The sequence below is a fragment of the Paraburkholderia sp. PAMB 6770 genome (genome assembly GCF_057748135.1).
Window position 1 is genome coordinate 1,655,467 of sequence record NZ_CM173238.1, and the last position, 461,373, is coordinate 2,116,839.

The 461,373-nt window shown below is 68.6% G+C and carries 395 protein-coding genes, 7 tRNA genes, 1 other RNA gene and 5 pseudogenes (1 of these 408 only partly in view); 191 read left to right on the top strand and 217 right to left on the bottom strand.

Translation table 11 applies throughout. From position 1 onward, the window contains the following. The 4 genes from AC3AP7_RS07585 to AC3AP7_RS07600 all read left to right on the top strand — a co-directional run. Positions 1-355: the end of a polyamine ABC transporter substrate-binding protein gene (locus AC3AP7_RS07585; protein WP_475764289.1), read on the top strand. It extends 746 nt beyond the left edge of the window; the window shows 355 of its 1,101 coding nt (coding positions 747-1,101); the start codon falls outside the window, past its left edge; its stop codon occupies positions 353-355. 80 nt (positions 356-435) lie between these two features. Next, positions 436-1,602: an ABC transporter ATP-binding protein gene (locus tag AC3AP7_RS07590; protein ID WP_475768041.1), complete on the top strand. Its 1,167-nt coding sequence runs from the start codon at positions 436-438 to the stop codon at positions 1,600-1,602. Beyond that, positions 1,599-2,534 carry an ABC transporter permease subunit gene (locus tag AC3AP7_RS07595; RefSeq protein ID WP_475764288.1) on the top strand — a complete coding sequence of 312 codons (936 nt, stop codon included), beginning with the start codon at positions 1,599-1,601 and terminating at the stop codon, positions 2,532-2,534. Before AC3AP7_RS07590 ends, AC3AP7_RS07595 begins: the two co-directional genes overlap by 4 nt. Beyond that, the gene (locus tag AC3AP7_RS07600; RefSeq protein ID WP_475764287.1) at positions 2,531-3,349 is read left to right on the top strand and encodes an ABC transporter permease subunit; all 819 of its coding nucleotides are present in this window, start codon (positions 2,531-2,533) and stop codon (positions 3,347-3,349) included. Before AC3AP7_RS07595 ends, AC3AP7_RS07600 begins: the two co-directional genes overlap by 4 nt. Before the next feature lie 289 nt (positions 3,350-3,638). Here AC3AP7_RS07600 and AC3AP7_RS07605 read toward each other — a convergent pair whose 3' ends face one another. Together AC3AP7_RS07605 and AC3AP7_RS07610 are read right to left on the bottom strand one after the other, a co-directional pair. Next, positions 3,639-4,610: an alpha/beta fold hydrolase gene (locus tag AC3AP7_RS07605; protein WP_475764286.1), complete on the bottom strand. Its 972-nt coding sequence runs from the start codon at positions 4,608-4,610 to the stop codon at positions 3,639-3,641. Between the two features lie 70 nt (positions 4,611-4,680). After that, positions 4,681-6,177: a flavin-containing monooxygenase gene (locus tag AC3AP7_RS07610; protein ID WP_475764285.1), complete on the bottom strand. Its 1,497-nt coding sequence runs from the start codon at positions 6,175-6,177 to the stop codon at positions 4,681-4,683. Between the two features lie 135 nt (positions 6,178-6,312). Between AC3AP7_RS07610 and AC3AP7_RS07615 the strand changes: the two genes are divergently transcribed. Further along, entirely contained in the window at positions 6,313-6,960 is a 648-nt protein-coding gene (locus AC3AP7_RS07615; RefSeq protein WP_475764284.1) for a TetR family transcriptional regulator, read from the top strand. A gap of 57 nt (positions 6,961-7,017) precedes the next feature. Here AC3AP7_RS07615 and AC3AP7_RS07620 read toward each other — a convergent pair whose 3' ends face one another. The 3 genes from AC3AP7_RS07620 to AC3AP7_RS07630 form a co-directional block, all read right to left on the bottom strand. Next, the gene (locus AC3AP7_RS07620) at positions 7,018-8,154 is read right to left on the bottom strand and encodes a tetratricopeptide repeat protein (protein WP_475764283.1); all 1,137 of its coding nucleotides are present in this window, start codon (positions 8,152-8,154) and stop codon (positions 7,018-7,020) included. Positions 8,155-8,236: 82 nt separating this feature from the next. Next, a complete protein-coding gene (locus tag AC3AP7_RS07625; RefSeq protein ID WP_475764282.1) occupies positions 8,237-8,917 on the bottom strand; it encodes a PspA/IM30 family protein in 681 nt (226 codons plus the stop codon). A 329-nt stretch (positions 8,918-9,246) separates the two neighbouring features. Then, a complete protein-coding gene (locus tag AC3AP7_RS07630) occupies positions 9,247-9,879 on the bottom strand; it encodes a plasmid mobilization protein (RefSeq protein ID WP_475764281.1) in 633 nt (210 codons plus the stop codon). 523 nt (positions 9,880-10,402) lie between these two features. Here AC3AP7_RS07630 and AC3AP7_RS07635 point away from each other — a divergent pair. Then, the gene (locus AC3AP7_RS07635) at positions 10,403-12,871 is read left to right on the top strand and encodes a penicillin-binding protein 1A (protein ID WP_475764280.1); all 2,469 of its coding nucleotides are present in this window, start codon (positions 10,403-10,405) and stop codon (positions 12,869-12,871) included. A 188-nt stretch (positions 12,872-13,059) separates the two neighbouring features. Here AC3AP7_RS07635 and AC3AP7_RS07640 read toward each other — a convergent pair whose 3' ends face one another. The 3 genes from AC3AP7_RS07640 to AC3AP7_RS07650 are packed head-to-tail and all read right to left on the bottom strand — an operon-like array spanning position 13,060 to position 18,847. Next, positions 13,060-14,604, bottom strand: a complete 1,545-nt coding sequence (locus tag AC3AP7_RS07640) for an efflux transporter outer membrane subunit (protein WP_475764279.1) — start codon at positions 14,602-14,604, stop codon at positions 13,060-13,062. 2 nt (positions 14,605-14,606) lie between these two features. Further along, positions 14,607-17,729 carry an efflux RND transporter permease subunit gene (locus AC3AP7_RS07645; RefSeq protein WP_475764278.1) on the bottom strand — a complete coding sequence of 1,041 codons (3,123 nt, stop codon included), beginning with the start codon at positions 17,727-17,729 and terminating at the stop codon, positions 14,607-14,609. Next, entirely contained in the window at positions 17,726-18,847 is a 1,122-nt protein-coding gene (locus AC3AP7_RS07650; RefSeq protein WP_475768039.1) for an efflux RND transporter periplasmic adaptor subunit, read from the bottom strand. Before AC3AP7_RS07650 ends, AC3AP7_RS07645 begins: the two co-directional genes overlap by 4 nt. A 228-nt stretch (positions 18,848-19,075) precedes the next feature. Between AC3AP7_RS07650 and AC3AP7_RS07655 the strand changes: the two genes are divergently transcribed. Continuing rightward, the gene (locus AC3AP7_RS07655) at positions 19,076-19,699 is read left to right on the top strand and encodes a TetR/AcrR family transcriptional regulator (RefSeq protein ID WP_475764277.1); all 624 of its coding nucleotides are present in this window, start codon (positions 19,076-19,078) and stop codon (positions 19,697-19,699) included. A gap of 49 nt (positions 19,700-19,748) precedes the next feature. Here the strand turns inward: AC3AP7_RS07655 and AC3AP7_RS07660 are convergent, their stop codons facing one another. Continuing rightward, positions 19,749-19,925, bottom strand: coding sequence for a hypothetical protein (locus AC3AP7_RS07660; protein WP_475764276.1), 177 nt, complete (start codon positions 19,923-19,925; stop codon positions 19,749-19,751). Positions 19,926-20,226: 301 nt separating this feature from the next. On the opposite strand from AC3AP7_RS07660, the gene AC3AP7_RS07665 reads away from it, so the two are divergent. After that, positions 20,227-21,246 carry a LysR family transcriptional regulator gene (locus tag AC3AP7_RS07665; RefSeq protein ID WP_475764275.1) on the top strand — a complete coding sequence of 340 codons (1,020 nt, stop codon included), beginning with the start codon at positions 20,227-20,229 and terminating at the stop codon, positions 21,244-21,246. Between the two features lie 143 nt (positions 21,247-21,389). On the opposite strand, the gene AC3AP7_RS07670 is transcribed toward AC3AP7_RS07665, so the two are convergent. The 5 genes from AC3AP7_RS07670 to AC3AP7_RS07690 form a co-directional block, all read right to left on the bottom strand. Continuing rightward, complete coding sequence (locus tag AC3AP7_RS07670; RefSeq protein WP_475764274.1) at positions 21,390-21,620, bottom strand: DUF2795 domain-containing protein; 231 nt, start codon at positions 21,618-21,620, stop codon at positions 21,390-21,392. An 82-nt stretch (positions 21,621-21,702) separates the two neighbouring features. Further along, positions 21,703-21,951, bottom strand: coding sequence for a hypothetical protein (locus AC3AP7_RS07675; protein WP_475764273.1), 249 nt, complete (start codon positions 21,949-21,951; stop codon positions 21,703-21,705). A gap of 308 nt (positions 21,952-22,259) precedes the next feature. After that, complete coding sequence (locus AC3AP7_RS07680; RefSeq protein ID WP_475768037.1) at positions 22,260-23,993, bottom strand: ClcB-like voltage-gated chloride channel protein; 1,734 nt, start codon at positions 23,991-23,993, stop codon at positions 22,260-22,262. A 105-nt stretch (positions 23,994-24,098) separates the two neighbouring features. After that, on the bottom strand, positions 24,099-24,836 hold the full coding sequence (locus tag AC3AP7_RS07685; RefSeq protein ID WP_475764272.1) for a glutathione S-transferase: 738 nt from the start codon (positions 24,834-24,836) through the stop codon (positions 24,099-24,101). 407 nt (positions 24,837-25,243) lie between these two features. Then, positions 25,244-26,317 (bottom strand): YeiH family protein, encoded by a 1,074-nt coding sequence (locus AC3AP7_RS07690; RefSeq protein WP_475764271.1) that lies wholly within the window; start codon positions 26,315-26,317, stop codon positions 25,244-25,246. Between the two features lie 129 nt (positions 26,318-26,446). Between AC3AP7_RS07690 and AC3AP7_RS07695 the strand changes: the two genes are divergently transcribed. The 3 genes from AC3AP7_RS07695 (at position 26,447) to AC3AP7_RS07705 (ending at position 28,969) form a co-directional block, all read left to right on the top strand. Continuing rightward, positions 26,447-27,331, top strand: coding sequence for a LysR family transcriptional regulator (locus AC3AP7_RS07695; protein WP_475764270.1), 885 nt, complete (start codon positions 26,447-26,449; stop codon positions 27,329-27,331). 230 nt (positions 27,332-27,561) lie between these two features. Further along, positions 27,562-28,446, top strand: coding sequence for a YhfC family intramembrane metalloprotease (locus AC3AP7_RS07700; RefSeq protein WP_475764269.1), 885 nt, complete (start codon positions 27,562-27,564; stop codon positions 28,444-28,446). Between the two features lie 157 nt (positions 28,447-28,603). Then, positions 28,604-28,969 carry a DUF3022 domain-containing protein gene (locus tag AC3AP7_RS07705; RefSeq protein ID WP_475764268.1) on the top strand — a complete coding sequence of 122 codons (366 nt, stop codon included), beginning with the start codon at positions 28,604-28,606 and terminating at the stop codon, positions 28,967-28,969. Between the two features lie 14 nt (positions 28,970-28,983). Here the strand turns inward: AC3AP7_RS07705 and AC3AP7_RS07710 are convergent, their stop codons facing one another. Both AC3AP7_RS07710 and AC3AP7_RS07715 read right to left on the bottom strand, forming a co-directional pair. Continuing rightward, a complete protein-coding gene (locus AC3AP7_RS07710) occupies positions 28,984-29,418 on the bottom strand; it encodes a PGDYG domain-containing protein (RefSeq protein ID WP_475764267.1) in 435 nt (144 codons plus the stop codon). Positions 29,419-29,746: 328 nt separating this feature from the next. Next, entirely contained in the window at positions 29,747-30,205 is a 459-nt protein-coding gene (locus tag AC3AP7_RS07715) for a Spy/CpxP family protein refolding chaperone (protein WP_475764266.1), read from the bottom strand. 265 nt (positions 30,206-30,470) lie between these two features. On the opposite strand from AC3AP7_RS07715, the gene AC3AP7_RS07720 reads away from it, so the two are divergent. Both AC3AP7_RS07720 and AC3AP7_RS07725 read left to right on the top strand, forming a co-directional pair. Beyond that, positions 30,471-30,935 carry an Lrp/AsnC family transcriptional regulator gene (locus AC3AP7_RS07720; protein WP_475764265.1) on the top strand — a complete coding sequence of 155 codons (465 nt, stop codon included), beginning with the start codon at positions 30,471-30,473 and terminating at the stop codon, positions 30,933-30,935. Between the two features lie 258 nt (positions 30,936-31,193). Further along, positions 31,194-32,291 carry a saccharopine dehydrogenase family protein gene (locus AC3AP7_RS07725; RefSeq protein ID WP_475764264.1) on the top strand — a complete coding sequence of 366 codons (1,098 nt, stop codon included), beginning with the start codon at positions 31,194-31,196 and terminating at the stop codon, positions 32,289-32,291. A gap of 7 nt (positions 32,292-32,298) precedes the next feature. Here AC3AP7_RS07725 and AC3AP7_RS07730 read toward each other — a convergent pair whose 3' ends face one another. Together AC3AP7_RS07730 and cydX are read right to left on the bottom strand one after the other, a co-directional pair. Beyond that, positions 32,299-32,901: a P-loop nucleotide/nucleoside kinase family protein gene (locus tag AC3AP7_RS07730; protein WP_475764263.1), complete on the bottom strand. Its 603-nt coding sequence runs from the start codon at positions 32,899-32,901 to the stop codon at positions 32,299-32,301. Next, the gene (gene cydX / locus AC3AP7_RS07735; RefSeq protein WP_475764262.1) at positions 32,898-33,056 is read right to left on the bottom strand and encodes a cytochrome bd-I oxidase subunit CydX; all 159 of its coding nucleotides are present in this window, start codon (positions 33,054-33,056) and stop codon (positions 32,898-32,900) included. Before cydX ends, AC3AP7_RS07730 begins: the two co-directional genes overlap by 4 nt. Before the next feature lie 312 nt (positions 33,057-33,368). Here cydX and AC3AP7_RS07740 point away from each other — a divergent pair, with 312 nt between their 5' ends. The 7 genes from AC3AP7_RS07740 (at position 33,369) to AC3AP7_RS07770 (ending at position 44,400) form a co-directional block, all read left to right on the top strand. Beyond that, the gene (locus tag AC3AP7_RS07740; protein ID WP_475764261.1) at positions 33,369-33,809 is read left to right on the top strand and encodes a hypothetical protein; all 441 of its coding nucleotides are present in this window, start codon (positions 33,369-33,371) and stop codon (positions 33,807-33,809) included. A gap of 735 nt (positions 33,810-34,544) precedes the next feature. Next, positions 34,545-35,621 (top strand): LacI family DNA-binding transcriptional regulator, encoded by a 1,077-nt coding sequence (locus tag AC3AP7_RS07745; RefSeq protein ID WP_475764259.1) that lies wholly within the window; start codon positions 34,545-34,547, stop codon positions 35,619-35,621. 318 nt (positions 35,622-35,939) lie between these two features. Continuing rightward, positions 35,940-37,757, top strand: a complete 1,818-nt coding sequence (locus AC3AP7_RS07750) for a methyl-accepting chemotaxis protein (RefSeq protein WP_475764257.1) — start codon at positions 35,940-35,942, stop codon at positions 37,755-37,757. Positions 37,758-38,043: 286 nt separating this feature from the next. Beyond that, a complete protein-coding gene (locus tag AC3AP7_RS07755) occupies positions 38,044-38,805 on the top strand; it encodes a 2-keto-4-pentenoate hydratase (protein ID WP_475764255.1) in 762 nt (253 codons plus the stop codon). A 598-nt stretch (positions 38,806-39,403) separates the two neighbouring features. Then, positions 39,404-41,326, top strand: coding sequence for a PrkA family serine protein kinase (locus tag AC3AP7_RS07760; RefSeq protein WP_475764253.1), 1,923 nt, complete (start codon positions 39,404-39,406; stop codon positions 41,324-41,326). 126 nt (positions 41,327-41,452) lie between these two features. After that, positions 41,453-42,724 (top strand): YeaH/YhbH family protein, encoded by a 1,272-nt coding sequence (locus AC3AP7_RS07765; RefSeq protein ID WP_475764251.1) that lies wholly within the window; start codon positions 41,453-41,455, stop codon positions 42,722-42,724. Continuing rightward, positions 42,721-44,400, top strand: a complete 1,680-nt coding sequence (locus AC3AP7_RS07770; protein WP_475764249.1) for a SpoVR family protein — start codon at positions 42,721-42,723, stop codon at positions 44,398-44,400. The genes AC3AP7_RS07765 and AC3AP7_RS07770 overlap by 4 nt, the downstream gene beginning before the upstream one ends. Positions 44,401-44,706: 306 nt before the next feature. On the opposite strand, the gene AC3AP7_RS07775 is transcribed toward AC3AP7_RS07770, so the two are convergent. After that, positions 44,707-45,024 carry a DUF4148 domain-containing protein gene (locus AC3AP7_RS07775; RefSeq protein WP_475764247.1) on the bottom strand — a complete coding sequence of 106 codons (318 nt, stop codon included), beginning with the start codon at positions 45,022-45,024 and terminating at the stop codon, positions 44,707-44,709. A gap of 94 nt (positions 45,025-45,118) precedes the next feature. Continuing rightward, on the bottom strand, positions 45,119-45,391 hold the full coding sequence (locus AC3AP7_RS07780; protein ID WP_475764245.1) for a hypothetical protein: 273 nt from the start codon (positions 45,389-45,391) through the stop codon (positions 45,119-45,121). 745 nt (positions 45,392-46,136) lie between these two features. On the opposite strand from AC3AP7_RS07780, the gene AC3AP7_RS07785 reads away from it, so the two are divergent. From AC3AP7_RS07785 to AC3AP7_RS07795, 3 genes are all read left to right on the top strand, one after another. Next, entirely contained in the window at positions 46,137-46,604 is a 468-nt protein-coding gene (locus tag AC3AP7_RS07785) for a universal stress protein (protein WP_475764243.1), read from the top strand. A gap of 135 nt (positions 46,605-46,739) precedes the next feature. Next, a complete protein-coding gene (locus AC3AP7_RS07790; RefSeq protein WP_475764241.1) occupies positions 46,740-47,015 on the top strand; it encodes a DUF1488 family protein in 276 nt (91 codons plus the stop codon). A 38-nt stretch (positions 47,016-47,053) separates the two neighbouring features. After that, positions 47,054-48,037 (top strand): zinc-dependent alcohol dehydrogenase family protein, encoded by a 984-nt coding sequence (locus AC3AP7_RS07795; RefSeq protein ID WP_475764239.1) that lies wholly within the window; start codon positions 47,054-47,056, stop codon positions 48,035-48,037. Positions 48,038-48,056: 19 nt separating this feature from the next. On the opposite strand, the gene AC3AP7_RS07800 is transcribed toward AC3AP7_RS07795, so the two are convergent. Next, positions 48,057-48,704 (bottom strand): response regulator, encoded by a 648-nt coding sequence (locus AC3AP7_RS07800; protein WP_475764237.1) that lies wholly within the window; start codon positions 48,702-48,704, stop codon positions 48,057-48,059. Next, on the bottom strand, positions 48,701-50,971 hold the full coding sequence (locus AC3AP7_RS07805) for a PAS domain S-box protein (RefSeq protein WP_487362687.1): 2,271 nt from the start codon (positions 50,969-50,971) through the stop codon (positions 48,701-48,703). Before AC3AP7_RS07805 ends, AC3AP7_RS07800 begins: the two co-directional genes overlap by 4 nt. Before the next feature lie 674 nt (positions 50,972-51,645). On the opposite strand from AC3AP7_RS07805, the gene AC3AP7_RS07810 reads away from it, so the two are divergent. Together AC3AP7_RS07810 and AC3AP7_RS07815 are read left to right on the top strand one after the other, a co-directional pair. Continuing rightward, complete coding sequence (locus tag AC3AP7_RS07810) at positions 51,646-52,581, top strand: DnaJ C-terminal domain-containing protein (RefSeq protein WP_475764233.1); 936 nt, start codon at positions 51,646-51,648, stop codon at positions 52,579-52,581. Beyond that, entirely contained in the window at positions 52,578-52,925 is a 348-nt protein-coding gene (locus AC3AP7_RS07815; protein ID WP_475764232.1) for a chaperone modulator CbpM, read from the top strand. The genes AC3AP7_RS07810 and AC3AP7_RS07815 overlap by 4 nt, the downstream gene beginning before the upstream one ends. Positions 52,926-52,952: 27 nt before the next feature. Here AC3AP7_RS07815 and AC3AP7_RS07820 read toward each other — a convergent pair whose 3' ends face one another. Then, a complete protein-coding gene (locus AC3AP7_RS07820; RefSeq protein ID WP_475764230.1) occupies positions 52,953-53,276 on the bottom strand; it encodes a thioredoxin family protein in 324 nt (107 codons plus the stop codon). 162 nt (positions 53,277-53,438) lie between these two features. On the opposite strand from AC3AP7_RS07820, the gene AC3AP7_RS07825 reads away from it, so the two are divergent. Then, positions 53,439-54,347, top strand: coding sequence for a LysR family transcriptional regulator (locus AC3AP7_RS07825; protein WP_475764228.1), 909 nt, complete (start codon positions 53,439-53,441; stop codon positions 54,345-54,347). A 123-nt stretch (positions 54,348-54,470) separates the two neighbouring features. Here AC3AP7_RS07825 and AC3AP7_RS07830 read toward each other — a convergent pair whose 3' ends face one another. From AC3AP7_RS07830 to AC3AP7_RS07890, 13 genes are all read right to left on the bottom strand, one after another. Beyond that, a complete protein-coding gene (locus tag AC3AP7_RS07830; protein ID WP_475764226.1) occupies positions 54,471-55,037 on the bottom strand; it encodes a cysteine hydrolase family protein in 567 nt (188 codons plus the stop codon). 532 nt (positions 55,038-55,569) lie between these two features. Next, positions 55,570-57,015 carry an NAD-dependent succinate-semialdehyde dehydrogenase gene (locus AC3AP7_RS07835; RefSeq protein WP_475764224.1) on the bottom strand — a complete coding sequence of 482 codons (1,446 nt, stop codon included), beginning with the start codon at positions 57,013-57,015 and terminating at the stop codon, positions 55,570-55,572. 415 nt (positions 57,016-57,430) lie between these two features. Beyond that, a complete protein-coding gene (locus AC3AP7_RS07840; RefSeq protein WP_475764223.1) occupies positions 57,431-58,903 on the bottom strand; it encodes an efflux transporter outer membrane subunit in 1,473 nt (490 codons plus the stop codon). Positions 58,904-58,925: 22 nt separating this feature from the next. Next, positions 58,926-62,243: an efflux RND transporter permease subunit gene (locus AC3AP7_RS07845; RefSeq protein WP_475764221.1), complete on the bottom strand. Its 3,318-nt coding sequence runs from the start codon at positions 62,241-62,243 to the stop codon at positions 58,926-58,928. After that, on the bottom strand, positions 62,240-65,356 hold the full coding sequence (locus AC3AP7_RS07850) for an efflux RND transporter permease subunit (RefSeq protein ID WP_475764219.1): 3,117 nt from the start codon (positions 65,354-65,356) through the stop codon (positions 62,240-62,242). The genes AC3AP7_RS07845 and AC3AP7_RS07850 overlap by 4 nt, the downstream gene beginning before the upstream one ends. An 18-nt stretch (positions 65,357-65,374) precedes the next feature. Then, positions 65,375-66,664, bottom strand: a complete 1,290-nt coding sequence (locus tag AC3AP7_RS07855; protein ID WP_475764217.1) for an efflux RND transporter periplasmic adaptor subunit — start codon at positions 66,662-66,664, stop codon at positions 65,375-65,377. Positions 66,665-67,109: 445 nt separating this feature from the next. Beyond that, positions 67,110-68,471, bottom strand: coding sequence for a TAXI family TRAP transporter solute-binding subunit (locus AC3AP7_RS07860; RefSeq protein WP_475764215.1), 1,362 nt, complete (start codon positions 68,469-68,471; stop codon positions 67,110-67,112). A 187-nt stretch (positions 68,472-68,658) separates the two neighbouring features. Next, positions 68,659-69,378 carry an OmpA/MotB family protein gene (locus tag AC3AP7_RS07865; RefSeq protein ID WP_475764213.1) on the bottom strand — a complete coding sequence of 240 codons (720 nt, stop codon included), beginning with the start codon at positions 69,376-69,378 and terminating at the stop codon, positions 68,659-68,661. Positions 69,379-69,415: 37 nt separating this feature from the next. After that, complete coding sequence (locus AC3AP7_RS07870; RefSeq protein WP_475764211.1) at positions 69,416-70,180, bottom strand: flagellar motor protein; 765 nt, start codon at positions 70,178-70,180, stop codon at positions 69,416-69,418. Positions 70,181-70,300: 120 nt separating this feature from the next. After that, positions 70,301-71,539 carry a cyclic nucleotide-binding domain-containing protein gene (locus AC3AP7_RS07875; protein ID WP_475764209.1) on the bottom strand — a complete coding sequence of 413 codons (1,239 nt, stop codon included), beginning with the start codon at positions 71,537-71,539 and terminating at the stop codon, positions 70,301-70,303. Between the two features lie 371 nt (positions 71,540-71,910). Then, positions 71,911-72,276 carry a hypothetical protein gene (locus AC3AP7_RS07880; protein WP_475764207.1) on the bottom strand — a complete coding sequence of 122 codons (366 nt, stop codon included), beginning with the start codon at positions 72,274-72,276 and terminating at the stop codon, positions 71,911-71,913. 201 nt (positions 72,277-72,477) lie between these two features. Continuing rightward, entirely contained in the window at positions 72,478-73,044 is a 567-nt protein-coding gene (locus AC3AP7_RS07885) for an acyloxyacyl hydrolase (RefSeq protein WP_475764205.1), read from the bottom strand. Positions 73,045-73,263: 219 nt separating this feature from the next. After that, positions 73,264-74,769: an MDR family MFS transporter gene (locus tag AC3AP7_RS07890; protein ID WP_475764204.1), complete on the bottom strand. Its 1,506-nt coding sequence runs from the start codon at positions 74,767-74,769 to the stop codon at positions 73,264-73,266. A gap of 832 nt (positions 74,770-75,601) precedes the next feature. Here AC3AP7_RS07890 and AC3AP7_RS07895 point away from each other — a divergent pair. Both AC3AP7_RS07895 and AC3AP7_RS07900 read left to right on the top strand, forming a co-directional pair. Further along, the gene (locus AC3AP7_RS07895) at positions 75,602-76,423 is read left to right on the top strand and encodes a type IV pili methyl-accepting chemotaxis transducer N-terminal domain-containing protein (protein WP_475768035.1); all 822 of its coding nucleotides are present in this window, start codon (positions 75,602-75,604) and stop codon (positions 76,421-76,423) included. Positions 76,424-76,445: 22 nt separating this feature from the next. Then, the gene (locus tag AC3AP7_RS07900; protein ID WP_475764202.1) at positions 76,446-77,846 is read left to right on the top strand and encodes an MFS transporter; all 1,401 of its coding nucleotides are present in this window, start codon (positions 76,446-76,448) and stop codon (positions 77,844-77,846) included. A gap of 146 nt (positions 77,847-77,992) precedes the next feature. Here AC3AP7_RS07900 and AC3AP7_RS07905 read toward each other — a convergent pair. The 5 genes and pseudogenes from AC3AP7_RS07905 to cobA form a co-directional block, all read right to left on the bottom strand. Continuing rightward, a pseudogene (locus AC3AP7_RS07905) lies at positions 77,993-78,148 on the bottom strand (IS630-like element ISCARN39 family transposase); the annotation flags it as partial. 75 nt (positions 78,149-78,223) lie between these two features. Then, the gene (locus AC3AP7_RS07910; protein WP_488324821.1) at positions 78,224-78,802 is read right to left on the bottom strand and encodes a hypothetical protein; all 579 of its coding nucleotides are present in this window, start codon (positions 78,800-78,802) and stop codon (positions 78,224-78,226) included. Then, positions 78,799-79,191: a DUF3592 domain-containing protein gene (locus tag AC3AP7_RS07915; protein WP_475764198.1), complete on the bottom strand. Its 393-nt coding sequence runs from the start codon at positions 79,189-79,191 to the stop codon at positions 78,799-78,801. The genes AC3AP7_RS07910 and AC3AP7_RS07915 overlap by 4 nt, the downstream gene beginning before the upstream one ends. 1 nt (position 79,192) lies before the next feature. Then, a complete protein-coding gene (locus AC3AP7_RS07920; protein ID WP_475768033.1) occupies positions 79,193-79,669 on the bottom strand; it encodes an Hcp family type VI secretion system effector in 477 nt (158 codons plus the stop codon). A gap of 168 nt (positions 79,670-79,837) precedes the next feature. Further along, a complete protein-coding gene (gene cobA / locus AC3AP7_RS07925) occupies positions 79,838-80,647 on the bottom strand; it encodes a uroporphyrinogen-III C-methyltransferase (RefSeq protein ID WP_475764196.1) in 810 nt (269 codons plus the stop codon). Between the two features lie 662 nt (positions 80,648-81,309). Here cobA and nirB point away from each other — a divergent pair. The 3 genes from nirB (at position 81,310) to AC3AP7_RS07940 (ending at position 88,605) form a co-directional block, all read left to right on the top strand. After that, positions 81,310-83,892, top strand: coding sequence for a nitrite reductase large subunit NirB (gene nirB / locus AC3AP7_RS07930; protein WP_475764195.1), 2,583 nt, complete (start codon positions 81,310-81,312; stop codon positions 83,890-83,892). Between the two features lie 41 nt (positions 83,893-83,933). Next, on the top strand, positions 83,934-84,281 hold the full coding sequence (gene nirD, locus AC3AP7_RS07935; protein ID WP_475764193.1) for a nitrite reductase small subunit NirD: 348 nt from the start codon (positions 83,934-83,936) through the stop codon (positions 84,279-84,281). 79 nt (positions 84,282-84,360) lie between these two features. Continuing rightward, positions 84,361-88,605 carry a bifunctional nitrate reductase/sulfite reductase flavoprotein subunit alpha gene (locus tag AC3AP7_RS07940; RefSeq protein WP_475764191.1) on the top strand — a complete coding sequence of 1,415 codons (4,245 nt, stop codon included), beginning with the start codon at positions 84,361-84,363 and terminating at the stop codon, positions 88,603-88,605. Here AC3AP7_RS07940 and AC3AP7_RS07945 read toward each other — a convergent pair. Next, entirely contained in the window at positions 88,599-90,536 is a 1,938-nt protein-coding gene (locus AC3AP7_RS07945) for a tetratricopeptide repeat protein (protein ID WP_475764189.1), read from the bottom strand. The two genes, AC3AP7_RS07940 and AC3AP7_RS07945, sit on opposite strands and share 7 nt — an antisense overlap. Positions 90,537-90,885: 349 nt before the next feature. Between AC3AP7_RS07945 and AC3AP7_RS07950 the strand changes: the two genes are divergently transcribed. Further along, complete coding sequence (locus AC3AP7_RS07950) at positions 90,886-93,480, top strand: penicillin-binding protein 1A (protein ID WP_475768031.1); 2,595 nt, start codon at positions 90,886-90,888, stop codon at positions 93,478-93,480. A gap of 82 nt (positions 93,481-93,562) precedes the next feature. Here the strand turns inward: AC3AP7_RS07950 and AC3AP7_RS07955 are convergent, their stop codons facing one another. The 3 genes from AC3AP7_RS07955 to AC3AP7_RS07965 form a co-directional block, all read right to left on the bottom strand. Then, a complete protein-coding gene (locus AC3AP7_RS07955) occupies positions 93,563-94,039 on the bottom strand; it encodes an OsmC family protein (protein WP_475764187.1) in 477 nt (158 codons plus the stop codon). A gap of 88 nt (positions 94,040-94,127) precedes the next feature. Then, positions 94,128-94,733 carry a hypothetical protein gene (locus AC3AP7_RS07960; RefSeq protein ID WP_487362688.1) on the bottom strand — a complete coding sequence of 202 codons (606 nt, stop codon included), beginning with the start codon at positions 94,731-94,733 and terminating at the stop codon, positions 94,128-94,130. A gap of 198 nt (positions 94,734-94,931) precedes the next feature. Next, positions 94,932-96,098 (bottom strand): porin, encoded by a 1,167-nt coding sequence (locus AC3AP7_RS07965; RefSeq protein WP_475764184.1) that lies wholly within the window; start codon positions 96,096-96,098, stop codon positions 94,932-94,934. An 809-nt stretch (positions 96,099-96,907) separates the two neighbouring features. Here AC3AP7_RS07965 and AC3AP7_RS07970 point away from each other — a divergent pair. Both AC3AP7_RS07970 and AC3AP7_RS07975 read left to right on the top strand, forming a co-directional pair. Next, entirely contained in the window at positions 96,908-97,675 is a 768-nt protein-coding gene (locus tag AC3AP7_RS07970) for a hypothetical protein (protein WP_475764182.1), read from the top strand. A gap of 84 nt (positions 97,676-97,759) precedes the next feature. Beyond that, complete coding sequence (locus AC3AP7_RS07975; protein ID WP_475764180.1) at positions 97,760-98,053, top strand: antibiotic biosynthesis monooxygenase family protein; 294 nt, start codon at positions 97,760-97,762, stop codon at positions 98,051-98,053. A gap of 24 nt (positions 98,054-98,077) precedes the next feature. On the opposite strand, the gene AC3AP7_RS07980 is transcribed toward AC3AP7_RS07975, so the two are convergent. Both AC3AP7_RS07980 and AC3AP7_RS07985 read right to left on the bottom strand, forming a co-directional pair. Further along, positions 98,078-101,806 (bottom strand): EAL domain-containing protein, encoded by a 3,729-nt coding sequence (locus AC3AP7_RS07980; protein WP_475764178.1) that lies wholly within the window; start codon positions 101,804-101,806, stop codon positions 98,078-98,080. A gap of 34 nt (positions 101,807-101,840) precedes the next feature. Beyond that, positions 101,841-104,141 carry a PAS domain S-box protein gene (locus AC3AP7_RS07985; protein ID WP_475764177.1) on the bottom strand — a complete coding sequence of 767 codons (2,301 nt, stop codon included), beginning with the start codon at positions 104,139-104,141 and terminating at the stop codon, positions 101,841-101,843. Positions 104,142-104,956: 815 nt separating this feature from the next. Between AC3AP7_RS07985 and AC3AP7_RS07990 the strand changes: the two genes are divergently transcribed. After that, positions 104,957-105,493, top strand: a complete 537-nt coding sequence (locus AC3AP7_RS07990; protein ID WP_475764175.1) for a DUF3005 domain-containing protein — start codon at positions 104,957-104,959, stop codon at positions 105,491-105,493. A 13-nt stretch (positions 105,494-105,506) separates the two neighbouring features. Here the strand turns inward: AC3AP7_RS07990 and AC3AP7_RS07995 are convergent, their stop codons facing one another. Then, complete coding sequence (locus AC3AP7_RS07995; protein ID WP_475764173.1) at positions 105,507-106,292, bottom strand: GntR family transcriptional regulator; 786 nt, start codon at positions 106,290-106,292, stop codon at positions 105,507-105,509. Positions 106,293-106,542: 250 nt separating this feature from the next. On the opposite strand from AC3AP7_RS07995, the gene AC3AP7_RS08000 reads away from it, so the two are divergent. The 5 genes from AC3AP7_RS08000 (at position 106,543) to AC3AP7_RS08020 (ending at position 111,240) form a co-directional block, all read left to right on the top strand. Then, entirely contained in the window at positions 106,543-106,809 is a 267-nt protein-coding gene (locus AC3AP7_RS08000; protein ID WP_475768029.1) for a UxaA family hydrolase, read from the top strand. A 114-nt stretch (positions 106,810-106,923) separates the two neighbouring features. Further along, on the top strand, positions 106,924-108,099 hold the full coding sequence (locus AC3AP7_RS08005) for a UxaA family hydrolase (protein ID WP_475764172.1): 1,176 nt from the start codon (positions 106,924-106,926) through the stop codon (positions 108,097-108,099). Between the two features lie 155 nt (positions 108,100-108,254). Then, complete coding sequence (dctA, locus tag AC3AP7_RS08010) at positions 108,255-109,580, top strand: C4-dicarboxylate transporter DctA (RefSeq protein WP_475764170.1); 1,326 nt, start codon at positions 108,255-108,257, stop codon at positions 109,578-109,580. A gap of 37 nt (positions 109,581-109,617) precedes the next feature. Then, positions 109,618-110,619, top strand: a complete 1,002-nt coding sequence (locus AC3AP7_RS08015) for an Ldh family oxidoreductase (protein ID WP_475764168.1) — start codon at positions 109,618-109,620, stop codon at positions 110,617-110,619. Between the two features lie 138 nt (positions 110,620-110,757). Further along, on the top strand, positions 110,758-111,240 hold the full coding sequence (locus tag AC3AP7_RS08020) for a DUF2726 domain-containing protein (RefSeq protein WP_475764166.1): 483 nt from the start codon (positions 110,758-110,760) through the stop codon (positions 111,238-111,240). Positions 111,241-111,399: 159 nt separating this feature from the next. On the opposite strand, the gene AC3AP7_RS08025 is transcribed toward AC3AP7_RS08020, so the two are convergent. The 3 genes from AC3AP7_RS08025 to AC3AP7_RS08035 form a co-directional block, all read right to left on the bottom strand. Further along, the gene (locus AC3AP7_RS08025; RefSeq protein WP_475764164.1) at positions 111,400-111,654 is read right to left on the bottom strand and encodes a cation efflux transmembrane domain-containing protein; all 255 of its coding nucleotides are present in this window, start codon (positions 111,652-111,654) and stop codon (positions 111,400-111,402) included. A gap of 451 nt (positions 111,655-112,105) precedes the next feature. Then, complete coding sequence (locus AC3AP7_RS08030; RefSeq protein WP_475763347.1) at positions 112,106-113,356, bottom strand: IS256 family transposase; 1,251 nt, start codon at positions 113,354-113,356, stop codon at positions 112,106-112,108. Between the two features lie 215 nt (positions 113,357-113,571). Further along, positions 113,572-115,050 (bottom strand): ISNCY family transposase, encoded by a 1,479-nt coding sequence (locus tag AC3AP7_RS08035; RefSeq protein ID WP_475764163.1) that lies wholly within the window; start codon positions 115,048-115,050, stop codon positions 113,572-113,574. Between AC3AP7_RS08035 and AC3AP7_RS08040 the strand changes: the two genes are divergently transcribed. After that, complete coding sequence (locus tag AC3AP7_RS08040) at positions 114,998-115,237, top strand: hypothetical protein (protein ID WP_475768071.1); 240 nt, start codon at positions 114,998-115,000, stop codon at positions 115,235-115,237. The two genes, AC3AP7_RS08035 and AC3AP7_RS08040, sit on opposite strands and share 53 nt — an antisense overlap. Before the next feature lie 159 nt (positions 115,238-115,396). Here AC3AP7_RS08040 and AC3AP7_RS08045 read toward each other — a convergent pair whose 3' ends face one another. The 3 genes from AC3AP7_RS08045 to AC3AP7_RS08055 are packed head-to-tail and all read right to left on the bottom strand — an operon-like array spanning position 115,397 to position 117,051. Beyond that, positions 115,397-115,684 carry a helix-turn-helix domain-containing protein gene (locus AC3AP7_RS08045; protein WP_475764161.1) on the bottom strand — a complete coding sequence of 96 codons (288 nt, stop codon included), beginning with the start codon at positions 115,682-115,684 and terminating at the stop codon, positions 115,397-115,399. Next, positions 115,677-115,949, bottom strand: coding sequence for a transcriptional regulator (locus AC3AP7_RS08050; protein ID WP_475764159.1), 273 nt, complete (start codon positions 115,947-115,949; stop codon positions 115,677-115,679). Before AC3AP7_RS08050 ends, AC3AP7_RS08045 begins: the two co-directional genes overlap by 8 nt. 49 nt (positions 115,950-115,998) lie before the next feature. Continuing rightward, a complete protein-coding gene (locus AC3AP7_RS08055; RefSeq protein ID WP_475768027.1) occupies positions 115,999-117,051 on the bottom strand; it encodes an alpha/beta fold hydrolase in 1,053 nt (350 codons plus the stop codon). A gap of 714 nt (positions 117,052-117,765) precedes the next feature. Between AC3AP7_RS08055 and AC3AP7_RS08060 the strand changes: the two genes are divergently transcribed. After that, positions 117,766-119,730: an SMP-30/gluconolactonase/LRE family protein gene (locus AC3AP7_RS08060; protein ID WP_475764157.1), complete on the top strand. Its 1,965-nt coding sequence runs from the start codon at positions 117,766-117,768 to the stop codon at positions 119,728-119,730. A gap of 242 nt (positions 119,731-119,972) precedes the next feature. On the opposite strand, the pseudogene AC3AP7_RS08065 reads toward AC3AP7_RS08060, so the two are convergent. After that, positions 119,973-120,137: pseudogene (locus AC3AP7_RS08065) on the bottom strand (transcriptional regulator NanR); the annotation flags it as partial. Between the two features lie 166 nt (positions 120,138-120,303). Between AC3AP7_RS08065 and AC3AP7_RS08070 the strand changes: the two are divergent. The 3 genes from AC3AP7_RS08070 (at position 120,304) to AC3AP7_RS08080 (ending at position 123,615) form a co-directional block, all read left to right on the top strand. Next, on the top strand, positions 120,304-121,479 hold the full coding sequence (locus tag AC3AP7_RS08070; RefSeq protein WP_475764156.1) for an HlyD family secretion protein: 1,176 nt from the start codon (positions 120,304-120,306) through the stop codon (positions 121,477-121,479). 125 nt (positions 121,480-121,604) lie between these two features. Continuing rightward, positions 121,605-123,233 carry an MFS transporter gene (locus tag AC3AP7_RS08075; RefSeq protein ID WP_475764154.1) on the top strand — a complete coding sequence of 543 codons (1,629 nt, stop codon included), beginning with the start codon at positions 121,605-121,607 and terminating at the stop codon, positions 123,231-123,233. Then, on the top strand, positions 123,217-123,615 hold the full coding sequence (locus AC3AP7_RS08080; RefSeq protein WP_475764152.1) for a GlcG/HbpS family heme-binding protein: 399 nt from the start codon (positions 123,217-123,219) through the stop codon (positions 123,613-123,615). The genes AC3AP7_RS08075 and AC3AP7_RS08080 overlap by 17 nt, the downstream gene beginning before the upstream one ends. Here AC3AP7_RS08080 and AC3AP7_RS08085 read toward each other — a convergent pair. Beyond that, positions 123,581-124,321, bottom strand: coding sequence for a TetR/AcrR family transcriptional regulator (locus AC3AP7_RS08085; protein ID WP_475764150.1), 741 nt, complete (start codon positions 124,319-124,321; stop codon positions 123,581-123,583). The genes AC3AP7_RS08080 and AC3AP7_RS08085 overlap by 35 nt on opposite strands. 224 nt (positions 124,322-124,545) lie before the next feature. On the opposite strand from AC3AP7_RS08085, the gene AC3AP7_RS08090 reads away from it, so the two are divergent. Both AC3AP7_RS08090 and AC3AP7_RS08095 read left to right on the top strand, forming a co-directional pair. Further along, on the top strand, positions 124,546-124,953 hold the full coding sequence (locus tag AC3AP7_RS08090) for a carboxymuconolactone decarboxylase family protein (RefSeq protein ID WP_475764149.1): 408 nt from the start codon (positions 124,546-124,548) through the stop codon (positions 124,951-124,953). 85 nt (positions 124,954-125,038) lie between these two features. Next, positions 125,039-126,451, top strand: coding sequence for an efflux transporter outer membrane subunit (locus tag AC3AP7_RS08095; RefSeq protein WP_475764147.1), 1,413 nt, complete (start codon positions 125,039-125,041; stop codon positions 126,449-126,451). Positions 126,452-126,746: 295 nt separating this feature from the next. On the opposite strand, the gene AC3AP7_RS08100 is transcribed toward AC3AP7_RS08095, so the two are convergent. The 12 genes from AC3AP7_RS08100 to phnF form a co-directional block, all read right to left on the bottom strand. Then, entirely contained in the window at positions 126,747-127,259 is a 513-nt protein-coding gene (locus AC3AP7_RS08100) for an HPP family protein (protein WP_475764145.1), read from the bottom strand. Positions 127,260-127,264: 5 nt separating this feature from the next. Further along, positions 127,265-128,467, bottom strand: a complete 1,203-nt coding sequence (locus AC3AP7_RS08105; RefSeq protein ID WP_475764143.1) for an NAD-dependent formate dehydrogenase — start codon at positions 128,465-128,467, stop codon at positions 127,265-127,267. A gap of 361 nt (positions 128,468-128,828) precedes the next feature. Next, complete coding sequence (locus AC3AP7_RS08110) at positions 128,829-131,900, bottom strand: efflux RND transporter permease subunit (RefSeq protein ID WP_475764141.1); 3,072 nt, start codon at positions 131,898-131,900, stop codon at positions 128,829-128,831. After that, entirely contained in the window at positions 131,897-132,958 is a 1,062-nt protein-coding gene (locus tag AC3AP7_RS08115) for an efflux RND transporter periplasmic adaptor subunit (protein ID WP_475764139.1), read from the bottom strand. Before AC3AP7_RS08115 ends, AC3AP7_RS08110 begins: the two co-directional genes overlap by 4 nt. A gap of 4 nt (positions 132,959-132,962) precedes the next feature. Next, positions 132,963-134,330 (bottom strand): TolC family protein, encoded by a 1,368-nt coding sequence (locus AC3AP7_RS08120; protein WP_475764137.1) that lies wholly within the window; start codon positions 134,328-134,330, stop codon positions 132,963-132,965. A gap of 493 nt (positions 134,331-134,823) precedes the next feature. Beyond that, complete coding sequence (locus AC3AP7_RS08125; protein WP_475764136.1) at positions 134,824-135,438, bottom strand: thioredoxin fold domain-containing protein; 615 nt, start codon at positions 135,436-135,438, stop codon at positions 134,824-134,826. A gap of 123 nt (positions 135,439-135,561) precedes the next feature. After that, entirely contained in the window at positions 135,562-136,365 is an 804-nt protein-coding gene (gene phnE, locus AC3AP7_RS08130; protein ID WP_475764134.1) for a phosphonate ABC transporter, permease protein PhnE, read from the bottom strand. Beyond that, positions 136,362-137,228 carry a phosphonate ABC transporter ATP-binding protein gene (gene phnC / locus AC3AP7_RS08135; protein ID WP_475764132.1) on the bottom strand — a complete coding sequence of 289 codons (867 nt, stop codon included), beginning with the start codon at positions 137,226-137,228 and terminating at the stop codon, positions 136,362-136,364. The genes phnE and phnC overlap by 4 nt, the downstream gene beginning before the upstream one ends. Continuing rightward, a complete protein-coding gene (locus AC3AP7_RS08140; RefSeq protein ID WP_475764130.1) occupies positions 137,225-138,124 on the bottom strand; it encodes a phosphate/phosphite/phosphonate ABC transporter substrate-binding protein in 900 nt (299 codons plus the stop codon). Before AC3AP7_RS08140 ends, phnC begins: the two co-directional genes overlap by 4 nt. A 342-nt stretch (positions 138,125-138,466) precedes the next feature. Beyond that, on the bottom strand, positions 138,467-139,012 hold the full coding sequence (gene phnN, locus AC3AP7_RS08145) for a phosphonate metabolism protein/1,5-bisphosphokinase (PRPP-forming) PhnN (protein ID WP_475764128.1): 546 nt from the start codon (positions 139,010-139,012) through the stop codon (positions 138,467-138,469). Next, a complete protein-coding gene (locus AC3AP7_RS08150; protein WP_475764126.1) occupies positions 139,009-139,770 on the bottom strand; it encodes a DUF1045 domain-containing protein in 762 nt (253 codons plus the stop codon). The genes phnN and AC3AP7_RS08150 overlap by 4 nt, the downstream gene beginning before the upstream one ends. Beyond that, complete coding sequence (gene phnF, locus AC3AP7_RS08155) at positions 139,767-140,561, bottom strand: phosphonate metabolism transcriptional regulator PhnF (protein ID WP_475764125.1); 795 nt, start codon at positions 140,559-140,561, stop codon at positions 139,767-139,769. Before phnF ends, AC3AP7_RS08150 begins: the two co-directional genes overlap by 4 nt. A 251-nt stretch (positions 140,562-140,812) precedes the next feature. On the opposite strand from phnF, the gene phnG reads away from it, so the two are divergent. The 8 genes from phnG (at position 140,813) to AC3AP7_RS08195 (ending at position 147,926) form a co-directional block, all read left to right on the top strand. Further along, complete coding sequence (gene phnG, locus AC3AP7_RS08160; protein WP_475764123.1) at positions 140,813-141,289, top strand: phosphonate C-P lyase system protein PhnG; 477 nt, start codon at positions 140,813-140,815, stop codon at positions 141,287-141,289. Then, complete coding sequence (phnH, locus tag AC3AP7_RS08165; RefSeq protein ID WP_475768025.1) at positions 141,289-141,897, top strand: phosphonate C-P lyase system protein PhnH; 609 nt, start codon at positions 141,289-141,291, stop codon at positions 141,895-141,897. The genes phnG and phnH overlap by 1 nt, the downstream gene beginning before the upstream one ends. Next, positions 141,897-143,213: a carbon-phosphorus lyase complex subunit gene (locus AC3AP7_RS08170; protein WP_475764121.1), complete on the top strand. Its 1,317-nt coding sequence runs from the start codon at positions 141,897-141,899 to the stop codon at positions 143,211-143,213. Before phnH ends, AC3AP7_RS08170 begins: the two co-directional genes overlap by 1 nt. After that, the gene (locus AC3AP7_RS08175; protein ID WP_475764119.1) at positions 143,210-144,160 is read left to right on the top strand and encodes an alpha-D-ribose 1-methylphosphonate 5-phosphate C-P-lyase PhnJ; all 951 of its coding nucleotides are present in this window, start codon (positions 143,210-143,212) and stop codon (positions 144,158-144,160) included. The genes AC3AP7_RS08170 and AC3AP7_RS08175 overlap by 4 nt, the downstream gene beginning before the upstream one ends. Further along, positions 144,157-144,927: a phosphonate C-P lyase system protein PhnK gene (gene phnK / locus AC3AP7_RS08180; RefSeq protein WP_475764118.1), complete on the top strand. Its 771-nt coding sequence runs from the start codon at positions 144,157-144,159 to the stop codon at positions 144,925-144,927. The genes AC3AP7_RS08175 and phnK overlap by 4 nt, the downstream gene beginning before the upstream one ends. A gap of 237 nt (positions 144,928-145,164) precedes the next feature. After that, a complete protein-coding gene (gene phnL / locus AC3AP7_RS08185) occupies positions 145,165-145,962 on the top strand; it encodes a phosphonate C-P lyase system protein PhnL (RefSeq protein WP_475768023.1) in 798 nt (265 codons plus the stop codon). A gap of 118 nt (positions 145,963-146,080) precedes the next feature. After that, a complete protein-coding gene (locus AC3AP7_RS08190) occupies positions 146,081-147,214 on the top strand; it encodes an alpha-D-ribose 1-methylphosphonate 5-triphosphate diphosphatase (protein WP_475768022.1) in 1,134 nt (377 codons plus the stop codon). 250 nt (positions 147,215-147,464) lie between these two features. Further along, positions 147,465-147,926: a CHRD domain-containing protein gene (locus tag AC3AP7_RS08195; protein ID WP_475764117.1), complete on the top strand. Its 462-nt coding sequence runs from the start codon at positions 147,465-147,467 to the stop codon at positions 147,924-147,926. A gap of 29 nt (positions 147,927-147,955) precedes the next feature. Here the strand turns inward: AC3AP7_RS08195 and AC3AP7_RS08200 are convergent, their stop codons facing one another. The 3 genes from AC3AP7_RS08200 to AC3AP7_RS08210 are packed head-to-tail and all read right to left on the bottom strand — an operon-like array spanning position 147,956 to position 149,849. Further along, a complete protein-coding gene (locus AC3AP7_RS08200) occupies positions 147,956-148,690 on the bottom strand; it encodes a cytochrome b/b6 domain-containing protein (protein WP_487362690.1) in 735 nt (244 codons plus the stop codon). Continuing rightward, entirely contained in the window at positions 148,687-149,682 is a 996-nt protein-coding gene (locus tag AC3AP7_RS08205; protein WP_475764115.1) for a LysR family transcriptional regulator, read from the bottom strand. The genes AC3AP7_RS08200 and AC3AP7_RS08205 overlap by 4 nt, the downstream gene beginning before the upstream one ends. Next, a complete protein-coding gene (locus AC3AP7_RS08210) occupies positions 149,673-149,849 on the bottom strand; it encodes a hypothetical protein (RefSeq protein WP_475764114.1) in 177 nt (58 codons plus the stop codon). The genes AC3AP7_RS08205 and AC3AP7_RS08210 overlap by 10 nt, the downstream gene beginning before the upstream one ends. On the opposite strand from AC3AP7_RS08210, the gene AC3AP7_RS08215 reads away from it, so the two are divergent. Continuing rightward, the gene (locus AC3AP7_RS08215; protein WP_475764112.1) at positions 149,848-150,906 is read left to right on the top strand and encodes an aldo/keto reductase; all 1,059 of its coding nucleotides are present in this window, start codon (positions 149,848-149,850) and stop codon (positions 150,904-150,906) included. The genes AC3AP7_RS08210 and AC3AP7_RS08215 overlap by 2 nt on opposite strands. Positions 150,907-151,069: 163 nt before the next feature. On the opposite strand, the gene AC3AP7_RS08220 is transcribed toward AC3AP7_RS08215, so the two are convergent. From AC3AP7_RS08220 to AC3AP7_RS08245, 6 genes are all read right to left on the bottom strand, one after another. Then, a complete protein-coding gene (locus AC3AP7_RS08220) occupies positions 151,070-152,107 on the bottom strand; it encodes a substrate-binding domain-containing protein (protein ID WP_475764110.1) in 1,038 nt (345 codons plus the stop codon). Positions 152,108-152,340: 233 nt separating this feature from the next. Further along, positions 152,341-152,739 carry a D-ribose pyranase gene (rbsD, locus tag AC3AP7_RS08225; protein WP_475764108.1) on the bottom strand — a complete coding sequence of 133 codons (399 nt, stop codon included), beginning with the start codon at positions 152,737-152,739 and terminating at the stop codon, positions 152,341-152,343. Next, positions 152,736-153,626: a ribokinase gene (gene rbsK, locus AC3AP7_RS08230; RefSeq protein WP_475764106.1), complete on the bottom strand. Its 891-nt coding sequence runs from the start codon at positions 153,624-153,626 to the stop codon at positions 152,736-152,738. Before rbsK ends, rbsD begins: the two co-directional genes overlap by 4 nt. A gap of 211 nt (positions 153,627-153,837) precedes the next feature. Then, on the bottom strand, positions 153,838-154,620 hold the full coding sequence (locus AC3AP7_RS08235; RefSeq protein WP_475764104.1) for a glycosyltransferase family 2 protein: 783 nt from the start codon (positions 154,618-154,620) through the stop codon (positions 153,838-153,840). Positions 154,621-154,714: 94 nt separating this feature from the next. Further along, a complete protein-coding gene (gene fabG / locus AC3AP7_RS08240; RefSeq protein WP_475764102.1) occupies positions 154,715-155,431 on the bottom strand; it encodes a 3-oxoacyl-ACP reductase FabG in 717 nt (238 codons plus the stop codon). Between the two features lie 131 nt (positions 155,432-155,562). Then, positions 155,563-155,823 carry a phosphopantetheine-binding protein gene (locus AC3AP7_RS08245; RefSeq protein WP_475764100.1) on the bottom strand — a complete coding sequence of 87 codons (261 nt, stop codon included), beginning with the start codon at positions 155,821-155,823 and terminating at the stop codon, positions 155,563-155,565. A 499-nt stretch (positions 155,824-156,322) separates the two neighbouring features. On the opposite strand from AC3AP7_RS08245, the gene AC3AP7_RS08250 reads away from it, so the two are divergent. From AC3AP7_RS08250 to AC3AP7_RS08300, 11 genes are all read left to right on the top strand, one after another. After that, positions 156,323-157,003, top strand: coding sequence for a COG4648 family protein (locus tag AC3AP7_RS08250; protein ID WP_475764099.1), 681 nt, complete (start codon positions 156,323-156,325; stop codon positions 157,001-157,003). A gap of 72 nt (positions 157,004-157,075) precedes the next feature. Next, positions 157,076-158,902, top strand: a complete 1,827-nt coding sequence (locus tag AC3AP7_RS08255) for an AMP-binding protein (protein WP_475764097.1) — start codon at positions 157,076-157,078, stop codon at positions 158,900-158,902. Continuing rightward, positions 158,899-159,873, top strand: a complete 975-nt coding sequence (locus AC3AP7_RS08260; protein WP_475764095.1) for a lysophospholipid acyltransferase family protein — start codon at positions 158,899-158,901, stop codon at positions 159,871-159,873. Before AC3AP7_RS08255 ends, AC3AP7_RS08260 begins: the two co-directional genes overlap by 4 nt. Before the next feature lie 153 nt (positions 159,874-160,026). Next, positions 160,027-160,707: a LolA-related protein gene (locus AC3AP7_RS08265; RefSeq protein WP_475768020.1), complete on the top strand. Its 681-nt coding sequence runs from the start codon at positions 160,027-160,029 to the stop codon at positions 160,705-160,707. Continuing rightward, complete coding sequence (locus AC3AP7_RS08270) at positions 160,707-163,250, top strand: MMPL family transporter (protein WP_475764093.1); 2,544 nt, start codon at positions 160,707-160,709, stop codon at positions 163,248-163,250. The genes AC3AP7_RS08265 and AC3AP7_RS08270 overlap by 1 nt, the downstream gene beginning before the upstream one ends. Next, complete coding sequence (locus AC3AP7_RS08275) at positions 163,247-164,170, top strand: polysaccharide deacetylase family protein (protein WP_475764091.1); 924 nt, start codon at positions 163,247-163,249, stop codon at positions 164,168-164,170. Before AC3AP7_RS08270 ends, AC3AP7_RS08275 begins: the two co-directional genes overlap by 4 nt. 8 nt (positions 164,171-164,178) lie before the next feature. Beyond that, positions 164,179-164,328 carry a hypothetical protein gene (locus tag AC3AP7_RS08280; protein WP_475764089.1) on the top strand — a complete coding sequence of 50 codons (150 nt, stop codon included), beginning with the start codon at positions 164,179-164,181 and terminating at the stop codon, positions 164,326-164,328. Positions 164,329-164,384: 56 nt separating this feature from the next. After that, positions 164,385-165,614, top strand: a complete 1,230-nt coding sequence (locus AC3AP7_RS08285) for a beta-ketoacyl-[acyl-carrier-protein] synthase family protein (protein ID WP_475764087.1) — start codon at positions 164,385-164,387, stop codon at positions 165,612-165,614. After that, complete coding sequence (locus AC3AP7_RS08290; RefSeq protein ID WP_475764086.1) at positions 165,611-166,480, top strand: beta-ketoacyl synthase chain length factor; 870 nt, start codon at positions 165,611-165,613, stop codon at positions 166,478-166,480. The genes AC3AP7_RS08285 and AC3AP7_RS08290 overlap by 4 nt, the downstream gene beginning before the upstream one ends. Continuing rightward, complete coding sequence (locus tag AC3AP7_RS08295; RefSeq protein WP_475764084.1) at positions 166,477-166,992, top strand: ApeP family dehydratase; 516 nt, start codon at positions 166,477-166,479, stop codon at positions 166,990-166,992. Before AC3AP7_RS08290 ends, AC3AP7_RS08295 begins: the two co-directional genes overlap by 4 nt. Further along, a complete protein-coding gene (locus tag AC3AP7_RS08300; protein WP_475764082.1) occupies positions 166,989-167,306 on the top strand; it encodes a hypothetical protein in 318 nt (105 codons plus the stop codon). Before AC3AP7_RS08295 ends, AC3AP7_RS08300 begins: the two co-directional genes overlap by 4 nt. A gap of 60 nt (positions 167,307-167,366) precedes the next feature. Here the strand turns inward: AC3AP7_RS08300 and AC3AP7_RS08305 are convergent, their stop codons facing one another. The 3 genes from AC3AP7_RS08305 to AC3AP7_RS08315 form a co-directional block, all read right to left on the bottom strand. Further along, positions 167,367-168,392 carry an aldo/keto reductase gene (locus tag AC3AP7_RS08305; RefSeq protein WP_475764080.1) on the bottom strand — a complete coding sequence of 342 codons (1,026 nt, stop codon included), beginning with the start codon at positions 168,390-168,392 and terminating at the stop codon, positions 167,367-167,369. Between the two features lie 202 nt (positions 168,393-168,594). Further along, positions 168,595-170,760, bottom strand: a complete 2,166-nt coding sequence (locus AC3AP7_RS08310) for a hybrid sensor histidine kinase/response regulator (protein ID WP_475764079.1) — start codon at positions 170,758-170,760, stop codon at positions 168,595-168,597. 299 nt (positions 170,761-171,059) lie between these two features. Beyond that, positions 171,060-171,485, bottom strand: coding sequence for a response regulator (locus AC3AP7_RS08315; RefSeq protein WP_475764077.1), 426 nt, complete (start codon positions 171,483-171,485; stop codon positions 171,060-171,062). A gap of 514 nt (positions 171,486-171,999) precedes the next feature. On the opposite strand from AC3AP7_RS08315, the gene AC3AP7_RS08320 reads away from it, so the two are divergent. Continuing rightward, positions 172,000-172,878, top strand: coding sequence for a LysR substrate-binding domain-containing protein (locus tag AC3AP7_RS08320; protein ID WP_475764075.1), 879 nt, complete (start codon positions 172,000-172,002; stop codon positions 172,876-172,878). A 26-nt stretch (positions 172,879-172,904) separates the two neighbouring features. Here AC3AP7_RS08320 and AC3AP7_RS08325 read toward each other — a convergent pair whose 3' ends face one another. Then, positions 172,905-174,452: a methyl-accepting chemotaxis protein gene (locus AC3AP7_RS08325; RefSeq protein ID WP_475764073.1), complete on the bottom strand. Its 1,548-nt coding sequence runs from the start codon at positions 174,450-174,452 to the stop codon at positions 172,905-172,907. Between the two features lie 357 nt (positions 174,453-174,809). On the opposite strand from AC3AP7_RS08325, the gene AC3AP7_RS08330 reads away from it, so the two are divergent. Next, positions 174,810-175,451 (top strand): hypothetical protein, encoded by a 642-nt coding sequence (locus tag AC3AP7_RS08330; protein WP_475764072.1) that lies wholly within the window; start codon positions 174,810-174,812, stop codon positions 175,449-175,451. Between the two features lie 4 nt (positions 175,452-175,455). Here the strand turns inward: AC3AP7_RS08330 and AC3AP7_RS08335 are convergent, their stop codons facing one another. After that, complete coding sequence (locus AC3AP7_RS08335) at positions 175,456-176,316, bottom strand: LysR family transcriptional regulator (protein WP_475764070.1); 861 nt, start codon at positions 176,314-176,316, stop codon at positions 175,456-175,458. Between the two features lie 133 nt (positions 176,317-176,449). Between AC3AP7_RS08335 and AC3AP7_RS08340 the strand changes: the two genes are divergently transcribed. From AC3AP7_RS08340 to AC3AP7_RS08355, 4 genes are all read left to right on the top strand, one after another. Continuing rightward, the gene (locus AC3AP7_RS08340) at positions 176,450-177,850 is read left to right on the top strand and encodes a DHA2 family efflux MFS transporter permease subunit (RefSeq protein ID WP_475764068.1); all 1,401 of its coding nucleotides are present in this window, start codon (positions 176,450-176,452) and stop codon (positions 177,848-177,850) included. A 116-nt stretch (positions 177,851-177,966) separates the two neighbouring features. After that, the gene (locus AC3AP7_RS08345; RefSeq protein ID WP_475764066.1) at positions 177,967-178,857 is read left to right on the top strand and encodes a LysR family transcriptional regulator; all 891 of its coding nucleotides are present in this window, start codon (positions 177,967-177,969) and stop codon (positions 178,855-178,857) included. Between the two features lie 357 nt (positions 178,858-179,214). Beyond that, the gene (locus AC3AP7_RS08350) at positions 179,215-180,381 is read left to right on the top strand and encodes a CaiB/BaiF CoA transferase family protein (protein ID WP_475764064.1); all 1,167 of its coding nucleotides are present in this window, start codon (positions 179,215-179,217) and stop codon (positions 180,379-180,381) included. Continuing rightward, positions 180,378-181,136: an enoyl-CoA hydratase gene (locus AC3AP7_RS08355; protein WP_475764062.1), complete on the top strand. Its 759-nt coding sequence runs from the start codon at positions 180,378-180,380 to the stop codon at positions 181,134-181,136. Before AC3AP7_RS08350 ends, AC3AP7_RS08355 begins: the two co-directional genes overlap by 4 nt. 2 nt (positions 181,137-181,138) lie before the next feature. On the opposite strand, the gene AC3AP7_RS08360 is transcribed toward AC3AP7_RS08355, so the two are convergent. The 3 genes from AC3AP7_RS08360 to AC3AP7_RS08370 form a co-directional block, all read right to left on the bottom strand. Continuing rightward, positions 181,139-184,207 (bottom strand): bifunctional diguanylate cyclase/phosphodiesterase, encoded by a 3,069-nt coding sequence (locus AC3AP7_RS08360; protein WP_475764061.1) that lies wholly within the window; start codon positions 184,205-184,207, stop codon positions 181,139-181,141. Beyond that, positions 184,204-184,983 carry a substrate-binding periplasmic protein gene (locus AC3AP7_RS08365; RefSeq protein ID WP_475768018.1) on the bottom strand — a complete coding sequence of 260 codons (780 nt, stop codon included), beginning with the start codon at positions 184,981-184,983 and terminating at the stop codon, positions 184,204-184,206. Before AC3AP7_RS08365 ends, AC3AP7_RS08360 begins: the two co-directional genes overlap by 4 nt. A 142-nt stretch (positions 184,984-185,125) precedes the next feature. Then, positions 185,126-185,272, bottom strand: coding sequence for a DUF3096 domain-containing protein (locus tag AC3AP7_RS08370; protein ID WP_475764059.1), 147 nt, complete (start codon positions 185,270-185,272; stop codon positions 185,126-185,128). Positions 185,273-185,554: 282 nt separating this feature from the next. Between AC3AP7_RS08370 and AC3AP7_RS08375 the strand changes: the two genes are divergently transcribed. Then, the gene (locus tag AC3AP7_RS08375) at positions 185,555-186,352 is read left to right on the top strand and encodes an SH3 domain-containing protein (RefSeq protein WP_475764057.1); all 798 of its coding nucleotides are present in this window, start codon (positions 185,555-185,557) and stop codon (positions 186,350-186,352) included. Between the two features lie 681 nt (positions 186,353-187,033). Here the strand turns inward: AC3AP7_RS08375 and AC3AP7_RS08380 are convergent. Further along, entirely contained in the window at positions 187,034-188,005 is a 972-nt protein-coding gene (locus tag AC3AP7_RS08380) for a MerR family transcriptional regulator (RefSeq protein ID WP_475764055.1), read from the bottom strand. Positions 188,006-188,307: 302 nt separating this feature from the next. Here AC3AP7_RS08380 and AC3AP7_RS08385 point away from each other — a divergent pair, with 302 nt between their 5' ends. Continuing rightward, positions 188,308-189,705 carry an MFS transporter gene (locus AC3AP7_RS08385; RefSeq protein WP_475764053.1) on the top strand — a complete coding sequence of 466 codons (1,398 nt, stop codon included), beginning with the start codon at positions 188,308-188,310 and terminating at the stop codon, positions 189,703-189,705. A gap of 417 nt (positions 189,706-190,122) precedes the next feature. Next, complete coding sequence (locus tag AC3AP7_RS08390) at positions 190,123-190,320, top strand: hypothetical protein (protein ID WP_475764051.1); 198 nt, start codon at positions 190,123-190,125, stop codon at positions 190,318-190,320. Positions 190,321-190,423: 103 nt separating this feature from the next. Here the strand turns inward: AC3AP7_RS08390 and AC3AP7_RS08395 are convergent, their stop codons facing one another. From AC3AP7_RS08395 to glcC, 3 genes are all read right to left on the bottom strand, one after another. Further along, positions 190,424-191,293 carry an MOSC domain-containing protein gene (locus AC3AP7_RS08395; RefSeq protein WP_475764050.1) on the bottom strand — a complete coding sequence of 290 codons (870 nt, stop codon included), beginning with the start codon at positions 191,291-191,293 and terminating at the stop codon, positions 190,424-190,426. Between the two features lie 6 nt (positions 191,294-191,299). Beyond that, positions 191,300-191,869 (bottom strand): cytochrome b, encoded by a 570-nt coding sequence (locus AC3AP7_RS08400; protein ID WP_475764048.1) that lies wholly within the window; start codon positions 191,867-191,869, stop codon positions 191,300-191,302. A 215-nt stretch (positions 191,870-192,084) separates the two neighbouring features. Continuing rightward, positions 192,085-192,852: a transcriptional regulator GlcC gene (gene glcC / locus AC3AP7_RS08405; RefSeq protein ID WP_475764046.1), complete on the bottom strand. Its 768-nt coding sequence runs from the start codon at positions 192,850-192,852 to the stop codon at positions 192,085-192,087. A gap of 236 nt (positions 192,853-193,088) precedes the next feature. Here glcC and glcD point away from each other — a divergent pair, with 236 nt between their 5' ends. The 5 genes from glcD to AC3AP7_RS08430 all read left to right on the top strand — a co-directional run bounded on the left by glcD (position 193,089) and on the right by AC3AP7_RS08430 (position 199,739). Then, entirely contained in the window at positions 193,089-194,588 is a 1,500-nt protein-coding gene (glcD, locus tag AC3AP7_RS08410) for a glycolate oxidase subunit GlcD (protein ID WP_475764044.1), read from the top strand. A gap of 83 nt (positions 194,589-194,671) precedes the next feature. After that, entirely contained in the window at positions 194,672-195,727 is a 1,056-nt protein-coding gene (gene glcE / locus AC3AP7_RS08415) for a glycolate oxidase subunit GlcE (RefSeq protein WP_475764042.1), read from the top strand. A gap of 77 nt (positions 195,728-195,804) precedes the next feature. Beyond that, positions 195,805-197,025, top strand: a complete 1,221-nt coding sequence (gene glcF / locus AC3AP7_RS08420) for a glycolate oxidase subunit GlcF (RefSeq protein ID WP_475764040.1) — start codon at positions 195,805-195,807, stop codon at positions 197,023-197,025. 28 nt (positions 197,026-197,053) lie between these two features. Continuing rightward, on the top strand, positions 197,054-197,458 hold the full coding sequence (locus AC3AP7_RS08425) for a heme-binding protein (protein ID WP_475764038.1): 405 nt from the start codon (positions 197,054-197,056) through the stop codon (positions 197,456-197,458). Between the two features lie 109 nt (positions 197,459-197,567). Further along, positions 197,568-199,739, top strand: coding sequence for a malate synthase G (locus AC3AP7_RS08430; protein ID WP_475764037.1), 2,172 nt, complete (start codon positions 197,568-197,570; stop codon positions 199,737-199,739). A 186-nt stretch (positions 199,740-199,925) separates the two neighbouring features. Here the strand turns inward: AC3AP7_RS08430 and AC3AP7_RS08435 are convergent, their stop codons facing one another. Beyond that, positions 199,926-200,222, bottom strand: a complete 297-nt coding sequence (locus AC3AP7_RS08435; protein ID WP_475764035.1) for a YciI-like protein — start codon at positions 200,220-200,222, stop codon at positions 199,926-199,928. Positions 200,223-200,584: 362 nt separating this feature from the next. Here AC3AP7_RS08435 and AC3AP7_RS08440 point away from each other — a divergent pair, with 362 nt between their 5' ends. From AC3AP7_RS08440 to AC3AP7_RS08450, 3 genes are all read left to right on the top strand, one after another. Continuing rightward, on the top strand, positions 200,585-200,863 hold the full coding sequence (locus AC3AP7_RS08440) for a PsiF family protein (protein ID WP_475764033.1): 279 nt from the start codon (positions 200,585-200,587) through the stop codon (positions 200,861-200,863). A 317-nt stretch (positions 200,864-201,180) separates the two neighbouring features. Further along, entirely contained in the window at positions 201,181-201,624 is a 444-nt protein-coding gene (locus AC3AP7_RS08445) for a hypothetical protein (RefSeq protein ID WP_475764031.1), read from the top strand. A gap of 103 nt (positions 201,625-201,727) precedes the next feature. Beyond that, on the top strand, positions 201,728-202,315 hold the full coding sequence (locus AC3AP7_RS08450) for a BPSL1445 family SYLF domain-containing lipoprotein (RefSeq protein ID WP_475764029.1): 588 nt from the start codon (positions 201,728-201,730) through the stop codon (positions 202,313-202,315). An 82-nt stretch (positions 202,316-202,397) separates the two neighbouring features. On the opposite strand, the gene AC3AP7_RS08455 is transcribed toward AC3AP7_RS08450, so the two are convergent. The 9 genes from AC3AP7_RS08455 to mltG all read right to left on the bottom strand — a co-directional run bounded on the left by AC3AP7_RS08455 (position 202,398) and on the right by mltG (position 211,031). Beyond that, positions 202,398-203,468 (bottom strand): glycosyltransferase family 4 protein, encoded by a 1,071-nt coding sequence (locus tag AC3AP7_RS08455; RefSeq protein WP_475764027.1) that lies wholly within the window; start codon positions 203,466-203,468, stop codon positions 202,398-202,400. 328 nt (positions 203,469-203,796) lie between these two features. After that, a complete protein-coding gene (gene otsA / locus AC3AP7_RS08460; protein ID WP_475764025.1) occupies positions 203,797-205,191 on the bottom strand; it encodes an alpha,alpha-trehalose-phosphate synthase (UDP-forming) in 1,395 nt (464 codons plus the stop codon). Positions 205,192-205,401: 210 nt separating this feature from the next. Further along, on the bottom strand, positions 205,402-205,758 hold the full coding sequence (locus AC3AP7_RS08465) for a Rap1a/Tai family immunity protein (protein ID WP_475764023.1): 357 nt from the start codon (positions 205,756-205,758) through the stop codon (positions 205,402-205,404). Between the two features lie 116 nt (positions 205,759-205,874). Then, positions 205,875-206,585, bottom strand: coding sequence for an ankyrin repeat domain-containing protein (locus AC3AP7_RS08470; protein ID WP_475768016.1), 711 nt, complete (start codon positions 206,583-206,585; stop codon positions 205,875-205,877). Between the two features lie 58 nt (positions 206,586-206,643). Continuing rightward, a complete protein-coding gene (locus AC3AP7_RS08475) occupies positions 206,644-207,435 on the bottom strand; it encodes a TatD family hydrolase (RefSeq protein ID WP_475764022.1) in 792 nt (263 codons plus the stop codon). 47 nt (positions 207,436-207,482) lie between these two features. Beyond that, the gene (locus tag AC3AP7_RS08480) at positions 207,483-207,989 is read right to left on the bottom strand and encodes a GNAT family N-acetyltransferase (RefSeq protein ID WP_475764020.1); all 507 of its coding nucleotides are present in this window, start codon (positions 207,987-207,989) and stop codon (positions 207,483-207,485) included. Between the two features lie 277 nt (positions 207,990-208,266). Next, entirely contained in the window at positions 208,267-209,307 is a 1,041-nt protein-coding gene (locus AC3AP7_RS08485; RefSeq protein ID WP_475764018.1) for a DNA polymerase III subunit delta', read from the bottom strand. Between the two features lie 93 nt (positions 209,308-209,400). Further along, entirely contained in the window at positions 209,401-210,021 is a 621-nt protein-coding gene (tmk, locus tag AC3AP7_RS08490; protein WP_475768013.1) for a dTMP kinase, read from the bottom strand. After that, a complete protein-coding gene (mltG, locus tag AC3AP7_RS08495) occupies positions 210,021-211,031 on the bottom strand; it encodes an endolytic transglycosylase MltG (protein ID WP_475764016.1) in 1,011 nt (336 codons plus the stop codon). Before mltG ends, tmk begins: the two co-directional genes overlap by 1 nt. An 88-nt stretch (positions 211,032-211,119) precedes the next feature. Between mltG and ygfZ the strand changes: the two genes are divergently transcribed. Continuing rightward, entirely contained in the window at positions 211,120-212,181 is a 1,062-nt protein-coding gene (ygfZ, locus tag AC3AP7_RS08500; protein ID WP_475764014.1) for a CAF17-like 4Fe-4S cluster assembly/insertion protein YgfZ, read from the top strand. 308 nt (positions 212,182-212,489) lie between these two features. After that, positions 212,490-213,401: an NRDE family protein gene (locus tag AC3AP7_RS08505; RefSeq protein WP_475764012.1), complete on the top strand. Its 912-nt coding sequence runs from the start codon at positions 212,490-212,492 to the stop codon at positions 213,399-213,401. 91 nt (positions 213,402-213,492) lie between these two features. On the opposite strand, the gene AC3AP7_RS08510 is transcribed toward AC3AP7_RS08505, so the two are convergent. The 9 genes from AC3AP7_RS08510 to AC3AP7_RS08550 form a co-directional block, all read right to left on the bottom strand. Beyond that, positions 213,493-214,455 carry an alpha/beta hydrolase gene (locus AC3AP7_RS08510; protein WP_475764010.1) on the bottom strand — a complete coding sequence of 321 codons (963 nt, stop codon included), beginning with the start codon at positions 214,453-214,455 and terminating at the stop codon, positions 213,493-213,495. A 23-nt stretch (positions 214,456-214,478) separates the two neighbouring features. Then, entirely contained in the window at positions 214,479-215,351 is an 873-nt protein-coding gene (locus AC3AP7_RS08515) for an SDR family oxidoreductase (protein WP_475764008.1), read from the bottom strand. A gap of 150 nt (positions 215,352-215,501) precedes the next feature. After that, positions 215,502-215,981 (bottom strand): PaaI family thioesterase, encoded by a 480-nt coding sequence (locus AC3AP7_RS08520; RefSeq protein WP_475764006.1) that lies wholly within the window; start codon positions 215,979-215,981, stop codon positions 215,502-215,504. 7 nt (positions 215,982-215,988) lie between these two features. Further along, the gene (locus tag AC3AP7_RS08525) at positions 215,989-216,291 is read right to left on the bottom strand and encodes a Dabb family protein (RefSeq protein ID WP_475764004.1); all 303 of its coding nucleotides are present in this window, start codon (positions 216,289-216,291) and stop codon (positions 215,989-215,991) included. Between the two features lie 242 nt (positions 216,292-216,533). Continuing rightward, a complete protein-coding gene (locus AC3AP7_RS08530) occupies positions 216,534-217,118 on the bottom strand; it encodes a BPSL1445 family SYLF domain-containing lipoprotein (protein ID WP_475764002.1) in 585 nt (194 codons plus the stop codon). Positions 217,119-217,262: 144 nt separating this feature from the next. Next, positions 217,263-218,441, bottom strand: coding sequence for an acetyl-CoA C-acyltransferase (locus AC3AP7_RS08535; RefSeq protein WP_475764000.1), 1,179 nt, complete (start codon positions 218,439-218,441; stop codon positions 217,263-217,265). Between the two features lie 76 nt (positions 218,442-218,517). Further along, a complete protein-coding gene (gene pncA / locus AC3AP7_RS08540; RefSeq protein ID WP_475763998.1) occupies positions 218,518-219,147 on the bottom strand; it encodes a bifunctional nicotinamidase/pyrazinamidase in 630 nt (209 codons plus the stop codon). A 49-nt stretch (positions 219,148-219,196) separates the two neighbouring features. After that, positions 219,197-221,281 (bottom strand): 3-hydroxyacyl-CoA dehydrogenase NAD-binding domain-containing protein, encoded by a 2,085-nt coding sequence (locus tag AC3AP7_RS08545; protein ID WP_475763997.1) that lies wholly within the window; start codon positions 221,279-221,281, stop codon positions 219,197-219,199. 123 nt (positions 221,282-221,404) lie between these two features. Beyond that, complete coding sequence (locus AC3AP7_RS08550) at positions 221,405-223,081, bottom strand: 3-(methylthio)propionyl-CoA ligase (protein WP_475763995.1); 1,677 nt, start codon at positions 223,079-223,081, stop codon at positions 221,405-221,407. A gap of 118 nt (positions 223,082-223,199) precedes the next feature. Here AC3AP7_RS08550 and AC3AP7_RS08555 point away from each other — a divergent pair, with 118 nt between their 5' ends. The 5 genes from AC3AP7_RS08555 (at position 223,200) to AC3AP7_RS08575 (ending at position 227,005) form a co-directional block, all read left to right on the top strand. Then, on the top strand, positions 223,200-224,765 hold the full coding sequence (locus AC3AP7_RS08555) for a protein adenylyltransferase SelO (protein WP_475763993.1): 1,566 nt from the start codon (positions 223,200-223,202) through the stop codon (positions 224,763-224,765). An 86-nt stretch (positions 224,766-224,851) separates the two neighbouring features. Continuing rightward, positions 224,852-225,271 carry a peptide-methionine (R)-S-oxide reductase MsrB gene (gene msrB, locus AC3AP7_RS08560; protein WP_475763991.1) on the top strand — a complete coding sequence of 140 codons (420 nt, stop codon included), beginning with the start codon at positions 224,852-224,854 and terminating at the stop codon, positions 225,269-225,271. Between the two features lie 94 nt (positions 225,272-225,365). Continuing rightward, a complete protein-coding gene (locus AC3AP7_RS08565; protein ID WP_475763989.1) occupies positions 225,366-225,899 on the top strand; it encodes a septation protein A in 534 nt (177 codons plus the stop codon). A 1-nt stretch (position 225,900) separates the two neighbouring features. Continuing rightward, positions 225,901-226,215: a BolA family protein gene (locus AC3AP7_RS08570; protein ID WP_475763987.1), complete on the top strand. Its 315-nt coding sequence runs from the start codon at positions 225,901-225,903 to the stop codon at positions 226,213-226,215. Positions 226,216-226,225: 10 nt separating this feature from the next. Next, on the top strand, positions 226,226-227,005 hold the full coding sequence (locus tag AC3AP7_RS08575) for a peptidylprolyl isomerase (RefSeq protein WP_475763984.1): 780 nt from the start codon (positions 226,226-226,228) through the stop codon (positions 227,003-227,005). Between the two features lie 182 nt (positions 227,006-227,187). Here AC3AP7_RS08575 and purL read toward each other — a convergent pair whose 3' ends face one another. Continuing rightward, positions 227,188-231,270: a phosphoribosylformylglycinamidine synthase gene (purL, locus tag AC3AP7_RS08580; RefSeq protein WP_475763982.1), complete on the bottom strand. Its 4,083-nt coding sequence runs from the start codon at positions 231,268-231,270 to the stop codon at positions 227,188-227,190. Between the two features lie 311 nt (positions 231,271-231,581). Here purL and AC3AP7_RS08585 point away from each other — a divergent pair, with 311 nt between their 5' ends. The 4 genes from AC3AP7_RS08585 (at position 231,582) to pgi (ending at position 236,763) form a co-directional block, all read left to right on the top strand. Next, positions 231,582-232,883: an FAD-dependent oxidoreductase gene (locus AC3AP7_RS08585; protein WP_475763980.1), complete on the top strand. Its 1,302-nt coding sequence runs from the start codon at positions 231,582-231,584 to the stop codon at positions 232,881-232,883. A 255-nt stretch (positions 232,884-233,138) separates the two neighbouring features. Then, positions 233,139-234,713, top strand: a complete 1,575-nt coding sequence (locus tag AC3AP7_RS08590) for an NAD(P)H-hydrate dehydratase (RefSeq protein ID WP_475763978.1) — start codon at positions 233,139-233,141, stop codon at positions 234,711-234,713. A 12-nt stretch (positions 234,714-234,725) separates the two neighbouring features. Further along, complete coding sequence (locus AC3AP7_RS08595) at positions 234,726-235,130, top strand: hypothetical protein (RefSeq protein WP_488324822.1); 405 nt, start codon at positions 234,726-234,728, stop codon at positions 235,128-235,130. A gap of 10 nt (positions 235,131-235,140) precedes the next feature. Next, positions 235,141-236,763 carry a glucose-6-phosphate isomerase gene (pgi, locus tag AC3AP7_RS08600; protein WP_475763974.1) on the top strand — a complete coding sequence of 541 codons (1,623 nt, stop codon included), beginning with the start codon at positions 235,141-235,143 and terminating at the stop codon, positions 236,761-236,763. 89 nt (positions 236,764-236,852) lie between these two features. On the opposite strand, the gene AC3AP7_RS08605 is transcribed toward pgi, so the two are convergent. After that, positions 236,853-237,647, bottom strand: coding sequence for an ABC transporter ATP-binding protein (locus AC3AP7_RS08605; RefSeq protein WP_475768012.1), 795 nt, complete (start codon positions 237,645-237,647; stop codon positions 236,853-236,855). Here AC3AP7_RS08605 and AC3AP7_RS08610 point away from each other — a divergent pair. After that, the gene (locus AC3AP7_RS08610; protein ID WP_475763972.1) at positions 237,577-238,257 is read left to right on the top strand and encodes an arylesterase; all 681 of its coding nucleotides are present in this window, start codon (positions 237,577-237,579) and stop codon (positions 238,255-238,257) included. The genes AC3AP7_RS08605 and AC3AP7_RS08610 overlap by 71 nt on opposite strands. A 116-nt stretch (positions 238,258-238,373) precedes the next feature. Beyond that, positions 238,374-238,712 (top strand): hypothetical protein, encoded by a 339-nt coding sequence (locus tag AC3AP7_RS08615; RefSeq protein ID WP_475763970.1) that lies wholly within the window; start codon positions 238,374-238,376, stop codon positions 238,710-238,712. Positions 238,713-238,926: 214 nt separating this feature from the next. Here AC3AP7_RS08615 and AC3AP7_RS08620 read toward each other — a convergent pair whose 3' ends face one another. The 8 genes from AC3AP7_RS08620 to tig form a co-directional block, all read right to left on the bottom strand. After that, positions 238,927-240,858, bottom strand: a complete 1,932-nt coding sequence (locus tag AC3AP7_RS08620; protein ID WP_475763968.1) for a SurA N-terminal domain-containing protein — start codon at positions 240,856-240,858, stop codon at positions 238,927-238,929. Positions 240,859-240,944: 86 nt separating this feature from the next. After that, positions 240,945-241,021, bottom strand: a tRNA-Asp gene (locus AC3AP7_RS08625). Positions 241,022-241,045: 24 nt separating this feature from the next. Next, a tRNA-Val gene (locus AC3AP7_RS08630) sits at positions 241,046-241,121 on the bottom strand. 120 nt (positions 241,122-241,241) lie between these two features. After that, on the bottom strand, positions 241,242-241,514 hold the full coding sequence (locus AC3AP7_RS08635; RefSeq protein WP_475768010.1) for an HU family DNA-binding protein: 273 nt from the start codon (positions 241,512-241,514) through the stop codon (positions 241,242-241,244). A 371-nt stretch (positions 241,515-241,885) separates the two neighbouring features. Continuing rightward, positions 241,886-244,306, bottom strand: coding sequence for an endopeptidase La (gene lon, locus AC3AP7_RS08640; RefSeq protein WP_475763967.1), 2,421 nt, complete (start codon positions 244,304-244,306; stop codon positions 241,886-241,888). A gap of 184 nt (positions 244,307-244,490) precedes the next feature. Beyond that, entirely contained in the window at positions 244,491-245,762 is a 1,272-nt protein-coding gene (clpX, locus tag AC3AP7_RS08645) for an ATP-dependent Clp protease ATP-binding subunit ClpX (protein WP_475763965.1), read from the bottom strand. Between the two features lie 208 nt (positions 245,763-245,970). Next, the gene (clpP, locus tag AC3AP7_RS08650; protein WP_475763963.1) at positions 245,971-246,624 is read right to left on the bottom strand and encodes an ATP-dependent Clp endopeptidase proteolytic subunit ClpP; all 654 of its coding nucleotides are present in this window, start codon (positions 246,622-246,624) and stop codon (positions 245,971-245,973) included. A gap of 157 nt (positions 246,625-246,781) precedes the next feature. Further along, entirely contained in the window at positions 246,782-248,134 is a 1,353-nt protein-coding gene (gene tig, locus AC3AP7_RS08655) for a trigger factor (RefSeq protein ID WP_475763961.1), read from the bottom strand. Positions 248,135-248,570: 436 nt separating this feature from the next. On the opposite strand from tig, the gene AC3AP7_RS08660 reads away from it, so the two are divergent. Further along, on the top strand, positions 248,571-249,716 hold the full coding sequence (locus AC3AP7_RS08660; protein ID WP_475763960.1) for a glycerate kinase family protein: 1,146 nt from the start codon (positions 248,571-248,573) through the stop codon (positions 249,714-249,716). 65 nt (positions 249,717-249,781) lie between these two features. After that, positions 249,782-250,234, top strand: a complete 453-nt coding sequence (locus tag AC3AP7_RS08665) for a MarR family winged helix-turn-helix transcriptional regulator (RefSeq protein ID WP_475763958.1) — start codon at positions 249,782-249,784, stop codon at positions 250,232-250,234. Positions 250,235-250,406: 172 nt separating this feature from the next. Here AC3AP7_RS08665 and AC3AP7_RS08670 read toward each other — a convergent pair whose 3' ends face one another. From AC3AP7_RS08670 to AC3AP7_RS08680, 3 genes are all read right to left on the bottom strand, one after another. Beyond that, positions 250,407-251,453: a 2-dehydropantoate 2-reductase gene (locus AC3AP7_RS08670; RefSeq protein ID WP_475763956.1), complete on the bottom strand. Its 1,047-nt coding sequence runs from the start codon at positions 251,451-251,453 to the stop codon at positions 250,407-250,409. Between the two features lie 7 nt (positions 251,454-251,460). Next, positions 251,461-252,297 (bottom strand): class II aldolase/adducin family protein, encoded by an 837-nt coding sequence (locus AC3AP7_RS08675; RefSeq protein WP_475763954.1) that lies wholly within the window; start codon positions 252,295-252,297, stop codon positions 251,461-251,463. Between the two features lie 282 nt (positions 252,298-252,579). Next, positions 252,580-252,666: transfer RNA gene (locus AC3AP7_RS08680), tRNA-Leu, on the bottom strand. Positions 252,667-252,910: 244 nt separating this feature from the next. On the opposite strand from AC3AP7_RS08680, the gene AC3AP7_RS08685 reads away from it, so the two are divergent. Next, positions 252,911-253,747, top strand: a complete 837-nt coding sequence (locus tag AC3AP7_RS08685) for a squalene/phytoene synthase family protein (protein WP_475763952.1) — start codon at positions 252,911-252,913, stop codon at positions 253,745-253,747. Between the two features lie 61 nt (positions 253,748-253,808). Here AC3AP7_RS08685 and AC3AP7_RS08690 read toward each other — a convergent pair whose 3' ends face one another. Next, complete coding sequence (locus AC3AP7_RS08690) at positions 253,809-255,035, bottom strand: DUF1501 domain-containing protein (protein ID WP_475763950.1); 1,227 nt, start codon at positions 255,033-255,035, stop codon at positions 253,809-253,811. A 286-nt stretch (positions 255,036-255,321) separates the two neighbouring features. Continuing rightward, the gene (locus tag AC3AP7_RS08695) at positions 255,322-255,657 is read right to left on the bottom strand and encodes a hypothetical protein (RefSeq protein WP_475763949.1); all 336 of its coding nucleotides are present in this window, start codon (positions 255,655-255,657) and stop codon (positions 255,322-255,324) included. Between the two features lie 239 nt (positions 255,658-255,896). Between AC3AP7_RS08695 and ompR the strand changes: the two genes are divergently transcribed. From ompR to AC3AP7_RS08715, 4 genes are all read left to right on the top strand, one after another. Then, positions 255,897-256,631 (top strand): osmolarity response regulator transcription factor OmpR, encoded by a 735-nt coding sequence (gene ompR / locus AC3AP7_RS08700; protein ID WP_475763947.1) that lies wholly within the window; start codon positions 255,897-255,899, stop codon positions 256,629-256,631. A gap of 44 nt (positions 256,632-256,675) precedes the next feature. Continuing rightward, entirely contained in the window at positions 256,676-258,025 is a 1,350-nt protein-coding gene (locus AC3AP7_RS08705; RefSeq protein WP_475763945.1) for an ATP-binding protein, read from the top strand. Positions 258,026-258,398: 373 nt separating this feature from the next. Further along, a complete protein-coding gene (locus AC3AP7_RS08710; protein WP_475763943.1) occupies positions 258,399-258,947 on the top strand; it encodes a peroxiredoxin in 549 nt (182 codons plus the stop codon). 74 nt (positions 258,948-259,021) lie between these two features. Further along, a complete protein-coding gene (locus AC3AP7_RS08715; protein ID WP_475763941.1) occupies positions 259,022-259,546 on the top strand; it encodes a carboxymuconolactone decarboxylase family protein in 525 nt (174 codons plus the stop codon). Between the two features lie 277 nt (positions 259,547-259,823). On the opposite strand, the gene ispF is transcribed toward AC3AP7_RS08715, so the two are convergent. Both ispF and ispD read right to left on the bottom strand, forming a co-directional pair. Further along, entirely contained in the window at positions 259,824-260,303 is a 480-nt protein-coding gene (gene ispF / locus AC3AP7_RS08720; RefSeq protein WP_475763939.1) for a 2-C-methyl-D-erythritol 2,4-cyclodiphosphate synthase, read from the bottom strand. 35 nt (positions 260,304-260,338) lie between these two features. Continuing rightward, a complete protein-coding gene (ispD, locus tag AC3AP7_RS08725; protein WP_475763937.1) occupies positions 260,339-261,049 on the bottom strand; it encodes a 2-C-methyl-D-erythritol 4-phosphate cytidylyltransferase in 711 nt (236 codons plus the stop codon). A 119-nt stretch (positions 261,050-261,168) separates the two neighbouring features. Between ispD and mfd the strand changes: the two genes are divergently transcribed. The 4 genes from mfd to mscL all read left to right on the top strand — a co-directional run bounded on the left by mfd (position 261,169) and on the right by mscL (position 267,975). Beyond that, entirely contained in the window at positions 261,169-264,654 is a 3,486-nt protein-coding gene (mfd, locus tag AC3AP7_RS08730; protein ID WP_475763935.1) for a transcription-repair coupling factor, read from the top strand. Between the two features lie 424 nt (positions 264,655-265,078). Continuing rightward, positions 265,079-266,314, top strand: coding sequence for an acetylornithine deacetylase (argE, locus tag AC3AP7_RS08735; protein WP_475763933.1), 1,236 nt, complete (start codon positions 265,079-265,081; stop codon positions 266,312-266,314). Positions 266,315-266,439: 125 nt separating this feature from the next. Next, positions 266,440-267,462, top strand: a complete 1,023-nt coding sequence (locus tag AC3AP7_RS08740; protein WP_475763931.1) for a threonine/serine dehydratase family protein — start codon at positions 266,440-266,442, stop codon at positions 267,460-267,462. 66 nt (positions 267,463-267,528) lie between these two features. Next, positions 267,529-267,975 carry a large conductance mechanosensitive channel protein MscL gene (gene mscL, locus AC3AP7_RS08745; protein ID WP_475763929.1) on the top strand — a complete coding sequence of 149 codons (447 nt, stop codon included), beginning with the start codon at positions 267,529-267,531 and terminating at the stop codon, positions 267,973-267,975. A 75-nt stretch (positions 267,976-268,050) separates the two neighbouring features. On the opposite strand, the gene AC3AP7_RS08750 is transcribed toward mscL, so the two are convergent. The 3 genes from AC3AP7_RS08750 to AC3AP7_RS08760 all read right to left on the bottom strand — a co-directional run bounded on the left by AC3AP7_RS08750 (position 268,051) and on the right by AC3AP7_RS08760 (position 272,240). Then, a complete protein-coding gene (locus AC3AP7_RS08750) occupies positions 268,051-270,021 on the bottom strand; it encodes a hybrid sensor histidine kinase/response regulator (protein WP_475763927.1) in 1,971 nt (656 codons plus the stop codon). A gap of 48 nt (positions 270,022-270,069) precedes the next feature. Next, a complete protein-coding gene (locus tag AC3AP7_RS08755; protein WP_475763925.1) occupies positions 270,070-270,549 on the bottom strand; it encodes a response regulator in 480 nt (159 codons plus the stop codon). Positions 270,550-270,629: 80 nt separating this feature from the next. Next, positions 270,630-272,240, bottom strand: a complete 1,611-nt coding sequence (locus tag AC3AP7_RS08760; protein ID WP_475763923.1) for a sensor histidine kinase — start codon at positions 272,238-272,240, stop codon at positions 270,630-270,632. A gap of 389 nt (positions 272,241-272,629) precedes the next feature. Here AC3AP7_RS08760 and AC3AP7_RS08765 point away from each other — a divergent pair, with 389 nt between their 5' ends. After that, entirely contained in the window at positions 272,630-273,127 is a 498-nt protein-coding gene (locus AC3AP7_RS08765) for a hypothetical protein (protein WP_475763921.1), read from the top strand. 49 nt (positions 273,128-273,176) lie between these two features. On the opposite strand, the gene AC3AP7_RS08770 is transcribed toward AC3AP7_RS08765, so the two are convergent. Beyond that, the gene (locus AC3AP7_RS08770; protein WP_475763919.1) at positions 273,177-275,642 is read right to left on the bottom strand and encodes an AsmA family protein; all 2,466 of its coding nucleotides are present in this window, start codon (positions 275,640-275,642) and stop codon (positions 273,177-273,179) included. A 152-nt stretch (positions 275,643-275,794) separates the two neighbouring features. Between AC3AP7_RS08770 and AC3AP7_RS08775 the strand changes: the two genes are divergently transcribed. Together AC3AP7_RS08775 and AC3AP7_RS08780 are read left to right on the top strand one after the other, a co-directional pair. Then, positions 275,795-276,607, top strand: a complete 813-nt coding sequence (locus AC3AP7_RS08775) for an ABC transporter ATP-binding protein (protein WP_475763917.1) — start codon at positions 275,795-275,797, stop codon at positions 276,605-276,607. Continuing rightward, on the top strand, positions 276,604-277,413 hold the full coding sequence (locus AC3AP7_RS08780) for an ABC transporter permease (protein WP_475763915.1): 810 nt from the start codon (positions 276,604-276,606) through the stop codon (positions 277,411-277,413). The genes AC3AP7_RS08775 and AC3AP7_RS08780 overlap by 4 nt, the downstream gene beginning before the upstream one ends. Positions 277,414-277,556: 143 nt before the next feature. Here the strand turns inward: AC3AP7_RS08780 and AC3AP7_RS08785 are convergent, their stop codons facing one another. Both AC3AP7_RS08785 and AC3AP7_RS08790 read right to left on the bottom strand, forming a co-directional pair. Next, the gene (locus AC3AP7_RS08785) at positions 277,557-278,105 is read right to left on the bottom strand and encodes a DUF6013 family protein (RefSeq protein WP_475763913.1); all 549 of its coding nucleotides are present in this window, start codon (positions 278,103-278,105) and stop codon (positions 277,557-277,559) included. 225 nt (positions 278,106-278,330) lie between these two features. Further along, entirely contained in the window at positions 278,331-279,347 is a 1,017-nt protein-coding gene (locus tag AC3AP7_RS08790; RefSeq protein WP_475763911.1) for a zinc-binding alcohol dehydrogenase family protein, read from the bottom strand. 153 nt (positions 279,348-279,500) lie between these two features. Here AC3AP7_RS08790 and AC3AP7_RS08795 point away from each other — a divergent pair, with 153 nt between their 5' ends. Both AC3AP7_RS08795 and serB read left to right on the top strand, forming a co-directional pair. Next, positions 279,501-280,457, top strand: a complete 957-nt coding sequence (locus AC3AP7_RS08795; RefSeq protein ID WP_475763909.1) for a LysR family transcriptional regulator — start codon at positions 279,501-279,503, stop codon at positions 280,455-280,457. Positions 280,458-280,536: 79 nt separating this feature from the next. After that, positions 280,537-281,373 carry a phosphoserine phosphatase SerB gene (serB, locus tag AC3AP7_RS08800; protein ID WP_475763907.1) on the top strand — a complete coding sequence of 279 codons (837 nt, stop codon included), beginning with the start codon at positions 280,537-280,539 and terminating at the stop codon, positions 281,371-281,373. 64 nt (positions 281,374-281,437) lie between these two features. Here serB and AC3AP7_RS08805 read toward each other — a convergent pair whose 3' ends face one another. The 11 genes from AC3AP7_RS08805 to AC3AP7_RS08855 all read right to left on the bottom strand — a co-directional run bounded on the left by AC3AP7_RS08805 (position 281,438) and on the right by AC3AP7_RS08855 (position 294,622). Next, positions 281,438-282,622: a cystathionine beta-lyase gene (locus tag AC3AP7_RS08805; RefSeq protein ID WP_475763906.1), complete on the bottom strand. Its 1,185-nt coding sequence runs from the start codon at positions 282,620-282,622 to the stop codon at positions 281,438-281,440. Positions 282,623-282,679: 57 nt separating this feature from the next. Then, positions 282,680-283,411 (bottom strand): hypothetical protein, encoded by a 732-nt coding sequence (locus AC3AP7_RS08810; protein WP_475763904.1) that lies wholly within the window; start codon positions 283,409-283,411, stop codon positions 282,680-282,682. A 60-nt stretch (positions 283,412-283,471) separates the two neighbouring features. Then, positions 283,472-284,656, bottom strand: coding sequence for a beta-ketothiolase BktB (bktB, locus tag AC3AP7_RS08815; RefSeq protein WP_475763902.1), 1,185 nt, complete (start codon positions 284,654-284,656; stop codon positions 283,472-283,474). 148 nt (positions 284,657-284,804) lie between these two features. Further along, on the bottom strand, positions 284,805-285,737 hold the full coding sequence (locus AC3AP7_RS08820) for a sugar kinase (RefSeq protein WP_475763900.1): 933 nt from the start codon (positions 285,735-285,737) through the stop codon (positions 284,805-284,807). A gap of 3 nt (positions 285,738-285,740) precedes the next feature. Next, a complete protein-coding gene (gene rimO / locus AC3AP7_RS08825; protein WP_475763898.1) occupies positions 285,741-287,147 on the bottom strand; it encodes a 30S ribosomal protein S12 methylthiotransferase RimO in 1,407 nt (468 codons plus the stop codon). Between the two features lie 321 nt (positions 287,148-287,468). After that, positions 287,469-288,047 (bottom strand): polyhydroxyalkanoate synthesis repressor PhaR, encoded by a 579-nt coding sequence (phaR, locus tag AC3AP7_RS08830; protein WP_475763896.1) that lies wholly within the window; start codon positions 288,045-288,047, stop codon positions 287,469-287,471. Positions 288,048-288,187: 140 nt separating this feature from the next. Next, entirely contained in the window at positions 288,188-288,928 is a 741-nt protein-coding gene (locus tag AC3AP7_RS08835) for a 3-ketoacyl-ACP reductase (RefSeq protein ID WP_475763894.1), read from the bottom strand. A gap of 108 nt (positions 288,929-289,036) precedes the next feature. After that, a complete protein-coding gene (locus tag AC3AP7_RS08840; protein WP_475763892.1) occupies positions 289,037-290,218 on the bottom strand; it encodes an acetyl-CoA C-acetyltransferase in 1,182 nt (393 codons plus the stop codon). Between the two features lie 145 nt (positions 290,219-290,363). After that, entirely contained in the window at positions 290,364-292,199 is a 1,836-nt protein-coding gene (gene phaC / locus AC3AP7_RS08845) for a class I poly(R)-hydroxyalkanoic acid synthase (protein ID WP_475763890.1), read from the bottom strand. Between the two features lie 360 nt (positions 292,200-292,559). Beyond that, complete coding sequence (gene pgeF / locus AC3AP7_RS08850; RefSeq protein ID WP_475763888.1) at positions 292,560-293,399, bottom strand: peptidoglycan editing factor PgeF; 840 nt, start codon at positions 293,397-293,399, stop codon at positions 292,560-292,562. Next, positions 293,396-294,622, bottom strand: a complete 1,227-nt coding sequence (locus AC3AP7_RS08855) for an RluA family pseudouridine synthase (RefSeq protein WP_475763886.1) — start codon at positions 294,620-294,622, stop codon at positions 293,396-293,398. The genes pgeF and AC3AP7_RS08855 overlap by 4 nt, the downstream gene beginning before the upstream one ends. A gap of 134 nt (positions 294,623-294,756) precedes the next feature. On the opposite strand from AC3AP7_RS08855, the gene AC3AP7_RS08860 reads away from it, so the two are divergent. Next, on the top strand, positions 294,757-295,548 hold the full coding sequence (locus tag AC3AP7_RS08860; protein WP_475768008.1) for an outer membrane protein assembly factor BamD: 792 nt from the start codon (positions 294,757-294,759) through the stop codon (positions 295,546-295,548). A gap of 115 nt (positions 295,549-295,663) precedes the next feature. On the opposite strand, the gene rlmD is transcribed toward AC3AP7_RS08860, so the two are convergent. Beyond that, a complete protein-coding gene (rlmD, locus tag AC3AP7_RS08865; RefSeq protein WP_475768006.1) occupies positions 295,664-296,989 on the bottom strand; it encodes a 23S rRNA (uracil(1939)-C(5))-methyltransferase RlmD in 1,326 nt (441 codons plus the stop codon). Between the two features lie 253 nt (positions 296,990-297,242). Here rlmD and AC3AP7_RS08870 point away from each other — a divergent pair, with 253 nt between their 5' ends. Then, on the top strand, positions 297,243-298,097 hold the full coding sequence (locus tag AC3AP7_RS08870; RefSeq protein ID WP_475763884.1) for an endonuclease/exonuclease/phosphatase family protein: 855 nt from the start codon (positions 297,243-297,245) through the stop codon (positions 298,095-298,097). A gap of 46 nt (positions 298,098-298,143) precedes the next feature. On the opposite strand, the gene AC3AP7_RS08875 is transcribed toward AC3AP7_RS08870, so the two are convergent. From AC3AP7_RS08875 to surE, 5 genes are all read right to left on the bottom strand, one after another. Continuing rightward, the gene (locus tag AC3AP7_RS08875) at positions 298,144-298,929 is read right to left on the bottom strand and encodes a 3'-5' exonuclease (RefSeq protein ID WP_475763882.1); all 786 of its coding nucleotides are present in this window, start codon (positions 298,927-298,929) and stop codon (positions 298,144-298,146) included. A gap of 4 nt (positions 298,930-298,933) precedes the next feature. Beyond that, positions 298,934-300,028 (bottom strand): RNA polymerase sigma factor RpoS, encoded by a 1,095-nt coding sequence (rpoS, locus tag AC3AP7_RS08880; protein WP_475763880.1) that lies wholly within the window; start codon positions 300,026-300,028, stop codon positions 298,934-298,936. 11 nt (positions 300,029-300,039) lie between these two features. After that, the gene (locus AC3AP7_RS08885; RefSeq protein WP_475763878.1) at positions 300,040-300,936 is read right to left on the bottom strand and encodes a peptidoglycan DD-metalloendopeptidase family protein; all 897 of its coding nucleotides are present in this window, start codon (positions 300,934-300,936) and stop codon (positions 300,040-300,042) included. A gap of 5 nt (positions 300,937-300,941) precedes the next feature. Further along, positions 300,942-302,021: a protein-L-isoaspartate(D-aspartate) O-methyltransferase gene (locus AC3AP7_RS08890; protein ID WP_487362698.1), complete on the bottom strand. Its 1,080-nt coding sequence runs from the start codon at positions 302,019-302,021 to the stop codon at positions 300,942-300,944. Positions 302,022-302,218: 197 nt separating this feature from the next. Then, positions 302,219-302,977, bottom strand: a complete 759-nt coding sequence (gene surE, locus AC3AP7_RS08895; RefSeq protein ID WP_475763875.1) for a 5'/3'-nucleotidase SurE — start codon at positions 302,975-302,977, stop codon at positions 302,219-302,221. 218 nt (positions 302,978-303,195) lie between these two features. On the opposite strand from surE, the gene AC3AP7_RS08900 reads away from it, so the two are divergent. Beyond that, positions 303,196-304,170 carry an NADPH:quinone oxidoreductase family protein gene (locus AC3AP7_RS08900; RefSeq protein ID WP_475763873.1) on the top strand — a complete coding sequence of 325 codons (975 nt, stop codon included), beginning with the start codon at positions 303,196-303,198 and terminating at the stop codon, positions 304,168-304,170. A gap of 133 nt (positions 304,171-304,303) precedes the next feature. Here the strand turns inward: AC3AP7_RS08900 and AC3AP7_RS08905 are convergent, their stop codons facing one another. From AC3AP7_RS08905 to ffs, 5 genes are all read right to left on the bottom strand, one after another. Beyond that, entirely contained in the window at positions 304,304-305,527 is a 1,224-nt protein-coding gene (locus AC3AP7_RS08905; protein ID WP_475763871.1) for a CaiB/BaiF CoA transferase family protein, read from the bottom strand. A gap of 48 nt (positions 305,528-305,575) precedes the next feature. Beyond that, complete coding sequence (recR, locus tag AC3AP7_RS08910) at positions 305,576-306,172, bottom strand: recombination mediator RecR (protein ID WP_475763869.1); 597 nt, start codon at positions 306,170-306,172, stop codon at positions 305,576-305,578. A 128-nt stretch (positions 306,173-306,300) separates the two neighbouring features. After that, positions 306,301-306,627, bottom strand: a complete 327-nt coding sequence (locus tag AC3AP7_RS08915; RefSeq protein WP_475763867.1) for a YbaB/EbfC family nucleoid-associated protein — start codon at positions 306,625-306,627, stop codon at positions 306,301-306,303. A 63-nt stretch (positions 306,628-306,690) separates the two neighbouring features. Continuing rightward, the gene (gene dnaX / locus AC3AP7_RS08920) at positions 306,691-309,429 is read right to left on the bottom strand and encodes a DNA polymerase III subunit gamma/tau (RefSeq protein ID WP_475763866.1); all 2,739 of its coding nucleotides are present in this window, start codon (positions 309,427-309,429) and stop codon (positions 306,691-306,693) included. A gap of 439 nt (positions 309,430-309,868) precedes the next feature. After that, positions 309,869-309,967, bottom strand: an RNA gene (ffs, locus tag AC3AP7_RS08925) — signal recognition particle sRNA small type. A gap of 349 nt (positions 309,968-310,316) precedes the next feature. On the opposite strand from ffs, the gene trxA reads away from it, so the two are divergent. The 10 genes from trxA (at position 310,317) to AC3AP7_RS08975 (ending at position 320,521) form a co-directional block, all read left to right on the top strand. After that, complete coding sequence (gene trxA, locus AC3AP7_RS08930) at positions 310,317-310,643, top strand: thioredoxin TrxA (RefSeq protein ID WP_475763864.1); 327 nt, start codon at positions 310,317-310,319, stop codon at positions 310,641-310,643. A 203-nt stretch (positions 310,644-310,846) separates the two neighbouring features. Next, a complete protein-coding gene (gene rho, locus AC3AP7_RS08935) occupies positions 310,847-312,115 on the top strand; it encodes a transcription termination factor Rho (RefSeq protein WP_475763863.1) in 1,269 nt (422 codons plus the stop codon). A gap of 274 nt (positions 312,116-312,389) precedes the next feature. Next, positions 312,390-312,911 carry a MerR family transcriptional regulator gene (locus AC3AP7_RS08940; RefSeq protein WP_475763861.1) on the top strand — a complete coding sequence of 174 codons (522 nt, stop codon included), beginning with the start codon at positions 312,390-312,392 and terminating at the stop codon, positions 312,909-312,911. After that, positions 312,908-314,464 (top strand): MFS transporter, encoded by a 1,557-nt coding sequence (locus tag AC3AP7_RS08945; RefSeq protein ID WP_475763859.1) that lies wholly within the window; start codon positions 312,908-312,910, stop codon positions 314,462-314,464. The genes AC3AP7_RS08940 and AC3AP7_RS08945 overlap by 4 nt, the downstream gene beginning before the upstream one ends. 5 nt (positions 314,465-314,469) lie before the next feature. Beyond that, positions 314,470-315,294 carry a M90 family metallopeptidase gene (locus AC3AP7_RS08950; RefSeq protein ID WP_475763858.1) on the top strand — a complete coding sequence of 275 codons (825 nt, stop codon included), beginning with the start codon at positions 314,470-314,472 and terminating at the stop codon, positions 315,292-315,294. A 190-nt stretch (positions 315,295-315,484) separates the two neighbouring features. Continuing rightward, positions 315,485-315,748, top strand: coding sequence for a type B 50S ribosomal protein L31 (locus AC3AP7_RS08955; protein ID WP_475763856.1), 264 nt, complete (start codon positions 315,485-315,487; stop codon positions 315,746-315,748). 260 nt (positions 315,749-316,008) lie between these two features. Beyond that, on the top strand, positions 316,009-317,787 hold the full coding sequence (locus tag AC3AP7_RS08960) for an ArnT family glycosyltransferase (RefSeq protein ID WP_475763854.1): 1,779 nt from the start codon (positions 316,009-316,011) through the stop codon (positions 317,785-317,787). A gap of 2 nt (positions 317,788-317,789) precedes the next feature. After that, a complete protein-coding gene (locus AC3AP7_RS08965) occupies positions 317,790-319,172 on the top strand; it encodes an MATE family efflux transporter (protein ID WP_475763852.1) in 1,383 nt (460 codons plus the stop codon). 185 nt (positions 319,173-319,357) lie between these two features. Further along, the gene (locus AC3AP7_RS08970; protein ID WP_475763850.1) at positions 319,358-319,957 is read left to right on the top strand and encodes a ComEA family DNA-binding protein; all 600 of its coding nucleotides are present in this window, start codon (positions 319,358-319,360) and stop codon (positions 319,955-319,957) included. Positions 319,958-320,092: 135 nt separating this feature from the next. Next, on the top strand, positions 320,093-320,521 hold the full coding sequence (locus AC3AP7_RS08975) for a YidB family protein (RefSeq protein ID WP_475763848.1): 429 nt from the start codon (positions 320,093-320,095) through the stop codon (positions 320,519-320,521). Positions 320,522-320,666: 145 nt separating this feature from the next. Here the strand turns inward: AC3AP7_RS08975 and clpB are convergent, their stop codons facing one another. After that, positions 320,667-323,264 carry an ATP-dependent chaperone ClpB gene (gene clpB / locus AC3AP7_RS08980; RefSeq protein WP_475763846.1) on the bottom strand — a complete coding sequence of 866 codons (2,598 nt, stop codon included), beginning with the start codon at positions 323,262-323,264 and terminating at the stop codon, positions 320,667-320,669. Positions 323,265-323,415: 151 nt separating this feature from the next. Continuing rightward, the gene (locus tag AC3AP7_RS08985) at positions 323,416-323,895 is read right to left on the bottom strand and encodes an Rrf2 family transcriptional regulator (RefSeq protein ID WP_475763844.1); all 480 of its coding nucleotides are present in this window, start codon (positions 323,893-323,895) and stop codon (positions 323,416-323,418) included. A gap of 293 nt (positions 323,896-324,188) precedes the next feature. Here AC3AP7_RS08985 and AC3AP7_RS08990 point away from each other — a divergent pair, with 293 nt between their 5' ends. Beyond that, positions 324,189-324,731 (top strand): group III truncated hemoglobin, encoded by a 543-nt coding sequence (locus AC3AP7_RS08990; RefSeq protein WP_475763842.1) that lies wholly within the window; start codon positions 324,189-324,191, stop codon positions 324,729-324,731. Between the two features lie 72 nt (positions 324,732-324,803). On the opposite strand, the gene moaE is transcribed toward AC3AP7_RS08990, so the two are convergent. The 3 genes from moaE to AC3AP7_RS09005 are packed head-to-tail and all read right to left on the bottom strand — an operon-like array spanning position 324,804 to position 326,792. Beyond that, a complete protein-coding gene (gene moaE, locus AC3AP7_RS08995; protein WP_475763840.1) occupies positions 324,804-325,280 on the bottom strand; it encodes a molybdopterin synthase catalytic subunit MoaE in 477 nt (158 codons plus the stop codon). A gap of 10 nt (positions 325,281-325,290) precedes the next feature. Beyond that, entirely contained in the window at positions 325,291-325,548 is a 258-nt protein-coding gene (moaD, locus tag AC3AP7_RS09000; protein WP_475763838.1) for a molybdopterin converting factor subunit 1, read from the bottom strand. A 26-nt stretch (positions 325,549-325,574) separates the two neighbouring features. Next, positions 325,575-326,792, bottom strand: a complete 1,218-nt coding sequence (locus AC3AP7_RS09005; protein WP_475763837.1) for a molybdopterin molybdotransferase MoeA — start codon at positions 326,790-326,792, stop codon at positions 325,575-325,577. A gap of 131 nt (positions 326,793-326,923) precedes the next feature. Between AC3AP7_RS09005 and AC3AP7_RS09010 the strand changes: the two genes are divergently transcribed. Then, positions 326,924-327,097, top strand: a complete 174-nt coding sequence (locus AC3AP7_RS09010) for a hypothetical protein (protein WP_487362691.1) — start codon at positions 326,924-326,926, stop codon at positions 327,095-327,097. 68 nt (positions 327,098-327,165) lie between these two features. Here AC3AP7_RS09010 and thrC read toward each other — a convergent pair whose 3' ends face one another. The 3 genes from thrC to AC3AP7_RS09025 form a co-directional block, all read right to left on the bottom strand. Next, positions 327,166-328,617, bottom strand: a complete 1,452-nt coding sequence (thrC, locus tag AC3AP7_RS09015; RefSeq protein WP_475763835.1) for a threonine synthase — start codon at positions 328,615-328,617, stop codon at positions 327,166-327,168. Between the two features lie 39 nt (positions 328,618-328,656). Continuing rightward, positions 328,657-329,988, bottom strand: a complete 1,332-nt coding sequence (locus tag AC3AP7_RS09020) for a homoserine dehydrogenase (protein ID WP_475763833.1) — start codon at positions 329,986-329,988, stop codon at positions 328,657-328,659. Positions 329,989-330,054: 66 nt separating this feature from the next. Further along, positions 330,055-331,302 carry a pyridoxal phosphate-dependent aminotransferase gene (locus AC3AP7_RS09025; protein ID WP_475763831.1) on the bottom strand — a complete coding sequence of 416 codons (1,248 nt, stop codon included), beginning with the start codon at positions 331,300-331,302 and terminating at the stop codon, positions 330,055-330,057. 480 nt (positions 331,303-331,782) lie between these two features. On the opposite strand from AC3AP7_RS09025, the gene AC3AP7_RS09030 reads away from it, so the two are divergent. The 13 genes from AC3AP7_RS09030 (at position 331,783) to AC3AP7_RS09090 (ending at position 345,177) form a co-directional block, all read left to right on the top strand. Further along, positions 331,783-332,157, top strand: coding sequence for an Mth938-like domain-containing protein (locus AC3AP7_RS09030; protein WP_475763829.1), 375 nt, complete (start codon positions 331,783-331,785; stop codon positions 332,155-332,157). Between the two features lie 245 nt (positions 332,158-332,402). Further along, positions 332,403-334,217 carry a glycosyltransferase family 39 protein gene (locus AC3AP7_RS09035; protein WP_475763827.1) on the top strand — a complete coding sequence of 605 codons (1,815 nt, stop codon included), beginning with the start codon at positions 332,403-332,405 and terminating at the stop codon, positions 334,215-334,217. A 25-nt stretch (positions 334,218-334,242) separates the two neighbouring features. Then, a complete protein-coding gene (locus tag AC3AP7_RS09040; protein ID WP_475763825.1) occupies positions 334,243-334,614 on the top strand; it encodes a DMT family transporter in 372 nt (123 codons plus the stop codon). A 271-nt stretch (positions 334,615-334,885) separates the two neighbouring features. Then, positions 334,886-336,037, top strand: a complete 1,152-nt coding sequence (locus AC3AP7_RS09045; protein ID WP_475763823.1) for a DegT/DnrJ/EryC1/StrS family aminotransferase — start codon at positions 334,886-334,888, stop codon at positions 336,035-336,037. A 6-nt stretch (positions 336,038-336,043) separates the two neighbouring features. Then, complete coding sequence (locus AC3AP7_RS09050; protein ID WP_475763821.1) at positions 336,044-337,075, top strand: glycosyltransferase; 1,032 nt, start codon at positions 336,044-336,046, stop codon at positions 337,073-337,075. Then, positions 337,072-338,007, top strand: a complete 936-nt coding sequence (locus tag AC3AP7_RS09055) for a formyltransferase (protein ID WP_475763819.1) — start codon at positions 337,072-337,074, stop codon at positions 338,005-338,007. The genes AC3AP7_RS09050 and AC3AP7_RS09055 overlap by 4 nt, the downstream gene beginning before the upstream one ends. Further along, complete coding sequence (locus tag AC3AP7_RS09060) at positions 338,004-339,050, top strand: bifunctional UDP-4-keto-pentose/UDP-xylose synthase (RefSeq protein WP_475763818.1); 1,047 nt, start codon at positions 338,004-338,006, stop codon at positions 339,048-339,050. Before AC3AP7_RS09055 ends, AC3AP7_RS09060 begins: the two co-directional genes overlap by 4 nt. A 10-nt stretch (positions 339,051-339,060) precedes the next feature. Continuing rightward, positions 339,061-339,957: a polysaccharide deacetylase family protein gene (locus AC3AP7_RS09065; RefSeq protein ID WP_475763817.1), complete on the top strand. Its 897-nt coding sequence runs from the start codon at positions 339,061-339,063 to the stop codon at positions 339,955-339,957. Positions 339,958-340,148: 191 nt separating this feature from the next. Further along, on the top strand, positions 340,149-340,610 hold the full coding sequence (locus tag AC3AP7_RS09070) for a peroxiredoxin (protein WP_475763816.1): 462 nt from the start codon (positions 340,149-340,151) through the stop codon (positions 340,608-340,610). Positions 340,611-340,712: 102 nt separating this feature from the next. Continuing rightward, complete coding sequence (locus tag AC3AP7_RS09075) at positions 340,713-340,844, top strand: hypothetical protein (protein ID WP_475763814.1); 132 nt, start codon at positions 340,713-340,715, stop codon at positions 340,842-340,844. Positions 340,845-340,949: 105 nt separating this feature from the next. Further along, on the top strand, positions 340,950-342,779 hold the full coding sequence (locus AC3AP7_RS09080) for a PhoH family protein (protein ID WP_475763812.1): 1,830 nt from the start codon (positions 340,950-340,952) through the stop codon (positions 342,777-342,779). A gap of 223 nt (positions 342,780-343,002) precedes the next feature. Beyond that, entirely contained in the window at positions 343,003-344,154 is a 1,152-nt protein-coding gene (locus AC3AP7_RS09085; RefSeq protein ID WP_475763811.1) for a C40 family peptidase, read from the top strand. 216 nt (positions 344,155-344,370) lie between these two features. Continuing rightward, on the top strand, positions 344,371-345,177 hold the full coding sequence (locus tag AC3AP7_RS09090) for an SDR family NAD(P)-dependent oxidoreductase (RefSeq protein ID WP_475763809.1): 807 nt from the start codon (positions 344,371-344,373) through the stop codon (positions 345,175-345,177). A 15-nt stretch (positions 345,178-345,192) separates the two neighbouring features. Here AC3AP7_RS09090 and AC3AP7_RS09095 read toward each other — a convergent pair whose 3' ends face one another. The 5 genes from AC3AP7_RS09095 to AC3AP7_RS09115 all read right to left on the bottom strand — a co-directional run bounded on the left by AC3AP7_RS09095 (position 345,193) and on the right by AC3AP7_RS09115 (position 351,032). Beyond that, positions 345,193-346,203 (bottom strand): inorganic phosphate transporter, encoded by a 1,011-nt coding sequence (locus tag AC3AP7_RS09095; RefSeq protein WP_475763807.1) that lies wholly within the window; start codon positions 346,201-346,203, stop codon positions 345,193-345,195. After that, entirely contained in the window at positions 346,203-346,829 is a 627-nt protein-coding gene (locus AC3AP7_RS09100; protein ID WP_475763805.1) for a DUF47 domain-containing protein, read from the bottom strand. Before AC3AP7_RS09100 ends, AC3AP7_RS09095 begins: the two co-directional genes overlap by 1 nt. Before the next feature lie 347 nt (positions 346,830-347,176). After that, a complete protein-coding gene (locus AC3AP7_RS09105) occupies positions 347,177-348,310 on the bottom strand; it encodes a lactonase family protein (protein WP_475763804.1) in 1,134 nt (377 codons plus the stop codon). 470 nt (positions 348,311-348,780) lie between these two features. Then, positions 348,781-349,668 carry a helix-turn-helix domain-containing protein gene (locus tag AC3AP7_RS09110; protein ID WP_488324811.1) on the bottom strand — a complete coding sequence of 296 codons (888 nt, stop codon included), beginning with the start codon at positions 349,666-349,668 and terminating at the stop codon, positions 348,781-348,783. Positions 349,669-350,009: 341 nt separating this feature from the next. Further along, entirely contained in the window at positions 350,010-351,032 is a 1,023-nt protein-coding gene (locus AC3AP7_RS09115; RefSeq protein ID WP_475763800.1) for a porin, read from the bottom strand. Positions 351,033-351,390: 358 nt separating this feature from the next. Between AC3AP7_RS09115 and AC3AP7_RS09120 the strand changes: the two genes are divergently transcribed. Further along, the gene (locus tag AC3AP7_RS09120) at positions 351,391-352,353 is read left to right on the top strand and encodes a hypothetical protein (protein WP_475763798.1); all 963 of its coding nucleotides are present in this window, start codon (positions 351,391-351,393) and stop codon (positions 352,351-352,353) included. A gap of 204 nt (positions 352,354-352,557) precedes the next feature. Here the strand turns inward: AC3AP7_RS09120 and AC3AP7_RS09125 are convergent, their stop codons facing one another. The 9 genes from AC3AP7_RS09125 to AC3AP7_RS09165 all read right to left on the bottom strand — a co-directional run bounded on the left by AC3AP7_RS09125 (position 352,558) and on the right by AC3AP7_RS09165 (position 361,646). Beyond that, positions 352,558-354,456, bottom strand: a complete 1,899-nt coding sequence (locus AC3AP7_RS09125; protein ID WP_475763796.1) for a hypothetical protein — start codon at positions 354,454-354,456, stop codon at positions 352,558-352,560. 143 nt (positions 354,457-354,599) lie between these two features. Beyond that, complete coding sequence (locus AC3AP7_RS09130) at positions 354,600-355,586, bottom strand: DODA-type extradiol aromatic ring-opening family dioxygenase (RefSeq protein WP_475763794.1); 987 nt, start codon at positions 355,584-355,586, stop codon at positions 354,600-354,602. A gap of 95 nt (positions 355,587-355,681) precedes the next feature. Further along, complete coding sequence (locus AC3AP7_RS09135; RefSeq protein WP_475763792.1) at positions 355,682-356,962, bottom strand: MFS transporter; 1,281 nt, start codon at positions 356,960-356,962, stop codon at positions 355,682-355,684. 564 nt (positions 356,963-357,526) lie between these two features. Further along, positions 357,527-358,915, bottom strand: coding sequence for a replicative DNA helicase (locus AC3AP7_RS09140; RefSeq protein WP_475763790.1), 1,389 nt, complete (start codon positions 358,913-358,915; stop codon positions 357,527-357,529). Positions 358,916-359,061: 146 nt separating this feature from the next. After that, positions 359,062-359,514 carry a 50S ribosomal protein L9 gene (gene rplI / locus AC3AP7_RS09145; RefSeq protein WP_475763788.1) on the bottom strand — a complete coding sequence of 151 codons (453 nt, stop codon included), beginning with the start codon at positions 359,512-359,514 and terminating at the stop codon, positions 359,062-359,064. Positions 359,515-359,540: 26 nt separating this feature from the next. Continuing rightward, on the bottom strand, positions 359,541-359,816 hold the full coding sequence (gene rpsR, locus AC3AP7_RS09150) for a 30S ribosomal protein S18 (protein WP_012400321.1): 276 nt from the start codon (positions 359,814-359,816) through the stop codon (positions 359,541-359,543). A 2-nt stretch (positions 359,817-359,818) separates the two neighbouring features. Next, positions 359,819-360,118, bottom strand: a complete 300-nt coding sequence (priB, locus tag AC3AP7_RS09155; RefSeq protein WP_475763786.1) for a primosomal replication protein N — start codon at positions 360,116-360,118, stop codon at positions 359,819-359,821. Between the two features lie 39 nt (positions 360,119-360,157). Next, the gene (rpsF, locus tag AC3AP7_RS09160) at positions 360,158-360,532 is read right to left on the bottom strand and encodes a 30S ribosomal protein S6 (RefSeq protein WP_475763785.1); all 375 of its coding nucleotides are present in this window, start codon (positions 360,530-360,532) and stop codon (positions 360,158-360,160) included. Between the two features lie 202 nt (positions 360,533-360,734). Continuing rightward, entirely contained in the window at positions 360,735-361,646 is a 912-nt protein-coding gene (locus AC3AP7_RS09165; RefSeq protein ID WP_475763784.1) for a substrate binding domain-containing protein, read from the bottom strand. 207 nt (positions 361,647-361,853) lie between these two features. Between AC3AP7_RS09165 and gcl the strand changes: the two genes are divergently transcribed. From gcl to AC3AP7_RS09180, 3 genes are all read left to right on the top strand, one after another. Continuing rightward, positions 361,854-363,629 (top strand): glyoxylate carboligase, encoded by a 1,776-nt coding sequence (gene gcl / locus AC3AP7_RS09170; protein WP_475763782.1) that lies wholly within the window; start codon positions 361,854-361,856, stop codon positions 363,627-363,629. 95 nt (positions 363,630-363,724) lie between these two features. Next, positions 363,725-364,534, top strand: a complete 810-nt coding sequence (hyi, locus tag AC3AP7_RS09175; RefSeq protein WP_475763781.1) for a hydroxypyruvate isomerase — start codon at positions 363,725-363,727, stop codon at positions 364,532-364,534. Positions 364,535-364,595: 61 nt separating this feature from the next. After that, a complete protein-coding gene (locus tag AC3AP7_RS09180; protein WP_475763779.1) occupies positions 364,596-365,510 on the top strand; it encodes a 2-hydroxy-3-oxopropionate reductase in 915 nt (304 codons plus the stop codon). 262 nt (positions 365,511-365,772) lie between these two features. Here AC3AP7_RS09180 and AC3AP7_RS09185 read toward each other — a convergent pair whose 3' ends face one another. The 5 genes from AC3AP7_RS09185 to AC3AP7_RS09205 form a co-directional block, all read right to left on the bottom strand. Next, complete coding sequence (locus AC3AP7_RS09185) at positions 365,773-367,194, bottom strand: UbiA family prenyltransferase (protein WP_475763777.1); 1,422 nt, start codon at positions 367,192-367,194, stop codon at positions 365,773-365,775. A gap of 127 nt (positions 367,195-367,321) precedes the next feature. After that, positions 367,322-367,750 (bottom strand): GtrA family protein, encoded by a 429-nt coding sequence (locus AC3AP7_RS09190; RefSeq protein WP_475763775.1) that lies wholly within the window; start codon positions 367,748-367,750, stop codon positions 367,322-367,324. A gap of 67 nt (positions 367,751-367,817) precedes the next feature. After that, entirely contained in the window at positions 367,818-368,558 is a 741-nt protein-coding gene (locus tag AC3AP7_RS09195) for an SDR family oxidoreductase (RefSeq protein ID WP_475763773.1), read from the bottom strand. Continuing rightward, positions 368,555-369,871, bottom strand: coding sequence for an FAD-binding oxidoreductase (locus AC3AP7_RS09200; protein WP_475768004.1), 1,317 nt, complete (start codon positions 369,869-369,871; stop codon positions 368,555-368,557). Before AC3AP7_RS09200 ends, AC3AP7_RS09195 begins: the two co-directional genes overlap by 4 nt. Before the next feature lie 329 nt (positions 369,872-370,200). Further along, positions 370,201-371,241 carry an asparaginase gene (locus AC3AP7_RS09205; RefSeq protein ID WP_475763771.1) on the bottom strand — a complete coding sequence of 347 codons (1,041 nt, stop codon included), beginning with the start codon at positions 371,239-371,241 and terminating at the stop codon, positions 370,201-370,203. A gap of 127 nt (positions 371,242-371,368) precedes the next feature. On the opposite strand from AC3AP7_RS09205, the gene lexA reads away from it, so the two are divergent. From lexA to AC3AP7_RS09220, 3 genes and pseudogenes are all read left to right on the top strand, one after another. Beyond that, complete coding sequence (lexA, locus tag AC3AP7_RS09210) at positions 371,369-372,019, top strand: transcriptional repressor LexA (RefSeq protein ID WP_475763769.1); 651 nt, start codon at positions 371,369-371,371, stop codon at positions 372,017-372,019. 216 nt (positions 372,020-372,235) lie between these two features. Next, positions 372,236-372,433, top strand: a pseudogene (locus AC3AP7_RS09215) (hypothetical protein); the annotation flags it as partial. 129 nt (positions 372,434-372,562) lie between these two features. Beyond that, a complete protein-coding gene (locus tag AC3AP7_RS09220) occupies positions 372,563-373,228 on the top strand; it encodes a DUF2939 domain-containing protein (protein WP_475763767.1) in 666 nt (221 codons plus the stop codon). Between the two features lie 115 nt (positions 373,229-373,343). Here the strand turns inward: AC3AP7_RS09220 and AC3AP7_RS09225 are convergent, their stop codons facing one another. Further along, positions 373,344-373,820, bottom strand: a complete 477-nt coding sequence (locus tag AC3AP7_RS09225; RefSeq protein WP_475763765.1) for a universal stress protein — start codon at positions 373,818-373,820, stop codon at positions 373,344-373,346. 255 nt (positions 373,821-374,075) lie between these two features. Between AC3AP7_RS09225 and nodI the strand changes: the two genes are divergently transcribed. Both nodI and AC3AP7_RS09235 read left to right on the top strand, forming a co-directional pair. Continuing rightward, complete coding sequence (gene nodI, locus AC3AP7_RS09230; protein ID WP_475763763.1) at positions 374,076-374,990, top strand: nodulation factor ABC transporter ATP-binding protein NodI; 915 nt, start codon at positions 374,076-374,078, stop codon at positions 374,988-374,990. A 38-nt stretch (positions 374,991-375,028) separates the two neighbouring features. Further along, positions 375,029-375,856 carry an ABC transporter permease gene (locus tag AC3AP7_RS09235; RefSeq protein ID WP_475763761.1) on the top strand — a complete coding sequence of 276 codons (828 nt, stop codon included), beginning with the start codon at positions 375,029-375,031 and terminating at the stop codon, positions 375,854-375,856. Between the two features lie 277 nt (positions 375,857-376,133). On the opposite strand, the gene AC3AP7_RS09240 is transcribed toward AC3AP7_RS09235, so the two are convergent. From AC3AP7_RS09240 to mnmH, 3 genes and pseudogenes are all read right to left on the bottom strand, one after another. Then, entirely contained in the window at positions 376,134-376,556 is a 423-nt protein-coding gene (locus tag AC3AP7_RS09240; protein WP_475763759.1) for a hypothetical protein, read from the bottom strand. Positions 376,557-376,718: 162 nt separating this feature from the next. Next, positions 376,719-377,792, bottom strand: a complete 1,074-nt coding sequence (locus AC3AP7_RS09245; protein WP_475768002.1) for a permease — start codon at positions 377,790-377,792, stop codon at positions 376,719-376,721. 198 nt (positions 377,793-377,990) lie between these two features. Continuing rightward, a pseudogene (gene mnmH, locus AC3AP7_RS09250) lies at positions 377,991-379,109 on the bottom strand (tRNA 2-selenouridine(34) synthase MnmH); the annotation flags it as partial. Between the two features lie 240 nt (positions 379,110-379,349). Here mnmH and AC3AP7_RS09255 point away from each other — a divergent pair. From AC3AP7_RS09255 to AC3AP7_RS09280, 6 genes are all read left to right on the top strand, one after another. After that, positions 379,350-380,846, top strand: a complete 1,497-nt coding sequence (locus tag AC3AP7_RS09255) for a M20 family metallopeptidase (RefSeq protein ID WP_475763757.1) — start codon at positions 379,350-379,352, stop codon at positions 380,844-380,846. Between the two features lie 289 nt (positions 380,847-381,135). After that, positions 381,136-381,510, top strand: coding sequence for a hypothetical protein (locus AC3AP7_RS09260; protein ID WP_475763755.1), 375 nt, complete (start codon positions 381,136-381,138; stop codon positions 381,508-381,510). A 94-nt stretch (positions 381,511-381,604) separates the two neighbouring features. Further along, entirely contained in the window at positions 381,605-382,999 is a 1,395-nt protein-coding gene (locus AC3AP7_RS09265; protein WP_475763753.1) for an MFS transporter, read from the top strand. After that, a complete protein-coding gene (locus AC3AP7_RS09270) occupies positions 383,000-383,284 on the top strand; it encodes a DUF3820 family protein (protein WP_475763751.1) in 285 nt (94 codons plus the stop codon). Positions 383,285-383,492: 208 nt separating this feature from the next. Further along, complete coding sequence (locus AC3AP7_RS09275) at positions 383,493-383,762, top strand: hypothetical protein (protein WP_475763750.1); 270 nt, start codon at positions 383,493-383,495, stop codon at positions 383,760-383,762. 189 nt (positions 383,763-383,951) lie between these two features. Beyond that, complete coding sequence (locus AC3AP7_RS09280) at positions 383,952-384,617, top strand: carbonic anhydrase (RefSeq protein WP_475763748.1); 666 nt, start codon at positions 383,952-383,954, stop codon at positions 384,615-384,617. 22 nt (positions 384,618-384,639) lie between these two features. On the opposite strand, the gene AC3AP7_RS09285 is transcribed toward AC3AP7_RS09280, so the two are convergent. After that, positions 384,640-386,196 (bottom strand): sulfotransferase family protein, encoded by a 1,557-nt coding sequence (locus AC3AP7_RS09285; protein WP_475763746.1) that lies wholly within the window; start codon positions 386,194-386,196, stop codon positions 384,640-384,642. Between the two features lie 308 nt (positions 386,197-386,504). Here AC3AP7_RS09285 and AC3AP7_RS09290 point away from each other — a divergent pair, with 308 nt between their 5' ends. After that, positions 386,505-386,705: a hypothetical protein gene (locus tag AC3AP7_RS09290; protein WP_475763744.1), complete on the top strand. Its 201-nt coding sequence runs from the start codon at positions 386,505-386,507 to the stop codon at positions 386,703-386,705. 224 nt (positions 386,706-386,929) lie between these two features. Here the strand turns inward: AC3AP7_RS09290 and AC3AP7_RS09295 are convergent, their stop codons facing one another. Next, complete coding sequence (locus AC3AP7_RS09295) at positions 386,930-387,196, bottom strand: hypothetical protein (protein ID WP_475763742.1); 267 nt, start codon at positions 387,194-387,196, stop codon at positions 386,930-386,932. 341 nt (positions 387,197-387,537) lie between these two features. Here AC3AP7_RS09295 and dusA point away from each other — a divergent pair, with 341 nt between their 5' ends. The 3 genes from dusA (at position 387,538) to AC3AP7_RS09310 (ending at position 389,525) form a co-directional block, all read left to right on the top strand. Continuing rightward, complete coding sequence (gene dusA / locus AC3AP7_RS09300; protein WP_475763740.1) at positions 387,538-388,542, top strand: tRNA dihydrouridine(20/20a) synthase DusA; 1,005 nt, start codon at positions 387,538-387,540, stop codon at positions 388,540-388,542. 88 nt (positions 388,543-388,630) lie between these two features. After that, positions 388,631-388,706, top strand: a tRNA-His gene (locus tag AC3AP7_RS09305). Positions 388,707-389,099: 393 nt separating this feature from the next. Further along, positions 389,100-389,525, top strand: a complete 426-nt coding sequence (locus AC3AP7_RS09310) for a hypothetical protein (RefSeq protein ID WP_475763738.1) — start codon at positions 389,100-389,102, stop codon at positions 389,523-389,525. 56 nt (positions 389,526-389,581) lie between these two features. On the opposite strand, the gene AC3AP7_RS09315 is transcribed toward AC3AP7_RS09310, so the two are convergent. Then, entirely contained in the window at positions 389,582-390,715 is a 1,134-nt protein-coding gene (locus tag AC3AP7_RS09315; RefSeq protein ID WP_475768000.1) for an enoyl-CoA hydratase/isomerase family protein, read from the bottom strand. 46 nt (positions 390,716-390,761) lie between these two features. Beyond that, positions 390,762-391,463: a TetR/AcrR family transcriptional regulator gene (locus AC3AP7_RS09320; RefSeq protein ID WP_475763736.1), complete on the bottom strand. Its 702-nt coding sequence runs from the start codon at positions 391,461-391,463 to the stop codon at positions 390,762-390,764. A gap of 139 nt (positions 391,464-391,602) precedes the next feature. On the opposite strand from AC3AP7_RS09320, the gene AC3AP7_RS09325 reads away from it, so the two are divergent. Further along, positions 391,603-392,616 carry an NAD-dependent epimerase/dehydratase family protein gene (locus tag AC3AP7_RS09325; protein WP_475763734.1) on the top strand — a complete coding sequence of 338 codons (1,014 nt, stop codon included), beginning with the start codon at positions 391,603-391,605 and terminating at the stop codon, positions 392,614-392,616. A 119-nt stretch (positions 392,617-392,735) separates the two neighbouring features. On the opposite strand, the gene AC3AP7_RS09330 is transcribed toward AC3AP7_RS09325, so the two are convergent. The 3 genes from AC3AP7_RS09330 to AC3AP7_RS09340 form a co-directional block, all read right to left on the bottom strand. Beyond that, entirely contained in the window at positions 392,736-393,020 is a 285-nt protein-coding gene (locus tag AC3AP7_RS09330; RefSeq protein WP_475763732.1) for a DUF1488 family protein, read from the bottom strand. 123 nt (positions 393,021-393,143) lie between these two features. After that, positions 393,144-393,476 (bottom strand): DMT family transporter, encoded by a 333-nt coding sequence (locus AC3AP7_RS09335; protein ID WP_475763730.1) that lies wholly within the window; start codon positions 393,474-393,476, stop codon positions 393,144-393,146. Between the two features lie 10 nt (positions 393,477-393,486). Then, positions 393,487-393,657 (bottom strand): hypothetical protein, encoded by a 171-nt coding sequence (locus AC3AP7_RS09340; RefSeq protein ID WP_475763728.1) that lies wholly within the window; start codon positions 393,655-393,657, stop codon positions 393,487-393,489. Between the two features lie 224 nt (positions 393,658-393,881). Here AC3AP7_RS09340 and AC3AP7_RS09345 point away from each other — a divergent pair. From AC3AP7_RS09345 to AC3AP7_RS09375, 7 genes are all read left to right on the top strand, one after another. Continuing rightward, positions 393,882-393,958 (top strand) — tRNA-Met (locus AC3AP7_RS09345). A 379-nt stretch (positions 393,959-394,337) separates the two neighbouring features. Then, on the top strand, positions 394,338-394,883 hold the full coding sequence (locus tag AC3AP7_RS09350; protein WP_475763726.1) for an NUDIX hydrolase: 546 nt from the start codon (positions 394,338-394,340) through the stop codon (positions 394,881-394,883). Between the two features lie 12 nt (positions 394,884-394,895). Continuing rightward, complete coding sequence (gene aat, locus AC3AP7_RS09355; RefSeq protein WP_475763724.1) at positions 394,896-395,633, top strand: leucyl/phenylalanyl-tRNA--protein transferase; 738 nt, start codon at positions 394,896-394,898, stop codon at positions 395,631-395,633. Between the two features lie 58 nt (positions 395,634-395,691). Beyond that, positions 395,692-396,513, top strand: a complete 822-nt coding sequence (locus tag AC3AP7_RS09360) for an arginyltransferase (RefSeq protein WP_475763722.1) — start codon at positions 395,692-395,694, stop codon at positions 396,511-396,513. A 226-nt stretch (positions 396,514-396,739) separates the two neighbouring features. Further along, on the top strand, positions 396,740-397,777 hold the full coding sequence (locus AC3AP7_RS09365) for a quinone-dependent dihydroorotate dehydrogenase (RefSeq protein ID WP_475763720.1): 1,038 nt from the start codon (positions 396,740-396,742) through the stop codon (positions 397,775-397,777). Positions 397,778-397,923: 146 nt separating this feature from the next. After that, on the top strand, positions 397,924-398,721 hold the full coding sequence (locus AC3AP7_RS09370) for a cystine ABC transporter substrate-binding protein (protein ID WP_475763718.1): 798 nt from the start codon (positions 397,924-397,926) through the stop codon (positions 398,719-398,721). Between the two features lie 159 nt (positions 398,722-398,880). Next, a complete protein-coding gene (locus AC3AP7_RS09375; RefSeq protein ID WP_475763716.1) occupies positions 398,881-399,540 on the top strand; it encodes an amino acid ABC transporter permease in 660 nt (219 codons plus the stop codon). 241 nt (positions 399,541-399,781) lie between these two features. On the opposite strand, the gene lepB is transcribed toward AC3AP7_RS09375, so the two are convergent. The 7 genes from lepB to AC3AP7_RS09410 form a co-directional block, all read right to left on the bottom strand. Continuing rightward, positions 399,782-400,474: a signal peptidase I gene (lepB, locus tag AC3AP7_RS09380; protein WP_475763714.1), complete on the bottom strand. Its 693-nt coding sequence runs from the start codon at positions 400,472-400,474 to the stop codon at positions 399,782-399,784. A 157-nt stretch (positions 400,475-400,631) separates the two neighbouring features. Beyond that, positions 400,632-401,672, bottom strand: a complete 1,041-nt coding sequence (locus AC3AP7_RS09385) for a Gfo/Idh/MocA family protein (RefSeq protein ID WP_475763712.1) — start codon at positions 401,670-401,672, stop codon at positions 400,632-400,634. Positions 401,673-401,844: 172 nt separating this feature from the next. Continuing rightward, a complete protein-coding gene (locus AC3AP7_RS09390) occupies positions 401,845-402,564 on the bottom strand; it encodes a FadR/GntR family transcriptional regulator (RefSeq protein ID WP_475763710.1) in 720 nt (239 codons plus the stop codon). Positions 402,565-402,765: 201 nt separating this feature from the next. Further along, complete coding sequence (locus AC3AP7_RS09395; RefSeq protein WP_475763708.1) at positions 402,766-403,311, bottom strand: flavin reductase family protein; 546 nt, start codon at positions 403,309-403,311, stop codon at positions 402,766-402,768. Next, a complete protein-coding gene (locus tag AC3AP7_RS09400; RefSeq protein ID WP_475767998.1) occupies positions 403,283-404,860 on the bottom strand; it encodes a mannose-1-phosphate guanylyltransferase/mannose-6-phosphate isomerase in 1,578 nt (525 codons plus the stop codon). Before AC3AP7_RS09400 ends, AC3AP7_RS09395 begins: the two co-directional genes overlap by 29 nt. Positions 404,861-405,125: 265 nt before the next feature. Then, positions 405,126-405,962, bottom strand: a complete 837-nt coding sequence (locus AC3AP7_RS09405; protein ID WP_475763706.1) for a class I SAM-dependent methyltransferase — start codon at positions 405,960-405,962, stop codon at positions 405,126-405,128. Positions 405,963-406,546: 584 nt separating this feature from the next. Continuing rightward, complete coding sequence (locus AC3AP7_RS09410) at positions 406,547-408,454, bottom strand: alpha/beta hydrolase family protein (protein ID WP_475763704.1); 1,908 nt, start codon at positions 408,452-408,454, stop codon at positions 406,547-406,549. 266 nt (positions 408,455-408,720) lie between these two features. Here AC3AP7_RS09410 and AC3AP7_RS09415 point away from each other — a divergent pair, with 266 nt between their 5' ends. Then, complete coding sequence (locus AC3AP7_RS09415; RefSeq protein ID WP_475763702.1) at positions 408,721-410,181, top strand: oligosaccharide flippase family protein; 1,461 nt, start codon at positions 408,721-408,723, stop codon at positions 410,179-410,181. A gap of 94 nt (positions 410,182-410,275) precedes the next feature. On the opposite strand, the gene AC3AP7_RS09420 is transcribed toward AC3AP7_RS09415, so the two are convergent. From AC3AP7_RS09420 to AC3AP7_RS09445, 6 genes are all read right to left on the bottom strand, one after another. After that, positions 410,276-411,202 (bottom strand): glycosyltransferase family 2 protein, encoded by a 927-nt coding sequence (locus AC3AP7_RS09420; RefSeq protein WP_475763700.1) that lies wholly within the window; start codon positions 411,200-411,202, stop codon positions 410,276-410,278. A 130-nt stretch (positions 411,203-411,332) separates the two neighbouring features. Next, on the bottom strand, positions 411,333-412,463 hold the full coding sequence (locus AC3AP7_RS09425; protein ID WP_475763698.1) for a glycosyltransferase: 1,131 nt from the start codon (positions 412,461-412,463) through the stop codon (positions 411,333-411,335). 242 nt (positions 412,464-412,705) lie between these two features. Next, entirely contained in the window at positions 412,706-413,857 is a 1,152-nt protein-coding gene (locus AC3AP7_RS09430; protein WP_475763696.1) for a glycosyltransferase family 4 protein, read from the bottom strand. Then, complete coding sequence (locus AC3AP7_RS09435; protein WP_475763694.1) at positions 413,854-415,032, bottom strand: glycosyltransferase family 4 protein; 1,179 nt, start codon at positions 415,030-415,032, stop codon at positions 413,854-413,856. The genes AC3AP7_RS09430 and AC3AP7_RS09435 overlap by 4 nt, the downstream gene beginning before the upstream one ends. Beyond that, positions 415,029-416,516, bottom strand: a complete 1,488-nt coding sequence (locus AC3AP7_RS09440) for a hypothetical protein (RefSeq protein WP_475763692.1) — start codon at positions 416,514-416,516, stop codon at positions 415,029-415,031. The genes AC3AP7_RS09435 and AC3AP7_RS09440 overlap by 4 nt, the downstream gene beginning before the upstream one ends. Before the next feature lie 9 nt (positions 416,517-416,525). Then, positions 416,526-417,059 carry a GNAT family N-acetyltransferase gene (locus AC3AP7_RS09445; protein WP_475767996.1) on the bottom strand — a complete coding sequence of 178 codons (534 nt, stop codon included), beginning with the start codon at positions 417,057-417,059 and terminating at the stop codon, positions 416,526-416,528. Positions 417,060-417,286: 227 nt separating this feature from the next. Here AC3AP7_RS09445 and AC3AP7_RS09450 point away from each other — a divergent pair, with 227 nt between their 5' ends. The 11 genes from AC3AP7_RS09450 (at position 417,287) to AC3AP7_RS09500 (ending at position 432,779) form a co-directional block, all read left to right on the top strand. Further along, the gene (locus AC3AP7_RS09450) at positions 417,287-417,538 is read left to right on the top strand and encodes an acyl carrier protein (protein WP_475763690.1); all 252 of its coding nucleotides are present in this window, start codon (positions 417,287-417,289) and stop codon (positions 417,536-417,538) included. Beyond that, positions 417,535-418,800, top strand: a complete 1,266-nt coding sequence (locus AC3AP7_RS09455; RefSeq protein WP_475763688.1) for an acyl-CoA dehydrogenase family protein — start codon at positions 417,535-417,537, stop codon at positions 418,798-418,800. Before AC3AP7_RS09450 ends, AC3AP7_RS09455 begins: the two co-directional genes overlap by 4 nt. 1 nt (position 418,801) lies before the next feature. Further along, entirely contained in the window at positions 418,802-419,821 is a 1,020-nt protein-coding gene (locus AC3AP7_RS09460; protein ID WP_475763687.1) for an amino acid--[acyl-carrier-protein] ligase, read from the top strand. Then, on the top strand, positions 419,818-420,819 hold the full coding sequence (locus AC3AP7_RS09465) for a DUF1839 family protein (protein ID WP_475763685.1): 1,002 nt from the start codon (positions 419,818-419,820) through the stop codon (positions 420,817-420,819). The genes AC3AP7_RS09460 and AC3AP7_RS09465 overlap by 4 nt, the downstream gene beginning before the upstream one ends. A gap of 18 nt (positions 420,820-420,837) precedes the next feature. Further along, the gene (locus AC3AP7_RS09470) at positions 420,838-423,477 is read left to right on the top strand and encodes a glycoside hydrolase family 2 protein (protein ID WP_475763683.1); all 2,640 of its coding nucleotides are present in this window, start codon (positions 420,838-420,840) and stop codon (positions 423,475-423,477) included. Positions 423,478-424,151: 674 nt separating this feature from the next. Continuing rightward, positions 424,152-424,886: a Crp/Fnr family transcriptional regulator gene (locus AC3AP7_RS09475; RefSeq protein ID WP_475763681.1), complete on the top strand. Its 735-nt coding sequence runs from the start codon at positions 424,152-424,154 to the stop codon at positions 424,884-424,886. A 27-nt stretch (positions 424,887-424,913) separates the two neighbouring features. Beyond that, a complete protein-coding gene (locus AC3AP7_RS09480; protein ID WP_475763679.1) occupies positions 424,914-426,299 on the top strand; it encodes an undecaprenyl-phosphate glucose phosphotransferase in 1,386 nt (461 codons plus the stop codon). A gap of 26 nt (positions 426,300-426,325) precedes the next feature. Further along, positions 426,326-427,300: a glycosyltransferase family 2 protein gene (locus tag AC3AP7_RS09485; protein ID WP_475763677.1), complete on the top strand. Its 975-nt coding sequence runs from the start codon at positions 426,326-426,328 to the stop codon at positions 427,298-427,300. 40 nt (positions 427,301-427,340) lie between these two features. Next, positions 427,341-428,597: a polysaccharide biosynthesis/export family protein gene (locus AC3AP7_RS09490; RefSeq protein ID WP_475763675.1), complete on the top strand. Its 1,257-nt coding sequence runs from the start codon at positions 427,341-427,343 to the stop codon at positions 428,595-428,597. A gap of 53 nt (positions 428,598-428,650) precedes the next feature. Next, a complete protein-coding gene (locus AC3AP7_RS09495) occupies positions 428,651-431,032 on the top strand; it encodes a polysaccharide biosynthesis tyrosine autokinase (protein WP_475763674.1) in 2,382 nt (793 codons plus the stop codon). Positions 431,033-431,102: 70 nt separating this feature from the next. Next, positions 431,103-432,779, top strand: coding sequence for a hypothetical protein (locus tag AC3AP7_RS09500; RefSeq protein WP_475763672.1), 1,677 nt, complete (start codon positions 431,103-431,105; stop codon positions 432,777-432,779). 199 nt (positions 432,780-432,978) lie between these two features. Here the strand turns inward: AC3AP7_RS09500 and AC3AP7_RS09505 are convergent, their stop codons facing one another. Further along, entirely contained in the window at positions 432,979-434,082 is a 1,104-nt protein-coding gene (locus AC3AP7_RS09505; protein WP_475763670.1) for a hypothetical protein, read from the bottom strand. A 66-nt stretch (positions 434,083-434,148) separates the two neighbouring features. Next, positions 434,149-435,321, bottom strand: coding sequence for a hypothetical protein (locus tag AC3AP7_RS09510; RefSeq protein ID WP_475763668.1), 1,173 nt, complete (start codon positions 435,319-435,321; stop codon positions 434,149-434,151). Between the two features lie 372 nt (positions 435,322-435,693). On the opposite strand from AC3AP7_RS09510, the gene AC3AP7_RS09515 reads away from it, so the two are divergent. Further along, positions 435,694-436,944 carry a glycosyltransferase family 4 protein gene (locus AC3AP7_RS09515; protein WP_475763666.1) on the top strand — a complete coding sequence of 417 codons (1,251 nt, stop codon included), beginning with the start codon at positions 435,694-435,696 and terminating at the stop codon, positions 436,942-436,944. Positions 436,945-437,067: 123 nt separating this feature from the next. Here AC3AP7_RS09515 and AC3AP7_RS09520 read toward each other — a convergent pair whose 3' ends face one another. The 5 genes from AC3AP7_RS09520 to rnr form a co-directional block, all read right to left on the bottom strand. After that, complete coding sequence (locus AC3AP7_RS09520) at positions 437,068-437,499, bottom strand: helix-turn-helix domain-containing protein (RefSeq protein ID WP_475763664.1); 432 nt, start codon at positions 437,497-437,499, stop codon at positions 437,068-437,070. A 122-nt stretch (positions 437,500-437,621) separates the two neighbouring features. Then, positions 437,622-438,785 (bottom strand): glycosyltransferase family 4 protein, encoded by a 1,164-nt coding sequence (locus AC3AP7_RS09525; protein WP_475763662.1) that lies wholly within the window; start codon positions 438,783-438,785, stop codon positions 437,622-437,624. A gap of 206 nt (positions 438,786-438,991) precedes the next feature. Continuing rightward, positions 438,992-439,690 (bottom strand): ribose-5-phosphate isomerase RpiA, encoded by a 699-nt coding sequence (rpiA, locus tag AC3AP7_RS09530; RefSeq protein ID WP_475763660.1) that lies wholly within the window; start codon positions 439,688-439,690, stop codon positions 438,992-438,994. Positions 439,691-439,995: 305 nt separating this feature from the next. After that, complete coding sequence (rlmB, locus tag AC3AP7_RS09535; RefSeq protein ID WP_475763658.1) at positions 439,996-440,739, bottom strand: 23S rRNA (guanosine(2251)-2'-O)-methyltransferase RlmB; 744 nt, start codon at positions 440,737-440,739, stop codon at positions 439,996-439,998. Between the two features lie 115 nt (positions 440,740-440,854). After that, entirely contained in the window at positions 440,855-443,311 is a 2,457-nt protein-coding gene (gene rnr / locus AC3AP7_RS09540; protein WP_475763656.1) for a ribonuclease R, read from the bottom strand. A 236-nt stretch (positions 443,312-443,547) separates the two neighbouring features. On the opposite strand from rnr, the gene AC3AP7_RS09545 reads away from it, so the two are divergent. After that, positions 443,548-443,634: transfer RNA gene (locus tag AC3AP7_RS09545), tRNA-Leu, on the top strand. A gap of 119 nt (positions 443,635-443,753) precedes the next feature. Here AC3AP7_RS09545 and AC3AP7_RS09550 read toward each other — a convergent pair. Both AC3AP7_RS09550 and AC3AP7_RS09555 read right to left on the bottom strand, forming a co-directional pair. Beyond that, positions 443,754-443,969: a hypothetical protein gene (locus AC3AP7_RS09550; RefSeq protein ID WP_475763654.1), complete on the bottom strand. Its 216-nt coding sequence runs from the start codon at positions 443,967-443,969 to the stop codon at positions 443,754-443,756. Beyond that, on the bottom strand, positions 443,966-444,403 hold the full coding sequence (locus AC3AP7_RS09555) for a hypothetical protein (protein ID WP_488324812.1): 438 nt from the start codon (positions 444,401-444,403) through the stop codon (positions 443,966-443,968). Before AC3AP7_RS09555 ends, AC3AP7_RS09550 begins: the two co-directional genes overlap by 4 nt. A gap of 526 nt (positions 444,404-444,929) precedes the next feature. On the opposite strand from AC3AP7_RS09555, the gene AC3AP7_RS09560 reads away from it, so the two are divergent. Beyond that, a tRNA-Leu gene (locus AC3AP7_RS09560) sits at positions 444,930-445,016 on the top strand. 178 nt (positions 445,017-445,194) lie between these two features. Here the strand turns inward: AC3AP7_RS09560 and AC3AP7_RS09565 are convergent. Next, complete coding sequence (locus AC3AP7_RS09565; RefSeq protein ID WP_475763650.1) at positions 445,195-446,556, bottom strand: chloride channel protein; 1,362 nt, start codon at positions 446,554-446,556, stop codon at positions 445,195-445,197. Between the two features lie 281 nt (positions 446,557-446,837). Between AC3AP7_RS09565 and AC3AP7_RS09570 the strand changes: the two genes are divergently transcribed. The 8 genes from AC3AP7_RS09570 (at position 446,838) to AC3AP7_RS09605 (ending at position 458,715) form a co-directional block, all read left to right on the top strand. Continuing rightward, positions 446,838-448,055: an MFS transporter gene (locus AC3AP7_RS09570; protein ID WP_475763648.1), complete on the top strand. Its 1,218-nt coding sequence runs from the start codon at positions 446,838-446,840 to the stop codon at positions 448,053-448,055. Between the two features lie 272 nt (positions 448,056-448,327). Next, positions 448,328-449,263 (top strand): TetR/AcrR family transcriptional regulator, encoded by a 936-nt coding sequence (locus AC3AP7_RS09575; RefSeq protein ID WP_475763646.1) that lies wholly within the window; start codon positions 448,328-448,330, stop codon positions 449,261-449,263. Between the two features lie 218 nt (positions 449,264-449,481). Further along, a complete protein-coding gene (locus AC3AP7_RS09580) occupies positions 449,482-451,980 on the top strand; it encodes an acyl-CoA dehydrogenase (RefSeq protein ID WP_475763643.1) in 2,499 nt (832 codons plus the stop codon). Positions 451,981-452,031: 51 nt separating this feature from the next. Next, a complete protein-coding gene (locus tag AC3AP7_RS09585) occupies positions 452,032-453,441 on the top strand; it encodes a 3-oxoacyl-ACP reductase (RefSeq protein WP_475763641.1) in 1,410 nt (469 codons plus the stop codon). A gap of 10 nt (positions 453,442-453,451) precedes the next feature. Then, positions 453,452-454,369, top strand: coding sequence for a MaoC/PaaZ C-terminal domain-containing protein (locus tag AC3AP7_RS09590; protein WP_475763639.1), 918 nt, complete (start codon positions 453,452-453,454; stop codon positions 454,367-454,369). Between the two features lie 48 nt (positions 454,370-454,417). Continuing rightward, positions 454,418-455,719: an acetyl-CoA C-acetyltransferase gene (locus AC3AP7_RS09595; RefSeq protein WP_475763637.1), complete on the top strand. Its 1,302-nt coding sequence runs from the start codon at positions 454,418-454,420 to the stop codon at positions 455,717-455,719. Between the two features lie 54 nt (positions 455,720-455,773). Then, on the top strand, positions 455,774-457,516 hold the full coding sequence (locus AC3AP7_RS09600; protein ID WP_475763635.1) for an AMP-binding protein: 1,743 nt from the start codon (positions 455,774-455,776) through the stop codon (positions 457,514-457,516). Positions 457,517-457,551: 35 nt separating this feature from the next. After that, positions 457,552-458,715: a DUF1571 domain-containing protein gene (locus tag AC3AP7_RS09605; RefSeq protein ID WP_475763634.1), complete on the top strand. Its 1,164-nt coding sequence runs from the start codon at positions 457,552-457,554 to the stop codon at positions 458,713-458,715. A gap of 119 nt (positions 458,716-458,834) precedes the next feature. Here the strand turns inward: AC3AP7_RS09605 and AC3AP7_RS09610 are convergent, their stop codons facing one another. The 3 genes and pseudogenes from AC3AP7_RS09610 to AC3AP7_RS09620 form a co-directional block, all read right to left on the bottom strand. Further along, on the bottom strand, positions 458,835-459,827 hold the full coding sequence (locus AC3AP7_RS09610; protein ID WP_475763633.1) for an IS5 family transposase: 993 nt from the start codon (positions 459,825-459,827) through the stop codon (positions 458,835-458,837). Between the two features lie 152 nt (positions 459,828-459,979). Then, positions 459,980-460,814: pseudogene (locus tag AC3AP7_RS09615) on the bottom strand (FAD-binding oxidoreductase); the annotation flags it as partial. 161 nt (positions 460,815-460,975) lie between these two features. Next, positions 460,976-461,125 carry a hypothetical protein gene (locus AC3AP7_RS09620; RefSeq protein ID WP_475763631.1) on the bottom strand — a complete coding sequence of 50 codons (150 nt, stop codon included), beginning with the start codon at positions 461,123-461,125 and terminating at the stop codon, positions 460,976-460,978. Positions 461,126-461,373: the final 248 nt, after the last annotated feature.

Below are 461,373 nucleotides of genomic sequence, written 5' to 3' on the forward strand. Positions count from 1 at the left end.
CCGCGCGCTCGAGGCGAAGAAGCCGTATGACATCGAGTACTACATTCCGAAGGGCGGCGCGCCGGTGTGGTTCGACGTGATGGCGATCCCGAAGGACGCAAAGCACAAGGAAGCCGCGCTCGAATGGATCAACTACATCGAGACCCCGCAGGTTCACGCGGCGATCACGAATGCCGTCTACTATCCGAGCGCGAACCTCGAAGCGCGCAAGTACGTCGACAAGGACGTCGCGAACGATCCGGCAGTCTACCCGCCGCCGGACGTGATCAAGACGCTGTTCCTGCTCAAGCCGCTGCCGCCTGAAATCCAGCGTCTGCAGACGCGGCTGTGGACCGAGTTCAAGTCGGGCCGCTAGGCGTCAACGTCTTTATCGTCAAGCCCCCGGCGTCCTCCGGGGGCTTTGTTCATTCACACGCTGCAGAGATGTCCCAGATCATGAGCAGTGACCAGTCGGGCGCGCCGGCCGCAGCCGGTGCGCCGCCTTCGGGCAGCCAGGCCGCCGCGGTCCACGCGGAAGAAAATTTCGTGCAGGTCGTCGACGTCGTCAAGAAGTTCGGCGAAACGGCGGCGGTCAGGCAGGTCAACCTGTCGGTGAGGAAGGGGGAGCTGTTTGCACTGCTCGGCAGCTCCGGCTGCGGCAAGTCGACGCTGCTGCGCATGCTGGCCGGGCTCGAAACCGTCACGGCGGGCAAGATCCTGATCGACGGCGAGGACCTCGCGCAGATGCCGCCGTACCGGCGGCCGGTCAACATGATGTTCCAGTCGTATGCGCTGTTTCCGCACATGACGGTGGAGTCGAACGTCGCGTTCGGGCTGAAGCAGGAGGGCGTGCGCAAGGCCGAACTGACCGACCGCGTGCAGGCCGCGCTCGATCTCGTGCAGATGGGGCGGTTCGCGAAGCGCAAGCCGCATCAGCTCTCCGGCGGCCAGCAGCAGCGCGTCGCGCTCGCGCGCTCGCTCGTGAAGCGCCCCAAACTGCTGCTGCTCGACGAGCCCATGTCGGCGCTCGACAAGCAGATCCGCCAGCGCACGCAGATCGAACTGGTCAACATTCTCGAACGCGTCGGCGTGACCTGCATCATGGTCACGCACGACCAGGAAGAGGCGATGACGATGGCGAGCCGCCTCGCGGTGATGAGCGAGGGCGAGATCGTGCAGACCGGCACGCCGCACGAGGTCTACGAGTTCCCGAACTGCCGCTTCTCGGCCGGGTTCATCGGCTCGACGAATCTGTTCGACGGCAATGTCGTCGAGGACGAGCCGGATCACGTGTTCGTCGAGACCGCCGATCTGCCGGTGCGGATGTACGTGAACCACGGGATCACCGGGCCGCTCGGCATGCCGGTCACGATCTCGGTGCGGCCCGAGCGCATCGCGCTCACGCGCAAGCCGCCCGAGGGCGCGTACAACTGGGGCACGGGCGTCGTCACGAATATTGCGTACATGGGCGGCTATTCGCTTTATCACGTGAGGCTCGAAGGCGGCAAGACGGTGATCGCGAACGTGACGAGCCTCGCACTGTCGGAGATCGATCCGCCCGCGTTCGGCGACGAGGTCTACGTGCGCTGGAGCGCGTCCGCCGGGGTGGTGCTCACGTCATGAACCGCGCGCTCACCTCGTTCTTCACATGGCCCGCGCGCCGCTTCGGCCTGAGCGGGCGCAGCGCGGTGGTGGCCGGCCCGTTCGTGTGGCTGGTGCTGTTCTTCCTCGTGCCGTTCCTGCTCGTCGTAAAGATCAGCTTCGCCGACATGCAGCTCGGCATCCCGCCGTACACCGAGCTGACGGCGTTCAAGGACGGCGTGCTGCATATCGCGCTCGATCTGTCGCACTACGCGTTCCTCGCGCAGGACAGCCTCTACTTCGCGACGTATGTGAACTCGGTCGTCGTGGCCGCCGTGTCGACGCTGCTGTGCCTGCTGCTCGGCTACCCGATGGCGTACTACATCGCGCGTTCGAACCCGGCGACCCGCAACATCCTGATGATGGCGGTGATGCTGCCGTTCTGGACGTCGTTCCTGATCCGCGTCTACGCATGGATCGGCATTCTGAAAAACAACGGACTGCTGAACAATTTCCTGATATCGGCCGGCCTGATCCACACGCCGATCGAGCTGTACCACACGAACACGGCGGTCTACATCGGCATGGTCTACTCGTACCTGCCGTTTCTCGTGATGCCGCTGTACGCGCATCTCGTGAAGATGGACCTGACGCTGCTCGAAGCCGCGTACGACCTCGGCGCGAAGCCGTGGAAGGCGTTCTGGCAGATCACGCTGCCGCTGTCGAAGAACGGCATCATCGCCGGCTGCCTGCTCGTGTTCATTCCGGCGGTGGGCGAGTACGTGATTCCGGAACTGCTGGGCGGCGCCAATACGCTGATGATCGGCCGCGTCATGTGGAACGAGTTCTTCGACAACGCGGACTGGCCGATGGCGTCGGCGGTGACCTGCGCGATGGTGCTGCTGCTGCTCGTGCCGATGGCGCTGTTCCAGTACGCGCAGGCGAAGGCGCTGGAGGAGGGGCGACGCCGATGAAGCCGAACCGTTTCCTGCAGATCCTCGCGCTCGGCATCGGTTTCCTGTTTCTCTACATTCCGATCCTGAGCCTGATCGTCTACTCGTTCAACGATTCCGAACTCGTCACGATCTGGACGCACTTCTCGACGCGCTGGTATGCGGCGCTGCTGACCGACGACGAGCTGATCTCCGCCGCCTGGCTGTCGCTGCGCATCGGGCTGATGACGGCGTTCGCGTCCGTCTTCATCGGCACCTGGGCGGGCTTCGTGCTCGCCCGGATGGGGCGCTTTCGCGGCTTCACGCTGTACACCGGGATGATCAACGCGCCGCTCGTGATTCCCGAAGTGATCCAGGGGATTTCGCTGCTGCTGCTCTTCATCGAAATGGGCAAGTGGTTCGGCTGGCCGGCGGAGCGGGGCTTCTTCACGATCTGGATCGGTCACGTGATGCTGTGCATGTCGTACGTCGCGATCATCGTGCAGTCGCGCGTGCGCGAATTGCATCCGTCGATCGAGGAGGCTGCGCTCGACCTCGGCGCGACGCCGCTGCGCGTGTTCTTCTGGATCACGCTGCCGCTGATTTCGCAGGCGCTGGTCGCGGGATGGCTGCTGTCGTTCACGCTGTCGATCGACGACGTGGTGCTGTCGGCGTTCCTGTCCGGACCGGGTTCGACCACGCTGCCGCTCGTCGTGTTCTCGCGCGTGCGGCTCGGGCTGAATCCGGAGATGAATGCGCTCGCGACGCTGTTTATCGGCGTCGTCACGGTCGGCGTGATCGTCGGCAATCACGTGGTGCAGCGTACCGAGCGCAGGCGCACGGCGCTCGCGGCCTGATGCGCGGGCACGCGCGAATCCGGGGAGCGGGGCGATGTTCTCGTCAGGGTTGTGGCAGCAGCTTGATCAGCTTTGGGAACTGATCGTGGTCGCGGTACGCTTCCTGTGGGCGCTGCTGAAGCTGCTCGGCGGCGCGGGCTGAACGGTCCGCGCGCGGTGTGCGTCGCAGGGGCGAGGCGTCGCGTGCGCGGGCGTCCCTGCCTGTTGCGCACGGGATGGGGCACGCAGCGCGATGCGCACACCATTTGATTCGTAGTCCGGATCAAATGGCTGCACCATCACACTCCTGTCACTCGTGCGCCGGGTCCGCCGCCGTCGTTCCGCGCGTCAGAAACGCGCGCAGATCGGCCAAAACGCGCTGCGGCGCTTCTTCCATCGGGATGTGGCCGAGCCCGGCATACATTACGGATTGCGCGCCCGGAATGCGGCGCGCGAACTCGCCCGCATGGGCGGGCGGAATCCACCGGTCGCGTTCGCCCCACAACACGAGGGTGGGCACGTCGAGGGTCTGCAGCGCCGCCGTGTCGAGCTGGGCGAAATCGAGCGTGGGCACCATCTTGCCGATCGCGGCACGCGCGCCTTCGCCGTGAAAGAACTCGACATAGCGCCGCAGCACCGGGGGCGCGAGCCTGCGCGGATCGCCGTACACGTTGCGCACGGCGCTGCGGATGATCGGCTCCGGCAGCCACCACGGCGCGCTCGCGCGCACCAGCGCGCTGTTGAAGAGGCCGATGTAGACCGGCAGCTTCATCGGAAAGCCGGCCGAGTCGATCAGCACGAGCCGCTCGACCGCGTCGCGGTGCCGCAGCGCATAGTCCCACGACAGCAGGCCGCCGAGCGAGTTGCCGATGAAGGTCGCGCGCGCAATGCCGAGCGCGTCGATGAGCGTGTCGACGAAGCGCCGGCAGGTCGGCAGGTCCATCGTCGCGATTGCGCCGTCGGGCGTGCGCAGCGGGCCGGTCACGCCGAACGGCGGCAGGTCGAAGCGGATCACGCGGTAGTCGCGCGCGAGGTCGGCGGCCACCGCGTCCCACGTGTGCAGCGACGACGCGAAGCCGTGGATCATCACGAGCGTGTCGCCCTGGCCTTCGTCGACGTAATGGACCTGGGCGCCCATCAGGTCGATGAACTTCGAGCCGTGCTGCGTGTAGCGCTCGCGCAGCCGCGCGCGCGGCACGCTGGTGAGGCCGAGCCGGGCGGCAAGGGAGCGTGGCGGCGGCGCGGCCGGCGTCGCGGGGTCGGCGGATTCGAGGCTGGCCATCGGAGTCTCCCGGGTTGTGGGTCGTGTGGGTCGCGCTCGCCGGACGGGGCGGCGGGCGTCGCGAAACGGCTCAGCGCGCGAAGCGATAGTCGTCCGCGCGCACGCGCCGCGTGCGGCGGCGAAAGCTGAACGTGAAGCCCGGCCAGATCGCGGTGACCTTGCCGCTTTTCGTCTGATACCAGCTATGGCAGCCGCTCGCCCACACCGAGCGGCGCATGTGCCGCTGCAGGCGCGCGTTGAAGGCCTGCTGCACGTCGGCGCGCAGGTTCATCGAGCGCGCGCCGCGCTGCTGGAGGGCGCGCAGGCAGTCGGCGATGTAGCGGATCTGCGACTCGATCATGTAGATCATCGAGTTGTGGCCAAGCCCGGTATTCGGGCCGGCCATCATGAAGAAGTTCGGGAAGCCCGCGATGCTGGTGCCGAGATAGGCTTCGGGACCGTCGCGCAGCCACAGCGCGCCGAGTTCGGCGCCGTCGATGCCGGTGACGTCGAACGGTGCGCCGACGTCGTTGACCTGGAAGCCGGTGCCGCAGATGATCGCGTCGAACCTGCGATGCACGCCGTCTTCGGTCACGATGCCGTCGGCCACGATCTCGCGGATCGCGCGGGTCACGAGTTCGACGTTCGGCTGCGACACGGCCGGGTAGTAGTCGCTCGACAGCAGCACGCGCTTGCAGCCGAGCCGGTAATCGGGCGTGAGCCGCGCACGCAGCAACGGATCCTTGACGCGGCGTTCGAGATAGCTGAGCGCGAAGCGCATCGGATACTTCATCAGGTTCGGATTGACGACGAACCCGAGCGCGCGCGATTCGAGCTGCCAGTAGATCGCGCTGCGCACGAGCCGCTGCGTGAGCGGCAGGTGCCGGAACCACCATTGCGCGCGCGAGCTGACCGGCTTGTCGGGCTTCGGCATGATCCACGGCGCGGTGCGCTGGAACAGCGCGAGTTGTCCGACACGCGGCTGGATGCGTGGCACGAACTGGATCGCGCTCGCCCCGGTGCCGATGACCGCGACCCGCTTGCCGTCGAGCGGGTAGTCGTGATCCCAGCGCGCCGAATGAAACAGCGCGCCGCCAAAGCGTTCGAGCCCGGCGATCGACGGCAGCGCGGGGCGCGACAGCGGCCCGCTCGCGGCGATCACGATATCGGCGTCGAGCGACGTGCGCGCGGTTTCGCCGGTCTCGCCGCGCGCCTCGATGTCGAGGCGCCAGCACTGCCGTTGCGCATCGAAGCGCGCGGCGGCGACGCGCGTGCCGCAGCGCACGAAGGGCGCGAGCCCGTACTTGCGCACGCAGTGCTGCAGGTACGCGAAGATTTCCGCCTGGCTCGCGTAGGCGCGCGACCACGCCGGGTTCGGTTCGAACGAGAACGAGTACAGATGCGACGGCACATCGCAGGCGGCGCCCGGATACGCGTTGTCGCGCCAGGTGCCGCCGATGTCGTCGGCCGCCTCGTAGAGCGTGAACGTACCGATGCCCATCTGCCGCAGACGGATTGCCATGCCGATGCCGGCGAAGCCGCTTCCGACGATGGCGATGCGTGGCGTGGCGCGGGACGGGGACGGCATGCGCGGGACTCTCCTGGCGGCGGAAACGGGGTCGATGTCTACAACTGTCTACGGCGTAACGCGCAGAGTAGACAAGTGTGCACCTTGCGTCAAGATCGGTTACAGTGCAGCCGTTGCGCCCCCTCGACGACGATCATGGAATCTGCTGCCGCTCCCGAGTCCGACCTTGCGCCCGGCAAACGCCGGCTGATCGATGCCGCGCTGCGGCTGACGGCCGGCGGCCGCAGCTTCGCGTCGCTCGGGCTGCGCGAGGTGGCGCGCGAGGCCGGGCTGAATCCGAACACGTTCTATCGTCATTTCGACACGCTCGACGACCTCGCGCGCGAAGCGGTCGAGGCGGTGAGCCGGCGGTTGCGGCCGGTGCTGCGCCGCGAGCGCTGGCTCGCCGCGCACGACGAGCCGCTCAGCGTGCCGCGCCGCGCGTGCGCGGCGTTTTTCGGCTTCGCGCTCGACAATCGCGACGTTTTTCTGAGCGCGCTCGCCGAGTATCACGGCACCTCGCCGGTGCTGCGCGACGCGGTCCGCGCGAATCTGACCGAGGTGGCCGCCGAGATGGCCGACGACGTCGTGCAGCTGGATCTGATGCCGGCGCTGACGCGCGCGACTGTCGAGGAGATCTGCACGCAGATCGTGCTGCAGCTGTTCCATCTGTCGCGCGAGTATATCGTCGCCGCGGCGCATCGCGATGCGCTGCTCGGCTATGCCGAGCGTTTCATCGTGCGGCTGTTCGTCGGTGCGCAGGTGCTGGCGCAGCACCGTGCGCCGTCGACGGGGGACCGCTGAACAGGACCGGCGGCGCGCCCGTTCAGCCGGTTCGCGCGCGGCCTTGCGCCGCACGGGTCAATTGTCGTTCCAGCCGCCCGAATCGTCGTTGCCGAGGTCGACGCCGCCGCCGCCGCTGCCGTCGTCCCAGTCGTTCGGACCCTGCCCGAAATCGAGGCTGTCGTCGTTGCCGCCGTTGCCCGGATCGCGCGGCCGCCGCGTTTCGTCATCGACGATCACCTCGCGCTCGCGTCCCGCATTCATCGCCTCGCCGAGCAGCACGCCGGTCAGCAGACCGCCCATGCCGCTGCCGAAGCCGCCGCCTTGCTGCACGATCACCTGCTGGGGCGGCTGCGGCGGGTACGGGTAGGATCCGGGCGGCGCGCCGAAGCGTTCCGCTTCGCGCGCATACGCGGATTCGGTGTCGGCGGCGGGCGCGGCCGCGGCGGGATCGGGGCGGCCGTCGGCGCGCGCCTTCAGGCTCGCGATGCGCTGATCGAGTTCGTCGAGCTGGTACGGCGGAACCGGATTCGGTCCGCCCGACAGGGTCTCGACGAGGCCGCGCAATTCGGCTTCGATCGCTTCCACTTCCTTTTCGAGCGCCTCGTGTCCGGCGAGCGTGGAGAGCTTCACGTCGAGCTTGAGCGTGCGCACCGCGTTCAGCTGCTCGGTCGCGCGCTTCAGTTGCGCGCGGCGCTCGTCGTCGGCCCGCGAGTCTTCGACGGTGCGCGCGCGGCGCAACGTCCAGCGCAGCACGAGCGCAATCCCCGCGATCACGACCGCGACGCCGATCCACATGCCGAGCGGCGGACCATGCCGTTGCGGCGCGGCGATGCCCGCGTCCTGTTGCGCGTAGGCGGACGGCGACGGGCGCGCGCTGCCGCCGGCGCGTTCCGCGTCGCGGCGAATGCGCGCCTCGGTCTGCGCGAAGCGGCTCGCGTCCGTGAAGCGGATCTGCGGATCGAGCGTCTTCGCCTGCTGGATCTGTGCGAGCGCGTCGGCCGAACGGCCTTCGCGGTCGAGCACCTCGCTGTACAGGTAGTGCGCGCGCGCGTTGTCCGGGTAGGCTTTCAGCACTTCGTTGAGCTGGCTTTCCGCTTGCGGCCAGTTGCGGCTCGCCATGGACGATTCGATCTGCTGCACGCTCGGCACCGCGAACGCGGCCCCGCTTGCGAACATCAGCGCCGCGCAGGCTACTGCAAAGAGTTTTTTCATGTTTCGGACCGGGCGACGGGCCGCCCGCCTCCATGACAATCGTTGCGGCCGGCGCGAGACGCGCCGGCCGTTGCACGACGGCTTACTGGGCCGGCGTGTTCAGCTGCTTCTTCAACGCTTCCAGACGGTCGTCGACAGACGGTCCGCGGTTGAGCGCCGCGAGCTTGTCGTCGAGCGCCTTGCCGCTTTTCGTGTCGGCCGAGTTCAGCCGCGCGTCGGAACGGGCATTGGACATCGTGACCTTGTCTTCGAGCTTCTGGAAGTCGTCGGCGAGATTGCGCCCGCCGATGCCGCCGAGCGCGCTCGCCGCGACGTCTTTCGCCTGCGCGATTTCCTGCTTCGCCTGCAGGATGTTCGAGCGTGCGTTCAGGTCGTTGCGGCGCGCGCGCATGTCGTCGATCTGGCTCTTCAGATGATCGACCGACGGTTCGAGCGTGGCGAGTTCCTTCGCGAGCGCGTCGCGCTCCGCTTCGGCGTTCGCCTGCGCGGCGAGCGCTTCGCGCGCGAGGGTTTCGTCGCCGGTCTGCAGCGCGCGGCGCGCGCCGTCTTCGTACTTGCGGGCCTTGTCGGCTGCCACGTCGCGCTTGCTTTGCTGCGTGGCCACCTGGGCCTGAATCTCGATCAGCGAGTTTTCCGCCTTCGCGATGCTGTCGTCGAGTTCGCGCACGATTTGCCGTGCATCGCGCGACGGATCCTGCATGGAGTCGGCGGCGTCGTTCAGGAGCCCCTTGACCGTACGCGTGATGCTGTCGAATAGCGACATGAATACCTCCGTGAATTGAAAGCGGCGCTGACGATCCGCGCACCTGCGCACCAGTCTACGCCGCCGCGCGCGGGACCGCGCACGCAGCAGCGCAGATCGGGGCGCACGCGCGAATTGCAAGGGGCGCCGCCGCGGCTTCCCTGCGCGCGGCGGAGGCGTCCGTGCGTCAGCGGCCGGCGGATATTACACCACGCGATCGCTTAAACACGCCTTAAAGCGGCGCGCCGGCCGCCGTTCCGGCGTGTTTTGCACGCGCGCGCGGCGCGAGGACCGGCGAAATCGTGCGCGGGGCGCATTGCGGCTATGGCATGCATGCGCGCGGCGGCGTGCTACGCGAGACGGCCTTCGCCGGGCAGCGGATCGTCGCCGGAGGCGGCACGGTCGGCGTCGTTGGCATCGTCGTTGGCATCGTCGCGGGTGCGGCGCCGGGCGCGGCGCGGCGGCGTTGCGCCGTCCGGCGAGGGCGCCGGGGCCGGCGAAGCGGGCGGCGTGAACGGCTGCGCCCGCGCCGACGTCACGCGCGCGACCGCCGCGGCGCGGGCCGCGGCGGCCTCCTGCTCGGGCGTGCGCGCGAGTGCGTCGAGTACGTCGGCCGGCAGCGGCGACGTGTGCGCGTCCGCCACCAGCGGCGCGGCCGCGCCGCCCCGGCGCGCCGGCCCGCGCGCCGCTGTCTGCGCACGCTGCGGCGCCGCGCCGGGCGGGGGCTCCGGCGCGTCATCCGGCGGCGCATTGCCGCGCGCGAGCCGCCCGAGCGTGGCATTGAGCGCATCCGGTTCGCGCGGCGCGCGCAGCCGGTCGACGAGGCTCGCCGCCTTCACCTGCTCGCGGGTCGCGCCGAAGCTCAGTACGGCCTGGCGCATCAGTTCGCTCACGCTGAGGCCGAGCCGCTGCGCGGCGGCGGAAATCGCGCGTTTTTGCGCCGGTGTCACGAAAACGACAATGCGTTCGCTGGGCTTGTTCATGTTCGGCTCGCAGACTGGCTAGCGTCGGACGGCGGATCGCGCGCGGTCGCCGCGCCGGTCCATCATAAGGCGAGTCGCGCGGATGCGAAACGGGCGGCGCGGGAAAACGGCTGTTGCGTCAATGACCTGGGCGGCTTGCACGAGGCTTGTCCACAGGCCTTTCAACACTTTCTGTTGATAACCGGCGCGACGCGCGGATCCAGGCCGTCGAGCGCCGCCACGGCGCGGTTTTGACGGGATTCGGGGCCCTCTTGAGGGATTTCTTACAAAAAAAATCGCGTAGCGTAGCGTCTGATTTCTTTAAAATGCGCTGTTACGTTGCGCCGGAGCCGGTCCGGGCGCATCGCGCGGCAAGCCGGGGGTGTAGCGCCGCGCGGTGGCGCCGGTGTCCGCCGGGCGTCGCCTGTGCCGCGCCTCGGGGTGCGGCGGCGGTATTCCTGCGTCACGCCACGTCGCGATTAGGAGCCAGGCGCGCACGTCGTGCGCGCAGCCGGCGTGCAGTCACGCGCCCATCATTCGAGTCATGCCAATCATCAAACGACCGCAATCCTCTCAAGCACCGGGCGGTAACGACCGGGATCCCCATCAACGCCAGCCACGAAGCGGCACACCGCGCGGGCGCTCGCTGCTCGCGCGCGTCGCGCTCACGTGCGCGGGGCTGCTGGCTACGCTCGCTGTCGTGGGCGGGCTGATCGCGGGCTACGCGATGGTCGTGATGGAGCCGCAGCTGCCCTCGCTCGACGCGCTGACCGACTACCGGCCGAAGGTGCCGCTGCGCGTCTACACGGCCGATCACGTGCTGATCGGCGAGTTCGGCGAGGAGCGGCGCAATCTCGTGCGCTTCCAGGACATCCCGGACCAGATGAAGAAGGCGGTGCTCGCGATCGAGGACTACCGCTTCTACGAACACGGCGGCGTCGACTTCATCGGCATCCTGCGCGCCGGCACGACGGACCTGCTGCACGGCGCGAACGCGCAGGGGGCGAGCACGATCACGATGCAGGTCGCGCGCAACTTCTTCCTGTCGAGCGAGAAGACCTACACGCGCAAGATCTACGAAATGCTGCTCGCGTACAAGATCGAGCGCGCGCTGACGAAGGACCAGATCCTCGAGCTGTACATGAACCAGATCTACCTGGGCGAGCGCGCCTACGGGTTCTCGGCGGCCGCGCGGGTCTATTTCGGCAAGAACCTGAAGGACCTGTCGCTCGCCGAATGCGCGATGCTCGCGGGCCTGCCGAAGGCGCCGTCGGCGTTCAATCCGATCGTCAATCCGAAGCGCGCGAAGATTCGCCAGGCGTACATCCTGAAGCGCATGCTCGAGCTGAACTACATCACCCAGGCGCAATACGAGGAAGCGGTCAACGAGCCGATCCACACGAAGAACCCGGGCAACGAGTACAGCGTGCACGCGGAGTATGTGGCCGAGATGGTGCGGCAGATGATGTACGCGCAGTACAAGGAAGAGACCTATACGCGCGGCCTGAACGTGATCACGACAATCGACTCGGCCGATCAGAACGCCGCGTACGACGCGGTGCGCAAGGGCGTGATGGATTACGAGCGGCGCCACGGCTACCGCGGCCCGGAAGGCTTCGTGCAGCTGCCGCCCGCGGGCGACGACCGCGATCAGGCGATCGACGATGCGCTCACCGACCATCCGGACAACGGCAACCTCGTCGCCGCGGTCGTCACGGCGGCGAGCCCGAAGGACGTGCAGGTGCAGTTCCTCGACGGCACCGAGGCGGACGTGACCGGCGAGGGGCTGCGCTTCGCGGCTGCGGGGCTCAGTCCGCGCGCCTCGACTGCGCTGCGCATCCGGCCGGGTTCGATCGTGCGCCTGATGGCCGACGACAAGGGCAACTGGCAGATCACGCAGCTGCCGCAGGTCGAAGGCGCGCTGGTGTCGCTCGCGCCGCAGGACGGCGCGATCCGCGCGCTCGTCGGCGGCTTCGACTTCAACAAGAACAAGTTCAACCACGTGACCCAGGCGTGGCGCCAGCCGGGTTCGAGCTTCAAGCCGTTCATCTACTCGGCGTCGCTCGAAAAGGGGCTGGGACCGGCGACGATCATCGACGACGCGCCGCTCTACTTCCCGCCGAGCACGCCGGGCGGCCAGGCGTGGGAGCCGAAGGACGACGATCAGCCCGAAGGGCCGATGACGATGCGCGTCGCGCTCGAAAAATCGAAGAACCTCGTGTCGATCCGCATCCTGTCGTACATCGGCACGAAATACGCGCAGGACTACGTGACGCAGCGCTTCGGCTTCGATCCGGACAAGACGCCGCCGTACCTGCCGATGGCGCTCGGCGCGGGCCTCGTCACGCCGCTGCAGTCCGCGACCGGCTACGCGGTGTTCGCGAACGGCGGCTACCGCGTCAATCCGTACCTGATCAGCGAGGTGACCGACGCGCAAGGCAACGTGATCGCGCAGGCGCAGCCGCTCGTCGCCGGCCGCAATGCGCCGCGCACGATCAGCGCGCGCAACGCGTACATCATGAACAGCCTGCTGCATTCGGTGGCGACCTCCGGCACCGGCGCGGGCACCAACGTGCTGCACCGTTCCGACCTGCAGGGCAAGACCGGTACGACCAACGACGCGAAGGACGGCTGGTTCGCCGGCTACCAGCAGTCGCTCGTCGCGGTGGCGTGGATGGGCTACGACCAGCCGAAGAGCCTCGGCAGCCGCGAATTCGGCGCGCAGCTCGCACTGCCGATCTGGGTCGACTACATGGGACGTGCGCTGCGCGGCGTGCCGCAGGCGGAGCCGGCGATGCCCGATTCGGTCGCATCGATCGGCGGCGAGCTCTACTACTCGGACATGACGCCGGGCAACGGCTTCGTCGCGAGCATCGGGCTCGACTCCGCGAATCCGCCGGGCAGCGCGAGCGACGCCACCGGCAACGTCGGCCCGGCAGGGATGACGCCGCCCGCGGTCACCTCCGCGGAGAAACAGCAGATCATGAACCTGTTCGAATCGAACAAGCCCTGAGCGGGTGCGGACCGTGCGGGACGTGCGAACCGTGTGGAAAACGTGCGGTTCGGGCCGCAGGGCCGGACGGTCGGAGGGCTGGAGGGTCGAAGAGGCGGGCGGCGCACCGGGTGCGCCGCCCGTTTTATCTGGGCGAGCGGTTTGCATCACGCCTGCAGCGCGCCCGATGCGCGCCCGATGCGCGCGCTTCAGCCGGCGCTGTCGGCGCCCGCTTCGTCATGCAGCCGCTGCGGTTCATGCGGACCGCCCGGGGCAGCGGGCGAGGCCGGCGGCGTCCCCATGGCCTGGAATAGCGCGGCCGTGTCCGTGAGGCGCGCGCCCTCGTAGCGGATCTGTTCGAGCTGCGCGTTGCGCCACTGCTGTTCGGCGGTGCGCGCCGCCGTCTGCGGCACCGCGCCGAGCCGGTAGCGGGCTGCGGTATCCGTCGCGATGCCCTGTGCGGCCCCGGCGGCGGTGCTGGCCGCGGCGAGCGCCTGCGCATCGTGATCGAGCGCGGCGAGCGTATCGGCGACGTTCTGGAACGCGGCGAGCACCGTCTGGCGGTATTGCGACACCGCTGCGTCGTAGCTCGCGAGCGCGGCGCGCCGTTGCGCGACGAGCGCGCCGCCGTGGAAGAGCGGCTGCGACAACGAGCCCATCACCGACCACAACGCGCCCGCGCCGGACAGGGCTGCCGGCCAGTCGAAGCCGCCCTGGCCCATTGTCGCGGACAGCGACAGGCTCGGATACATCTGCGCGGTGGCGGCGCCGGCTTCGGCCGCCGCGGCCTTCAGCGCGGCTTCGGCGGCGCGGATATCGGGCCGCGCATGCAGCAGTTCCGAGGGCACCACGACCGGCACCTGGTCGGGCAGATGCAGTTGCGCGAGCACGAGATCGGGCGGCGCGGCGTCGGGCGTGCGGCCGAGCAGCACCGCAAGCGCGTGGCGCGACACGAGCCATTGCTGGCGCAGACCGGGCAGGCCCGCGGCGAGCGTCGCCGCGTCCTGCTGCGTGCCCAGCAGATCGGCACGCGATATCGCGCCGAGCGCATAGCGCTGCTGCGCATCGCGCGCCTGCGCGTCGGCGAGCGCGACGAGGCGCTCGGTGGTGTCGATCTGCGCGTGCAGCGCCGCGGCCGTCAGCGCGGCGCTGACGATGTTCGCAGCCAGCGCGCGTCGTGCCGCTTCGAGCTGGAATACCTGCACGTTCACGCGCGCGGCGAGCGCGGTGTTCGCAAGGCGCGCCGCGCCGAACAGATCGATCGTGTAATGCGCCTGCAACTGGCCGACGAACGTGTTGTACAGGAACGTGTTCGGCCCTTCCTCCGGGATCGCCAGCGCGCGCTGGCGCGCGGCCTGGCCGCCGGCGTCGAGCGTCGGCAGCAGCGAGCTGCCGACCTGTGCGCGCAACTGCTCGCGCGCCGCAGTCAGGCTGTGGTCGGTCGCGGCGAGCGTCGGGCTGTTGCGCAGCCCCTCGTCGACGAGCGCGTCGAGCGCGTCCGAGCGGTACAGGCGCCACCACGCGGGCACCGGATGCGCGCCGACGGCGAACTGCTGGGCGACGCCCTGCGCGCGCACCGTATGGGCCGGTTGCGGCTGCACGCCGTAGTGCGCGGGCGACGGCATGACCGGCGGCTTGCCGTCCGGTCCGAAGGCGCACGCGACGACCAGCAGCGCCGAGCTGCCGAGCGCCGCATGCCGGAGCGCGCGCGGCCACGCGGCGCGGCGGCGGTGAGTGAAGAGGGAGCGCGTCATGATCAGTTTCCCGAATGCGGTGCGGCGGGCGAGGCGGGCGCATCGTGTTCGTCGCGTTTCACCCGGAACGACGCCGCGTAGAGCGCGGGCAGATAGAACAGCGTGAGCACGGTTGCGCTCGTGATGCCGCCCATCAGCGCGGTGGCCATCGGCCCGAAGAAGTTCGAGCGCAGCAGCGGAATCAGCGCGAGCACCGCGGCGGCGGCGGTCAGCGTGATCGGGCGGAAGCGTCGCACGGTTGCGCCAATGATTGCGTCGATGCGCCGGTGGCCCGCTGCGATATCCTGCTCGATCTGGTCGACGAGGATCACCGAGTTGCGCATGATGATGCCGAACATCGCGATCACGCCGAGCATCGCGACAAAGCCGAACGGCTTGCCGAACAGCAGCAGCGTCGCGACCACCCCGATCAGTCCGAGCGGCGCGGTCAGCACGACCATCAGCACGCGCGCGAAGCTTTGCAGCTGGATCATCAGCAGCACGAGCACCGCGACGATCATGACGGGCATTTGCGCATTGATCGACTTCTGGCCTTTCGCGCTTTCCTCGACGGAGCCGCCGACCTCGATGCGATAGCCGACCGGCAGCGTCGCGCGGATCGGCGCGAGCGCCGCGTCGACGCTATGCGTGACGTCGATGCCCTGGGCGCCCGCGACGACGTCCGATTGCACGGTGATCGTCGGCTGCCGGTCGCGTTCCCAGATCACGCCGTATTCGAGGCCGTAGTGCAGGCGGCCGAGCGCGCCGAGCGGCACCGGGCCGTGCGGCGTCGGCATCGCGAGCGACGTGAGCCCGGCCGGATCGACGCGTTCGCTGGGCGGCGCGCGCAGGTCGACGCTGATCAGCTTGTCGCGCTCGCGGTATTGCGTGACCGTGTAGCCGGAGAGCGTCATCGCGAGGAAGCTCGACACGTCCTCCGAGGTGACGCCGAGTTCGCGCGCCTTCTGCTGGTCGATCTCGAAGCGCACCGAGCGTTCGGCCGGCTCGTCCCAGTCGAACTGGACGTCCGTCGTGCGGCGGTCCGCGCGCATCGTGGCGGCAACCCGCGTGGCGATCGCGCGCACGGTCGCGATGTCGTCGCCGCTCACGCGGAACTGCACCGGATAGCCGACCGGCGGCCCGTTTTCGAGCCGCGACAGGCGGGTGCGGATCGCAGGGAAGTGATCGCGCAGCTCCGGTTCGAGCCAGCTCGCCAGCTGCTCGCGCATCTCGACCGACTTCGCGGTGATCACGAACTGCGCGAAGTTCGGCTGCTGCAACTGCTGGTCGAGCGGCAGGTAGAAGCGCGGCGCGCCGGTGCCGACGAAATCGACGAAGTGATCGATCTCGGGGCGGCCGCCGAGCGCTTTTTCGAGGCGCCTCGCCTGCCGCAGCGTCGCGTCGAACGACGCGCCCTCGGGCAGTCTCACGTCGACCAGCAGCTCGGGGCGGTCCGAGCTCGGAAAGAACTGCTGCGGCACCAGCGCGAAGCCGGCTAGCGACACGACGAAAAGAACGCCGGTAATCGTCAGTACCACGAAGCGACGTTCGATGCACCAGCCGACCCAGCCGCGCAGGCGCCGGTAGAACCGCGTGTCGTAGATATCGTGCTCGTGGTCGTCGGGTTCGTGCTGCGCGCGCTTGCGCTCGGGCAGCATGTGATAGCCGAGCAGCGGAATCAGCACGACTGCCGCGAGCCACGACGCGATCAGCGCGATCGCCGACACCTCGAAGATCGAGCGCGTGTATTCGCCGGTGCTCGACTTCGCGAGCGCGATCGGCAGGAAGCCGGAGACGGTCACGAGCGTGCCGGTGAGCATCGGGAACGCGGTGCTGGTGTACGCGAACGCGGCGGCGCGCGTGCGGTTCCAGCCCTGTTCGAGCTTCACCGCCATCATCTCGACCGCGATGATCGCGTCGTCGACGAGCAGCCCGAGCGCGAGCACCAGCGTGCCGAGCGAAACCTTGTGCAGGCCGATGTCGAACAGGTACATGCACAGCGCGGTGACCGCGAGCACGACCGGAATCGCAATCACGACGACCATGCCGGTGCGCACGCCGAGCGACACGAGGCTCACGACCAGCACGATCCCGACCGCCTCGGCGACCGCTTCGAGGAAGTCGTCCACCGACTTCGACACCGCGTGCGGCATGCTCGATACCTCCGTCAGCACGAGGCCGGCCGGCAGCGACGCGCGCAGTTGCGCGCTCGTCTGCGCGAGCGCCTTGCCGAGTTCGATCACGTCGCCGCCGGGCTGCATCGTGACGCCGATGCCGAGCACCGGCTTGCCGTCGAAGCGCATCTGCGTGGCGGGCGGGTCGTCGTAGCCCGCGTGGATCGTCGCAATGTCGCCGAGCCGCAGCGTGCGGCCGTTGATGCTGATCAGCAGGTTCGCGAGCGCGCTCACGCTGTGGAATTGCCCGGTGGGCCGCACGAAGACGCGGTCGTCGGCGGTCGTGAGCGTGCCGGCCGGGCTCACGCTGTTCTGCGCGTTGATGGCCTGCGCAAGCTGCTGCGGCGAGATGTTCAGGCGCGTGAGCTGCGCGTTCGTCATCTCGATGGTGATGTGCTGGTTCGGGTCGCCGAAGTAGTCGACCTTCGCGACGCCGGGCACGCGCAGCAGCACGGTGCGCAGCCGGTCCGCGTAGTCGTGCAGTTGCGCGGGCGAGTAGCCGTCGCCCGACAGCGTGTAGATGTTCGTGTAGACGTCGCCGAACTCGTCGTTGAAGTACGGGCCCTGCACGCCCTGCGGCAGCGTGCCCGCGATGTCGCCGACCTTCTTGCGCACCTGGTACCAGGTCGGCTGCACGTCGCGCACCGGCGCCGAGTCCTTCATCGTGAAGAAGATCAGCGATTCGCCGGGCCGCGAGTAGCTGCGCACGAAATCGACATACGGGGCCTCCTGCAGCTTGCGGCTGATGCGGTCGGTGACCTCTTCCTGCACCTGGCGCGCGGTGGCGCCGGGCCAGAAGGTCTGGATCACCATCACGCGAAACGTGAACGGCGGATCCTCCGACTGCGCGAGCCGCGTGTACGCGAGGATGCCGAACGCGGTCGCGAGCGTGATCAGAAACACCACCAGCGCCTGGTGGCGCAGCGCCCACGCGGACAGGTTGAAACGTCCTTCTTCGTCGCGCGCGCTCATGACGTGATGTCCTCGGGGTCGAGCGGCGCGACCGGATGCACCTTCTCGCCGGCGCTGACCGTGTGCACGCCCTGCAGCACGACGCGCTCGCCGTCCTTCAGGCCGGCGACCGTGACGGTGCCGGCATCGTAGCGCGCGACCTGCACGCGCCGCAGTTGCAGCACGTTGTCGGGGCCGCTCACGACCCACACGGCCGGGTTCGGGCCGTCGTGGAACAGCGCGGTGGCGGGCAGCGTGAACGTCGTGCCGCGCGCGGCTTCGGCGGGCGCGAACGCGACGCTCGCGGTCATGCCCAGATGCACCGCCGGCGTCGGCTCGACGAGCGTCAGCTTCACGCGCCAGGTGCGGCTTTGCGGATCCGCGACGGGGGCGAGTTCGCGCACCTGCGCGGCGAACGGATGTGCCGGCAGCGCGGTGAGCGTGACCTGCGCGCGCTGGCCGACCGCGAGGCCCGCAAGCACCGTTTCCGGCACGTCGACGACGACATCCGTCGCGCCGCTCCACGCGAGGTTGTACACGGCCTCGCCGGCGCTCACGTTCTGGCCGGTCTGCGCGAGTTCGTCGCTGATGACGCCGGCGTGGTCGGCGACGAGGTCGGTGTAGCGGAGCTGGTCGCGCGCGAGTGCCGCCTGTTGCGCGGCCTGATCGCGCTGGCCGAGTGCGGCCGCGTACGCGTTGGTGGTCTGTTCGAGCTGCGCGGCGGCGATCAGATGCGCGCTCGCCTGGGCCTGGTCGCGCGCGAGCTGCTGCTTCGCATATGCGAGATTGTGCTCGGCCGCGACGAGCTGCGCCTGCGTGCTCGCGGCGTTCTTTTGCGCGTCGGCCGGATCGAGCCGTGCGACGACTTCGCCGCGCGTCACGCGGTCGCCGAGGCGCACGCGCCGGTCGAGGATCTTGCCCGCTACGCGAAACGACAGCGGCGTCGTGTCGCGCGCGGCGACTTCGCCCGGCAGCACGGCTGCCGGCGCGTGCCCGTCCGGATGCACCGCGACGGCGACCACCGGACGGGGGCCGGGCGCGGCGCTTTCATTGCGATGACAGGCAGCGAGCGCGAGCAGGGCGGCGAACGCCAGCGCGCGGACCGCGTGCCGGCCGGGCCGGCGGAACTGCGGACGCATCGGGTGCGATATCGGGTGCGATGCGCGATAACCGGGACGATTCACGATTACTCCAGACAGGAGACGGCGAGCGAACCCGGCGCGCCACGGCGGCGCGCCGGCGAGACACGACCCGGAAGCGGCGCAGCGCGCGGACCGTCATTCCAGATGGCGATCCGAATTCTAATACAAGGTTGTATTTGAGTGTATCCCCGTATCTGAAATCGTTGCGGTGCTAAACTGTCCGGCATGAAACGCCAACGACTGACACGCGAACAGAGCCGCGACCAGACCCGCCAGCGTCTGCTCGACGCGGCGCAAGCGATATTCATGAAGAAGGGCTTCGTCGCCACGAGCGTCGAGGACATCGCGCAGGCCGCGGGCTACACGCGCGGGGCGTTCTACTCGAATTTCCGCAGCAAGCCGGAGCTGTTCCTGGAGTTGCTGCGGCGCGACCACGAGACGATGCAGGCCGGCCTGCAGGACATCGTCGACGACAAGGCGACGCGTGAGGAGATGGAAGCGCGCGTGCTCGCGTATTACAGCAATCTGCATCGCAACAACCAGTGCTTCCTGCTGTGGATGGAGGCGAAGCTGCTGGCCGCGCGCGACGGCCGCTTCCGGGTGCGCTTCAATGCGTTTCTGCTCGAGAAGCTGGAGCAGCTGAGCGCGTATATCCGCGCGTTCTCGGCGCAGGCCGGCACGCCGCTGCCGCTGCCGGCGGAAACGCTCGCAATGGGGCTGATGGGATTGTGCGACGGCGTGCAGTTTTTCTACACGGTCGATCCGCAGAGGGTGTCGGCGCAGACGGCCGAGGCGGTGCTGGGGGGCTTTTTCGCCCGCGTGGTATTCGGGCGCGACGTCGAACCGTGACGCGGCGCGCCGGCGAGGCCGGCTTGCCGCTCAGGCGCGCAAAGGGGAATCAGTTGACCGGGTAGTCCGCGCAGCCCTGGGTGACCGGCGACGCGCAGACGAACGAATACTCGCCGAACGAATATTCGCCGCTCCAGCGCAGCGCGGTCTTGCCGGCCTGCAGGACCTGCTGGACGTCCGGGTCGGTTTCGTACGCGATATAGACGCTGCAGAGCATGGCGGACATGACGACGAACGAAAAGGCGATTCTTTCAAACACGTAAAAGCGCTGTGACATGGCGGTACCCTTGCTGATATCGAGATGATACCGCATCCTAGGGTTTGTACCTAGATATTTATACCGAGTATAAGCGAGACACCGGTCGTCCATCCCCGGTGGCCGCTTTCCGCCAACCTGACTGCGCTGCCATCTACGGGTCAGGAGCGGGCCATCGCGGGTCGATAGAATCGCCTGCATCAGCCGGGAGCGGGCAGGCGGCGCGCGGGCGGCGTGCCGCGTCCGGATTCCCCGGCTGCAGGAGTATCCGATGAACCATCTCCAGTCGATGCGCATGTTCGTCAAGGTCGCGGAGCTCGGCAGCTTCGCCCGGACGGCCGGCGCGATGGGCGTGTCGACGGCGGTCGTGACCCGTCACGTCGCCGACCTCGAACAGCGCCTCGGCACGCGGCTGCTGAACCGGACCACCCGCAGCCAGTCGCTGACCGAGTCGGGGCGGGTCTATCTCGAACGGGTGCGGCCGATTCTCGACGACCTCGAAGGCGTCGAGCAGATGGTGGTCGCGCGCAATCACGAACCGGTCGGCACGCTGCGCATCGCGGCGCCGGTGGTGTTCGGGCTGCACAGCCTCGCGCCCGTGCTGAAGTCGTACACCGAGCGCTACCCGCAGGTGGTTCCGCACCTGACGCTGGTCGACCGGCATGTCGATCTGGTCGACGAGGGGTTCGACGTGGGGGTGCTGATCACGCGGCAGATGCGCGGCGCGAGCATCGTCACGCGGCGGCTGACAAGCGGCCACCTGACGGTCTGCGCGACGCCCGACTATCTGGCGCGGCGCGGCGCGCCGCAGCGGCCCGAGGACCTGCTGGGGCACCCCGCGCTATCGCTGCCGGCGGGCAGCGGCGGCGACGAGTACGTATTCACGCGCATTCACGACGGCGAGGCGGTGCGCGTGCGCCCCGTGCACGCGGTGCTCGCGAACAATACCGAAATGCTGCGGCAGTTCGCGCTGCTCGGCATGGGTATTGCCGTGCTGCCGGGCTATCTGGTCGGCCGGGATCTCGACCGTGGCCGGCTCGTGCAGGTGCTCGGCGATTACCGCCTGCCGGAGGTCGAGGTGACGGTCGCGTATCCGAGCCGCCACCATCTGCCGGCGAAGGTGCGCACCTTCATCGATCACCTCGTCGAGTACTTCAACCCGCCGTCGGCGCGCGACCTGCGCGCGGAGGGCGGCGGCTCCGCCGGCACGGCCCGGCATGGCGACGCGCACGCGGCTGCGCGCGAGCCGCGCGATTCACGCGATTCGCATGCTTTGCGGCTGGCGGGATAGCGGGATAGCGGGAGAGCGGGAGAGCGGGCTGATGCGGGTTACGGCTGGCGCAGACCCATCCCGGCGCAGCCCGTGCGGCGGCTGTGGCGGTCCGCGCCACTCGACGCGTATCCGCAATCCCGTGACCGCGCGCGCGGCGCATGTCAGAGGCCGAGTCCCGGGCCGAAGTTGCTGCCGATCAACTGCGTGATCGCGTCGATGTCCGCGTAATCCTGTTCGGGCAGGCCGTCGAGCATGCCCAATACCTCGTTGCTCGCGCCGGCCGCGCGGGCGGCGTCCACGAGCGCGTCCTTGTTGACCGGGTAGTCCAGCGCATGCAGGACATCCGCGATCTGCTGGTCGATCGGTTCGCCAGGAAGGGCTGGACTGGCCATCTGAGGCTCCTCTCGCGAAAACCATCGTAAGGCGGGTAAGGCGGGCCGGCCCGTGCGGAGCCGCTGCGCGAGCCGGGCGGCGTCAGGTCTGCAGATGCTCGTCGGGTACCAGAAAGCCCTGGTCGAGACGATGCGACCGGGGCAGTGCAATGTGTTCCCATTGCTGCGGCGAGTCGCCGCTTGCGCCGACGTCCGGTGCCGGGGGCGCAACCGGTGCGGCGCCGACGCGCGGCGCGACCACGCGGGCGCCCGGTTCGAGCGCGGTGCGAACCGGTGTCGCGAAGCATGACGCCGACAGGGTCACCATGACCATCAGTGTCGAGATTTTCATTGCCCGACCCTCCTTGACCGATGCAGCCAATTCGCCGCAGCAGGCTTCATGCCCGGTTCCTGACCGCGGGACCGGCATGGTGCCGGTGGCGGCCGCGCATGGCGGACCGCATGTCTTCATCTTAGACGTTTGGCCGCGCAAGTTCTGCCTGTTCGTGCACGCGTCGCTGCGCTGCGGCACAAGGCCGCGACCGGCGGCTATCGACCGTGCTGCCATGCGGGCAACGGCGGAGGGTGAGGCAGGAGGGAAGCAGGAGGGAAGCGGGGGGACGCGGGGAGACGCGCGTGCGCCCGCAGCCGCGCGCCGGCCTAGCGGCTCGGGTTCATCCGGAAATAGGCGTCGAGCAGCGAGCTCTTGTAGACGACGCCGGCAAGCCGAGGCTGCTCGGCGCTTTCGACGACCGGCAGCCGCTCGCCCTGGAAAGCCATGAAATGCTGCAGCGCGACGCCGAGCGGCATGTCCGGCGTCAGCACGTCGAATTGCGTCTGCAGGTAGTCGGCGGCGGTGCGCGTCGACACGTCGCGCTTGTCGAGCAGGTCCGACGTGATGTCCTTCAGCGCGACGCCGCCCATGAAGCGTCCGTCGTCGTCGGCGACGTACAGGTATTTCACCGGATATTCGAGGAACACGCGCGTCATGTCCTGCACGCTCGCATTGGGGTGCACGACCGTTTCGGCGGGGCGGACCAGTTCGCGCATCTGCGTGGCGCGCAGACGGCTGCGTTCCTGCTCTTCGCGGTTGCGGTGCAGCGTGATCTCGTACATCGACGTCGTGCCGATCGCGCGCGCCGCGAAATAGGCGACCACGCACGAGAGCATCAGCGGCAGCACGACCTGGTACGACAGCGTCATCTCGAAGATCATCAGGATCGCCATCAGCGGCGCCTGGGTCGCGCCGGCGAGGAAGGCGCCCATGCCGACCATCGTGTAGGCATACGCCGCCGAGGTCGCGTGCGGCCACAGCGCATGCATGCCGAGCCCGAACAGCGAGCCCACCGTCGCGCCGACGAACAGGGTCGGCGTGAAAATCCCGCCGACCGCGCCGGAGCCGGATGTCGCGGCGGTCGCGATCACCTTGAAGACGAGCACCAGCACGAGCGCCTGCCAGGTCCACGGCGAATGCAGGATCGAGTTGACGACGCTATAGCCGTTGCCCCAGACCTCGGGCGTCCACACCGACAGGATGCCGGTGATCAGCCCGCCCGCCGCGAGCCGCAGCGGCAGCGGCCACGGCAGGCGGCGAAACGTCTTCTTCGACCAGCCGAGCAGGCGCAGGAACTGCGGCGCGAGCGTGCCGCACAGCAGTCCGAGCGCGACGAACAGCAGCACTTCGGGGCCTGCCACCGGCGGAAACGCCGGCATTTCGTACGGCGGCTTGTAGTTCGTGAATTCGCGCATCGTGATGTTGGCGACCACCGCGGAGACGACGACCGGTCCGAAGTTCTCCATCGCGATCGAGCCGAGCACGATCTCGGTGACGAAGAAGGCGCCGGCGATCGGCGCGCTGTACGCCGACGTGATGCCGGCCGCGGCGCCGCACGCGACCAGCAGGCGCAGCCGCGGCGGATCGAAGTGCACGATGCGTCCGATCAGCGAGGCGGCGAGCGCGGCGAGCTGCACCATCGGACCTTCGCGGCCGATCGAGCCGCCGGTCGTGATCGTGAAAAGCGACGACACGCTGCGCCAGAAGCTCAGGCGCACCGGCACGACGCCGTCGCCGATCGCAACGGCCTCCATGTAGTCCGTATGGCCGTTGCGGTCCGCATGACGCCGCGCGACCAGCAGCAGCCCGCCGGCGACGAGTCCGCCGGCCGCGGGCAGCCAGAAGCGCACGGTCCACGGCAACTGTCGCGCCATGCTGACGAAGCTGCCCGAGTGGCCGACCATCGCCAGTTGCAGCAGCGAGATCGCCTCGCGAAAGGCGATCGTCGCGAACGCGCCGGCGAGCCCGACCACCACCGACCAGATCAGCATCGTGTGGGCGTCGGAGAGGCGGAACAGCGCGCTCGCGCGGGTTCGCAGTTTCAGCAGGAAAGAAAGCAGGTCGGCCATGCTCGGGTATTCATAGAGGGACAAACCGCGCGCCAGCATAGCATCGCGGCCGGGCTGCCGGACAGCGGCGGCGGGTACGCATTGACAGCACGACGCTCACCGTGCGGCCTTGTCGAGTTCCGGATAGTGCCGGAAGATGCCGCTCTCGTTGTACGGCAGGCGCCGCGGCGACGCGAGATATGCGGCGATGTTCGGACGCGCGGCGACCGCGTCGTGCAGTGCCGCGAGACGCGGGTAGTGCTCGCCGAAGCGCTTCATCGCGCGCGGAAACGCGTAGTGCAGGCCGTCGATCAGCTGGAACATCGACAGGTCCACGTAAGTGAGCCGCGCGCCGGCCATCTGGCCGTCGCCGGCCGGATTGCGTTCGAGCACGCGCTCGAAGTAGCGCATGAACTTCGGGATGCGGTGATCGATGAACGCATGCGCGCGCAGCTTCGCCGCATCCTTCTGCTGCTCGTAGTAGAGGTCGCTTGCGATCGGATGATGGGTGTCGTGCACCTCGGCGACGATATCGGCGATCGTCAGCTGCAAGCCGTTCGCGAAGTAGCGCAGGGCTTCGCCGTCCGGCGCGAGGCCGAGCTTCGGGCCGAGGTAGAGCAGGATGTTCGCGGTCTGCGAGACGAGCTGCCCGCCGTCGCGCAGGAAAGGCGGCGCGAACGGCGCGAAGGGGCCGCCGTCGGGGCCGAGCAGCGCCATCATCGCGTCGGTGCCGGGATCGTCTCCGGGCGCGCCGCGTGCGACGTCGACGTAATCGGCGCGCGCCTCCTCCAGCGCGAGCCGCACGAATTCGCCGCGACCCTGCAGGCCGTCCCAGTAATAGAGTTGATAGCTCATCGGTCGATCCTCCCGGTTGCCGCGATGCCGGCGGGGCTCGCCTGCCGGCACGCATGCGGATGAAAGCGCGGCCCGCGCAGGGACGCACGGAATGAAAGCAGGATGAAGGCGGGACGCACGTCGCGCGTGCCTTCGGGGGCGGGGCCGGCCTCGTGCGTGACGCAGGCCCACGCCGCGAGTATGCACGCGCGGGCCGCGCGCTGTCCTCGCTCGCGGGCGGCAACGCGGTGCGTGGGCGGGCGGCGTCGTGGGTGTGCGGTGGGTGTGTGGTGGGTGCGCGGTGCGTGTGCGGCCGTTGCGGTCGCCATGGTCCTTCTGCGTCCGGCGCTCCGTGCCCGGGCGCGAAAACAAGCGCAAAACCCCGCACGCGGCGGGGTTCGCAACGAGGGCGCGCGCGCGCCCGTGCATCAGGCAAACAGGCGCTGGACCAGCCATGTGATGCCCAGTCCGCCGACGATCAGCCATACGTAGACGATCAGCCCCGTCGTCAGGGCCCGGGGACCGGCCTCGCGGATCTGCGACAGGCGCGTCTCGATGCCGAGCGCGGTCATGGCCATCGTCAGCGCGAAGGTGTCGATCAGGTTGACGGTCTGCGTAGCCGGTTGCGGCAGCACGTGCAGCGAGTTCACGACGACGCAGCCGAGAAAGCCGAGCGCGAACCAGGGAATCGCGAGGCGGCGCGGCGCATGCTGCGCGCGGGACGCGCCGCCTCGCGGCGTGCGGTTCAGCCACAGGCCGAGCGCGAGCAGCACCGGCACGAGCAGCATCACGCGGGTCATCTTGACGATCGTCGCGATATGGGTGGCTTCCGCGCTCACGTTGCTCGCCGCGCCGACGACCTGGGCGACCTCGTGGATCGTGCCGCCGAAAAAGAGGCCCGCGCCGATCGTGTCGAGGTGCAGCCAGCCGGCGCGGTACAACACCGGATACAGGAACATCGACAGCGTGCCGAACAGCACGACGCTGCCGACCGCCATCGCGCTCTTGTGCGGCTTCGACTGCAGCGTCGATTCGAACGCGAGCACCGCGGCCGCGCCGCAAATCGCGCTGCCGGCGGCGGTGAGCAGCGCGGTGTCGCGATCGAGCTTCATCAGCTTCATGCCGGCCCAGGTGCCGATTGCGAGCGTGCTGAGTACCACCAGCACCGATTCCGCGAGGCCGGGCAGGCCGACCTGGGCGATTTCCTGCAGGCTCACGCGCAGCCCGAAGAACGCGACCGCGATGCGCAGCAGCTTGCGCGCCGAGAAGTTCACGCCGGCCGCCCAGCTGGCCGGCATGCCGGCGCGCAGCGCGTTGCCGTACAGCGCGCCGCCGACGATGCCGACGATCAGCGGGCTCAGGCCGAGGCCGGCGACGGCCGGCAGCGCGGCGATCCGCGTGACGGCGGCGGCGAACAGCGCGACGAACAGGATGCCGTTCAGCTGTCCGCGCGTGGCGGAGTCGGCATGGCCGGCGGCAGTGGGGAGAGGGGCGGTGGTCATGGCGTGTGTGTCGGAATAGCAGGAAGGATCGGGAGCGGATTCGATGACGTCATCGTAGTGGGGTTATATCGATATGAAAAATCGTCATTTGTGACGTAAAATATCGGCTATATCGATACTTGACGTGCCATGACCCCCGATCAGCTGATAACTTTCGCCGCCGTCGCCGAGCACCGCAATATCAGCCGTGCGGCGCTTGCGTTGCATCTGTCGCAGCCGGCGGTGTCCGGACAGCTACGCCAGTTGCAGGACGAGTTCGGCGAACCGCTCTACCAGCGCGACGGCCGCGGCGTGCGCCTCACGCCGGCCGGCGAGCAGCTTGCGAGCTATGCGGCGCGGCTGCGCGACACGTGGCGCCAGGCCCACGGGTTTCGCGACGCGCTGCGCGGGCTCGAACGCGGCACGCTGCGCGCGGGCGCGAGCACGACGCCGGCGAGCTACCTGCTGCCGTACCTGATCGCGGAGTTTCACCGGCGCTATCCGGAAGTGAGCATCCATACCGCGGACGGCAATACGTCGGACATCGTCGGCGCGCTCGGCTCGCTCGACATCGCGATGGTCGAAGGGCCGGTGGGCGCCGATCTGCCGCACGACACCGCGGTGCTGCCGTGGCACGACGACGAGATCGTCGCGATCATGCCGCGCACCCACCCGCTCGCGCAGGCGGGCAGTCCGGTCGCGCTCGAGGCGCTCGGCGCGCACGCGCTGGTGCTGCGCGAAGCGGGCTCCGGCGTGCGGCAGATCGTCGAGCGCGCGTTCGCGCACGCGGGCGTGCCGATGCGCGTCGCGATCGAGATCGCCGGCGTCGAGGCGGTCAAGGAAGCGGTGCGCGCGGGCATGGGGATCGGCTTCGTGTCCGCGATGTCGATGCGTCACGAAGGCGGTGTGCTGCGAACCTTCTCGCTGAGCCCGGCGCCGCTTACGCGGCGCTTTTCGATCCTGGTGCCGCATGCGAGCGCGCAGTCGCGCGTCGTGCAGCGCTTTCTCGCGCTCACGCAGGAGTCGGGCGTGTGACGGGCGGGCGCCGCGCGTGGGCGCGCGTCACGCAGCGTTGCCGAGGCACACAAGCGGCGCACAAGCGGCGCACAAGCGGCACATAAGCGGCACACAAGCAGCACACAAGCAGCACATAAGCAGCACACAAGCAGCACACAAGCGGCGCGGCAGTGCGCCGATCTGCGATCATTCAGGGTTGCGGCGTGCAACGGATGTGCGCCGGCTACTCCAGGGACCCAAGGACCTTCATGGCTGTTTCCGCGCTGACGCTGACTTGCCTGTCCGTCGCGACGCTGTTCGTCGCGCTGCTGCCCATCGCGCTGTACCGGCGCCTGCGCGTGCCGTTCGCGCTGAATCCGCGCGACGCGATCGCCGGGATCGCGGTGTTCGCGTTGTGCGCGATGGTGATCGAGCGCGCGCTGAACGGCTACGTGCTGCATCAGAATCCGATCACCGCGTCCTGGCTGTCGAATCCGCTCGTCTTCGTCGTCTATGGCACACTCGCGGCCGGCGTCTGCGAGGAGACCGGGCGCTACGTCGCGATGCGCCTGATCTGGCGCCGCCTGCAAACCAGCGCGGCCGTACCCGCACCAGTACCCGCACTCGCACCGGCGCCGACGCCGACGTCGGCGCGCGCACCCGCACCGGCCGATGCGCCGGCGCTCGCGTACGGGATCGGCCACGGCGGCACGGAGGCGTGGCTCGTCGGCGTGCTGGTGCAGCTTCAGTGGATCGTGTTTGGCGTGATCGAGAACCGCGGCACGCTCGGCACCGACATGGCGAGCGCGTCGCCCGCGTCCGTGATGCGTCTGCACGTGATACTCGCGAGCCTCTCGCCGCAGACCGCCGGCATCTTCGTGCTCGAACGCGTAGTGGCGCTGGTGTTCCAGATCGGCTTCTCGGTGCTCGTATGGCGCGGCGTGCGTGCGGGCTGGCGCGGCATTCTGCCGCTTGCGATCGCCGCGCACGCGCTCGTCGACGTGCCCGCTGCGCTTTTTCAGGCGCACGTGCTGCCGCTCGCGGTGGCCGACGGCCTGTACGCGCTCATCGCCGTCGCGGTGGCCAGCGTGCTCGTGCGTCTGTTTGCGCGCGCCGCGCGCGAGCCCGGCGCGCCGCACCGGACGCCACAATGAGTGCCGTGCAGCGTGCAGCGTGCAGCACTCAGTGCAACACTGCTCACGGTTCACGGTTCACGGCACACGGCACACGGCACACGGCACACGGCACACGGCTCACGGCTCACGGCACAGCATGCCGCAGTCCGCTTTCCGCAACTTTCGATTCGCTCTCATGGACGCCTACCAATACGATTGCGCCAGTCCCGACGTCGAGGAACTGGCGCGGGTCATCAGTGACCTGTTCCCCGAACAGACGCAATTTGCCGAGCGCGCCGGCGACGACGGCGCGACGCTGCTCACCGTGCACTGGGTGGCGATGCGCTTCGGTCCGACCGCGCGGCGCATCGCGCTGAACGTGACGATGCCGCCCGCAGTCCGTGCGCGCTACCGCGCGCTGCCGGCCCGCCAGCGCGCACGCAGCTTCGCGGTGCTGCGCGCGTATGTCGAAGCGACGCTCGGTTCGCTCGAGGAGCAGTATGCGAACGGCGAAGCTATTGCGCGCGAGGTGAGCGTCGAACTGGACGATACGTTTGCGTGAGCGGCGCGCGGCGTCTATTCGACGAGCCGGTAGACGCGTGCGAAGCGGGCCGCCTGCACGACGCCGTAATCGCCCGGCGCGTACTGCATGACCCAGTCGCCCGCCGCGCCGTGCAGCACGTCGCCGCCGGCGGAGCGTGCCAGCGCGAACGGTGCGGGCATCTGCCGCGCGAGCACGACGGCCGGGCGGTTGCGATAGGGCCCGGGCGCGCCGTGTGGGTGCGCCGCATCGGCGGGGAGGTATTTCACGTCGAAGCGCGCGCGCGACACGACCCAGCGGTCTCCGGTCGAACCGGTGATCAGCGCGTCGCCGCTTGCATAGCGGTTCGGGCCTTCGAGGCTCATCAGTTCGCCGGCTTGCGCGGCAAATTCGACATGGACGGTTTCGTCCTTGATGACGCGCTGCGCGGCCGGGTCGGTGCGCAGGTCCAGGTTTTCCAGTGTGATCATGGTGCAGCGTGCAGGTGAGGGCGGACGGACAACAGCAATGCGGGCAGTGCGCGGGGCGCCGCCCAGCCCGCATGATGCCAAAAGCATAAGCGACGACGCCTGCCGTCAAGGGCAGGCGTCGTGCCCGGCAGGCACGCAGAGCCAGGCGAAGTCAGCAGAAATCGGGCGAACCCGGGCAAGCGTCCGGATGTCTGCGGCAAGCGTCTGCAAGCGACGGCAAGCGACGGCAAGCGACGGCAAGCGACGGCAAGCGACGGCAAGCGACGGCAAGCGACGGCAAGCGACGGCAAGCGTCCGCATGCAGCGCCGCAGGCGCTGCCGCGCGCGCTTACTGCGCCGGCTTCGAATGCTTCTTGCCGCGTGCGTGCGGCGCATGGCGGAAGGTCGTGTCGGCCAGCTTCTTCTGCTCGGGCGACATGCTGGTGTAGAGCGGCTCGAACGCCGCGACCAGTTTCTGCATCCCGTCCGCGTGCGCCTGGGCGATCTGCTCGTACTGCTTCATGTTGTCGAGCGCCGACTCGTTGGTCATTTCGCTGCGCTGCCGGTACAGTTGGCCCATCGTTTCGGCGTTGCTGCGCATGACGTCGGCGAACGCGGTCCACTGCGTCTCTTCAGCCGGCGTGATCTTCAGTTGCGCGTGCAGGTACGCGATGCGGTCTTCGATATTGCGATTCATCTTGCCGGCCGGCGCAGCCATGGCGGCGGGGGCCGATGCCGGCGCGGCGCTCTGGGCGAACGCGCCGGACATTGCGAGTGCGGAGGCGAGGATTACGCATGCTTTTTTCATCGAAACTCCTGATGTTGTTCGTATTCGGACACCGCGCGGACACGACGCGGACACAACGCGGACGAAGCGCGGGCCATGTCGCTGGACGGCCCGTCGACCGGCCCGCTCTGCCACGACCGATATTAGTATCACGATATCCCTACAATGCGGCTACGATGCGACAAACGCTTACAACCGAAACTTTAACGAAAGAGCCGATGACCCGCTGCTGCAAGACGCCGGGCGCGCTGGGCGCGCAATCCGCAGGCGCGGTGCGGAGGGGCCGATGAGACCGCCGCGCCTCGACCAGCTCGACGAACTCGACCGCGGCCTCGTCGCGCTCCTGCAGGAGGACGCCCGCGCGAGCGTGGCCGAACTCGCGCGCCAGCTCGGCGTCGCGCGCACCACGGTGATCGCGCGGATTGCGCGGCTCGAACGCAGCCATGTGATCGCAGGCTATGGCGTCCGGCTTGGCCAGGACGTGCTCGATGCGAGCATCGAAGCCTACGTCGGCATCATCATCGCGCCGAAATACGGGCCTGCCGTGCAGAAGCGGCTGGGCCGGATGCCCGAAGTGCAGCAGCTATGCGCGGTGAGCGGCGAGTTCGATTACGTCGCGTGGCTGCGCGCCGACTCGCCGGAGCGGCTCAACGACCTGCTCGACCAGATCGGCGCGCTCGAAGGGGTCGAGCGCACCACGACGTCGATCATTCTCGCGCGCAAGATCGATCGCGGCACCGGGCGCGGATAAACGCATCACGCTCACCCAGGACCCGGGCACGGCGCATCGCGCCGCCGCGCCTGTCTGTTCGCGTCCGCGTTTCAGACGATTTGTCGTATCGGGCCGTCATAACGTCGAAAATACTGGTCGAAGCGCAGCACTTTGTGTGTATCAACTGTTTTTGCTTCTCCCTACACTGTGACTCAGGGGCCGTGCCCCGCCGTGCGCGGCCTTGCTGCCGCGCTTCGTCCAGGCTGCTCGCAGCACGCACAGAACAAGGAGAAACCCATGAAAGTTGCCATTGCCGGCGCAGGCCTGATCGGCCATACGATTGCCCGGATGCTGCGCGAGACCGGCGACTACGAGGTCACTGCGCTCGATCGCGACGAAACCGCGCTTGCACGGCTCGCGGCCGAAGGCATCGCGACGCGGCGTGTCGATTCGGCCGATGCCGCCGCGCTGCGTGCGGCGCTCTCCGGCTTCGACGCGCTCGTCAACGCGCTGCCGTACTACCTCGCGGTCAACGTTGCGACGGCGGCGCGCGGCGCGGGCGTCCACTATTTCGATCTGACCGAGGACGTGCGCGCGACCCAGGCGATCCGCGCGATCGCCGACGACGCCGATCACGCGTTCATGCCGCAGTGCGGTCTGGCGCCCGGCTTCATCGGCATTGCGGCGCACGCGCTCGCGCAGCGCTTCAGTGAAATCCGCGAGGTCAAGATGCGCGTCGGCGCGCTGCCGCAGTTTCCGACCAATGCGCTGAAATACAACCTGACGTGGAGCGTCGACGGCCTGATCAACGAGTATTGCCAGCCGTGCGAAGCGATCCGCGATGGCCGCACGCAATGGGTGCAGCCGCTCGAAGGGCTCGAGCATTTCTCGCTGGATGGTGTGGAGTACGAAGCATTCAACACGTCCGGCGGCCTCGGTACGCTGTGCGAGACGCTCGCGGGACGCGTCGAATCGCTCGACTACAAGTCGGTGCGCTATCCGGGACACCGCGACCACATGCAGTTCCTGCTCGAAGACCTGCGCCTCGCGAGCGACCGCGACACGCTGAAGTCGATCATGCGCCGCTCGGTGCCGTCCACCGAGCAGGACGTCGTGCTCGTGTTCATCACGGTGACCGGGCTGCGCGGCGGCCAGCTGGTGCAGGAGGTGTTCACCCGCAAGATCTTCGCGCGCACGGTATGTGGCGTACCGATGAGCGCGATCGAGATCACCACGGCCGGCGCGATGTGTGCGGTGCTCGACCTGTTCCGCGCGCGCCGGCTGCCGCAGCGCGGTTTCATCCGTCAGGAGGCGGTGAACCTGCAGGCATTCCTCGCGAACCGCTTCGGCCGCCTGTACGAAGGACACGCGCTCGACGCGCTGGCGACCGTGTAAGGCCGCGCTACGCGGGCAGCGACGGCGGCGGCGCGCCGACGATGCGCGCCGCGAGCGCGTCGGGCGTGGGTGCGCCGGGCGCACCCGGGTCGACGATCAGCAGATCGCGGCATGCGTCGGCATCGGGGACGAAGCGGCGCTGCCGGTAGGCGTCCCAGTGCGCGAGCTTGTATGCGTCGTTCGGATCGCCGCGCGCGATGATCCGCTCGCGCGCGGTATCCTCCGGCGTCGTGACCCACAGCACGCGAATCTGCACGTCCTCGCCGACGCCCAGCCACGCGCGGTCGACGAGGCGCCGCTCGCGCACCTCGCGCGAGAACGGGCCGACCAGCAGCGCACTGACGCCGAGCGCGAGATTTTCGCGTGCGGTATCGATGAGGCCGCGATATTCGGGGTCGCGCAGGTGGCCGAGGAAGAGCGGACTGTCGCGATCGTTCGGATCGCCGGTCAGCATGCCGATGGCGGCGGCGCTGTAGCCGCCGTACACCGTGTCCTTGTCGAGCAGGCAGAACGGCGCGCCGCTCGCGCGCATCAGCGGGCCGAGCAGGCGCCGCGCGAGCGTCGTCTTGCCGGTGCCGGCGTGGCCGCAGACGAATACGAGCCAGCTCACGGACGGGTGTCTGCCGGGGGCGGCGTGTCGCCGGTGTCCGGCGCGCCGGGGGCCGGGTCGCGCACGAAGGTGTCGTTCGCTTCGAGCCACATCACGTTGATGATGCCGAAGCCGAGCGCCACTCCGATACCGAGAATCCAGCTGAAATACCACATGGCCGTCTCCTTGCGCGAATGGCCTGCGCGGGTCCGCGCACTGGTCTGACCCGATCATGACGCAGACCGCGTGCGCCGCGCAAGAGGCGGGCATCCGGGCGACACCGCACGCGCGTCTGCACGAGAGCGGACAGACGATGCTTCAACGCGCGGGGTGTCGCGTTGTATGCTGGGTTGGCGCGGCGCATCGCGTGACCGCGGGCGAAGGGGCCGCGCGGCCGCGCGACGAAGCGCGCGCCAGGACATACAGCCAGACGCACACCGGGACGCACACTCGGGCATACCGCGGCAACGACAGACGGAGACCTCATCATGCCGATTCTTCCGCTTCAGCGCGCGCGCCGCGCCATGACGCTTGCCGTGGCGCTGTGTCTGGGCGCCTGCGCGGCGACGCCGCCCGAACCGGTGCCGTTCAAGCCGGTGCCGGCCGACCGGATCGTCCGGCGCGGCTATACGGAGCCGGGGCCCGGCCGCGTCGCGGTGGATGTGCGGCGCGCGCGCACGCGCGACCTCGTCGTGCGGTTCCGCGATGCGCTGGTGTATATCGACGGCGTGCAGGTCACCGACCTGCAGAACGGCGAGCATGTCGTGTTCTACCTGAGCCCGGGCCTGCACCGGATCGCCGTATCGACGCAGTTCGACCCGATCGTCGAACTGGGCTTTCTCGTGACCGCCGATCCCCGCTATACGAACCGCGCGCAGATTACTTTCAACGCCGCCCATCGCATCATGCTGGAGCGCGTCGCCCGCTAAACGACGGTCAAACGCGCGTTTGATCTGCGTTGTTCTATCGGTTGCTATGCGCGTGGCATGCTGCGCGACGCGCCGTCGCCGGGCAACGGATCCCGCCTGCGAGGCGCGAGGCGCGCGTTGCGTTTGGGGAGGCCGTCGCGGCGCCGTCATCATTCCACGTCATGCTTGCGTCACGCGCAATATCGGGCGACGATAGATGGCTCGGCGTGCGTAAATCTTGCAATGTGCGCCAACATGGCGGCAGCAGCCGGCGCGCCGCCGCCACGCACGCCGAAGCATTGGCGGCGCCCCGCACTCAAGAAAGTATCGTTCGCGCCGTTATTGCACGTACAAGCGGTATGCTCGCGAACGCCGGGCAGCGTCGGGTACGGCGCGTGCGTCGGGCTGGGGAGCGCGGGCGCCGGCCGGCTGTCTTGCGCGGGGCTGCGCCGCGTCGTGCGCTTCTGGTGCACTCCTCGTGCGCTTCATGTCGCGACGGGCGGCCGCCTGCCGGGCGGCGGCGGGTGCGGTCTGGTGTGACGTGACGTGGCGTGACGTGGTGCGGCGTGGTGCGGCGTGGTGTGGCATACGGACCGCCCGTTGCGGGCCCTGGGCCATCCGGGCCGGCTGGCGCGCAGACGCGCCAGCGCAAAGACGCGGCAACGCAAATCCGGCGCGGCCGGCACCGGTGCGGACGTTCGCTCCAGTACGGGCTGTGCCGGCGGGTGCGGAAAACAGGCAGGAGAGCAACAGGTTATGGCGACCATCAAGGATGTGGCGGCAGTGGCAGGCGTGTCGTTCACGACGGTGTCTCACGTCGTGAACAACTCGCGTCCGGTGTCGGCCGATGTGCGCGCGAAAGTCGAGCATGCGATCCGTCAGCTGCACTACGTGCCGTCCGCGGTCGCGCGCTCGCTGAAAGCGCGGGCGACGGCGACGATCGGTCTGGTGGTGCCGAACAGCACCAATCCGTATTTCGCGGAGCTGGCGCGGGGCATCGAGGACGGTTGCGCGCGCAACGGCTACTGCGTGTTCTTCTGCAATTCCGACGACGATCCCGCGAAGCAGCGCAATTACCTGCGGGTGCTTCAGGAAAAGCGCATCGACGGCCTCATCGTCGCATCGGCCGGCGACGACGCGGTGCTCGCGCAGGCGCTCGCGGACGCGCGCGAACCGCTCGTGGTCGTGGACCGCAACATCGAGGGGCTTGCCGCGGATCTGGTGCAGATCGACCACGAGAAGGGCGCGTATCTTGCCACCTGTCATCTGCTCGAACTCGGCCACGTGAGGATCGGCTGCATTACCGGGCCGGTGTCGACGGCGGTCAGCGCGATGCGCGTGCACGGCTTCATTCGCGCGATGGCCGAGCGCGGCATCGACATCGCACCGGGCGCGATCGTCGAAAGCGATTTCTCCGGAACCGGCGGCTATCGGGCCGCGAGCCAGCTGTTCGACACGCTTGCGCCGTCGGCGCTGTTTGCCGGCAACGACATGATGGGCATCGGGGCGCTGCGCGCGGCGGCCGAACGCGGCATCCGGGTTCCGCGCGACTGCTCGATCATCGGTTTCGACGACATCGAGCTTGGCCGCTTCACCTATCCGGCGCTGTCGACGGTCGGCCAGTCGGTGCGCGCGCTCGGCGAGATGGCCGCGCAGACGCTGATCGAGCGCATCACGGGCAACCCGGCCAGCACCGGCGGTATCGGCGGCGCAGGCGGCACAGGCGGCGCCGGCAGCGCGCAGATGCGCCGGCGCGTGATGGCCCCGCGCCTGATCCTGCGCGAATCCACCGCGCCGTGGTCCGGCGCGGCGCGCGTCGCCGCCGCGGCCTAGACGGGCGACGCTGCCCAGGCATGTCGGACGGGCGGGCCCGACATCCATGCGAGCGTCTTGCGGCGTGCTCGCGGACCGCTCGCGCCGCGCCGCCTCGCACCCTCTGCCTGTTCCTCGCTGTGAGCCTCTCTGTGTTCCTCTCTGTGAGCCTCGTGTAATCGTCGTGTGACGTGCACTGCGCACCTCTGCGACGTGACAAAAAACGTAAAGGCATGCTCGCCGCATGCCGTTAACGCCGGTCAGAGCGCCCATCAGAAGGCGCCTTTCCCACGGCGCGCACCCTGCGCGGCGTTTAACCGAAATGTCAGAGGAAACAGCATGTTGAACAAGGGCATCACCATCAGGGCGCGCATCGGCGTCGTCATGGCCTTTCTTGCGGCGCTGTTGCTGATCATCGGCGTCCTCGGACTGACCGGGATGAGTCACACGAACGCCGCCTACGACGAGACCTACACGAACGACATGCCGAGCGCGGTCGCGATCGCGAACGCCGAGATCTATGCCGCGCGCGAGCGCCTCGCGCTCGACCGGGCTGGCTTCATGTACGGCACGCCACAGGTGGCGGACATCGTTGCGCGCGCACACATGCTGCGCGATCGCTCGGACATGTGGTGGAAGAAATACCTGGCGTTGCCGCGCGGCCCCGAGGAAGACCGCCTCGCGCAGGCGGTCGCCGCGCAGCGCACCGCGCTGCAGCAGGCGCTCGACGCGTTCGGGCAGGCGATTAACGGCCCCGACCAGTCGAAGATCGCGCCTGCGGCGCAACAGTTGCAGGTGCACTACAGCGCGTTGTCCGCGGCGGACGACACATTGTCGAAATATCAGTTCAAGCAGGCGCAGGACGGCTACAACGACGCGCAGACCGGATTCATGACGTTTCGTCTCGTCAGCATCGGCGCGGTGGCGCTGGGGCTGGCGGCTGCGCTCTTTTCTTACCTGACGCTCAGCCGCGCGATCGGCCGGCCGCTTGCCGACGCGCTCGAACATTTCGACGCGATCGCCGCGGGCGATCTGCGCCGTCCGGTCGAGGTCCGCTCGCGCGACGAAATGGGGCAGCTGCTCGACGGCGTCGCGAAGATGCAGCGCAGCCTCGCGGACACGGTGCGCGCGGTGCGCGGCAGCAGCGAGTCGATCGCCACGGCCACGCGCCAGATTGCCGCCGGCAACCTCGACCTGTCGTCGCGGACCGAGGAGCAGGCCTCGGCGCTGCAGGAAACCGCGTCGAGCATGGACCAGCTCACCGGCACCGTGAGGCAGAACGCCGACAACGCGCGCCAGGCGAGCGCGCTTGCCGCCAACGCGTCGGAGATCGCCAATCGCGGCAATCGCGTGGTGGGCGAAGTCGTCGGCACGATGGGGGAGATCAACCAGAGCTCGGCGAAGATCGCGGACATCATTACGATCATCGAGGGCATCGCGTTCCAGACCAATATCCTTGCGCTGAACGCGGCTGTCGAGGCGGCCCGCGCGGGCGAGGAAGGCCGTGGCTTCGCGGTGGTCGCCGGCGAGGTGCGCAGCCTCGCGCAGCGGTCGTCGGCGGCGGCCAAGGAAATCAAGGAGCTGATCGACACGTCGGTCGCGCGGGTGCAGTCGGGCTCGTCGCTGGTCGACGAAGCGGGCCGCACGATGACCGAGATCATCGGCGCGGTCCAGCGCGTGACGGACATCATGGGCGAGATTGCGGCGGCCTCCGAGGAGCAGAGCGGCGGCATCGACCAGGTCGCGCGCGCGGTCACGCAAATGGACGAGGTGACCCAGCAGAACGCGGCGCTCGTCGAGGAAGCGGCCGCCGCGGCGCAGTCGCTCGAGGACCAGGCCGGCCGGCTGCGCTCGGCGGTCGCGGTGTTCCAGGTCGGCGACGCGGGCGGTCTCGCCGCACAGCCGGCGTTTGTGTCGGCGACGGCCTCCGCGCCGGCGCCGCGGGTCGCGGCGAAGCCCGCCGCCCGCCGACCCGCCGCGCCGGCGCGCGCGGCACGCCCGGCGCCCGCCGCAGGTGCAGGTGCAAGCACGGGCACGGGCACGGCCGCGCCGGCAGCCGGGGCGGCGGCCCTTGCCCCGGCGTCCGCCGCGCCCAGGGCGCCCGCCGTGGCTGCCGTCGTTGCAGCCGGCAGCGACAAGGACTGGGAAACCTTCTGAACGCGGTCCGCGCGCGGCCGGCGCGGCGTCCTGGCCGCGTTCGCGCCCGCATGGCCAGGTCGGGCGGCTCTGCCGCCGCGCCTCCCTCTTTCGGTGAAATGTGCTGTTACAGGGAGAAACGCAGACTTTTGCGCGTTTCGTGCGTTTGACCTCCTGGTCTGGCTCGCGATCCGGTACATTGACGGGCGCGAGCGCCGGTCAAGCTACCGGCTGCCCGGCGAACCGGCGCAGCGTGCCGGCTGCCCGCCGTTGGGAACCGTTGCCGTGCCAGCCACAAAGGATCGACATGACGCCTCACGACCTCGCACAGCGCCTCGTTCAGGCGCGCCGGCATCATCGCCTGATCGACGCCGCGCCGCCGGACGACGTGCCACCCGACGCGGCCTCGGCGTATGCGATCCAGCAAGCCGTGCTCGCCGGCCTCGGCGAGACCGCCGGCGCGTGGAAGATCGGTGCGGCGGCGCCCGGCGGCGCGGTGGCGGGCGCGCCGGTGCCGCGCGCGCTGGTGTTCGCTTCGCCCGCACGGGTCGACTATGCGGGCTTTTTTCGCGTCGTGCTCGAACTGGAACTGGGGTTCCGTTTTGCGGAGCCCATCGCGCCGCGCCGCGAGGTCTATGCACGTGACGAAGTGCTCGCGCAACTCGGCTGGGTGTTGCCGACACTTGAAATCGTCGACAGCCGCTATGCCGAATGGCCCAACGTCGCGCCGCTTGCGCAGCTCGCCGACGCGCAGAACAACGGCGCGCTGGTGACCGGCCACCCGGTGCCCTATGCCGGGTTCGCGCGCAGTTTCGATTTCGTCGCGCCGCAGCTCGAACTGTCTTTTGACGGCGTGTCGCTCGTGCCCGAGTCGCCCGGCAACCCGGCGGGCGATCCGCGTGAACTGCTGGTGTGGTTCGTCAACCATTGCGCCGCGATGGGTATCACGATCGAGCCCGAGTGGACCATCACCACCGGCTCGTACGTCGGCGGCCATCGCCTCGAGCGTCCGGGCCTCGTGCACGGCCACTTCGACGGCCTCGGCGAAGTCGAGCTCGAACTGCGCTGATCCGCCCGCATCCGGGCACATCCGGGCACGCCTGGCTGAGTCGGTGCGCCGATGCGTCGTCAATGCCGCATCCACGGATTTTCCTTACCCGTATACACCGATACGCGTGCTGCCGCGCCTGCCGTTAAGCCGGTCAGGGCAGCGCGCGCCGCGCGCGCGCCAGCGAACCATTGACGCGGGCATCCGTCACAGAGAGGATCGACATGTAACACTCGATAACCCTTGTGCACGGCAAGGCCCTCGCGTGCGTTGAGGAGAGAAAACGCGGTGATCGCGTCGTGCGCGCAGCACGATGCACGCGTGCGGCAACGGGTGCGTCCCGGCGGTGCGCGCGGCCCGGCAGGCGCGGGTCGCGACCGGCGAGGGCGACAGTAACGGGAGGATGGGGAATGCGTGAGAGCAGCGGCAATCGGCGCAAGATTGTAGGTGAGCGAACCGGTGTTTCCAAGGCCGATGCGCACGACGCACACGACGACTGCAAATTCACGAAGTAGGCCGTGAAAAAAAATTTAAAAGGGTTTAGGATGATTTCGAGCGATGTCGTTTCCGATTAGCGCGCCGCGCACGACATCGGTCTAGACTTTGGCGAGGAGGTAGCATGGATATCTACAGCAGCTTCGCGACCCGCTTCGAGAAAACCCGGGAGGAAGAGCTCTCGCTCGAGGAGTATCTCGCGCTCTGCAAGGACAATCCCGCTGCATATGCAACAGCTGGCGAACGCATGCTGGCAGCCATCGGCGAACCTGAGCAGATCGACACTCGCAACGATCCGCGCCTGTCGCGTATCTTCGCGAACAAGGTCATCAAGGTATACCCCGCCTTCCGCGAGTTCTACGGCATGGAAGACGTGATCGAGCAGGTGGTGGCGTATTTCCGGCATTCGGCCCAGGGGCTCGAAGAAAAGAAACAGATCCTGTATCTGCTCGGCCCGGTGGGCGGCGGCAAGTCGTCGATCGCGGAGCGTCTGAAGCAGTTGATGGAGCGCGTGCCGTTCTACGCGATCAAGGGTTCGCCGGTCAACGAGTCGCCGCTCGGGCTGTTCGACTACGACGAAGACGGCCCGATTCTCGAAGAGCAATACGGCATTCCGCGCCGCTATCTGAAGAGCATCCTGAGCCCGTGGGCGGTCAAGCGCCTGCACGAGTACAACGGCGATATCCGCAAGTTCCGCGTGGTGCGCCGCTACCCGTCGATCCTGCGGCAGATCGGCATCGCGAAGACCGAGCCGGGGGACGAGAACAACCAGGACATCTCGTCGCTGGTCGGCAAGGTCGATATCCGCAAGCTCGAACAGTACGCGCAGGACGACGCCGACGCCTACAGCTACTCGGGCGGCCTGTGCCTCGCGAACCAGGGGCTGCTCGAATTCGTCGAAATGTTCAAGGCGCCGATCAAGGTGCTGCACCCGCTGCTCACCGCGACGCAGGAAGGCAACTTCAAGGGCACCGAGGGGTTCGGCGCGATTCCGTTCGACGGTGTGATCCTCGCGCACTCGAACGAGTCGGAATGGAAGGCGTTCCGCAACAACCGCAACAACGAGGCGCTGCTCGACCGGATCTTCGTCGTGAAGGTGCCGTACTGCCTGCGCTACTCGGAAGAGGTCAGGATCTACGAGAAGCTGATCCGCAACTCGTCGCTGGCGAATGCGGTCTGCGCGCCCGGCACGCTGAAGATGATGGCGCAGTTCTCGGTGCTCACGCGGCTGCAGGAGCCGGAGAATTCGAGCCTGTTCTCGAAGATGCAGGTGTACGACGGCGAGAACCTGAAGGACACCGACCCGAAAGCGAAGTCCTACCAGGAGTATCGCGACTTTGCCGGGGTCGACGAAGGGATGACCGGCGTGTCGACCCGCTTCGCGTTCAAGATCCTGTCGCGCGTGTTCAACTTCGATACGTCGGAGGTCGCGGCCAATCCGGTGCATCTGATGTACGTGCTCGAACAGCAGATCGAGCGCGAGCAGTTCCCGCCGGAAACGGAGCAGAAGTACCTGTCCTTCATCAAGGACGTGCTCGCGTCGCGCTATGCCGAATTCATCGGCAAGGAGATTCAGACCGCGTATCTGGAGTCGTACTCCGAGTACGGGCAGAACATCTTCGACCGCTACGTCACGTATGCGGACTTCTGGATCCAGGATCAGGAGTTCCGCGACCACGACACCGGCGAGAGCTTCGACCGCGCGGCGCTGAATGCGGAACTGGAGAAGATCGAGAAGCCGGCGGGCATCAGCAACCCGAAGGACTTCCGCAACGAGATCGTCAATTTCGTGTTGCGCGCGCGCGCGGCCAACGGCGGCAAGAATCCCGCGTGGATCAGCTACGAGAAGCTGCGCGTCGTGATCGAAAAGAAGATGTTCTCGAACACGGAGGAACTGTTGCCGGTCATCTCGTTCAATGCAAAGGGGTCGGCGGAGGAACAGCGCAAGCACGAAGACTTCGTCAACCGGATGGTCGCCAAGGGCTACACGCCGAAGCAGGTGCGGCTGCTGTGCGACTGGTACCTGCGCGTGCGCAAGTCGTCATGACCTGCGCAGCGCGCTGCCCGCGCGGGGGAGCCGCGCGGGCCCCCTGCGGGGCGCGGGCCGGATGAGGCGAACGCCGCATCCGCCGCCTGCGCGCCGCACACCCGAAATCAGAGCGGGAGACCGGATGTGCTTCATCAAATCATCGACCGCAGGCTAGCAGGCAAGAACAAGAGTATTGCGAACCGCGAACGCTTCCTGCGTCGCGTCAAGAACTATATTCGCCGCGCCGTCTCGGACGCGGTGCGCGACCGCAGCATCAAGGACATCCAGAACACCCAGAGCATCACGATTCCGCGCAAGGACATCGCGGAACCGTCGTTCCGGCACGGGCCGGGCGGGCGGCGCGAGATGGTGCATCCGGGCAACGAGGATTACGTGCGCGGCGACCGCATTCCGCGCCCGCAGGGCGGGGGCGGCGCCGGCGGCGGCAGCCAGGCGAGCAACGAGGGCGAAGGCCAGGACGACTTCGTGTTCGAGCTGAGCCGCGAGGAATTCATGCAGTATTTCTTCGACGACCTCGAACTGCCGCGCCTCGTCAAAACCCATCTGCTCGCGGTGCCGACGTGGAAGAACATCCGCGCGGGCTGGGCCGCGGAAGGCACGCCGAACAACATCGACGTGGTGCGTTCGCTGCGCAGCGCGCTCGGTCGGCGCATCGCGCTCGGCGCGCCGCTCGTCAACGAACTGCATGAACTGGAGCGCGAACTCGAAGAACTGAAGGCCGACCCGGCCGACCGCCGCGAAGAGATCCGCGTGCTCGAAGAGCAGATTCACCACCTGCGCGGACGCATCTGGCGCATTCCGTTCATCGATCCGTTCGACCTGCGCTACGTGAACCGCGTGAAGCAGCCGCAGCCGTCGAGCCAGGCGGTGATGTTCTGCCTGATGGACGTGTCCGGTTCGATGGACGAGCAGCGCAAGGATCTCGCCAAACGCTTCTTCATCCTGCTGTACCTGTTCCTGAAGCGCAATTACGAGCGCATCGAAGTGGTGTTCATCCGCCACCATACGCGCGCCGAAGAGGTCGACGAGGACACGTTCTTCCATTCGACCGAAAGCGGCGGCACGGTCGTCTCGAGCGCGCTTGAACTGATGAAAAAGGTGATGGAGGAGCGCTACTCGCCGAGCGAATGGAACATTTACGGCGCACAGGCGTCCGACGGCGACAACTGGACCGACGATTCGCCGAAATGCCGCAAGATCCTCGCAGATGACATTCTCGACAAGGTGCGTTATTTTGCGTATATCCAGGTCACGCCGGAAGAGCAGAACCTGTGGCTCGAATATGCGCAACTGGCCGTCACGCAGCCGCACATGGCCATGAAAAAGGTCGAGACCGCCTCGGACATCTACCCGGTGTTCCGCGAGCTGTTCGAGAAGCAGGTGGCGTCATCATGAGCGCCAAACATCTACATAATGAAGCGCGGGGCTATCAGCCGGAGCGCAAGGCGGAGGCCGGCGCGGCCGGCCCCGCCGGCACCGCGTCCGAAGAGAGCACTGCGGAACGGGGACACACCGGAACGCCCGCCGACGGGCAAAGGGAAGTCCGTATGAACATCGCTGACAGGCATCCGTTGCCGTGTCCGTCCGACTGGACCTTCGAGCTGATCGAGGAATACGACACGCATATCGCGCATGTTGCGGAGCAATACGAGCTGGACGTCTATCCGATCCAGCTGGAGCTGATCAGCGCGGAGCAGATGATGGATGCGTATGCATCCGTCGGGATGCCGGTGAACTACCGGCACTGGTCCTTCGGCAAGCACTTTCTCGCCACCGAGAAGAGCTACCGCCGCGGCCAGATGGGGCTTGCGTACGAGATCGTGATCAACTCGAACCCCTGTATCGCGTACCTGATGGAAGAGAACACGATGACGATGCAGGCGCTCGTCATCGCGCACGCGGCGTACGGGCACAATTCGTTTTTCAAGGGTAATTATCTGTTCCGGCTGTGGACGGACGCGCACGCGATCGTCGACTACCTGGTCTATGCAAAAAACTATATCGCGGAGTGCGAGGAGCGCTACGGGCTCGATCGCGTCGAGGAACTGCTCGATTCGTGCCACGCGCTGATGAACTACGGCGTCGACCGCTACAAGCGTCCGCAGAAGCTGTCGCTCGAAAAGGAGGCGATCGCGCGCCGCGAGCGCGAGGCGTACCTGCAGTCGCAGGTCAACGAACTGTGGCGCACGCTGCCGAACCGCCATACCCCGTTGCCGGAAGAAACCGACACGCGCTATCCGCCCGAGCCGCAGGAAAATCTGCTGTACTTCGCGGAAAAGAACGCGCCGCTGCTGGAGCCGTGGGAGCGCGAGGTGATCCGCATCGTGCGCAAGATCGGCCAATACTTCTACCCGCAGCGCCAGACCCAGGTGATGAACGAGGGCTGGGCTACGTTCTGGCACTACACGCTGCTCAATACGCTATATAACCAGGGCAAGCTGGAAGACGGCTTCATGATGGAGTTTCTCCATTCGCACAGCAATGTCGTCTACCAGCCGCCGGTCACGAAGCCGTATTACAGCGGGATCAATCCGTACGCGCTCGGCTTTTCGATGATGAGCGACATCCGCCGCATCTGCGAAACGCCCACCGACGAAGACCGCAAGTGGTTTCCGGAGCTGGCGGGCAGCCCGTGGCTGCCGGCGCTGCACTACGCGATGCGCAATTTCAAGGACGAGAGTTTTGTCGCGCAATACCTGTCGCCGCACCTGATCCGCGAAATGCGGCTCTTCTCGGTGCTCGACGACGACATGCGCGATGCGCTCGAAGTGTCGGCGATCCACGACGAGAGCGGCTATCAGTACGTGCGGCAGGCGCTGTCACGGCAATACGACATGCATCACCGCGAGCCGAATATCCAGGTCTGGTCGGTCAACACGCGCGGCGACCGCAGTCTGACGCTGCGGCATTTCATGAGCGACAACCGCCATCTGTCCAACGATTCCGACGAGGTGCTCAAGCACATGGCGCGGCTGTGGCAGTTCGACGTGTTCCTGGAGAGTGTCGACGAGAACGGGACGGTCAGAAAGCGCTACGAATGCCGTTATCGGGCGCCCACGGTGCGCGTCTAGCCGCGACGTGGGTGAGGGGCGCGGCGTCCGTCATGGGCGCTCGCCTGTCTGGCGAGGCCAGCCTTTGCGCTGGCTTTTTCTTTTTTTGACGCGTGTCCCGGTGTCCCCGTGTCCCGGAGATCGGGACACGGATCGATCCGATACCCCGTCCGGGTTCTGCCAATCCACCATCAAAAAACGCCCGGTCATGGACCGGGCGAAGTCACCAGCAAGGTGGCGACGGAGGAGTGCTTTCTTCGCGCGCGAACCCGCTTTTGACAGCGGGTCCACGCCTGTTGTCCGGCACGCGCGGTGCCCGGCGGCCGATCAGTGGCCCACATACACCGGCGGCGAGTACGAGCTCACGGCCGTGTCGGTGCGCTGGCCTGCCTGCGAGCTCCCTGCGCTAGCCGGGCCGAAACCGCTCGTGTCACCTTGCTGCGCGTGAACGCGTGCTTCGGCGGCCTGGATGTCGGCCGGATAGTACGGGTCGCGGCCGCGCGACGGGGTGTAGCCGGCCTGTTCGAGTTGCACCAGTTGCGCGCGCACTTCGGCGCGGGTCAGCGGCTGGTTCGACTGAGCGAACGACACCGCGGGGACAGCGAGAACAGCAGCAATGGCAACAGCCTGGATAAGCGACTTCATGATCTTGACCTCCGAAAATTGTTTTATCGGCTCCCCTCGGCGAACCCGCCTCGCGGGTCGCTGGGCGCTCGATACCTATTGCGCCGCGGCCGGATTAATGGCCGAAATAAACCGGGTTTGCACCGTTCACGTCGATTCGCGCACCCGACTGCGACGTCTGGTCCGCCACGCCGCCGAACGCGCGATCCGCTGCGGCCGCGTTGCCGCGCTCGGCCGCGACGGTCTGCGCGTTTTGCCCTTGCTGCGAAGCCGGCGCGCCCACAGCCGGGCGGTAGAACGGCGCGGGACCGAAACCGCTTGCAAACGCCGGCGCGGCGAGGGTGGCGGAAGCGGCAACGAGGACAGCGGCGAGGATCTTGTTCGTCATGATCGTGACTCCTTTCAGATTCAACTTCATTTAAGGGTGGCGCTGCGAAGGTCCGGTTGGGCTCTGTCTGCAACGTCGATGGAATGCAGTGTATACCCTTACTATCGAATATTTGTGTCGATAGCTCGAAATGACTATTTCGATTTCACCGACAATCGTGAAAAGCCCGCCACGCCTGGCCGACAGCGGAGGGCACACACGCTGTCAAGCCCATGAACGGATCCAGTGGGGTTTCTTGCAGCGATGACGGCATGCCATCCGACCGGGCGTCGGTTTGCGCAATCGCCGACACGAGCGGGGCGGCAGCGTCAGTGCGCCACCGCACGGTTCGCATTCGTTTTGTGACTTGAAACGCGGGTTTTGGCGCCGTACCCTGCAGAGGCTCCTGTGAGCAGTGTGTGTGTTGTGTCTGTTGGCGCTCCACCGCGAAACCGGTCGGTGGAGTGCTTTTTGTGCATGACCGTTCCCGCAGGTTCCGACCCCCCGCTTGCAACGATGTGGATGCGCACAGTACGCCCGCTGCGCGACATGCAGATTGATTCGTTATCCTATGAAACTGGGCCGTGCCTTCCCAGCGTACGAGCTCTGCGACTATCGTGCCGGCTTGTGCGCCGCACGCCGGAGCACTTGATTCACGTCAAGCACCCGTCCGCAAAGAAGCCGATGATGAGCTATCGATCGCGCCATGCGCGCCGGGCGGCGCGCGGGCGACCACGCGTCACGCTTCGGCGCAGGGGGGCGAAACATGTATCAGCGGATTCTGGTCGCGGTGGACGGCAGCGCCTCGTCGCAGCGGGCGCTGGACGAGGCAATCGGCATGGCCCGGACGGGGCGCGGCAAGGTGAGCGCGGTGTACGTGCTCGACCAGTCCGTCTCGTTCACGTACGCGGGCGAGTACGATCCGCGCGCCTACCTGGCGGCGCTGCGCGGCGAGGGCGAGCGTGTGCTCGACGACACGCGCCGGCGCTTCGCCGCAGCCGGCATCGACGGCGAGGCGCGCCTGCTCGACACGGCGAGCCCGGGCGAAGACGTCGCAAGCTGTCTGCAGCATGAGGCGCAGCGCTGGCCGGCCGACCTGGTCGTGATGGGCACGCACGGCCGCCGCGGTATCCGGCGCCTCGTGCTCGGCAGTGTCGCCGAGCGCTTCCTGCGTTTTTCGACCTGTCCGGTGCTGCTGGTCCGCGAGGAAGCGCCGGCCGTCGAGCCGGTCTGACAGGCGAGGGCGGGCACGGGAGGGCGATCGCGCGCCGGTTTGCGCCTTGCCGCACGGCGTGCGTCGACTATGCTGGAAGCAGCGCGCGCTCGTGGCCGTCCGACCGCGGGCTGCGCCGATTCTCGGGCAGATGCCATGCATATCCATTTTCCGCAGGAAATCCCGGAGTATTGCGGCCGGGATCTGGTGCTCGCATTCACGGCGATCGTCGACGGCGAGCCGGTGCAGTGCGTGATTACCGGCGAGGCGCTGGAGGACCATTTCGGCGCGGCCTCGCTGCGCGAAAGCGATCTGCTCGCAGCGTTCGACGCGCATCGTTCGGCGATCGAGCACGCGGCGCAGCAGATGCTGAACGAAGTCGGCGGACGGCCGGTGCTGCTGCATAGCGCGGTGTTCCGCTTCTGCAGTTGATACGCGCGCGGCGCGCGCCGCGCGAGGGAGCGGACACGATGCGTGCGATGGTCTACGACGGCAGCGCGGCGCGGCTGCACGAGCAGCACTGGCCGGATCCGGTGCCGTCGCGAGGCCAGTTGCTGATCGACGTGCGCGCGTGCGGCGTGTGCCGCACCGACCTGCACCTGATCGATCACGAACTGCCGGACCCGAAGCGCCCGGTCATCCCCGGTCACGAGATCGTCGGCACCGTCGCCGCGCTTGGCGAGGGCGTCAGCGGATTCCGGCTGGGCGAGCGCGTCGGCGTGCCCTGGCTCGGCCATACCTGCGGCGGCTGCCGCTATTGCGCAACGGGGCGCGAAAATCTGTGCGACGCGCCGGGCTTCACCGGCTACACGCTCGACGGCGGCTATGCGGAGCGCACGGTTGCCGACAGCCGCTACTGTTTCCGGCTGCCGCCGCAGTATTCGGACGTCGAGGCGGCGCCGCTGCTGTGCGCGGGCCTGATCGGCTACCGCGCGCTCGCGATGGCCGGCGACGCGCAGCGCATCGGCCTGTACGGTTTCGGCGCGGCCGCGCATCTGGTCGCGCAGGTTGCGCGTCACCAGCGGCGCGACGTGTATGCGTTTTCACGCCCCGGCGACGCCGCCGCCCAGCAGTTCGCCCGCACGCTCGGCGCGTGCTGGGCGGGCGGCAGCGACACGCTGCCGCCGGTCGAGCTCGACGCGGCGCTGCTGTTCGCGCCGGTCGGCGCACTCGTGCCGCAGGCGCTGCGGGCGGTCGCGAAGGGCGGCATCGTCGTGTGCGGGGGAATCCACATGAGCGACATCCCTGCCTTTCCGTATGCGTTCCTGTGGGGCGAGCGGCGCGTCGTGTCGGTGGCGAACCTGACCCGCGCGGACGGTAGCGCTTTTCTGCGGATCGCGGGCGAGACGCATCTCGACATTCATACGCGCACGTATGCGCTGCGCCACGCGAACGCGGCGCTCGCGGATCTGCGCGCCGGCCGCGTGAGCGGCGCCGCGGTGCTCACCTGCTGACGCCGCGCGCACCGCCGCTTCATACGCCCTCGTCCTCGCCGAACAGCTTGTGGCGCACCGCATAGCGCACCAGCGCGGCTTCGTGCGGCATCTGCATCTTTTCGAGGATGCGGGTCTTGTACGTACTGACGGTTTTGGTGCTGACGCACAGTTCGTTGGCGATCTCGGTGATCGTCTGGCCGGACGCGATGCGGCGGAACACGTCGAACTCGCGGTCCGACAGGCGCTGGTGCGGCAACGACTCGGCCGGCTCGTTCAGGCTCTGCGCGAAGCGCTCGGCCATCGCGAGGCTCACATAGACGCCGCCGGCCGCAATCTTCGTGACGGCGGACACCAGTTCCGCGCTCGCGCTTTCCTTGGTCAGATAACCGGAGGCGCCGGCCTTGAACGCGCGCACCGCGTACTGCTGCTCGGCGTGCATCGTCAGCACGAGAATGCGCAGCGCGGGCTTCTCGTCCTTGATCTGGCGGATCAGCTCGATGCCGTTGCGGCCCGGCATCGACAGGTCGAGCACCAGCACCTGCGCGTCGGTCGAGCGGATCAGCGCGATCGTGCTCGCGCTGTCGTTCGCCTCGCCGGCGACGTCGAAGCCGCTCACGCTTTGCAGGATGTGCCGCAGGCCATCGCGCACCAGCGCGTGGTCGTCCGCGATCAGCACTCGGGTCATGTCGGGCTCTCCTGTTCTTCTATCGCATGTAATGGGAAGGTGACGACGACGGCAAACCCGACGCCGTTGCCGGTCCGGATGTCGACCGAGCCGCCGAGCATGTGCGCGCGTTCGCGCATGCCGAGCAGTCCAAAGGATTTTTCGCCGGGCCGCGCATGCGGATCGACCCCTTTGCCGTTGTCGGCGATGCGCAGCACGCAGGTGTCGCCGCTCACGCGGATTTCCAGCGTGACGCGGGTCGCATCCGCGTGACGCGCGACGTTGGTGAGCGCCTCCTGGACGATGCGGAACACGGTGGTCGCGCTGCGCCGGCTAAAGCGGATGCCGGCCACCTCGATCTGCCGCGCGACGTCGATGCCGTAGCGGTTCGTGAAGTCGTTCGCGAGCCATTCGATCGCCGGCACGAGGCCGAGGTCGTCGAGCATCACGGGCCGCAGATCGGCCGCGATGCGCCGGACCGACGCGACGGTGGCATCGATCAGGCGGCGCATCTCGCGCAGATGCGCGAACAGGCCGTCGCGCGCGGTGTCCGGTTCGGCGAGCCGCTCTTCGAGCGCGGAAAGATCCATTTTCAGCGCGGTCAGCTGCTGGCCGAGATCGTCGTGCAGTTCGCGCGCGATGCGCGTCTTTTCCTCCTCGCGCACCGACTGCAGGTTCGCGGACAGCTCGCGAAGTTCTTCGCGCGCCTTGCGCTGGGCTTCGTCGGCGCGGACGCGCTCGGTGACGTCGCGCAGCATGACGGTATAGAGTTTGCCGCTCGCGTCGCGGATCTGCGAGATCGACGCCTCGATCGGGAACTCCTCGCCGTTCGCGCGCAGCCCGAACAGCACGCGCTGCTTGCCCATCTGGCGGTCCGACACGCCGGTCACGCCGAACTGGTCGACGTGCCGCGCATGGGCGTCGCGAAACCGCTCGGGGATGAAGCGCGCGAGCGGCGCGCCGATCGCCTCCATCGCGGGCACGCCGAACAGCTGCTCGGCCATCGGGTTGAAGATGACGACGCGCTGCTGTTCGTCGATCGTGATGATCGCCTCCATCGACGAGCGGATGATGCCCATCATGCGTGCCTCGTCGAGGCTCGACTGGGTGCGGGCGCGGCGCGTTTCGCTGACGATGCCGCTGCGCTGGCGCGCGGCGAGCCACGCGAGCGCGGCGAACGCCAGCGTGCAGAGCAGACCGCCGAGCAGGACGGCGGGGCCGGTGTAGTCGGTGCCGGCGGCCAGATAGCGCTCGTCGGCCGTGTAGACGAGCGTGAGCGGCAGGCCGGCGATGCGCAGGAAGGCGGTGTGGCGGATGGCCGACGCGCTGTCCACGCCCAGGTCGCCCGGCGGCTCCGAGTAGTAGAGCGGCGTCGCGGCGGGCCCGGCGAGCGCCTGCAGCGCGATGCCCCACGGATGCGCGAGCCCGTGCGCGAACAGCGCGCGCGCATCGATTATCGCGATCAGGACCCCGATCACGCGACGTCCGGCGGCGGGGGTGGACCCGTCGCCGTCGTAGACCGGCAGATACAGTTCGAGATGCGGCGCGAGCGTGACGCCGCCGACGCCCCGCGGCGCGGCAATGATCGCGAGCGCGGACTTTCCGGACGCGAGCACGCGCTGCAACGCGGCGCGCCGGTCGGGCTCGCGGGCCAGATCGACGTCATCGGGCGGCGCGCCGTCGTAGTGCGGCGCCATCAGCGTGACGGCGGCGGCCGGCACGGCGCCGGCGTCGGCGGGCGCGCCCGCGAGGGACGATGCGGGGGCGCCAGCCGGGGGAGATGCGGCGGGCGCGGCGGGTTCCGGGCGTGCAGCGGTTGCGGTGGTTGCTGCGGTTGCTGCGGTTGCGGTGGTTGCGGTGGTTGCAGCGGTTGCGGTGGGTGCTGCGGGTGCTGCGGGTGCAGCGGGTGCAGTCGACGCAGCGGGCGCAGCGGACGTGGCAGACGCAGCGGCTGCAGCAAGCGGCGCATAGCCCAGCGCGCGGACGTACGGCAGCGTGTCGTCGAGATCGAGGCGCGCCACGTACTGGCGCCATGCGTCGGATGTGAGCGCCGGCGTGGTCGCGACGAGGGCGCCCGCGCCGCGCAGCACGTCTTCGCAGGCGGCGAAATCGTGGCGCAGATCGCTGGTGATCTGTGCGGTGTGCAGCACGAAGCGGTTGCGCGCCGCCTGCCGGGTCTGCGCCTCGACGCGCCACCACGTGCCGAGCGCGATGGCCAGCACGAGTGCGAACGTGAGGACGCCAGCGAAGGCCGGGTGCCGGACCAGCGCGGTCAACCGGTTACGCACGGAAGCGGGAGCGCGACTGCGTGGGGGCGCGCGTTGCCATGTCGGATCATGGAGTGACTCGTTCTGTCGGGATGGGGTCTTGTCCGGTCGGCCGGATGCCGCGCGCGCGGGCGAGGCGCGCCGCCGCGTCCGGCGCACGGAGACGAGCGGGAACGAATTGTGATTAACATTTTGCACCGGACGCGCGGTCGCTGCCAATGCTGTTCGACATGGCGTCCGTAGCGGCAGGTCGCGGCGAGACGGCGTCCGCTGCGCGCAGCGTCGATGCGGTGCGCCGGGGCGGACCGTGGGGGGCGGCGCGGCCAGGTCGTTGGCCCGCATGCCGACAAAAAAAGGCGCCCATAAGACAGGGCGCCGAATATTGCGCGGGGGCTCTTGACCGCGCAATCCTGGACGGGAACGCAGCGGCAGCGCGCGGTGCGCGTGCCTCGATGCGGCCTATCTTCGGCGATCCGGCGCCGACGCTGCCTGATCTGGATCAAGCGGCGAATCAAAGGCTGGATCGAGCGCCCGGCCAGGCGTGGGATCAGCCGCTCGATGCGGCGCGCCGTGCGAGGATGACCGGCAACGGGGCGCCGATTTGCCGCGCCCGCCGGCCGCGCGTTCGTATAGAGTAGGAGGGCAAGCATGCCGTCGTCATCCCGATCCACCCTGCGCGGAGGGCTGCCGGTCAGATGAAATACAAGGACTATTACGCAACCCTCGGAGTCGAGCGCGCCGCGACCCAGGACGACATCAAGCGCGCCTATCGCAAGCTCGCGCGCAAGTTCCATCCCGACATCAGCCGCGAGACCGATGCGGAGGCGCGCTTCAAGGAGGTCGGCGAAGCCTACGAGGTGCTGAAAGATCCGGAAAAGCGCGCCGCCTACGACCGCATGGGCAGCAACTGGCGCGCCGGCGAGGAATTCCAGCCGCCGCCGGACTGGGACGAGGGCTTCGAATTCAGCGGCCGCGAGCGGGGTGATGCGGCAGGGCCGGATCTCGACGATTTCTTCGCCGAACTGTTCGGCGGGCGTCACCGGGCGGGGCCGCACGGCGCTACGGCGATGGCCGGTCAGGATCACCATGCGAAGGTGCTGATCGATCTGGAAGACGCCTATCGCGGCGCGCAGCGCACGGTGACGCTGCAGATGCCGGCGCTCGACGCGCAGGGCCATGTCGCGCTGACGACGCGCACGCTGGACGTGGCGATTCCGAAAGGCATCCGCGCGGGGCAGCATCTGCGGCTGGCCGGTCAGGGCGGTCCGGCGGTCGGCGGCGCGCCGCCCGGCGACCTGTATCTCGAGATCGGCTTTCACGCACACCCGCGCTTTCGCGTGGACGGCCGCGACGTGTCGATCGACCTGCCGGTCGCGCCGTGGGAAGCGGCGCTCGGCGCGCGCGTCGAGGTGCCCACGCCCGACGGCACGTTCGAAGTCGCCGTGCCCGCCGGCTCGGCCGCCGGACGGCGCCTGCGGCTGAAGGGCAAGGGCATCCCCGCACAGCCGCCGGGCGATTTCTACGCGGTGCTCGCGATCGTGCTGCCGCCGGCCGACAGCGAGCCCGCGCGGGCCGCTTATGAGGCGATGCGGCGGGCGTTCCGCTTCGATCCGCGCGCCCCGCTGTCATGAATGCGTCGCAGGCGCCAGCGCCGAATGGAGGAGGATCCGTGACGACCTATCTGGAAGGCCAGCTTGTCGACGATGGCGTCGAATTCACGCTGGTGGAGTTGTGCCGGGTGAGCGGCGCGTCAGCCGAGGAGGTTACGCTGTGGGTGGCCGAAGGTGCGTTCGAGCCGCGCGGCACGGGGCCGCAGGAGTGGCGCTTCAGCGGCGCGGCGCTGCGCCGCGTGCGGACCGCGCAGCGCCTCGCGCACGACTTGCAGATCAATCCGCCGGGGATCGCGCTCGCGCTCGACCTGCTCGACGAGATTGCCACGCTGCGCGCGCGGCCGCGCCGTCCCGGGCGCAGCTAGCCAGCGTTCGTTTTCGTGCGGTGCTGCTCAGGCCAGCGCGGCGAAGCCTTCGGCGAGCGCTTCGGGCTGTGTCGGCCGCACGACCCGGGCGACTTCGGCGCCGTCGCGCAGGAAGATCAGCGTGGGCCACAGCTTGACGCGAAACGAGCGGCCGAGCGCGCGCCCCGGTCCGTCTTCGATCTTCAGCCGGCGCACATCGTCGCGCCCGGCGAACGCGGCATCGATCAGCGGCTGCGCGCGCTGGCAGTAGCCGCACCAGTCGGTGCCGAATTCGAGGACGGCGGCGCCCGCGAGCGCGTCGATTTCGGCGCGCGTCGGCGCGGCGGGGGAGTAGGGAACGGCAGCGGTCATCGAGACTCCGGCAGACGATGGATGGACACCCGACTGTAGCCGAAACCGGCCCGCCGGGTCGGCCGCCCGCGCGGGCCGCGCACGGCGGGGGCCCGCCTCGGACATAATGAAGCCGGCGCATGTTGCGATCGCGCCCGACCGTCATTACAGAGGATTATCCCGATGGATCGCCTGCAGGCCATGGAAGTCTTTACGCGCGTGGTGGAAACCAACAGCTTCTCGAAGGCTGCGGAGCTGCTCGATCTGCCGCGCGGTTCGGTGAGCAACCTGATCCAGGGGCTCGAGGAGCACGTCGGCGTGCGGCTGCTGAACCGTACGACGCGCCAGGTCAGCGTGACCGAGGACGGCGCGCTGTTCTACGAGCGCTGCATCAACATTCTCGCGGACCTCGCGGATGCCGAGTCGTCGCTGTCGAACAAGCGGCAGACGCCAGCCGGCACGATCCGCGTCGACACCTCGGGCACGATTGCCCGCGCGCTGCTGCTGCCTGCGCTCGGCGATTTCTACCAGCGCTATCCGCAGATCGACGTGCGGCTCGGTCTCGCGGACCGCAACATCGACCTGATCCAGGACGGCGTCGACTGCGTGATCCGGATGGGCCGGCTGGAAGAGTCGAGCCTCGTCGCGCGGCGGATCGGCAGCTCGCGCATCACGACCTGCGCTTCGCCGGACTATCTCGACGAGTATGGTACGCCGACCACCCTCGACGAACTGCAAACGCATCGCGCGGTCAACTATGTGTCCGCGCGCTCGGGGAAGATGTTCCCGTTCGAGTACGCGGTGAACGGCGAGACCGTCAAGGTGACGCTGGAGAGCGTGCTCGCGGTCAACGACGGCTCGGTTTACATCAGCGCCGGCGTGCTCGGCTACGGGATCATCCAGCCGTCGCGCTTCATGGTCGCGGAGCGGATTGCGCGCGGCGAGTTGCGCGAGATCCTGACGGCTTACCAGGTGCCGCCGACGCCGCTGTCGATCGTCTACCCGCACCGGCGCAGCCTGACGTCCCGGGTGCGCGCGTTCACCGACTGGGTGACCGAACTGGCGCGGCAGAACCCCGATCTCGCCGAGTGAGCGGTCCGCGCGCGTCGCCCCGGCGCGCACTTGCGGTCGGGCGTGCGCGCGCCCGGGCTGGGGGGCATTAGCCGTCGACCGTTAGCCGATAGCCGATAGCCGATAGCCGATAGCCCCTCGCCCTCAGCCCTGGGCTTGCGCCAGCAGCGCGACGATCTGCGCGACCGTGCCGGTTTCGCCGAGTCGCGGGAAAATGCGCGCGATCGAATTGTCGTGCGCGTCCGCGTTCAGATCGGTCATCGCGTCCACTGCGAGCGTCACGTTCAGGCCGAGTTCGTGCGCAAAGCGTGCGGTCGATTCGACGCCGATGCTGGTCGCGATCCCGGCGATCACCACCTGGGTTACACCGAGCGCGGCAAGATGCGCGCCGAGCCCGGTATTCGTGAACGCGCCCCACGTGTGTTTGGTCACGACGTGATCGTCCGGCTGACGCGCCAGTTCAGGGACGAGCTCGGCCCAGTCGTCGGGGAACGCAGTGGCCCGCGGTCCCTGTTCGTTGCGGCCCGGCGCGCCGCCCGCCACGTTGACGAGCACGACGGGCAGCCGGTGCTGGCGGAACGCGTCGAGCAGCACGCGCGTGGTGCGCACGATGTCGGCCGCGGGGTGGGGGGCCGTCGGCAAGGCGACGATGCCGCGCTGCAGATCGACGACGATCAGCGCGGTCCTGGGGTCGAGCGTGGTAATGGCCATGGGTTTTCCTTCCGGGTTCAGGTGAATGGCGCGGGGAGCGCCGGGGCCCAAGCGCAACAGTGGTGACGCCGGGCGGCGGGAGAGCGACGGGTACCGCGCGTGCCTTTTCGCGCATCCGCGGCGAAGGTTGCGCGGGGATCGGGATGCCGGACAGCCTGCGGTCGCGCTGGACAGCCTGCGGGCGCGCCGGCGCCCGGATGGCGGCTGGCGTTCGGATAGGTTCCCTGTTGCGTTCGGCTGGGCGCTGCGACGCCCGGCCCGGCGATGCGTGACAGGGTGCCGCCGCGCTGCGCGCGACGCGGCCGGTGCCGTTGCTGGCGCGCGTGCGACACCGTGACACCGTGACACTGTGACACCGTGACACCGTGACACCGTGACACCGTGACACCGGGACACCGGGACACCGGGACACCGGGACACCGGGACACCGGGACACCGCGACGAACAGGGCGCGCGCCGCGCGCGTCGCGGCCGGAACGCGCGCGGCCCCCTGCGGGGCCGCCGCGGCGCGCACAGGCGCCGCGCCCGCGTGTCAGGACATCACAGTGACGGACTTCGTGACGAGGTAGGCGTCCATCGCTTCCGGACCGCCTTCCGAGCCGTAGCCCGAATCCTTCACGCCGCCGAACGGCATTTCCGGCGTGGGCGTGGCCGGCTGGTTGATCCACAGCATGCCGACTTCGAGCTGCTGGGACAGCAGATGCACGTTGTGGAACGATTTCGTGAACGCGTAGCCCGCGAGGCCGAACGGCAGACGATTGGCTTCGCGGATCGCGTCTTCGAGCGAGTCGAACCCGCGGATCGCCGCGACCGGGCCGAACGGCTCGTTGTTGAATACGTCGGCTTCGAGCGGCACGTCGGTCAGCACGGTGGGCGCGAAGAAGTTGCCTTCGCTGCCGACGCGCTCGCCGCCGATGGCGACCTTCGCACCGCTCGAACGGGCGTTGTCCATCAGCGAGGCCATCGCAGTGAGGCGGCGCGCGTTCGCGAGCGGCCCGAGCGTCGTGCCCTCGGCGAGGCCGTCGCCGAGCTTCAGCCCTTGCGCATGCTTGACGAGCGCCGCGGTGAATTCCTCGCGGATGCTGTTGTGCACGAGAAAGCGCGTCGGCGAGATGCACACCTGGCCCGCGTTGCGGAACTTCGCGGCGCCGGCCGCCCTGACCGCGAGCGCGACGTCGGCGTCCTCGGCGACGATCACCGGCGCGTGGCCGCCCAGCTCCATCGTCGCGCGCTTCATGTGCTGGCCGGCGAGTGCGGCCAGTTGCTTGCCGACGGGCGTCGAGCCGGTGAAGGTGACTTTGCGGATCACCGGGTGCGCGATCAGGTAGCTGGAGATTTCCGCGGGGTTGCCGAACACGAGGCCGACCGTGCCGGCCGGCACGCCCGCTTCGACAAACGCCTGCAGCAGCGCGGCGGGCGACGCCGGGGTTTCTTCCGGCGCCTTCACGAGGAACGAGCAGCCGCTCGCGAGCGCGGCACACAGCTTGCGCACGACCTGGTTGACCGGGAAGTTCCACGGCGTGAACGCGGCTACCGGACCGACCGGCTCCTTGAGCACCAGCGCCTGCGCCGCGAGATTGCGCGACGGCACGACGCGGCCGTAGACGCGCCGGCCTTCGTCGGCGAACCATTCGATGATGTCGGCTGCGGAGAGCACCTCGATGCGGGCTTCGGCGAACGGCTTGCCCTGTTCGAGCGTCATCACGCGGCCGATTTCGGGGGCGCGCTCGCGCACCAGCGCGGCGGCCTTGCGCATGATCGCCGCACGCTCGTTGGCCGGCACCTTGCGCCAGGCGGCGAAGCCCTTCTGCGCGGCGGCGAGCGCCCGGTCGAGATCGGCGATGCCGGCGTGCGCGACCTTGCCGACCGGCTTGCCGGTCGCCGGGTTGATCACGTCGAGCGTCTTGCCGCTTGCGGCATCGCACCATTCGTTGTCGATCAGGAGGCGGGTATCGGGATAGCTGCTGGATGTGGTCATGCTGGGTTCCTCGGACTGGAAGGCGGAGGGCCGCCGTGCGCAACGCAGGCGGCCCGGACAAAACGGGGCTAGCGGCCATCTTAGCCGATTGTGCGCGAAGCTACCCGCAAGCCGGACGGCAACGCGGCGGCGGGCGGGTGCGTGCGCGGCCGCTCCGGGATCGCTTCGGGACTGTGCGGCGGGGTTGCGGCGCGCGCACGGGTGGCGGCCAGCGCCGGCGCGAAGCCGGGCCGGTGCCGACGATTCGCCCGGCAGATCCGGCAGGCAAACGCGGCAGGCAAACCCGAACGGCAAACCCGAACGGCAAACCCGAACGGCAAACCCGAACGGCAAACCCGAACGGCAAACCCGGCAGGCGGCACGTCGGGTACAGCAGAAAACCTCGCAAATCCTTGCGGCCTGAACGACGCGACGCTTACTTCGACGCTTCCTCGCTCGCCTTGCGCGGCGGATGCTGCGGGTCGTGCAGCTGGTCCGCGGACCAGCCGCCGCCCAGATCGCCGATCAGGTTGACCGAATCGACGAGCCGCTGCTCCTCCACCGACAGCGCCGACTGCTGGTTCGTCAGCTGGGTGGCCTGCGCGGTGGCCACCGTCGTGTAGTCGACCGTCCCGGCCTGGTACTCGTTCAGCGCGATCGCGGCGCCGCGGGTCGCGTCGCGCACCGCCGCCTGCAGCGCGCCGGCCTGCTGTTCGAGGATGCGCAGGCCCGACAGGTCGTTTTCCACGTCCTCGAACGCGGTCAGCACCGTGCCGCGATAGTTGGCGACCGCGGCGTCGTACGCGGCGCGCGCGGCCGCGACTTCGCCGCTGCGCTCGCCGCCGTCGAACAGCGTCTGCGTCGCGCTGCCGCCGAGCGACCACACGTAATTGGCCACGTGCAGCAGCCCGCCGAGCGGCGACTGCGTGAAGCCGTCGAGCGCCGACAGCGACACGCTCGGGTAATAGGCGGAAATCGCCACGCCGATCGCCGCGTTCTGCGCGGCCATCTGCCGCTCGGCCGTCGCGATGTCCGGACGCCGTTCGAGCAGCGTCGACGGCACGCCGGCCGGGATCGACGGCAGCGCCGGCAGCGCCGGGTCATACGGGATGTCGAGGTCCTCGGGATTCTTGCCGACCAGCACCGCGATCGCATGCGCGTACTGCGCGCGCGCGACGCCGAGCGCGATCAGGTTCGCCTGGGCGGTTTCGAGCTGCGTGCGCGCGGTGATCAGATCGGACGGCGCGACCGTGCCCGCGCGGTCCTGGTTTTCCACCACGTCGAGATAATGCCGGTATTGCGCGACGGTCTGGCGCAGCAGGTCGATATTGGCGTCGCTCGCGCGCAGGTCGATCACCGCGGTCGCGAGCGCAATCTGCTCGGACAGCGTGGCGTTGGCAAGCGTGGCCTCGCTTGCCTGCGCGGTGGCCGCGTTTTCCTCGATCGTGCGGCGCACCTGGCCCCAGACGTCGAGCTGCCAGCTCGCACTGCCTTCGAGCGTCCCCGAGTTCGTCGTCGACACGTAGGTGCCCCCCCCTCGGCTCGCGCTGCTGCTCACCGCGGCGCGCGAGCGCGTGGCCGAGCCGGTGATGCCGAGGGTCGGGAACAGGCTCGCGCGCGCGATGCGCACTTCGGCGAGCGCTTCCTGGTAGTTCGCGTAATCCTGGCGCACGGTCTGGTTCGACACCACGACCTGCGGTTCGAGCGTGTCGAGCAGCGGATCGTGAAACGCGGTCCACCAGTCGCCTTTCGGCCCGGCCGCATCCGGTTGCGCGGCGCTCCAGCCGGGCAGCTCGTGCCAGCTCGCCGGCACCGCGACGCCCGGACGGTGATAGTCGGGACCGACCATGCAGCCGGCGAGCAGCAGAGGCAGCAGCGGCAGCAATGCCGCGAGAGGTTTGCAGGACATCGGTGTGCGGGAAATCGTCATCTTAGGCCTTCGTATCCGGTTGACCCGGTTCGCCCGCCTGCGGCGGCTGCCGGTTCCACGGCAGCGTGGCCGACCAGCGCGCGAGCCGGCCGCGCAGGCGATCGAGATACAGGTAGATCACCGGCGTCGTGTACAGCGTGAACAGCTGGCTCAGGATCAGGCCGCCCATCACGGTGATCCCGAGCGGCTGGCGCAGCGACGCGCCCTGGCCGATGCCGACCGCGAGCGGCACGGCGCCGAGCACCGCGGCGGCGGTGGTCATCATGATCGGGCGCAGCCGCACGACGGCCGCTTCGTGGATCGCGTCGCGCGCGTTCATCCCTTCGGTGCGCTGCAGGACGATTGCGACGTCGACCATCATGATGCCGTTCTTCTTCACGATGCCGATCAGCAGGATGATGCCGATCATCGCGATCACCGAGAACGGCGTGCCGAAAATCAGCATCGCGAGGGTCGCGCCGATGCCGGCCGACGGCAGCGTCGACAGGATCGTGAGCGGATGCACCGCGCTCTCGTACAGCACGCCGAGCACCGTGTAGACCACGAACAGCGCCGCGAGGATCAGCAGCGGGATCGTGCCCATCGACTGCGCGAACGCCTGCGCGGCGCCGGCGAACGCGCCGTGCACGCTGGCCGGCATGCCGATCTCGCGCTCCGCCTGCTGGATCGCGACGGCCGCCTTGCTGAGCGAGCCGCCGGTGGGCAGGTTGAACGAGATCGTGCCGGCGACGAGCCCGCTCTGGTGGTTCACCTGGGTCGCGGTATGGCTGTTCGACGCGTGCAGCATCGCGAGCAGCGGCACCATCGTTTCGGCCGACGTGCTGTCCGCGCTGCCGGTCGAGCTGCCGCCGCGGCTGTTCGAGATGCTGTTGGTGGTCGCGTTGGCCTGCGCGTTCGCGTTCAGCGCATTGGTCGACGTGCTGGCTTCGCTCGTCGTCGTGCCCTTCACGGTACTGCCCGGCATCTGCGTCTGCGCGGTGCCGGCCGGGTTGCCGGCCGCCGTGCTCGCGTAGATCCGGTCGAGCGACTGCGGGTACTGCCAGTACTCGGGCGCGACCTCCATGACGACGAAGTACTGGTTCAGCGCGTTATAGATCGTCGACACGGTGCGCTGGCCGAATGCGTCGTACAGCACGCTGTCGAGCTGGTTCGGCGCGAAGCCGTAGCGCGCGGCCGTCGTGCGGCTGTAGGTGAGGTAGGTCTGCAGCCCGTGCTGCTGCAGGTCCGAGTTCACGTCGAGCACGGCGTCGCGGTGCTTGCCGAGCGCGGTGACGAGCTTCGGCGTCCACTTGTAGAGCGCGGCCGCGTCGTCGCTCGTGAGCGTGTACTGGTACTCGGCCGCCGACTGCCGGCCGCCGATGCGCAGGTCCTGCTGCGCCTGCAGGAACAGGCGTGCGCCGGACACCGCATCGAGCTTCGGCCGCAGCCGGTTCACGACCTCGGTGGCGGACACGTGCCGCTCGGCGAGCGGCTTGAGCTCGATGAACACGTTCGCGGTATTGAGCGCGCGCCCGCCGGTGAAGCCCGCGACCGACTGCACCGCGGGGTCCTTCTGCACGATCGCCTGCAGTTGAGCGAGCTTCTTTTCCATCGCGGAGAACGAGATGCTCTGGTCGGCGATGATCTGGCCGATCAGGATGCCCGTGTCCTGTTCGGGGAAGAAGGTGGCGGGCAGCAGCCGGAACAGGAACACGTTCAGCACCAGCAGCGCGCCGAGCACGAGGATCACCAGCAGCGAGTGGTCGAGCACGAGCGTGAGCGAGCGTGCATACGCATTCCTGAAGCGCTCGAACTGGCGCTCGGTCCAGCGCGCCCAGCGGCGCTGCGAGTGTCCGGCGTGCTGGCGGCTGAGCGCGTACGCGCACATCGCCGGGGTGACCGTGAGCGAGATCACGAGCGAGATCAGGATCGCGATCGACAGCGTGACCGCGAACTCGTGGAACAGCAGCCCGACGATGCCCGGCATCAGCAGGATCGGCAGGAACACCGCGATCAGCGACAGGCTCATCGAGACCACGGTGAACGCCACCTCGCCGCTGCCCTTGATGGCGGCCTCCCGCGGGCTCATGCCGGCTTCGAGGTGGCGCACGACGTTTTCGAGCACGACCACCGCGTCGTCGACGACGAAGCCGGTGCCGACCGTCAGCGCCATCAGCGACAGGTTGTCGATGCTGTAGCCGAGCAGGTACATCGGCCCGAACGTGCCGATCACCGACAGCGGCAGCGCGACCGCCGGCACCAGGGTCGCGCGCGGCGACTGCAGGAAGATGAACACGACGCCGACCACCAGCAGCATCGCGATGAACAGCGTGCGCTCGGTATCGGTGACCGACGCGCGCACCGACTCCGAGCGGTCGATCGCGACGTTCACGTGCACGCTGCTCGGCAGCGTCGCCTCGATCGCGGGCAGCACCGAGCGGATCTGCTGGACCGTCTTCACGACGTTGCTGCCCGGCATCGGATAGACGATCACGAGCACGGCCGACTTGCCGTTGAACAGGCCCGCGTTGCGGATGTTCTCGTTCGAGTCGCGCACGTCGGCCACGTCGCGCAGCAGCACCGGCGCGCCGTGGCGGTACGCGATCACGAGGTTGCGATAGGGCGCCGCATGCGTGATCTGGTCGTTGGACAGCACGACATAGCGCTGGCTGCCGATGTCGAGGTGGCCCTTCGCGCTGTCCGCGTTGGCCGCGCTGATCGCCGCGCGCACGTCTTCGAGGCCGATGCCGTAGCTGTTGAGCTTGCCCGGCTGCAGCTCGACGCGCACCGAGGGCAGCGCGCCGCCGCCGAGCGTGATCTGGCCGACGCCTTGCACCTGCGACAGCTGCTGCTGGATCACGGAGTCGGCCGAGTCGTAGAGCTGCGCTTTCGTGAGCGTGTCCGAGGTGAGCGCGAGCACCATCACCGGCGCATCGGCCGGGTTGTACTCGCGGTAGTTCGGGTTGCTGCGCAGCGTGGTCGGCAGGTCCGCGCGCGCGGCCTGGATCGCCGCTTCGACGTCGCGCGCCGCGCCGTTGATGTCGCGGTTCAGCCCGAACACCACGACGATCATCGACGAGCCGACCGAGCTGATCGAGGTCAGCTCGCTCACGTCGGCGATCGTGCCGAGACGCCGTTCGAGCGGCTCGGCCACCGTCGAGGCCATGATGTCCGGGCTCGCGCCGGCCATGCTCGCCTGCACGACGATGACCGGGTAGGCGACGTTCGGCAGCGGCGCGACCGGCAGCCGGAAGTACGCGAGGACTCCCGAGAGCAGGATGGCGATCGCGAGCAGCGTGGTCGCAACCGGCCGCCGGATGAAGAGCGCCGGGATGTTCAAGACGCCCCCTGCGCCGCATCCGTTTCGCCGCCGCGGCCTTTACGCCCGAAGCGCCGCGCGAGGCGATCGAAGAACAGGTAGATCACCGGCGTCGTGAACAGCGTGAGCAGCTGGCTGAGCGTGAGCCCGCCGATGATCGCGAGGCCGAGCGGCTGGCGCAGCTCCGAGCCCGTGCCGGTGCCGAGCAGCATCGGCAGCGCGCCCAGCATGGCCGCGAGCGTCGTCATCAGGATCGGCCGGAAGCGCAGCATCGACGCCTCGAAGATCGCGTCGCGCGGCGACTTGCCGTGCTCGCGCTCCGCTTCGAGCGCGAAGTCGACCATCATGATCGCGTTCTTCTTGACGATGCCGATCAGCAGCACGATGCCGATGATGCCGATCACGTCGAGATCGTTGCCGGCGAGCATCAGCGAGAGCAGTGCGCCGATGCCGGCCGACGGCAGCGTCGAGAGGATCGTCACCGGATGGATGAAGCTTTCGTACAGCACGCCGAGCACGATATAGACGGCCACCAGCGCGGCGAGCAGCAGGTACACCTCGCTCGACAGCGAATCTTCGAATGCCTGCGCGGCGCCCTGGAACGACGAGGTGATCGACGGCGGCAGATGGGTGGCCTGCTCGGCGGCGCGGATCTGCGACACCGCCGCACTGAGCGACGCGTCCTTCGCGAGGTTGAACGAGATCGTGACGGCCGGGAACTGCGCGAGATGGCTGATGACGAGCGGCGACTTCTCCGTGCGGATCTGCGCAATCGCGGAGAGCGGCACCTGGCCGCTGCTGCTCGTCTGGCTCGGCAGGTACAGGTTGCCGATCGACTGGACGGTCGGCAGCGACTCCGGCTTCGCGACGAGGATCACCCGGTACTGGTCGGACTGCTCGAAGATGGTCGACACGATGCGCTGGCCGAGCGTGTCGTACAGCGCGTTGTCGATGGTCGCGGGCGTGATGCCGAAGCGCGCGGCGAGCTGCCGGTTGACGTCGACGTACACCGCGTTGCCGTCGACGTTCAGGTCGCTCGTCACGTCCGTGATCGACGTGATCTGCTTCATCCGCGCGATCAGCGCCGGCACGTACTGGTTGAAGGCCTGCTGGTTCGGCCCGCGCAGCACGAAGCTGTACTGGTTCGGCGACACCGTCGTGTCGAGCGTCAGGTCCTGCTCCGGCTGCACGTACAGCTTGATGCCGGGCACGTCGGCGGTTTCCTGCTGCAGGCGCCGGGCGATTTCCGCGGCGCTCGACGAGCGCTTGTCCTTGCTCGCCAGGTCGATCAGGAAGCGGCCGTGGTTCAGCGTCGTGTTGATCCCGTCGATGCCGACATACGAGGTAAGCGACGTGACGTCCGGGTCCTTCAGGATCGCGCTGGCGAGGGCGCTCTGGCGCGCGACCATCGCCTTGTACGACACCGAGTTGTCGGCCACCGAGATGCCCTGGATCACTCCGACGTCCTGCACCGGGAACAGGCCCTTCGGAATCACCACGTACAGGATGCCCGTGAGCGCGACGGTGCCCACCGCCACCAGCAGCGTGAGGCGCTGGTGATCGAGCACCCACCGCAGGCCGCGCTCGTAAGCGGCGAGCGTGCGCTCGAACAGCCCCTCGCTGATGCGCTCGAAGCGGCTCGGATGGCGCTCGGCGCGCGCGCGCAGGATGCGCGCGCACATCATCGGCACGACCGTCAGCGAGACGACCGCCGACAGCACGATGGTCACCGCGAGCGTCACCGCGAACTCGCTGAAGAGCCGCCCGATCACGCCGCCCATGAACAGCAGCGGAATCAGCACCGCGATCAGCGAGACCGTCAGCGACAGGATCGTGAAGCCGATCTGGCCGGCGCCCTTGAGCGCGGCCTGCATCGGCGTCATGCCTTCCTCGAGGTAGCGCACGATGTTCTCGATCATCACGATCGAGTCGTCGACGACGAAGCCGGTCGCGATGATGAGCGCCATCAGCGACAGGTTGTCGATCGAGTAGTTGAGCTGGTACATCACCGCGAGCGTGCCGATCAGCGAGACCGGCACCGAGACGCTCGGAATGATCGTGGCCGGCACGTTGCGCAGGAACACGAAGATCACCGCGACCACCAGCACGATCGCGAGCACGAGTTCGAGCGCGGCGTCGCGCACCGACGCGCGGATGATACCGGTGCTGTCGGAGACGATCGTCACCTTCATGCCCGCGGGCAGCGTGGATTCGAGCTGCGGCAGTTCGAGCTTGATCTGGTCGACGGTCTTGATCACGTTCGCGCCCGGCTGGCGCTGCACGTTCAGCACGATGGCCGGCGTGCCGTTGTACCACGCGCCCTGCTCGACGTTCTGCGCGGCCGAGGTGACCCGCGCGATGTCGCGCATGAATACCGGCGCGCCGTTCTGGTACGCGACGACGGTGTTCAGGTAGTCCTTCGGGTCGCTGATCTGGTCGTTGCCGTTGATCGTGTAGTCGAGCTTCGGGCCGTCGAAGTTGCCTTTCGGCTGGCTCACGTTCACGTAGCTGAGCAGCGTGCGCAGGTCGTCGATGTTCAGCCCATAGGCAGCGAGCTTCTGCGGGTCGGCCTCGACCCGGATGGCCGGCACGTTGCCGCCGGCGGTCGTCACGACGCCGACGCCCGCGACCTCGGAAATCTTGGTCGCGAGGCGGTTGTTCGCCGCGTCCTGCAACTGCGTGAGCGACATCGAGTCCGACGTGACCGCGAGCGTGAGGATCGGCTGGTCGGCCGGATTGACCTTCGCGTAGGTCGGCGGCGCCGGCAGCCCGGACGGCAGGAAGCTGTTGGCGGCGTTGATGGCCTGCTGGACGTCCTGCTCGGCGACGTCGAGGTTGAGCGACAGGTTGAACTGCAGCGTGATCACCGATGCGCCGTCGGAGCTCGACGAGGTCATCTGCTGCAGACCCGGAATTTCGCCGAGCTGCACCTCGAGCGGGGCGGTCACGGTGGTGGCCATCACGTCCGGGCTCGCGCCCGGGTAGAAGGTCTGCACCTGGATGGTCGGATAGTCGACGTTCGGCAGCGACGAGACCGGCAGCACGCGGATCGCGATGAGGCCCACCAGCACGAGGGCGATCATCAGCAGCACCGTCGCGACGGGCCGGAGAATGAACAGACGGGAGATATTCATCGGCGCGGCGGCGGGCGGCTACGAGGCGGCGTGGGCGGAAGCGGCGTGGGCGCCGGACGCGCCGTGCGCCCCGTGGCGATGGCCGTGCGCGCCGCTCGCGCCCGCGGCGGCCGGCGTGGCAGACGCACCGGACGCATCGGACGCCGCCGCGGCGCCCGATGCGGCGGCCGGCGCGGCGGGGCGGATGTGCGCGCCGTCGCTCAGGCGGTCGGTGCCGTCGGTGACGACCCGGTCGCCGGCCGCGAGGCCCGACAGGATCACCGTGTCCTTGCCGTCGCTCGGGCCGAGCGTGACCTTGCGCACCGAGACGGTGTCGTTCGCGTTCACGAGAAACACGTAGTCGCCGGGCGCGCCGGTCTGGACCGCCGGCGTCGGCACGAGCAGCGCGTTTTGCATCGTGTCGACCAGCAGCTTCACATTGACGAATTCGTTCGGAAAGAGCGCTTCGTCGTCGTTCGGGAAGGTGGCGCGCAGCGTGACGGTGCCGGTCGACGTGGCCATCTGGTTGTTGACCGCGTACAGCGTGCCGGTGGCGATTTCCTTCGAGTTGTCGCTGCTGAGCGCGGTGACCGGCAGCTTCGCGCCGCTGTTCATGCGCTGCACGATCGCGGCGAGCTGGTCCTGCGGCACCGTGAACTGGACGGTGGTGGGCTTGACGGTGGTAATCACGACGATGCCGGTGGACGACGAGGCCGTCACGTAGTTGCCCGGGTCGACGAGGCGCAGGCCGACGCGTCCGGCCACCGGCGCGGTGATCCGGCAGTATTCGAGGTCGAGCGTGTACTGCGCGATGTTCGCGAGGTCCGACTTCACCGCGGCGGCATCCTGCTGGACGAGGAACTGCTGGTCGGTGTAGGTCTGCTCGGCGATCGACTTGTTCTTGTACAGCAGCGTGTAGCGCGCGAGGTCGGAGCGCGCCTGTGCGAGCGACGCCTGGTCTTTCGCGAGCTGGGCCTCGGCCTGCTGCTTCGAGATCTCGTACTGGCGCGGATCGATCTGCGCGAGGAACTGGCCTTTCCTGACCTCCTCGCCTTCCTGATAGCCGACTTCGGTCAGGTAGCCGCTCAGTTGCGGCAGCACCGTGACGGTGGCGACCGGCGTGACCGTGCCGAGCTCGTTGAGCTCGACGGGCATCGCCCCCCGCTGCGCGGCGGCGACCGTGACGACCTGCGCGGCCGCGCCGCGCGCCGGCTTCTTGCGGTGCAGCAGGTGGAACACGACCAGCGCGGCCAGTGCCAGCACGATCACGCCGAACACGACGGGCCAGCGGTTCCGGCGCTTCGGCTGAGTGGACCCGGCTTCGCTCATAAGACTCTCCGAAAACTGAACAGGGATTGCGGTGGATGCTGCGGCTCACGCGGTGCAGCAGGCATGCGCGGCGCCGGCCATGCACCTCGCATTGCCACGTCTGTACCGCGCCCGCGCGGCATGAGCGCGATTGCCCGCGCAACATGCCATGTTTCCCGCACCTTGTCACGCCCGCACGACCGCACGCCCGCACGCCCGCATGCGGGCCTGACGGACGGCAGCACGGCGCGGCATGCTGCCCGACCGGGGCCATGACACGGCGGTCGACCCCGGCGCGGCCGCGAGGGCGCACATCCGCGCGCACATGAACAATCAGCAGATCATTCGCTAGCGGCGAAGTTTACAGTGCCCTCCAGGATTGCGGGTCACAGCGGATGTGAAAACCATTTCACCGTGTTACGCAGCCGCCGCCAGCGAAAGGGAAACGAAAGAAAAAAGAGGCGCTTCACGCGCGCACCTCGCCATCCCCGGACGGTGCGGCCCGCGCGAGCCGCGCGCGCACGAAACCGACGTGTTCGCGCAGCACATAGAACGCGTCCGCATACGCGAGCGGCATGCGCAGCTCGTTCAGCGCGGCCTCGATCTGGTCGAGTTCGCCGAACAGCGCGCGGCGCTCCGCCTGCGACGGCTCCTTCAGCGCCTCGCGCTCGATTGCGATCAGCGAGCCGTAGTAGCGGTAGATCCGCGAGCGCACGCGCCAGCGGTACAGCGCCGGAATCACCCGCAACGCGGGCACGAGCAGCACCGCCAGCGGCACGAGCAGCACCAGCGTGCGGTCGACCACGCTCGCGAGCCAGAACGGCAGGCTGCGGTACAGGAAGCTCTTGCCGGTCCGGTAGTAGCGCTGCGCGTCCTCGCTGACCGGGAACTCGCGCTCCTGCGGGTTCGGAAACTGGCCCGCGCGCTGCAGCAGCCCGGGGCGGCCGTGCACTTCCTGGGCGGCTTCGATCAGCAGGTCGGAGATCGCCGGATGCAGCGTGCGGCGCGCGACCAGCTCGACCGTCGGACTGACGAGATGGACGGTGTCGGGCGGGATCCGGTGGCGCAGGTCGAGCACGCCGGGCGGCAGGTCTACTTCGTCGAGGTACGGGAAGATGCGCGTGTACGCGCGCGCCTCGTCGAAATTCAGCACCGAGATGCCCGGGACGCGCAGCAGCCGCAGCATCAGCGCGCGGGTGGCCGAATCGCCGTTCAGGATCGCCGCGTCGAGCGTGCCGGAGACGAGTTTCGTCGCGGCCTGCAGACCGTCGTCGGGCAGCAGCGGGGTATCGCCGCCGGGATCGATGCCGTTCGCGTCGAGCAGCTTCAGCGCGAGCACGCGGGTGCCGCTGCCGGGGCGGCCGATCGCGATGCGCCGGCCTTCGAGCTGCGCGAGGCTCGTGAGTCCGCTGCCGCGATAGAACACCACGACCGGGTCGTAGAACAGGTTGCCGAGCGACATCAGCGACGCCGTGTCGAGCCCGTCGGACACGCCGCCCTGCACGAGCGCGATGTCGACGTGCTGCTTCGGGTCGAGCAGGCGTTCGAGGTTCTGCCGCGAGCCGTCCGAATGGAGCACCTTCAGCGTGATGCCGTTGCGCGCGAGGATCGCGCGGTAGGCGTCGGCGGCGACGGTGAACGCGCTGTCGCGCGGACCGGCGCTGATCGTGATGGTGTGCGGCGGCGCGGGATCGACGAGCCAGACCACCAGCGTCACGAGCACCGCGACCAGCACGGCGAGCGGCGCGAAGGTCAGCGTCAGGTCGCGCAGGTCCGCGTGCGAATGCTCGGCGGGAAAGGGCGGGGGGCGATGGCGTCGCTCGCGCATGGGCGCTCCGTGGACAGGGCGGGGCGCGGGGGCGCCCGCTTCGGCGGTGCTGCTAGCGTAGCAGGTGCGGGGGGCGCGCGGCCGCGTGCGCCTGGATGCGCCGCGTGCGCCTCAATGCGCGGTATGCGCCCCATGCGCGGCATGCGCCTCATGCGCCTCGATGCGGCCCAACCCCGCCCAACCCCGCTCAGTACCGCACGAGGATCGTCACGCGGCGGTTCGCCGCGCGCGCGGCGGCGTCGTCGCCGAGCACGAGCGGCACGTTGTCCGCGCGGCCGATTGCCGCGAGCCGGTGCGGTTCGATGCCGCGTTCGACGAGGTAGCGCACCACCGCGCCCGCGCGCGCCGACGACAGCTCCCAGTTCGACGCGTACATCGCATTCGAGATCGGCGTGCTGTCGGTGTGGCCTTCGACGTAGATATCGCGCGTCGTGTGGTCTTTCAGCGCGCCCGCGATCCGGTCGAGTACCGGGTCGGCGTCCGGCAGCAGGTGTGCGTCGCCGGCGCGGAACAGGATCTTCGCGTTGATCGCGATCTCGACGCTGTCGGGCCGCTCGTCGAGGCGGATCTGCCCCGCGTCGCGCAGCACGTGCAGCTCGCCGAGCAGCGCGGCGCGCGCGCGCCACTGCGCGGGCGACGGCTGCGGGGTCAGGCCGGCGCTTGCCCGGGCCGGCGCGGCCGCGCCGGCCGCCGCAGCCGGGCGAGCGGTCCGCAGATCGCGTGCGTCGCGCTGACGGTCCTGCGCGAGCTGGATCGCGTACAGCGCGAGAAACAGCACCATCAGCGTCGTGACCAGATCGGAGTACGACAGCAGCCAGCGTTCGGGATGCGCATCGGCTTCGTCGTCGAGCTTCGGGTTCGGCTTGCCACCCGGTTTGCCGCCCGGTTTGCCCGTCAGTGTCGTCATGACGCAGGCCTCGAAAACATAAGGGGGGACGGGGGCGTCACGCGAGCTGCGCGCTTGCGCGTTCGCGCGTCTCGGCGGTCAGGCGGGTCTCGATCGTCTGCGGCGATTCGCGCCGCGAAATCGCCAGCAGCCCGTCGAAGTAGAGCTTGCGGTAGCGCAGCTCGTTGTCGACCTGCGCCTTGATCTTGCCGTAGATCGGCAGGAACAGCACGTTCGCGAGCGCGAGCCCGTAGAGCGTCGTCACGAACGCCACCGCGACGCCCGCGCCGAGGCGCGCCGGCTCCAGGATGTGGCCCGTCACCTGGATCAGCCCGAGCACCGCGCCGAGGATCCCGAAGGTCGGCGCGTAGCCGCCCGCCTGCAGCCAGATGCGCGCGGCCGCCATGTGATTGCGCTCGTACGCGTCGAGCTCGCGCTGCAGCGCGTCCTCGATCACCGCGGTCGGCACGCCGTTGGCGATCAGTTCGAGGCCGCGCCGCGCGAACGGATGAATGCCGTTCACGTCCATCGACTCGAACGCGAGCATGCCGTTCAGTTTCGCGCTGTGCCCCCATTCGAGCAGCACCGACAGGCTCTGCCGGTCGACCGGCCGGGCGGGCCGGAACGCGAAGCGCAGCTGCCGCACGCCGTCCGCGAAGCGGCGCCACGTGTTCTGCACCATCACCGCGCCGATCGTGCCGCCCAGCACGATGACGAGCGCTTCGAGCTGGAACAGCGACGCGAAGCGTCCGCCCTCCAGCGCGAAGCCGCCGACAATCGCAGCCACGCCGACAAGCGCGCCGCACAGGGTCAGGATATCCATGCTCAAGCTCGAAAGTGCATCGTGAGAGAGGGGGCGGGTGCGTGCCGCCGCGCGCCGCACCGCGCGCCCGGTCGCCGGAATGCGGCGGCGCCGCGCTGCACGCGGGCCGCCGCATTCCGGCTAGCCGGCGTTGTGGCCGAGCGGCGCGGCCGCGGCCGGCGGCGGCGCCTTCAGACTGCGTACGAGGTCGATGAAGCGCTGCTCGATCTCCGGAATCTCCAGCGGATCGACCTTGACGTCGCGCCGCATGATCCACGAAATCTCGTTCTGCCGCGCCTGGCTCATCGCGGCGAGCAGCCGTTCGGCGATCGCGCCGTCGGCAAGCGACGACATCAGCTTCGCGAGATCGTAGGTATCGAATGCGCTGACCGCGTCGAACAGCGTGCGCTGGTCGACGAACTCGAGATCGCCGAGCGATTCGAGCTCGCTCGCCGCGCGCGCCTTGCGCCGCGAGAAGTAGGCGGTGCCGTGCTCTTCGACGTAGTTCAGCACGCGGGTCTTGCGGAACGCGAAAATGTCCTCGGCGATTTCCGAATGCGACAGCTTCTTCAGGATCAGTTGCCGCTCGACGCCGATCAGCGCCTCCAGGTCCGCCAGCTCGATCAGTTCGAGCTCGCCGGTGATCGCGATGTCGAGATCGTGGTCGGCGACCTGCTGCGCGCGCTCGGTGATCCGCACCGGGTCGAACGCGACCATGTGGCGCCCGCCGGCGTTTTCCTCGCCCGCGTAGCCCGACGTGCCCTTGCTCGCGAAGTCCGGGCGGCCCGCTTCGAACGAGATCAGGTTGAGCTTTTCCATCCGCTTGAGCATCGCCATCACGTGCAGGCGCGAGTGGCCGGCGATCGCGCGGCACTTCTTCACGACGTCGGCGAGCGGCACCGCGACTTCCTCGCTCTGCGCGCGCCGCGTGCGCGGCTCGCGCTCGACGGCGGCGCCCATCAGCGCGAGCACGTTCGCGTACGACAGCACGCCCGGCAGGAAGTCCGCGTGCGTGTAGGTGGCGAGCTGGTCGTCCTTGCGCTTGCCGCGGCGGATCAGCGTGCGCACGAGGTGCCGCAGCAGCGGCGACAGGCGTTCGAGTTCCTGCTCGACGATGCTGGTTTCGATTTCGGTGAGCCGGCAGAAGGTGAGCGCCTTGGCGGTGGAGCCGCGCGGTTCCGAGGGCAGCAGCGCGGATTCGCCGAAAATCTCGCCCTTGCCGAGCGTCGCGAGCACGACGCGTTTCTCGTCGGCCTGGGTGGAGAGTTCGACTTTGCCGTCGGCGATCACGAAGAGCGATGCCGTGCCGACATAGCCTTCCGAGTAGATGATTTCACCCGGTGCCGCGGTGCGCGATCTGGACGAGTTTTGCTGATTCAAGGTGATTCCCCGCGGTATGGCGACACGCTGTGCGTGCTGATGTTCGTTCTGGTGTCCGGCTCTGCCCGGCGCGTGCCGGTGTGTCCTCATATCCGGGCTAACGGCGCGCGGCGCGAATTCTTTAGCGGCGCGCGGCCGCGCGCGCCGCACGCGGGCGAGGGGGCGCGCCGGCCGCTGGGGCGTGGCGTACCGGCAGGGAAATCCCCTGGTGCCGGCGCGGCCTGGCGGCGCGTGCGCCGGCAGAAAACGGCAGGACACGCGCGCGTCCGGCATCGGCGCAGCCAGATAATCAGTAAAACTAAGCAATGATACCGCGCGCCACTCGTCTGACAATTGCGTCCGGACAACGTTTGCGTGCGCCGGCGCGGCGCTCAGTCGGCGATGCGCTTGTCGGCCAGCGCGCGTTCGCAGTCGCTCAGCACCTGGACGACGAGCCGGGCGTCGAGGTTCAGGTCGTCGGTATCGAGAATTTCTTCGACGGCTTCGCGCGCCCAGTCGGCGTCGACGAAGCGCGCGTGCTGGCGCGCGATGTCGACCGCGAGCGCGGAGAGCCGCGCGATCGCGAGCCAGTCGGCTTCCCGCTGGTGACGGTCGAGCCACTTGTGGGCCGCCTGCACGTGAAACGACGGCTCGGGCCAGGCTTCGTTCAGGTAGTAGGCGCCAAGGCTCCCGCAGGTGAGCCAGCACAGCAGTTCCACGCGATCGCGTGGGCTCAGATGAAGGCGTACATCGCTCATGGCAACGCTCGCTACGATGAGTGGCATGCGGTTGCGCTTCCGCTGGCCGACCGCTGCCTGCCGGCGGCCGCGCGAACCGGTCCGCGCGCCCCCGTCTGGACCTCGCGCGGGGGCAACGGCGGGCAACTCAACGATAGCACGCGCCGCATGCAAACTGGAATACCTGTTGCCGGCGGTGTACGGCGTCGTACGCGCGGCGCGTCAGAAGTTGTATTGCAGGTAGATTTCGCTGAAATTGGCGCCGGGGTTCGGGTGTTCGAGACCGGCATTGGAGACGTGCTGGAAGCGAAAGCCGGCGAGGTACTGCTGGTGCGCGCCGAACGCCGCGCCGACGCCCACCGTGTCGGCGAACTGGAACGACGACGAGAACGTGCGCTCGCTCGTCTCGCGCACGTGCGACAGCATCCGCAGACCGATGCCCGCCTCGATGTACGGCCTCAGCCAGCCGCTGCTGCGGATGAAGCGCACCATCGGCGTGAGGCCGAACTCCCAGATGTTCGGGTGGGACGCGCCGCTTTCGAAAATGTCCCAGTAGCCCACGTGCGCCTCGCCCACCAGCGTGAAGTGATAGCCGCCGATGGCCCACCAGGTCAACCCCGGATTCCACGCGAGACCGAGGTCGCCCTTCTTGATGCCGTGATCGGCGACGCCGCCCGCCAGCTGGATGCCGAACGAGCCGGCGCGCGCGGGCAGGCTGCCGAGTGCGAGGACGCAAAAGATGGCCGCGCGCAACCATTTCCCTGACGACGTCCGTTGATCCGTTCGCATGCGAAATCCGGCTGTGTTCCGATTCGGGGCGCAGGGGCCGCGAGGGGCGCGGGTTCGGCCCGGGCCGCCGGCCGATGCGACAGGCCGGCGCCTGGCCCTTGCGCGCGGTCGCTGCCACGATTGCCGTGCATCATGGCATGGTCGGGTTCTGCTTGCAGCGTGCGTGCGCGCGCGCATGCACGCGCCGATGGGCCGAGCCCTGCGCGGCTGGCGGCGTCCTCAGCCTGCGCCGACCGCGCGTACCGGCGCGAGCTTCACGGCCGGCACGAACAGCAGCGCCGCGACCGCCAGCAGCGCGATCAGCAGGATCGACGAGAAGGTCAGGTGCAGCGAGTGATGCAGCACCAGCCGCACCGCGGCATCGGCCGGGGTGGCGGTGCCCGGCGCGGGCGCGCCGCCCGCGCCCGATGCCGCGTCGAGCAGCTGCCGCAGCGCGCCGGGGTCGATCGCGTGCGCGCCCGGCGCATGCGCGAGCCCGTAGTTCAGCACGGCGCCGAACATCGCCGCGCCGAGCGTGCTGCCGAGATTGCGCGAGAACAGGTTCGACGCGGTCGCGCTGCCGCGCTCGGACGGCCGCACGATCTCCTGGATCAGGATCAGCGCCGCGAGGCTCGTGATCCCCATGCCGAGCCCCATCACCAGCGAGCCGATGCCGGCCATCACCGGCGAGCTGTGCGGCCCGAGGGTGGCGAAGAACACCGCGCCGAGCGGCAGGAACACGCTGCCGCCGAGCATCGTGCGGCGCAGCCCGAGCCGGTGGAACGTGCGCGCGGTGAAGGTCGCGCCGGCGGGCCAGCCGAGCATGATCATCGTCAGCGCGAGGCCGGCGACGACCGGCGAGCGCGCGAGCACCCCCTGCACGTACATCGGCAGGAAGCTCGTGAGGCCCATCAGCGCCATGCCCGAGAGCACCGTCGCGACGTTGCTCGCGGCGATCGGACGATGCGCCCACAGCGCGAACGAGATCATCGGGTCGGGCGCGCGCCGCTCCTGCAGCACGAACAGCACGCCGCCGATCGCGCTCAGCGCGAACTCCGCGAGCACCCGCGTGCTGCTCGCGCCGGCGTCGCTTGCGTCGGTGAGGCCGAGCATCAGCGCGCCGATCGCGAGCGTGAAGAGCGCGGCGCCGGCGAAATCGATCGACGGCCGCGTGTGCGCCTCGTGCTCGTGCAGGAACGCGACGAAGCCGAACGCCGACGCGATGCCGATCGGCACGTTGATCCAGAAGATCCACGACCACGAGAGATCGCGGATCAGCAGCCCGCCGGCCATCGGCCCGATGACGGCCGCGATCGCCCACACGCTCGCGAGATAGCCCTGGATCTTGCCGCGCTCGTGCGCCGGATACAGATCGCCGACGATCGTCAGCGTGACCGGCTGGATCGCGCCCGCGCCGACGCCCTGGATCAGGCGGAACACGATCATCGCCGGCATCGACCAGGCGAAGCCGGCGCCGAGCGAGCCCGCGAGGAAGATCGCGATGCCGGCGAGCACGGTGGGCTTGCGTCCGTAGAGATCGGCGAGCTTGCCGAACACGACGGTCATCGCCGTCTGCGCAAGCAGGAACGACGAGAAGACCCAGCTGTAGAGATGCAGCCCGCCGAGCTGCGTGACGATCTGCGGCATCGCGGTCGAGACGATCGTCGCCTCGATCGCGACCATGGCCATCGACGCCATGATCGATGCGATCACGAGCGAGCGCCGGGTCTTCGGATGGTGTGACATGGGGATGAACAAGAGGGTGGCGCGCGGCGCGTTGCGTCGCCGCACGTGAATCAAGGCGCCGATGTTACCGCTTCCGCGCGAAAGCCGCTTTCGGGCTGACAACGGGGAGATGTGGGGCGTGGGCCGCGCAGGCGGCGCAGGCGATGTGGGCCACGCGAGAAACGCGAGCCAGGCGAGCCGGGCAGGGCAACAGGTCGCGCGGGCCGCGAAGCTACACAAGCCACACAAGCCACACAAGCGCCCCAGTCCGCGTGCCAGATGATGGTGCAACGCGGCATCGCGGTGCACCAGGTCGGGCCATCGCCGCGCCGCGGCGGCGCGTGCGCCACGGGCGCCGGGGGCTGCGGGCGAGGTCGTCGGGGCCGGTGTGCGCCGGGACGCGGCCCCTGAATCGGAACGGACCGCAGCGGGCCGGAGCAGACCGCAGCGATCCGGCATCCCCCGTTGCGCCGGGCGCGCGAACCCCGCCGCGCGACGTGCGGTTTATCGCGGGTCATCGCGCGCAGGCGAGGACGCGCCGTGCCGACGGCGGTGCCGCGTGCGGCAGCGCACAACGGTGGCACGGCTATTGCATGATCCGCGGCGAGGCCAACGACGGCTTCGACGTATCGCATCGCCATCTGGGCCGCCCCGACCGGGTTGCCCGCCGGGACAACGGCGTCCCGGGCACCTGTTGCGTCTTCGCATGCGCGAAGGCCGGCAACGGGCGCCCGGGACGCTTTTTTTTGTCCTGCCCGCGCCGCGTTCCTCGCGCGCGGGCAGGGCATGGAGCGCAAAGAACCTTATGTCGACCACCCTGGAACTCGCCGCCGGACGGCCCGCGGTGCGCGCGATGCCGACGCCGCCCGCCGGCGCACAGAGCGTCTGCGCCGAGCTGATTGGCGAACTGATCAATCTGGCGGGCCGTCAGCGGATGCTGTCGCAGCGCATCGTGCTGCACGTGCTGCTTGCGTCGCACGGCGAGCCGGGCGCGCTCGACGTGGCGCGCGACAGTCTTGCGACGTTCGCGCAGACGCACACGCAACTGGTCGATGGCGATACGCGCCTGCCCGGCGTCTTTTCCGCCGCGCTGCGCGAGCTGTATTTCGGCGGCCGCCGCGCGCACGAGCAGGTGCGGCGCTTCATCGACAGCGTCGAGGCCGCGCTCGCGGCGCTCGCCATCGAAGCGGCCGCCAGCAAGGCCAACGCGGCAAATGAAGTCAACAAGGTCGGCAAGGCCGACCGCGCGAACAGCGCGAAAAACGCCAACAGCGCGAACGCCGCCGACCCGGCCGGCGAGGCCGGCGGGCGGGCCGCGGTGGCCGGTCTCGTCGCGCAGGCGAGCCCGCTGCTCGCGCTGCTGCAGGACATCACGCTCGCTTACCAGCACGAGATGCGCGGCGTCGAGGCGGCCGCGCGCAGGCGCCAGAACGAGATCGCCGAGCGGCTGGCAGGCATTTCGATGCAGGCGAACCTCGTCGCGCTGAACGCGCGCATCTCGGCCGCGCGCGCCGGCCATTACGGCCGCGAATTCGCGGTGATCACGACGGTGCTCGCCGACATCATCAAGGAAATGGACGCGCTGATCCAGCGCGTCGTCGACCCGCGCGGCGCCGAGGCGCCGGCGCAGCCCCTTGCACAGCGGCGCGCGGGCGCCGTTCGCATCCACCCTTAACTTCCCCTTGCGAGACCAGGCCATGAGACATCTGCTGAATTCGTTGACGAGCGGTAACTGGCGCGCGCTGCTCGCGTGCTTCCTGTATTTCGATACCGGCTTCACCGTGTGGGTGATGCTCGGCCCGCTGGCCCCGTTCATCCACAAGGACATCGCGATGTCGCCCGCGCAGCTGGGCTTTCTCGTGGCGGTGCCGGTGCTGGCCGCGGCGATCCTGCGGGTCACGCTCGGCAACCTCTACCAGGCCTGCGACGGCCGGCGCGTCGCGCTGCTCGGCGTGGCGCTGTCGGCGCTGCCGCCGGTGGTGCTGCTGCTCGCGCCGGGCACGCCGTCGTATCTGATGTTGCTCGTACTCGGCGTTTTCCTCGGCGTCGGCGGCGCGAGCTTCGCAGTTGCGTTGCCGATGGCCGGCAGCAACTATCCGCCGAAGGTGCAGGGTCTGGTCCTGGGGCTTGCCGCGGCGGGCAACATCGGCGCGGTGCTCGACGGCTTCCTGTTTCCGGGCCTCGCCGCCCATTACGGCTGGACCCGCGCCGCGGGCGCCGCGTTGCCGCTGCTCGCGCTTGCGGCCGTCGCGCTGCTGTTCTGGGCAAAGGATCTCGGCGTCAAGTCGGGCAGCGCGCGGCGGGCGTTCGCGAGCTTCGCGGCGACACTCGCCGGGCTCCTCGCGCTCGTGCTCGCGGTGCATGCCGGCGTGTTCGGCGCCGGCAGGACCGGCGTGCTGCTGCTGCCGGTGCTCGGCGCGCTGCTCGCGATCGCGGTGCTGCCGAAGCACTACCGCAGCGTGCTGTCCGAAGGCGATACGTGGGTCGTGATGCTCGTCTACAGCATCACGTTCGGCGGCTTCGTCGGGATGTCGTCGTATGTGACGACGCTGCTCGTGTCGCTCTACCAGTTGCCGAAGCTCGATGCGGGCCTGTGCATGTCGCTGCTCGCGTTCACCGGCGCGATGGTGCGGCCGGTGGGCGGCTGGGTGGCCGACCGCATCTCCGGGGTGCGCGCGCTGGTGCTGCTGCTGGCCGGCATCTCGCTGTGCGACTTCGCGTTCGCTGCGTGGATGCCGCCGCTGCCGGCGGGCATTGCGCTGCTGGTGGCGACCTATCTGTGCTTCGGTCTCGGCAACGGCGCGACGTTCCAGCTGGTGCCGCAGCGGTGGAAGGGGCGCACCGGGCTGATGTCGGGCATCGTCGGCGCGGCGGGCGGCATCGGCGGCTTCTATCTGCCGGTCATCATGGGCATCGCGAAGGAAAGCACCGGCAGCTACCAGATGGGCTTCGCGACGTTCGGCGCAATCGCGGCCGTCGCGTTCGCGCTGGTCGTGCTGCATCGCGCGCGCTGGCTCGCGTGGGCGTTGCCGGCCGACAGCGCAGCGGCGGCGCCGGTGCCGCTGCAGGCCGCGGTCCGTATCGACAGCGGCGCGTGATCCGCGCGTTCGTTGCGCGGCAGGGGGGTATCCGAAGCGAGGGAGGTCTCGCGACGGGCGGCGTTTCCCTGTTTTCTTGCTGGTTTGCCTGGGTTGCCTGGTTTGCCTGGGTTGCCCCCGTGCGGGGCGGCACCTGCTTTTCTTTGCAGGTTGTTGGAACAAAAGTTGACCAGGGCGTGCCGCTTGAGCCCGGCCCGGAGGTATTCGGCCGGCTTCAGATCGGGCGCGTAACCGGGCAGCAGGGCCATCTGTACGGCGCCGTTCGTGCTGTCGAGGTATTCGCGTACGATGCGGCTCCTATTTTTAATAAGTCTCAATGATTCCCCTGGAAAGCCCGCTGAAAAGAAAGGGGCTTTTGCATTCTGGAGGTCGGCGCGTCACCGGTCGCTATACGGGCCTGCGTAGTGGACCTCTCCCAACATCCCGTCAAAGCCACCGCCTTGCTGCAAGCCCTCGTTTTGTCCCTGCATGAAAATCACGGCCGGCGCCAAGGCCATTGCCATTTCCCACGCGGGCCACAACATGACGCCCACCTCCATCAGTTCCTGGTTCACGCCCAGGATCATCATCGTCCAACTGTAGCCCCGGAGCCAGCCTACTGCGAGATCGTAGTAGACCGTAGGGCCTTGCAGTTGCTCGATCGTGAGGTCGGGGCCGCGACAGCCTTCTGTGACATAGACTGTGCCACTGCTCGGGAAGGCGACCGTAGCGCCCGTGAGGCTGAGTTCATGCCCGTGAAGCGTGATCTTTGGAAGCGCCAACTCCGGCTTGCGCAGCAGCCCCGAAAGTGACGTGGAGAAGCCCAATCCCGCTCCACCGTAGTTGAATCGCTGCGAAATCCCCTTTGGGTCTTTCAGCGCGAACATGCCCTTCGAGGCAGCAAAGTCTCCAAGACCGCCGCCGCCACCCGCACGGGTGTCGAAAGTCCATGCGCTTTCTTTCCGGATAGGGATCACTGTCTGTTCTCCCATCCCCGAAACGGAACGTTGCGCACACCAGCAATGATGAAAAGCGCGGACACTACCGTCAGCATCAGCGTATTCATCCAAAGGCTTCCGAACGTATCAAGCCTCGCGCTGCGCTCCGGGTTCTCCTGGCGGTATCGAACGGCCACCCGATCCCCTACGTCCTGGGAAATGTCGCCATTCGCGGAAAACGTGACCTTGTTCCCGTTGACATCCGTGAAGACGACATGCGGGTGATGCGGGCCGATTGGCGTGGCGACCACCACCCCGTCTGCCGTCCGGGTCGAGCCGATATAGTCGAGCGTGCTGCAGGCGGAATACGCAGCCCCGATCGCCACCGCGCCGCCAACCGTCAATGCCAGGTAGTTGAACTTGGGCATGCTACTTTTTTTCGATGTTTTCTTTGATGTCGAACTGGGCCGTCACGGTTCCTTTGGACGTTCCCAATTGATCCTGGACGGTGTATTCCTGCTTCACGCGAGCGAACGAAAGCGTCACGCGCTCCCAATACTTGCCCGCAGCCGCAGTGGGTTCGACGCCGGTAATCACCACGTCGCCCAACGTGATCTTGAGGAATTCGAAAGGCAGGCCACCTGCTTTTCGCACGCTAAGCACCGCCTTCGGGATATGGCGACCCGTCAGGCAGTAGCGCATCAGATTGGGGCTGGCGCGATCAATCGCGTGGACGAACTCCAGATCGTTGACTGTGGCCTTGCCCGCGCCGCCACCGGACCCCGACATCATGGAGGACTGCTGACTCATTTTCCACTGCCAGCCCGTAGCATCAATCTCGCCTTGATGAATGGCGTCCTGCGCCTCACCTGCAATGCCGTCAATCCTGATGAACATATCCGACATACGCACCCACCCGTTCGTGCGATAAACAGGCGAGTGGACACCAAACGCAGAGGAATGTCCATCGACCACAATCAAAACCACAATCAAAACCACAATCAAAATCGGACAAGTCAGGGAAATGCCATCCATCGCGAGCCGCGATCGTGCAACAGCCAGACGCGCAACACGTCATGCGCGCCGCCGCGCCTGATCGTCACGATCGTCGTCCACGCCGGCGAGCGCCGCGTCCGGCAGGCCGGCCATCGCTTCGCCGATCGCGTGTCCGACGAGGATTACGGCCGGGCTGCCGAATCCGGCTTCGCCCGCGCGCGCGGCGAGCGCGGCAAGCGGCGCGAGCAGATGACGCGCGCCCGCGCTGCCCGCCGACTGCACGACGGCGGCGGGCGTGCTGCCCGGCAGCGTGTTCATCAGCGCGGTGCAGATCCGGCCGATCCGGCTCATTCCCATGTAGATCGCGAGCGTCGTGCCGGCGGCGGCGAGCGCGGCCCAGTCGGGCTCGCTGTCGTCGCGCAGATGGGCGGTCACGAACGTGACGCCCTGGCAATGGTCGCGATGCGTGAGCGAGATGCCGAGCGCGGCCGCGGCCGCAAAGCCGGCCGACACGCCGTTGACGATCTCGAACGCAATGCCCGCGCGCCGCAGCGGCGCGAGTTCTTCGCCGGCGCGGCCGAACAGCAGCGCGTCGCCGCCCTTGACGCGCATCACGTGCTTGCCCGCGCGTGCATGGCGCAGGATCAGACGCTCGATGAACGCCTGCGGCGTCGAGCGGCACCCGCCGCGTTTGCCGACGCGCACGATACGCGCCTGCGGCGCGAGCGCGACGATGTCCGGATTGACGAGATCGTCCAGCAGCACGACGTCGGCGCTCGCGAGCAGCCGCGCGGCGCGCAGCGTGAGCAGATCGAGGTCGCCGGGGCCCGCGCTCAGCAGCGTGACCTTGCCGCGCGCGGCGGGGGGTGTCGAGATGTCCTGTTCCATGCGATGACCTGCGAGTCGTCGGGACGCGGACCTCCCCTGCGTGTCGCGGCGGTGCGGGGCCGGAATCGAATGGCGCGCGCCCGTCATGCTCGACGAGGGGACGCCATTGTCCTCGGGTGGGTTCCGAATCGGGCCGGCGCGCGACGTGCGCCGCGCGTGAGCGGGCGGGACGGGCATGCGCCGGTGCGCAGGCACCGTTGCCGCGCACGGCGAACGCTGCAACATCCGCGCCAGCTTCGTGGCGAGCGGGGCGCGCGTCGCTCGCGATTACCGCTCCGCCCGCGCCGTCCCTCGCGCGCACTACGCACACCCCCTCCGCACACCCCGCCGGGTCGCCCATGACGCAGACCGCCTGCACGCAACGGGTGCTGCGTCGCACCATTGTTGTGCCGGGCTGCCTCGAAATGCATCGCGCCGGCGACGGCGCCGCGCCTGCGTGCCGCACGCGGTTCCCGTCGCGGCCGGCGGGGCGGGCCCTGCGCGGCGGTGCGCGTCGATGGCACGGCCCTTGCATTAAACGATGCGCCGGATCAACGAAGGTCCGGCGAGCGAGCAGCAAAAGTCATCTCCTTGGTATACGGGCTTTTGGACAACGGCGTCCCCCGAATCTGGTCATTGCAGACTGGATCCGCGGGACGCCTTTTTTTTGCCGGACGCACATCATGTCCCACATCGCGTTGAACAACGAAGCATCGCCGGTCACGAACGTCGTCGTGATCGGTCACGGAATGGTCGGCCACAAGCTGCTGGAGTGCCTTGCCGCCGATACCCGCGCGGCCCTGCACGTCACGGTGCTGTGCGAGGAGCCGCGCCCGGCCTACGACCGCGTGCATCTGTCCGAATACTTTTCGGGCCGCAGCGCGGACGACCTGTCGCTCGTCGCGCCGGGCTTCTTCGAGCGCGAGAACGTGCTGCTGCGCCTGAATGCGTGCGCGGTGTCGATCGACCGCGCGGCGCGCACGGTGCAGATTTCGACCGGCGAGTCCCTCTCGTACGACAAGCTCGTGCTCGCAACCGGCTCGACGCCGTTCGTGCCGCCGATCGACGGCAACGACCGCGCCGGCTGCTTCGTGTACCGCACGATCGAGGATCTCGAAGCGATGCAGGCCTGCGGCGCGCGCGCGCAATCCGGCGTCGTGGTCGGCGGCGGGCTGCTCGGCCTCGAATGCGCGAAGGCGCTGCGCGACATGGGCCTCGACACGCACGTGGTCGAGTTCGCGCCGCGTCTGATGGCCGTGCAGATCGACGAGGCCGGCGCGCAGGTGCTGCGCGGCCGGATCGAGGCGCTCGGCGTGCACGTGCATACCGGGCGGCAGACGGTCGCGATCGTCGACGGCGAAGCAGGCGCGCACCGGATGCAGTTCGCCGACGGCGCGCATCTGGACACCGACATGATCGTGTTCTCCACCGGCATCCGCCCGCGCGACGCGCTCGCCCGCGCGTGCGGGCTCGAAACCGGTCCGCGCGGCGGCGTGGCGATCGACAACGTGTGCCGCACGAGCGATCCGGACATCTACGCCATCGGCGAGTGCGCCGCATGGAACGGCCTCGTCTACGGGCTCGTCGCGCCGGGCTACGAGATGGCGCGCGTCGCCGCGCAGCATCTGCTCGGCGGGGACGCGGCCTTCGCGGGCGCCGACATGAGCACGAAACTCAAGCTGATGGGCGTGGATGTCGCGAGCATCGGCGATGCGCACGGCAAGACGCCGGGCAGCCGCAGCTACCAGTTCTGCGACGAGCGCAAGCAGATCTACAAGAAGCTCGTCGTCTCCGACACGGGCAAGCAGCTGCTCGGTGCGGTGATGGTCGGCGACGCGGCCGAGTACGGCACGCTGCTGCAGATGATGCTCAACCGCATCGCGCTGCCCGAGTCTCCGGAGTTCCTGATCCTGCCGGCCGCCGACGGTACGGCGAAGCCCGCGCCCGGCGTCGACGCGCTGCCCGGGACCGCGCAGATCTGCTCGTGCAACAGCGTCTCGAAGGACGAGATCTGCGCGGCCGTGCGCGCCGGCGCGACGCAGATCGGCGCGCTCAGGCAGGCGACCTGCGCGGGCACGTCGTGCGGCGGCTGCGTGCCGCTCGTCACCCAGGTGATGAAAGCCGAGATGAAGAAGCAGGGGCTCGCGGTCGACAATCATCTGTGCGAGCACTTTCCCTATTCGCGCGAGGCGCTTTATCACATCGTGCGGGTCGAGCGCATCGAGAGCTTCGACGCGCTGCTCGCGAAGTACGGCCACGGGCTCGGCTGCGACATCTGCAAGCCGACCGTCGCGAGCATTCTCGCGTCGTGCTGGAACGCGTTCGTGCTGAAGAAGGAGCATGCGGGGCTGCAGGACTCGAACGACGCCTTCCTCGCGAACATCCAGCGCGACGGCACGTATTCGGTCGTGCCGCGCATGCCGGGCGGCGAAGTGACGCCGGAGGGGCTGATCGCGGTCGGCCAGGTCGCGAAGAAATACGGTCTCTACACGAAGATCACCGGCGGCCAGCGCGTCGACCTGTTCGGCGCGCGCGTCGAGCAGTTGCCGCTCATCTGGGAAGCGCTGATCGCGGCCGGCTTCGAGTCGGGCCATGCGTACGGCAAGGCGCTGCGCACCGTGAAGTCGTGCGTCGGCTCGACGTGGTGCCGCTACGGCGTCGGCGATTCAGTGGGCCTCGCGGTCGCGCTGGAAAACCGCTACAAGGGCCTGCGCTCGCCGCACAAGCTGAAGTTCGGCGTGTCCGGCTGCACGCGCGAATGCGCGGAAGCGCAGGGCAAGGACGTCGGCGTGATCGCCACCGAGAAAGGCTGGAACCTGTACGTGTGCGGCAACGGCGGGATGAAGCCGCGTCACGCCGAACTGCTCGCGGTCGATCTCGATCGCGACACGCTCGTGCGCTACATCGACCGCTTCCTGATGTTCTACGTGCGCACGGCCGACCGGCTGCAGCGCACGAGCGTCTGGCGCGAGAACCTCGAAGGCGGACTCGCGTATCTGACCGACGTGATCGTGCACGACAGCCTCGGTCTCGCGGCGGAACTCGAAGCGCAGATGCAGCACGTCGTGGACACCTACGAATGCGAGTGGAAAAAGGCGGTGACCGATCCGGCCGCGCGCCAGCGCTTCCGCCACTTCGTGAACAGCGAGCAGCCGGACAGCAACGTGCGCTTCGTCGAGGCGCGCGGCCAGATCCGCCCGGCGACGCCGGCCGAAAAGACCGCGACGCCGCCTTTCCCGGTGCCGGTCGTCGCCGAAACGGTATGAGCCGCGCCTGTTTCGACCTTCACTGCAGCGAGGAAAACATCATGAATCAGGAGCATGACGGGCACGCCTGGGTCCGGGTCTGCGCACTCGACGACATTCTGCCGAACACCGGCGTGTGCGCGCTCGTCAACGGCCAGCAGGTGGCGGTCTTCAACGTCGGCGGCGCGACGGGCGACGTGTACGCGATCGACAACCTCGATCCGTGCTCGCACGCGGCCGTGCTCTCGCGCGGGCTCGTCGGCAGTCTCGGCGAGCGCGTCGTGGTCGCCTCGCCGATCTACAAGCAGCACTTCGATCTGCGCACGGGCGAATGCCTCGAAGCACCGCAGCACTCGGTCGCCGCGTTCGCCGCGCGCGTCGAGGACGGGCACGTGTGGGTCGCGGCCTGAGCGGCGCGCACCCGCGCGAACCCGCCGCGGCACGCGTGCCGCGGCGCAACCCAGGACGGTCAGAAAGGCACGGCAAGCGATGAGCAGCACGAGCGTCAAGACAGTGTGTCCCTACTGCGGAGTCGGCTGCGGGATGATCCTGCAGGTCGAGGACGGCGAGGTCGTGAAGATCGTCGGCGACACGGAGCATCCGGCCAACTACGGACGGCTGTGCACGAAGGGTTCGTCGGCGCACGTCGCGCTGCGCCGCTCCGGCCGTCTCGAAAGCGCGTTCCGGCGCCGCGCGCGCGCGAGCGATCCGATTCCGGTGCCGCTCGACGACGCGCTCGCCGACACCGGCCGCCGCCTGCGCGCGCTCGTCGACGCGCACGGCCCGGATGCGCTCGCGTTCTACGTGTCGGGGCAGATGTCGATCGAGGCGCAGTATCTCGTCAACAAGCTCGCGAAGGGCTTCGTGCGCACCCGCCATATCGAGTCGAACTCGCGCCTGTGCATGGCGAGCGCCAGCAGCGGCTACAAGCTGTCGCTCGGCGCGGACGGGCCGCCGGGTTCGTATCAGGACTTCGAGCGCGCGGACCTGTTCTTCGTGAGCGGCGCGAACATGGCCGACTGCCATCCGATCCTGTATCTGCGGATGATGGAGCGCGTGAAGGCCGGCGCGCGGCTGATCGTCGTCGATCCGCGCCGCACCGCGACGGCCGACAAGGCGCATCTGCACCTGCCGATCCGCGCGGGCACCGACCTCGCGCTGATGAACGGGCTGCTGCATCTGCTCGTCGAGAACGGGAAGATCGACCATGCGTTCATCGACGCGCATACCGAAGGCTGGGACGCGATGCCCGCGTTCCTCGCGGACTATCCGCCCGCGCGGGTGGCCGCGCTCACGGGGCTCGCCGAGGCCGACATCCGCCAGGCCGCGCAATGGCTCGGCGACGCGCGCGAATGGCTGAGCCTGTGGACGATGGGGCTGAACCAGAGCACGCACGGCACCTGGAACACCAACGCGGTGTGCAACCTGCATCTCGCGACCGGCCGCATCGGCCGGCCGGGCAGCGGTCCGTTTTCGCTCACCGGCCAGCCGAACGCGATGGGCGGGCGCGAGATGGGCTACATGGGCCCGGGGCTGCCGGGGCAGCGCTCGCTGCTCGTCGCCGAGGACCGCGCGTTCGTCGAGGATCTGTGGCGCGTGCCGCGCGGCACGCTGCGCACGGACGCCAACGACGGCACGATCGACCTGTTCGCGCGGATGGCCGCGGGCGAGATCAAGGCCTGCTGGATCATCTGCAGCAATCCGGTCGCGAGTGTCGCGAACCGGCAGAACGTGATCGCGGGGCTGCAGGCGGCCGAGCTGGTGATCGCGCAGGATGCGTTCCTCGACACCGAAACGAACCGCTACGCGGACGTGCTGCTGCCGGGCGCGCTGTGGGCCGAGGCCGACGGCGTGATGACCAACTCCGAGCGCAACCTGACGCTGATGCAGCAGGCCGTCGCCGCGCCGGGGGCCGCGCTGCCGGACTGGCAGATCGTCGCGCGCATCGCGTGCGAAATGGGGTTTGCCGACGCGTTCGGCTACGCGTCGGCCGAGGAGGTCTTCGCGGAGCTCGCGCAGGCGTCGAACCCGCAGACCGGCTACGACCTGCGCGGCGCGAGCCATGCGCGGCTGCGCGAGACGCCGCTGCAATGGCCGTGCGCGCCGGACGGCCCCGAGCGCAATCCGCTGCGCTACCAGAACGACGGCGCGCATCAGCCGCTCACGGTGCTCGCCGACGGCACGCGGCCGCGGCTCGTGTTTCCGACCGCGAGCGGCCGCGCGCGCTTTTTCGCGCGCCCGCACGTCGCGCCGGCGGAGCAGCCGGACGACAGCTACCCGCTCGTCCTCAATACCGGGCGGCTGCAGCATCAGTGGCACACGATGACGAAGACCGGCAAGGTCGCGATGCTCAACAGGCTCAACCCGCGGCCGTTCATCGAGATTCATCCCGACGACGCGGCCGCGCTCGGCATTGCCGCGAACGAGCGCGTCGAGGTGCGCTCGCGGCGCGGCCGCGCGGTGCTGCCGGCGACGCTGAGTCCGCGCGTGCAGCCAGGCAACTGCTTTGCGCCGATGCACTGGAACGATGTGTTCGGCGAGGACCTGTGCATCAATGCGGTGACGAGCGATGCGACCGATGCGCTGTCGCACCAGCCCGAACTGAAATACTGCGCGGTCGCGCTGAGCCGCGTCGCGCCCGATCCGGCCGCGCCGGACGACGGCGACACCGGCGCCGCCGGTGAATCCCGCGACGCGGCCGCGCTCGCTGCCGTGAACGTCGTCGCCGGGCCGCGCGCGCTTGCCGGGGCGGCTGCCGGCCACGCCACGTCCGTCCCGCCCGCCCCCCCGCTGTCCGAGGAACCGCCGATGTCCCGTATCGATGCCATGGCCGCGCTGCTCGGCTTGCCGGCCGCGCCCACGCTCGGCGACGCCGAGCGCCACTATGTCGCGGGTTTTCTGGGCAGCCTGCACGCTGCGGACGCGGTGCGCGACGGCAGCGTGCCGGTGTTGCCGGCCAGCGCGCCGCTCGCCGGCGCGGCGCGGCTCTGGGTCGACGGCATGCTGGCGGGCCTCTACAGCCGCGCGCCGTCTGCCGGGGCGCGGCCCGCGCCCACGCTGCCCGCGCCGGCAGCGGCGGCCGCGCAAACGAGCGTGCGCATCGCGCATGCGCGGCCGAAGGTGCTGCTGCTGTGGGCGTCGCAGACCGGCAACATCGAATCGCTGACCGAACGGTATGCGACGCAGCTGATGGAGTCGGGCTTCGAGATCCGCACCGCGTGCATGGCCGACGCCGACGTCGCGACGCTCGCGAAAGCGCAGTACGCGCTGCTGATGACGAGCACGTTCGGCGACGGCGACCCGCCGGACAACGGCGCGCACTTCTGGGACGCGCTCGCGGCGGCCGCCGCGCCGCGCCTCGACGCGGTGCGTTTCGCGGTGCTCGGCTTCGGCGACCGCAACTACGAGCAGTTCTGCGGGCACGGGCGCCGGCTCGACGCGCGGCTCGCCGCGCTCGGCGCGACGCGTCTGCTCGCGCGCGCCGACTGCGACGCCGGGTTTCAGCCCGCCGCCGACCAGTGGCTCGAACGGGTGGTCGCGCGCATCAAGGAAGAGGACGCCGCGCTGCATGCGGTGCCCGCGCAGGGGATGATTCCGTCGGTGTTGCCCGGCGAGACGCCGACGCGCGCGCGTCCCGCGCCGTCGCGCCTCGTCACGAACCTGCGGCTGAATCCGCACGGCGCGCAGAAGGAAACGCGCTATGTGTCGCTCGCCAGCGCGGACGCGGCGCTCGATTACGAAGTGGGCGACGCGCTCGGCGTCTGGCCGCGCAATTGCCCGGCGCTCGTCGACGAACTGATCGGCCTCGTCGGCGCCGATGCGAACGCCGAGGTGAACGTGGCCGGCATCGGCGCGATGCGTCTGGCCGACGCGCTCGCGCAGCACTACGAGATCGCGCGGCCGAGCCCCGAGGCGCTCGCGCATATCGCCGCGCGCGGGCGCGCCGCGCCGCTGCAGGCGCTGCTCGCCGACGCGCGCCGCGCCGAGCTGAAGCAGTGGCTGTGGGGGCAACAGCTTGCGGACGTGCTGCACGAGTATCCGCTGAAGATGCCCGCCGCCGAACTCGTCGGCGTGCTGAAGCGGCTGCAGCCGCGGCTCTATTCGATCGCGTCGAGCCCGAGCGCGCATCCGGGCGAGGTCCATCTGACCGTCGCCGCGGTCCGCTACAGCAATGGGCGGCGCGAGCGCAAGGGCGTGTCGTCAACGTTTCTCGCGGACCGCGCGGGTGACGTCAGCGTGCCGGTGTTCGTGCACCGCTCCGCGCACTTCCGCCCGCCGCGCAACGGCGATGCGCCGATGATCATGGTCGGGCCGGGCACCGGCATCGCACCGTTTCGCGGCTTCCTGCACGAGCGGCTCGCGCGCGGCGAGCGCGGCCGCAACTGGCTGTTCTTCGGCGAGCAGCACGCGGCGAGCGATTTCTACTACCGCGACGAGCTCGACACGATGCGCGCGAAGGGCCTGCTCACGCGCCTCGATCTGGCGTTCTCGCGCGATCAGGCCGACAAGATCTACGTGCAGGACCGCATGCGCGAACAGGGCGCCGAGCTGTGGGCCTGGCTCGAAGCGGGCGCGTATTTCTACGTGTGCGGCGACGCGAGCCGGATGGCGAAAGACGTCGATACGGCGCTGAAGCAGGTGGTCGCCGCGCACGGCGGGATGAGCGAGGACGACGCGCAGGCGTACGTCGGCCGTCTCGCGCGCGAAAAGCGCTACGTGCGCGACGTCTACTGAGCGGGCCGCAGCGCCGGCAACACCTGCGCGAGCTCCGCGCAGACGCGGGCGATCACGCTGTCCCAGTCGCCCGCGGCCGGCTGGCGCAGCACCCGCAGGGTCGGATACCACGGGCTGTCCTCGCGCGCGTCCAGCCAGCGCCAGCAACTGTCGAAGCGGTTGAGCAGCCACACCGGCCGGCCGAGCGCGCCGGCCAGATGCGCGACCGACGTGTCGACCGCGAGCACCAGGTCGAGCTGGTCGACGAGCGCGGCGGTGTCGTCGAAGTCGTGCAGCGCGTCGCCGTGATCGACGAGCGCCGGGCCCGGCCAGCCCGCTTGCCGCAGCGCATGCCATTGCGCGCGAGCGGCCTCGCCCACCTGCAGGCTGTGGAACTCGGCCTGCACGGCGCCGAGCGGCGCGAATCGTTCGAGCGGGATCGAGCGGCGCGCATCGAGCGGGCGCAGCACGGCCTGGGCCGCGTGCGGCGCGCCGGCCCACACGAGGCCGATGCGCGCGCGCCGGCGCGGGCCGAGGCGCGCCGCCCACGCGCGCGCTGTCTCCTCCGGCGGCGCCAGATACCGGTGCGGCGCGGGCACCGTGTCGAGCGTCGTGCGGAACGCGTACGGCAGACTGGGCAGCGGGCAGTGCAGATCGCAGTCGGGCAGCGGCGCATCCGGCCCGATCGCCCGGGCGACACCCGGCATCCGCCCGACCAGCCCGACCAGCGGTGCCTGGACCTGCACGGTCACCTCGGCGCCGAGCGCCGCGACGAGCGGCACGTAGCGGCAGAACTGCAGCGTGTCGCCGAGTCCCTGTTCCGCATGCAGCAGGATGCGCGCGCGCGGCGGCAGCGGCTGCCCGGTCCACTGCGGCACCGCGAAGCGCCGGCGCGCGGCGCCGAACTGCGCGCTGTCGTGGCGCCATTCGAACCCGGCCCAGCCCTCCGGGTAGTGCCCGAGCGCGAGCAGGCACAGCCCGCGGTTCAGATGCGCGCTCGCGTGGTTTGGCGCAAGCGCGAGCGCTGCGTCGTACGCGTCGAGGGCGTCCGCATGACGGCCCAGGGCATCGAGCACGAGCGCGCGGTTGCAGTGCGCGTCGGCGTGCTCCGGGTCGAGGCGCAGCGCGGCCGCGAATGCGTCGAGCGCGGCCTCGTGACGGCCCGCGTAATGCAGCGCCAGACCGCGATGGCTGACGATTGCCGGGTGATACGGATCGAGCGCGTGCGCGGCGTCGTAGGCGGCGAGCGCCGCGTCGTAGTCGCCGAGCGCGCATAGCGCGTCCGCGAGCCCCCAGTGCGCCGCGGCATGGCGCGGCAGCCGCGCGAGCGCGGCGCGCTGCGCGTCGGCGGCTGCGCGGTAGCGGCGCGCCGCGAAGAGCGCGAGGCCGAGATTGAAGTGCGCAAGCCCGTAGTCGGGATCGAGCGCGAGCGCGGCGCGGAAATGATCGATCGCGGCCGCCGTGTGCCCGAGCGCCTGGCTCGCCAGTCCGACGTTGTTGCGAAACACCGCGTTGGCGGGCGCGCAGCGCACCGCGCGCTCGTAGTTCGCAAGCGCCGGTTCGTGGAGACCGAGTGCGTAGAGCGCGTTGCCGCGCTGGTTCAGCGCGTCCGCGTGATCCGGTTCGAGACCGAGCGCCGCTTCGTAGCTGCTCGCCGCCGCCGCGTGCTGGCCCGCGCGCTGTTGGGCCTCGCCGCGCACGAAGTACGCGTCGGGGCGCGCGCCGTTCAGCGCGAGCGCGCGATTGGCCCAGTCGATCGAGGCGGCCGGGTCTTGCTCGTGCAGCGCGATCAGTGCGAGGAACAGCAGCGTCTCGACCGAATCGGGCTCGGCTTCGAGCGCTTGCAGACAGACGTCGCGTGCCTGCGCGGCTTCGCCGCTGCGGTACAGGGCGGCGCCTTGCAGCAGGAGCGCGTGTGCGCGCGACGCGGCGCCGGAATCGGTAGGGCTCATGCGGACCGGAGAGGACGGACGGACTGCCAGTATACGGTGCGCTCGCGCGTGCGGCGTACCGAAATTGGCGCGGGCGCGGGCGGCCTCAGGGCTCGGGGCCGAGGGTGCGCTCTGTCTGTCATGCTTTGCGTGTCGTACTTTGCCCGCCGTGCTTTGCGTGTCGTGCATTGCGTGTCGTGCTGTGCCCGCCGCGCTTCGCCTGGCGCGCTTTTGGTACCATTCACGCTTTTGAAAAAACGTCGGGATCCGCGTGAGCCGCCTGTCCGTCTCGTCCATCTATCGATTCTGCCGTGCGCTCGTGTCCGGCTGTGCGGGCGTTCTCGCGTTTGTCGCGCACGTCGCGCTCGCGCTGCTGCGTCTCGCGTGGGCACTCGCGCTGCCGCTGCTCGCGCGCGCCGGCTACCATCTGCGGCATCCGACCCGGCGCGGCGTGCTGCTTGCATGCGCGACGCCGCCCGCGCTCGTGCTGCTGTACGTGATCGCGCTGATTCCGTTCACGCCGAGCATCAGCGACATCCGCAAGGCGCGCGTCGACGAGCCCGCCCAGATCCTGTCGGCCGACGGCAAGCTGCTCGCGGTCTTCAAGCCGTCCAACCGCAAGTGGGTGTCGCTCGACCAGATCTCGCCGCACATGGTCGATGCGCTGATCGCGACCGAGGACCATCGCTTCTACGAGCATCACGGGATCGACTGGCGGCGCACCGCGTCGGCCGCGCTGCACACGTTCGGCGGCGACCGCCAGGGCGGCTCGACGATCACGCAGCAGCTCGCGCGCAACCTCTATCCGGACGAGATCGGCCGTGCGCCGACGCTCACCCGCAAGATCAAGGAAGCGATCACCGCGCTGAAGATCGAGTCGGTCTACAGCAAGCAGCAGATTCTCGAAACCTATCTGAATACGGTGCCGTTCCTGTACAACGCGTACGGCGTCGAGATGGCCGCGCGCACCTACTTCGGCAAGCCGGCCGCGCAGCTCGACATTCTGGAGAGCGCGACGCTCACCGGCATGCTGAAGGGCAATAGCTACTACAACCCGGTGCTGAACCCGGAGCGCGCGCTCGCGCGGCGCAACACGGTGCTCGGGCAGATGGTCAAGTACGGCAAGCTGTCGCCGGCCGAGTTCGCGGTGCTGCGGCGCAAGCCGCTGCGCGTCGACTTCCAGCGCCAGATCGAGCCGCCCGGACCCGCGCCGCACTTCGCGCAGCAACTGCGCAAGTGGCTGATCGCATGGGCCGATGCCCACGACTACAACATCTACTCGGACGGGCTCGTCGTCCATACGACGATCGACTCGCGGCTGCAGGCGATGGCCACCGCCGCGGTCGCCGCGCAGGGCCGCTCGCTGCAGGCGATCGCCAACGGCGAGTGGAACCCGCGCACCGGCTGCTCGCCGGCGAGCGAGCCGTTCCGCACGTTCCTGCGCGAGACGCCCGAGTATCATGCGGCGCGCGCGGGCGGCGCGAGCGACGCGGAGGCGCTGCGCCAGCTCGGCAAGGATCGCGACTTCGTGCTCGAACTGTGCCGCGCGAAGGCCGACGTGCAGGCGGGTTTTCTCGCGATCGATCCGCGCAACGGACAGATCCGTGCGTGGGTGGGCAGCCGCGATTTCGCGGACGAGCCTTACGATCACGTGCAGCAGGCACGTCGCCAGCCGGGTTCCACGTTCAAGCCGTTCGTGTACGGCGCCGCATTCGCGGCGGGCTTCACGCCGTCGGATACGTTCATCGACGAGCCGGTGGAGATTCCGGTAAAGGGCGGCGAGATCTGGCGCCCGAACGACGACGAGCCGCCGACCGGCAAGCCGATGACGCTGCGCGACGCGCTCGCTTACTCGCGCAACCGGATCACCGCGCAACTGATGGAGCAGATCGGTCCGGAGCGGGTCGTGCGGGTGGCGCGCGCGATGGGCGTGCGCGACAGCGCGCTCGATCCGGTGCCCTCGCTCGCGCTCGGCACGAGCCCGGTGACGATCAAGGAGATGGTGTCGGCCTATGCGACGATCGCGAACGATGGCGCGTACCTCGAACCGCGCATGGTGACGAGCATCGACGACCGCCACGGCAACGTGCTCGCGCAATTCGCGCCGGCCGCGCCGGAGCAGGCGTTGCCGGTCGCCGCGGACCGGACGCTGATCGACGTGATGCGCGATGTCGTGAACCGCGGCACCGGCACGGCCATCCGCACGCGCTTCGGGATTCGCGCCGACGTTGCCGGCAAGACCGGCACCACCCAGGGCGACACCGACGGCTGGTTCATCATGATCCAGCCGCAACTGGTGGCAGGCGCATGGGTCGGCTTCGACGACGGGCGCGTGACGCTCGGCAACGTATGGGGGCAAGGCGCGCGCAGCGCGCTGCCGATCGTCGGCGATTTCTTCTCGCGCGCGCTGCGCGCGCGGCTCATCGACGCGCATGCGCGCTTCGACACCACCGTCGAGCCGAGCGCCTATGCGCGTCTGCGCGACAAGCTGCGGGCGTGGATCGCCTATCTGTCGGGCGGGCATCCGGCTCCGGCGCCCGCGGCGCATCGTCCGGCGGCGCGGGCGGTGCATCCGGCGCATCCGGCATCGAATGTTCCGCCGGCGTCAGTGGCTTCGGCCGCTTCGGGCGCGGCGGCCAGTGCCGCTGCTGCGGGGCGGGGTGTGCCGCCGGGTGCGCCGGGTGCGGCCGGCGTGTCCGTTGCGCCGGTCGTGCCGGCCGCATCGCAGCCCGGCGCCGCGCACACGCTGCCGCCGCTGCTGCCTGAACCCGGCACGCCGGGGACGTCGGGCGTGCCGGGCAGCGGTACCGGCGCGGGGGGCCACGCGGGCACGCAGCCGCCCGTGATGCTCGCGCCGACCGTGGCGCCGCCGGACAACGGCCTGCCTGTCGAAACGCAGAGCACGACGCCGACGCCCACGCCGGATATGCCGGAGGCCGCGTCCGGGGCCTCTTCGCAGCCCTGACAGGCGGTCCTCGCAGGCAGTGCGGTTATGCGGTGCTGTTATGCAGTACCGGTAGACAGCACTGACGGCCGCGCGAGTTCGCTCAGCCTGCCGCGCGCGCGATGACCGGCTCGCAGTCGATCGGGAAGTTGACGGAGTTCGCGATATAGCAGTGCGCGTGTGCCCGGTGATGCAGCGTTTCGGCGAGCGCCGCGTCGTCGCCCGCGCGGATCAGTACGCGCGGGCGCAGCACGATGCGCGTGAAGCGGCCCCCGGCGGGGCTGTCGAGCATCGTGCCTTCGGCGTCGTCGGTGTAGTCGAGCACCGCGATGCCCGCATCCGCGCACAAATGCAGATACCAGAGCTTGTGGCACGCGGAAGCGGACGCGACGAGCAGTTCCTCCGGGTTCCAGCGCGCGGGGTCGCCGCGAAACGCGGGATCCGACGAGCCCGCGATGTCGGCCTTGCCGCTGCTGCGGATCGTGTGCTCGCGGCCGTAGTCGCGGTAGCCCGACGTGCCGGTGCCGCGATTGCCGGTCCATTGCACCGTGACGTGATAGCGATGCGCGTGTTCGACCATGCGTGTCTCCGGGAAAATGAACGCGCCCGGGCGCGCAGCGGATCGCCGGCTGGCGGGCGCCGTCGACTATACCGTACGCGTGGCGGTCTTATTCGATGCGCGCAGCGGAGAGGGCCGCGCGCGGGTTCGATGCGCACCGCCGGTAAAACCATGCGACGGTGCAGCCCGATTGCACGAGCAGGAGGGGGCGGGTGCCTTCATCGGGCAGGACGAAGCGGCGCATCTTGAAATAAAGCCGCGGATAAGCAAAAAGAACGACGGGCAGAGACCGCAGGGTCGTCGTGACGATTGCGCATAACGAGGTTCCGCTTCTCCACCAGACCCAACTGGTGAACCATCCGTTGCCGCCACGCCGCTGGCAAAGCCTGCCACGATCCTCCGCGCCCGCGCGATGAACCGGAACGTGCTGGTCCAACTGTTGCGTATGCATGCGCCGCACGTGAGGGTTTCCATGATGAATGCGCTTTTTGAACGGACGGCTCGAAACCCGTGGGAATCCAAAGCCCGACAGTGAAAGTTCAAAGCGTGCTTTCACGCGGCCGAACGAATGTCTGGAAGGAGGTGAAAGGGGAGAAAAGGGGAAAAATTGCCGGCGGGAACGCAGTGCCAAAGCGTTGAATATTTCCTTAAGCGTTCGAAAAAATACGACCTGACGAGTGCTGAAAATAGTTAAAGACCATGCGTGACGGATCAATGCCGCGCGATCCGGCAAGCGGAAACCAGGCTGAAAAAATGGGCCAGGTGCGTCCCGCAAAACGATGCGGCTTCGGCCAGCCAGATATCCTGGTTGGTACCGAAGCCGCGCATGGAATGTGCCGTAGTGTTACAGGTGATCGCGACGCCGGCATCGCAGCAAACCTCGCGGACCGCACCCGATCGGCAACGCTTGCGCCTAGAACGTGTGGCGCATGCCCACCGTCACGACGAGTTGCGAGTCGGTCGACGACGGCGCGGCCGTGTTGATCATTGCCTCGTCGAGCACCGTGCCGGCGGGGCCGCCATGCACGTGCTGATACACGCCTTCGAGGTAGAAGTCGGTGCGCTTGCTGACCGAATAATCGGTTTGCAGCATCACCGTGTTCCAGCCCGGCGACGCGCTCGTGCCGGCATCGCTGTAGCGGCCCGACGTGAACGTGTACGCTGCCGACAGCGTGAGCGCCGACGTGAGCGCATATTTCGCGTTCAGCTCGTAGTTGTCGAGACGCAGGCTTCCGGGCAGCGCCATGTAGCTGCCGAGGCCGAGCGACAGCACGCTCGACAGATTGTCGAGCTGCGTGTGACTCCACACGAGGCCGAGCGTCGCCGGCCCGATCGCGTAGCTGCCGCCGACGCCCCAGATGCGCTGCCGGGCGGCGATGAAGTTCGCGCTGCCGTCGCCTTGTGCGACCGCACCGTTGTCGTTCGTGCCGAGCACGCCGCCGCCGGCGTTGTTGAACTGCAGGTAGCCCCCCGCGAGATTGAGCGGGCCTTGCGAATAGCCGGCGCTGAAACCGTATGCGCGGTTGTTCGCAAAGCCGTTCGCGGCGTTGCTGAACGAGTACATGCCCTCGGCCGACAGTCCGTGAACGGTCGGGCTCACATACTTCACCGTGTTGTTGGGCACCACCGAGTCGGCCGCCAGATTGTCGTTCTCGAACGGATGCGCGGCAAGGTTGCCGCCCCACGTATTGCTGCCGGCCGTGAGCGGACCGAGCAGATCGTTCAGGACATCGAACTGACGGCCGAACGTCAGCGTGCCATACGCATCGCTTTGCAGGCCGACCCACGCCTGCGAACCGAACCCGTCGCCGGGGAACGCCATGCCGCCGTTGTTCAGGTTGAAACCCTGTTCGAGCTTGAAGATCGCATGCAGTCCGCCACCCAGATCCTCGCTGCCTTTCAGGCCGAACACCGTGTTCTGCGTGGCGCTGCTGACCTCCTGCCAGTTGTGGCTGCCGCCTTCGTTGCTGGTGTATTGCAGGCCCGTGTCGATCAGGCCATACAGCGTCACGCTGCTTTGCGCGTGCGCGGTGACGGCAAACGCGCCGGTGACGGCGAGGCTGAGCAGGCTTTTTTTCATATCTGTAAGCTCCATGAGTGAATCAGTAACGGCTGCGAGAGTGAATCCGGCCGGACAATGAGAGTGAATTGACGGGTCTTGCCGGATGGGTCTTGCCGGATGCGGGATAAAACGATTCCCCCCGTAATTGCGACGAATCGCATTACGCCAGATGAGATGAACGGGTCCGGGACTGCGACAGAATGGCGCATGGGCCCGCACTGGGCGGTCCATGCGCGATGTCTGGAATCAGCCGGATAAAAAGGGTATCAAGATCAATAACCGGAAAATAAAAATAGTGAAAAAATGTGCTCTGTTATCCGGATAGATTTATTCATTCGCGAAGCTGCGTACCAATATAACCATGAAATAAATCCGCTGCGCGCGGGGTGACGCGAATGTCGCGGACCGTGGTGAATCCGCAACACGTGGCCGGGACGTGCGAACCGGCATCGTGCATCGGCGTGCCGGTTTCGTGCGCCATGCACCGGCCCGACGCAGATCGACCGGCGGGCGATCTTTGGTGCGAAATCTGGAACGTTGAATTTCCAGATCCTGTCTGTCGGTGCACGACCCGCGACGCTATTCTTGCATCGCGCTTTCTCGCACCCTCGAGTGAGCGTTCATACCTCTGTCAACCCCAACGTGGCCCGTTGGGGTCTTTTTTTGTCCCGCGTCTGAGCGTCGTTTCACCCGTCCTCCTGCGCCGTACGGCCGTATCGGCACGCGCGAGCCGCGCCCCATTTTCCCCGTCCCCGCCGCGATTCGTTTACGATCACGCTGTCAGAGCGCGCTTCGGCACGCGTCGCAACGTTTCAGGTTTTATGTCCATGTCTATTTTCGGAATCGGTCTTTACGTCATCATCGCGATATTTTTCGCGATCCATGCGGTCCGCACCGGCCAGAACATGTACTGGCTCCTGCTGCTGTTCCTGTTTCCGCTGCTCGGCAGCGCGGTGTATCTGTTCGCGGTCTATCTTCCCGATCTGCGCGGGTCGCGCGGCGGGCGGGCGGCGTCGCGCGCGCTCACGCGCCTCGTCGATCCGGACCGCGCGGTGCGCGCCGCGCGCGCGAACTTCGATCGCGCGCCGACGGTCGAGCACCGGCTGCGTCTCGGCGCCGCGCTGTTCGACGCCGGTGACGCGCGCGGCGCGCTCGACCACTATCAGGCGGCAGCGAACGGGCCGTTCGCGCATGATCCGGCCGTGCTGCTGGGAATGGCGCGCGCGCAGGTCGCGCTCGGGGACGCCGCAGCGGGCGACGCCACGCTGACGACGCTGTTCGGCGCCGCGCCGCAGATGCGTCAGCAGCCCGAGCCTGCGCTGCTGTATGCGCGGGCGCAGGCGGCGCTCGGCGCACCGGGCGCGCGCGCTGCGTTCGAGCAGGCGCTCAGTTGCGCAAGCGACGCGGCGCCGCGCTGCCTGTTCGCCGACTGGCTGGCGGCGCAGCCCGAGCGCGCGGATCGCGCGCGGGCGCGCAGCCTCTATCAGGACATCGTCAATGACGCGCGCCACTGGCCGCGGCACGCACGCGAGCATAACCGCGAGTGGCTGATGCGCGCGCAGACAGCGCTTGCGGCGGGCGGCGAGCAGCCGTGACGAACGCGCGCTAGAATCGGGCGCGGTTCACGGACGACCGGTTGCCGCGCGGCGCGCGGCCCATCAACTTCAGAGGAGCAGGGTGTGATCTACGAAATGGCGAATATCGCCGTGATAGCAGGCAAGGAAGAAGCGTTCGAGGCGGGCGTCGCGCAGGCGCTGCCGCTGTTTCACCGTGCGCGAGGCTGCCACGGCGTGGAGCTGCATCGCAGCATCGAACAGCCGGATCACTATGTGCTGATGGTCCAGTGGGAAACGCTCGATGATCACATGGTGCATTTCCGCGGCTCGGAGGACTTCCAGACCTGGCGCAGCCTCGTCGGTCCGTATTTCGCGCAGCCGCCGGTTGTCGGGCATACCGAGGTCGCGGTTCGCTGAGGAGCGCGCAGCGCGCGCGGCCCGTCAGGTCACGGGCGCCGCGCGCCAGCGCAGCGGCCGGCCGGTGAACCACGGGCTGCGCGTGAGCCAGTCGCGCAGCGCGTCGAACGGCATCGGATGCGCAATGTAGAAACCCTGCGCATAATCGCAGCCGGCGGCGCGCAACCGGTTCAGCGTATCTTCGGTTTCGATGCCCTCGGCGGTCACCGAGATGCCGAGGCTGTGCGCGAGCGAGATGATCGACTGCACGATGGTAGTCGACGCGTCGCTGAATGCCATGCCGATGACAAACGAGCGGTCGATCTTCAGATCGTCGACCGGCAGCTTCTGAAGATAGGACAACGAAGAATAGCCGGTGCCGAAGTCGTCGATTGCAATGCGCACGCCGAGCCGGTGCAGCTCGGTGAGCGCCTTGAGCGCGCGCTCGGGGTCCGACATCACCGCGCTCTCGGTGACTTCGAGCTTCAGCTGGTGCGGCGCGAAGCGGTGGCGCGACAGCACGCGCCGCACCCGCTCGGCGAACTGCAGGTCGAGCAGGTTGCGCGTCGAGATGTTCACGGACACGAACAGTTCGTCGTGCTCGCCAAGTACCGCCGCGAAGTGCGCGACGGCGGACTCGATCACCCAGTCGGTGAGCGGATGGATCAGGTCGCTCAGTTCCAGCAGCGGCATGAATTCCCCCGGGCTCACGAGGCCGACGCCCGGATGGTCCCAGCGCAGCAGCGCTTCGAAGCCGATCCGCGTCTTGCCCTGCAGCGGTACCTTCGGCTGGAAGTGCAGCACGAACTCGCGTCCGTCGAGCGCGTGGCGCAGCTCGCTCATCAGGAACGGGCGCGGATTGCCGTAGTCGACCCGGTCGGTCACGTCGAAGCGGCGGCCCTCGCGGCGCGCCGCATACATCGCGGCGTCGGCGCTGCGCAGCAGCGTCTTCACGTCGTGGCCGGCGCCCGGAAAGCACGCGACGCCGATCGTCGCGCCGATCTGCAGGTCGAGCCCCGCGATCGCGAACGGACAGCGCAACGCATCGAGCGTCTCCTCGACGAGCGCGACGAGCGCTTCCTGCTGCGGCGCCTGCAGCACGAACGCGAACTCGTCGCCGCCGATGCGGCCGATCTCCGCGGCGCTGCCGAGCGCGCTGCGCAGCCGCTCGCCGACATCGCGCAGCAACTGGTCGCCCGCCTCGTGGCCGAGCGAGTCGTTGATCTCCTTGAAGCCGTCGAGATCGAGCAGGCCGACCGCCACGCGTTCGGGCGCGTTCGGGCGCGCGAGACATGCGTCGAGCGCGGCGACGAAGCTCGCGCGGTTCAGCAGGCCCGTCAGCGCGTCGTAGGTCGCGCGGCGGCGCAGTTCCTCCTGCTGGCGGCGGCGCTCGGTGGTGTCGAGGAAGGTGACGATCGAGCCGGCTGTCGCGCCGTCGCGCACGATCGGGTAGACCCAGTATTCGACCGGCAGCAGGGTGCCGTCCTTGCGCCGGAACACGCCGTCCTCCACGTGCGCGTGCGCGCCTGGCGCCAGCGCCCCGGGCAGGCCGGCCGCGTGCGGCGCGAGGCGGCCCGCGTGTCCCGGGTGTCCCGCGTGTCCCGCCTCACCTGCATGGTCGGCCTGACCGCCGTCCGCGACGAGCGCGCGCAGTTCGCGGCCGACCAGCTCGCTCGTGCGATAGCCGAGCAGCCGCTCGCAGGCGGCGTTCGCGAAGGTGCAGCGGCCATGCCCGTCGAAGCCGCCGATCGCCTCGACGGTCGACTCCATCAGCAGTTCGAACAGCGCGTGCTGCTCGCGGATCGTGTTGGTGAGCGAGCGGCGATACGTGACGTCGGAGATCAGTGCGAGCGACGCGTCGCCCCCCTGGAAGCGCAGCGGAAAATACGCGACCTCGACCTGCAGCACGCCGCCTTTCGCGTCGCGATGCAGCCGCGCATGCGTGCCCGACGCAAGCCCGGCCTCGCGCGCATGGCTGCCGGGCGCGGCGGGGCCCATGTCGAGGTCGGCCTCGTGCCGGCGCAGGAACGCATCGCGCGAGTAGCCGTAATGCGCGATCGCCGCGTCGTTGACCGCGAGAAACGCGCCGCTCGCCGAATCGCAGACCCACATCGGGTACGGGTTGCTTTCGAACATCGCGCGATATTCCGCTTCCGACTGCCGCAGTGCCTCGCCGGTCTGGTGCCGGTCGATTGCGACCGCCGCCAGCTCGGCGCCCATCTGGCCGATCTGCAGCTCGCCCGCGGCGGGCTTGCGCGGAGCCGGGAAATACAGCGCGAACGAACCGAGCACGCGGCTTCCGGCGGACACGATCGGGTGCGACCAGCACGCGTGCAGTCCATGCGGCAGCGCATGCGCGCGATAGTCGCGCCACAGCGGATCGTGCGCGATGTCCTCGGTGACGACGATGCGCCGTTCCGCGATCGCGGTCCCGCACGACCCCGCACCCGGCTCCGCGCGCGCGCCGATCAGCGCATCGCGGTAAGTCGCCGGCAGTTGCGGCGCGATGCACTCGACGACGGACTCGCCGCGCCCGTCGACGATCATCACCGACGCCACCGCATCGGGAATCTGCTGTTGCGCGAATTCGCACAGACGGGTGAGCACGTGTGCGAGCGGCTCGTTCTGCGCGATGCGTCTTAACACGTCGACCTGGCGCGACTGGCGTTGCAGCGACAGCCGCCAGTCCTGCTCGCGCTGTGCCAGCTCGCCGGCCATTTCGTCGAGCTGGACCGCGATCAGCCGGAACTCGCGGGCGGACACGTCGCTCGCGACCCGCGTGTCGAAGCGGCGCTGGCGCAGCCGTGCCGCCGCGTCGGCGAGGCGCCGGATGTCGCGTCCGAGCACCGCGTGGGTAGCGGTCCAGCCGGCGCCGAGCGCGAGCGCGGTGAGCAGCAGCGTGATCAGCGCGCCGGCCCACAGGTCGCGGTAGAGGCCGGCGAACATCCGCTTGCCGCGCGACGTGAACAGCACGATCGCCGCACCCGGGTCGCCCGGCAGGCCGGCGGACGCGGAGCCGAGCAGGTGCAGCGGCGAATCCGGCGGCGCGACGAACTGCACGGTACGCATCGGCTGCGCGATCGCGCGGCGCACCAGCGGCGCGGTGATCGTGTCGCCCACGCGGCCGAGCGCCGCGTTCGACGAGAACAGGATCGTGCCGTGGCGGTCCACCACGGTGATGCCGCTGTCGCCGTCCGTTGCGCGTTCGACATGCGCGAGCGCCGGCAGGCGCAGCGCCGCGAACAGCACGGTGGCGGGGCGTCCGTCGGCGCCGGGCAGCGCCATCGCGACCACCAGCGCCGGCTCGCCGGTCAGCCGTCCGAGCTGGTAGCGCCCGAGCACCGCGCCGTCGTGCTGCAGCGCGCGGCGGAAGTAGCCGCGGTCGCCGAGATAGAGGGGGCCGTGGCCGGATTTGTTGACGGCGCTGCACCGCACGTTGCCGTCCGGTCCGATGACGCCGAAGTTCACGTAGCGCTGCGCGCGCAGTGCCAGCACGGCGGCCAGGTAGCGCGGGCACTGCGCCCAGTCGCCGGCGCGCATCGACGGCGCCACCGACATCGCGTCGAGCGTCTCGCTCGCACCGGCGATCTCGGCGCGCGTGTACTCGGCCGCCACTTCGAGGTAGCGGCTTGCTTCGTCGCGCGTGCTCTGCTGCACCGCGCGCGTATGGCGGTACAGCGCATAGCCGCTGCCCGCGAGTACCGGGACGGTGGCCGCGCAGATGATCAGGAACATCCTCGCGTAGACGCTTTTGAGCAACGCATGGGTGTTCATCGTGAGGGGCTCCAGGCGAGGGCGGTTCGCGGTGCTAGAGGGGCGCGCCGGACGAGCGGCACGTCGTGATCACGAAGCGGTTCTTGCCGGCGCGCTTGGCGCGGTACATCGCCTCGTCGGCGCGGGCGAGCAGCGTCGCGCTGTCGATCTCGCCGCTCGCGAGCGCCGCGCCGACGCTCGCCGACAACTGCAGCGCGCGGCCGTCGACCTCCCGCACCGCGCTCACCTGCGCGACGAGCCGCGTGCAGATCGATTCGAGTTCGCCGCCGGCCGCCGGCAGGTGTTCGAGCAACGCGACGAACTCGTCGCCGGCGAGCCGCGCGACGAAGTCGCCGGTCCGGAACACGCCGCGCGCGATCGCCGCGATCCGGCGCAGCACCGCGTCGCCCGCGTCGTGCCCGTATTGGTCGTTGATCTGCTTGAAGTCGTCGAGGTCGAAGAAGATCAGCGCGAGCGGGGTGCTCTGCTCGCGCGCGTACGCCATCGCCGCGTCGAGCCGCGCGACGAACGAGCGCCGGTTCGGCAGCCCGGTGAGCGAGTCGTGCGTCGCCGCGTGCCGCAGCGTGTGCTCGTGCCGCTTGCGCGCGGTGATGTCGGTGGCGAGCACATACGCGCCGGCGATCTCGGGCCCGCTCGCGGGCTCGTCCGCGCGGTCCGGCACGAGGTGGATGTGGAGCCACCGTTCGCCCGCGCGCTCGCTGGTCTGGAATTCGAACGACACTTCCTCGCCCGCGAGCGCGCGGCGCAGATACGGCTGCGCGACTTCGTACGGGTGCGCGCCGAAGATTTCCCGCACGTGCCGGTTGTCGATCTCGACCAGCGTGCCGCCGAAGAACACCTCGTGCTGGCGGTTGTGAAAGCGGTAGATTTCGTCTGCGTCGAGATAGCCGATCAGCGCCGGCAGGTTGTCGGTGATCGTCTTCAGGCGCAGGTTGGCCTGGCGGATCGTTTTCTCGTCGAGCTTGCGCTGCGAAATGTCCTGCAGGAACGCGCTCACGAGCGTGCGCTCCGCGAGCGTGGTCACGCCGAGCGTCATCTCGACGGGAAAGGGCTGGCCGTTCTTGCGCTGCGCGGTCATCTCGATCCGCCTGCCGATCAGCTTCCAGCGGCGCGTCGCGAGCGCCGCCGCAAAACCCGCCGCGTGCGCGGCGCGCTGCGCGCGCGGGACGATCAGTTCGCCGAGCACGCGGCCGATCGCATCGGCCTTGCTCCAGCCGAAGATCTGCTCGGCCGCGCGATTCCACATCTCGATGCGGCCGGACGCGTCGACCTCGACGAACGCGTCGGTGGCGTTTTCGAGCGTCGCGTGGAAGCGCTCGCGCTCCGCGTACACGCGCTGCTCGGCGCTGCGCCGCTGTTCGGCCTCGCGGGTGAGCGTGGCGACCGCGTCGTTCAGCTGCGCGGTGCGCTCGGCGACGCGCAGTTCGAGCCCGGCGCGCAAGGCGGCGAGATCGAGCTCCATCTGCTTGCGCGCGTCGATGTCGGTGGCGACCATGATCACGCGCGGACCGTCGGCGAGCGGATCGACGAGGCGCGAGACCGAGACCTGCGTCCAGACCGCGTGTCCGTCCGCGCGCACGAAGCGCTTTTCGATCGTGTACTGCGCGACTTCGTTCGCGAGCAGCCGGCGAAAGCGCGCGACGTTGTCCTCGACATCGTCCGCGTGCGTGATCTGCTGGAACGTCATGCCGAGCAGTTGCGCGGGCGGGTAGCCGAGCATCCGCGCGAGCTGCGCGTTCACTTCGAGCCAGCGGCCCTCGGCCGACACCAGCGCGATGCCCGCCGACGCCTGCTCGACGATGCGCGCGTACAGCGCCTCGGTGCGCGCCTGCGAGCGGCGCGCGCGTTCGAGCCGGCGCTGCGATTCGCGCACATGAAAGTACTGCTCGGCGAGTGTCGCGAGATCGTCGAGCAGCACGCGGTCTTCGTCGCCCAGATGACGCGCGACGCGGTCGATCACGCACAGCGTGCCGAGCGGCAGGCCGTCGAGCGAACGCAACGGGCGGCCCGCGTAGAAACGGATGCCGGGGGCGCCGGTGACGAGCGGGTTGTGGGCAAAGCGCGGGTCCGCGTGCGCATCGTCGACCACGAAGGTCTCGTTGCGCTCGACCGCATGCGTGCAGAACGAAATGTCGCGCGGCGTCTCCTGGACCGCGAGGCCGGTGCGCGACTTGAACCACTGGCGATCGCAGTCGACCAGCGACACGAGGGCGATCGGCACGGCGAACACGCGGCTGGCGATCCGGGTAATGCGGTCGAGTTCGGGCGAGGGGGGCGAGTCGAGCACGCCGAGATCGTGCAGGGTCGCCAGTCGCGTCAATTCCATGTTCGACATGAGTGTCTGTTCGAAGCGAGGTAAGGCGCACGCGGCCGCACGATGGCGAAACGACGCAGGCAGACTGCCGCGATACGGACGGGCCGGTGCGCGTAACGGCCGGCCAGCCGCATGTTGCAAACCGGATTCCCGCCACTATCGGCTATAACGACCCGCGGGCGCGCGCATGGATCGGGATAAACCCGCAACCGTCGCGGCACGCGACCCATGATACGGCATCCGGCGGATGCCGAAGCCGCCGGCCCCGGCGGGGCAGCGGAGCAGGGCCGCGGGTCGGGGCCGCGGGTTTGATCCTGGAGGCGCGTGGTGCGCGCATCGCGGCGGGCGCGCGCATTCGCCCGTCACGATGGGCAGGATCTGCACACCGGGATGTAACGATTGCACGCGCGCGGCGCCGGGGCGATGCGGCGCGACCGCAAACGCCTGTCCATGGGCGTAGCGGGGCGGGCACGCGGCTTGCCGGTTCGAAGACAACCGAGCACAACCGAAGACAACCGAACACAACCGACCCGCGACTGGAGGCCCGATGAACGCGCCCCGTGACCGATTGCTGCACAGCCCGTCTCCCGAACCGGCGAAACCCGGCCCCGAGTACACGCCGCCCGATCGCGGCGACGACGACGTGCCCGCGGAACCGCCGCAACCGTACCGCGAGCCCGGGCGCGAACCGCCCGGACAGCCGCCGTCCGAGCCGCCGGTGCCGCCGCCGCATGCCGGCGCGCGTCCGCCACGGGCGCACCGGTCAGGTTTCCGGCTCGGTCTCCCGCGATATCCTCAATGACGTCCCACGTTACGTCCTCACTCAGGAGGAACCCATGGCAAACGCTGAATCGAATCCCCCCCCGAAGCAGCAGGATGGCGCGCAGCCGACGCAGCACGACGCAACCGCCGCGCGCGACGAGGCGGCGAGTTCCGGCCGCCCGCGCCGCAAGCTGTCGCCGACGGCAATTGCGGGCAAGGCGCCGACCGGCCTGCCGCCGATCGATCTCGACAGATACGAGGCCGACAGCGGCGATCCGGTGAAGCGCGCGGCGAGCCGGATCGTGTCGATCGACAACGCGAACATGGCCGCGACGGACGACGCGGTCGACGTCGACGGCAAGGGCATGGAGGCGCGCGCGGACAGGCGCGAGCGCCACGACAACGTGGTCTACTCGAACGCGTCGCCGGATGAGAACGTCGACACGCCGGACGAAGGGCTCGGCGGATTCGATAGCCGGCCCGGCGGCGTCGTGCCGCGCGTCGTCGCCCGGCCGGGCTGGACGGTCCGCTATGCCGGCACGGTCACGGTCGCGCACGGGGAGGGCACGCGCGAGGAGCATCTGATCCGCCTGGAGCCGCCGGCGGCGTGAGTTGTCGGGCCGCTTACAGCGGCTGGTCGTGCGAGGCGGAGGTTCCGACGTATTCGTACCGCGCAGTGCTGACATGGGAGATGCGCACTTCGACGGGTTTCTGATGATACGAGTACGCCACCCGTCGCACTTCCAGCAAAGGCGCGTGAAGCGGCACGCCGAGCAGTTCGCTTTCCGTCGCGCTTGCCACGGCCACGCGCAAGCGCTCTTCGATATCGACGACGTTGATCTGGAAGGCGTCCTGATAGAAGTTGTAGAGCGTGCCCGGCCGCTCGCGCAGGGCGGCCTCCGTCAAGCCCGGAAAGCGCGCTTCGGCGACGGTGATGCTATCGGTCATCACCGGTTCGCCGTGCAGCGCGAGCTGGTTGACAAACGCAAATACGCGCGCGTTCGGCTCGATGCCGAGCATCGCCGCGAACTCCGGTGAGGCCTTGCTCTTCCTGAAGGACACGAGGCTCACGGTGGGGTAGGTCTTGTCGCCGTCCTGGCGCACGATCCGGAAAAAGCGGAAAAAGTGGCGGTCGCGCTGATGTTGCGCGACGAACGTCCCGAGCCCCTGGTGGCGGATGAGGATGTTCTCGGCGACCAGTTCGTCGATGGCCTTGCGCAGCGTCCCGATCGACACGCCGAACCGCCCGGCGAGACGCTTTTCGGACGGGATGGCTTCGCCCCCCTTCCATTCCCTCGCCGAAAGGGCCGCGAGCATCGCATTCTTCACTTCCTTGTAGCGCGTCCCGCCGATCGTGGGCGTGGCCGTCGCGGCACTGGCGTTATCCGGGCCGATGGTCAGCGTCTTCATCGCATGCGCTCTCGTTTTCTGTGGCGATCTATCTCTTCTCATTATACCCGGGCCCCCTCGTTTCACTCATTCAACACATATAGATGATATGGTTGACATGAATGTGTTCGCCGCCTAAGATCGGACACAGGGTGATGAACCACCGATCACCGATCCCCTAACCGGAATGGAGACAGCGATGAGCGACGAAGCGCAAGCGGCCAGCAGTTCGACCCATGCAGCAAGGCAGAAGAGAACGATCCACCTCGTGATGCACGAAGCGAGGGACACCGTCGGCGTGGCGGTCGTGGAGGGCATCACGGCGGGGACAAGACTGAACGCGTGGATCATGGACGACGACGAGGTCATCGGCGTCAGCGCGAAGCAGGACATTCCCATCGGCCACAAGGTGGCGCTCAAGGACATGGCGGTCGGCGACACGGTCTACAAGTACGGCGTCGATATCGGCAAGGTGGTGGCGCCGATCGCGGCGGGTGAGCACGCGCACGTCCACAACATCAAGACGAAGCGCTGGTAAGCCGCGCAAGATCCGCAAAACCCGCAACACCAGCAAGATCCGCCGGGAGGCCGCCGCGCGCGCAAGGCCGGCGGCTCCCTGACCCTGACTACAGCCGGACTGAAGAGACCCACCATGAGCGTCATAGACCAGAACACCACTTTCCGTGGCTATCGCCGCCAGAACGGACGCGTCGGCGTGCGCAACCATGTGATCATCCTGCCCGTCGACGACCTGTCGAACGCGGCCGCCGAGGCTGTTGCGCACAATATCAAGGACACGATGGCGCTGCCCCATCCGTACGGCCGCCTGCAGTTCGGCGCCGACCTCGATCTGCACTTTCGCACGCTGATCGGCACGGGCTGCAACCCGAACGTCGCCGCGGTCGTGGTGATCGGCATCGAGGAGGGCTGGACCCAGCGCGTGGTCGAGGGCATCGCGAAGTCGGGCAAGCCCGTGGTGGGCTTCGGCATCGAACTGCACGGCGATCACGATACGATCCTGCGCGCATCGAAGGCCGCGAAGGAGATGGTGCAGTGGGCGAGCACGCTGGAGCGCGAAGCATGTCCGATATCGGACCTGTGGGTGTCCACCAAGTGCGGCGAGTCGGATACCACGTCGGGGTGCGGCGCGAATCCGACGGTCGGCAATGCGTTCGACAAGCTCTACGGTCTCGGGACGACGCTCGTGTTCGGCGAAACCTCGGAGCTGACAGGGGGAGAACAGCTTGTCGCGGCGCGCTGCGCGAACGACCAGGTGCGCGAGCGCTTCCAGTTCATGTTCGACCGCTACCAGGACATGATCAACCGCTGGAAGACAGACGATCTGTCGGAGTCGCAGCCGACCAAGGGCAACATCGCGGGCGGGCTGACGACGATCGAGGAAAAGGCGCTGGGCAACATCCAGAAGATCGGCAAGAAGTGCCGCGTCGACGGCGTGCTCGACAAGGCCGAGGCGCCGGCTCATCCGGGCCTGTGGTTCATGGATTCGTCGTCGGCGGCCGCCGAGATGGTGACGCTGTGCGCGGCCTCGGGCTACGCGGTGCATTTCTTCCCGACCGGCCAGGGCAACGTGATCGGCAATCCGATCTTGCCGGTGATCAAGATCTGCGCGAATCCGCGCACGGTGCGCACGATGAACGAGCATATCGACGTGGATGTGTCGGGTCTGCTGCAGCGTGAGCAGAATCTGGATCAGGCCGGCGACACGCTGCTGAAGATGATGCTCGCGACAGCCAACGGCCGACTGACCGCCGCCGAAGCGCTGGGTCACCGTGAATTCGTGCTCACGCGTCTGTTCGAAAGCGCCTGATAGCGCAACGCCGTCCTCGTGAGGGCCGCCTCCGGCGGGCCTCGCGAGCAGCGTTTCGCCACAGCGCGCGCACGGTGCGGCAGGGCTGAGCCAGCCACGGCACCCCGTGCGCGACGCTGCCTATTCAAGCAGCAGCGAGTGGAGGAGACACCATCTTGCGCGTGCTCAAACATCTTTACGTGCAGGTCCTGATCGGACTTGCGCTCGGCATTCTCGTCGGCTATTTTTCGCCCGGTTTCGGCGTACAGATGAAGCCGTTCGGCGACGTCTTCATCCGTCTCATCAAGATGCTCATTACCCTGGTGATTTTTTGCACCGTGTCGGTGGGTATCGCGCGGATGGAAAGCCTCAAGCATGTCGGGCGTGTCGGACTCAAGACCGTCTGCTACTTTGAAGCGGTCACGACGCTCGCACTCGTGCTGGGTCTCGTCGTCGCGAACGTCCTGCATCCGGGGGCGGGGCTGAACATCGACCCGAAGACCCTCGGCACGCAAGCCGTCAGCCATTACATGGCCGAAGCGCACACCGTGGCCGCGCAGGGCTTTCTCGACGAAATCGTGCCGAACTCCGTGGTGGAGGCCTTTGCCCGCGGCAACCTGTTACAGGTGCTGCTGTTCTCGGTGCTCTTCGGTGTGGCGTTGTCGATCATGTCGGGCCGCGGCCGCTTCCTGTCCAGCGTGATCGAGCAGGCCGGCGAAGCGCTGATGAAGATCGTCGAGCTGATCATGCGGCTCGCGCCGCTCGGCGCGTTCGGTGCCATGGCGTTCACGGTCGGCAGGTACGGTATCGGCACGCTGCAGCAGCTGGGGCTGCTGATCGTCTGCTTCTATTTGACGAGCATCCTGTTCGTCGTGCTGGTGCTGGGAACCATCTGCCGCTGGGCAGGCGTGCCGCTGCTGCCGCTGCTCGGCTACCTGCGTGAAGAACTGCTGATCGTGCTCGGCACGTCGACAACGGAGTCCGTCCTCCCGCGGCTGATGGAGAAGCTCGAGCGTCTGGGCTGTCCCAAACCCGTCGTGGGTCTGGTGTTGCCGACCGGTTATTCGTTCAACCTGGACGGCGCCGCCATCTATCTGACGATGACCTCGCTCTTTATTGCGCAGGCGACTAACACGCATCTGTCGCCGCTCCAGCAGCTTGGCCTGCTCGCCATCCTGATGCTGACCTCGAAGGGGGGCGCGGGCGTGGCGGGCGCCGCGCTCGTGGCGTTGACCGCCACCCTGGCGACGCACAATATCATTCCGGTCGCGGGCATTACGCTTATCATCGGCATCGACCGCGTGCTCAACGAGGTCCGCGCCCTTGTCAACATGATCGGCAATACGGTCGCGACGATTGTCATTGCGCGATGGGAGGGGGCATTCGACGCGGCCGCTGCGCGCAGGATGCTCGCCGAGCCGCGCGCCGCACACGGCGGCGGCGAAAAGGACAACGTGGCGGGCATCGGCGACGCGGCGCGACCGGATTACGCACCGGATTGAGCGCCGCAGTGAACATGTTTCCTGAAGGAGTTCCGACATGAGCCGCATTTCGTCGGGGGATCTGTTGGCCCTCGCTACACGCGCGATGCAGTGCGCGGGCGCGACGGCCGAAACGGCAACGGCTACCGCGCGGGCGCTTGTTTATGCGGACGAGCGGGGCCTGTCGTCGCACGGCGTTTCCCGACTTCCGATGTATGTCGCGCAGTTGCGCAACGGGCGAGTCGATCCGCACGCGAGGCCGGCGATCGTCACCGTGCGCCCAGCGGCCGTGCTGATCGATGCGGCGGATGGCATGGCGTTTCCTGCCTGCGAGCTTGCCATCGAAACGCTGATCGGGCGTGCGCGCGAGCAGGGCAGCGCAGTGGCGAGCGTTCGGCGCAGTCATCATCTGGGCGCGAGCGCGTATCACCTGGAGGCGGTCGGGGCGGCAGGGCTGGTGGGGCTTGCATTCAGCAATGCGCCTGCGGCAATGCCGGCGTGGGGCGGCCGTCGTTGCCTCTTCGGCACCAATCCGCTGGCGGCCGTATTTCCGCGCCGGGACGGCGAGCCGCTGATGATCGACTTGTCGCTATCGACCGTGGCACGCGGCAAGATCATGGTGGCGGCCCGCGAAGGCAAGCCGATTCCGCTGGGCTGGGCTACGACGCGCGACGGCGCGCCGACCACCGACGCCAGGGCCGCGCTCGACGGCATGATGTTGCCGTTCGGCGGGGCGAAAGGCGCGATGCTCGCGCTCATGGTCGAACTTCTGGCTGCCGCGCTGGCGGGCGCGAATTTTGGCTACGAAGCCGGCTCGTTTCTGACCGACGAGGGCGAGAAGTCGAGGATCGGTCACCTGTTCTGGGCAATCGATCCGGATGCGCTGGCGGGAGGAGCGGCTTACCTGTCGCGGGTGGAAGCGCTGGTCGCCATCATGCTGGAGGACGCCGATGTGCGACTTCCGGGACAGCGCCGTGCAGCGCTCGCGGAGATGGCAGCGCGCGACGGCATCGAGATTCCGGACGCGTTGCTCGGGCAACTGCGCGCGCTGGCGGAATGACATCCTGGCGGTAACAGGACGGTGCGGAGACACCCGGATGCGACGGATCGGAATGGATCAGACCAGTAGAAAGTGTAGGTAGAGGCATTGCCTGAATGTGAATATTATTGACGTTTTTTAGCGAGTGAGGAAAACGTTATGCGATTCGGGCTGGTGCTGATTTTCGTTGCGGCGGCATTGCTGCTTCTTGTCGCTGGCCTTTCGAAGAGTAAAAGGCGTATTCGATTTGAATATGTCAGGCGTGATCTTTTGACGGGCCGCGAGTTTGAGTTCTTTCGACGGTTGCGGGCGGCTTTACCCGAGGCTGTTATTCACGTTCAGGTGGCGATGTCGGCATTGGTTGATGTAAAGGGAGCGGGCAGGGCGGGGCGTAACAGGTTCGATCGGAAAGTGTTTGATTTTGTCGTTTGTACAGAGGCGGGGCAGGTGCTTTATGTGGTGGAACTGGATGATCGAAGTCATGCATCCGCGTCGGCGCGCAGGCGGGATCGTGTGAAAGACGAGATTGCGGGAGCGGCCGGATTGCACGTGATTCGCTATGGCAGCGTGAATACCGATGTCGAGGTGCTGCAGCGCGATTTCAAGGCAGTGTTGGACCTTGCGGCGTATCGGGGTGTCTAGAGGGTGCCTGGCGTCGGGAGTGTCCGACGTGCGCGGCGCGGCGGGTCGCATCGGCGGGTCTGCGGAGTCGCAACGGTTCCGGCGCGGCTCAGCGCGGCCTGTCGGACCGAGTAGCGGGAGCGGGTAGCGGGTAGCGGCACGGTGGTCGAACGCAGGCGCCTAGTTATTTACAGAGCTTCCTTCCCGCCAGTGAGCCACGCCTTCGACGACTGCGTAGTAGACGATCACAAGACCGGCGAGCGGATCCGCCCACCACCATCCGGCAACCGCGTTGAGTACGACGCCGATGAGCACAGCTATCGCGAGATAAGCGTCGATGACGGTTACGCGCGATTCCGCGATGAGCACCGCGTTGTCCAGACTTGCCGCGAGCCAGGGCAGACATGGCGATGACCGTTGCCGTGAGCCATGCAATGCCAGCGGGCGAAGGTGCTGGGCGCCCGCCGGCGGTGATCACATACGTCGTCTGAACCACGATGTAGACGGCCAGCACGATGAAGGCCGCTCCGATCATCCGCAGCGCGAGTTTCTCCTTGTTGACCCTGGTACCTGCCAGATGCCAGACGACCACGACTGAAGCAAATATCTCAATCAGGGAATCCAGTCCAAAGCCTGCAAGGGCTACCGAACGCGCGGCTATGGCGGCAAGCCCGACGATCACAACCCCAACGACGTTCCATGCCAGTGTGATGTACTCGAGAGTAAGTCCACGGCGCTGCAGTTGATTCCGTTGGAATTCGCCGGTAGCGCTCGGCCTCTCAGTCTGTCGATCCATGGATGCAAGCTCGAAGGTGTACCGAGGTCGACAATATAGCGTAGCGAACTGGGGGTGTCAGGAATTCCGTGTTCAAGGCGGGGTTGAGAATCACACGGATGGCCGAACAAATCGATCCGCGTAGAGGATAGCGAATTGGTTCATGGCCGCTTTCCAGTCTTTTGCTGCGCGTCCCCAGTCGGCGGTGATATTCCGCAATGCCAGCCAGATGAGCTTGGTCGCGGCATCGTCGCTTGGGAAATGGCCGCGCGTCTTGATGATCTTGCGTAGTTGCGAGTTGACATTCTCGATGGCGTTCGTAGTGTATATAACCTTGCGAATGTCCGGGGGGAACGCGAAGAACGGAATCACGCGGTCCCAGGCGCTGCGCCAGGCAACACTGACTGTCGGGAATTTCTGACCCCACGGGCTTTCGGCAAAGGCATCGAGTTCGGCCTGCGCGGCTTCGGCGCTCGGCGCAGTGTAGATCGGCCGGATCGCGGCCGCCAGCGCCTTGCGGTCCTTCCAGCTCGCGTAGGCCAGGCTATTGCGAATCAGATGGACAATACAGGTTTGCAGCGTCGTTGCAGGAAACACAGCTGCCAGCGCCTCGGGCATGCCTTTGAGGCCGTCGGTCACGGCAATCAGAATGTCGCCAATGCCGCGCGTCTTCAAATCATTGAATACCTTCATCCAGAATTTGGCGCCTTCGGTGTTCTCGATCCACAAACCGAGAATGTCACGCGAACCATCGGGCAGCACGCCCAAGGCCAGATAGACAGCCTTGTTGCGGACCACGGCGTCTTCGCGGATCTTGACGCGCAAGGCGTCGAAGAACACGACCGGATACATCGGCTCAAGCGGTCGGCTTTGCCAGGCGGTGACTTCGGCCATGACTTCGTCGGTGACGGAGCTGATGAAGTCGGGCGAGACTTCGGTGCCGTATTGCTCAAGCAGGAAGCCCTGGATTTCCCGGACCGTCATGCCGCGGGCGTACATGGCGACGATCTTGTCGTCGAAGCCGGTGAAGCGTCGCTCGTGTTTGGGTATCAGGATCGGCTGGAAGCTACCGTCACGATCGCGCGGTACCTCGATACGGACAGGACCATGCTCGGTCAGAACCGTCTTGCCACCCCGGCCGTTACGCTGGTTGGTAACGTCGGCCGGCCTGGCCGCGCCAGTGGGATAACCGAGATGATGGTTCATCTCTCCGTTCAGCGCACGCTCGATCAGGGCCTTCTTGAAGGCCATCGTCGCAGCGCTAATGGTTTCGGCTGTCATCGGGCCGTTGCCGAACTGCTCAAGCAACTCGGCGGGAATCGCCGGCAGATCCGCCGGCTGGGCTTTAGGTTTGCGAGGCATAAACTCTCCTTGGGAGCATGTTATGCCTTAAACACGAAATTCCCGACAGGCCCAGCGAACTTGCGTGTTCGCCCGGTGCTCAGGTTCAAACGTGGCGTATCCCATATGCTTTGCTACCGGAATTTTGTCTAGGCCATTCTGAAATGTCCGCTTTCCAGCCAAGTTCAAATGTCCGCTTTTGCAAGGGTTAAAACTCTGTTTCCTGACGCTTCAACTCACGCAGTGTCGAAGGATTGCGCCTGAACGGGCAGGGTGCTTACGTCAGGTCCACGGCTCCTCGCAGCCCGCCGGCCAGGTTTGGAAGAACGTGCTGTTCTGCTTTGCGCGAGTGCCGTGACGACCTGTTCGACATCGGCCTGCGTGAACTCGCGCTGCTTCTTTGTCCCCGGCGGCCGTCCCGGTTTGCGCACCTCAAGGCCCTGATTCGTGCGTGACGGAGCGTCCGATGCCCGCCGGTTGTCGCGCTGCGCCTGTACCGCCTGCGCGACCTGCAGCACATGCGCCAGCCGCTTGTGCTCGATCACGGCGCCCTGATCGATTTCCGCCAGCCGGTCATATTGCCGGCACACCAGCACGCAGCCATCTGCGCGAATCTCGATACGTCCGTCCGGATACTCCCACACGTCGATATACCGATGGATCAACCGGCGATTGGCGACCGTGTCATCCAGCAGGTACAGCACGCGGTCGTACTGCACCGTCAATGACTTCGTCACACGGCGTGTCTCGCGCCACGTCATCAGCAGATCGAGATCCTCATCCTCACGCAGCGGACGGTGTGCATCGAAGGTGCTCCGCGGTGGCTTTGCAAAGCGCGCGTTGTACGCGGCCATGAAGGAGGGCGCAAAGGCATTGGCGTCGCTCAACGTGCTGATGCCGCGCAGCCTTAACTCCTTCACCAGACGGTCCTGCAGCGTCAGATGCGCGCGCTCCACGCGCCCCTTGGCCGAACTCGAGTTCGCGCAGAACGTGTCGATGTTCAGCTCGTACATCGCCCGGCCGAAGTGCGTCACGCTGCGCCCCGTACTGGCCGCGGACGCGCTGCGAAACACACTGGCCTTGTCGCTGTAGAACGCCCCCGGCTTGCCGTAACGTTCGATGTACGCACGCGTCGCCTCGAAATAGCTGAACGTCGACTCGCTCGCCGTGAAGTGCAGATGCATCAGCCGGCTCGTGGCGTCATCCACGTACACCAGCAACGTGCATTGTGGTGCGCGCTGCTCGAACCACGCGTGCTCACTGCCATCGATCTGGATCAGCTCGCCCAGACACGCCCGGCGTGCCCGCGGCTGGTACACCTTCGGTGGACGCTGTCGCCGCGGCACCCACAGACCGGCATCCGTCATCAGCCTCCGCACCGTTTCCTTCGCGAGCCGGATGCCATGGCACTCGACCAGCTTCTCGCAAGCCAGCGTTGGCCCGAAATCCGCATAGCGCTCACGGATGATCGCCAGTGCCCGGTCAGCCGTCGCCGCATCCAGCCGGTTATTGCTCGGCTTCGAGCACTTGCCAGAGATCAGGCCGCGTGGCCCGTCCTCGCGCCACCGGCCAACCAGTCGCCGGATCTGCCGCGTCGTCAGCCCAAGCCGCTCAGCCGCACGCCACGGCTTCAGCATCCCGTCGGCCACGCCCTGAATCACCTTGACCCGGTCCAGTTCGCGCATCGTCATCGTTATCCGCTCTGTTGCAGCCATCGAAGCCTCCAGCGCCGGAAACGGCAGCCGGACAGCTTACGCGTCGAAAAAGCGGACATCTGAACTTAGCCAGAAGCGGACATTACAACTTAGCCGCTACATCAATATGGTTGATAATTTATATTATGTAAACTATGATGCGCAGGCTTTGCCGAGCGATGCGCGCAATCAAGGCATCGATTGGTGAGCCGCTTTCGATGTGAAACATCGCCGCAAGCAGATGATCGCGTCGTTGTAGGGATGCAGGTACGCCCCCTACCGCCCCCGCGCTGTAAAGCAAAAGCGCCCGCTCGCGCTGATGCGCGGCGGGCGCTTCTGCTTCTGTTTCCCGGCGTCGCTGGCTCGGCTATGCGGCAGACTGGACGTCTTTCAGGGCTTCCGGGTGCAGTGTGGCTACGCGCAGCAGCGTTTGAGCCGCGCCGGTCGGATTGCGTCGGCCTTGCTCCCAGTCCTGAAACGTCCGCACGGACACGCCGAGCAGGCCCGCGAACTCGGACTGCGACATGCCTACCTTGGCGCGGGCCACCGACGCCTCGGTCGGTTTAACGCGCGTCACGCGCGCCGCGCGACCGGCCTTCATGTCGCGCACGGACTGCATCAAGTCCGCATGAAACTTTTCGAGATCCTTAGTCACGTTCGATTTCCTCACGAAGTTGATTGAGAAAGGCTGTCGGCAGGTTGTCGAACTTGGCCTTTGTGTACGCGATCAGCAGCCAGATTTTGCCGTCATCGAGCAGGTTGTAGTAGATGACGCGCGCGCCGCCGCGTTTCCCCATGCCGGCGCGGGACCAGCGGACCTTCCGAAGTCCCCCGGCGCCGGGTATCACATCGCCTGTCAGCGGGTTGTTAGCGATCCAGTTGACGAAAGCTTCGCGCTCGTCGTCGCGCCCAGTGACCATATCACTCGCTCCCGGGCGGCTATAGCGCCCGCCAATATTGCTGCCGCGCTTATTGCCTCGCGATCCATCGAGCGATTTCGGGCCAGTGCTCCTCGAGCGTCCGCGCCCCCATGAACAGGCCAATATGCCCACCTGGCACTGTCTTCGAGACGATGCGCTCAGGTGGCGTACCGATGTACCGGTTCGTATCGAGCACCTGCTCGGGGGTCGTGATGTCGTCGGCGGCGCCGGCGAGCAGAAACACCGGGCAAGTGACCCTGCGCAGGTTGAGTGGCCGGCCAAGCCCGATGAAACTTCCCCTCGCCAGCCGGTTCTCCTGAAAGAGCTGCTGGATCACCTGCAGATACCAGCGTCCAGGCAAATCGATCGGGTTCTCGTACCAGCTCTCGAACGCCTCCTCTTTCGCGAGGTACGCTGGATCGTCGATATGCTCATAAAGGTCGATCTGATCCTGAACATAATGCTCGGCAGGGTGCATATTCTTCCATCCCTGCAGCATGAATTTGCCCTGCATCAGTCCGCCCCCCAGAGCAACGAGCTCCTCGTAAAACGAAAGCGGTGATTCATGCACCATGCGCTTGATCGACCCGTTGCCGGCATCGGTATCGATAGGCGAGCCTGCAAGAACGAGCGTATTGACCTTGTCGGGAAAGCGCGCGGCAATCATTGCCGAGGTCCATCCACCCTGACACAGTCCCACGAGGTTGACGCGTCCACCCAGGTCGTCGATCGCGACAACGATCTGGGCGAGGTAATCGTCGATTTCCAGGTCCTTCATGTCAATGGTCGCGGACTTCCAGTCGGTCAGCGCGACATGACCAATGCCGTTTGCAAGCAGCGTTTCGACGAGGCTCTGCCCTGCCCGATAGTCGGCGATCATGGCCGTATGGCCCGCATACGGCGCATTCACCAAGGTCGGCATGCCCGTCCCCGGTGTGCCGTAGTCGCGCAAGACCATGGTGCGAAGATCGAGACGGGCCTGGTTCGGCGTCGCGAGCCTGGGCCTGAGTTCCTCGTGGATCCTGATCTCTTCGTCGACAAATTTGAGGTTCTTTGCGTAAAGCTCGCGTTCCTCGTCGAGCAGGGCCTTCGCCATGGCCATCGGCCAGAACGCCGGCACGCTCAACAGCGAGAGTCCGGAGGATCCGACGGAGGATTTTTTCGACATGGGGTGTCCTTTTGAGCAACGCGCCGACACGGCGCGGCGAGGAATCTCGATGCGAAGCGCGCTATCGCCGTAGCTTCGTCGAATGCGCCATCAAACGTTGTTCCACGCGCTTCAAATGGCGAGCCTGCTTGGTGGCGCGATGGTCCAGCAATCTGTATGCGCCCATTTTGAGGACGCTTGCGACGCCGAACGACGCCACGCGCGACATGTACGATTGCCTCGATGTGGCCAGGATCCGGTTCCGGCTTTGCGCATCGCCTTGGCGCAACCGGACGCAATGCGGGCGTCATTCGCGATTCCCGCGCTCAGTCCGTGTTTGCCTTGAAATAGCAAACCGACCTCCTCACTCATGACCGCCGTGGGCGATGAAGGACACTATCGATCTTCGACGCCGGTAGGGCATTGATCGACGTCAACGACGCTCCAGACGCCCCGCAGGCGGCGGCTCGCTGCTGCCGGGTCCCCCTAAACTCCCACCCGCCCCCGCCGTTAACCCTTCACGTATATCCCACACCAATTCGACGCGTCGCGCGTGCCTCGCGCGACGCACCGATTCGAATCGTCAGGGGGTCCCTTGCATTCCCGGGTCTTGCAACCCCGCCCTCTACGCGCGCAGCGCGCGAGTACGTTTGAAGACGATCTGATTTCATGTTTTCCGCAAAAATCTGCGCCGCGGTTCTCGCGGCTGCCTTGAGCGGCGCATTCGCACCGGCTTGCGAAGCGCAATACACCACCGACTGGCTGGCCAACACCTACGGCACCAATGCAACACGCGTCGGCAACGTCGCCCGCTCGATGTGGGTCGCCCCCGACGGCACGATCTACACGTCCTCGATGTGGGACGAAAACGAAGGCGGCGTCGCCCTCTATCAGAACGGCCAGAACGCCGGCTCGATCGGCGGTCACAGCGATTTTCAGGGGGGCGCGATCACCGGCAACGCAACGTCGCTGTTCGTCGCGATGCAGTTCAATGCGAGCTACGGCAGCGGCGATGTCGGCCGCTACAACCGCGCGAGTCACGCGCGCGATCGGCTCATCGCCGTCAGTGCCGATACGACCGAGCACCTCGCCGACGTCGTGACCGGCCTCGCGACCGCAGGCGCCCTGCTCTATGCCAGCGACTTCCCCGGCAATCGCGTGCGCGTGTTCACCACGGACGGCGCCTGGCAGCGCGATATCGGCGTGGCCGGGCCCGGCGCGCTCGCCGTCGATGCCAACGGCAACCTCTGGGTCGCGCGCAAGAGCGCCGGCACGGTCGTCGAGTTCGACGCGAACGGCGTCCAGCGCAATACGCTTGCGTTACCCGCGAACGCGCAGCCGTCGTCGCTCTACTTCGATCCGTCGAGCGGGCAACTGCTGGTCGGCGACGAGGGACCGGACATGGACGTGAAGATCTACAACGTCACAGGCACGCCGTATCTCGCCGGCACGTTCGGCGATCAGGGCGGGTATCTGAACACGGTCACCGGCCTTGCGGGCCAGGTCGGCAACCTGCGCTTCACGCGCGTGACCGGCCTCGGCAAGGACGCGGCCGGCAACCTGTACGTGCTGGACAATCCGTGGGGCGGCTCCTGGGACCTGGGCCGCAACGGCGGCACCGACATCCACGCGTTCGCTCCCACCGGGACCCCGCTCTGGACGATCCAGTCGGTCAACTTCGAAGGGAACGCGGCACCCGACCCCGTCACCGACGGCACGCTGTTCTACAGCGGCACCCAGATCTATTCGGGCACCGCGGGCGGCACGTTCGTTGCAAACACCGTCGATCCGGTAGCCTACCCGGCCGATCCGCGCATCAACCTCGCCGACACGCAGCGCGGCGAACAGTTCGCGCAGCTCGCGAGCGTCAACGGGCAGCGGATTCTCGTCGCGGCGAGCCAGAATCCCGACACGTTCTATTTCTTCCACTTCAACGCCGCGAGCGGCTACATCGCGATTCCGGACAGCACGCTGCCCGGCCCCGCGTTCGGCGCGACGGCGCCCGTGCGCGACGGCTTTTGCCTCGACAGCAACGGCGGCGTCTGGGCGGGCCTCGACAAGACGAACGCCATCACCCACTATCCGCTGACCGGCTTCGACGCGACCGGCAAGCCGGTCTGGGGCGCGCCGGTCGCGGTGCCGGTTCCGGCCACGATTTTGCCGCTCACGCGCATCCTCTACCTGCCCGCCAGCGACACGATGATCCTCGCGCAAGGCATCCCGGGCAGCACGGACTGGACCGCGATCGGCTCGCGCATCGAGGTCTATCACGGCTGGCTCGCCGGCAACCACAGCACGCCGGACCCGGTGATCACGCTAGCGGGCGCGAACCCGAAGTCGATCGCGGCCGCGGGCAACGAACTGTTCGTCGGCTACGTGCATACGGTGCCGAACATCGACGCGTTCAACCTGACGACGGGCCAGATCGACACGACGTTCATCGACAGCAGTCCGGACAGCGTCTACGTCGGCAACGACGTCGATTCCATGTACGGCCTGCGCGCCTACCAACGTTCGAGCGGCGAATACGTCGTCACGAAGGACAACTACAACGGATCGAGCATCGTCGTGTATCGCTGGATGCCGCCGACCGCGAGCGGCACCACGACGATGTCGCCGTTCAGCGCAAGCTGAGTCGTCACAGCCGGATCGTCCGTTCGCTGCACCCGAACGGCTGCAATGCCCATGCGCCGGCGCCTGGCGGGTGAGATTGGCCACGACGATCGGCGCGTCGCCGGCCGCGTCCGCTATGACGTCTGCTATGACGTCCGCTATGACGTCTGCCGTGCCGAATGCCGCGACGCGGCCCGTTGTTCTGCCGCGAGCATCGCCGCGGCATCCGTCCAGGTGCGCGCGATGCCGAATTCGGTCGTCGCGCCATCGTGCGACGCGATGGCGCCGGCGATCCGCTCGTGCCCGGCGAGCGTCAACGCCTCGGCGCCGGGCGCGCGGACCCTGGGCCGGTAGTATTCGCTGGCCCGGCGGAACGGCGACTCCCCGATCGCCGGGAAGATCGGATTGCCGGTCATCCGGGCAATCTTACCGCGCGAAGTCGTCGCGCACGTCAATCCCTGTGAGAAAGGCGTGGCGGCCTGGTGGGCGCCGCCCGGAAGAAACATCGGCCGGCGGTCGGTTGACTTGGCCCGCCACTGTCATATAATTACCATTTGGTAATTATTGCGATGACGGCTGATGATTCGACGATCGATGACGGACGTGGACGGTGAGCCGGTGCGTACCGCCCGTCACGGCCGCAAGGGAAGCTGGGCGTTGCTGTTCGGGCGGCCTCACGGGACAACTCGGGCACGCACGGCGAAACGCGTCATTCTGGTGTCCGCCGTACTTCTGGCTGCCGTGATCGCCGCGTGGTATCCCGCTTTGTCCGGGCGCGGCGTGCAGAGTACGGACGACGCCTACGTGCGGGCCGATGTGACACCGGTCGCCGCGCGCGTCGACGGGTATCTCGCCGACGTACCGGTCCGCGATAACCAGCGCGTGCATGCCGGCGACGTACTGGCGCTCGTGCAGGATGTGGACTACCGCGAACGGGTGGCCGAGGCACAGGCGAACGCCGAGCGTGCCGACGCCGCGCTCGCCCATGCCATCAGCCAGAACCGCTATGAGCAGGACCAGGTGGCGGCGGCCGCGGCAGCCATGCAGGCCATACAGGCGGATCTGGACCGCGCGGCGGCTGACCGCACCCGCTATCACGCCATGCTTCCGAGCGGTTCGGCGTCACGCCAGCAGGTCGACGTCATCGACGCGGAAGTCAGACGCCTGAGCGCCAACCTGGCACAGCGCCGCGCCGAATGGATGGCGGCCCGGCAGCAGGTGCAGACGGGCAACGCAACCATCGACGAGGCAAAAGCCTCGGTCGAGGCCATGCGCTCGATACTGAATTCGCGAAAGATCGATCTTGGCTGGACACGCATCACGGCCCCGGTCGATGGCGTCATCGGTGAACGTCACGTCCGCCCCGGTGTGTACGTCCGCGCCGGCACGCTGATCGTCGACGTGGTTCCTTTGCCGCACGTGTGGGTGGTCGCCAATTTCAGGGAGAACCAGCTGGCACGCATCCATCCGGGACAGCATGTCGCCATCCGGGTCGACAGCCTGCCGGATCTCGTATTCAGAGGGACGGTGGACAGCGTCCAGCCGGCCAGTGGCGCCCAGTTCGCCCTGCTGCCACCCGACAACGCAACGGGCAACTTCACCAAGGTCGTGCAGCGCTTTCCGGTGAAGATCACGCTCGACCCTGACCAGAACTCGCAGGCCGCCCTGTTGCCGGGCATGTCGGTCGTCGCGTCAGTGGAAACGCCGCCTGGGCCGCGCTCGGGCGGCCTCGCGAGCGGGCTGTCCGGCTGGCTACGGGGAAGGCTGTGAGCGATCGCCTGCCTGCTGCCTCAGGCCCGGGCGAGCGGGGCTTCCCCCCGGCGAGACCTGTCGCCGGCGGGTCGCGACCGCCCCGCCGCGTGCCGCCGTGGGACCCCCATCGGCTTGCCGCCTGCGTGGCCGCCATCGCTGCGGCCTGGATGACCATGCTCGGCGCCCGCTACGCGGTGCTGGGATTCGCTGACGTGCGCGGCGGCCTGGGACTTGGCGTCGACGACGGCTCGTGGCTATCGACGGCCTATGCGGCGGGCGATGTCGGGGGCGTGGTCACCGGATGCTGGCTGGCCACCGCGTTGTCCCTGCGGCGGGTAATGCTGGGCGCGACATGCCTCTTCATGGCCGCTTCGGCGCTACTCGCGCTCAGTCCTCCCTATGCCGTCGTGCTCGTCGCGCGCACTGCCCAGGGATTGGCCGGGGGTGCGCTGTTGCCGATGGCCATCATCGCGTTGCTGCGCACCCTGCCGCCTCGACATCGCGCGCTGGCGCTGGCCCTCTACACCTCGGCCTCGACACTCGCCCCGCAGGTGGCGGCCGGAATCACGGGCTGGCTGCTGGACAACGGCGGATGGCAGTCCCTGTTTCTCGCCAACCTGCTTCCTGGCCTGCTCGTGTGGGTTGCGGGAGCGTACGGCCTGCCTCGCGAAACCCCGCGCCTGCGGCCCCTGCTTCATACCGATCGCTTCGGACTGCTACTTTTCGTGGGGGGGCTGGGTATGCTTGCCTGCGGCTTCGATCAGGGCAACCGGCTTGACTGGCTGCATTCGACACCCATTCGTGTGCTGCTCGTTGCCGGCACCGTCGCCGTATGCGGATTTGCCTGTCACGCGGCTGGCGAGCGGCGGGACCGCCTGCTCAACGTCAAGCTTCTGTCAAGGCGAAACATCGTGCTGGGCGCCTGGGGAGTCGTGCCCTTCGGGCTCGCCGCAACCGGCTGCGGTTATGTGATCCCCCAATATCTCATACAGGTCCATGACTACCGTCCGGTCGAACTGGCGCCGGTGCTGTGGGACGCCGCGTGGCCGCAGATCATCAGTTATGCCGGCGCAGTGCTGTGTCTGGACAGAAAGTGGCTGGGCGGTCCTCGCCGACTGCTCGTGCTGGGGTTCGTGCTGGTCGCGGCGGGAGTCCTCCACGACAGCCTGAGTATCGATGGCGTGTGGATCGCCGGTGATCTGCGCATCGGGCAGATCCTTCAGGGACTGGGTCTTCCCCTGATCCTGCTGCCGCTGCTGTACCTGTTTGTCGGTGATCTGATGCCACGCGAAGGGTTACATGCGGCCCTGGTGTTCAACGTGATGCGCAGTCTCGGCGGCACGATCGGACTCGCGTGGATCAGTACCCTCGACCGGGTGCGCGAGCAGGCCAGGTCCAACGTCCTCATGGACCACGTGAGCATGTCCGCCTCGGCCGTGTCCGCTCGCCTCGACGCCCTCGCGGCTGCGGTCAGCGCACGATCAACCGGCAGCGATCAGGCAATGGCGCAGGCGTTACAGCGACTGGCGGGCGACGTGCGGCGCCAGGCACAGATCCTCGCACATGCCGACACACTGGCCGCGCTTGCCGTGGCCATGCTGTCCGGCGCAGTGCTGGCCGTGTGCATGAGGTTCTATGGCTCCGGGCATCCGGGCACAGACGCCCATCGCGGAGGCGATCCGGCGCCCGGGGTTGCGCGCGCCGCAAAGCTTCCGATGACGACCGTTTCCAACACGCAGCAAAGGAGTTCCAGCCATGATCAATCTGAATGACGCCCGTCAGGTTCTCGCAGCGGCGCAGGCCGAAGCCGAGCGGATCGGCCACGCGGTGAATATCGCGGTGGTCGACGCGGGAGGCCATCTTGTCGCGCACATCCGCATGGATGGCGCGCGCATTGGCGCAATCCAGATCGCAATCGACAAGGCATTTACGGCCCGAGCCTTCGACATGAGCACCGCCGAGCTGGCCGGGTACAGCCAGCCCGGCGGACCGTTCTTCGGCATCCACAGTTCCCATGGCGGCCGCGTCGCGGTCTACGCCGGGGGCATGCCACTGCTACGCAACGGCGTGATCGTTGGAGCTATCGGCGTGAGCGGTGGCACCGGGGAACAGGATGACACTATCGCCCGCGCGGGCGTCGCGGCTTTGCACTAGCGCGTGCGCGCGCCACGGCTCGCATGGCGGCCGGTGCGCCGTGCAGGAAACGGGCAATCGCGGTTTCGATCACCGCGTCCAGATCGTCCGGAACCGGCATGTCGTATACCCACCGGCGCACGGCGAGATAGAACAGCTCGCCGTGCAGACCCCACGCCACCTCGAGCTCGTCCGCCGACAAAGCCTTGCGGGCCGGCGTGTCGCCGGACAGGCCGCGCAATTCGACGGCAAGCGGCTCGATCAGTCGCGTCTGGATCAGGGCGAGATAGCGCTGGCTGATGCCGACGCCCTTGAGCCCCGCAAACACGAAGATTCTCACCCAGTCATAGCGAAAAATCGCGTGCAGGTAGGCCTTGTAGAAGTCGATCAGCCGCGCCTCCAGGGACTTGCCGGGCTGCCTGAGCATCGCTTCCCACTCAGGCTGCCAGCGGCTCAGATAAACCTCCTCGTACACCCGGTCGATCAGGGCTTCCTTGGTCGGGAAATAGCGGAACAGATTCTGGTGGGTGATGCCGAGGCGTAGGGCCAGTTCGCGCAGTGTCCCTTCGAAACCGACCTCGGCGAAAAAACGGACCGACTCTTCGACGATCTCTTTTTCGCGATCCTCGGGCAACATGCGCCGGCGTTTAGGAAGCGCCGGCGTCCCGGATACGTCGCGCGTCGCGGCGGGCCCGCGATCGCGGGTGGATGGAATCGATTTGGTCATCTGGCCAGCATAGCGACAGATCATCGCGGGGTAAACAGGAGAAACGCACCGTGGCGGGACGTCGCCGCCACCGGTTGCCATCTGGCAAATAAGCCTTGACGGCAATCCGTAGCGCACAACATAATTACCAGTCGGTAATTAAAGAGGCGGGCCGGCGACTATTCGCCATCAGCCGTCCGTCCTCACCCCTCACCCGAACCTTTATCGATCTGGAGGAATTCATCATGAGCAACGTCACCGGAACGCCGTCGAACGATAACCAGCGCTTCCTGGCCGGCCAGGCCGCCTTCGAGCAGATCACGGGGCTGCCCTCGGGCGCCTTCCTGGACGGTCTGAAAGACCTGGCTCCGGCGATTGGCCGGTTTGTCATGGAGTGGGAGTTTGCGGATGTCTATGGCCAGAGTTCGCTCGACCTCCGTACGCGGGAAATCATCATGGTGGCCGTGTGTGCCGCACTGGGCGCGACCGCCGCTCCCATCCTGAAGCTGCGGATCGCCTCGGCTTTGCGCGCGGGCGTCTCGCGCCAGGAAGTGATCGACACGATCATCCAGATCGGCATCCCTGCCGGCGTGCCTGCAGCCCTGGCCGCGATCCAGCTTGCGGGCGAAGTATTTGCGGCGACCGACGCGTAAGACGCCGGTTTCCCGAATTCATCGGATAAGGCAGGCTTACGTGAATCGTTGTGCAAGATGCGGTGCTCGGGCGGCGATGTTGCTGATGGCGCCACTCATCACCATGCTGGCTTCCTGTACCGTGGGCCCCGATTTTCATCGGCTAGGCCGTGCCATGCCAGCGCAGTGGCAGCCGGCGGCTGGTGGCACCGCAAGCACGCCTAGCCAGCCCGTTCCCGCCACGATTGATCCGGACTGGTGGAAAATGTTTGGCGACGCGGAGCTCACGTCGCTGGTTGACCGGGCGATGACGGCCAATCTGGATGTCCGGGTGGCGAGCAGCCGGCTCCGGCAAAGTCGCGCCGGGCGCGAGGCTATCGCAGCGGACGCAGAACCCCATGTGGAAGCGGGCGCGTCCTACCAGCACGCGCGCGCCAGTTCCGTGGGACTGGTCGATCCTTCGGGCGAGCAAGGTGAACACGATTACAACGTATGGCAGGCAGGCTTCGATGCCTCGTGGGAGCTGGACCTGTGGGGACGCGTCCGGCGTGAAGTCGAGTCGGCGGATGCCACCATCGAGGGATCAGCCTACGCACGCCGTGGCGTCCTGCTTTCCGTGTGCGCAGAGACGGCTCGCAACTATATTCAATTGCGGGCGGTACAGGCCAGACTGGCCCTGCTCGACCAGGCCCGTGAAGTAGCGCATCATCGTCTCGAACTGGTGCGTATCCGCTTTGCTCACGGTGCCGCGACTCAGGTCGAGGTGGCCGGTGCGGCGTTGAGTACCGCCCACGTCGAAGCACGGCTGCCGCTCCTGCAGCAGCAGCGGGCCCATCTCGTCAACGCGCTGAGCTTGCTGCTAGGGGCACCGCCCCGCGCGCTCGAAAAGGAACTGGATGCGCCTGCCCCGGTTCCGCCCGTTCCTTCGCAGGTGCCCGTCGGCCTGCCTTCCCAGCTGGTCGAGCGACGCCCTGACATCCGGCAGGCAGAGGCAACCCTTCACGCAGCGACCGCTAATGTCGGCGTGGCCGTCGGCGATTTCTATCCCCGTATCACCTTGTCGGGCGACATGGGCGCGCAGGCGCTTCAGCTTTCCGATCTGGGAAGCTGGGGCAGCAGGACCTTCGCGATTGGCCCCGCGATCAGCCTGCCGATTTTCGAAGGCGGACGGCTGCGCGGCACACTCCGCTTGCGGCGGGCCCAGCAGCAGCAAGCGGCTATTCAGTACCAGCAGACAGTACTGCGGGCATGGCATGAGGTCGACGACGGACTGGCGGATTACGCCGCCACGCAATATCGGCTCAACCAGCTGGATCAGGCCGTGATCCAGAGTCAGCAGTCCTTTGACGACGCGCAACGCAGGTACGCTGTGGGCCTGGTTGACCTGCAGCAGGTGCTGGCCGCAAGACAAGTCTTGCTGACCAGCCGTGACGCGGCCGTAACAGGCACGGAAGACGTATCCCTCGCGCTTGTCGCCCTTTACAAGTCACTGGGCGGGGGCTGGCAGGCCGGCACCTGAACGGCGAGGCGGGGGGCGGGAGGGCCTCTGCCCTCTCAACGCGCGAGGATCGGCTTCCGGTGGAATATACTATGTTATCCGAATCATTCTTGAAAGACGGACGGAGGCGCCCACGTCCTTCCGATCCGCTGCATGAGCGTGCGCCCGCGGGGGCGACGGAGGGGCTAGCCATCGACGTCAGGCCGTCGGGAACCGCCCCGCTTCTTCGGAGCCCTTCGTCACGTAGCCCGCGCTGTAACCCGGCTGCGCATCCGGTTACGCAGCCGGATGCGCAGCCGGATGTCAGGTCACGCCATCAGTGCCATCGTAGCGGCCATGAGCCGCGTTTGACCGCCGCCCAGTAAAGCCAGCCGATCGCCACCAGCGCGATGGCCCCGCCCGCGGTCGGCAAGACCAGAAAAGACCAGCCCGGTTGCGCCGCGAAGATGATGACCGGATTGCTGCCGGCCGGCGGGTGAACGGTCCGCGTGAGCATCATCAGCATCAGCGCACAGGCTGTCGCGGCGGCCATGGGCAGATACCCGGGGCCGAACAGATGCAGACAGACGAGACCGGTCAGCGTTGTCAGAACGTGTCCTCCAAGGATGTTGCGCGGTTGCGAGAACGGGTTGCCGGGAAAGCCGAAGAGCAGGACGCAGGTCGCGCCAAACGATCCGAGAATCCACGGTTGTGCGGTGTGCTGCGCCAGCAGGCCGGCGAAGGCCAGTGCGATGAAGCCGCCCAGGCCGGCAAGCAGGATGCTGCCGGCCCGGGCGCGCCACGTCGCGGCCTCGTGTGCGCCCGCAGGCGCGACGGACGGGTTGGCCATCGATGTCAGGCCGTCTGGAACCGCGCCGCTTCTTCGGAGCCCTTCGTCGCATTGCCCGCGCTGTACGAGTGCGCGCCGACGCCCGCGAGCTTGCCGCCCTGCACGATCAGGTATTCATTGCGGATCGGACGTCCCTCGAAATAGCATTCGAGAATCTCGCGCGTGCCCGCCGCGTATCGCGCCTGTGCCGAGAGGCTGGTGCCCGAGATGTGCGGCGTCATCCCCTGGTGCGGCATGCTGCGCCACGGGTGATCCGCCGGCGCGGGCTGCGGGAACCACACGTCGCCGCCGTACCCCGCCAGTTGACCGCTTTTCAGCGCGGCGACGATCGCATCTCGGTCGCACAGCTTGCCGCGCGCCGTGTTGATCAGGTACGCGCCGCGCTTGAAGTACTTCAGCGTGTTCGCGTTGATCATGTGTTCGGTTTCAGGGTGCAGCGGGCAGTTCAGCGTCACGACGTCGCACACTTTCGCGAGGCTCTCGAGGCTCGTGTGATGCGTGAGGTTGAGTTCCTTCTCGACCGCTTCCGGCAGGCGGTGGCGATCGAGGTAATGCAGCTTCATGTCGAACGGCTTGAGCAGGCGCAGCACCCGCAGACCGATGCGACCGGCCGCGACGGTCCCCACGTGCATGCCTTCGACGTCGTACGAACGCTCCACGCAGTCTGCGATGTTCCAGCCGCCTTCGTTGGCCCAGTTGTGCGACGGAAGATAGTTGCGCACCAGCGCGAGCGTCGTCATCACGACGTGCTCGGCGACGCTATTGCTGTTGCAGTACGTGACTTCGGCGACGGTGATGCCGCGATCCATCGCCGCCTGCAAATCGGTGTGGTCCGAGCCGATGCCGGCCGTGACGATCATCTTGAGCCTGGGCGCCTTCGCGATGCGCTCGGCCGTCATATAGGCCGGCCAGAACGGCTGCGAGATGACGATCTCGGCGTCGTGCAGTTCGCGGTCGAGCACGCTGTCGGCGCCGTCCTTGCTCGACGTCACGACCAGTTGATGGCCGTTCGACTCCAGATAGCGGCGCAGGCCCAGTTCGCCCGACACGCAACCCAGCAGATGCCCCGGCGTGAAATCGATCGCCTTCGGCGTCGGCGTGGTCTGTCCGTCGGGATAGCGGGTGATCGCCGGAAGCGCGTCGCGCGCATACTGCTTCGGCATGCCCTTGACCGGATCGTCGTACAACACACACACAATCTTTGCCACGATAGTTGTCTCCACTCTGGAAAAAAGGAACCGGACGCCCAGAGGCGGCCCGTGTACGATCGCGCGGTTTGCGACCGATCGACACGCAGAAGTGTTGACTGGAGGCGTGGTGAAGGTCTAATCGTTTCGCCGTATCGCCTGATAACGGCCGCTTATGAAGCGGCGCTCGACGCGGCGGCCAGCGCGCGGGCGCGATCCGCCGGCCCACTGGAACGCCCCTGCCCTTCGGGCCATGTCGCATCAGTACGCATCAAAGGTATGAATTTTTCTCACGCGACAGGTGAGTTTCCGCGCGGTGACGCGCGCGGCGCACGCCGCCTGCGCGGCGGCGTGCGTCCCATTTCGTGCAGGGAGTCCGGTGCTATCGGTCGCCGCCGCCGGGCCAGCGAAGCGTCAATCCGATCAGCACCGGCATCACGAGCAGGACCAGCGGCAACTGCACGAGCGCGCCGGCGATGATCGCGATCGCGAGCGGTTGCAGCATCTGGTCGCCGGAGCCGCTGATCGCCGCGCCGAGCGGCACGAGCGCGAGAATCATCGCGAGCGTGCTCATCGTGATCGGGCGCAGGCGGTTGAGCGCCGCTTCGCGCAGCGCGCGCCGGGCCGGCATCGTGTCCCGCAGCATCTGGTATTCGGACACGAGGAAGATCGCCATTTCGGTCGCGATGCCGACGATCATCACCATGCCCATCATGGCCGTGATGTTGAGTTCGACGCCGGTCAGCCAGAGGCCGATGAACACTGCACCGGTCGATACGAGCGACGTGGCCATGATAACGACCGGAACGAACGGCTCCCGGTAGAGAAACAGCAGCAGGACGATCTCCGCCGCCACCGCGGCGGCGAACACCTTGAGCATGCCGCGCACGGCCATCTGCTGCTGCTTGTAGGCGCCGCCGAACGTATAGGTGACGCCGGACGGGATCAGGCCGGGCTTGTCGAGCGCGCCGCGAACGGCCGCGATGGTCGAGCCGAGATCGTGCGAGCCGCTGATCTGCGCGGTCACCGCGACGATCTGGCGGAGGTTGTCGCGCGTGAGCTCCGGCTGTCCGGAGACGAAGCGCGTGGTCGCCACGCTCGCCAGCGGAAAGATCTGGCCGTCCGGCGCGCGCAGCGGCAGCGTGCCGAGCGTGTCGCGATAGAGCGGCGCGTGCGGCGCGCCGAGCCAGAGCCGCACGCCCACGTCCTGCACGGTGCCGGGATAGCGCGTCACGACTGCGCCGTGCAGATAGTGGTACACCTGATGCTCGACGTCGGCCGGCGTCATGCGCTTGAGCGCCGCGGCCGCCGTGTCGACGTGAATGTCGAGCGCGTCGCCGGCCGGCACCACGCCATCGTCGACGGAGGCCGGCTCGATGCCGGGCACCTTGCCGAGCGCGTCGGCCACCTGCTGCGCGACTCCGTTGAGCACGCCGGGGTTCTTCGCGCTCAACTGGATCACGACCGGCTGCCGGCGGCCGACCATGTCCCCGATCATGTCGCTCATCAGCTGATGCGTGTCGAAGCTGATGCCGGGGACGCGCTGCGTGACCGTGGCGGAGATGCCGTCCATCACCTTCCAGATGTTCGGGCGCTTTGCGGGATCCACGAGGCGAACGAAGAAGTCCCCCTGATAGGTCTCGGTCAGGTCGCCACCGAGCCCCGCGCCGGTGCGGCGCGAAAAGGTGTCCACGTAGGGATCGTGCTTGAGGATCGCCTCGACCTGCTGCAGTTCGCGGTTGGTTTCGCGAAGCGACGTGCCGGGCGCCGACTGGTAGTCGAGCACGAAGCCGCCTTCGTCCATGCGCGGCAGGAAACCCGTGCCCACGTGGTGATAGGCGAGGTAGCCCGCGCCCGCAAGGATGATGAGGCCTGGCAGGATCCGCCACGGCGCCTTGAAGAGCGCGTCGAGCACGCGCGCGTGCGTGCGGCGCATCCACGTTTGCGGGCCATGTCCCGGATCCGACCACGCGCGGAAGTCGATCATCGCGCGCGCGAGCAGCGGCGCCGTGAACGCGGTGAGCAGGAACGAGATGATCAGCGACGAGGCCATCGTCAGCGACAGGAACTTGAAGAACGCGCCCGTGATGCCGGACAGGAACGCGAGCGGAATGAAGATGATCGTGGTCGCGAGCGTCGAGCCGAGCAGCGGCGACAGGAACTCGCGCGCCGCGTGCAACACGCCGGCCTGCGGATCCGCCTGATCCGGGTGACCGGCGCGGCGCGCGATGTGCTCGATCATCACGATCACGTCGTCGATCAGGAGCCCGATGGCCGCGGCGATGCCGCCGAGCGTCATGATGTTCAGCGTCATGCCGAGCAGCCACAGGATCAGCACGCTGCACAGCACCGACATCGGCACGACGATCATCGCCACTGCCGTGACGCGCCAGTTTCGCAGGAACGCGAACAGCACCCCTGCGGCAAACACGAGCCCGATCGCGATGGCTTCCTCCAGCGCGGCGATCGACGAACGCACCAGCTCGGTCTGGTCGTACCACTTGTACAGACGGATCGTGTCCGGCTGGGTTTTCATGAACGCATCGAGGCGCTGGGCCACGCGCTTCGCGAGGCTCAGCGAGTCCGCGCGATCCTGCTGGTACACGTCGAAGGTCACGGCCGGATGACCGTTGTCGTTCACGAGCAGCCACTGCGGCACGGCGCCCATGCTGACCTGCGCGAGCTGCGACAGCGGCATCACGCCGCCCTTGCCGGTACGCACCGGGGTGGCGCGCACCGAGTCGAGCGACGTGAACGCGTTGTCGCTCAGCGCGAGATACAGCAGGTCGTTGTCTTCGAGCCGGCCGACGGCCGCCACGGTATTCGTCGCCGACAGCGCGTGCGCGACGTCGGCGAGCGTCAGCCCGTAGGTCTGCAGCATCTGCGGCGTGACCGACACTTCGACTTCGGGCGTCTCGCCGCCCAGCACGCCCACGCGCCGCACGCCGGGAATGCCGGTCAGCATCGGCAGGATCTGGTAGCGCGCGGTCTCGCGCAGCGCGGCAAGCGGCACCTGGTCGGAGAGCAGCGCATACGACACGAACGGCATGATCACGTTCGGGCTCATCTGGATCGCGCTATAGGTGGTGCCCTGCGGCAGGTCCGGCAGTTTCTGCGCGAACGCCGCATCGACGCTCAGGAGTGCCTGGTTCATGTCCGAGCCCCACGGGAAATCGACGAAGATTTCCGCCGTGCCGCGCGAGGTCGTCGACGACACGTCCACCGCGCCGGGTACCGCGCGCGCGGCGGCTTCGAGCGGCTCGGTCACGTCGATCAGCATCTGCTTCGCGGGCATGCTGCCCGCATCCACCTCGATGCGGATACGCGGGAAGCTGGTCAGCGGAAACAGCCCCACCGGCAGGCTGAGCGCGGCGTAGACGCCGGCCAGCGTCAGCACGAACGCGACGGCGAGAACCGGAAGACGATGGCGGTGAAGCCAGCCGGCAAACGTCATTTCGCCTCCTGCCCACGCGGCGCCGCGACGCGCATGCGCATGCCGTCATCGAGCTGGTAGTTGCCCGACAGCACGAGCGGCTGCGCCGCGTTCAGCCCGGCGCCGCGGATCACGTCCTCGTTCCCCTGCGTGCCGGCGATCTGCACCGCGACCTTGCGCGCTTTCATGCCGTTTGCCTGCACCACGTAGGGCTCGCCGCGCTCATCGACGAGAATCGCCGCGTGCGGCACCACATAGCCGTGCGTCTCGCCGACCGTGATCGTCGCTTCGGCGGCTTCGCCGGGCAGCAGGCGGGCGTCGGGCGACGCGATCGTCACAGGCACGAGTCCCATCGCCGGATCGATCATCGCGCCGCGCTGCAGGACCGTGGCGGGCCAGCTTCGGGTGTCGCCGACCGCCGTCACGCGCGCGGTGTTGCCGCGGGCGACGAGCGCCGCACGCGCCGGCGTGACGCCGACCGTGAGCACCACGCCGTCGGGCTTCGCGAGATCCAGCAGCGGCGTACCTGCCGAGGCCCGCATGCCCGGCGACGCGGACACGCGCAGCACGATCGCGCGAAACGGCGCGCGCAGCACCGCGCGGCCAGCCGCGCCCTGAGCCTTGAGCGCCGCGAGATTCGCCCGTGCGTCGGAGGCGGATTGACGCGCATCCGCGTTTTGCTGCGCGGTCGCGAGATGCCCCGCGAACAGCTGTGCGGTGCGCGCCGCGAGGTCGTCGGCGACGCGCAGCGCCGTCTCGGCCTGCGCGTAGGCCGCCGCCGTCTGCGGATCCGGCGTGAGTTGCAGCAGCGGCGTGCCGGCGGCGACGGCTTCGCCCTGCTGCACGTAGAGGGCCGTCACCGTCGCGGAGGTCGAGGCCGTGACCGAGCGGCTCGCCGCCGGTGCGGCCTGTGCGTCGCCGTAAGCGTCGACCGTGCGCGGCAGGCTGCCTTGCCGCAACGCGGTCAGCGTGACGAGCACGCTGGGCTCGCCGGCGTCCGGCGCGGCGGCGGCATGGCCCGTCGCGGCGGCACAGCCGGCAACCAGCGCGGCCATGCGAAGGATTTTTCGATACGTCATGGGCTTACCTCGTGGAATCGGGGGGAGCGATGCGGGTGGACGGCAGTCCGAGCCCCAGCTCCAGGGCGAGTGCGATGCGCGCTTCGTCGAGTCCGCGGGCGAGATCGAATACCTGAAGGCGCTGCTGCAACGCGGTGGTTTCATCGTCCGTCAGCGCGCGCTGATCGAGATTGTCCTGTTCGTAAGCCCGCTTTGCGACCGCCGCCTGCGCGGCGGCAAGCGCGGCGTCGTGTCGCGCTTGCGTCAGAGACGCAGCGATGCGGTCGCTGCGCGCCTGCAATGCGAGGATGCCGGACACGGTGCCGTCGAGCCGGCTCTGATACTGTGCGTGGAGCAGGCGCCGTGTCGCGCGCGTGCGCGCCACCGCGCCCTGGTTGCGGTCGAAGATCGGCAAATCGAAGGTGACGGTGGGGCCGCCCGAGCGAATGTCCGATGTATCCGAGCCCCATGTGCCGCCCAGCACGAACGCCGGAAACTGCCCGAGGATCGCGGCGCGCACGTTTTCGTCGGCGCTGCGGTAGCCGAGCCGCAGCGCGATCAGGTCCGGGCGCCGCGACGCCACGCCGGCGATCAGCGCGTCGAGATCGGCGGGCAGCGCCGCAACCTCGGGCTTCGCGATCGCGAAACGCACGTCGGGTTTCAGGCCGAGCAGCGCATCGAGATCCTGCCAGTTGCGAAGCTGCGCAAGACGCAGCGTGGCGAGCGACTGGCCGGCCGCGGCCGTCGAAGCCTGCAGCGGCGCGAGCGCGGCGAGGCTCAGGCTGCCGGCATCCACCGCGCGGCTCACCGCGGACGCCGTCTTCGACAGCGACGCGAGACCGGCCTCGCTGTCCGCGATCGACCGCTCGCCCCAGTAAAGATCGACGGCGAGCAGGCGCGCTTTCTGCGCGACCTGCCACTCCTGCCAGAGCAGATCTGCATCGACCTGGGCGACGTGCGTGCGCGCGGCCGAGACGCGCGCGCGATACGTGACGAGCGACGCGATGTCCTCGCTCAGCGACGCGGAGAAGGCACCGGTCGTGCCGGGCCCGCCGAGGAACGCAGCATAGCCGAGACCGACTGAAGGATTGGGCAGCAGCGAACGCTGGATCAGGCTGGCTTGCGCAAGACCGTGCTCGCCGCGCTCCGTGCGCAGCGCGGGCGCGTTGAGGATCGCGAGCAGGCCGATCTGCCCGATGCTCAGCGGCTCATGCAGGTCGATGACGGTCGGCTCCGCGCCGGGTGACGGCGCGGGCAGCGTGTGCCGGATCTCGACGATGCGCGCGGCGAGTTGGGCGTGCCCGGGCAGCGGCAACGGATGATACGACGCGCATCCGCCGACCACGAGCGCGCTCGCGAAGGTGCCCAGAATGGGCCAGATTTTATTTGCCATAGTTGGGTGCGGCGCTGGATAACGGGGGGCTCGCGCGGGAACGCTCAGGCGCGGCGATCGGTGTCGCGGGTGGAGCGATGGGCGGCCACGCTTGCCGCCCGGGCGTGTTGCCCTGCGCCGCTCGTCCGCCGCCGGCCGCGCCCCGGAACGATTGAAGTATCCGGGGTAAACGCTTAAGAGAGCCTTAGGCGAAACGGCCGGCCGTTCGAGAAACGGTTGCGCGCGCATGGAGTGGCCGCGATGGGCGATGCGTCGTGCCCGGGCATGGCGGAACCGCCCTTCGCGCAGCGCCACAGTCACGTCATTTAATAGGAATCCGAATGAAAATGACGGTGTAAAAAGGCGATGGCAAACGAAAGCGCCTGTTTCAAGATGTTTTTTCGCTCATGGCGAGCGCGTCGTCAAGCGGCGGCGTGGGCTGCGTGAGCCGCATGGCAGCGTGCGGGGGCGCGCCGAACCGGTTGCCGCGCGCCCCGCTCCGCCGCTTGCCGGCTTACTGATATTGCTTCAGTTCGGGATCGGTGACCGGCTGGGCGGGCAGGTTGAGCAGGCCCGGCAGCATGCCGAGCTTCGGCAGGCCGTCGATGTCCGCCCAGCGGCCGCCGGACGCCTGATAGATGATCGCGGGCGTACCCTGGAAGCCCAGATTCTGGAACACCTGCAGATTGCCGTCGAGCTGCGTGCGCAGGGCCGACGGAATCACTGGCAGCGGGGCGATCCCGCCCGATTCGTCCTTGACCGAATAATGCGTTTCGAGGACTTTCAGCAGCGCCGCGCCGTCGTGCGACTGCAGCAGCGCCGCAGCCTTGCCGGCGGAATCGGGCTTCAGAAAGCCCATTGGAATCCAGTGGACCTGCAATCCTTCCGTTTCGTAAGGTTGCAGCGCCTTCCACGCAAAATGGCAAAAGACGCAGTTCGGGTCCATGAACACATAGACGGTGGCCTTGACCGCCTGGCCGCGCGCGCCTTCGACGATCGCCGGCGCGTGTTCGAAGCTCGGCGCCGATGCCGCCGGCAGGTAGCTGACCGGCGCCTCGCCGTCGGCCCGGCTGTTGGTGGACAGCAGCACGCCGGCTGCGAGCATGGCCGCAATTGAAAGTTTCTTCACGATTTCCTGACGGGGGGGTGAGAGACGGGGCTGAGAGATAACTGCGTACTTTAGCGCTAATTCGCGCCGCGTGTCGTGCCACGCGGCGCGCATCCCGTCAGGCCCTGCCCGCGTGCGCCGGACTCAGTGCACGAGGCTGCGCAGAAACGCCGAGACGCGTTCCGCGCAGGCGACCAGCACGAACGTCACGATCAGCAGGAACGCGACGGTCTGGTACTGGAACAGGTTCATCGCGGTCAGCAGCTGGAAGCCGATGCCCCCGGCGCCGACGAAACCGAGCACGAGCGACGAACGCAGGTTTTCGTCGAAGCGGAACAGGCTGATGCCGACCAGCGACGGCAACACGCCCGGCACGACCGCATGCGTGAACACCTGCATGCGGCTCGCGCCGGTGAGCGTCAGCGCCTCGACGGGGCCCATGTCCATGTCCTCGATCACCTCGGCAAACAGGCGCCCGAGCATGCCGACCGAGTGCACCGCGAGCGCGAGCGCGCCGGGAAACGGACCGAGCCCGACCGCGGTGACGAACAGCAGCGCCCACACCAGATCCGGCACGGCGCGCGTGATGCCGATCAGCGCGCGCGCGCCGAAATAGACCGGCTTGCCGGGCGTCAGATTGCGTGCTGCCAGCACCGCGAGCGGGAACGCGAACAGCACGCCGAACACGGTGCCGAAGATCGCGAGGTCCACGGTCTCGACCACCGGCTCGAGGCTCGGCACGAACTGGTCGAAGGCCGGCGGCATGGCGCGCGACAGGATGTCGGCCATCCCGTGCGCACCCGTCAGCAGATCCTGCGGACGCGCCTGAACGCCGATCCACGACTGCACGAAGAGCGCCGCGCAGGCGATCAGCACGCCCACGCCAAACAGCTTGCGCCCGAGCGGGCCGACGCCGGCCGAGGTGATTCGATAAGAAGTACTCATCATGTGTGCGCGGCGTAGAGCGCCGCGATCTCCTCGTCGGAAACGGCCGAGGCCGGCCGGTCGAACACCATGCGGCCCTGACGCAGCCCGATCAGACGGTCCGCATAGCGCGTCGCGAGTTCGGTCTGATGCAGCACGCACACGACCGCCAGTCCGTCGACGCTCGCGAGCCGCCGCAGCAGGCGCATCACTTCGTCGGCGGCTTCGGGGTCGAGGCTCGCGACCGGCTCGTCGGCGAGCAGCACCGTCGGACGCTGCGCGAGCGCCCGTGCGACCGCGACCCGCTGCGCCTGACCGCCGGAGAGCGTGCCGGCGCGCTGTCCGGCGAGATGCAGCAGCCCGACTTCGTCGAGGTAGCGCCGCGCGGGTTCCATTTCGTCGCGCGGCGCGCGCCCGAACGCGGTCGCGAACGTCCGGTGCCGGCCGAGCGCGCCGCAGCAGACGTTCGACAGCACGCTGCGCCGCTTCACGAGGTTCGCATGCTGCGAGATCAGCGCCAGCGGCAGTCGCGCGTCGCGCAGCGCGCGGCCCGACAGCGTGGCGAGTTCCTTGCCGGCGATCTTTACCGACCCGCCGCTTGGGCGGTTCAGCCCGACCACGCATTTCAGGAACGTCGACTTGCCGCAGCCGTTGCTGCCCAGCACGACCACCATCTCCCCCGCCCGCACCGACACGCTGAGGTCGGTGAGCGCGGTATGGCCGTTCGCATAGCGCATCGTCAGGTTGCGGACCGCGAGCGGCGCGTGCGCACCGAGTGCCTCGGGGCGCGCCGCGTGCGGCGCACCCGCGTCATCCGGTGCGATCAGGCCGGCTGGCGGAAGCGCGAGGCGCCCGCCCGTCGCGGAGACAGCGGAGATCGTGTTCACAGTTTGGCCAGATCGATGTTGAGGGTCGACACCAGATCGCGAATCTGGTTGTAGGCCGCGTCGGTCTGCGGCACCGTGCGCAGCGCAGGATTCTCGTTCGACGCGAGGAATTTCTGGTCCGCCTCGGGCAGTTCGTGCAGATCGAGCGTGCTCAGCACGTGCGCGAGGCGCGCCTTGAAGTCCGCCGGCAGATCGCCGCGCACCGCGAGCGGATCGAGCGGAATCGGCTGCGACTGCCACAGCGTGATGAACGCCTTCGGATCGTACTGGTTGTGCAGCTTCGCGCTGGCGATTTCCTCGCTATTCAGCTCGCCCGCCTCGACCTTGTGATTGAGCAGTGCTTCGTATGACGCGGTATGGCTGCCCGCGTAGATCGCGTTCACGCCCTTGTCCGGATCGACGCCCGCCTTGCGCAGACCGTAGGCCGGAAACAGATGGCCGGAGGTCGACGCCGGGTCCGCGTACGCGAACGAGCGGCCGCGCGTGTCGGCGACCGTATGGATGCCGGAGCCCGGCCACGTGACGATCGACGCGTAGTACGTCGCGGGCTTGCCGTCATCGCCGGCGAACGATGCCACTGCTTCGGCGTGCGCGACCTGGTGGGCGAGCACGTAGCCGAGCGGGCCGAATTCGCCGAATTCCAGCTTGTCGTTGCGCATGGCTTCGATTTCGGCGTTGTAGCTGGTCGCCACATAGAGCTTCACGTCGCAGCCGAGCTTCTTGCCGATCAGCTTCGCCAGATCCGAGTACACCGGCAGCAGGCGCTGGGCCGACTCGTACGGTTCGACCCCGAAACGCACGACACCGTCGTTCGGGCACGTGCCGGCTGCGTGGGCCAGCGGGGTGGCGAGGCCCGCGGCAAGCGCGACCGCGGCGAGATATCCGGAAACCTTCATCGTTTTTCCCTTGAGAAGTAGAACGACACGACCGATGTCCGTGGACGCGGTCTGCCCCTGTCGAAATACGCACAGGCCGGTATTGCCGTGCGATGAGGCCATTGTGGGATGCCCAGATGATGAAAATGTGAACGCGGCGCATACCGGAAAAATTTTTGTTCGATATGACCGGATGTCGAGATGTATAGATGTTTAAAGGCGGCCTTGGGGCACCATCAAGGCACCATCAAGGCATCTTCAAGGCTTCTGGCAGGGAGTGAAGAAAGGAGTGGCCACCCGCGCTTGGCGGGCGGCGCGTGCGTCGATCGGGACGGCGCGCGCCGCCCTTCCCCGCTGCGCGCGTCAGCGCCCGCGCAGCAGCGCGACCAGCGCGTGGCCGGCGTCTTCCAGCGCGCCGGAATTGTCGATCGTCGTGACCGGCATGCCCGGCGGCGCGGCGAGCGCGACGCGGCGGGCCAGCCGCGCGGCGACCTGCTCGCGGGTTTCGCGCCCGCGCGACGCAAGGCGCGTCGCCAGCACGCCCGGATGGGCGTCGACGTGCACCGCTTCGAGCGACGCGTAGCGCGCGAACGCCTCGGCCAGATGCGCGCGCGATCCGTTGACGACGACCGTGCAGCCGCGCGCGAGCCAGCTGTCGATCTCGATGCCGATGCCGTAGCGGAACTGGTGGCTCGCCCACTGCAGCGCGAACAGCCCGCGTTCGGCGCGCATCGCGAATTCGGCGTCGCTCAGGCAGATGTGATTTTCGCCGCCCGCGTCGGCGGGCCGCGTGATATAGCGGTGCGCGAACATCACGCAAGCGCCGGCAAGATGGGCGCGGGCGAAGCCGAGCAGCGTGTCCTTGCCTGCACCGGACGGGCCCATCACGTAGACGATGCGGCCGTTCACGCGCACCCCGCCTGTGCGGGTCCGAGCGGCAACCGCGCCGCGAGCGTGAACGGCGCGTCGCGCTGCGGCTCGACGAACAGGCCGACCTGCGCGATGCGCAGCGCGCCGAGCGCCGCTTCGCGGCTGCGCCACCAGTCGATCAGGATCTCGCGCTCGGGCGTATCGATCGAATCGGACAACGTCATATGAAAGCGGAATTCGTCGAGCACGTATGGATAGCCCCAGCGTTCGAGCAACGCCTGCTGCCGTTCGCTGAGGCCCGCGTCGAGCCGCCGGGCGCGCTCGGCGGCCGACGGCAGCGCCCGCCACGGCGCGAACGCGTGCAGGGCATCCGCGGCGAGCGCGCGCATGGCGTGCGCGGCTGCGTCGGTGGCGGGGCGCAGCGCGACGAAACGCCCGAGCGCGTCGACCGTCACCGGCAGATCGAACGGCGTCTGGCGGCGCGCCCAGTCGCGCGCGTGCGCGAGCAGTGCATCGAACGCAAGGTCCTCCGGCAGATGCGCCGGCGCGAGCAGCGTGCCGTGCCAGCCGTAGCGGCGCGGCGCGCGCGTGAGCTGCGCGACGTCGAGTCCGCGCGCATCGAGCGCGGGGACGAGCGGCGGCATCAGCGCGGCGCCGGACTCGGGGTCGCGCCCGAGCCACTCGCAGCCGGCCGCCCACCAGGCGCTGTCGCGCGCGGGTACGTAGTAGAGCGCCACCCGGCCGCCGGCCGGGCCACGCGGCGCGTCGCGGTGCGCAGGCGAGGCCGCGCCGCTCATCGCTCCTGCTCCACGTACAGTTGAACGCGGTCCGCGGCGAAATGCGTGACGCCGTATTTGATCGGCACCCCCGCGCTGTCGACGTCCACGTTCTCGACCCACAGCACCGGCTGCTGCCGGTTGATGCTCAGGCGCAGCGCGGTCTGCGCATCGGGCAGCGTGCTGCCGATGCGGCTCCAGCGGCGCGTGTAGTCGTTCACGCCGAACTCGGCGAGCGCTGCCGACGCGCTGCCGTGCGAGCGCTCCAGCACGTCCGGAAAGCGCGCGAAGCGCGCCGCCGGATACCACGCGTACGCATGCGTGAGCGGCACGCCGTCGGCCTCGTGCAGCGACTCGATCCGGTAGACGAGCGTGCCGGTGCGCAGCCCGAGCGCCTTCGCGACGTTCGGCTCGGCCTTGACGATCTCCGAGCCGAGCAGCGTGCCGCTCGTCAGGTGCCCCTGCTCGCGCAGATTCTCGGTGAAGCGCGTGCGCCGGCCAATCGTGTAGTCGATCGCGCCGGGCTGCACGAACGTGCCGCGCCCCTGCTCGACGCTCACGAGCCCCTGGGCGGCGAGGCCGAGCATCGCGCGGCGGATCGTGTGGCGATTCACGCCGAAGCGGCGGGCCAGCTCGGTTTCGCTCGGCAGCCGGCCGCTGTCGCCGAAGCCGCTGGCGGCGATCTCGGCGGCCAGCACCTGCCCGATCTGCCGCCAGACGGCGACGCCCGAGCCGCGTTCGAGCGTGCCGGGGCGAAAAGCGGCCGCGTCGGCCGCGCTTGCGCGATCGTTCTTCTCTCGTGTCGTCTTCATGTCATCCAGGTTCGCTTCAATCTCGGCTTGGTCGTCCATTGTAGGGCCGTGGCGCGCGCACATGATGAAAGTCACGGCCACGAAAGTGTCACATGGATGACCCGATCGACATGCTAACATGCGCTTCATGTCATCTAGACGACTAGATGTCGGTACAGCCTGAACAGGCATGAGTCCGGCGCGGCGCGCCGTGCCGTCGAGGCCGATCGGCCTGTGCCGTGGCTGGTCGTCCCGTTTGAAGGAGCTTGCCCATGAACGATGCCCTCTCCCCCCCGACCGACGAACGGCGCGCGTGGCTCGCGCTGCTCGCCCGCGCGCCGCGCGCGCTGATCGAAGCCGCGTTGGCCCACGTGGGCGACGGCGCGCCGCTGCCCGCTTTCGACTGGCTGCGCGCGCCGCAAACCGGGCTCGCGATGGTGCGCGGCCGGATCGGCGGCACGGGCGACGCGTTCAATCTCGGCGAGGCGACCGTCACGCGCGCGGTGCTGCGGCTCAGGACGAGCGAAGGCACGCATGTCGGCATCGCCTGCCAGCTCGGACGCGACAAGCGCCGCGCGGAGCTTGCCGCGCTCGCCGACGCGCTGCTGCAGACGTCGGCCGCGCGCGACGCGCTGCGCACGCATCTGCTCGATCCGCTCAGCGCGCAGCTTGCCGCCGCACGCGATGCGCGCGAAGCGCACACCGCATCGACGCGGGTCGATTTCTTCACGATGGTCCGGGGCGAATGATGCGCAATACGTCTGTTCCTTTCGACACGCTGCTCGCCGGCTTCGGCGATCCGGTACACGACGCGCAACGCGTGTTTCGCGTGCTGCTCGATGCGCTCGCGCGTCCGGGCACGTGCTGCACGCTCGATATCGCACTCGACCCGGCGCTCGCGCCGCGTCCCGCGGCCGCGTATGCCGCGCTGCTCGCGCTCGCGGACTACGGCACGCCCGTCTGGCTGGCTGCCGCCGACGAGGTGCTCGCGCAATCGGTGCGCTTTCACACCGGCGCGCCGCTTGCGCAAGATCCCGGCGACGCGGCGTTCGCGTACATCGCCGACGCGGCGTTGCTGCCGCCGCCCGCGGCGTTCGCGGGCGGCACGCCCGAAGCGCCGCAGGACTCGGCCACCGTGTTCGTGCGCGTCGACGCGCTGTCGGGGGGGCGGCCGCTCGCGCTGAGCGGGCCCGGCATCGCGTCGCACGCGCTGATTGCGCCTGCCGGCCTGCCCGACACGTTCTGGGATGCGCGCGCCGCGCTGGCAAAACGCGCGCCGTGCGGCATCGACTGTTATCTGATCTGCGGGGATGCCGTCGTCGGCATTCCGCGCACGACCCGAGTGGAGTGGCACTGATGTACGTTTCAGTCAAAGGAGGCGAGCGCGCGATCGAGGCGTCATGGCGCCTGCTCGACGACGCGCGGCGCGGCGACCCGGCCGTCGCCGAGCTGGGCGTCGCGCAGATCCGCGAGCAGATGCGCCTCGCGGTGGCGCGCGTGATGACCGAAGGCTCCGTCTACGACGAGGAACTCGCCGCGCTCGCGATCAAGCAGGCCGCGGGCGATCTCGTCGAGGCGATCTTCCTGCTGCGCGCGTATCGCACGACGCTGCCGCGTTTCGGCTATACGTGCCCGCTCGACACCGAGCGCATGACCATCGCGCGGCGCATCTCGGCTACGTTCAAGGACGTGCCCGGCGGCCAGTTGCTCGGCCCGACCTACGATTACACGCAGCGGCTGCTCGACTTCGCGCTGCTCGCGGACGGCGCGCCGTCCGCTGCCGCCGGCGCGCGCGCAGACGCGGACGATGCGGACGATGCGCGAAGCCCGCACGGCGCGCATCGTGCGGACCATGCGGACCGTGCGGACCACGCACAGGAAGCGCGCGCGCACGACGCCGGGCAACGCGCGGCCTGCGCCAACGCTGACGCCAACACGAACACCGACACCGACGCCCACGCGCGGCATGCGGCGGCTCGCGCCCGCGTGCCGCGCGTGTCGTCGCTGCTCGGCGCCGAAGGGCTCGTCGAACAGGAGCGGCGCGGCGTCTATCCGGGCGAGCCGGGCGACCTCGCGCTCGAACCGCTGCTGATGCCGGCCGACCGGCCGCTGCGCCTGCAGAATCTCGCGCGCGCCGACGAAGGCTTCCTGCTGTCGATGGGCTATTCGACGCAGCGCGGCTATGCGCGCAATCATCCGTTCGTCGGCGAGATCCGCTTCGGCACGGTGGCCGTCGAAATGGACATCGACGAACTGGATTTCGCGGTCGAACTCGGCGACATCGCCGTTACCGAGTGCCAGATGGTCAACCAGTTCGCGGGCAGCCGCGCGGTCGCGCCGACCTTCACGCAAGGCTACGGCCTCGCGTTCGGCCATGCCGAGCGCAAGGCGATGGCCATGGCGCTAGTCGATCGCGCGTTGCGCGCCGACGAGCTCGGCGAGCGCGTGACGGCGCCCGCGCAGGATCCGGAGTTCGTGCTGTATCACAGCGACAGCGTCGAGGCGTCGGGCTTCGTGCAGCATCTGAAGCTGCCGCATTACGTGGATTTCCAGTCCGAACTCGAACTGGTGCGGCGCCTGCGCGCGGAACATGCGCGACAGGCCGACCAGGCGCAGCACGCGCAACCACCCGCCGCGCACGATGCGGCGCAACCCGGGGAGGACGCGGCATGAACGCGCACGACACTGCGGCGCACACCGCCGCGCACGATACGCTCGACGGCTACAACTTCGCGTATCTCGACGAGCAGACCAAGCGCATGATCCGCCGCGCACTGCTGAAAGCCGTCGCGATTCCGGGCCACCAGATACCGTTCGGTTCGCGCGAAATGCCGCTGCCGTATGGCTGGGGCACCGGCGGGATCCAGGTGACGGCCGCGATCATCGGCCTCGACGATACGCTGAAGGTGATCGACCAGGGCTGCGACGATACGACGAACGCGGTCAACATCCGGCGCTTCTTCGCGCGCACGGCCGGGGTCGCGACCACCACGCGCACCGCGGACGCGACGATCGTGCAGACCCGTCACCGGATTCCCGAAACGCCGCTCACGGCGCAGCAGATCATCGTCTACCAGGTGCCGATGCCCGAGCCGCTGTACCGGCTCGAACCGCGTCTCACCGAGTGCCGCAAGCTCCACGCGCTCGGCGAATACGGGCTCATCAACGTGAAGTTGTACGAAGACATCGTGCGCTTCGGCAGCATTGCGACGACCTACGATTACCCGGTGATCGTCAACGGCCGCTATCTGAGCGCGCCCTCGCCGATCCCGAAGTTCGACAATCCGAAAATGCACATGAATCCGGCTCTCCAGCTGTTCGGCGCGGGACGCGAACGGCGCATCTACGCGATTCCGCCGTACACGAGCGTGCGCAGCCTCGATTTCGAGGACCATCCTTTCGAGGTGCAGCGCTGGGATCACGCGTGCGCGCTTTGCGGGTCGCGCGAGAGCTTTCTCGACGAGATGATCGTCGACGATCGCGGTGCGCGGCTGTTCGTCTGCTCGGACAGCGACTACTGCAGCGAGCGCGCCGCCGGCGCGTCGCCGCAGGACGCTGCACCGGCGCAGGACGCCGCACCGGCGCAGGACGCCGCGGCCATCCCCGGAGACGACGCATGACGCCCCTGCTGAGCGCACGCGGCCTGACGAAGCATTACGGCGCGCAGCGCGGCTGCGCGGACGTGAGCTTCGACCTGTACCCCGGCGAGGTGCTGTGCGTGGTCGGCGAATCGGGGTCGGGCAAATCGACGCTGCTGAACACGATCGCGCTGCGCGCGCGCGCCGACGGCGGCCGCCTCGCCTATACGGCCGGCGACGGCGACACGCTCGATCTGCTGACGCTCGCGGAGCCGCGCCGGCGTGCGCTGATGCGCGCCGAGTGGGGCTTCGTCGAGCAGAATCCGCGCGACGGGCTGCGCATGGACGTGTCGGCCGGCGCGAACATCGGCGAGCCGCTGATGGCAGTCGGCGCGCGCCACTACGGACGGATCCGCGAGACCGCGCAAAGCTGGATGGAGCGGGTCGAACTCGACGCCGCGCGCATCGACGAGCGGCCGAAGGCATTTTCGGGCGGCATGCAGCAGCGCTTGCAGATCGCGCGCAATCTGGTCACCGGACCGCGCCTCGTACTGATGGACGAACCGACCGCCGGCCTCGACGTATCGGTGCAGGCGCGTCTGCTCGACCTGCTGCGCACGCTGAGCGCGCAACTGCATCTGGCGTGCATGATCGTCACCCACGACATCGGCGTCGCGCGGCTGCTCGCGCACCGGCTGATGGTGATGCAGGGCGGACGCGTCGTCGAGACGGGCCTCACCGACCAGGTGCTCGACGATCCGCAGCATCCTTATACGCAACTGCTCGTCGCATCGGTGCTGCCGGTCTGATGACGCGGCTTGCGGCGATGCTTCGGACGCGGCGCACAGCATGAAACCGCGCGCGGTGCGCAACGCCGGGCAGCACAGCAGTCAGCACGCCGGGCAGCGCAGCGGGCGGAACACCGAACAGAACGCTGAGCAGCACGCTGAGCGGAACACCAGGCAGCACACGGAGCAGCACACTGAGCGGAACACCGCACGGACCACCCGGCCGTGGCGCGAACCGCGTGGATCGGGATGAAACACATGACTTCGAACCTGTACGACCCGCACGCGCCCCATTCCGCGCGCGAAGCGGACCCCGGCACCGCGGCCCGCTTCGCGCGGCACGCCGGCCTGATGCTGAGCGCCCGGGGCGTGGCGAAAACGTTTGTCCTGCACACCCAGGGCGGCGAGCGGATCGCCGCGCTCAACGGCATCGACCTCGACGTCGCGCGCGGCGAATGCGTCGCGCTCGTCGGGCCGTCGGGCGCCGGCAAGAGCACGCTGCTGCGCTGCCTGTACGGCAATTATGTCGCGAGCGCGGGCGCGATCAGCGTGCGCGACGGCGCACCGGGCGCGCACGCGCTGCGCGTCGACAGCGCGCAGCCGCACGACGTGATGCGCATCCGCCGCGACGTGATCGGCTACGTGAGCCAGTTCCTGCGCGTGATCCCGCGCGTACCGACGCTCGATCTCGTCGCCGAGCCGCTCGTGGCGCGCGCACTCGCGCCGGCGCAGGCGCGCGAGCGCGCCGCCGCCCTCCTCGCGCGCCTGAATATCGCGCCGCGCCTGTGGCAGCTCGCGCCGGCGACGTTCTCAGGCGGCGAGCAGCAGCGCGTGAACATCGCGCGCGGTCTGATCGCGGGCCATCCGGTGCTGCTGCTCGACGAACCGACGGCCTCGCTCGACGCGGCCAACCGCGACGTCGTCGCGCAACTGATCGTCGAGGCGCGCGAGCGCGGCGCCGCGATCGTCGGCATCTTCCACGACGAAGCGACGCGCGAGCGCGTCGCGACGCGCCGGCTCGAACTCGCGCCGGCGCTGCTGGGCGCGGCGGCATGAGCCAGCGGCATCCCCTCCGTCACAGGCATCGCGTGCATCTCGTGCGTCACATGCGTCACATGGGCCGCGTGCATACTGTGTCGTATCGCCTCTCACCCTCTACTGACGGAGCAGCATGATGTTGGTCAAGAATGCGCGGATCGTGACGCGTGACGAAACGTTCGTCGGCGTCGTTCGTATCGAAGACGGCACGATCCGCGACCTCGCGCGCGGCACGACCGCCGTGTCCGGCGCCGACGACTGGGGCGGCGACTATCTGGTGCCCGGACTCGTCGAGCTGCACACCGACAACCTCGAAAAGCACCTCGCGCCGCGCCCCGGCGTGCTGTGGAACATCGACGCGGCGTTCGTGATCCACGACGCGCAGGTCGCGGCCGCCGGCATCACGACCGTGTTCGATTCGCTCGCGATCGGCACGCGCGCGGACGCGGGGCTGCGCAACAGCGAAATCCAGCGCGACTCGGCGGCCGCGCTCGGGCATCTGTCGCGCGACGGGCTGCTGCGCGCCGATCATTACCTGCATTTGCGCTGCGAGGTGGGCACACCGGACGTGCTCGACCTGTTCGACGAACTGAGCGCGCATCCGCTGATGCGTCTCGCGTCGGTGATGGATCACACGCCGGGGCAGCGCCAGTGGCGCGATCCGGTGAAGTGGCGCCAGTACCAGGAGCGCAACGGCAAGTGGAGCGACGAGAAAATGGCCGCCGCACTCGTCGAGCTGAACGACCTGCAGGAACGTTTCGCGCACGCGCACCGGCACGCGATCGTCGAGCGCTGCCGCGCGCGCGGCTTCGCGGTCGCGAGCCACGACGACACGCTCGTCGGGCATGTGGAGGAAGCCGCCGCCGACGGCATCGCGATCTCCGAGTTCCCGACCACGATGGCCGCGGCCTGCGCCGCGCGCGCGCACGGTCTCGCGACGGTGATGGGCGCCCCGAACGTCGTGCGCGGCGGCTCGCATTCGGGCAACGTCTCCGCGACGGTGCTCGCGAAAGAGGATCTGCTCGACATCCTGTCGTCGGACTACGTGCCGTCGAGCCTGCTGATGGCCGCGTTCGAGCTGTCGCGCCTGCCGGGCTGGACGCTGCCGCGCGCGATCCGCACCGTATCGGACGCGCCGGCCGAGGCCGCGGGATTCGCGGATCGCGGCCGCATCGACGCCGGCTTGCGCGCCGACCTCGTGCGCGTCGGGATGAGCGGCACGCTGCCCGTGCCGCGCGCCACCTACGTGCGGGGCGTGCGCGTCGCGTGAGCCCGCCCGCTGCGGCATCGCGCCGCCGCACGGCGCGGGCCGTGCGCGCACGGCAAAGGGTGGCAAGAGGCGGAACGAGGCGGCGAGAGGCGATCCAGACCGCGCGCTGCCGCCCGGATCGCGGCGTCATTCGCCGCTGGAGTTCGCGCTGCGCAGCGACTATCCTTGTTGTCGCCCTCGCACCCGCCGGCCTCGTCGAACGCGCGCGAGTCCGGCGTGCGCGGGCTGACCCAGACAAGGAGAACACGCAATGAACGCATCCCTCTCGCGGCGCGCCTTCCTGCTCTTCGCCGGGCTCGCGATGGCCGGCACGATGTCGCTGGCCGAGGCCGCCCCGGTCTCTTTCAGCGTGCCGCTTGCCGGCGCGCAGCAGGTGCCGCCGGTGCAGTCGCCCGGCAGCGGCACCGCGCAGCTGACCTTCGATCCCGCCACCCGGGTCGTCACGTGGAACATCACGTTCAGCGGGCTGTCGAGCCCGGCCACGATGGCGCACTTCCACGGCCCCGCGCCGGCCGGCAAGAACGCCGGCGTCAAGGTGTGGCTGTCGCAGAAGGGCTCGATGGACGTGACGAGCCCGATCACCGGCCAGGCGACGCTGTCAGCGGACGACGCAAAGATGTTCGAGGACGGGCAGATGTACATCAACGTGCATACGAAGGACCATCCGGGCGGAGAAATCCGCGGTCAGGTGGTGCCGCCGAAGGCGGACTGACGCACGCGGTCCGGGTCGCGGCCCCGCGCTCACAGCGAGGCCGCGAGCAGCGCCACCAGCGCGGCGGCGAGCGCGAGCAGCCCCGCCGCAAGCCACAGCGAGCGGCGGCGCGGCGCGCGCAGCGCGGGCGGCAGGCGCTTGTAGCCGGTCAGCATCGGCCGCAGCAGATGCTGGCCTTTCAGCCGCGCATACAGCGCGATCACGCTCACGTGCAGCGCAATGGCCGCGACGAGCGCATCCCATGCATCGCCGTGCAACGCGGCAATGCCGTTCGCGAGCCATGCCGGAACCGACGCGCTGAGCGGTCCCTCGTCGGCGATCTCGTTGTTCACGTAAAGCCCGGTGAGCGTTTCGACCAGCAACAGCGCGAGCAGCAGCAAGACCATCCAGCCGCCGGCCGGGTTATGGCCGACCTGCTTGTCCGGTTCGCGCACGAAGAGCGTACGCAGATGACGCAGCGCCGCCGCCGGCGACGCGACGAAGCTGCGAAACCGCGCCGTTTCGCTCCCGGCACACCCCCACAGCACGCGAAACACGAGCAGCGCGAGCAGCGCCTCGCCGGCCCGCACGTGCCAGTCGATCCAGTTCAGCTTCAGCGTGAGCCAGGCCGCACCGACCAGCGCTACCGCCAGCCAGTGAAAAAGCCTGACGGGCAGATCCCAGACCAGCACCGGGCGTAGCGCGCGGGGTGAGAGGTGTTCTGACGCCCGTTCCGGAGCGCGTTCCGGCGCGCGTTCCGGCGCCTGTGGCGAATCGTCGTTCATCGCGATGGGCTCGCCTCGCCGGCGCCCGGCTCCGGCTCCGCGTCCGAACCCGGCCTCATACCCGGCGCCGCGTCCGGCGTCGGCGGCACTTCCGGCAAGCCGAGCATGCCGACGAACGCGCGCGCGACCGGCGTGAGCGGCTCGCCGCCGCGTCCCTTGAAGACGGCCGCGAGCTCCCAGCACGGCTCGTCCGCCTCGCACAGCGTCGCGATCGCGACCGGCGCGTCGCGCGTGTCGCCGAGGCGCGCGGCGGCGACCGATTCCGGCACCAGCGCGATCGCGAGCCCCTGGGCCGCGAGATCGAGCAGCATCGGGACGTCGTTGACCTCGAAGCCGGTGCGCCGCGTCACGCCGGCGGCGGCAAAGCTGCGATCGACGAGCCGCCGCACGCCCCAGTCGGGCCGCAGATCGGCAAAGGTCTCGTCCTGCAACGCCGCCAGCGCGAGCCCCTGCTGCCCGGCGAGCGGGTGCTCGCGCGCGCACACCACCACCATCGCCTCGCACGCGAACATCCGCATCCCGAGATCGTCGGGCAGCGGCGTGACCGGCTGCGTGAACGCGACGTCGATGCGCCCGTCCCTCACCTCGTCGACCAGCGCGCGCGAGCCGTCCAGCGTGAGCGCGATGTCGATGCCGCCGAATGCGGCGCGGAACTGGCCGAGCGCGGCCGGCAGGTCGATGAACGGCGCAAGGTTGTGGATCGCCGCGATGCTCAGACGCCCGCGCGCGAGCCCGTGGACCTGCGTGACCGCATTGCGCGCCTCGCGCGCCGCCGCGAGCACGCGCCGCGCCTCGGCGAACAGCACCTCGCCGGCCGGCGTCAGCGCGACGCGCCGCGTGCTGCGCACGAACAGCGGTCCGCCGAGATCCTCTTCGAGCGCGCGGATCGACGCGGACAGCCCGGACTGCACGAGATTCAGGCGCCGCGACGCGCGCGTGAAGTGGCGCTCCTCGGCCACCGCGACGAAATGTTCGAGCTGCTTCAGGTCCATGCCGGGTCTCCGCCGTCGTCCAGCAATTGATCATCAACGACGCTTAATTTAAGCACATATTTCCGTTGGATCGATAAACCAATCTCGGCTATCGTTTTTCGACCGGGTGGGCGCGGCAGCGCGTGGCCCGTTTCGTCGGGAAACTTTTGTGGAGAAGGCTTGATCATGGAATACCGTCAACTCGGCCGCTCCGGCCTGAAGGTGTCGACCCTCACGCTCGGAACGATGACCATGGGCGGCAAGGGCAAGTTTGCGCGCGTCGGCGAAGTCGGGCTCGACGACGCACGCCGGCAGATCGACATGTGCATCGACGCCGGCGTCAATCTGATCGACACCGCGGACGTCTACTCGAACGGCGCGGCCGAGGAAATCGTCGGCGCCGCGCTCGGCGGCAAGCGCAAGGGCGGCGTGCTGATCGCGTCGAAGGCGCGCTTTCCGATGGGCGACGGCCCCAACGACCGCGGCCTGTCGCGCCATCACCTCGTGCGCGCGTGCGAGGCGAGCCTGCGCCGGCTGAACACCGACGTGATCGACCTGTACCAGGTGCACGAATGGGACGGCCTCACGCCGCTCGAAGAAACGCTCGAAGCGCTCGACCTGCTCGTGCGCCAGGGCAAGATCCGCTACGTCGGCTGCTCGAACTACTCGGGCTGGCATCTGATGAAGGCGCTGCACGTAAGCGAACGCGACCGGCTGCCGCGCTTCGTGAGCCAGCAGATCCACTACACGCTGGAAGCACGCGAGGCGGAATATGAACTGGTGCCGGTCTCGCTCGACCAGGGCCTCGGCGTGCTCGTGTGGAGTCCGCTTGCCGGCGGCCTGCTGTCGGGCAAGCATCGCCGCGACACGACGCCGGAGGGCACGCGCCAGCTTGCCGGCTGGACCGAGCCGCCGATCCGCGACGCCGAACGGCTGTGGTCGATCGTCGACGCGCTGGTCGAGATCGGCGCGGAACTCGGCGTGTCGGCCGCGCAGGTCGCGCTCGCGTGGACGCTCGGGCGGCCGGCGGTGACGTCGGTGATCATCGGCGGGCGCACCGACGCGCAACTGCGCGACAACCTCGGCGCGGCGAACCTGCGGCTAGGCGACGCGCAGCGCGCGCGGCTCGACGCGCTCAGCGCGCCGCCGCTGCTGTATCCGTACTGGCATCAGGTGCAGACCGCGAGCGACCGCCTGAGCCCGGCCGACCTGTCGCTGCTTGCGCCGCATCGGCAGCCGGGCTGACCCGGGGCGCCGGGTCCGGGTCCCCGGGGGGGCCGCACCGCTCGCAGCCCGCTCGTCGCCTGCGAGCAGCCTGCTCGCAGCCCTGTAGTTGCCCCGTAGTTGCCCCGTAGTTGCCACGGTAGTTGCCCCGCTCGTCGCCTGCTAGCAGCCTGCTCGCAGCCCGCTACTCGTCGCCGGCCGCGATGCCGGCCGGCGCGCGCCGGTAGTGAATCCGCGCGGGCACCCGCAGCGATTCGGGCGGGGCCTCGCCTTCGAGCAGCGCAAACACGCAGCGCAGACTGTGCGCGGCAAGCTGCCCGCTGTCCTGAACGATCGCATCGATGCGCAGCGGCAGGCAGTCGAGCAACTGGTGATCGTCGAAGGTCATCAGCCGGCCTGGCGCCTCGGCGAGCTGGTGCGCTTCGTTGACGTACGCGAGGACGCCTTCGAGCAGCGTGATCGAGCCGGCGAACAAGGCCTCCGGGTAGCGCCCGTGCGCGTCATGCCAGGCCTTCATCAGCGCGTAGCCGGAGGCGCGCTGGTAGTCGCGCTGGAACACCCAGTCCTCGCGCGCGGCGAGCCCGTGCGCCGCGAGCGCGAGCCGGTAGCCCGCGAGGCGGTCGCGGCTCGCCGACAGCGCCGGCTGCCCGCCGAAGTAGACGACTTCGCGCGCCCCCTGCGCCAGCGCCTCGCCGACCAGCGACGCGACCGTTTCGGTCGCGTCGGTCACCACGGACGGGACGCGGCTGTCGTCGATACGCCGATCGGCGAACACGAGCGGCAGCCGCTCGACCCACTTCTCGTAGCGTGCCGCGTCGGCCGTGCAGGGCACGACCACGAGACCGTCGACCTGGTGCGACACCAGACGCGCGATGCCTTCGGTCTCGCGCGCCGGATCCTCGTCGCTCGTGACGACCACGAGCTGGTAGCCGTACTGCTCGCGGCACTGCCACTCCATCGCCTGGGCGAGCGCGGCGTGTGCGGAGTTGGTCAGATCGGGGATGACGAGGCCGATCGTGTGGCTGCGCCGCGAGCGCAGCGCGCGCGCCGACTGCGACGGCGTGAAATGGTGATCCTTCGCGACCTGCAGCACGCGTTCGACGGTCGCGGCCGAAATCCGGTAGCGCTCGGCATAGCCGTTGAGCACCATGCTCGCGGTGGTGCGCGACACGTCCGCCAGGCGGGCGATGTCATCGATGGTGAGGCGCTCGAAACGGGGCACGCTGGCTTCCTGCTCGCGGGAGGTCGATGGCGGTGAGACGGACAACGGCGCAACGATTGCGCGGCGCCGCATCGGCGCCCTGTCGCTGGCCCGATGGTACTACGGGTCAAAATCGCTGCAAACGGAACGCACGCCGCGCGGCACGGCACGACATCGCGGCGCGGTGTCGGCGCCCCGCTCGCACCGCGGCGTGGCGCGGCGTGGCATCGCGCGCGACGCGCGCGACGCGCGCCTCAGAAGATCACGCCGGAATACAGGATCACGTTCGCGTACGGCGTGCATTCGCCGGTGCGGATCACCGCTTTCGCATCGCGGCACTGGCGCTTGAACGTCTCGTGCGGCACCTGATCGAGCGCGACGCCCGCGGCGGCCAGCGCGGTCAGGCGTGCGCTGACCGCGGCGTTGTGCGCGAGCGCTTCCGTTGCGAACACCGCGCGTTCGGCCTGAAAATCCGCCAGCACACTGTCAAGGACTGCGAAGAAATCCGGCACGCCGCGCGCGAGCGATACGTCGATGCATTCGACGCCGGCCGGCACCGGCAAACCGCAGTCGGCGATCACGATGCTGTCCGTGTGGCCCATGGTCGCCAGCACGCGCGCGATGTCGCGATTCAGATGGCCGAGTTTTTTCACGGGTGCGCCTCGAGGAACGTATCGAGTTCGGCGAGCGTCGGCATGCCGCCCTGGGCGCCCGCGCGCGTGACCGACAGCGCGCCGGCCGCGTTCGCGCGCCGCACCGCCTGCCCGATGCCCAGATGCCAGAACGCCGCGAGCGCGCCGTTGAACGTGTCGCCGGCGCCGGTGGTGTCCACCACGTCGACCGGAAAGCCCGGCTGATGCACGAGTGCGCCCGCCGCGGTGCTGTAGTACGCGCCCTCGCCGCCATGCGTCATCGCGATGCGCGCCGGCATCCGCGCAAGCGTGCCCGCCCAGTCGTCCGGCGGCGTCTGCAGCGCGACGGCGAGTTCGTGCTGGTTCGGCGTGAGCAGCGTGCACAGCGCGACGAGGTCGGCGGGCAGCGCCACCGCGGGCGCCGGGTTGAGGAAGAACGGCTTGCCGTGGCGTTGCGCGAGGTGCGCGGCATGGCGCACCGTGTCGACCGGCACTTCGAGTTGCGCGAGCACGACGTCGGCCTGCGCGAACGCGTCGTCCGCGCGTTCGAGATCGGCCGGCGTCAGCGCGTGATTGGCGCCCGGCACGACGACGATCGCGTTGTCGCCGCCCGTCACCGTGATCGCGGCGATGCCGGTCGCGTCGCGGCGGGTGGTCACGTAGCGGGTATCGATGCCTTCGCGTGCCAGCGTGGCCTTCAGTTCGGCGCCGAAGGCATCCGCGCCGACGCAGCCGATCATCGTCACGTGCGCGCCCAGGCGCGCGGCGGCGACCGCCTGGTTGGCGCCCTTGCCGCCCGGCCAGGTTGAAAAGCGCGTGCCGAACAGCGTTTCGCCCAGACGCGGAAACGTGTCGGTGGCGACCACCATATCCATGTTGATGCTGCCCACTACGACGACCCGCGCCATCTCGCTCCCCTTGCGCAGGCTCGCGGACGATCGGTAGTACGCCCGTTTTTGCCGCGCTAAAACGTAATCAGCTTGCCATTGCATTTATACCAGAGCGGGCGGCGGGCGGGAAGCGGCCCAGGGTTTGACCGGGTGCGGCGGGCCGCGTGTTCGCGGCGTGTTCGCGGCGGCCCGCCGGGCACGCGGGGCGAGCGAGCCGGCCGGGCCTTCCCTACTCCGGCTCGCCGCGCCGCCACGCGCGCCGCTGCGCGAGCAGCGCGGGCAGACGGCGCAGGCAGCCGCCGACCAGCCGCAGGTGCATCGACGCGAGCAGCAGGTTGTCGCGCAGATAGTTGAAGTGGGACACGCCGCCCTCGTCGCGGCGGAAGTAGCGCACCGGCGCATCGACGTTCAGCGGCGGCACGCCGGCCCAGCACAGCCGCACCGCGGCCTCCGGGTCGAAGTCGAAGCGGCGCATCCGCGGATGCGCGTGCATCAGCGCGCGCAGCGGCGCGAGCGGGTACACGCGAAAGCCGTACAGCGAATCGCCGATGCCCGCGCACAGCGTCTCGACGTGCGTCATCGCATTCGACAGGCGCCGGCCATACACCCGCGCGCGCGGCGCGTCGGCCTTGAATTGCGGGCGGCCGAGCACCATCGCGTCCGGACGGGCCTGCGACAGCGCCATGAAATGCGGGATCAGGTGGGCCGGATGCTGGCCGTCCGAGTCCATCGTCAGCACGTGGGTGTAGCCCTGCTGCGCGGCGGCATCGAGCCCCGCGAGCACCGCGGCGCCCTTGCCCCGATTGACCGGCAGCTCCAGCACGCGCAGCCCCGGGTCGCCGCGCGCCATCTCGCGCAGACGCGCGGCGCTGCCGTCGGTGCTGCCGTCCACGACCACCCAGACCGGGTTCCAGTGCGCGCGCGCGCCGCGCACGGTCTCGTCGACTTTGCCGCCCGGGTTGTAGCTCGGGATCAGCACGAGGTGGGTGGACGAGGGATCGTTGGTCGGCATGACGGACAGCGGAATCGGATCGCGGAATCGAAGGATGGCGGGACGGCGCGCAACACCGGCGCCGCATCGCAGGCGGCGCGGGCGGCCGGCTGCGCTAGCCCATGCCGCCGTTGATCGACAGCACCTGGCCGCTCACGTAGGCGGCCGCGTCGGACACGAGATAGCCCACCATCGCGGCCACCTCCTCGGGCCGGCCGGCGCGTTGCGCGGGCACGAGCTGCTTCACGCGCTCGGCCGGGAATGCGTGGTCGGCCATCGGCGACGCAACGATGCCCGGCGCGATCGCATTCACCGTGATGCCGCGCGAGGCGAGTTCGAGCGACAGCGCCCGCGTCGCGCCGATCAGGCCCGCCTTGGCCGCCGCGTAGTTGACCTGGCCGCGGTTGCCGTGCACTCCCGCCACGGACGCCATGTTGACGATGCGCCCCCAGCGCGTGCGGATCATCGGCAGCAGCAGCGGCTGTGTGACGTTGAAGAAGCCGTTCAGCGACACGTCGATCACGCTGCGCCACTGCTGCTGCGTCATGCCGGCCATCGGCGCATCCGCGTGGATGCCCGCGTTGTTCACGAGAATCTGCACTGGCGCGCTGTCGAGCAGCGCTTCGAGCGCCGTGCGGGCCGCCTCGGCGTCGGTGACGTCGAAGGCGAGCGCATGCGCGCGCCCGCCCGCCGCGACGATCCGCTGCACGGTGGCGTCGGCCTGCGCGCGGCCGCGATGCGCATGCACCCAGACCTCGTGGCCGGCGCGCGCCAGCGTCTCGCAGATCGCCTCGCCGAGCGCGCCGCTGCCGCCTGTCACGAGTGCCCGCATGCGCGCTCCCTGTTCACGCGAACGGTGGTGTCGACGCCCCGGATACCGCACCCGACGCCGCGCCCGCCCGCCGCCCGGCGCGCCCGCGCCGCCCTGCCGCGCCTGCCGGCGCACGCCTGCATCGCGCGGCCTCAGCGCACCCGGTGCGCGGCGACGTAGGCCGCGAGCGAACCGAGGCTGGCAAAGATTTTCTGGTTGTCCGGGTTGTCGGAACGCAGCTCGAAGCCGTACTTCTTCGAGATCAGCAGTGCGATTTCGAGGATGTCGATCGAGTCGAGCCCGAGGCCGTCCCCGTACAGCGGCGTATCGGCGCCGATCGCGTCCGGCTGGACGTCTTCGAGGTTCAGTTCGCCGATGATCAGCGTGGCGAGCTCTTGTTCCAGTTCAGTCATCGTGGTGTCGGCGGCAGACGGGGCGGGCAGCCGGTGCGCCCGCGATCTGTCCGCGCGGTAGGGTAATCAGTCTGGCACCGATTCTAGACGATGCGATCCGCGCACGTATACCGCGAAAGGGTTACATGTCGTTCCGCGCGCGGCGCGTCCGCCGGCCCGCGCGGGCCGTGCGCACCGGCTCGCCGGCGCGGGGCCCGCGACGGTACGCTAGAATGGCGCGCAGCGCGCCCGCAGGCGCAGCCCCACACAAAGAGTTACAAAAGCGCGGCCGAACCCGGCGTGCGCCGCCCGGTCTCTTATCGGGTTTGCCACCGGGAACGCAATATGCTGGACGGCCTGAGTCGCCGTTCGCGCGGTACCTGTTTCGTGTGAGGAAAAAACCGGCGGATGCACCGTCCGCCGGCCATCGACGATCCCCAGCCATGCAGCAGATCTCTGTCATTCGAGTCGCGCCCGGCCAGACGCCCGGGCACCCGCCCGGCCGGGCCCGGAGCCGCGCATGAGCGCGCCGCACCCGGGCGGGCGCGCGGCGCGGCGCAACCCGCTGGGCGGCGCGCTCGCGCTCGCGGCGCTCGCCGCGTGCGAGCTCGGCACGCACTACGCGGCGAGCCGTCCCGGCGCGCACGCGCTCGGCATGGCCGCGGTGCTCGCGCCGCTGCTCGCCGTGAGTCTCGCCGCCGCGCTGCGTCCGCCGCACCGTGCGTGGCTGCTGGGCGCCTGGGTGCTTGGCTGCGCGGTGCTCTGGCATCTGCGCGGACCGCTCGCCGCACAGTTCGCGCATGCGGCCTTTGCCGAGCACGCGGGCGTGATGCTCGTGCTCGCCTGCGGCTTCGGCCGCACGCTGGCGCACGGGCGCATGCCGTTGTGCAGCGAGTTCGCCGCCGCGATTCATGGCGAGCTGCCGCCCGCGGTCGCACGCTACACGCGCAGGCTGACGCTCGTCTGGAGCGTCTTTTTCGCGCTGCTCGCGGCGCTTTCGACGCTGCTCTACTTCGCCGCGCCGCTGAAGGTCTGGTCGACCTTCGCGAACTATCTGACGCTGCCGCTCGTCGCGGCGCTGTTCGTCGGCGAGCATGCATGGCGGCGGGTCGTGCTGCCGGACGTCGAGCGTCCCGGCATGCTCGCGGTGGCGCGCGCCTGCCGCCACACGATGGACGCGCGCGCGCAGCGCGCGTCATGACGCCCGATGACATTCATGACACTGTCCCACCGCCCGGATGGCGGGCCGCGGCCTCCTGTTTCGACTGACGCGATGACGAGTTTCCCGCTGCTTTCTCATGCGTCTGGCGACCAGACGATCGCGTGGCGCGACGGCGTGCCCGTGCCGGCCGCCGCGTTCCTTGCCGACGTGATGCGCGTCGCGCGGGCGCTGCCGGCCGGCGGCCACGTGCTGAACCTGTGCGCCGACCGCTACCGCTTCGCGGTCGGTCTGTGCGCGACGCTGGTGACGGGCCGCACGAGCCTGCTGCCGTCCGCGCACACGCCCGAGGCCGTGCGCCAGCTTGCCGCGTTCGCGTCCGATGTCTATTGCCTGCACGATCGCGCGGACGATCCGGTCGCGCTGCCGTGCGTGCGCTATCCGGATCAAGCGGGCCACAAGGGTCACACCGATCACACCGACGAAGCCGGCCAGCCGGACCGGGCCCACGAAGCGGACCAGGCCGCGCCTCCGACGCGCGCCGCGCGCGCGTTCGCGGTGCCGCAGATCGATGCCGCGCAGACCGTCGCGTGGCTCTTCACGTCCGGCTCGACCGGCGCGCCCGTCCCGCATCGCAAGACCTGGGGCGAGCTGGTCCGCTGCCTGCGCGGGTCGGCCGTGCGCCTCGGGCTGCACGGCCTCGGCGCGTGCACGCTGATCGGCACCGTGCCGCCGCAGCACATGTACGGCTTCGAGAACACGGTGCTGCTTGCGCTCGTCGGCGGCTTCGCGTTCAGCAACCGGCAACCGTTCTACCCCGGCGACCTCGCCGCCGAACTCGCCGCGCTGCCGCAGCCGCGCGTGCTCGTCACGTCGCCCGTGCATCTGCGTGCGCTGATGCTGTCCGCGCAGCCGCTGCCGCCTGTCGCGCTGACGGTGTCCGCCACCGCGCCGCTCGCGCCGGCGCTCGCGCGCGACGCCGAAGCGCGGCTCGGCGCGCCGCTCGTCGAAATCTACGGCAGCACCGAAAGCGGCCAGATCGCCACGCGCCGCACCGCGCGCGAAGCGGCGTGGACGCTCTACCCCGGCATCCGTATCGACTTGCGCGACCCGCGCGCGGGCACGCCGGAGCGCGGGCCGCAGGCGTGGGTGAGCGGTGCGCACGTCGACACGCCGGTGCCGATGGGCGACGCCATCGAGCCGCTCGACGACGCCCGCTTCCTGCTGCACGGCCGCACCGGCGACCTGATCAACATCGCCGGCAAGCGCACCTCGCTCGGCTATCTGAATCATCAGCTGAACGCGATTCCGGGTGTCGTCGACGGCGTCTTCTTCATGCCCGACGACCCCGCGTGCGCGTCCGGCGAGGCCGGCGGCGATCCGGTCACGCGGCTGGCCGCGTTCGTGGTCGCGCCGCACCTCGACGCCGTGCGTCTGCAGCGCGCGCTGCGCGAGCGCATCGACGCGGCGTTTCTGCCGCGCCCGCTGCGCTTCGTCGACGCACTGCCGCGCAACGAAACCGGCAAGCTGCCGCGCGACGCGCTGCGGGCGCTGTTCGCCCAACGCAGCGCGCCGGCCGCCGCGCCGTCCGTGCCTGCGTCCCCGGCGCCGCTCGGGTTCACGATCGATGCCGCGCATCCGGCGCTCGCCGGCCATTTCCCCGGCTATCCGGTCGTGCCGGGCGTCGTGCTGCTCGATCATGCGATCGCCGCGCTCGGCCGGGCGCTCGATCGCCCGCTCGACGCATTCAGCGTGAGCGCGGCGAAATTCCTGCGGCCCGCGCGGCCCGGCGAGCGGCTCGACGTCGCGTACGACACGAGCGCGAGCGGTGCGCTGCGCTTCACGATCACGCGCGGCGCGCAGACCGTCACGAGCGGCACGCTGCGCGCGGCCGCGCCGGCCGGCGCGGCGCCGCGCGGGCCGGCCGGGGAGGCGTCGTGACGCGGCCCGCGTGGACCCAGCGCGACGAGCGCGGCAACCTCGCCGCGCTGCGCCTGATGACGCGGCTTTCGCTGCGCGTCGGCCGGCGCGCGAGCCGGCTGCTGCTCGCTCCCGTCTGCGCGTATTTCGTGCTGTTCGCACCGGATGCGCGCCGCGCGTCGCGCGCTTACCTGTCGCGCGTGCTGTGCCGGCGCGCGGGCTGGCGCGACGTGTGGCGGCACTTCATGACGTTCGCCGCGACGATCCACGACCGCATCTATCTGCTCAACGAACGATTCGACCTGTTCGACCTGACGCTGCACGGCAAGGAGCAGGTCCGCGATGCGCTCGCGGACGGCCACGGCGCGTTCCTGATCGGCGCGCATCTGGGCAGCTTCGAAGTGATTCGCGCGATCGGCCGCCTGCGGCCCGACATGCGCGTCGCGATCACGATGTACGAGGACAACGTGCAGCGGATCCGCTCGATCCTCGCGACGATCAACCCGGCGGTCCAGCAGGACGTGATCGCGCTCGGACAGATCGATTCGATGCTGAAGGTGCGCGCGTATCTCGACACGGGCAGCCTGATCGGCATGCTCGCGGACCGCACCGTGCGCGGCGATACGCGCGACGCGCAGCGCGAGTGCGGGTTTCTCGGCGCGCCGGCCGCGTTCGCGCTCGGTCCGCTGCATATGGCGGCGATGCTGCGCCGGCCGGTGATTTTCATGACCGGGCTGCATCGCGGCGGCAACCGCTACGACATCCACTTCGAGCTGCTCGCCGATTTCTCGCAGCTCGCCCGCGGCGCGCGCGCGGCCGAAGTCGAGGCCGCGCTGGCACGCTATGTCGCGCGGCTCGAACACTACTGCCGCGCGGCGCCGTACAACTGGTTCAACTTCTACGATTTCTGGCAGGCCCGCCCTGCGGCCGGCGAGCCCGGGCCCGCCCCGCGCGCCGCCGCCGGACTCACGACGCCGAGCCGTCCGAGCTGACCCATGACCGCCCGCCCACCGAATTCCGAGGACCGCCCTCGCCTCCGTCGCCTCCCCCGCCGTCCTGGCCGCCTGCGGCGCCCGTGCGACGGGCATCCTGTGCGCGACGCACGTCACGTGTGCCGCTCATACGGCCGGCGCGGCCCACTCGGGCTGCGCGCGCTGCACCGGGCCGTTGTGCTGCTCGTCGCGCTAGGCGGGGTCGCTCCCGCGCTGTGCGCGGCGCACACCGCAGCGGACGCCGCGCCGGCGACGGCGGTGAAACCGGCGCAGGACAATGCCGCGGCGAGCGCGACCGCGGCGCGCGCCGCACCGGGCTGGACGCTCGACCAGCTGATGTCTGCGCTGGGCCATCGCCAGTCGGGCCGCGCGCGCTTTGTCGAAACGAAATACCTGTCGATCGCGACCGCGCCGATCGTGTCGAGCGGCGAGCTGGCATTCGACGCGCCCGACCACCTGGAAAAACGCACCGACAGCCCGAAGCCGGAAGACCTCGTGGTCGACGGCGACATGCTGACCATCGCGCGCAACGGCCATCGCTACACGCTCGCGCTCGCGCACTATCCGGTGCTCGCGGCGTTCATCGACAGCCTGCGCGGCACCCTCACCGGCAACCGCTACGCGCTCGAAGCGGTCTACCAGGTGGCGCTCGCCGGCAGCCGCAACGACTGGACGCTGACGTTGACGCCGCGCGACGCGCAGATGCGCGCCTCGATCAGCACGATCACGCTTTCCGGCGCGCAGGACCGGTTGCGCACGGTGGCCATCCGCCAGGCGGACGGCGACCATTCGCTGATGCGCCTGCAAGACGACGCGCACGACGCGGCGCGCTGATGCCCGGCCGACCGAGCGCCTTCGCGCCGCGCGTGGCGCGCCTGCTGCGGCATCGCGCGGTGCTGCTGTGGATCGCGTTCCTGCTCGCCTGCGCAGCGGCGATCAGCCGCGCGAGCTTCACGGCGGACCTCTCCGCGTTCCTGCCGCGCACGCCGAGCGCGGGGCAACGGGTTCTCGTCGAGCAGTTGCGCGACGGACTCGTGTCGCGGCTGATTCTCGTGGGAATCGAAGGCGGCGACGCGGCGGGCCGCGCGACGCTGTCGCGCCGCGTCGCCGCCGCGCTGCGCGCGCAGCCCGCGTTCGCGGCGGTCAACAACGGCGAGCCGGTCGGCGCCGTGCGCGATTCGCGCTTCATCTATGCGCATCGCTATCTGCTGAGCCCCGACGTCACGCCGCAGCGGTTCAGCGAGGCCGGACTGCACCAGGCAATCGGCGACAGTCTCGATCTGCTCGCATCGTCGGCGGGGATGTTCACCAAGGACCTGTTGCCGCACGATCCGACCGGCGAGGTGATGGCGTTCGTGAGCCGCCTCGACAGCGGCGCGCAGCCGCTCACGCAGGACGGCGTGTGGGTGTCGCGCGACGGCCGCCGCGCGGTGCTGGTCGCGCAGACCGCCGCCGCGGGCTCGGACACCGACGCGCAGGCGCACGCGATCGCGGCCGTGCAGCGCGCGTTCGACGCCGCGCGCCGCACGCTGCCGGACGCCTCCGCGTACCGCCTGCAGATGACGGGACCGGGCGTGTTCTCGGTGCAGGCGCGCGACGACATCAAGCACGACGTGGCGCGGCTGTCCGCGGTGAGCCTTGTGCTGATCGTCGCGCTGCTGCTGCTCGTCTACCGCTCGCCGCTCACGCTGCTGCTCGGGCTGCTGCCGGTGCTGACCGGCGTCGCGGCGGGGCTCGCGGCGGTGAGCGTCGCGTTCGGCACCGTGCACGGCATCACGCTCGGCTTCGGGACGACGCTGATCGGCGAAGCGGTCGATTATTCGATCTACCTGTTCGTGCAGTCGGCGCGCGCCGCACCCGGCGCGCCCGCCGACGACGCACTCGCGGCCTGGGTCGCGCGCTACTGGCCGACGATCCGCCTCGGCGTGCTGACGTCGGTATGCGGTTTTGCGTCGATGCTCTTTTCCGGCTTTCCGGGCCTCGTGCAACTGGGCCTCTACTCGATCGCGGGCCTGTGCGCGGCCGCGCTCGTCACGCGCTACGTGCTGCCCGCGTTGCGCGGCGCGCGCTTTGCGATCCGCGATACGTCGCGGCTCGGCGCGGCGCTCGCGCGCGCCACCGCGTTCGCGCCGCGCCTGCGCGCGCTCGTGGCCGTGCTGCTGATCGGCGCGGCGGCGGTGCTCGTGTCGCACCGCGCGCACCTGTGGAGCCACGAGCTGGCCGCGCTGAGCCCCGTGCCGCCGCGCAGCCAGGCGCTCGACGCGCGCTTGCGGGCCGACGTCGGCGCGCCCGACGTGCGGTATCTCGTCGTGATTTCGGGCGCCAGCGAACAGGCGGTGCTCGAAGGCGCGGAGCGGGTCGGCGCGCAGTTGCAGCCGCTCGTCGCGCGCGGGGTGCTCGCCGGTTACGACAGTCCGGCGCTGTTCCTGCCGAGCGACGCCGCACAGCGCGCGCGCCGCGCGAGCCTGCCGCCGCCCGCGCTGCTCGCCGCGCGGCTGCAGGCCGCGCTGGCCGGCCAGGCGATCGCGCTGAGACGAGGCGCGTTCGCGCCGTTTCTCGCGGACGTCGAAGCGGCGCGCCACGCGCCGCTCATCACGCGCGCGAATCTGCGCGGCACCTCGATGGCGCTCGGCGTCGATGCACTGCTGACCCGGCGCGACGGCCACTGGAACGCGATGCTGGCGCTGCGCGCCCCCGCTGCCTCGGCCGCGGGTCGAGGCGAGGCGGCGGAGGCCGCGGAGACGGCGGCCGCCGCGAAACCGAGCCTCGACGCCGCCGCCGTGCGCGCGGCGGTCGCGCGCGCGGGCGTGCCGCAGGCGCTGTTCGTCGACATGAAGGCCGAGGCGAACCGGCTCTATGTCGACTACGTGCGCGAGGACATTCATCTGTCGCTGGCGGGCTTCGGCGCGATCGTCGTGCTGCTGCTGATCGCGTTGCGCTCGCCGCGCGCGGTGCTGCGCACGCTCGCGCCGCTCGTCGCGGCGGTGCTGGTGGTGAGCGCCGGGCTCGCGCTCGCCGGCGAGCCACTGACGATCCTGCATCTGATCGGGATGCTGCTGATCGTCGCGGTCGGCTCGAACTATGCGCTGTTCTTCAACCGGCGCCGCGAGCCGATTGCGCCGCAGACGCTGGTGTCGCTGCTCGTCGCGAATCTGGCGACCGTCGCGGGCTTCGGACTGCTCGCGTTCGCGCGCGTGCCGCTGCTGCAGGCGTTCGGCCTGACGGTCGGGCCCGGCGCGATCCTCGCGCTGCTGTTCTCCGCGATGCTCGCGCCACGGGTGGACGCGGCAGGCGCGCCAGGCGCTGTAAATGCCGCCGATGTCCCCGAACTCGCGCGCGAGCCCGCCCACGAACCCGAACCGGGCACGCACCGATGAGCCCCCTGCCCCCCGCCGGCGCACCGCGCCCGCCTGTATGCCGTGCCGCCGCCGGCGGCCCGGACGACCTCTGCGCCACGTCCCCGCCGCGCGCGTGGCGGCCCGCGCCGCTGATCGCCGGCACTGCGGCGCTGCATGCGGCCGCGGCGGCGGGCATCGTGCTGATGCCCGACGCGTGGCCGTGGGCTGCCGGCGGCGTGGCGGCCTCGCATCTGGTGCTGACCGCAGCCGGGCTCTGGCCGCGCAGTACGGTGCTCGGCCCGAACTGGACCCGCCTGCCGGCAGGCGCCGGCGCGCAGATCGCGCTGACGATCGACGACGGCCCGCACCCGGAAGTCACGCCGCGCGTGCTCGATCTGCTCGACGCATTCGATGCGCGCGCAACCTTTTTCTGCATCGGCGCGCAGGCCGAGCGCCACCCCGACTGCGTCGCGCAGATCGTGGCGCGCGGCCATGCGGTCGAAAACCATAGCCAGCGGCACCGGCATCATTTTTCGCTGCTCGGCCCGCGTGCGCTCGCGCGCGAGATTGCCGCCGCGCAACACACGCTCGCCTCGCTGAGCGGCACGGCGCCGCGGTTTTTCCGCGCGCCGGCCGGCCTGCGCAACCCGTTCCTCGAACCGGTGCTGTGCCGGCTCGGGCTGCAACTCGCGAGCTGGACGCGGCGCGGTTTCGACACGCGCAGCCGCGATGCCGGCGCGGTCGCGCAGCGTCTGCTGCGCGGACTCGCGGCACGCGACATCCTGCTGCTGCACGATGGACATGCGGCGCGCGGCGCACACGGCCGGCCGGTGGTGCTCGACGTGCTGCCCGCAGTGCTCGGCGCGGCGGCCGCCGCGCAACTGCGCTGCGTGACGCTACGCGACGCGCTCGATGCCTTCGACGCCGCCGGCGCGCCGCAGCGCGCACGCAGCCCATGAAGCAGCCCATGAAGCAGCAAGTGACGCCGCACGCGATGCAGGCGGCGCGCCCCGCCCGACGGCGCTCGCGCGCACGCGCTTTGCTAACATGGGTGAATGGCGCCGCGTCGCACGACGCCTTCGGCACGGCTTTCTCGAACAGGACGGAATCGCAGTGACACCCGCAGTGATACCCGCAGTGATACCCGCAGTGACACCGGCATCGACACCCGCAGTGACCCCTCTGGAGCTCACGCATTTCACCGCGACCAGTTGCGTCGGCCGCGGCCTCGGCGCGCTGCGCGCCGCGCTGCGCGAGCGGCGCGGCGGCCTAGCGCGCTGCGGCTTCGAGCACGCGGCGCTCGATACGTGGATCGGCGAGGTGGCGCACGTCGATGCGCATCCGCTGCGCGCCGACCTGCACGATTTCGCGTGCCGCAATAACCGGCTCGCGCAGCTTGCGCTCAACGAAGACGGCTTTGCGCAGGCGGTCGAGGCGGCGCGCGCGCGCCATGGCGCCGCGCGCGTCGGCGTGTTCATCGGCACCAGCACCGGCGGCATGCTCGAAACGGAACAGGCCTATCGCCGGCGCGATCCGCAAAGCGGTGCGCTACCCGGCGATTTCCGCTACGCGCAGGCGCACAACCCGTATTCGGCGGCGGCCTTCGTGCGTCGCTACTTCGATCTGCAGGGGCCGGCGCTGGTCGTGTCGTCCGCGTGCTCGTCCGGCGCGAAGGTGTTCGGCAGCGCGCAGCGCATGCTGGAGACCGGGCTCATCGACGCGGCCGTGGTCGGCGGCGTCGATTCGCTGTGCCTGACGACGCTGTATGGCTTCAATTCGCTCGAATTGCTGTCGTCCGAACCCTGCAAGCCGTTCGACCTGCATCGCAGCGGCATCTCGATCGGCGAAGCCGCCGGCTTCGCGCTGCTGCAGCGCGCGGGCGCGCCGGCCGAACGCGCGCCCGACGCGATCCTGCTGGTCGGCATCGGCGAGTCGAGCGACGCGCATCATATGTCGTCGCCGCATCCGCAAGGGCTCGGCGCGCAGCAGGCGATCCGCGCGGCGCTCGCAAGCGCGGGGCTCGCCCCGCACCAGATCGACTACATCAATCTGCACGGCACCGCGACGCCCAGCAACGACAGCGCGGAGAGCCTCGCGGTCAACGCGCTGTTCGACGGCACGCCGTGCAGCTCGACCAAAGGCGCAACCGGGCACACGCTCGGCGCGGCCGGCGCACTCGAAGCCGTCATCACCGCGCTGTGCCTGCGCGATCAGTGGCTGCCGGGCGGCGTGAACACGACGCAGCCGGACCCGTCGCTCGGCGTCAACTATCTGCTCGACAGCCGCCGCGCGCCGCTGCGCGCGGCGCTCAGCAACGCATTCGGATTCGGCGGCACCAACTGCAGCCTGCTGTTCGCCCGCGCAGATGCGCTTGCCGCGTTTCGGACAGGAGCGCCGTCATGACCCGGCTCAGTGCGCGGATCGAAAGCGTCGGCCTGCTCGGGCCGGGACTGGACAGCTGGCCCGAAGCCGCCGACGTGCTCGCCGGGCGGCGTCCGTATGTTCCCGCGCGGACCGCGATCCCCGCGCCGGCGCGCTTGCCGCCCGCCGAGCGGCGCCGCACCGGCGCGAGCGTGAAGCTCGCGCTCGCGGCGGGACTCGAAGCGCTCGACGCGAGCGGCCGCGACGCCGCGCAACTGGCCACCGTGTTCTCCGCATCGGGCGGCGACGGCGCCAACTGTCACGCGATCTGCGAGACGCTCGCGGGCGACGATCGCGCGCTGTCGCCGACGCGCTTTCACAACTCGGTGCACAACGCGCCGGCCGGCTACTGGAGCATTGCGACGCGCGCGATGGCGCCGTCGAACGTGCTGTGCGCGTACGACGGCAGCTTCGTGGCCGGGCTGCTCGAAAGCCTGTGCCAGCTTGCGACGCAGCGTGCGCCGACGCTGCTCGTCGCGTTCGACACCGACTATCCGCCGCCGATGCGCACCGTGCGGCCGGTGCCCGATGCGTTCGGCGTGGCGCTCGTGCTCGCGCCGCTGGACGACGCGGTGTGCCCGCGCGCGCTCGCGCGCATCGACGTGCAGCTGACGCAGGCGCCCGCCACCACGCTCGGCGACCCCGCGCTCGATGCGCTGCGCGGCAGCATTCCTGCCTCCCGCGCGCTGCCGCTGCTCGCCGCGCTCGCGACGCAATCCGATGCAAGCGTCGTGCTCGACTATCTGCCGGATCTGCGGCTGCAGGTCGATATCGCGCCGTACGCCGATACGGGCGATTCAGCCCGTTCAGCCGACATCCAGCCCGACGCGCGCGAGGCGCCGCGATGAACACGCTCGCCGCACAGCCGCACTTGCCCGACCACGCGTGGATCGCCGCGCACATTCCGCACAGCGGCGCGATGTGTCTGCTCGATGCCGTGCTCGCGTGGGACGACGCGCGGATTCGCTGCACGGCGTCGAGCCATCGCGACGCCGCCAATCCGTTGCGCGCGCAAGGACGGCTCGCCGCGATCTGCGGCATCGAGTACGCGGCGCAGGCGATGGCCGTGCATGGCGCGCTGCTCGGCGACACGGATGCGCGGCCGCGCGCCGGCCTGCTCGCGAGCGTGCGCGACGTCGAAGCCCACGTTGCGCGGCTCGACACCGTCGACGCGCCGCTGTGCATCGAAGCCGAGCGCCTCGGCGCCGCACACAGTACGATTCTGTACCGCTTCGCGCTGCATGGCGGCGAGCGCCTGTTGCTGACGGGCCGCGCCGCCGTGATGCTCGACGCGAACGGTTTGATCCCCGGAGCCGCACAACCTGCGAGCGGCCCCTCACTGTCAGGAACGAGACGATGAAAAAATTCGAACTTCTGCTGGCCGCCCTGCTGGTTGCCGCGCTGAGCCCGCTTGCGCACGCGGATCTGTCCGATGGCGTGCACGCGTTCAAGACCGACGTGAAGAGCGCCGGCAAGGCCACGGGCCACGCGATCGGCCACGCGGCGCACGCGGTCGGGCGCGACGCGAAGGCCGCCGGACACGCAATCGGGCATGACGCGAAAGCGGTCGGCCACTCGGTCGGACATGGCGCGAAACGGGCCGGCCACGCGATTTCCAACACCACGCGCCACGACTATCACGCGACGAAGAACTGGGTGAAGAGCAAGACCTGAGCGCCGTTTCGGCAGGCGCCGGCCAGGCCGCGCGCAGCGCCGCCCGCCGGCGCCGCCCGCTTACACCGGCGACGGATTGCGCTCGGCGAAGCCTTGCTGATGCCAGTACGGATAAGCGGGACGCCGGTAGCTCGCCGCATCGAGCTTCGCGACCTGCCCGGGCGTCAGGTTCCAGCCGACCGCGCCGAGGTTCTGGCGCAACTGCGCCTCGTTGCGCGCGCCGATCAGCACGCTCGACACGCCCGGGCGCTGCAGCAGCCAGTTCAGCGCGATCTGCGGCACGCTCTTGCCGGTTTCGGCGGCCACCTCGTCGATTGCGTCGAGCACGTCGAACAGATAGTCGTCCGGTACCGGCGGCCCGATGTCGGCCGTCTTGTGCAGCCGGCTCGTCGCCGGCAGCGGCGCACCGCGCCTGAGCTTGCCGGTCAGGCGTCCCCAGCCGAGCGGACTCCACACCACCGCGCCGACACCCTGGTCGAGCCCGAGCGGCATCAGCTCCCACTCGTAGTCGCGCCCGATCAGCGAGTAGTAGGTCTGGTTCGCGACATAGCGCGGATAGCCATAACGGTCCGCGACATCGAGCGATTTCATCAGGTGCCAGCCGGAGAAGTTCGAGACCCCGGTGTAGCGGATCTTGCCCGCGCGCACCAGATCGTCGAGCGTGGACAGCACTTCGGCGACCGGCGTTTTCGCATCGAAGCCGTGTAGCTGGAACAGGTCGATGTAGTCAGTCTGCAGGCGGCGCAGCGCTGCGTCGACCGCGGCGATCAGATGAAAGCGCGACGAGCCGACGCTGTTCGGGCCGTCGTCGAAGCGAAACGTTGCCTTCGTCGACAGGATCACCTTGTCGCGCCGGCCCTTGATCGCCGCGCCGAGCACGCTCTCGGACGCGCCGTTCGAATAGATGTCGGCGCTGTCGAACAGCGTCACGCCCGCGTCGAGGCAGATGTCGACGAGCCGCGTCGCCTCGGCGACGCCGGAGTTGCCCCATGCCTCGAAAATCTCGCCCTTGCCGCCGAACGTGCCAGTGCCGAAGCTCAGCACCGGCACCTTGAAACCTGATGCGCCCAGATGTCGGTATTCCATTGAAGACTCCCCATTCGGTTTCGACAGACCCACGGGCGACCAGTCTACGCGCGCGTCCGCGATCCTGCCGGCAGGCCGGCAACCGCGTGGCGGGGTATGCAGCGGGGCATAGGGTTGCGCGTGAGGTTACGCGTGAGGTTGCGCATCTGGCGGGACCGCGGAGGCGTCTGACGCACCGGCCGCACCGGTCGCATCCGATACGCTATGCGCATTGCAGCAGCGCGTGCAGCGCGTCGATGTCGAACGGCTTCGCGAGCACTGCGACGCCGATGTGCCGCGCGCGCTCCAGTTCGTCCGCGTAGCCGGTCATCAGCGCAATCCGTTGCGCGGGCCACACGCTGCGCACACGCTCGGCGAGATCGACGCCGTTCAGGCGGCCCGGCATCTGGATATCCGAGAGCACCAGCGAGAAGCGCTCGCCGGTGCTCAGCACGTCGAGCGCGCGGTCGGCGGTGATCTCGTGGCGCACCGCGCAGCCGAACGTCTGCAGCACCGCCGCGATCCCCGCGGCGACGTCCTCATTGTCCTCCACCAGCAGCACCGCACCCTGGGCGTCGACGGACGCCGGGGTCTGCGGCGCCGTCCCGGGCGCCGGCACGGCGCGGCGGTGCGGCAGATACAGGCGCACTGTCGTGCCGCTGCCGGGCACGCTGTCGAGCTTCGCGGTGCCGCCCGCCTGCTCGCACATCGCCAGTACCTGGGTGAGGCCGAGACCGGTCCCCGCGCCGTGCGCACGGGTGGTGAAGAGCGGCTCGAACGCGCGCTGCATGACCGTGTCGGTCATCCCTTCGCCGTCGTCGGTGCAGGCGATCAGCACATATTCGCCGTCGGGCAGCAGCGTGTCGCTCGACACGAGGCGCACGTTCTGGCAGCGGATCATGAAGCGGCCGCCGCGCGGCGTCGCAGCCCGCGCGTTGGCCGCGAGATTCACGAGCGCGAACGCGAATTCGGTCGGGTCGGCAACGACCGGCCACAGCCCCGTTGCGACATGCAGCGCGAACTGCACGTTCTCGCCGAGCGCCGCGCGAATCAGCGTGACGGCCTCTGGCAGCCATTGCGCGAGATCGAGCGGCGCCTGCCTGAGCGGCTGCTTGCGCGCCACGCTCAGGAGCCGCCGCGTGAGCGCTTCGGCACCGGCAATCGCATGCTCGACCGCGCCCACCTCGGCGTCGACGCCGTTGCAGTGCTTCTTGCGCGCGAGCGCCATGTTCGACGACACGACCATCAGCAGATTGTTGAAATCGTGCGCGACGTTGGCCACGAGATTGCTGAGGGCGCCCATGCGCTGCAACTGCCGGCTCGATGCTTCGGCGGACAGGCGCATTGCGACCTCGCCCTGCCAGCGCTCCCACGCGAGCTGCTCGGCGGCCAGCCGGCGCAGCGAGAAAAACACCAGCAGCCAGACCGATGCGCACGGCACGAGCGCGATGGCCGCCAGCAGCGCGAAATGGCGGCGCCATTGCGCGGCGATCGCGCCGGTCGCACAGCCGCTCACGACGTACACCGGATAGTCGCCGACGCGCCGGAAGGCAAGCAGCCGCTCGACGCCGTCGATGCCCGACTTCATCCGCACTTCGCCGAACAGTTCGCGCTCGCGCAGCGCGTCGACGAGCGGCGTGTGCGCGGCGGATGCCGCGGATGCCGCGTGCGGCGGCCATGCGGGATAGCGCACCAGCGGATGCCCGTCTTCGCGCAGCAGACCGAGCGAAAGCGAAGTGTCGTGATTCGTCAGCTCGCTGTAAAAGCGCGAGAAGTAGCCGCTGCGCAGCACGATCTGCACGACGCCGAGAAAGCGCCCGTCCTCGGCCGAGCGGCCGATGCTGGTGTCGAACACGCTGGCGTCCGGCGCGGACGGCGCGGCGAGCGGGCCCGCGGCCGGCTGCGAGAAATACGGCTGCGGCCGCCTCTCGCGCGCCGCGGCGAAGTCGCCGCGCTGCGCGATCGAGCGCGCGGGTGCGGGGTAGACGCGGCTTGTCGCGAGCAGCGTGCCGTCGGTGCCGTAGATCGCGATGGCCGCGATCTGCGAGAAGCGGCCGACGAGCGCGCGCAGGCGCGCGTGCAGCGGGGCCTGCTGCGCGCGGATCGCCGCGTCGTCGGCGTCGTCGAGCAGGTCCAGCAGACGCGCGCTTACCTGATAGTTCAGGTCGAAGACCTTGACGGCCTGCTCCTCGCCGACGCGCGCGAGCCGGTCGATCTGGTTGCCCGCGTCGGCGATGCGGCGTTGATAGTCAAAGTATCCGTAGCCCGCGAGGCACACGAGCGGGAACACGATCGATACTGCCAGCACGACGAGCAGCACGCGCCGCGTTGCAGCAAAATTGCGCAGCGGCAGGGGCAGGTCATCGGCGGCGCGCTCGGCGGGTTGCACGTGACGATCTCCAGCGACCAGCAGCAGGTTCGTAGCCGTCTCGCCGCGCGCGGCCTGAGCGGCGCGCGGCGCGCAGCCGGATCGCGATCCGGCCCGCTCCGGCCTCTACTGCGACTTTACGACAGCCGCGCGCTCAGCACAAACTCAGCACAAACCGGTCATGCGGCCTGTCGCGGGGCCAGCATCGCGCGTGCCTGCCCCGGCCGGTGGCGTGGCGCGCATCGATTGGGCCGGTTTTCGATTTGCAGTCCTGATTAAATGAGCCGGATTCAATCGACGCGCGACCGCGCGTCCGGCGTTCACTCGCAGGTCGTGGCGGCTTCGAGCACGCGCAGCAGCCGTTGCGGCGTGAGCGGCTTGGCGCAATGCGCGTCGAAGCCGACCGCCTTTGCTCGCGCCCGGTCGCCCGACGACGAGAACGCCGTACATGCGACCAGCAACATATGCGCGGTCGCTGGATGCGCGCGCAACCGTCGTGCCAGCTCGAAGCCGTCGAGCCCCGGCATCTTGATGTCGAGCAGCACGGCAAACGGCTGCCATGCCTGGGCCACCTCGCACACGGCAAGCGGATCGTCGAGCGCGCGGCATTCGAAGCCGTCCGCATCGAGCAGCCATTGCAGCGCATCGGCGGCCTCGCGATAGTCGTCGACGACCAGTACGCGCCGATGCGTAACGCTCGCCTGGGCGATCGGGCGCCATACGATCACATCGTCGCCGTCGTCCATCCCGTGTTCCGCTGTCACTGTTTGCGCTCCCTTGCCCGGTGCGGGCACATCGGCTCGCGGGCGCAAGTTTCGCGCCCGCTCGCGCGGCGCGCCGGTTCGCGCTGCCCGCCCTCAGACACAAGTAGCAAAAAGCACGAGGGTCGCCCACTGTCGGAAACCCGCTGTGTGAGGACAACCGTGCACACGAGGTCCAGCCTGCGTCGCTTTCGCGCGGGCACGCCAGGGAAATTCCGGGGCTCGCCGGCCCACACTCTGGACGATGCGCCCGCCCTTGCCTTGCTCGACGACAGGCTTCGCTTCACGCACCATGCTTCACGCATAGGACAGCGGCATACGACAACGGCGCGCGGTCGACGGCAAGCGAAGCACAGCCGCGCTTGTCGCGCGTCCGGTGCGGCTTGCCCACCCGGCCCGCAGCGTCCCCCCGCCGAACCCGTTGCGCGGGCCACGCGTGCGCGCGGCGATGCGCGTGCATAATCTGCGCCTGGTTCCTTCCCTTCCTTGCGCGATACCGATGAGCAGCCATCTTCCGCTCAATGCACTGCGTGCGTTCGAAGTGTCCGCGCGGCATCTGAGCTTCACGCGCGCGGCCCGCGAACTCAACGTGACGCAGGCCGCCGTCAGCCAGCAGGTGCGGCTGCTCGAAGAGCGCCTCGGCGTGGCGCTGTTCCGGCGTCTGCCGCGCGGACTCGGCCTGACCGACGAGGGCCGCGCGCTGTTGCCGGTGCTCGGCGATGCATTTGGCCGCATCGGCAGCGTGCTGAAGCAGTTCGACGGCGGCCACTTCCACGAGGTGCTGACGGTGGGCGTCGTCGGCACGTTTGCGGTCGGCTGGCTGATACCGCGTCTGAAGGCGTTTCGTCAGATGCATCCGTTCGTCGAGCTGCGGCTTTTCACGCACAACAATCTGGTCGATCTCGCCGCCGAGGGGCTCGACTTCGCGATCCGCTTCGGCGACGGCAACTGGCCCGCGACGCGCAACGTGCGCCTCATCGACGCGCCGCTCGCGGTGCTGTGCGCGCCGGAGATCGCGCAGCGCGTCGCGACGCCCGCCGACCTCGCGCACGAGACGCTGCTGCGCTCGTACCGCGAGGACGAGTGGACCTTGTGGTTCGCCGCGGCCGGCATCGCGCCGTGCGCGGTGAACGGACCGGTATTCGATTCGTCGCGGCTGATGGTCGAAGCGGCCGTGCAGGGCGCCGGCGCCGCGCTCGCGCCGCCGTGCATGTTCGTGCGCGAGCGGCGCTCGGGCGTGCTCGTCTGCCCGTTCGGGATCGAGGTGAGCACCGGTGGCTACTGGCTGTGCAGCCTGAAGTCGCGCCGCACGACCGCCGCGATGGCGCTGTTCGGCGACTGGATCGTCACCGAGGCCGCCCGCGCGGACGACGCCTGACCTGGGGCGCGGCGGCGGTGCGCGCGCTAGCCGGCCACCTTGAATGCGGCGGTCAGTTCGCTCAGTTGCCGCGCCTGCTCCGCGAGCGAGCTCGCGGCGGCCGCGCTCTGCTCGACGAGCGCCGCGTTGTGCTGCGTGACTTCGTCCATCTGCGTGACGGCGAGCCCCACCTGGCGGATCCCTTCGCTTTGCTCTTTCGACGCCGCCGCGATTTCGCCGACGATGCGCACGACCCGCCCGATCGCCGCCTCGATCTCCTGAATCGTCGTTCCCGCCTCGCTGACGATGCCCGCGCCGCGCTCGACGCGCCCGGTCGACTCGGCGATCAGCGCGGCGATCTCCCGGGCCGCCGCCGCGGAGCGCTGCGCGAGGCTGCGCACCTCGCCCGCCACCACCGCGAAGCCGCGGCCCTCCTCGCCCGCGCGCGCCGCCTCGACTGCGGCGTTGAGGGCGAGGATGTTGGTCTGGAACGCGATCCCCTCGATCGCGGTGATGATCCCGGTCATCTTCGACGAGCCGGCATGGATCGCGCGCATCGTCTCGACCATGCCGCCGACCGTGCTGCGGCCGCGCGCCGCCATCTCCGCGGCGCCGAGCGCGAGCGAGCTGGCGTGCTGCGCGTTTTCGGCGTTCAGCTGGACCGTTGCGGTGAGCTGTTCCATCGCCGAGGCTGTCTGTTCGAGCGACGCGGCCTGCTCCTCGGTGCGCTGCGACAGATCGAGGTTGCCTGCGGCGATCTGCTGCGTCGACGACGCTATCGACTGCGAGCCCGCGCGTACCCGCGTGACGGTTACGCCGAGCCGCTCCTGCATGCCCGCGAGACCGCGCAGCAGCAGTCCCATCTCGTCGTTCGAGCGGATCGGCACGTGCATCGTCAGCTCGCCGGCTGCGATCGCGTCGAACTGCTGCAGCGCGTCGCGCAGCGGCGTCATGATCGCGCGCCGCAGCGACAGCCAGCTCGCGCCCGCGAGCGTGAGCCCCAGCACGACGCTGACGATGCACGCGGCAAGCAGCGCATGAAACAGCGCCGTCGAGCGCGCGCTCGCCGCCTGCGCATCGCGGGCGAGGTAGCGTTCGAGCGCGGCCTCGCTCTGGTTCATCGCGCCGTACAGCGCGATCAGATGCTGCGCTTCGCTGTCGTTCATCCATGCGGTGTCGCCGCTGCGGATCGCGTCGATCAGCCGGTCGATCGCGTCGTGCCGCACCGCGCTGCGCTTCGCGTCGAGATCGTCCGTGAGCTGCTGCAGCGCCGGCGTTTTCGGCAACTGGCGAAACGTCTGCCACGCCTCGTCCGATTCGGCGAGCAGCGCGTCCGCGCGGGCGAGCTGGCTCGCGAGCTGCGGCGACTGCGGATGGCCGATCGCCCAGTCGAGCCCGAAGCGCGCGCGCGACATCGCGGTGCCCGACTTGCCGAGCGCGACCACCGACGCGAAATGCACCGCATACGCGTCGCGCTGGGCCGCATTGCTCCCCGCCATGCCGACGACGCCGAGCACGCCGGTGGCGACCAGCAGCAGGCCGAGAAAGGCGATCGTCGCGGCGATCCGCAGGTTGAGGGTGAGGTGTCTGGTCATGTCGAGCGATGCCCTCTCAGGGTTGGCCGCCGCCGCGCGCACGGATTGCGCAACGTCGTTTGCCTCGTGGATTGTTTCATATATAGAACGTCGTTCTACCCGTGGTATTTTCTATCCGGGATATCGGCCGCCGCCGCGCAGACTTGAGGCGCTTCGCGGCCCTTCAAGGCGCTGCACGGCGGTCGTGCGCCGCCCCCCGCCGCGCCCCCGCTACAACCGTCGATTTCGACGCCCCCGCTACCGGACAACGTTTTTTTCCGGCACGATGAACCCCTGCGCCGCCCGCGCGGTCGAACGGGCCGCGGGCCGAAAGCCGCAGACCACACGCACGACAACGTCAGGGGAGCCACGAACAACATGAGTCAGCCGCGGGAAAAGCGCTTCTTTCTGGGCGCGGTGAGAATCGTCTGCATGACGCTGCTGGTCGCGTCGCTGGCGGTGGTGGTCATCGACATCGCGGAGATCGCGGGCGGCACGCGTGTGCCGACCGCGCACGTCAACCCGACCGTCGAGGCCACCGAGGTGCTCGCGAAGATTCCCGGCACGGAAACGGCTAACGATCTGCTGTCGAATGCGCCCGATTCCGGCCTGAAAGTGCCCAACGCCGAGGGTCTCGTGATCCCGCAGGCGCTCAAGGGCGCGCTGCTCGCCGACGACGACAGCCAGCCGGTGCTCAACGCGTGGCTCGGCAACGTGCCGACGACGGAGCGCCAGGGCTTCCTGAACGAGCTGTCGGTGGTCGTCGCTCTCGCGATGCAGCATGCGCAGTCGTGGGAATGGGACAACCGGCAGCGCTACGTGGCCGCGGCAATGACCGAATACGCGCGCATGAAGATCGACCGCCTGAACGAAGCGCAGGACGAACAGGCGCGCGCGGCCGCGCGCGACGAGCGCTATCTGGTGTCGGCGGGCGTGCTGGTGCTGCTGATCGGGATGCTGACGCTGCTGCTGATCCTGCTCGCGATCGAGCGCAACACGCGTCCGGACGCCGCGCGCTGACGCGCTACTCGCCGAGCCACGAGCCGCGCAGGTCGCTGTCGTTCAGCAGTTGCAGCAGCGTGCCGGCCGGACGGCTCAGGCGCCGCGCGCCGAGCGTGATGAACTCCACCTGCGGCAGCGCCGGCAGGCTCGTATGATTGACCGGCGGCGCCAGCCCGCGCGCCGCCAGATACTGCGGGCGCACCGTGATGCCGAGCCCGCCGCGCGCCGCCGCGATGCAGCCCGAGTGGCTGCTGCTCGTGCACACCAGTTGCCAGCGAAACCCGGCCTCCGCGAGCGCGTCGAGCACGACCGCGCGCGTGACGCTCGGCTCCGCGACGAGAATGAGCGGCAGCGGCTGGCTCAGGTCCACGCGCGTGCCCGCGCGCGCGAGCCATTCGAGGCGGCTGGTGAAGAGCGGTACGCCGCGCCGGTCGCCGAGCCGTCGCTTGCCGACCAGCAGGTCGATTGCGCCGGCTTCGAGCAGCTCGTAGAGCTTGCCGGTCATGCCGATCGTGATTTCCAGCTCGACATCCGGATGCGCGTCGCGAAACGCCGCGAGCACGGCGGGCAGCGGGCCGAGCGCGACGTCGTCCGACGAGCCGAGGCGCACGCGCCCTTTCAGGCGCGGCGCGCGAAACTGCGACTCGGCGTGCGTGAGCGCCTGCAGGATCACGCTCGCATGCGCGAGCATCGCCTCGCCGTCGGGCGTCATGGCCAGCGAATGCGTGTCGCGCACGAACAGGCGCCGCCCGACTTCCTGTTCGAGGCGGCGCACGTGCTCGCTCACGCTCGACTGCGTGAGCGCGAGCTGCCGCCCCGCCTCGGTGAAGCTGCGGCAGTGCGCGACAGTGGCGAAGGTCTTGAGCCAGACGGGATTGAGCATCCGCTATTGTTATCGGCAGAGCCGATAGCAGTCAACGTTCCTGGTGGGGTTCCCGATTGACCTGCATGTCAATATCATGACGATGCCTTTCATACCCTATGCGAACGCGCGCGTTTCGCGAAAGAACTGCCAGATGAATCAGGACTCCAGCCACACCGCGCTACTCTGGATCGTCGCGGCCGGCTTTTTCATGCAGGCGCTCGACACGACGATCGTCAACACCGCGCTGCCGTCGATCGCGCACGGCCTGCACGTCCCGGCGCTCGCGATGCAGCCGGTGATCGTCGCCTACACGCTGACCATGGCGATGCTCACGCCCGCCTCCGGCTGGCTCGCCGACCGCTTCGGCACCCGCCGCGTCTACTTCACCGCCATCCTGATCTTCGTGCTCGGCTCGCTGTGCTGCGCGTGCGCGCACTCGCTCGAACAACTGGTGATCGCCCGCGTGCTGCAAGGCATCGGCGGCTCGATGCTGTTGCCGATCGGCCGCCTCGCGGTGCTGCGCAGCGTCTCCGGCGAGCAGTACGTCTCCGCGCTCGCGATGATCTCGGTCGCCGGCCAGATCGGCCCGATCGTCGGTCCGACGCTCGGCGGCTGGTTCGTCGAAGCGCTCACGTGGCACTGGATCTTCCTGATCAACGTGCCGATCGGCGCAGTCGGGCTCGTGATGGTGTACCGCTTCCTGCCGCGCGGCGCGACGAGCGGCACGCCGCCGTTCGACCTCGCCGGCTGCGCACTGCTGTCGCTGTGCATGATCGCATTCTCGCTCGCGGTCGACACGCCGTTCGCCACGCATCGCGTGATCTGGTCGGCCGCGCTCTTCGCGCTCGCCTTCGCCAGTGCCGGGGCCTACGTGCCGTATGCGGCCGCGCGCGAAAACCCGCTGTTCCGGCTCGCGCTGTTTCGCGACCGCACCTTCAGCCTCGGCCTGGTCGGCAATCTCGTGTGCCGCGTCGGGTCGAGCGCGGTGCCGTTTCTGGTGCCGCTGCTGCTGCAGCTCGTGCTCGGCTATTCGCCGCTGCGCTCGGGCCTGATGATGCTGCCCGCCGCGCTCGCCGGCACGCTCGCCAAGCGCTGGATCGCGCCGCTCGTGCGCCGGTTCGGCTACAGTGCGTTCCTGCTCGTCAATACGCTGATCGTCGGCGGCGCGATCGTTGCGTTTGCATCGATCTCGCGCGGCACCCCGGTGTACGTCGCGATCGTGGTGCTCGCGGTATTCGGCGCAGCCAATTCGATGCAGTTCGCGGCGATGAACAGCGTCACGCTGAAAGACCTGACGCACGCGGACGCCGGCAGCGGCAACAGCCTGTTCTCGATGGTGCAGATGCTCGCGATGGGCCTCGGCGTATCGATCGGCGGCGGCCTCGTGAACGTGTTCGCCGCGCAGCTCGGCTCGCCGGCCATGGGCTTCCGGTTAAGCTTCATCGGGGTGGGCGCGATCACGCTGGCGTCGTCGCTGGTGTTCCGCCGCATCGACACCCCCCCTGCCGCGCCGGCCGCCATCGGACGCGCGGCGCGCGGGGCGGGCCGCTGACGGGGCTGCCGCGCGCGGCGCAACCCCGGGCACAGTCGCTGCATTGGCTGCTTAGCTGCATCGCTGCTTAGCTGCATTAGCCGCCCTGGCGGCATCGGCGAGGAGACCGCCATCCCGTGAAGCTCGATACCACCACCGTGCACCTCGTCCTCGCGATCGTCGAGGAAGGCAGCATCTCGCGCGCGGCCGACCGCCTGAATCTCGCGGTCGCCGCGGCCTCGCGGCGCGTGACGGACCTCGAACAGCAGCTCGGCGCGAAGCTCTTCAAGCGCGTGCCGCACGGCGTCGAGGTCACCAGCGCGGGCGCGAAGCTGCTGCAGTACGTGCGCCAGATCGACAACCTGATCGACCGTCTCGAAGGCGATGCGCGCGCGCTCACGCACGGGCTGGACGGACGCATCATCATCGGCGCGCCAAAGTCGGTCGTGATCCAGTTCCTCGCGCGGGAAATCTCCGCGATCCAGCGCAAGTACCCGGGCATCACGCTGAAGATCGTCGAGGAGAACAGCCGCATCGTCCAGCAACTGCTGCGCGAACGCGTGATCGACGTCGGCATCTACGAGAAAAAGAGCGGCTTTCTCGATCTCGAACAGTGGGCGTACCGCGAGGACCAGCTCGTGCTCGTCTACAGCCGCGCGCATTTTCAGTTCGAGGACCGCCCGCTTGCGCTCGACGACGTGCTCGCGCTGCCGATCGTCAGTCTCGGCAAGGGCTCGGCGGTGCTGGCCGCGCTGCAGCGCGCATACCGCAGCCGCGGCCGGCTGTTTCCGGACAACCTCACCGTAAGCGGCTTCGACACGATGCTCGCGATGGTGCGCCACGGGCTGGGTGTCGGCCTGATGCCGCCGGACGTGCTGCGCAGCGTCCGCCCCGAGGCCGCGCTCGCGTCGGCGCCGCTGCTCGGCGACTGGCATCAGCGCAGCTACGTGCTGTCGCGCAACGAGGGCCACGCGCAGCAGCAGACGCTGCACAACGTCGTCACCGAACTGCTGAACCACGCCGGCTGACGGCGTTCGCGGCGCGGCTCGCGCGCTCTGCTTTCTTGCTGCTTTCTTGCCACTTTCTTGCTGCTTTCTTTCTGCTTCGCCGCTGCTTCCCCACCGCTTTGCTGCCATTTTCCCGCTGCACTCGCACTGTTTCCTCGCCGTTTCCTGACCGTCCCCCCTTTCCCCCCTTTCCCCCCGTTTCCCGCCGCCGGTTTCGCGAGCCGCGAAACCAGCCATGCCGGCCGCATCCTTGCGGGGGCATCGCCGCCAGGCGACAGTACGGCCAGCCGTTTTCCCGCCGCATCGCGTGTGCAGCGACGCATCGCAGCGCGTCGACGCGCATACCGCCTTGCCTGTTTTTGACCGAGGAATTCCGACATGACGCAACCGAAGCAACTCCCGCTGCAAGGCATACGCGTGCTGGACGTGAGCCAGGTGATGGCCGGTCCGTTCGCCTGCATGCTGCTCGCCGATCTGGGCGCCGACGTGATCAAGGTCGAGCCGCCCGAGGGCGACCAGACCCGCGGGGCGATGGGCTTCAAGATGAAAGGCCCGGACAGCATGGGCTTTCTGAACATGAACCGCAACAAGCGCTCCGTCACGCTCGACCTGAAAACCGACGAGGGACGCGAGCGTTTCTACGCGCTCGCCAGGACGGCGGACGTGATCGTCGAGAACTACCGGCCGGGCGTCGTGCAGCGCTTGCGCATCGACTATCCGGCGATTCATGCGATCAACCCGAAGATCGTCTATGTGAGCATCTCCGGTTTCGGCCAGAGCGGTCCGTGGGCGTCGCGGCCCGGCTTCGACCTGATGGCCCAGGCCATGTCGGGCGTGATGAGCGTGACCGGCTACAAGGGCGGCAAGCCCGTGAAAGCGGGCGTGCCGGTCGCCGACATCGGTTGCGCACTGTTCGCCGTCTACGGGCTGCTGTCCGCGTACATCGGCGCGCAAAAAACCGGCGAGGGCCAGCACATCGACGCGTCGCTGTTCGATTCCGCGATGGCCTTCTCGATCTGGGACATGTCGGAGTACTGGGGCACCGGCGTGCCGCCCGCGCCGCTCGGCACCAGCAACCGGATGAGCGCGCCGTACCAGGCGGTCAAGGCGCGCGACGGCTACTTCGTGATGGGCGCGACGAACCAGAAGCTGTGGTCGAAACTGTGCACGCTGCTCGAACGTACCGATCTCATCAGTCATCCTGATTATGCAAGCGTGTCGCTGCGGCTCAAGCACCGCGAAGCACTGATCGAAACGCTCGAACAGGCATTCGCGCAGCGCGACAGCGCCGAGTGGGTCGACGCACTGCTTGCGGCCGGCATCCCGGCGGGGCCGATCCTGTCGTACCCCGAAGCGTTCGGCAGCGAGCACGCCGCGCACCGCGGCATGTGCATGGAGATCGATCACCCGATCGAAGGCAAGGTGAAGAACATCGGCTTCCCGGTCAAGCTGCTCGGCACGCCGCAGGTCGTGCGTCGTCATCCGCCGCTGCTCGGCGAGCACAACGACGAAATTTTCGCCGAACTCGACGGAGCCGCCGAATGAACGATCCTGTCACGCTGACCGTGCATCCCGACGGCGCTGCCGAGATCGTGATCGATCGCCCCGAGCGCCACAACGCGATGACGATCCCGATGTACGAGACGCTCGTCGCACTGCTCGCGCAGTGCGCGCGCGATCCGGCGGCGCGCTGCATCCTGCTGCGCGGCGCCGGCGGCAAGTCGTTCATCGCGGGCACCGACATCGGCTATTTCGACGGCTTTCGCAGCGGTCGCGACGGCGTCGCGTACGAGGCGCAGGTGGAGCGCGTGATCGACGCGGTCGAGCGCGTCGCGCTGCCGACTATCGCGGTGATCGACGGCTGGGCCGTCGGCGGCGGACTCGCGCTCGCAACCGCATGCGATTTTCGCGTCTGCAGCGACCGCTCGCGCTTCGGTGCGCCGATTGCGAAGACGCTGTCGAACACGCTGTCCTCGCGCAATCTCGCGCGGCTCCAGGCTGCCTTCGGCGTGCCGCGCGTCAAGAAGATGCTGATGCTTGCCGAGTACCTCGACGCCGGCGAAGCGCTGTCGTGCGGATACGTGTACAGCGTGAACGCGTCCGACGCGCTGCAGGATGCCGCGCGCGCCCTCGCGGGCCGGCTCGCCGCGCTCTCGCCTGTGACGCAGCAGGCGGTCAAGGAAAGCTTGCGGCGCATCGTCGTGGAGCAGCGCCTCGACGACGAAGACCTGATCGACTCGGTGTACGGCAGCGCGCGCTTTCGCGCCGCGGTCGCGGCGTTCGGCGCCGGCAAACCCTGACGCTAGAGGCCCGGGCACAGACGGGCTTCGAGCGCGTCGAAGCCGTCTTCGAAGGCCGCGGCCGGCAGCGGCCGGCAAAAGTAAAAGCCCTGGTACGCGTGACAGCCGGCTGCCGCGAGAAAGTCGCGCTGCGCGGCGTTCTCCACGCCTTCGGCGATCACGCCGAGGCCCAGACTCTGTGCGAGCGCAACGATCGTGCGCGCGATCGCCGCGTCGTTCGGATCGTCCAGCACGTCGCGCACAAACGAGCGGTCGATCTTCAGCTGGTCGAGCGGCAGCCGCTTCAGATAGGACAGCGACGAGTAGCCGACGCCGAAATCGTCGAGCGCGAATTCCACGCCGCGCGCCTTGAGCGCGCCCATCTTGCCGACGATGTCCTGCATGTTGTCGACCAGCACGCTCTCGGTCAGCTCCAGCTTGAGCCGCTCGGGCCGCGCGCGCGTCGCGGCGAGCGTGGCGAGCACGCGCCCGACGAAGCCCGGATCGCGCAGTTGCTGCGCACTCACGTTGACCGCCATCGTCAGGTGCGCGAGCGCGGGATGCTCGGCCCAGCGCGCGAGCTGCGCGCATGCGGCTTCGAGCACGCGGTTGCCGAGCGCGACGATCAGGCCGGTCTCCTCCGCGAGCGCAATGAACTCGGCGGGCGCGACGAGACCGCGCTGCGGATGCTGCCAGCGCACCAGCGCCTCGACGCCGGTCGTGCGGCCCCGCTCGACCTGCGCCTGGTAGTGCAGCACGAACTGGTCTTCGTCGATTGCCGCGCGCAGCGCCGCTTCGAGCGCGGCGCGCGCGAGCACCACGGTCTGCATGTCCGGGTCGAAGAAACAGATCGCGTTGCGGCCGCGCTCTTTCGATTTGTACATCGCGAGATCGGCCTGCTTCAGCAGTTCGTCGGTGCTGACCTGCTGCCCGCAAAACACGGTGGCGCCGATGCTCGCAGTGCTGCGGTACGCAATGTCGCCGAGCGTATACGGCGCGCCGAGCACCGCCAGAATCCGCTCGCCGAGCACCTCGGCCTGCCGCGCGGCCTCGTGACGATGCACGCTCAGGTTGCCGAGCACGACGACGAATTCGTCGCCGCCGACCCGCGCGACGGTATCGCTGTCGAGCACGCAGGCCGCAAGACGCTGCGCGACCTGCTGCAGCAGCAGGTCGCCGTGGTCGTGGCCGAGCGTGTCGTTGAGCGTCTTGAAGTGGTCGAGATCGATGAAGAGCGCGGCACCGCATGCATGGCTGCGGGCGCTCGCGATCGTCGCCTGGGTCAGGCGGTCGAGCAGCAGCCGGCGGTTCGGCAAATGCGTGAGCGCATCGAAGAATGCGAGCTCGCGGATCTTGTCCTCCGCGATCTTGCGCTCGGTGATGTCCTGGTGCGTGCTCACGTAATGGCTGACCGCGCCGTCCTCGCCGGTCACCGCCGAGATCGTCAGCCACTTCGGATAGATTTCGCCGTTCTTGCGGCGGTCCCAGATCTCGCCCTGCCAGCCGCCGGTTTCGCGAATCGACGTCCACATCTGGCGGAAGAATCCGACGTCATGCCGCCCGGCATTCAGCACCCGCGGCGTAAGCCCGACGATCTCGGCGGCTGCGAAGCCGGTACAGCGCGTGAACGCCGTGTTCACGCGCAGGATGCGCGCGTGCGCGTCGGTGACCATCATCGGCGCGAGCGAATCGAACGCGATCGCGGCAATGCGCAACTCGGCCTCGACCTGCTTGCGCTCGGTGATGTCGCGCCCGCTCGTGCGAAAGCCGATGAAGCCGCCCTTCGCGTCGTTGATCGGCACCCACGACACGGACAGCCAGATCACCGAGCCATCCTTGCGCACACAACGAAATTCGAGGTCGTCGCCGCGCTCGCCCTGCTGCCCTTTGTGCAGCGCGGGCAGCACGCGCGCCTGGTCCTCCGGGTGAATCAGCGCGCGGGCGAGATCGGGCATCGCCATGCACTCGTCGACGCTGTAGCCGAGGTAGCCGTACACCGACGGATTGATCCAGCGCGGCTTGCCGTCCGGTCCCCACCAGACTTCCCAGTTCACCGTGCAGTCCGCGATCGCACGGAATTTCTCCTCGCTCGCACGCAGCTCCTTCGTCATTTTTCCGGCGAGACGCTGCGCGCGCATCCGGCCGGTCATCATCAGCCACGTGAGCAGCGCGAGCAGCACCGCGAGACCGCTGCCCGCGCTCGCGATCAGCCACTCGGCGTTGCGGCCGAAGCGGGCCTTGAACACGTCGTCGGCCGACAACGAGAGCGTCCAGTCGTGACCGCCGACGACGAGGTACTCGTTCGCGTGCAGGATCGCGTCGCCCGGGGCGCCGGGCGACGGCGCGCTGCTGTACAGCAGCGCCGGCGGCGCGGCGCCGATGCCGTCGTAGATCGCGAGCGTGAGGCCCGGCGGCTGCTCGCCGTACAGGCTCGCGATCACGTCGCGCATCCGGAACGAGGCGTAGACCCAGCCGGCGAGGTGCGCGCGCCGGTCGGCCGGGCGCGCGTGCGGCAGGCCGGCCGCATAGACCGGCAGATACATCACGAAGCCCGGCGGCGCATCGCGCCCGCCGTCGACCGCCAGCCGCACCTTGCCGGACACCGTCGCGAGCCCCGTGTCGCGCGCGCTTTCGAGCGCGCGCCGCCGCACCGGGCTCGCCCATGTGTCGAAGCCGACCGCGCGCAGATTGATGCCGATCGACGGCTCGCGCTGCACGATCGGCGCGCGGTCGGCCGGTGCCTGCGCCGCCGCTGCGCCGCGCGGGCGCGCCGCCGGCTGCCACGCGACAATGCCGATCGCCTGAATGCCGGAGAAATTCGCATCGAGGTCGAGCGTCTGCACGTAATCGCGAAAGCGCGTGCGGTCGATGCCGCCGGTTGCGTCGAACAGGCTTTGCACGCCGCGCAGCATCAGCTCGTAGGTCGCCATGCGCTGCTCGACGCGGCTCACCGCGTCGCCAAGCGCGAAGTCGAACTGCGTGACGAGTTCGCGCCGCGCGGCCGCCCGTTCGTGATCCCAGACGACCCACGTGAGCACGAGCGCCCCGCACAGTACGATGAACGGCAGCAGAACCGCGCGCGGCCGGCTCACTGCGCGGCCTGGAAGTCGACCATCGACGCGGCGAGCGCCGGGTCGAAATACTTCTCGAAGAGACGCAGCACGGTGCCGTCGGCGCGCATCTGGTCGACCAGCGCGCGCCATTGCGCGCGCTGCGCCGGCGACAGCGCCTTCTTCGACATGATGAGTCCGTGCGGCACCGCGGGATCGTCGAACGGGACGACCGTCGTCACGTCGCGGATGCGCTTCGCCCCGATGGCCGGGTAGTCGAACGGCTCGATGATCATCCCCTGGATCTGTCGCGCGACCAGCGCGTCGTAGAGCGGTTCGAGACCGCTCGCCTGGGTGACGCGGTTGTCCTCGGCGAGCGTATCCACCAGATGATTGGCCGACGCGCTATAGCGGAAGCTGCGGATCACGCCGAGCTGCAGGCGCGCGGCGCGCTCGAAGCCGGCCGCCGTGCGGACCCCCGAATCGGTGCGCACGAGCAGGAAGTAGCGGTCGCTGAAGTACCACGCGAAATCGGCGTAGCGGTTGCGCTCGTCGCTCGCGATGCCCGACAGGCTGAAATCGAGTGCCCCCGAGCGGATCAGCGCCCAGATGCGCGCGCGCGACATCAGGCTCACGCGGATCTGGCAGCCGCTGCGGCGCGCGAGTTCGTCGGCGAAGTCCTTGTCGATGCCGCTGTCGGTCGCGGCCGAATACAGCAGCCCATGATCGTGCAGCGCGAGCGTGTAGGGACGCGTGCAGTCCGGCCCCGCCGCGTGCGCGGCGCCGAGGCTGCCCAGAGCCAGCAGCAGGCCGGCCATGCCAGATCGAATCACGGTGTCTCCGTCGCGACAGGGTGAAGCCCACACGGGTGACGCTCGCGCGCGCGAGCGTGCGGCCGGCGCGGTGCGCCGGCACGGACGGATTATCGGCCGCGCGCGGTACTTCTTGAGACGCGCGCCGCTAGTGGAGATGATCGCCGAACAGCCCGACCAGACCGATGATGATCAGGTAGAGCGCGACGACCAGATTCAGCAGCCGGGGAACGGCAAGAATCAGGATGCCCGCGATCAGCGCGGCCAGCGGGCCAAGTTGGGTCACGATGTGCATGGCGGTGTCCTCTGATGAAAGCGCCGCCGGCCGTGTGCAGGCGCGCGTGCGATGCGTCCGCAAACGGCATGCCCGGCGCCGGGCTATCCTCGCGGGATTGCGCGGGTTGCCGGCCCGGCAGACCCGCATGGCCGCGCGCCCCGGCATCGCACAGCATCGCACTGCAATACGGGATGGGGTGCGGTCGGGGCCCTGTTCTGCTAACCTGCTCGTCTGTTCCTCATCGCGTCGCGAGGCGCCGCTCCCACTCCCATGGCTATTGCGCGCAACCTGCACCCCCGCATGCAAGACGATCGACGTATTCCGCTTTTCGGCGCCGCCCCCCGCTTTCTCGCGGTCGCGGCAGCGCTCGCGGCGCTGCCTGGCGTCGCCTGCGCGCAGGCCGAAGCCTATACGAACCAGCCGGTCAACCTGATGGCCGGTCCCGGCACCGGCTATCCGATCATCGTCGGACTCGCGCCGAACGAGCCCGTCGAGGTGATGGATTGCGTGAGCACCTACGACTGGTGCGACGTCGTGCTCGACGACTTCCGCGGCTGGCTGCCGGGCATCACGCTCAATTATCCGTACCAGGGCAGCTACGTGCCGCTCGAAAGCTACGGTGCGGTGATCGGACTACCGGTGATCGCGTTCTCGCTCGACACGTACTGGGATCGCTTCTACCGCAACCAGCCGTGGTACGGCGAGCGCGAGCGCTGGCGTCATGAAGGGCCGCCGCGGCCCTATGTACCGGGCCATGCGCCGGTGCCCGGCCACGGACAACCGATGCCGCCGCCCCGCGGCGCCATGCCGCCGCACGCGCCGCAACCGCAGATGGCACCGCAGATGCAGCAGGGTCACTCGTTCCAGGCGGCGCCGATGCCGCCTCAAGGCCGGCCCATGCCGCAACAGCCGCAGCCCCAGCCGATGGCACAGCCGGGGCGCCCGCCCCAACCGATGCAGCAGCCGGGTCGCGCACCTCAACCGATGTCACAGCCCGGGCGCGAATATGCGCCGGCGCAGCACGGCGAGCCGCATCCGCAGGCGCCGTCGCAAGAGCGTCAGCCGCCGGCACACCGGGAACCGCAACAGGGTCAGTGAGTAGGCTCGCCGCCGCGGCGGCGAGCCGCTCGTCAGCGAACCGGAGCGTACGGCGAAATCATTGCTACGGAATCCTGATCAATTGTGTGACGATGCGGCGCTCACTGACGCCGGGGGCGGACAAGAGAAAGAAAAAAGCGAGGAAAAAGCTGCGCGCACCCATGACCACGGTCGGATGCGCGCATTGCACGCACTAAAGCGAAGACGCCATCAGGACCGGGGAATCCACATGCCGGCCTCTCCGCTGTTTCAGATTAATTCACCGGCACGGCGATTCATAGAAAAAACCTCAACTCAATTCCGATTCGCTTTGCTCGCTATTTAATCGGAAATTTAAAGCGGAATTAAATGTGTACGGTCATGCGCTGTTTTTAAAGCGTAATCCGCAGACAATTCAAGTCCGAATTTTATTCGTATTCCTGTGTATTGACAGATCCGCCGGCTCGATCCGCGCATCGCGGGATGGTGCTGCAATCAGGCTGCATCGGGGTTTTGCGCGCGGCGCACGCGCAAAAAAAAGCCCGCTAGGTTACGCGGGCTAACGTTCGGTGGAGAACGTTCCAGAGAGCCATTTCAATCTAGTCGTTAAAAACGTTTTGTCAAATAAAGTGTGTGCCCGACTGTGCTCGCCTCTGTGCGACAAAGCGAAAGACAGGCGTTGCCCTGTCGCGCGAGTCCGGCTCAACGCTCGTCCGTAGACCACTGTTCTTCACGCGCGACCCGTTCGAGCGCGAGTTCGACCATCGCGCGCGCGCGATTCGCAACGTCGCCGAGGTAGCGGTGCAGCGCGGCATCCGCGGGCGTGCGCGACTCGCAGTCGTCGCTGTACTGCTCGAACGCGGACAACTGCCGGATGAGATCGCTCAGATGCCGCGGACATTCGCAGACGATCGTCGTGGAACGGGTCGCGATGGTGGCAAGCGCATCATCCGAATAACGGCGCGGCACGCGCGACGGTTCGTCGACGCGCTCGCGCAGCCCGTGCGAAGACAGATCGCGCAGCAACTGCAGCATGTCGTTCTTGTCGAACGGCTCGCGATGCACCCGCACGCCCGCATGCCGCAGGCCGTCCACGCAATGCTCGGTGCCGAACGCGTAGACGACGGCCACCAGCCGCGCGCGGCAGCGCTCCGCGAGCCCCAGGATGGACTCCATCGTGTCGTCCTGCAGCGACGCCACGTAGATCAGCAACGCGTCCGCGTTGAACGGATGCTGCTGCGCGTCGTGCAGATCGTCGAACACGGTCAGGCGAGGCGGGCTCGCGGACTGCAGTTGCGGCAGTTCGCCACGCAGGCGCCGCGCGAGCGACATGCCGACGATCGCGATACGGGCCTCGTGCTGCCCGTCGGCGGGCTGCCGGGCGAACGCGGATTCGCTATAGGTGAGGCTCAGCCGGTCGAGCTGATCGAGGTCGAGCCGCGCGATCGAACCGATTGCATGGCCGCGCTCGACGAGTTTTTTCAGCAGGATCAGCCGGCGCACGTCCTCGGCGGAGTACAGCCGCTGACCCGAGGGCGTCTTCGGTGGTGAAACGACACCGTAGCGCCGTTCCCAGATGCGCAGCGTGGTGACGGGCATTCTCGCAAGGCGCGCCGCAGCGCCGCTGCGATAGCAAGGCGGATCGACTTTGTGTTCCAGGACTGGCGTGGACATGATTGGCCTCCCCAAAATAAGCGCCGCAATGCCGCGCGTCCGACGCGGTCATGAGTCGCTATGGCCGCATTGTATAAATGAAATCCGATTCATATCTGAGACATTCGTTCGATTTTACGAATCTTTTACTATTTTTATCATTTTGCTTGCGAGCACCGTCGGCTTGCGCCGACGCCCGCGCCCAGCCTCCTCCGTTCTCGGTATTCGCACGCATTGCCGGGCGTCGCGCCGTCGTGCGACAGTCCCAGCACCCGATGCAGTATCCGGTCACTCTTACAACACGCTCACAACAAGAGGCATCCATGTCCACGCAACAGGCGGCCGAAATTGCTGCCCGATTTGACAGGCTCCCCCCCTCCCGCACCGTCTGGACGATGGTGATCCTGATCTCGCTCGGCGGGGTCTTCGAGTTCTACGATCTGTTCTTCACCGGCTACGTCGCGCCGGGCATGGTCGAGTCCGGGCTCTTCAAGCCGGAGTCGCTCGGCTGGTTCGCCGGGCTGCAGTCGCTCGCGGTGGCCGGCTTCGGCACCTTCGTGTTCGCGACCTTCGCCGGACTGTGGCTCGGCACCATCGCGTTCGGCTTCGTGGCGGACCGCTTCGGGCGCCGGGTGGTGTTCACCTGGTCGCTGATCTGGTACGTGATCTGCACCGTGATCATGGCCTTCCAGACTTCCGGGTTCATGCTCGACATCTGGCGGCTGATTGCCGGCATCGGCATCGGCGTCGAGCTGGTGACGATCGACACCTACATCTCCGAGCTGATTCCGGGCGGCGAGCGCGGACGCGCGTACGCGGTCAACCAGTTCATCACGTTCTGCGTGGTGCCGGTGGTCGCGTTCCTCGCTTACGTGCTGAAAGGCTCGCATCCGTTCGGCCTCGAGTACTGGCGCGTCGTGATCCTGATCGGCTCGATCGGCGCGGTGGTGGTCTGGATTCTGCGCCGCCGGATTCCAGAAAGCCCGCGCTGGCTTGCGCGCCACGGCCGCATCGAGGAAGCGGAGCGCATCGTCGCCGATATCGAGCGCCGCGTCGCGGCGGAGACCGGCAAGGCGCTGCCGCCGCCGCAGCCGGTCAAGGCCGAGCAGGCCGGCGCCGGCTCGTACGGCGAAATCTTCGGGCCGCGCTATCGCCGGCGCACGATCATCATGTCGATTTTCAACATGGCGCAGGTCATCGGCTTCTACGGTTTTGCCGCGTGGGTGCCGACGCTGCTGATCCATCGCGGCATCCACGTGACGGCGAGCCTCGAATACGCGTTCGTGATCGCGATTGCGAACCCGTTCGGGCCGCTGCTCGGCGTCTGGTTTGCCGACAAATTCGAGCGCAAGACGCAGATCTGCTGCGGGCTGCTTGTGATGGCCGTCGTGATTGCCCTGTTCTCGCAGGCCTCGCAGCCGGCGCTGCTAATCGCGCTCGGCGTGCTGTTCACGCTTGCGTCGAACGTGATGTCGTACGCGTACCACGGCTACCAGGCGGAGCTGTTCCCGACCCGCATCCGTGCGCGCGCCATCGGCTTCGTCTACTCGTGGAGCCGGATCTCGGCCGCGTTCGCGGGCCTTGCCATCGGCATTCTGCTGCACGGCTACGGGGTGCCCGGCGTGGCGGTGTTCATCGGCATCTCGATGCTGATCGGCATCTCGATGATCCTGCTCGGACCGTCGACGCGCGGTCTGCCGCTCGAAGCGATCAGCCACTGACCGGGGCCGTCGGCGCGCCTCGAGGCGCGCCCGGAAAAGAAAGGCCCGGCGTGGCGCCGGGCCCCGAAAGGCCGCCCCTGGCGCGGGCCGCGGGGCGACGGGACGTGTCGGTTCGGATCGAACAGATCGCCACGAACGATACCGGTGCAGCCTTAAGGTCGTCTTAAGCATCGCCCTCTCAGGCCGCGGCGATGATTACCGCATGTGACACGCCGCCGCACGCCCTTCGCGTTTAAGGAACGTTTAAGGCAACTGCCTTATCTATGAGGGGTTGGGCGCGTGCCGGCGCACGCCGGCGGTCCGCATCCGCACGCGGGCCCGCAGAACCGGGCGCGCGGTCAGGCTGCGGCGCTCGCGCGGACGCCCGCCTCCCGGCAATCACAGACAGTGACACGCAGAGATACACGGATTACCACAATGAAAACAGCCGAATCGCACGCGCCACACGGCGGCGCCCATCATGCAGCGCACGGCGCCGTGCCTGCGGGCGAGCCCCGCGCGTCCAGCGGCAGACTGACCCTGCTTGTCATCGTGCTGACGCTGCCCGTGCTGGTGATCGGGCTCGGGATCAGCGAGGCGCTGTTTGCGCTGATCGTGCGCGTGCTGCTGCACTGATGCATGCCGGCGGCGCACGCCGCACGGCATGGCCCGCTTGTACCGGAAGACGCCGAACGGCGGGCCGGCGGGCCGACGTGCCGGCCCGCCCGCGAGGCCCGCCTCAGTCGCCGAACGCGAGTTCCGCGTCCACCGGTAGCCCGCAGGCGAGCCGCACGCCGATGCCCGTCTCGATCACCGCGTTCTGGCCGAACGTGATGCCGCCGCCGACACGCGCGTCGGCGCGATACGTCGCCAGCGTGTCGAGCGGTTCGTGCGGCCAGTCCGGGTGCGGCAGGCCGCTGTCCTGGTCGAGCGTCGGAATCGGGCAGCGTGCGCACGGCTTCACGAGCCGCAGCGCGACCGGCGCGCCGTCGACGCGCATCGTCAGGCGCTCCACGTAATCCTCCTCGTAGGGATCGAGCCCGTCGATCACGAGGTTCGGGCGAAAGCGGTTCATCGGAATCGGCGGCGCGCCCTTGGCCGCCAGCCGCGCGTTCAGCTCCGCAAGCGACGCGCTGCTCGTCGCGAGCAGCGGAAAACCATCGGAGAACTGCGCGAGCGCGCGAATCTCGCCGGTCCAGAACGGATCCGCGATCCGTTGCGCGGCCGGATCGAAACGCACGAGGCGCACCGGCAGGCCGAGAAAGCGCGAGAACCACGCCGCGCTCGCCGCGCCGGTATCGAATGCGCGCACGGTGTCGTCCCAGACGGTTGCCTCGACGATGGCCGGTTCGCCCAGGTCCGCCACCGCAAGCGGCGTGTGCAGCGGCGGCATGCCCGGGGCCGAGACGACCAGATCCGTGTCGCCGGGTGCGGCGCGGATCTGCGCGAGGCGCCCGTGGCTGCGCTGCGTGAGCATCCGGCCGCGCGCGTCGACCAGCATCCAGTGGCGGTCGTATTCGAGGCCGTGCGGCGTCAGCACCGCCTCGCGCAGCGCGACGCCGGCGCACGACTTGACCGGATAGGTGAACAGCGCACTGAGCGTCGGCATCGCGCGTCAGCCCCTTGCGCGGCCGGTCATGCGCCCGACGATGTCGACCCGCTGGACCAGCTGGTGATAGATCACCGCGAGCACGTGCCCGGCGATCAGCACATAAGCGGCGTAGGCAAGCAGCCCGTGCACCTGTCCGGCCAGATGGCCGAGCGCCTTGTCCTGCGGCACCAGCGCCGGCACCTGGAACAGCCAGAACCACTGCACCGGATGGCCGCCGCCGTACGAATTCAGGTAGCCGCTGAGCGGCATGCCGAGCAGGATCACATACAGCAGCCCGTGGCCGAGATGCGCGAGCCCGCGCTCGAACGCCGGAATCGCGTCCGGCAGCGGCGGCACGCGGCCCGCCAGGCGGGTGACGATACGCAGCAGCGTGAGCACCAGAATGGTGAGGCCGATCGACTTGTGCAGCGTGAACCAGGTCATGCGCGCCGCATCGTGGCGATCGAGCGACGTCATGTACCAGGCGAGCGGAATCACGATGAACATGCACAGCGCGCTCAGCCAGTGCAGCGTACGCAGCGCGACGCTGTAGACCGGGCGCGGCGTGGCGAGAGAAAGCGAGCGACGGGACATGGGGAACCCTCCCTGAGAAATGCAAACTGGATGGATAGCGGACGCTCTGGCGAGCGTTCGGGCAAACGCCGCAGCAACCGTTGAAGCGAGCGCCAAAGCAAACGCCAAGGCGAGCGTCAAGGCAAACGTCAGACGCTAGCGTCGCACAGAAACGCGCCGACGTTCCTTACACGCGGCAAAACAGGGATGACGCGCGATGACAGCGCGCGCCGCGCTCATTCCCAGCCTTCGAGCCGCAGCGTCGCGCGCACGAGCCGCTGCTCCTCCTGCTCGATCTCTTTCAGGCTCACGCAGACGCTGCTGATGTGCTCGCTCGCGGCCTTGCGCGCCTGTTCCGGCAAGCGGCCTGTGACGGCGTTGTAGAGCCGCGCATGCTGCCGGTCGATCACGCGTTTGTGCGGTTCGCGATGATACAGGTTGTTGACCGAGGCGAACACCGAACTCAGCAGCAGATCCGTCAGAGAACGCAGCGTGTGCACCAGCACCGGGTTGTGCGACGCCTCGCAGATCGCCAGATGGAACGCGTGGTCGAGGCGCGCATGCGTCGACGGGCTGGTCGGCTGCGCGTGCGCGGCGAGCATCTCCTCGTAGCGCCGCGTGATCAGCACATAGTCGGCCGGCGTGCCGCGCAGCGCGGCGAGCCGCGCGGATTCGGCCTCCAGCATGCCGCGCACCTCGAACAGGTCGTACAGCGTGCGCGGCTGCGAACCGAGCAGATGCATCATCGGCGACAGTTCCGGCTGCGGCGTCAACTGCGCCACGAACGAGCCGCGCCCCTGCGCGGTGTCGATGATCCCGCGCGCGCGCAGCAGCTTCAACCCTTCGCGCAGCGCGGTGCGCGAGACCCCGAGCCTCGTGGTGAGGCGCCGTTCGGACGGCAGCGCGTCGCCCGACTTCAGCACGCCGTCGACGATCAGTTGCTCGATCCGTTGCGCGACGACGTCCGCCACCTGCCGAACCGGCTGTTCCCGTGCCTCCTGCATCGCCCGCCCCACTGGTATGACCAGTTGAAAATACTAACACAGCCCGGAGTGTCACCGCTTTCTGATGCCCGCCAGTCATGGAATAGCGCGATGGTCGATGCAATTCGCTCATGAAAAAACTGGTACGACCAGCTGGCGGGAGCGTCGACACGCCGGGCACGAACCCCGACAATCCCCGCTTGCGCAAGGCTCGCCCCGTCATCCGACGCCCGGCAGGAGCCTCGGGAGACACGCCAATGAGCTACCAGTACGACGAGCGTCTCGATGGAACGCTCCCCCTTCACGACCGGGCCGACACGGTGGCGGCGCTACGCGCGCAGCTGCCGGACCTGCAGATCCTGCACGAACCCGAGGCGCTGCGTCCGTATGAATGCGACGGCCTCGCCGCGTATCGGGCAACGCCGCTGCTGGTCGCGCTGCCCGAGCGGATCGACCAGGTTCAGGCGCTGATGAGGTTCGCCAGCGCGCGCGGCATTCCGGTCGTCGCGCGCGGCGCGGGCACGGGCCTGTCGGGCGGCGCGCTGCCGCTCGAACAGGGCATCCTGCTCGTGATGGCGCGCTTTAACCGGATCCTCGACATCGATCCCGCCGGCTGCACCGCGCGCGTGCAGCCTGGCGTGCGCAATCTCGCGATCTCGCAGGCCGCCGCGCCGCACGGCCTTTACTACGCCCCCGACCCGTCCTCGCAGATCGCGTGCTCGATCGGCGGCAACGTCGCGGAGAACGCCGGCGGCGTGCACTGCCTGAAGTACGGGCTCACCGTGCACAACATCCTGAAGCTGGAGATCGTCACGATCGACGGCGAGCGCCTGACGCTCGGCGCGGATGCGCCCGATGCGCCCGGCTTCGACCTGCTCGCGCTCTTCACAGGCTCGGAGGGCATGCTTGGCGTGGTCGTCGAGGTGACCGTCCGGCTGCTGGTGCGCCCGCAAAGCGCGAGGGTGCTGATGGCGAGCTTCGACGACGTCGCGCGGGCCGGCGCCGCGGTCGGCGACATCATCGGCGCGGGCGTGATTCCGGGCGGCCTCGAAATGATGGACAAGCTCGCGATCCGCGCGGCCGAGGACTTCATCCACGCGGGCTACCCGGTCGACGCCGAGGCGATCCTGCTGTGCGAGGTCGACGGCGCCGAGAGTGACGTGCGCGAGGACTGCGAGCGCGTCGAGGCGCTGCTGCGCGCGGCCGGCGCGACCGACGTGCGGCTCGCGCGCGACGAGGCCGAGCGGCAGCGCTTCTGGGCCGGGCGCAAGAACGCGTTTCCGGCGGTCGGACGCGTATCGCCGGACTACTACTGCATGGACGGCACCATTCCGCGGCGCGCGCTGCCGCGCGTGCTGAAGGCGATCGAAGACCTGTCGCGCGAGTACGGGCTGCAGGTCGCGAACGTGTTCCACGCGGGCGACGGCAACCTGCACCCGCTGATCCTGTTCGACGCGAACGCGCCCGGCGAGATGGAGCGGGCCGAGGCGCTCGGCGCGCGGATTCTCGAACTGTGCGTCGAGGTCGGCGGCAGCATTACCGGCGAGCACGGGGTCGGGCGCGAAAAGATCAACCAGATGTGCGCGCAGTTCAATCCCGACGAACTGAAGGTGTTTCACGCGGTGAAAGCCGCGTTCGATCCGGCCGGGCTGCTGAACCCCGGCAAGAACATCCCCACCTTGCAGCGCTGCGCCGAGTTCGGCGCGATGCACGTGCACCGCGGCGCGCTGCCTTTTGCCGACCTGGAGCGCTTCTGATGCCCACCATGACGCCCACCGCAATGCCCGCCACGACGCCCTCCGCGATGCCTGCCACAACGCCCACTACGATACCCGCCGCAATGCCCGCCGATCTGGCCGACCGCGACGACAGCGCGGCGCTCGTCGCCGAGGTGGAACGCGCCTTCGTCACCCGCACGCCGCTGCGCATCCGGGGCGGCGACAGCAAGGCCCACCTCGGCCGCCCGGTCGACGCGCGGGCGCTCGACACGCGCACCCATCGCGGCGTGGTCGGCTACGACCCGACCGAACTCGTGATCACCGCGCGCGCGGGCACGCCGCTCGCCGAGCTGAACGCGGTGCTCGACGCCGCCGGGCAAATGCTGCCGTGCGAGCCGCCAGTGTTCGGCGCCGCGACCGTCGGCGGCGCGGTCGCGGCCGGCCTGTCCGGGCCGCGCCGGCCGTGGTCCGGGGCGCTGCGCGACCATGTGCTCGGCTGCCGCGTGATCACGGGCGAAGCGAAGCACCTGCGCTTCGGCGGAGAAGTGATGAAGAACGTCGCCGGCTACGATCTGTCGCGCCTGCTCGCCGGCAGCTACGGCTGTCTCGGCGTGCTCACCGAGGTGTCGCTGAAGGTGCTGCCGAAGCCGCGCGCGACGCGCAGCCTCGTGCTGGCGCTCGACGAGGCGTCGGCGCTGCGCGCGCTCGCCACGTGGCGCGACGCGGCGCTGCCGCTCACCGGCGCGTGCCATGTCGACGGCCGTCTGCATGTGCGGCTCGAAGGCGGCGTCGGATCGGTCGCCGCGGCGGCCGCGCAGATCGGCGGGGAGCCGCTCGACGCCCTCTTCTGGGACGCGCTGCGCGAGCACCGGCTCGCGTTTTTCGCGGACCCGCGACCGCTGTGGCGCGCGTCGCTGCCGCCCGTGCGCACGCTCGCGCTGCCCGGCGACACGCTGCTCGACTGGGGCGGCGCGCAGCGCTGGATCAAGAGCGAGGCCCCCGTCGCGACGCTGCGCGCGGCCGTGGCGGCCGCCGGCGGGCATCTGGACGCATTCGCGCCGCACGCCGAGCCGTTCGAGCCGCTCGCCCCCGCGCTACTGCGGCTGCACCAGCAGCTCAAGCAGCGCCTCGACCCGCGCGGGCTCTTCAATCCCGGGCGCCTGTATGCCGGGCTGTAGGCACGCCGCGCGGTGCGCCGCACCGCCTCTCCGATCAACGCCCTCCGGCCTCTGACCGACACCCTGCGACCGACACGATGCAAACGAACCTGAGCGATTCCGCGAAAACCCTCGCCCGCGCCGACGAGGCCGAAGCCATCCTGCGCGCGTGCGTGCATTGCGGCTTCTGCAATGCGACCTGCCCGACCTACCAGGTGCTCGGCAACGAGCTCGACGGCCCGCGCGGGCGTATCTACCTGATCAAGCAGATGCTCGAAGGCGAGCCGGTCACGCGCACGACCCAGACGCACCTCGACCGCTGCCTGAGCTGCCGTAACTGCGAAACCACCTGCCCGTCCGGCGTGCGCTATCACGCGCTGCTCGACATCGGCCGCGCGGAGCTGGAGCGGCGCGTCGGGCGGCCAGCCGGCGAACGCGCGCTGCGCGCCGGACTGCGCGGCGTGGTGCCGCGTCCGGCGGCGTTCGGCGCGCTGCTGAAAGCCGGCCGTTTCATCCGGCCATTACTTCCCCGCGCGCTTGGACGTAAAATTCCGCCACGGACCGCGCCCGCCCGCGCCCGCCCCGTCGCTCGCCATGCGCGCACGGTGCTGATGCTGGAGGGCTGCGTGCAGCCGTCGCTGTCGCCGAACACCAACGCGGCGGCCGCGCGCGTGCTCGACCGGCTCGGCGTGAGCGTCGTGCCGGCGCCGCGCGCGGGCTGCTGCGGCGCGACCGACTACCACCTCGGCGAGCACGAGGCCGGACTCGCGCGGGCGCGCCGCAACATCGACGCCTGGTGGCCGGCGCTCGAAGCCGGCGCGGAGGCGATCGTGCAGACGGCGAGCGGCTGCGGCGCGTTCGTGAAGGAATATGGCCATCTGCTGCGCGACGACCCGGTCTATGCCCACAAGGCGCAACGGGTGAGCGAGATGGCGCGGGATCTGGTGGAAGTGCTCGACGCGCAGCCGCTCGACACGCTTGCCGTGGATGCGCGGCAGCAACGGCTCGCGTTTCACTGTCCGTGCACGCTGCAGCATGCGCAGAAGCTCGGCGGCGCGGTGGAGCGCGTGCTGCAGCGGCTCGGCTTCGCGCTCACCGCGGTGCCGGACGCGCATCTGTGCTGCGGCTCGGCGGGCACCTACTCGATCACGCAGCCCGCGCTCGCATCGACCTTGCGCGAACGCAAGCTCGATGCGCTCGAAAGCGGCAAGCCCGATCTGATCGTGACGGCCAATATTGGTTGCCAGACCCATCTGGACGGTGCCGGACGCACGCGCGTGCGGCACTGGATCGAACTTGTAGAAGAAGCTCTCACCTAACCTAGCCGGATCCAACAGGAAATTCATTATGCTGACCAAACCCGTTCTGAGCGTTGCCGAGACCACCCGGATCCTCGACGCCGCCCGCGCCGAAGCCGAGCGCAACCAGTGGGCCGTCGCGATCGCGGTGGTCGACGACGGCGGGCATCCGCTCGCGCTGCTGCGCCTCGACGGCTGCGCGCCGGCCGGCGCCTACATCGCGACCGAAAAGGCCCGCACGTCGGCGCTCGGCCGCCGCGAGACGAAGGTGTACGAGGACATGATCAACGGCGGGCGCACCGCGTTCCTGAGCGCCCCGCTCGCGGGCACGCTCGAAGGCGGCGTGCCGGTGATGGCCGGCGGCCAGGTGGTCGGCGCGGTGGGCGTGTCGGGCGTCAAGTCCGACCAGGACGCCCAGATCGCCAGGGCCGGCGTCGCCGCGCTCAACGGATAACCGCGGCGGACCAGGGCGGCGCTGCCACGCCGCGGCGCCGCCACGCAGTCGAGCCTCATGCCGTTGCCCCCACAACGGTTCAGCCAATCAGAATCAGATGGAGCAGTCCATGACTCAGATGACCCAGCAAGGCGGGTTGAAGGTCGCCACGAATCTCGTCCAGTTTGTCGAACAGGAAGCGCTGCCCGGTACCGGCATCGATCGCGCCGCATTCTGGAGCGGGTTCGATGCGATCGTGCACGCGCTCGCCCCGAAAAACCGCGCGCTGCTCGCCGAACGCGACCGGCTGCAGAGCGAACTGGACCAGTGGCACCGCGCGCATCCGGGCCCGGTGCGCGACCTGCCCGCTTACCGGCGCTTTCTCGCCGACATCGGCTACCTCGTGCCGGTGCCCGGACGCGTCACCGCGACGACCGACCACGTCGACACCGAAATCGCCGCGCAGGCCGGCCCGCAACTGGTGGTGCCGCTGTCCAATCCGCGCTATGCGCTGAACGCCGCCAACGCGCGCTGGGGCAGCCTCTATGACGCGCTGTACGGCACCGACGCGATTCCCGAAACGGACGGCGCCGAAAAAGGCGCCGCGTTCAACCCGGTGCGCGGCGCGCGCGTGATCGAGCGCGGCCGTGCGTTCCTCGACGAGGCCGCGCCGCTGGCAGGCGCCTCGCACGCGGACGCAACCGGCTATCGCGTCGCGGACGGCCAGCTCGTCGTCGCGCTCGCCGGCGGCACCGCCTCGCTGCAAACGCCCGCGCAGTTCATCGGCTATCAGGGCGACGCCGCGGCGCCGTCCGCGGTGCTGCTGAAGCACCACGGGCTGCACTTCGAAATCCAGATCGACGCGCATCACCCGATCGGCCAGACCGATCGCGCGCACGTCAAGGACATCCTGCTCGAGGCGGCGGTCAGCACGATCATCGACTGCGAGGACTCGGTGGCCGCAGTCGACGCCGACGACAAGGTGCAGCTCTATCGCAACTGGCTCGGCCTGATGAACGGCACGCTTGCCGAGGAGATGACGAAGGGCGGCAAAACCTTCACGCGCCGGATGAACCCGGACCGCGCGTACACCGGCGCGAACGGCGCGCCGCTCACGCTGCACGGCCGCTCGCTGCTGTTCGTGCGCAACGTCGGGCACCTGATGACCAATCCGGCCGTGCTCGACCGCGACGGCCGCGAGATCCCCGAAGGCATTCTCGACGCGGTGATCACGTCGCTGTGCGCGCTGCACGACCGCCAGCACAAGCTGAATTCGCGCACCGGCTCGATCTACATCGTGAAGCCGAAGATGCACGGCCCGGACGAGGTCGCGTTCGCGAGCGAGCTGTTCGCGCGCGTCGAGGACCTGCTCGGCCTCGCGCGCAACGCGATCAAGATGGGCATCATGGACGAGGAGCGCCGCACCAGCGTGAACCTCGCGGCGTGCATCGCGCAGGCGAGCGAGCGTGTGGCGTTCATCAACACCGGCTTTCTCGACCGCACTGGCGACGAGATGCACACGTCGATGGAAGCGGGCCCGATGCTGCGCAAGGGCGCGATGAAGAACACCGCGTGGATCACCGCGTACGAGCGCAGCAACGTGCTGGTCGGTCTCGCCGCCGGCCTGCGCGGGCGCGCGCAGATCGGCAAGGGCATGTGGGCGATGCCGGACCTGATGCACGCGATGCTCGAACAGAAGATCGCGCATCCGAAAGCCGGGGCGAACACCGCGTGGGTGCCCTCGCCGACCGCCGCGACGCTGCACGCACTGCATTATCACCAGGTCGACGTGCAGGCCGTCCAGCAGGAACTCGAACGCATCGATCTCGCGAGCGTGCGCGACGAACTGCTCGACGGACTGCTGACCATTCCGGTCGTCGGGTCGGCACAGTGGAGCGACGAGGAAATCCGCCAGGAAATCGAGAACAACGCGCAGGGCATTCTCGGCTACGTGGTGCGCTGGGTCGACCAGGGCGTCGGCTGCTCGAAGGTGCCGGACATCAACAACGTCGGCCTGATGGAAGACCGCGCGACGCTGCGCATCTCGAGCCAGCACATCGCGAACTGGCTGCGCCATGGCGTCGTCACGCGCGAACTGGTGCAACAGACGTTCGAGCGCATGGCGAAGGTGGTCGACGCGCAGAACGCCGGGGATCCCCACTACCGGCCGATGGCGCCGGACTACGACCGCTCGCTCGCGTTCAAGGCGGCCTGCGCGCTGGTGTTCGAAGGGCTCGCGCAGCCGAGCGGCTATACCGAGCCGCTGCTGCACAAGTTCCGGCTCGAAGTGAAGCAGCAGTAACCGCATCCCCGGAGCCGGGTACGCCCCGGCCTGCGGGCGACGGGCGCTGCCGCGATGCAGCGCCCGTGTTCATTGCGGCGGGCCGGGGTATCGGGTTCCGGGTTCTGGGTTCCGGGTTCTGCAGACCGCGTATCGCGTATCGCGCCTGCTGCGCCGTGCCGCGCGCGGCCCGCGGCCGCCGCGGCCTCAGCGCACCGGCTGCGCGGCAGCGTCGCCGACCACCGTCATCCACGGACGCACGCGCCAGCGCGTGACCAGCCCTTCGCGCACATACGGATCGGCTCGCGCGAACGCCTCGGCGGCCGCCGGGGAATCGCCGGTGAACAGCAGCAGCGCGCGATCGGTCGGCTCGTTGATCGCGCCGCCGAGCAGCAGTTCGCCGCGTCCGGCCGCGGCCCACGCGAGCTTCAGATGCGCATCGCGCCAGGCGGCGCGGCGTTCGAGATAATCGGCGCACAGGTCGTACATCAGCAGGTAATGCATCGTCACGCTCCTCCTGTTTCACACAGACGCCGCGCCGGATCGGAGCACGGCTCCCAGGCCGGCATTCTGCCACGACGGCGCCGGCGCAACCGGTGTGAGTCGGCCTTGCCGGCGCGTCGCGCCCGCGCGCGTCGGCCGGGATGACCCAGCGCCAACCCAGCGCTAACCCAGCGCCAACCCGGCCTTATGGCGGCGCAGCGCAGGCCTCAGGGGAAACCTGGCCGGCGTGCTGTCAACCGGCTGACATCCCGATCCGTTTTTCCCTACGGCTTTGCCATAATACCGGCGGCGGCTGAACCCGGATCAACCGGATGCCTGCCGGCAAGACTTCCCATCACACCACCCTCCCGATGGAGCGTCCCATGAAAATCCAGGTCCTTCTCGCAGCATGTGTCGTTGGCGCCGCACTGAGCACGCCGTCGTTCGCGCAAAACAGCCAGCAATCGAAGATGGCGATGTGCAACAAGCAGGCGGGCGAGCGCAAGGGCGACGACCGCAAGGCCTTCATGAAGTCGTGCCTGTCCGCGAAGCCGATGATGTCGCCGCAGGAGCGCATGAAGGACTGCAACAAGCAGGCAGGCGAGCGCAAAGGCGACGACCGCAAGGCGTTCATGAAGAGCTGCCTGAGCAACAAGGGCTAAGCGCCGCGGCCGGGGCCGGCCCACGCTGGTCCTGGTCTTCGGCGTGCGCGTGCCCCTTGCACGCGGCGCCACCCGCGCGGCGGCATCCGCGCATACACGTTCCGCGCAGCGCCCCTTCGCTGCCCCGCTCTTGCTCTCGCTCCCGCCGCGCTCCCATGGTGCGCCGCACCGTCCGAAGCCCCTTCGCTACCGCACGTTTTCTTCTATGATGACGGCGGAGACGGCCCCCCCTATTCCGGTATTCCTGTCCTGCGCCAGTCCGAGGGCCGCCATCTTGTCGTTGATGCCGATCTGATCCGCATCGCACGGAGGCAAGAATGGTCTGGAGACGCAAGAACCGCTGGCTCAGACGCTGGCTGCTCGTGATCATCTTCTGGCTGGTGCCGGTCGCGATCGTCGCGGTGCGCGAAGTCCAGGTCGAGATGGCATATAACCGCGTCGAACTCGACAACGCGCTCACGCACTGGGACTTCACCGATGCGCAGCGCGCCGCGGGCGCCCCCGCGCACTGCCGCGGCCAGCCGGACGAGGCGCGCGCGGCCGGCTGTCCTGCCGACGTGCTGGCGGCCAACGCGCCGCGCCAGCAGGCCGCGCGCGACGAATACGCCGTGCGCCGCACCACGCTGATGGCCTACCTGTGGCACGCGTTCGTCGGCTACTGGGTCGTGCCGGCCGCCACGCTGTTCGCGATCGGCGTCGTGCTGGGCGGAGTCAAGCGCGCGCTGCGGCGCCCGCCCGTCAAAAGCACGCCGCATCAGTGATCGCGCCCGCCTCGCCGATCCTTTCAAAACGCTTGTGATATAACAGGGGACGCAACCCGCCGCGCACACCCGTCGTGTCGCGGAATCCTGATGGAGAAAAACGATGCAAAGAAGAACCTTCATGCGCCGGGCCGGCGTCGCCTTCGCACTCGCCGGTCTGGTCCTCGCCGGCTGCACGACGACACCAGGCACGCCCGATAACGCCTCGACCAGCCAGTCGAAGCGGCAGTCGATCGACGCAAGCGTCGACGCGACGATCTCGCGTCTCTATCAAACCGTGCCGGGCTCGCGCGAACTGATGGCGAAGGCGCGCGGCGTGCTCGTGTTCCCGTCGGTGCTGCAGGCGGGCTTCATCGTCGGCGGGCAGTATGGCGAGGGGTCGCTGCGCGTCGGCGGCCACACGGCCGGCTATTACAGCACCGTGTCCGGATCGTTCGGACTGCAGGCCGGCGCGCAGTCGAAGGCGATCATTTTCCTGTTCATGACGCAGGACGCGCTCGACAAATTCCGCAGCACCAACGGCTGGTCCGCCGGCGGCGACGCATCGGTCGCACTCGTGAAGATGGGCGCAAACGGCGCGATCGACACCACCACCGCGACCGCCCCGGTCGAGGTGTTCGTGCTGACCAATGCCGGCCTGATGGGCGACATCTCGATCAACGGCACGAAGGTTTCGCGGCTGAACATCTGAACGCCGGGCATCGGCCGCCGGCAGGCGACGCGGGCGATGCCTCAGGCATCGCCCGCCTGACGGTCCGGCGGGCGCCGGCGCATCAGCCCGGCGCGCCCGTGTCGATCACCTTGAAGCGTGCGCGCTTCTGCGCGCGGATCACCGACTGATAAACCTCGACGTACTGCTGGGCCATCCGGCGCGACGTGAAGCGGGCCTCGAAGCGCTGCCGCACGCGCGCGCGCGACAGCAGCGGCAAGCGGTTGACCGCCGCCACCGCGCCGATCTCGTCCTCGACGATAAAGCCGGTGATGCCGTCTTCGACGACTTCGGGCACCGCGCCGCGATTGAACGCGATCACCGGCGTGCCGCACGCCATGGCCTCGATCATCACGAGGCCGAACGGCTCCGGCCAGTCGATCGGAAACAGCAGCGCATGCGCGCCGGACAGGAAGGCGGCCTTCTGGTCGTCGGCGATCTCGCCGATGTACTCGACATGCGGCAACGCGAGCAGCGGCCTGATGTCGCGCTCGAAGTACTCGCGGTCCGCGGCGTCGACTTTCGCGGCGATGCGGATCGGCAAGCCGCAGTGCGCCGCGATGCGGATCGCCGTATCGACGCGCTTTTCCGGCGAGATCCGGCCGAGAAACGCGAGGTAGCTCTGCGCGACCGGCTGCGGCCGGTACAGCGTCTCCGGCAGGCCGTGGTAGACCGTGGCCAGCCAGCGGGCCTGCGGCAGCGGCTGGCGCTGCGCGTTCGAGATCGAGATGACCGGCGCCGTATCGAACGTGTCGAAGACCGGCTGCTGCTCCGGCAGGTCGAGACGCCCGTGCAGCGTGGTCACGAACGGCGTGTCCTGGCGCTTGAACACCGAGAACGAGTAGTAGTCCATGTGAAAATGCAGCACGTCGAAGGTATCGGCCTGGCGGCGCACCATTTCCATCAGCAGCATGTGCGGCGCGATCCGGTCGCGGATCGCCGGGTCGAGGCGCAGCGCGCGCGGCCAGACCGCTTCGAGCTTCGCGCGCGTGACCGAATCGCCGCTCGCGAACAGCGTGACATCGTGGCCCAGGTCGACCAGTGCCTCGGTGATGTACGACACGACCCGCTCGGTGCCGCCATAGAGCTTCGGCGGCACCGATTCGGTCAGGGGCGCGATCTGCGCAATTCTCATCGTTTGTCTCCGTCAGGCTGGGCATCAGACTGCATCCCGAACGGCGGCGCGCGGACCCGGCATGCGGGCAGACATCCACCTTTCGTTCTGCATTATTGCCGAATGCAGCACGTTGCGTGCCGGGCCTTTCAAATGCCAGGCGCTGTTACAGTCCAGCAACAGGCTGTGCTCCGGGCGCTCCCCGGAGGGCCCTCAGGTATCTCGCTTTGGGTCCCGCTCAGGTACCGCTCAGGTGCCACTCAGGTACAGATCAGGTCCCGCTCGGGCGCCGCCTGGCTACCCTCAGGCGCCCTCGGCAACCCTCGGCAACCCGCGGCCAACCCCGCGCTCAGGCCGGATCGTCCGCCCGCATGCCGCTCAGATCGCGCAGGAACGAATCGCGCCAGACGCCCAGATCGTTGCGGCGCAGCGTGTCCATGTTGACGTGATGGCGGCGCTGCCGCTCGTCGAGCGGCATCGACAGCGCCTCCTGCAGCGCGTCGCTCATCGCGGCGGCGTCGTGCGGATTCACGAGCAGCGCGCCTTCGAGTTCCGCGGCCGCGCCCGCGAAGATCGACAGCACAAGCACGCCGGGATCGTCCGGATTCTGCGCGGCGACATACTCTTTTGCGACCAGGTTCATCCCGTCGTGCAACGGCGTGACGAATCCCACCTGCGATTCGCGGAACAGCGACATCAGCTGGCTGCGCTCGTAGCGCTGGTTCAGGTAGTGGATCGGCGTGTAGTCGAGGCCCGAGAAGCGGCCGTTGATGCGCCCTGCTTCGTACTCCAGATCGTGGCGGGTCTGCTGGTACGTGACGACGTCCGCGCGCGTGGGCGGTGCGATCTGCACGAGCGTCACGTTGCCGCGCCACTGCGGCGCGCGTTCGAGCAGCAGTTCGAACGCGCGAAACCGCTCGACGAGCCCCTTCGAATAATCGAGCCGGTCGACGCTCATGATCAGCTTGCGTCCTTCCAGGCTCTGCTTCAGGTCGAGCACGTGCTGGCGGCCTTCGTTGCGCCGCGCCTGCTGCGCGATCTCGTCGGGAAACACGCCGATCCGGTAGACGCCCGTGCGCAGCGTGCGGCCGAACGCGTCGATACGATGCGCGGCGTCGACGCTGCCGCGGGCCATCCGCACGATGTAGTCGTGGAACGCCTGCTCGTCGGTGGCGGTCTGGAAGCCGAGCAGGTCGTAGCAGCACAGCGACTTCACGAGTTCCTCGTGCGGCGGGATGTTCAGCAGCACTTGCGGCGCGGGAAACGGAATGTGCAGGAAAAAGCCGATCCGGTTCGTCACGCCCTCGGCGCGCAGCGCCTCGGCGAACGGGATCAGGTGATAGTCGTGGACCCAGATCAGGTCGTCCGGCTGCAGCAGCGGGATCAGCCGGTGCGCGAGCCACGCGTTCACGCGCCGGTAGCCCGCGTACTCGTCGCGCTCGTAGCGGGCAAGGTCGTTGCGGTAATGGAATACCGGCCACAGCGTCGCGTTCGAGAAACCGCGGTAGTACTGGTCGTAATCCTTACGCGTGAGGCCGACGGTCGCGAACGTCACGCTGCCCGACTGGACGAGCGCCGGCCCGGCATTCGCCACCGGTTCGCTGACGACGTCGCCGCTCCAGCCGAACCAGACCCCGCCGGTATCCTTCAGCGCGCCGAACACGCCGACGGCCAGGCCGCCGGCCGACCCGCCGGTTTCCTCCGGCGTCGCGACGCGGTTCGACACGACGATCAATCGGCCCATCTGTAGTCCTCCCGGATCAGGCGCGCAACGCCGCCGTACCGGCGCACGTCACGCTGACAGGATGCCGGATTCGACCGTCGCGCGCGCGACCGGTTGCAGACGAACGGACAGGATCGCGGCGGCGTGCCGTCGATCCGGCATCCCGGGTTCGGCTGATGCCGCAGCAAGAACAGTGCCGCGTGCGGGCGGCGAACGCCGCGCGGCCCGGGCTCAGCTACCGTTACGGCAGGGAAAGGCCTTGCCGAGGCCGAGCGAGATCGCCGTGCTGGCGTTGTAGCCCGCGACATTCGGATTTTCCGCGATGTACTTGCGCACGGCGTCCGTGAGCTGCTGCGAGCGGGTGTCCGCCGGCAGGCAGAAATACTGGCCGACGCGCGGCCCGGTCGTGCCGCCGATCGCGTCGATCGTGTTGAACACGCCGTCGGCGGCGCCCGTGATGTAGCCGGCGCACGCGGCGCGCGACGCCACGTCGGTCTTTTCGCACAGCCTGTTGAGGTCGGCCGCCGTGAATGCCGAGGCCGTCAGCGGTACGGCCAGTGCCCCGGCACAAATCAGAACCCGCAGCATGGTTTTCTTTCCTGGTCTTGGTCGAGCGGTCCGGATCCGACCGGCTGCGGCGCGCCGGCGCGGCGCGCCGCAGCCGCTATTCTGCACTTTTTTTGCGGACGCTGACGCGCGCCGGCCTACTTCGGCTGCGCCGCCGGGGTGCGCGCGGCGAGCGCCGTCACCGCGTCGGGTTCGTGGTAATGCTTCGCGAAATCGAGCGCGGTCATGCCGATCTGGTTCTTCACGGACGGATCCGCGCCGCTGTCGAGCAGCAACTGGATCGTCGACACGTGACCGCCGCGCGCGGCCATCATCAGCGGCGTCGTGCCGTTCGGCGAACCGGCGTCGATGTACGCGGCGTGGTCGAGCAGCAGCTTCACGACGTCGTCATGGCCGTTCGCCGCCGCGTAGTGCAGCGGCGCCCAGCCCTTCTTGTTGACTTCGGCGCCCTTCGCGATCAGCGCCTGCACGATCGGCAGATCGTCGTTCAGCGCGGCGAGCATCATCGCGTTCTCGCCCGCCTTGTCCTCGATCTCCAGGTTCGCCTTCGGATCGGCGATCAGCGCGGCGGCCACCTTGTCGGACTTCTCGCGCGCGGCGAGCACCAGCAGCGGCATGCCCTGGTCGTCGGTCAGGTTCGGATCCATCCCCTGGGCGAGTTGCCGGTCGACTTCCTTCACGTCGTCGAACTTCACCGCCTTGATCATCGTGTCGGCCGGGCTCGCGTGCGCCGGCAGCGCCGCGAGCGCGGCCCAGACGAGACCGCCCGCGAGCGCGGCGCGGCGCAGCGCGCGGGTGCGCGACGCGCGCGGGAGACGGACAGCGGCGGAGGAAAAGGTCGGGGTCATGTTCATAATGGGCTTCAAGAGTCGTTCCTAACGTATTGATTTGATTAAGCTTCAGCCTTCAGGCGGCGGCCGCCGCGGGAATCCTGAACAGCCGGAAGAAATTCTGCGTGGTGGCTGCGGCCAGCGCCGCTTCCGGCATCTCGCGTTGCTGCGCGATGAAGCGTCCGACATGGCTGACGTACGCAGGTTCATTCGGCTTGCCGCGATACGGCACCGGCGCGAGATACGGCGAGTCGGTTTCGATCAGCAGGCGCTCGAGCGGCACGCGGCGCGCGACGTCCTGCACGTCGGTCGCGCTCTTGAACGTGACGATGCCCGACAGCGAAATGTAAAAATTCTGCGCAAGCGCCTGCTCGGCAATCGACCACGGCTCGGTGAAGCAGTGCATCACGCCGCCCGGCACGCCCGCGCGCTCCTCGGCCATGATGCGCAGCGTATCGGCCGACGCCGCGCGCGTATGCACGATGAGCGGCTTGCCGGTCGCGTGCGCGGCGCGGATATGGGTGCGAAAGCGCGCGCGCTGCCATTCCATGTCGTCGAGCGAGCGGCCTTCGAGACGGTAGTAGTCGAGCCCGGTCTCGCCGATTGCGACGACCTTCGGGTGGGCGGCCAGCTCGACGAGTTCGGCCACGTCCGGCTCCCGCGCATCCTCGTGGTCGGGATGCACGCCGACCGACGCATAGACGTTCTCGTACGCGTCGGCGATCGCGAGCACCGAGGGCAGCGTCTCCAGGTCGACCGACACGCACAGCGCGTGCGACACCGCGTGCGCGCGCATGTTGTCGAGCACCTGCGGCAGCCGCTCGGCGAGTCCTTCGAAATTGATATGGCAGTGCGAATCGACAAACATGATGATTGATGTCCTGCGGAAATTCCGCTGAAGGCGGCTGATATGACTTACGCGGCGTGCGCGACCCGGCGCCCGAGGATCAGCAGATCGCGCTCGACGCCGTCGAGCACCGCGACGCGCGGCAGATTGCCCCAGTCCGCAAAGCCGAAGCCGCGAAACAGCCGCAGGCTCGGCTCATTGTGGCCGAAAATGAAGCCGAGCACGGTATCGATGCCGAGCCCCGGCGCCGCATCCAGCGCCGCCGCGAGCAGCGCCTTGCCGAGGCCCTGGCCGCGCGCGGCTTCGTCCAGATAGATGCTCAGTTCCGCGGTGTGCCGGTACGCCGGCCGGCCGTAGAAATCCGAAAAGCTGAGCCATGCAATGACGCGGCCCTGCGCCTCGACGACCCACAGCGGCCGCGTCTGCGGCCCATGCGCGTGAAACCAGCCCAGCCGGCTCTCGACGCTGACCGGCGCCAGGTCGGCGGTCACCTGGCGTGACGGCACCGTGGCGTTGTAGATGGCGACGATGGCGGGCAGATCGTCGAGGGTGGCGTCGCGGTAGGCTGGCTTCATGACGGTACGGTTCAGACGTTGAAAGGGGGGCGAAGAAAGAGGCGGGCCGGCGCGAGATCATTCACGCGGCCGGCCGGGCGCGACCCACGGCGTCGCGGCAAGCCGGACAGGCCGGCCGCCGCGCGCACGGGGCGCTCCGGGGGCGCCGTGACAGGTCGCCTTGAAGGTCGCCTCGAAGGTGGCCCTGAAGGTCGCCTTGAAGGTCGCCTTGAAGGTGGCCCTGACAGGTCGCCCGGCTGGCCGCCCCGGCGGCGGCTCATGCTGGCGCACGCACGGCTCATCCAAACAGGTCGCGATAGCCGATGAACAGCGCCTCGAACACGAGGCGCGCATTCAGCGGATGATTTTCGACCGCGCGTTGCCGGGTCACCGTGCGCATGAAGCGCGCGAACGCGTGCGCATCGGCCGCGCCCGCGCAGCGCGCGAGCGCCGCTCCGGCTTGCGGGAAATAGCGCGGCACGCTGGCGGTGCGTTGCGCGAGCAGATCGTACAGCCAGCGCTGCAGCCACCCGAGCACGACCGGCACCGGCAGCTTCTGCAGCGCTTCGGCGCAGGCGAACGCATCGCACGCGGCGCCGGCGCCCAGCTGTTGCAGCGTCCAGTCGCGCAGCACGCGGTTCTCGTCGTGCGCGAGCGCGAGCGCGGCGAGCGGCGCGCCGCCGGCCTCCGCCAGCAGCACCGGCGCATCGTCGACGCCCTGGGCCGCGAGCCAGCCAATCGCGGCGTCCGCCGCGGGCGTGGTCATCGGCCATTGGCGGCAGCGGCTGACGATAGTCGGCAGCAGCCGGTCGATGCGCGCCGACACCAGCAGGAAAACCACGCCCGCGGGCGGCTCTTCGAGCGTCTTCAGCAGCGCGTTGGCCGCCGCGACGTTCAGCGACTCGGCCGGCGCCAGCACGACGACGCGCGCGCCGCCGCGATGCGAGCCCACGCCGCAGAAATCCAGCAACGCGCGCACCTGCTCGATGCGGATTTCGCGGCTCGGCGCGCGCGTTTTCTTCGTGTCGTCGGCATCGGCGCGCTCGGCCTTGTCGGCTTTGTCGTCGCTCGCGGCCACGCCGGCCTCGGCGGCCAGCGCCTCCGGCACCACGATCCGGTAGTCCGGATGATTGCCCTGCACGAACCAGTTGCAGGCCGCGCAGGCGCCGCACGGTTCGCCGTTGGGCTGCACGGACTCGCACAGGAGCCCCTGCGCGAGATGCTGCGCAAAGCGCAGCTTGCCGATGCCGGCCTGGCCATGCAGCAGCAGCGCATGCGGCCAGTGTCCGCGCAGCTGCTGCACGCGGTTCCAGTCATCGGCCTGCCACGGATAAATCATCGTTTCCCTTGTCATTCAGTCAGTTGAAGGTGCTTCTTCAGACTTTACCTGCGCTTCCCCTCCGCCCGGAGGCAGGTTACATTTCATTTAAAATCATAGCGTTGAAATCAACTCTTCAAGTTGTTTCCTGATTTCGGGGATGGGCTGCGTCGAATCGACGATCGCGAAGCGGTACGGTGCTTCCTCCGCGCGCCGCAGGTATTCGGCGCGCGTGCGGGTGAAAAACGCGTCTGACTCGCTCTCGAAACGGTCCGGTTCGCGCGCCGCCGAGCGCCGCTCGCTCGCGGTCTGCGGCGGCACGTCGAACAGGACGGTCAGATCCGGCTGAAAACCGCCCTGCACCCAGCGTTCGAGCGCTTCCAGCTTGTCGCGCGGCAAGCCGCGGCCGCCGCCCTGATACGCGAAGGTTGCGTCGGTGAAGCGGTCCGACAGCACCCACTCGCCGTGCGCGAGCGCGGGCTCGATCACCTGCGCGAGATGCTCGCGGCGCGCCGCGAACATCAGCAGCGCCTCGGTTTCGAGGTCCATCTTCTGGTGCAGCAGGATCTCGCGCAACGCCTCGCCAAGCGGCGTGCCGCCCGGTTCGCGGGTCATCACGACGCGCTTGCCGGCCGCCGCGAGGTGCGCTTCGAGGCGCTCGCGAAACCAGCCTAGATGGGTGGTCTTGCCGGCACCGTCGATGCCTTCGAACGTGATGAATTTGCCGCGCGCCATCATTGACCTCGAATGTATTTGTCGACGGCCTTGTTGTGATCGCCGAGTGTGTCAGAAAAAACGCTGCTGCCATCGCCGCGCGACACGAAGTACAGCGCGGGGCTGCGCGCCGGATGCAGCGCCGCTTCCAGCGACGCCGCGCCGGGCAGCGAGATCGGCGTGGGCGGCAGGCCCGTGCGCGTATAGGTATTGTAGGGAGTGTCGGCCAGCAGGTCCTGTTTGTGCAGGTGCCCGGTATAGCTGCCGCCCATTCCGTAGATCACGGTCGGGTCGGTCTGCAGCGGCATCCCGACGCGCAGCCGGTTCAGGAACACGGCGGCCACGAGCGGACGGTCCGAGGCCTTGCCGGTCTCCTTTTCGATCATCGACGCCATCGTCAGCGCATCGTACGGGCTGCGGTAAGGCAGGCCGGGCGCGCGGCCCGCCCAGGCGGCGGCGAGACGCTGCTGCATCAGGCGATACGCGCGCCGGTAGACGTCGAGGTCGCTGGTGTCCTTGTCGAACAGGTAGGTATCGGGAAAGAACAGCCCCTCGCCGCTGCCCATCGGCGCGGGCGGCGCGCCGATCGCGGCGAGCAGCTGTGCGTCGCTCATGCCGGCGGTGTCGTGGTGCAGAGCGCCCTGCGCGTCGAGCTCGGCGCGCATGTGCTGGAATGTCCAGCCTTCGATGATCGTCACCGCGAACTCGTTGACGTCGCCGCGCGCGATCTTCTGCAGCACCTCGTACGGGGTCACGCCGGCCTTGAACTCGTAATTGCCGGACTTCAGCTGCGTCTGCAGGCCGAGCAGCCGGGTCATCAGCATGAACAGGTGCGGCTGCAGGGGCACGCCGCCCTCGTTCAGCTGCGCGGTCACGGTGCGCAGCGTGCCATGGGGACGGATCGTGACATCGAGCGGCGTGCTCTGCAGGGGGACCGCCGAAGTGGCCCAGTGATACACGCCGGCCACGCCGGCGGCGGCCAGCGTCGCGACGAGCGCACCGGCCGTGAGACATTTCTTCAAAAGGGACATGCGAAACAAGGCTGGGGAGGACCCCATATAATAATCGTTTGACCTGGCTCAAGTCGCGTCTGACCGCGTCTGACTATTGAACGATTCCATGACCGCCCCGCTCGCCCCCGCTCCAGGCGCCGCCGCGCCGACCTCCCGCTCTGAGCCCGCGCCGCCCGCCGCGCTGCCGCGCCCGTCGCGCGCAGCCTTCGACGCCGTCACATCGGGCGGCGCGTATATGCCGCTCACGCAGTTCGGCGTGATCGAGGCGAGCGGCGACGACGCGGCGAGCTTCCTGCACAGCCAGCTCACCCAGGACACGCAGCATCTGGATGCCGCGGCCGCGCGCCTTGCCGGCTACTGCTCGCCGAAGGGGCGGCTGCTTGCGTCGTTCCTGTGCTGGCGCAGCGGCGACGCGATCCGGCTGCTCGTGTCGCGCGACCTGCAGGCGCAGGTCCAGAAACGTCTTGCGATGTTCGTGCTGCGCGCGAAAGCGAAGCTCGTCGACGCAAGCGACGCGCTCGCAGTCGTCGGCCTCGCCGGCGACGTGCGCAAGGCGCTTTCCGGCGTATTCGACGCGTTGCCCGACGGCGTGCACGTGAAGGTCGACGGCCCTGCCGGCTCGCTCGTGCGCGTGCCGGACGCGCTCGGCCAGCTGCGCTATCTGTGGATCGGTCCGCGCGCCGAAGTCGAGGCGCGCGTCGCGCAGCTCGACGGCCTGCTCGCGCGCGCGCCGGCGGCCGTGTGGGACTGGCTCGACATCCGCGCGGGCGAGCCGCGCATCACGCAGCCGGTCGTCGAGCAGTTCGTGCCGCAGATGGTCAACTTCGACGTGCTCGGCGGCGTGAATTTCCGCAAGGGCTGCTACCCGGGGCAGGAAGTCGTCGCGCGCAGCCAGTACCGCGGCACGATCAAGCGGCGCACCGCGCTCGCGAACGTCGCCGGCGACACCGGCACGGTTCGCGCGGGGGGCGAGCTGTTTCACAGCGACGATCCGGGCCAGCCGTGCGGGCTGATCGTCAACGCGGCCGCCGCACCCGAGGGCGGGGTCGACGTGCTGGCGGAGGTGCGCCTCGCCGCGCTCGAAGCGGGGTCGGTCCATCTCGGCGCGCCCGACGGTCCCGCACTCGCCTTCCTGCCGCTGCCGTACGCGTGGCCGTCCGAAGCGTGACGGTAAGACGTCGGATATACCTGTCATGACCGCGTCAGAGGCGCATCTGACGCGACGGAAGCGCAATGGAACTGCGACGGAAGCGCAGCAGAAACGTAGTCGAAACGTAACAGAAACGAAGCCGAAACGTAATGAAAACGTGAGCGCGTGTCTCCGCGTGCCCACGTTCCTGCGTGCCCACGTCCTCGCGCAGCGGCGAACCGGCGCGCCGGCCGGCGTCGCTGCTCGTCGCGCGGTACAGCCGATGACGCCTGCCCGCGCGCCGTCCACGCGACGCGGCTCCCCTCTGCCTGACGAGACATACGCCGATGTGCCTGATCGTGTTCGACTGGCGGCCCGACGCTACCGGGGGCCCGCTCTTCACGCTCGCCGCGAACCGCGACGAGTTCCTGCGCCGCCACGCCGAGCCGATGCACTGGTGGAGCGACGCCCCCGCGGTGCTCGCGGGCCGCGACCTGCAAGGCGGCGGCACCTGGCTCGGACTGACGCGCGGCGGCCGTTTCGCCGCGTTGACGAATTACCGCGCGCCGCACGAGATGCGTGCCGACGCGCCGACGCGCGGCACGCTCGTGAGCCGCTGGTTAAGGGGTGAAACGCGCGGCGAAACGCATGGGGAGAGGCGGGACGCAATGCGCGGCGAAACGCGGGACGAAACGCGGGACGAAACGCGCGATGACGCGGGCAGCACGCCACTCGATTACCTGCATGAGGTCGCGCGCGACGGCGCGCTCTACAACGGCTTCAACCTGCTGGTCGGCGACTGGACCCGGCGCGAACTCGCCTGGTACTGCAACCGCTCGGCCGCCCCGCCCGCGCTGCTCGGCGCGGGCACGCACGGCATTTCGAACGCCGTGCTCGATACGCCGTGGCCCAAGCTCGTGCGCAAGCGCACCGAGCTCGGCGCGCAACTGGCGGCCGATCCGCTCGCGCCGCTCGACGCGCTGGTCGCGATGATGCGCGATCCGCGCGTCGCGCGCGACGACGAACTGCCGGCCACCGGCGTGCCGCTCGAACGCGAGCGGATGCTGTCCGCGGCGTTCATCGAGTCAGCCGAATACGGCACGCGCGGCACCACGGCGCTGCGCGTCGTTGCGCATGCGCAGCGCCACACCGCGACCGTGGTCGAACGCAGCGACGACGACGGCTCTCACCGGATCGCGCGGCCCGGTGCGTTCGAGCGCCGGTTTGCGTTCGCTATCGAAAGCGCAGAGAGAAACTAGCCCACGTCCGAACGAAGGCAAGGCGAAGGCACATCGAAGGCAAGGCGAAGGCAACGCGAACGCCTGAACAGGGCCGCCGTGCCGCAAGCGCTCAGGTGTCGCCGAAGGCCGCGCGCAGCGCGGCGGCGGCCTCCGCGTGCGCGTGCGCCACTTCGGGCACGAAGCCGCCCATCTTGAAGAATTCGTGGATCATCCCCGCATAGCAGCGGTACGTGACGGCGTTGCCCGCGGCACGCAGCTTCTGCGCGTACGCATCGCCCTCGTCGCAGAGCGGATCGTATTGCGCGGTCGCGATCCATGCGGGCGCGAGCCCCGCGAACGAAGGCGCGCCGCGCGAGCCGTCGAGCGGCGCGAAACGCCAGTCGTCGCGGTCGTGCGGATCGCGCACGTACTGCTCGAAAAACCACTGGATCGTTTCGCCCGACAGCAGATAACCGTTTGCGAGGCGCGCATGCGAGTCGCTGCGTTGATGGGCGCTCACGCCAGGATAGATCAGCAGTTGCAGGACGGGCGGCGCGAGGCCTGCGTCGCGCGCGAGCACCGCGCACACCGTCGCGAGCGTGCCGCCGGCGCTGTCGCCGCCGACCGCGATGCGCGCGGGATCGATGCCGAACAGCGGCGCTTCACGATGCAGCCACGCGAGCGCGTCGAATGCGTCGTCGACGGCGGTCGGGAAACGGTGCTCGGGCGCGAGCCGATAATCGACCGACAGCACCGCGCACTGTGCGTCGCGCGCGAACATCCGGCATAGCGCGTCGTGCGTGTCGACGCTGCCCACCGTGAAGCCGCCGCCGTGGTAATAGACGAGCGCCGCGCCCGGCTGCGCCCAGCCCGGTTCGACCGGCTGGTAGAGCCGCGCGCGAATGCGCGCGCCGTCGCGCGTCGGCACGTCGAGATCCTCGACGCCGAACATCGGCGCCGGGGCGATGTCGAGGATCGGTGCGCTTTTCCCATACGCGGCGCGCGCCTGCTGCGCGCCGAGCACCGGGTACGACGGGCGGCGCGCCCGCGCGATCATGTCGAGCACCTGCTCGATCTTCGGATTCAATGCCATCGTGTGGACCGTCGGGCGCGCCGTCAGTCCGCGCGCCCGACGACATCGGGCTTCAGCGCCATCGGATCCGACGGATCGCGCTGTGTTTCGATGTCTTCGTGACGCAACCGGACGCTGGGCAGGATCGCCTCGTGCGTGAGGAGATAGAAGCGCCCGACCGCGACGCCGTCGAACGCCGCGCGCGCGACGTCCGCCGCGCTCAGCCGCCCCGCCCGCACCGCGCGCTGCAGCTGCTTGCCGGCGGCGAGCTGCGAGCGGGTCGGCGCCACCTCGTTGCGCAACGGTTCGGGGCGGGTGCGTTCGGCGTCGGCGATGCCGGTCGGCACGAACGCCGGACACAGCAGCGAGCAGCCGACCGGGGCGTCCACGCTGCGCAGATCGTGATAAAGCGTCTCGGTCAGCGCGACGACCGCGTGCTTCGACGCGTTGTACACGCCCATCCCGGGCGGCGACAGCAGACCTGCCACCGACGCGGTATTGACGATGTGCGCGGGCTCGTTCTGCCGCAGCATGATCGGCGTGAACACGCGCACCCCGTGCGCGACGCCCATCACGTTCACCCCGAACACCCACGACCAGTCGTTCGCGCTGCTTTCCCACACGAAGCCGCCGGTGCCGACCCCGGCGTTGTTGAACAGCAGATGCACCTTGCCGAACGCGTCGAGCGCCGCCAGGGCGAGCGCCTCGATCTGGGTCGCGTCGGCGACGTCGGTGGGTACGCCGATCGCGTCGGCGCCGGCTGCGCGCAGCGCCGCGACGGTGTGCGCGAGCGCGGCGCCGTCGACGTCGGCGAGCACGAGCTTCATGCCGCGCGCGGCGGCCTCGTGCGCAAATGCGCAACCGAGACCGCCCGCCGCGCCGGTGATCACGGCGACCTTGCCTTCGAACTGGAACATCGGATGTCTCCGTCAATCGTGATGACGACGCGCCTGCCCGACACCGCCGGCGCGCCACGGCTGCGTCCGCGCTGGCAGGGCGGCGCCGCGTCGTTGCGTCGTCGTTGCGTCGTCGCTCAGCTGTCGCCCAGCTGTCCGCTCAGCCGTCGCTCAGCCGTCGCTCGGACCGGGCTTCGCGGCGGGGTCGCTGCGCAGCCGCTGGTGCGCGACTTCGCGGCCCACCGCCAGCCGCCGCATGTACTTGAAGGTGCCGAGCGCCTTTGCGACGAAGTGCCCGTGGCTGTCGCGGATTTCGCCTTCGCAGTACGCCATCGTCGTCGAGCGGTGCAGCACGCGCGCGCTGGCGCGCAACTCGCCGCGCCCCGGCTGCATGAAGTTGACCTTCATCTCCACCGTGACGACGCCGACGCCATCGCCCGCAAGACTGCGCGCGGCCATCGCGAGCGCGACGTCGGCGAGCGTCATCGTCACGCCGCCGTGCGCGACGGCCCACGTGTTCATGTGATCGGCCTCGAGCGCGAGCACGACCTCGCTCGCGCCGTCGGCCGCGCTGACGAGCCGCACACCCAGACGGTCGACGAACGGACTTTCGAGTACCGGCGACGCGCCGGCCTGGGGCGAGCGGGCCATCGCCGCGTCAGACGACGTAATCGACGCACTCGCGTGCTTCGCGCACCGCGGTGACGAAGGTCTTCAGCGCGAGGTGGGTCGGATGGACCTGGTAGGCGTCGAGCGCGGCCTTGTCGGCGAACTCGGACACCAGCACGACGTCGCAGGTCGAGTCGAGCCCCGGGCCCGCCAGCCCGACTTCCATATGCAGAATGCCGGGCACGATATCCCGGCAGCCTTCGAGCTTTTCCTTCAGTTTCGCCGCGTTCTCGGCGCGTGTCGCGCCTTCGGCCGTTTCCTTCAGCTTCCACATCACGATATGTCGGATCATCTTGGGCTTCCCTGTTCGTCCACGTTTGCCTGATTGCCTGGCGGGCCCGCGCATTCCGCGCATCCCGCGCATCCCGATAGCCGGCCGGATGCGTGGCAAGGCCGGGCGGGTTCCGTGCGGGCTCCACGCCGGTTCCACGCGGGCAGACCCGAAGCCTACCAAACTTGCCGGCACCCGGGAACGCCATCCGCCGCCCACACCCGCGGGCGCGATACGCGATGCGCGATGCGCGATGCGCGATCTTAAATCACCAGCCGCGTGACCTTGATGCCTTCGAGCGACACCCCCGCCATCAGCCCCGCGTTGGTCAGCACGAATCCGACGACCGGGTGGTGCAGGCTCGCGGTGTCGAGGTTGCCGTTCGCACCGATCTTCGCGAGCGCCACGGTGGCGTCCGCGCCGGCCGCCCAGCCGGTGCTCTGCATGAAGTTGTCGAGCGCCGGCCCGGTCATGAACGCGAAAATCAGGGCGCGCGACTGCGCGCCGATCTGCGGGCCGAACGAACCGGCGACGGTGCTGTAGTACGCGGTGGTCTGCCCGTTGATCCGCAAGCCGCCTCGCCCGTATTGCGCGCCGAACCAGAAACCGGCCGCGAACACCGACGGAAACACCAGCACGCCGCGCGCTTTCTCGAGCACTTCGCGGGAGCCGGGGACGGTGTTCTGCAGGCGCACGAGGGTGGCGTCGATGTCGGCGTTGATCTCGTTGCGCGTCTGCGCGCGCCCGGCTTCGTTGCTGCCGGTGCCGGGCGGCGTGGTCGTGCATCCGCCGAGCGCGAGACCGCCCGCCGCAAACAGGGTGCCCGTGATGAATTGACGTCGCTGCATGTCCGCTGCCCTCGCTGTCGAAGTGGGCGCGCGGCCCGTCGCCGATATCGCCGCGCGTTCCCGCATTCGATCGGCGCGCGGGCCGCAAGTTGCATCGGCGACGATGCCGTATGTCCGCTCAGACTGTCCGCTCAGACGGTCCGCTCAGACGATTTCGAACAGCCCCGCCGCGCCCTGGCCGCCGCCGATGCACATCGTGACCACCACGAACTTCGCGCCGCGCCGGCGGCCCTCGATCAGCGCGTGGCCCACGAGCCGCGCGCCCGACACGCCATACGGATGCCCGACCGCGATCGCCCCGCCGTTCACGTTGAGTCGCTCGTGCGGGATGCCGAGCCGGTCCGCGCAGTACAGCACCTGCACCGCAAACGCCTCGTTCAGCTCCCACAGATCGATGTCGTTTACCGTGAGGCCGGCGCGCGCGAGCAGCTTCGGCACCGCGAAGACCGGACCGATGCCCATCTCGTCCGGTTCGCAGCCCGCCACCGCGAAGCCGCGGAAAATCCCGAGCGGCGCGAGCCCTTCGCGCTGCGCGAGCGTGGCGCTCATCACCACGCAGGCCGACGCGCCATCGGAGAACTGGCTCGCGTTGCCAGCCGTGATCACTCCGCCGGGCAGCGCCGTGCGGATCTTCTCGACACCTTCGAGCGTGGTGTCGGCGCGGATGCCTTCGTCGGCGTCGATCGTCACCTCGCGCGTGAAGAGCCGCCCGCTCGCCTTGTCGGCGACGCCGGCGAGCACCGTCATCGGCACGATCTCGTCGCGAAAGCGCCCGGCCTGCTGCGCGGCCGCTGCGCGCTGCTGCGAGCGCACGCCGTATTCGTCCTGGCGCTCCTTCGAAATCGCGTAGCGCTTCGCGACGTTTTCCGCGGTCTGCAGCATCGGCCAGTAGATCTCCGGCTTGTGCGCGTTCAGCCAGCCCTCGGTCGTCATGTGGCGGTTCATTTCGTTCTGCACGCACGAGATCGATTCGACGCCGCCCGCCACGTAGATCTCGCCCTCTCCGGCGATCACGCGCTGCGCCGCCAGGGCAATCGTCTGCAGTCCGGATGAACAGAAACGGTTGACGGTCATCCCCGCCACGCTGACCGGCAGCCCCGCGCGCAGCGCGATCTGCCGCGCGATGTTCATGCCCGTCGCGCCCTCCGGGTTCGCGCAGCCCATGATCACGTCCTCGACGCGCGCCGGATCGAGCTTCGCGCGCTCCACCGCGGCGCGCGTCACGTGGCCGCCGAGCGTCGCGCCGTGGGTCATGTTGAACGCGCCGCGCCATGATTTGGCCAGCCCCGTGCGGGCGGTCGATACGATTACGGCATCCGTCATGCCTGTCTCCTGCTGTCGATCGGTGAAAGGGAAATATCGGGTTGCGCCGCTGCGCCACGGCGCCGCCGCGCGCGAATCACGCGCGCGCGAGGTCGTTCGCCTGCACGCGCGCGACGCCCGCGGCTGCCAGCTCGCGCCACGCACGGGCGAGCGAACCGTCGAGATCGATCGCGCGCGACGCGTCCTCGATCAGCGCGACGTCGAAGCCCGCCGCGCGCGCATCGAGCGCGGACCATGCGACGCAAAAATCGGTGGCGAGTCCGCAGCAGAACACGCGCGTCGCGCCGAGCTCGCGCAGATAGCCGGCGAGCCCGGTCGGCGTGCGGCGGTCCGCTTCGAGAAACGCCGAGTAGCTGTCGACCTCTGCGTGGTGTCCCTTGCGGATCACCGCACGCGCGTGCGGCACCCGCAGCTCGCGATGCAGCGCCGCGCCCGGCGTGCCCTGCACGCAGTGGGTCGGCCACAGGACCTGCTCGCCATACGGCAGCGCGAGCGTGTCGAACGGCGCGCGCCCCGGGTGATTCGCGGCAAACGACACGTGCGACGCCGGGTGCCAGTCCTGCGTCAGCACCACGGCGCCGAACTGCCGCGCGAGTCCGTTGATGACCGGCACGACTTCGTCGCCGCGCGCAACCGGCAGCGCGCCGTCCGGCATGAAATCGTTCTGCACGTCGATCACGAGCAAAACGTCGTGGGGACTTCTCATCGCAGCACCTCGTGTCGGTTCGTCGCGCGCGTCATGGGCCTGCGCCTCATCAGCTGTTGAACCCGCGCCCGGCGGCCGCCAGTTCGGCGATGCGCGGCGCGAGCTGCCACGCGTCGCCGTTGCGCTGCGCCGCGTAGCGGCGGATCGCGCGCTCGACGTTGAACAGCCCCACCGTGTCCGCGTACAGCATCGGGCCGCCGCGCCACAGCGGAAAGCCATAGCCGGTCAGGTAGACCATGTCGATGTCCGAGGCCTTCGACGCGATGCCCTCGGCGAGAATCTTCGCGCCTTCGTTGACGAGCGCGAACACGAGCCGCTCGACGATCTCGTCGTCGCCGATCGCGCGGCGCGCAACGCCCGCTTCCTGCGACCCGGCGACGATCATCTCGTTCACCTGCGCGGACGGGTACGCGGTGCGCTCGCCCGGCCGGTAGTCGTACCAGCCGGCGCCGGTTTTCTGCCCGAAGCGGCCCGCCTCGCACAGGCGATCCGCGACGTTCGCGTAGCGCATGCCCGGATGCTCGCGATAGCGGCGCTTGCGGATCGCCCAGCCGATGTCGTTGCCGGCCAGATCGCTCATCCGGAACGGCCCCATCGCAAAGCCGAACTGCTCGATCGCGCGGTCCACCTGCGCGGGCAACGCGCCTTCTTCGAGCAGGAAAAGCGCCTGGCGCACGTACTGCTCGATCATCCGGTTGCCAATGAAACCGTCGCACACCCCCGCGACGACCGCAGTCTTGCGGATTTTCTTCGCGACCTGCATCGCGGTTGCGAGCACATCCTTCGCGGTCTCCCTGCCGCGCACCACTTCGAGCAGCTTCATCACGTTCGCGGGGCTGAAGAAGTGCATGCCGACCACGTCCTGCGGACGTTGCGTGAACGCGGCGATGCGGTCGACGTCGAGCGTCGACGTGTTCGACGCGAGGATCGCCCCCGGCTTCGCGACCGCATCGAGCTGGCGGAACACCTGCTCCTTCACGCCGAGTTCCTCGAACACCGCCTCGACGATCAGATCCGCATCCGCGAGATCGCCGAACGCGAGCGTCGGACGGATCAGCGCCATGCGCTCGTCGAGCGCCGCCTGCGTGAGCTTGCCCTTGGCGAGCGAGGCCGCATAGTTCTTGCGGATCGTCGCGAGACCGCGATCGAGCGCGTCCTGCTGCGTTTCGAGCAGCGTGACCGGCAGCCCCGCGTTGACGAAGTTCATCGCGATGCCGCCGCCCATCGTCCCGGCGCCGATCACCGCGACCTGGCGGATCGCGCGCACCGGCGTGTCGGACGGCACATCCGGAATCTTGCTCGCCGCGCGCTCGCCGAAGAACGCGTGGCGCAGCGCGCGGCTCTCGGGCGTCTGCACGAGCGCAACGAAGCATGCGCGCTCGAATGCGAGGCCCTTGTCGAAGCCGTTTTTCACGCCGGCTTCGATCGCGTCGATGCATTTGTGCGGCGCCGGGAAATGCTTTGCCGCCGCCGCGACGCTGGTGCGTGCGAACTGGATGAAGCCTTCGGGATTCGGATGCTCGACCGGCCGCTCGCGCAGCGTCGGATGCGGGCCGCTCGCAGCCCCGACCCGGCTTGCCAGCGCAAGCGCCGCTTCGAGCAGGTCGCCCTCGGCGAGCGTCTCGAACAGGCCCGCGCCCACGAGCTGATCGGACATGACCGGCGTGCCCGACACGATCATGTTCAGCGCGGCTTCCAGGCCGATCGCCCGCGGCAGACGCTGGGTGCCGCCCGCGCCGGGCAACAGCCCGAGCTTGACCTCGGGCAGCGCGATCTGCGTGCCGGGCGCCGCAATCCGGTAGTGCGCGCCGAGCGCGAGTTCGAGGCCGCCGCCCATCGCGACGCTGTGGAGCGCCGCGACCACCGGCTTCGCGCTGCGCTCGACGGCCTTGATCACCGTGCCGAGCGTCGGTTCCTGCAGCGCCTTCGGCGTGTTGAATTCGGTGATGTCGGCGCCGCCGGAGAACGCCTTGCCCGCGCCGGTCAGCACGATCGCGCGGATCGCCGGGTCGCTGTTGGCGCGGTCCACGCCGGCGACGATGCCGGCGCGCGTCGCGAGACCGAGCCCGTTGACGGGCGGGTTGTTCAGCGTGATGACGGCAACGCCGTCGCGGGTCGTGTAGTCCACTGCCATCTGCCTGCCTCCTTGCGATGAGGCGGCGCCGCGCGCCGCCCGTGCCGGTTCCTTGTGAGCCGGATCATTGTCCGACTTTCCGGGTCAGCAGGCAGCATACACAAAAAAGCACGATCGTTCAATTCATGATCGGGGTACGGGAGACGCCGCGGCATCGCCCTCGTCGGCGCGCGCGGACGGCAGCACGTGATGCCTGAACATCTCGCGCAGACGCAGCTTCTGCAGCTTGCCGGTGGCCGTGTGCGGCAGTTCGCCGACGAACACGACGTCGTCCGGAATCCACCACTTCGCGACCTTGCCCTCGTAGAACGCGAGCAGCGCCTCGCGCGTGAGGTCGGCGCCGTCGCGCCGGACCACGACGAGCAGCGGCCGCTCGGTCCACTTCGGATGGGGACAGGCGATGCACGCCGCCTCCGCGACCGCCGGATGCGCGACCGCGATGTTCTCCAGGTCGATCGAGCTGATCCACTCGCCGCCCGACTTGATCACGTCCTTGCTGCGGTCGGTGATGTGCAGGAAGCCGTCGGGGTCGATGGTCGCGACGTCGCCGGTCGGAAACCAGCCGTCGACGAGCGGCGAATCGTCGCGCGCGAAGTAGCGGCCGATCACCCACGGGCCGCGCACGTGCAGATCGCCGAACGCGACGCCGTCCCACGGCAGGTCGCGCCCGTCCGCTCCGACGATCTTCATGTCGACGCCGTAGATCACATGCCCCTGCTTCTCGCGCAGCGCGCGCCGCGCGTCGGGCGTGCGCCGCGCCTGCTCCCAGCCGAGCTTCGACAGCGTGCCGAGCGGCGACATCTCCGTCATGCCCCACGCATGGATCACCTCGACGCCGTAATCGTCCTCGAACGCGCGCAGCATCGCGGGCGGGCAGGCGGAGCCGCCGATCACCGTGCGCTGGAGCGTCGAGAAGCGCACCCCCGCCTGCTTCATGTACGCGAGCAGGCCGAGCCACACCGTCGGCACGCCGGCCGAGTACGTGACGCCTTCCGCCTCCATCAGTTCATACAGCGACTGGCCGTCGAGATCCTTGCCGGGAAACACGAGCTTCGCGCCCGCGAGCGGCGCCGCATGCGGAATGCCCCAGGCGTTCACATGGAACATCGGCACCACCGGCAGCACCGCGTCGCGCGAGGACATCGCCATCGCGTTCGGCAGCGACGCGCCGTATGCGTGCAGCACCGTCGAGCGGTGCGAGTACAGCGCGCCCTTCGGATGCCCGGTCGTGCCGGACGTATAGCAGAGATAGGACGCGCTGCGCTCGTCGAGTTCGGGCCACGCGTAGACGCCGTCGTGCGGGGCGAGCAGCGTCTCGTATGCCGTCACCGGCGTGCGCATCGCGGGCAGATGCGCGTCGTCGGCAAGCGCGATCCAGCCGCGCACGTTCGGGCATTGCGGCGCGAGCGCGTCGACCAGCGCCGCGAACGTGATGTCGAACAGCACGTAGCGGTCGTCCGCGTGATTGACGATGTAGGCGATCTGCTCGGGAAAGAGGCGCGGATTGATCGTGTGGCAGACCGCGCCGAAACCGGTCGTGCCGTAGTACGCCTCAAGGTGCCGGTAGCCGCACCACGCGAGCGTGCCGATGCGCTCGCCCGGCTGCACGCCGAGCGCGAGCAGCGCCTGGGCCAGCTGCTTCGCGCGCGTTTCGCAGTCGCGGTACGTATAGCGGTGAACGTCGCCCTCGATGCGCCGCGAGACGATCTGCGTCGCGCCGTAATGCCGGGCCGCGTGCGCGATCAGCGACGACACGGTGAGCGGCACGTCCATCATCTGGCCCAGCAACGGCGTGGTCATGAGCGTGGGTCTCCTCGCTTTCACGAAAGTGTCGGGTGTCGCGGTGCGGCATCACGCGCCCGGCCAGCGCTGCCGCAGGCGCGGACTTACAATATCGGCTAATCCAGAGGCGCTCAACATGTCGTTTTCCCCAAGCCTGTCCCCGCCCGGCGGCCCTGCCGCCGCACTCGATGCACTCGCCGCGCAACTGGCGAGCCCGCGCGCGGATGCGTTCGCGCAACTGGGCAGCGCGTTCGTCACCCGCCTGCCCGCCGCGCCGCTCGAAGCGCCTTACGTGGTCGGGTTTTCGGCGCAGACCGCCGCGCTGCTCGGCTGCGACGCGGAGCTCGTCCGCGCGCCGGCCTTCGCATCGTTCTTTTGCGGCAATCCGACGCGCGACTGGCCGCCCGCCGCGCTGCCTTATGCGTCGGTCTACTCCGGCCACCAGTTCGGCGTGTGGGCCGGCCAGCTCGGCGACGGCCGCGCGCTCGGCCTCGGCGAAGTCGCGCACGACGGCGCGCGCCACGAACTGCAGCTCAAAGGCGCGGGACGCACGCCATACTCGCGCATGGGCGACGGGCGCGCGGTGCTGCGCTCGTCGATCCGCGAGTTCCTGTGCTCGGAGGCGATGCATCACCTCGGCATCCCGACCACGCGCGCGCTCTGCGTGACCGGCGCCGACCAGCCGGTGCGGCGCGAGGCGATCGAGACGGCCGCGGTCGTCACGCGGGTGGCGCCGAGCTTCGTGCGCTTCGGCCACTTCGAGCATTTCTACGCGAACGGACAGACCGATGCGCTGCGCGCACTCGCCGATCACGTGATCGCGCGTTTCTATCCGCACTGCCGCGACGCGGACGACCCCTGTCTCGCGCTGCTCGACGAAGCGCTGCGCGCCACCGCCGCGCTGATCGCGCAGTGGCAGGCGGTCGGCTTCTGCCACGGCGTGATGAACACCGACAACATGTCGATCCTCGGGCTGACGATCGATTACGGTCCGTTCGGTTTTCTCGACGGATTCGACGCGGGCCATCTCTGCAACCATTCCGACACGCAAGGCCGCTATGCGTACCGGATGCAGCCGCAGATCGCGCACTGGAACCTGTACTGCCTCGCGCAGGCGCTGCTGCCGCTGCTCGGCCCCCAGTACGACGACGCAGCGCGCGGCGAGCGCGCGGTCGAGGACGCGCAGCGCGTGCTGGCGGGCTTTGGCGAGCGCTACGCGCGCGCACTCACGCAGCGCATGCGCGCGAAGCTCGGGCTCGAACAGGAACGCGCCGGCGATGACGCGCTGTTGAACCGCCTGTTCGACCTGATGCACGCAAACCGCGCCGATTTCACGCTGACGTTCCGTCATCTCGCCCAGGTGTCGAAGCACGACGCGCAGGGCGACGCGCCCGCGCGCGACCTGTTTCCCGACCGCCCCGCATTCGATGCGTGGGTGAACGACTACCGGGCGCGCCTTGGCGACGAGCCGCGCGACGACGCCGCGCGCGCTGCAGCGATGAACCGGGTGAATCCGCGCTTCGTGCTGCGCAATCACCTGGCCGAAACGGCGATCCGCCGCGCGAAGGAGAAAGACTTCAGCGAGGTCGAGCGGCTCGCGGCGGTGCTGCGCCGGCCGTTCGACGAGCAGCCCGACCACGCGGCGTACGCGGCGCTGCCGCCGGCATGGGCGGGCGCGCTGGAAGTGAGCTGCTCGTCCTGAACCGGTCCCGCACGCTGAACGCCCTGCCCTGAACGCGGCGCCGCGCAGGCCGCCCCCTTGAACCCCTATCCGCACAGGATCCGACAATGAATTCCGACGCGACGAAGAAAACCGACTACCCGGTGCAGAAAGACGATGCCGAATGGCGCCGCCAGCTTTCCGAGACCGATTATCAGGTCACGCGCCACGCGGCAACCGAGCGCCCGTTTACCGGCCGTTACTGGGACCACTGGGAACGCGGCGTCTACGACTGCGTGTGCTGCGGCACGCCGCTGTTCGAATCGGACACGAAATTCGACGCCGGCTGCGGCTGGCCCAGCTACTTCAAGCCGCTCGACGGCGAGGTGATCGAGGAGCTCACCGACCGCAGCCACGGGATGCTGCGCATCGAGGTGCGCTGCAAGCAGTGCGGCGCGCACCTCGGCCACGTGTTCGAGGACGGCCCCGCGCCGACGGGGCTGCGCTACTGCATCAACTCGGCTGCGCTACAATTCGAGCCCAGATAGCCCCGCAGCCTCGCGGGCAGCCCGCTGCGCCCGGCGCACCCGCCGGGCGCGACGCGCGCCTGTCCCGCTTACTTTCCGGATCCCCCGCCCCGACATGAAATTCCTGTTCGATCTGTTCCCGATCATCCTGTTCTTCGTCGCGTTCAAGCTGTGGGGCATTTTCACCGCCACGGCGGTGGCGATCGTCGCCACGCTCGTGCAGATCGCCTGGGTTGCGTTCCGCCACCGCAAGGTCGATCCGATGCTGTGGGTGAGTCTCGGCGTCGTCACCGTGTTCGGCGGCGCGACGCTCGTGCTGCACAACGCCACCTTCATCAAGTGGAAGCCGACGGTGCTCTACTGGGCTTTTTCGGTGATCCTGATCGTTTCGCAGATGGCGTTCGGCAAGAACCTGATCGAAGCGATGATGGGCAAGCAGATCACGCTGCCGCAACGCATCTGGGGACAGCTGAGCGTCGTGTGGGCGGTGTTCTTCGCGCTGCTCGGCATCCTCAACCTGTTTGTCGCGTATCACTTCTCGACCGATGCATGGGTCAATTTCAAGCTGTTCGGCTCGACCGGCTGCCTTGTCGTGTTCATCGTCGCGCAAAGCCTGTGGCTGTCGAAGTACATGAAGGAAGAGGAGTGACATGAGCCGCGATGTGTTTCTCACCGCCGACCCTGCGGCGCGCCTTGCGCTGATCGACGCACGCCTGCGCACCGCGCTCGCGCCGGTGCAGTCGCTGAGCGTGCGCGACGACAGCGCGCAGCATGCCGGCCACGCCGGCGCGGCCGCGGGCGGCCATTACAGCGTCCTGATCGTCGCCGCCGCGTTCGCCGGCAAGCCGCGTGTCGCGCGCCACCGGCTAGTGTATGATGCGCTGGCCGATGCCATGCAGCGCGGCATTCACGCCCTAGCCATCACGGCGTACACGCCCGAAGAATTCGCTTCGCTTCCCCGTTAGGAAACTTCCGATGACCTTGAACAAAACCCGCCTTTGGGTATTGATGGCCGCGTTTGCGGCCGCGCCGGCTTTCGCCCAGAACATCGCTGTCGTCAACGGCACGCCGATTCCGAAGGCGCGTGCGGATGCACTGATCGAGCAGCTCGTCCAGCAGGGCCAGCAGGACTCGCCGCAACTCGAAACGGCGGTGCGCGAGGAACTGATCAACCGCGCGATCCTGATGCAGGAAGCGGCCCGCCTCGGCATTCCGAACCAGCCGGACGTGAAGGCGCAGGTCGCCGTCGCCGAGCAGACCGTGGTGCTGCGCGCGCTGATCCAGGATTACCTGAAGAAGAACCAGCCGACCGACGCGGAAATCAAGGCGCGCTACGACGACCTCGTGAAGCAGGCGGGCACCAAGGAATATCACCTGCATCACATCCTCGTGGACAACGAGCAGGAAGCGAAAGACCTGATCGCGAAGCTGAATGCCGGTGCGAACTTCGAAGACCTCGCGAAGCAGTATTCGAAGGATCCGGGCTCGGCTAAGAACGGCGGCGACCTCGACTGGTCGGACCCGAACGCCTACGTGCCGGCGTTCGCCGAAGCCGCCGAGAAGCTGAAGAAGGGCGAAATCACCGAGACGCCGGTGCACACGCAGTTCGGCTGGCACATCATCCGCCTCGACGGTACGCGCGACGTCGCGCCGCCGCCGCTCGACCAGGTGCGCGCGCAGATCGTCCAGCAGCTGCAGCAGGAAAAACTGCAGGCGTACGAAGAAAACCTGCGCAAGAAGGCGAAGATTCAGTAACGCCGCCCCCGTGGCGACGCACTTTCAGCGTTGCCCGGCACGTTAAAAAGCCGCCCATCGGGCGGCTTTTTGCGTTGTTGCGCATCACGGGCGGGCACAGGCGCAGGTCGATGCGCCGGCACAGGACGCGGCAGCGGATGCGTGGCCAGAAAGGCCGGCACCCGCGCCGCGGCAAGACCGCGTCAGCCGAGCCAGCGACGCGCGTTCTGGAACACGCGCAGCCACGGGCTGCCGTCGTGCGCGCGCCAGCTTTCCGGATGCCAGCTCATCTGCACGGTGCGATGCACGCGCTCCGTATGCGGCATCAGCACCGTGAAGCGGCCGTCCGGCGTCGTCACCGAGGTGATGCCGGCCGGCGAACCGTTCGGGTTGAACGGATACTGCTCGGTCGGCTGGCCGCGGTGATCGACATAGCGCATCGCAACGTGCGCACGCGCCGCATCGCCCTGCTGCGAGAAATCGGCATAGCCTTCGCCGTGCGCAACCGCGACCGGGATGCGCGAACCTTCCATGCCGCTGAAGAAGATCGACGGCGACGCCTGCACTTCGACCAGCGAAAACCGCGCTTCGAACTTCTCCGACTTGTTGCGCGTGAACTTCGGCCACGCGTCGGCGCCGGGGATCATCGACGCGAGGCTGCTCATCATCTGGCAGCCATTGCAGATGCCGAGCGCGAACGTATCCGCGCGGCCGAAGAACGCAGCGAACATGTCGGCCAGCTGCGCGTTGAAGCGAATCGTTTTCGCCCACCCTTCGCCGGCCCCGAGCACGTCGCCATACGAGAAGCCGCCGCACGCGACCGCTCCGGCGAAGTCGGCGAGCGTCGCGCGCCCGGCGAGCAGGTCGCTCATGTGCACGTCGTACGCGTCGAAGCCGGCGCGATCGAATGCGTAGGCGGTTTCGAGGTGCGAATTCACGCCCTGCTCGCGCAGGATCGCGACCCGCGGCCGCGCGCCCTTGCCGATGTACGGCGCCGCGACGTCGTGCGCCGGATCGAAGCTCAGATGCGGCGCGATACCCGGATCGGCCGTGTCGAGCAGCGCGTCGTATTCGGCGTCCGCGCAGGCCGGGTTGTCGCGCAGGCGCGAAATGCGCCAGCTCACCTCGCTCCACGCGCGCTGCAGATCGACGCGCGGCGCTTCGTAGATCTTCCTCGCATCGCGATAGATCTCGATCGTGTCGTGCCCGTTGAGCTTGCCGATCACGTGCGAACAGGCCGACAGCCCGTGCTCGCGCAGCGCCGCGAGCACCGCGTCGCGCTCGTGCGCGCGCACCTGGATCACCGCGCCCAGCTCCTCGTTGAACAGCGCGCGGATCGTGCGGTCTTCGCGGCGGCCGCTCGTCTGCTTCGCCCAGTCCTTCGCGTCGCCGTAATCGAACTCGTGCTGCGCGTCGAGCGTCAGCATGTCGACGTTCAGCGACACGCCGACGTGACCCGCGAACGCCATTTCGCAGACCGTCGCCCACAGGCCGCCGTCCGAGCGGTCGTGGTACGCGAGCAGCCGGCCGGCGCGATTCAGCGCCTGGATTGCGGCGAAAAAGCGCTTCAGGTCTTCCGGATCGTCGACGTCCGGCACGGCGTTGCCGACCTGCTGGGTGACCTGCGCGAGAATGCTGCCGCCGAGGCGGTGGCGGCCGCGGCCGAGGTCGATCGCGATCAGCACCGAGTCGCCGGCCTCGTCCGGGCGGCGCAGTTGCGGGCTCAGGTGGCCGCGCACGTCGTCGACCGGCGCGAACGCGGAGATGATCAGCGACACCGGCGCCACCACTTCCTTCGCGACACCCTGCTCGTCCCAGCGCGTGCGCATCGACAGCGAATCCTTGCCGACCGGAATGCCGATGCCGAGCGCCGGACACAGTTCCATGCCGATCGCCTTCACCGTGTCGAACAGCGCCGCGTCCTCGCCGGGGCTGCCGCAGGCGGCCATCCAGTTGGCCGACAGCTTGAGCTGGTCGAGCGACGCGATCGGCGCCGCGGCGATGTTCGTGATCGCCTCGCCGACCGCCATGCGGCCCGAGGCCGGCGCGTCGATCACCGCGAGCGGCGTACGCTCGGCCATCGTCATCGCTTCGCCGCGGTAGCCTGCATAGTCCACCGTCGTGATCGCGACGTCGGCCACCGGCACCTGCCACGGCCCGACCATCTGGTCGCGCGCGGTCGTGCCGCCGACCGAGCGGTCGCCGATCGTGATCAGAAACGACTTGTTCGCGACCGTCGGATGCCGCAGCACGCTCGTCGCCGCCTCCGACAGCACGATGCCCGTCACGTCGACCGCCGGCAGCGCGGTGGACACGCGCGCGACGTCGCGATGCATGCGCGGCGGCTTGCCGAGCAGCACGTCCATCGGCATGTCGACCGGCTGATGCGCGTTCGGGTCGCGCAGATCCGCGTCGAGCAGTTTCAGCTGACGCCCGGTGGTCGCGGTGCCGATCACGGCAAACGGGCAGCGCTCGCGCGCGCAGATCGCGTCGAACGCATCGAGGTCGGCCGGCGCGATCGCGAGCACGTAGCGCTCCTGCGCCTCGTTCGACCAGATTTCGCGCGGCGACAGGCCGCTTTCTTCGAGCGCGATCTTGCGCAACTCGAACACCGCGCCCTTGCCGGCGCCGTCCACCACTTCGGGGAACGCGTTCGACAGGCCGCCCGCGCCGACGTCGTGAATGCTCAGGATCGGGTTGCGCTCGCCGAGCTGCCAGCACGCGTTGATCACTTCCTGCGCGCGCCGCTCGATTTCCGGGTTGCCGCGCTGCACCGAATCGAAGTCGAGTTCCGCGGTGTTGGTGCCGGTCGCCATCGAGCTTGCCGCGCCGCCGCCCATGCCGATGCGCATGCCGGGGCCGCCGATCTGGATCAGCAGCGAGCCTTCGGGCAGGTCGTGCTTGTGGGTGTGCTGGTCGGAGATGTTGCCGATGCCGCCCGCGATCATGATCGGCTTGTGATAGCCGCGCACGCGGCCGTTCACGTTCTGCTCGTACGCGCGGAAATAGCCGCCGAGGTTCGGCCGGCCGAATTCGTTGTTGAACGCGGCACCACCGAGCGGGCCGTCGATCATGATCTGCAGCGGCGACGCGATGCGGTCCGGGCGGCCATAGGTGCCGTGCGCGTCCTGCGGGTTGCGGTGCCCGAGCGGCTGCGTGACGTCGCGCGCGTTTTCCCACGGCTCGCGCGCGTCGGGCAGATCGAGGTTCGACACCGTGAAGCCGGCGAGGCCCGCCTTCGGCCGCGCGCCGCGGCCCGTCGCGCCCTCGTCGCGGATTTCGCCGCCGGCGCCGGTGGCCGCGCCCGGAAACGGCGAGATCGCGGTGGGGTGGTTGTGCGTCTCGACCTTCATCAGCGTGTGCGTGAGCTCGACATGACGCCCGTAGCGCTCGGCCAGCGCGCCGTCGTGGCCGGGCTGGCCCGGCTTGCGCGGGAACCAGCGCTCGGCGGCGCCGCCCGCCATGATCGCGGAGTTGTCCGAATACGCGACGATCGTGCCCTGCGGATTGAGCTTTTCGGTGTTGCGGATCATGGCGAACAGCGACAGGTCCTGCGGCTCGCCGTCGATGGTCCACTGCGCGTTGAAGATCTTGTGCCGGCAGTGCTCGCTGTTCGCCTGCGCGAACATCATCAACTCGACGTCGGTCGGATTGCGCCCGAGCTTCGTGAACGCGTCGACGAGGTAGTCGATCTCGTCGTCCGCGAGCGCGAGGCCGAGCGCCGCGTTCGCGCGGGCGAGCGCGGCGCGGCCGTGCCCGAGCACGTCGACGGTTTCGAGCGGCTTCGCGGGCAGTTCGTCGAACAGGTGCATCGCGTGCTCGCGCGACGGCGCGACGCTCTCGGTCATGCGGTCGTGCAGCGCGGCGGCCACGGCCGCGCGCGCTTCGTCGGACAGCGCCTTGCGGCCGCCGAGCAGGCCGCTGCGCAGCGTCACCGTGTATTCGACGCCGCGCTCGATGCGCCGCACCTGCGCGAGCCCGCAGTGGCGCGCGATGTCGGTGGCCTTGCTCGCCCACGGCGACACGGTGCCGAAGCGCGGCACGACCAGGAACGTCTCGCTGTTTTCGCGCTCCTTGCCCGCCGCGAACGGATCGCCGTAATGCATCAGCGCCTCGATTTTCGCGCTGTCCCCGGCGCTGAGCGGCGCGCCCGCGTTCACGAAGTGCAGGTACTGGCCGCGCACGCCGGTGATGCCGGCGTCAATGCGCGTGAGCGTGTCGAGCAGGCGGGTTTGACGGAAATCGGAAAGGGCCGAGGCGCCCGGGAAACACGAGAAGTGAGCCATGGACTTGACGTTGCGTCGACAGTAGCGTCGTTGAGTCGCCGGGCCGCGCGTGCAGGCGACGTGGGGCGACAGGAAGTCCGCCATTATACCCCGGGAAAACCCGGCGGCGGCCGCTTCGCGCGGGCCCGGACGACGCCGCGCGCGGGCACGCCGCGGCCCGTCGCGCGTCCCCGCGCCTCGGCAGCGGGCCGGTTTGGCTGCTATCATTCGCCGTTCACCAGATCGGCGCCGCGGCTCGTCAGCGCGCGCCGCATGTCACGCAGGCGGGGACTGCCGGGCTGGGCGCGCGCCCCCGCACAATCGAAGCAATCATGGATGTCATCGTCATCGGCGGCGGAATCGCGGGCGTCGCCACCGCTTATCAGCTGCGTTGCGCCGGGCACCGGGTGTGCGTGGTCGAGCGTCACGCCACCGTCGCCCAGGGCGCCACCTACGGCCACGGCGGCAGCGTGCTGCCGACGCCGCTCGACGTCTGGTTCGGCCCGACCTTCATGCGCAGCCGCGCCGCCGCGCGCAGCGGCGTGCTGCGCAAGACCGGCTTTAACCGCGCGGCGCGCGCATTCGAGCGCGGGCTCGCGCAGTTGCGCGAGCCCGACGCGTTCGGCCGGCAGTATGCGCTGCTGCGCCCGCTCGTCGAGCGTTCGCGCGATGCGATGGACGACATCGAGCGCCGCTTCGGGCTCGAATTCGAGCAGTCGCAGGGGCTGCTGTACCTCGTGCGCACGGCCGACGAATGGACGCACACGCAGCCCGCGCTCGACCTGCTGCGCCGCTTCGAGGTGCCGCATCACGTGCTGACGCCCGCCGAGTGCGCGGCGCGCGAGCATGCGGTGCCGATCGAGCCGCCGTTTGCCGGCGGCGTGCTGTTCGAGCACGAGCGCACCGCGAACTGCCCGCTGTTCGCGAAGCTCGTGAAACAGGTGCTCGACTCGCTCGGCGACGTCACGTTCGTCGTGAACCGCGAGGTCGAGGCGATCCGGCTCGACAGCGCGCGCGCGTCGGTGGAGCTTGCGCCGCGCGAAGGCGAGCGCGCGTCGTCGCGCGAAGTCGACGTGATCCACGCCGATGCGGTCGTGGTCGCGGCCGGCAGCGGGTCGCTGCCGCTCGTCGAGCGGCTCGGGCTGAAACTGCCGCTGCATCCGCTGCGGCTGCACGCGCTCGCCACGCCGATTGCCCACGAGGAATGCGCGCCGCACATGAGCGTCGTGGACGCGGTCAAGCGCATCACGATCACGCGGATGAATCACCGGCTGCGCATTGCCGGCGGCGCCGTGCTGCAACCGGTCGCGCAGGTCGGCAAGCCGCTCGCCGCGCCGCTTGCGCAGGACGCGCTCGCGTTGCTCGGCCAGGCAACGCACGACTGGATTCCCGGCGCGGCGAAGATGTCCGCCGCGCTGTCCTGGGAGGGCGTGAAGCTGCTCTCGCCCGACGGCCTGCCGTGCGTCGGCAACGCGCTGCACCCGCGCCTGTTCGTCAACCTCGGCCACGGGCCGGCCGGCTGGGGGCTCGCGTGCGGCGCGGGCCAGCTGATCGCGGAACTGATCGGCGGCGCCGCGCCCGATCTGCCCGCCGACACGCTCGCCGCGCTGCGCCCGGAGCGCTTCGGGCACTGACGCAGCGATCGCCGCCGACGCCGACGGGCACGCGCCGGCCGGCTTCGGCGCGAGCGCGCCGCGAAGTGACGACGGTGTTGCTGAGTTGCTGAGTTGCTGAGTTGCTGCGTTGCTGCGTTGCTGCGCTCCGGCGCTCCGGCGCTCCGGCGCTCCGGCGCTCCGGCGCTCCGGCACAACAGCCTATGCGCCGGTTCGCACTACCATGTGCGGTATGACGCCCGTCCGTTCTGTCCACCCTCGCTTGCGCCCGCCGCCATGACCTCAGCCCTTGCCCACGACACCCTGATCGATCCCCTTGACCGGGCGCTCGCCTTGCTGAGCGTCGCCGAGCTGCGCGCGGCCGAGACCGGCGCCGCGCGCGCGCTGCCCGCGCATACGCTGATGGCCCGCGCAGGCGCCGCGGCGACCGGCTGGCTGTGTGCGCGGCTCGCGCACGAGCGCGCCGCCGGCGACACGCGGCCGGTATGGATCGCGGTCGGCCCCGGCAACAATGGCGGCGACGCGCTCGCGGTCGCCGCCGGGCTGCGGCGCGCCGGCTTTGCGGTGGACGCGTGCATGCCGGTCGAGGTCAAGCCGGACGACGCGCGCTGGGCGCTCGGCGAGGCCCGCGCGGCCGGCGTCGCAATTCATGCGGCGCCGCCCGCATCGTTTGCGGCGCTGGCGGACTACGGCTGGCTCGTCGACGGGCTGTTCGGCATCGGCCTCGCCCGGCCGCTCGACGGCGTGTTCGCCGAACTGGCCGCGCACCTGTCGCGGCGCGCCGGGGCGGCCGGCCGCGTGCTCGCGCTCGACGTGCCGAGCGGGCTCGACAGCGATACCGGACAGGCGGTCGGCGCCGGCGTCGCGGTGCGCGCCTCGCACACGGTGACGTTCATTGCGGCGAAGCCGGGGCTCTTCATGGGCGCGGGCCGCGATTGTGCGGGCGCGGTCACGCTTGCGCCGCTCGGTGTCGATACCGGCGCACACCGCGGCGCGCGGCTGAACGCGCCGGCGCTGTTCGTCCCGCACCTGCCGCCGCGCGATTTCTCGACGCACAAGGGCACGTTCGGCAGCCTCGCCGTCGTCGGCGGCGCAACCGGCATGTGCGGCGCGCCGATCCTCGCGGCGCGCGCGGCGCTCCATGCGGGCGCCGGCAAGGTCCACGTCGCGCTGCTCGGCGCGGGCGCACCGCCCTACGATCCGCCTTACCCCGAACTGATGCTGCACGCGCTCGACACGTTGCCGCTCGACCAGATGGATGCGCTCGCACTCGGCTGCGGGATGGGGAGCGCGGCACGCGCGAGCAAGGCGCTCGAAGACGCGCTGGCAACCGGCCTGCCGACCCTGCTCGACGCGGATGCGCTGAACCTGCTCGCAGCCCAGCCGGCGCTCGGCGCGCAGGTTGCCGCGCGCGGCGCTGCCGGCACGCCGTGTGTGCTCACGCCGCATCCGCTCGAAGCCGCGCGGCTGGCCGGCTGCGATACGGCGGCCATCCAGCGCGACCGGCTCGGCGCCGCGCGCGCGCTCGCTGCCCGGTTCGCCGCGGTGATCGTGCTGAAAGGCGCCGGCACCGTCGTTGCCGCGCCGGACGGCCGTCGCGCAGTCAATCCGACCGGCAATGCCGCGCTCGCGACGGGCGGCACCGGCGACGTGCTCGGCGGCCTGATCGGCGCGCTGCTCGCACAACGGCTGCCGCCCTATGAGGCCGCGCTGGCGGGCGTCTACCTGCACGGCCTCGCCGCCGATACGCTCACCGCGCGCGGCGACGGGCCGGCCGGCCTCACCGCGGGCGAGCTCGCCCCGACGGTGCGCACGCTGCTGAACCGGATCGGCTACGCGCCGCGTGGCTGATGCGTGGCGCTTGTGCTGAGCGAACTCGGCGGACTCGGCGGACTCGGCGGACTCGGCGGACTCGGCGGACTCGGCGGACTCGGCGGACTGAGCGGACTGAGCGGACTGAGCGGACTGAGCGGACTGAGCGGACTGAGCGAACTGAGCGAACTGAGCGAACTGAGCGAACTGAGCGAACTGAGCGAACTCGGCGCACCGATCGCACCGATCGCACCGATCGCACCGTGCGCGCGCCGCACCGCCCGCGCCCTGCCCGCTTTCGCCCGGGGCGGCTATACTGGACCACGGCGCGGGTTCGCCGCGCCGATCGACTGCGCCGCCTCGCCGGGTTCCCCGCGAACCCGCCCCGGGCGGCGCGCCCGAACCGCTCCCCGGCTGCGCCCTGCGCACGGCCTTTCATTCGTGCCCCTTCGTTAGACGGACGATCATGACGTTGAACTCGTTGACTGCCTGGTCCTCGCTGCAAGCCCATTACGAACAGATTCGCGATGCGCACATGCGCGACTGGTTCGCCCCGGCGAACGATCCCGCCCCGACCCGCGCCGAACGCTTCACGTTTTCCGGCGGCGGCCTCGCCGCCGACTTCTCGAAAAACCGCATCACCGATGCCACGCTCGCGCTGCTTGTGCAACTCGCGCGGGAGGCGGGCGTCGAGCGGCGCCGCGATGCGATGTTCGCCGGCGACGTCGTCAATCCCACCGAAGGCCGCGCGGCGCTGCACACCGCGTTGCGCGCGAGCGAGCAGGACGCGCCGTTTCACGCGCAGGTCGTCGCGGAGCGCGCGAAGATGGCCGCGTTCGCCGACAAGGTGCGCAGCGGCGCATGGACCGGCTATACCGGCAAGCGGATCCGCCATGTGGTGAACATCGGCATCGGCGGCTCGGACCTCGGGCCGAAGATGGTCGTGCATGCGCTGCACCACCTCGCCACCCCCGAGCTCGCGTGCCACTTCGTGTCGAACGTCGACGGCGCGGACCTGTACCGCGTGCTGCAGCAGATCGATCCGCAGGAAACGCTGGCGATCGTCGTCTCGAAGACGTTCACGACACTCGAAACGATGACCAATGCGCACTCGATGCGCGACTGGTTCCTCCAGCAGGGCTGCCCCGAAGACGCGCTCGCGAAGCACTTCGTCGGCGTGTCGGCCAATCCCGAAGAAGTGGTGCGCTTCGGCATCGCGCGAGACAACGTGTTCGAGATGTGGGACTGGGTCGGCGGACGCTACTCGCTGTGGTCGGCGGTCGGCCTGTCGATCATGCTCTCGATCGGGCCGCAGCAGTTCGACGAACTGCTGGCCGGCGCGCACGAGATGGACCAGCATTTCCGCACCGCGCCGCTCGAGCGCAACCTGCCGGTGCTGCTCGGCATGATCGGCATCTGGTACCGCAACTTCTTCGGCTCGCAGAGCTATCTCGTCGCGCCGTATTCGGAGGCGCTGCACTATCTGCCGTCGTATCTGCAACAGCTCGAAATGGAGAGCAACGGCAAGTCCGCCCGGCTCGACGGCGCGATGGTCGACTATCCGACCTCCGCGGTCACGTGGGGCGAACCCGGCACGAACGGTCAGCACGCGTTCTTCCAGATGCTGCACCAGGGGCCGACGATCGTGCCGATCGACTTCGTCGCGGTGCTCACGCCCGAGCATCCGCTCGTGAGCCATCACCCGAAGCTGCTGGCGAACTGCTTTGCGCAAAGCGAGGCGCTGATGCTCGGCCGCACGCTCGACGAGGCGAAGAAGGTCGCCGGCCCGGACAAGCCCGAGCTCGCGCCGCACCTCGTGTTTCCCGGCAACCGGCCGACCACCACGCTGCTCGTCGATGCGCTGGGCGCGCGCTCGCTCGGTGCGCTGATCGCGCTGTACGAGCACAAGGTGCTGGTGCAGGCGTCGGTGTGGAACATCAATCCGTTCGATCAGTGGGGTGTCGAGCTCGGCAAGATTCTCGGCAAGGTCGTCGAGGCCGATCTGAACGCGGCGAACGTCGATGCCGCGCGGCACGATTCGTCGACTTCCGCGCTGATCGCGCGCGCGCGCGCGGCGCTGCGCCGCTGACTTCGCCCGGCGGGCACTGCGATGGCAGGCACTGCGATGGCTCGCTTTGCGATGGCAGGCACCGCGGGCCGCCCCGGTTCGCGGCGCATCTAGCCCTGCGCCGCATCGCGCGGCGCGGCGCCGGACGCCTCGACCAGCCGGCCGGCATCGATCGTCACGGTGCGGTCGCAGCGGCGCGCCAGTTCCGCGTCGTGCGTGACGAGGATCAACGTCGCGCCGTTCGCCCGGTTCATCTCGAACATCAGGTCGATCACCGCGTGGCCGGTGGCCGCATCGAGGCTGCCGGTCGGTTCGTCCGCAAAGAGAATCTGCGGATGCGTGACGAACGCGCGCGCGAGCGCGACGCGCTGCTGCTCGCCCCCCGACAGCAGCTTCGGATAATGCCGCATGCGTTTGCCGAGCCCGACCTTCTCCAGCAGGTCGCGCCCGCGCGCCGCCGCTTCGCGCGGCGTCATGCCGGCCTGCAGTTCGAGCGGCAGCATCACGTTCTCGAGCGCGTTCAGGTGCGGCATCAACTGGAACGACTGGAACACGAAGCCGACCGAGCCGTTGCGCAACGCGGCGCGCTCATCCTCGTTTAGCGCGCCCAGCTCGCGCCCGAGCAGGCGAACCGAGCCCGAGGTCGCGCTGTCCAACCCGGCGAGCAGACCGAGCAGCGTCGATTTTCCCGAGCCCGATGCGCCCACTATCGCTACACGGCTGCCGCGACTGATCGAAAGATCGATATGATCGAGGATCGTCAGTTCGCCCGTGGCATCCTTAACCGTCTTACACAACCCCTGCACTTCGATGACTGGATCAGTGTTCTTTTGCATGGTCACGCGCAAGTTGAAAGAGTGCGCAACGGCACTCGGTGCGTCGGCCGGACTGGCCGTGCTCGTGATGGCCGCACCGCTTGCCGCGCATGCCGCCACACCGCCCGAGGCAGAGCGGCCCGTGATCGTCGTGCTGGGCGACAGCCTCTCCGCCGAGTACGGCCTGCCGCACAATACCGGCTGGGTCGAACTGATGCGTCAGCGTCTCGCGAAAGATGGGCTTGATTATAGCGTTGCGAATGCCAGCATCAGCGGCGACACGACCAGCGGCGGACGCGCGCGGATGCCCGAGCTGATGGACCGGCTCAAGCCGAGCATCGTGATCGTCGAGCTTGGCGGCAACGATGCGCTGCGCGGCGTGCCGCTTGCCACCACCCGCGACAATCTGCGCACGATGATCGAGCTCGCGCAGCAGGGCCATGCGCGCGTCGTGCTGATCGGCATGAAGGTGCCGCCGAACTACGGCCCCGACTACACGCAGAAGTTCTACAGCATGTACGGCGAACTGGCGAACGAGTTCCGCGTGCGGCTCGTGCCGTTCCTGCTCGCCGGCATGGCCGACAAGCCCGCGATGTTCCAGGCCGACCAGATCCATCCCACGCAGCAGGCACAGCCCCTGCTACTTGGCAACGTGTGGCCCACGCTGAGGCCACTGCTGCACACGCATTCCTCCCACTGACACACCGTTTGCATCGAGCTGCGGGCGCGGAGGAATGCGCCCGGCGCGCGTCGTTCCGGCACATTTGCCCGCTGCGCCCTTTCGCTCGATCGCGAGCCCATTTGTGAGGAGGTAACGTGAAATACTTACCGCTTGCCGCATTGATCGTGTCCTTGTCCGCCTGCGCCGCCCAGTCGCCGGTGCAATCCGTCGGGCAAAGCCAGCAGCCGCCCGATACGGTTGCGCAGTGCATCGCGCAGAAGTGGGCGGACAGTTCGCAACAACAGGTTATCTCGCAGAACGAACTCGCCCACGGGATGGCCATGGACGTCTACGTGCCCGGCCAGCAGCCGCCGAACGGCGCGGCGGCCGTGGTGCGGCCGAACTACCGCGGAACCGGCACATGGGTCGGTTTCCGCTCGAATGGCGCCACCACCGGCAGCGATGCGACCGGCGCAATCACTGCATGCCTGTGAACATGCGGGGTAGCGACTGGCTGATCGCGGCTGGTTGCGGCGAATTGCCGGTCGGCCTGTTGAAGTCCGTCGCTCTTGCCCGCTCAGTTTGAAAACTCAGTTTGCAAACTCATTTTGTAACCTGAGGGTCAGCGGGCCGCTCGCCCGCGCACCCTGACAAAAAACCCCGCCTGAGCGGGGTTTTTTTGTCGAAGCGCGATCCACCCGCGCAGAACTACTGCCCGTTCCCCTGCCCGCTGCCGAGCGAGCCGTAGAACTTGACGTCCGAGCGCGCGCGCAGCGCGTCGATGTACGCGGCCAGATCCGATTGCGCCTCGACGCTCGCGAGTTGCTGCTGCGCAGCAGCCAGCCGCTGCGCATCGACCGGCGCCGGCGGCAGCACGGCATTCACACGATAGATCGCATAGCCGTCGTTGCCGAGATCGACGCCGACATAGGCCGGCAGCTTTTTCCCATCGACCTTGTAAATTGCGCTCAGCGCGACCGGCGGCACCCCTTGCGGATCGTCGCGCGACACCTTCACCGCGGCCGCAAAGCCCGTCGTCGCATCCGACTTCTGCAAGCTGGCCAGCTTCGCTTCGCCGTCCTTGTGCGCGAGTTCGTCTGCCTGTTGCGCAACGACCTTCTGCCGCACCGCGTCCTTGATCGTATCGAGCGCCGGTACGGCGGCCGGCTTGTACTCGGTCACATGCGCAGAAATCAGCGTATTGTTGCCGACGTCGATGGCCTGCGTGTTGTTGTGCGCGGCGATCGAATCGTTGGCGAACACGGCGGCAAGGAACTTCGGATTGTTCAACGGACTGGCCGCCCCGAGCGCGGGGTTCGGCTCCGGCGTCACCGTGGCGGTCTGGATCTGCAGCTTGTACTTGTCGGCGGCCGGCTGCAGGCTCTTCGACTTCTCGTAGACGACCGACGAGAATCCATCCGAATCGTCGTTGAATGCCTTCGCGGCCTGCTGGGATTTCAGATCCTTCGCGATCGTGTCCTTCACCGAATCGAACGGCTGCGTCACCGGCGGCTTCACGTCGGTCGCCTTCAGGATCAGGTCGCCCACGTCGGTGGGGATGACGTCGCTGATTTCGCCCTTCTTCAGCTTGAACGCCGCCTCGTCGAACGCCTGGCCGCCCGCCATCATGCCCGGGCTGAAGTAGCCGAGATCGCCGCCCTTCGACGCCGAAGCGGGATCCTCCGAGCTTTGCTGCGCGATTTTCGCGAAGTCGTCCGGACGCGCCTTCACCTGGGCGAGCAGCGCATCGGCCTTCTGTTTCGCCTTTTCCTTGTCCGCGGCGCTCGCGCCCGGCGCGACCGACACGAGGATCAGGCTCGCGCGCATCTGCGGCTTGCTCTGGAAGCTCGCGAGGTTGTCGCTGTAGTACTGCTTGAGTTGCGCGTCGGTCGGCTGGAGGTTGGCCGCGAGCGTCTCCGGCGCCAGCACGAGATACTGGATCGTCGCGGTTGCGGGCGTGCGGAATTCATCGGGGTGCGCCGCGTAGTACGCCTGGATCTGCGCGTCGGTGGGCTGCACCTTCGCCGCGTAATCGTGCGGGTTGAACGTCAGTGCCTGCACCTCGCGCTGCTGCTCGACGAGCTCGCTCAGATGCAGCGCAAGCGACTTCGGCGTAAACGCGCTGTCTTCGATGCTGGCCGGCAACTGCTGCATGGCGAGCGTGTAGCGCATGCGCTGGTCGTACTGGTCGGGCGTCATGCCCTGCATCGCAAGCAACTGCTTGTAGCGGTCGAGGTCGATCGAGCCGTCAGGCCTCCTCAGCGATGCGATCACCGGGTCGCTCAGCAGCGCGCGGCGCACCGCCGCGTCGGAGGCGGTCAGATGGAGACGCTCGGTTTCGCCGGCCAGCACACGCTGCTGGATCAGGCTGTCGAGCAGTTCCTTGCGACGCTCCGGCGTGTCGAACAGCTTCACGTCGAACTGGCCGCCCAGCAACTGACGCGCGCGGTCGAGCTGCTGGCGCATCGCGTCGTCGTATTCGACGCGGGTGATCTTCTGCCCGTTGACGCTCGCGACGTTGGCGCTTTCGTCGAAGAAACCGCGAAAGCCCTGAATACCGATGAAGCCCAGCCCCGGCACGATGACGAGCACCAGCATGAACATCATCAGGCGTTTGTGATTGCGGAAGAAGTCGAGCATGCGTGAAGGATGCCAAAAACGGAACGCCCGATATTACATCAGCGGGCAATAAAAAAGGCGAACCGGAGTTCGCCTTTCGAAGAGACTGGCGGAGTGGACGGGACTCGAACCCGCGACCCCCGGCGTGACAGGCCGGTATTCTAACCGACTGAACTACCACTCCTTGACCGATGCGCGCATGCAGAACTGGTGGGTGCTGAGAGGCTCGAACTCCCGACCTACGCCTTGTAAGGGCGCCGCTCTACCAACTGAGCTAAGCACCCGTTCCGCGATGCCGCGATCTGTTCCGCTGCTTCAGGCCGCTTGCGTGACTTTGCTTGCGTGACTTGATCACCTTCGATAAAGCCTTCGACAAAGCGCGCCAGCCCTAAACAGCGAGCCCGCTAGTTTAGCGCATCTTTCAGCGCCTTGCCAGGCCTAAATTTCGGAACCTTCGCTGCCTTGATCTTGATCGCTGCGCCGGTGCGCGGATTGCGTCCGGTACGCGCGGCGCGCTTGCCGACCGCGAACGTGCCGAAACCCACCAGCGTGACCGAACTCCCCTTCTTCAATGCGCCTTTGACTCCGCCGATCACCGCCTCGAGCGCGCGGCCTGCTGCTGCCTTCGAAATATCGGCCTGTTCTGCGATGTGATCGATCAACTCCGTCTTGTTCATTCCAACCCCCGAGAATGTTGTTGGGCAATCGTGTTGGCGCAGCGTCGCGTGGGCCAACGGGAGCGGCCAGGACGCCGAGCCAAGCCAAGCCAAGCCAAGCCAAGCCAAGCCAAGCCAAGCCATTAGAATGGGCCGAATCCCTTGTGTCAAGCGGGGTTGCGCCCGATCGGGCGGGCTTGCCGGACCCCTGCGCGGCGCACTGCATCGCGCGAGGCCGGAGGCGCGCGGGACGCCGTGCGCCACACTGGTCGCGCAACCCAATCGTTGGGACGGATGCATCGCGGCGACGCCCGCCGGCCCTGCGCGCCCATGAAAAAACCCGCGGACGATGCCGCGGGTTTCGGGTCGCGCGTCAGGCCGACGTGTCGCGTTCAGTGCTTGACCACCTCGGTCGCCGCATCCTTGCCGGGCTCGGCTGCCACAGGCGCATCGGCCTTCGGCTCTTCGTCCGGCAACGGCGACGGCACGCGTTCGAGCGCCAGTTCGAGCACCTTGTCGATCCAGCGGACCGGCACGATCTCGATCGCGTTCTTCACGTTATCCGGAATCTCCGTCAGATCCTTGACGTTCTCTTCCGGAATCAGCACCAGCTTGATGCCGCCACGGTGCGCCGCCAGCAGCTTCTCCTTCAGACCGCCGATCGGCAGTACTTCACCGCGCAGCGTGATTTCGCCCGTCATCGCGACGTCGGCGCGCACCGGAATGCCTGTCAGCACCGACACCAGCGCGGTCGTCATCGCAATGCCGGCCGACGGACCATCCTTCGGCGTGGCGCCCTCCGGCACGTGGATGTGGATATCCTGCTTGTCGAACGCCTCATCCTTGATGCCAAGGCGCCGCGAGCGCGAGCGCACCACCGAACGCGCGGCCTCGACGGATTCCTTCATCACGTCGCCGAGCGACCCCGTGCGGATCACGTTGCCCTTGCCCGGCATCACCGCCGACTCGATCGTGAGCAGATCGCCGCCCACCTCGGTCCACGCGAGCCCGGTCACCTGACCGACCTGATTCTCCTTCGCGGCCAGACCGAAGTCGTACTTGCGCACGCCGAGGAACGTGTCGAGGTTCTCGCCGGTGACCTTCACCGCGCCCTCGGCCTTCTTCAGCAGCAACATCTTGACGACCTTGCGGCAGATCTTCGAAATTTCACGCTCGAGCGAACGCACCCCTGCTTCACGCGTGTAGTAACGAATGATGTCGCGGACCGCGCTTTCGGCCACTTCGATCTCGCCATCCTTCAGGCCGTTGTTCTTTTTCTGCTTCGGCAGCAGGTAACGCTGCGCGATGCTGACCTTCTCGTCCTCCGTGTAGCCGGACAGGCGGATCACTTCCATCCGGTCGAGCAGCGGCGGCGGAATGTTCAGGGAGTTCGACGTCGCGACGAACATCACGTCCGACAGGTCGAAGTCGACCTCGACGTAGTGATCGGCAAACGTGTGGTTCTGCTCCGGATCGAGCACTTCGAGCAGTGCCGACGACGGATCGCCGCGGAAGTCCTGCCCCATCTTGTCGACTTCGTCGAGCAGGAAGAGCGGATTGCGCACGCCGACCTTGGTCAGGCTCTGCAGGATCTTGCCGGGCATCGACCCGATGTACGTGCGCCGGTGGCCGCGGATTTCGGCTTCGTCGCGCACGCCGCCGAGCGCCATGCGCACGAACTTGCGGTTCGTTGCGCGCGCAATCGACTGCCCGAGCGACGTCTTGCCCACCCCCGGCGGCCCGACGAGGCACAGGATCGGCGCCTTCACCTTGTCGACGCGCTGTTGCACCGCGAGATACTCGAGAATGCGCTCCTTCACCTTTTCCAGGCCGAAGTGATCCTCGTCGAGCACGCGCTCGGCGTTCGACAGGTCGTTGTTGACCTTGCTCTTCTTGCGCCACGGCAGGCCGATCAGCGTGTCGATGTAGTTGCGCACGACGGTCGCTTCCGCCGACATCGGCGACATCAGCTTGAGCTTCTTCAGCTCGGCATCGGCCTTCTTCTTCGCTTCCTTCGGCATGCGCGCGGCGGTGATGCGCTTCTCGAGCTCCTCGAGATCGGCACCCTCTTCGCCTTCGCCCAGTTCCTTCTGGATCGCCTTGACCTGCTCGTTCAGGTAGTACTCGCGCTGGCTCTTTTCCATCTGGCGCTTCACGCGCCCGCGAATGCGCTTTTCGACCTGCAGGATGTCGATCTCGGCCTCGAGCTGCGCAAGCAGATGCTCCAGTCGCTCGACGACCGGGAACATTTCGAGGATGTGCTGCTTCTGGTCGAGCTTGAGCGGCAGATGAGCGGCGATGGTATCCGCCAACCGGCCGGCCTCGTCGATGCCCGACAGCGACGTCAGGATCTCGGGCGGGATCTTCTTGTTCAGCTTCACATACTGGTCGAACTGCGACACGATCGCGCGGCGCAGCGCCTCCGTTTCGGCGCCATCCGCATGATCCGGTTCGAGCGGCATGACTTCGCATGAAAAGAGCGTTTCCTGCTCTTCGATCGACAGCGTTTTCGCGCGCTGCAAGCCTTCGACGAGCACCTTCACGGTGCCGTCCGGCAGCTTCAGCATTTGCAGGATGTTGGCGACACATCCTACTTCGTACATGTCCTTTTCGGTCGGCTCGTCTTTGGCCGCCGTTTTCTGGGCAACCAGCATGATGTGCTTGCCGCCTTCCATCGCTGCTTCGAGAGCCTTGATCGATTTCGGGCGCCCGACGAACAGCGGAATCACCATGTGCGGGAAAACCACCACGTCACGCAGCGGGAGCAGCGGGAGCGTAGTACGTTCCTGCGGGAGGAGTTGGGTTCCTGACATTTCATTTCCCCATGAGTGGTATCAGTTCGTTCGAAGGTGAGGCCGGCAAAAACGATTACAAGGCCTCTGCGTGTGGGAAAAGTTCAGTGACTCCAAAGGAAACACACCCATCCTAACCCAAGATAAACAAAAAAGCCGTTCACGCTGCCATGAACGGCTCCTGCTGCACAGACCGGCGCGCCGGTCAGTTCGAGCCCGCGACCTTCGGTGCGTCTTCGTAGATCAGAAGCGGCTTGCCGTCGCCGTCGATGACGTTGTCGTCGATGATGACCTTGCTAACACCTTTCATCGCCGGCAATTCGTACATCACGTCGAGCAGCGCCTGCTCGAGAATCGAGCGCAGGCCGCGTGCGCCGGTCTTGCGGCGGATTGCCTTGCGCGCGACGGCCTGCAGCGCGGCCGGACGAATCTCCAGTTCCACCCGCTCCATGCTGAAGAGCTTGTGATACTGCTTCACGAGCGCATTCTTCGGCTCGACGAGGATTTTCATCAGCGCTGCCTCGTCCAGCTTGCCGAGCGTCGCGACGACCGGCAGGCGGCCGATCAGCTCGGGAATCAGGCCGAACTTGATCAGGTCTTCAGGCTCGACTTCGCGCAGCACCTCGCCGGCGTCCCGATCCTGCTTGCTCTTCACGCTCGCGCCGAAACCGATCCCCGTTTTTTCCGTGCGGTCGACGATGACCTTTTCAAGGCCGTCAAACGCCCCGCCGCAGATGAACAGGATGTTCGTGGTGTCGACCTGGATGAAGTCCTGGTTCGGGTGCTTGCGGCCGCCTTGCGGCGGCACCGACGCCATCGTGCCCTCGACGAGCTTCAGCAGCGCCTGCTGCACGCCTTCGCCGGACACGTCGCGCGTGATCGACGGGTTATCGGACTTGCGGCTGATCTTGTCGATTTCGTCGATGTAGACGATGCCGCGCTGCGCCTTGTCGACCTCGTAATTGCAGTTCTGCAGCAGCTTCTGGATGATGTTCTCGACGTCCTCGCCGACGTAGCCGGCTTCGGTCAGCGTCGTCGCGTCCGCGATCACGAACGGCACGTTCAGCAGCCGCGCGAGGGTTTGCGCGAGCAGCGTCTTGCCGGAGCCGGTCGGGCCGATCAGCAGGATGTTGCTCTTCGACAGTTCGATGTCGTCTTTTTTGTCGAGATGCTTCAGGCGCTTGTAGTGGTTGTACACCGCCACCGCGAGAATTTTCTTCGCGCGCTCCTGCCCGATCACGTACTGGTCGAGGATCTCGCGGATTTCCTGCGGACTCGGCAGGTCGGAGCGGGACAGACCCGCCTCGGCGCCCGTGCCCGCGGCTTCGTCGCGGATGATTTCGTTGCACAGGTCGATGCATTCATCGCAGATGAACACCGACGGGCCCGCAATCAGCTTTTTCACCTCATGCTGGCTTTTGCCGCAGAACGAGCAATACAACAGCTTTTCGCTGTTAGAACCTTTTTTGTCCGCCATAGATGTGTGAGCCTCCGGACACTCGATTACATGATACGCCGTTTGCCCCTGCGTCGCAGTCGGGGCGAATCCGCACAGGCTGTGACGGCGCTTGCCGCAGGCGTTCTGATGCGTTTTTGACGCGTTCTGAATGACGCGACCCTACTTGCGGTGCGCGTTTCGACCCCGGGCGGATCCCGCGTTTCCGCCCGGCGCGACACTGTCCGGATTACGGACGCTTGTGCAGCACCTGATCGACGAGGCCGTAGGCCTGCGCGTCGTCGCCGGACATGAAGTTGTCGCGATCGGTGTCGCGCGCGATGCGCTCGACCGGTTGCCCCGTGTGATGCGACAACAGATGATTCAGGCGGTCCTTCAGGTACAGAATCTCGCGCGCCTGGATCTCGATGTCCGACGCCTGGCCGCGCGCGCCGCCGAGCGGCTGGTGAATCATCACGCGCGCGTTCGGCAGCGCGAAGCGCTTGCCCTTCGCGCCGGAGGCGAGCAGAAACGCACCCATGCTCGCCGCGAGCCCCATGCACAGCGTCGACACGTCCGGCTTGATGAACTGCATCGTGTCGTAGATCGCCATGCCCGCAGACACCGAGCCGCCCGGGCTGTTGATGTAGAAACTGATGTCCTTGTCCGGATTCTCGCTTTCGAGGAACAGCAACTGCGCGATCACGAGGTTCGCGGTCTGATCGTTCACCTCGCCGACGAGGAACACCACCCGCTCCTTCAGCAGCCGCGAATAGATGTCGTACGAGCGCTCGCCGCGACCGCTCGTTTCCACGACGATCGGCACCAGTCCGAGCGCCTGCGCCTCGAGATCCCGCGACGACTGGGAAGTCAACGTGTCCAGCATTTGAGCGCGAAAGGTCATGCAATGGATCCTTGTCTGGAAATAGGTGTCGATACCGGACAGGTGGGTGTGCGCACGCCGTATTCAAGCGCCCCGCCGCGCATGAAAGCGCGCGCGGCACGAAAAAACGGCGTGCGAGCCGTCACTGCGACAGCCGGCACGCCGTTACTGCGGCGTCTTAAGCCTGCGGCTGCGCGGTTGCGCTTGCCAGCTCTTCGAAGCTCACTTCCTTGTCCGTCACTTTGGCCTTGCCCAGCACGAACTCCACGACGTTGGATTCGACGACGTAGGACTCCATTTCGGCAAGACGTTGCTGGTTCGAATAATACCAGCGGACGACTTCCTTCGGGTCTTCGTAGCTTTTCGCGAACTCGTCGACTTCGGCGCGGATCTGCTCGGGCTTCGCCTCGAGCTGGTTCGCCTTGACGAGCTCGGCGAGCACGAGGCCGAGCTTCACGCGACGCTCGGCCTGCTCCTTGAACATCTCGGCCGGAATCGGCGCGCTGTCGGCATTCGGCACGCCGCGCTGCGCGAGATCCTGACGCGCCATCTCGACGAGGCGCTCCTGGTCCTGTTCGATCAGCGCATTCGGCACGTCGAGCTCGGCGACCTTCAGCAGCGCGTCCATCACCTGGTTCTTGACGATGGACTGCGTGCGGCGCTTTGCTTCGCGCTCGAGGTTGTCCCTGATTTCGGCGCGCATCTTGACGAGGTCGCCGTCGGCGATGCCGAGCGACTTCGCGAATTCCGCGTCGATCCCGGGCAGGTGCGGCCACTCGATACGCTTCATCGTGATCGTGAACTGCGCGGTCTTGCCGGCCACTTCCTTGCCGTGATAGTCCGCCGGGAACGCGAGGTCGAATTCGCGCGCTTCGCCGGCCTTCAGGCCGAGCGCCGCCTTCTCGAACTCCGGCAGCATGCGCCCTTCGCCGAGCACGAACGCGAAGTCTTCCGCGGTGCCGCCCTGGAACGCTTCGCCGTCGAGCTTGCCGACGAAGTCGACCGTCACGCGGTCGCCGTCTTTCGCCGCAACCTCGCCGCCGCCGTCGCCGTGCTCGCCGGCCTCGCCGCGCACGTGATAGTGCACGCGCTGCTTGCGCAGGATGTCGAGCGTGCGGTCGACTTCCGCCTCGCCGATGGTGGTCGTGGTGCGTTCGAGTTCGACGGTCGCGATGTCGCCGAGCGTCACTTCCGGGTACACCTCGAAGGTCGCGTCGAACGCGAAGTCACCCTCGGCGGCGTCCGACTTCGGCGCGAAGCTCGGCTGGCCCGCCACGCGCAGGTTTTCCGCGCGGCTGATGTCGAAGAACTGCTTGCCCACCTTGTCGCTCAGCACCTCGGCCTGCACCTGGCCGGAATACTGCTGCGTCACCATCTTCAGCGGCACCTTGCCCGGGCGGAAGCCCGGCATGCGCACGTTCTTCGCGAGTTGGCGGATCCGCGAATCCACTTCCTTCTGCACGGCATCCTTCGGCAGGGAAATCGTCACGCGGCGTTCGAGCTTGCCGAGGTTTTCAACAACGTTAGCCATGGCTTCAATCGTCCTAAAATTATTCGAGCGAATCAGTGATCCAGTGATCTTCTGCGTGCCGCTGCCGATGTCACTGCGCATCGGGCGGGCGCCTGCGCCGCGGGCCTGCAGGCCGCCGGCAGCACGGTTCCAGTCCAAAGAGCCCAATAGTTTAGCAAACTATTCGCACGCCTAGCCCGGATTCGATCGCCGGAGCCCGCTTTCATCCCTTTTCCGGCGCTTTTCAGGTGTTTTCGGGGCGGTTTTCGCGCGCGCGTCATCGCGCCCGCCGGCACCGCGCCTTCCCGCCGTTCCGGCGCCGCTTCCCATTCCCGCCGTCAATGGACGCTATGCCTTTCGGTGTATTCAGCCGCGCGCATCATGCTGCTAAGCTAGCGAACGCGCGCTGGCCGGATCCGCCCGCGCCTCACCACGATTCCAACCCTTCAGAGACACCATGCCTATCCCGTCGTCCGCGCCCGTCGTCGTCATCGCTCCCGATTCCTTTAAAGGCTCGCTGAGCGCCGAGCAGGTCGCGCAGGCGATCGCCGCCGGCGTGACGCGCGCGCGCCCCGACGCGAGCGTGCGCATCTGCCCGATGGCCGACGGCGGCGAAGGCACGCTCGACGCCATGCTCACGCGCGGCGGCGAGCGGCGCCTGCTGCGCGTGCGCGGCGCGGCCGGCCATCCGCGCGAGGCGGCCACGGGGCTGCTCGCGGACCATGGCGCGATCGTCGAGACCGCGGAAATCGTCGGCATTACCGACCCGGACGGGATGGGCGTGCCGGTCGGCGAGCGCTACTCGGTCGGCATGGGCGAAGCCATTCGCGCGCTGCTCGACGCGGGCGTGCGGCGCTTTTTCGTCGCGCTCGGCGGCAGCAGCACCAATGACGGCGGCGCCGGCCTGCTGGTCGGCCTCGGGCTGCAGCTGTTCGACGCCGCGGGCCACCCGGTCGCGCCGACGCCCGCGCAGCTCGCCCGGCTCGCGCGCATCGACGCGTCGCAGCTCGACCCGCGGCTCGCCGAAGCGCACTTCGTCGGCATGTCCGACGTCGACAACCCGCTCACCGGCGAGCACGGCGCCACCGCGATATTCGGTCCGCAAAAGGGCGTGAAGCCCGAGCAGGTGGCAAGCTACGACGCGGCGCTCGGACACTTCGCCGACCTCCTCGAAGCCGCGCTCGGGCGCAGCGCGCGCGCGTTGCCGGGCGCCGGCGCAGCGGGCGGGCTCGGTTTCGCGCTGCACATGCTCGGCGCGCAGTTCGAGCCGGGCGCCGAGACCGTCGCGCGCGAGATCGGGCTCGACGCGGCACTTGCCGGCGCGCACTGGCTGATCACCGGCGAAGGCCGCTCGGACGTGCAGACGCTGCACGGCAAGGCGCCCTTCATCGCCTGCGCGCATGCGCGCGCGGCCGGCGTGCCGGCCACGCTGCTCTCGGGCGCCGTCGACCCGGCGGCTCTGCCGCGCCTTGCCGAGCATTTCGCCGGCTGCTTCTCGCCGGCGCCCGGCCCGATCACGCTCGACGCCGCGATCCGCGACGCCGCGCACCTGCTCGCCAACGAAGCGGAGCAGCTCACCCGGCTGCACTTCGGCGCGCGTTGACCGGTACGGCCGTTGCGGCAACAATCACACCGCCACGACCGCCTCCACTCACGACCGGGACAACCATGAAGGCTTCCGCCAAAGCAGGACTCGAACAGTTTCTGACCTATCGCCTGCATGTGCTGAACAAGCTTTCCGAGCGGGGCATCGGCGAGCGCTACGCGGACAAGCTCGGGGTCACGCTGCCGGAAGCGCGCGTGATCGCGTCCGTCGGGTCGTTCGGCCCGTTCTCGGTCATGGAGCTCGCGCGGCACGCCAACCTCGACAAGAGCCAGGCCAGCCGCGCCGCCGAGGCGCTGATCCGCCAGGGGCTGCTGGAGCGCGAAACAAGTACGCAGGACGGCCGCGTCGTCCTGATCTCGCTCACGGCACAGGGGCGTGCGCTCTACCGCAAGATCATGCCGATCGCGCGCAAATGGAACGCCGATCTGTTCGCCTGCCTCGACGACAAGGAAAAAGCGCTGCTGGGCGCCGCGCTCGACAGGATCATCGAGCACGCGCAATCGCAGATCGACTGACCGGCGCATCCGCGCCGCCGGGCGGGCGGGCGCACTGAGCATACGCGCGCCGCTACACCGCCGCGCCGCTACACCGCCGCGAAGTCACGAAGCCGCAAAGCCGCAAAGCCGCCCCGGGGGGCGGCGCCCCCATTGCCCTGCAATGCGCCGGAGGCCGGCCCCGCCACCCGCGTCACGCGGATCCGGCCGCCCCCGCTGAATTCTCCGGATTCGCTGCATTTCTCGAAGCCGCCGAATTCGCGACGCGCTGGCGCAGCAGGCCGAGCACGGCGTCGCAGTACGGGGTGGGCACGTCGAGCTTGCGCCCGAGCTCCGGGAACACGCCGAGAATCGGACCGAGTTCGAGCGGGCGTCCGGCTTCGGCGTCCTGCAGCATCGACGTGCGGAATGCCCCCAGCTTGCGGGTGACGGCCACCCGCTCCGGCGCGCTCATGCCGCTCGCGAGCCCAAGACGCGCGCCGATCGCCTCAGCCTCTTCCATCATGCGCAGGATCAGCGCATGCGTGAGCGGGTCGTCGAGCAGCACGTCCGCGGTGGAGCCGGTCAGCGCGCTCAGCGGATTCATGTTCATGTTGCCCCACAGCTTGCTCCAGATTTCGTCGCGGATGCGCGGCGTGACGCTCACGTCGAAGCCGCCCGCCTGCAACGCCGCGGCGAACCCGGCAGCCTGCGCCGACAGCCCGGGCGCCGGCGCGCCAACGATCAGCGTGTTGCCGCGGCCGCGGCGGATCACACCGGGCGCATCGGTCGACGACGCGAGATGCACCACGCAGCCGATCGCCTGCGCGGGCGGCAGCGCCGCGGACACCACCCCGCCGGGATCGACCGCGTCGATCGTCTGCCCGTCGAGCGGGCCCGGCAACCCGTTCAGGAACCACCACGGCAGACCGTTCATCGCGGCCACGATGACCGTCGCCGGACCCACGAGCGGCCGCAGCCGCGCAGCGAGTCCGGGCAGCGCCTGCGCCTTCAGCGCGATCACGAGATAGTCCTGCACGCCCGCTGCGGCGACCTCGGCAGCCTCGGCACAGGCCGCCACTGCCGTGACCGTTGCGCGCCCATCGGCGACGACGCGAATGCCGTTGCTGCGGATCGCCGCGAGCGTCGCACCGCGCGCGAGCACGGCAACCTCGTGCCCGGCGCGCGCGAGCGCGGCAGCCATCAGGCCGCCGATCGCCCCGGCGCCGACGATCGTCGTACGAATCGGTTGTGGGTTCATGCGTGCGTTACTCCCGGTATGACGGATCCGCCCGATCGACGAGCCGCAGCAACGCGTCGAACACGTCCTGCCCCGCGCCGTGCCGCGGATCGAACTGCAGCGCGTCGCGCGTGCACTGTGCGGCGATCTCCGCCGGGATCATGCGCGCCGCGCCCAGCGCCGCCGTCGCCAGTTGCACCTCGCACGCGCGATTGAGCGTCCATAGCCGCGCGAACGCCTGCGCGAGCGTCGTGCCGACCGACAGCAGGCCGTGATTGCGCAAGACCATCAGGCGCTTGTCGCCGAGATTCGCGATGAGGCGCGGACCTTCGTCCGCGCGCAGCGTGATCCCTTCGAAATCGTGATACGCGACCATCCCGTCGAGCTGGGCGGAATAGAAGTTCGAATTCTCCAGACCCGCTTTCGAGCACGCGACCGCGAGTCCGGCCGTCGTGTGCGTGTGCATCACGCAGTGCGCATCGGGCAACGCGCGATGCAGCGCCGCGTGAACCACGAAGCCGGCCGGATTCACCGGATGGCGCGATGCGTCGACCGCGTGGCCGTCAAGGTCGACCTTCACGAGATTCGACGCACACACCTCCGTGTAATGCAAGCCGAACGGGTTGATCAGGAAATGCCGCTGCGGCCCCGGCACACGCACCGTGATGTGGTTGTAGATCAGCTCGGTCCAGCCGAGCATCGCGAAGATCCGGTAGCAGCCGGCAAGCTGGATGCGCAACGCGGCCTCGGCGGCGCGCGTGTCTGCCGTGGCGCTTGCGTGCGCGCTAGACTTCGCGCTCAAGTCCGGATGTGCGTCTTGCAGCGGCTGCGCGTGCAGCGTCGCCTGCGGATCGACTGCGCTCATGTGCGGCTCCTCGTCTGACGGGTCACCCGCGCGATCAGCCGGCCGCACGAGCTGTCGCCAGCATAGGCGTAAATAGTTGTGCGCGCAACCATCTGGCGAGCGCATGCTCGCCTGCTTCCGTGCATCCGGTCCGTGCCCGCGAGATGCCGCAAGAATGGGGCAAGGACGGTGCACGGCATGCAAAGCCGGGTTGGGCTGCCGCTGTGCACGCGGCGCACCGAAACAAAAAGCCCCGTCGTTCACCGGGGAACGACGGGGCCGATATGAAACATACGACAAGGGTGGTGCGAGGAAGGGGACTCGAACCCCTACACCATTGCTGGCGTCAGGACCTAAACCTGGTGCGTCTACCAATTTCGCCATCCTCGCAGCCGGTCGACGCGCAGCACGCGCAACCGATGTCTGGCCTGCTCGCGAACGCTGGCCGGCGCGACTGCGGCGACACGGCTTCCGAAAGCGTAGGGGCCGAATTCTAACCGATTGCTCCGCGCTTGTCTGCATCCGCGCGGCGCGCGCCGATGCTACAATTTTGCGCTGTCGCCCGCCGGCGACCCGGTCCGGCGCGTGCCACGCAACGCCCGCGGCGGACGCGCCGAAGCCATCTCCTGCCCCCGTGAATTTCGACGAATACTGCCAGCAAAAAGCGGCGCCGCCCGGCTCAAGCAGCTACTACGCGCTGCGCCAGGCGCCCATGCGAAGCCAGCCGCTGCTGACCGCGCTTTTCGCGCTGCGCCGCGAGTTCGAAGAAACCGTGAAAGAGACGAGCGACCCGACCGTCGGCCGCACCCGGCTCGCGTGGTGGCAGAAGGAAACGGCCGCACTTGCCTCCGGTAATCCGTCGCACCCGGTGTCCCATGCGCTCGCCGCGCACCTGGGTGCCGCGGTGGAAGAGACTTGCCCCGCACTGCAGGCGCTGCTCGCCGGATTCGAAATGGATCTCGACCAGGCCCGCTATCTCGACTACGCGAACCTGCGCCGCTATCTGCAGCGCGTGGGCGGCACGTTCGCCGGCCTGGTCGCGCGCAGCACCGCGCATGATCCCGTGCGCGCCGCGACGTGGGCCGAACCGCTTGGGGAGGCGTTGCTGCTCGCGCAGTGCGTGACCGATCTCGGCGACGACGCGCGGCACGGGCGCATCTATATCCCGATCGACGAACTGCAGCGCTTCGACGTCACCGCCGCCGACCTGCTGAACCGCCGCTATAGCGACGCGTTCACGAGCCTGATGCGCTACCAGACCACCCGGGCGCGCGATGCGCTGCGCGGCGCGCTGGCCGCGCTGCCGCCGGCCGAGCGGCGCGCGCAGCGCACGCTGCGCGCTCAGGCCGCGCTCGCGCAGGCCCTGCTCGACGAGATCGAGCGTGACGGATACCACGTGCTCCATCAGCGCATCGCATTGACGCCGATCCGCAAGCTGTGGATCGCGTGGCGCGCCGCCCGCGCGCGCTAGGTCGCACACGCTAGGTCGCACGGATCTGGTCACGCGCATCGGCCGCGCCGCGCTCCCGGCGTCAGCCGCGCAGCAGCGGCAGCAGTGCGAAACGTCGCCCCAGCACGGCGGTCGCGTCGAGCCCCCACCAGGCGTCGAGCACGGTCGCGTGAAGCTGGCGGAAATCGACGCGGACCGGCAACTGGCCGTTGCCGTCGAGTTGCGTCAGCACGGCCGGCGCGCCATACAGGCCGCCACGCACGCGGCCACCCAGCACGAAATGCGGCGCGACCGTGCCGTGCTCGGTGCCGCGCTCGCCGTTCTCGCGCGGTTGCCGGCCGAACTCGGAGCAGGTCATCACCAGCGTGCGCTGCCAGCGGCCTAGCTCGACGAGCGCCGCGCGCAGCGACGCAAGACCCGTGGCCAGTTGCCCGAGCAGCGCGGCGTGCGTGTCCGGCTGACAGCGGTGGGTATCGAAGCCGTTCAGTGTCAGGCGCAGCACCGCCACGCCCCGCGCGGACGCGCGCGGCGCGGCATCGGCCGCTGCCAGCCAGCACATCGCGGTCCGCAGCGACGCGCCAAACGCGCCGGAGGGAAATACCGTACGCAACGGCGGCGCGCCCACGAACCCCGGACGCTCACCGGCCACCGCGACCTCGCCCACCGCAAGACCGGCTGCGCCGCCCGGCCCGCGCACGCGACGCCGCTCGTGCAGCCGCCGGCCCGACGTCTCGCGGCCGCAGGCGACCCCGGCAACCCCGGCGAGCGCGATCACGCGTGCGCCGTGCGCAAGCGGCCCCTCTTCCGCCGTTCCGATGACGGCGCCATCCGCGGCGAACCCGCGCGGCACCGCGCGCTGCGCAAATGCGCGCGTCAACCAGCCTTCGCGCAGATAGCGATCCGCAGGCGACGCGGTGTCCCAGATTTCGATCGAGCGGTAATGTGACAGATTCGGCTGCGCGTAGCCGATCCCTTGCACGATGGCCAGTTCGCCGCTGCGCCACAGCGGCATCAGCGGCGCGAGCGCGGGATGCAGTGCGCTGCGTTCGTCGAGGGGCACAACCTGTTCGCGGCGGATCGCAATGCGCGGACGCAAGATCGGGTAAGCGGGATCGGCGTACGGAATCACCGTATTGAGGCCGTCATTGCCGCCCGCGAGTTCGACGAGAATCAGCAGATTGCGATATCCGCCGGCGACGTGCCGCTCGCGCGCCGCCGCGGCGGCGACGGCGGCGACGGCCGGCACGCGCGCCAACCCGAGCGCCGCGCTCGCGCTGGCGGTCATCGTCAGAAAATCGCGCCGTCTCATGCCGCCCCTCGCCGGTTCGCGTCACGTCTGCCGCATCGCGCGCACCGGGATCCGCCCCGGCGCCGCGCGCGACATCATGCGGCTGCGCCGCACGCCGGCTCGCGCTCCAGCTTAGTGCAACCGCACGCGCGGGTCCATCGGACTGCCTCGCGGCCCAGGCGCGCAGGCAAGCTGCGCCTCGCATGACGCGAGGCAACGCGAGGCGGGGTAGAGAAACGGGACAGGCGGGGTCGACGGTACGCTCGGGGCCCTTCCGCGCCACCTGTCAGGATGCGGCCGGCGTTGCCTAGCGACGATACAGCTCGCGTACCGCGTCTTCGATATGCTGGCGCAGCAGGCGCCGCTCTTCCGGCGTCATGTGGCCGTCGCGGCGGCCCTGGTCGAGGTCGGGCGGTACCCCGGAGCCCATCAGGAAGTCCGGTGCATGCTGCTGGCCGCTGAAGGACGAGTGCGCGTGATGAGCGGTCCTGGGAAAGCGTCCGCGGAGATGGGAGTCGTGCTGCGGCCGGTCGACGTGGGGCTGGGCGTGGGCGAGCGTCGGGCTCAGCGTGCCACCGAGCGTGCTGGCCACAGCCATGGCGATCACGCTCCGGCGCACTGTGGGCCAAACCCCTCCCTTCATCTTGTTCCCTTCGTGGTGCGGCAACCGGCTACCTTTAGTGCGTGAAACGGGCCCCGGAAAAGGTACAGGGCGCGAGTATCAGAATTTTTTGAACGATTGAAGTATCCACCGAACAGGCGCAAGCAGTACAGGAGTCTACGCGTGCCCGCTTTACGTCGTGCCACAGTGCGGGTAAATTTTGTAACTGACTGTAACCCGAGATTTGCTGCAAACTCGCATCACTTTCTAATCGCGCTAAGATGCCGTCCATGGAAACCAAGAACCCATCGAAAATTCTCGTCGTCGACGACGATCCGCGCCTGCGCGACCTCCTGCGCCGCTATCTCGGCGAGCAGGGCTTCAACGTCTACGTCGCCGAGAACGCACCGTCCATGAACAAGCTGTGGGTGCGCGAGCGCTTCGACCTGCTCGTGCTCGACCTGATGCTGCCCGGCGAGGACGGCCTGTCGATCTGCCGGCGCCTGCGCGGCAGCAACGACCGCACGCCGATCATCATGCTCACGGCCAAGGGCGAAGATGTCGATCGCATCGTCGGGCTCGAAATGGGCGCCGACGACTATCTGCCGAAGCCGTTCAATCCGCGCGAGCTGGTCGCCCGCATCCACGCGGTGCTGCGCCGCCAGGCGCCGTCCGAGCTGCCGGGCGCGCCGTCGGAGACCACCGAGGTATTCGAGTTCGGCGAGTTCGCGCTGAATCTCGCCACGCGCACGCTCACGAAGGCCGGCCAGGAAATTCCGCTCACGACCGGCGAATTCTCGGTGCTGAAGGTGTTCGCCCGTCATCCGCGCCAGCCGCTGTCGCGCGAGAAGCTGATGGAACTCGCCCGGGGCCGCGAATACGAAGTGTTCGACCGCAGCCTCGACGTGCAGATCTCGCGGCTGCGCAAGCTGATCGAGCCCGATCCCGGCAGCCCCCGCTTCATCCAGACCGTCTGGGGGCTGGGCTACGTGTTCATTCCCGACGGCGCAGCCTGAGCTTGTCTGCACGTTCCGTTTTTGCCTTGCGACAAGAAGGGCCCATGCGGATCAACCGCCGCCTCCTGACACTGCTGTTCGGCGGCCTCTTCTGGCGAACCTTTCTGCTGATCGCGCTGCTGATCGCAGTCAGTCTCGCCGCCTGGTTCCAGAGCTTTCGCGTGATCGAGCGGGAGCCGCGCGCGCAGCGCGTGGCGCTGCAGCTCGTCGCGATCGTGAAGCTCACGCGCACTGCACTGCTCTACTCCGATCCCGATCTGCGGCGCGCGCTGCTGCAGGATCTCGAGAGCAACGAAGGGGTGCGCGTCTACCCGCGCGAAACCACCGACAAATACGTGCTGCAGCCCAACGAGTCGCTGAACCGGCTGATCGAGCATGACATTCGCGGCCGCCTCGGCGACGACACGGTGATCGCGCAGTCGGTCAACGGCATTCCGGGCGTGTGGATCAGCTTCAAGATCGACGACGACGATTACTGGGTCGCGCTCGACCGCGACCAGCTCGACAACGCGACGGGCCTGCAGTGGGCCGGCTGGGGCGTGTTCGCGCTCGCGCTGTCGCTGTTCGGCGCGGCGTTCATCACGAGTCTCGTGAACCGGCCGTTCTCGCGGCTCGCGCTGGCCGCGCGCAAGGTCGGCTCCGGGCAGTCGCCCGAACTGCTGCCGGAAAAAGGCATGGGTGTGGCCGCCGACACGAACCGCAGCTTCAACCAGATGGTGCGCGATCTCGAACAGCTCGATGCGGACCGCGCGCTGATGCTCGCCGGCATCTCGCACGACCTGCGCACGCCGCTCGCGCGGCTGCGGCTCGAAACCGAAATGAGCCCGTCGGATCAGACCACGAAGAACGCGATGGTCGACGACATCGAGCAGATGGACATGATCATCGGCCGCTTCCTCGACTACGCGCGGCCGGTGCAGAAGGTGTCCGAACCGGTCGACCTGTCGGTGGTCGCCCAGGAACTGGCGGCGCGCATGGCGTCCGAGGACGGCATGCGGCTCATCACGCGGCTCGCGCCGTCCGCGGTGATCGACGCGGACGAAACCGACATGCGCCGCGTCATCGGCAACCTGCTCGAAAACGCCCGCAAGTATGGCCGCAGCGCCACCGACGGCATTCCGCACGTAATGATCGAAACGCGCGTGTCGCATTCGCGGGTGGAACTGTCGGTGGTCGACGAGGGCCCCGGCATCCCCGAAGACCAGCTTGCGCTCGTCACCCGGCCGTTCTACCGGGTCGACTCCGCGCGCACCCAGGCAAACGGCACCGGCCTCGGCATGGCGATCGTGCAGCGTCTTGTCGGCCGTTACCGGGGCGGCCTGCGGCTACGCAACCGCACGCCCGGCCCCGGGCTCGAAGTCACGATCGAGTTTCCGCTCGCACGCAGCACCTGACGCGCGTCGCGCAGCCGCGCCCGCGGTATCGCGAGGCGTCGGAGGCGTCGGAGGCGTCGGAGGCGTCGGAGGCGTCGGAGGCGTCGTAGTCCCGCCGTCGCCGGCCCGCCCGCTTCCCGCGGCGCCGCACGCGCGCGTCGCGCAGCCGCGCCAATGCGGGCGCCGCGCAATATCCATGCTGTTGCGTCCCCATTCCCCGGTGCCTTTCGTGCAGGCTATCGGCGCAGTGAAGAAAATCTATCCGATTAAATAGTTAAAAACTATTGATGCGATGCAATAATAGATGGTAGACTGGGTTTGGTGTAACGAATCCGTTACGGCGGTCCGTTAGCGTAACGGACTGCGTTTTTCCACACCCCAAGGAGTCTTCCACATGAAAACCGTTGGCGACAAACTCGAAGCGTTCACCGTCACCGCTGCAAAGCCGGGCTTCAACCACCACGAAGAAAACGGCGTGTCGGCGTTCGAAGACATCACCGAACAGTCGTTCCCGGGCAAGTGGAAAGTGATCTACTTCTACCCGAAGGACTTCACGTTCGTGTGCCCGACCGAAATCGTCGAATTCGCGAAGCTCGCCGGCCAGTTCGCCGAGCGCGACGCGGTGCTGCTCGGCGGCAGCTCGGACAACGAATTCGTCAAGCTCGCATGGCGTCGCGAGCACAAGGATCTGAACAAGCTGAACCACTACGCGTTCGGCGACGTGAAGGGCGAACTGATCGACCAGCTCGGCGTGCGCGACAAGGAAGCGGGCGTGGCGCTGCGCGCGACGTTCATCGTCGACCCGGACAACACGATCCAGCACGTGTCGGTGAATAACCTGAACGTGGGCCGCAGCCCGGAAGAAGTGCTGCGCATTCTCGACGGTCTGCAAACGGACGAACTGTGCCCGTGCAACCGCGCGGTCGGCGGCGCGACGCTGTAATCGCCCGCCGTCGCCAGCCCGCTTCGCTTGAAAGAGCCGGCGGGCTTTTTTTTATCCTATGACAGGAGCGATCCATGGAATTTCTGGCCGCGATCAAGGAACGTATTCCCGATTACGCAAAAGACATCCGCCTGAATCTGGACGGCACCATCGCGCGCTCGTCGCTGGAAGGCGCGGATGCGGTCGGCGTCGCACTGGCCGCGGCGTTTGCCGCGAAGAGCACGGTGCTGATCACCGCGATCCGCGAAGCCGGCGTGCTCTCGCCGGAGGAAGTCCACGCGACGCTGACCGCGGCAGCGCTGATGGGCATGAACAACGTCTGGTATCCGTATGTCGAGATGAGCGGCAGCACGGATCTGAAGTCGCAGCCGGCCGGCCTGCGGATGAACGCGTATGCGTCGCATGGCGGCGTCGACAAGCGGCGCTTCGAAATGTACGCGCTCGCCGCGTCGATCGTCGGCAAGTGCCACTTCTGCGTGAAGTCGCACTTCGACACGCTGCTCGCCGAAGGGATGAGCGCGACGCAACTGCGCGACGTCGGACGGATCGCCGCAGTGATCAACGCGGCGGCACAGGTGCTCGCCGCCGAAGGCCACTGACGGTCACGGTTAGCCGCTGACGGCCACTGACAGCCGCCGCCGGCCACTGACGGTTACTGGCAGCCACTGACAGTCACCGCAGACCACTGGCGCGCCCCGACAGCCGCTGGCGGTCACGGTTAGCCGCCGAAGGCCACAGCAGACGACGGCGGTCACGGTTAGCCGCCGCCGGCCACTGCAGACGACAGGCGGTGACTGGCGGTCACCGGTCGCCAGTCACCGGCCGCCAGTGACCGCCGCCCCGGCCGCAGCGCCGCTGCCGCGCGTTCGCGCCGGCTTACCGGCGCACCAGCAGCACCGCCGCCTGCGCCTCGATGCCGTCGCCGCGGCCGAGATAGCCGAGCTTCTCGTTGGTTTTCGCCTTCACGTTGACACGTTCGAGCGGCAACTGCAGATCGGCGGCGATGTTCACGCGCATCGCCTCGATATGCGGCGAAAGCTTCGGCGCCTGCGCGATCACCGTGCTGTCGACGTTGCCGATCGCGAAGCCCGCCTGCGCGACGCGCGCCGCGCATTCGCGCAGCAGCACGCGGCTGTCGGCGCCGGCGAACTTCGGATCCGCGTCGGAGAAATGGCGGCCGATGTCGCCGAGCGCCGCGGCGCCGAACAGCGCGTCCGTGATCGCGTGCAGCAGCACGTCCGCGTCCGAGTGGCCGAGCAGGCCGCGCTCGTAAGGCAGCGTCACGCCGCCGATGATCAGCGGGCGTCCGGGCACCAGCGCGTGCACGTCATACCCTTGTCCGATTCTGAAATCCATAGGCTGGAGAAGTCCGTTGTCAACGAGGAAACAGCTCAGGAAGCCGCGGGCCGGCTGAGAATCGCGTCGGCCAGATCGAAGTCTTCCGGATAGGTGACCTTGAAGTTGCGCAGGCTGCCCTGCACGAGCCGCGGCGCATGGCCGCCCCATTCGATCGCGCTCGCCTCGTCGGTGAGGTCGTGCCCATCGTGCTGGGCCTGCAGGATCGCGTCGCGCAGCATGCCGATGCGGAACATCTGCGGCGTCTGCGCCTGCCACAGGCCGTCGCGCGCCTCGGTGCGCGCAATCCGTCCGCCGCTCGCCGGCGCCATCCGCTTGAGCGTGTCCGCGACCGGCAGCGCCATGATGCCGCCCACCGCGTCGTCCTTCAGCGCGGCGATCAGCGAGCGGATCAGTGCCGGCGTGATGCCGGGGCGCGCGGCGTCGTGCACGAGCGCCCAGTCGTCGTCGCGCGCGCCGAATTCGGCGAGCGCGTGCAGCCCGTTGAGCACCGACGCCTGACGCGACGCGCCGCCGCAGCGGCGCACCACGAAACGCAGGCCGGCAAAGCGCCGCGCGTCGAAATGCGGGTCGTCCGGGGCGATCACGACGAGCGTCTGCGCGAATTCGCTGCACGCATCGAACGCGGCGAGCGAATAATGCAGCAGGTCGCGACCGGCGACGGTGCGGTATTGTTTGGGCACCGGCGCGCCGGAACGACTGCCGGTGCCGGCGCACGGAATCAGGGCAAAGAGGCGGGAAGTCACGGAAGCGGAAGCCGCAGAGTCAAAGTGAAGGACGGATTTTATAATAGGTCTTTCGCATACTCGCCACGACCCGCGTAAACTTGCCGCTCACGTCCGAGCCACCGGCTGCTTTCCCCTCTATGCCCGATATCGCCGCATCCTCGCAGTCCTCCCCGCCCGTCGCGCTCGTCAAGACCGGCCAGCGTTTCGTCTTCGACGGCGTCCACGGTTCGGCCGACGCGCTGCTGATCGCCCGCTACCATCTCGCATACCGTGCACAGGTGCCGCTGCTCGCGGTTGTCTGCGCGAGCGCGGTCGATGCGCAACGGCTCACGCAGGAGCTCCGCGTGTTCGCGCCCGACGCGCGCGTGCGGCTGCTGCCGGACTGGGAAACGCTGCCCTACGACACGTTCTCGCCGCACCAGGACCTCGTGTCCGAGCGTCTCGCGACCCTGCACGATCTCGGCGAGGGGCGCTGCGACATCCTGGTCGTGCCCGCTACCACGGCGCTGTACCGGATGCCGCCGGCGTCGTTCATGGCGGCCTACACGTTCTCGTTCGCGCAGGGCGAACGCCTCGACGAGGCGAAGCTGAAGGCGCAGCTCACGCTGGCTGGCTACGAGCACGTGAGCCAGGTCGTGCGGCCCGGCGAATACTGCGTGCGCGGCTCGCTGATCGACCTGTTCCCGATGGGCTCGCCGCTGCCGTACCGGATCGACCTGTTCGACGACCAGGTCGACTCGATCCGCGCGTTCGATCCGGACACGCAGCGCAGCCTCTATCCGGTGCACGACGTGCGCCTGCTGCCGGGGCGCGAATTCCCGTTCGACGAGGCCGCGCGCACCGCGTTTCGCAGCCGCTGGCGCGAGGTGTTCGAGGGCGACCCGAGCCGCGCGTCGATCTATCGGGATATCGGCAACGGGGTGCCGTCGGCCGGCATCGAATACTATCTGCCGCTGTTCTTCGAAGACACCGCTACGCTGTTCCATTACCTGCCGCCGCACGCGCAGCTCGTGTTCGCCGGCGACCTCGAAGCCGCGATCCGCCGCTTCACGAACGACACGAAGCAGCGTCACAGCTTTCTCGCGCACGATCGCGAGCGGCCGATTCTCGAACCGCAGCGGCTGTTCCTGTCCGACCAGGACTTCTTCACGCTCGCCAAGCCGTTCGCGCGGCTCGCGCTGCCCGCCGACAGCGGCGGCGGCTGGGCCACGCCGCTGCCGAACCTCGCGCTCGACCGGCACGCGGACGACCCGGTCGCCGCGCTGCGCGCCTTCCTCGCAAGCACCCCTAACCGCGTGCTGTTCGCCGCCGAATCCGCCGGGCGGCGCGAAACGCTGCTGCAACTGCTGGTGGACCATCAGCTGCGGCCCGCGGCGAGCGACGACTTCGCCGCCTGGCTCGCCGGCGACGCACGCTTCTCGCTTGCGGTCGCGCCGCTCGCCACAGGCTTTGCGCTGCCGGCCGAAGGCGTGGCCGTCATGACCGAAACGGAGCTCTACGGGCCGCTCGCGCGCCGCGCCGGCCGGCGCCGCCAGGAGCAGGCGAGCAACGTCGACTCGATGGTGCGCGACCTGTCGGAGCTGAAGGTCGGCGACCCGGTCGTGCATGCGCAGCACGGCATCGGCCGCTACATGGGTCTCGTGACGATGGACCTCGGCGAGGGCGAAACCGAATTCCTGCACCTCGAATACGCGGGCGACAGCAAGCTCTATGTGCCGGTCGCGCAGTTGCACGTCATCTCGCGCTACAGCGGCGCCGACCCCGAAAGCGCGCCGCTGCACGCGCTCGGCTCGGGCCAGTGGGAAAAGGCGAAGCGCAAGGCCGCACAGCAGATCCGCGACACCGCCGCCGAACTGCTGAACCTGTACGCGCGCCGCGCGGCGCGCGAGGGTCACGCGTTCGGGCTCGAACCGCGCGACTACGTGAAATTCGCCGAGAGTTTCGGCTTCGAGGAAACGCCCGATCAGGCTGCGGCGATCGCCGCGGTGATCGGCGACATGACGAGCGGCAAGCCGATGGACCGGCTCGTGTGCGGCGACGTCGGCTTCGGCAAGACCGAGGTGGCGCTGCGCGCGGCGTTCATCGCGGTGATGGGCGGCAAGCAGGTCGCGCTGCTGTCGCCGACCACGCTGCTCGCCGAGCAGCACACGCAGACCTTCACGGACCGCTTCTCGGACTGGCCGGTGAAGATCGCGGAGCTTTCGCGCTTTCGCTCGGCGAAGGAAGTGAGCACCGCGATCCGGCAGATCAACGAGGGCGGCGTCGACATCGTGATCGGCACGCACAAGCTGCTGTCCTCCGACGTGCAGTTCAAGCGCCTCGGGCTCGTGATCATCGACGAGGAGCATCGCTTCGGCGTGCGGCAGAAAGAGGCGCTGAAGGCGCTGCGCGCCGAGGTCGACGTACTCACGCTCACCGCGACACCGATTCCGCGCACGCTCGGCATGGCGCTCGAAGGGCTGCGCGACTTTTCGGTGATCGCCACCGCGCCGCAGAAGCGGCTCGCGATCAAGACCTTCGTGCGGCGCGAGGAAGACGGCGTGATCCGCGAGGCGATGCTGCGCGAGCTCAAGCGCGGCGGCCAGGTGTATTTCCTGCACAACGAGGTCGAGACGATCGAGAACCGCCGGCAGATGCTCGAAGCGCTCGTCCCGGAAGCGCGCATCGCCGTCGCGCACGGCCAGATGCACGAGCGCGAGCTCGAACGCGTGATGCGCGACTTCGTCGCGCAGCGCGCGAACGTGCTGCTGTGCACGACGATCATCGAGACCGGCATCGACGTGCCGAGCGCGAACACGATCCTGATTCACCGCGCCGACAAGTTCGGCCTCGCGCAACTGCATCAGTTGCGCGGGCGCGTCGGCCGTTCGCACCACCAGGCCTATTCGTATCTGCTGGTGCACGACCCGCAGGGCCTCACCAAACAGGCGCAGCGCCGCCTCGAAGCGATCCAGCAGATGGAGGAGCTCGGTTCCGGCTTCTACCTGGCGATGCACGATCTCGAGATCCGCGGCACGGGCGAAGTGCTCGGCGACAAGCAGTCGGGCGAGATCCAGGAGATCGGCTTCCAGCTCTACACCGACATGCTGAACGACGCGGTCAAGGCGCTCAAGGACGGCAAGGAGCCCGATCTGACCGCCCCGCTCGCCGCCACGACCGAGATCAACCTGCACGCGCCGGCGATCCTGCCCGCCGACTATTGCGGCGACGTGCAGGAGCGGCTGTCGCTGTACAAGCGCCTCGCGAACTGCGAGCACAACGACGCGATCGACGGCATCCAGGAGGAACTGATCGACCGCTTCGGCAAGCTGCCGCCGCAAGCCCACGCGCTGATCGAAACCCACCGGCTGCGGCTCGCAGCCAGGCCCCTCGGCATTTCGAAGATCGATGCGGGCGAGGCGGCCATCGGCCTGCAGTTCGTGCCCAACCCGCCGATCGACGCGATGCGCATCATCGAGATGGTGCAGAAGCACCGGCACATCAAGCTCGCGGGCCAGGACAAGCTGCGCATCGAAACGCGCAGCCCGGATCTTGCGGTGCGCGTGGCCACCGTGAAGGAAACGCTGCGGGCGCTCGGCGCGCCGGCGCGCGGCACGGCGGGAGCCGGCGCACGCGCGTCGTAGTGCCTGGCTTAGTGCTTTGGCTTAGTGCTTTGGCTTAGTGCTTTGGCTTAGTGCTTTGGCTTAGTGCTTTGGCTTAGTGCGCGGCGGTGCGCGGCGGTGCGCGGCGGTGCGCGGCGGTGCGCGGCAGCGTAGCCTACTGCGGTGCGGTGCGGTGCGCACAGCGCGGAGCACCGCCCGGTAGCCGCCGCACGCCGCCCTTCGGATAGAGCGCCGGCGGCACGCGCCCCTCACCAGCCTTTGCCCAGCCTTTACCCAGCCCTCTCGCAGCCATCTCCCCGCCCTTTGACGGCCATCTCCCAGCCGTTTCGCCCCCCCATGCGCCCCGCCGTCATGCTGCGCCGCAAAAATGCAGATCGCATGATCATGCTTGGGCGCGACCGGCCTTTTCGGTATGATGGAAAGACTTAAAAGCTGGAGTCCCGTCATGTCTCACGTAGCCGACTCAACGCTTTCGCACCAGGCGCCGGCCTCCTCCCCCACCGACACGCCGGCGGCGCTCGCGTGGATCACGCGGCTCGTGTCGATCGACACGGTCAGCCGCAATCCGAACCTGGGCCTGATCGAGACCGTGCGCGACGCGCTGCGCGCGCTTGGCGTCGAGTCCACGCTCACGCACGACGCCAGCGGCAAATGGGCCAATCTGTTTGCCACCGTTCCCGCGCACGACGGCGAGACCAACGGCGGCATCGTGCTGTCTGGTCATACGGACGTCGTGCCCGTCGACGGCCAGCAGTGGGACAGCGATCCGTTCCGCCCCGAGGTGCGCGACGCGCGGCTCTATGGCCGCGGCACCTGCGACATGAAAGGCTTCATCGGCACGGCGCTCACGCTGGTGCCGCAGATGCAGCGCACGAAGCTCGCGAAACCGATCCATCTCGCGCTGTCGTTCGACGAGGAGGTCGGCTGCGTCGGCGCGCCGCTGCTGATCGCCGATCTGATGAAGCGCGGCATCCGCCCCGACGGCTGCATCGTCGGCGAACCGACCAGCATGCGCCCGATCATCGCGCACAAGGGCATCAACGCGTACCAGTGCTGCGTGCGCGGGCAGGCCGCGCATTCCTCGCTCACGCCCAAAGGACTGAACGCGATCGAATACGCGGCGCGGCTCATCTGCCACATCCGCGACATCGCCGACCAGTTCCGCGCGCAAGGCCCGTTCGACGAACTCTACGACGTGCCGTTTTCGACCGCGCAGACGAGCACGATCGAAGGCGGCAACGCGATCAATACCGTGCCGGCGGAGTGCCGCTTCCAGTTCGAGTTCCGCAATCTGCCGACGCTCGACCCCGAGTCGATTTTCCAGCGCATCGAGCACTACGCGCTCGAGACGCTATTGCCGGCGATGCGCCGCGAACACGCGGCCGCGGCCATCGAATTTTCGAAGATCGCCGCCGCCCCCGGGCTCGACGCGACCGAGCAGGCGGCGATCACGCAGCTCGTGCGGGCGCTGACCGCCGACCAGGACAAGCGCAAGGTCGCCTACGGCACCGAAGCGGGGCTGTTCTCGCGCGCGGGGATCCCGAGCATCGTCTGCGGACCGGGCGATATCCAGCAGGCGCACAAGGCGAACGAATTCGTCGCGCTCGAACAAATCGACGCATGCGAGCGCTTCCTCGGCAAATTCATCCACAGCATGTCGGTTGACGCACATCCGCACTGAAGCGCGCCGCGACTCACGGCGCGGCATGCCGCACACTGGCGTATACCGGGCCCACACCGCCCCGGTCTGAACTGACCGGGGCCGGACGACTCCAAATCTTCAAGGATCGACCTTCCCGAGACGCCATGTCCACTGCCTCCCCGCTCCACACCGACCACACCATCGACGGCGAACCGATTCCAACGCTCGACGGCATCGCCGCGCAGCATTTCGCGCTGACACCTTGGGTCGCGCGCACGCCGGTGTTCGACAAGCTCGATTTTCCGTCGCTCGAAGACACCGTGGTCAACTTCAAGTTCGAACTGCTCCAGGTGAGCGGCAGCTTCAAGGCGCGCGGCGCCTTCACGAACCTGCTCGCGCTCGACGACGCCCAGCGCAGCGCCGGCGTGACCTGCGTGTCGGGCGGCAATCACGCGGTGGCGGTCGCATACGCGGCCATGCGCGTCGGCCTCGGCGCGAAGGTCGTGCTGTTTCGCAGCGCCAACCCGGCGCGCGTGGCGCTGTGCCGCCAGTACGGCGCGGAGATCGTCGTCGCGGACAGCCATGCCGAGGCATTCGATATCGTGCGTCGCATCGAGGCCGAGGAAGGCCGCTATTTCGTGCATCCGTTCAACGGTTATCGCACGGTGCTCGGCACCGCCACGCTCGGCTACGAATGGGCCACGCAGACGCCGGACCTCGACGCGGTGATCCTGCCGGTCGGCGGCGGCGGGCTCGCGGCGGGCGTGTCCACCGCGCTGCGGCTCGCCAATCCGCGCATCCGCGTGTACGGCGTCGAGCCCGACGGCGCCGACGCGATGGGCAGGAGCTTCGCCGCCAATCACACGGTCAGGATGGGCGCGATGCACAGCATCGCCGACTCGCTGATGGCGCCGCACACCGAGCAGTACAGCTACGAACTGTGCCGGCGTCATGTCGACCGGCTCGTGACCGTGTCGGACGGCGAGTTGCGCGCGGCGATGCTCGCGCTGTTCCGCCAGCTGAAGCTCGCGGTCGAACCGGCCTGCGCCGCCGCCACCGCCGCGCTGCTCGGCCCGCTGCGCGAGACCGTGCAGGGCCGGCGAGTCGGTGTCCTGCTGTGCGGAACCAACATCGACCCGGTCAGCTTCGCCGGACATCTCGAACGCGCACGCGCGCGGGAGGACTAGCGCGGCACTACCGGATCCCCCGTGCGTTGGCTATCATGGCGCCATGGACACCACGGAGGAATCCCGATGAGCATGGTCAAGGAGTTCAAGGAATTTGCGCTGAAGGGCAACGTGATGGATCTCGCGGTCGGGGTCATCATCGGCGGTGCGTTCTCCACGATTGTCAACTCGGTGGTCAAGGATCTGATCATGCCGGTCGTGGGCGTCGCCACCGGCGGACTCGACTTCTCCAACAAGTTCATCCGTCTCGGCGACATCCCGGCTTCCTTCAAGGGCAACCCCGACTCGTACAAGGATCTGCAGACCGCCGGCGTCGCCGTGTTCGGCTACGGCTCGTTCCTCACGGTGCTGATCAACTTCGTGATCCTTGCGTTCATCATTTTCCTGATGGTCAAGTTCATCAACAATCTGCGCAAACCCGCTGCGCAGGAACCCGCGCCGCCCCCGCCGACGCCCGAAGACGTGCTGCTGCTGCGCGAGATCCGCGATTCGCTGAAAACCCCGTCGCGCTAGACGCACGAGCTGCTCCAGCCGCCATCGCCGCGCCGGACGCGCCCTACGCGCGTGGCGGCGCGGCGCACCGCCCGCTCAGTCGGCCGCCGCGCCGCGCTGGGCCGCGTCCTCGATCAGCTGTTCGAGTTGCGCGAAGTTGACCGGCTTCGTCAGATGCGCGGTGAACCCGGCATCGAGGCAACGGCGGATATCTTCGTCCGAGCCGAAGCCGGTCATCGCGACGGCCGGCACGTCGGAGTGCGCACGAAACGCCTTCACGAAATCGAGCCCGGTGCCGTCGGGCAAACCCACGTCGCTCACGACCAGATCGAAGCGGATCGCCTGCGCGGCCGCGAGGGCGTCGGCAACGCGGCCGACCACCCTGACGTCGTGCCCGAGCGCGCGAATCAGCTGCGCCATCACGTCGGCCGTGTCCACGTGATCCTCGATCAGCAGGATCGACAGCTGCGGCGAAGCGGCCGGGTTCACGGCGGCGGGCTCGGCGGGTTCCTCGTCGGGCGCGCTGCTCGTCGGCAGCGTGATCGTGAAGGTCGCCCCGCAATGCGGACCCGGGCTCTGCGCGGTGACGCTGCCGCCATGCGCGTCGGTGAGCGCACGCGTGATCGCGAGCCCGAGCCCCAGTCCGCCGAACTGCCGCGTCATGTTCTGGCTGCCCTGCTCGAACGCGTTGAAGAGCTTGCCGATCTGCCCGGGCTCGATGCCGATGCCGGTATCCTCGACCGCGATCTGCACATGCCGGCCGTCGTGAAGCGTGCGCACGTAGATATGGCCGCCGTCCGGCGTGAACTTCGCGGCGTTGCGGATCAGGTTCCACAGCATCTGCTGCAGCCGCGCGCGATCGGCGAGCACGTGGTGCGACAGCGCGTCCTTCGCGATATGCACGTCCTGCTGCTTCACCTGGATCTCGCTGCGAAATAGCTCCAGCACGCTGTCGATCACTTCGTGCACGTCGACCTTTTCTAGCGACAGGCGCAGCTTGCCGTTCGCGACCCGCGTCAGATCGAGCAGATCGTCGATCAGCCGCGCTTCGAGCTCCACGTTGCGGCGAATCATCAGCACGCTCGCACGCGCGCTCTCCGGCAAGCCGGCAATCTGTTCGAGCACCCGCGCGCCCGCGAGCACCGGCGTGAGCGGTGTGCGCAACTCGTGAGACAGCATCGCGAGAAACCGGTCCTTCGCGCGATTGGCCTCTTCCGCGGCGAGGCGCGCGGCCTGCTCGGACGCGAGCAACTGTTCGCGCTCCTCCATCGCCTCGCGCTGCGGCTGGACGTCCGTGCAGCTGCCGAACCACTGCGCGACGCGCCCGGCCGCATCGCGCACCGCGACGATGCGCGCATCGAACCAGCGATATGCGCCGTCGCGACGACGGATCCGCCATTCGTGCCGGTAATCGCTCGCGCCGCCGCTGACCGCTTCGAGCCAGCTGTCGCGCACGTCGTCGCGATCGGCCGGGTGCACCGCGTCGAGCCAGCCGAAACCGAGCGAGGCGGCTTCGTCGAGCCCCGTGTAGTCGATCCACTGCTTCGACAGGAAATCGCACGCGCCATCCGGTCCGCAGGTCAGCACCAGATGGGGCAGCGCTTCCGACAGCGTCCGGTAGTGCAGTTCGCGATCGCGCAGGCGCGCCGCCTCGGCCGACGCGCGCCGCAAGCGCTCCTGCGACAGTACGCGCTCGACCGCCTCGGGCAGGTAGCCGAGATAATCGCCGGACTTCGGCACCACGTCGGAAACGCCCGCGCGCAACGCCTCGATCACGCGCGATTCGTCGGTGAAACCGGTAACGAGGATCGCCGGCACGCGCACCCCTTCGCTGCGCAGACGGCGAAAGAAGTCGAGCCCGGTCTCCGGCCCGGCAAGCTGGTAATCGAGCACGAGCAGATCGGGGGCGTCCGCGACGAGGCGCGCATGTGCGTCCTCGACGCTCATGCAGGTCGACACGCGGCATCCGGCGCGCAGCAGCGATTTGTGCGCGAGGCGCAGGATGCCTTCGTCGTCGTCGACGACAAGCACGTGAGCAGCGGGATGCGTTGAAACGTCTGGGGTCATGCTGGATCGGATGTCGAATGCCGCCGCCGCGAACCCCCGCGGCAAGGATCAGGGAGACGCAAAGCGCTGGCCCGGCGGCAGCTTGACCACCTTCAGGAAAAAGCCGAGCCGCCGCACCGCGTCGATGAACGCGTCGTATTCGACCGGCTTCGTGACGTACACGTTGCAGCCCAGCTCGTAGCAGCGGGCGATCTCGCGCGGATCGTCGGTGGTCGTCAGCACGATCACCGGCGCGGCCGCGGTGGCGGGCGACGCCTTGAGCCGGCGCAGCACCTCGAAGCCGTCCACGCGCGGCATCTGCAGATCGAGCAGGACGACGAAGTGGGTCAGATCCTCGCGCGGCGGATGACCCGAGGTCGCGCCTGCGGCCGGCGCCGGTCCGAAAAAGTAATCGAGCGCCGCCTGCCCGTCGGTAAAACGGATCACGCGGTTCGTGACGCCCGCGCGGCGCAGGTTGCGCTCGACCAGCGTCGCATGGCCGTCGTCGTCTTCGATCAGCACGATGCTGACGCTATCCCCGGTATTCATCGTTTCTCCGTGCCCGCGCGGCGCGCGGACGATCTCGTTGGCATGCCGGCTGCGTTCGCCCAGCCGGTTGACGGCGGATTTCAAGGCCGCATCGGCTGCTCCGGCAGCGCGACAAAAAATGTCGAGCCGGCGCCTTCTGCCGATTCGACCCACACGCGTCCGCCATGCCGCTCGACGATGCGGCGCGTGAGCGCGAGCCCGATGCCGTCGCCCGGCGCGACGTCGCCGTGCAGACGCTGGAACGCGCGGAACACCTTCGACGTGCACGCGGCCGGAATGCCGAGTCCGTTATCGCGCACGTAATAGGTTCGCGTGCGCGGCGCGCCCGCGCGCGGCGCGTCGGGCGGCTCCGGATCGCAGGCGCCGATCTCGATGCGCCCGGCGCGGCCGGGATCGAGAAAGTTCAGCGCGTTGCCGAGCAGGTGGCCGAAGACTTCCTCGATCGCGCCCGGATCGCCCCACGCCGGCGGCAGTTCGCGCACCGTCACGCGCGCGCCGCGCGCGTCGATGCGCGCGGCCATTGCGTCGGTCACGCGCGCCACCGCCCGGCCGATGCTGACCCGCTGCCAGTGGAATTCCATCCGTCCTGCCCGCGAAATGCGCAGCAACGCCTCGATGATCGCCGCGGCGCGCGTGACCGCGCTGCGCAGAAAATCGAGCGATTCGCGCATGTCGCCGTCGAGCACGGCCGCAAAGCGGCGCCGGTCGTGCCCGGGCAGGCCGGCCGTGTCGATGGCCGCCCGCACCTCGGCGCACGACACCTCCAGCTCCTTCGAAAAGCCCTGCAGATTCACAAGCGGCGAGCGCAGGTCGTGCGACACGCTGTAGATGAACATTTCGTTGTCCTGGGTCTCCTGGCGCAAGGCTTCGTTGACTTCGGCCAGTTCCTTCGCGCGCGCTTCGAGGCGCACCTTCAGCTCGGCGTGCTGCGCGTCGGACGCGCGCAGCCGCGCGCCGGTCTGATGCAGCGCCGCGTCGAGCCCCGCGATCTCGTCGTTGCCGGTGAGCGGCGCGCTGAGCGTCTGCCCCAGTCCGAGCCGAGCGGCGTTGCCGATCAGCACCGCGAGCCGGCGGCCGATGCTGCGCGCGAATATCAGCGCCGCCACGCCCCAGATCAGCATCGAGCCGAGCACGGCGGCGATCAGCGCGTATTGCTGAAACATGCGCGTACGCGTGAGCGACGCGCGATGCGCGGCCGCAAGCCGGGTCGCTTCGGCGTCAAAGCTGTCGAGTTCGTCGCGAAACCGGGCGGCCTGCACCGGCAGTTCCCCGGTTTCGAGGTCGCGGTAGGACGCAATGCTGCGATGGGCGTGCAGCGCCTGCGAGATCGCCTCGGCCTGCGCATGGTAGCTGTCGACCTCGACGCGCATGCGCGCGAGCCGCGCGGATTGCTGCGGCGTGTGCCCGACCATCCGGCCGAGCGCATCGAGCCGGTCGCCGAGTTCGATCCACGCCGCGCGCCGGTCGATGAAGGCGGGGTCGCCGGTCACCATTGCGGTGCGCACGCGCCCAACCTCGCGCAATAGCGGATCGAGCAGCGCGGAGGCTTCATACAGGACGCGCTCGCTGTTGGCCGCCGACAGCGCGGCGCGCGCGGTTTGCTGCTGGGTGTCGAACACCGCGCCGAGCAACGCCAGTTCGACGACGCTCGGCATCGCAATCAGCAGCAGCCCCTTGGTGAAAAGTTTCATAATGGCCCGGCAGTCGGTCCGTGCGAGGCGACACTCGGGCACGGCGCCCGCTACGCTCGCGCGGCGCCGGCTGACGCACTGCGCAACCGGAATCGGGTCATTATCGACGTGAAGTCCGGATATTTCAATGCGCGGCGGAACACGCGGCCGAGCGCACGAAAATGTCGATTTTTTTGCGCGCGAAGCCCCTCCGCCGCGAATCGGCAGGACTATGATGGAGGCAGAAGTCGAGGCGCATGTGCTGGGATTCGAGTGCGCGCAGCAACGCGATTCGGCACGATTCGTGCGGATCGGTGCCGGGTAGGGCGAAGCGCCAGGCACCGTGAATCTGGCATCTTCGTATGCTATAAAAGATCGGCGTGCGGCGGCGCGAGGCCGGGAGTGGTCGCATGAGGACGCTGCGTGTTGTGCAATTCCTTTTCAGGCGAATTTTTATGTCCTTCCCGAAAAAGCGTAGGCGCGTGAAGGCGGACAGTGACGAGTCGTTCCTGACCGTGCTTCGTCAATTCAAGCCGTTCTACCAGCTCGACACGAAAATCGCCCGCGCCCGCGCACAGGACGAACCCGTGCTGTACGCGCACGTGCTGCCCGGCCTCGACGTCCTGCTGTGCAGCGTGCGCGGCGCCCATCCCCCTTATCCGGCTGCCCCGGAGTTGCGGCGGCGCTGCATCGAATCGATCGCAAACGCGCTCGAACAGCCGCTCGACGGCCTCGAGAACGGCGGCTACTGGTACGAAGCCGACGGCTTCGGCTTTCTGGTGTTCGCGAGCCGCGCGCGCAGCCGGATCCTGCCGGAATTCGGCGCCACCCGTCCCGCCGGCAGCCCGCGCCGCGCCGCCCGGCGTCAGGATGCGTCGGGCGACACGACGCCGCGCTCGCTGCGCTAGGGGTTGCCTCGCGCGCGCACGTTCGCGCGAGTCCACGCCCGCCCGCACGCTAGTCGCGCTTCGCCTGGGTTGACGGGTTACCGTGCCGGCGCGCCTGTCCGGGCGGCGGCGCGGTCGGCCGCATCCGTTCCTTCGCCAGTAGCGCGCCGCACGGCAGCGGCTGGTTGTTGCTCGGCGCAATCAGCGGAATCAGCGCCGCGAACGGATTGATCAGCCCGAGGCCGATCATCGCGCCGCCGCGCAATGCGAGCGCGGTCGCATCCACGCCGACGTGCGGATCCGCGAACGTCCCCTTCACGTACAGCGGCGAGCGTAGCGAAAACACGCGCAATCCCTTCGTATGCGGATGGATGCCGAGATCGAGGGTCTCGTTGCGCAGATCGACCTTGCCGTCGATATCGATCACGGCGTCCGAGGTATCGAGCGCGAACACGCGCGGATCGACAATCCCGTCGTTCACGGTGAAATCGGCCGCCGCGCAGTTGATTTTCACGTCGCTGCTGCCGAACAGCTTCTCGTAGACGACGTTCGCGACGTTCAGCCCGGCCGCCTCCATCAGCAGCCGGCTGATCGTGCCCTGTGTGACGAGCGCCTTCAGTTCGCCATTGGACGTCGCCGCGAGCGCGGCCGGCGAGTTGCCGGTCGCCGACAGCGCGGCGTCGCCGTTGATTTCGCCGAGCGCGCTTTGCATCGTCTTCGCGGTCGGGAACAGCTGCTTCAGCTTCAGATGCCGCGCCGAGGCCGAAATGCGCGCGCGCAGCGGCGTCGCGGCGCCGTCGAGACGGATGTCGGTGGACAGCGTGCCGCCGGCCACGCCGAAGCTGAGCGGTTCGAGCGACAGCACGCCGTCCTGCAGCACGATGTGGGTATCGAGATGCGTAATCGGCAACGCCGGATTCTTGATCAGGCGTCGGCCGGTGAAGCGGACGTCCGCGTCGATCGCCTTCCAGCGATCGGTGTGAAACTGCTCGACCGGCAGCACCTTGCCGGCCGGCTGCCGTACCGTATCGCCGCGACGCGCCTTGCTCGCGTGCGAGTCCGCGCCGATCACGGGCGCCAGATCCGCGAAGCGCAGCAGGTTCGACACCAGCTCGCCCTGCAGCAGCGGACGCGGTTCGCGCTGCGTATAAGTGAGCGTACCGTTCAGGTCGCTGCCGCCGACGCGGCCGGTAAAGTCTTCATAGCGAAACACGCTGGCGCCGCGTTTGAAATGACCGATCAGATGGCCTTCGGTCGCATACGGCGGCGTCTCCGGGAGCGTGACGCCGGTCAGCGCATACAGATGCGCCATGCTGGTGCCCTGCAGCCACAGGCGCATGTCGATCGCCGCAAGATGCATGGGGTCCGTCAGCGTGCCGGCGAACGCGACGCGCAGATCGCCGGCGCGAACGTCCGCCTGCAGCGGGAACGGACGGTGCGGATTCTGCAGCGCCAGCACCCCGCCGAGCTTGCCGCTTCCCGACACCGGCGTGCCGCGGTAGCGCCCTTTCAGCGTCCAGCCGATCGCGTAGAGCGGCGCCGCGGCGGGCACGGAGGCCGTAGCCGAAGCCGAAGCCGGGGTTTGCGCGGCGCCGCTCTGCGCGACGGACGTGACGGACGTGACGGACGCAGCGGAGGCGACGGAGGCGACGGACGCGGCGCCGGCCGATGCGGCCGCTGCAGTCGCGGACGCCGACGCCCCCGCGGCGGCCGACGCTGCCACCGACGCCGACGCCGACGCACCCCGCCCGCCCGGCGTGCGAATCGCACTGGCCGCCGCCCCCGACGCCGCAACCGAAGCCGAAGCCGCGCGCGCCGCGGCCGCCGCCTCGGACGCCGCGAGCGCATTGGCCTGCGCCGCAAAGCGATCCGCCCCCTGGCGGCCGATCATTTGCGCCGACGCTTCATGGGCGGCGCGCTCCTGCCGCTTCAGCACCTCGCCGAGCGGAATCGGCTGGCCCAGCGTATCGACCGTCACGTGCGCGTCCGTCTTCGTCTGCGCGTCGGCCAGCGCGATCTCGCCCCTGGCAAACACGATATCGTGCAGATCCACCCGCCACGTCGACGGACTGCCCGATTTGTGCATCGCAAACGTCCAGTTGTCGCGACCGTCGGCAAGGCGCTCCAGATCCACGGACGGGTTCACGAGGCGGATCGTCGGAATCACGATCGCGTGCGCGAGCAGCGGCAGCACCGCAACCTCGAAGTCGATTTCATCGAGCGTCGCGAAGTCCGGCTGCTTCGCCCAGGCCGGGTTGCCGATCGTGACCTGCTGCGCGGAAAAGCGCGGCCACGGCACCCACGCGCGCCAGCCGGTCTCGCCGGCCGGGCGCCGCCAGCCCACGGCGAGATCGCCGTTGATCGCGAACGGCCGCCCGATCGCGTCGCTGACCGTGCGGTCCACCCACGGACGCGCGCGGTTCCAGTCGAAGGTCAGCAGCACCACCACCAGCGCCGCCATCAGGACCACGATCACCGCCGCCAGCCATGCGACGACCCGCCGGGTCCGTCTGCCGATCGTGTTCGCCTCTGCCATCCGTCACTCCGCGTGGTTCTACCTCGTTGGTCGCACGGGCAAGCACGTCGCATGCCCAGCCGGCTTCGCCTATCATGACGCGCACCGGTCCGTCGGGCCGGCGCGCCGCACGACGACGGCGCCGCATTTTACCGATCTCGCGCCCGCCCAAGATGAATGTTTCCCCGCTCGTTGAAGCCGAACACCTGGTCCGCCGCGATCCGGCCAGTGGCCGGGTGCTGCTTCACCCGGCCTCGTTCGCGTTGCAGCCCGGCGACCGCGTGGCGATCACCGGCGCATCGGGATCGGGCAAGAGCGTGCTGCTGCGCACGCTCGCGCTGCTCGATGCGCCCGACAGCGGCCACGTCCTCTGGCACGGCCAGCCGGTCGGCCGCGCAACGATGCCGCGGTTTCGCCGCCATGTCGCGTATCTGCGTCAGCGGCCAGCGCTGATCGACGGCACCGTCGAGGACAACCTGCGCTATCCGTACACGCTCCGGGTCTATCGCGACACCCGCTTCGACCGCGCGCGGGCCGCTTCGCTCGCCGCCCAGGCCGGACGCGGCGCGGATTTCCTCGAACGGCGCGCGAGCGAGCTGTCCGGCGGCGAAGCGCAGATTGCCGCGCTGATCCGCGTGCTGCAGCTTGCGCCCGACGTGCTGCTGCTCGACGAGCCCACCGCGTCGCTCGATCCGGCCTCGTCGCGCGCGATCGAGGCACTCGTCGATGCGTGGTTCTATGCGGGCAACACCGGTCAGGCCGGCGACGCGGGCGGCATCGCGCGCGCGTCGGTCTGGGTGTCGCACGATCCGGCCCAGGCGGCGCGCATGAGCCGCCGTCGACTGACGATGCGCGCCGGCGTGCTGGACGCGCAGAGCGCTCCCGCTGCCGCCCCCGCGGAGCACGGCGCACAGGACATGTCCGACGCGAACCGGGCGAGCGGCACGCCCCGAACGAGCGGCACGAACGGAACGCCCGCCTCATGAATCTGCACAACCTCAGCCTGTGGGATGTCGGCGTTGCCGCACTGCTGATTTTCGTCAACGGCGCGCTGTCCGTGCTGCTGAAGCTGGACCTCGAACGCAAGCTCGCGTGGGCCGCGCTGCGCACCGTCGTGCAGTTGCTCGCGATCGGCTACGTGCTCGGCTGGGTATTCCGCTTCGACCGCTGGTATGCGGTGCTCCCGCTGATGGCGCTGATGACCCTCATCGCCGGCCTCGCCGGCGCGCAGCGCGGCAGCCGGACCTATCGCGGCCAGCGCGCCGACAGCGTCGCGTCGATCTGGGTCAGCGCGTGGCTCGTCGCGGCGGTGGGGCTCTTCGTCGTGATCCGCATTCACCCGTGGTATGCGCCGCAGTATGCGATTCCGATTCTCGGGATGATCCTCGGCAACACGCTGACCGGCGTATCGCTCGGCATCGAGCGCATGACCGAGGAGCTCACCGCGCGGCGCGACCGCGTCGAGATGGCGCTCGCGCTCGGCGCAACCCGCTGGGAGGCGGCGCAGGCCGCGGCGCGCCAGGCGGTGCGCGCCGGCATGATCCCGACCCTGAACCAGATGACCGTGGTCGGCGTGGTCAGCCTGCCCGGGATGATGACGGGCCAGGTGCTCGCCGGCCAGTCGCCGCTGCAGGCGGTGCGCTACCAGATCGTCATCATGTTCCTGATTGCCGCGGCGTCGGCGCTCGGCACGGTGGGCGCCGTCCTGCTCACCTACCGGCGCCTGTTTTCGCCCGAGCATCGCTTCCTCGCCGCCCGGCTCGTCGAGCGCGCGGCGGCGAAGCCGCGCTGACGGACGTCGCTGCCCGCTCAGCGCCCTCCGCTCAGCGCCGTCCGCTCAGTGCCGTCCGCTTAGTGCCCTCCGCTTAGTGCCGTCCGCTCAGTGCCCTCCGCTCAGTGCCCTCCGCTCAGTGCCCTCCGCTCAGTGCCCTCCGCTCAGCGCTGCGCGCTCACGGACACCTGCGTGCCGTCGGCGAGCGTCACGGTCTTCGTGCTGCCGTCGGTGCGCATCGAAAAGCGCACGAGCTGGTCGAGCCGCGCCATGTCCGGGCAATGCAGGCGCTTGCCCTTGACCTTGACGTCCTTCATGCCGCGCGGTGCGACCGCGAACACGCTCATCTGCACGGTCGCGGTGCCGTCGTGCGCGACCACCGGCGCAAAGCGGATGCGCGTCTGACGGATCAGCGCGCCGCTCGCGTCGAGCGGCAGATTGTCGTAGTCCGGGCACGCCTCGGCGACGACGACCTGGCCGCCCGGCGGCTGTGTCATCCATGTGTAGTCGTCGGACTCGCCGGAGCGGATCGTGCGGGTGTCGTGCACGTCGCCGTATGTCTTTGAACTGAACCGCACCGTGTAGCGGATCGGGCCGTCGGTCGCGGCTTTCGAGGTGACCGTGATCGGCGTCGCCGCGCCGGCCGCGCCCGCCCACGCACAGGCGGCGCCAATCAGCACGGATACGGCGAAAGATCTGAGGCAGGGGCGCATGCGGTGATCTCCACGGGATGCCGCAGCCTGGCAGATGCCGCGGCGATACGACGATCGAGCATCGGGCTTTCGCCAGTCTAACGCCGGGCCGCGCCGAAAACGCGGCGCGACGCTTGGGTGTTAACCCGCTGGTCGCGGCGCGCCGCCACGCGCGCCTTGCCCCTTGCCCCTTTTGTCACGCGCCACGCGCCATGCGCCCCTCGCCACGCGCTATGCGCCGCGCGTTCAGAACCCGGCGAGCACGAGCTTGCCGATCGCGCGACCGGCTTCGAGCAGCTGATGCGCGCGCCGCACGTTCTGCGCATCGATCTTGCCGAGCACGTCGCCGACCGTCGTGCGCAACGTGCCCGCGTCGATCAGGCGCGCCACCTCGTTGAGCAGCTTGTGCTGCTCGATCATGTCCGGCGTGCCGAACATCGCGCGCGTGAACATGAACTCCCAGTGAAACGCCGCGCTCTTCGCCTTCAGCAGTTCGACTGGCACCGGCTGCCGGTTCTCGACGATCGTGACGATGCCGCCCTGCGGCCGGATCGCGTGGGCCGCGGCCGGGAAATGCTGATCGGTGTCGTTGAAGATCAGCACGTAGTCGACTTCGTCGTAGCCGAGCTGCTTCAGTTGCGCGGGGATGTCGCCGAAGTGGTCGACGATGTGATCCGCGCCCAGTTCCGTGGCCCATTTCGCCGACGCCGGGCGCGACGCGGTGGCTATCACCTTCAGCCCCCCGAGCTGCCTGGCGAGCTGGATGCCGATCGAGCCCACCCCGCCCGCGCCGCCGATGATCAGTGCCGAGCGCCCCGCGTGCGCGCCCTGCGGCGACACGCCCAGGCGGTCGAACAGCGCTTCCCATGCGGTGAGCGCGGTGAGCGGCAGCGCGGCGGCCTGCGCGAAATCGAGCGAAGCCGGCTTGCGCCCGACGATCCGCTCGTCGACCACGTGATACTCGCTGTTCGCGCCCGGCCGGGTGATGCTGCCCGCGTAGTAGACCGGATCGCCGACCTTGAAGAGCGTCACGCCGGCGCCGACCGCGGCCACCGTGCCGGCCGCATCCCAGCCGAGCACGCGCGGGGCCGGCTCGACGGTGTCCTTCGGCGCACGCACCTTGTAGTCGACCGGGTTCACCGAGATGGCCTCGACCTTCACCAGCAGGTCGCGCTCGCCCGGCTGAGGCGTCGCCAGCTCGACGTCGAGCAGGGCCTCCGGGTGATCGATGGGCAGATAGCGATAAAGACCGACGGCTTTCATGATTTCTCCTGGCTTCGTGAATGACGGAACCGCCTGTGCCCGGCGTTGCTGCGCTGCTGCGCCGGAAGGCGACTGCACCGCTGCATCATAGGACGATCCGTCATCACAAAAAAGCGCCATAATGGCTTAAACATTTTCTTGTAAATCAGAATAATGCCGACGCCCGCCCCTCCGCTTTCCGGACCCGCCGCGCATGGCCGCGAGCGGCTCGATCTGCTCGACGTCGGCCTGTTCGTGCGCGCGGCGCTGCTCGCCAACGTGTCGGCCGCCGGCCGGGAGTTCGGGCTGTCGGCGGCGGTCGCGAGCGCCCGTCTCGCGCAGCTCGAACGGCTGCTCGGCGCGCGGCTGCTGCACCGGACCACGCGCCGCGTGAGCCTGACGCAGGACGGCGAGATCTTCCTCGCCCAGGCGCAGACGCTGCTCGATGCGGCCGCCGCCGCGCGGGCCAGCGTCGGCCGCGCGCAGGGCGAACCGCAAGGCCGGCTGCGGGTGTCGATGCCGTCGTCGTTCGGTCGCCAGCATGTGTCGCCGGTCATCCCCGCGTTCCTGCGGCGCTACCCGGGCGTGAGCGTCGACCTGCGGCTCACCGACCAGCTGGTCGACCTCGTCGATGCCGGCGTCGACGTCGCGATCCGGCTCGGCGCACTGAAGGACTCGACGCTGGTCGCGCGCCGCCTCGCGGTGAACCGCCGCGTGATCTGCTGCGCGCCCGCGTATCTCGCCGCGCACGGCACGCCGCGGCATCCGGCCGACCTCGAACACCACGAATGCGTGATTCTCGCCGACCAGCGCAGCTGGGCATTCGAGACGCCCACGGGGCGGCTCGACGTGCGGGTGCGCGGACGGCTCGCGACCGACAACGGCGAAGTGATCCGCGATGCGCTGCTGGCCGGCTTCGGCATCGCGCTGAAGTCGACGTGGGACGTCGCGCCGTATCTGCACAGCGGCGCGCTCGTCACCGTGCTCGACAGCTATCCGCTCGCCGAGACGGTCGCGCTATGGGCGCTCTATCCGAGCCGCGCGTTCGTGCCGCCGAAAACGACCGCATTCGTCGATTTCCTCGCCGGGCATTTCGGCGACCCGCCTTACTGGGACGCCGCACCGCGCTGAAGCGCCCTGGCGGCGGGTGCGCGAGCCGCTACAATAGCGGGATTTAGCCCGCGCCTCGCGCGCTCTCGCCTGCGTCGTCATGAACCTCGTCATCCAAAGCCCCGCGCCGCTACCGGCGGAACACCACACGCCGCTCGTCGCGCTCGCGCGCGGCTCGCACGCCGTCGTCATCGACGCCTGCGCGATTCGTATCGTCGACGCGCAGCCCGCGCAGCGCGCCGATCTCGACGTGTACTGCCGCACTCATGCGCTCGATTACGCGTTCGTGAAGCCGCGGCAGTTGCGCGATTTCGGCCTGGTCGCGATGGATATGGACTCCACGCTGATCACGATCGAGTGCATCGACGAGATTGCGGATTTCTGCGGGCTGAAAGCGCAGGTCGCGGCGATCACCGAGGCCGCGATGCGCGGCGAGATCAAGGACTTCAACGAGAGCCTCACGCGCCGCGTGGCGCTGCTCGCCGGACTCGACGCACACGCGCTCGAACGCGTCTACGAAGAACGGCTGCGGCTGTCGCCCGGCGCCGTGCAGATGCTCGACGGCGCGCGCGCCGCGGGTCTGAAGACGCTGCTCGTGTCGGGCGGCTTCACGTTCTTCACCGAGCGGCTGAAAGCGCGGCTCGGACTCGATTACACGCGCGCGAACACGCTCGAAATCGTCGACGGCAAGCTCACCGGGCGGGTAACCGGCGAGATCGTCAACGCGGACGTGAAGGCGCGCACGCTGCTCGACGTGTGCGCGCAGCTCGGCATCGAGCCGTCGCGCGCGATCGCGATGGGCGACGGCTCGAACGACCTGAAGATGATGGCGGCAGCCGGGCTGTCCGTCGCGTTTCGCGCGAAGCCGGTGGTGCAGCAGGCCGCCTGCGTCGCCTTCAACCACGTCGGACTCGACGGCCTGCTCCGCCTGTTCTGACGCGCCGCGCGCGGCCGGCCGGGGCCGAGGTCCGCGCGAGCCGCCGGGCGGTCTGCCGCGCCGCTCAGGCGAGCGTCGCGAGCGCGTGCGCCATGTCGGCGCGCAGGTCCGCCTCGTCTTCGAGGCCGATATAGAAGCGCACGAGCGTCCCGCGATGCGGCCACGCGCAAGCCGTGCGCATCGACGCGACGTCGTACGGCATCACGAGACTGTGCGCCCCGCCCCAGCTCCAGCCGATCGAAAACAGGTCGAGCGCCTCGCAGAACGTGTCGATCTGCGCCGGGGTATAGCGCGCATCGAACACGACCGAAAACAGTCCGCCCGCCGCCGTGAAGTCGCGCGCGAAGCTCGCGTGCCCCGGGCAGTCGACGAACCCCGGATGCAGTACCGCCGCAATCTCCTCACGCGTTTTCAGCCAGCCCGCCAGCGCGAGCGCGCTGCGGTCATGCTGCTCGAAGCGCGCCTTCATGCTCGGCAGGCTGCGCAGGATCAGCGAGCAGTCGTCGGCCGACACGCCGATCCCCATCCTCATGCGGGCGGACTTCAGCTTCAGGTGAAGTGCGGGGTCGACGGTGATCGTCGCGCCCATCAGCACGTCGCTGCCGCCCGACTGGTACTTCGTCAGCGCCTGCACCGAAATGTCGACGCCGTGATCGAACGGCCGGAACGCGAGGCCCGCGGACCACGTATTGTCGATCGCGGTGAGCACGCCCCGCGCGCGCGCAGCGGCCGCGATGGCAGGCACGTCCGGCACTTCCATCGTGACGGAGCCGGGCGCTTCGAGCCAGATGAGCCGCGTCTGCGGCCGGATCAGCGCGGCAATGCCCGCGCCGATGAGCGGATCGTAGTAGCGCACCGATACGCCGAAGTCGCGCGCCAGCCACTCGCCGTGATCGCGGTTCGGCGAATAGACGTTGTCCGGCACCAGCACGTCGTCGCCGGATTTCAGGAATCCGAAATACACGTTCGAGATCGCCGCGAGGCCCGACGGCTGCAGCAGCGCCTGGTTGCCGCCTTCGAGCGCCGCGAGCCGCTGTGCGAGGGCCAGCGAGGTCGGCGTGGCGTGCAGGCCGTAGCGCCATTGCGCGTCGTTGCGCCAGTCGAGCGCGCGCATCGTCGCGAGGTCCGGAAAGACCACCGTCGAGGCCCGCTCGACCGGCACGGCAAACGATTCGAAGCCCGGCGTGAGCTGGTCTTCGGCGTGCACGATGCGCGTCTGCAGACCGCGCCTGGATGTGGATTCAGTCATGTGAGAGTCGCTGGTAGCGGGATGGAACGGACGACGGTGCGGACCACGCGGCGCGCATCAGTCGCCCACGGACAGGTTGCTCACGCCGTTGACCGCCTGGCTGCGCGGCGCCGGCGGCGTGGCCAGGGGCGCCTGTTTCGGTGCGGCTGGCGCGGCTGGCGCGGCCTGTGTGGCCTGTTGTGTGGCCTGTGCGGCCTGTGCGGCCTGTGTGGCCTGTGTGGCCTGTGCGGCCTGTGCGGCCTGCGTGGCCGGCGACGAAGCGCCGGCGGCCGACACCGCGAGCGGATGCAGGTCGAACGGCTGCGGATCGGAGTCGTCGGGGTTCATCCGGTCGCCGGCGAGCGAGCCGTCGGCCGCAAAGCGGCCTACCCAGTTGCCGACGATGTTCGTGCCGTCGGTCGAATCCTCTGCTTCGAGCGTATCGCCTTCGCGATCGCCGGCGATCAGGACGACCTCACCCGTATCGGTGTACTGATATTCGCCATGCACGCCGGACGAATCGCCCGCCTGCGGTCCGAGCCGCAACACGATCGGACGCTGGCCGAGCGTGCCGGCGTAGCCCGGAAAATGCGCGAACGCCGGATTGGGTTTCAGCGCCGCGACGGGCGCCGACGCCGCCGTGTCCTCCGCGCGCGCATCGTGCGGCCAGCCCATGAGCGCCGCGGCGATGCAGACGCAAACACAAACACAAACGCCGACGCTGGCGCCGACGCCGCAGAGCGCGCCGGCGAGTCGCGACAAGCGGTCCTTGCCGGGCAGCGTCCGGTGCTTCGCTTTCGATTCCTGCATCCTTCCTTTCCTGGTGGCATGAAGCGGGCGGCCGCCCCGTCCGCTTCCGATACGTTTGCGTCAGATCCGCTCGAAGACGGCCGCGATCCCCTGGCCGCCGCCAATGCACATCGTGACGAGCGCATAGCGTCCGCCGATGCGCTGCAGTTCGTACAGCGCCTTCACGGTAATCAGCGCGCCGGTCGCGCCGATCGGATGACCGAGCGAGATGCCGGAGCCGTTCGGATTGACCTTCGCCGGATCGAGCCCGAGTTCCTGGCTCACGGCGCACGCCTGGGCGGCGAACGCCTCGTTGGCTTCGATGACGTCCAGGTCCGCGACGCTCAATCCCGCCCGTTCGAGCGCCTTGCGGGTGGCCGGCACCGGACCAATGCCCATGTAGGCAGGATCGACACCCGCATGCGCGTACGCGACAAGCCGCGCGAGCGGCTGCACGCCGCGCCGCTCGGCTACCCCGCGCTCCATCAGCACGACGGCCGCGGCCGCGTCGTTGATGCCGGAGGCGTTGCCGGCCGTCACCGTGCCCTCTTCCTTCGCAAACACCGGCTTGAGCTTCGCGAAATCGTCGGCGCTGGCATCGAGACGCACGTGCTCGTCCTGATCGAACACGGCCTCGCCCTTTTTCGTCGCGACCGTCACCGGCAGGATCTGCTCGCGGAAGTAGCCCGCGGCGATCGCGCGCGCCGCGCGCCGGTGCGATTCGAGCGCGAGCGCATCCTGCGCGTCGCGGCCGATCCCGTAGCGCCGCGCGACGTTCTCCGCGGTCACGCCCATGTGAATGCGCTGGAACGGATCGTTCAGCGCGCCGAGCATCATGTCGACGAGACGCGCGTCGCCCATGCGCTGCCCGAAGCGGGCCGCGGGCATCATGTAGGGCGCGCGGCTCATGCTTTCGGCGCCGCCGCCGATCGCGATGTCGGCGTCGCCGAGCAGCACGCTCTGCGCGGCGCTCACGATCGCCTGCAGCCCGGAGCCGCACAGGCGGTTCACGGTCAGCGCCGGCGCATGCTGCGCGACGCCGCCATCGAGCGCCGCCACGCGCGCCAGATACATGTCCTTCGGCTCGGTATGCACGACGTTGCCGAACACGACGTGACCGACTTCGTCGCCGCTCACCTGGGCCCGCGCGAGCACATCGCGCACCACCCGCGCGCCGAGATCGGTGGGCGAGAAGTCCTTCAGGCTGCCGCCGAAGTCGCCGATCGCCGTGCGCACGCCGCTCACCACCACCACGTCTCGTTGCATGATCCGCTCCTGTCGTTGTCCCGCCAGTTGTCCCGCCAGTTGTCCTGCGCGAGCTGTCCCGCAAGTTGTTCTGCGAAAGCGGACGCACCGCGCTGCGATCGCGCTGGCCCGTCCTCGTCCTGTCCCGTAACGCGCGCGGCGCGTGCTGTCAGCCCGCGCGCAGCGCCTGCTCGACCGCCGCGCGCAACGGAATCGGCGCGACCGCGCCGAAGCCCTGCGTCGACAGCGCGGCGGCGACGTTCGCATAGCGCGCGGCCGTCACCGGATCGTCGCCCGCGACGATCCGCGCGATAAACGCGCCGCCAAAGCAGTCGCCCGCACCGGTCGCATCGACTGCGTCCACACGGTACGGCGGCACGAGTTCGCGCGCATCGCGCGTCGCGACATAGGCGCCCTCGCGGCCGAGCTTCAGCGCGACGACGCGCGGCCCGAGCGCGAGCAGGAAGTCGACGATCTCGTCGCGGCCGCCCAGTCCCGTCAGCGCGGTGACATCGTCCCAGCTCGGCAGGCAGATATCGGTCTGACGTAGCGCTTCGAGCATCACCGCACGCGCGCGCACGAGCGGCCACAGCTTCAGGCGCAGATTCGTGTCGAAGCTCACCTGCACGTCGTGATCGCGCGCGTGGCCGATCGCCGCGAACGCCGCGTCGCAGGCGCTCGTGCTGATCGCAAAGCTCACGCCCGACAGATGCAGCACCTTCGCCGCGACGATCGTGTCGAGCGGCAGATCCTCGGGCGTATAGCGGCTCGCCGCCGAGCCCGCGCGCAGATAGTCGAAACGATGGCCCTGCTCGCCGTGCGACACGAAATAGACGCCCGTCGGCGCGTCCGGATTCACGCGCACGTTCGCGGTCTGCACGGCTTCGCGCTGCCACAGGTCAAGCAGCAGGTGCCCGAAATGATCGTCGCCGACCGCCGACAGATAGGCGGTCGACGCCCCCTGGCGGGCCGCCGCGATGCAGAAATTCGACGTGTCGCCGCCGAAGCCCTGCAGGTAGCGGGGCAGATCCTTCGTCGGCTGATTGAATTCGACCATCGCCTCGCCGAGCGCGAGGATCGATGCGCGTGCACCGTCGCTCATCGGTTATACCTCGCCCCACAGGTCATGGCCGTCGGCGCCGGTGATCTTCACGGAGACGAAATCGCCGACCTTGTAGCGCTTCGACGCCTTCGTCGCCGGCGCGATGTAGACGACGCCGTCGATCTCCGGCGCATCCGCGGCGCTGCGCCCGATGCCGCCGTCCACGTTGATCTCGTCCACCAGCACCTTGAGCGTCTTGCCGACCTTGCGGGCAATCCGCTTCGCGGACACGGCTTCGGCGACTTCCATGAAGCGCGCGCGACGCGCCTCGCGCACGTCGTCCGGCAGCGCGCCGTCCAGCTCGTTCGCGCCCGCGCCCTCGACCGGCGAGTACGCAAAACAGCCGACGCGATCGAGTTCGGCCTCGCGGACGAAGTCGAGCAGCGTCTCGAACTGCGCTTCGGTTTCGCCGGGGAAGCCGGCAATGAACGTGCTGCGGATCGTCAGATCCGGGCAGATCGCCCGCCATGCGCGCACCCGTTCGAGCACCTTCTCGGCATTGGCCGGCCGCTTCATCCGCTTGAGCACCTCGGGGTGCGCGTGCTGGAACGGCACGTCCAGATACGGCAGCACGTGGCCCTTCAGCGGACCGTCGGCCATCAGCGGAATGATCTCGTCGACGCTCGGATACGGATACACGTAATGCAGGCGCACCCACGCGCCGTACTGTGCGGCGAGCTCGCCGAGCGCGGTGACGAGTTCGGTCATGCGCGTCCTGACCGGCTTGCCGTTCCAGAAGCCGGTGCGATGCCTGACGTCGACGCCGTACGCGCTCGTGTCCTGCGAGATCACGAGCAGTTCCTTGACGCCGGACTTGAACAGGTTCTCCGCTTCGAGCATCACTTCGGCCAGCGGGCGCGACACGAGATCGCCGCGCATCGACGGGATGATGCAGAACGTGCAGCGGTGATTGCAGCCTTCCGAGATCTTCAGGTACGCGTAGTGCCGGGGCGTGAGCTTGACGCCGGCGGCCGGCACCAGATCGACGAACGGATCGTGCGGCTTCGGCAGATGCGCATGGACGGCCTGCATCACCTCGCCGAGCGCGTGCGGGCCGGTGACGGCGAGCACCTTCGGGTGGACTTCCTCGATCAGGCCGCTGCCGCTCGCGCTCTTCTTCGCGCCGAGGCAGCCGGTGACGATCACCTTGCCGTTTTCGGTGAGCGCCTCGCCGATCGCGTCGAGACTTTCCTGCACCGCCTCGTCGATGAAGCCGCAGGTATTGACGACCACGAGGTCTGCGCCGTCATACGTGCCCGAAATGTCGTAGCCTTCGGCGCGCAGCTGCGTGATGATCTGCTCGGAATCGACGAGGGCTTTCGGGCAGCCGAGCGAAACGAAACCGACTTTCGGCACCGCGGACGAAGCGGCGGAAGGAGTCGGCGAGGCGGAAGCGGGAGTCTGCGGCATAACGGTAGTGGTCCGGCGAAGAATGGCGGTGACACGGGCGGGCGCGGCAGCGTCACGCGGTCCGCAACCGGCGGCACGCGCGCGGGGGGCGGCGTGCGGGACGCCGCGCCGACGCGCGGCATACGTGATGCATACGCGATGCACCGCGTGCATCGAATCCGCTATTGTAGCGCGGGCCGGCAACCCGGACAGCCGTCATCCCCACGCGGCCGCGCGCCTTCCCGCCGGCGCCGCGCGCCCTGCCTCGGCGGGCCGCCGCCCGCTGCACGCACGCGCCGCCGCTACTTCGCTACTTCGCTACTTCGCTACTTCGCTACTTCGCTACTTCTTTTCCGGTTCCGTATTCGACTGCGGGTTCGGCTGCGCAAACGGGAACGAGCTGAACATCGTCTTGGCCTGGTTTTGCATCTGCTCCTGCATCTGCACGAACATGTTCTTCGACTGCTCGATGTAGCTCGTCATCATCCCCTGCATCATCGGCGCCTGCATGTTCATGAACTGCGCCCAGACTTCGGGGTTCATCGCCTTGCCTTCGTACAGGTTCTTCGACTGGTCCGCGAGCTTCGCCTGGATGTCGATGAATGCCTGGATGTTCTTCTCCAGGTACGTGCCCATCATGCCCTGCATCGCATGCCCGTAGAAGCGGATGATCTGCGAGAGCATCGACGAGGAGAACATCGGCAAGCCGCCGCTTTCCTCTTCGAGGATGATCTGCAGCAGGATCGAGCGCGTCAGGTCTTCGTTGCTCTTCGCATCGATGACCTTGAAATCCTCCTGATCCAGCACGAGCTGCTTCACGTCGGTAAGCGTGATGTAGGTGCTGGTTTCGGTGTCATAGAGCCGACGGTTCGGATATTTCTTGATGAGTCGTTCGGCTGCCTTCTTTGTAGTATTGGTCATTTGACGCCTTTGAGCGCGATTGAAAGCGCAGAAACGGCGCCTTCGCGCCTGCCCCGAACCCTTCTCGACGCAAGCGCGGGACGCCGCCGCAAACACCTGAACCACGCAGCGCGCCGCCTCGCGACGGCGCGCCCGTTGGCTCAGCCCATGTGCAGACCGCCATTGAGCGAAAAGTCCGCTCCGGTCGAAAAACCCGACTCGTCCGACGCGAGCCATGCGACGATCGAACCGATCTCGTCCGGATGGCCGAGACGGCGCACCGGGATCGTCGCGACGATCTTCTCCAGCACGTCCGGACGAATCGCCTTCACCATGTCCGTGCCGATGTAGCCCGGCGACACCGTGTTGACCGTCACGCCCTTGGTCGCCACTTCCTGCGCGAGCGACATCGTGAAGCCGTGAATGCCGGCCTTCGCGGTCGAGTAGTTGGTTTGCCCGAACTGGCCCTTCTGGCCGTTCACCGACGAGATGTTGATGATGCGCCCCCAGCCGCGCTCCACCATGCCGTCGATCACCTGCTTGGTGACGTTGAAGAGGCTCGTGAGGTTCGTGTCGATCACCGCGGTCCAGTCTTCGTGGGTCATCTTGCGGAACACGACGTCGCGCGTGATGCCCGCATTGTTGACCAGCACGTCGACGTCGCCGACCTCGGCCTTCACCTTGTCGAACGCTTCCTTCGTCGAGTTCCAGTCGCCGACGTTGCCCTCCGAAGCGACGAAGTCGAAGCCGAGCGCCTTCTGCTCGTCGAGCCATTTCACCCGGCGCGGCGAGTTGGGGCCGCAGCCCGCGACCACCCGGAAGCCGTCCTTGTGAAGCCGCTGGCAGATGCTCGTGCCGATCCCGCCCATGCCGCCCGTTACATATGCAATTCGCTGTGCCATGAAACACACTCCATTATCGTTTTGACGAAGAGCCGGCGGCCCTCCGTCCGTCGCCGTCAACTGCCGGGCTGGCCACCGGATCGCCGGTGGCCAGCGCCCCCTCCCTGCTTACGGCCGCTCGACCGCCAGCGCCACGCCCATGCCGCCGCCGATGCACAGCGACGCGAGGCCCTTCTTCGCATCGCGCTTCTTCATCTCGTGCAGCAGCGTGACGAGAATCCGGCAGCCGGACGCGCCGATCGGATGGCCGATCGCGATGGCGCCGCCGTTCACGTTGACCTTCGACGTATCCCAGCCCATCTGTTGATGCACTGCCAGCGCCTGCGCGGCAAACGCCTCGTTGATTTCCATCAGGTCCAGCTCGGCCGGCGTCCAGCCGGCGCGCTCGAGGCAGCGGCGCGAGGCCGGCACCGGGCCCATGCCCATCACCTTCGGATCGACGCCCGCGTTCGCGTACGCCTTGATGCGCGCGAGCGGCGTGAGTCCGAGCGCTTCGGCCTTCTTCGCCGACATCACGACCACCGCCGCGGCGCCGTCGTTGATGCCCGATGCATTCGCCGCGGTGACCGTGCCTTCCTTCGTGAAGGCCGGCTTCAGGCTGGCGAGCGACTCGGCGGTCACGCCGTGGCGCACGAATTCGTCGGTGGTGAAGCGCAGCGGCTCGCCCTTGCGCTGCGCAATCTCGACCGGCACGATTTCGTCGTCGAAGCGGCCGGCCTTCTGCGCCGCTTCGGCCTTGTTCTGCGACAGCGCCGCGAACGCGTCCTGCTGCTCGCGCGTGATCCCGTATTCCTTCGCGACGTTCTCGGCCGTGATGCCCATGTGATACTGGTTGTACACGTCCCACAGGCCGTCCACGATCATCGTGTCGATGAGCTTCGCGTCACCCATCCGGAAGCCGTCGCGCGAACCCGGCAGTACGTGCGGCGCCGCGCTCATGTTCTCCTGGCCGCCCGCCACGACGATCTCCGCGTCGCCCGCGATGATCGCGTTGGCCGCCAGCATGACTGCCTTCAGGCCCGAGCCGCACACCTTGTTGATCGTCATGCCGGGCACCGCGGCCGGCAGGCCCGCCTTGATCAGCGACTGACGCGCCGGATTCTGGCCCGAACCCGCGGCGAGCACCTGGCCCATGATCACTTCGCTGACCTGCTCGGGCTTCACGCCTGCGCGCTCGAGGGCAGCGCGGATCACCAGTGCACCGAGTTCCGGCGCGGGCAGCTTTGCCAGCGTCCCACCAAACTTGCCAACTGCCGTACGGGCGGCCGATACGATCACAACATCAGTCATTTCCATTTCCTCCGGACAAAGCGGCTCACTGCGCCGCGTGCCGTCACGTTAAAAATTGCGTTGCCTACCCGGTGTTACTGCTCGCGATTACTGCTCGCGATATCACTGCCTGCGATTTCCCCCCTGCTTTCCGATTCCGACTGCATCAGTCACGCTGCATCACGTAGCGCCCCGGCGCCGGCTCGATCACCGGAAACGCGGCGCTGCCCGCCTGGGCACGGGCCTTGACCTTGCGGCCGCCGTGCGAGTCGAGCCAGTTCGCCCATTGCGGCCACCAGCTGCCCGGCTTTTCGGTGGCGGCGTCGAACCACGCCTGCGGATCCTCCGGCAGTGTGCGGTGCTCGCCTTCGAGCACCCAGTAGCTGCGCTTGTTCTTCGACGGCGGGTTGATCACGCCCGCAATATGCCCCGACGCGCCGAGCACGAACTCGCGCGGCCCGGTCAGCAGCGGCGCCGACGCGTACGCGGTATGCCACGGCACGATGTGATCTTCGCGCGAGCCATAGATGAAGGTCGGCACGTCGATGCGCGCAAGGTTCACCTGCTCGCCGCACACGACCAGCTGGTCCGGCTCGCGCAGACGGTTCTCCAGATACGTGTTGCGCAGATACCAGACGTACATCGGGCCGGGCAGGTTCGTCGAGTCGCTGTTCCAGTACAGCAGATCGAACGGCGTCGGCGTGCGGCCCTTCAGGTAGTTGTCGACCACGTAGTTCCAGACGAGGTCGTTCGGACGCAGGAACGAGAACGCGTTGGCGAACTCGACGCCGCGCATCAGGCCCGGCGGCGAGCCGTTCTTGCCGCCGATCGCCTGCTCGCGCATCTGCACGTGCGCCTCGTCGACGAACACGTCGAGCACGCCGGTGTCCGAGAAGTCGAGCATCGCGGTGAGCAGCGTCATCGACGCGGCCGGATGCTCGCCGCGCGCCGCCGCCACCGCGAGCGCGGTGGCGAGCATCGTGCCGCCGATGCAGAAGCCGAGCGTGTTGATCTGCTCGCGCCCGCTGATCTGGCACACGGTGTCGATCGCCGTCAGCACGCCTTCGCCGATGTAGTCGTCCCAGTGCTTGTGCGCAATCGACGCGTCCGCGTTGCGCCACGAGATCAGGAAGACCTGGTGGCCGGACTCCAGCGCATACGCAACCAGCGAATTTTCGGGCTGCAGATCGAGGATGTAGAACTTGTTGATGCACGGCGGCACGATCAGCAGCGGCCGCTCGCGCACGGTGGCCGTGCGCGGCTTGTACTGGATCAGCTGGAACAGGTCGTTTTCGAACACGACCGATCCCTCGGTATTCGCGAGGTTGCGGCCCACCTCGAAGCGCGACTCGTCGGTCTGTGAAATCTTGCCGCGCTGCAGGTCCGCGAGCAGGTTCGTGATGCCCTGCCGCAAGCTCTCGCCGCCGCTTTCGAGCAGCGTGCGCTGCGCTTCCGGGTTCAGCGCGAAGAAATTGCTCGGCGAGGTCGCGGCGGTCCACTGCTGGATCGCAAAGCGGATCCGCTCGCGCACCTTCGGTTCCGCGTCGAGCGCATCGGCAAGCTCGTGCAGATAGCGCGCATTCAGCAGATACCACGCCGCCGTGAACGCGTGCGCGGGCGACGCGCTCCACGCATCGGCGCTAAAGCGCCGGTCCTTCAGCTCGGGGATGGCCGGCTGCGCATCCGCGGCCTGGCGGACCAGCTGCATCGCGTCGCGCGAATAGTCGTCCTGCAGCTTTTGCAGGCGCTGCGGCGGAATCGCCGCGCTCGGCACCTTCAGGCCTGCGAACGGTCCGAACGCCGCGCCCATCGCGCCGAAATCCGGCATGGGCGGCATGGGCGGCAGCGCGAACGGCTGGGCGCTGCCCGCGCCCGGCATCCCGAGAGAGCGCCAGGCGTTCATCCATGCATCGAATAGCTGCTGGGCTCCGGCTTGCTGGGTGGTGCGCTCCGACGTGGAGCCCGTGCTTGAGGAAGTCGAGGAATGTTCTGATGCTGCCATACCTGCTTTTGACCGGTGAGTCCTCGCGGACGGTTGAGAGGCAGGTGTGCGATGCACGTGGGCGCTGCTCGCGACCTCGTCACGCCCTGCCCCGTGTGTGGGGAACATTCTTGCTCCCCTTCGCAGGGCATGTCAATGCTTGTTCCCGATTTTGCCGCAGTGCGATAACTTTTTAATTATCGTTTTCCCGATATCGCCGATCTCCCCGCCGACATGACACCGAGGGGGTCCGCCGCAAACAGAAAAGGCCCATGTTCAAGGGCCTTTTTGCATCCGGATTTCGCCGCGTGCGGCGCGTGGCCGCAGACGGCGCGCGCGTGGCGCGCGGGTCTGGCGGCGCAGCAAAAATGCTTGCCGCATTCAGTGCGCGAGCCAGATCATCGCCGCCATTCTGCCGGTGACGCGATCGCGCCGATACGAGTAAAAGCGCGCCGGCTCCGTGAGCGTGCAGGCGTCGCCGCCCGCCACCGCGCCGATGCCGAGCCGCTGCAGGCGCAGGCGCGCGAGCGCGGGCAGATCGGCCAGGTATTTGCCCTCAGTCTGCGGATGCGGGACGAACGCACGCGCACTGGCGTCGCGCTCGGCCGGCACCGCCGCGTTCATGAAGGCGTCACGCACGTCTGCGCCGACCTCGAAGGCCGCGGGTCCGATGCATGGCCCCAGATACGCGTGCAGCGAAGCCGCCGGCACGCCGGCGAGCGCGGCGACGCGCGCGGCGGTGCGCTCGACGACGCCCGCCGCGAGGCCGCGCCAGCCCGCGTGCGCCGCGCCGACCGCCCGCCCGAGCGGATCGCACAGCAGCACCGGCATGCAGTCGGCGATCATCACCACGCAGATCGTGCCGGGCTGGTCCGTCACGCTCGCGTCGGCGCGCGGCGGCTCGCCGTGGGTGTGCGCATGGGCGATCGCGTCGGCCGCATCGAGCACGCCCGCGCCGTGCACCTGCTGCAGCCACGCGGCCCGCGCACCGCCGGCGAGCGCCAGCAGGCGCGCGCGGTTGACGGCGACGGCCGCCGGATCGTCGCCGGCGAGAAGCCCGAGGTTCAGTCCGCCCGGCTCGCCGCTGCCGTCGCGCCAGCGTCCGTAAGGCGGCAGGCTCACGCCGCCGCCGCGCGTGCTGACGAGCGCCTGCACGCGCGGCGATACGCCCGTCCACGCGGGGCGCAACACGTCGCCGGGCATCAGGTCGGGCAGGCTCATGCGGGGTCGTCCTCGTCGTCCTCTTCGTCTTCCATGTCGTCATACGGCGCGTCGTCTCCGGCGTCGTGCCGTGCGCCGTCCTCGTCGAACGACGGCTCGAACGCGCCGTCGAACGCTTCGTCATCCTGCTGGCCGAAGCCGAGCGCAACCGAGAGCGCCTCGATATCGTCCGGCACGTCGGCGCGCCATTGCATCGCGCGGCCGGTCTGCGGATGGATCAGCCCGAGCCGCCACGCGTGCAGCGCCTGGCGCGCGAACCCGCCGGGCAGCGCCGCCACCGAGCGCTTGCCGCGCGCGCGCCCGTAGACGGGATCGCCGAGCAGCGGATGGCCGATGTGCGCGCAATGCACGCGAATCTGGTGCGTGCGCCCGGTTTCGAGGTCGCAGTGGATCGCGGACACGGGCTGGCCCTGCCACACCGTGGCGGCGAAGCGCCGGAAGCGGGTGCGCGCGGGCTTGCCCGACGCGCCCGTGACGACCGCCATGCGCGTGCGTTCGCGCGGATCGCGCCCGATCGGCGCATCGATCGTCCCCTCCTCCGGCAGATTGCCCCACACGAGCGCGACGTAGCGGCGCCTGACGGTGCGCGCCTGCAGCTGGCGCACCAGATCGGTCTGCGCGGCGAGCGTGCGCGCGACCACCATGAGGCCGGAAGTCTCCTTGTCGAGCCGGTGCACGATGCCCGCGCGCGGCAGGCCGGCCGCCGCATCGCCATAGCGGTGCAGCAGCCCGTTCAGCACGGTGCCGCTCCAGTTGCCGGCGGCCGGGTGCACGACCCTGCCGGCCGGCTTGTCGATCACGACGAGCGCATCGTCTTCGTAGACGATCTCGAGCGGCACGGGCTCCGGCGCGAACGCGAGCTGCTCCGGCAGCAGGTCCGGTTCCAGCCGGATCTCGGCGCCGAGCGGCACCGGCTGACGGATCTTCGCCGCCGCGCCGTCGATCCGCACGCGCCCCGCCTCGATCCACGTTTGCAGCCGGCTGCGCGAAAACTCCGGAAAGAGTTTCGCGAGCACCTTGTCGAGCCGCTCGCCGGCAAGCGCGTCGGGCACCGCGGCCACGCGCGGCGGCTGCGCCGCGCGCGACGCCCCGCCCGCCGACTCACGGGCCGACTCCGGGGCCGAATCGCGTGCGGACGCGTCGGCGGGCCCGGCGCTTGGGCTATAATCTTCGTTGCTTTTCCGGACGCCCGCTGGCGGCGCCGGATGAATTGATCGGGTCATTGAGTCTGGGTCACCTGGACGTAAAGCTAGACGGGAAAATGCGAGCCTTGAACACCATCATCAAAACGGCCCACGAAGCGGCCGCCCTCGAGACGGCGGCCCCGAAGTCCTCGGCCTGGAAGACGGCCGGCAAAATGGCCCGATATCTTGCATGTGTCGCAGCCGTCGCGCTCGTTGCGGCCTGTCACGGTCTGCCCGAAAAGACCGATGAAACCGCCGCCTGGACGAACGACAAATTATATACGGAGGCACAGGACGCCTACACGAGCGGCGACTGGGCCAAATGCGCGAAATACTTCGAACTGCTGCAGGGCCGCGACCCGTTCGGCCGCTTCGCGCAGCAGGCGCAGATCAACGTGGCCTACTGCGACTGGAAGGACAGCGAAAACGATGCGGCCAACCAGGCGATCGACCGCTTCATCAAGCTGCACCCGGATCATCCGGACATTGCATACGCGTATTACCTGAAGGGGCTGATCAACTTCAACGATGACCTCGGGCTGTTCGGCCGCTTTTCGGGGCAGGACATGAGCGAGCGCGATCCGAAGTCGCTGCGCGTCTCGTATGACGCCCTGAAGGTCGTCGTCGACAAGTATCCGAAGAGCAAATACGCGCCCGACGCGGCGCAACGCTTGCGCTACATCGTGAACGCGCTCGCGTCGCACGACGTGCACGCGGCGGACTACTACTACCGGCGCGGCGCGTACGTCGCGGCAATCAACCGCGCGCAACTCGCGATCAAGGATTACAAGAACGCGCCGGCGATCGAAGAGGCGCTGCACATCATGATCCTGTCGTACGAGAAGCTGAAGCAGCCGAAACTCGCCGACGACACGAAGCGCGTGCTCGCCGACACGTTCCCCGACAGCCCGTACATCACCGGCAAGGCGCGCCCGGGCCAGAAGAAATCGTGGTGGCAGTTCTAGACCCGCTCGCCGGCGGGCGCGGCCGCGCGTAAGCAGCGGCCGCACCGGTTCGGAGCACGAAAAAAGCCGCGGCCCATCGGGCACGCGGCTTTTTTTTGCGCGTGCGAGCGCGCGCTCAGTCGCGCTCGAACAGCGCGATCGACTCGACGTGCGACGTATGCGGGAACATATTGACCACCCCTGCACCCTTGAGCAGATAACCGGCTTCGTGCACGAGCAGCCCGGCATCGCGCGCGAGCGTGGCCGGGTTGCACGACACATAGACGATGCGCTGCGGCAGCGGCCCCGCGCCGCTCTGCGCGATCTCCGCCAGCGCTTTCGACACCGCGAGCGCGCCCTCGCGCGGCGGATCGATCAGGAACTTGTCGAAGTGGCCGAGCGCGCGGATGTCGTCCGCGCCGACCTCGAACAGATTGCGGCACGCAAACGACGTATGCGCCGCCACGCCATTCGCGTCGGCGTTCGCGAGCGCACGCGCCGTCAACACCTCGCTGCCTTCGATGCCGACCACTTCGCGCGCGAGCCGCGCGAGCGGCAGCGTGAAGTTGCCGATTCCGCAGAACAGGTCGAGCACGCGATCGCCCGCCGCCGGCGCGAGCAGCCGCAGCGCCCGCCCGACCAGCACACGGTTGATCGGATGATTCACCTGGGTGAAATCGGTCGGCCTGAACGGCATGCGCACGCCGAATTCCGGCAGCGTGTAGTCGAGCGAACGGTCGAGCGGATAGAACGGCACGACCGTGTCCGGCCCTTTCGGCTGCAGCCAGAACTGCACGGCGTGCGTATCGGCAAACGCGCGCAGCAGCGCTTCGTCCGCGGTGCTGAGCGGCTCCAGGATGCGCAGCACCAGCGCCGTCACCGACGCGCCGACCGCCAGCTCGATCTGCGGCATCCGTTCGCGGATCGACAGCGCCTCCACCAGCCTGCGCAGCGGCACGAGCAGCGCCGAGACGTGCGGCGGCAGCACCTCGCAGTGCGTCATGTCGGCCACATAGCTGCTCTTGCGCTCATGGAAGCCCACCAGCACCCCGCCCTTCTTCGCGACGTGGCGCACCGTCAGACGCGCACGATAGCGGTAACCCCAGGACGGTCCGTGAATCGGCCGGAACACGGTTTCGGGCCGCAGCTTCGCCAGGTGCGCGAGATTGTCTTCGAGCACGCGCTGCTTGACCGCGATCTGCGCGCGCATGTCGAGATGCTGCATCGAGCAGCCGCCGCAGGTGCCGAAAAATTCGCATTTCGGCCGGGTGCGGATCACGCTTTCGCGCAGTACGTCCACCAGCTCCGCCTGCTCGAAGCTCGGCTTGCGGCGGTAGCTCTGATACGACACCCGCTCGCCCGGCAGCGCGCCTTCGACGAAGATCACCTTGCCCGGCGTGCCGTCTTCGTTGACGGTCCGGCCGACACCGCGCGCCTCCATGTCGAGCGACTCGATCTCGATGGCGGGCGCACTGGCCGCGACGGCGGGCGGGTGCGCCGCGCGCCTGCCGCCGCGCGACGGGCGTGGCGCGACAGGCTGCGCAGCGGATTGCGAAACCGGCTGAGCGGCGGGCTGCGAAGCAGACTCCGAAGCGGACTGCGAAGCGGACTGAGGACCAGCCTTAGAAGCGGTTTGAGACACCTGCGGCTTCCTGAGAAACTAGGATGAAAGGCGAGATTGTAGACGAAGCGCCACCGGATACGGAGATTCGACGATGCGACTGATCAGCTGGAACGTCCAGTGGGGACGCGACGCCACCGGCCGCGTGGACCTCGCGAGAACGCTCGACGAGGCGCGCCGTCTCGCCGATTTCGACGTGCTGTGCCTGCAGGAGCTCACGCGCGGCTTCGGCGCGCTGCCCGGCGGCCCGGGCGGCGACCAGTTCGCCGAACTGGCGGCGCAACTGCCCGGCTACGCGGTGTTCGACGCGATCGGCGCCGACCTGCCGCCGCGCGCGCCCGGCACGGCGCGCCGCCAGTTCGGCAATGCGCTGGCGACGCGCCTGCCGGTCGGCCGCGTGACCCGTCACGCGCTACCCTGGCCCGCCGATCCGGCGGCGCCGTCGATGCAACGCGCGGCGCTCGAAGTCGAGATCGGCGCGCCGGGCGGCGCGCTGCGCGTGATCGTCACGCATCTGGAGTTCTATTCGGCCACGCAGCGGCTCGCGCAAGTCGACGCGCTGCGCCGCATCCAGCAGGAAGCCGCCGCGCACGCGGCACGGCCCGCGCCGGCAGAGACCGCCGACGGCCCATTCGTCGACACCGCGCGGCCTGTCGCGGCCATCGTCTGCGGCGATTTCAACAGTCCGTTCGGCAGCGACGCGTACCGGCGCATGCTGGAGCCGCTCGCGGACAGCCCGGCATTCATCGACGCGTGGACCGCGCTGCATGCGGGCGCGCCCCCACCGCCGACCGCCGGCGTCTACGATACCGCGCAGTGGGCCGACGGTCCGATCGCGTGCGATTTCGTGTTCGTGACCGCGAATCTGCGCGCGCGTCTGCGGCGCTGCGAGATCGACAGCATCACGTGCGCCTCGGATCATCAGCCCATCGTGCTGGAACTCGCCTGAGCGGGAGCGCGCGCCGCCCGGTTGCGCCGGCGCGTCGCAGTGCTGATCAATCGCCGGCAGGTGCGAACGCGGCCAGGTATTCGCGCCAGTGCGGCGCGCTTTCCTGTTCGAGCGCACGCTTGACCAGCGCGATCTCGTCCGCATATTCGTCAGCGGAAAGCGCGCCGCGCATCAGCTGGAACCGGCAGTACAGCAGGTAGGTATTGACGACGTCCGTCTCGCAGTAATGGCGGATTTCCTCGATGCGCCCTTCCTGGTATGCGAGCCACACCTGGGCGCCGTCCATCCCGAGCTTGCCGGGAAAGCCGCATAGCTTCGCGAGCGCGTCGAGCGGCGCGTTCGCGCGCGCCTGGTACATCGCGAGCACGTCCATCAGGTCGGTATGGCGCGTGTGATAGCGGCTCAGGTAGTTGTTCCACTTGAAGTCGCGGTCGTCCTCGCCGGCGTCCCAGAAACGCGCCGCCGCGATACCGTTGACGAGCGCGCGATAGTTCAGCACCGGCAGGTCGAAACCGCCGCCGTTCCACGACACCAGCTGCGGCGTGTACTTCTCGATCACCCGATAGAACGACTGCACCAGCGCGGCTTCGCCATCGGCCGGCGTGCCGAGCGAACGGACGCGAAAGCCGTGCTGGTCGCGAAACACGCAGGAGATCGCCGCGACGCGCTGCAGGTGGTGCGGCAGGAAATCGCTGCCGCTCTTTTCCCGGCGCGCGGCGAATGCGTGCTCGGCGACGTCGGCATCGGTCATCGTCGCGGGCAGGTCTTCGAGCCGGCGAATGCCGGCGACATCGGGAATGGTCTCGATGTCGAATACGAGAATCGGTGTCATCGGGTTACAGAACGGCGTCCTTGCGCACGCCGTTGGAGGCGAAGAAGCGTTTCAGGCGAACCAGCGCTTCCTGCTGGATCTGGCGCACCCGCTCGCGCGTGAGGCCCATTTCGTCGGCCAGCTCTTCGAGCGTGGCGGGTTCGATGTGATTGAGGCCGAAGCGCCGCTCGATCACATGACGATGCTTGTCGGACAGGCGCGCAAGCCAGGCGCGCGTCAGCGTTTCGAGCTCGCGGTGCTGCACCTCGGCATCGGGCGACGCGCTCTGGTCGTCCGACAGCAGATCGAGCAGGCTGCTCGCCGGGTCGAGGTCGAGCGGCGCATCGAGCGAAGCGGTGTGCTCGTTCAGCGCGAGAATGTCGGTGACCTCGTCGGCGGTCTTGCCGGTCAGGTATGCGATGTCGTCGACGCTGGCGTCGCGCCGCTCCACCGCGTCCCCGGTATTCATCGAATTCTTCTCGAGATGACGCTTCGCGCGCAGCACCTGGTTCAGCTCGCGGATCACGTGCACCGGCAGGCGGACCGTGCGCGCCTGATTCATGATCGCCCGCTCGATGCTCTGGCGGATCCACCACGTCGCGTAGGTGGAAAAACGGAAACCGCGCGTCGGATCGAATTTCTCGATCGCGTGCATCAGCCCGAGGTTGCCCTCTTCGATCAGGTCGAGCAGCGGCACACCGCGGTTCAGATATCCCTTCGCAATGCTCACGACGAGGCGCAGGTTGCGCTCGATCATGACCTGGCGCGCCTCGAATTCACCCGCTTTGGCCAGCCGCGAATAACGCTGCTCTTCCTCGACGGTAAGCAGCGGCTTCACGCTGATCCGGTTGAGGTAGTGCTGAATCGTGTCAGCAGTGAGTTCGGCCTGCAGCAGTGCGCGAAAGTCGTCGGCATCGGGCGCGCTGGCCGGGGTGCCTTCAGCCGCGTCGCCCGGCTCTTCCGCCGCAGCCGATGGCTCGTCGGCTTCGCGCGCGCCCTCGAAATCGTCGAGATTCTCGTCTTCCGGCTCCGAAGCAGCGCCGTCGTCCACCGTGACATGCGTGGCGCGGCTGATCTTCTCAGACTCGGCTTGCGGCGGGCGGCGCTTCGGTTTCGGCATGGTCGTATCGCTTATTGCGGCGGCAAGTACTTCAGTGGGTCGACAGGTTTGCCCTGCCGGCGAACTTCGAAATGCAACATCACACGGTCCGAATCCGAATTCCCCATCTCGGCGATCTTCTGCCCCTTGGTCACCGCGTCCCCTTCTTTTACCATCAAAGCGCGGTTGTGTGCATACGCGGTCAGATACGTCGCGTCATGCTTGATGATAATGAGATTGCCGTAGCCGCGCAGCCCATTTCCGGCGTACACGACGCGCCCGTCCGCAGCGGCCCTGACCGGATCGCCCGCGTTGCCGCCGATGTTGATGCCCTTGTTGGTGGTGTCGTTGAACGTGCCGATGATCGGGCCGCGCGCGGGCCACGCGAAACTGATCGGCCCCGCGGCTGCCGGCATGCCGCTCGCCGGCGGTTGCGGCGGGATCGTCGTCGCGGTGACGCCCGAGCCGGGCATCGCACCGGCCGCCCCGGGCGGCGCGCCGATCGGCGCGCTCTGCACGCCGCCGCCGGCCACCGGCGACGTGGTGACGCCCGGTGTCATCGCCGCCACGTTCGCGCCCGGCGGCGCGACCCGCAGCAACTGGTCGACTTCGATCTGATTCGGATCGGCGAGATTGTTCCACGCGGCAATGTCGCGATAGTTCTGGCCGTTTTCGAGCGCGATCCGGTACAGCGTATCGCCCGGCTTCACGCGGTAGTAGCCGGGCGGCGCGGGCGGCAGCGGCGCGTTCGCCGCAGACGTCTGCCCGCCCGGCGTGTTCAGGCTGGCGGAGCGATCGACGACCGGCGCGTTGTCGAGCCGAGTCGCACAGGCCGTCAACAGTGAAAGCGCGACCACGCACACGCTACGCTGGGCTACGGTCAGGGAGACATTCAGGCTGGGTTTGGGCATCGCGCGCAACATAGTCATCGGTGTCAAATCACTCCGGATTTTAAGGGTACAAAGAAAACGCGATCAAGCCGCGACTCCCGCCATTGCGCGGGCCCGGTCCGCTCCACGAGCGTCAGGACCTGGCTCTGTCCGTCCTGCGCGCCGACCGGCGCGACCAGCCGGCCGCCGGGCGCAAGCTGCTCCAGCAGCGCCTGCGGAACGTCGAGCCCGGCCGCGGCGATCACGATTGCGTCGAACGGCGCGGCCGACGGCAAACCGACGCGGCCATCACCGTAATGCAGCCGGATATTCGGAATGCGCAGCGGCCGCAGGTTCGTCTTGGCGCGCTCGTATAACGGCTTGATGCGCTCAATGGAATACACGTCGCGCGCGACCTGGCTCAGCACGGCCGCCTGGTAGCCGCAGCCGGTGCCGATTTCCAGCACGCTGCCGAGCGCACGGCCCGCCGCCGCCAGCTCGATCATCCGCGCGACCACCGAAGGCTTCGAGATCGTCTGGTGGTGACCGATCGGCAGCGCCGCGTCTTCGTAGGCCTGGGTTGCGAGCCCCGGGTCGACGAACATGTGGCGCGGCACGACCGACATCGCATGAATCACGCGCTGATCGAGGATGCCGTTGGCCCGCAGGCGTTCGACCATGCGCTCGCGCACCCGTTCCGAAGTCAATGCGAGCGCACTGTTGAGCGCGACGTCCGGCGCACCCGACGAACGCGCAGTGCGCACGGCCGGCGTCTTCGCGAGCGCTGCCGCGGTGGATAGCGGTGCGGGCGACGCGCCCGTGGCGCGCGATGCCGGCCGGTTGCCGACGGCAGCGGCCGGCACGGCGGCGCCCCGCCCCGCGACGGGCGGCTTGACCGCAGACGGCTTTGCGGGAGGCAGCTTTGCGGCGGCCGGTTTTGAAGCAAGCACTTTTGCAGCAGACGGCTGTGCGGCGGGCGCCTTCGCAGCAGGCGGCTGTGCGGCAAGCGCCTTCGCAGCGGGCGGCCTGGCCGCGGACGGTGCAGCGGGGGACAACTTGAGAGCGGCCGCCGCCAGGGGCGTGCCGGCCACAGGCGTCGGCGCGCGCGGCTTCACTGCAGATGACGCGGAAGGCGCCGGAGACATCGGAGACACGGCCGGCCGCGCGGGCTCGTGCGACTGACGGGCGGGCGCGGCGTCGATACCGCGCGCCGCCGGCTTCGGCCGCGCGTCGCTACTTGCGCGGTTGACCGCGTGCGCATCGCCGGGACGGCCATCGGGCCGGCGCGGCTCGCGCACGAGATCGTCGAGGCCCAACGGAAAGCGCCGGGCGCGCGCCCCGGTCATGAAGCGCCGCTCCCGGCGCGCGCCCAGTCGCGCGTAGCGGGAAGCATATCGGTGTGGGTGAGATCGAGCTGAAGCGGCGTGATCGACACGCAGCCGTTCGCGATCGCGTGGAAATCCGTGCCTTCGCTCGCATCGCGCGCGCTGCCCGACGGGCCGATCCAGTAGATCGGTTCGCCGCGCGGATTGGTCTGCCGGATCACCGGCTGCGAGGGATGCCGCTTGCCGAGACGGGTCACGCGCCACTCGCGCAACTGCTCGTATGGCCGGTTCGGGATGTTGACGTTCAGCAGCGGATGCCCCGGGAGCGGCTGCGCGAGGTAGTGGCGCACGATCTCCGCGGCGACGCGCGTGGCCGCATCCAGATGCACCCAGTCCTTGTCGACCAGCGAGAACGCGATGGCCGGCACGCCGAACATGATGCCTTCGGTCGCGGCGGCGACGGTGCCCGAATACAGCGTGTCTTCGCCCACGTTCTGGCCGTTGTTGATGCCGGACACCACAAGATCGGGCGTGTGGTCGAGCATGCCCGTGAGCGCGATGTGAACCGAATCGGTCGGTGTGCCGTTCACATAATAGAATCCCGTCGACGAGCGCAGCACCGACAGCGGCCGCGACAGCGTCAGCGAGTTCGATGCGCCGCTGCAGTTCTGCTCCGGTGCCATCACGGTGACGTCGGCGAAAGCCGACAGCGCTTCGTAAAGCGCGGCGAGACCGGGTGCCAGGTACCCGTCGTCGTTGCTGAGAAGGATTCGCATGCGACGATTGTAACCGAGGAAAGAAGGCAGGCGAACGACACGCCAGGCGCCTCTCGAAGCCGCCGAGCGGCCGGATAAAACGCACGGTCGTTCGCTGGCGGAGATACACTGGCAATCCGCTCCCCGAGCGCATTTCCCAGGATGCATTTCCCAGGATGCATTTCCCAGGATGCATTTCCCGGGACGCATTTTCCAGGACCCACTCACGAGGAGACCCGATGCGAGCGATTCGCTGCACCCAGTATGGCCCGCCGGAGCAGTTGACGGTCGAGGATCTGCCCGACCCCGAACCGCAGCCGGGCGAAGTCGTGATCGACGTGAAGGCCGCCAGCGTCAACTTTCCCGACGTGCTGATCATCGAGAACAAATACCAGTTCAAGCCGCCGCTGCCCTTCACGCCGGGCTCGGAAGTCGCGGGGATCGTGCGCGCGGTCGGCGCGGGCGTCACGCAGTTCCAGCCGGGCGCGCGGGTGGTCGCGTTCACCGGACAGGGCGGCTTTGCCGAGCAGGCGCGTGCGCCCGCCGCTGCGTGCGTACCGCTTGCCGGACACGTCGACTTCGCGCTCGCGGCCGCGTTCACGCTGGCCTATGGCACGTCGCATCACGCGGTGATCGACCGCGGCGCGCTGCAGCCCGGCGAGACGATGCTCGTGCTCGGCGCAGCCGGCGGCGTGGGGCTGGCCGCGGTCGAAATCGCCAAGGCGATCGGGGCGCGCGTGATCGCCGCGGCGTCGTCCGACGCGAAACTCGACGTCTGCAAGGCGCACGGCGCCGACGCGACGATCAACTACAGCCGCGAGGATCTGCGTGAGCGCATCCGCGCGCTCACCGACGGCCGCGGCCCCGACGTGATCTACGACCCGGTCGGCGGCGACTATGCGGAGCCGGCGTTTCGCAGTATCGGCTGGCGCGGCCGCTATCTCGTCGTGGGTTTCGCGAACGGCGCGATTCCGAAGCTGCCGCTGAACCTGGCGCTGCTGAAGGGGGCGAGCCTCGTCGGCGTATTCTGGGGCGACTTTGCAAAGCACGAGCCGCAACGCAATGCGGCGGCCTTCGCGCAGATGCTCGGCTGGATCGACGAGGGCAAGCTGCGGCCCCACGTGTCGGCGCGCTACCCGCTCGCGGAGACGCCGCGCGCATTGCGCGAGATGGCCGGGCGGCGCGTGATCGGCAAGGTAGTGATTACGCCGTGACGTGACGTGAGGTCACGTGAGGTGACGCGATGTGAGGTGACGTGATCCGACGTGGCGCACCGGGTCACGATGCGATATCATGCACCCGCGCGCGGCGCGCCGCCGGCCCCATCCGCCCGGCGGCGTCACGCGCTCAGACGATCTGCTGCGCGTGCAACTGCGCGATCTGCGCGTCGTCGTAGCCGAGCGTGCGCAGCACCTCGTCCGTGTGTTCGCCGAGTTCGGGGCCGAGCCAGCGCGTCTCGCCCGGCGTCGCGGACAGCTTCGGCGTGATCGCCGGCAGTGCGATCTCCTTGCCGTCCTGCCAGCGAAAACGCTGGATCATCTCGCGCGCGATGAACTGCGGATCGGCGAACATGTCCGCCACGCTGAAGATGCGCCCTGCCGGCACGTCGGCGGCGTTCAGCACTGCCAGCGCGTCGTCGATCGTGCGCGTCGACAGCCACGCGGCAATCGCGCCGTCGATCTCGGCCGTGCGCGGCACGCGGCCGTCGTTGTGCGCGAGCGCCGGGTCGCCGGCAAGATCCTCGCGCCCGATCGCGAGCATCAGGCGCCGGAAGATCGGGTCGCTGTTGCCGCCGATCACGATGCTGCCGTCGCGGCACGGATAGGTATTCGACGGCACGATGCCCGGCAGCGACGCGCCGGTGCGCTCGCGCACCATCCCGTAGACGCCGTACTCGGGCACCACGCTCTCCATCATGTTGAAGACCGCCTCGTAGAGCGCGACGTCGACCACCTGCCCGGTGCCGCCGTTCGCCTGGCGGTGATGCAGCGCCATCAGCGCGCCGATCACGCCGTGCAGCGCGGCGATCGAATCGCCGATCGAAATGCCGATGCGCGGCGGCGGCAGGTCCGGGTAACCGGTGATGTGGCGCAGCCCGCCCATCGACTCGGCGATCGCGCCGAATCCCGGCCGGTCGCGGTACGGGCCCGTCTGGCCGTAGCCGGAGAGCCGCACCATGACGAGCCCGGGATTCCCGGCGCTCAGCACGTCGTAGCCGAGCCCGAGCTTTTCGAGCAGGCCGGGGCGAAAATTCTCGATGACGATATCCGCTTCGCGAGCAAGGCGGCGCACGATCTCCTTGCCCTCGTCCGCTTTCAGATTCACCGTCACGGACTTCTTGTTGCGCGCCTGGACGGCCCACCACAACGACGTGCCGCCGGCCTCCGGATAAAGCTTGCGCCATTTGCGCAGCGGATCGCCGCCTTTCGGGTCTTCGATCTTGATGACCTCCGCGCCGAACTCGCCGAGAAAACGCGCGGCAAACGGGCCCGCGATCAGCGTGCCGAGTTCGAGCACCTTGACGCCGGCGAGCGGGCCCGCGGGCCTGGCGTCGGTGGGCGCTGCATTCATGATCAGACTGTCTCCATGCTGTAGGGCGCGCGGCGGCGCCGGGTGACGCTACAACGCGCGCCGGTCGAGCATCGCGCGGGCGATCGTGCCCGCGTCGACGTATTCGAGCTCGCCGCCCACCGGCACGCCGCGCGCGAGGCGCGTCACCGCGAGGCCGCGCGCCTTGAGCGTCTGGCCGAGATAATGCGCGGTCGCCTCGCCTTCGTTGGTGAAATTGGTGGCCAGCACGACCTCCCTGACCACGCCGTCCGACGCGCGCCGCACCAGCCGCTCGAAGTGAATCTCTTTCGGGCCGATGCCGTCGAGCGGGCTCAGCCGTCCCATCAGCACGAAATACAGGCCGCGATACGTGAGCGTCTGTTCGAGCATGATCTGGTCGGCCGGCGTCTCGACCACGCACAGCAGCGTCGGGTCGCGCTCCTCGTCACGGCAGACCTCGCAGATCTGCGCTTCGGTGAACGTGTTGCACTTCTCGCAGTGCTGCAGATGCTCGGTCGCGAACAGCAGCGCGCGCCCGAGTTGCTGCGCGCCGTCGCGATCGTGCTGCATCAGGTGATAGGCGATGCGCTGCGCGGATTTGGGTCCGACACCGGGCAACGCGCGCAGCGCTTCGACGAGCGCCGACAGGGCGGAAGGTTGTTTCATGCGGAATCGGCAACGGCAAGGAAAAGGCGCCCCGGGGCGACGCGACCCGGCGCGCGGCGCCATGCGAGCGTGCCGCACGACGGCATGCGGGCGCGCGCCGCGCGGACCGCCGCCCGTGCGGCCCGGGTTCAGAACGGCAGCTTGAAGCCCGGCGGCAGCGGCAGGCCCGCGGTCATGCCGCCCATCTTTTCCTGCGCGGTCGACTCGGCCTTGCGTACCGCGTCGTTGAACGCGGCCGCGACCAGATCTTCGAGCATGTCCTTGTCGTCCGCGAGCAGGCTCGGATCGATCGAGACGCGCCGCACCTCGTTCTTGCAGGTCATCGTCACCTTGACGAGACCCGCGCCGGACTGGCCCTCGACCTCGATCTGCGCGAGCTGCTCCTGCATCTTCTTCATGTTTTCCTGCATCTGCTGGGCCTGCTTCATCAGCCCGGCGAGTTGACCTTTCATCATGGACCTGCTCCTTCTCGAAAGCGTTGAATCGTGGGTGGCGGCGCCGCTTGGCGGCGCCGTGCATCAATGGGTGGGCGGGGCGTTGCCGCCCGCATCCGGCGCGATCGGCTTGACCGAGCCGGGCACGATGCGCGCCCCGAACTCGCGGATCAGCGACTGCACGAACGGATCCGCGCCGATCTCGCGCTCGGCGTCCTGCTGGCGCTGCGCGCGCGCAATCGCGTCGAGCGCGGCGGCCGTGCGGCGCGCCGGGCCGACCTCGACCTCCACGTCGAGCGCCCGGCCGACGCGCTCGGCGAGCGCGGCCTTCAGTTTCGCGACCTGCGACGCCTCGGCGTATTGCGGCACCGGCACGCTCAGCTTGAGCGTGTGGCCGTCGAGCGCGGTCAGCTCGCTGTTGAAGGCCAGCTGATACGCGATGCCCTTCAGCGGCAGGTCCGCCGCAAGCGCCGGCCATTCGCCGGCAAAGCCGATCGCGTCCAGCGCGATCGCGGGCGGCAGCGGCCGCGTATCGGCCGGCACCGGAGCCGGAGCGGCCACCCGCACGTCGTCGGGCCCGCGGTCGAACGCGGGCACGTAGCCGTCATCCGGCAGCGCGCCAAAGTAATCGTCTTCGCTCGAAAGCGGCACGTAGTCGTCGGGCGGAATCTCTTCCCACGGCGGCACCGCCGACGCGCCCGCCGACCCGGCCGGGCCGCGTCCATCGCGTCCATCGCGCACCTCGCGCGTTTCGCGCGTTTCGCGGATCGGTCGTGGCGACTCGGCGTCCTGCGCGCGACGCGCGACCGACGCCGGCGCGCTCGCCCGCGGCGCGGCGGGCTTCGGCGCAGCCGGCGCCGCAGCCGCCGTCCGGCCGCGCTCCGACGACAGCTTCATGCCCGCGTTGCGCAGCACGTCGAGCGCCGCGCTAGCGCCACCGCGGCGCAGTGCGGCATCGGCAGACGCCCCGGTCATCGGGTCCGGCGCAGCAGACGCAGCAGGCAACGCGTCAACCGTGGAGGACGGGCGGGATAGCCGCGACGGTGCGTCGGTCGACGCTACCGACGGCGTTGCGGTCTCGGCCAGCACGGCGGGCGCCGCCGCGGATGAAGCGGCGCTCGTCGAATCCGCCGTCATCTGCGCCGTGTCCGGCACCGGCAAAAACGCATCATCGCTTGCGGATACTGAAGGCGCCGCATCGGACACGACAAGCTGGCCGGCATGCGCGGCGCTTGCGTCGCCTTCGCCCGGACCGCCGGATGCGATGGCCGTCTCGCGCGAGACCGGGTCGTCGACGACATCCGCCGGCTCGCCCGCCGCTTCGGCTACGGCCGGCACGCCGGCTGCCGGAGCGGCATCGCGATGCATCTGGGGTGCCGGCACCGGAGCAGCCGGGGCGACGTCGTCCGCCGGCTTTTCGGGAAGAGACCCAACCGACCCAACCGCAGCTGGCGACGCCTGCCCTGCTGCTGCGCTGCCTTGCTCCGCGCGCGGCGGCGCCTGCACCGGTACCGGTGGAAGGTCGCGCGGCGCGGCCGGCGCAACCGCAGCCGCGCCGGCCACCCCTGCCGGCGACGAAGAACGCGCAGCCGCGGAAGCCGCCGGCGGCATCTGCGCGGCAGGCGCCGCTCCCGCCGCCGTAACGGGCGCCGCGCTGCCGCGCCGGCCCGCGGCGCCCGTCGCGAGGCCGCCCGACGCCGCGCCGTTCGAGCCAGTCGAGCCGCCCGCCGCACCGCTGGCCGCCGGCTCGAACGCCAGCATCCGCAGCAGCGCCATCGTGAAGCCCGCGTACTCGTCGGGCGCGAGGCCCAGTTCGGCCCGGCCGATCGTCGCGATCTGGTAGAACAGCTGAACCTGTTCGGGCGACAGCGCCTGCGCGAAGCGCCGGATGTCCTGGGCTTCGGGCCATTCGTCGAGCACCGAAGCGGGCGCGAACTGCGCCCAGCCAATCCGGTGCAACAGGCTCGCGAGATCCTGCAGCGCGGTCGGAAACGACAGGCTGCGCAGCGCCATTTCGTCCGCCACCGACAGCACCGCGGCCCCATCGCCGTCGACCAGCGCGTCGAGCAGGCGGATCAGATAGCTCTGGTCGAGCGCGCCCAGCATCCCGCGCACCGCATCCTCGCTGACCTGGTTGGCCGAATAGGCGATCGCCTGATCGGTGAGCGAGAGCGCGTCGCGCATCGAGCCTTCGGCCGCGCGCGCGAGCAGGCGCAGCGCCTGCGCGTCGAACGGCACGCCCTCCTCGCCCAGAATCCGCTCCAGATGCCCGACGATGTGGCCGGCCGGCATCTGTTTCAGGTTGAATTGCAGACAGCGCGACAGCACGGTGACCGGGATCTTCTGCGGGTCGGTGGTCGCGAGGATGAACTTGACGTGCGGCGGCGGCTCTTCCAGCGTCTTCAGCATCGCGTTGAACGCATGGTTCGTCAGCATGTGCACTTCGTCGATCATGTAGACCTTGAAGCGCGCATCCACCGGCGCGTAGACCGCGCGTTCGAGCAGCGCGGCCATTTCGTCGACGCCGCGGTTGCTCGCGGCGTCCATCTCGACGTAGTCGACGAAGCGGCCCTCGTCGATCTCGCGACACGCCCGGCATACGCCGCAGGGCGTCGAACTCACGCCGGTTTCGCAGTTCAGCGCCTTCGCAAAGATACGCGAGAGCGTGGTCTTGCCGACGCCGCGCGTTCCGGTGAACAGATAGGCGTGATGCAGACGCCCACCGTCGAGCGCATGCGTGAGCGCGCGCACCACGTGCTCCTGGCCGACGAGCGACGCGAAATCCTTCGGCCGCCATTTGCGTGCGAGAACTTGATAGGTCATCGGGAAATTGTATCAGCAACGACCGTGCGCACAGGCCCCTCGCGCGTGCGCACGCGAGCGCCGCCGCGCGAGCGGTTGCGGCGTGCCCGGCGTCGGGCGCGTACGCGCCCGGCTGCCGGTTCGCGCGGCAAAACCGTGCGCGCATGGACGAGCGCATCCCGCGCATGCCGGATAACGACATGATGACGACATGACCGCGGAAACACGCCGGGACCCCGGACGGAATACAGCCCGGATTCAACCTGCCCCGGCCGGACAAAAACCGGAAAGCGCGGCGAAACCGGATAGAGGAAGCGACAGAAAAACGGGCAATGCTGCGCGAGGAAAACGCAGGAAAAACGGCGGAGGGAAAGCTGCGGGAAGAAAAACGACGGAGAGTAACGCGATAACGCGAACGCGTTCGCGAAAACCCAGCGGCAGAAAAACGAAGAAAAGCGAAGGTGACGAGCCTGACCCTCGGCACTGGTGGAAAACGGCTGTGGCTGCTTCGTTCCCGACCTGACCAAGTTGACCGCGCCTCCATGCGAGGAGGCCCGTCACGTGAAATTGTACCATCGCCGTGCGTCGCGCGCGACTGCCATGACCAACAAATTTTGCCGCGCGGGTCCGGACACGCGCCGCGCCCCTCGTGCGGCCCCCTCGACGCGTCGCGCAGCGGGTTGCAGCGGACCTTGGCCTTGCGCTGCAACGGGCCTTGGCCCTACTGCCCGCATGACTACTATCACGGCCGGCAACGCATAGCAATTTAGGCTACACTGCGGGTTGAATGTCCCGGAGGACGCGGCAACAGGCGTCGTTCGGGGCACAGCGAACGGAAGTTTTCCCGGTTTGTTGTATCGTGGCGAGCCATCTTCAAGCAGGCCTCGATCCGATTGAGGTATCCATACATGAGCGACCAGATCAAGCATATCAGCGACGCATCGTTCGAACAGGACGTCGTCAAATCCGACAAACCCGTGCTGCTCGACTTCTGGGCCGAGTGGTGCGGTCCGTGCAAGATGATTGCACCGATCCTCGACGAAGTCGCGCGCGACTATGCTGACCGCCTGCAGGTCGCAAAGATCAATGTCGACGAGCACCAGTCCACGCCGGTCAAGTTCGGCGTGCGCGGCATCCCGACGCTGATCCTTTTCAAGAACGGCGCAGTCGCGGCCCAGAAGGTCGGCGCGCTGTCGAAGTCGCAGCTCACCGCGTTCCTCGACGGCAACCTCTGATCCACTGTATCCGCGGGTCAACGGCGTGTTGCCGGCCGGCAACACGCCGTTGCGCAAGATGCGCGCGCGCCGCGTGCCGAAACGCGCGTGTGCTATGCTAGAATTCACAAAACGCCCAAACGGCGTCTAAGTCCTCGAGCGGTTCCGCTCACTCTCCTCCCAGATTTCTTTTCAGGTCGCACCTTCTCCTGCGGGTTGTCCGTATGCATTTATCCGAGCTCAAGACGCTGCACGTGTCTGAATTGATCGAGATGGCCAATGGCCTCGAGATCGAAAGTGCGAACCGCCTGCGCAAGCAGGAGCTCATGTTCGCCATTTTGAAAAAGCGCGCCAAGACGGGCGAAACAATCTTCGGCGACGGCACGCTCGAGGTACTGCCTGACGGCTTCGGTTTCCTGCGCTCGCCGGAAACGTCCTACCTCGCCAGCACGGACGATATCTATATCAGCCCGTCGCAGATCCGGCGCTTCAACCTGCATACCGGCGACACGATCGAAGGCGAGGTGCGCACGCCGAAAGACGGCGAACGCTATTTCGCGCTCGTGAAGGTGGACAAGGTCAATGGCCAGCCGCCCGAAGCGTCGAAGCACAAGATCATGTTCGAAAACCTCACGCCGCTGCACCCGAACAAGGTGCTGCTGCTCGAGCGCGAAATGCGCGGCGAGGAGAACGTGACGGGCCGCATCATCGACATGATCGCGCCGATCGGCAAGGGTCAGCGCGGCCTGCTGGTCGCCTCGCCGAAGTCGGGCAAGACCGTGATGCTCCAGCACATCGCGCACGCGATCAAGCAGAACCACCCGGACGTGATCCTGTTCGTGCTGCTGATCGACGAGCGCCCCGAAGAAGTGACCGAAATGCAGCGCTCGGTGGCCGGCGAAGTGATCGCGTCGACCTTCGACGAACCGGCTGCGCGTCACGTGCAGGTCGCCGAGATGGTGATCGAAAAGGCCAAGCGCCTCGTCGAGATGAAAAACGACGTCGTGATCCTGCTCGACTCGATCACGCGTCTCGCGCGCGCCTACAACACGGTCGTGCCGGCCTCGGGCAAGGTGCTCACCGGCGGCGTCGACGCCAACGCGCTGCAGCGTCCGAAGCGCTTCTTCGGCGCGGCGCGCAACATCGAGGAAGGCGGCTCGCTCACGATCATCGGCACCGCGCTGATCGAAACCGGCAGCCGCATGGACGACGTGATCTACGAAGAGTTCAAGGGCACCGGCAACATGGAAGTGCACCTCGAACGCCGCCTCGCGGAAAAACGCGTGTATCCGTCCATCAACCTGAACAAGTCCGGCACGCGCCGCGAAGAACTGCTGATCAAGCCCGAGATCCTGCAAAAGATCTGGGTGCTGCGCAAGTTCATCCACGACATGGACGAAGTCGAGGCGATGGAATTTCTGCTCGACAAGATTCGCCAGACCAAGAGCAACTCGGAGTTCTTCGATCTGATGCGCCGCGGCGGCGGCAGCTAATCCCGCCCTTGCCGCGACAGCCGACGCCCGCCATTGCGCGGGCGTTTTTTATTGCGCGGGCGGCATGGCGTCCCCCCCACTCCATACCGGCAACATCCCCGTGACGCGCTACCTCGCGCCGGGTCATTCTGCCGCGCACGGCGCCGGCGGTCACTCGGTCACTCGGTCACTCGGTCACTCGGTCACTCGGTCACGCACACCATCGCACGCGCCAACCTGTACGTGAACGTGCACGTTGAACTATAATCCCCGGGTACCCACCGCGTCCCGCACGATGCCGAAAGACCGATCCCCGCTGCTGACGGTGCGCGATGCCGCCGAGCGCCTGAACGTGACACCGCGCACGCTGAAGTACTACGAAGAGCGCGGTCTCGTGTCGCCCACGCGCAGTGAAGGCCGCTACCGTCTGTACGACGAGGCCGATCTTGAACGCTTCTCGCGCATCCTGCGGCTGCGCTCGCTGGGATTCTCGCTGCACGGTATCACCGAGATGCTGAAGCGCCCGCTGGAGCTCGACGAAGGCGGCCGCCGGCGCTACTCGAACGCGTCGCTGGGCGAGATCCGCACCGCGCTTGCGCAGCAGGTCGACGCGCTCGACGCGCGCATCGAGGCGGCGCGCCGCGAACTGAAAGAAGTGCGGATGCTGAAGGCGGAACTCGGCCGCGATCTGGACTACGTCGAGCGGCGCCTCGCAGGCGAGACGCCCGAACAGCTGATCGAGCAGCGCCGCGCGGCCCGGGAACAGCAGCGGCGCGCCACCCCGGCACGCCGCAACCCGCGGAACGAACCGGCATGAACCCCGCGTCTCCCCACGCGCCCCTTTTCAGCGTCGCCCGGCTGCGCGGCGACTTCTTCCCGTGGGTGCTCGCGCTCGTCACCGGGCTCGACTATTTCGACAACGCGATCTTCTCGTTCTTCTCCAGCTACATCGCCGGCGGCGTCAATGCGTCGCCCGACGAGCTGGTCTGGTCGTCGAGTGCGTACGCAGTGGCCGCCGTGCTGGGCATCCTGCAGCAGCAATGGTGGGTCGAGCGGATCGGCTATCGCCGCTACGTCGCCGGCTGCATGCTGCTGTATGCCGGCGGCGCGCTCGCGGCCGCGCTGTGCGAGACCTCGTTCGAACTCGCGTTCGCGCGCGGCTTCCAGGGCTACTTCATCGGCCCGATGATGGGCACCTGCCGCATCCTGATCCAGGCGAGCTTCACGCCGCAGCGGCGCCCCGTCGCCACCCGCGCGTTCCTCATCCTGATCCTGCTTGGCAGCGCGCTCGCCCCGCTGATCGGCGGCCAGCTCGTCGCGCACTTCGACTGGCGCGCGCTGTTCGCCTGCACCGCGCCCGTCGGCGTGCTGTTCGCGATCCTCGCGATGCTCGCACTGCCCGACGCCGGCGACCTGCAGCCGGAGGAACGTGGCGCCGGACACTTCTGGCCGTACCTGAGCTTCGCGTTCGCGCAGGGCGCACTGCAGATCGTGATGCAGCAGTTGCGCTTCCAGCTCTTCACCAGCTCGCCCGGCCTGATCCTGCTCACGCTCGCGGGTCTCGGCGCACTGGCGTGGTTCGCCTATCACCAGTGGGATCATCCGAAGCCGCTCGTGCGTCTCACCGCGCTGCGCGAAAAGACCTTTCAGGTCGGCCTCGTGCTGTACATGTTCTATTACTACGAGTCCACTGCCTACAGCTTCCTGATCTCGCGCTTCCTGGAAAGCGGCCTCGGCTATCCGGTCGAGAACACCGGGCGCCTCGTCGGTTCGACGTCGCTGATTTCGGCCAGCGCGCTGTTCGTCTACCTGCGTTATGCGAAGCTGTTGCCGCGCAAGAAATGGATCATCGTGCCGGGCTTCGCGGTCGCCGCATGGGCCGCGCTCTGGATGACGCGCATGACGCCCGATGCCGGCGAATCCGCGCTAGTCGGGCCGCTGCTGCTGCGCGGCTTGCTGCTGCTCTTCATCGTGCTGCCGGTCGCCAATCTGACGTTCCGCACCTTCGCGATCGAGGAGTTCACGCACGTGTACCGGCTGAAGAACATCGTCCGGCAACTGACGATCTCGTTTGCGACCGCCTCCGTGATCATTCTCGAGCAGCACCGCGAAGCGCTGCATCGCACCCGCCTGATGGAGTTCGCGAATCCGTACAATCCGGTATTCCAGCAGGGCGTCGCCGCGCTCGCCGGCCGCTTCACCGCGGCGGGCGCCGCGCCCGGCGACGCCCATGCGCTCGCGCTCGCGCAGATCGGCCAGATGGTGGCGCGGCAGGCGAGCTTCCTCACTTCGATGGACGGTTTCTATTTTCTGATCGGCGTGGCCGTATGTGGCGGGCTGTTCGCCGCATGGCAAAAGCAGATCGACTGAAAGCGATGCTCTCCAGACTCACACACTGGTTCGACACCCGGCGCCGCGACCGGGCGCTGCGCGACTTCCCGATCGACGACGTGCTGTGGCAGGCCACCCTCGCCGGCCTGCCCTTTCTCGGGCATCTCGACGCCCCGTCGCTCGCGCGGCTGCGCGAGCTCACGAGCCTGTTCATCGCGGAAAAATCGTTCTCCACCGCGCACGAGCTCGCGCTGACCGACGCGATGACGGTCGGAATCGCCGCGCAGGCCTGCCTGCCGGTACTGAATCTCGGGCTCGAACTGTACCGGGGCTGGGTCGGCGTGATCGTCTATCCGGGCGAATTCGTGATCCGCAAGACCGTCGAGGACGAAGACGGCGTCGTGCACGAGGTCGAGCACGATGCGAGCGGCGAGGCCTGGGAAGGCGGCCCGGTCGTGCTGTCGTGGGAAGACGCGCAGATGACCGACGGCCGCGACGCCTACAACGTCGTCATCCACGAGTTCGCGCACAAGATCGACATGCTGAACGGCGAGGCGGACGGCCATCCGCCGCTCTTTCGCCGCTGGCACGCGCCGCTCGATGCCGCCGCGTGGACCGACGTGTTCGATCACGCGTACGACCAGTTCTGCGCGCGCGTCGACGCGGTGCCCGAGCGGCGCTGGGCGCGCTTCGAGCGCGAATCGCTGATCGATCCGTACGCGGCCGACCACCCGTCCGAATTCTTCGCGGTCTGCAGCGAGGCGCTGTTCGTCCAGCCGCATGCGTTCGAACGCGCGTACCCGGCGCTCTACCGGTTGCTCGCGCGCTACTACCGCCAGGATCCGGCCCGCTGCGGCGTACTGGCATGAGTCGCGGCGGCGCAGCGGGGGAACAGCGCGCAAAAATTCGCCAACCGTCTGATTTTCTGGCATAATCGCCGTTTTTCGACCTTGGGCAAGTGGCTCGCGCCAGAATGCTTCCCCGTCGCAGACCGGCCGTGGCCGGCTTGCAGCGCGCGGCGGCACGCGGGCTGGCTACCGCCAGACCAGAGGAATCATCATGAAAGAAGGCATTCACCCGGATTACCGCGAAGTCCTGTTCGTCGACATGTCGAACGACTTCAGGTTCGTGACCCGCTCGACCATCCAGACGCGCGAAACCGCCGAATTCAACGGCAAGACCTACCCGCTCGCGAAGATCGAAGTGTCGTCCGAATCGCACCCGTTCTACACCGGCCAGCAAAAGATCATGGACACCGCCGGCCGTGTCGAGAAGTTCAACAAGAAGTTCGGCTCGCGTGCGACCGGCAAGGTTGCCAGGTAAGTCACAGGGCGACCGGCTCATACCGGACCGAATGGAAAAAGGGCAGCGTAAGCTGCCCTTTTTTGTCGCCGGACGCGCCCGCTGCGCCGCCACGCCGGTTTCGCGCCGGTCGCGCCGCACACACGCCCGAGGGCGACCCGCATGGCGCCGCGTTACGTCGCCATGACGCGCGGCGCGCGCGCCGTCTACAATGCCGGATGCCGTGAGCCGGCCGCGCCGTGCGGCGCGCCGGTTCGCCCGTTCAACCTCACCCTATCCGCATGAGACCTGTCGTTCGCCTCACGGCCTCCGCCACGCGCGCCCTGCCGCGCTGGCTGCTGCTGACCATCTGTATCGTATATGCAGCGTTCGGGCTGTTCGGCCGCGACCCGTGGAAAAACGAAGATGCCGCCGGCTTCGGCGTCATGTGGACGATGGCCCGGGGGCATCTGCACGACTGGCTGTTCCCGAACCTCGTCGGCAAGTACCTGCCCGACAACGGCCCGCTCGGCTTCTGGCCGGGCGCGCTGTCGATCCGGGCGCTCGCGCCGTGGGTCGATGCGAGCGATGCATCGCGCATCTTCACCGGCCTGTGGTTCTGCGGCGCCTGCGCGTTCGTCTGGTACACCGCCTATCTGCTCGGCCGGCGCCCCGAGGTTCAGCCGTTCAAGTACGCGTTCGGCGGCGAACCCGAGCCGCGCGACTACGGCCGCACGCTCGCGGACGGCGCGCTGCTGATCCTGCTCGCGTGCTTCGGTCTCGCCGAGCGCGGCCATGAGACGACGCCGCAACTTGCGCAGTTCACCTTCATCTCGATGCTCGTGTACGGGCTCGTGCGGATGATCGACAAGCCGCTGCAGGGTGCGTTGATCTGGGGCCTCGCGGTCGGGCTCGTCACGCTCGCGAGCAATCCGGTGCTGGTCGGCGCGCTGCTGCTCGGCACCGTGGTGATGATGCTGATCGTGCCGGAAGCGCGCGCCCGCACGCGCTGGCTGCTGCTCGCGGGATTGCCGGTCGCGCTCGCGATCGCCCTGTCGTGGCCGCTCGCGACCCTCGCGCTCTATCCCGACGACGGCGTCTGGTATCTGAACCAGTGGCTCAACAGCAGCCTTGACGCATTCGCCGGCCCGCCGGGCTCGGTCGCGCGCTACGCGCTGAAAAACCTGCCCCTGTTCACCTGGCCCGCCTGGCCGCTCGCCGTCTGGGCATGGTTCAGCTGGGCCGGGCTGCGGCGCGCGCCGCACGTCGCGATCCCGCTGTCGGTGATCACGCCGCTGCTCGCGCTCGTCGTGATCCAGAGCCACCAGACCAATCAGCTGTACATGCTGCTGCTGCCGTCGCTGTCGGTGCTCGCCGCGTTCGCGCTGCCCACCTTGAAGCGCGGCGCGATCAATGCGATCGACTGGTTCGCGCTCCTCAGCTTCACGATACTCGGCACGTTCGTGTGGCTCGTCTGGCTCGCGGGTCTCACCGGCTTCCCGCATCCGCTCGCGCGCAACCTCGCGCGCCTCGCGCCGGGTTTCGTGCCCGAGTTCAAGATCCTGTCGTTCCTGTGCGCGGTCGCGGTCACCGTGTGCTGGTTCGCGCTGGTGCGCTGGCGGCTCGCGCGTCATCCGAACGTGCTGTGGCGCAGCGTCGTGCTGTCGAGCGCGGGCACCACGCTGATGTGGGTGCTGCTGATGACGCTGTGGCTGCCGGTCGTCAACTACAGCCGCACCTACAAGGACGTGGCCGAGCAGATCGCGCGCCACCTGCCCGACGATTACACCTGCATCTCGCCGGTGCGGCTCGGCGATGCGCAGATCGCGACGTTCGCCTATTTCGGCCACATGCACTTCGCGTTCGACGAGGACTGCGACGTGATCCTGCGTCAGGATTCGCAGGACTACGGCGAACCGAGCGCAATGTCGAACTTCGTCTGGAAGCTGGTCTGGGAAGGTCGGCGCGCGGCCGACCGCGACGAGCGCTTCCGCCTCTACGTGCGGATCGACCGTCCGACGTCGCCCGCCCGCCACCGGGCCTGGCGGCCGAAGCACAGCCACACGTCCGCCGCGGACTGAGCATGTTCGCCGACGTCCGGAAAATCGCCGCGCTCGCGTGGCCGGTGCTGATCGGGCAACTCGCGATCATCGCGTTCGGCGTGATCGACACCGCGATGGTCGGCCGCTACTCGGCGGTCGATCTCGCCGCGCTCGGCCTCGGCTCGTCGATCTACGTGTCGGTGTATATCGGGCTGACCGGCATCCTGACCGCGCTGCAGCCGATCGCGGCGCAGCTCTACGGCGCGCGCCGCCACGCCGAGATCGGCGAGGAAGTGCGCCAGTCGCTCTGGCTGTCCGTCGCGCTGCTGACGGTCGGCTTCCTGATCCTGTACTTCCCGGAACCGATCCTGCGCATCGCGCGGGTGCCCGCGCCGCTGCACGCGCGCACGGTCGCGTATCTGCAGATCCTCGCGTTCGGGCTGCCCGCGGGTCTCGCGTTTCGCGTCTACAGCGCGCTCACCAACGCGGTCGGCAAGCCGCGCCTCGTGATGATCCTGCAGATCGGCGCGCTGCTGCTGAAGGTGCCGCTCAATCGCTGGTTCATCTTCGGCGGCCTCGGCGTACCCGCGCTCGGCGGCCCCGGCTGCGCGCTCGCCAGCACGGCGATCAACTGGACGCTCGCGATCGTCGGCCTGCTGCTGATGGCGAGGCTGGAGGTCTTCCGGCCGTTTGCGATCTTCACCCGCTTCTGCTGGCCGGTCTGGCGGCGGCAGCTCGCGCAGCTGCGCCTCGGCCTGCCGATGGGCCTGTCGTACCTGATCGAGGTGACGTCCTATACGTTCATGGCGCTGTTCATCGCGCGCTTCGGCACCACCACGCTCGCGGGACACCAGATCGCCGGCAATGTCGGCGCGGTGCTCTACATGACGCCGCTTGCGATCGGCGTCGCAACCTCGACGCTGGTCGCGCAGGCGATCGGCGCGCACCGCCCGGCGGCCGCGCACACGCTGTCGAAACACGGGATCGCGATGGCGGTGGCGATCGCCTGCGGCTACGCGCTCGTCGTCCTCGCGCTGCGGCCGCTGATCATCGAGGGCTACACGCCCAACGCGCGGGTCGCGGCAGCAGCGATGCCGCTCGTGCTGATCGTCGCGTTCTATCACGTGTTCGATGCGCTCCAGGTCAGCACCGCCTTCGTGCTGCGCGCCTACAAGGTCACCGTCGTGCCGACCATCATCTACGCGCTCGCGCTGTGGGGCGTGGGGCTCGGCGGCGGCTACCTGCTCGGCTTCGACATCGGCGGCGCGATTCCCGCGCCGATCACCGGCGCGCGCGGCTTCTGGCTCGCCAACCTGGCGAGCCTCGCGCTTGCGGGCGGCGGGCTGCTCGTCTACTGGCGAAGCGTAAGCCGGCATGCGCTGCGCGAGCAGTCTCACGCGCGGCGCGATCCCGTGCACGAGTAAGGCGGGTGCCGCCGGCTCAAACGTTAAATAAGGTGAGCAACGATTTACTTGTCATGCGCGGCCCGGTATAACTCTTTCGCTTTCGTCAAAAACCGGCGCGAATTATCCTATCCTGAACGCAGCCGCGCTGTCCCTGTACGCCGTCCGTTTCCGGCTCCCCGTCCGCCCTCCATGGAGTGCCCGCCATGCTGAAGAAGCTGCTGATGCTGTGTGTGACGCTGATCCTGTCGCTCTCGGCCACCCTCGCCGCCGCGGCGGTCGACGTCAATACCGCCGACCAGGCGACGCTCGAAACGATCAAGGGCATCGGTCCCGTGCATGCGAAGGCCATCGTCGACGAGCGCACGCGCAACGGCCCCTTCAGGAACGCTGACGATCTGGCCGCGCGCGTGAAGGGCCTCGGCCCGAAATCGGTCGCCCATCTCGAAGCGGCCGGACTCACGATCAACGGGTCGTCGGCGCCGCCGGGCGGCGGGACGTCGGCCGCGAAGTCGTCGGCGGCCAGCCACAAGGGCAGCGCATCGACCGCGCCGGCCACACCCGTGACGACGCCCGCCACGCCCGCCACGACTGCGGCGACCACTCACGGCGGCACGCCTGCCGCTGCGCCCGCCGCGGCATCCGGCGCGAAACACGGGAAATGGCTGAAGAAGCATCCGGCCGCCTCGGCGAGCGCGCCGGCGGCGGCGTCGGGCAGCACGGCGGCCACAACAGGAAAGACCCCGAAAGCGAAGAAGGCAAAGAAGAGCAAGGCCGCTTCGGCGGCCGCGGCGTCGGGCGCCTGAGCCGCACCGCACCGTCCGGCGCCGGCAGGCGTTCCGCTGCCCGCCCGCGCCGTTCCTCATCCGCTGCCGCGCCTGTGCGCGGCGTGTTCATCCGCCGGCATGGCGACACGATGCCGGCTTACCTGAGAGACTGTCATGAGCCTATTCGACACCATCGGTTCCCTGCTTGGCCAGTCGCCCGAGGGCGGCGACCATCAGGCCCTCGTCAGCAGCGCGCTCGAATTCATCAATAACCAGCCGGGCGGCCTGAACGGCCTCGTCCAGCAGTTCGAATCGCAAGGCGCGGGCGACGTCATCCGCTCGTGGATCGGCAACGGCGAGAATCAGCCGGTTTCCGCGGACCTGCTGCAAAACGTGCTCGGCTCCGACACGATCAGCACCCTCGCGGCGAAGGCCGGCATCCAGCCCGATCAGGTGTCGGGGCTGCTGTCGCAGGTGCTGCCGCACGTCGTCAATGCTGCGACGCCGAATGGCGACGTCCCCGCCGACGGCCAGCTGAACACCACGACCGTACTGGGCGCGCTCGGCGGCCTCGCCTCGCTGTTCGGCAAGGGCAACGCGTGACGCCGCGAGCGGGCGCCTGCGGCGCCCGCGCATGACCCGTGCGCCGAGGAACGCACGCCCATGAAAAAAAGGGCAACGAATCGCTTCGTTGCCCTTGTGATGGCGTCCTCTTGCCGCACCCGCGCGCGGGTCGCGGCCGGCGCGCTCAATGCACGACGCGCTCGAACACCAGCTTGCCGTTCTCCACTTCGACCGGAATCACGTCCTTCGGTCCGAACTTGCCGGCGAGAATCAGCTTTGCCACCGGATTCTCGATTTCCTGCTGGATCGCCCGCTTCAACGGCCGCGCCCCGAACACCGGGTCGTAACCGACCTTGCCGATCAGTTCGAGCGCCGCATCGGAGACGACCAGCTGCATGTCGAGCTTCGCGAGCCGGTTGTGCAGAAGCTGCAACTGGATCCGCGCAATCGATTCGATGTTCGCGCGATCGAGCGCATGGAACACGACGACGTCGTCGATCCGGTTCAGGAACTCGGGCCGGAAATGCTGTTTCACTTCGACCCACACCGCGTCTTTCACGGCCTCCTGCGGCTCGCCGACCATCGCCTGGATCACCTGCGAGCCCAGGTTCGACGTCATCACGATCACGGTGTTCTTGAAGTCCACCGTGCGTCCCTGCCCGTCAGTCATGCGGCCGTCGTCGAGCACCTGCAGCAGCACGTTGAACACGTCCGGGTGCGCCTTCTCGATTTCGTCGAGCAGGATCACGCTGTACGGCTTGCGCCGCACCGCCTCGGTCAGGTAGCCGCCCTCCTCGTAGCCGACGTAGCCCGGCGGCGCGCCGATCAGCCGCGCGACGCTGTGCTTCTCCATGAACTCGCTCATGTCGATGCGGATCAGATGCTCCTCCGTATCGAACAGGAACGCCGCGAGCGCCTTGCACAACTCGGTCTTGCCGACACCGGTCGGGCCGAGGAACAGGAACGATCCATACGGACGGTTCGGATCCGACAGCCCGGCGCGCGAGCGGCGAATCGCATCGGCCACCGCCGCGATCGCTTCGTCCTGGCCGACCACCCGCTCGTGCAGCTTCGCCTCGATCTGCAGCAGCTTCTCGCGTTCGCCCTGCATCATCCGCGACACCGGAATGCCGGTCGCGCGCGACACCACCTCCGCGATCTCCTCGGCGCCCACCTGCGTGCGCAGCAGTCGGCGGCGCGTCGGGTTATTCTGCTCGTTCGCCTCGGCCTGCGTCACGTCGCGCAGCTGCGCTTCGAGCGCGGGCAGCTTGCCGTACTGCAACTCCGCGACTTTTTCGAGCCGGCCTTCGCGCTGCAGCCGGATGATTTCGGCGCGCGTCCTCTCGATCTCTTCCTTCAGTTGCGCGCTGCCCTGCACCGCGGCTTTTTCGGCGGTCCAGATTTCTTCGAGGTCCGAATATTCGCGGTTCAGCCGCTCGATCTCTTCCTCGATCAGCTGCAGCCGCTTCTGCGACGCTTCGTCCTTCTCCTTCTTGACCGCTTCGCGCTCGATCTTCAACTGGATCAGACGGCGATCGAGCCGGTCCATTTCCTCGGGCTTCGAATCGATCTCCATCTTGATCTTCGAGGCGGCCTCGTCGATCAGGTCGATCGCCTTGTCCGGCAGGAAGCGGTCCGTGATGTAGCGATGCGACAGCTCCGCGGCCGCGACGATCGCCGGATCGGTGATGTCGACGCCATGGTGCAGCTCGTACTTCTCCTGCAGGCCGCGCAGGATTGCAATGGTCGCCTCGACCGACGGCTCGTCGACCAGCACCTTCTGGAACCGGCGTTCGAGCGCCGCGTCCTTTTCGATGTATTTGCGGTATTCGTCGAGCGTCGTCGCGCCGACGCAATGCAGCTCGCCGCGCGAGAGCGCCGGCTTCAGCATGTTGCCGGCGTCCATCGCGCCCTCGGCCTTGCCGGCGCCGACCATCGTATGGATTTCGTCGATGAAGACGATGGTCTGCCCCTCGTCCTTCGCGATATCGTTCAGCACCGCCTTCAGGCGCTCCTCGAATTCGCCGCGGTATTTCGCGCCGGCGAGCAGCGCCGCCATGTCGAGCGACAGCACACGCTTGCCCTTGAGCGTCTCCGGCACCTCGCCGTTGACGATGCGCTGCGCGAGCCCTTCGACGATCGCGGTCTTGCCGACGCCCGGCTCGCCGATCAGCACCGGGTTGTTCTTCGTGCGGCGCTGCAGGATCTGGATCGCGCGGCGAATCTCGTCGTCGCGGCCGATCACCGGGTCGAGCTTGCCGGCACGCGCACGCTCGGTCAGATCGACGGTGTATTTCTTCAGCGCCTCGCGCTGGCTCTCCGCGTCCTGGCTGTGCACCTGCGAGCCGCCGCGCACCGCGGCGATCGCCGCTTCGAGCGACTTGCGGATGAGGCCGTGCGCGCGCGCGAGACGTCCCGCCTCGCCCTTGTCGTCGGCCACCGCGAGCAGGAACATCTCGCTCGCGATGAACGTGTCGTTCAGTTTCTGCGCTTCCTTGTCGGCCTGATTCAGCAGACCGGTCAGCTCGCGGCCGATCTGCACGTTGCCGTCCGTGCCCCGCACCTGCGGCAGCCGGGTGATCGCCTCGTCCAGCGCGGTCTGCAGCGCCTGCACGTGCACGCCGGCGCGCGACAGCAGCGAGCGCGCGGAGCCGTCCTGCTGCGCGACGAGCGCGGCCAGCACGTGAAGCGGCTCGATGTACTGGTTGTCGTGGCCGACGGCCAGACTCTGCGCATCCGCGAGCGCTTCCTGGAATTTAGTGGTGAGTTTGTCGACTCTCATCAAGAGACCTCCAATTTCAATTACCACCAAATTTGAGGCGATTGACGCGGTTTCAAGCGCTTTTTGCGCGCCCCGACGAGGATTCGGCCATCGCCGCGCGCACGTGCCCCGCCTGCATCGTCCGCATCGCCTGCATCGCGCGGCCGGCGCGTTACTCGGCCGGTGCGATTTGCGTGCGCGACGGCGCCGGCCGGATGCCGAGCAGCGCCGCGAGCGGCCCGCCCGGCTGTGCAAGCTCGCCGACCGTATGCTGGTCGAGTTCGGCCAGAAACGCGTCGCGGGCGCGCTCGAGCACGCCCTTCAGGCGGCACTGCGGCGCGATGACGCAGTGCGCATGGCTCCCGCGCGCGTCCGGAAAACAGCCCACGAGCCGGAAATCGCTCTCGGTCGCCCGCACCACCTCGCCGACCGTCACGGTACCCGCGCGCGCGTGCAGCCGCAAGCCGCCGTTGCGACCTCGCACGGTCTCCACCCAGCCGAGCTCGCCGAGCCGCTGGACGACCTTCATCAGATGATTTTTCGATATCCCATACGCGTCCGAAATGTCCTGAATCGTCGCCAGGCCTTCGCCGCGCGCTGCGAGATACAGCAGTACGCGCAGCGTGTAATCGGTGTAATCGGTGAGCTTCATTGACACTTCGGTCCCGGTGGGCGGCGCCGGCCGTCCACGAACGGCGCGCCGGCGCAAGGGTTGTCGGACCGGCGACTTCGCAATAACATGCATGGCAAACACGGGTTCACGTGTTCACAGTCTTGCGTCATTGATCCGAAAATCGGGCAGGTTCGCCGCCGATACGGCTATTTTCAGAGGAATACGCGAATCGCGCACTGGCGGTTTACACTGCCGGGCCGGCGATCCGTGTGCGGGCGGCGCGCGCCGTCCTCGTTCGTCCCATTGTGTGTGTTTGTGTGCCATCCGCCCGTATGAAGCCAGCCTTTCCGGCCACCGCCGCCGCGCGGCGCGACGCCGTTCCGACCGAAGCCAACATCCGCGCGCTCGTCGATGCATTCTACGAGCGCGTGCGCACCGATGCGCTGCTCGGCCCGGTGTTCGATGCCGCGCTCGCCGGTCGGTGGGGCGCGCATCTGCCGAAGATGGTCGCGTTCTGGAGCAGCCTCGTGCTCGGCGCGAAGCAGTATCGCGGCAACGTACAGCAGGCACACCAGCCGCTGCCGGGGATCGAGCCGCAGCACTTCAACCGCTGGCTATACCTGTTTCTCGATACGGTCGAGGCGCGCTACGAGCCGGCCGCGGCGGTACGCTTCATGGAACCCGCGTTGCGGATCGCGCAAAGCCTGCAGTTGAGCCGCTTCGGCTGGGATTACCCGATTCCGCCGGAGCAGCAGGCGCTGCTCGAACGTGTCGCGCCACGCCGTGCGGCGCGCGACGCCGAGCTGCATGCCGCCTCCGCGAAGCGGGGTGAGCCGTTTCCGGTCGGCATCGTCGGACGCGCGCGCGACGACTGACGCGCCCGCGCGTGCCCGATTCCGCTCGGCGCGCGCGGTCGCGCCGCGACGGCGGCCGCGCCAGCGCATGCGCTAGTCCTTGCGCGTGTTCGACCCGGCGACGCCCCAGCGCGCCAGCGCGGCGTCATCCGATATCCGCGCGTCGACCCAGCGCTCGCCCTGCTCGGTCTTCTCTTTCTTCCAGAACGGCGCCTGGGTTTTCAGATAGTCCATCACGAACTCGCATGATGCGAACGCGTCGCCGCGATGCGCGGAGGTGGTGGCCACCAGCACGATCTGGTCGAGCGGCACCAGCTTGCCGACCCGGTGCACGATCAGCACGTCGACGCCCGGCCAGCGCGCACGCGCCGCTTCGACGATCGCATCGAGCGCCTTTTCCGTCATGCCCGGATAGTGCTCGAGCTCCATCGTCTCGACGCTGCTGCCGTCGTTCAGGTCGCGCACGGTGCCGACGAAGCAGGCCACCGCGCCGACCTTCGGATCGCGCGCCCGCAGCGCCGCCACCTCGGTACTGAGGTCGAAATCGTCCGTCTGCACGCGCACGGTCATCGGCCGCTCCTCAGCCGCCCGTCACGGGCGGGAAAAACGCGACCTCGCAGCCGTCGGTCAGCCGGGTGCCCGGGTCGGTCATCACGTGGTCGCAGGCCATGCGCAGCGCGCGCCCCTCGGCGAGCGTATCGGCCCAGATGCCGCCGCGCACGCGCAGCCACGCACGCACGTCGCCCACCGTCGCGACGGTATCGGGCACTTCGACGTCCTCGTGCGCGGTGCCGAGCGCCTCGCGCACGCTTGCAAAAAACTTGAGCTGGATCTTCATCGGTCTTGTGCCAGCCGCGGCCGGCATCAGTTCAACAGTTCGGAGAAGGGAATGAAGCGCACCGTCTCGCCGGCGCTGATCGCATGATTCGGCGGGTTGTCGATCAGGCCGTCGCCCCATACGGTCGAAGTCAGCACCGCCGAACTCTGGTTCGGAAACAGATCGAGGCCGCCCGCGGCGTTGACGCGCGCGCGCAGGAACTCGTTGCGGCGATCCGCTTTCGTCTGCGAGAAATCGGCCCGCAGCGACAGCGCGCGCGGGCTGACCGTGCGCACGCCCGCGAGGCGCAGCACGAACGGCCGCACGAACAGCAGGAAGGTCACGAAGGTCGACACCGGATTGCCCGGCATGCCGATGAAAAACGTCTCGGCCGTACCGTCCTGCGCCGCGCGCCGCACGGCGCCAAACGCGAGCGGCTTGCCCGGCTTCATCGCGATCTGCCACATCGACAGCCGCCCTTCGGCCTCCACGGCCGGCTTCACGTGATCTTCCTCGCCGACCGACACGCCGCCGCAGGTCAGAATCAGGTCGTGCGCCTGCGCGGCTTCGTGCAGCGTCGCGCGGGTCGCGTCGAGGCGGTCCGGGATGATCCCGTAGTCGCTGACCTCGCAGCCGAGGTTCGCGAGCAGCCCGCGTAGCGTGAAACGGTTCGAGTTGTAGATCGCACCGGATTTGAGCGGCTCGCCGGGCATCGTCAACTCGTCGCCCGTGAAGAATACCGCGACGCGCACCCGCCGCGCGACCGTCAGTTCCGCGCTGCCCACCGACGCGGCCAGACCCAGCGCCTGTGGCGTGAGCCGCGTGCCGGCCGGCAGGATCACCGAACCGCGGCGGATGTCCGCGCCTTGCGCGGTGATCCACTCACCGGCCTTCGGCATATGCAGGATCGTCACCACGTCGCCGGCTGTCTCGGTCTGCTCCTGCATCACGACCGCGTCCGCGCCGGGCGGCACGGTCGCGCCGGTGAAAATACGCGCCGCCGTGCCGGCCGCGAGCGGCTGCGGCGCGTGTCCGGCCGCAATCCGCTGCGACACCGGCAGACGCCGCTCGCCATGCACGAGGTCGGCGATGCGCACGGCGTAGCCGTCCATCGCGCTCGTGTGCATCGGCGGGACGTCGAGCGGCGACACGACGTCGGCCGCGAGCACCCGGTTCAGCGCGTCGAGCGTGGAGCGCGTTTCGGCGCCGGCCACCGGGGCGGCGGCACCGAGCAGCGTGGCAAGAGCATCGGCAGTGGAGAGCATGGAGACGCGGGTCGGCGAGGAAGCGGAGCGGGACATCGGCAGAAAACGCGCGGTGATCTAAACGCCTATTGTAGCGGCCTGTGCGCGCCGCCGGGATCCCGCGAACTGATCGGCCGCTTTAGCCGCGGCGCATGAGCCGGCTCGGGTTCGGGCTCGGGCTCGGGTTCGGGCTCGGGTTCGGGTTCGGGTTCGGGTTCGGGTTCGGGCTCGGGCTCGGGCTCGGGTTCGGGTTCGGGCGCGGACCGCATGCCCGCCCGCTCGCGCCGAACCCTCAACCCGCAACCCGCCGCAAACCGCGTCCCTGACCGCCCGCCTGCCGCTCACGGCGGACCCGGCACACGCCGGAACCGCATGCAGCCGGCTTCGTTGCGCGTCAGGCGTCGGTGTGCGCAGCGATGAATGCTTTCACGCGCGCCACGTCGGCGGGCAGGACCTCGAAACGCTGCGGCAGCGCTTCGAGCCCCGCGAAGGCCGCCGGGCCTTCCGGCTCGCGCTGCAGCGCCTCGCGGATCGTCTCGCCGAACTTCAGCGGCTGCGCGGTTTCCAGTACGACCATCGGGACGCCCGGCTGCAAGTGCTCGCGCGCGACCTTCAGGCCGTCGGCGGTGTGCGTGTCGATCATCGTCTGGTAGCGGCGGTAAACGTCGCGGATCGTGTCGATACGGTCCGCGTGGCTGCTGCTGCCCGACACGAAGCCGAACGCGCACACCCGCGCGAAATCGCCGCTCGCCGCAAGGTCGAAGCCGCCCTTCTCCTCGACGTCGCGAAACAGTTGCAGCACGCGGGCAGGATCGCGCCCGAGCAGATCGAACACGAAGCGCTCGAAGTTCGACGCCTTCGAGATGTCCATGCTCGGGCTGCTCGTGTGATACGTCTCGGCCGCCTTGCGCACGCGGTAGACACCGGTGCGGAAGAACTCGTCGAGCACGTCGTTCTCGTTGGTGGCGACCACCAGCTTCTCGATCGGCAGCCCCATCATGCGCGCGATGTGCCCCGCGCACACGTTGCCGAAATTGCCGGACGGCACCGTGAACGACACGCGCTCGTCCTCCGAGCGGGTCGCCGCGAAATAGCCCTTGAAGTAATACACGACCTGCGCGACCACGCGCGCCCAGTTGATCGAGTTGACGGTGCCGATCCGGTGCTGCGCCTTGAACGCATGATCGTTCGACACGGCCTTCACGATGTCCTGGCAGTCGTCGAACACGCCCTCGACCGCGAGGTTGAAGATGTTCGGGTCCTGCAGGCTGTACATCTGCGCGGTCTGGAACGCGCTCATCTTGCGGTGCGGCGACAGCATGAACACGCGGATGCCCGCCTTGCCGCGCATCGCGTACTCGGCCGCGCTGCCGGTGTCGCCCGAAGTCGCGCCGAGGATGTTCAGCGCCTCGCCGTGTTTCGCGAGCACGTACTCGAACAGCGTGCCGAGCAGTTGCATCGCCATGTCCTTGAACGCGAGCGTCGGACCGTTGGACAGTTCCAGCAGCGACAGCGGCGCGCCGTTCTCGACGCCGAGCGTCGCGAGCGGCGTGATCTCCGCCGCGCGCGCGGGATCGCGCCCGTTGCAGTAAACGTGCGCGGTGTAGGTGCGGCGCGTGAGCGCGCGCAGTTCGTCGGTGGGAATGTCGTCGCAGAACTTCGCGAGGATCTCGAACGCGAGGTCCGCGTACGACAGCGTGCGCCAGCGGGCCAGCTCGGCCGCGCTCACCCGCGGATACTGCGCCGGCAGGTACAGCCCGCCGTCCTTTGCGAGGCCGCCGAGCAGGATGTCGGAAAACGTATGGCGCTCGCCGGCTCCGGCGCCGCGCGTGGAAAGGTAGTTCATGTCAGTCTCGTTGCAGTGTGCCGCTTCCGTTCGGCACGTTCAGTTCAGCGCTTCCATGCGCAGCCTCGTCACGCGCGACACCACGGTGCGCAGCGCCTCGATATGCGCGATTGCCGCGTTGACGTTCTTTTCGAGCGTCTCGTGCGTGATCAGGATGATGTCGGTCTCGCCCTTGCCGTTCGCGTCCACCTGCTCCGACTCTTTTTGCAGCAGCGCGTCGATCGAGATGCCCGCATCCGCGAGGATGCGCGTGATGTCCGCCAGCACGCCGGTCACGTCGGCCACCCGCAGGCGCAGGTAATAGCCGCTCGTCACCTCGCCGATCGGCAGGATCGGCGTGTTCGACAGGCTTTCCGGCTGGAACGCCAGATGCGGCACGCGGTGCTCCGGATCGGCGGTGTGCAGCCGCGTGACGTCGACGAGATCGGCGACCACCGCCGAGGCCGTCGGCTCCGCGCCCGCGCCCTTCCCATAGTAGAGCGTCGTGCCGACTGCATCGCCGTGCACGACGACCGCGTTCATCGCCCCCTCGACGTTCGCGAGCAGGCGCTTGGCCGGGATCAGCGTGGGGTGCACGCGCAGCTCGATGCCGCGCTCGGTGCGCCGCGTGATGCCGAGCAGCTTGATCCGGTAGCCGAGCTCCTCCGCGTAGCGGATGTCGAGCGCCGCGAGCTGGCTGATCCCCTCGACGTACGCCTTGTCGAACTGCACCGGCACGCCGAACGCGATCGCGCTCATGATGGTCGCCTTGTGCGCGGCGTCGACGCCCTCGATGTCGAAGGTCGGGTCGGCTTCCGCGTAGCCGAGTTCTTGCGCGGCCTTGAGCGCCGTCGCGAAGTCGAGCCCGCGCTCGCGCATCTCGGACAGGATGTAGTTCGTCGTCCCGTTGATGATGCCCGCGATGTACTGGATCCGGTTCGCGGTGAGCCCTTCGCGCAGCGCCTTGATGATCGGAATGCCGCCGGCGACCGCCGCCTCGAACGCGACCATCACGCCATTGGCGCGCGCCGCCTCGAAGATCTCGGTGCCGTGCACCGCGAGCAGCGCCTTGTTCGCGGTGACGACGTGCTTGCGCTGCGCGATCGCGCGCAGCACCAGTTCGCGCGCGATGCCGGTGCCGCCGATCATCTCGGCGACGATGCCGATCGACGGGTCGTCGACCACCGCCGCGAAGTCGTCGGTGAGCGCGACGCTCGCGGCCGCGTCGCCGAGCGCCGCAGCCGCCTTGGCCGGATTGCGCACGGCGATGCGGGCGATCTCGATCCCGCGGCCGGCGCGGCGTCTGATTTCTTCCTGGTTGCGGCGCAGTACCGTGAAGGTGCCGCTGCCCACCGTGCCGAAGCCCAGCAGTCCAACTTTGATCGGTTCCATGCAGCGTGTGTATTCGTATGAGAGAGGAGGAAACGGGAAAAACGGCTGGACGGGCGTCTGCGCGAGTCAGGCCATGTGGCGCTTGCGGTAGCCGTCGAGAAAGCGGGCGATCCGCGTGATCGAATCCGCGAGATCGTCGACGTTCGGCAGGAACACCACGCGGAAATGGTCCGGCGACTTCCAGTTGAAGCCCGTGCCCTGCACGAGCAGCACCCGCTCGGCGAGCAGCAGTTCGAGGATGAACTGCTGGTCGTCGTGGATCGGGTACATCTTCGGGTCGAGCCGCGGGAACATGTAGAGCGCCGCGCGCGGCTTCACGCAGCTCACGCCGGGGATGGCCGTCAGCATGTCGTACGCGAGCTCGCGCTGGCGGTGCAGGCGCCCGCCCGGCAGGATCAGCTCGTTGATGCTCTGGTAGCCGCCGAGCGCCGTCTGGATCGCATACTGGCCGGGCACGTTCGGGCACAGGCGCATCGACGCGAGGATTCCGAGCCCTTCGAAATAGTCCTTCGCGCGGCGGCGGTTCTCGCCGGTGAGCCCGGAGATGAACATCCAGCCGGCCCGGTAGCCGCACGAGCGGTAGCTCTTCGACAGGCTGTTGAAGGTGACGGTGAGCACGTCCTCGGCGAGCGCCGCGATCGACGTGTGCTCGCCGCCGTCATAGATGATCTTGTCGTACACCTCGTCGGCGAAGATCACGAGGCCGTGTTCGCGCGCGATCGCGATCAGGGCGAGCAGCAGCTCGTTCGAGTACAGCGCGCCGGTCGGATTGTTCGGGTTGATCACGACGAGCGCGCGCGTATTCGGCGTGATCTTCGCGCGGATGTCGTCCAGATCCGGCATCCAGTCGTTCGACTCGTCGCAGACGTAGTGCACCGGCGTGCCGCCCGACAGGCTCACGCCCGCGGTCCACAGCGGATAGTCCGGCGCCGGCAGCAGCACCTCGTCGCCGTCGTTGAGCAGGCCCTGCATCGCCATCACGATCAGTTCGGATGCGCCGTTGCCGATGTAGATGTCGTCCAGCTCGACACCCAGCACCCCCTTTTGCTGCGTGTAGTGCATGATCGCCTTGCGCGCGGCGAACACGCCCTTCGAGTCCGAGTAGCCGGACGAGCCCGGCAGGTTGCGGATCATGTCCTGGATGATCTCGTCGGGCGCGTCGAAGCCGAACGGCGCGAGGTTGCCGATGTTCAGCTTGATGATGCGATGCCCCTCTTCCTCGAGCCGCTTCGCGTGTTCGAGGACGGGCCCGCGGATGTCGTAGCAGACGTTCAGCAGCTTGTTGGATTTGAGGATCGGTTTCACGGCGGGCACTTCGTCCTGGGTAAATGGGCCGGCGGGCCCTGGGCTGGCAAGCCCGCGTCGGGCGGCGACGCGGCGTCTGGTCTGTACGGAATGCGAGGCGTGCGACCGCGGCCCGCACGATACCCGGCAACACGGTGTGTGCGACCCGGCCGGCAAAACGGTTCGCCAACCGCGTGCAACGAGGATTTTCCGGGCGGCGGGAAAGACCGGCGGAGCGCGAACGCAACGGCGGGCCGCACGTCCGCACGTTCGCGCATCGCACCCCGACGCCGCCGCGGGCCGGCTAAAAAGTTATAATTTAGCGGATTTTGGCCGACTTCCGCAATGCACCAACCGCACGCAGACGCCTTTTCGGCCCGCCTGTCCGGTTGCCTGTCCGGTTCATTCCCGCCGTTCACGGGCAGCCACGCCCGCGCCCGCGCGGCCGGCCCTGCACCACGACGCGGCACGACGCACCACGACGCACCACGACGACTCCGGAACATCGATTTGAAATTACACCAGGATTCCAGCGGCGCCCTGAACACCGTGACCGCCTACGGCGCCGGCTTTGTCGAAATCAACCTGCAGCGCCACACCGGCAGCATTCTCGTGCTGCCCGGCACGCCGGTCGTGCCCTGGCCGGTGTCGTCGTTCGACGCGCTCACGCCCGAGCACTTCGCGATGCTGATCGCGCCCGCCCCCGAAGTGGTCGTGTTCGGCAGCGGCGCGCGGCTGCGCTTTCCGCATCCGCGCCTGACCGCAGCGCTCGCGGCACATCGCATCGGCGTCGAGGCAATGGATTTCGGCGCCGCCTGCCGGACCTACAACATCCTGATGGCCGAGGGCCGCAAGGTCGCGGCCGCACTGCTGATCGAGACATAGCGAAGACACGCGAAGCCGCGCGGAACGCGCGCGCAGCGGAAATGCCGCGCTGATGACGTACACTGCGCGGCGGCCCGCGCACCGCGTCGTCCGCAGCCGGAACCGCTGCTAGAACCGCCGTCGCAGCCGCATTTGCAACCGCAGCCGCCGTCGCCGCCGCAACAAATCCGCGTCAGATGGCACCACTTTCCACAACAATATCGACGCGCCGCCGCTGCGGCGCCGCAACAACAGGCTCATCATCCATGAACGATACGCCCACCCGGCTACCGCTGAACCGCGCCACCGTGCTGCTGCTGGTGCTCGCGCTCGCCGTCGTCTGGTTCGTGCCGCTCGGCTGGCGGCACCTCGTGCCGAGCGACGAAGGTCGCTACGCCGAAATGGCGCGCGAAATGTTCGTCACCGGCGACTGGATCACGCCGCGCTACAACGGCTACATCTACTTCGAGAAGCCGCCGCTGCAGACCTGGGCGAACGCGCTCACCTTCATGTGGTTCGGCGTCGGCGCGTGGCAGGCGCGCCTCTATACCGCGCTCGCCGGCTTTGCCGGCGTGCTGCTGGTCGGCTATACCGGCAGCCGCGTGTTCAACCCGGCCACCGGCCTGTTCGCCGCGATCGTGCTCGCGAGCTCGCCGTACTGGAACCTGATGGGCCACTTCAACACGCTCGACACCGGCCTGTCGTTCTGGATGGCGCTCACGCTATGCTCGCTGCTGCTCGCGCAGCGACCGCTGCTGCCGGCCGGCCACGCGCGGCGCTGGATGTGGGTGTGCTGGGCCTCGATGGCGCTCGCCGTGCTCTCGAAGGGCCTGATCGGGCTGCTGCTGCCCGGCGCGGTGCTGGTGCTCTACACGCTGATCGCGCGCGACTGGGCGCTGTGGAAGCGGCTCTACCTGGTAAGCGGGCTCGTCGTATTCTTCGCGATCGCGACGCCGTGGTTCGTACTCGTGCAGGCGCGCAATCCGGAGTTTCTGCACTTCTTCTTCATCGTCCAGCAGTTCCAGCGCTATCTGACGCCGGATCAGCACCGCCCCGGCCCGTTCTACTACTTCGTGCCGGTGCTGCTGGTCGGCTTCCTGCCGTGGCTGTCGGTGAGTCTGCAGAGCATTCGCCACGCGCTGCGCATGCCGCGCCAGCCGAACGGCTTCGCGCCGGTCACCGTGCTGCTCGTCTGGTCGGCATTCATTTTCCTGTTTTTCAGCGCGTCGGATTCGAAGCTGCTGTCCTATACGCTGCCGGTCGCGCCCGCGCTCGCGCTGGTGATCGGCCTGTACCTGCCGCTCGTCACGCCGGCCATGCTGCGCCGCCATCTGGCCGGCTATGCGGTGTTCCTGATCGTGGCCGCGATCGCGGCGACGTTCCTGAACCGCTTCGGCGACGCGCGCAACCCGAACGCGCTGTATGTCGCGTTCCGCGTCTGGGTGCTCGCGGCGCTCGCGGTCGGCTTCGTGCTGACGCTTGCGGCGCTGTGGCAGGCGCGCCGCAACCGCCGCGGCATCGGCGGCGCGACGGCGACGTTCGCCGCCGCCTGGTTCCTGCTCGGCACGATTGCCGGCCTCGGCCACGACGTGTTCGGCCGCGTGAGTTCCGGCGCGCCGCTCGCCCCCGCGGTGCGCGCCGCGCTCGCGAAGCTGCCGCCCGATACGCCGTTCTACTCGGTCGGGGTGCTCGACCACACGCTGCCGTTCTACGTACGCCACACGATGATCATGGTCGAGCATCCGGACGAACTCGCGTTCGGCGTGTCGGTGGAGCCGCAGAAGTGGGTGCCGACGGTCGCGCAGTGGATCCGCGTGTGGGACGCCGATCGCTACGCGCTCGCGCTGCTCCCGCCGGCGCGCTACGCGCAGCTGCTCGCCGAACACGTGCCAATGCAGGTGGTCGCGCGCGACGAACGGCGCGTGATCGTCGAGAAGCCGCTCGACGCGTCCGACGCGCCGGCCGGGTCCGGTACGTCCGCCGCGGCGGTGCCTGGTGCATCTGGTGCATCTGGTGCATCCGGCGCATCCGATGCCTCTGCCGCGTCCGGCGCGGCGCCCGCCTCCGCCCCCCGGCCCTGACCGTCACCGAGGATCTCCGCCCTTGATGAATCCGATCTCGCTCTTTTGCATTCTCGCCGGCGTGGCGCTGAATGCGACCGCACAACTGCTGCTGAAGGCCGGCGTGAATGCCGTTGGACACTTCGATTTCACCCGTGCGAACATCGTGCCCATCGGCCTGAAGCTCGCCACGCAACTGCCGATCATCGGCGGGCTCGGCTGCTATGTGGTCAGCGTCGCCGTATGGATCGTCGGCCTGTCGCGCGTCGACGTGTCGATCGCGTATCCGATGCTCTCGCTCGGCTACGTCGTCAACGCGGTCGCCGCGTACTATCTGTTCGGCGAAGCGCTGACCGTGCAGCGGCTCGTCGGCATCGGCATCATCCTGATCGGCGTCGTGGTTCTCGCACGCAGCTGACGCCGCGCGGCAAGCCGTGCGCTGTCCGCGCGGCGCCGGTCGCCGGCTTGTTATCTGCTTACAATCGTCGGCTTACAATCCGTCTGTTACCCGGGGTTGCCGGGCGGCTGCCGGTCCGTTACCGTTCACGGCCGCGCGCGCTCCGGTAACGCCCTGTAAGCACCTTGCGCGACAGGCGTCAGTCCGGCCGAACGCGGCCGGACGCCGCACAGTATGCTTGCCGCCTGTCGCGCAAGCGCTTACCGCCCTATTTCTTTCGAGCGAAGCATTCATGAGCCAGTCATCTGTCCCGTTTTTGCCGTTTGTGCGTCCGGAGATCGACGAGGAGACGATCCAGGGCGTCGCCGACGTGCTGCGCTCCGGCTGGATCACCACCGGTCCGCAAAACCAGCAGTTCGAGGCCGCGCTGTCCGCGTTCTGCGGCGGCCGGCCGGTCCGCACCTTCAACTCCGGCACGGCCACGCTCGAGGTCGGCCTGCGCATCGCCGGGGTCGGCCCCGGCGACGAGGTGATCACGACGCCCGCGTCGTGGGTTGCAACCAGCAACGTGATCTACGAAACCGGGGCGACGCCGGTATTCGTCGACATCGACCCGCATACCCGCAACATCGACCTCGAACGCATCGAGGCGGCCATCACGCCGCGCACGAAGGCGATCATCCCGGTGTTCCTCGCCGGCCTGCCGGTCGACATGGACCGGCTCTACGAGATCGCGCGCACGCATCGGCTGCGCGTGATCGAGGACGCCGCGCAGGCGTTCGGCTCGACCTGGAACGGCGAGCGCATCGGCACGCTCGGCGACATCGTTTCGTTCAGCTTCCACGCGAACAAGAACCTGACGTCGATCGAAGGCGGCGCGCTCGTGCTCAACAACGAGGACGAGGCGCTGCTCGCGCAGAAGTACCGGCTGCAGGGCATCACCCGCAGCGGCTTCGACGGCATGGACTGCGACGTGCTCGGCGGCAAATACAATCTGACCGACGTGGCCGCGCGCGTCGGCCTCGGCCAGCTCGCGCACCACGAGCGCTTTCTCGCGCAGCGCAGGAAGCTCGCGCGCGCCTATTTCGCGGGCTTCGAGGGCGGCGCGGCGGTGCGCCTCGGCGTCGGGCTGCCGCGGGCGGACTTCGTCAACAGCAACTGGCACATGTTCCAGATCACGCTGCCGCTCGAACGGCTGTCGCTCGCGCGCGCGGACTTCATGGGCGAGCTGAAGACGCGCGGCATCGGCTCGGGGGTGCACTACCCGGCCATCCATCTGTTCACGCTTTACCGCGCGCACGGCTTTCGCGAGGGCATGTTCCCGCACGCGGAGCGCTTCGGCGCGACCACGGTCACGCTGCCGCTCTTCACGCTGATGAACGAGGGCGACGTCGCGCGGGTCTGCGCGGCGGTCAACGACATTTGCGAACAATACGGAAAATAGGCGGATATGACTCAAACGGACCATCGTTCCCCGCTCCCGGACGCCCCCGAAGTCTCGGTCGTGATCCCGGTGTACAACGAGGAAGCCGGGCTCGCCGCGCTGTTCGCGCGCCTGTACCCGGCACTCGATGCGCTCGGCACCCGCTATGAGGTGATCCTCGTCAACGACGGCAGCCGCGACCGCTCCGCCGCGCTGCTCGCCGCGCAGTTCCGCGCGCGGCCGGACACGACGCGCGTGATCCTGCTGAACGGCAACTACGGCCAGCACATGGCGATCCTCGCCGGGTTCGAGCAGGCGCGCGGCTCGACCATCATCACGCTCGACGCCGACCTGCAGAATCCGCCGGAGGAAATCGGCAAGCTCGTCGCGAAGATGCGCGAGGGCTACGACTACGTCGGCACGATCCGCCTGCAGCGCCAGGACAGCCTGTGGCGCCGCAAGGCGTCGCTCGCGATGAACCGCCTGCGCGAGCGCATCACCCGCATCCGGATGACCGACCAGGGCTGCATGCTGCGCGCGTACAGCCGCCACATCGTCGACACGATCAACCGCTGCGGCGAGATCAACACGTTCATCCCGGCGCTCGCGTACACGTTCGCGCAGAATCCGGTCGAGATCGAGGTCGCGCACGAGGAGCGCTTCGCCGGCGAATCGAAGTATTCGCTCTACAGCCTGATCCGGCTGAACTTCGATCTCGTCACCGGCTTCTCGGTGGTGCCGCTGCAGTGGCTGTCGTTCATCGGGGTCATCCTGTCGCTCGGCTCGGCATCGCTGTTCCTGCTGCTGCTGGTGCGGCGCTTTGTCATCGGCGCGGAGGTGCAAGGCGTGTTCACGCTCTTTGCCATCACGTTCTTCCTGCTCGGCGTGATCATCTTCGCGCTCGGGCTGCTCGGCGAATATATCGGCCGCATCTATCAGCAGGTGCGCGCGCGGCCGCGCTACCTCGTGCAGACCATCCTCGAGGAGCGCGAAGGCGCCGCAGCCGGCAGCGCGGCGCGCGAGACAGCGCCGCTCGCCGGCGAGGGGCCGCACCGATGAAGCCGCGCGCGGTCGTCTTCGCCTATCACAACGTCGGCGTGCGCTGCCTGCAGGTGCTGCTTGCGCGCGGCGTCGACGTCGCGCTCGTCGTCACGCACGAGGACAGCGCGAGCGAGAACATCTGGTTCGACAGCGTCGCGCGCGTGGCCGCCAGCTACGACATTCCGGTCATCACGCCCGCCGATCCGCGCGGCGACGCGCTGCGCGAAGCCGTGAGCGCCGCGCGGCCCGATTTCATCTTTTCGTTCTACTACCGCCACATGCTGCCGCCGGCGCTGCTCGCGCTCGCCGCGCGCGGCGCGTACAACATGCACGGCTCGCTGCTGCCGAAGTATCGCGGCCGCGTGCCGACCAACTGGGCGGTGCTCAAGGGCGAAACCGAAACCGGCGCGACGCTGCACGAGATGGCCGCGAAGCCGGACGCCGGCGCGATCGTCGCGCAGACGGCGGTGCCGATCCTGCCCGACGACACCGCCGCGCAGGTGTTCGGCAAGGTCACGGTGGCCGCCGAGCAGACGCTGTGGCGCGTGCTGCCCGCGCTGCTCGCCGGCGAGGCGCCGCATCTGCCAAACGATCTCGCGCACGGCAGCTACTACGGCGGGCGCAAGCCGGAAGACGGCCGCCTCGATTTCAGCGAGCCCGCGCAGGCCGTGTACAACCTGATCCGCGCGGTCGCGCCGCCCTATCCGGGCGCGTTCACCGAACTCGGCGGCGTGCGCTACGTCGTCGCGCGGGCCCGCCTTGCGGATCCCGGCGCGCTGCCCGCCGATTTGCCGCCCGGCCTGCACGTGCGCGATAATGCCGTTTTCGCGATGTGCGGCGACGGCCGCGCCGTCGCGGTTCACGAATTGCGGCGCCTGCTCGACGGCCAGGAAACGGTCGTCACGCCGGCCGACGTTGCCCCGCTCCTTCAATCTTCCCGTCATTCATGAAAAAAGTCCTGATCCTCGGTGTGAACGGCTTCATCGGCCACCACCTGTCCAAGCGCATCCTCGAAACGACCGACTGGGAAGTGTTCGGCATGGACATGCAGACCGAGCGCCTCGGCGACCTGCTCAACCACGAGCGGATGCACTTCTTCGAAGGCGACATCACGATCAACAAGGAGTGGGTCGAATATCACGTGAAGAAGTGCGACGTGATCCTGCCGCTGGTGGCGATCGCCACGCCGGCCACCTACGTGAAGCAGCCGCTGCGCGTGTTCGAGCTCGACTTCGAGGCGAACCTGCCGATCGTGCGCTCCGCGGTGAAGTACGGCAAGCATCTCGTGTTTCCGTCGACCTCCGAGGTCTACGGCATGTGCACCGACGAGCAGTTCGACCCCGAAGCATCGCCGCTCATCTACGGCCCGATCAACAAGCCGCGCTGGATCTACGCGTGCTCCAAGCAGCTGATGGACCGCGTGATCTGGGGTTACGGGATGGAGGGGCTGAACTTCACGCTGTTCCGTCCGTTCAACTGGATCGGCCCGGGGCTCGATTCGATCTACACGCCGAAGGAAGGCAGCTCGCGCGTGGTCACGCAGTTCCTCGGCCATATCGTGCGCGGCGAAAACATCAGTCTGGTCGACGGCGGCGCGCAAAAGCGCGCGTTCACGGACATCGACGACGGCATCAGCGCGCTGATGAAGATCATCGAGAACCGCGACGGTGTCGCGAGCGGCAAGATCTATAACATCGGCAATCCGAACAATAATTTCTCGGTGCGCGAACTCGCGCACAAGATGCTCGCGCTCGCGGCGGAGTTCCCCGAATACGCGGAGTCGGCGCGCCAGGTGAAGCTCGTCGAAACCTCGTCGGGCGCGTATTACGGCGCCGGTTACCAGGACGTGCAGAACCGCGTGCCGAAGATCGACAACACGATGCAGGAACTCGGCTGGGCCCCCTCATCGACGTTCGACGAAGCGCTGCGCAAGATCTTCGAGGCGTATCGCGGCCACGTCGCGGACGCGCGCGCGCTCGTCGAGCAGCAATAAGGGCCGCGCCTTGCCACGCATCGTCCTGAAGATCGACGTCGACACGCTGCGCGGCACCCGCGAGGGCGTGCCGAATCTCGCGCGCATCTTCGACCGCTTCAAGGCGCGCGCCACCTTCCTGTTCAGCCTCGGGCCCGACCATACCGGCTGGGCGATGCGCCGCGTGCTGCGGCCGGGTTTCCTGCAGAAGGTGTCGCGCACGTCGGTCGTCGAGCACTACGGCATTCGCCAGCTGATGTACGGCGTGCTGCTGCCGGGGCCGGACATCGGCGTGCGCGCAGCCGCGCAGATGCGGGCGATCCACGAAGCCGGCTTCGAATGCGGGATCCACACGTGGGACCACGTCTACTGGCAGGACAACGTGCGCACGCGCGGCCACGCGTGGACGGTCGTGCAGATGCAGCACAGTCACGCGCGCTTCGTCGAGATCTTCGGCGCGCCGCCTGCCACGCACGGCGCCGCCGGCTGGCAGATGAACGACGACGCGTTCGCCCAGCTCGACGCCTGGGGCATGCGCTACGCGTCCGACGGCCGCGGCCACACGCCGTATTTTCCGGTGGTCGGCGGCCGCACGCTCGCCCACGTGCAGATGCCCACCACGCTGCCGACGCTCGACGAAGTGCTCGGCGTCGACGGTGTCGATGTGGACAACGTCGCGGCCTGGATGCTCCGGCGCACGGAAAACACGCCGCACGACCAGGTGTTCACGCTGCATGCGGAACTCGAAGGGCAGAAGCTCGCACCGGTGTTCGTGCAACTGCTCGAAGGCTGGCGCGCGCAGGGCCATACGTTCGCCACGATGGGCGACTACCATGCGACGCTGGACCGCAGCACGCTGCCATCGTACCCTGTCACGTGGGGTGAAATCCCCGGCCGCTCCGGCGAGCTGATCGTCCAGCCGTCGTGAGCGCGGTGACCGGCACACGCGCTGGAATACGCGCTGGAATACCCGTGCGCCGCGCGGCACGCCGCGCCGCATCCATCCCCTGACCAGCCATCGAAGCCGCCGTCTACGCCGCCAACCAAGCCGCCAACCAAGCCAGGCCCCGCAAGCGCACCGCAGCGCGCGCCCGCGAGCCCTCATAACCGGAGAACCCTGTGCCCATTGCAGTCGACCAACCCGTCCCCGACTTCAGCGCCGCCGCGACCGGCGGCGACATCGCGCTGTCCAGTCTGCGGGGCAAGAAGGTGGTGCTGTATTTCTACCCGAAGGACAACACGCCGGGCTGCACGACCGAAGGCCTGCAGTTCCGCGACCTGTATCCGCGCTTTCAGAAGGCCGGCGCAGAAGTGCTCGGCGTGTCGCGCGACAGCCTGCGCTCGCACGAGAACTTCAAGGCGAAGCTCGAACTGCCGTTCCCGCTGATTTCCGATCCGCAGGAGACGCTCTGCGCGCTGTTCGATGTCATCAAAATGAAGAAAATGTATGGCAAGGAAGTGCGCGGCATCGAGCGCTCGACGTTCCTGATCGACGCGTCCGGCGTGCTGCGCGAGGCATGGCGCGGCGTGAAGGTGCCCGGTCACGTCGAGCACGTGCTGGAGGCTGTACAAGCGTTGTGAGGCGGGTTATATTGGGCTGCAATGAGTGCCTGCCCACCCCATTCTTTCCGCAGTTGCGCCGCACGCCGCGCCTCCCTCACCGGAGCCGTGAGGCGCACCGCGATGACCGAAGTCAAGCCGCTTGTCCCGGTTGCCGGGACAGCGGCTTTTTTCATGGTGCGCCGCCCGTTTGCCGGGTGGTCACGCGCCCTCGTCAAGGAGCCGATCGAAAACCAGGCGAACCGGCATTTTTAACCGATGGCGCGCCACCGGGCGCAAACTGCAGCCGCCGCGGCGGAGCCCCTTGCAGGATGCGACAGGCGGCGCACGATATGCGACCCGTTTTTCCCGAGGGAAACCATGCCTTTGCCTACCGCACCCAGCAAGCTCGGCAACCTGTTGTCGCCTGACGAATACACCGCCCGGGCCACGCCGACGCGCGGCGCCCGCAAGCAAAGCGCCGCCGCCCAGGCGGAGACCGCCGATTACGGCCAGCCGGGCAGCGTCGCGGCGCCGATGGTGCCGGCCGCCAACGCGGCCACCACGCTGCGTCCGGTCGCCGCCGAACGCGCGGACGGCGCCGAAGCCGCCGCGCCCGCCCGCGGCCGCAAAACGCGCCAGACCGCGGCCCTGCTGCAGCCGGTCGCCCCGGCCCCGGCCGCGGCACGCGACACAGCGGCAGCGGAACCCGTGGTCGCCCGGGCCGGCAAGGAGCCGGCCGCAGCAGTGGCCGCTGCGCCCGCCGACAAACCGCGCGGCACGACGAAGCGGCGCACGGGCGCGGCCGTCGAAGCGGAGGTCCGCAAGCTCTTCGTGCTCGACACGAACGTGCTGATGCACGATCCGACGTGCCTGTTCCGCTTCGAGGAGCACGACGTCTATCTGCCGATGATGACGCTCGAGGAGCTCGACAACCACAAGAAGGGGATGTCGGAGGTCGCGCGCAACGCACGCCAGGTGAGCCGCACGCTCGATTCGCTGGTGGCCAACGCGGGCGGCATCGCCGAGGGCATTCCGCTGTCGCGCCTCGGCAGCCGCGAAGCCGCCGGACGCCTGTACTTCCAGACCACGCTGACCGACATCGAGCCTGTCGAAGGCCTGCCGCAAGGCAAGGCGGACAACCAGATCCTCGGCGTCGTGCGGGCGCTGCAGCGCGAGCGGGCGGACCGCCAGGTCGTGCTGGTGTCGAAGGACATCAACATGCGCATCAAGGCGCATGCGCTCGGTCTGCCCGCGGAGGACTATTTCAACGACCAGGTCCTCGAAGACAAGGACCTGCTCTACAGCGGCATCCGCGCGCTGCCGCAAGACTTCTGGGCCCGCCACGCGAAGGGCATGGAAAGCTGGCAGGACACCAAGACCGGTACCACCTACTACCGCGTGACCGGTCCGCTGTGCGCGTCGATGCTCGTCAACGAGTTCGTCTATCTGGAGCCGCAGAACGGCGAGCCCGCGTTCCATGCGCTGGTGCGCGAGATCAACGGCAAGACGGCGCTGCTGCAGACGCTACGCGACTACGGTCACCACAAGAACAACGTGTGGGGCATCACCGCGCGCAACCGCGAGCAGAATTTCGCGCTGAACCTGCTGATGAATCCCGAGATCGATTTCGTCACGCTGCTCGGCCAGGCCGGCACCGGCAAGACGCTCGTCGCGCTCGCGGCGGGGCTCGCGCAGGTGCTCGACGACAAGCGCTACAACGAGATCATCGTCACGCGCGCGACGGTGCCGGTCGGCGAGGACATCGGCTTTCTGCCGGGCACCGAGGAAGAGAAGATGCAGCCGTGGATGGGCGCCTTCGACGACAACCTCGAAGTGCTGCAGAAGACCGACGACGCCGCCGGCGAATGGGGGCGCGCCGCGACGCAGGAACTGATCCGCTCGCGCCTGAAGATCAAGAGCATGAACTTCATGCGCGGGCGCACGTTCGTCGACAAGTACCTGATCATCGACGAGGCGCAGAACCTCACGCCCAAGCAGATGAAGACGCTCGTCACGCGCGCCGGTCCGGGCACGAAGATCATCTGCCTCGGCAACATCGCGCAGATCGACACGCCGTACCTGACCGAAGGCAGCTCGGGGCTCACCTACGTGGTGGACCGCTTCAAGGGCTGGGCGCATAGCGGCCACGTGACGCTCGCGCGCGGCGAACGCTCGCGGCTCGCCGATTACGCGTCCGACATCCTGTAGCCGGCCCCGGCCCCGCGCCGCGCGCCCCCGACAACCGCGTCCCGCTTCCCGCCGGACGCGGTTTTTTCTTGCGCGCGCGCCGGACCGCTCAAGCCGCGCAAAGGCAACAGTTAGCGCGCGAACTTCAAGTAATTGATTAACTTTGCTTGCCGAAGCCCCGGCGCACCGGCTACCATCGCGACATCCCCTGCCTTAAGCGGTTGCTTACGCCCGCCTTGCCTGCATGCGCCGACTCGGGTTCTCGCTGCTGATCCTGCTGCTGCTCGCTGCGTGCTCCAGCGCACCGCCGCGCGCGTCGCGCAGCGCGGGCGGCTATGCGTGGAAGCCGGGCAACGCTTACCGCACGGTGCCGCGCGGCTTTCCGGATTTCGTCGATCACAGCATCGGGCGCGAGGAGATTTCGATCGAGGCGATGGGTCTTGTCGGCGTCCCGTACCGCTGGGGCGGCAATACGCCTGAAAGCGGCTTCGATTGCAGCGGGCTCGTTCGCTACGTCGTCGCGCGGGCGGCATCGATCGAGCTGCCGCGCACCACCGCGCAGTTGAGCGTGACCGGCGTGCCGATCCAGCCCGACGAGATCGCCTCAGGCGATCTCGTGTTCTTCGATACCGACGGCCGGCCGCATTCGCACGTCGGCATCTATGTCGGCAAGCTGCGCTTCGTCGACGCGCCGTCGACGGGCGGCACGGTGCGCATCGATTATCTGAACAATCCGTATTGGGCGCGCCATTTCGACGGCATCCGGCGCGTCGCGCCGCCGCAGCATCTGCCGACGCCGTTCGACACGCCGGTCTACCAGGCCGCGACGCCAGTGCCCGCGCCGTCGCAGGGTGCGGCGGAGACGACCTCGCCTGCGCCGGCGCTCGCCGATGCGCGGACGGCGCCGGTCGTCGCCCCTGCCCCTGCCGCGGCCGCGCCTGCGCCTGCGCCTGCCGCCGATGTCGCCGCTCTTCCTCCTGGCGCCCCTGTCGCCGCCCGCAGCGCGCCCCCGGCAGCGACCGGTGCCGACGCGTTCGAGCCGCCTCCGGCGACGCTGCGTGCCGCGCAATGGCAAGCGCGCGAAGCCGGCGCGACGACGCCGGGCAGCACTTCGCCCGACATGGCCGCCGCGCGCCTCCAGGCCAACGTCAACGCCGGCGCCAGCGTCGACGCCGACGGCACGGCAAGCGCTGCGCAAGCCGCCGACCCAATCGATGCGGCCGCCAATGCGTATGTCGCGCCGCCGTCCGCGCCTGCCACGGCGCCCGTCATCGAGCCCGACGCTGCACAGACGGGCACGGTGCGGATCATCCGCGCGTCGACGCGCTCGTCCGCGCTCCCGGCGCCCACGCAAACCGACGACGATCCGATCGCGCGCTTCGCCAACAGCCAGTGATATCCGCGCGCCGCGGCGTGTTGTACGCCCGTTTTTCGTCTGTTCCTCGCCCTCGTCCTCGTCCTCGTCCTCGTCCTCGCCCTCGTCCCTCGCCCCTCGCCCGCCTGCGCCGGGCCCGGGCCTACGCGACGACGCACCCGCACACCCGCGCGCGGCCCGCGCCCGTTCGCGCGATCTGCTATCGTCTGGCGTATCGGTGCGACCGCGAGGGTGATCATGGAGCTGGGGCTGAAGGACAAGGTGGTGCTCGTCACGGGCGGCAGCAAAGGGATCGGGCTCGCGTGCGCGCACGCGTTCGGCGCCGAGGGCGCGAAGGTGGCGATCGTCTCGCGCGATCCCGCCAATCTGGCCCGCGCGCGCGAGCAACTGGCGAGCGCCGGCCTGCGCGTGCATCTGGCGCGCGCCGACCTGCACGAGCCGCACGGCGCGGCCGACGTCGTCGAAGAAGTGTGGAATGCGCTCGGCCCGATCGACGTGCTCGTCAACAGCGCGGGCGCCGCGCGCCGCTACGATCCGGAAACGCTCGACGCGGCCGCCTTCCGCGCGACGATGGACGCGAAATACTTTCCGTACATCTACCCGCAGCAGGAGGTGCTGCGGCGCATGGTCGAGCGCGTGAAGTCGGGGGAGGCCGCGCAGCCGGGGACGATCGTCAACATCATCGGCATGGGCGGCAAGGTCGCGAGCGACATCCACATTGCAGGCGGCGCGGCCAATGCGGCGCTGATGCTCGCCACCGTCGGACTCGCGCACTACTACGCGCGCTACGGCATCCGCATCAACGCGATCAACCCGGGGGCGACGCTGACCGAGCGCGTCGAGGAGGCGCTGAAGCTCGAGGCCGACCGGGCGGGCGTGGATGTCGCCGCCGCGCGCGCGAGCGGCGAAGCGAAAGTGCCGCTCGGACGCTACGCGAAACCCGAGGAGATCGCCGATGTCGCGCTGTTCCTCGCGAGCCGCCGCGCCAGCTACGTGAGCGGCGCGATCGTGCCGATGGACGGCTGCAGCGCGCCGCTCATCTGAGCCGCGCGCCGGCGCTCACAGGAAGCGGTGGCCGAGCCACCAGCCGGCGGCGGCCAGCGCCGCCGATGCGGGAATCGTCAGGATCCAGGCCCACACGATGTTGCCGGCCACGCCCCAGCGCACCGCGCTCAGCTTGCGGGTCGCGCCGACGCCGACAATCGCGCCGGTGATCGTGTGGGTGGTGGATACCGGAATGCCGAGGAACGACGCGATAAAAAGCGTGATCGCCCCACCCGACTCCGCGCAGAAACCGCCGACCGGTTTCAGGTGCGTGATCTTCTGCCCCATCGTGCGCACGATGCGCCAGCCGCCGAACAGCGTGCCGAGCCCCATCGACAGATAACACGCGCCGATCACCCACACCGGCGGCGCGTCGGCGCCAGAGGACGCATAGCCGGTCGCGATCAGCAGCATCCAGATGATGCCGATCGTCTTCTGCGCGTCGTTGCCGCCGTGGCCGAGGCTGTACAGCCCCGCCGAAATCAGCTGCAGCCGCCTGAAACGGCGGTCCACCCGGCTCGGCGGCGTGCGGAAGTAGAGCCACGACACCGCCAGCATGAAGCATGAGCCGAGCACGAAGCCGAGCAGCGGCGACAGGATGATGAACGCCACGGTCTTCATCAGCCCGTCGAAGTTCAGCGCGTGCCAGCCGGACTTCGCGAGCGCCGAGCCGACGAGCCCGCCGATCAGCGCATGCGACGAACTCGACGGAATCCCGTAGTGCCAGGTGACGATGTTCCAGCCGATCGCGCCGACCAGCGCGCCGAACACCACATAGTGATCGACGATGCCCGGATCGATCGTGCCCTTGCCGACCGTCGCCGCGACTTTCAGGTGGAAGATGAAATACGCGATCACGTTGAACGCGGCCGCGAATGCCACCGCCTGCTGCGGCTTGAGCACGCCGGTCGACACGACGGTGGCGATCGAGTTCGCCGCGTCATGAAAGCCGTTCAGGAAGTCGAACACGAGCGAGACGGCGACCAGCAGTCCGACCGTCCAGAGAGCGAGCTGAATCGACTGCATTATGCGTTTTCCAGCACGATGCCTTCGATGATGTTCGCCACGTCCTCGCATTTGTCCGTGACGGTCTCCAGCAGTTCGTAGATCGCCTTGAGCTTGATCACGGTCTTGACGTTGTCTTCTTCGCGAAAGAGCTTCGACATCGCCGCGCGCAGCACGCGGTCGGCTTCCGATTCGAGCCGGTCGATCTCCTCGCAGGCCGCCAGGATCTGCCGCGCCTGCTTCATGTCCGACAGCAGCCGGACCGCCGACTGCACGTGCTCGCAGGTCGCGGTGCAGATGTGCGCGAGCTGGCTCGCCTCGGAGGTGACCGCCTGCACGTCGTACAGCGAGATCGCGGTGGCGACGTCCTCCAGCAGGTCGAGAATGTCGTCCATCGTCGTGATCAGCTTGTGGATCTCGTCGCGGTCGAGCGGCGTGATGAACGTCTTGTGCAGCAGGTCGATCACTTCATGCGTGAGCCGGTCGGCCGCTTTTTCGGCCTTCTGCACGTTCTGCTTGTGGGTCTCGGCCTGCGGCAGGTTGTCGATCAGCAACTCGAGCTCACGGCTCGCGGACACAATGCACGTGGCATGCTCGTTAAAGATTTCAAAAAACTTACCCTCAGTGGGCATGAATCGACCGAACATTGGCTTCCCGTTGAGAATATTTCTCGTTTATATTCAATGCGTTGCATGCAAAAACGACGCATGGCCCGCGACGCCGCGCGCGCTGCGGCACGGCATGACCGACATGTGACGCCCATGTGACCTGCATGTGACCTGCATGTGACAGACGGGATTCTAGCGGAAAGCACGGAGGGTGCGGACGATGGGCGCCGCCACCGGGAACGCCTCGTGGCGGGCATGGGTGTCGGCCGGCGCGTGCTGCCAGCCGCGCGGCCCGCGCCGCGCGCGCCTGCAAGGCAAGCGCGGGGGGGCGGCGCGAGACGGTCCCGTGGCCTGCGCGTTGCGCGCAGCGAACCACGGAGCAAGCGTTACTTCAGAAACGCAATGCTGACCGGCGTCGGCATCGCGACCGATTCGCCCGTGTCGATCAGCTTGCCGGACGCGGCATCGATGCGAAACTCGCTGACGTTGCCGCTGCGCTGGTTCGCAACCAGCAGCCACGTGCCGGACGGATCGATGCTGAAGCTCCACGGGTAGTCGCCGCCCGCGCCCGTGCGCTGGATCTGCGCGAGCATGCCGGTGCGCGGATCGACGCGAAACACGACAAGCTCGTTTTCGCCGCGGTCTTCCGCATACACGAATCGCCCGTCCGCGCTGAGCGCGATTTCGGCGCCGCTTTTCATGCCGCCGAATCCGGGACGGCTGAGCGGCACCGTCTGCACGAGCGTCAGACGCGCGTGCGCCGCCTCCCAGCGCAGCACCATCACCTCGGCGCTGAGTTCGGTCACCAGGTAGACGAACTGTCCGCTCGTGCCGAAGACGAGATGACGGGGGCCACTGCCCGGCGGCGCGACGAACGGGCGCGGATGGCGTACGGCATCCGCGGACAACGCATGAGTGGCCCGGTCGAAGCGGTAGATGAAGACGCGATCCGCGCCGAGATCGGGCACCAGCGCGTAGCCGCCCGACGGATCGACGACCGCGCTGTGCGCGTGCGCGCTCGCCTGCCGTCGCCGGTTCGGGCCGGACCCGGTCTCGGCGATCGTGGACACGCGCGCGCCGACGCGCCCGTCCGCGTCAAGCGCGACGCTCGACACGGAGCCGCTCGCGTAGTTGGCCGCGAGCAGCGTCATCGACGGCGCGTCCAGCGTCAGGTTCGTGGTGCCCCGTCCGCCGGACGCGACCGCGTTCAGCCGGTCGAGCGCGCCCGTTGCGCGATTCACCTTGTACGCAATGACGCTGCCCTCGTGCGTGTTGTCGTCGTCGACGCCATACAGCACCGGCAGAAACGGATGCGGAAGGAGCCACGTCGATTTCGGCCCCTGCGCGACGGTGCCGATCACGCTCAGCGTCCCGCTCGTCTCGTCCAGACGCAGCGCGCGAATCCGCGCCTGCTGCGTGCCGACGTAGACGAGTTCGGTCGGCGCGCCGGCGCGCGCAGCCAGAACGCTGCCGCATCCGCCGACGATGCCCGCTGACAGGGTCAGCCCGATGACTGCCACGATGAATCCATACCGCATCACGATCCGTCCAGATAAAAGGGAGTTGAAGGCCGCAGCGCCTCGCGCGGAGGTCGCGAAGCACCGCTATGCGCGCCGCGGCCTCGCTTGCCGGCGTGTCCGGGCGGCGCGGCAAAGGTGCGGCACATGCACACCACACGCTCAGCGAATGCTCAGCCAACGCGCAGCCAACATCGGCACGGCACCGCGCGGAACCGGCCAGCAGCAGCAGCAGCAGCAACGGCAACGGCAACAGCGGCAGCAGCGGCAACGGCAACGGCAACAGCGGCAGCAGCAGCGGCAGCGGCAGCGGCAGCGGCAGCGGCAGCGGCAGCGGCACGAGCAAGCGTATTCGTTTCGTGTCCGGCCGTCCCGGCACAAAAGTCCGATTCGCCGGGACTTTTTTGATCGCGGTGCGCTGGGGGCGCGGCGCTGCGGCGCGCGACGCGCGACGCGACGGCAGGCGACGCGCGCTACTGCGCGGTCCCGCCGCGATGCGGCTGCTGGCGCGCGGCCGCGCGGAACTGGCTCGGCGTCTCGCCGACCTCGCGGCGAAAGAAGCGCGTGAAGTACGCCGCGTCGGCAAAGCCGAGCCCGAACGCAATCTGCTCGACCGACAGGTTGCCGAATATGAGGTTGCGCTTGGCTTCCGTGATGATGCGCGCGTGGATCATCTTCGTCGGGCTTTGTTCGGCCGCGGATGCGCAGGCCGCGCGCAACTGGACCGGGGACACCGCCATCATCGCCGCGTAGTCCTGCAGCGACAGGTTGTCCCGGTAGTGCTGATCGATCAGCTTGCGGAAGCGATCGACGAGCCGGATGTCGTTGCGCGTGTCGCCCTCGTTGCCGCTGCGATCCAGATGCGCCTGCCGCAACAGCGTCAGCAGCACCAGCGTGACAAGCGCCTCCGTGCCCACGACGCGCCCCGCCGCATCGGATTCGACTTCCTGCTTGAGCCGCTCGACAAGGCCATGAAACGCGACGCCGGCCTCGCCCGCCCCCGCGAGCGGCACCACGCGCGGCAGCGCCCAAAGCGCGATGAACTCGGGGAGCTTCGCGTTCACCTGCGTGAGGTAGGCTTCTTCGATCGTGACGACCCAGCGGTCGACATCGACTTCGTAGTCGAGACCGTGCACGCATTCGGTCGGCAGCAGCAGCGCGCAGGGCCCTTCGAACGGCACGCTGCGGCCTTCGAGATTCATCACGCCGCGGCCGTTGCGCACGAAAATCACCTGGCCATAGGCGGGATGCGCATGCGGTTCGGTGCGCCAGCGGCCCCGGTCCGTGACGTGCCCGACGTGCACGAACCAGTGCGCTTCTTCAGGCCGCTCGACGTACAGACGGACCTTCGGCACGGTCATGCGCTTCGCGTTGCTGTCCCGCGCTCGCGGGCTCGTCGACCTCGCGCGAAGTGTCATACAGTCTCCTTTCTGATGCCGGTGTGCCCGCGGCCTTGTCGTGTGCGCCGTTCGCCACCGCGCGGCACGGGGCGCGGATGTCGCGCCGCGCATCGACTGAGCAAGCCACCCCGCGATCGACCGGTCGCCGCACCCCGTCCGGCGCGCGCCGGATCGCATCATCGCCCCGGCCGGAGACCGGAAAAAGAGACTGCATCTTTTCATACTATGCCGGCAGACGCGACCTGCGAATTACCCGGACGCGGCCGCCGCGCAGCGTGCGCGGCATGCATGCCCCGACACGCTCAGAACGCGTGCACGAGCCCGATCGTCACGCCGCGCGTATCCTCGCCGGCCGGAACGGCGATGCCCGCGTACGCGGTGCCGTTCAGACTGAACTGCGCCTGATTCCGGTTCTGGATCAGTCCGGCCGCGACATACAGCGTCGTCGTCTTCGAGAAGAAGTGCTCGTAAGCGGCGCCGACCTGCTGCGCGTTGTTTTCGTTGCCGGTGCGATCGTGCGCGTAGCCGTACATCAGCGCGAACTGGTCCGCCGGACCCAGCCGGTACGACGCCGAGGCCTCGTAGACGTCGCGCTTCACGCTGTCATCGGTTTGCCGCTCCGTGTGGTACGCGAGATAGAACCGCGCGTCGCCGACACCGAGCGACGATCCGGCGTTGAACACCTTCAGGATCGACGTGCCCGCCGCGTTGGCTGCCTGCTCGTAGGCGGCGGCCGCGCGCAGCGGCCCGTTCTCGTAACGCACGGCCGCGTTGTAGAACTGCATCCCGTTGGACGGCTTCGTCGTCCCGTCGCGCATCGCGACCATGAACTGCGCGCTCAGGCCCGCGATCGTCGGCGTGAAGTAGGAAATCGCATTGTTGACCCGCACGGTCAGACTGTTGAAGCTGTTCATCGGCGACGCGATGCTCATCACCGCCATCGGGTCCAGCTCGGGGTTCATGAAGATGTACTGCGGCGTATTCTGCAGTCCGAAACGCATTTCGCCGAACCCGCCCGACAGCCCGACCCAGGCTTGCCGGCTGAACGCATCGGCCGCATTCGACGCACCGCCGGTCGTGCTGTTGAAACCCTGTTCCAGCTGAAAGTTGACGTGCAGGCCAGCGCCGATGTCCTCGCTGCCTTTGAGCCCATAGCGGCTCGCGAACAACCCGCCGGACTCCGCGCGCACCACCGCTTCGGAACCGGCACTCTGATATTCGATGCTGTTGTCGAGCACGCCGTACAGCGTGACCGACGACTGGGCATGCGCGGGGACAGCGCACGCGGCCGCAATGCCGGATGCGACGAGAAGCAGTCTCTTCATGGAGTCTCCAATCTTTGTCTTGTTGTCGGACGGATGCGCGATCCGATCCCGTCCGCGCCGGCTGCGTGGTCCGGCCGAAACCGTGACTGCCGCACCGACCGAGGCAAGCATAGGTGAGCCCCCGCGACACGTCCTTATACAAAAGTCAGATTCGCTGGCACTTTTGAGTGGCGGCGAAAAGTGCCAGCGAATCTGATTTTTGTGTAAAGGCATGCGCACGGGCATCCCCTACCATCGCTTCACCCCTGCACGCAATACGTAGCGCCAGGCGGCCCCGGCCATCGCGCCCGCGGGGATTCCAGTGTCGGGAAACGACCACGTCTTGACTATCAGCATCAATTCCACAGTGGATGGAGACATGAGAAACATACCGGTTGCCTTGCGCGCGCCCGTCGTCGGCGTGACCCTCTATTGCTGTCTGATCCGGCTCGGCTACGCGGAGGAAAGCGTGACCGCGCCCAACGCGTCCGCGCCGCCGCAAACCCAGCAGGCCGATCCGAACGGCGCCGCGCCGCCGCAGACCGTCGGGCAATCCGACGAACCGCCGGCGGTGTGGAACGACACGTTTATCGGTTATCGCTGGGGGACGAATTTCCATTACCCGGGCGTGCCTTCGTCAGTGATGCAGAACGTCGGCTACCTCTCGACCATCGGCGGCTTCCGCTACGGGAGCTATGCGTTCAACGTCGACTATCTGGTGTCGAATGCGGCCAACCCGGAGGCCGGCGGCCCCGATAACGGCGGCGCACAGGAGGTGTACAGCGTCGGGCGCGTCGAACTGAGCGCCGGCAAGCTCTTCGGCCGCTATCTTGGCTACGGTTTCATCCGCGACTATGGCCTGACGCTCGGCTACGAGTTCGGCGTCAAGAACGATGCTTACGGCGAGCGCGCGCGCATGCTCGTGGCCGGTCCGACGGTCGAGTTCAGCGTCCCGCACGGCTACTGGAACCTCACCGCGGGCGTGCGCACCGAGAGCAATCACAACGGCATTACCGGCGTCGACGTGCACTTCAATCCCGCATGGCACATCGAAAGCTCGTGGCTCTACCCGTTCCGCGTGGGCCGCGTGCCGCTGGTGTTCCGCGGCTTCGCGAGCCTTACCGGGCCGAAAGGCGCGGACGGCTTCGGCGTCCAGACCACCACCGAGTTCCTGACCCGTCTCGCGCTGCTGGCCGATCTCGGTTCGTTCGCGGGACATCCACGCACGGTCTATGCGGGCGTCGGCTACGAGTACTGGTATCACATGTACGGCTCGCCCACGCACGAGACGACGGGCACGATCACTTCCGCACCAATGCTGATGGCGGAACTCCACTTCTGATCCGGCACACTGCGCGGCACCGGCGGCCGCTCGCGACCCGAGGCAACGGTCGCGAGCGGCCGTTTTGCCGTTTTGCGGGCGTCCCGCCGATGCGCCGCCGGCTGTGCACGGAATCGTCGCGCGGCGCTGCACGAACCGGCCGGGGACAAAAAAAAGCGCCGCGGACAGACACGGCGCAAAGTCACTGCTACTACAGGAGCCGGATTACTGTTTCGGAACGTAGAGCGGCATCGACTCTTCCCACAACGTGTCGGTGATCGCGTGCTGATCGCTGCCGTCCGCGTTCATCACCCAGTCCTGGCCGTCGGGCTGAAACGTGTTGTCGTACAGCGAAAGCTCGTCGCGGAACCCATAGACGCCGGAGCTGTAGGCGATGCGGCCGTCCCACGTCCACGTGGCATGCCCCTGGTTCGCGCCGGGCGTCGTCAGGCACTTCAGGTCCGAGCCGTCCGGGCGGATCGTGTACACGTCATAGTGGAACCGGTCCGGATCGTCCGGATTGACTTCCTTGCGCGTGAACACGATCTTGCTGCCGTCCGGCGACCAGTCCGGCAGGTTGTCCGGTTCGGTGGTCAGCACCGCGACCTTGCGGGTTGCGAGATCGAGAATGCGCAGCCCCTTGTCGGTCTCGCTCCACACGCGGTAGACGAGCTTCGTGCCATCCGGCGAGTAGCTCGGGAAGCCGGCGTTTTCCTTGCCGTCGGTCAGGAACTCGGGCTTGCCGTGCATGCTGCCGTCGGTCCTGATCCGCGCAATGCGGCCCGGCGTGTACGCGCGCGTGAAGAACCAGCCGCCGATGCCGAACGCCACCCACTTGCGATCCGGCGACCACGTCGGCTGGAACGCGCCGGCCAGACCCGCGGCGATCATCTTCGGATCGAGTCCGCTCGTCGAGGCATCGTAGAGGCGGCGATAGCCGGTAAAGTCCGTGTTCATGATCGCGATCGACGAATTGAACGCCTTTTCCGTGTAGACGAGCTGCTTGCCGTCGCGCGAGAGCTGCGGGAACACGTCGATGAAGCGGTAGTTCCACTGCGGATCGAAGCTGAACAGCGGCGTGCCGTTTGCGCGGACCGGGCGCATCGTGATCTTCTCGTAGACCATCTTCGTGCCGTCCCACGAGTAGCGCGGCGAGCGGATGCCGCTGCCCGCCGTCGGGCGCGCGTAGCCGGCCGTCGTATAGAGGCCCTCGTGATCGCCGCCCTTGATGTGATACGCGACGTTCGTCGCGCTCAGGTATTGCGGAAACACCTTGAAGCCCGGGCTGTCGGTCAGTGGCTTGCGCTCGCCTGTCGCCACGTCCACCTGCACGATCTGCGAGCTGACCTTGTTGATGAGTTCCGGACGATGCGCGCCCCACGTCGATTCCACCGGCGTCTCGTAGAACACCACATGCGTGCCGTCCGGCGACCACGAAGGCGAACCCTGCGCATAGCCCGCGCGCGTCGCGATCTCCCGGAAGCCGCTGCCGTCCGGGTGAATCACGTAGATGCTGGTTTCCTGCGTGCGCTCCCAGCCGACCGGCAGGTTGTGGCCGCGCCAGTCGCTGCCGATGTCCGAGGACAGCGCAAGCCACTTGCCGTCCGGCGACCACGACGGGCGAAAGAAGCTGTGCGGCTTGTCCGGATCGAAGCGGATGCCGCCGGTGACGTTATGCAGCGCGCCGGTCCGGATGTTCAGCGTCCAGATGTTGGTCGTGCCGAAACCATCCTTGCCGCGGCGCGACGAGACGAACGCGATCACGTCCGGGTCGGTCGGCGAAAAGACCGCCGCGTCGCTCACCGCGATGTGGTGTGTGAGCTGCTGAAGCCCCGTGCCGTTCACCCTGACGCGATACAGGCTCGACTGGCCGAGACCGTTGCGCTCGGACGTGAATACGACCCACTGCCCGTCCTTCGAGAACGACGCGTGATAATCGAAGCCGTCGCTCCTGAGCAGCCGGTGCGCGCCGGTGCCGTCCGCGTTGGCTAGATACAGCACCGAGGTCACCGGACCGATGCGGTACAACAGCAGATCGCCTTTCTTCCCGCCGGCGGCCGCATGAGCGAGCGGCGCACCGGCGATGGCGCCCGCCACGGCCACGCAGGGCACCAGTTTTTTCAAAGCATCTGGAACATGCACAGTACCTGTCTCCTCTTTTTTCCCTGTTCATCCATCGAATCTGCCACCGCCCGATGCGCGCGGATCCGGCATCGCAACGTCGCACGGGCCGGCCCGCCGCCGCGTCGGGCGGCACGCGCCGCGCCTTACTCGCCGGCGCGCCAGTACATGAAGCCCATCCCTTCGCCGGTGCCGGCGGGCGTGCGCCAGCACGGCACGTAGTCCACCAGCGTCATGTGCGCGCCGGTCGCCTGCATCGCCTTCATCACGCTCACATAGAGCTTGATCTCGGAGGTGCCCGACTGATACGCGCGCTCGTCCACCGCAGCAAGACCGTCGTAGTCGTACGCGGCGAGCATCTTCATGATGCGGTGATCGAATTCCTCGTCGTTCACGAAGTGCGACAGGCCGCCGGATGCGAAGATGCCCACCCGCACGTCGTCGGGCCACGCGGCGATCGCATCCCGCAGCACGCGTCCGAACGCGATGCAGCGCGCCATCGACGGCTGCGTCGGCGGATAAAAACAGTTCATGATGACCGGCACGTGCGGCGGCGGATTGTCGTCCATGATCTGGTGATACACGAAGCTGTACGCGTGCGGCACCACCGGATAGTCGGGCAGCGGCTTCATCCACGTGTTGTCCGGCCATGCGAACAGATCGGTCAGATCGAAGCCCGCGCGCTGGAAATGCCCGATCAGCCAGTTCGCCAGCGCCGGATGGCAGCGGTGCGTGACGTGGTGCGCCGGCGCGTAGACGGGGCGCTGCGGCGGCCCGTTGTGCACCTCCTCGCCGGAATAGATGGCGATCGACGGCGAGCAGTCGGGGAAAATCTCCTTCTGGTCCTTGCCCAGAATGATCGCGACGTCGATGCGCGCATCGCGATACGCGGCCGCCATCCGGTCGAGCGCCGCGCGGCAGCGTGCCGCGCGCGCGGTACGCTCCTCGAGCGTCAGATACTTCGCGAACGCGGCCTCGCGGTGCGCTTCGAGTTCCGGGTAGGTCCAGGTGCGGTTCCGGTACCACAGTTCCGGGTTGTTGCGGTCGCGCTCGCCATTTTTCAGCCAGTCCTCCGGTGCCTGTCCGAGCATGCCGCTGTGCGGCACCGCCATCCCGAATACAATTTTCGCCATGTGTGATGTCCAGTCAGATACGTCCGGCAACGCCGGGGGTCGTCGATTGTGTGTGCGTGGAAACGCGCTGCAAGAGCGCGTCGCGCGGCGCGGCGCTACGCCTCGCGCAGCGTTGCGCGCGTGTCGCTCGCGCGCGGCGCCCATTCCGGGCGAAACAGCACGGCGGTCGCCGTTGCGCCGATCAGCAGGAAGACGAGAATCACGCTCATCGGCAGGTCGTAGCTGCCGCCGACGTGCAGCAGCCAGCCCGACAGGCTCGCGGCAACGCCGCCCGCCAGACTCGTGGCGATCTGCTGCACGCCCGTGACCAGACCGATCGCCTGCTTCGGAATCAGCGTGAGGCGCGACAGCACGAGGTTGTTCGCGGTCGTCATGCCGAGCAGCGACAGCGACAGCACGTTCCAGAACAGCGCCGCGTCGAGCGAGTGCGCATAGGCGCCGAACAGCACCGTGCATCCGCCGACGAAGCCCGCGATCGTGAACGCCTTGCGCACCCTGAGCGGCGCATGCCCCGCGGCGACGATCCGGTCGGCCGCCCACCCCGCGAGCGCCGCGACGATCGCGATGCCCGCGAAGCTGAAGAACGTGAACACCCCCGACTCGCCGATCGACAGGCCGCGCTGCTCGACCAGATACGCCGGCATCCAGGTCATGCAGAAGAACGTGAAGTAGCCGTAGCAGAAGTTCGTGATCAGGCCGCCCCAGACCACCGGGCTCGACAGGATGCTCGCGAACGTCACCGAGCGCGCCTGCCGGTCCGCCTGCCGCAGCGCGGCTTTCGACGGAAGGTCGTTGCGCACCAGCAGCAGCCAGGGCAGCAGCCACGTCATCCCGACGAGACCGGTGACGATGAACATGAACTTCCACGACGCATGGACGATGAACCACGCCGCAACCGGCGCGCCGAACGCCGGCCCGAACTTGTTGCCCATCGCCAGAATGCCGACCGCAAGACCGTGATGACTTTCGTCGAAGTGATGGCGGATCCAGCGATAACTCGCCGGAATCACGATCGCCTCGGCGACGCCGATCACGAGCCGCAGCACGACGAGGCTTTCGAGCGCCGTCACCGCACCCATCAGCGTGGTCGCGATGCACCAGAGCGCAAAACAGACCGCGTAAGGCCACTTCACGCCGTAACGGTCGGCCACCCAGCCCATCGGCACCTGAAATACGCCGTATGACCAGAAAAAGGCGGCATTGATCCAGCCGCGATCGACATCCGTCAACGCAAAGTGACGGACGAAGTCGGGATCGGCCAGCGTGGATGAAATGCTGGTGCGATCGATGAACGAAATCAGGACGCCGATTGCGAGAAGCGCAAGAACGCTCCATCGGCCGATCTGCGTCTGTCGGTGTGATTTGCCTGTCTCCATGTGTTTCGTCTGTCTGGTTCGAACCTGTCGTGTCGTCCGGTCCCCGCCGCGCCACGCTGGCGCGGCGGATGGACCGCTCTCCGTTTCAGCGCGGCGGCAAGCCGGCGCCGCGCGTGATTGCTTCGTTATCCTCTTTAATCCCGACTCCCGGTGATGGCGTCGTCCCGCTGTCGAAGTCCGGCCTCGGCGGTTGCAGGCGGGCCGGCCGCAGGACTGTCCGGGTCGAGCTGTTCTCCTCGCGGCGGATCGATGCGGACCGATGCGGACCGATACGGATCGACACGGATCGATACGGATCGACGCCGGGAGCGGGCGGGGAGCGTCCGCTCTCCAGCATCGCGCGTCTGGTGAGTACGATAGGCGAGGACCGTGCAGGCGTCCCTACACAAAACGCAGATTCACTGGCACTTTTGGTCAGTGCACCGCCCGCGGCCGCGAACGACGCGCGCAGCGCAAGCGCACCGAGCCTGCCGGGCGGCGCCTGCGCGGATGACAAGGAGAAAGGAGAAGAGTGCGCGGCCGAAAGCCGTCGATTCGCGCGGCGGCCCTGCCGCCGCGCCGGCGTCAGTCGCCGCCGTAGAAATTCTGTGCGCCGGCGAAGTTGTCGAACTTCGTGTATTGACCGTGGAACGTAAGCCGAACCGGTCCGATCGGCCCGTTACGCTGCTTGCCGATGATGATTTCGGCGGTGCCCTTGTCCGGGCTGTCCGGGTTGTAGACTTCGTCCCGGTAGATGAACAGGATCACGTCCGCATCCTGTTCGATTGCGCCGGATTCACGCAGGTCGGACATCACGGGACGCTTGTTTGGCCGCTGTTCGAGGCCCCGGTTCAGCTGCGACAGCGCGATCACCGGCACATCCAGTTCTTTCGCGAGACTCTTGAGCGAGCGCGAGATTTCGGAGATTTCGGTCGCGCGGTTCTCGCCCTGCGACGAACCGCTCATCAGCTGCAGGTAATCGACAATGATGAGCCCGAGCTTGCCGCACTGCCGTGCGAGCCGCCGCGCGCGCGAGCGCAGCTCCATCGGGTTCAGGCCGCCGGTCTCGTCGATGAAGATCTGCGCCTCGCTCATCTTTTGCACCGCGTGCGTGAGCTTCGGCCAGTCCTCGTCGGTCAGGCGTCCGGTGCGCATGCGGTGCTGGTCGAGGCGGCCGACCGAGCCGAGCATCCGCATCGTCAGCTGGGTGCCCGGCATTTCCATTGAGAACACCGCCACCGGCAACCCGTACTCGACCGCGACGTACTCGCCGACATTCATCGAGAACGCCGTTTTACCCATCGACGGGCGTCCCGCGACGATGATCAGCTCGCCGCCGTGCATGCCCGACGTCATCCGGTCGAGGTCGACGAAGCCGGTCGGCGTGCCGGTCACGTCGCTCGGATTCGCGGTGTGATACAGCGTGTCGATCCGCTCGACCACCTGGGTCAGGAGCGGTCCGATTTCGAGGAAACCCTGCGTGCCGCGCGCACCGTCCTCGGCAATCGAAAACACCTTCGACTCGGCCTCGTCCAGCAGTTGCCGGACTTCCTTGCCCTGCGGATTGAACGCGTCGGCCGAGATCTCGTCGGCCACCGACACGAGGCGGCGCAGCACCGCGCGATCGCGCACGATTTCCGCGTACCGGCGGATGTTGGCCGCGCTCGGGGTGTTCTGCGCGAGCGCGTTCAGGTACGCAAGGCCGCCGACGTCGTCGGCCTTGCCGGATGTGGTGAGCGCCTCGAACACGGTCACCACGTCGGCCGGGCGCGTCGCCGCAATCAGCCGGCCGATGTGCTCGTAGATGATGCGGTGGTCGTACCGGTAGAAGTCGCCTTGCGACAGGAAGTCGGCGATCCGGTCCCATGCCGCGTTGTCGAGCAGCAGGCCACCCAGCACCGATTGCTCGGCCTCGATGGAATGGGGCGGGACCTTCAGCGAGTCGAGTTGGGGATCTTTGGACGGTGCGTTCATGGAAAGCGATTATCGGGCAAATCGGTTCGCCGCGACAGGACCGTGCAACGCGCGGGCGAATGAAAAAAACAGGGGCCGGTTTCCCGGCCCCTGCTCTTCGCCGGCCCGCGCGCTGCGCGGGCCGGTCCGTACGACTCGCGCGTGGCTTAGACGTGCTCGCCCAGCACCGACACCGTCACGTCGACGAGGACGTCGGTGTGCAGCGAAACCTGCACCGGATGGTCGCCGACCATCTTCAGCGGGCCTTCCGGCAGGCGGACCTGCGCCTTTTCCACCACGAAGCCTTGCTTGCCCAGCGCTTCGGCGATGTCGGCGTTCGTCACCGAGCCGAACAGGCGGCCGTCGACGCCGGCCTTCTGTGCGATCTGCACGGTCAGGCCCGCGAGCTTTTCGCCCTGTGCCTGAGCGGCGGCCAGCTTTTCGGCGGCCAGCTTTTCGAGTTCCGCGCGGCGGACTTCGAATTCGGCGATCGCGGCCTTGGTGGCGCGGCGCGCGAGACGGGTCGGGATCAGGAAGTTACGGGCATAGCCGTCCTTCACTTTCACGATGTCGCCGAGGTTGCCCAGATTGACGACTTTTTCCAGAAGAATGATTTGCATTCGGATGCTCCTTGTCGCGTCGTCGGTTAGGCCTTGTGCTGATCGGTATACGGCATCAGCGCGAGGAAACGCGCGCGCTTGATGGCCGTGTCCAGCTGGCGCTGATAGTGCGCCTTGGTACCCGTCAGACGCGCCGGCGTGATCTTGCCGTTCTCGCCGATGAAGTCCTTCAGCGTGTCGATGTCCTTGTAGTCGATCTGCTCGACGCCGGCAGCCGTGAAGCGGCAGAACTTCTTGCGCTTGAAGAGCGGGTTTTGCTGCTGACGACGCTTGTCGAATTTCTTACCAGTCGGGCGGGGCATGTTCAGTCCTTTCCAATGTCCTGCAATGCTGTGATGTGAAACACCAGGGTCTTCGCGTTGCGGCTTTTCTTCGCGAGAAAGCCGGTGAAGAGCGTCTCGACGCCCATCGCACAGCTTTCGAGCTGGCCGCTTGCCTCGCCGGCCGCGACCGCGGGCAGTGTCAGTTCGACCTGCCGGGTGATCCCGGCCTCGACGACTTCACCGCGGTGTTGCAGCGTGCAGCCTGCGATCGGAACGCCGGCGGGGGTATACCGCACCGGTTCGCGTTCGACGACGCTGGCCGTGAGCTGCAGCCGGTTCACGAGAGCGACGCGCTTGCCTGGTGGCTTAAATACGGTGTCTTAAGCCTGCGCTTCGGACGGTTGCGTAGCAGCCGCCTTCTTGGCTTCTTCGCGCTGCACTTCCTTCATCATCGGCGACGGGCCGGTTTCGGCCTTCTTCATCTTGACGATCAGGTGGCGCAGCACGGCGTCGTTGAACTTGAACGCGTGCTCCAGCTCGTCGAGCGTAGCCTGGTCGCACTCGATGTTCATGCAGACGTAGTGAGCCTTCGCGAGTTTCTCGATCATGTAGGCCAGTTGGCGACGGCCCCAGTCTTCGATACGGTGGATCTGGCCACCGTGCGACGTGATCGTGCCCTTGTAACGCTCGATCATGGCGGGCACCTGCTCGCTCTGATCGGGATGCACGATGAAGACGATTTCGTAATGACGCATACACACTCCTTGTGGATAAAAGCCACCCGGGCGTCGGAACCGGTGCGGCAAGTGAGAAGCCCAAAATTATAGCCGGATCAAGTCGCCCCCGCAACAGGTTTTGCGCATTTCCGTCCAGATTCGGGCGTGTTTTCAACGGCTTAGCCCCACGGCCCGGCCGCCGCCGGCTGCCGCGCATGCGCCCGCCGCGACGGCGGCGCCGTTACGCCTCGCCGCGCCAGTAGCCGGGCCGTGCGTAGACTTCCTTCAGATAGTCGATGAAATAGCGCACCCGCGCCGGCACGTAGCGCTGCTGCGGGTAGACCGCGAGGATGTCGTAATCCGGCAGCGCGAACTCGTCGAGCACCGTCTCGAGCTCGCCGCGCGCGAGCTGCTCCTCGATCTCCCACGTCGAGCGCCAGCCGAGGCCGAGCCCCTCCGAGACCCAGCGGTGCAGCAGTTCGCCGTCGTTGCAGTCGAGCGTGCCGCCGACCCGCACCGTCACCAGCTTGCCCGCGCGGCGGAAGTACCAGCCGCGGTTCTGGCCGCCCTGCAGATTGAATGCGAGGCAGTTGTGCGCCGGCAGGTCTTCGAGGGTCGCGGGCTTGCCGTGCTCGCGGAAATACGCGGGCGTGCCGCAGACCACGCGCCGGTTCGACGCGAGCTTCACCGCGACGAAGTTCGGATCGACCGCGCCGCCAATGCGGATCGACAGGTCGTAGCCCTCGCGCACGAGGTCGACCACCCGGTCGGTCAGGTTGAACGAGAGCTGCAGCTCCGGCTTGTCCGCGAGAAACGCCGGCGCGAGCGGCGCGACGTGCTTGCGGCCGAAGGCGGCGGGCGCGGACACGATCAGGTGCCCGCTCACCGCGCGGCGGCCGGCCGCCAGTTCGTTTTCCGCCTGCTCCCAGTCGGTCAGCAGGCCGCGGCAGCGTTCGAGGAACGCGGCGCCCTGCTCGCTCACGACGAGCCGGCGCGTCGAGCGGTACATCAGCTTCACGCCGAGACGCTTTTCGAGCGCGTCGATGCGCCGCCCGAGGATCACCGGCGAGACGCCCTCTTCGAGCGCCGCCGCCGCGAGGCTGCCGGCCTCGGCGACCCGCACGAAGGTCTCGATCTGTTTGAAGCGGTCCATCTCGTCTCCTCGCGGGGCCACGCGGCGCGCCCGCCGGGCGCGGCGGCGCCCGTGGCGGGCGGCTGCGGACAGCCCCCAATTTCATCGTCATTCCATACTTTTTGTTGCGTAACACGCGACTGCTACTGATCTTATCAAACCTTTCGGTAACGCCTAAAGTCCTCATCAACCCCATTGATCCGCATTGCAGACTGACAGGAGACATTCATGGCCAAGATGAGAGCCGTTGACGCCGCCGTGCTGGTGCTCGAAAAAGAAGGCATCGAAACCGCCTTCGGCGTGCCGGGCGCCGCGATCAACCCGTTCTATTCGGCGATGCGCCGCGCCGGCAACATCAGCCACGTGCTGGCCCGTCACGTCGAGGGCGCCTCGCACATGGCCGAAGGCTACACGCGGGCCCGTCCGGGCAACATCGGCGTGTGCATCGGCACCTCGGGCCCCGCCGGCACCGACATGATCACTGGTCTCTACTCCGCCCAGGCCGACTCGATTCCGATTCTCGCGATCACCGGCCAGGCGCCGCGCGCGCGCCTGTACAAGGAAGACTTCCAGGCCGTCGACATCGAGTCGATCGCCAAGCCGGTCACGAAGTGGGCGGTGACGGTGCGCGAGCCGGCGCTGGTGCCGCGCGCGTTCCAGCAGGCGTTCCACCTGATGCGCTCGGGCCGCCCGGGTCCGGTGCTGATCGACCTGCCGATCGACGTGCAGCTCGCCGAGATCGAGTTCGACATCGACACCTACGAGCCGCTGCCGGTCTACAAGCCGAAGGCGACGCGCAAGCAGATCGAGGCGGCGCTCACGCTGCTGAACGACGCCGAGCGTCCGCTGATCGTGTCGGGCGGCGGCGTGCTCAACGCGGCGGCCGAGGACCTGCTCGTGCAGTTCGCCGAGACGCTCGGCGTGCCGGTGATTCCGACGCTGATGTCGTGGGGCGCGATCCCCGACGACCATCCGCTGATGGCCGGCATGGTCGGCCTGCAGACCTCGCACCGCTACGGCAACGCGACGATGCTCGCCTCCGACTTCGTGCTCGGCATCGGCAACCGCTGGGCGAACCGCCACACCGGCAGCGTCGAGGTCTACACGAAGGGCCGCAAGTTCGTGCACGTCGACATCGAGCCCACGCAGATCGGCCGCGTGTTCGGCCCGGATCTGGGCATCGTGTCCGACGCGAAGGCCGCGCTCGAACTGTTCGTCGAAGTGGCGCGCGAATGGAAGGCCGCGGGCAAGCTGAAAGACCGCGGCGCGTGGGTCGCCGACTGCCAGGAGCGCAAGCGCACGATGCAGCGCAAGACGCACTTCGACAACGTGCCGGTCAAGCCGCAGCGCGTGTACGAGGAAATGAACCGCGTGTTCGGCCGCGATACCTGCTACGTCAGCACGATCGGCCTGTCGCAGATCGCCGCCGCGCAGTTCCTGCACGTGTACAAGGCGCGCAACTGGATCAACTGCGGCCAGGCCGGCCCGCTCGGCTGGACCATTCCGGCTGCGCTCGGCGTGCGCGCCGCGGATCCGCAGCGGCCGATCGTCGCGCTGTCGGGTGACTACGACTTCCAGTTCATGATCGAGGAACTCGCGGTCGGTGCGCAATTCAAGCTGCCGTACGTGCACGTGGTCGTGAACAACTCGTACCTCGGGCTGATCCGCCAGGCCCAGCGCGCGTTCGAGATGGACTACTGCGTGCAGCTCGCGTTCGACAACGTGAATGCGCCGGAAGTGAACGGCTACGGCGTGGACCACGTCGCGGTCGCCGAAGGCCTCGGCTGCAAGGCGCTCCGCGTGTTCAAGCCGGAGGAGCTGGAGCCGGCGCTGCGCAAGGCGCAGTCGATGCTCGGCGAGTTCGGCGTGCCGGTGGTCGTCGAAGTGATCCTCGAACGTGTGACGAACATTTCGATGGGCACCGAGATCGACGCGGTCAACGAGTTCGAGGAACTGGCCGGATCGCGTGCCGACGCGCCGACCGCGGTCAGCCTGCTCGACTGAGCACGGCCCCCGCCGACGTATTTCCCGCATCACCTGCGGGGCGCCGCTGCGGCGGCGCCCCGCGTTCCCTGACCGACCAACGAGACTTCCGCACCATGCCGAAATTCGCTGCAAACCTGACGATGCTGTTCAACGAAGTGCCGTTCCTCGACCGCTTTGCCGCGGCTGCGGACGCGGGCTTCACCGCTGTCGAATTCCTGTTTCCGTACCCGTACAAGGTCGAAGAACTCGCCGAGCGCCTCGAGCGCAACCGGCTGAAGCTCGTGCTGCACAACCTGCCGGCCGGCAACTGGGAAGCCGGCGAGCGCGGCATCGCGTGCCTGCCGGATCGCGTCGCCGAGTTCCAGGAAGGCGTCGGCCGCGCGATCGACTACGCGAAGGCGCTGCGCGTGCCGCAACTGAACTGCCTCGTCGGCATTCCCGGTCCGGGCGTCGACGCGGGCCGCGCGCGCGCGACGATCGTCGAGAACCTGCGCTTCGCCGCCGAGGCGCTCAAGCGCGAAGGCATCCGGCTGCTGGTCGAGCCGTGCAATTCGTACGACATCCCGGGCTTCGCGCTGAACCGCTCGGCCGACGGGCTCGACGTGATCCGCGCGGTCGGCTCGGACAACCTGTTCCTGCAGTACGACATCTATCACATGCAACGGATGGAGGGCGAACTGGCCGCCACGATCCGCAAGAACATCGCGTCGATCGGACACGTCCAGCTTGCCGACAACCCGGGCCGCCACGAGCCCGGCACGGGCGAGATCAATTACCCGTTCCTGTTCGAGCTGCTCGATTCGCTCGGCTACGACGGCTACGTCGGCTGCGAGTACAAGCCGCGCACGACGACCGCCGAGGGTCTCGGCTGGGTGCAGCGCATCGCCGGCCAGACGCGCGGCGCAGCCCACGCAGCCGCCTGATACGCGGCGCAGGAGACTCAGGCGGGCACTCGCCCCCCCATCCACCACGGAGATTCAACACATGGCAAAGATTGGTTTCATTGGCCTCGGCATCATGGGCTCGCACATGGCGCGCAACCTGCTCAAGGGCGGCCACTCGCTGTTCGTGAACGGCGCCTTCCCGGTTCCCGAGGATCTCGCCGGCAGCGCGACCGTGACGACCGTCGCGAACTCGACCGCGGTTGCACAGGCCGCGGACGTGATCATCATCATGGTGCCGGACACGCCGGACGTCGCGAACGTGCTGTTCGCCGATGACGGCGTCGCGAAGGGCCTGAGCGCGGGCAAGCTGGTGATCGACATGAGCTCGATCTCGCCGCTCGACACGCAGGGCTTCGCGAAGCAGATCAATGCGCTCGGCTGCGACTACCTCGACGCGCCGGTCTCGGGCGGCGAAGTCGGCGCACGCGAGGCGACGCTCACGATCATGGTCGGCGGCCCGGAAAAGTCGTTCGCCGCCGCGAAGCCGCTGTTCGAGCTGATGGGCAAGAACGTCTCGCTGATCGGCGAGAACGGCGCAGGCCAGACCTGCAAGGTCGCGAACCAGATCATCGTCGCGCTGAACATCGAAGCGGTCGCCGAAGCGCTGCTGTTCGCCGCACGCTCGGGCGCCGATCCGGAACGCGTGCGCCGCGCGCTGATGGGCGGCTTCGCGTCGTCGCGCATTCTCGAAGTGCACGGCGAGCGGATGACGAAGCGCACGTTCGATCCGGGCTTCCGGATCGAGCTGCACCAGAAGGATCTGAACCTCGCGATCGACGGCGCGCGCAAGCTCGGCATCGCGCTGCCGCACACCGCGAGCGCCCAGCAGCTGTTCAGCGTCTGCGCGGCGAACGGCGGCAAGGCGTGGGATCACTCCGCGATGATCCGCGCGCTCGAAATCATGGCGAACTTCGAAATCGCCGAAGCGCCGGCCAAGGCGGCCAAGGCCGCCTGAGCACACGGCAGCACAACCCGCAGCACAACAGCAGGACAGCGGCCGCCGCGCGGCGGCCGGCAGGTGGGGCGTCCGGTGTCGCGCGCGCAGCTAGGCGCGCGGCACCGGACAAATCGCGCCGCTCTGGGCTGAGAGCGGCGAGTGGGGTCCGCAGCGGCACCCGGCGGCGCCGGGGAAGCCTTGGTCGGTCAGACGTCGTCGTCGGGTGTCCGTCTGTCGGATTGCACACAGTCATCGAAGCGGCGCGCCCAGCGCCGCGCGGCTACATCGCAAGTATCATGCTCGCCGCGCACAGCCCGATCACCGCCACGCTCACGCGATCCTTGAAAGCGAACACGATCGGATCGTCGTGCATCTGCCCGCGGAACGCGAACATCCAGATCCGGCTGACCCAGTAGAGCGTCAGCGCGAACACCGCCCACAATCCCTGTGGATGCCGGTAGAGCAGCTTTAACTCGGGCGAATTCAGATAGAGCGCGAGCACCAGCACCGCCAGATACGCGGACGCGGTGCCGAACGAGCGCAGGATCGAGATGTCCTGCGCGATATAGCCGCGCCCCGCCGCTTCGGTCTTGCCCTGGCGCAAGATGCCGTCGAGCTCGACGTAGCGCTTGACCATCGCGAGACTCAGAAAGATCGGCACGCAAAAGAGAATCAGCCAGTACGACAGCGCGATGCCGTCGGCCGTGCCGCCGGCGATCACGCGTACCGTGTACAGGCACGCGAGCGTGAACACGTCGACGAGCGCCATGCGCTTCAGGCTGAACGAATACGCGACCGTGGCGGCCAGGTACGCGGCCAGCACCGCGCCGAAATGCCAGGGCAGCAGCAGCGCGAGGCCCGCGCCCGCCGCGAGCAGCAGCACCGTCATCACGATGCCGAACGACAGCGGCAGACTGCCCGATGCGAACGGACGGCTGCGCTTGCGCGCATGCCGGCGGTCGGCGTCGAGATCGAGCATGTCGTTCAGCAGATAGACCGACGACGCACACAGGCTGAACGACGCAAACGCAATGCCGGCCGCGACGAGCGCGCCGACGTCGGTGAAGCGGTGCGCGGTGAGCAGCGGCAGGAAGATCAGGATGTTCTTCACCCACTGGTGCACGCGCATTTCCTTCAGCAGCAGCGGCAGCATGCGGCGCTTGCGCTCGAAGAAGATGATCGCCGCGTTGACGCGGCCGGCGGCCGCCGCGATATGCCGGTCGCCGACCACGATCGCGCGCCGCGCCTGGCGCCACACCGGCACGTCCGCGAGCGCGTCGCCGCAGTAGTCGAAGCCGCCGTCGCCGAACTGCTCGACGAGCGCGCGCGCCTTGTTGCGCCCGAGCAGGTTCTGCTCCTCGGTGCTCGCGAGCACGCCGTCGAACAGGCCGAAATGCTCCGCGACCTGATTCGCGAAGCGCCGGTTCGACGCGGTGCACAGATACAGCGGGCGGCCCGCCGAGTGCTCCTCGCGCAGATAGTCCACGAGCTGCGTGTTGTACGGCAGCACGCCGACGTCGATCGTCACGCGCCGCGCGATCTGCTCTTTCATGTAGGCCTTGCCGTGCACGATCCAGCGCAGGCACAGGAAAATCGCCAGCGGATTGTTCTTCAGCAGGACCAGCAGTCCTTCGAGCAGAAAGTCGGTCCGCGTCAGCGTGCCGTCGAGATCCACGCACAGTGGGATCGTTGCGCTCGCCATGTTTATCCCTCGTCGCCTGTCGGTCCGCAGGCCGCCGCGCCGCGCGCGGCGCGCACACCTTGCCTGCCTCTACCCCGCGATGCTAGGGATGCGGCGCGCGGCCCACTGTGCGCCAGCGCACGACCGATCATGCAAACACAAAACGCCGGTCGAGCCGGTATTTGACGACGTAGCCGAGCACGAGCCCGAGCGCGCCGCCCGCGAGGCGCGCCGGCTCCGAGTGGAACAGCGCGTTCGCGCCGAACTCCGCACCCCAGAAGATCGCGGTCGTTGCGCCGCCCATCGCGACGTACAGCACGAAGGTCTTCATTCCGTGCGCGACGCTGCGATGCGCGTAGCGGAAGATCCATGCCTTGTCGAGCGCATACTTGACGACGAGCCCCACCGCGGTGCCGACGCCGACCGACAGCGCGACGGCGGCCGCGCCCCGGTACAGCGCAAATGCGAGCTTCTGGCTCGCGAGATTGGCGACGATCGACAGCGCGGCGAACAGCGCGTACCCGACGACGAGCCGGGTTCCGGTAAACGGCGCACTCAGGCGCTGCGGGTTCAACACGCGAATCCTCCCGGCAAGCGAAACGTGGCGCGCCGACGGCGCGCGGCGGACAGTGCGCGCGCGGACCTCACAGCGGCGCGCGCTTGAAGACGAAGCCGGGCAACGCGCGGATCACGAGCATGATGCCCGCCCAGAACCACGGCGTGTACAGCGAATCCCGGCCGCGCGCGATCGCGCGCACGATGTCCGCCGCGACCCGCTCCGGCGACGCGACAAGCGGGCCCGGCAGCGCGAGGCCGGCGGTCATCGGCGTATCGACGAAGCCGGGCTTGATCGTCAGCACCCGCACGCCGCACTTGAACAGCCGCGCGCGCAAGCCCTCGCAAAACGTCGTGACCGCCGCCTTCGCGGCGCCGTACACGTAGTTCGACGCGCGGCCGCGGTCGCCCGCCACCGACGAAATCACCGCGATCGTGCCGCTGCGCTGCGCCTCGAACACGTTCGCGAGCAGCGTGAGCAGCGCGATCGTCGACAGCGCGTTGGTGGACAGCTCGCGCATCGCCGCCTCGACGTCGCGCTCGCATTCGGCCTGATCCGAGAGCGTGCCGTGCGCGATCAGCACGATGTCGATCTGCCCGAGCGCGGCGCGGCACGCGGCGAGCATCGCCGGATGCGCGTCGCGCGCGGTGAGATCGAGCGCACAGGTGAAGGTTTCGCGCGCGCCGCGCACGCGCAGGTCTTGCGCAAGCTGGTCGAGCCGCGCCGCGTGACGCCCGGCGAGAAACAGGCGCGCGCCCTGCGCGGCCCAGCGCCGCGCGCAGGCGAGCGCGATGGCGGACGTCGCCCCGACGATCAGAACGTTCTTCATGACTGTGTGGTCCGTTTCCAGAAGCGCGACATCAACGCCGGGTCGCGCAGTGTTTCGAGGGTTTGCCATGCCGGATAGGCCGCGCGGAAATCGGCCCCGCTCATGTGGGCGTCCTTCGCGGGGTACTGGCGGCCGCCGGCCTCGCGCACGATCGCATCGAGCCGCGCAAACAGCTCCGCGTTCGCACGTTCGTGCTGCGGGAAATCGAGCGCGAGCGACACCCCGGGCATCGGGAACGACAGCAGCCCCGGCGACACCCGCGTGCCGCAGCGCTTGAGCACCGCGAGAAAGGAGCCCGCGCCGCTCTTCGCGATCGCCGCGAGCATCGCCCGCAGCGCATCGCGCGCGGCCGCATCCGGAAGCACGCACTGATGCTGCTGGAACCCGCGCCGTCCGTACATGCGGTTCCAGTTGCGCACGCCGTCGAGCGGATAGAAGAAACGCGCGAAGTCGACCCGGCTCTCGCGTGCGGCCTGCGCGTGGCGCCAGTAGTAATGCGCATTGAACGCCTTGATCGTGAAGCGGTTCACCGGCGAGCACGGCGGCGTGAACGGCACGTTGCGCCTGCGCGCGGCCGGCAGCGTGAAGTCGCCGTCGTCCGCGTGGTCGCCGGCCAGATAGATGCCGCGCCCGAGGGCCGCGCCGCCGCTCAGGCAATCGACCCACGCAACGCCGTACTCGTGCCGCGCATCGTACTCGGCCGACACCTGCAGAAACGCGTCCAGATTCGCGAGCGGCACGCTCGTCTGCGTGATGTAGGCGGAGCCGGCCCGCATCAGCTGGATCTCGACCCACGCGACGATCCCGGTCAGCCCGAGGCCGCCGATCGTCGCGCGAAACAGCGCCGTGTTTTCGTCGGGCGCGCATTCGAGCGCGCCGCGATCGGAGCGCACCAGCGCGAAGCGCCGCACGTGCGCGCCGAACGTGCCGCGCACATGATGGTTCTTGCCGTGCACGTCGTTGGCGACCGCGCCGCCGAGCGTGACGAACTGCGTGCCGGGCGTGACGGGCAGCATCCAGCCGCGCGGCACCGCGAGCGCGAGCACTTCGCCGAGCGTGACGCCAGCTTCGGCGCGCACGACGCCCTGTTCCCAGTCGGCGGCGATGAAGCGGTCGAGTCCGCGCAACTGCAGCACGTGATCGGTGGCCGCGAGACAACTGTCGCCATAGCTGCGGCCGTTGCCGAACGGCAGCGTGGTGCCGAAGCGTTCGCGCGCGAGCGCGAGCGCGGCCTCGATGCCGTCGCGCCAGCCGGGCCGGCAAGGGAACTGGAGCGCATACGGATAACGCCCCCACGACTGGAGCTTCGACACGCTCATCACGAATCGCGCCACGCAAAGAGGAAAATGGACGAAGCGGATCGTAGACGGCCGCACGCGCCGCCACTGTCTGCTAGCTCACATTCGTTCGCGTTTTGCCAGGATGGCCGGGAGCGTGTCGCGTTTCATTGGGGTTGCGGGTTGCGGGTTGCGGGTCGTGAATTCTGGGCTGTGGGCCGTGAGCGACGCGGGCATGGGGCGGCACACGCAGGAGCGCCCCAATACACAGGAGTACTGTGCACTGTACGCCCACGCAGACGGGCGCCCGCCCCCTCTTTCCGCGAGCCCGACCGACCGGGCGGGCGCAGCGCCCGCCTCGCGCGTCAGTACGTGTCGAACACCTGCTGCAGCGCGTCGGCCCCAGCCACGCCCGCTGCGAGTGCCAGCATCAGCAGCACCCGCGCCTTGTACGGATTGAGCGAGCCCGCGCTCACGAAGCCGAGCGCATCGTCGGGCGCCGCGCCGTTGCGCATCACGTGGCCCGATCCGACACGCGACGCGCGCACCACCGCGACGCCCGCCTTCGCCGCTTCGGCCAGCGCCTGCTGCACGGTAGCGTGAATCGAGCCGTTGCCTGTGCCGGCGACGACGATGCCGCGCACGCCCGCGGCGACAAGCGCATCGACCGCGACGCGCGACGCCCCCGCATAGCTCGTGACGACCTCGACGGCCGGCCAGTCGTCGCCGGCCGCGAACCCGCCCGGGAGCGGATGCGCGCGCACGACCCCGCGCTGGAACTCGACGCGGCCATCCTGCACCCAGCCGAGCGCGCCGACCTCGGGCGACTGGAACGCGTCCACCGCATAGGTGCTGACCTTGACGACGTCGCGCGCGCTGTGAATGCGGTTGTTGAACGCCACCAGCACGCCCTGTCCGGCGGCCGCGGCGCTCGCCGCGACCGTCACCGCGTTCAGCAGGTTCAGCGGGCCGTCGGCCGACAGCGCGGTGGACGGCCGCATCGCCGCGGTCAGCACCACCGGCTTGCGGGTGTGCACGGTGAGGTGCAGCAGGTAAGCGGTTTCTTCGAGCGTATCGGTGCCGTGCGTGATCACGATGGCGTCGATCGCGTCATCCGCCGCGAGCGCGTTCACCCGCGCGGCGAGCAGCGTCCACAGCGCGAGCGCCACGTCCTTGCTGTCGACGCTCGCGACCTGCTCGGGCGCGATCCGCGCGACGCCGGCAAGCGCCGGCACCGCGTCGAGGAGCTGGTTGACGCCGACCACGCCGGCCTGGTAGCCCGCGGTATGGGTCGCGTCGGCCGCGGAGCCGGCGATCGTGCCGCCGGTGGCCAGCACCGCGATGCGCGGCAGGACGCGCGCCGGCGCGGCGGCGTGCGTGGAAGCGGTGGAAGGCGAGGTAGTCATGGCGGCGATTGTAATCGATGCGAGACGGGCCGCGGCACGCTCTGGCGCCGGGGACTTCACGTAACACTTGAAAAGTGCCCGATACTGTATAAAAATACAGTCACCTGTCTATCCATACAGTGGCGCCATGACCAAACTCACCGCACGACAGCAGCAGGTTTTCGATCTGATCCGCCGCGCGATCGAGCGCACGGGCTTTCCGCCCACCCGCGCCGAAATAGCCGCGGAACTCGGCTTCAGCTCGGCGAACTCGGCGGAGGAACATCTGCGCGCGCTCGCGCGCAAGGGCGTGATCGAGCTCGCGGCCGGCGCTTCGCGCGGCATCCGGCTGCTGGCCGGGCAGGACGACGCGCCGCACCAGCTGACGCTGCCGCATGCGGCGCTGCTGCAACTGTCGCTGCCGCTGATCGGCCGCGTCGCGGCGGGCAGCCCGATCCTCGCGCAGGAGCACATCGCGCAGCACTACGCATGCGACCCGGCGCTGTTCTCGAGCAAGCCCGACTACCTGCTGAAAGTCCGCGGGCTGTCGATGCGCGACGCCGGCATCTTCGACGGCGACCTGCTCGCCGTGCAGCGGCGCAGCGAGGCAAAAGACGGGCAGATCATCGTTGCGCGCCTCGGCGACGACGTCACCGTGAAGCGTCTGAAGCGCCGCACGAACGGCATCGAACTGATTGCCGAGAACCCCGATTACGAAAACATCTTCGTCGAGGCCGGCAGTGCAGATTTCGCGCTCGAAGGCATTGCGGTGGGGCTGATCCGTCCCACCGAATTCTGAACCGTCTGAAGAACCGTCTGAACCCTGTCTGAATCCCGTCTGGAGAAACGCATGGAACGCCTTGCCCGCCTGCTGCCCTTTCGCCAGTTCGGCCGTCTGCGTCACCTGCGCGGCGTCGTGCCGTGCGCGCCGCTCGACGCCGGCCCGCCCAGCGGCTCGCTGTTCGATCCGGCGCCCGCGGCCCACCCAGACCGCAGCGTATCGGGCGCACCGCGCACCCCGCCGTCTGCCTTGCCAGCTTTCGCACGCGTGTCGCTGAATGCCGGGCTCCATATGGCGGAGCCGGCGCGCCGCGCGCCGGTGCGCGTGTACCATGGACCGTCGCGCGTCATCATGGTCGGCACGCTGGACGCCGTATGCCGCATGATCGACCGCTGCATTGCAGAGGAAAGCGCGGGCGTCGCGAGCCGCTAACGGACTCCATCACCGCACGCGCCCACCTCGGCCCCGCGTCTGGCCACGTGCCTGACCCTGTGCCTGACCCTGTGTCTGGCTCCGTGTCTGGCTCTACACCTGGCCTCACTTTCTGGAGCGCGCCGTACGATGCCGGTTTCAACCTCAGTTTCACCCGCGGTTTCCACCTCGGCCGCAACCCGAGTCTCACCCCGCGCCAGCCGCGGCTCCACGAAGCCGTTCATTGCGGTTCTCATCGTTGTCGCGCTGGTCGCGATACTGGGTTACGGCTATGCCTCCCCCTATGTCGCGCTCAACCGTCTGAAGCAGGCCGCCGACGCGCGCGATGCGCAAACCGTCAGCGAATACGTGGACTACCCCGCGCTGCGCGAGAGCCTGAAGGAGCAGATCGCGGGCCTCATGACGCGTCGCGTGCACGGCAGCGGCAATCCGTTCGCGGCGCTGGGCGCGATGATCGGCATTGCACTGGTCGGGCCGCTGGTCGATGCCTACGCGACGCCTGCCGGCGTCGCGGCGTTGCTCAACGGCATGCCGCCGAGCGGCAACCCGCAGCAGCGGCCGCCGGACACGGCCCCTTCCGCGGCTGCAGACGCCACGCCAGGCACTGCGGCTACCGGCGCCGCGTCCGTCCCGTCTGAGCCATCTGCGCCGCCGCACACGCACGCGGGCTATCGCAGCCTGAATGAATTCGTCGTCACCTACCAGCATGGCGTGGGCGACGCACGCTACCGCGCGATCTTGCATCGCGAGGGGTGGTTCACCTGGAAGCTGGCGGCCGTCGAACTGGGCGACTAGGCCAAACCCGTCGATCCAAACAACAGCCTAAACAACGGCCCCAACACGGGCCCAGGCAACGGTCCACGCGAGAACGAGAGACCCGCAAGGGCCCAGCCGCGGAGCCGCGCGAGAATCAGGCTGCAGCCTCGGCGGCGGCCTGTTGCTGCTCCTGCGCGGACGAGCACGCCACGAGGATGCTGCACGAAACGCGGTCGAGCAATGGCGTGTTGCCCGCGCCCATCCACCAGCGCGACAGCCCGGTGCGGCAACGGTGCCCGACGACGACGAGGTCCACCTGCAGCTCGCTGGACAGATTCGCAATTTCGTCGATCGGATGACCAAACGCGAAATGCCCCTGCGCCCGCACGCCGCGCTCGGTCAGCCAGTCGACACCCTCCTGCAGGATGTCGCGCGCGGCTTTCTCGAAGCTGCCGCAGGCCACGTCCGTCAGCAGTCCGGCGCTTTGCGCGATGCTCGACCGCATGTCCACCACGGACAGCAGATGCGTCTCCGCCTTCAGGTCCAGCGCCAGATCCGCACCGCAGCGCAACGCCTTGCGGCCCTCGCGCGAGCCGTCGTAGCACAACAGAATTTTCTTGTAGCTCGCCATGATGATCTCCCTTCCGCGCCGATCGCGGTTCTCGTCTCCATCATGGTGCGCCGCAATTCGGCTGGCAAGGGCTGGAAAACGCTAACAGGCGGAGCGCTCCCCGTTGCCCGCCCGGACGAGGCCGCCGCCGGATATCGCAGCGCAACACCCCTGCCCCGGCACGCGGCTCACGCCGCCACCGCCGACAGTACCGCGCCGATGCCCTAGAATGATCAGCCCGACCGGTCTTTCCTGTGTTTCGGACCCTATCGCCCCATGTCAGAAGCCGCTATTGAGTTCCTTCAAGTCCGCAAAAGCTATACCGGTAAGACCGTGGTCGACGACCTGTCGTTCCACGTGCGCGCGGGCGAGTGCTTCGGACTGCTCGGACCGAACGGCGCTGGCAAGACCACCACGCTGAGGATGCTGCTCGGCATCGCTGCTCCGGACGCCGGCACGATCCGGCTGTGCGGCGAACCGATTCCCGCGCGCTCGCGTTTCGCGCGCGCGCGCGTCGGCGTCGTGCCGCAGTTCGACAATCTCGATCCCGACTTCACGGTCCGTGAAAACCTGCTGGTCTTCGGCCGCTACTTCGGACTCAGCACCGCGCAGGCCCGCGCGATGGTGCCCGCGCTGCTCGCGTTCGCGCGCCTCGAAAACAAGGCGGACGCGCGCGTCGGCGAACTGTCGGGCGGCATGAAGCGGCGCCTCACGCTCGCCCGGGCGCTCGTCAACGATCCGGACGTGCTGATCATGGACGAGCCCACCACCGGGCTCGATCCACAGGCACGCCATCTGATCTGGGAACGGCTGCGCTCGCTGCTCGCGCGGGGCAAGACGATCCTGCTCACCACGCATTTCATGGAAGAAGCCGAGCGGCTCTGTCATCGCCTCTGCGTGATCGAGGAAGGGCGCAAGATCGCCGAAGGTGCGCCGGGCGAACTGATCGCCTCCGAAATCGGCTGCGACGTGATCGAGATTTACGGCTCCGACCCGGCCGCGCTGCGCGACGCCCTGGCGCCGCTCGCGCAGCGCACCGAAGTGAGCGGCGAGACGCTCTTCTGCTATGTCAGCGACGCCGAGCCGGTACTGGCGCGCCTGCGGCAGCGCGCCGACCTGCGGTATCTGCACCGCCCGGCGAACCTCGAAGACGTCTTCCTGCGGCTCACCGGCCGCGAAATGCAGGACTGAGCGGCCTGCCCGCTTTCACGCCAAGGAATTTTGCGACCATGGACGCCCGCACCTACGACACCCCCGGTGACGCCCGCCACGCCAGTCCGCCGTTTGCCGCGCTGCCCGCGAACGCCTGCAACTGGATGGCCGTGTGGCGACGCAACTATCTGGTGTGGCGCAAGCTCGCAGCTGCGTCGATGATCGGCAACCTCGCGGACCCGATGATCTATCTGTTCGGGCTCGGCTTCGGCCTCGGGCTGATGGTCGGCCATGTCGACGGCGTGTCGTACATCGCATTTCTCGCGTCGGGGACGGTCGCGTCGAGCGTGATGATGTCGGCAAGCTTCGAAGCGATGTACTCCGGCTTCTCGCGCATGCACGTGCAGCGCACCTGGGAGGCGATCATGCACACGCCGCTCACGCTCGGCGACATCGTGCTCGGCGAAATCGTCTGGGCCGGCAGCAAGGCGATGCTGTCCGGCGCCGCGATCATGCTGGTCGCCGGGGTGCTCGGCTATGCGAGTTTTCCGTCGATGCTGCTCGCGCTGCCGGTCATCATGCTGGCCGGTCTCGCGTTCGCGAGCATCGCGATGATCGTCACCGCGCTCGCGCCGTCCTACGACTTCTTCATGTTCTACCAGACCCTCGCGCTCACGCCGATGATGCTGCTGTGCGGCGTGTTCTTTCCGGTCAGCCAGTTGCCGCCGCTCGTGCAGCACATCACGCAGGTGTTGCCGCTCGCGCATGCGGTGGACCTGATCCGCGCCGCGATGCTCGGCCGTCCGCTCGACGGCGCGGCGCTGCACGTCGCAGTGCTGGCGGCCTGGGTGCTCGTGCCGTTCTATGCGTGCGCGGTGCTGTTCCGGCGCCGGATGATGCGCTGATGGCTGATGCGCTGATGGCTGATGCGCTGATGGGCTGATGGCTGATGGGTGAACACGCTTGATGGGTGCCCCCTGATGCGCGAACACGCTTGATGCGCGCCCCCCTGATGCGCTCATGCGCCAACGCGCGAGCGCCCCGGCCGCGACCTGAGATCGATCCGTGCCGGCGTCGCACCATCATGCCTCGTCACGCCGCCACACCTCGCCGCGCGTCATCCCTCGCCGTCATCCCTCGCCGTCATCCCTCGCCGTCATCCCTCGCCGTCATCCCTCGCCGTCATTCCTCGTCATCGCTCCACGGAATCTCGACGTCGGAAATGAAGCCGACCGTCGCGAACGGCCCGCCGTCGTGGCGGCCGCGCTTGCCGTCGGCGCGCTGCCATTCGGTGCGGAACATCGTCTTCGGCTCGTCGGCCAGCAGACGTACCGTGCGCAGTTCGTCGGGGTCGGCTTCCTCGACCGGGCCGTCGAGCGACACCAGCAGTTCCTGCGGCCACAAGCCGCCGGCGGGATCGTAAATGCGATCGCCATCGGGAATCAGCGTGAAGGCTTCCACGCCGATCGTCGCCGATGCATCGACGATCATCTTGCCGAGTGCGCGCAACAACGCGGTCGCGCGCGCCGAGTTCGCCTGACGAATCGCGAGATCGCCGCGCGTGAGCGCCTGTTCGAGTTTCGGATGAGTTTTTTGCTGCGCCATAGCCTGTCCTGATCTTGTGCTGATCTTGTCCTGATTCCAGCCGACCGCCGATTCCGCCGCGGGCCCGGCAACGCGCCGGCGCCACGGGAAGCCGCCCGCGCGCCTGGATGCTTAATGCGAGAAACAACCGTAAAACAACAACCGCAAATGCGGGCGTAAAAACTAGGCGTGGAAACCGAGCGCAAGCGCGAGCATGCCCGCCGCCACGCCGAACCCGACCACCGACACCGCCACCAGCGCGAGCATGCGCGGCGAGAACGAACGCATCAGCATCGCGAGCGACGGCACGCTGACCGGCGGCAGCGTCATCAGCAGCGCACCCGCCGGAGCCACGCCCATGCCGAGCGCCAGCATCGCCTGGATGATCGGCACTTCGCCCGCGGTCGGAATCACGAACAGCATGCCGGCTACCGCGAGCGCGACGATCCAGCCAAACTCGTTGCCGATCGCCGGCCCGACGTGCGGAAAGAGCCACGCGCGCGCCGCGCCGAGCAGCAGCACCAGCACGATGTACTCCGGAATGAGCCGCAGCGCGAGCCGCGCGAACAGGCTCAGCCAGCGCACGAACAGACCGCCGCCGGCCGTCTGCTGCTGCGCGGCGAGCCGCGCCAGCTGCTCGTCGGCGGCGCGCGCTTCGCGCGGCGTGACGAGCCGGTTCACCAGATAGCCGAGCCCGAACACCATCAGCACGCCGAGCACGACGCGCAGCGCAACCCAGTTCCAGCCGAGCACGAAGCCCATGAACACGAGCGTGGCCGGATTGAGCACGGAGTTGCCGAGCCAGAACGCGATCGCGCCACCCGGCGACGCGTGGCGCGCGCGCAGGCCGACCACGACCGGCGCGGCGCAACAGGTGCACATCATCCCGGGTATCGCCAGCAGGCCGCCCGCGGCGACGCTGCCAAAGCCGGTCCGTCCGAGCACGCGCGCGATCCACTGCACCGGCAGCAGCACCTGCACCGCCGAGCCGAGCAGCAGGCCGAGCACCATCGCCTGCCAGATCGCCTTGCCATAGACAAGCGCATAGCCATACGCGGCCGCGAGCGACGGCGCGGGCGGGCTCGCGTCCTTGCCCATCAGGATCGAGTTGCCGATCGAATGGGTCGCCGCCGCCGTGAACGCGCGGTGATAGTAAGGAGACCATTTGACATAGAACAGGCCGATCACTGCGACCAGCAGGAAAAGCAGGAACGGCGGCCAGTTCGAGGCGGGGCGGGACGGATGGGTCGTGTTCATCATCGCTCGGGTCGGGAACGGATTCGAAAAAGGCAAGCCTCAGGGTTTGCCGACGGTTCCAGCGTGCTGCTCAAAGCCGCTCGCGCCGGCGCACGCGTCGCCCGGCAGCCGGTCCGGAGCACCGGACGGCGCAGGGGCTGGCGCGTGTGCCTGAAGCTGCGGTGAAACCCGCGCTGGCGCGCCTCCCCCGGGACCGGCGTCCTGCACGTCGGCGGCGCGCGCCGGCGCCGCGTCGAGCCCGCTCACGCCGGCCGCGGCCAGTTGCCCGAGCAGCGTGCGCGCCTGGGCGACGCTGTCGGCCGCATTCGGCTGAAACACGAACGGCACCGCGTCGCCGAGCCGGCTGAAATGCTGGCGGCTGCTGCGCAGATAAGCGGGATCGTAATGACGCTCGATCAGTTCCCCGAACAGTTGCTCGCGCGCCTGCAGATCGTCGAGGCTGCCGGCGTCGACGAGCTGATGCCAGCGCATCACCTGCTCGCGGCTGTGCAGACCGATCAACCGGTCGAGCTGCTGTCGAAAGCCCGCCGGATTGTCGAACAGGTGCGCGTAATCCTGCAGCAGGAACGTGATGCGCGCGTCGCGCGGCGCCGCGACATCGACGCAGACGCCACGATGCAGCGCCGCGAGCAGCGCATCGGGCAGCGTGATCGCGCCGATGCGCCGGCTCTCCGCCTCGACGAACACCGGCCGGCGCGCGTCGAAGCGCGCCAGCTCGCCCGCGAGTGCGGTATCGAACGCCTTTTGCCCGGGTTGCGGCCGATCCGGCAGCGCACCGAGCAGCGAGCCGCGGTGGCACGCGAGCCCTTCGAGGTCGAGCACCTGCGCACCCGCCTCGCGCAGAGCGTGCAGCAGCCGCGTCTTGCCGGTGCCGGTATGGCCGGTCAGCGCGATACAGGCAAGGCGGTGAGGCGCGCTGCCGAGCGTGTCGAGCACCGAGCGCCGGTAGGTCTTGTAGCCGCCTTCGAGCTGGCGCGCCTGCCAGCCGATCAGGTTGAACCACGTGGTCATCGAGCCGGAGCGCTTGCCGCCGCGCCAGCAGTAGATCAGCGGGCGCCAGTTGCGCGGGCGGCCCGCGAAGGTGGTCTCCAGGTGATGCGCGATGTTGCGCGCGACCATCGCCGCGCCGACGCACGTCGCCTCGAACGGCGACACCTGCTTGTACATCGTGCCCACGATCACCCGCTCCTCGTTGCTGAGCACCGGGGCATTGATTGCGCGAGGCACGTGATCCTCGGCGAATTCGAGCGGCGTGCGCACGTCGACGACCTCATCGAACTGCGCAAGCTGATCCAGGGTGACGAGCAGGTTTTTCAATTGGACAACGCATCAGAAAGGCCCCGCCGTACCCGGCGCGAACCGCCGTACGGAAGGCGAATGAGCGGATTATCGCACGGCCGCCGCCGCGCGCCCTGCCCTCCCCGGACCGCACGCCGGCGCCCGCCGCGCGCGCCCGATGCGTTGCCGTTTCGGCAAGGCGCACTTCTAAATTCGCTCATTGTGGCAAAAAAGCGCCCCCCCTAGAATCGACCACATGCCATTCCCGCGGAGACGATCTTGAGCCGAGACGAGGCCATCCAGCACGCCACCCATCACTTCGAGTCGGGCGACTTCCTCGCCGACCTGAACCGGCGGGTCGGCGCGCGCACCGAAAGCCAGGAGGCGGGATGCGTGCCCGCGCTGCGCGCGTACCTGAGCGGCGAAATCGCGCCCGCGGCCGAGCGGCTCGGCTTCGCGACGCGCATCGTCGACAACCCCGCCGGCGACTTCGGGCCGTTCCTGATTGCGAGCCGGCACGAAAGCGACACGCTGCCGACCGTGCTGATCTACGGACACGGCGACGTCGTGCGCGGCTACGACGCCCAGTGGCGCGACGGCCTCACGCCGTGGGCCGTGACCGTCGAGGGCGAGCGCTGGTATGGCCGCGGCACCGCAGACAACAAGGGCCAGCACTCGATCAACCTGGCCGCGCTCGCCAGCGTGCTCGCCGCACGCGGAGGCTCGCTCGGCTTCAACGCGAAACTGCTGATCGAGATGGGCGAAGAAGCCGGCTCCCCCGGGCTCGACGCGATCTGCCGCCACTTCGCAGACGAACTCGCGGCCGACGTGCTGATCGCCTCCGACGGTCCCCGGCTCGCCGCGCGGCGGCCGACCGTGTTTCTCGGTTCGCGCGGCGCGGTGAATTTTCGCCTCGCGCTGACCCTGCGCGACGGCGCGCATCACTCCGGCAACTGGGGCGGCCTGCTGCGCAATCCGGCCATCGTGCTCGCGCATGCGCTCGCGAGTCTCGTCGATGCGCGCGGCGCGATCGCGGTCGAGGGCCTGCGCCCGCCGCCGATCCCCGACGCGGTGCGCCGCGCGCTCGCCGACATCCGCGTCGGCGGCGGCCCCGGCGATCCGCCGGTCGACGCGCACTGGGGCGAACCCGGCCTCACGCCGGCCGAGCGCGTGTTCGGCTGGAACAGCCTCGAAGTGCTGGCGTTCAAGGCCGGCAATCCGGACAAGCCGGTCAATGCGATTCCGCCGTCGGCGTTCGCGCATGGCCAGTTGCGTTTCGTGGTCGGCACGGACTGGGAGCGGCTCGCGCAGCATCTGCGCGCGCACCTGGACGCGCACGGCTTCGCGGACGTCGAGGTCGAGGTCGAGCGCGGCGCGCCCGCGACGCGGCTCGATCCCGACGATCCGTGGGTCCAGTGGGCGATCGGGTCGATTGCGCAGACCACCGGCAAGCCGGTCGCGGTGCTGCCGAACCTCGGCGGCACGCTGCCCAACGAGGTGTTCGCCGACATCCTCGGGCTGCCGACGATCTGGGTGCCGCACTCGTATCCGGCATGCTCGCAGCACGCGCCGAACGAGCATCTGCTCGGCCCGGTGGTCCGCGAGGGGCTGCAGATGATGGCGGGCCTCTTCTGGGATCTCGGCGAGAACGCGCCGGTTGCGGCGCGTGCGGCGTCGGCTGCTGCGGCGGCGTCTGCGGCATCCGCAGCAGCCGCAGCGTCGGCAGCGGCGTCGGGGGCGGCGGCGGGGGCATCGACCATAAACGGCAAGCCGTAAGCGGATTCTCGCGGCGCCTGTCGCCGCGGGCGCGGATGTCTCCCCGAATCCGTTGCGCGCACAACCTTGTCCGCACATGGCGCCGCGCGCCCCGTAACGGACAACGCGCGGGCCGGCCCCCTGCGACGCCCACTCGCGCGCCGGATCCGGCCACGGTCCGTGCAGCCGGCCGGCCCCGGTCGCGGCCCCGACTCCGACTCCGACTCCGACTCCGGCTCCGACTCCGACTCCGACTCCGACTCCGACCCCGACTCCCGCCCCGGCCCCGGCGCCGGTCTGCTAACCGGCCGTGAGTGTCACGTCCGCGTCCGCGCGCTTCTCCTTCCTCCGCGCGGGCGTCGCCATCGCGACCGCTCGCGATCGCATGCGGCGTGCCGTGCAGCGCCTCCGCGCGGCTCCTGCGATCGAACGGGTTGCGTGCGCCGCGCAGATCGCGCAGATCGCGCGGGTATGGCGGGCGACGCGCGGGCGCGATGATCCTCGTCGCGAGCACGAATGCGTCGCGCTTGCTACGATGCTGCGCAAGCCGCGTGCCGATCCGGTGTTCTCGCGCTCCGTGTCCGGTGTTCCGCCCGGCCTTCGCGAACATGCCGGGACCGCTCCGGCTAGCCGGAAGATCGGCGCGACCGCGTCGGCGGTATCCCATCGAACCGCACCACATTGAGTGAATGAACCAGAGACGGCGACATCATCCCGCGCGCACGGCCGTCGCAGCGCCGCAGCAATCGGCCCCGCCAGGCGCGCCGGCCGCGCACGCCATGCCCGTGCGCGTCGCGACGCTGGTTGCCGCCGCGTTCTTCATGGAGAACCTCGACGGCACCGTGATCGCGACCGCGCTGCCGCAGATGGCGCGCTCGTTCGGCGTGCATCCGGCCGACCTCAGCATCGGCATCACGTCCTATCTGCTGACGCTCGCCGTGTTCATTCCGGCGAGCGGCTGGATCGCCGAGCGCTTCGGCGTGCGCCGCGTGTTCAGCGCGGCGCTGGCGCTGTTCACGGCCGCCTCCGTGGTGTGCGGTCTCACGCACGGCCTTGCCGCATTCACCGCGGCGCGCGTCGCGCAGGGCCTGGGCGGCGCGATGATGGTGCCGGTCGGCCGGCTCGCGGTGCTGCGCGCCACCCCGAAGGACCGTCTGATGGACGCGATCTCGGTGATCACATGGCCCGGGCTCGTCGCGCCGGTACTCGGGCCGCCGCTGGGCGGGCTGATCACCACCTATGCGTCGTGGCGCTGGATCTTCTATCTGAATCTGCCGCTCGGCCTCGCCGGGATACTGCTCGCGTCGCGCTTCATGCCGGCCGGCGAGCCCGCGGCGCGCCGGCCGTTCGACGTGACGGGCTTCGCGCTGTGCGGCCTCGCCGGCACGGCGGTGATGTACGCGATGGAACTGATCGGACGCAGCGACGTGTCATGGCCCGCCGCGCTCGGCGTTCTCGGCATCGGGCTCGCGGCGGCCGGCGTCGCGTGGCGTCACCTGCGTCGCTGCGCGCATCCGGTGGTCGATCTGTCGGCGTTCCGGATCCGCACGTTCGCAGTTGCGGTCGGCGGCGGCTCGCTGTTCCGGATGTCGATCGGCGCGGTGCCGTTTCTCGTGCCGCTGATGCTGCAGGTCGGCTTCGGGATGAGCGCGTTTCGCTCGGGGCTCATCACGCTCGCGATCTTCGCCGGCAATCTCGCGATGAAGCTCGTCACGACCCCATTGATGCGCCGCTTTGGCTTTCGCACCGTGCTGCTCGCAAACGGCACGCTCGTTGCGCTGTCGCTCGCGGCGATCGGCCTGCTCACGCGCGCGAGCCCCGTGCCGGCCATGATCGCCGTGCTGTTTGCGAGCGGTCTCACGCGCTCGGTTCAGTTCACCGCGCTGAACACGCTGAGCTTCGCCGACGTGCCGAAACCGCAGATGAGCGCAGCCTCGACGCTCTCGAGCACGCTCGTGCAGATGACGATGGGCATGGGGGTCGCGGCGGGCGCGATCGCGCTGCGGGCGGCCGCATGGCTGCACGGCCACGGCGCGCCGCGCGCGACGCCGGCCGACTTCCGGCTCGCGTTCGTGATGGTCGCGGCGCTCGCGCTCATCGCCCTCGTCGACGTATTCGGTCTTGCACGCCATGCGGGCGCGCACGTGAGCGGACACCGTCCGCGCGAGGCGTAAATGGCCGACCCGACCTCTGCCCCCCGCCCCGAGGGCGCGCCGCCGCCCGCGAGCCCGCCGGACGCCGCGACACTCGAATGCCTGCTGACCCACGTGATGCCGTTCGGAAAATACGCGGGCCGGCCGATTGCGGATTTACCGGGCCATTATCTGAACTGGTTTGCGAAAACGGGTTTTCCGCGCGGTGAAACCGGACGCCTGCTGGCGCTGATGCATGAAATCGATCATAACGGCTTGCGCATGCTGCTCGACCCGTTGCGCCGAGGCCCGCCGCGCAGGCGCTGAACCGGCCCCCACGCCGGCCGGACAGCCGCGCTGCGCCGCTCCGGATGAAACGATTGCAGCAATACTACAAGATGAAAGCAAATGGTCGTTTCATTTCAAATCCAGTAAAAAACAATAACGTTTTCCGGCTTGACCCCAGGCGATGAATCGCTTTAAATCGGGGCGTTCCTTTTACCTGTGCAGGCCCCCTTCTTTTGTATCGACCACCATGGTTCATTTCAGCCTGAGTGCGCTGCTCGAATACGTCGGACACGACATGTCGCCGGTCGCCGCGGTGCTCGCGTTTTTCGTGTTCGGCTACCTCGTCGTCGGGCTGCCCATGCACTTCCGCCAGGGCGCCGCGTCGCGCGACGTCTGGGGAACGGCAGCGGGCGTCACGATGGCGGCGCTGTACGGGGCGTTCATCGTCGGCGTCTATCCGCTGCTGCATCTGCACGGGCTGCATGTGCCGCCGCCCGTCGTCGCCATCGCCCACTAACGGGGCCCCGGCTCGTCACGCCGCGCCTGCCGGCGCAGCGCCCCGCAACGGCCTGTGCCACCGCCCGCGCCCCGGTCCGAAAAACCGGCCGACTTCAACCCGCCCCGCCGACCCCTTACAATCCGGACTGAGATGCGCCGGCTCGCACCCGCGAGCCGGCCTCGACGATCGAGGTCAGGAGGCTCGCCAATGCAAGACATCATCGAAGGTTTTCTGAAATTCCAGCGGGAAGTCTTTCCCGCGCGCTCGGACCTGTTCAAGCGGCTCGCCACGAGCCAGAACCCGGGCGTGCTGTTCGTCACGTGCTCGGACAGCCGCGTCGTGCCGGAACTGTTCACGCAACGCGGACCGGGCGAGATGTTCGTGATCCGCAATGCCGGCAACATCGTGCCGTCATACGGCCCGGAGCCCGGCGGCGTGTCGGCTACCGTCGAATACGCGGTCGCCGTGCTGCACGTGACCGATATCGTGATCTGCGGGCATTCGGACTGCGGCGCGATGACGGCCATCTCGAGCTGCATGTGCCTCGACCACCTGCCGGCGGTCGGCGCCTGGCTGCGTCACGCGGATGCCGCCAAGGCCATCAACGCGGCGCGCGAATTTCCGACACCGCGCGACCGGCTGAACTCGCTGGTGCGCGAGAACGTCGTCGCGCAGCTCGCGAACCTGCGGACGCACCCGTCGGTGGCCGTCGCGTTGTCGCAAGGCCAGCTGAATCTGCACGGCTGGGTCTACAACATCGAGGAAGGCGCGATCGACGCACTCGACGGTTCGACGAATCCGCAGACGTTCGTCTCGCTCGCCGAGCATCCGGACGCATGCGCGCTGCGCACGTTCAGAAGCGACGCCCGCTAGCGTCACGCGTTTGCGGCGGCGCTCAGCCGCCGCGCGGCGCCGCCGCGTCGTCCTCGCCGGACAGCGCCGGACCGAGTCCCGTGTAGAGCGGCGCGAGCAGCGCCGCCTCGGGACGCCAGCGCGCGAGCGAACTCCGATAAATCGGCTTGCGCACCTGCGGCGCGCTGGCGGTCGTCACCTGCCGCTCGGTGCGGTGAAACGCGAGGCAGCGCGCATCCCACGTCAGGCCGCAATGCGCGAGCATGCGGCGCACCTGCCCTTCGAGATCGTCGACGAGCGACGCGTAATCCACTTCGAGCATCACGCCTTCGGGCAACACGCTGCGCCAGTGCGCCATGGTCGCGTCGTAGGCCCGGTAGTAGCGGCCGAGTTCGCCCAGCTCATAGCCGAACGGCACATCGTTGAACAGCCGTGCAAAGATCGACAGACACGTGTCCACCGGCGAGCGCCGGCTATGGACGATCCGCGCACGCGGCAACGCCAGATGGATCAGCCCGATGTGCATGAAGTTGAACAGGTACTTGTCGGTGATGCGCAGGCCGCGCGCGCCCTCGGGCACGCGGGCACGCAGGCGGCGCAGATAGTCCGCGCCGAGGGCGGCAAACTGCGGGGCCAACTGCGCGGCCAACTGCGCGGAAGGCGCGCCGGAGAGCGCGTCGAGATTCAGCTTGTCGCGCTCGTCGGGCGTGCGGGCGAGCGCATGCGTCAAGGCCTTGCTGAAATCCGGCTGCTCGCCGACGCCATGCACGTCGGGATGGCTCGCGAGAATCTGTTCGATCAGCGACGAACCCGAGCGCGGCATCCCGACGATGAACACCGGGGTCGCATCCGGCTCTCCCGCGCCCCGCAGCCCGCGCAGCAAGTCCGTGCCGAACAGCGCGGGCAGACGCGCGAGCAGCCCGAGCGTCAGTGCTTCGTCGTAGTGCACGCTGCGCCGATGCAGCGCATTCGCCTGCAGCAGATGCCCAAACGACACCGGATGCTCGCCGAGGTCGGCTCGCGCCTGACCGAGCGCGAAATGCAGCTGCGCCTGGTGCCCGGGCGTCAACGTGTCGATTTGCTGCAATAGCGCCTGCATCGCATCGAGACACGGATCGTCCGGCTCCAGCGCTTTCGCCTGCACATAGTTGCGGTAATAGACCGGGTTGCGCGGCGCGCGCGCGATCGCCTCCCGATACGCGGCGTGCGCTTCGTCGAAGCGGCCGAGCGACTGCAGACAGTTGCCGAGATTGTTGCAGGACCCGTCGACCTGGGTGCCGTACCGGACCGCTTCACGGTAGCTCTGCGCCGCTTCTTCGAGGCGATGCAGCTGCTCGAGGGAGCAGCCGAGCTGATGATGATATTCGGCGTTCCCGGGAGCGAGCGCGAGCGCCTGCCGGAACCGGACGACCGCTTCGTCGAAGCGCTCCAGCCGCGCCAGCGTGACGCCCAGCAGAAAATGCGCGGCCGCATCGCCCGGAAGCACGGCGCACACCCGCTCGAAACAGTCGAGTGCCTGCAGCAGATCGCCGCGTTCCGCGCAGGCCGTGCCGCGCGCGAGCCATGCTTGCGCGGCAAGCGACGGCGGGGCGTGAGCCATATGAGCGTCCTCCATTGATCGCGGCAGAACCGTCGCTTACCGGCAGCCGGAGGCAGCGGCGGCAGCGTCGTCGGATCAGGCGACCTTAGCAGCGCCGCAGCGGCGCCGGATTTCCAAATATCACGAACGTTTACGAACGGAAAAATCCGTCGACGAATCAGATATCTGGCTCATCGCGTGCCGGCGAATGCGTAACACATCGGACACGTCGACGCGCGCGTGAGCCATCGCGCGGAGGGACGCCGATCGCCCGGTGAGCGGTTGAGCGGAAGTGCTACGATGAACAGGCAAGCAAGAGGGAGGCCTCCATGTCGAATTCGTTGAGTCCTGAAGCGCTTGAGGCTTTGCGACGGCTAAACGAGGTGGGCGTGGGTCAGGCCGCGCCCGCGCTCGCACCGGACATTGCTGCGCAGTTGCTGGGTCTGGAACTCGTGGCCGAATCGGCGAGCGGGGACGTCGAAATTACCCGCCACGGCGAGCGTTATCTGCGCGAGGCCGACTGCGATTGAGCCCCGGCCTGATGGCCGCGCCTGCGGACAGTGGCAGACACTTCGTGCGGATTAGCGCACCGCGACGCGGCGATCGTGCGCGCGTGGTGCGCGGGTGGTGCGGATGCACAAACGCCGGAGCGCGCGGGTCGATCCCGTGCACTCCGGCGTTCGCGCGTTCAGGCGTTCAGTGAAGCTGGCTTCCCGGCCGCATGTGGCCGCCGCAACCCGCCTGACAGCCCGACTTACTGGCCGAAAAACACCGATTGCGGACCGTTTGCGCTCTGGCGCGCGCCCGATTCGCTCGAATGCAGCTTCACGCCGCCGTATGCGCTGTCAGCCGGCGCCGCGTGCTCGGCCGCGACGGTTTGCGCGTTCTGGCCTTGCTGCGACGCGGGCGCGCCGACGGCCGGACGATAGAACGGCGCCGGACCGTAACCGCTGGCAAAGGCAGGCGCGGCAACCGCGGCGGAAGCAGCAATAAGCAGGGCGGCAACAAGCTTGGTCTTCATGATCATCACTCCAATATTCGTTTTGAACATCGTTACAGGAACACGTTGCGGTCTCACGAGCAGGTGAAGGTGCAACGTCGATGGGCTAAGTGTATTCCCTTACTATCGAATATTTGTGCCGATACATCGAAATTACTATTCCGACTTTTGAAACAATTCGACGATCCCTTGCCCATCAAGGGGAACATTAGGGTCGGGATGCGCAAGTGGTCGCGAAATGGGTTTCCAGCGCCCTCTTGCGGGTGGCCCGCTGCCGGGCAGATGCGCGCAAGGCACGGGGGAACGCGGCGGCTTGCGGTAAAATCGTGCGTTTGCCTCCCTTGAGCCGCCAGGCCGTTGCCATGCCTCACGCCCTCCCCGCCAGCCCCCGCCGCGTCAGCGTGGCGCCGATGATGGACTGGACCGATCGCCACTGCCGTTCGCTGCACCGGATGGTGTCGCGCCACACGTGGCTCTACACCGAGATGGTGACCACCGGCGCGCTGCTGCACGGCGACGTGGCGCGGCATCTGGCGTTCACGCCGGCCGAAGCGCCGCTCGCGCTGCAACTGGGCGGCAGCGAACCGGACGACCTCGCGCAATGCGCGAAGCTCGGCGAACGCTGGGGCTACGACGAGATCAACCTGAACTGCGGCTGCCCGTCGGAACGGGTGCAGCGCGGCGCGTTCGGTGCGTGCCTGATGAAGGAGCCGCCACTCGTCGCCGACTGCGTGAAGGCGATGCGCGACGCGGTGTCGATACCGGTCACGGTGAAACACCGGATCGGCGTCGACGCGGTGGATACGTACGCGTTCGTGCGCGACTTCGTCGGCACGATTGCACAGGCCGGCTGCACGGTGTTCATCGTGCATGCGCGCAATGCGATCCTCAAAGGCCTCAGTCCGAAAGAGAACCGCGAGATTCCGCCGCTCAAATACGACTACGCGTACCGGTTGAAGCAGGATTTTCCGCAGCTGGAGATCGTCATCAACGGCGGCATCCGGACGCTGGACGAAGTCGACGCGCACCTGCAGCACGTCGACGGCGTGATGCTCGGACGCGAGGCGTATCACAACCCGTACGTGCTGGCCGATGTCGACGCCCGCTTTTACGGCGCGGCGCAATCCGCGCCCACGCGGGAACAGGTCGAAGCGCAACTGGTCGCCTACTGCGCGACGGAGCTTGCGCGCGGCACCTATCTCGGCGCGATCACCCGCCATGCGCTCGGGCTCTACCGCGGCACGGCCGGGGCGCGCGGCTGGCGGCGCGTGCTGTCCGACAGCCGCAAGCTGGCCGCGCGCGACCTCGCGATCTTCGACGAGGCGCGGCAGCATCTTCTTCGCGATCCCGCCGAAATGTTTGAATAAAGGGCTAGGCAAACGAAAATACAGTTTGTATAATCTCGCTTCTCGATCGGCGGCGCACTCACAGGCACGCGGATCGGTGAAGACAGTGGTGGCTGTAGCTCAGTTGGTAGAGTCCAGGATTGTGATTCCTGTCGTCGTGGGTTCGAGTCCCATCAGCCACCCCAGAGAATTGACGTGAAAAGCCCAGTCGCCACGACTGGGCTTTTTGCTTTGCGCCGCAGCCGACGCGCGTGCACCCATTGCCGCGGCGCCGCACAAGCCCCCAAGCAGGCGAATAATGGAAGAACAAAACAATGCACAGCCGTTCCTGGAACGTACATTGATTCGCAGTCCTTCCCAACCTGCCAAACCGCCCGCTCCGAACCTGTCCCGCCGTACAACCGCAACACACACCAATCCGCCCGCCATACTTTCACGGGACTTTCGGCCTGCTGCCTCGCGCCTGTCAACGCATCCGCGAACGCCGAAACCCCACGCGCCGCCGATATAATGACGCCGTCCTCCGCTAACCCGGCCAGCGGCTTCGAACTCGCGCCCCGGCCTCTCGCACTGCCCGCATGCAAAAGATTCTGTTGCCGCTGCTGTCCGGCTTTCTCGCTTCGCTGTTCTTTCGCGAATCGACCCTCGCGCTGCTGCACGCGGCCGGACTGATCACCCCCACCGGCTTTTCGACCGCGCCCTTTCTACCGCTCGGTCTGCCCGAATTCCTCGAAAATGGCCTCTGGGGCGCCGTCTGGGCCATCCTGATGGCGTGGCTGCTGCGCGTGTCGCCCGAGCGCCGGGCGCCGTGGGTACAGGCGTTCGTGTTCGGCGGCATCGTCCTGACCGCGGCCAGCCTGTTCGTCGTCGATCCGCTGCGCGGCATCTGGCCGAGCGGCAACATGCTGCCGCGCCTCAGCGTCAACTTCGCGGCCAACGCCATGTGGGGATGGGGCGCGCTCGTCTTCATGCGCGCCTTCATGAGCGCGGACGACGACGCATAAGCGTCATCCCCGCGGCCATTCGTGTCGCATGCGCGGCGCGCGCCGGCGCCGCGCGATCACCCTTCCAGGTCGCGCAGCGGATGCTCCGCGGGCGGCCACGCGCTCTCGAACATGTGCGCGACCTCCTCCGCCCCCACGTCCGCCATGCGCGCAAAGCGCCAGCGTGGCGCGTTGTCCTTGTCGATGATCCGCGCGCGGATGCCTTCGACGACGTCGCCGCGCTCGAAGCTCGTGCGCGTCAGATCGAGGTCGCGCCGCAGGCATTCGGCCATCGATCCTTCCGCGCGCGTCACCACATCGAGCGACACCGCCATCGACAGCGGCGAGCGGTCGTGCAGCACGGCCAACGTCTGCGCAGCCCATTCGTTTGCGTCGCAGCCGGATTGCGCGCTCATCAGCGAGGCCTCGATCTGCGCGAGCCGGGGCCACGCGAAATGCTGGTCGATGAACGCACGCGCGCGGGCGAGCGTCGACGTATCCGGCGTCGGCACGACCTTGTGCGCGGCCGCTGCGCGCGCGACGCAGGCCACCACATCCGCACCGCTCGCGAAGGTTTCGCCGTGCAGCGCGTCGACGAGCGCAGGCAGCGCCGCGTCGTCGAGGTATGCGTCCGCGAGGCCGGCATAGAGCGCGTCGGCCGCGCCAATCGTCTCGCCGGTCACGGCGAGATAGCGGCCGAGCGCGCCCGGCGTACGCGCGAGAAACCAGCCCGCGCCCACATCCGGAAACAGGCCGATGCGTGTCTCCGGCATCGCCATGCGAGTCGAGTCCGTCACGACGCGCAGCCCGCCGGTGCGACGCGCGCCCTGCGAGATTCCCATGCCGCCGCCCATCACGATGCCGTGCATCAGCGCAATATACGGCTTCGGATAGGTGAAGATCGCGTGGTTGAGGCGATACTCGTCGATAAAGAACGTATCGCGCGCGGCGCGATCGTCCCGCTGGAACGTGTCGTACAGGAAGCGGATATCGCCGCCCGCGCACAGCGCGCGCGCGTGCTCGCTGCGCAGCACCACGGCCAGCACCCGCGGATCGCTGCGCCAGGCGTCGAGCGCGGCGTGCATCGCGCGGATCATGCCCGTTGACAGCGCGTTGAGCGCCTTCGGACGTTGCAGCTGGATAAAACCAATCCCGTTGACGACGAAGGTCGACACTTCGTCGCCGACGCCGCTTGATTCGGAAGTAGACATGACGGAACGCATCACGAGGCGGTGGTCGGACAGAGCCTGAACCTTATCACGCAGCCGCGACCTTCTGCTTTGCCGCGCGCCGCGCACGCGGGCGCGCCGGTGCAGCGGTGGCCGGGGGCGGCGCGTCGGCCGCGCCGCGCGCGCCCACCCACGCGTCGAGCGCCGCATCGACGACGCTGTCGAGCGGCGCGGACGGAAAGACCGGACACGTCAGATTCAGCGCGACGATCCCGTGCACGGTCGCCCACAAGGCCTCGGCAAGCACCGCGGACGGCAACGCCGGCAGCCGCCGCTGTGCTTTCAGCGCATCGAGCGCCTCGGTCAGCAGTTGCATCGCCGCGTCGCCCGACACGTCGTGCTGCGCGCCGCCGGACGGCGGCGCGAGCGCTGCGCCCGTGTAGGTCGGATCCTCCATGAAAATGAGCCGGTAGGTCTGCGGATGCGCCACGCCGAAGCCGACGTAAGCGTGCGCGAACGCGCGCAGCCGCGCAGCGGGATCCGCGATCTGCGCGAGCGGCGCAAAGCATTCGAGCAACTGCGCGTAGCCCTCGGTGCACAGCGCGCGCGCGATCTCGTCGCGGCTCGCGAAGTGCAGGTACAGCGTAGCCGGCGAGTATTCGATCGCGTCGGCGATCTTGCGCATCGACAGCGCCGCAAAACCTTCGTCGATCACGATGCGACGCGCGGCGTCGAGGATGCGGCCGCGCAACGCCTGCTTCTGGCGAGTCTTTCGTTCAGCGATTCCCATGGAACACATTTTCGGATTGACAAACTGAAAAGTCAAATTAAACTGAACATCGTTCAGTGAACAGTGTTCATTAAATATTCGTCAATCATCGAGGCGGTGCGCAGCGTGTCCGTTTCGATCGGTCCTTCACGGAGGCATCATGGGGCAGGCAGAACAGGCAGCAAAGGTGGGGCTGCTCGGCGCAGCGGGCGCCATCGGTCAAAGCGTGGCCGCGGCGTTCGACGCCGCCGGCCGTCCGTATCGCGCGATCGGCCGCTCGCGCGCGGCGCTCGAAGCGGCCTTCGGCCAGGCGCGCGGCGCGGAAATCGTCACGTGGAACCCCGATGAGCCGGCTTCGGTCGCGGCCGCGGCCCGGGGGCTGCACACCGCGATCTACCTGGTCGGCGTGCCGTACGACCAGTTCGCGCTTCATCCGCAACTGATGCAGAAAACGCTCGACGGCCTCGTCGCAGCAGGCGTCGAGCAGCTGATCCTGATCGGCACCGTCTATCCGTACGGCCGCTCGCGCGGCAATCCGGTCGACGAGCGTCATCCGCGCGAGCCGCACACGTTCAAGGGTCAAATGCGCCTCGCGCAGGAAAATCTCGTGCTCGACGCGCATGGCCGCCACGGCCTCGCGACGCTGGTGCTACGCCTGCCCGACTTCTACGGCCCGGGCGTCGAGCGCAGCCTGCTGCACGGCGCGTTCGCCGGCGCGGCGCGCGGCACGCGCGCGCAGATGCTCGGCCCGCTCGACAGGCCGCACGAGTTCGTGTTCGTCCCGGACGTCGGGCCGGTGGTCGAAACGCTCACGCGCACGCCGGCCGCGTTCGGCGGTTGCCTGCATCTGGCCGGCGTGGGGACCATCACGCAACGCGAGGTCGCGGCGCGCGCGTATGCGCTTGCGGGACGCAAGCCGAAGCTGCGGGTCGCCAGCAAGCCGATGCTGCGCGCGTTCGGCCTGTTCAGCCCCCTGATGCGCGAACTGGTCGAGATGAACTACCTGATGACCGAGCCGCTCGTGCTCGACGACAGCCGCCTGCAGGGCCTGATCGGACCGGTGAAGAAAACGCCCTACGACGCCGGCATCCGCGCCTCGTATGCGGCCGCGCGCGATGCGGCTTGCGCGGCCGCAGAACCGGCACCGGCGCCGGCGGCACGGCGCCATGCCTGAGCGCGGCGGCCGGGTCCGGATTGCCTGCGCCGCCGCGGCCCGCGCGGCGCAGGCCGCGTGCGCGCAGGCGACATACGCGCACGCCAGCGGACGCGCGCCGTGCGCGCCCGCGTCGCGCGTCAGTGGGCGAGCGGGCCCGGCGGAAAATGCCCGCTTCTGAGCAGCACCGGATGGCCCTGGCTGATCTGCAGATGCTCGCGCGCCACCGCCTCGATCTGCACGCGGCCTGCGTCGAAGGCGCGCATCCAGCCGTCGCGGTCTTCGACGCACGCGCCGAAATGGTCTTCGAGCGCTTCGACCGAGATCGCGCACGGCACGGTTTCGCCATCCACCAGCGCGCGAAATACGACGGTCAGATTGGACGCGCGACAGGCAGGCGCATCCGCCAGAAAGCGAATATCCATGATGACCTCGCGGGGAAATCCGTCGACAGGCGCGGCTGCGCCGCACTGTCCGCCTATGGTACTCGCGTACTCGCGCCCGGCGCACCGTGCCTGGCGTGCCCGGCGTGTCTGGCGTGCGCGCGGTCAGTGTGCCTGCATCTTCGAGAACAGGTTCAGCACGACGACCCCGGCAATGATCAGCCCGAGACCGATGATCGCCGGCAGATCCGGCACCTGCCGGTACAGCACCAGCGCGACGAGGCTGATCAGCACAATGCCGGCGCCCGACCAGATGGCATAAACGATGCCGACCGGGATGCTGCGCAACGTGAGCGACAGACAGTAGAACGCGAGACCGTAGCCAATCACGACGACCGTCGCGGGCAGCCAGCGCGAAAAGCCATCGGAGGCACGCAGCGCCGACGTGGCGACGACCTCCGCGACAATCGCGATGGCGAGCAGCAGGTAGGCGGGCATACGCATTCCGTCAGACCGTCGCGAATGCACGCGCGCTGCAGGCGTGAGCGGGCCGCGCGCAGTCCGCCTCGACGAGCGGCGGCAGCCACTCGGGTTGCGACGCGCGCGCCGCGCCGACCGGCGCAAGCGCGCACGGACGTTGCTGAACGGGGATCGACGGCAGATCGAGAGCGATGTTCATAGGCGTGGGGCGGGAAGAAAACGCAGCCACGCAACCGGACACGCAGCCGCGCATGCCCGATGGCGCGAAACGAAAGCGGATTCTAGCGCAGCGGTGCGCGCCGGCGCTTCGCGCGAGGCGACGCGCATCTGGCTGAATGCGCCCTCGGCGCACGGCTGGCCCCTTTCTTGAAAAGGGGGCTTGCACCCGGATGCGAAGCACTCTATAATTTCAGCTTCAACGGACGCGGGGTGGAGCAGTCTGGCAGCTCGTCGGGCTCATAACCCGAAGGTCGTAGGTTCAAATCCTACCCCCGCAACCAGCATACAAAGCAAAGGGTTACAACGCATTCGCGTGTAACCCTTTTTGCTTTTCTGGCGCCCGTGCGTCTCGCCTGTCCCGCTCACTCCTTACGCGGCCCGCCCGGCCACCGGGCGCGGGTGCGTTCGTCCACGCGTCCGTGTCCCGGACTATGCACAGGAGTCCATAATATCTGGTGCGGCCCGGCATTCCGTCTGTCGTCATGCGTGTCGGACCCCGTGCCTGCGCGCCCCGGCATGGCGCGCTCCCCGCGCGGGCGCGCCGGCTCATCGCGGCGGCCCTGCCCGCGTCCCGGCGGACGCGAACCGCGCGCCCGGCCGTCGCCGTCCCCGCCGCCTGCCCGGTGATACACTCCGGTTACACTCTCCAGCCCCCTCCCTATGAAATTCTGTTCTGTCTGCGGCCACACGGTCAGCCTGAGCATTCCGCCGGGCGACAATCGCGAGCGCTTCGTGTGCGCCGAATGCGGCACCGTGCACTACCAGAATCCGCGCAACGTGGTCGGCACGGTTCCCGTCTGGGAAGACAAGGTGCTGCTGTGCCGCCGCGCGATCGAGCCGCGCTACGGCTACTGGACGCTGCCGGCAGGCTTCATGGAGATGGGCGAGACGACGGCGGAGGCCGCCTCGCGCGAGACGCTCGAGGAGGCCGGCGCGCGCGTCGAGGTGCAGAGCCTGTTCTCGCTGCTGAACGTGCCGCACGTGCACCAGGTGCATCTGTTCTACCTCGCCCGGCTGCTCGATCTCGAGGTGGAGGCCGGCACCGAAAGCCTCGAAGTGCGGCTGTTCGACGAACACGAGATTCCGTGGGACGACATCGCGTTTCCGACCGTCGGCCAGACCCTGCGTTTTTTCTTTGCCGACCGCGTCGCGGGCAGCTTCGGCCTGCATACCGGCGACATCTTCCGTTCGCTGCGCGAAGGCTAAACGGCGCCGCGCATGGTTCCCTGGCTTGGCCCTGACGATCCGTTCCCGTCCGTCGAGCGCGCGCTCGGCGCCGCGAGCGGCGCACCCGGGCTGCTCGCGGCGAGCGCCGACCTGCTGCCGTCGCGCCTCATCGACGCGTACCGGCGCGGCATCTTCCCGTGGTACTCGGACGGTCAGCCGGTGCTGTGGTGGAGCCCCGACCCGCGCATGATCCTGCGGCCCGCCGAGTTCAAGGTGTCGCCGTCGCTGCGCAAGACGCTGCGGCGCGTGCTGCGCGACGACGCGTGGGAGATCCGCGTCGACCACGATTTCGCCGCGGTCATGCACGCCTGCGCGCAGGCGCCGCGGCACGGCCAGCGCGGCACGTGGATCACCGCGGACGTCGTCGACGCCTACTGCACGCTGCACCGGATGGGCCACGCGCACAGCATCGAAAGCTGGCACGACGGCAAGCGCGTGGGCGGCCTCTACGGCGTCGCATTCGGCCGGATGGTCTACGGAGAATCGATGTTCGCGCGCGTGAACGATGCGTCGAAAATCGCGCTCGCCGCGCTGGTTGCGCACCTGCGCCGTCATCAGATAGAAATGATAGACTGCCAGCAGAATACGTCGCATCTGGCGTCGCTCGGCGGGCGCGAAATCGCGCGCAAGACATTCGTCGCGCATGTGCGCGCGAGCGTCGATGCCGCGCCGGTCGCATGGCGCTTCGACAAGTCGGTGCTGCACGATCTCGTCGCGCGCGCCGCGTGAGGCGTCGCGGCCCAGACCGACACTTGCCGGAACCGAAGTCGCTTCGAGAGCTGCCAACGTGACGCACCCCAACGAGCTGCCGCTGTCACCGCTTTCCGCGCTGCAATTCTATGCAACGGCGCCCTACCCCTGCAGTTATCTGGAGGGCCGCGTCGCGCGCTCGCAGGTCGCCACGCCGAGCCATCTGATCAACTCCGACGTCTACACCGACCTCGTGAAGGCCGGCTTCCGGCGCTCCGGCGTCTTCACGTACCGCCCCTACTGCGACGGCTGCCGCGCGTGCGTGCCGGTGCGCGTGCCGGTCGAGCGCTTCACGCCGAACCGTACGCAGCGGCGCGTCTGGAAGCGTCACGGCAACCTCGTCGCCACGGTGGCGCCGCTGCACTACGACGAGGAGCACTACGTGCTCTACATGCGCTACCAGTCGGCGCGCCACGCGGGCGGCGGCATGGACCGCGACAGCCGCGACCAGTACGAACAGTTCCTGCTGCAGAGCCGGATCAATTCGCGGCTGGTCGAGTTCCGCGAGCCCGTCGCGGGCGCGCCGCGCGAGCGGGGCATCCTGCGCATGATCAGCATGATCGACATCCTCGGCGACGGGCTGTCGTCCGTCTACACGTTCTTCGATCCCGACGAGCCGCACGCGAGCTACGGCACCTACAACATCTGCTGGCAGATCGAGCAGGCGCGCAGCCTGCGGCTGCCTTACATCTACCTGGGCTACTGGATTCGCGAAAGCCGCAAGATGGCGTACAAGGCCAGTTTCCAGCCGCTCGAAGGGCTGATCGACGGCGCGTGGTCGGTTTTCGACGCGTCCGCGGCAGGGTTGCCGCCCGTCGACACGGCGATGCACGGCCGGCGCGGCCCGGTGCGGATCTGACTCACCTGCTTTGCGGCCGCGTTTCTCGTTCACGCTATTCGTCCGCGTTTCTCGTCCGCGTTTCTCGTTCACGCCTTTCGTCCGCGCTTTTCGTTCACGCCTTTCGGCCGCCGCCCGCCCACCCGCCGCCGCTCCGCCGGCCCCCTGCCACGCTTTCCCCTCTCGCAGCGCGCGTCAAAGCCGCTAAAATAGCGGGTTCCCATTTCCGGCGGTCCGCCTCATTCCCGTGCTCAGCTCCCTCTATCCGCTCGTACGCGCCCGGCTCTTTCGCATGGACGCGGAAGACGCTCACCATCTGACGCTGCGCGCGCTCGGCGCGGCCGGCCGCACCGGTCTGGCTGGCGCGCTCGCCGCGCGCGTGCCGGACGATCCGCGCACCGTGATGGGCCTCACGTTCCGCAATCCGGTCGGCCTCGCCGCCGGGCTCGACAAGGACGGCGCCTGCATCGACGGCCTCGCCGCGCTCGGCTTCGGCTTCATCGAGGTCGGCACGGTCACGCCGCGCGCGCAGCCGGGCAATCCGCGCCCGCGCATGTTCCGGCTCCCGCAGGCGGGCGCCATCGTCAACCGGATGGGGTTCAACAACGCCGGCGTCGACCAGTTCGTGAAGAACGTGCAGGCCGCGCGCTATCGCGGGGTGCTCGGCCTGAACATCGGCAAGAACGCCGACACGCCGATCGAGCGCGCCGCCGAAGACTATCTGTACTGTCTCGAACGCGTCTATCCGTTCGCAAGCTACGTGACGATCAACATCTCGTCGCCGAACACCCGCAATCTGCGCCAGTTGCAGGGCGCGCACGAACTCGACGCGCTGCTCGCCGCGCTCAAGGACAAGCAGGCGCGCCTCGCCGACCTGCACGGCAAGCTCGTGCCGCTCGCGCTGAAGATCGCGCCGGACCTCGACGACGAGCAGATCAAGGCCATCGCCGACACGCTGCTGCGCCACCGCTTCGAAGGCGTGATCGCCACCAACACGACGCTCTCGCGCACCGCGGTGGCCGGACTGCCGCATGCGGACGAAGCCGGCGGGCTGTCGGGCCGGCCCGTGTTCGACGCGTCGAATGCGGTGATCCGCAAGCTGCGCGCCGAAGTGGGCGACACGGTGCCGATCATCGGCGTCGGCGGAATCTTCTCGGGCAACGACGCGCGCGCCAAGCTCGCCGCCGGCGCGTCGCTCGTGCAGCTCTACACCGGCTTCGTCTATCGCGGCCCCGCGCTGGTGGCCGAATGCGCGAAGGCGCTCGCGCATACGCACGCGGGTTAACCTGCACGGCAGCGCCTGCGCAGGGCCAGTAATATAGACATAAACAAACAATATTTGAGTTTCAATAGTTTGTTTTGTTAAGCTTGCACCGCGTCGGGGCGCCGCACGGCGGGCCCCGTTCACTGAACTTCTCGACAGGGCACCGAATGAAAGCTGGTTTTCTGAAGCAACTCGTCGCGGCGGCCGTCATCGGCACGTCGCTGATCGCCGCCACCGCCCACGCCGAAGACCTGCTCGACCAGGTCAAGCAGCGCGGCACGTTGCGCATCGGTCTCGAAGGCACCTTCCCGCCGTTCGATTCGAAGGCGCCGTCGGGCGAGCTGGTCGGCTACGACGTGGATATCGCGAAGGCGGTCGCCGCGAAGCTCGGCGTGAAGCCGGTGTTCATCACGACCGAATGGAGCGGGATCATTGCCGGCCTGCAGGCGGGCAAGTTCGACGTGATCGTGAACCAGGTCGGCGTCACCGACGCGCGCAAGAAGGTGCTCGACTTCTCGACGCCGTACACCTACTCGGCCGCGCAGCTGATCCAGCGCAAGGACGACCCGCGCCAGTTCAAGTCGCTCGAAGACCTGAAGGGCAAGAAGCTCGGCGTCGGCCTCGGCACGAACTATATGGACATGGCGAAGGCCGTGCCCGGCATCCACGTGAAGACCTACCCGGGCGCGCCGGAATATCTCGCCGACCTCGCGGCCGGGCGCCTCGACGCCGCGCTCAACGACCGCCTGATGCTCGCGTACCTGCTGAAGACCTCGCCGCTGCCGCTGCGCACCGGCGCGATCGTCGGCACCGGCACGCCGTCGGCCATTCCGTTCCGCAAGGGCAATCCGAAGTTCGAGAAAGCGATCGACGACGCGATGGCGCAGCTCGAGGCGGACGGCACGTTCACGAAGATTTCGGACAAGTGGTTCGGCATCGACGTCACGCGTCCGCCGCAACCGTAACGCTCGCTTGCATGAGCGCAGGGCGGCATCGTCGCGATGCCGCCTTTTTCTTTTGCGCCGGCGGCGCGCACAGGCGGCGCGCCGCCCGGCCGCCGCGATGGCCGCGCTCCCCGGACCCGTTTATGATGTGCGCTTCGCTGCGCACTCCACCGATCGCCCATGTCCACTACTACCCTGCTCGTCCAGTCGCTTCCCGTGCTCGCCCAGGGTGCGGTGCTCACGGTCAAGTTCGCGGTCCTGTCGATGATCTTCGGGCTGCTCGGCGGCGCGCTGCTTGCCGTGATGGGAATCAGCCACAATCGCGCGCTGAACTGGATCGCGCGCGTCTATGTCAGCGTGATGCGCGGCACGCCGCTGCTCGTCCAGATTTTCGTCATCTACTACGGTCTGCCAAGCATCGGCCTCGCGCTCAACCCGACGCCTGCCGGGGTGATCGCGCTATCGGCGAACGTCGCCGCCTATCTGTCGGAGAGCATGCGCGGCGCGATCCTCGGCATCCATCGCGGCCAGTGGCTCGCGGCCTATAGCCTCGGGCTGTCGCGCCGCCAGACGCTGCGTTACGTGATTGCGCCGCAGGCGCTGCGCATCGCGGTGCCGAGCCTGTCGAACAGCCTGATCAGCCTGATCAAGGACACCTCGCTCGTGTCCGTGATCACCGTCACCGAATTGCTGCGCAGCGCGCAGGAAATCATCGCGTCGACGTTCCAGCCGCTGCCGCTCTACCTCGCGGCCGCCGCGATCTACTGGGTGCTGTGCCAGGTGCTCGAATGGATCCAGCACTGGTACGAACGGCGTCTCGCGCTGCCGACACGGCACTGAGCGGCGCGCGGCGCCAGCCCTGACGCGCGCGGCATCATGCTGGCCGTGCGGGGTTGAGCGTGCCCCGTTGCCCCGGCTCAATGGCCGCGGCCCGGTTGTCCGGCCCGGTTGTCCCGCCTCAGTTGTCCCGCCTCAGTTGTCCCGGCCCGGTTGTCCGGCCCGGTTGTCCGGCTCAGTTGCCCGGCCCGGTTGCCCCGCCTCAGTTGTCCCGCCTCAGTTGTCCCGGCCCGGTCGTCCCGCCTCAGCCGGCCGCGCCCGGCGCATCGAGCCGCGCGCCGAAGCGATGCAGCCGCGGCAAATCGTCATGATGCGGATCCAGCGAAAAAGCGACGCGACGCGTGCGTCCCATCAGCTCGCTGCGCGGAAAGAACCCGAAGTAGCGCGAGTCCGCGCTGTCGTCGCGATTGTCGCCGAGCATCAGATACTCGCCCGGCGGCACCACCACCGGCCCGAACGAACTGCGCGGGCTCGGCGCCTCGGGCGTGAGCCGCACGAGATGCGACACGCCGTCGAAGCGCTCGGTCAGGTAGCGGCCCGGTATCTGCGCATCGGCGGGCAGCGGCGCGACGTGCGCGCTGGCGTAGCCGGCCGGCACGCCGTTCACGAGCAGCACGTTGTCGCGCATCGCGACCACGTCGCCGGGCACGCCGATCAGCCGCTTCACGAGCAGTTCGTGCGCGGCGGACGAATCGATCGTCACGATGTCGCCGCGCTGCGGATCATGCAGATGCACGAGCACGATGTGCGTGAGCGGCACGCGCAGGTCATACGCCATCTTGTCGACGAAAATGCGGTCGCCTTCACGGATCGTCGGCAGCATCGAACCGCTCGGCACGACATTCCAGTCGGCGATCGCGCTGCGAAACAGCACCATCAGCACCAGAAACGCGACGAGCCCCTTGTTGTCGCGCCACACCTTTTTCAGCATCCGCATCGAAAACCGCTCCTGCCCAAAGTATCGGAAACGCGCGCGCGTCGACCGGCGACGCGTGCGCGGCAGATCGTACCACCGTCCGCGCGCGGCGGCGTGCGGCGTCAAGCGCGGCGTCATGCGCGGCGTCAGGCGCGCCGTCATGCGCGGGGACAGCGCATCACTCGCCGGGAAAGCGCAACCCGAGCGCGGCGCGCGCGGCGTCGGCCATCCGGATCATCTGCCGCGACGTTGCGTGCGGCATCAGCGGGCTTTCGCGCGCGCCGCTGCGGATCAGCGCGCAAAAGTGCGCGGTCTCGTAGTTCAGGCCGCCGCCCTCGAACGGCGCCTCCAGCTCGACCACCCGTCCGTCCGCGTAGCGGATCGTCGCGCGCGCCGGATTCCACCAGCCTTCGTGGATCGTCACGTGGCCGAGCGGCCCCATCAGCAGCGCGTCGCCGCGGCCCTGCAGGTCGAGCCCGCAGAACAGCTGCGCGATGCCGCGCTCATGGCGGGACTGCACGCTCGCAAAGGTATCGACGCCGCTCGCGCCGAGACGCCCGGCCGTCTGCACGTCAAGCGCCGCGCCGAGCCAGTCGACCGCGAGAAAGAGCGCGTAGATGCCGATGTCGAGCAGCGCGCCGCCCGCATGCGCATACGAAAACGACGGATGATCGGGCGGCACGGTCGCGCTCGAATAGCCCGCGCGCACGAAGCCGATGTCGCCGACCGGGTCGGCGGCCAGATGCGCGCGCAACCGCTGGTAAAGCGGATAGAACGGCGGCTTCATCGCCTCCATGAAAAGCCGCCCGTTGCGTTGCGCGGCAGCGAGCACGCGTTCGAGCTGCGCCGCGTTGATCGTCGCCGGCTTTTCGCACAGCACGTGCAGACCCGCATCGAGTGCGGCGATCGTGTAGTCGGCGTGACTGTCCTGCAGCGTCGCGACATAGAGCGCGTCGATGCCGCTCGCCAGCAACGCGGCGAAGCTCGGGCAGGCCGTGCCGCCATGCGTCTGTGCGAACGCGGCCGCGGACGCCGGCCGGCGCGACCAGCTCGCCGCCAGTTGCGCGTGCGGCACGTGCGCGAGGCCCTGCGCGAATCGATGGGCGATCCGCCCGGTGCCGACGATGCCCCAGCGCAGCGGGCGGGACGAAACAGCGGATGCATCCGCTGCATCCGCTGTTTCGGATGTACCGGATGCGGCAGTCAGGGGGTCTGGCATGAGCAGAAAATGCGGTCGCGGGAGGGCGCTATTGTCGCGCAGCGCAGCGGACCTGTCGCGCGGCGTGCCGCAGAGACGCCCGCGCGCGCCGCGCGCCTCCTGCGCTGCGGCGGCCGGCGACGACCTGGGCGGGCCCCCGGTGCATCACACGATCGCCGCCGTGTGCGCGCCGTCAGCCGTGCACGGGCCGCTCCAGCGTGAACGCGCCGCCGAGTTCGTCCACCGTGAAATCGATCAGCGCAAGCGATGCCGCTTCGGCGGCGCCGGCGTCATGCCGCTCGATCGCCTCGACCACGCGGCCGTGCTGCGTGACGATCGTCTCCCAGGTCTCGTGCCGGCTGATGACGATCGGATTCACGGCCGCGAGCGCGCCGCGCACGATCGCCGCCATCTGCTGGAAGAACTGGTTGCCGCTCGCGACGACGATGCGCGTATGCAGCAGCTCGTCGGCCGCCTGATAACCCGGTTCGCCGGGCCGCAGCGAGCGGAACGCGTTGAACGCGTCGCGGATCGCCGCGAGATCGGTCGCGCTGGCGCGCGTCGCGGCCAGCGCGCTCGCGCGCGGCTCGATCAGCGCGCGGAACTCGATCACGTCGCGCATGAACACCGGATCGGGTTTCGCGCGAAAGCGCCAGTTGACCACGTCCTCGTCGATCATCCGCCAGTCGCGCATCGCGCGGATGCGCGTGCCGATTTTCGGCCGCACGTCGAGCATGTCGCGCGCGAGCAGCATCGACAGCGCTTCGCGCATCACCGTGCGGCTCACGTCGAATTCCTTCGACAGCACATCCTGCGGCGGCAGCACGGCGCCATACTTCTCTTCGACGATACCGGTGACGAGTCCGTCCATCACCTTGCTGACCAGCGACCGTTCCTTGTTTGCCTGTTCCATGACACCTCCCCGAAGCGAGTGTGTTCCCCGCATCGCGCGGCCGGGCCGGGCGATCGTGTGTCGTGTTATGTCCGGCATGCCGAGTCTTTCATCTGTTAAACACTACGTTGCTAGCTTCGTCAAGGTTGCGCCAGTTGGGAAACGTCCTGACAGGGTATTCCCTCTGAAGAATTGTTTCGTTCCTGTAACGCGCAGCCTTGTTTAGCGCACCGCCACCGGACGATGCCCCGCCACCGACGCATAGCGACCGCCGAAAAACACCAGCGGCGCAGCGTCGTCGAGCGAGAACCCGAGCACCTCGCCGATGAACAGCGTGTGGTCGCCGCATGGATGGCGATCGACGACGCGCGCGGCAAAGCGCGCGAGCGCGTGGTCGAGCAGCGCGACGCCGGGCAGCCCGGCAAACTCGACGAAGCGCGGCGCGAGCGCCGCCTGCAGATCGCCCGCGAAGTGCCGGCTGTGCGACTCCTGGCCGTCGGTCAGCACGCTCACGCCGAACAGCGCGCTGTCCATCAGACGCGCGTGCATCCGCGCGTGCTGGCCGACCGACACGACGACGAGCGGCGGCCTGAGCGAGCCGGACATGAACGCGTTGGCCGTCATCGCATGCAGCCGCTCGCCGCTGCCGTTCGAGATCACCACGACGCCGGTCGCGAAGCGTCCGAGCGCGCAGCGCAGCGCGCGCTCGTCGAACGCGGCATGCCGCGGCGGCGCGCAGTCAGCGGGCGGCAGGACGCGGGCATTCATCGCGACTCTCCGCGGCGCGGCCGTACTGGTCGTCAAAGCGCACGATATCGTCCTCGCCGAGGTAGCTGCCCGATTGCACCTCGATGATTTCGAGCGGCGTCTTGCCCGGATTCTCCAGCCGGTGCGTGACGCCGAGCGGGATGTAGGTCGACTGGTTCTCCGACAGCAGGAACACCTCGTCGCCGCGCGTCACGCGCGCGGTGCCGCGCACGACGACCCAGTGCTCGGCGCGATGGTGATGCATCTGCAGCGAGAGCCGCCCGCCCGGATCGACGACGATGCGCTTCACCTGGAAGCGCTCGCCGCGATCGATCGAGTCGTAGCATCCCCACGGCCGCTGCACCTTGCGATGCTCCTCGACCTCGCTGTCATGCGCCGCCTTCAGCCGGCCGACCACGGCCTTCACGTCCTGCACGCGATCCTTCGCCGCGACCAGCACCGCATCGGCGGTCTCGACGACGACCACCCCGCTCACGCCCACGCAGGCGACGAGGCGGCCGTCCGAGTGCGCATAGCTGTCGCTCGCGCCCTCGAACAGCACCCGGCCGCGCGCGACGTTGCCGTTCACGTCCTTCTCGCTCACCTGCCACACCGCATCCCACGCGCCGACGTCGGACCAGCCGGCCGCGAGCGGCACGACCACGCCGGCGAGCGTGCTGTCCGCGCCGACGTGCTCCATCACCGCGTAGTCGATCGAATCGGACGGGCACGCGGCGAACGCGGCGTGCGCGAGATGCAGCGTGCCGTCGGGATCGCTCGCGGCCTGCGCGAACGCCGCCTCGCAGGCCGCCGCGATCGCCGGACGGCAGCGCGCGAGCGCGGCGAGCCACACCGACGCGCGCACGACGAACATCCCGCTGTTCCACCAGTACTCGCCGCTCGCGACATAGTGGCCGGCGAGTTCCTGATCGGGCTTCTCGACGAAGCGCTCGATCGCGCGCGCCCCATGCCGCCCGAGCGCGACGCCGGTGCGGATATAGCCGTAGCCGGTTTCGGCGCGCTGCGGCGGCACCCCGAGCGTGACGATCGCACCGCCCGCCGCGTGCGCGACCGCCTGGCGCAGCGCCGCCGCGAACGCGGCCGGGTCCGCGATCAGATGATCGGCGGGCAGCGCGACGAGCACCGGGTCGTCGCCGTCGCCGGTGCCGGCCGCGCGCGCGGCGAGCGCCGCCACCGTCAGCGCGGGCGCGGTGTTGCGCGCGAGCGGTTCGAGCACGACGCGCGCGGCGCGGCCCGAGCGCGCGAGGCGCCCCACGGTCTGCAGACGCAGCGCCTCGCTGCAGACGACGAGCGGCGTGCACGTGCGCAGCGGCGCCGGCGCGCTGTCGTCCGCGGCGTCGAACACGCCGTCGAGCCGGCGCAGCGTCGCCTCCAGCAGCGAATCGTCGCCGATCAGGCCGATCAGCTGCTTCGGACTGCGCTCGCGCGACAGCGGCCACAGGCGCGTGCCCGAGCCGCCAGCGAGAATCACGGGCTGCACGGTGGTCGCGAACGCGGACACCGTGCCCGCCGCCCGCCCCAGTGCCCCCGACAGGTCCGGATGGTTCATCTGCATGCTCCCCCTGCGTTCACGAAAACACGGACGGCGGCCGGCGCTCGTTCGCCGCACGCCGCGGCCGCCCGGCCGGACTGCCTGCCCTCGTCCGTCTGCCACCAGGTACGCCGCCACGCCTGCCGCGCGCACCTGGCGTGTCTCGCCCAGCACGTCCAGCACGTCCGGCACGTCCAGCACGCCCAGCACGTCCGGCACGTCCCCCATGCCCGGCCCTGCCTCAGCCCCTGCGCTGTCCGGTCCCCCGTTGCGCGCGCCGCCGTCATTGCAGCGCCGCGCCGGCCGGCAGCGGTTTGCGGGCGACGAAGTGAAACCACCAGGTGTCGTCGGTCGGGTCGGAGGCATCGAGTTGCCGGCCATCCTTGCTGCTGAACACGGCCTCCAGGTCGAAGCCGGTCTGCGCGAGCTGGCGGCGCTGCTCGGCAATCGTCGTGTAGACGATCACGATCGCAAAGCGGTGCGCGGCGGCATTCATCACCGAATAGCCGTCGAAGCGCTGGTTCAGCCGCGAGTTGCGCACATAGTTGTAGCTTGCGAGCGGCAACGTCCGCAGCGTGCGCAGCGTGCGCCACGCGAGCTTCGCGGGGTTGAAGGTGAAGCGCGGCATCAGCGTCCAGAGCGTCTGGCCGCAGCCGGGACCGTCCTGGTTGTGCGACGAGAACAGCGCGAGACCGCCGGGCTTGAGCACCCGGCACATCTCGCGCAGGATCTGCTCGCGGTCGGCGTAATTCACGCAGTCGATGCCGTTGAAGCTGAACACGACGAGGCTGAACGACGCATCCGCGAACGCCGACATGTCGCGTGCGTCCATCCAGCGCAGATCGGCGGCGGGAAATTTGGCGCGCGCGATCGCCAGCAGCTTTTCCGTGTAATCGACGCCGGTATAGCGCGCGCTGAGGCGCGTGAGCAGCGGCACCGTGCGCCCCGGACCGACGCCGATATCGAGGATCGCCTCGCCGGCGACCCGCGCGGCGACCCAGTCGAGCGCCGCGCGCTCGCCCGGGTCGGTCCAGTTTTCGAGCGGACCGAGCTCGCGGCTGGCATCCGCGGATTGCCACGCAGCCCGATTGATCCGGTCCAGATCGTCCTGAGCAATCATATGCACTCCCAATGATATGAATACGCTGCGCAGGCGTGCGCAACAGGCCGTCTGCCGTCGGCACCGCACGGTGGGCGCGGCGCTGGCGCATCGCGTATCGCCCCCTGACGCGTGCGCTGGGCCGTCCGCACCCGCATCCGGCTTGCGCCCGAACGACACCGCCGTGCGTGCGCCGATCCATGACGCATTGAACCAGAGCACCCACCCGCGCCTCTGTACGTGCGCACACACTGCTGCTATGGCGCTGTATCGCTGTGCCGCTATGCCGCTATGCCGCTGTGCCGCTGTACCGCTGTACCGCTGTACCGCTGTACCGCTGTGCCGCTGTGCCGCTGTGCCGCTGTGCCGCTGTGCCGCTGTGCCGCTGTGCCGCTGTGCCGCTGTGCCGCTGTGCCGCTGTGCCGCTGTGCCGCTGTGCCGCTGTGCCGCTGTGCCGCTGTGCCGCTGTGCCGCGAACCGTGCGGCGTCACAGCGCGGCGCCCGCCGGTGCCGCACGCCCGCCGCCTGCCGTGCGCGCCGGCCCACGGCAGGCGGCGGCTCAGGCAAACCAGGCAGCTCAACCCGCACGGGTACAACCGGCCTCCTCACGATGAAGCCTGGTCGAGCCACGCAGCACGCGCCGGCTGCGCATCGGACACGGCCGGCGCCGTTGACGCCACCGGCCGCCCCGGCACCGGCGCGTCCGCCGCCTTCTGCACGGCGCCGCGCGCGGGCGGCGCCGCCGCGACGCGCGCGAGCAGCCACGCCTGCGCGTCGGCCATCGCCGCTTCGCGCGCTTCGCGCGTGAACAACGCGTGATCGAGCCGCGGCAGCGTCGCGACCTGCACGTGCGCAAAGCGTCGCAAGCCGCGCAGTTGCGCACCGAACTGGATCTTCGCTTCGTCGAGCCCGAGATCGTAGTCGCCGAACACGAGGCGCAGTTCGGCGCCCTTCGCATCGATCCGCTGCAGCAACTGGCGCGCTTCGTTCGGTGCAAGCGTCACGCCGAACCGCTCGTCGAGCAGATCGGCGACGCGCCGGAACAGATGCCGGCCAAGCCGTTGCGCGAGGCCATGCACGACGCGCCGCAGCGAGGTTTCGCCGCGCAGCACGCGCCGCCATTTCCCGGCGCTCAGCGCCGAGCGGCGCAACACGCGGGTCGAGGCAAGACCGGCGGTACCCGGCGTGCGTGCGGCGCCGTCCCAGACAAACTTCTGCAGATTCACCGCGTAGCAGCCGACGATCGCCGGATGATGCGCGCACGCGTGCAGGCCGTTGAACGCGCCGCCGCAAACGCCGAACGCGGCAATGCGCGGATGTCCGTGCGCGCACAACCAGTCGGCGCCCGCCATCGCATCGGTGCGCGACTGGTCCGAATAGATCGTATCCAGCGTGACCGACGACGCGAGCGGCGTGCTGTCGCCGAGTCCGCCCAGATCCATGCGCAGCGACGCAATGCCCTGCGCGGCCAGTTGGCGCGCGAACAGCACGAAGATGCGGCCATCGCCGATGTGATAGCTCGCGCCCGTGTTGATGAACAGCACCGCCGGCGCACCGGCGGCCGGCGCGTCGGGCGCGCAGTACACGCCAAAGTAGGCGCCGAACACGACAGGCTGCTCGAACGCATGCGCGGCAGCCAGCCGCAGGCGCGGCGGCGGCGCGCCATGCACAGGCTGCTGCGGCGGCGCCCACGCCGCCGCGCGCGCCCGCGCGGCGAACGGCTCCGGCGCATCGCCGTCCGCGTCCGGCGCGCCGGCGAGCCACGGCACGAGCGCTGCGAATGCATCGGCCGGCTCGACGCTGTACAGCGCCTCCTGCATGAAGCGGTCGGCTTCGTCGAACCCGCTGCGCGCCACGTCGACGCCGTGCGCGCGATACTGGTCCGCCAGCGCATCCGCGCGCGCCCGCTCGCCCGCGTCGCACAGATACACGCGGCGCGCGGGATGCCGGGTATCGGCAAACAGGTCGAGCGCGCCGACGCGCGCGATATCGTCGCCATGCAGCCCGAAGCCGAACGCCTCGACGTAGGCCGCCCCGTCCGGAATCGGCATCGCATTGATGCCGGCGGGCGTGCTCAGCCAGTTCTGCCGGTGCGCGCGCAACTCGCGCAGATACTTGCGCCCCGACAGCGCCGGCGCAAGCAGCACGAGTCCGTCCACGTCGCCCGCGCGCTGCGCCGCGAGCGCGGCGAGCGTCGCGCCGAAGCGCAGCCCGCACAGCGACACGCGGGTCACGCCGCTCGCCTGCCGCAGAAAGCGCAGCGCGGCGCCGATGCTGTTGAGCCACGCGTCGACGCGGCCCGGATCCTCTTCGTAGCCGGCCGAATCGCCAGTGCCCGGATAATCGAACCGCAGCACCGGCATCCCCGCGTCGGCGAGCCGCTGCGCGAGCGCGCGCCAGCCGCGATGCGTGCACAGCGCGTCATAGCCGAACGGGTTGCACAACACGACGCCGTGCGGACCGTCTGCCGGATGCAGCCAGCCCGCACAGCCGTCGAAAACGACCGGTGTCATCGGAAATCCTCGTACAAGGACGCGGCCCTCTCGCCGTGTCAGGTATTTGTCGGGATTTAAACAAACGTGCGCGCCGGTCTCTGTACGCGTGCCCACACACTCTGGGCTGGCATGCGTGCCCGCACACGCCGGGCCGGCATGCGCGCGCGCTGCCGCGCCGGCGTGCGCCCTCGCACAGACGCGCCTGCGCGCGGCTGGCAGGATTCGCTCGCGCAGCGCGTGCAGCCGTCGCGGACGGCCGGCGCGCCGCGCACGACCGGGCTGCCATGGAAAAGACCCTGCTGAAGAACATCGTCATCAATTTCGCGGGTCTCGTCGCGCCGACCTTCGTGTCGCTCGGCACCGTGCCCGCCTATATCCGCCTGATGGGCGTCGAGCGCTACGGCGTGATCAACCTCGTCTGGGCGCTGATCGGCTACTTTAGCCTGCTCGATCTCGGCACGAGCCTCGCGACCGAAAACCAGATCGCGAAGGCGCGCCACGCCGACCCCGACGCGGTCGAGCACATTTTCTGGGGCGCGTGCTGCCTGAACTTCGTCACCGGCCTCGCCGGCGGTGCGCTCGTCTATGCCGGCGCGTACTTCTACGTGACGGACGGCGCGCGCATCGCGCCCGCGTTCCAGCACGAAGTGCTGGCCGCGCTGCCGTGGATCGCGCTCGCCGTCCCGCTCGCCAACGTGATGTGGGTATTCGCCGGCGCGATCACCGCGGTCGAGCGCTTCGCGAGCTACAACACGAACCAGACGCTCGGCACGATGCTGTTCCAGTTGCTGCCGCTCGCGGCGATCTATGCGTTCTCGCCGTCGCTCGCGGTGGTGATTCCGGCGGCCGTCATCGCGCGCGTGATCGCGGGCGTGATGCTCGGCATCGCGACGTTCCGCGCGCTCGGCATCCGGCGCTTTCGCGCACCGCGGCGCGCGGTGATCGCCGAGCTGTTCGCGTATGGCAAGTGGACGCTGCTGTTCTCCGGCGCAGGCGCGATCGCCGGCACGATCGACCGCGTGCTGGTCGGCTCGATCCTCGGCGCGCGCTTCGTGACCTACTATGCGACGCCGCAGAATCTCGTGACGCGGCTGAACATGCTGCCGAGCGCGATGCTGCGCTCGCTGTTCCCGCGCCTGTCGGGCGCCTCGCGCGAGCAGGCGCGGCGGCTCGCGCACGACGCGCTCGGCTTCCTGACCGGCGTGTTCACGCCCTGCATGATCGTCGCGATGTTCGCGCTCGAACCGTTCCTGAAGCTCTGGATCGGACCTCAGCTGGCAGCGGTGTCCGCGCCGCTCGGGCGCGTGCTGATCATCGGCGTCTGGCTCACCGGGCAGTCCGGCATCCTCGGCATCCTGATCCAGGCGCAGGGCAATCCGGCGGTCGTCGCGCGGCTCAGCTGGCTCGAACTGCCGGTGTTCGTCGGCGCGCTGTGGTTCGTCACGCATCGCTGGGGGATGCATGCGACCGCGCTCGTCGTGGTCGTCAAGGTCGCGCTCGACTATGGGCTCTACCTGTATTTCGCCCGGCTCGATGCGCGTCCGGTCGTCGGCAACATGGTCGCGCATCTGGCGTGTCTCGTCGTCGCGCTGCTGCTCGCGTCGTCGCTCGCCGGACTGCCCGCGCTCGTCGCGGCCGCCGGCATCGTCAGCGGCGCGGATCTCGCGTACTCGTTCGCGCAGTCGGAAGCACTGCGCCGCTTCGCGCGCAAGGTGTGGACGCGCGTGGCGCTGCACGCGGACTGAACCTGCGCTGAGGCCGGGCCGTCCCCCCGGACAACCCGGCCCGCGCACAGCCGGCGCATACCGCGAGCCGCGCCGCTGCCGTCGGGTGCGCGCGTCAGGCGGCGCGGCGCACGCGCCAGACGTTCGAGATCCGCACGATCGGCACGAGCTGGGACAGCGCGCGCCGCCGTGCGAGATACACCGTCATGTGCGCGAAGTAGTACAGCAGGAAGGCCGTGCAGCGCAGCGCGCTGGGTTCGATCACGCTATAGCGCTTCACGCCGACATAGAGCCGCGCCGCCTCGCAGCTGACCTGATAGCGGGTCATTCCGGCGCGCGTCCGGGTGCCCGTCAGCACGCCGGCGCCGGGCATCGTGTCGCGCGAGCGCATCCCCGGTTCGAGTTCGATCGTGTAGCCGCGGCTGCGCGCACGCAGGCACAGCTCCGCATCCTCGGTGCCGAAAAAGATGTTCTCGTCCCACAGCTCGGTGTCGAACAGCGCGAGCGGAAAAAGTGAGCAGTGCATATTGACGCATTGCGGATCGGTGCTGCGCGTGAAATAGCAGGCGAACGACAGCCGCGTCGGCCAGCATTCGTGCAGATGCGGACCGCTCGATGCTCCGCCCGTCAGGATCGTGCGGCTTCGCCGCGCGGGCGGCACGCGCTGCAGATGGTCGCGCGCCTGCGCAAAGAAATCGCGCTCCAGCATCACGTCGTCATCGACAAACGACACGTGATCGCAATCGCGCGCCTGCTGCAGGCAATAGCGGACCGCGTTATTGCGGTTCGCGCAGACGCCGCGTCGCGGGCCCGCCAGATACACGACACCCGGATGCGCCTGCACGGCGGCCTCGTTCTGCGCGCGCACGGCCGGGTCCGGCGAGTCGTCGCTGACGACGATCACGCGCGGCGCGGGAGCGCAGCGCGCGAGCGTCGCGAGGCAGGCGGCAAGCGTGTCGACGCGGTTCATCGTCGTCACGCACACGGCGAACGCGGGCGGTGTCGCGGCGGCATCGCAGGCATCGGCGGTGCGCGCGTTCATCGCGCCCCTCCGGTCGTGCGTCGCGCGCGGCGGTTCGGACAGTTCATCAGGCTCTCCCTTTGGTTGACAGGCCGCGTGGCCGATTCCGTTGCGGCGCGCCGTGGCCGCGCCGGATCGGCGCCGCGCGGATTCACAGCGGCGTCGAGTTGTGGACGTCGCGCGCGGGCTCCCCGCGCGGCCGGCGCACGGCGAGGTCGTCGAGCGTCTGCCGGTAGATCGTCATGTAGCTGTCGCAGACCTGCTGCACGCCGAACGCGTCGAGGCCCCGGCGCGCGCGCGCGACGAGCGCCGCGTGGGCGCTCACGTCGGTGAGCAGCAGATCGATCGCGGCGGCGAGCGCCGCCGGCTCGGCGGGCGGCACGAGCAGCCCGGCTTCGCCGTCGTCGAGCATCTCGGGAATCCCGTCGACACGCGTCGCGACAATCGCGCAGCCCTGCTCGCGCGCCTCGCACAGCACGAGCGGCGCCGGATCCGCGTGCGACGCCAGCACGAACACGTCCGCCTGCGCGAGATACGGGCGCGGGTCGTCGACGAAGCCGACAAAGTGCGTGCTCGGCGCAATGCCGAGTTCGCGCGCGAGCGTTTCCATTTCGGCGCGGTCCGGGCCGTCCCCGACCACGTACAGCGCCGCGCCCGGATGGCGCGCGCACAGCCGCGCGAACGCGCGCAGCAGATCCTGAATGCCCTTGCGGCGATACACGCCCGCCAGCGTGACGATGCTCGGGCGCTGCAGCCGCGGCGACGCGGGCGCGGCAGGCACGGCGAGCGCGTCGAAGCGCGGCGTGCCGATCGTGCCGTTGCGCACCACGGCGAGGCGGTGCAGCGGAATCCCGCGACGCGCCATCGACGCCGCGACCGCGCGCGTCACGCCGACCACGCGGTCGCCCACGCCCATCAGCCGCGCGCTGCGCTGAAACTCGTTGTGCACGGTGGTCACGAGCGCGTAGCGCGGGCGCCAGCATGCGAGCCGCGCGATCAGCGCGCCGGTCATCATGTGCGCGTGCACGACATCGGGACGGCTGTGCGCGACCACCTGCCGGAAATCGCGCAGCATCGACGGCAGCCGCGCGAGCCGCGGCGACTGCGGCAACACCACATGCGCGACGCGATGCCGCGCGAGCAGCGCCTCGAATTCGCCGCCGGCGGTCGCGACGGTCACCTGATGGCCGGCGTCCGCCTGCGTGCAGGCGAGGTCCACCATCATGTTGACGATGCCGTTGCCGATTTTCTGCGCGTGATTGGCGAGGTGAAGAATGTTCATGGATGTGTGCCGCTGCGTTCGGATCCGAAGCCGTGGGCGCGTGCGTCGCGCGGCCCGCTCATCACGATGCTCGGCGATTGCCGCAGCGCGGTCTGTGCGGCGGCCCGCAGTGACACGCAACCGGTGCGCGGCCCGGATGCGGTGCCTGGATGCGGTGCCCGAACCCGGCCGGCCGCGCACAGGCGGGCGCGCCGTGCATTCCGTGCATTCCGTGCATTCCGTGCATTCCGTGCATTCCGCCCTCACGCGTCCGCCACCGCGTCGCGGTATACGGCCGCCACCTGCGCGGCCACCACCGGCTGATCGAAGTGCGCGCGCGCATACGCGCGGCAGGTCTCGGCGTCCGGCAACGCACGGCGTCCGAGCAGCGCGTCGACCATGCCGTCGCCGATCGCATGAAAGCCCACCGACGGCAGCACGAGCGCGGTCGACAGCGGCGCCACCACCTCGGGCAGCCCGCCGACCGGCGTCACCAGCACCGGCGTACCGGCGGCGAGCGACTCGACGGTCGTCAGCCCGAAGCCTTCGAGCGAGACGGTCGGCACCACCGTCAGGTCCGCCGCGCGATACCACAGCGGCAGCGCGTCGTCGGGCACGAAGCCCGCGAGCGTCACGTGCGCGTCGAGCCCGCGCGCCGCGATGCGCGCGCGCAGCGCCGGTTCGAGCGGGCCTTTGCCGGCAATCGTCAGCAGCGCGTCGGGCACGGCCTGCCGCACGACGAACATCGCGTCGATCAGGTCTTCGAGACCCATGCGCGACACCAGCCGGCGAATGCAGAAGAGCTGCGGGCGGTCGTTCGGCAAGCCGAGCAGGCGACGCGCTTCGCGCTGGGTCGCCCGCGCATCGAAGTGCGCGACATCGACGCAACCCGGCACCACGCGGATGCGCTTTTCCGCGACGCCATAGCTCTCGTGCAGGATCTGGCCGAACGCCCGCGACAGCACGATGTGCCGCGCCCCGCCGTGATAGACGCTCCACTCGATCGCATGGCGCACGCTGCGCGACAGGCGTCCGCGCCCTTCGACGCCGCCCTCCGCGGCCCACGGTCCGTGAAAGTGGACGACCCGCGGCGTGCGCGGAAAGAGCCCGAGCGTCGGCGCCGTATAGAGCGCGAAGTGCGCGGCGACCACGTCCGGCGGCGCCGCGCGCTTCAGTTGCCGCGACAGCGCCCGCGCGCGCCACAGCCGCGTGCCGAGGCGCTCCTGCGCGGGCGCGAATGCGTCGACCCGGCCGCCGGACGCTTCGTGCACGGCGGCGCTGCCGGCGACGACGCCGCGCACGTTGACGCCCTGCGCAGGCAGCGATTCGATCAATGCCTTGAACATGCGGTCGAGCCCGCCCGGCCGCTCGCCGAACCAGTGCATGCCGATCTGCAGCGAGTCGAGCGGACTCATGAGCCGCCCGACAGCGGATCGGCCGCGACCCGCAGCGGCTGCGCCGACGGGCGGGCCGCAAGATCGTCGTACAGCGCGAGATAGCGTGCGGCCATCTGTTGCCAGCTCAACGCGCGGGCGCGCTCGCGCGCCGCCTCGCCCATCGCGCGGGCGCGCGCGCTGTCGCAGGCGAGCGCGGTGACGGCGCCGGCCAGCGCGCTCGCGTCCTCGGGGTTGTCGAGCACGATCCCGCAACGGGCGTCGATCACCTCGGCGCCGCCCGCGCTGGCCACCGTGATGACCGGCAGCGCGCTCGCAAGCGCCTCCAGGATCACCAGCCCCATCGGCTCGTAGCGCGACGGAAACACGAATGCGTCGACCGAGCGCATCAGCGCCGGCATGTCGGCGACGAAGTCGAGGAAGTGCACGCGCGTGTCGATGCCGAGCGTGCGCGCCATTGCCGGAAACGGACTGTTGCGCAGATGCCCGGCCACCGCGAGATGAACGTGCGCGGGCGTGGCGGCGAGCGCGCGCAGCACCGTGTCCAGATTCTTGCGCGACACCTTCAGATCGCCCGCGAACAGCAGCATGAACGGCTGCACCGGCAAGCCGAAGCGCGCGCGCCCGGGCAGGCCCGGCGCGAACTCGTCGATGTCGACGCCATTGTGGATCGTCTGCAGGCGCGCGCCGTCGATGCCCGCCGCGCGCACTTCGGCGGCGACCTTGCGCGACACCGGCACGATCGCGCGGCTATGGCGCAGCGCCCACTTCTCGCACCACACGTTCACGCGCGTGTAGAGAACCTGATAGGCCGCATACGCGCCGTCACGCAGCCGATAGGGGTAGAAGCCGCAGCGATACCAGCCGTCATGCACGAAGTGCACCGCGTTCACGTCCGCGCGCGCCCAGGCGATGAAGCCGTCCACCTGGATCACGTCGAATGCGTCGCGATGCGCGCGTATCCATGCGCCGCAGCGCAGTGCGAACAGCTGATACTGCAGCAGGCGGGTCGGCAGCCGGCTCACCGGCATGCGCACGAAGCGCAGCCGCGCATGCGTCAGCAATTCGGGCGCCGCCTGCGCCGCGAGCAGCGTGACCGTGTGGCCCGCGGCCAGCGCGGCGCGCACGATTTCGTAGTTCACGCGGCCCTGGCCGTCGGTCTGCACGACCACGTGCGTGACCAGCAGAATCCTCATCGCGCCGCCCTCGCGCGCGCCGGCTGCGCGGCGCGTGCGCGCGCCTGCCCTTCGCGCGCATGGCGCAGCCCGATCACCGGCATCAGCACGCCGATCACGTAGAACGCGCCGGGCAGCGCCTGCAGCGTGTCGATGAACACCATCATCGACAGGATCGCGGCCGCCACGCCCGCCCCCGAAATCGCGAAGCGGTCGTAGGCGCGCGCGAAGCTCGCCATGAACGCGCGCCACAGCATCACCAGCATGCCGGTCGCGTACAGCAGCGTACCGGGCCAGCCGAGCACGTAGGGCACCTGCATCACGCCGCTGTCGAAGCCGACGCCGCCCTTCGGCGCGTCGCTGCCGAGGCGCGTGCTGAGCCCGGTCATGCCGAGCCCGACGCCGCCGATGTCGCTGACCGCGGTCGAGATGAACGTATCGTAGAAGCCGGCGCGCTCGCGAAAGCTCTGGTCCTGGCTCAGATGCGCGAGCGTGTCGAAGCGCGAATCGAGCCGCTGCGACACCTCGTTGATCAGCATCAGCGGCATGCAGAGCCCGGCGAACGCGATCACGCACGCGATCAGGCGCACGCGGCTGCGGCCGTCGAGCATCGCAAACGGATAGATCAGGCCCACCAGCGCGCCGCCCCACGCCGCGCGCACCGACGTGAACAGCAGCGCGGGGACGCCGGCCAGCACCGCGCCCGCCGCGAGCCGGCCGCGCGCCGCGAGCGAGATCAGGATGCCGGTCATGATCGTGTTCGCGAACGGGCCGGCCGAATTCATCGTGCTCGATACGCGCATGCCAAACGGCACCGCCTGCCCGTCGACCACCATGCCCGATGCGAGCATCCAGAACGCGGTCCACGGCGGCGGGTCGATGAACTGGAAGATTGCGTACGCACCCATCGCAAACGTGCCGTAGACAAACGTCTTCAGCAGCACGCGATGGTAGGCCGGATACTCGCGCCACGTCGTCACGAGGCGAAAACCGATCAGCGCCGGAAACAGCCAGTTGATCAGATCATAGGTGGCCGGCGCGACGCCCGCGTTCACGAGCCCGACCACGTAGCCGTAGAACACGCCCGCCATCACCAGCAGCAGCGGCGCCGCGCGGCGCTGTCCGAGCGAGCGGTAGTGGGTCAGCAGCGCGAGTCCCGAGAGCATCGCCGCGAGCAGCGGCGCCACCATGATCGGGCTTTTCGGATTGAACACGCCGTTGAAGAAGTCCGCGAGACGCCGCACTTCCGGCGTGAGGAAGAACAGCCAGCAGACAAAGCCGAGGTAATGCGCCGGATGGCGCCGGTACAGGTAATACGCGATCGCAAACGACATCGGCGTGTAGAGCAGTTCGAGCAGCTTGCCCTGATGCGCGACCGCGAGCACGAGCGTGAGCACGAACATCGTCACCGGCGTTGCCACCGGGCCGATCAGGCGCGCGAGGTGCGAGCGCGCGCGCGGAGGGCGCCGGGCCGGGCGCAGCGGAACGGCCGTCGCGTCCATCATCGTCCGCGCTCACAACAGCTCGAACGTGCTGACGAGCGACGCCGTCGGGCGCTCGCGGCGCCAGCCGCCCGCCGCCGCGCGCGCGCCGCGCAACTGGCACGTGAGACCGATGAAGGGCATCCCGTGTTCGAGAAACGGCCCCTCCGTCTTGCGAAAGCCGAACTGCTCGTAGAAGCCGCGCAGGCTCACCGGCGCGGTCACCCGCACCGCGCGCGCGGCCCAGCGTTCGAGGCTCGCCTGCAGCACCCGTTCGATCAGCTCGTCGGCGGTGCCGTCGCCGCGCCGCGTCGGGCTCGTGAGCACCTTGTCGATCACCACGTCGGGATCTTCCGCGTCGCCGGGCTGGATCCGCGCATAGGCCATCACCGGCATCGTGCGCGTCATGTCCTCGACCGCGAACACGTGCAGCGCCCGCTCGTCGCGCCCATCGGCATCGAGACATACGTGCGACTGTTCGACCACGAACACGGCACTGCGCGCGCGCATCACGAGATACAGCTCGCGCGGCGTGAACTGTTCGAATTCGAGCGTTTTCCAGTTCATCAGATTCCCCCAGCGATCCGGATGACGGACCATGCCCGTCTGCATGGCTGCCACGTTACCGCCGCCGACGCTCGCATCTCCGTGCGGAAGCGCACCGACGCTGGCGCGTCGCGCTCAGTTAAATACGTCCAACCGGCGCGCGCCGCCCTTGTCCGCGGTGCCCGGCGTATCCGGCCGCACCCGGATGCACGATTCCATCGATATTTCCCTGAGGGGGGCGCCTTTCCATGAAATCAGCTCTGCGACGCATTCTTTCCGAGTCGGCACGCCTCGACGTGCCGCCCGACACGCTGGCCGACGATGCCGACCTCTACGCCGCAGGCCTGTCGTCGCTCGCCACCGTGCACCTGATGCTCGCGATCGAGGACGAGTTCGACATCGAGATTCCCGACCGGATGCTCACGCGCCGGCTCTTTTCGAGCATCGATTCGCTTGCGGCGGCGGTCACCGAACTGCAGCAGGCAAAGGCGGCCGCATGAACGCCCCGCTCCTGCACGAGGCGAGCGCGCCCGACTGCGCGCCGCCGGCGGGCGCCGCGGCGCTGGCCGCCGTCGAATCCGCCGACGGCTGGCGCGCCGCCGCGCAGCGCGCGGCCGAAGTCGCCGCGCGCCATGCCGACGCGGTCGATCGCGACGCGCGCTTTCCGGCCGAGGCATTCGACGCGCTGCGCCGCGAACGCCTGCTGTCCGCACTGGTGCCGCAGGCGTTCGGCGGCGCCGGCCTGCCGCTCGCGGACGTCGCGGTGATCTGCGAGACGCTCGCGCAAGGCTGCGCATCGAGCGCGATGGTCTATGCGATGCACCAGATCCAGGTCGCCTGCATCGTCACGCACGGCGCCGGTTCCCCCTGGCATCGCGAACTGCTCACGCAGCTCGCGGCCCGGCAATGGCTGCTCGCGTCGGCGACGTCTGAGGAAACCATCGGCGGCAACGTGCGCACCAGCGCCTGCGCGGTCGAGCGGGACGGCGAGCGGCTGCACCTCGAAAAGCTTGCGCCGACGATCTCCTACGGCGCGCAGGCTGACGGCATTCTCGTCACGGCACGCCGCAACGCGGAAGCGGCCGCCGCCGACCAGGTGATGGTCGTGCTGCTGCGCGACGACACCACGCTCGAACCGCGCGGCGTCTGGGACTCGCTCGGCATGCGCGGCACCTGCTCGGAGGGCTTCCGGCTGGTCGGCGACGGCCTCGCCGCGCAGATGCTGCCGGCGCCGTTCGCCGACATCGCGGACCAGACGATGCAGCCGGTCTCGCATACGCTGTGGGCGTCGGTGTGGACCGGCGTCGCCGCCGACGCGGTCAATCGCGCGAAAGCCTTCTTCCGTGCCCAGGCGCGCGCGCGCCCGGGTGCGGTGCTGCCCGCCGGGCGGCGGCTCGCCGAGGCAGTCGGGCTGCTGCAGATGATGCAGGCGCGCCTCGCGGTCGCGCTCGACGCGCTGCGCGCCGCGCAGCGCGCGGCGCAGCACGGCTGCCAGGCCGACCAGCCGCTCGCCGCGCAGCTCGGCTTCGCCTCCGACATGAACACGCTGAAGACCAGCATCTCGACCACCGCGCTGCAGGTGGTGCAGGAGGTGCTGATGATCTGCGGCATGGCCGGCTACAAGAACGGCACCGACTACAGCGTGGGACGGCATCTGCGCGACCTGTACTCCGCCCCGCTGATGATCAGCAACGACCGCATCGCGCAGAACACCGCGAGCCTGCTGCTCGCGCAGCGGCCGGCCGCCCCGGGGAGAGCCTGACATGAACACGATGACCGACACCGCCGCGCTCGCGCGCGCCCAGCACGACGCACCGGCGTTCCGCGACGCGCTGCTCGCGAGCGGCATCCTGATCGACACCGGCGAAAACGGGCTGTACGGACACAGCCAGGTATTCGAGGACGTGGTCGAGCGCCTGAACGGGGCCATCACGCATCTGGGCGCGGACCAGGCGCCGGAGGTGCTGCGCTTTCCGCCGGCGATGCGCCGCACCGACTTCGAGGATAGCGAATACCTGAAGAGCTTCCCGAATCTGGCCGGCACGATCCATGCGTTTTGCGGCAACGAGCTCGGCCATCAGCGCCTGCTGCGCGCGCTCGACGACGCCGCCGCGGAGCGCGACGACGAACGCGACGACGCATGGCTCGCGCAGCAGAAGCCGACCCGCGTCGTGCTCACGCCGGCCGCGTGCTATCCGGTGTATCCGGTGCTCGCGCGGCGCGGGCCGCTGCCCGCCGACGGCCGCACGATCGACGTGCTGTCGTACTGCTTTCGCCACGAGCCGTCGCTCGACCCGGCGCGTATGCAGATGTTCCGCCAGCGCGAGTACGTGCGCCTCGGCACCGCGGAACAGGTGATGGCATTCCGCCAGATGTGGATCGAGCGGGGCTCGGCGCTCGTCGAACTGCTGCAGTTGCCGGTCGAGGTCGATCTCGCGAACGATCCGTTCTTCGGGCGCGGCGGCAAGATCGTCGCGGACAGCCAGCGCGCGCAGGCGCTCAAGTTCGAACTGCTGATCCCGATTGCGAATCCGCAGGGCAAGACCGCGTGCCTGTCGTTCAACTATCACATGGATCACTTCGGCGCGATCTGGAAGATCGCCTGCGCGGACGGCTCGGTCGCGCACACCGGGTGCGTCGGCTTCGGGATGGAGCGCATCACGCTCGCGCTGTTCCGCCACCACGGGCTCGACGTGAACGCGTGGCCGGACGACGTGCGCGCGCTGCTGTGGGGCGACACGAAAACGCGCATCGCGCACGCACTCGCCGGAGACGCCGCATGACGCCCCCGCTCACCCCGGTGGCCGCGCCGCTGGCGCCCGCGGGCCTGCGCACGCATACCTCGCACGCGCTGCATCAGGGCGAGCGGGTCTGGCAGGAAACCAACTGCTACGTCGATCTGTGGATCGAGGTGCTGCACGGCTTCGGACGCGATCCGCGCGCGGCGTTCGGCTTCACCGTCACGCAGGATTTCGAGGGCGACCAGTTCACGTTCTTCAAATTCCCGCTCGACGACATCGAGCGCCTCTACGGGATCCAGGTGCAGGAGCTCGCGATCTACGATTCGCTCGAAGACCGCGTGTGCGCGCAGACGCGGCGCGGCCACACGGTACTCGTCGAAGTGGACGGCTTCTATCTGCCGAACACGCGCGCGACGTCCTACCGCCGCGAGCATCCGAAGACGACGATCGGCATCGACTACATCGATCCGGCCGCGCGCCGTCTCGGCTATTTCCACAACACCGGCTATCACCTGCTCGACGGCGAGGACTACGACGGCGTGTTCCGCAAACTGCCGCAGTTCGCCGGCCAGGCCGACCTGCTGTTTCCGTACGTCGAGTTCGCCAAACAGGTGCGGGCGCCGCTTGCGGGCACCGCGCTCGCGGACGCGTCCGCGGACCTGCTGTGCACGCATCTCGCCCGCCGGCCCGCGCACAACCCGATCACGCAATGGCGCGCGGCGTTTCCCGCGCAGCTCGACACGCTGCTCGCGCGCGGCGAGAAGTTTTTCCATCTGTACTCGTTCAACCTGATGCGGCAACTGGGTGCGAATTTCGAATTCCTGTCGCGCTACGTGCAGTGGCTCGCGAGCGAGGGCTTCGAGATTCCGCCGGGCATCGTCGAGGCCGCGCAGAAGATCGCGTCGGAGTCGATGGTGATGCAGTTCCGTCTGGTGCGGGCCATGGCGCGCGGCCGCCGCGACCTGTGCGACGACTGCTTCGACGTGCTCGAAGCCGCGTACGCGCGCACCGTGCCGCCGCTCGCCGCGCTCGCGCTCTGAACCCGCGCGACCACCGTCATGCGCACTGCCCCGTCGCCGCTCGCCGGAAGCGCCGGACGCACCGACAGCGCGGCGCACGGCGCCGACCCTGTGCTGCGCGAAGCGCACGAGCCGCACGAGCCGCACGAGCCTCACGAACCGCACGAACCTCACGAAGCGCACGAGCCTCAAGAACCTCGAGAACCGCACGAAAGCGGCCCGCTCGCGCCGGACGCGCCGCTTCGGCTCGACACCGGCTGGCAATGCGTGAGCACCCCGGCCGGCGCGTGCGCGTCGCCGCACGCCTGGCCCGCCGAGGGCTGGCTCGCCGCGCCGGTGCCCGGCACCGTCGCGGCCGCGTGGCAAGCGGCCGGCCGGCTCGACCCCGACCACCCGCCGCCGTTCGCGTTCTGCGATCACTGGTACCGGCTGACGCTTGAAGGCCACGGTCACCGCCGGCTGCGCCTGCACGGGCTCGCGACGCGCGCCGAGGTGTGGATCGACGGCGAGAAGCGGCTCGACACCACGTCGATGTTCGTCGCGCACGACCTCGATCTGGTGCTCGCGGGCAGCACGACGCTCGCGTTGTGCTTCCGCTCGCTCGAACCGCTGCTGGCCGCGCGCCGCACGCGTGCGCGCTGGCGCCCGCGTCTCGTGTCGCCGCCGACGCTGCGCAACGTGCGCACCACGCTGCTCGGCCACATGCCCGGCTGGTGTCCGCCGCTGCAAGCGGCCGGACCGTGGCGGCCGGTCGAACTGCTCGGCGCGCGCCCGCGCGCATTCGACACGGTCGACCTCGCCAGCCGCGTCGACGGCAGCGACGGCGTCGTCTCGCTGACGCTGCGGTTCGTTCATCCGCAGCACGACGCGCCGGCCGCCGCGCTGCACTGTGGCGGCGCGCGGGCGCCGCTGCGCTGGCGCGATGCGCACACGCTCGCCGGCGAACTGCGCGTACCGCACGCCGAGCGCTGGTGGCCGCATACGCATGGCGCACCGACCCGCTATCCGGTTGTGCTCGACCTCGACGGCGTGCAACACGCACTGGGTCCGCTCGGATTTCGCCGGATCGACGTCGAACGCGGCGCGCGCGGCGACGACTTCGCGCTGTCGGTCAACGGCGTCCCCGTGTTCTGCCGCGGCGCGTGCTGGACCACCGCGGACCTCGTGACGCTCGCCGGCACGCCGCAGCAACTGGCACATGCGTTCGGCCTCGCGCGCGAAGCGGGCATCAATATGCTGCGCGTGAGCGGCATCGCGTTTTACGAATCCGAATCGTTCTACACGCTCGCCGACGAATACGGGATCCTGATCTGGCAGGATTTCGCCTTTGCGAATTTCGACTATCCGACCGACGACGCTTTCGTCGCCGACGTCGACGCGGAAGCACGGCAGTTTCTCGCGCGCACCCGCCGTCATGCATCGCTCGCGGTGCTGTGCGGCGGCAGCGAGGCGGACCAGCAGGCCGCCATGTTCGGCCTGCCGCCTTCGTTGCGCGAGCAAGCATTGTTCACGCGCCAGTTGCCCGCACTCGTCGCACAGGAGCGGCCCGACGTGCCGTACGTCGACAATTCGCCGGGCGGCGGCGCCTGGCCGTTTTCGACGCGCACCGGCATCACGCATTACTACGGGGTCGGCGCGTATCAGCGGCCGCTCGACGACGCGCGCCGCGCGCAGGTACGCTTCGCCGCCGAATGCCTCGCGTTCGCGAACGTGCCGGACGACGCGACGCTGCTGCAGGCGCTCGGCACCACCCAGCCGCACGATCCGCGCTGGAAGGCGGCCGTGCCGCGCGACCCCGGCGCCGGCTGGGATTTCGACGACGTGCGCGACCACTACCTCGCGACGCTGTACGGCGTCGAGCCCGCGCGGCTGCGCTACGAGGACACGGCGCGCTATCTCGACCTGTCGCGCGCGGTCGTCGCCGACGTGATGGGCGAGGTGTTTTCCGAGTGGCGGCGCGCCGGCTCGACCTGCGGCGGCGCGCTCGTCTGGCAGTGGCAGGATCTGCGCGCGGGCGCCGGCTGGGGCATCGTCGATGCGGCCGGCCGGCCGAAGAGCGCATGGCACGCGCTCGCGCACGTGCTGCAGCCGGTCCAGCTGCTGATCACCGACGAAGGGCTGAACGGTCTCGACCTGCATCTCGTCAACGACACCGCCACATCGTTGCACGCGCAACTTGAACTGCGGTGCCTGCGCGACGGCGCGGTGACGGTCGCGTCGGCCACGCGCGCTGTGGAACTCGCGCCGCGCAGCCGCCAATGCGTGGCCGCGGCCGAGTGCCTCGGACAGTTCTTCGATCTGACTTATGCGTATCGCTTCGGCCCGCGCGCACACGATGTCACGATTGCAACGCTGCGCGATCCCGCCAGCGGCACGATCTGGTCGCAGGCCTGCCATTTTCCGGACCGCGGCGCGAACGCACTGCCCGACCCGGAACTGAGCGTCACGCTCGAAGCCTCCGCTGCCGGCGGCTGGCAACTCGTGATCGAAGCGCAGCGCTTCGCCCGCTTCGTGCATGTTGCAGATGTGCATTACCGCGCCGCCGACAACTGGTTCCACCTGCCGCCCCGCCAGCCGCGCACGCTCGCGCTGCTGCCGCTCGCCGCCGGCGCCGCGCCTGCGCGCCCCGCCGGCGAAGTGCGCGCGCTCAACGCGCACACACCGCTTGTGTACGGCTGACCGCCCCGGCCGACGCACGCCGCACGTACGCCGCATGCACGCTGCACACAGGCCACACACAGGCCCCACCCACGCCACACACCGGCCGCACCCACGCCCCACATGCTCGCGCCGGTTCCATACAGCCCGCCGGCGCGCATGCGCCCGCATTGACTCGTCAAGATGCTGCGAGCGAAATGTCCGTGCGGCGGCCCACCAAACGCGTGGAACACTTCCGAATCATTTCTGAGTCATCTTGGACCTCGCCGCGAAGCGCCGCAAAACCTCGCGTTTTCCCCTGGCACGGTCCCTGGGCGGGGTCCGTGGAATTTTGCATTCTTGATTTAAATCAACATGTTGACCCGAAAAAATCGCGCGTTGCGAATCCTCTGTTCAATCCGCGCCGATAGTACAGAAGTGAAACAAAATCGGCGCATTCGCCTCCCGCGATCCCCCCGTCGTTTCGCTGCACCGCATCGATACTCGCTTTGCCGCCCCTGGCACGCTCCTCGCTAAAACGGATGTGCATGGCCTGCACCGCTCCAGCTTTCCACTCTAAAACGCGGTGCACAGAAGCCTAACGGGGCCCGCACTGTCCCTCTCCGGCCGCTCGCCAGGCGGCGATATTCACGGAACGCAGTGACGGGTAAGAAGAACCGGAAGCCGCTCCAACGGCTTCTTGCGAGGACCGAATCATGCTGACGCTTCAATCCGACCTGCACGGCAATCATTTGCTTGGCGCGCTGCCCGCGCATGAATGGCAGGCGCTCACTCCGCATCTCGAACTCGTGCATCTGCGTACCGAGCAGCTGCTGTGCGATTCGGGCCAGCGTATTCACCACGTCTATTTCCCCACCACCGCGATCATTTCGATGCTCTCGACGATGGAGGACGGCAGCTCGGTCGAGATCGCCGCCGTCGGGCGCGAAGGGATGACCGGCGTGCCGGTGCTGACCGGCGGCGAAACGATGCCGAACCGCGTGCAGGTGCAGAGCGCCGGCTTCGCATACCGGATGACCGCCCAGGCGCTGCGCCAGCAGTTCATGCACTCCGACCTGCTGCGCCGGCTGATGCTGCTGTACATGCATGCGCTGCTCACCCAGGTCGCGCAGACCGCTGCCTGCAACCGCCATCACTCGCTCAGCAAGCAGCTGTGCCGCTGGCTGCTGATCGAGGTCGACCGCGTCGCGTCGAACGAGCTGACCGTCACGCAGCAACTGATCGCCGACATGCTCGGGGTGCGCCGCGAAGGCATCACGGAAGCGGCCGGCAAGCTGCACAGCGAAGGGCTCATCCATCACAGCCGAGGCCACATCAAGGTGCTCGACCGCCAGGGACTCGAATCGCGCGCCTGCGAATGCTACGGGCTCGTCAAGCGCGAATTCGACCGTCTGCTGCCGCGCCTGCATCAGGCCGAAACCGTGAACTGACCGACTCCGGCCTGCGAGGTGTCCGTCATGTTTCACCATACCGCGCGCGGTCTCGACGTGCTGTTCGTGATCGCCGGCGCGCTGACCGCGCACTGGCTGCGCTACACCGGGTCGGGTGCGCTGAGCGATACCGAGCATCTGCTGACCGCGTTCAACTGCGTGCTGGTGCTGCTGCTGTTTCCGGGCTTCGGCATCTACGACACGTGGCGCGGCAAGTCGCTCGCGCAAATGCTCGCACGCGTGAGCGCGGGCTGGTTCTTCGTCGTCGTGACGGGGCTGTTGCTGCTGTTCACGCTGCATCGCACGGACACCGTGTCGCGCCTGTGGTTCGGCTACGCGACGCTCATCTCCGGCGCGCTGATTCTCGTCACCAAGCTTGCCGCCCATCTGCTGCTGCGCTCGATGCGCCGGCGCGGGCTCAACTACCGCAGTGTCGCGCTGGTCGGCTCGCCCGGCTTCACGCGCGTGCTGCTCGCGCATCTGGAACAGATTCCCCAGGCCGGCTTCAAGCCGGTCTGCGTGTTCGATACGAGCCTGCCCGACAGCGAGGAAACCGGGCCGTGGACGAATCGCCTGCCGGTGCTGCGCGAGCTCGGCGAATTCGCGCAGCGGGTGCGCCGCGAGCACATCAACGAGGTGTGGCTCGCGCTGCCGCTGTCCGACGAACACACGATCTACCGCTTCACGCGCACGTTCCAGCACGATTTCGTGAATCTGCGCTTCATCCCCGATACCCGCAGCATGACGCTGTTCGGCCATTCGCTGGTCGACGTGATGGGCGTGCCCACGATCAGCCTGAACGCGTCGCCGATCTCGCCGCCGCAGCTGTGGCCGAAGCTCGTGTTCGACCGGCTGTTCGCGCTCGCCGCGCTCGTCGCGCTCACGCCGCTGTTCGCGGCGATCGCGCTGGCGATCAAGCTCACGTCGCCGGGGCCGGTGTTCTTCGTGCAAACGCGCAAGGGTATCGACGGGCAGCCGTTCGACATCTACAAGTTCCGCTCGATGAGCGTGCACGCGGAAGTCCCTGGCCAGCTCACCCAGGCGAGCCGGCAGGACCGGCGGATCACGCGGATCGGCGCTTTCCTGCGCCGCACGAGCCTCGACGAGCTGCCGCAGTTCTACAACGTGCTGCTCGGCCAGATGTCGGTGGTGGGTCCGCGTCCGCACGCGCTCGAACACGACGATCTCTACAAGGATCTCGTGTACGGCTACATGTCGCGCTACCGGATCAAGCCGGGCATCACCGGGTGGGCCCAGGTGAACGGCTACCGCGGCGAAACGCGCAAGGTCGAGAAGATGGAAGCGCGCGTGAAATTCGACCTGTTCTATATCCATAACTGGTCGTTCTGGTTCGACATCAAGATCGTACTGATCACCCTGTTCAAGGGTTTTGTCGGCCGCAACGCCTACTGATGCGCGCAAGCGCCGGAGAGTACACGGTGAACGGGGCACCCCGGCTATCGGTGATCGTGCCGAGCTGGCGACGGCCGGCGGATCTCGCGCGCTGCCTTGCGGCGCTCGATGCGCAGCGTCTGCCGCCCGACGAAGTGATCGTGGTCGCGCGCGCCGACGATGCGCCGACCCACGCGCTGCTGCGCGAACGGGAGCGCGCCTGGGCGCGCGAACGCGCGCGCGGCGGCACGCAGCCGCTGCGCGCCGCACTGGTGGTGGCGCAGGTGAACCGGCCAGGCGTGGTCGCGGCATACAACTGCGGGCTCGACGCCGCGCGCGGCGACATCGTCTGCTTCACCGACGACGACGCCGCGCCCCACCCCGACTGGACCCAGCGCCTTGCCGGCGCATTCGCGCGCTCGCCGCGCGCGGGCGGCGTCGGCGGACGCGACATCGTGCACGAGCGCGGCACGGTGCTCACCGGCGCGCACGCGCGCGTGGGCCTCGTGCGCTGGTACGGGCGCGCGATCGGCAATCATCACGTCGGCTGCGGCGCGGCGCGCCCGGTGCACGTGCTGAAAGGCGTGAACATGGCGTTTCGCCGCGACGCGCTCGCGGGCCTGCGGTTCGACGAGCGGCTGCGCGGCACCGGCGCGCAGGTGCACTGCGAGATGCAGTTCAGCCTCGACGTCGTGCGGCGCGGCTGGCTGCTGGTGTACGACCCGTCGATCCTCGTCGAGCATTACCCGGCCGTGCGCGGCGACGAGGATCAGCGCTTCGTGTTCAACGACGCCGCGTTCTACAACGCGTCGTTCAACCTGCGGCTCATCATGCGCGAGCATCTCGGCCTGCCGGGCCGCTGCGCGTTCGTCGTCTATGCGACGCTCGTCGGCACCCGCGCGGACCCGGGGCTCGCGCGCGCGCTGATGCTGTGGGCGCGCTCGCCCGCGTCGCACGCATGGCGCAAATGGTGGATCGGCATGCGCGCGATGCGCGGAGCCTGGCAGGTGCAAAGGCGCTGAGCAGCACGCAGCGCATCGTGGATTGCGAGGGACCATAAAGATGATATCGACGAGAATCGTAACGGGGCTTGCAGCCGTTTTCCTGTGTCTGTGCGCGGGGTGCGCGTATACGCCCGGCGGCTTTATCGACACCGACAACCTGAAGGAGCCGCCCAAACCCGCCACGCCGCCCGCGCAGGTCGCGGTGCAGCCGATCGACGCGCGCTACTTCATGCGCGTCGACGCGCGCGCGGTGCCGCCCGAAACGTGTCCGCTCACGTGCCTCACGCCGGCCACCCGCGCGCGCTACGAGTACCGGATCGGCGTCGGCGATCTGCTGCAGGTGATCGTCTGGGATCACCCGGAGCTGACCGGCGGCTTCGGCAGCGCGAGCGGCGCGGTGCCGCCGCTGCCGGCGCCCTCGACCGGCGCGGGCAACGCCGCGGGCACCACGGCGGCGGCCACCGCCGGCATCGCGAGCGTCACGACCGGCGACGCCGGCAGCAGCCAGCCCGGCAGCCTGACCGTGCGCGTCGCGAGCGACGGCACGATCTTCTTTCCGCGCGTCGGGCGCATCCGGGTGCTCGACAAGACCGCCGAACAGGTGCAGCGGATGCTCACGCAAGGACTCGCGAAAACGATCGTCCATCCCGAGATCGACGTGCGCATCTCCGGCTTCAACAGCCAGCAGATCCAGGTGCTCGGCGACGTGCACGCGCCGCAGGCGCAAGCGATCACCGAAACGCCGCTGTCGATCGTCGACGCGCTGAACCGCGCCGGCGGCGCGCTCGCCGACGCGGATCTGCAGAACGTCGGCGTGACGCGCGACGGCAAGCGCTATCGGGTCGACGTCGCGTCGCTGCTCGATTCGGGCAACGTGCAGCAGAACGTGGTGCTGCAGGACGGCGACATCGTCGACGTGCCGGACCGCACCGACAGCCGCGTATTCGTGCTCGGCGAGGTCACGCATCCGGCGATCGTGCCGATGAACCGCGGCAAGCTCACGCTCGCCGACGCGATCGCGTCGACCGGCGGCCTGAACGCGCAGACTGCCAATCCGCGCGTGATCTACGTGATTCGCGGCGTCGATCCGCAGCCCGGCGCGAACCACCGGATTCTCACGAAGCTCGCGACGCCGGAAGTGTTCCGCCTCGACATGACCCAGGCCGACGCGCTGATGCTGATGACGCAGTTCGAGCTGAAAGCGCGCGACGTCGTCTATGTGCAGATCGCCGGCTCGGCACGCTTTAACCGCCTGCTCGACCTGATCACGCCGACGCTGCAAAGCCTGTTCTTCACCCAGCAACTGGTCCGCTAGACGCCGGCTGCGAAGACACTTCGAGACCCATAGGGATCATAGCGAGACACACCATGAGCACTTACGACATGCCCGAATACGCGCCGGCGTCGGGGAACGACGAAGACGAGGTGATGCGCGACCTGCTGCGGATGGTAATCGACCAGATCTGGTGGGTTCTCGGGATCGCGGCCGCCGTGTTCGCGGCCGCGGTGATCTACGCGCACACCGCGACGCGCATCTACTCGGCCGACGCGATGCTGCAGATCGACCCGTCCACCTCGAACTCGTCGGCCATCACCGCGCTCTCCGCGATCACGCCGGGCGGCAGCAGCATGCACACCGACGCCGAGATCGAGATCATCAAGAGCCGTGCGGTGGTCGAGCCGGTGGTCGAGCAGTTCAAGCTGAACTTCTCCGCGGGGCCCCGCACGATGCCGGTGCTCGGCCGGATCTCGCAGCTGTTCGCGCATCCGGGACACCCGCTGCCGGCGTGGTTCGGCCTGCGTGCGTATGCGTGGGGCGGCGAGCAGTTCGCGGTCGACTCGCTGAACGTGCCGGCCTCGCTCGAAGGCGTGCGCCTCACGCTGCGCGCGCTCGGCAATGGCCGCTATGTGCTGCTCACGCCCGCGCAGCAGGTGCTGCTCACCGGCACGGCCGGCGAGCTCGCGCAAGGCCACGGCGTGACGCTGCGCGTGACGCAGCTCGTCGCGCGCGCCGGCACCGAGTTCTACGTGACGCGCGCCAATCAGCTCGACGCGGTGATGAACCTCGCGAACGGCCTGCAGGTCAGCGAGAAGGGACACGACACCGGCATCGTGCAGCTCGCGTACATGGGTGTCGATCCGAAGGCGATCACCGCGATCACCAACGCGGTCGCGGAATCGTATCTGCGGCACCGCACCGCGCGCGCGCAGGAGGAAGCGAGCAAGATGCTCAACTTCCTGAAGAGCGAACTGCCGCGCCTGCGCGAGGACCTGAAGCGGTCGGAGACCGCGCTGTCCGCGTATCAGGCGCGCGTCGGCTCGTTCCAGCCGACCCAGGAAGCGTCGCTCTTCCTGCAGGGCGGGCTCGACTACGAACGGCAGATCGCCGGACTGCGGATCGCGCGTGCACAACTGTTGCAGCGCTTCACGCTCGACAGCCCGGAAGTGCGCTCGATCGATGCGCAGCTCGCCGCGCTGTCCGCCGAAAAGGAGCGCTTCGAGGATCACTTCAAGACGTTGCCGGGTTCGGAGCGCGAAGCGATGTCGCTGCAGCGCGACGCGAAGGTCGCCGAGGAAATCTACGTCACGGTGCTCAACAAGACCCAGGAGCTGTCGATCACGCGCGCGGGCACGGTCGGCAACGTGCACATCGTCGACGAGGCGCTCGTGCCGTCGGATCCGGTGAGCCCGAAAACTGGTCTGATCGTGTCGGCGGGCGCGGTGCTCGGGCTGATCGCCGGCATCGGTTTCGCGTTCGCGCGGCGCACCTTCTTTGCCGGCATCGCGGACCCCGAAGTGATCGAGCGGCGTTTCGCGCTGCCGATCTTCGGCTCGGTGCCGGAAAGCGCCGAGCAGGTGCGCAGCGATCGCGGCATCGCGGCCGCGAACCGCCTCGCGCTGCCGGACGGCACGGCCGGCGAAGCCGCCGCGACGCTGCTGCCGTCGGGCCTCGCGCGTCTCGTGCGGCCGCGTCCGCCCGGCGGCGCGCCGCTTGCGCCGGACACGCAGACGGTGATCGCCGCGCCCTACACGCTGACGCGCTCGCTGCTCGCGAAAACCCATCCGTTCGACCGCTCGGTCGAGGGGCTGCGCGGACTGCGCGCCACACTGCAGTTCGGGCTGATCGACGTGCCGAACCGGGTGATCGCGTTCACGAGTCCGGCGCCCGGCGACGGCAAGAGCTTCCTGTGCGCGAATCTCGCGGCGCTGTTCGCCGAGTCCGGCAAGCGCGTGCTGCTGATCGACGCCGATCTGCGGCGCGGCCGCCTCGCGCAGTACTTCGGACGCTCGCCGCACGGCGGGCTCACCGAGCTGCTCACCGGCCAGGTCGATCTGGGCACGGCCGCGCAGACGACCGGCGTATCGGGGCTGCACTTCATCGCAGCGGGCGCGTATCCGCCCAATCCATCGGAGATTCTCACGTCGAGCCGGTTCAGCGAAGTGCTGAAGCGCTTCTCCGAAGAGTTCGATCTGGTGATCGTCGACACGCCGCCGCTGCTCGCGGTCGCCGATGCGGCGGTCATCGCGAACATCGCCGGCGCGACGGTGATGGTGATGCGCGCGGGCGCGCATACCGAACGCAACATCAGCGCATCGCTGAAAAAGCTGCAACGGGCGCGCGCGCGCCTGATCGGCGGCGTGATGAACGCGGTGCCGGTCAAGCGCAGCAACCAGACGGGCAGCTACGACTACGCGTATGCCTATGCCTATACGAGCGACGGGCAAGGTCCGGAGGACCCCTCCCGCTAGTGCGGCGCGTGGCGCCGGCGCGCGCGCCGCGCGCCGGCCCCCTCACCTTTCCCGGCGCCCGACCGACCCCATGAGCGATTCGCCCGCCTGCCCCGCTTCGCCCGCCGTGCCGGTCCGCCGGCCGCTTCCGTACGCGCTGATTGCCGGCGTGCTGTGCTTCGCGGCCGCCGCCGTCGCGATCGGCTGGCCCGTCGTGCACGATCACGGCTTTCCGCTCGACGATTCGTGGATTCATCAGGTGGTCGGGCGCAACGCCGCGCGCTATGGCATTCCGGGCTTCACGCCGGATGTCGCGTCGTCGGGTTCCAGCAGTACGCTGTGGCCGTGGCTCATCGCGCTGAACTACCGCTTCCTGTCGGCGATCGCGCCCGAGGTGTACCTGTTCGCGCTCAACCTCGCATGCCTCGCGGCGATCCTCCTCTGCCTGTACGGCGCCGCGCGCCGGGATCGCCTCGGCACCGCGGAAACGCTCGCGCTCGTCGCGCTGCCCGCGCTGTACGGCAATTTCGTGTGGCTGCTCGCGGCCGGCATGGAGCATCTGCTGTTCATCGCCGCGCTGTTCCTCGCCGCCCACTGCTTCGTCTCGGCCAATGACGCGGCCCATGCAGCCGGTCATGATGCGAAGCGTGCCCGCTCGATGCTCGCCGCGGGCACGCTGTTCGGCATCGGCATCCTGACGCGTCCCGAAGCGCTCGCGCTGCTGCCGTGCTTCGCCGTCGCGGGCCTGCTTGCCGACCTGCGCCGCCGCGACGCGCTGCTGTTCGCCGCGCCGTGCGCGGTGGCGATCCTGCTCGTGCTGGCCGACAACATGATCACGTCGCACGCGCTGCTGCCGGTCACGCTCGACGGACGCAAGTGGCTGTACTTCGGCGCCGTTCATCCGGGTCGTGCGTGGCTCGCATTCCGGCTCGTGCACGACGCGCTGATGCACGTCACCGAAAGCATCACCGGATTCGACGTGCGCCATTACTGGCTCGCCGCCCTCCCGCTGCTCGCGGCGACGTGTGCGGGCATGGTGCGTCTCGCGCGACGGCGCGCGTTCCATACGCTGTTTCTGTTCGTGCTCGCGGCGGCGAACTTCGCGACGTATGCGGCCTTTCTGCCGGCGCTCGGACACGCGATGCGCTACGAGGCGATGTCGCTCGTGTTCGTGTTTCCGCTGCCGGCGCTCGGGCTGCTCGAAATCGGCGACGCCGTGCTGCGCCGGCGACGCGCGACGCCGGCGGCGCAGCGCCGCCTGACGGCTGCGCTGATGCTCGCCTGCTTCGCGCTCGCGTTCGGCACGCTGTGCAACTGGTCACGGATCACCGATGCCGGCATCCGCCACATCAACGGCACGCATGTGCGCATGGGCAAATGGCTCGCCCGGCATCTGCCGCCCGATGCGAGCGTGGCGAGCTTCGATATCGGCGCGATCGGCTATTTCAGTCACCGGCGGATCGCCGATCTCGGCGGACTGGTGGACCCGGCGTTCATCCCCTATCTGTACGCGAACCGCTCGGCCGTGTATCTGCGCGACGCGCACATCGACTGGCTCGTGCTGCCGACGGACGCGCCCGCCCCCGGCGCCGATCCCGCCGACGACTGCGCGGGGCTCGCCGCGGGTCTTCATCTATGCGACAGCCGCACGTTGAGCCGGCACGAGGTCGTGGCGTTCTATACGCCGCTCGCCACGTGGCGCCGCGGCTTTCTCGCGACCGGGCATGCACTGGATGGTCAGGTGCTGTATCGGCTTACGTGGCGCTAATGCCAGGTGCTGTACCGGCTTACGTGGCGCTAATGCGTGCGCGACGCGATGGGCGCCATGCGGCCTTGCCGGGCATGTGCGGTTCGCTCCGACTGCGGGATGCGCGGCGAACGTCCTCGCAGCGCGCCCATCGGCGGCGCACTACGTAGCACTACGTAGCACTACGTAGCACTACGTCGCGCTACGTCGCGCTACGTCGCTACGTCGCGCTGGCGGGCGCCGCCGCGGTCCGCGCGGCCTGCCGCAGATAGCCCGATACGCTCGTGCAGATCAGCAGCGCCGCAACGATGTCGAGCATGCTGAGCGCGCGCACCTCGTCTTCATAACCGAACAGCAGAAAGAGCGGCACGTTGATCGCCAGCGCGAACCACGCATGCCGCTTCACGACGGCCGGCAAGCCGCGCCAGCCCGCCCGCACGAGCACCGCCAGCACGAACAGGATCAGCACGTTGAAGCCCTTGGGCAGCAGGATTCCGTAGGTCCATTCGCTCAGCAGATAGCTGCGCGGGTCGGCGAGGAAGCGCAGGTTCAGCCCCAGATTGAACAGCGCGGGGGCGCCGGGATTCGCCGCAAAATGCCCTTTGACGAGCACGTTCACGAGCGCGCCCATCGCCACGCAGGCGGCCGTCACCGCGAAGGCTTCCCCGCGCGGGCGACGCGCCCGCAGGAACGGATACAGCGCAATCGCGAAGCAGACGAACGATTCCTTGTTGAAGGTCGCAACGAGCGTGAGCGGAACCAGCCACAGCACGTTGGCGCGCCGCGCGATCCAGACGGCAAGCGCCATGAAGAACAGCTCAGGACAGTCGTAGTAGTAATACATCGGCACGGCCAGCGCGAACGCGAGCGGTGCGATTGTCGCGGCCACGTCGTCGCCGCTCAGGTCCAGACAGACCGCGCGCAGCATCAGCATGCCGGCGACCAGCGCGCCGAACGTGAGCGCATAGACGAGGTAGTAGCGCAACGCATAGCGCGGATTCCGCGGATCCAGCGCACGCGCGAACGTGTTGACGAGCGGATTGTGTGCGGGCGCATCGAGCGCAAGATGCTCGACGAAACGTGTCTGGATGCGCGCCGGAATCGCTTTTGCGCCGAGGTTCGCGAGCGTCGGCAGCAGTTGCCGGTAGACGTAGGGACGCGCGGCCGTGCCGTCCATGATGCGCGTCAGCGACGCCGCGGGATCGCCGTCGCCGAAGCTGTGCTTCGCGTACATGCCGCAAAACGACGCGGCGGCGACCAGCACATAGACACTGACCAGCAGGATGCGGCGTGACGCCGCCTGCAACAACGCGTGGATCGTCATCGGGCAATGCTCCGAAGCGGCGGCCGCGATCGACGGCCCGCCGCGGTTGTCGTAGGGCGCGCGGACTCAACGCTGCGCGAGCACTGCCGCGGGCGCCTCGGCGCCGGCGCGCGATGCGGCCGCGCACGCCTCCCGCGCCGCGGACGCGGCCTCGGCTGCGTCCGGCTCGCGGCCGTGCATCACATAGCCGACGAGCGCGCCGCACACGAGCAGCGCGCCGCTGATGTCGAGCAGGCTCAGCGCGCGAATCTCGTCCGTGTAGCCGAACAGCAGGTACAGCGGCACGTTCATCGCGAACACGAGCGCTGCGTGCTGGCGCGCGGCCGGCGGCAGGCGCCCCCACCCGGCGCGCGCGACGACCGCGGCCACGAACAGCAGCAGCACATTGAAGCCCTTCGGCAACAGCACGCCGTAGGTGTATTCGCCATGGAAGTAATTGCGCGGATCGGCGAGGAAACGCAGGTTGTCGAGCAGATGGAACTGCACGACGCCCCCCGGATTGCCCGCATAGTGCAGCTTCGTGAACAGGTTCACCGCCGCCGCGGCCGTGAGCCACAGCGCGACCCACGCGATCGCCGCGCGCTGCGGCGCGCGCATCCGCACGAACGGATAGAGCGCGATCACGAAGAACAGGAACGATTCCTTGTTGAGCGTCGCGAGCAGCGTCACCGGGACGAGCCACAGCAGGTTCGCGCGCAGCGCGATCCAGACCGCCGTGCTCATGAAGAAGAGCTCAGGAAAGTCCCAGAAATTGCCGGCTGGCAGCGCGAGCGCGAAGATCAGCGGCGCAAGCGTGGCAGCCGCCTCGTTGCGCAGCAGGTGCAGGCAAACCAGCCGCAGCATCAGCAGCGCCGCCACGAGCGCGGCGAACACCATGAAATACATCACGTAGTAGCGCAGCGCGTAATGCGGATCGCCGGCGTAGCGCGCGTTGACGAACGTGTTGCTGATCCAGTCGTGCTTCGGAAACGACTCGCGCAGATGCGCGAGAAAGCGCGCCTTCAGCGGCGCAGGCGTCACGCGATCCGCCAGGTTGGCGATGGCCGGCAGCAGTTGCCGGTACACATACGGACGCTCGGCGGTGCCGTCGAGCATCAGCGCGATCGAGTCGCTCGTCGAGCTGTCGCGAAACGCGTACTTCGCGAAGAAGCCGCAAAACGATGCGCTCGCAACCAGCACGTACACGCACAGCAGCATGATGCGGCGCGTGCTCGCGCGCGAAAATTCCGTTGACGCCATGACCTGCTCCATCGCACGGGGCGCAAGGCGCCCGATGGCGCAAGACTAGGCGCGCGGCGCGCGGCGCGCCGTTCGATGCCGAACACATGGGCCTAACTTGGGCGCTATTGCAACCGCGCGGCAACCACACGGCAACCGCGCCGCGACCACGCGCCGCGTGCACGCGCGCGACGCCCCGGGGTAGCGGTTTTCATCGGGGGACGGTGCACACGGCGGGCGACAGACATCGCTTCGTTGCGCGAGCAACCGTCAGCCATCCGTAATCATCTTGTCAGTCAGGATAAGTGCGCGCGGCCACAGTCCACGCTCGTCGGCCTGTCAATAATGACGGCTCGCGTTGCCCCCTTTCCCAACCGCCGAGCGTGACCCGCGATGAAATCGACCCTGCCCGCCGATCCTCCGCTGAGGGTCGCCGTCGCGGCGCCCCCGTATGAGTCCGCGCGTGCCGCCGAGCCTGCCGGCACCGCCAGCGTGCTGTTCGTCGACCAGAGCGGCCAGCTTGGCGGAGCGGAGTTTTCGCTGCTGCCGCTGGCGGCGGCGTGGCCGGGCCGGCGCGAGGTGCTGCTGCTCTCGGACGGGCCGTTCCGCACCCGGCTCGAAGCGCTCGGCGTGCCGGTCAGGCTCGCCTGCGATGCGCGCGTGCTCGGCATCCGCAAGAAGGCCGCGCGCCTCGCGTGGCTGATGGCGCTGCCCGGCATCGTACGCCAGGCGCGCCTCATCGCGCGGCACGCGCAGGAGTTCGACGTGCTGTTCCTGAACACGCAGAAAGCGCTCGTGCTCGGCGCGCTCGGCAAGCCGCTGCACCGCAGACGCATCATCTGGCATCTGCACGACATCATGTCGCCCGAACACTTCGGCCCGCTGCAGCGGCTGGTCGTGCGCTGGCTCACGCGCTGGGCGGTCGATCACGTGGTGGCCAACTCGCAGGCCTCGGCCGCCTCGCTGGTGTCGCTCGCCGGCTGCGCGCCGCAGGCGGTGCCGGTCGTGCACAACGGCGTGGATCTCGACGAGTTCAGCCAGGCCGGCGCGGGCGACGCGGGCACGGCCGAACTGCGCCGCCGGCTCGGGCTGCCGCAGGACGCGTATCTGGCCGGCCTGTTCGGGCGGCTCGCGCCGTGGAAGGGCCAGCACGTCGCACTGGAGGCGCTCGCCCGGCTGCCGGGCGTGCACCTCGTGCTGGTGGGCTCGGCGCTGTTCGGGGAGCAGCCCTACGTGGACGCGCTGCGCCGCCAGGCGGCGCGGCTCGGCGTCGAGGCACGGCTCACGTTCGCGGGATTTCGCGACGACATGCCGACGTGGATGAAAGCGATGGACGTGATCCTGCACACCTCGACGGAGCCCGAGCCGTTCGGGCGGGTCATCATCGAGGGCATGGCCGCGGGCCGGCCGGTGATCGCTGCGGGCGCGGGCGGCGTGATGGAAATCGTGCAGCACCGGCGCAACGGCTGGCTGGTCCCGCCGGGCAACCCCGATGCGCTCGTCGACGCCATCGAGACGCTGCGCGCCGCGCCCGAGCTCGCCGACCGGATCGCCGGCCGCGCGCTCGCCGACGTGCGCGAGCACTTCTCCGTGTCGGCCTACCTGCACAAGATGCAGCAGACGATTGCACGCGCAACCGATTGAACGACTGAACGAGGCCGGGACGGCCCGGCCGCCCCGGCGCCGCTCGCGTCGCGAAGCGCCCGGGCCTCTGTGGTCGCCGCGCGGAGACCGGTGGTAAACCGCGATGCCCGCCGGCACAGCCGCTTAAAGAAACACGCTCACGTCCGCATGAAAACGCGCGGCCAGCGCCTTGGCGACGTTCTTGCTGATTGCGCGGCGGCCGGCGAGGATGTCGCTCACCACCGTCGGCGACGCAATGCCCGCCAGATCCTTCTGCTTCAGCCCATGCGTCGTCAGCAGATGGCGCAGCACCTCGCGCGGCTCGACCTTCGGCAGCGCGACGCGATGGCTCTCCCAGACTTCGATCAGATCCTCGATCACGCCCAGCAGATCCGCGAGCGGATCGTCCTCGCCGTGGCTCATCGCGCGCCGATGCGCGCCGAGGCTCTGGGCGATCTGGCATAACGCCTGATAGTCCTGTTCGTTGCGGATCGGCTTGAGCCACACCTTATGCCGCAACGCGGCCCAGGCCTCCATGATGTCGGGGAGTTCCCCCGAAAGGCGATCAGCGTTCATGTGCTTCGTCGTCCCTGTGAAAAGTCTTTTTAAATAATATGTACTACTACCTGTTTCGCGGAATGCCTCTTCCGCTCCTGCCGCTTGCCCGGTGCCGCACGGCACATCGTGGCCGCGCGGCGTCAGCCGGCCGACGCCAGATCGGCCTCGACCCGCTGCGCCTGCCGCCGTGGTCCGGCGGCTGCAATCGTGCGCGTGACTTCGAGCATGAACGCATGCCGGAACTTCGCGGCAGAAAAACGCTCCGCATTCGCCCGGCAGGCGGCGGGCGTGATCAGCACGCGCTGCCGCTCGAAGCGCTCGATCGCCTCCCGGAGCGCGCTCGCCGTCTGCCGGCCGAAATACACGCCTGTCGGACGCGCTTCGCCGACCGGCACGACCGTCTCCAGCGCCCCGCCCTTGCCATACGCGATCACCGGCGTCCCGCAGGCCTGCGCCTCCAGCGCCACGATGCCGAAGTCCTCTTCGGCCGCGAACACGAACGCGTTTGCGCGCTGCATGTAGTCGCGCAGCACATCGAACGGCTGGTAGCCGAGCACCGTGACATTCGGTCCGGTCTTCGCCCGGATCGCAGCCATCTCCGGGCCATCGCCGATCACCACGAGCCGGCGCGACGGCATCGCGCGAAACGCGTCGACGATCAGGTCGACCCGCTTGTACGGGACGAGCCGCGACGCGGTCAGGTAGAACCCCTCCTTCTGCTCGCACAGGTCGAACCGCTCGACGTCGACCGGCGGCGCAATCACCGCGGCATCGCGCCGATAGGTCTTCATGATCCGGCGCGCGACGAACTGCGAGTTCGCGATCAGGCGGTCCACGCCGTTCGCGGAACGCGAATCCCAGTTGCGCAGATAGTGCAGCAACGCGCGCGCGGCCCATGAGCGCGGACCGCGCGTGAGGCGCGCCTCGCGCAGGTATTGATGCTGGAGGTCCCACGCATAGCGCATCGGCGAATGCACATAGCTCACGTGAATCTGGTCCGGGCCCACCAGCACGCCCTTCGCGACCGCGTAGGAACTGGTGAGCACGAGATCGTAGCCGCTCAGGTCGAACTGCTCGATCGCCAGCGGCATCAGCGGCAGGTACGCGCGGTAGCGGGTGCGCGCGCGCGGCAGCCGCTGGATGAACGAGGTCGTGACCGCTTTGCCGCACACGGGTGCGCGATCCTCGAGAAAGTCGACGAGACTGAACAGGTCGGCATCGGGAAAGCACTGGATCATCTGCTCCAGTACTTTCTCCGCGCCGCCGGGCGCGACGAGCCAGTCGTGCACGATCGCCACTTTCATGTTTTCGCTGCCCCCAGTCCGAACGGCACAAGTTACCGTGGACAGTCTAAGAGCAAGCGTGCACGGTCGTGCGTGCGCACGACCACATTAGGGAAGCGACATTCGTGCATGCGACGCGGCCGGTCGGATGCGCGGCGAGGCACCGCGAACCAGGTCCTTGCGTGCCGTGCGGCCGTTGCGTCGCACGGCGCGCGGCATACCCGCCGTCAGGCGTGCGGGGTATAGCGGATCGTTTCGACGCCGTTCGGGGTGCCGAGCAGGCACAGGTCCGCGCCGCGTGCGGCGAACAGGCCGACCGTGACGACGCCCGGCCACGCGTTGACCTGCGCTTCGAGCGCGCGCGGATCGGCAATCTGCAGGCCCTTCACGTCGAGAATCTCGTTGCCGTTGTCCGTCAGATACGGCGTGCCGTCCTGCTTCACGCGCAGCACCGGCACGCCGCCGAGGGCGGCGAGGCGCCGGCCGATCGCGGTGCGAGCCATCGGCACGACTTCCACCGGCAGCGGAAACTGGCCGAGCACGTCGACCCGCTTCGATGCGTCCGCAATGCAGACGAACACGTCCGCCACCGACGCGACGATCTTCTCGCGCGTGAGCGCGCCGCCGCCGCCCTTGATCATCGCGCCGCTGGCGTCGATTTCGTCGGCGCCGTCGACGTAGACGGGCAGCGTGTCGATCTCGTTCAGATCGAGCACCTTGATGCCGTGCGCGTGCAGACGCGCGGTGGTCGCGAGCGAGCTCGACACCGCGCCGCGATAGCGCGCTTTCGACGCGGCCAGCGCGTCAATGAAACAGTTCGCGGTCGAGCCGGTGCCCACACCGATCACGACACCTTCGGGCACGGTTGCGTTCACGTAGTCGGCGGCGGCCTGGCCGACCCGTTGCTTGAGTTCGTCTTGAGTCATCACAGAGGCAGGAGAAGCGAAAAAAGCGCAGTTTACCGGAGTCGCGCGAGCGGACTGAAAATGCGCGCGGGGGACGGGCTGACGCCGCGCATCGGATGAGCCTGCGTCGCGCGATCCGCGCGCATCGGATGGGCTTGCGTCGCGCGATCCGCGCGCATCGGGTGGGCCTGCGTCGCGCGATCCGCGCGCATCGGGTGGGCCTGCGTCGCGCGATCCGCGCGCATCGGGTGGGCCTGCGTCGCGCGATCCGCGCGCATCGGGTGGGCCTGCGTCGCGCGATCCGCGCGCGACGCGCAACCCGTCGCTTACGTCTTCACGCCGCGCTGCCGGACCGCTTCGAACAGGCACACGCCGCTCGCCACCGACACGTTCAGGCTTTCGACGCTGCCCGCCATCGGAATGCGCATCACCTGATCGCAGGTGTCGTGCGTCAGCCGGCGCATGCCCTCGCCCTCGGCGCCCATCACGAGCGCAACCGGACCGTCGAGCTTCGTGTCGTAGAGGTTCGCCTGCGCGTCGCCGGCCGTGCCGATCACCCATACGCCGGCTTCCTTCAGGTCGCGCAACGCGCGCGCGAGGTTCGTCACCGTGATGTACGGCACCGTGTCCGCCGCGCCGCTCGCGACCTTCGCCGCGGTCGCATTCAGGCCGACCGCGCGGTCGCGCGGCGCGATCACCGCGTGCGCGCCGGCCGCGTCCGCCACGCGCAGACAGGCGCCGAGGTTATGCGGGTCGGTCACGCCGTCGAGCACGAGAATGAGCGGCGCCCCCTCGATCCCGTCGAGCAGTTCGGCGAGGTTCTGTGCAAGCGGCAGGTCGCCCGCGCGCGCCACCACGCCCTGATGCCGCTCGGTGCGCGCGAGCCCCCACAGCCGCGTCTCGTCGGCGGCGATCACGCGCACGCCTGCTTCTTTCGCGGTATGCAGGAACTCCGCCATCCGGCGATCCTTGCGCGTCGCGTCGTAGTACACCTCCTCGACCGTGGACGCGTCGTGCCGCAGGCGGGCGGTGACCGCATGAAAACCGTAGAGAACCTTCAGACGTGACATGACTGGAACAACCTTTGTTAAAGCAATGCGCCGCGCGAAGGCGCGGCGCCGATGAACGATGCGCGCGGCCGGCCGTCCCCGGCGCGGCCTGCGCGGCCACACCGCAGCGGCCGGATCAGCGCTTCTTGCGCGACTTCGCGGCCGCCGCCGGGCGGCCCGACGCGTTGTGCTTTTTCGCGGTGCCGCGCGCCGCGCGCGCTTCCTTGGCCGCCTGCGACGCCGCGGGCGCCGCCTTCTTGCGGCGCGGCGCGGCCTCGGCCGCCGGCAGCGACGACCTCACGCGCGGCCCGCCGTTGTCGCCGGCCATCCTGTCGGGCAGCGCGGCGCGCGCGCCCGCCGGCTTGACCGGCGTCTCGCGCACGAGCCTGAAGTCGATCTTGCGCGCGTCGAGATCGACGCGGCTCACCTGCACGCGCACGCGATCCGACAGCCGGTAGCGGATGCCGGTGCGCTCGCCGCGCAGCTCGTTGCGGATCTCGTCGTACTGGAAGTAGTCGGCGCCGAGCTCCGTCACGTGCACGAGGCCCTCGATGAACAGCGAGTCGAGCTGCACGAAGATCCCGAACGACGTGACGCCGTTGATCATCCCGCCGTACTCCTCGCCGAGCTTGTCGCGCATGAAATAGCACTTGAGCCACGCCTCGACGTCGCGCGACGCTTCGTCCGCGCGGCGCTCGTTGGCCGAGCAGTGCAGCCCGAGCTCTTCCCAGATCGCGGTGTTCGCGCGCGCGCGGCCGCGCGGCGCGTCGTCGGCCTGCTGCAGCGCGCGCGCCTTCGGCGACAGCGCGGTGTTCAGCTCGACGCCGTGCGGCGCGTGCGGCAGGTACTTCCGGCCCTGCAGCACCGCGTAGATCGCGCGGTGCGTGAGCAGGTCGGGATAGCGCCGGATCGGGCTCGTGAAGTGCGCATACGCCTCGTATGCGAGCCCGAAGTGGCCGATGTTGTCCGGGCTGTAGACGGCCTGCTGCATCGAGCGCAGCAGCATCGTCTGCAGCATCGGCGCATCCGGACGGTCGCGGATCTGCGCCATCAGCGCCGCGTAGTCGCTCGCGTGCGGCGTGTCGCCGCCGCCGAGCGCGAGGCCCATGCCGCGCAGGAACGTGCGCAGGTTTTCGAGCTTCTCGGCGCCCGGCCCCGCGTGCACGCGGTAGAGCCCGGGGTGGCGGTTGCGCTTCATGAAGTCGGCCGCGCAGACGTTCGCCGCGAGCATGCACTCCTCGATCAGCTTGTGCGCGTCGTTGCGGGTGCGCGGCAGGATCTGCTCGATCTTGCCCTGCGCATTGCAGACGATGTACGTCTCGGTCGTGTCGAAGTCGATCGCGCCGCGCTTTTGCCGTGCGGCAAAGAGCGCCTTGTAGACCCCGTACAGGTTCTGCAGCTGCGGCAGCAGCCCGGCGCGGCGCGCCGCCTCCGGCCCGCGCGTGTTCTTCAGCACCGCGGCGACTTCGGTGTAGGTGAGACGCGCGGCCGAGTGCATGACGCCCGGATAGAACTGGTAGGCCTTGATGTCGCCGCGCGCGGTGATCACCATGTCGCACACGAGCACGCAGCGGTCGACCTGCGGGTTGAGCGAGCACAGCCCGTTCGACAGCTTCTCCGGCAGCATCGGGATCACCCGGCGCGGGAAATAGACCGACGTGCTGCGCTCGATCGCGTCGATGTCGAGGCCGCTGTCCGGCTGCACGTAATGCGACACGTCGGCGATCGCGACGATCAGCCGGAAGCCGTCGCCGCGGCCGACTTTCATCGGCTCGCAGTAGACCGCGTCGTCGAAGTCGCGCGCGTCCTCGCCGTCGATCGTGACGAGCGGCACGTCGCGCAGGTCCACGCGATGCCGCAGATCGACCGGGCGCACTTCGTCCGGCAGCTTCGCGGCTTCGTCGAGCGCGGCCTCGCTGAACTCGTGCGGCACGCCGTACTTGCGCACCGCGATCTCGATCTCCATGCCGGGGTCGTCGATGTCGCCGAGCACCTCGGCGACGCGCCCGAGCGGCTGCGAATGGCGGCTCGGAAACTCGGTCAGCTCGACGACGACCACCTGGCCGACCTTCGCCTTTTTCGTGTTCTGCGTGATCAGGATGTCGTGGCCGATGCGCTTGTCTTCGGGCGCGACGATCAGCGCGCCGTTCTCGTTGAGCAGCCGCCCGATCACGCGCTTGTTGGCGCGCTCGGTGACCTCGACGATGTGGCCTTCGGGCCGCCCGCGCCGGTCGTAGCCGACGATGCGCGCGAGCACCCGGTCGTTGTGCATGACCTTCTGCATCTCGGCATTCGGCAGGAACAGGTCGTCCTGGCCGTCGTCGCGCACGAGAAAGCCGTAGCCGTCGCGATGCCCCTGCACGCGTCCGGCCACGAAGTTCGACGGATGCGTGAGCTGATAGTGATTGCGCTGATCGAGCCGGATCTGGCCGTCGCGCTCCATCGCCGCGAGACGCCTGAAGAACCCTTCGCGCTCCTGGCGCTTGATCGACAAGGCCTCGGCGATGTCGTTCGCGGCAAGCGGCGCCTCGCTCGTGCGCAGCACGCCGAGGATCTCTTCACGGCTCGGAATCGGGTAGGGATATTTGCTCAAGAGCTTGTCGCTGATTTTTTCTCGTTGCGTGGACGCCGGCGGCCCGCGCGACGCGCCGGCCGCCGCGCGGATGAATACCGGCCGCGGGCCGCACTGCTGCGAGGCATTCTAACACCCGTCTTGCACGCCAAACGGCGCGCCGCGCCGCGGCGTGTGCCGGTCCGCGCGCGCCGGCGGAGCGCTTGACAGGTGGAAAGCAGTCGCTATAATGGCGATCTCTGTTTTGCAGCGCACCTGCCCAGGTGGCGAAATTGGTAGACGCACCAGGTTCAGGTCCTGGCGGTGGCAACACTGTGGAGGTTCGAGTCCTCTCTTGGGCACCAGCAGCACCCAGTCATGGGTGACTGGCGCGGCAAGCCGCTCGAAAGACCCCGTAAATCGTTCGATCTACGGGGTTTTTTGCTTTACACGGTTTTTTTGCTTTACGGGCACTCGTTTTGTTCTACCGGCTCCCGTTCTTGAGCGCCCCCCGGCGGATCGCCCGGATCCCGCGCTGCGCGCGGCGACGCTCAAGCGACTCGAGCGTGCGGCCGCGCGTATTCGGCCCGAGCGCGAAGAACGACAACGCCAGCAGCGCGCACATCAGCCCGACGCTGGTCACGATCGAGAACGAATGCGCGACATGCGCGAGTTCGAAAACCACCGCGAACGGCGTCACTGCCGACGCAATGCGTGCCGACCAGCGCGGCAGCCCCCATCCCCCGAAGCCGCACGCCCGTGGGCAGGATCTCCGGCACGTAGGCGCCGTAGCCGCCCGCGGAAGATAAAGAACATCGCCGCGGTCAGCACGATGCCGGCGGGATCGGTCTGGCGGGCATAGGCGATGCCCGTCGCCGCCCCGACGAGCGCGGCGCCGATCAGCAGCCAGCGTCGCGCGTCGCGGTCCGCGAGCACGATGCCGGCCAGCGGTCCGAGCAGGTTGCCGACGAAGACGACTCCAGAGAACCCGATGGTTGCGGACACACTCAACCCGCGCTGCGTCAGCAGCGTCGGCAGCCCGTTGAGCAGCACGAAAATCGACGAGAGGTGCAGGACCTGGAACAGCACGGCGAGCACCGTGCGCGGGCGCCAACCGGACGAGGGGCCGCTCATCCGGCGTGGCACGTCGCGATGCGCCTGATTGACACAGACCGCTGCCCGGCGAAGTTCTCGTGGCATATCTCGACATGCTGTCACCCCCGCATGCGGACGCCACGCGGATAGCCCAGGCTTTCTCGTGCGCGCGGCGCCGCAGCGGCTCGTGTGGGGTAGCGACTGGCCGGACACGACCAGGCGCGCTCAGGCGGACACTGTCGCACTGCGCGCGCTGCCCGATCCGAACCTCGGCGCGGCGCACGCGATAAGCGCACGCCTGTTCGAACGGCATGTCCCGGCGCTGCTCGATTCACCCGCGCGCCTGAAGCGCGCGTACCGGATGGCCGGGCGCTGCCGCAGCGAACTCGATCAGGTCTTCGAAGACTACGACGTGCTGGTGACGTCGGCCGCACCCGCGCCGGGTGCATCCGTCGCGGCCCGCCATTTGCGCGCGCCGTTGCGTGGAAACCGGGAAATGGCCACGAGGACCGTTGACAGTGTCGCGGACCACGCTATAATGGCTGTCTTGTTGGATGCAAGACATGCCCAGGTGGCGAAATTGGTAGACGCACTAGGTTCAGGTCCTAGCGGTGGCAACACTGTGGAGGTTCGAGTCCTCTCCTGGGCACCAACAGTGGTACCGGCATGAGCCGAAGCAGTTCGAGAAACCCCGTAAGATCAATGTCTTACGGGGTTTTTTGTTATGGGCGACCGCCGTCGGCATAGCAGCGTCCTCTACAACCGCCTCTCCCCCCTTTGCGCGTGCGCAGAACGGACGCGCACGCGCGCGTCCCTGCGGTCGCCCGCCGCTACCGGCTGCGTTCGAGCGCGACCGACGCCGCAGCCAGCGCGCCCGGCGCGGCGGCCCGAAGCGCATTCCCCCCCACTCCCGCATTCGCCCGCGCGCCTAACAGCCGGAACGTCGCCACCGAACCCGCGATGCCGAACAGCAGCGGAATCACCAGATCGTGGCCGGCCCGCGTGAACTCCATCATCAGCACCACGGTCGTGAGCGGCATCTGCATCGACGATGCGAGAAATGCGCTCGCACCGACCACCGCAAACGCGCCCGGCGCGGTGCCCGGCCACGCCAGACTCCACAGGCCGCCCAGCACGATCCCGAGCAGCGCGCCGTTGGCGAGGCCCGGCGTCAGCAGCCCGCCCTCGGCGCCCGCGCGCAGGCTGCTGCACGTGATCGCCACCTTCAGCACGAGCAGCGTCGCGGCAAGCGCGATCGTCAGGCCGCCGTCGAACGACAGTTGCGCCGCTCCCTTGCCGTTGCCAGGCAGTTGCGGAAAATGCATCACGAGCAACCCGATCACCGCGAAATTGACGACCGACAGCACCGCGAGACGCCAGCCGCGCGGTGCCTCGGCCCGCGCGCGCGCCGTCAGCTTCGTGAAGCCCCATGCGGCGGCGCCGAACAGCGGCCCGGCAAGCGCGGACCAGACCATCAGCGGCGTCGTCACCGCGAAGCCCGGCAGCGTGTACTGGTGCTCGTTGCCGAGCCCCAGCCATGCAACGATCGCCGCAAGCCCCGACGTGACGAGCGCCGGCACGAGCGCCGCCCAGCCGAACGTGCCGAGCAGCACTTCGAGTACGAACACCGCGCCGCCGAGCGGCACGTTATAGACGGCTGCCAGCCCCGCGCCCGCCCCGCACGCGAGCATGATGCGGCTCTCGCCCGCCGACAGCCCCGCCCGGCGCGACAGCCATCCGGCCCACACGGCGCCGATCTCGCGCGGCGCGACCTCGCGGCCGAGCGGCGAGCCGAGCGCAACCGTGACGATCTGCAGCAGCGCGTGCGCAACCGTGCTGCCGACCGGCATGCGCGGATCGTCGGCGCGCACCGCGCTGCGGATGCTGACGAGCGGCCGCCCGTAGCGGTACAGCGCCGCCCAGCCGAGCCCCGCGACCAGCCCGCCCGCGAGCAGCGCGACGAAACGCCGGTGCGGCGCGGCGGCGCTCACGCCGTCGAGAAAGCTCTCGTGACTGATCACGTGCGCCACGCTGTAACCGAACGCGAGGTGCTGGATCGCATGCAGCAGCAGCGCCAGCAGCATGCCGCCGAAGCCGGCGCCGATGCCGGTCAGCAACGTGACGGCCGCCAGCACGGTGAAGGGGCTGCGCGTGCGGCGCGGCGGCATCGGAACATAAGGCAGGATCGACATGGCCGGAAAAATGGAACAGGCAGTGAAACAGGCAGGAATTGCCGTCATCGTAAGGGTTAACCCCCTATGAATCAAATTGCTTTTTATTCTCTCTTGATGATTTATATGAATGAATTACGCCGATCCGGTGCACCGTAGGGAAGGCGTAAAAAAACCGCGCGCGATGCATGCAACCGTTTAACGACGGGCGTACACTCGCACAAGCCCGTTGCGCGGGGCGTGCAGAGCCCGTTTGGTTCTGCCGCGCAGCGAGGTCGAATCCGGAGACATGGAGAAAAAAGATGAGCTGGACTCGGGAGCAAAAGAACGTCACCATCGCCGCCTACCTGGGCTGGACGCTGGATGCGTTCGACTTCTTTTTGATGGTGTTCGTGCTGAAGGACATCGCCGGCGCATTCGGCACCGACGTCAAGTCGGTCGCCTTCGGCATCATGCTGACGCTGATGATGCGCCCCGTCGGCGCGCTGATCTTCGGCTGGCTGGCCGACCGCTTCGGGCGCCGCCCGACGTTGATGGTCAACATCGCGTGCTATTCGATGCTGGAGCTGCTGTCGGGCTTCTCGCCGAACCTCGCGACGCTGCTCGTGCTGCGCACGCTGTTCGGCATCGCGATGGGCGGCGAATGGGGCGTCGGTAGCGCACTCACAATGGAAACCGTGCCGGCGAAATCGCGCGGCATCGTGTCGGGCCTGCTGCAGGCGGGCTATCCGAGCGGCTATCTGCTCGCCTCCGTGGTGTTCGGGCTGTTCTACTCGTACATCGGCTGGCGCGGCATGTTCATGATCGGCGTGATCCCGGCGCTGCTGGTGCTGTACGTGCGCGCGAAGGTGCCCGAGTCGCCCGCCTGGCAGGCGATGGAAACGCGCACGCGCCCGGGCCTGCTCGCCACGCTGAAGAAGAACGCCACGCTGTCAATCTATGCGATCGTGCTGATGACCGCGTTCAACTTCTTCTCGCACGGCTCGCAGGATCTCTACCCGACCTTCCTGCGCGAACAGCATCACTTCGACGCGCACATGGTGTCGCTGATCGGCGTGGTGCTGAACATCGGCGCGATCTGCGGCGGGCTGTTCTTCGGCTACCTCTCGGAGCAGATCGGCCGCAAGCGCGCGATCTTCATCGCCGTGCTGATCGCGCTGCCGGTGCTGCCGCTGTGGGCGTTCTCGAGCACCGCGGTCATGCTCGCGATCGGCGCGTTCCTGATGCAGATTTCGGTGCAGGGCGCGTGGGGGGTGATCCCGGTCCACCTGAACGAGATTTCGCCGGACGAGATCCGCGCAACGTTCCCGGGGCTCGTCTACCAGCTCGGCAACCTGCTCGCGTCGGTCAATGCGCCGCTGCAGGCGGGGCTCGCCGAGTCGCACGGCAACAATTACGCGCTCGTGATGGGCGTGATGATCGGCATCGTCGCGGTCGTGATCGCCGTGCTGATTCCATTTAGCCGCGAACGACGCGGCATCGATATGACACAATCAGCAAAACAGGTCACTGCCGTGTAAAACAGGCGGCAGACCAGAACCACAGGCGGCCGCAGGCCGCCGCGCCAGATAGCAGGATGTACGAGGCCGTTCCGATTTCGATCGGAACGGCCTTTTTTATTCGCGCGACCGACGCGCATCCGCACCCTCAAGGTGCCTTTTTAGAGGAGTCCATCGATACCTAGCGCTTGCCCGAATCCCTTTCCTCTTCTTATCCTGAAAAAAACGGCTGTTTCAAATACGCATTTGAAGCGCCTGTTTGCGGCTGGGCGACCAGCATTGGGAGACGCAACATGGCAGTTCGCTCAACAAGCCGGCATACCGGCGACACCAAGACACGCATCCTCGACGCGGCCGAGGCGCTCTTCATCGAATGCGGCTACGAAGCCATGTCGCTGCGGCAGATCACTTCGCGCGCCGAGGTCAATCTGGCTGCGGTCAACTACCACTTCGGCAGCAAGGAGGCGCTGATCCACGCGATGCTCGCGCGACGCCTCGACCGCCTGAACGACGAGCGCGTGAAGCTGCTCGAACGCTTCGACGCGATGCCGGGCGCGCGCTTCACCTGCGAGCACGTGCTCGGCGCGATGTTCATTCCGGCGCTGCGGCTCTCGCGCGATCCGCGCGTCGGCGGCAAGGCGTTCCTGCGCCTGCTCGGGCGCGCGTACACCGACCCGTCGTCGTTCATCCGCGATTTTCTGAACGCGCACTACGCGGACGTCGCGGAACGCTTCTTCGGCGCGTTCCAGCGCGCGCTGCCGCACCTGCCGCGCGACGAGCTCGGCTGGCGCCTGCACTTCGCGATCGGCGCGCTGTCCGGCGTGCTCGCCGGCACCGACACCGACAGCCTGATTGCGGAGTTCTCGCAGGGCAAATCGATGAACGACCTACAGCTGATCGCCCGCCTCGCGTCGCTGATCGTCGCCGCGCTCAAGGCGCCGCTGCCGGACGCGAGCCAGATGGCGGCGTTCGCAGCCGTGCTCGGCGACGCATCCGACGAGGCGGGCGCGGGCCTCGGCGAAGCACCCGGCAAGACCGCTGCGGCCGGCACCCAGAGCAGCACGACCGATGCAGGGAGCGCGGGCGCGGGCACAGGCCCTGCGGCGCGTGATGCCGGGCACCCGGATCGACAGGATCAGGCAGATCGAGCGGATCAGGCGGACCGGTCGGGCGCGTCGGCGAGCGTGGGGGGCGCCGGGCTGCGGCACGTCGCGCACGGCGCGATCTGAACGCCGGCGCGAGGCCGCGGCGCGCGCATGCCGTGGCCGCACGCCGGGAACGCTTCTGCCGGGCCGGCTGCTCCAACGGCGGCGCGCGCGACCCGTGCGTGCGTCGGAGCGGTGCGCGGTCGCGCGGGTTCGCGCCGGGTTCGCGCCGGGTTCGCGCAGGGTCCGCGCAAGGTTCGCGCCGGCTCATATTCGTACTCAGTAAACGGGAGGTCCGTCTCATGTCGTGGTTTTTTGCCGTTCTCGTCCTCGCAGCCGCAACGCTCGTCTACGTTCAGGCACGCGCGGCCTGGTGGCTTGCCGCGATGCTCGTCTGGTGCGCCGCCGTGCATCTGGGCGGCGCGGCCGGCGGTCTTGCGACCGCGCTGCTCGCGCTCGTGCTCGTCGTGCCGTCGGCCGTCTGCGCGATCCGGCCGCTGCGGCGGCGCTGGCTGTCGCAGCGCGTGCTCGCGCGGTTCAGCGCGATCCTGCCGGAGATGTCGCCGACCGAGCGCGATGCGATCGAAGCGGGCACCGTCTGGTGGGACGCCGAACTGTTCTCCGGCCGCCCGCGCTGGGACAGTCTGCTTGCGCACGGACCGGCGACGCTCAGCGCCGACGAGCAGGCCTTTCTCGACAACGAATGCGAGCGCCTGTGCGACCTCGCGAACGACTGGGAAAGCACCGCGATCTGGCAGGACCTGTCGCCGCAGGCCTGGCAATACGTGAAGGAAAAAGGCTTTCTCGGCATGATCATTCCGAAGCAGTACGGCGGCAAAGGCTTTTCCGCCTATGCGCACTCGCAGGTGATCATGAAGCTCGCGACGCGCTGCTCCGCCGCCGCGGTGTCGGTGATGGTGCCGAACTCGCTCGGTCCGGCCGAACTGCTGATGCACTACGGCACCGACGAACAGAAGCACTACTACCTGCCGCGTCTCGCGCGCGGCGCGGAGATTCCGTGTTTCGCGCTGACGAGCCCGTATGCGGGCTCCGACGCGGCCGCCATTCCGGATGTCGGCATCGTCTGCAAAGGCATGCACGACGGCCGCGAAACGCTCGGCTTTCGCGTCACGTGGGACAAGCGCTACATCACGCTCGGCCCGATCGCGACCGTGCTCGGTCTCGCGTTCCGCGCGCTCGATCCCGAGCATCTGCTCAGCGCGGCCGACGAGCCCGGCATCACCTGCGCGCTGATTCCGACGCGTCACCCCGGCGTGAACATCGGCCGACGCCACTGGCCGCTCAATGCGGTGTTCCAGAACGGGCCGAACTCCGGCAAGGACGTCTTCATCCCGCTCGACTGGGTGATCGGCGGACGCGCGCAGGTCGGCAACGGCTGGCGCATGCTGATGGAGTGCCTCGCCGCCGGCCGCGCGATCTCGCTGCCGTCGTCGAACGTCGGCATGGCGAAGATCGCGGTGCGCGGCACCGGCGCGTATGCAGCGGTGCGCCGGCAGTTCCGCACCGCGATCGGCAAGTTCGAAGGCGTGCAGGAAGCGCTCGGCCGCATGGGCGGCAACCTGTACGTGATGGATGCGGCGCGGCGGCTCTCCGCGCAGGCGGTCGACCTCGGCGAAAAGCCGTCGGTGATCTCGGCGATCGCGAAGTATCACATCACCGAGCGCGCCCGCAAGGTCATCAACGACGGCATGGACGTGGTCGCCGGCAAGGGCATCTGCATGGGGCCGTCGAACTTCCTCGCGCGCGCCTATCAGCAGGTGCCGATCGCGATCACGGTCGAAGGCGCGAACATCCTGACGCGCTGCCTGATCATCTTCGGCCAGGGCGCGATCCGCTGCCATCCCTACGTGCTCGCCGAAATGCGCGCAGCGCACGAACCCGATCGCGAGAAGGCCTTGCGCGATTTCGACGCCGCTTTCTTCGGACACCTTAACTTTGTGCTGTCGAACGCGCTGCGCAGCCTCGTGTACGGGCTGACCGGCGGACACCTGATCCGGCGCCCGCAACGCGCGGACGCGCGCCTTGCGCACTACTACCGCGCGGCCACCCGCCTCGCGACCGTGTTCGCGCTGCTCGCGGACGTCTCGATGTTCGTGCTCGGCGGCGAACTCAAGCGGCGCGAACGCATCTCCGGGCGCCTCGCCGACGTGCTGTCGCAGCTCTACCTGATCTCGGCGACCCTCAAGCGCTTCGAGGACGAAGGCCGCCAGCAGGACGACCTGCCGCTCGTGCGCTGGGGTGTCGAGGATGCGCTGTACACCGCGCAGCAGGCGCTCGAAGGGATACTCGCGAACTATCCGAGCCGGTTCGCCGCGGCGCTCGTCCGGCTGCTCGCGTGTCCGCTCGGCTGGCCGCATCGCGCGCCGGCCGACGCGCTCGGCACCGCGATCGCCGGGCTGATGCAGACGCCCGGCGCGGCCCGCGAGCGCCTCGTCGCCGACTCGTATGTGCCCGATCCGAAGGTCGACGCGCTCGGCAACGGCGAGCGCCTGTTCGCGCTGACGCCGCACGTCGCGGCGCTCGACCAGCGCCTGCGCGAAGCGATCCGGCGCGGCGCGCTTGCGCCGATGCCGCAGAGCCTCGCGGAGCTCGGCGCGTGGACCGCCGCCGCGCAGCAGCAGGGATTCGTCGACGCCGACGAGCGCGCGGTGCTCGACGACTACGCGCGCTACGGCGCCGAGCTCGTGAAGGTCGACGACTTCGCGCCCGACTTCGACCTGCTCGCCGGCCTGCAGCAACGCAAGGCTGCGCTCGACGAGGCGGCGCAACTGGCCGCCTGAGCGCGTCGCGCGGCATCCTGGGACCCCGACTGGCCAGCGGAGCACACCGGCATGAGAGACGCCTACCTGAACTTCGTGAACGCGCCGTTCGGCGCGCGCGTCGCCCGCGCGTTCGGGCTGCCGAAACCGGTCGCCCTGCGCCGCTATCGCGCGAACGAAGCGGAGTTCGACGGCATCGTCGCGCTCGGTGCGGGCGCGGCGCCGCAATGGCTCGATCTGCTCGCCGATACGGTCGCGCAGCTCGGACTCGCGAGCGTCGCGCATCCCGGCGCGCTCGCGTGGCTCCCGCTTGCGCATCGGCACGGTCTGATGACGGGGCGCTTCGAGCCGGTCGACGCCGGCGCGCGCAGCCCGATCGCCGCGCTGCTGTTCGACGCGAGCGGCATCGAGGATAGCGCGCAGCTCGACGCGGCGTATGCGTTCTTCCACGACACGCTGCGCTCGCTGCGGCCCTGCGGCCGCATCCTCGTGCTCGGACGGCCGCCGCGCGACTGCGCGAGCGTGCGCGCCGCCACCGTGCAACGCGCGCTCGGCGGCCTCGTGCGTTCGCTCGGCAAGGAGGCGCGGCGCGGCATCACGTCGAACCTGATCCTGCTCGCACCGGGTGCCGACGCGCACGCCGGCGCGACGCTGCGCTTTTTCCTGTCGCCGCGTTCGGCCTACGTCTCGGGCCAGACCGTCTGCATCGACGCGCCGCCGCACGCCGACGCCCCGCCCGTCGACTGGCGCCAGCCGCTCGCCGGCCGGCGCGCGCTCGTGACGGGCGCGGCGCGCGGCATCGGCGCGGCCATCGCGACAGCGCTCGCCGCCGACGGCGCGCATGTGACCGGCCTCGACATCCCGTCGGCACGCGAGGCGCTCGACGAGACGCTGCGCCCGTCCGGCGGCACGGCGCTCGCGTTCGACCTGGCCGACGCCGACGCGGGCGCGCAGATCGCCGCGGCGCTCGACGACCTCGGCGTCGACATCGTCGTGCACAACGCCGGCATTACGCAGGACCGCACGATCGTCAGGATGGACGAGACCGTCTGGCGCCGCGTGATCGACATCAACCTCGCCGCGCAGGCGCGCATCGACGACGCGCTGCTCGCGGCCGGCACCCTGCGCGACGGCGGACGCATCGTCAGCGTGTCGTCGATCAGCGGCATCGCAGGCAACATCGGCCAGACCCACTACGCGACGTCGAAGGCGGGCGTGATCGGCCGCGTCGAGGCGCTTGCACCGTTGCTGCGCGCGCGGCGCATCACCGTCAACGCGGTCGCGCCGGGCTTCATCGAAACGCAGATGACCGCGAAGATGCCATTCGCGATCCGCGAGGCCGGCCGCCGCATGAATTCGCTTGCCCAGGGCGGTCTGCCCGAGGACGTCGCGCAGGCGATCGCGTGGCTTGCGCAGCCGGGCTGCGCGGGCATCACCGGCCAGCTGGTGCGCGTGTGCGGCCAGAGCCTGATCGGAGCGTAAGAGCGTGAGCATGAACGGGTTGCCCCGCATCGACCCGCCGCCGTCCGCTGCCCGCGCGCGCACGCTCGTCGTCGACACGCTGCCGCCGCCCGCGCAACTCTACGCGCGCGCGCTCGGCGGCCTGCTGCGGCGCGGCCGCCGCGCGCCGACGGCACCCCTGCCGGCGCTGCGCATCGTGCGCCCGGCGGCGACGCTGGAGCCCGCGGCGATCGGGCGTTATGCGCGCGTCTGCGGGTTCATCCCCGAGCACGGTGTGCCGTTCACATACCCGCATCTGCTGGCGTTTCCGCTGCACCTGCTGATGCTGACCGATCCGGCGTTTCCGTGGTCCGCGCCCGGCATCGTGCATCTCGCGAATCACGTGCGGCTGCGCCGCCCGCTCGCGTATACCGACGTGCTGCGCGTCGAGACCGAGTTCGGTGCGCTGCTGCGCCACGACAAGGGCCAGGCGTTCGTCGTGCACAGCCGCATTTACCGGCGCGGCGAAGCGGTGTGGGACGGCGAGAGCGTCTATCTGAAACGCGCGGTGGCGAGCGCCGGCGAGCCGCTCGTGCCGCTCGACATCGACGCCGCCGCGTTGCAGCGCGCGGCGCGCTGGCAACTGCCGGCCCAGCTGGGGCGCGATTACGCGCGCGCGTCGGGCGACTACAACCCGATCCATCTGAGCGCGCTGTCGGCGAAGGTCTTCGGCTTTCCGCGCGCGATCGCGCACGGCATGTGGACGCTCGCGCGCGCCGGCGCCGCGCTGCAGCCGCCGCGCCGGCTCGCGCAAGCGAGCCTGAGCGCCGAGTTCAGGGCGCCGCTGCTGCTGCCGGGCGAAGCGTCGCTGTGGAGCGCGTCGCCCGCGCTCAACGAACGCACGCTCGAAGTGCGCGATCGCGCCGGCGAGCGGCCGCATCTGCGCGGCCATCTGCACTGGGCGCTGTGATGAGCCGCCCGCCCCCGGCCCCCCACCACGCTTCCCACGGAGTCACGCATGCCCCACCCGCTTCCCGCTGTGCGCCGCGTCGCCATCGTCGGCGGCAACCGGATCCCGTTCGCGCGCTCGAACACCGCGTACGCGCACGCGTCGAACCAGGACATGCTGACGTTCGCGCTGCAGGGGCTCGTCGACCGCTTCGGCCTGCATGGCGAGCGCCTCGGCGAAGTCGCGGCGGGCGCGGTCATCAAGCATTCGCGCGACTTCAACCTCACGCGCGAAGCGGTGCTGTCGACCACGCTCGCGAAGGAGACCCCGGCCTACGACGTGCAGCAGGCCTGCGGCACCGGGCTCGAATGTGCGCTGCTGGTGGCGAACAAGATCGCGCTCGGACAGATCGACGCGGGCATCGCCGGCGGCGTCGACACGACCTCCGATGCGCCGGTTGCGATCAACGAGCGGATGCGCCGGATCCTGCTCGACGCGAACCGCGCGCGCGGCATGCCCGGCAAGCTCGCCGCGCTCGCGAGGCTGCGCCCCGGCATGCTCCTGCGGCCACAGTTGCCGCGCAACGGCGAGCCGCGCACCGGGCTGTCGATGGGCGAGCATTGCGAACGGATGGCCAAGCGCTGGGGGATTGCGCGCGAAGCGCAGGACGCGCTTGCGTTCGAGAGCCACCGGAAGCTGGCCGACGCGTACGCACGCGGCTTCTTCAACGACCTGATGACGCCGTACAAGGGCCTCGCGCGCGACAACAACCTGCGCGCGGATCTCACGCTGGAGAAGCTCGCGAGCCTCAAGCCGGCATTCGATCGCGACGCGGGCACGCTGAGCGCGGGCAATTCGACGCCGCTCACCGACGGCGCGTCCGCGGTGCTGCTCGCGAGCGAGGCCTGGGCGGCCGCGCGCGGCCTGCCGGTGCTCGCGTACCTGAGCTGGAGCGAAACCGCGGCGGTCGACTTCGTCGAGCGCAACGAAGGACTGCTGATGGCGCCCGTCTACGCGGTGCCGCGCATGCTCGCGCGCGCCGGCCTCACGCTGCAGGACTTCGACCTGTACGAAATCCACGAGGCGTTCGCGGCTCAGGTGCTGTGCACGCTCGCCGCGTGGGAAGATGACGAGTACTGCCGCACGCAGCTTGGTCTCGACGCCGCGCCGGGCGCGATCGACCTCAGCCGGCTGAACGTGAACGGCGGCTCGCTCGCGACCGGCCATCCGTTTGCCGCGACCGGCGCGCGCATCGTCGCGGGGCTCGCCAAAATGCTTGCGCAACTCGACAAGCCCGCCGGCCGCGCGCGCGGACTGATCTCGATCTGCGCGGCCGGCGGCCAGGGCGTGGTCGCCATCCTCGAACGCTAGCCGCGCCGCCCCGTCACCCGATAAAAAACGCCTCACGCCCGAAGGAGACCACCGATGAACCAGCCCGATCAGGCGGCGCCCGTCGCCGCGCCCGACACCGACGACATCTGGTACGCATCGTATCCCGCCGACGTCCCGCACGACATCGACACGCGCCAGTACGACTCGGTCGCGCAGTTCTTCGACGAATGCACGACGCGCTTTCGCGACCGCGTCGCGTTCGTGAGCGTCGGCGCGTCGCTCACGTATGGCGAGCTCGCGCGCAAGGCCACCGCGTTCGCCGCGTATCTGCAGGATGCCGGCGTCGTGCCCGGCGAGCGCGTCGCGATCATGCTGCCGAACACGTTCCAGTACCCGGTCGCGCTGTTCGGCACGCTGAAAGCGGGCGCGGTCGTCGTCAACGTCAATCCGCTCTACACGGTGCGCGAGCTCGCGCATCAGTTGAAGGACAGCGGCGCGCAGACGATCGTCGTGTTCGAGAACTTCGCGCATACGCTCGAACGCGCGCTGCCCGGCACGCAGGTGAAGCGCGTCGTCGTCACCGCGCTCGGCGACCTGCTCGCCGACGGCCTGAACCTCAAGGGACGCCTGCTGAACGCGGTGCTCAAGCACGTCAAGCGGATGGTGCCCGCCTACGATCTGCCGCAGGCGGTGCGCCTGAACGACGCGCTCGCGCGCGGCTACCGGCGCACGCTCGCGCCGGTGCGCATCGGGCACGAGGATCTCGCGTTCCTGCAGTACACCGGCGGCACGACCGGCGTCGCGAAGGGCGCAATGCTCACGCATCGCAACATCATCGCGAATCTGCTGCAGGCGAAGGTCTGGGCCGAAAGCCAGCTGAGCGGCGACATCGAAACGGTGCTCACGCCGCTGCCGCTCTATCACATCTACTCGCTCACGGTGAACGCGCTGATCTTTCTCGGGCTGGGCGGGCGCAACATCCTGATCGCCAATCCGCGCGACACGAAGCGCGTGATGATGATCCTGCGTCACGAGACCTTTACCGGCATCACCGCGGTGAACACGCTCTACAACGCGTTCCTCGACAACGAGGAATTTTGCCGGCGCGATTTCTCGAACCTGAAGCTCGCGATGGCCGGCGGGATGGCGACGCAAAAGGCCGTCGCCGAGCGCTTCAAGGCAGTCACCGGACGGCCGATCGTCGAAGGCTACGGGCTCACCGAATGCTCGCCGATCGTCGCGATGAACCCGGTGGACCTGAAGCAGATGCGCGACTTCGAAGGCACGGTCGGCCTGCCCGCGCCGTCGACCCGCGTGCGCTTCAGAAAGGACGACGGCAGCTGGGCGAACATCGGCGAGGCGGGCGAACTGTGCGTGCAGGGGCCGCAGGTGATGAAAGGCTACTGGAACCGCCCCGACGAGACCGCGAAGACGCTCGACGCCGACGGCTGGCTCGCGACGGGCGACATCGGCGTGATGGACGCGCGCGGCTACATCCGGCTCATCGACCGCAAGAAAGACATGATCCTCGTGTCGGGCTTCAACGTGTATCCGAACGAGATCGAGGACGTGATCGCAATGCACCCGGACGTACGCGAGGTCGCGGCGATCGGCATTCCCGACGCGGCCCAGGGCGAGCGCGTGAAGGTGTTCGTCGTGCCCCGCCATCCGGCGCTCACGGCAGAGCAGGTGATCGCGCACTGCCGCGAGAACCTGACCGGCTACAAGGTGCCGAAGCTCGTCGAATTCCGCGACGCGCTGCCGCAGACCAACGTCGGCAAGATCCTGCGCCGCGCGCTGCGCGACGAGGAACTCGCGAAGCAGGCGCCGCACTGAACCGGCGCGAACGGCCCCGACACGGAGATACCCCGATGCAGTCCGATCCGCTGCTGCCCGCGCGGCGCATACCCACCGCGCGCCCTTGCCCGCATACCGCGCGGACCGCGCACGACGAAGCCGGCGACGAAGCCGGCGACGGACCCGGCAACAAGCCCGGCAACAAGCCGCGCAGTGCGCGCGGTGCGCCGTGCCGGCGGCGTGTCGCCGCGCTCGCGCTCGCCTTCGCCCTGCCGCTGGCGTGTTCGTCGGCGTTCGCCGAGGCAGGCGCGCAGAGCGCCGCATCATCCGCGACACCGGCGGATGTGTCCGCTACGTCGGCTACCTCTGCCACATCCGCTACATCCGCCGCCACATCCGCTACATCCGCTACATCCGCTACATCCGCCACATCCGCTACATCCGCGGCGGCGCCGACGCTGCCGCCGTCGGCGGTCGGCCGGCTCGCGCCTGAGCAGCAGGTGCGCTGGCTGCAGCAGGCCCAGCAAAGCGGCATGCTCGCGCGGCTCGACGACGACACGCTCGTCGCCCTGTTCCGCTCGCTCGCCCCCGACACGCTGCCGCGCCTGATCGCGCAGGGGCCGAACGGCTACCCGTCGTACCAGTTCACGATGCTGCGCTGGGAGCGCATCAGGGGCAAGTGGCCGGACAAGCCCGATCACATGCTCGTGCGTCTCGCGCACGATCCGCTGCGGATTTACGCGCGGTGGTTGCCGGACGGCGCGCACGCCGGCCAGGAGATTCTCTACGACGAAGCGACCCGCCCCGACGAAATGTACGGCCATCTCGGCGGACTGTTCGGCTTCGTGCCGATCTGGACGTCGATACACGGCGCCCTCGCGCGCGCGCAGTCGAACCACACGGTCCGCGATCTCGGCACCGGCTATGTCGCGCGCCGGTATCTGGACGAACACGAAAAGTACCTGCAGGCAGGCATCGCGCGCGCCGCGCAGATCGCGGTGCGCACGCTCGACGGCGTGCGCGTCGTCGCGTTCACGTTCGATGCGCCGGCCGGACAGCCGCAGTTCTATGCAAGGAAGGAAACGCTCGGGCTCGATCTGCGTCATCCGTACTTCCGCACGGTCGAGTCGTACGGCAACGACGGCCAGCTGTTCGAGCGGATCGTGTTCGAGACGATCACGCCGATGCGCTTCGACGCGATGACCTTCGATCCGAAGAACCCGCATTACCACTTCTAGGGAAACGCTGATCAATGAGCCCACCGCTGGTGATCCCGCGCATACGGCTCGCGATTTTTGAAACGGGAAGCCCGTCGAGACAAATTTTGGGCGCCTGCACGACCGACTTCCTGAAGTTTTCATACACCGGACGGACTGCTCCCATGACATGGCCGCAACCGGTTACGCGCTATCACCAGGTTCGCCAGCGCGAACAGGCTGAACAGCTGCGCCGTGTTCTTACGCAGCCCCTTGTAGCGCACCTTGCGATGCCCGAACAGGTTCTTGACGACATGGAACGGATGCTCGACGCGAGCACGAATCTGCGCCTTGGTCCGCTCGGCTGCCATCACCAGATCTTTGAGCGCACCCTCGTGCATCGCCTTGAGCTTGCCGCGCTTGAGCGCCACGTGCCACTTCACCGCCTTGCCCTTCATCTCCTGGCGCCTGCCCACACCCGTGTAGCCTGCATCGCCGAACGCTTCGCGCTCGTGACCGTGCAGCAGCGCATGGGCCTGCGAGACATCCGACTCGTTGGCCGCCGTGGTGACCACGCTATGCACCAGCCCCGAGTCGGCGTCGACACCGAGATGCGCCTTCATGCCGAAATGCCACTCGTTGCCTTTCTTCGTCTGGTGCATCTCGGGGTCCCGGCTCTTTCCAGCATTCTTTGTCGACGACGGGGCCTCGAAGATCGTCGCATCCACCAGCGTGCCTTCCTTCATCATCAGCCCGCGCTCGCACAACTCGATGCCGATCTCGTCGAACAGCTTGCGCGTGAGTTCCTGCTCGACCAGCAAACGCCGGAATTTCAGCATAGTGGTGGCATCCGGCACGCTCTCTCGCGCCAGGTCGATGCCGGCGAACGCGTGCATCGCAATGCTGTCGTACAGCGCGTCTTCAAGCCCTTCGTCCGACAGGCCGTACCACTGCTGAAGAAAGTAGATTCGCAGCATGCGCTCAAGACCGATCGGAGGGCGTCCCCGTTCGCCTTTCGGGTAGTGCGGCCCGATCGCCGACAGCAGGCGCTGCCACGGCACCACCTTCTCCATCTCTGTCAGGAAACGCTGCCGTTTCGTCACGCGCTTCTTGCCCAACGTTTCCGCTTCTGCAAAACCGATCTGCCGCTTCATGATCCTGGGACCGTTCCGTGAGCTTCTTTCTACAACGTCCTCGGCCCCGTCAGCGATGACTGCCGAGCTGAATTAATCAGTATTTCCCTAGGAACGATCAGAAACGCCACCGCGCCGCCCGGGCGCAGCACGCGATGCCGCAGCAGCGTGCACTGCACGCCGCCCTCGATCACGGCCTGATTTCGAATCGTCCCGGCCAGCCGCAGCGGCCGCAGAATGTCGACGATCGCCGCGAGATCCTCCTCGCGGCGAAAGCGGATTTCGCCGAGCAGACAGGCCGGCGGCGCGGGCATCGGCCCGACGCCCATCTTCGTGACGACGCCGTGGTTCGACTGCATGAAAAGCGGATCGAACGACGGTCCGTAGCCGGGCTGGTACAGCTGCCACGCGGTGCCGAAGTCGAGCGCGCCCATCCCGGTGCGCACCACGTCGCCGTTGGCGAGCACGACCTCCATTGCGCACTGGTGCGCCGCGTGATCGCCATACGGCGTATAGCCGAAACCGCGCTCGAGCGTGTTGCCGACGACGCTGCCCCAGCCGGCCGCCGGCGGATCGACCCACAGCGCGTGGCCTTTGCCGCGCAGGTAGCGGTGCAGATCGAAGTAGCCGACGCCCGGCTCGACGAGCGCATCGGCGAGCGCGTCGTCGGCCGCGAGGACGCGCGTCATCCGCTGCAGGTCGAGCACGACCGAGCCGCGCAGGCGCGGCGCCGCCGTACGCGAAGTTGCCGCCGGTCGAGACGGGCCACAGCGGGACGCGGTATTCGTTCGCAATGCGCAGGATCGCGCGGATTTCGTCGACGGACGCGGGCCGCAGCGCAGCCGACGCGGCGAACGCGGCGGGGTCGCCCGGCGCGAACGGATCGCGATAGGCCGCGAGTTCGTCGGCGGACGCCGCCACATTCGGCGCGCCGACGATTCCCGCCCAGGCCGCGAGGACCCGCTCGAACTGCGCATCGGTCAGCGACGGCGGCAGGATGCGGATCACGGGGACGCCTTCATTGCGCCGGCAGCGGCACGCGCCGCCCCGCGCCGGCGCCTCCCAGCGGGGACCGCCGGACGGGGTCGCGGATCCGCACCGGCGCGTGCGGGGCGCCGCGGCGCGGCCCGCGCGCCGCAGCGGCGTTCAGGGAGCGCCCGGCAGAGCGCTCAGTAGCCGCCGCTGCTGCTGTTCGAGCCGGTGCTGCCGCTACTGCCCGAATTCATGTCGCTCGACGTGCTGCAGCCGTAGCTCGGCAGCGCGCCGAGCGCGAGAACGCCCAGCATGCACGCAAGTGAAATCCAGTATGACGCTTTCATGTTCGATCTCCTCGATCGAGGCCAGCGACGCCGGCAGCAACGGAGCCCGGACGCGGCCCGCCAGCCCCGGCCGGCGCGGGGCGCGCGGCGGCACACGAACGGTGCGCCGTGCCCCGTTCCTGAAAGATAGACGGTAATTCGCCCCCGCGAAGCGCATCGGATAACGCAAACAATTGTCTGATTCGTAACTCAACGTTACGCCCGCCAGTTAGGTCGTGCTTCCTGGCGCGCAAGCCGTTATAGTGGAC

Coding starts and splice junctions, on each gene's coding strand:
- cobA (WP_475764196.1), bottom strand. CDS start 80,647: ATGGAACAGGACATCTCGACACCCCCCGCCGCGCGCGGCAAGGTCACG.
- AC3AP7_RS08085 (WP_475764150.1), bottom strand. CDS start 124,321: ATGACCAAATCGATTCCATCCACCCGCGATCGCGGGCCCGCCGCGACG.
- lexA (WP_475763769.1), top strand. CDS start 371,369: ATGACCAAACTCACCGCACGACAGCAGCAGGTTTTCGATCTGATCCGC.
- AC3AP7_RS07885 (WP_475764205.1), bottom strand. CDS start 73,044: ATGCGAACGGATCAACGGACGTCGTCAGGGAAATGGTTGCGCGCGGCC.
- AC3AP7_RS08770 (WP_475763919.1), bottom strand. CDS start 275,642: ATGGCAGAGGCGAACACGATCGGCAGACGGACCCGGCGGGTCGTCGCA.
- AC3AP7_RS09235 (WP_475763761.1), top strand. CDS start 375,029: ATGGACGCCCGCACCTACGACACCCCCGGTGACGCCCGCCACGCCAGT.
- AC3AP7_RS09570 (WP_475763648.1), top strand. CDS start 446,838: ATGAGCTGGACTCGGGAGCAAAAGAACGTCACCATCGCCGCCTACCTG.
- AC3AP7_RS09040 (WP_475763825.1), top strand. CDS start 334,243: ATGAATCCGATCTCGCTCTTTTGCATTCTCGCCGGCGTGGCGCTGAAT.
- phnK (WP_475764118.1), top strand. CDS start 144,157: ATGACGCCCCTGCTGAGCGCACGCGGCCTGACGAAGCATTACGGCGCG.
- AC3AP7_RS08855 (WP_475763886.1), bottom strand. CDS start 294,622: ATGACCCGATCAATTCATCCGGCGCCGCCAGCGGGCGTCCGGAAAAGC.
- AC3AP7_RS07615 (WP_475764284.1), top strand. CDS start 6,313: ATGGAATCTGCTGCCGCTCCCGAGTCCGACCTTGCGCCCGGCAAACGC.
- lepB (WP_475763714.1), bottom strand. CDS start 400,474: ATGCGGATGCTGAAAAAGGTGTGGCGCGACAACAAGGGGCTCGTCGCG.
- AC3AP7_RS07590 (WP_475768041.1), top strand. CDS start 436: ATGAGCAGTGACCAGTCGGGCGCGCCGGCCGCAGCCGGTGCGCCGCCT.
- AC3AP7_RS07795 (WP_475764239.1), top strand. CDS start 47,054: ATGCGTGCGATGGTCTACGACGGCAGCGCGGCGCGGCTGCACGAGCAG.
- AC3AP7_RS08585 (WP_475763980.1), top strand. CDS start 231,582: ATGGATGTCATCGTCATCGGCGGCGGAATCGCGGGCGTCGCCACCGCT.
- AC3AP7_RS08100 (WP_475764145.1), bottom strand. CDS start 127,259: ATGGCCAACCCGTCCGTCGCGCCTGCGGGCGCACACGAGGCCGCGACG.
- AC3AP7_RS08455 (WP_475764027.1), bottom strand. CDS start 203,468: ATGAGAATTGCGCAGATCGCGCCCCTGACCGAATCGGTGCCGCCGAAG.
- AC3AP7_RS09335 (WP_475763730.1), bottom strand. CDS start 393,476: ATGCCCGCCTACCTGCTGCTCGCCATCGCGATTGTCGCGGAGGTCGTC.
- AC3AP7_RS08840 (WP_475763892.1), bottom strand. CDS start 290,218: ATGACTGATGTTGTGATCGTATCGGCCGCCCGTACGGCAGTTGGCAAG.
- AC3AP7_RS07945 (WP_475764189.1), bottom strand. CDS start 90,536: ATGAGCCCTACCGATTCCGGCGCCGCGTCGCGCGCACACGCGCTCCTG.
- AC3AP7_RS07660 (WP_475764276.1), bottom strand. CDS start 19,925: ATGTCCGCCATGCTCTGCAGCGTCTATATCGCGTACGAAACCGACCCG.
- AC3AP7_RS08790 (WP_475763911.1), bottom strand. CDS start 279,347: ATGAAAGCCGTCGGTCTTTATCGCTATCTGCCCATCGATCACCCGGAG.
- AC3AP7_RS09275 (WP_475763750.1), top strand. CDS start 383,493: ATGGTTCATTTCAGCCTGAGTGCGCTGCTCGAATACGTCGGACACGAC.
- AC3AP7_RS07755 (WP_475764255.1), top strand. CDS start 38,044: ATGACGCCTCACGACCTCGCACAGCGCCTCGTTCAGGCGCGCCGGCAT.
- bktB (WP_475763902.1), bottom strand. CDS start 284,656: ATGCAACGAGACGTGGTGGTGGTGAGCGGCGTGCGCACGGCGATCGGC.
- AC3AP7_RS09440 (WP_475763692.1), bottom strand. CDS start 416,516: ATGATGGACGCGACGGCCGTTCCGCTGCGCCCGGCCCGGCGCCCTCCG.
- AC3AP7_RS09555 (WP_488324812.1), bottom strand. CDS start 444,403: ATGAGCGGCCCCTCGTCCGGTTGGCGCCCGCGCACGGTGCTCGCCGTG.
- AC3AP7_RS07920 (WP_475768033.1), bottom strand. CDS start 79,669: ATGTCGGATATGTTCATCAGGATTGACGGCATTGCAGGTGAGGCGCAG.
- AC3AP7_RS08245 (WP_475764100.1), bottom strand. CDS start 155,823: ATGACTGAACTGGAACAAGAGCTCGCCACGCTGATCATCGGCGAACTG.
- AC3AP7_RS07605 (WP_475764286.1), bottom strand. CDS start 4,610: ATGGCCAGCCTCGAATCCGCCGACCCCGCGACGCCGGCCGCGCCGCCG.
- rho (WP_475763863.1), top strand. CDS start 310,847: ATGCATTTATCCGAGCTCAAGACGCTGCACGTGTCTGAATTGATCGAG.
- AC3AP7_RS07880 (WP_475764207.1), bottom strand. CDS start 72,276: ATGAGCGATGTACGCCTTCATCTGAGCCCACGCGATCGCGTGGAACTG.
- AC3AP7_RS09090 (WP_475763809.1), top strand. CDS start 344,371: ATGGAGCTGGGGCTGAAGGACAAGGTGGTGCTCGTCACGGGCGGCAGC.
- AC3AP7_RS07725 (WP_475764264.1), top strand. CDS start 31,194: ATGAAAGTTGCCATTGCCGGCGCAGGCCTGATCGGCCATACGATTGCC.
- AC3AP7_RS08965 (WP_475763852.1), top strand. CDS start 317,790: ATGTTCGCCGACGTCCGGAAAATCGCCGCGCTCGCGTGGCCGGTGCTG.
- AC3AP7_RS09455 (WP_475763688.1), top strand. CDS start 417,535: ATGAACGCCCCGCTCCTGCACGAGGCGAGCGCGCCCGACTGCGCGCCG.
- AC3AP7_RS09390 (WP_475763710.1), bottom strand. CDS start 402,564: ATGGAACAGGCAAACAAGGAACGGTCGCTGGTCAGCAAGGTGATGGAC.
- AC3AP7_RS09410 (WP_475763704.1), bottom strand. CDS start 408,454: ATGACACCGGTCGTTTTCGACGGCTGTGCGGGCTGGCTGCATCCGGCA.
- AC3AP7_RS07915 (WP_475764198.1), bottom strand. CDS start 79,191: ATGCCCAAGTTCAACTACCTGGCATTGACGGTTGGCGGCGCGGTGGCG.
- AC3AP7_RS07810 (WP_475764233.1), top strand. CDS start 51,646: ATGAAATACAAGGACTATTACGCAACCCTCGGAGTCGAGCGCGCCGCG.
- AC3AP7_RS09315 (WP_475768000.1), bottom strand. CDS start 390,715: ATGTCTACTTCCGAATCAAGCGGCGTCGGCGACGAAGTGTCGACCTTC.
- AC3AP7_RS08330 (WP_475764072.1), top strand. CDS start 174,810: ATGAGTCAGCCGCGGGAAAAGCGCTTCTTTCTGGGCGCGGTGAGAATC.
- AC3AP7_RS08875 (WP_475763882.1), bottom strand. CDS start 298,929: ATGACACCGATTCTCGTATTCGACATCGAGACCATTCCCGATGTCGCC.
- AC3AP7_RS08015 (WP_475764168.1), top strand. CDS start 109,618: ATGAGCCGCATTTCGTCGGGGGATCTGTTGGCCCTCGCTACACGCGCG.
- AC3AP7_RS08390 (WP_475764051.1), top strand. CDS start 190,123: ATGAAAACAGCCGAATCGCACGCGCCACACGGCGGCGCCCATCATGCA.
- AC3AP7_RS08885 (WP_475763878.1), bottom strand. CDS start 300,936: ATGACTATGTTGCGCGCGATGCCCAAACCCAGCCTGAATGTCTCCCTG.
- AC3AP7_RS07635 (WP_475764280.1), top strand. CDS start 10,403: ATGCCAATCATCAAACGACCGCAATCCTCTCAAGCACCGGGCGGTAAC.
- AC3AP7_RS08235 (WP_475764104.1), bottom strand. CDS start 154,620: ATGCCGACCAACGATCCCTCGTCCACCCACCTCGTGCTGATCCCGAGC.
- AC3AP7_RS07835 (WP_475764224.1), bottom strand. CDS start 57,015: ATGACCACATCCAGCAGCTATCCCGATACCCGCCTCCTGATCGACAAC.
- AC3AP7_RS08530 (WP_475764002.1), bottom strand. CDS start 217,118: ATGCAGCGACGTCAATTCATCACGGGCACCCTGTTTGCGGCGGGCGGT.
- AC3AP7_RS08755 (WP_475763925.1), bottom strand. CDS start 270,549: ATGAATACCGGGGATAGCGTCAGCATCGTGCTGATCGAAGACGACGAC.
- AC3AP7_RS07690 (WP_475764271.1), bottom strand. CDS start 26,317: ATGACCACCGCCCCTCTCCCCACTGCCGCCGGCCATGCCGACTCCGCC.
- AC3AP7_RS09080 (WP_475763812.1), top strand. CDS start 340,950: ATGCCTTTGCCTACCGCACCCAGCAAGCTCGGCAACCTGTTGTCGCCT.
- AC3AP7_RS07685 (WP_475764272.1), bottom strand. CDS start 24,836: ATGAGCTATCAACTCTATTACTGGGACGGCCTGCAGGGTCGCGGCGAA.
- AC3AP7_RS08545 (WP_475763997.1), bottom strand. CDS start 221,281: ATGGCAGTGGACTACACGACCCGCGACGGCGTTGCCGTCATCACGCTG.
- AC3AP7_RS09135 (WP_475763792.1), bottom strand. CDS start 356,962: ATGGAGACAGGCAAATCACACCGACAGACGCAGATCGGCCGATGGAGC.
- AC3AP7_RS09165 (WP_475763784.1), bottom strand. CDS start 361,646: ATGGACCGCTTCAAACAGATCGAGACCTTCGTGCGGGTCGCCGAGGCC.
- AC3AP7_RS08820 (WP_475763900.1), bottom strand. CDS start 285,737: ATGAGCGACGGTGCACGCGCATCGATCCTCGCGCTCGGCGAGGCGATG.
- AC3AP7_RS09095 (WP_475763807.1), bottom strand. CDS start 346,203: ATGCAGTCGATTCAGCTCGCTCTCTGGACGGTCGGACTGCTGGTCGCC.
- AC3AP7_RS09460 (WP_475763687.1), top strand. CDS start 418,802: ATGAACACGATGACCGACACCGCCGCGCTCGCGCGCGCCCAGCACGAC.
- AC3AP7_RS09415 (WP_475763702.1), top strand. CDS start 408,721: ATGGAAAAGACCCTGCTGAAGAACATCGTCATCAATTTCGCGGGTCTC.
- AC3AP7_RS09575 (WP_475763646.1), top strand. CDS start 448,328: ATGGCAGTTCGCTCAACAAGCCGGCATACCGGCGACACCAAGACACGC.
- AC3AP7_RS08520 (WP_475764006.1), bottom strand. CDS start 215,981: ATGGCCCGCTCGCCCCAGGCCGGCGCGTCGCCGGTACTCGAAAGTCCG.
- rplI (WP_475763788.1), bottom strand. CDS start 359,514: ATGCAAATCATTCTTCTGGAAAAAGTCGTCAATCTGGGCAACCTCGGC.
- nirB (WP_475764195.1), top strand. CDS start 81,310: ATGTCCCACATCGCGTTGAACAACGAAGCATCGCCGGTCACGAACGTC.
- AC3AP7_RS08515 (WP_475764008.1), bottom strand. CDS start 215,351: ATGTTCCAGTTCGAAGGCAAGGTCGCCGTGATCACCGGCGCGGCGGGC.
- clpP (WP_475763963.1), bottom strand. CDS start 246,624: ATGACCTTTCGCGCTCAAATGCTGGACACGTTGACTTCCCAGTCGTCG.
- AC3AP7_RS09140 (WP_475763790.1), bottom strand. CDS start 358,915: ATGAACGCACCGTCCAAAGATCCCCAACTCGACTCGCTGAAGGTCCCG.
- trxA (WP_475763864.1), top strand. CDS start 310,317: ATGAGCGACCAGATCAAGCATATCAGCGACGCATCGTTCGAACAGGAC.
- msrB (WP_475763991.1), top strand. CDS start 224,852: ATGAATTCCGACGCGACGAAGAAAACCGACTACCCGGTGCAGAAAGAC.
- AC3AP7_RS08535 (WP_475764000.1), bottom strand. CDS start 218,441: ATGACGGATGCCGTAATCGTATCGACCGCCCGCACGGGGCTGGCCAAA.
- AC3AP7_RS07610 (WP_475764285.1), bottom strand. CDS start 6,177: ATGCCGTCCCCGTCCCGCGCCACGCCACGCATCGCCATCGTCGGAAGC.
- AC3AP7_RS08380 (WP_475764055.1), bottom strand. CDS start 188,005: ATGTCCACGCCAGTCCTGGAACACAAAGTCGATCCGCCTTGCTATCGC.
- AC3AP7_RS08020 (WP_475764166.1), top strand. CDS start 110,758: ATGCGATTCGGGCTGGTGCTGATTTTCGTTGCGGCGGCATTGCTGCTT.
- AC3AP7_RS07895 (WP_475768035.1), top strand. CDS start 75,602: ATGCCGACGCCGCCCGCCGGCGCACAGAGCGTCTGCGCCGAGCTGATT.
- AC3AP7_RS08480 (WP_475764020.1), bottom strand. CDS start 207,989: ATGAAGCCAGCCTACCGCGACGCCACCCTCGACGATCTGCCCGCCATC.
- AC3AP7_RS09585 (WP_475763641.1), top strand. CDS start 452,032: ATGAGAGACGCCTACCTGAACTTCGTGAACGCGCCGTTCGGCGCGCGC.
- AC3AP7_RS08030 (WP_475763347.1), bottom strand. CDS start 113,356: ATGCCTCGCAAACCTAAAGCCCAGCCGGCGGATCTGCCGGCGATTCCC.
- AC3AP7_RS07785 (WP_475764243.1), top strand. CDS start 46,137: ATGTATCAGCGGATTCTGGTCGCGGTGGACGGCAGCGCCTCGTCGCAG.
- dnaX (WP_475763866.1), bottom strand. CDS start 309,429: ATGACCTATCAAGTTCTCGCACGCAAATGGCGGCCGAAGGATTTCGCG.
- AC3AP7_RS09120 (WP_475763798.1), top strand. CDS start 351,391: ATGAGAAACATACCGGTTGCCTTGCGCGCGCCCGTCGTCGGCGTGACC.
- AC3AP7_RS08035 (WP_475764163.1), bottom strand. CDS start 115,050: ATGGCTGCAACAGAGCGGATAACGATGACGATGCGCGAACTGGACCGG.
- AC3AP7_RS08835 (WP_475763894.1), bottom strand. CDS start 288,928: ATGGCACAGCGAATTGCATATGTAACGGGCGGCATGGGCGGGATCGGC.
- AC3AP7_RS08190 (WP_475768022.1), top strand. CDS start 146,081: ATGTTGGTCAAGAATGCGCGGATCGTGACGCGTGACGAAACGTTCGTC.
- AC3AP7_RS09220 (WP_475763767.1), top strand. CDS start 372,563: ATGCCGGTTTCAACCTCAGTTTCACCCGCGGTTTCCACCTCGGCCGCA.
- AC3AP7_RS08370 (WP_475764059.1), bottom strand. CDS start 185,272: ATGCACATCGTGACCCAACTTGGCCCGCTGGCCGCGCTGATCGCGGGC.
- AC3AP7_RS09430 (WP_475763696.1), bottom strand. CDS start 413,857: ATGAGTCCGCTCGACTCGCTGCAGATCGGCATGCACTGGTTCGGCGAG.
- AC3AP7_RS08485 (WP_475764018.1), bottom strand. CDS start 209,307: ATGATTTATCCGTGGCAGGCCGATGACTGGAACCGCGTGCAGCAGCTG.
- AC3AP7_RS08945 (WP_475763859.1), top strand. CDS start 312,908: ATGAACCCCGCGTCTCCCCACGCGCCCCTTTTCAGCGTCGCCCGGCTG.
- tmk (WP_475768013.1), bottom strand. CDS start 210,021: ATGGCGCGCGGCAAATTCATCACGTTCGAAGGCATCGACGGTGCCGGC.
- AC3AP7_RS08305 (WP_475764080.1), bottom strand. CDS start 168,392: ATGGAATACCGACATCTGGGCGCATCAGGTTTCAAGGTGCCGGTGCTG.
- AC3AP7_RS09590 (WP_475763639.1), top strand. CDS start 453,452: ATGAACGGGTTGCCCCGCATCGACCCGCCGCCGTCCGCTGCCCGCGCG.
- AC3AP7_RS08870 (WP_475763884.1), top strand. CDS start 297,243: ATGCGACTGATCAGCTGGAACGTCCAGTGGGGACGCGACGCCACCGGC.
- AC3AP7_RS08765 (WP_475763921.1), top strand. CDS start 272,630: ATGAGGACGCTGCGTGTTGTGCAATTCCTTTTCAGGCGAATTTTTATG.
- AC3AP7_RS09240 (WP_475763759.1), bottom strand. CDS start 376,556: ATGGCGCAGCAAAAAACTCATCCGAAACTCGAACAGGCGCTCACGCGC.
- AC3AP7_RS08750 (WP_475763927.1), bottom strand. CDS start 270,021: ATGACCCCAGACGTTTCAACGCATCCCGCTGCTCACGTGCTTGTCGTC.
- AC3AP7_RS09510 (WP_475763668.1), bottom strand. CDS start 435,321: ATGGCGTCAACGGAATTTTCGCGCGCGAGCACGCGCCGCATCATGCTG.
- AC3AP7_RS07850 (WP_475764219.1), bottom strand. CDS start 65,356: ATGAATATCTCCCGTCTGTTCATTCTCCGGCCCGTCGCGACGGTGCTG.
- AC3AP7_RS09500 (WP_475763672.1), top strand. CDS start 431,103: ATGAGCGATTCGCCCGCCTGCCCCGCTTCGCCCGCCGTGCCGGTCCGC.
- AC3AP7_RS09265 (WP_475763753.1), top strand. CDS start 381,605: ATGCCCGTGCGCGTCGCGACGCTGGTTGCCGCCGCGTTCTTCATGGAG.
- pncA (WP_475763998.1), bottom strand. CDS start 219,147: ATGAGAAGTCCCCACGACGTTTTGCTCGTGATCGACGTGCAGAACGAT.
- mltG (WP_475764016.1), bottom strand. CDS start 211,031: ATGTCCCTTTTGAAGAAATGTCTCACGGCCGGTGCGCTCGTCGCGACG.
- AC3AP7_RS08300 (WP_475764082.1), top strand. CDS start 166,989: ATGAAAAAATTCGAACTTCTGCTGGCCGCCCTGCTGGTTGCCGCGCTG.
- AC3AP7_RS08785 (WP_475763913.1), bottom strand. CDS start 278,105: ATGCGCCCCTGCCTCAGATCTTTCGCCGTATCCGTGCTGATTGGCGCC.
- AC3AP7_RS08445 (WP_475764031.1), top strand. CDS start 201,181: ATGGTCTGGAGACGCAAGAACCGCTGGCTCAGACGCTGGCTGCTCGTG.
- AC3AP7_RS08385 (WP_475764053.1), top strand. CDS start 188,308: ATGTCCACGCAACAGGCGGCCGAAATTGCTGCCCGATTTGACAGGCTC.
- AC3AP7_RS09195 (WP_475763773.1), bottom strand. CDS start 368,558: ATGAAGAACGTTCTGATCGTCGGGGCGACGTCCGCCATCGCGCTCGCC.
- AC3AP7_RS09115 (WP_475763800.1), bottom strand. CDS start 351,032: ATGAAGAGACTGCTTCTCGTCGCATCCGGCATTGCGGCCGCGTGCGCT.
- AC3AP7_RS09425 (WP_475763698.1), bottom strand. CDS start 412,463: ATGAACATTCTTCACCTCGCCAATCACGCGCAGAAAATCGGCAACGGC.
- rpsR (WP_012400321.1), bottom strand. CDS start 359,816: ATGCCCCGCCCGACTGGTAAGAAATTCGACAAGCGTCGTCAGCAGCAA.
- AC3AP7_RS08740 (WP_475763931.1), top strand. CDS start 266,440: ATGTCCACTGCCTCCCCGCTCCACACCGACCACACCATCGACGGCGAA.
- AC3AP7_RS08080 (WP_475764152.1), top strand. CDS start 123,217: ATGATCAATCTGAATGACGCCCGTCAGGTTCTCGCAGCGGCGCAGGCC.
- AC3AP7_RS07620 (WP_475764283.1), bottom strand. CDS start 8,154: ATGAAAAAACTCTTTGCAGTAGCCTGCGCGGCGCTGATGTTCGCAAGC.
- AC3AP7_RS08985 (WP_475763844.1), bottom strand. CDS start 323,895: ATGAAGCTCACCGATTACACCGATTACACGCTGCGCGTACTGCTGTAT.
- AC3AP7_RS08780 (WP_475763915.1), top strand. CDS start 276,604: ATGAATCTGCACAACCTCAGCCTGTGGGATGTCGGCGTTGCCGCACTG.
- AC3AP7_RS09515 (WP_475763666.1), top strand. CDS start 435,694: ATGAAATCGACCCTGCCCGCCGATCCTCCGCTGAGGGTCGCCGTCGCG.
- AC3AP7_RS09180 (WP_475763779.1), top strand. CDS start 364,596: ATGGCAAAGATTGGTTTCATTGGCCTCGGCATCATGGGCTCGCACATG.
- AC3AP7_RS09270 (WP_475763751.1), top strand. CDS start 383,000: ATGGCCGACCCGACCTCTGCCCCCCGCCCCGAGGGCGCGCCGCCGCCC.
- AC3AP7_RS08550 (WP_475763995.1), bottom strand. CDS start 223,081: ATGACCACGCCGTTGCTGGGCCAGATGATGGACGTGCCGCTCACCGTG.
- AC3AP7_RS08320 (WP_475764075.1), top strand. CDS start 172,000: ATGAGCAGCCATCTTCCGCTCAATGCACTGCGTGCGTTCGAAGTGTCC.
- cydX (WP_475764262.1), bottom strand. CDS start 33,056: ATGTGGTATTTCAGCTGGATTCTCGGTATCGGAGTGGCGCTCGGCTTC.
- AC3AP7_RS08355 (WP_475764062.1), top strand. CDS start 180,378: ATGAACGATCCTGTCACGCTGACCGTGCATCCCGACGGCGCTGCCGAG.
- rpiA (WP_475763660.1), bottom strand. CDS start 439,690: ATGACTCAAGACGAACTCAAGCAACGGGTCGGCCAGGCCGCCGCCGAC.
- rimO (WP_475763898.1), bottom strand. CDS start 287,147: ATGCCGCAGACTCCCGCTTCCGCCTCGCCGACTCCTTCCGCCGCTTCG.
- AC3AP7_RS07995 (WP_475764173.1), bottom strand. CDS start 106,292: ATGAAGACGCTGACCATCGGCCCGGATAACGCCAGTGCCGCGACGGCC.
- AC3AP7_RS07870 (WP_475764211.1), bottom strand. CDS start 70,180: ATGGATATCCTGACCCTGTGCGGCGCGCTTGTCGGCGTGGCTGCGATT.
- AC3AP7_RS08475 (WP_475764022.1), bottom strand. CDS start 207,435: ATGTTTGTCGATTCGCACTGCCATATCAATTTCGAAGGACTCGCCGAG.
- ispF (WP_475763939.1), bottom strand. CDS start 260,303: ATGGATTTCAGAATCGGACAAGGGTATGACGTGCACGCGCTGGTGCCC.
- AC3AP7_RS08705 (WP_475763945.1), top strand. CDS start 256,676: ATGCGGATCAACCGCCGCCTCCTGACACTGCTGTTCGGCGGCCTCTTC.
- AC3AP7_RS09470 (WP_475763683.1), top strand. CDS start 420,838: ATGCGCACTGCCCCGTCGCCGCTCGCCGGAAGCGCCGGACGCACCGAC.
- AC3AP7_RS07970 (WP_475764182.1), top strand. CDS start 96,908: ATGTCTATTTTCGGAATCGGTCTTTACGTCATCATCGCGATATTTTTC.
- AC3AP7_RS08810 (WP_475763904.1), bottom strand. CDS start 283,411: ATGCAGGAATCGAAAGCGAAGCACCGGACGCTGCCCGGCAAGGACCGC.
- AC3AP7_RS08210 (WP_475764114.1), bottom strand. CDS start 149,849: ATGATCAAGCCTTCTCCACAAAAGTTTCCCGACGAAACGGGCCACGCG.
- AC3AP7_RS08955 (WP_475763856.1), top strand. CDS start 315,485: ATGAAAGAAGGCATTCACCCGGATTACCGCGAAGTCCTGTTCGTCGAC.
- AC3AP7_RS08290 (WP_475764086.1), top strand. CDS start 165,611: ATGACCCGGCTCAGTGCGCGGATCGAAAGCGTCGGCCTGCTCGGGCCG.
- AC3AP7_RS09035 (WP_475763827.1), top strand. CDS start 332,403: ATGAACGATACGCCCACCCGGCTACCGCTGAACCGCGCCACCGTGCTG.
- AC3AP7_RS08470 (WP_475768016.1), bottom strand. CDS start 206,585: ATGACCCCGACCTTTTCCTCCGCCGCTGTCCGTCTCCCGCGCGCGTCG.
- AC3AP7_RS07625 (WP_475764282.1), bottom strand. CDS start 8,917: ATGTCGCTATTCGACAGCATCACGCGTACGGTCAAGGGGCTCCTGAAC.
- AC3AP7_RS09580 (WP_475763643.1), top strand. CDS start 449,482: ATGTCGTGGTTTTTTGCCGTTCTCGTCCTCGCAGCCGCAACGCTCGTC.
- AC3AP7_RS08205 (WP_475764115.1), bottom strand. CDS start 149,682: ATGGACCTGAAGCAGCTCGAACATTTCGTCGCGGTGGCCGAGGAGCGC.
- AC3AP7_RS07865 (WP_475764213.1), bottom strand. CDS start 69,378: ATGACGACACTGACGGGCAAACCGGGCGGCAAACCGGGTGGCAAGCCG.
- AC3AP7_RS09490 (WP_475763675.1), top strand. CDS start 427,341: ATGATATCGACGAGAATCGTAACGGGGCTTGCAGCCGTTTTCCTGTGT.
- AC3AP7_RS09320 (WP_475763736.1), bottom strand. CDS start 391,463: ATGGGAATCGCTGAACGAAAGACTCGCCAGAAGCAGGCGTTGCGCGGC.
- AC3AP7_RS08140 (WP_475764130.1), bottom strand. CDS start 138,124: ATGAAGGTTTCCGGATATCTCGCCGCGGTCGCGCTTGCCGCGGGCCTC.
- AC3AP7_RS08425 (WP_475764038.1), top strand. CDS start 197,054: ATGCTGACCAAACCCGTTCTGAGCGTTGCCGAGACCACCCGGATCCTC.
- AC3AP7_RS09445 (WP_475767996.1), bottom strand. CDS start 417,059: ATGAACTGGAAAACGCTCGAATTCGAACAGTTCACGCCGCGCGAGCTG.
- AC3AP7_RS08435 (WP_475764035.1), bottom strand. CDS start 200,222: ATGCATTACCTGCTGATGTACGACCTGTGCGCCGATTATCTCGAACGC.
- AC3AP7_RS08505 (WP_475764012.1), top strand. CDS start 212,490: ATGTGCCTGATCGTGTTCGACTGGCGGCCCGACGCTACCGGGGGCCCG.
- AC3AP7_RS09245 (WP_475768002.1), bottom strand. CDS start 377,792: ATGAACACGACCCATCCGTCCCGCCCCGCCTCGAACTGGCCGCCGTTC.
- AC3AP7_RS08710 (WP_475763943.1), top strand. CDS start 258,399: ATGAAAACCGTTGGCGACAAACTCGAAGCGTTCACCGTCACCGCTGCA.
- AC3AP7_RS09290 (WP_475763744.1), top strand. CDS start 386,505: ATGTCGAATTCGTTGAGTCCTGAAGCGCTTGAGGCTTTGCGACGGCTA.
- AC3AP7_RS09005 (WP_475763837.1), bottom strand. CDS start 326,792: ATGCTCTCCACTGCCGATGCTCTTGCCACGCTGCTCGGTGCCGCCGCC.
- AC3AP7_RS07820 (WP_475764230.1), bottom strand. CDS start 53,276: ATGACCGCTGCCGTTCCCTACTCCCCCGCCGCGCCGACGCGCGCCGAA.
- AC3AP7_RS08990 (WP_475763842.1), top strand. CDS start 324,189: ATGAAGCCAGCCTTTCCGGCCACCGCCGCCGCGCGGCGCGACGCCGTT.
- AC3AP7_RS09495 (WP_475763674.1), top strand. CDS start 428,651: ATGAGCACTTACGACATGCCCGAATACGCGCCGGCGTCGGGGAACGAC.
- AC3AP7_RS08465 (WP_475764023.1), bottom strand. CDS start 205,758: ATGCTGCGGGTTCTGATTTGTGCCGGGGCACTGGCCGTACCGCTGACG.
- AC3AP7_RS08975 (WP_475763848.1), top strand. CDS start 320,093: ATGAGCCTATTCGACACCATCGGTTCCCTGCTTGGCCAGTCGCCCGAG.
- AC3AP7_RS09505 (WP_475763670.1), bottom strand. CDS start 434,082: ATGACGATCCACGCGTTGTTGCAGGCGGCGTCACGCCGCATCCTGCTG.
- AC3AP7_RS09475 (WP_475763681.1), top strand. CDS start 424,152: ATGCTGACGCTTCAATCCGACCTGCACGGCAATCATTTGCTTGGCGCG.
- AC3AP7_RS09325 (WP_475763734.1), top strand. CDS start 391,603: ATGGGGCAGGCAGAACAGGCAGCAAAGGTGGGGCTGCTCGGCGCAGCG.
- AC3AP7_RS07595 (WP_475764288.1), top strand. CDS start 1,599: ATGAACCGCGCGCTCACCTCGTTCTTCACATGGCCCGCGCGCCGCTTC.
- AC3AP7_RS07675 (WP_475764273.1), bottom strand. CDS start 21,951: ATGAAAATCTCGACACTGATGGTCATGGTGACCCTGTCGGCGTCATGC.
- clpB (WP_475763846.1), bottom strand. CDS start 323,264: ATGAGAGTCGACAAACTCACCACTAAATTCCAGGAAGCGCTCGCGGAT.
- AC3AP7_RS08440 (WP_475764033.1), top strand. CDS start 200,585: ATGAAAATCCAGGTCCTTCTCGCAGCATGTGTCGTTGGCGCCGCACTG.
- AC3AP7_RS08110 (WP_475764141.1), bottom strand. CDS start 131,900: ATGACGTTTGCCGGCTGGCTTCACCGCCATCGTCTTCCGGTTCTCGCC.
- AC3AP7_RS09330 (WP_475763732.1), bottom strand. CDS start 393,020: ATGGATATTCGCTTTCTGGCGGATGCGCCTGCCTGTCGCGCGTCCAAT.
- AC3AP7_RS09400 (WP_475767998.1), bottom strand. CDS start 404,860: ATGAACCATCCGGACCTGTCGGGGGCACTGGGGCGGGCGGCGGGCACG.
- lon (WP_475763967.1), bottom strand. CDS start 244,306: ATGTCAGGAACCCAACTCCTCCCGCAGGAACGTACTACGCTCCCGCTG.
- AC3AP7_RS08690 (WP_475763950.1), bottom strand. CDS start 255,035: ATGAGACGGCGCGATTTTCTGACGATGACCGCCAGCGCGAGCGCGGCG.
- AC3AP7_RS07965 (WP_475764184.1), bottom strand. CDS start 96,098: ATGAAAAAAAGCCTGCTCAGCCTCGCCGTCACCGGCGCGTTTGCCGTC.
- AC3AP7_RS08280 (WP_475764089.1), top strand. CDS start 164,179: ATGAAGCAGCAAGTGACGCCGCACGCGATGCAGGCGGCGCGCCCCGCC.
- rlmB (WP_475763658.1), bottom strand. CDS start 440,739: ATGTCACGTCTGAAGGTTCTCTACGGTTTTCATGCGGTCACCGCCCGC.
- AC3AP7_RS08325 (WP_475764073.1), bottom strand. CDS start 174,452: ATGACCAGACACCTCACCCTCAACCTGCGGATCGCCGCGACGATCGCC.
- AC3AP7_RS09520 (WP_475763664.1), bottom strand. CDS start 437,499: ATGAACGCTGATCGCCTTTCGGGGGAACTCCCCGACATCATGGAGGCC.
- AC3AP7_RS08095 (WP_475764147.1), top strand. CDS start 125,039: ATGGCGCCACTCATCACCATGCTGGCTTCCTGTACCGTGGGCCCCGAT.
- AC3AP7_RS07770 (WP_475764249.1), top strand. CDS start 42,721: ATGAGCGCCAAACATCTACATAATGAAGCGCGGGGCTATCAGCCGGAG.
- AC3AP7_RS07980 (WP_475764178.1), bottom strand. CDS start 101,806: ATGAACACCCATGCGTTGCTCAAAAGCGTCTACGCGAGGATGTTCCTG.
- serB (WP_475763907.1), top strand. CDS start 280,537: ATGAACCTCGTCATCCAAAGCCCCGCGCCGCTACCGGCGGAACACCAC.
- purL (WP_475763982.1), bottom strand. CDS start 231,270: ATGGCTCACTTCTCGTGTTTCCCGGGCGCCTCGGCCCTTTCCGATTTC.
- AC3AP7_RS08215 (WP_475764112.1), top strand. CDS start 149,848: ATGGAATACCGTCAACTCGGCCGCTCCGGCCTGAAGGTGTCGACCCTC.
- AC3AP7_RS08675 (WP_475763954.1), bottom strand. CDS start 252,297: ATGAGCGCAGTCGATCCGCAGGCGACGCTGCACGCGCAGCCGCTGCAA.
- AC3AP7_RS09600 (WP_475763635.1), top strand. CDS start 455,774: ATGAACCAGCCCGATCAGGCGGCGCCCGTCGCCGCGCCCGACACCGAC.
- phaR (WP_475763896.1), bottom strand. CDS start 288,047: ATGACCAATACTACAAAGAAGGCAGCCGAACGACTCATCAAGAAATAT.
- AC3AP7_RS09370 (WP_475763718.1), top strand. CDS start 397,924: ATGAAAGCTGGTTTTCTGAAGCAACTCGTCGCGGCGGCCGTCATCGGC.
- AC3AP7_RS08510 (WP_475764010.1), bottom strand. CDS start 214,455: ATGGCATTGAATCCGAAGATCGAGCAGGTGCTCGACATGATCGCGCGG.
- AC3AP7_RS09565 (WP_475763650.1), bottom strand. CDS start 446,556: ATGTCGATCCTGCCTTATGTTCCGATGCCGCCGCGCCGCACGCGCAGC.
- phnH (WP_475768025.1), top strand. CDS start 141,289: ATGCGCAATACGTCTGTTCCTTTCGACACGCTGCTCGCCGGCTTCGGC.
- AC3AP7_RS08170 (WP_475764121.1), top strand. CDS start 141,897: ATGTACGTTTCAGTCAAAGGAGGCGAGCGCGCGATCGAGGCGTCATGG.
- AC3AP7_RS08555 (WP_475763993.1), top strand. CDS start 223,200: ATGTCGTTTTCCCCAAGCCTGTCCCCGCCCGGCGGCCCTGCCGCCGCA.
- nirD (WP_475764193.1), top strand. CDS start 83,934: ATGAATCAGGAGCATGACGGGCACGCCTGGGTCCGGGTCTGCGCACTC.
- AC3AP7_RS08665 (WP_475763958.1), top strand. CDS start 249,782: ATGAAGGCTTCCGCCAAAGCAGGACTCGAACAGTTTCTGACCTATCGC.
- AC3AP7_RS07825 (WP_475764228.1), top strand. CDS start 53,439: ATGGATCGCCTGCAGGCCATGGAAGTCTTTACGCGCGTGGTGGAAACC.
- AC3AP7_RS07830 (WP_475764226.1), bottom strand. CDS start 55,037: ATGGCCATTACCACGCTCGACCCCAGGACCGCGCTGATCGTCGTCGAT.
- AC3AP7_RS08905 (WP_475763871.1), bottom strand. CDS start 305,527: ATGAATGCAGCGCCCACCGACGCCAGGCCCGCGGGCCCGCTCGCCGGC.
- AC3AP7_RS09225 (WP_475763765.1), bottom strand. CDS start 373,820: ATGGCGAGCTACAAGAAAATTCTGTTGTGCTACGACGGCTCGCGCGAG.
- AC3AP7_RS08395 (WP_475764050.1), bottom strand. CDS start 191,293: ATGCCGACGCTCAGTGCGCTGTTCACCTATCCGGTCAAGTCGTGCGCC.
- AC3AP7_RS09605 (WP_475763634.1), top strand. CDS start 457,552: ATGCAGTCCGATCCGCTGCTGCCCGCGCGGCGCATACCCACCGCGCGC.
- AC3AP7_RS09610 (WP_475763633.1), bottom strand. CDS start 459,827: ATGAAGCGGCAGATCGGTTTTGCAGAAGCGGAAACGTTGGGCAAGAAG.
- AC3AP7_RS07745 (WP_475764259.1), top strand. CDS start 34,545: ATGGCGACCATCAAGGATGTGGCGGCAGTGGCAGGCGTGTCGTTCACG.
- argE (WP_475763933.1), top strand. CDS start 265,079: ATGTCTCACGTAGCCGACTCAACGCTTTCGCACCAGGCGCCGGCCTCC.
- AC3AP7_RS09450 (WP_475763690.1), top strand. CDS start 417,287: ATGAAATCAGCTCTGCGACGCATTCTTTCCGAGTCGGCACGCCTCGAC.
- AC3AP7_RS09420 (WP_475763700.1), bottom strand. CDS start 411,202: ATGAACGCGCGCACCGCCGATGCCTGCGATGCCGCCGCGACACCGCCC.
- AC3AP7_RS07940 (WP_475764191.1), top strand. CDS start 84,361: ATGAGCAGCACGAGCGTCAAGACAGTGTGTCCCTACTGCGGAGTCGGC.
- AC3AP7_RS09020 (WP_475763833.1), bottom strand. CDS start 329,988: ATGGAACCGATCAAAGTTGGACTGCTGGGCTTCGGCACGGTGGGCAGC.
- AC3AP7_RS09100 (WP_475763805.1), bottom strand. CDS start 346,829: ATGTTCGGTCGATTCATGCCCACTGAGGGTAAGTTTTTTGAAATCTTT.
- AC3AP7_RS08620 (WP_475763968.1), bottom strand. CDS start 240,858: ATGCTCGACTTCTTCCGCAATCACAAACGCCTGATGATGTTCATGCTG.
- AC3AP7_RS07900 (WP_475764202.1), top strand. CDS start 76,446: ATGAGACATCTGCTGAATTCGTTGACGAGCGGTAACTGGCGCGCGCTG.
- AC3AP7_RS09395 (WP_475763708.1), bottom strand. CDS start 403,311: ATGAATGCCCGCGTCCTGCCGCCCGCTGACTGCGCGCCGCCGCGGCAT.
- AC3AP7_RS07600 (WP_475764287.1), top strand. CDS start 2,531: ATGAAGCCGAACCGTTTCCTGCAGATCCTCGCGCTCGGCATCGGTTTC.
- clpX (WP_475763965.1), bottom strand. CDS start 245,762: ATGGCGGACAAAAAAGGTTCTAACAGCGAAAAGCTGTTGTATTGCTCG.
- rbsK (WP_475764106.1), bottom strand. CDS start 153,626: ATGGCGCGGGTCGTCGTAGTGGGCAGCATCAACATGGATATGGTGGTC.
- AC3AP7_RS09525 (WP_475763662.1), bottom strand. CDS start 438,785: ATGAAAGTGGCGATCGTGCACGACTGGCTCGTCGCGCCCGGCGGCGCG.
- nodI (WP_475763763.1), top strand. CDS start 374,076: ATGTCAGAAGCCGCTATTGAGTTCCTTCAAGTCCGCAAAAGCTATACC.
- AC3AP7_RS07750 (WP_475764257.1), top strand. CDS start 35,940: ATGTTGAACAAGGGCATCACCATCAGGGCGCGCATCGGCGTCGTCATG.
- AC3AP7_RS07665 (WP_475764275.1), top strand. CDS start 20,227: ATGAACCATCTCCAGTCGATGCGCATGTTCGTCAAGGTCGCGGAGCTC.
- AC3AP7_RS08055 (WP_475768027.1), bottom strand. CDS start 117,051: ATGGCCATGGCGAAGGCCCTGCTCGACGAGGAACGCGAGCTTTACGCA.
- AC3AP7_RS07985 (WP_475764177.1), bottom strand. CDS start 104,141: ATGTCGAACATGGAATTGACGCGACTGGCGACCCTGCACGATCTCGGC.
- AC3AP7_RS08050 (WP_475764159.1), bottom strand. CDS start 115,949: ATGGTCACTGGGCGCGACGACGAGCGCGAAGCTTTCGTCAACTGGATC.
- AC3AP7_RS08150 (WP_475764126.1), bottom strand. CDS start 139,770: ATGAGCGGCGCGGCCTCGCCTGCGCACCGCGACGCGCCGCGTGGCCCG.
- AC3AP7_RS07700 (WP_475764269.1), top strand. CDS start 27,562: ATGGCTGTTTCCGCGCTGACGCTGACTTGCCTGTCCGTCGCGACGCTG.
- AC3AP7_RS09185 (WP_475763777.1), bottom strand. CDS start 367,194: ATGGCGAGCGCAACGATCCCACTGTGCGTGGATCTCGACGGCACGCTG.
- pgi (WP_475763974.1), top strand. CDS start 235,141: ATGACGTTGAACTCGTTGACTGCCTGGTCCTCGCTGCAAGCCCATTAC.
- AC3AP7_RS07890 (WP_475764204.1), bottom strand. CDS start 74,769: ATGTCACACCATCCGAAGACCCGGCGCTCGCTCGTGATCGCATCGATC.
- AC3AP7_RS08890 (WP_487362698.1), bottom strand. CDS start 302,021: ATGTCTCCGGCGCCTTCCGCGTCATCTGCAGTGAAGCCGCGCGCGCCG.
- AC3AP7_RS07720 (WP_475764265.1), top strand. CDS start 30,471: ATGAGACCGCCGCGCCTCGACCAGCTCGACGAACTCGACCGCGGCCTC.
- AC3AP7_RS09385 (WP_475763712.1), bottom strand. CDS start 401,672: ATGCCAGACCCCCTGACTGCCGCATCCGGTACATCCGAAACAGCGGAT.
- AC3AP7_RS08120 (WP_475764137.1), bottom strand. CDS start 134,330: ATGGCAAATAAAATCTGGCCCATTCTGGGCACCTTCGCGAGCGCGCTC.
- AC3AP7_RS07655 (WP_475764277.1), top strand. CDS start 19,076: ATGAAACGCCAACGACTGACACGCGAACAGAGCCGCGACCAGACCCGC.
- rpoS (WP_475763880.1), bottom strand. CDS start 300,028: ATGCCGAAACCGAAGCGCCGCCCGCCGCAAGCCGAGTCTGAGAAGATC.
- AC3AP7_RS08275 (WP_475764091.1), top strand. CDS start 163,247: ATGAGCCCCCTGCCCCCCGCCGGCGCACCGCGCCCGCCTGTATGCCGT.
- AC3AP7_RS08430 (WP_475764037.1), top strand. CDS start 197,568: ATGACTCAGATGACCCAGCAAGGCGGGTTGAAGGTCGCCACGAATCTC.
- AC3AP7_RS09060 (WP_475763818.1), top strand. CDS start 338,004: ATGAAAAAAGTCCTGATCCTCGGTGTGAACGGCTTCATCGGCCACCAC.
- phnL (WP_475768023.1), top strand. CDS start 145,165: ATGACTTCGAACCTGTACGACCCGCACGCGCCCCATTCCGCGCGCGAA.
- AC3AP7_RS07705 (WP_475764268.1), top strand. CDS start 28,604: ATGGACGCCTACCAATACGATTGCGCCAGTCCCGACGTCGAGGAACTG.
- AC3AP7_RS08295 (WP_475764084.1), top strand. CDS start 166,477: ATGAACACGCTCGCCGCACAGCCGCACTTGCCCGACCACGCGTGGATC.
- AC3AP7_RS08570 (WP_475763987.1), top strand. CDS start 225,901: ATGAGCCGCGATGTGTTTCTCACCGCCGACCCTGCGGCGCGCCTTGCG.
- AC3AP7_RS09375 (WP_475763716.1), top strand. CDS start 398,881: ATGTCCACTACTACCCTGCTCGTCCAGTCGCTTCCCGTGCTCGCCCAG.
- AC3AP7_RS09465 (WP_475763685.1), top strand. CDS start 419,818: ATGACGCCCCCGCTCACCCCGGTGGCCGCGCCGCTGGCGCCCGCGGGC.
- AC3AP7_RS07990 (WP_475764175.1), top strand. CDS start 104,957: ATGGCAAACGCTGAATCGAATCCCCCCCCGAAGCAGCAGGATGGCGCG.
- AC3AP7_RS09595 (WP_475763637.1), top strand. CDS start 454,418: ATGCCCCACCCGCTTCCCGCTGTGCGCCGCGTCGCCATCGTCGGCGGC.
- AC3AP7_RS07740 (WP_475764261.1), top strand. CDS start 33,369: ATGCCGATTCTTCCGCTTCAGCGCGCGCGCCGCGCCATGACGCTTGCC.
- AC3AP7_RS08060 (WP_475764157.1), top strand. CDS start 117,766: ATGTTTTCCGCAAAAATCTGCGCCGCGGTTCTCGCGGCTGCCTTGAGC.
- AC3AP7_RS08525 (WP_475764004.1), bottom strand. CDS start 216,291: ATGATCCGACATATCGTGATGTGGAAGCTGAAGGAAACGGCCGAAGGC.
- AC3AP7_RS07855 (WP_475764217.1), bottom strand. CDS start 66,664: ATGAGCGAAGCCGGGTCCACTCAGCCGAAGCGCCGGAACCGCTGGCCC.
- AC3AP7_RS07800 (WP_475764237.1), bottom strand. CDS start 48,704: ATGACCCGAGTGCTGATCGCGGACGACCACGCGCTGGTGCGCGATGGC.
- ompR (WP_475763947.1), top strand. CDS start 255,897: ATGCCGTCCATGGAAACCAAGAACCCATCGAAAATTCTCGTCGTCGAC.
- AC3AP7_RS09045 (WP_475763823.1), top strand. CDS start 334,886: ATGAGCCAGTCATCTGTCCCGTTTTTGCCGTTTGTGCGTCCGGAGATC.
- glcF (WP_475764040.1), top strand. CDS start 195,805: ATGCAAACGAACCTGAGCGATTCCGCGAAAACCCTCGCCCGCGCCGAC.
- AC3AP7_RS08195 (WP_475764117.1), top strand. CDS start 147,465: ATGAACGCATCCCTCTCGCGGCGCGCCTTCCTGCTCTTCGCCGGGCTC.
- glcD (WP_475764044.1), top strand. CDS start 193,089: ATGAGCTACCAGTACGACGAGCGTCTCGATGGAACGCTCCCCCTTCAC.
- AC3AP7_RS08900 (WP_475763873.1), top strand. CDS start 303,196: ATGCGAGCGATTCGCTGCACCCAGTATGGCCCGCCGGAGCAGTTGACG.
- AC3AP7_RS07955 (WP_475764187.1), bottom strand. CDS start 94,039: ATGGTCGAACACGCGCATCGCTATCACGTCACGGTGCAATGGACCGGC.
- AC3AP7_RS09205 (WP_475763771.1), bottom strand. CDS start 371,241: ATGACTACCTCGCCTTCCACCGCTTCCACGCACGCCGCCGCGCCGGCG.
- AC3AP7_RS08960 (WP_475763854.1), top strand. CDS start 316,009: ATGAGACCTGTCGTTCGCCTCACGGCCTCCGCCACGCGCGCCCTGCCG.
- glcC (WP_475764046.1), bottom strand. CDS start 192,852: ATGCAGGAGGCACGGGAACAGCCGGTTCGGCAGGTGGCGGACGTCGTC.
- AC3AP7_RS08805 (WP_475763906.1), bottom strand. CDS start 282,622: ATGACTGAATCCACATCCAGGCGCGGTCTGCAGACGCGCATCGTGCAC.
- gcl (WP_475763782.1), top strand. CDS start 361,854: ATGGCCAAGATGAGAGCCGTTGACGCCGCCGTGCTGGTGCTCGAAAAA.
- AC3AP7_RS08715 (WP_475763941.1), top strand. CDS start 259,022: ATGGAATTTCTGGCCGCGATCAAGGAACGTATTCCCGATTACGCAAAA.
- AC3AP7_RS09010 (WP_487362691.1), top strand. CDS start 326,924: ATGAGCCGGCTCGGGTTCGGGCTCGGGCTCGGGTTCGGGCTCGGGTTC.
- hyi (WP_475763781.1), top strand. CDS start 363,725: ATGCCGAAATTCGCTGCAAACCTGACGATGCTGTTCAACGAAGTGCCG.
- AC3AP7_RS08970 (WP_475763850.1), top strand. CDS start 319,358: ATGCTGAAGAAGCTGCTGATGCTGTGTGTGACGCTGATCCTGTCGCTC.
- pgeF (WP_475763888.1), bottom strand. CDS start 293,399: ATGAGCCTGCCCGACCTGATGCCCGGCGACGTGTTGCGCCCCGCGTGG.
- AC3AP7_RS08400 (WP_475764048.1), bottom strand. CDS start 191,869: ATGTCCCGTCGCTCGCTTTCTCTCGCCACGCCGCGCCCGGTCTACAGC.
- AC3AP7_RS08315 (WP_475764077.1), bottom strand. CDS start 171,485: ATGGACGACGGCGACGATGTGATCGTATGGCGCCCGATCGCCCAGGCG.
- AC3AP7_RS08915 (WP_475763867.1), bottom strand. CDS start 306,627: ATGATGAAAGGTCAACTCGCCGGGCTGATGAAGCAGGCCCAGCAGATG.
- AC3AP7_RS08335 (WP_475764070.1), bottom strand. CDS start 176,316: ATGCTCAATCCCGTCTGGCTCAAGACCTTCGCCACTGTCGCGCACTGC.
- AC3AP7_RS09350 (WP_475763726.1), top strand. CDS start 394,338: ATGAAATTCTGTTCTGTCTGCGGCCACACGGTCAGCCTGAGCATTCCG.
- AC3AP7_RS08255 (WP_475764097.1), top strand. CDS start 157,076: ATGACGAGTTTCCCGCTGCTTTCTCATGCGTCTGGCGACCAGACGATC.
- moaD (WP_475763838.1), bottom strand. CDS start 325,548: ATGAAGATCCAGCTCAAGTTTTTTGCAAGCGTGCGCGAGGCGCTCGGC.
- phnE (WP_475764134.1), bottom strand. CDS start 136,365: ATGATGAGTACTTCTTATCGAATCACCTCGGCCGGCGTCGGCCCGCTC.
- AC3AP7_RS08350 (WP_475764064.1), top strand. CDS start 179,215: ATGACGCAACCGAAGCAACTCCCGCTGCAAGGCATACGCGTGCTGGAC.
- AC3AP7_RS08375 (WP_475764057.1), top strand. CDS start 185,555: ATGCAAGACGATCGACGTATTCCGCTTTTCGGCGCCGCCCCCCGCTTT.
- AC3AP7_RS07775 (WP_475764247.1), bottom strand. CDS start 45,024: ATGAAGTCGCTTATCCAGGCTGTTGCCATTGCTGCTGTTCTCGCTGTC.
- AC3AP7_RS08950 (WP_475763858.1), top strand. CDS start 314,470: ATGCTCTCCAGACTCACACACTGGTTCGACACCCGGCGCCGCGACCGG.
- mscL (WP_475763929.1), top strand. CDS start 267,529: ATGAGCATGGTCAAGGAGTTCAAGGAATTTGCGCTGAAGGGCAACGTG.
- AC3AP7_RS08000 (WP_475768029.1), top strand. CDS start 106,543: ATGCACGAAGCGAGGGACACCGTCGGCGTGGCGGTCGTGGAGGGCATC.
- AC3AP7_RS08070 (WP_475764156.1), top strand. CDS start 120,304: ATGACGGACGTGGACGGTGAGCCGGTGCGTACCGCCCGTCACGGCCGC.
- AC3AP7_RS08175 (WP_475764119.1), top strand. CDS start 143,210: ATGAACGCGCACGACACTGCGGCGCACACCGCCGCGCACGATACGCTC.
- AC3AP7_RS08575 (WP_475763984.1), top strand. CDS start 226,226: ATGACCTTGAACAAAACCCGCCTTTGGGTATTGATGGCCGCGTTTGCG.
- AC3AP7_RS09295 (WP_475763742.1), bottom strand. CDS start 387,196: ATGAAGACCAAGCTTGTTGCCGCCCTGCTTATTGCTGCTTCCGCCGCG.
- AC3AP7_RS08005 (WP_475764172.1), top strand. CDS start 106,924: ATGAGCGTCATAGACCAGAACACCACTTTCCGTGGCTATCGCCGCCAG.
- AC3AP7_RS07715 (WP_475764266.1), bottom strand. CDS start 30,205: ATGAAAAAAGCATGCGTAATCCTCGCCTCCGCACTCGCAATGTCCGGC.
- AC3AP7_RS09285 (WP_475763746.1), bottom strand. CDS start 386,196: ATGGCTCACGCCCCGCCGTCGCTTGCCGCGCAAGCATGGCTCGCGCGC.
- rpsF (WP_475763785.1), bottom strand. CDS start 360,532: ATGCGTCATTACGAAATCGTCTTCATCGTGCATCCCGATCAGAGCGAG.
- fabG (WP_475764102.1), bottom strand. CDS start 155,431: ATGCGGGCACTCGTGACAGGCGGCAGCGGCGCGCTCGGCGAGGCGATC.
- AC3AP7_RS09405 (WP_475763706.1), bottom strand. CDS start 405,962: ATGATTGCTCAGGACGATCTGGACCGGATCAATCGGGCTGCGTGGCAA.
- glcE (WP_475764042.1), top strand. CDS start 194,672: ATGCCCGCCGATCTGGCCGACCGCGACGACAGCGCGGCGCTCGTCGCC.
- AC3AP7_RS08270 (WP_475764093.1), top strand. CDS start 160,707: ATGCCCGGCCGACCGAGCGCCTTCGCGCCGCGCGTGGCGCGCCTGCTG.
- AC3AP7_RS09085 (WP_475763811.1), top strand. CDS start 343,003: ATGCGCCGACTCGGGTTCTCGCTGCTGATCCTGCTGCTGCTCGCTGCG.
- AC3AP7_RS08340 (WP_475764068.1), top strand. CDS start 176,450: ATGAATCAGGACTCCAGCCACACCGCGCTACTCTGGATCGTCGCGGCC.
- AC3AP7_RS08795 (WP_475763909.1), top strand. CDS start 279,501: ATGCCGACGCCCGCCCCTCCGCTTTCCGGACCCGCCGCGCATGGCCGC.
- AC3AP7_RS08860 (WP_475768008.1), top strand. CDS start 294,757: ATGGCCCGATATCTTGCATGTGTCGCAGCCGTCGCGCTCGTTGCGGCC.
- tig (WP_475763961.1), bottom strand. CDS start 248,134: ATGGCTAACGTTGTTGAAAACCTCGGCAAGCTCGAACGCCGCGTGACG.
- AC3AP7_RS07645 (WP_475764278.1), bottom strand. CDS start 17,729: ATGAGCGCGCGCGACGAAGAAGGACGTTTCAACCTGTCCGCGTGGGCG.
- AC3AP7_RS09340 (WP_475763728.1), bottom strand. CDS start 393,657: ATGAACATCGCTCTCGATCTGCCGTCGATCCCCGTTCAGCAACGTCCG.
- AC3AP7_RS09075 (WP_475763814.1), top strand. CDS start 340,713: ATGACCGAAGTCAAGCCGCTTGTCCCGGTTGCCGGGACAGCGGCTTTT.
- AC3AP7_RS07790 (WP_475764241.1), top strand. CDS start 46,740: ATGCATATCCATTTTCCGCAGGAAATCCCGGAGTATTGCGGCCGGGAT.
- AC3AP7_RS07780 (WP_475764245.1), bottom strand. CDS start 45,391: ATGACGAACAAGATCCTCGCCGCTGTCCTCGTTGCCGCTTCCGCCACC.
- AC3AP7_RS07860 (WP_475764215.1), bottom strand. CDS start 68,471: ATGCGCGAGCGACGCCATCGCCCCCCGCCCTTTCCCGCCGAGCATTCG.
- aat (WP_475763724.1), top strand. CDS start 394,896: ATGGTTCCCTGGCTTGGCCCTGACGATCCGTTCCCGTCCGTCGAGCGC.
- AC3AP7_RS08610 (WP_475763972.1), top strand. CDS start 237,577: ATGGTCACGCGCAAGTTGAAAGAGTGCGCAACGGCACTCGGTGCGTCG.
- AC3AP7_RS08940 (WP_475763861.1), top strand. CDS start 312,390: ATGCCGAAAGACCGATCCCCGCTGCTGACGGTGCGCGATGCCGCCGAG.
- AC3AP7_RS08115 (WP_475764139.1), bottom strand. CDS start 132,958: ATGACGTATCGAAAAATCCTTCGCATGGCCGCGCTGGTTGCCGGCTGT.
- AC3AP7_RS09280 (WP_475763748.1), top strand. CDS start 383,952: ATGCAAGACATCATCGAAGGTTTTCTGAAATTCCAGCGGGAAGTCTTT.
- ygfZ (WP_475764014.1), top strand. CDS start 211,120: ATGACCGCCCCGCTCGCCCCCGCTCCAGGCGCCGCCGCGCCGACCTCC.
- AC3AP7_RS09050 (WP_475763821.1), top strand. CDS start 336,044: ATGACTCAAACGGACCATCGTTCCCCGCTCCCGGACGCCCCCGAAGTC.
- recR (WP_475763869.1), bottom strand. CDS start 306,172: ATGAAACAACCTTCCGCCCTGTCGGCGCTCGTCGAAGCGCTGCGCGCG.
- AC3AP7_RS08695 (WP_475763949.1), bottom strand. CDS start 255,657: ATGAAGGGAGGGGTTTGGCCCACAGTGCGCCGGAGCGTGATCGCCATG.
- phaC (WP_475763890.1), bottom strand. CDS start 292,199: ATGGCAGCATCAGAACATTCCTCGACTTCCTCAAGCACGGGCTCCACG.
- AC3AP7_RS08365 (WP_475768018.1), bottom strand. CDS start 184,983: ATGGCCGGCCTGCTGCTGGCTCTGGGCAGCCTCGGCGCCGCGCACGCG.
- AC3AP7_RS07840 (WP_475764223.1), bottom strand. CDS start 58,903: ATGTCCTGCAAACCTCTCGCGGCATTGCTGCCGCTGCTGCCTCTGCTG.
- mfd (WP_475763935.1), top strand. CDS start 261,169: ATGCCCGATATCGCCGCATCCTCGCAGTCCTCCCCGCCCGTCGCGCTC.
- AC3AP7_RS07710 (WP_475764267.1), bottom strand. CDS start 29,418: ATGATCACACTGGAAAACCTGGACCTGCGCACCGACCCGGCCGCGCAG.
- AC3AP7_RS09130 (WP_475763794.1), bottom strand. CDS start 355,586: ATGGCGAAAATTGTATTCGGGATGGCGGTGCCGCACAGCGGCATGCTC.
- AC3AP7_RS07650 (WP_475768039.1), bottom strand. CDS start 18,847: ATGCGTCCGCAGTTCCGCCGGCCCGGCCGGCACGCGGTCCGCGCGCTG.
- dusA (WP_475763740.1), top strand. CDS start 387,538: ATGCCTCACGCCCTCCCCGCCAGCCCCCGCCGCGTCAGCGTGGCGCCG.
- surE (WP_475763875.1), bottom strand. CDS start 302,977: ATGCGAATCCTTCTCAGCAACGACGACGGGTACCTGGCACCCGGTCTC.
- AC3AP7_RS08590 (WP_475763978.1), top strand. CDS start 233,139: ATGACCTCAGCCCTTGCCCACGACACCCTGATCGATCCCCTTGACCGG.
- AC3AP7_RS07630 (WP_475764281.1), bottom strand. CDS start 9,879: ATGAACAAGCCCAGCGAACGCATTGTCGTTTTCGTGACACCGGCGCAA.
- AC3AP7_RS08250 (WP_475764099.1), top strand. CDS start 156,323: ATGAGCGCGCCGCACCCGGGCGGGCGCGCGGCGCGGCGCAACCCGCTG.
- AC3AP7_RS09480 (WP_475763679.1), top strand. CDS start 424,914: ATGTTTCACCATACCGCGCGCGGTCTCGACGTGCTGTTCGTGATCGCC.
- AC3AP7_RS07640 (WP_475764279.1), bottom strand. CDS start 14,604: ATGACGCGCTCCCTCTTCACTCACCGCCGCCGCGCCGCGTGGCCGCGC.
- AC3AP7_RS08670 (WP_475763956.1), bottom strand. CDS start 251,453: ATGAACCCACAACCGATTCGTACGACGATCGTCGGCGCCGGGGCGATC.
- AC3AP7_RS08775 (WP_475763917.1), top strand. CDS start 275,795: ATGAATGTTTCCCCGCTCGTTGAAGCCGAACACCTGGTCCGCCGCGAT.
- AC3AP7_RS09110 (WP_488324811.1), bottom strand. CDS start 349,668: ATGACCGTGCCGAAGGTCCGTCTGTACGTCGAGCGGCCTGAAGAAGCG.
- AC3AP7_RS08660 (WP_475763960.1), top strand. CDS start 248,571: ATGCCTATCCCGTCGTCCGCGCCCGTCGTCGTCATCGCTCCCGATTCC.
- AC3AP7_RS09310 (WP_475763738.1), top strand. CDS start 389,100: ATGCAAAAGATTCTGTTGCCGCTGCTGTCCGGCTTTCTCGCTTCGCTG.
- AC3AP7_RS08200 (WP_487362690.1), bottom strand. CDS start 148,690: ATGAACGACGATTCGCCACAGGCGCCGGAACGCGCGCCGGAACGCGCT.
- AC3AP7_RS08635 (WP_475768010.1), bottom strand. CDS start 241,514: ATGAACAAGACGGAGTTGATCGATCACATCGCAGAACAGGCCGATATT.
- AC3AP7_RS09620 (WP_475763631.1), bottom strand. CDS start 461,125: ATGAAAGCGTCATACTGGATTTCACTTGCGTGCATGCTGGGCGTTCTC.
- otsA (WP_475764025.1), bottom strand. CDS start 205,191: ATGGGCCGATTGATCGTCGTGTCGAACCGCGTCGCGACGCCGGAGGAA.
- phnG (WP_475764123.1), top strand. CDS start 140,813: ATGAACGATGCCCTCTCCCCCCCGACCGACGAACGGCGCGCGTGGCTC.
- moaE (WP_475763840.1), bottom strand. CDS start 325,280: ATGACCGTGCGCGTGCAGACGGACGATTTCGACCTCAGTACCGAGGTG.
- AC3AP7_RS08565 (WP_475763989.1), top strand. CDS start 225,366: ATGAAATTCCTGTTCGATCTGTTCCCGATCATCCTGTTCTTCGTCGCG.
- thrC (WP_475763835.1), bottom strand. CDS start 328,617: ATGAACTACCTTTCCACGCGCGGCGCCGGAGCCGGCGAGCGCCATACG.
- AC3AP7_RS08090 (WP_475764149.1), top strand. CDS start 124,546: ATGAGCAACGTCACCGGAACGCCGTCGAACGATAACCAGCGCTTCCTG.
- AC3AP7_RS07815 (WP_475764232.1), top strand. CDS start 52,578: ATGAATGCGTCGCAGGCGCCAGCGCCGAATGGAGGAGGATCCGTGACG.
- AC3AP7_RS07695 (WP_475764270.1), top strand. CDS start 26,447: ATGACCCCCGATCAGCTGATAACTTTCGCCGCCGTCGCCGAGCACCGC.
- phnF (WP_475764125.1), bottom strand. CDS start 140,561: ATGAAGACGACACGAGAGAAGAACGATCGCGCAAGCGCGGCCGACGCG.
- AC3AP7_RS08450 (WP_475764029.1), top strand. CDS start 201,728: ATGCAAAGAAGAACCTTCATGCGCCGGGCCGGCGTCGCCTTCGCACTC.
- AC3AP7_RS08760 (WP_475763923.1), bottom strand. CDS start 272,240: ATGAAACTTTTCACCAAGGGGCTGCTGCTGATTGCGATGCCGAGCGTC.
- AC3AP7_RS09435 (WP_475763694.1), bottom strand. CDS start 415,032: ATGAGGATTCTGCTGGTCACGCACGTGGTCGTGCAGACCGACGGCCAG.
- AC3AP7_RS09055 (WP_475763819.1), top strand. CDS start 337,072: ATGAAGCCGCGCGCGGTCGTCTTCGCCTATCACAACGTCGGCGTGCGC.
- AC3AP7_RS07670 (WP_475764274.1), bottom strand. CDS start 21,620: ATGGCCAGTCCAGCCCTTCCTGGCGAACCGATCGACCAGCAGATCGCG.
- AC3AP7_RS07760 (WP_475764253.1), top strand. CDS start 39,404: ATGGATATCTACAGCAGCTTCGCGACCCGCTTCGAGAAAACCCGGGAG.